This window comes from Bacillus sp. J41TS8, assembly GCF_018333035.1.
GTDB lineage: Bacteria > Bacillota > Bacilli > Bacillales > Bacillaceae > Bacillus > Bacillus paralicheniformis.
This window is the reverse complement of the sequence record NZ_BORF01000001.1, coordinates 1-461,373: the sequence shown is the minus strand read 5'-3', so window position 1 is coordinate 461,373 and position 461,373 is coordinate 1. Positions and strand designations below refer to the sequence as shown.

General features: G+C 44.1%; 487 protein-coding genes, 1 tRNA gene, 1 other RNA gene, 10 pseudogenes, 1 riboswitch and 5 other annotated features (1 of these 505 only partly in view). Of the genes and pseudogenes, 403 read left to right on the top strand and 96 right to left on the bottom strand.

Annotated elements, in window-relative coordinates; translation table 11 throughout:
* Positions 1-45 carry the end of a dephospho-CoA kinase gene (gene coaE, locus KI350_RS02480; protein WP_035338188.1) on the top strand. Its footprint begins 561 nt before the window's first position, so only the last 45 of its 606 coding nucleotides appear in the window; the start codon falls outside the window, past its left edge; its stop codon occupies positions 43-45.
* A gap of 25 nt (positions 46-70) precedes the next feature.
* Here coaE and KI350_RS02475 read toward each other — a convergent pair whose 3' ends face one another.
* The gene (locus KI350_RS02475; protein ID WP_236808684.1) at positions 71-1,291 is read right to left on the bottom strand and encodes a pectate lyase family protein; all 1,221 of its coding nucleotides are present in this window, start codon (positions 1,289-1,291) and stop codon (positions 71-73) included.
* Positions 1,292-1,808: 517 nt separating this feature from the next.
* Here KI350_RS02475 and KI350_RS02470 point away from each other — a divergent pair.
* The 9 genes from KI350_RS02470 to thrS all read left to right on the top strand — a co-directional run bounded on the left by KI350_RS02470 (position 1,809) and on the right by thrS (position 10,861).
* Positions 1,809-2,831: a glyceraldehyde-3-phosphate dehydrogenase gene (locus KI350_RS02470; protein ID WP_020452546.1), complete on the top strand. Its 1,023-nt coding sequence runs from the start codon at positions 1,809-1,811 to the stop codon at positions 2,829-2,831.
* 235 nt (positions 2,832-3,066) lie between these two features.
* On the top strand, positions 3,067-3,453 hold the full coding sequence (gene speD / locus KI350_RS02465) for an adenosylmethionine decarboxylase (protein ID WP_020452545.1): 387 nt from the start codon (positions 3,067-3,069) through the stop codon (positions 3,451-3,453).
* A gap of 185 nt (positions 3,454-3,638) precedes the next feature.
* On the top strand, positions 3,639-4,031 hold the full coding sequence (locus tag KI350_RS02460) for a hypothetical protein (protein WP_059231767.1): 393 nt from the start codon (positions 3,639-3,641) through the stop codon (positions 4,029-4,031).
* 16 nt (positions 4,032-4,047) lie between these two features.
* Complete coding sequence (gene nrdR / locus KI350_RS02455; protein ID WP_020452543.1) at positions 4,048-4,506, top strand: transcriptional regulator NrdR; 459 nt, start codon at positions 4,048-4,050, stop codon at positions 4,504-4,506.
* A gap of 116 nt (positions 4,507-4,622) precedes the next feature.
* Positions 4,623-6,047, top strand: a complete 1,425-nt coding sequence (gene dnaB, locus KI350_RS02450; RefSeq protein ID WP_023855478.1) for a replicative helicase loading/DNA remodeling protein DnaB — start codon at positions 4,623-4,625, stop codon at positions 6,045-6,047.
* Positions 6,048-6,062: 15 nt separating this feature from the next.
* Positions 6,063-6,995: a primosomal protein DnaI gene (gene dnaI / locus KI350_RS02445; protein WP_020452541.1), complete on the top strand. Its 933-nt coding sequence runs from the start codon at positions 6,063-6,065 to the stop codon at positions 6,993-6,995.
* A 38-nt stretch (positions 6,996-7,033) separates the two neighbouring features.
* Positions 7,034-7,666: a TVP38/TMEM64 family protein gene (locus KI350_RS02440; protein WP_020452540.1), complete on the top strand. Its 633-nt coding sequence runs from the start codon at positions 7,034-7,036 to the stop codon at positions 7,664-7,666.
* Positions 7,667-7,743: 77 nt separating this feature from the next.
* Positions 7,744-8,586: a putative sporulation protein YtxC gene (gene ytxC / locus KI350_RS02435; protein WP_020452539.1), complete on the top strand. Its 843-nt coding sequence runs from the start codon at positions 7,744-7,746 to the stop codon at positions 8,584-8,586.
* A gap of 343 nt (positions 8,587-8,929) precedes the next feature.
* Positions 8,930-10,861 carry a threonine--tRNA ligase gene (gene thrS / locus KI350_RS02430; protein ID WP_020452538.1) on the top strand — a complete coding sequence of 644 codons (1,932 nt, stop codon included), beginning with the start codon at positions 8,930-8,932 and terminating at the stop codon, positions 10,859-10,861.
* A 31-nt stretch (positions 10,862-10,892) separates the two neighbouring features.
* Here thrS and KI350_RS02425 read toward each other — a convergent pair whose 3' ends face one another.
* Positions 10,893-11,705, bottom strand: coding sequence for an HAD family hydrolase (locus KI350_RS02425; protein ID WP_020452537.1), 813 nt, complete (start codon positions 11,703-11,705; stop codon positions 10,893-10,895).
* A gap of 259 nt (positions 11,706-11,964) precedes the next feature.
* On the opposite strand from KI350_RS02425, the gene KI350_RS02420 reads away from it, so the two are divergent.
* The 3 genes from KI350_RS02420 to KI350_RS02410 all read left to right on the top strand — a co-directional run bounded on the left by KI350_RS02420 (position 11,965) and on the right by KI350_RS02410 (position 14,799).
* Positions 11,965-12,192, top strand: coding sequence for a DUF3923 family protein (locus KI350_RS02420; protein ID WP_020452536.1), 228 nt, complete (start codon positions 11,965-11,967; stop codon positions 12,190-12,192).
* A gap of 125 nt (positions 12,193-12,317) precedes the next feature.
* Positions 12,318-14,102, top strand: coding sequence for a sensor histidine kinase (locus tag KI350_RS02415; RefSeq protein ID WP_020452535.1), 1,785 nt, complete (start codon positions 12,318-12,320; stop codon positions 14,100-14,102).
* Positions 14,077-14,799 carry a LytR/AlgR family response regulator transcription factor gene (locus tag KI350_RS02410; RefSeq protein WP_020452534.1) on the top strand — a complete coding sequence of 241 codons (723 nt, stop codon included), beginning with the start codon at positions 14,077-14,079 and terminating at the stop codon, positions 14,797-14,799. Before KI350_RS02415 ends, KI350_RS02410 begins: the two co-directional genes overlap by 26 nt.
* Positions 14,800-14,849: 50 nt before the next feature.
* On the opposite strand, the gene KI350_RS02405 is transcribed toward KI350_RS02410, so the two are convergent.
* Complete coding sequence (locus KI350_RS02405; protein ID WP_020452533.1) at positions 14,850-16,400, bottom strand: alkaline phosphatase D family protein; 1,551 nt, start codon at positions 16,398-16,400, stop codon at positions 14,850-14,852.
* Between the two features lie 240 nt (positions 16,401-16,640).
* Between KI350_RS02405 and lrgA the strand changes: the two genes are divergently transcribed.
* The 6 genes from lrgA (at position 16,641) to KI350_RS02375 (ending at position 19,613) form a co-directional block, all read left to right on the top strand.
* The gene (lrgA, locus tag KI350_RS02400; RefSeq protein ID WP_020452532.1) at positions 16,641-17,054 is read left to right on the top strand and encodes an antiholin-like murein hydrolase modulator LrgA; all 414 of its coding nucleotides are present in this window, start codon (positions 16,641-16,643) and stop codon (positions 17,052-17,054) included.
* 23 nt (positions 17,055-17,077) lie between these two features.
* Entirely contained in the window at positions 17,078-17,761 is a 684-nt protein-coding gene (lrgB, locus tag KI350_RS02395; RefSeq protein WP_020452531.1) for an antiholin-like protein LrgB, read from the top strand.
* A 135-nt stretch (positions 17,762-17,896) separates the two neighbouring features.
* Positions 17,897-18,029, top strand: a sequence feature (ribosomal protein L20 leader region).
* A gap of 67 nt (positions 18,030-18,096) precedes the next feature.
* A complete protein-coding gene (gene infC / locus KI350_RS02390; RefSeq protein WP_116523372.1) occupies positions 18,097-18,615 on the top strand; it encodes a translation initiation factor IF-3 in 519 nt (172 codons plus the stop codon).
* Between the two features lie 17 nt (positions 18,616-18,632).
* Positions 18,633-18,833: a 50S ribosomal protein L35 gene (gene rpmI, locus KI350_RS02385; RefSeq protein ID WP_003184267.1), complete on the top strand. Its 201-nt coding sequence runs from the start codon at positions 18,633-18,635 to the stop codon at positions 18,831-18,833.
* A 32-nt stretch (positions 18,834-18,865) separates the two neighbouring features.
* Positions 18,866-19,225 (top strand): 50S ribosomal protein L20, encoded by a 360-nt coding sequence (gene rplT, locus KI350_RS02380; protein WP_003184266.1) that lies wholly within the window; start codon positions 18,866-18,868, stop codon positions 19,223-19,225.
* Positions 19,226-19,349: 124 nt separating this feature from the next.
* The gene (locus KI350_RS02375; protein WP_020452529.1) at positions 19,350-19,613 is read left to right on the top strand and encodes a DUF1294 domain-containing protein; all 264 of its coding nucleotides are present in this window, start codon (positions 19,350-19,352) and stop codon (positions 19,611-19,613) included.
* Positions 19,614-19,628: 15 nt separating this feature from the next.
* Here KI350_RS02375 and KI350_RS02370 read toward each other — a convergent pair whose 3' ends face one another.
* Positions 19,629-20,030, bottom strand: coding sequence for a hypothetical protein (locus tag KI350_RS02370; RefSeq protein WP_035338193.1), 402 nt, complete (start codon positions 20,028-20,030; stop codon positions 19,629-19,631).
* Between the two features lie 173 nt (positions 20,031-20,203).
* Here KI350_RS02370 and KI350_RS02365 point away from each other — a divergent pair, with 173 nt between their 5' ends.
* From KI350_RS02365 to KI350_RS02315, 11 genes and pseudogenes are all read left to right on the top strand, one after another.
* Positions 20,204-21,289 (top strand): M42 family metallopeptidase, encoded by a 1,086-nt coding sequence (locus KI350_RS02365; RefSeq protein ID WP_020452527.1) that lies wholly within the window; start codon positions 20,204-20,206, stop codon positions 21,287-21,289.
* 151 nt (positions 21,290-21,440) lie between these two features.
* On the top strand, positions 21,441-22,403 hold the full coding sequence (gene abnA, locus KI350_RS02360) for an arabinan endo-1,5-alpha-L-arabinosidase AbnA (RefSeq protein ID WP_035338196.1): 963 nt from the start codon (positions 21,441-21,443) through the stop codon (positions 22,401-22,403).
* Positions 22,404-22,662: 259 nt separating this feature from the next.
* Positions 22,663-24,144: pseudogene (gene araA, locus KI350_RS02355) on the top strand (L-arabinose isomerase).
* Positions 24,145-24,158: 14 nt separating this feature from the next.
* Complete coding sequence (gene araB / locus KI350_RS02350; protein WP_025805113.1) at positions 24,159-25,850, top strand: ribulokinase; 1,692 nt, start codon at positions 24,159-24,161, stop codon at positions 25,848-25,850.
* 15 nt (positions 25,851-25,865) lie between these two features.
* The gene (gene araD / locus KI350_RS02345; protein WP_011198185.1) at positions 25,866-26,552 is read left to right on the top strand and encodes an L-ribulose-5-phosphate 4-epimerase; all 687 of its coding nucleotides are present in this window, start codon (positions 25,866-25,868) and stop codon (positions 26,550-26,552) included.
* A gap of 16 nt (positions 26,553-26,568) precedes the next feature.
* On the top strand, positions 26,569-27,774 hold the full coding sequence (locus KI350_RS02340; RefSeq protein WP_011198184.1) for a sn-glycerol-1-phosphate dehydrogenase: 1,206 nt from the start codon (positions 26,569-26,571) through the stop codon (positions 27,772-27,774).
* Between the two features lie 23 nt (positions 27,775-27,797).
* A complete protein-coding gene (araN, locus tag KI350_RS02335; RefSeq protein WP_061576903.1) occupies positions 27,798-29,075 on the top strand; it encodes an arabinooligosaccharides ABC transporter substrate-binding protein AraN in 1,278 nt (425 codons plus the stop codon).
* Between the two features lie 30 nt (positions 29,076-29,105).
* Positions 29,106-30,050, top strand: coding sequence for an arabinooligosaccharides ABC transporter permease AraP (gene araP / locus KI350_RS02330; protein WP_011198183.1), 945 nt, complete (start codon positions 29,106-29,108; stop codon positions 30,048-30,050).
* The gene (locus KI350_RS02325) at positions 30,050-30,892 is read left to right on the top strand and encodes a carbohydrate ABC transporter permease (protein ID WP_009329343.1); all 843 of its coding nucleotides are present in this window, start codon (positions 30,050-30,052) and stop codon (positions 30,890-30,892) included. Before araP ends, KI350_RS02325 begins: the two co-directional genes overlap by 1 nt.
* Positions 30,893-30,927: 35 nt before the next feature.
* A complete protein-coding gene (arfA, locus tag KI350_RS02320) occupies positions 30,928-32,436 on the top strand; it encodes an arabinosylfuranosidase ArfA (protein ID WP_212930427.1) in 1,509 nt (502 codons plus the stop codon).
* Positions 32,437-32,527: 91 nt separating this feature from the next.
* Positions 32,528-32,806: a hypothetical protein gene (locus KI350_RS02315; protein ID WP_020452517.1), complete on the top strand. Its 279-nt coding sequence runs from the start codon at positions 32,528-32,530 to the stop codon at positions 32,804-32,806.
* Between the two features lie 126 nt (positions 32,807-32,932).
* Here the strand turns inward: KI350_RS02315 and KI350_RS02310 are convergent, their stop codons facing one another.
* The 3 genes from KI350_RS02310 to KI350_RS02300 are packed head-to-tail and all read right to left on the bottom strand — an operon-like array spanning position 32,933 to position 35,451.
* Complete coding sequence (locus tag KI350_RS02310) at positions 32,933-34,381, bottom strand: PH domain-containing protein (RefSeq protein ID WP_065643642.1); 1,449 nt, start codon at positions 34,379-34,381, stop codon at positions 32,933-32,935.
* Positions 34,368-34,847, bottom strand: a complete 480-nt coding sequence (locus KI350_RS02305) for a PH domain-containing protein (protein ID WP_212930426.1) — start codon at positions 34,845-34,847, stop codon at positions 34,368-34,370. Before KI350_RS02305 ends, KI350_RS02310 begins: the two co-directional genes overlap by 14 nt.
* 10 nt (positions 34,848-34,857) lie before the next feature.
* Entirely contained in the window at positions 34,858-35,451 is a 594-nt protein-coding gene (locus tag KI350_RS02300; protein ID WP_035338206.1) for a TetR/AcrR family transcriptional regulator, read from the bottom strand.
* A gap of 198 nt (positions 35,452-35,649) precedes the next feature.
* Between KI350_RS02300 and cstA the strand changes: the two genes are divergently transcribed.
* Positions 35,650-37,446 carry a carbon starvation protein CstA gene (gene cstA / locus KI350_RS02295; protein WP_065643644.1) on the top strand — a complete coding sequence of 599 codons (1,797 nt, stop codon included), beginning with the start codon at positions 35,650-35,652 and terminating at the stop codon, positions 37,444-37,446.
* A 31-nt stretch (positions 37,447-37,477) separates the two neighbouring features.
* Here cstA and sspI read toward each other — a convergent pair whose 3' ends face one another.
* Entirely contained in the window at positions 37,478-37,690 is a 213-nt protein-coding gene (gene sspI, locus KI350_RS02290; protein WP_023855460.1) for a small acid-soluble spore protein SspI, read from the bottom strand.
* 118 nt (positions 37,691-37,808) lie between these two features.
* On the opposite strand from sspI, the gene KI350_RS02285 reads away from it, so the two are divergent.
* From KI350_RS02285 to pheT, 3 genes are all read left to right on the top strand, one after another.
* Positions 37,809-38,555, top strand: coding sequence for a TrmH family RNA methyltransferase (locus KI350_RS02285; protein WP_065643645.1), 747 nt, complete (start codon positions 37,809-37,811; stop codon positions 38,553-38,555).
* A 362-nt stretch (positions 38,556-38,917) separates the two neighbouring features.
* Positions 38,918-39,952, top strand: coding sequence for a phenylalanine--tRNA ligase subunit alpha (pheS, locus tag KI350_RS02280; protein ID WP_003184229.1), 1,035 nt, complete (start codon positions 38,918-38,920; stop codon positions 39,950-39,952).
* 15 nt (positions 39,953-39,967) lie between these two features.
* Positions 39,968-42,382, top strand: a complete 2,415-nt coding sequence (pheT, locus tag KI350_RS02275) for a phenylalanine--tRNA ligase subunit beta (protein ID WP_065643646.1) — start codon at positions 39,968-39,970, stop codon at positions 42,380-42,382.
* A gap of 287 nt (positions 42,383-42,669) precedes the next feature.
* On the opposite strand, the gene KI350_RS02270 is transcribed toward pheT, so the two are convergent.
* Positions 42,670-43,470, bottom strand: a complete 801-nt coding sequence (locus KI350_RS02270; RefSeq protein ID WP_065643647.1) for a zinc-dependent metalloprotease — start codon at positions 43,468-43,470, stop codon at positions 42,670-42,672.
* Positions 43,471-43,969: 499 nt separating this feature from the next.
* Here KI350_RS02270 and KI350_RS02265 point away from each other — a divergent pair, with 499 nt between their 5' ends.
* Entirely contained in the window at positions 43,970-44,197 is a 228-nt protein-coding gene (locus KI350_RS02265) for a hypothetical protein (protein ID WP_065643648.1), read from the top strand.
* A 537-nt stretch (positions 44,198-44,734) separates the two neighbouring features.
* On the opposite strand, the gene rnhC is transcribed toward KI350_RS02265, so the two are convergent.
* Positions 44,735-45,676 (bottom strand): ribonuclease HIII, encoded by a 942-nt coding sequence (gene rnhC, locus KI350_RS02260; RefSeq protein ID WP_020452507.1) that lies wholly within the window; start codon positions 45,674-45,676, stop codon positions 44,735-44,737.
* 151 nt (positions 45,677-45,827) lie between these two features.
* Here rnhC and zapA point away from each other — a divergent pair, with 151 nt between their 5' ends.
* The 13 genes from zapA (at position 45,828) to KI350_RS02195 (ending at position 60,594) form a co-directional block, all read left to right on the top strand.
* Positions 45,828-46,085 carry a cell division protein ZapA gene (gene zapA / locus KI350_RS02255; protein WP_020452506.1) on the top strand — a complete coding sequence of 86 codons (258 nt, stop codon included), beginning with the start codon at positions 45,828-45,830 and terminating at the stop codon, positions 46,083-46,085.
* 8 nt (positions 46,086-46,093) lie between these two features.
* A complete protein-coding gene (locus KI350_RS02250) occupies positions 46,094-46,630 on the top strand; it encodes a CvpA family protein (protein WP_023855455.1) in 537 nt (178 codons plus the stop codon).
* 143 nt (positions 46,631-46,773) lie between these two features.
* Positions 46,774-48,489, top strand: coding sequence for a DNA polymerase/3'-5' exonuclease PolX (gene polX, locus KI350_RS02245; protein WP_020452504.1), 1,716 nt, complete (start codon positions 46,774-46,776; stop codon positions 48,487-48,489).
* Between the two features lie 16 nt (positions 48,490-48,505).
* Complete coding sequence (locus KI350_RS02240) at positions 48,506-50,863, top strand: endonuclease MutS2 (protein ID WP_023855454.1); 2,358 nt, start codon at positions 48,506-48,508, stop codon at positions 50,861-50,863.
* Between the two features lie 18 nt (positions 50,864-50,881).
* Positions 50,882-51,286, top strand: coding sequence for a DUF350 domain-containing protein (locus KI350_RS02235; RefSeq protein ID WP_003184198.1), 405 nt, complete (start codon positions 50,882-50,884; stop codon positions 51,284-51,286).
* A 207-nt stretch (positions 51,287-51,493) separates the two neighbouring features.
* A complete protein-coding gene (locus tag KI350_RS02230) occupies positions 51,494-53,173 on the top strand; it encodes a long-chain-fatty-acid--CoA ligase (protein WP_020452502.1) in 1,680 nt (559 codons plus the stop codon).
* Positions 53,174-53,314: 141 nt separating this feature from the next.
* The gene (locus KI350_RS02225; RefSeq protein ID WP_065643649.1) at positions 53,315-53,917 is read left to right on the top strand and encodes a fatty acid metabolism transcriptional regulator FadR; all 603 of its coding nucleotides are present in this window, start codon (positions 53,315-53,317) and stop codon (positions 53,915-53,917) included.
* A gap of 1 nt (position 53,918) precedes the next feature.
* The gene (locus KI350_RS02220) at positions 53,919-54,695 is read left to right on the top strand and encodes an enoyl-CoA hydratase (RefSeq protein ID WP_212930425.1); all 777 of its coding nucleotides are present in this window, start codon (positions 53,919-53,921) and stop codon (positions 54,693-54,695) included.
* 31 nt (positions 54,696-54,726) lie between these two features.
* Entirely contained in the window at positions 54,727-55,500 is a 774-nt protein-coding gene (locus KI350_RS02215; protein WP_020452499.1) for an electron transfer flavoprotein subunit beta/FixA family protein, read from the top strand.
* Between the two features lie 49 nt (positions 55,501-55,549).
* Entirely contained in the window at positions 55,550-56,527 is a 978-nt protein-coding gene (locus KI350_RS02210; protein WP_020452498.1) for an electron transfer flavoprotein subunit alpha/FixB family protein, read from the top strand.
* Between the two features lie 212 nt (positions 56,528-56,739).
* Positions 56,740-57,054, top strand: coding sequence for a thioredoxin (gene trxA, locus KI350_RS02205; protein ID WP_020452497.1), 315 nt, complete (start codon positions 56,740-56,742; stop codon positions 57,052-57,054).
* A 145-nt stretch (positions 57,055-57,199) separates the two neighbouring features.
* Positions 57,200-58,972, top strand: a complete 1,773-nt coding sequence (gene uvrC / locus KI350_RS02200; RefSeq protein ID WP_023855450.1) for an excinuclease ABC subunit UvrC — start codon at positions 57,200-57,202, stop codon at positions 58,970-58,972.
* Positions 58,973-59,036: 64 nt separating this feature from the next.
* A riboswitch (Lysine riboswitch) is annotated at positions 59,037-59,217 on the top strand.
* Positions 59,218-59,364: 147 nt separating this feature from the next.
* A complete protein-coding gene (locus tag KI350_RS02195; protein ID WP_043054600.1) occupies positions 59,365-60,594 on the top strand; it encodes an aspartate kinase in 1,230 nt (409 codons plus the stop codon).
* Between the two features lie 45 nt (positions 60,595-60,639).
* Here KI350_RS02195 and KI350_RS02190 read toward each other — a convergent pair whose 3' ends face one another.
* Positions 60,640-61,083 (bottom strand): YslB family protein, encoded by a 444-nt coding sequence (locus tag KI350_RS02190; protein ID WP_020452494.1) that lies wholly within the window; start codon positions 61,081-61,083, stop codon positions 60,640-60,642.
* A gap of 301 nt (positions 61,084-61,384) precedes the next feature.
* Between KI350_RS02190 and KI350_RS02185 the strand changes: the two genes are divergently transcribed.
* The 14 genes from KI350_RS02185 to KI350_RS02120 all read left to right on the top strand — a co-directional run bounded on the left by KI350_RS02185 (position 61,385) and on the right by KI350_RS02120 (position 72,224).
* Entirely contained in the window at positions 61,385-61,993 is a 609-nt protein-coding gene (locus KI350_RS02185) for a succinate dehydrogenase cytochrome b558 subunit (RefSeq protein ID WP_023855447.1), read from the top strand.
* Between the two features lie 33 nt (positions 61,994-62,026).
* Entirely contained in the window at positions 62,027-63,790 is a 1,764-nt protein-coding gene (gene sdhA, locus KI350_RS02180) for a succinate dehydrogenase flavoprotein subunit (RefSeq protein WP_020452492.1), read from the top strand.
* Positions 63,787-64,551: a succinate dehydrogenase iron-sulfur subunit gene (gene sdhB, locus KI350_RS02175; RefSeq protein ID WP_025811020.1), complete on the top strand. Its 765-nt coding sequence runs from the start codon at positions 63,787-63,789 to the stop codon at positions 64,549-64,551. Before sdhA ends, sdhB begins: the two co-directional genes overlap by 4 nt.
* Positions 64,552-64,614: 63 nt before the next feature.
* The gene (locus tag KI350_RS02170) at positions 64,615-65,085 is read left to right on the top strand and encodes an acyl-CoA thioesterase (RefSeq protein WP_039072903.1); all 471 of its coding nucleotides are present in this window, start codon (positions 64,615-64,617) and stop codon (positions 65,083-65,085) included.
* Between the two features lie 17 nt (positions 65,086-65,102).
* Entirely contained in the window at positions 65,103-65,801 is a 699-nt protein-coding gene (locus tag KI350_RS02165; protein WP_020452489.1) for an SDR family NAD(P)-dependent oxidoreductase, read from the top strand.
* Between the two features lie 175 nt (positions 65,802-65,976).
* The gene (gene gerE / locus KI350_RS02160) at positions 65,977-66,201 is read left to right on the top strand and encodes a spore germination transcription factor GerE (RefSeq protein WP_003184172.1); all 225 of its coding nucleotides are present in this window, start codon (positions 65,977-65,979) and stop codon (positions 66,199-66,201) included.
* Positions 66,202-66,362: 161 nt separating this feature from the next.
* On the top strand, positions 66,363-66,806 hold the full coding sequence (locus tag KI350_RS02155) for a MarR family winged helix-turn-helix transcriptional regulator (RefSeq protein ID WP_003184148.1): 444 nt from the start codon (positions 66,363-66,365) through the stop codon (positions 66,804-66,806).
* A 7-nt stretch (positions 66,807-66,813) separates the two neighbouring features.
* Entirely contained in the window at positions 66,814-67,632 is an 819-nt protein-coding gene (racE, locus tag KI350_RS02150) for a glutamate racemase (protein ID WP_020452488.1), read from the top strand.
* 152 nt (positions 67,633-67,784) lie between these two features.
* Positions 67,785-68,894 (top strand): GerMN domain-containing protein, encoded by a 1,110-nt coding sequence (locus KI350_RS02145; protein WP_039072902.1) that lies wholly within the window; start codon positions 67,785-67,787, stop codon positions 68,892-68,894.
* Between the two features lie 125 nt (positions 68,895-69,019).
* Complete coding sequence (gene rph / locus KI350_RS02140; protein WP_020452486.1) at positions 69,020-69,760, top strand: ribonuclease PH; 741 nt, start codon at positions 69,020-69,022, stop codon at positions 69,758-69,760.
* A gap of 22 nt (positions 69,761-69,782) precedes the next feature.
* Entirely contained in the window at positions 69,783-70,373 is a 591-nt protein-coding gene (locus KI350_RS02135) for an XTP/dITP diphosphatase (RefSeq protein ID WP_020452485.1), read from the top strand.
* A 16-nt stretch (positions 70,374-70,389) separates the two neighbouring features.
* Complete coding sequence (locus KI350_RS02130) at positions 70,390-70,911, top strand: YfcE family phosphodiesterase (protein ID WP_025811025.1); 522 nt, start codon at positions 70,390-70,392, stop codon at positions 70,909-70,911.
* 119 nt (positions 70,912-71,030) lie between these two features.
* Positions 71,031-71,104 (top strand) — tRNA-Arg (locus KI350_RS02125).
* 133 nt (positions 71,105-71,237) lie between these two features.
* Complete coding sequence (locus KI350_RS02120; RefSeq protein ID WP_065643650.1) at positions 71,238-72,224, top strand: tyrosine-type recombinase/integrase; 987 nt, start codon at positions 71,238-71,240, stop codon at positions 72,222-72,224.
* A 748-nt stretch (positions 72,225-72,972) separates the two neighbouring features.
* On the opposite strand, the gene KI350_RS02115 is transcribed toward KI350_RS02120, so the two are convergent.
* From KI350_RS02115 to KI350_RS02100, 3 genes are all read right to left on the bottom strand, one after another.
* Positions 72,973-73,335, bottom strand: coding sequence for a hypothetical protein (locus KI350_RS02115; protein ID WP_065643652.1), 363 nt, complete (start codon positions 73,333-73,335; stop codon positions 72,973-72,975).
* 11 nt (positions 73,336-73,346) lie between these two features.
* Positions 73,347-74,738 carry a ribonuclease YeeF family protein gene (locus tag KI350_RS22895; RefSeq protein WP_236808590.1) on the bottom strand — a complete coding sequence of 464 codons (1,392 nt, stop codon included), beginning with the start codon at positions 74,736-74,738 and terminating at the stop codon, positions 73,347-73,349.
* 310 nt (positions 74,739-75,048) lie between these two features.
* Positions 75,049-75,273: a helix-turn-helix transcriptional regulator gene (locus tag KI350_RS02100; RefSeq protein ID WP_021837416.1), complete on the bottom strand. Its 225-nt coding sequence runs from the start codon at positions 75,271-75,273 to the stop codon at positions 75,049-75,051.
* 146 nt (positions 75,274-75,419) lie between these two features.
* On the opposite strand from KI350_RS02100, the gene KI350_RS02095 reads away from it, so the two are divergent.
* The 14 genes from KI350_RS02095 to KI350_RS02030 all read left to right on the top strand — a co-directional run bounded on the left by KI350_RS02095 (position 75,420) and on the right by KI350_RS02030 (position 82,908).
* Positions 75,420-75,770: a hypothetical protein gene (locus tag KI350_RS02095; protein WP_065643653.1), complete on the top strand. Its 351-nt coding sequence runs from the start codon at positions 75,420-75,422 to the stop codon at positions 75,768-75,770.
* Positions 75,767-76,105, top strand: a complete 339-nt coding sequence (locus tag KI350_RS02090; protein ID WP_065643654.1) for a hypothetical protein — start codon at positions 75,767-75,769, stop codon at positions 76,103-76,105. The genes KI350_RS02095 and KI350_RS02090 overlap by 4 nt, the downstream gene beginning before the upstream one ends.
* Positions 76,102-76,299, top strand: coding sequence for a hypothetical protein (locus KI350_RS02085; protein WP_065643655.1), 198 nt, complete (start codon positions 76,102-76,104; stop codon positions 76,297-76,299). Before KI350_RS02090 ends, KI350_RS02085 begins: the two co-directional genes overlap by 4 nt.
* Positions 76,299-76,643, top strand: a complete 345-nt coding sequence (locus KI350_RS02080) for a hypothetical protein (RefSeq protein WP_236808588.1) — start codon at positions 76,299-76,301, stop codon at positions 76,641-76,643. The genes KI350_RS02085 and KI350_RS02080 overlap by 1 nt, the downstream gene beginning before the upstream one ends.
* The gene (locus KI350_RS02075; RefSeq protein ID WP_025808385.1) at positions 76,630-77,025 is read left to right on the top strand and encodes a hypothetical protein; all 396 of its coding nucleotides are present in this window, start codon (positions 76,630-76,632) and stop codon (positions 77,023-77,025) included. The genes KI350_RS02080 and KI350_RS02075 overlap by 14 nt, the downstream gene beginning before the upstream one ends.
* 452 nt (positions 77,026-77,477) lie before the next feature.
* Positions 77,478-77,996 carry a hypothetical protein gene (locus tag KI350_RS02070; RefSeq protein ID WP_065643657.1) on the top strand — a complete coding sequence of 173 codons (519 nt, stop codon included), beginning with the start codon at positions 77,478-77,480 and terminating at the stop codon, positions 77,994-77,996.
* A gap of 119 nt (positions 77,997-78,115) precedes the next feature.
* Positions 78,116-78,616 (top strand): hypothetical protein, encoded by a 501-nt coding sequence (locus KI350_RS02065; RefSeq protein WP_065643658.1) that lies wholly within the window; start codon positions 78,116-78,118, stop codon positions 78,614-78,616.
* Between the two features lie 242 nt (positions 78,617-78,858).
* Positions 78,859-79,671 carry a hypothetical protein gene (locus tag KI350_RS02060; RefSeq protein ID WP_065643659.1) on the top strand — a complete coding sequence of 271 codons (813 nt, stop codon included), beginning with the start codon at positions 78,859-78,861 and terminating at the stop codon, positions 79,669-79,671.
* Between the two features lie 65 nt (positions 79,672-79,736).
* Positions 79,737-79,967 (top strand): helix-turn-helix domain-containing protein, encoded by a 231-nt coding sequence (locus KI350_RS02055; protein ID WP_065643660.1) that lies wholly within the window; start codon positions 79,737-79,739, stop codon positions 79,965-79,967.
* A 688-nt stretch (positions 79,968-80,655) separates the two neighbouring features.
* Positions 80,656-81,042 carry a hypothetical protein gene (locus tag KI350_RS02050; protein ID WP_065643663.1) on the top strand — a complete coding sequence of 129 codons (387 nt, stop codon included), beginning with the start codon at positions 80,656-80,658 and terminating at the stop codon, positions 81,040-81,042.
* Positions 81,039-81,389 carry a hypothetical protein gene (locus tag KI350_RS02045; RefSeq protein WP_065643664.1) on the top strand — a complete coding sequence of 117 codons (351 nt, stop codon included), beginning with the start codon at positions 81,039-81,041 and terminating at the stop codon, positions 81,387-81,389. Before KI350_RS02050 ends, KI350_RS02045 begins: the two co-directional genes overlap by 4 nt.
* Positions 81,386-81,871: a hypothetical protein gene (locus KI350_RS02040; protein WP_065643665.1), complete on the top strand. Its 486-nt coding sequence runs from the start codon at positions 81,386-81,388 to the stop codon at positions 81,869-81,871. The genes KI350_RS02045 and KI350_RS02040 overlap by 4 nt, the downstream gene beginning before the upstream one ends.
* Positions 81,872-81,883: 12 nt before the next feature.
* A complete protein-coding gene (locus tag KI350_RS02035; protein ID WP_065643666.1) occupies positions 81,884-82,510 on the top strand; it encodes a hypothetical protein in 627 nt (208 codons plus the stop codon).
* Between the two features lie 59 nt (positions 82,511-82,569).
* Positions 82,570-82,908 (top strand): hypothetical protein, encoded by a 339-nt coding sequence (locus KI350_RS02030; RefSeq protein WP_065643667.1) that lies wholly within the window; start codon positions 82,570-82,572, stop codon positions 82,906-82,908.
* On the opposite strand, the gene KI350_RS02025 is transcribed toward KI350_RS02030, so the two are convergent.
* Positions 82,898-83,224: a hypothetical protein gene (locus KI350_RS02025; RefSeq protein WP_171866285.1), complete on the bottom strand. Its 327-nt coding sequence runs from the start codon at positions 83,222-83,224 to the stop codon at positions 82,898-82,900. The genes KI350_RS02030 and KI350_RS02025 overlap by 11 nt on opposite strands.
* Here KI350_RS02025 and KI350_RS02020 point away from each other — a divergent pair.
* From KI350_RS02020 to KI350_RS02010, 4 genes are all read left to right on the top strand, one after another.
* Positions 83,154-86,201, top strand: coding sequence for a phage tail tape measure protein (locus tag KI350_RS02020; RefSeq protein WP_306420061.1), 3,048 nt, complete (start codon positions 83,154-83,156; stop codon positions 86,199-86,201). The genes KI350_RS02025 and KI350_RS02020 overlap by 71 nt on opposite strands.
* The gene (locus KI350_RS23155; protein WP_271749810.1) at positions 86,201-86,326 is read left to right on the top strand and encodes a hypothetical protein; all 126 of its coding nucleotides are present in this window, start codon (positions 86,201-86,203) and stop codon (positions 86,324-86,326) included. Before KI350_RS02020 ends, KI350_RS23155 begins: the two co-directional genes overlap by 1 nt.
* A gap of 120 nt (positions 86,327-86,446) precedes the next feature.
* Positions 86,447-86,791, top strand: a complete 345-nt coding sequence (locus KI350_RS02015; protein WP_065643450.1) for a hypothetical protein — start codon at positions 86,447-86,449, stop codon at positions 86,789-86,791.
* A 601-nt stretch (positions 86,792-87,392) separates the two neighbouring features.
* Positions 87,393-87,884 (top strand): hypothetical protein, encoded by a 492-nt coding sequence (locus KI350_RS02010; RefSeq protein ID WP_031304790.1) that lies wholly within the window; start codon positions 87,393-87,395, stop codon positions 87,882-87,884.
* A 44-nt stretch (positions 87,885-87,928) separates the two neighbouring features.
* Here the strand turns inward: KI350_RS02010 and KI350_RS02005 are convergent, their stop codons facing one another.
* On the bottom strand, positions 87,929-88,183 hold the full coding sequence (locus tag KI350_RS02005; RefSeq protein WP_020452482.1) for a hypothetical protein: 255 nt from the start codon (positions 88,181-88,183) through the stop codon (positions 87,929-87,931).
* Between the two features lie 398 nt (positions 88,184-88,581).
* On the opposite strand from KI350_RS02005, the gene gdhA reads away from it, so the two are divergent.
* On the top strand, positions 88,582-89,964 hold the full coding sequence (gene gdhA, locus KI350_RS02000; RefSeq protein WP_039072900.1) for an NADP-specific glutamate dehydrogenase: 1,383 nt from the start codon (positions 88,582-88,584) through the stop codon (positions 89,962-89,964).
* A gap of 44 nt (positions 89,965-90,008) precedes the next feature.
* On the opposite strand, the gene KI350_RS01995 is transcribed toward gdhA, so the two are convergent.
* Positions 90,009-90,236 (bottom strand): hypothetical protein, encoded by a 228-nt coding sequence (locus tag KI350_RS01995; RefSeq protein ID WP_228119622.1) that lies wholly within the window; start codon positions 90,234-90,236, stop codon positions 90,009-90,011.
* A 455-nt stretch (positions 90,237-90,691) separates the two neighbouring features.
* Here KI350_RS01995 and ilvE point away from each other — a divergent pair, with 455 nt between their 5' ends.
* The 14 genes from ilvE to yihA all read left to right on the top strand — a co-directional run bounded on the left by ilvE (position 90,692) and on the right by yihA (position 109,203).
* Positions 90,692-91,606, top strand: coding sequence for a branched-chain-amino-acid transaminase (gene ilvE / locus KI350_RS01990; protein ID WP_023855438.1), 915 nt, complete (start codon positions 90,692-90,694; stop codon positions 91,604-91,606).
* Between the two features lie 4 nt (positions 91,607-91,610).
* Positions 91,611-91,872: a binding site (T-box leader), on the top strand.
* Between the two features lie 158 nt (positions 91,873-92,030).
* Positions 92,031-93,755, top strand: a complete 1,725-nt coding sequence (gene ilvB / locus KI350_RS01985; protein ID WP_059231555.1) for an acetolactate synthase large subunit — start codon at positions 92,031-92,033, stop codon at positions 93,753-93,755.
* On the top strand, positions 93,752-94,270 hold the full coding sequence (ilvN, locus tag KI350_RS01980; RefSeq protein ID WP_020452477.1) for an acetolactate synthase small subunit: 519 nt from the start codon (positions 93,752-93,754) through the stop codon (positions 94,268-94,270). Before ilvB ends, ilvN begins: the two co-directional genes overlap by 4 nt.
* A 23-nt stretch (positions 94,271-94,293) precedes the next feature.
* Positions 94,294-95,322, top strand: a complete 1,029-nt coding sequence (gene ilvC / locus KI350_RS01975; protein WP_020452476.1) for a ketol-acid reductoisomerase — start codon at positions 94,294-94,296, stop codon at positions 95,320-95,322.
* Positions 95,309-96,865, top strand: a complete 1,557-nt coding sequence (locus KI350_RS01970) for a 2-isopropylmalate synthase (protein WP_059231557.1) — start codon at positions 95,309-95,311, stop codon at positions 96,863-96,865. Before ilvC ends, KI350_RS01970 begins: the two co-directional genes overlap by 14 nt.
* 27 nt (positions 96,866-96,892) lie before the next feature.
* Positions 96,893-98,005: a 3-isopropylmalate dehydrogenase gene (gene leuB, locus KI350_RS01965; protein WP_023855435.1), complete on the top strand. Its 1,113-nt coding sequence runs from the start codon at positions 96,893-96,895 to the stop codon at positions 98,003-98,005.
* A 33-nt stretch (positions 98,006-98,038) separates the two neighbouring features.
* A complete protein-coding gene (gene leuC, locus KI350_RS01960; RefSeq protein ID WP_020452473.1) occupies positions 98,039-99,457 on the top strand; it encodes a 3-isopropylmalate dehydratase large subunit in 1,419 nt (472 codons plus the stop codon).
* Positions 99,458-99,469: 12 nt separating this feature from the next.
* A complete protein-coding gene (gene leuD, locus KI350_RS01955; RefSeq protein ID WP_020452472.1) occupies positions 99,470-100,069 on the top strand; it encodes a 3-isopropylmalate dehydratase small subunit in 600 nt (199 codons plus the stop codon).
* A 129-nt stretch (positions 100,070-100,198) separates the two neighbouring features.
* Entirely contained in the window at positions 100,199-101,206 is a 1,008-nt protein-coding gene (gene ddcA, locus KI350_RS01950) for a DNA damage checkpoint antagonist DdcA (RefSeq protein WP_023855434.1), read from the top strand.
* 226 nt (positions 101,207-101,432) lie between these two features.
* The gene (gene tig, locus KI350_RS01945; RefSeq protein ID WP_039072898.1) at positions 101,433-102,707 is read left to right on the top strand and encodes a trigger factor; all 1,275 of its coding nucleotides are present in this window, start codon (positions 101,433-101,435) and stop codon (positions 102,705-102,707) included.
* Between the two features lie 268 nt (positions 102,708-102,975).
* The gene (gene clpX, locus KI350_RS01940) at positions 102,976-104,241 is read left to right on the top strand and encodes an ATP-dependent protease ATP-binding subunit ClpX (RefSeq protein ID WP_003184083.1); all 1,266 of its coding nucleotides are present in this window, start codon (positions 102,976-102,978) and stop codon (positions 104,239-104,241) included.
* 181 nt (positions 104,242-104,422) lie between these two features.
* On the top strand, positions 104,423-106,078 hold the full coding sequence (gene lonB, locus KI350_RS01935) for an ATP-dependent protease LonB (protein ID WP_020452469.1): 1,656 nt from the start codon (positions 104,423-104,425) through the stop codon (positions 106,076-106,078).
* A gap of 216 nt (positions 106,079-106,294) precedes the next feature.
* Complete coding sequence (gene lon / locus KI350_RS01930) at positions 106,295-108,619, top strand: endopeptidase La (RefSeq protein ID WP_023855433.1); 2,325 nt, start codon at positions 106,295-106,297, stop codon at positions 108,617-108,619.
* Positions 108,616-109,203 carry a ribosome biogenesis GTP-binding protein YihA/YsxC gene (gene yihA, locus KI350_RS01925; RefSeq protein WP_023855432.1) on the top strand — a complete coding sequence of 196 codons (588 nt, stop codon included), beginning with the start codon at positions 108,616-108,618 and terminating at the stop codon, positions 109,201-109,203. Before lon ends, yihA begins: the two co-directional genes overlap by 4 nt.
* 48 nt (positions 109,204-109,251) lie before the next feature.
* Here yihA and KI350_RS01920 read toward each other — a convergent pair whose 3' ends face one another.
* Positions 109,252-109,737, bottom strand: coding sequence for a hypothetical protein (locus tag KI350_RS01920; protein ID WP_020452466.1), 486 nt, complete (start codon positions 109,735-109,737; stop codon positions 109,252-109,254).
* Positions 109,738-109,925: 188 nt separating this feature from the next.
* Here KI350_RS01920 and hemA point away from each other — a divergent pair, with 188 nt between their 5' ends.
* The 8 genes from hemA (at position 109,926) to ysxE (ending at position 118,975) form a co-directional block, all read left to right on the top strand.
* Positions 109,926-111,287: a glutamyl-tRNA reductase gene (gene hemA, locus KI350_RS01915; protein WP_059231559.1), complete on the top strand. Its 1,362-nt coding sequence runs from the start codon at positions 109,926-109,928 to the stop codon at positions 111,285-111,287.
* A gap of 5 nt (positions 111,288-111,292) precedes the next feature.
* Positions 111,293-112,123, top strand: coding sequence for a cytochrome c biogenesis protein (locus KI350_RS01910; RefSeq protein WP_020452464.1), 831 nt, complete (start codon positions 111,293-111,295; stop codon positions 112,121-112,123).
* Positions 112,124-112,162: 39 nt separating this feature from the next.
* Complete coding sequence (hemC, locus tag KI350_RS01905) at positions 112,163-113,104, top strand: hydroxymethylbilane synthase (RefSeq protein WP_020452463.1); 942 nt, start codon at positions 112,163-112,165, stop codon at positions 113,102-113,104.
* Positions 113,094-113,885 (top strand): uroporphyrinogen-III synthase, encoded by a 792-nt coding sequence (locus KI350_RS01900; protein WP_035338226.1) that lies wholly within the window; start codon positions 113,094-113,096, stop codon positions 113,883-113,885. The genes hemC and KI350_RS01900 overlap by 11 nt, the downstream gene beginning before the upstream one ends.
* Positions 113,886-113,888: 3 nt before the next feature.
* Positions 113,889-114,863, top strand: coding sequence for a porphobilinogen synthase (gene hemB / locus KI350_RS01895; protein ID WP_020452461.1), 975 nt, complete (start codon positions 113,889-113,891; stop codon positions 114,861-114,863).
* Between the two features lie 25 nt (positions 114,864-114,888).
* Positions 114,889-116,184, top strand: a complete 1,296-nt coding sequence (gene hemL / locus KI350_RS01890; protein ID WP_025811039.1) for a glutamate-1-semialdehyde 2,1-aminomutase — start codon at positions 114,889-114,891, stop codon at positions 116,182-116,184.
* A gap of 148 nt (positions 116,185-116,332) precedes the next feature.
* Positions 116,333-117,925, top strand: a complete 1,593-nt coding sequence (locus KI350_RS01885) for a LysM peptidoglycan-binding domain-containing protein (protein ID WP_026579131.1) — start codon at positions 116,333-116,335, stop codon at positions 117,923-117,925.
* Between the two features lie 27 nt (positions 117,926-117,952).
* A complete protein-coding gene (gene ysxE / locus KI350_RS01880) occupies positions 117,953-118,975 on the top strand; it encodes a spore coat protein YsxE (RefSeq protein WP_026579132.1) in 1,023 nt (340 codons plus the stop codon).
* An 18-nt stretch (positions 118,976-118,993) separates the two neighbouring features.
* Here ysxE and KI350_RS01875 read toward each other — a convergent pair whose 3' ends face one another.
* Positions 118,994-119,185: a hypothetical protein gene (locus KI350_RS01875; RefSeq protein WP_020452457.1), complete on the bottom strand. Its 192-nt coding sequence runs from the start codon at positions 119,183-119,185 to the stop codon at positions 118,994-118,996.
* Positions 119,186-119,351: 166 nt separating this feature from the next.
* Positions 119,352-119,584, top strand: a binding site (T-box leader).
* 60 nt (positions 119,585-119,644) lie between these two features.
* Here KI350_RS01875 and KI350_RS01870 point away from each other — a divergent pair.
* The 4 genes from KI350_RS01870 to KI350_RS01855 all read left to right on the top strand — a co-directional run bounded on the left by KI350_RS01870 (position 119,645) and on the right by KI350_RS01855 (position 125,809).
* Positions 119,645-122,287 (top strand): valine--tRNA ligase, encoded by a 2,643-nt coding sequence (locus KI350_RS01870; RefSeq protein ID WP_059231726.1) that lies wholly within the window; start codon positions 119,645-119,647, stop codon positions 122,285-122,287.
* An 81-nt stretch (positions 122,288-122,368) separates the two neighbouring features.
* Complete coding sequence (locus KI350_RS01865) at positions 122,369-123,667, top strand: bifunctional folylpolyglutamate synthase/dihydrofolate synthase (RefSeq protein WP_023855426.1); 1,299 nt, start codon at positions 122,369-122,371, stop codon at positions 123,665-123,667.
* 152 nt (positions 123,668-123,819) lie between these two features.
* Complete coding sequence (locus KI350_RS01860; protein WP_043054422.1) at positions 123,820-124,569, top strand: prepilin peptidase; 750 nt, start codon at positions 123,820-123,822, stop codon at positions 124,567-124,569.
* Positions 124,570-124,774: 205 nt separating this feature from the next.
* Positions 124,775-125,809, top strand: a complete 1,035-nt coding sequence (locus KI350_RS01855; protein ID WP_023855424.1) for an SPOR domain-containing protein — start codon at positions 124,775-124,777, stop codon at positions 125,807-125,809.
* A gap of 58 nt (positions 125,810-125,867) precedes the next feature.
* Here the strand turns inward: KI350_RS01855 and KI350_RS01850 are convergent, their stop codons facing one another.
* Entirely contained in the window at positions 125,868-126,047 is a 180-nt protein-coding gene (locus KI350_RS01850) for an IS3 family transposase (RefSeq protein ID WP_130627134.1), read from the bottom strand.
* A gap of 201 nt (positions 126,048-126,248) precedes the next feature.
* Between KI350_RS01850 and KI350_RS01845 the strand changes: the two genes are divergently transcribed.
* The 7 genes from KI350_RS01845 (at position 126,249) to minD (ending at position 131,645) form a co-directional block, all read left to right on the top strand.
* Positions 126,249-126,821 (top strand): Maf family protein, encoded by a 573-nt coding sequence (locus KI350_RS01845; RefSeq protein ID WP_020452452.1) that lies wholly within the window; start codon positions 126,249-126,251, stop codon positions 126,819-126,821.
* A gap of 54 nt (positions 126,822-126,875) precedes the next feature.
* The gene (radC, locus tag KI350_RS01840; RefSeq protein WP_020452451.1) at positions 126,876-127,550 is read left to right on the top strand and encodes a RadC family protein; all 675 of its coding nucleotides are present in this window, start codon (positions 126,876-126,878) and stop codon (positions 127,548-127,550) included.
* Positions 127,551-127,637: 87 nt separating this feature from the next.
* Positions 127,638-128,648, top strand: coding sequence for a rod shape-determining protein (locus tag KI350_RS01835; RefSeq protein WP_003184042.1), 1,011 nt, complete (start codon positions 127,638-127,640; stop codon positions 128,646-128,648).
* A 30-nt stretch (positions 128,649-128,678) separates the two neighbouring features.
* Positions 128,679-129,587 carry a rod shape-determining protein MreC gene (gene mreC, locus KI350_RS01830; protein ID WP_020452450.1) on the top strand — a complete coding sequence of 303 codons (909 nt, stop codon included), beginning with the start codon at positions 128,679-128,681 and terminating at the stop codon, positions 129,585-129,587.
* Positions 129,584-130,102 carry a rod shape-determining protein MreD gene (mreD, locus tag KI350_RS01825; RefSeq protein ID WP_020452449.1) on the top strand — a complete coding sequence of 173 codons (519 nt, stop codon included), beginning with the start codon at positions 129,584-129,586 and terminating at the stop codon, positions 130,100-130,102. The genes mreC and mreD overlap by 4 nt, the downstream gene beginning before the upstream one ends.
* A 53-nt stretch (positions 130,103-130,155) precedes the next feature.
* Complete coding sequence (minC, locus tag KI350_RS01820) at positions 130,156-130,836, top strand: septum site-determining protein MinC (protein WP_023855422.1); 681 nt, start codon at positions 130,156-130,158, stop codon at positions 130,834-130,836.
* 2 nt (positions 130,837-130,838) lie between these two features.
* Entirely contained in the window at positions 130,839-131,645 is an 807-nt protein-coding gene (minD, locus tag KI350_RS01815) for a septum site-determining protein MinD (RefSeq protein WP_020452447.1), read from the top strand.
* A 45-nt stretch (positions 131,646-131,690) separates the two neighbouring features.
* On the opposite strand, the gene KI350_RS01810 is transcribed toward minD, so the two are convergent.
* On the bottom strand, positions 131,691-132,014 hold the full coding sequence (locus tag KI350_RS01810) for an ArsR/SmtB family transcription factor (protein ID WP_023855421.1): 324 nt from the start codon (positions 132,012-132,014) through the stop codon (positions 131,691-131,693).
* Entirely contained in the window at positions 132,014-132,442 is a 429-nt protein-coding gene (locus tag KI350_RS01805; protein WP_059231341.1) for an SRPBCC family protein, read from the bottom strand. The genes KI350_RS01810 and KI350_RS01805 overlap by 1 nt, the downstream gene beginning before the upstream one ends.
* Positions 132,443-132,587: 145 nt before the next feature.
* Between KI350_RS01805 and KI350_RS01800 the strand changes: the two genes are divergently transcribed.
* The 9 genes from KI350_RS01800 to pheA all read left to right on the top strand — a co-directional run bounded on the left by KI350_RS01800 (position 132,588) and on the right by pheA (position 138,919).
* Positions 132,588-133,379, top strand: coding sequence for a peptidoglycan DD-metalloendopeptidase family protein (locus KI350_RS01800; protein WP_059231343.1), 792 nt, complete (start codon positions 132,588-132,590; stop codon positions 133,377-133,379).
* The gene (locus KI350_RS01795; RefSeq protein WP_020452443.1) at positions 133,372-134,238 is read left to right on the top strand and encodes a M50 family metallopeptidase; all 867 of its coding nucleotides are present in this window, start codon (positions 133,372-133,374) and stop codon (positions 134,236-134,238) included. The genes KI350_RS01800 and KI350_RS01795 overlap by 8 nt, the downstream gene beginning before the upstream one ends.
* A 73-nt stretch (positions 134,239-134,311) precedes the next feature.
* Positions 134,312-134,386 (top strand) — a sequence feature (ribosomal protein L21 leader region).
* A 12-nt stretch (positions 134,387-134,398) separates the two neighbouring features.
* Positions 134,399-134,707 carry a 50S ribosomal protein L21 gene (gene rplU / locus KI350_RS01790; protein ID WP_003184027.1) on the top strand — a complete coding sequence of 103 codons (309 nt, stop codon included), beginning with the start codon at positions 134,399-134,401 and terminating at the stop codon, positions 134,705-134,707.
* Positions 134,708-134,719: 12 nt separating this feature from the next.
* On the top strand, positions 134,720-135,061 hold the full coding sequence (locus KI350_RS01785) for a ribosomal-processing cysteine protease Prp (protein ID WP_020452442.1): 342 nt from the start codon (positions 134,720-134,722) through the stop codon (positions 135,059-135,061).
* A 12-nt stretch (positions 135,062-135,073) separates the two neighbouring features.
* Positions 135,074-135,355 carry a 50S ribosomal protein L27 gene (gene rpmA / locus KI350_RS01780; RefSeq protein WP_003184023.1) on the top strand — a complete coding sequence of 94 codons (282 nt, stop codon included), beginning with the start codon at positions 135,074-135,076 and terminating at the stop codon, positions 135,353-135,355.
* A 226-nt stretch (positions 135,356-135,581) separates the two neighbouring features.
* Positions 135,582-136,160 carry a sporulation initiation phosphotransferase B gene (locus KI350_RS01775; protein ID WP_020452441.1) on the top strand — a complete coding sequence of 193 codons (579 nt, stop codon included), beginning with the start codon at positions 135,582-135,584 and terminating at the stop codon, positions 136,158-136,160.
* Between the two features lie 32 nt (positions 136,161-136,192).
* A complete protein-coding gene (gene obgE, locus KI350_RS01770; protein WP_020452440.1) occupies positions 136,193-137,479 on the top strand; it encodes a GTPase ObgE in 1,287 nt (428 codons plus the stop codon).
* A 117-nt stretch (positions 137,480-137,596) separates the two neighbouring features.
* A complete protein-coding gene (locus KI350_RS01765) occupies positions 137,597-138,040 on the top strand; it encodes an ACT domain-containing protein (protein ID WP_023855415.1) in 444 nt (147 codons plus the stop codon).
* A gap of 27 nt (positions 138,041-138,067) precedes the next feature.
* Positions 138,068-138,919 (top strand): prephenate dehydratase, encoded by an 852-nt coding sequence (pheA, locus tag KI350_RS01760; protein WP_025811045.1) that lies wholly within the window; start codon positions 138,068-138,070, stop codon positions 138,917-138,919.
* A 41-nt stretch (positions 138,920-138,960) separates the two neighbouring features.
* Here pheA and KI350_RS01755 read toward each other — a convergent pair whose 3' ends face one another.
* Positions 138,961-139,503 (bottom strand): transcription repressor NadR, encoded by a 543-nt coding sequence (locus KI350_RS01755; protein WP_020452437.1) that lies wholly within the window; start codon positions 139,501-139,503, stop codon positions 138,961-138,963.
* On the bottom strand, positions 139,472-140,650 hold the full coding sequence (locus KI350_RS01750; protein WP_059231345.1) for an IscS subfamily cysteine desulfurase: 1,179 nt from the start codon (positions 140,648-140,650) through the stop codon (positions 139,472-139,474). The genes KI350_RS01755 and KI350_RS01750 overlap by 32 nt, the downstream gene beginning before the upstream one ends.
* 100 nt (positions 140,651-140,750) lie before the next feature.
* Here KI350_RS01750 and nadB point away from each other — a divergent pair, with 100 nt between their 5' ends.
* The 7 genes from nadB (at position 140,751) to KI350_RS01715 (ending at position 147,564) form a co-directional block, all read left to right on the top strand.
* Positions 140,751-142,325, top strand: a complete 1,575-nt coding sequence (gene nadB, locus KI350_RS01745) for an L-aspartate oxidase (protein WP_059231346.1) — start codon at positions 140,751-140,753, stop codon at positions 142,323-142,325.
* Positions 142,306-143,145: a carboxylating nicotinate-nucleotide diphosphorylase gene (nadC, locus tag KI350_RS01740; RefSeq protein ID WP_059231348.1), complete on the top strand. Its 840-nt coding sequence runs from the start codon at positions 142,306-142,308 to the stop codon at positions 143,143-143,145. The genes nadB and nadC overlap by 20 nt, the downstream gene beginning before the upstream one ends.
* Positions 143,146-143,166: 21 nt before the next feature.
* Positions 143,167-144,276: a quinolinate synthase NadA gene (gene nadA / locus KI350_RS01735; protein WP_059231350.1), complete on the top strand. Its 1,110-nt coding sequence runs from the start codon at positions 143,167-143,169 to the stop codon at positions 144,274-144,276.
* Between the two features lie 115 nt (positions 144,277-144,391).
* Positions 144,392-145,444 (top strand): SafA/ExsA family spore coat assembly protein, encoded by a 1,053-nt coding sequence (gene safA, locus KI350_RS01730; protein WP_026579141.1) that lies wholly within the window; start codon positions 144,392-144,394, stop codon positions 145,442-145,444.
* 172 nt (positions 145,445-145,616) lie between these two features.
* Positions 145,617-146,252, top strand: coding sequence for a YhcN/YlaJ family sporulation lipoprotein (locus tag KI350_RS01725; protein WP_023855407.1), 636 nt, complete (start codon positions 145,617-145,619; stop codon positions 146,250-146,252).
* Positions 146,253-146,376: 124 nt separating this feature from the next.
* Positions 146,377-147,099 (top strand): YebC/PmpR family DNA-binding transcriptional regulator, encoded by a 723-nt coding sequence (locus tag KI350_RS01720; RefSeq protein WP_023855406.1) that lies wholly within the window; start codon positions 146,377-146,379, stop codon positions 147,097-147,099.
* 138 nt (positions 147,100-147,237) lie between these two features.
* Positions 147,238-147,564, top strand: a complete 327-nt coding sequence (locus tag KI350_RS01715) for a hypothetical protein (RefSeq protein ID WP_023855405.1) — start codon at positions 147,238-147,240, stop codon at positions 147,562-147,564.
* 89 nt (positions 147,565-147,653) lie between these two features.
* On the opposite strand, the gene KI350_RS01710 is transcribed toward KI350_RS01715, so the two are convergent.
* Positions 147,654-147,833 carry a DUF8096 family protein gene (locus KI350_RS01710; RefSeq protein ID WP_003183993.1) on the bottom strand — a complete coding sequence of 60 codons (180 nt, stop codon included), beginning with the start codon at positions 147,831-147,833 and terminating at the stop codon, positions 147,654-147,656.
* Positions 147,834-148,227: 394 nt separating this feature from the next.
* Here KI350_RS01710 and KI350_RS01705 point away from each other — a divergent pair, with 394 nt between their 5' ends.
* The 3 genes from KI350_RS01705 (at position 148,228) to KI350_RS01695 (ending at position 149,750) form a co-directional block, all read left to right on the top strand.
* On the top strand, positions 148,228-148,938 hold the full coding sequence (locus tag KI350_RS01705; RefSeq protein WP_023855404.1) for a poly-gamma-glutamate hydrolase family protein: 711 nt from the start codon (positions 148,228-148,230) through the stop codon (positions 148,936-148,938).
* A gap of 59 nt (positions 148,939-148,997) precedes the next feature.
* Positions 148,998-149,462 carry a DinB family protein gene (locus tag KI350_RS01700; RefSeq protein WP_023855403.1) on the top strand — a complete coding sequence of 155 codons (465 nt, stop codon included), beginning with the start codon at positions 148,998-149,000 and terminating at the stop codon, positions 149,460-149,462.
* 108 nt (positions 149,463-149,570) lie between these two features.
* Positions 149,571-149,750 carry a small acid-soluble spore protein H gene (locus KI350_RS01695; protein WP_023855402.1) on the top strand — a complete coding sequence of 60 codons (180 nt, stop codon included), beginning with the start codon at positions 149,571-149,573 and terminating at the stop codon, positions 149,748-149,750.
* Between the two features lie 81 nt (positions 149,751-149,831).
* On the opposite strand, the gene KI350_RS23150 is transcribed toward KI350_RS01695, so the two are convergent.
* Both KI350_RS23150 and KI350_RS01690 read right to left on the bottom strand, forming a co-directional pair.
* Entirely contained in the window at positions 149,832-149,954 is a 123-nt protein-coding gene (locus KI350_RS23150; protein ID WP_023855401.1) for a hypothetical protein, read from the bottom strand.
* 70 nt (positions 149,955-150,024) lie between these two features.
* The gene (locus KI350_RS01690; RefSeq protein WP_020452425.1) at positions 150,025-150,672 is read right to left on the bottom strand and encodes a protein kinase family protein; all 648 of its coding nucleotides are present in this window, start codon (positions 150,670-150,672) and stop codon (positions 150,025-150,027) included.
* Positions 150,673-150,903: 231 nt separating this feature from the next.
* On the opposite strand from KI350_RS01690, the gene KI350_RS01685 reads away from it, so the two are divergent.
* From KI350_RS01685 to yajC, 7 genes are all read left to right on the top strand, one after another.
* Entirely contained in the window at positions 150,904-151,425 is a 522-nt protein-coding gene (locus KI350_RS01685) for an intercompartmental signaling factor BofC (RefSeq protein WP_212930423.1), read from the top strand.
* A 123-nt stretch (positions 151,426-151,548) separates the two neighbouring features.
* Positions 151,549-152,154, top strand: coding sequence for a Holliday junction branch migration protein RuvA (gene ruvA, locus KI350_RS01680; protein ID WP_023855399.1), 606 nt, complete (start codon positions 151,549-151,551; stop codon positions 152,152-152,154).
* A gap of 9 nt (positions 152,155-152,163) precedes the next feature.
* Positions 152,164-153,168: a Holliday junction branch migration DNA helicase RuvB gene (gene ruvB, locus KI350_RS01675; RefSeq protein ID WP_023855398.1), complete on the top strand. Its 1,005-nt coding sequence runs from the start codon at positions 152,164-152,166 to the stop codon at positions 153,166-153,168.
* Positions 153,161-153,361, top strand: coding sequence for a DUF2905 domain-containing protein (locus tag KI350_RS01670; RefSeq protein ID WP_003183984.1), 201 nt, complete (start codon positions 153,161-153,163; stop codon positions 153,359-153,361). The genes ruvB and KI350_RS01670 overlap by 8 nt, the downstream gene beginning before the upstream one ends.
* A 40-nt stretch (positions 153,362-153,401) precedes the next feature.
* Positions 153,402-154,430 carry a tRNA preQ1(34) S-adenosylmethionine ribosyltransferase-isomerase QueA gene (gene queA / locus KI350_RS01665; RefSeq protein WP_020452420.1) on the top strand — a complete coding sequence of 343 codons (1,029 nt, stop codon included), beginning with the start codon at positions 153,402-153,404 and terminating at the stop codon, positions 154,428-154,430.
* A 28-nt stretch (positions 154,431-154,458) separates the two neighbouring features.
* On the top strand, positions 154,459-155,604 hold the full coding sequence (tgt, locus tag KI350_RS01660) for a tRNA guanosine(34) transglycosylase Tgt (protein ID WP_020452419.1): 1,146 nt from the start codon (positions 154,459-154,461) through the stop codon (positions 155,602-155,604).
* Positions 155,605-155,650: 46 nt separating this feature from the next.
* Positions 155,651-155,914: a preprotein translocase subunit YajC gene (yajC, locus tag KI350_RS01655; protein ID WP_085959518.1), complete on the top strand. Its 264-nt coding sequence runs from the start codon at positions 155,651-155,653 to the stop codon at positions 155,912-155,914.
* Positions 155,915-156,089: 175 nt separating this feature from the next.
* Here the strand turns inward: yajC and KI350_RS01650 are convergent, their stop codons facing one another.
* Positions 156,090-156,473 (bottom strand): TIGR04086 family membrane protein, encoded by a 384-nt coding sequence (locus KI350_RS01650; protein ID WP_020452418.1) that lies wholly within the window; start codon positions 156,471-156,473, stop codon positions 156,090-156,092.
* A 155-nt stretch (positions 156,474-156,628) separates the two neighbouring features.
* Between KI350_RS01650 and KI350_RS01645 the strand changes: the two genes are divergently transcribed.
* Positions 156,629-157,279: a DUF421 domain-containing protein gene (locus tag KI350_RS01645; protein ID WP_020452417.1), complete on the top strand. Its 651-nt coding sequence runs from the start codon at positions 156,629-156,631 to the stop codon at positions 157,277-157,279.
* Between the two features lie 9 nt (positions 157,280-157,288).
* On the opposite strand, the gene spoVB is transcribed toward KI350_RS01645, so the two are convergent.
* Entirely contained in the window at positions 157,289-158,842 is a 1,554-nt protein-coding gene (gene spoVB / locus KI350_RS01640) for a stage V sporulation protein B (protein ID WP_026579144.1), read from the bottom strand.
* 117 nt (positions 158,843-158,959) lie between these two features.
* Between spoVB and KI350_RS01635 the strand changes: the two genes are divergently transcribed.
* The 7 genes from KI350_RS01635 (at position 158,960) to dtd (ending at position 167,742) form a co-directional block, all read left to right on the top strand.
* Positions 158,960-159,256, top strand: coding sequence for a post-transcriptional regulator (locus tag KI350_RS01635; protein WP_023855396.1), 297 nt, complete (start codon positions 158,960-158,962; stop codon positions 159,254-159,256).
* Between the two features lie 36 nt (positions 159,257-159,292).
* Positions 159,293-161,518, top strand: coding sequence for a protein translocase subunit SecDF (gene secDF, locus KI350_RS01630; RefSeq protein WP_026579145.1), 2,226 nt, complete (start codon positions 159,293-159,295; stop codon positions 161,516-161,518).
* 152 nt (positions 161,519-161,670) lie between these two features.
* Complete coding sequence (locus KI350_RS01625; RefSeq protein WP_023855393.1) at positions 161,671-161,964, top strand: LapA family protein; 294 nt, start codon at positions 161,671-161,673, stop codon at positions 161,962-161,964.
* A gap of 71 nt (positions 161,965-162,035) precedes the next feature.
* Positions 162,036-164,384, top strand: coding sequence for a single-stranded-DNA-specific exonuclease RecJ (gene recJ, locus KI350_RS01620; protein WP_025811058.1), 2,349 nt, complete (start codon positions 162,036-162,038; stop codon positions 164,382-164,384).
* A 17-nt stretch (positions 164,385-164,401) separates the two neighbouring features.
* Positions 164,402-164,914, top strand: a complete 513-nt coding sequence (locus tag KI350_RS01615; protein ID WP_023855391.1) for an adenine phosphoribosyltransferase — start codon at positions 164,402-164,404, stop codon at positions 164,912-164,914.
* Positions 164,915-165,083: 169 nt separating this feature from the next.
* Complete coding sequence (locus tag KI350_RS01610) at positions 165,084-167,285, top strand: RelA/SpoT family protein (RefSeq protein ID WP_023855390.1); 2,202 nt, start codon at positions 165,084-165,086, stop codon at positions 167,283-167,285.
* 13 nt (positions 167,286-167,298) lie between these two features.
* On the top strand, positions 167,299-167,742 hold the full coding sequence (dtd, locus tag KI350_RS01605) for a D-aminoacyl-tRNA deacylase (protein ID WP_212930422.1): 444 nt from the start codon (positions 167,299-167,301) through the stop codon (positions 167,740-167,742).
* Positions 167,743-167,769: 27 nt separating this feature from the next.
* On the opposite strand, the gene KI350_RS01600 is transcribed toward dtd, so the two are convergent.
* Entirely contained in the window at positions 167,770-169,341 is a 1,572-nt protein-coding gene (locus KI350_RS01600) for an N-acetylmuramoyl-L-alanine amidase family protein (RefSeq protein ID WP_023855389.1), read from the bottom strand.
* Positions 169,342-169,483: 142 nt separating this feature from the next.
* Here KI350_RS01600 and KI350_RS01595 point away from each other — a divergent pair, with 142 nt between their 5' ends.
* The 5 genes from KI350_RS01595 to KI350_RS01575 all read left to right on the top strand — a co-directional run bounded on the left by KI350_RS01595 (position 169,484) and on the right by KI350_RS01575 (position 174,273).
* On the top strand, positions 169,484-169,648 hold the full coding sequence (locus KI350_RS01595) for a YrzK family protein (RefSeq protein ID WP_023855388.1): 165 nt from the start codon (positions 169,484-169,486) through the stop codon (positions 169,646-169,648).
* A 54-nt stretch (positions 169,649-169,702) separates the two neighbouring features.
* Positions 169,703-169,942, top strand: a binding site (T-box leader).
* An 80-nt stretch (positions 169,943-170,022) separates the two neighbouring features.
* On the top strand, positions 170,023-171,297 hold the full coding sequence (hisS, locus tag KI350_RS01590; RefSeq protein ID WP_059231888.1) for a histidine--tRNA ligase: 1,275 nt from the start codon (positions 170,023-170,025) through the stop codon (positions 171,295-171,297).
* 14 nt (positions 171,298-171,311) lie between these two features.
* Positions 171,312-173,090, top strand: a complete 1,779-nt coding sequence (aspS, locus tag KI350_RS01585) for an aspartate--tRNA ligase (protein WP_059231887.1) — start codon at positions 171,312-171,314, stop codon at positions 173,088-173,090.
* 68 nt (positions 173,091-173,158) lie between these two features.
* Positions 173,159-173,355, top strand: a non-coding RNA gene (gene ssrS, locus KI350_RS01580) — 6S RNA.
* A 153-nt stretch (positions 173,356-173,508) separates the two neighbouring features.
* A complete protein-coding gene (locus tag KI350_RS01575; RefSeq protein ID WP_020452405.1) occupies positions 173,509-174,273 on the top strand; it encodes a tRNA threonylcarbamoyladenosine dehydratase in 765 nt (254 codons plus the stop codon).
* 145 nt (positions 174,274-174,418) lie between these two features.
* On the opposite strand, the gene KI350_RS01570 is transcribed toward KI350_RS01575, so the two are convergent.
* Positions 174,419-175,684, bottom strand: a complete 1,266-nt coding sequence (locus KI350_RS01570) for a replication-associated recombination protein A (RefSeq protein ID WP_020452404.1) — start codon at positions 175,682-175,684, stop codon at positions 174,419-174,421.
* A 505-nt stretch (positions 175,685-176,189) separates the two neighbouring features.
* On the opposite strand from KI350_RS01570, the gene cymR reads away from it, so the two are divergent.
* The 21 genes from cymR (at position 176,190) to KI350_RS01465 (ending at position 196,538) form a co-directional block, all read left to right on the top strand.
* Positions 176,190-176,606, top strand: a complete 417-nt coding sequence (gene cymR, locus KI350_RS01565) for a cysteine metabolism transcriptional regulator CymR (RefSeq protein WP_023855382.1) — start codon at positions 176,190-176,192, stop codon at positions 176,604-176,606.
* Between the two features lie 20 nt (positions 176,607-176,626).
* Entirely contained in the window at positions 176,627-177,766 is a 1,140-nt protein-coding gene (locus KI350_RS01560; protein WP_009327778.1) for a cysteine desulfurase family protein, read from the top strand.
* 105 nt (positions 177,767-177,871) lie between these two features.
* On the top strand, positions 177,872-178,990 hold the full coding sequence (gene mnmA / locus KI350_RS01555) for a tRNA 2-thiouridine(34) synthase MnmA (protein ID WP_003183938.1): 1,119 nt from the start codon (positions 177,872-177,874) through the stop codon (positions 178,988-178,990).
* A 93-nt stretch (positions 178,991-179,083) separates the two neighbouring features.
* Complete coding sequence (locus KI350_RS01550) at positions 179,084-179,734, top strand: tetratricopeptide repeat protein (RefSeq protein ID WP_003183935.1); 651 nt, start codon at positions 179,084-179,086, stop codon at positions 179,732-179,734.
* Positions 179,735-179,785: 51 nt separating this feature from the next.
* Positions 179,786-182,182: an SF1B family DNA helicase RecD2 gene (gene recD2, locus KI350_RS01545; RefSeq protein ID WP_212930432.1), complete on the top strand. Its 2,397-nt coding sequence runs from the start codon at positions 179,786-179,788 to the stop codon at positions 182,180-182,182.
* 88 nt (positions 182,183-182,270) lie between these two features.
* Complete coding sequence (locus tag KI350_RS01540; protein ID WP_003183930.1) at positions 182,271-182,735, top strand: PRC-barrel domain-containing protein; 465 nt, start codon at positions 182,271-182,273, stop codon at positions 182,733-182,735.
* 15 nt (positions 182,736-182,750) lie between these two features.
* The gene (locus KI350_RS01535; protein WP_003183928.1) at positions 182,751-182,942 is read left to right on the top strand and encodes a hypothetical protein; all 192 of its coding nucleotides are present in this window, start codon (positions 182,751-182,753) and stop codon (positions 182,940-182,942) included.
* Between the two features lie 15 nt (positions 182,943-182,957).
* Positions 182,958-183,089, top strand: coding sequence for a YrzQ family protein (locus KI350_RS01530; RefSeq protein WP_003183926.1), 132 nt, complete (start codon positions 182,958-182,960; stop codon positions 183,087-183,089).
* A gap of 90 nt (positions 183,090-183,179) precedes the next feature.
* On the top strand, positions 183,180-184,238 hold the full coding sequence (locus tag KI350_RS01525; RefSeq protein ID WP_003183924.1) for an AI-2E family transporter: 1,059 nt from the start codon (positions 183,180-183,182) through the stop codon (positions 184,236-184,238).
* A 350-nt stretch (positions 184,239-184,588) separates the two neighbouring features.
* Positions 184,589-187,225 (top strand): alanine--tRNA ligase, encoded by a 2,637-nt coding sequence (gene alaS / locus KI350_RS01520; protein WP_009327782.1) that lies wholly within the window; start codon positions 184,589-184,591, stop codon positions 187,223-187,225.
* 83 nt (positions 187,226-187,308) lie between these two features.
* Complete coding sequence (locus KI350_RS01515) at positions 187,309-187,575, top strand: IreB family regulatory phosphoprotein (protein WP_003183920.1); 267 nt, start codon at positions 187,309-187,311, stop codon at positions 187,573-187,575.
* Positions 187,576-187,581: 6 nt separating this feature from the next.
* Complete coding sequence (ruvX, locus tag KI350_RS01510) at positions 187,582-188,001, top strand: Holliday junction resolvase RuvX (protein ID WP_003183918.1); 420 nt, start codon at positions 187,582-187,584, stop codon at positions 187,999-188,001.
* 10 nt (positions 188,002-188,011) lie between these two features.
* Positions 188,012-188,296: a DUF1292 domain-containing protein gene (locus KI350_RS01505; RefSeq protein ID WP_003183915.1), complete on the top strand. Its 285-nt coding sequence runs from the start codon at positions 188,012-188,014 to the stop codon at positions 188,294-188,296.
* Positions 188,297-188,490: 194 nt separating this feature from the next.
* Positions 188,491-189,603, top strand: coding sequence for an endolytic transglycosylase MltG (gene mltG, locus KI350_RS01500; protein WP_044789856.1), 1,113 nt, complete (start codon positions 188,491-188,493; stop codon positions 189,601-189,603).
* Between the two features lie 147 nt (positions 189,604-189,750).
* Positions 189,751-190,413: an O-methyltransferase gene (locus KI350_RS01495; RefSeq protein ID WP_003183911.1), complete on the top strand. Its 663-nt coding sequence runs from the start codon at positions 189,751-189,753 to the stop codon at positions 190,411-190,413.
* Positions 190,410-191,339, top strand: a complete 930-nt coding sequence (locus tag KI350_RS01490) for a peptidase U32 family protein (protein WP_009327784.1) — start codon at positions 190,410-190,412, stop codon at positions 191,337-191,339. Before KI350_RS01495 ends, KI350_RS01490 begins: the two co-directional genes overlap by 4 nt.
* 14 nt (positions 191,340-191,353) lie before the next feature.
* Positions 191,354-192,622, top strand: a complete 1,269-nt coding sequence (locus KI350_RS01485; protein ID WP_003183907.1) for a peptidase U32 family protein — start codon at positions 191,354-191,356, stop codon at positions 192,620-192,622.
* 4 nt (positions 192,623-192,626) lie between these two features.
* On the top strand, positions 192,627-193,262 hold the full coding sequence (gene udk / locus KI350_RS01480) for a uridine kinase (protein WP_003183905.1): 636 nt from the start codon (positions 192,627-192,629) through the stop codon (positions 193,260-193,262).
* Positions 193,263-193,501: 239 nt separating this feature from the next.
* A complete protein-coding gene (greA, locus tag KI350_RS01475) occupies positions 193,502-193,978 on the top strand; it encodes a transcription elongation factor GreA (RefSeq protein WP_003183903.1) in 477 nt (158 codons plus the stop codon).
* 54 nt (positions 193,979-194,032) lie between these two features.
* Positions 194,033-195,787, top strand: coding sequence for a peptidoglycan D,D-transpeptidase FtsI family protein (locus KI350_RS01470; protein ID WP_009327788.1), 1,755 nt, complete (start codon positions 194,033-194,035; stop codon positions 195,785-195,787).
* 58 nt (positions 195,788-195,845) lie between these two features.
* Positions 195,846-196,538, top strand: a complete 693-nt coding sequence (locus KI350_RS01465) for a YrrS family protein (protein WP_035317407.1) — start codon at positions 195,846-195,848, stop codon at positions 196,536-196,538.
* A 38-nt stretch (positions 196,539-196,576) separates the two neighbouring features.
* Here the strand turns inward: KI350_RS01465 and KI350_RS01460 are convergent, their stop codons facing one another.
* Positions 196,577-196,780, bottom strand: a complete 204-nt coding sequence (locus tag KI350_RS01460; protein WP_009327794.1) for a YrzA family protein — start codon at positions 196,778-196,780, stop codon at positions 196,577-196,579.
* 189 nt (positions 196,781-196,969) lie between these two features.
* On the opposite strand from KI350_RS01460, the gene KI350_RS01455 reads away from it, so the two are divergent.
* The 7 genes from KI350_RS01455 to KI350_RS01425 all read left to right on the top strand — a co-directional run bounded on the left by KI350_RS01455 (position 196,970) and on the right by KI350_RS01425 (position 201,647).
* On the top strand, positions 196,970-197,611 hold the full coding sequence (locus KI350_RS01455) for a class I SAM-dependent DNA methyltransferase (RefSeq protein WP_003183896.1): 642 nt from the start codon (positions 196,970-196,972) through the stop codon (positions 197,609-197,611).
* Positions 197,612-197,632: 21 nt separating this feature from the next.
* A complete protein-coding gene (mtnN, locus tag KI350_RS01450) occupies positions 197,633-198,328 on the top strand; it encodes a 5'-methylthioadenosine/S-adenosylhomocysteine nucleosidase (protein ID WP_003183892.1) in 696 nt (231 codons plus the stop codon).
* Between the two features lie 51 nt (positions 198,329-198,379).
* Entirely contained in the window at positions 198,380-199,303 is a 924-nt protein-coding gene (locus tag KI350_RS01445; protein WP_003183889.1) for a PLP-dependent cysteine synthase family protein, read from the top strand.
* Between the two features lies 1 nt (position 199,304).
* A complete protein-coding gene (locus KI350_RS01440; protein ID WP_212930421.1) occupies positions 199,305-200,447 on the top strand; it encodes a bifunctional cystathionine gamma-lyase/homocysteine desulfhydrase in 1,143 nt (380 codons plus the stop codon).
* Positions 200,448-200,535: 88 nt separating this feature from the next.
* Positions 200,536-200,769: a YrhC family protein gene (locus KI350_RS01435; protein WP_011198155.1), complete on the top strand. Its 234-nt coding sequence runs from the start codon at positions 200,536-200,538 to the stop codon at positions 200,767-200,769.
* A 407-nt stretch (positions 200,770-201,176) separates the two neighbouring features.
* Positions 201,177-201,326: a YrzI family small protein gene (locus tag KI350_RS01430; protein ID WP_003183880.1), complete on the top strand. Its 150-nt coding sequence runs from the start codon at positions 201,177-201,179 to the stop codon at positions 201,324-201,326.
* A gap of 171 nt (positions 201,327-201,497) precedes the next feature.
* On the top strand, positions 201,498-201,647 hold the full coding sequence (locus tag KI350_RS01425) for a hypothetical protein (protein ID WP_228767653.1): 150 nt from the start codon (positions 201,498-201,500) through the stop codon (positions 201,645-201,647).
* 96 nt (positions 201,648-201,743) lie between these two features.
* Here KI350_RS01425 and KI350_RS01420 read toward each other — a convergent pair whose 3' ends face one another.
* Positions 201,744-201,905, bottom strand: coding sequence for a YjcZ family sporulation protein (locus tag KI350_RS01420; RefSeq protein ID WP_020452380.1), 162 nt, complete (start codon positions 201,903-201,905; stop codon positions 201,744-201,746).
* A gap of 276 nt (positions 201,906-202,181) precedes the next feature.
* On the opposite strand from KI350_RS01420, the gene KI350_RS01415 reads away from it, so the two are divergent.
* The 4 genes from KI350_RS01415 to KI350_RS01400 all read left to right on the top strand — a co-directional run bounded on the left by KI350_RS01415 (position 202,182) and on the right by KI350_RS01400 (position 210,200).
* Positions 202,182-202,787 (top strand): class I SAM-dependent methyltransferase, encoded by a 606-nt coding sequence (locus tag KI350_RS01415; RefSeq protein ID WP_016885525.1) that lies wholly within the window; start codon positions 202,182-202,184, stop codon positions 202,785-202,787.
* A gap of 171 nt (positions 202,788-202,958) precedes the next feature.
* Positions 202,959-206,102, top strand: a complete 3,144-nt coding sequence (locus KI350_RS01410) for a S8 family peptidase (RefSeq protein ID WP_016885524.1) — start codon at positions 202,959-202,961, stop codon at positions 206,100-206,102.
* Between the two features lie 263 nt (positions 206,103-206,365).
* Positions 206,366-206,941, top strand: coding sequence for a TetR/AcrR family transcriptional regulator (locus tag KI350_RS01405; RefSeq protein ID WP_003183871.1), 576 nt, complete (start codon positions 206,366-206,368; stop codon positions 206,939-206,941).
* Between the two features lie 34 nt (positions 206,942-206,975).
* Positions 206,976-210,200 (top strand): bifunctional cytochrome P450/NADPH--P450 reductase, encoded by a 3,225-nt coding sequence (locus KI350_RS01400; RefSeq protein WP_003183869.1) that lies wholly within the window; start codon positions 206,976-206,978, stop codon positions 210,198-210,200.
* Between the two features lie 24 nt (positions 210,201-210,224).
* Here the strand turns inward: KI350_RS01400 and KI350_RS01395 are convergent, their stop codons facing one another.
* Both KI350_RS01395 and KI350_RS01390 read right to left on the bottom strand, forming a co-directional pair.
* A complete protein-coding gene (locus tag KI350_RS01395) occupies positions 210,225-210,608 on the bottom strand; it encodes a YoqO family protein (RefSeq protein ID WP_003183867.1) in 384 nt (127 codons plus the stop codon).
* A 148-nt stretch (positions 210,609-210,756) separates the two neighbouring features.
* Positions 210,757-211,974 carry an MFS transporter gene (locus KI350_RS01390; RefSeq protein ID WP_003183865.1) on the bottom strand — a complete coding sequence of 406 codons (1,218 nt, stop codon included), beginning with the start codon at positions 211,972-211,974 and terminating at the stop codon, positions 210,757-210,759.
* 120 nt (positions 211,975-212,094) lie between these two features.
* Between KI350_RS01390 and KI350_RS01385 the strand changes: the two genes are divergently transcribed.
* Entirely contained in the window at positions 212,095-212,994 is a 900-nt protein-coding gene (locus KI350_RS01385; RefSeq protein WP_025808043.1) for a LysR family transcriptional regulator, read from the top strand.
* A 77-nt stretch (positions 212,995-213,071) separates the two neighbouring features.
* Entirely contained in the window at positions 213,072-214,028 is a 957-nt protein-coding gene (locus KI350_RS01380; RefSeq protein WP_003183861.1) for an ABC transporter substrate-binding protein, read from the top strand.
* 42 nt (positions 214,029-214,070) lie between these two features.
* Here the strand turns inward: KI350_RS01380 and KI350_RS01375 are convergent, their stop codons facing one another.
* Positions 214,071-215,015, bottom strand: a complete 945-nt coding sequence (locus KI350_RS01375; protein ID WP_003183859.1) for a cupin domain-containing protein — start codon at positions 215,013-215,015, stop codon at positions 214,071-214,073.
* Between the two features lie 107 nt (positions 215,016-215,122).
* Here KI350_RS01375 and KI350_RS01370 point away from each other — a divergent pair, with 107 nt between their 5' ends.
* Positions 215,123-215,950: a uroporphyrinogen-III synthase gene (locus KI350_RS01370; RefSeq protein WP_016885521.1), complete on the top strand. Its 828-nt coding sequence runs from the start codon at positions 215,123-215,125 to the stop codon at positions 215,948-215,950.
* Positions 215,951-216,260: 310 nt separating this feature from the next.
* On the opposite strand, the gene KI350_RS01365 is transcribed toward KI350_RS01370, so the two are convergent.
* Both KI350_RS01365 and KI350_RS01360 read right to left on the bottom strand, forming a co-directional pair.
* Complete coding sequence (locus tag KI350_RS01365; RefSeq protein WP_009327807.1) at positions 216,261-216,926, bottom strand: peptidase E; 666 nt, start codon at positions 216,924-216,926, stop codon at positions 216,261-216,263.
* A 19-nt stretch (positions 216,927-216,945) separates the two neighbouring features.
* A complete protein-coding gene (locus KI350_RS01360) occupies positions 216,946-217,323 on the bottom strand; it encodes a winged helix-turn-helix transcriptional regulator (protein ID WP_016885519.1) in 378 nt (125 codons plus the stop codon).
* A 156-nt stretch (positions 217,324-217,479) separates the two neighbouring features.
* Here KI350_RS01360 and KI350_RS01355 point away from each other — a divergent pair, with 156 nt between their 5' ends.
* Both KI350_RS01355 and KI350_RS01350 read left to right on the top strand, forming a co-directional pair.
* Entirely contained in the window at positions 217,480-218,715 is a 1,236-nt protein-coding gene (locus KI350_RS01355; protein ID WP_212930420.1) for an MFS transporter, read from the top strand.
* Between the two features lie 29 nt (positions 218,716-218,744).
* Positions 218,745-219,593 carry an aldo/keto reductase gene (locus KI350_RS01350; protein ID WP_003183850.1) on the top strand — a complete coding sequence of 283 codons (849 nt, stop codon included), beginning with the start codon at positions 218,745-218,747 and terminating at the stop codon, positions 219,591-219,593.
* Positions 219,594-219,626: 33 nt separating this feature from the next.
* Here KI350_RS01350 and KI350_RS01345 read toward each other — a convergent pair whose 3' ends face one another.
* Positions 219,627-220,154, bottom strand: coding sequence for a methylated-DNA--[protein]-cysteine S-methyltransferase (locus KI350_RS01345; RefSeq protein WP_069500642.1), 528 nt, complete (start codon positions 220,152-220,154; stop codon positions 219,627-219,629).
* A 4-nt stretch (positions 220,155-220,158) separates the two neighbouring features.
* Entirely contained in the window at positions 220,159-220,719 is a 561-nt protein-coding gene (locus tag KI350_RS01340) for a bifunctional transcriptional activator/DNA repair enzyme AdaA (RefSeq protein WP_016885516.1), read from the bottom strand.
* A gap of 214 nt (positions 220,720-220,933) precedes the next feature.
* Between KI350_RS01340 and catA the strand changes: the two genes are divergently transcribed.
* On the top strand, positions 220,934-221,584 hold the full coding sequence (gene catA, locus KI350_RS01335) for a type A chloramphenicol O-acetyltransferase (RefSeq protein WP_016885515.1): 651 nt from the start codon (positions 220,934-220,936) through the stop codon (positions 221,582-221,584).
* A 67-nt stretch (positions 221,585-221,651) separates the two neighbouring features.
* Here catA and KI350_RS01330 read toward each other — a convergent pair whose 3' ends face one another.
* Positions 221,652-221,912 (bottom strand): YrhK family protein, encoded by a 261-nt coding sequence (locus KI350_RS01330; protein WP_003183841.1) that lies wholly within the window; start codon positions 221,910-221,912, stop codon positions 221,652-221,654.
* Between the two features lie 120 nt (positions 221,913-222,032).
* Between KI350_RS01330 and KI350_RS01325 the strand changes: the two genes are divergently transcribed.
* The 7 genes from KI350_RS01325 (at position 222,033) to KI350_RS01295 (ending at position 230,644) form a co-directional block, all read left to right on the top strand.
* Positions 222,033-222,497 carry a hypothetical protein gene (locus KI350_RS01325; protein ID WP_003183839.1) on the top strand — a complete coding sequence of 155 codons (465 nt, stop codon included), beginning with the start codon at positions 222,033-222,035 and terminating at the stop codon, positions 222,495-222,497.
* Between the two features lie 397 nt (positions 222,498-222,894).
* Positions 222,895-225,681, top strand: coding sequence for a sigma-54-dependent transcriptional regulator (locus KI350_RS01320; protein ID WP_003183837.1), 2,787 nt, complete (start codon positions 222,895-222,897; stop codon positions 225,679-225,681).
* A gap of 201 nt (positions 225,682-225,882) precedes the next feature.
* On the top strand, positions 225,883-226,320 hold the full coding sequence (locus KI350_RS01315) for a mannose/fructose/sorbose PTS transporter subunit IIA (protein ID WP_003183836.1): 438 nt from the start codon (positions 225,883-225,885) through the stop codon (positions 226,318-226,320).
* Positions 226,320-226,811, top strand: a complete 492-nt coding sequence (locus KI350_RS01310; RefSeq protein ID WP_009327812.1) for a PTS sugar transporter subunit IIB — start codon at positions 226,320-226,322, stop codon at positions 226,809-226,811. The genes KI350_RS01315 and KI350_RS01310 overlap by 1 nt, the downstream gene beginning before the upstream one ends.
* Before the next feature lie 17 nt (positions 226,812-226,828).
* Complete coding sequence (locus KI350_RS01305) at positions 226,829-227,632, top strand: PTS mannose/fructose/sorbose transporter subunit IIC (protein WP_009327813.1); 804 nt, start codon at positions 226,829-226,831, stop codon at positions 227,630-227,632.
* Positions 227,633-227,653: 21 nt separating this feature from the next.
* Entirely contained in the window at positions 227,654-228,481 is an 828-nt protein-coding gene (locus tag KI350_RS01300; protein WP_003183830.1) for a PTS system mannose/fructose/sorbose family transporter subunit IID, read from the top strand.
* Between the two features lie 129 nt (positions 228,482-228,610).
* Positions 228,611-230,644, top strand: coding sequence for a glycoside hydrolase family 32 protein (locus KI350_RS01295; RefSeq protein ID WP_107661758.1), 2,034 nt, complete (start codon positions 228,611-228,613; stop codon positions 230,642-230,644).
* Positions 230,645-230,681: 37 nt separating this feature from the next.
* On the opposite strand, the gene KI350_RS01290 is transcribed toward KI350_RS01295, so the two are convergent.
* Complete coding sequence (locus KI350_RS01290; RefSeq protein ID WP_011198151.1) at positions 230,682-231,476, bottom strand: SDR family NAD(P)-dependent oxidoreductase; 795 nt, start codon at positions 231,474-231,476, stop codon at positions 230,682-230,684.
* 204 nt (positions 231,477-231,680) lie between these two features.
* On the bottom strand, positions 231,681-232,061 hold the full coding sequence (locus tag KI350_RS01285; protein WP_003183823.1) for a hypothetical protein: 381 nt from the start codon (positions 232,059-232,061) through the stop codon (positions 231,681-231,683).
* Between the two features lie 571 nt (positions 232,062-232,632).
* On the opposite strand from KI350_RS01285, the gene KI350_RS01280 reads away from it, so the two are divergent.
* The 6 genes from KI350_RS01280 to KI350_RS01255 all read left to right on the top strand — a co-directional run bounded on the left by KI350_RS01280 (position 232,633) and on the right by KI350_RS01255 (position 240,372).
* Positions 232,633-234,006, top strand: a complete 1,374-nt coding sequence (locus KI350_RS01280) for an MFS transporter (protein ID WP_043054411.1) — start codon at positions 232,633-232,635, stop codon at positions 234,004-234,006.
* A 52-nt stretch (positions 234,007-234,058) separates the two neighbouring features.
* Positions 234,059-235,660: a xylan 1,4-beta-xylosidase gene (gene xynB, locus KI350_RS01275; protein WP_020452348.1), complete on the top strand. Its 1,602-nt coding sequence runs from the start codon at positions 234,059-234,061 to the stop codon at positions 235,658-235,660.
* A gap of 391 nt (positions 235,661-236,051) precedes the next feature.
* Positions 236,052-236,939, top strand: a complete 888-nt coding sequence (locus tag KI350_RS01270) for a sulfite exporter TauE/SafE family protein (protein WP_020452347.1) — start codon at positions 236,052-236,054, stop codon at positions 236,937-236,939.
* A gap of 444 nt (positions 236,940-237,383) precedes the next feature.
* Positions 237,384-238,619 carry a cytochrome P450 family protein gene (locus KI350_RS01265; RefSeq protein ID WP_145685887.1) on the top strand — a complete coding sequence of 412 codons (1,236 nt, stop codon included), beginning with the start codon at positions 237,384-237,386 and terminating at the stop codon, positions 238,617-238,619.
* 391 nt (positions 238,620-239,010) lie between these two features.
* On the top strand, positions 239,011-239,838 hold the full coding sequence (locus KI350_RS01260) for an alpha/beta hydrolase (protein WP_095290913.1): 828 nt from the start codon (positions 239,011-239,013) through the stop codon (positions 239,836-239,838).
* A gap of 156 nt (positions 239,839-239,994) precedes the next feature.
* Positions 239,995-240,372, top strand: coding sequence for a hypothetical protein (locus KI350_RS01255; protein ID WP_025811084.1), 378 nt, complete (start codon positions 239,995-239,997; stop codon positions 240,370-240,372).
* A 301-nt stretch (positions 240,373-240,673) separates the two neighbouring features.
* Here the strand turns inward: KI350_RS01255 and KI350_RS01250 are convergent, their stop codons facing one another.
* Complete coding sequence (locus KI350_RS01250; RefSeq protein ID WP_025811085.1) at positions 240,674-241,123, bottom strand: AraC family transcriptional regulator; 450 nt, start codon at positions 241,121-241,123, stop codon at positions 240,674-240,676.
* 503 nt (positions 241,124-241,626) lie between these two features.
* Between KI350_RS01250 and KI350_RS01245 the strand changes: the two genes are divergently transcribed.
* Entirely contained in the window at positions 241,627-243,411 is a 1,785-nt protein-coding gene (locus KI350_RS01245) for an acid phosphatase (protein WP_059231432.1), read from the top strand.
* Positions 243,412-243,493: 82 nt separating this feature from the next.
* Here KI350_RS01245 and KI350_RS01240 read toward each other — a convergent pair whose 3' ends face one another.
* The 9 genes from KI350_RS01240 to nikA form a co-directional block, all read right to left on the bottom strand.
* Entirely contained in the window at positions 243,494-244,288 is a 795-nt protein-coding gene (locus KI350_RS01240) for an SDR family NAD(P)-dependent oxidoreductase (protein WP_059231394.1), read from the bottom strand.
* A gap of 17 nt (positions 244,289-244,305) precedes the next feature.
* Positions 244,306-245,208, bottom strand: a complete 903-nt coding sequence (locus KI350_RS01235) for an AraC family transcriptional regulator (protein ID WP_229029916.1) — start codon at positions 245,206-245,208, stop codon at positions 244,306-244,308.
* A 409-nt stretch (positions 245,209-245,617) separates the two neighbouring features.
* The gene (locus KI350_RS01230; RefSeq protein ID WP_145608344.1) at positions 245,618-246,973 is read right to left on the bottom strand and encodes an MATE family efflux transporter; all 1,356 of its coding nucleotides are present in this window, start codon (positions 246,971-246,973) and stop codon (positions 245,618-245,620) included.
* Between the two features lie 60 nt (positions 246,974-247,033).
* Positions 247,034-247,864 carry a MerR family transcriptional regulator gene (locus KI350_RS01225; RefSeq protein ID WP_206761307.1) on the bottom strand — a complete coding sequence of 277 codons (831 nt, stop codon included), beginning with the start codon at positions 247,862-247,864 and terminating at the stop codon, positions 247,034-247,036.
* Positions 247,865-248,118: 254 nt separating this feature from the next.
* Positions 248,119-248,937 carry a nickel import ATP-binding protein NikE gene (gene nikE, locus KI350_RS01220; RefSeq protein WP_020452339.1) on the bottom strand — a complete coding sequence of 273 codons (819 nt, stop codon included), beginning with the start codon at positions 248,935-248,937 and terminating at the stop codon, positions 248,119-248,121.
* Between the two features lie 41 nt (positions 248,938-248,978).
* Positions 248,979-249,797 (bottom strand): nickel import ATP-binding protein NikD, encoded by an 819-nt coding sequence (nikD, locus tag KI350_RS01215; protein WP_020452338.1) that lies wholly within the window; start codon positions 249,795-249,797, stop codon positions 248,979-248,981.
* Positions 249,798-249,815: 18 nt separating this feature from the next.
* On the bottom strand, positions 249,816-250,643 hold the full coding sequence (gene nikC / locus KI350_RS01210) for a nickel ABC transporter permease subunit NikC (RefSeq protein WP_023855330.1): 828 nt from the start codon (positions 250,641-250,643) through the stop codon (positions 249,816-249,818).
* Positions 250,640-251,584 (bottom strand): nickel ABC transporter permease subunit NikB, encoded by a 945-nt coding sequence (gene nikB / locus KI350_RS01205; RefSeq protein ID WP_025811088.1) that lies wholly within the window; start codon positions 251,582-251,584, stop codon positions 250,640-250,642. The genes nikC and nikB overlap by 4 nt, the downstream gene beginning before the upstream one ends.
* 9 nt (positions 251,585-251,593) lie before the next feature.
* Entirely contained in the window at positions 251,594-253,216 is a 1,623-nt protein-coding gene (nikA, locus tag KI350_RS01200; protein WP_020452335.1) for a nickel ABC transporter substrate-binding protein, read from the bottom strand.
* Positions 253,217-253,503: 287 nt separating this feature from the next.
* Between nikA and KI350_RS01195 the strand changes: the two genes are divergently transcribed.
* Entirely contained in the window at positions 253,504-254,553 is a 1,050-nt protein-coding gene (locus KI350_RS01195; protein ID WP_025811089.1) for an NAD(P)/FAD-dependent oxidoreductase, read from the top strand.
* Between the two features lie 72 nt (positions 254,554-254,625).
* Here the strand turns inward: KI350_RS01195 and desR are convergent, their stop codons facing one another.
* The 3 genes from desR to desA all read right to left on the bottom strand — a co-directional run bounded on the left by desR (position 254,626) and on the right by desA (position 257,537).
* Positions 254,626-255,225, bottom strand: a complete 600-nt coding sequence (desR, locus tag KI350_RS01190) for a two-component system response regulator DesR (RefSeq protein ID WP_020452333.1) — start codon at positions 255,223-255,225, stop codon at positions 254,626-254,628.
* 19 nt (positions 255,226-255,244) lie between these two features.
* A complete protein-coding gene (desK, locus tag KI350_RS01185) occupies positions 255,245-256,357 on the bottom strand; it encodes a two-component sensor histidine kinase DesK (RefSeq protein WP_020452332.1) in 1,113 nt (370 codons plus the stop codon).
* A gap of 121 nt (positions 256,358-256,478) precedes the next feature.
* Positions 256,479-257,537 carry a Delta(5) desaturase DesA gene (desA, locus tag KI350_RS01180; protein WP_020452331.1) on the bottom strand — a complete coding sequence of 353 codons (1,059 nt, stop codon included), beginning with the start codon at positions 257,535-257,537 and terminating at the stop codon, positions 256,479-256,481.
* A gap of 279 nt (positions 257,538-257,816) precedes the next feature.
* On the opposite strand from desA, the gene KI350_RS01175 reads away from it, so the two are divergent.
* The 4 genes from KI350_RS01175 to KI350_RS01160 all read left to right on the top strand — a co-directional run bounded on the left by KI350_RS01175 (position 257,817) and on the right by KI350_RS01160 (position 260,511).
* Entirely contained in the window at positions 257,817-258,164 is a 348-nt protein-coding gene (locus KI350_RS01175) for a winged helix-turn-helix transcriptional regulator (protein WP_003183789.1), read from the top strand.
* Positions 258,165-258,349: 185 nt separating this feature from the next.
* Complete coding sequence (gene hxlA / locus KI350_RS01170; protein WP_003183787.1) at positions 258,350-258,976, top strand: 3-hexulose-6-phosphate synthase; 627 nt, start codon at positions 258,350-258,352, stop codon at positions 258,974-258,976.
* A 2-nt stretch (positions 258,977-258,978) separates the two neighbouring features.
* Positions 258,979-259,536 carry a 6-phospho-3-hexuloisomerase gene (hxlB, locus tag KI350_RS01165; RefSeq protein WP_020452330.1) on the top strand — a complete coding sequence of 186 codons (558 nt, stop codon included), beginning with the start codon at positions 258,979-258,981 and terminating at the stop codon, positions 259,534-259,536.
* 585 nt (positions 259,537-260,121) lie between these two features.
* Positions 260,122-260,511, top strand: a complete 390-nt coding sequence (locus KI350_RS01160) for a tautomerase family protein (protein ID WP_003183782.1) — start codon at positions 260,122-260,124, stop codon at positions 260,509-260,511.
* An 85-nt stretch (positions 260,512-260,596) separates the two neighbouring features.
* Here the strand turns inward: KI350_RS01160 and KI350_RS01155 are convergent, their stop codons facing one another.
* Together KI350_RS01155 and KI350_RS23345 are read right to left on the bottom strand one after the other, a co-directional pair.
* Positions 260,597-261,460 carry a 23S rRNA (adenine(2058)-N(6))-methyltransferase Erm(D) gene (locus tag KI350_RS01155; protein ID WP_025811090.1) on the bottom strand — a complete coding sequence of 288 codons (864 nt, stop codon included), beginning with the start codon at positions 261,458-261,460 and terminating at the stop codon, positions 260,597-260,599.
* A 276-nt stretch (positions 261,461-261,736) separates the two neighbouring features.
* Positions 261,737-261,781, bottom strand: coding sequence for an erythromycin resistance leader peptide (locus KI350_RS23345; RefSeq protein WP_105980607.1), 45 nt, complete (start codon positions 261,779-261,781; stop codon positions 261,737-261,739).
* A 235-nt stretch (positions 261,782-262,016) separates the two neighbouring features.
* On the opposite strand from KI350_RS23345, the gene KI350_RS01145 reads away from it, so the two are divergent.
* From KI350_RS01145 to KI350_RS01135, 3 genes are all read left to right on the top strand, one after another.
* A complete protein-coding gene (locus KI350_RS01145) occupies positions 262,017-262,136 on the top strand; it encodes a hypothetical protein (RefSeq protein WP_315897772.1) in 120 nt (39 codons plus the stop codon).
* Positions 262,137-262,391: 255 nt separating this feature from the next.
* Entirely contained in the window at positions 262,392-263,099 is a 708-nt protein-coding gene (locus KI350_RS01140) for a DNA alkylation repair protein (protein WP_103749526.1), read from the top strand.
* A gap of 43 nt (positions 263,100-263,142) precedes the next feature.
* A complete protein-coding gene (locus tag KI350_RS01135; RefSeq protein ID WP_025811092.1) occupies positions 263,143-263,739 on the top strand; it encodes a class I SAM-dependent methyltransferase in 597 nt (198 codons plus the stop codon).
* Between the two features lie 68 nt (positions 263,740-263,807).
* Here the strand turns inward: KI350_RS01135 and KI350_RS22890 are convergent.
* A pseudogene (locus tag KI350_RS22890) lies at positions 263,808-264,003 on the bottom strand (hypothetical protein); the annotation flags it as partial.
* A gap of 470 nt (positions 264,004-264,473) precedes the next feature.
* On the opposite strand from KI350_RS22890, the gene KI350_RS01130 reads away from it, so the two are divergent.
* The 14 genes from KI350_RS01130 to KI350_RS01065 all read left to right on the top strand — a co-directional run bounded on the left by KI350_RS01130 (position 264,474) and on the right by KI350_RS01065 (position 275,361).
* The gene (locus KI350_RS01130) at positions 264,474-264,734 is read left to right on the top strand and encodes a metal-sensitive transcriptional regulator (protein ID WP_059231383.1); all 261 of its coding nucleotides are present in this window, start codon (positions 264,474-264,476) and stop codon (positions 264,732-264,734) included.
* 156 nt (positions 264,735-264,890) lie between these two features.
* Positions 264,891-265,373: a DsrE/DsrF/DrsH-like family protein gene (locus KI350_RS01125; protein WP_059231381.1), complete on the top strand. Its 483-nt coding sequence runs from the start codon at positions 264,891-264,893 to the stop codon at positions 265,371-265,373.
* Positions 265,374-265,420: 47 nt separating this feature from the next.
* On the top strand, positions 265,421-265,789 hold the full coding sequence (locus KI350_RS01120; RefSeq protein WP_059231379.1) for a rhodanese-like domain-containing protein: 369 nt from the start codon (positions 265,421-265,423) through the stop codon (positions 265,787-265,789).
* A gap of 58 nt (positions 265,790-265,847) precedes the next feature.
* A complete protein-coding gene (locus tag KI350_RS01115) occupies positions 265,848-266,405 on the top strand; it encodes a sulfurtransferase TusA family protein (RefSeq protein ID WP_059231377.1) in 558 nt (185 codons plus the stop codon).
* A 20-nt stretch (positions 266,406-266,425) separates the two neighbouring features.
* Positions 266,426-266,821 (top strand): DsrE/DsrF/DrsH-like family protein, encoded by a 396-nt coding sequence (locus tag KI350_RS01110; protein ID WP_059231375.1) that lies wholly within the window; start codon positions 266,426-266,428, stop codon positions 266,819-266,821.
* A 39-nt stretch (positions 266,822-266,860) separates the two neighbouring features.
* A complete protein-coding gene (locus KI350_RS01105) occupies positions 266,861-267,988 on the top strand; it encodes an MBL fold metallo-hydrolase (RefSeq protein WP_059231373.1) in 1,128 nt (375 codons plus the stop codon).
* Between the two features lie 33 nt (positions 267,989-268,021).
* A complete protein-coding gene (locus tag KI350_RS01100; RefSeq protein ID WP_059231371.1) occupies positions 268,022-268,249 on the top strand; it encodes a sulfurtransferase TusA family protein in 228 nt (75 codons plus the stop codon).
* A gap of 61 nt (positions 268,250-268,310) precedes the next feature.
* On the top strand, positions 268,311-269,087 hold the full coding sequence (locus KI350_RS01095) for a sulfite exporter TauE/SafE family protein (RefSeq protein ID WP_059231369.1): 777 nt from the start codon (positions 268,311-268,313) through the stop codon (positions 269,085-269,087).
* A gap of 360 nt (positions 269,088-269,447) precedes the next feature.
* Positions 269,448-269,783: a thioredoxin family protein gene (locus tag KI350_RS01090; protein ID WP_059231367.1), complete on the top strand. Its 336-nt coding sequence runs from the start codon at positions 269,448-269,450 to the stop codon at positions 269,781-269,783.
* An 18-nt stretch (positions 269,784-269,801) separates the two neighbouring features.
* Positions 269,802-270,893, top strand: coding sequence for a PAS domain-containing sensor histidine kinase (locus KI350_RS01085; RefSeq protein ID WP_059231365.1), 1,092 nt, complete (start codon positions 269,802-269,804; stop codon positions 270,891-270,893).
* The gene (locus KI350_RS01080; RefSeq protein ID WP_025811099.1) at positions 270,868-271,512 is read left to right on the top strand and encodes a response regulator; all 645 of its coding nucleotides are present in this window, start codon (positions 270,868-270,870) and stop codon (positions 271,510-271,512) included. Before KI350_RS01085 ends, KI350_RS01080 begins: the two co-directional genes overlap by 26 nt.
* Before the next feature lie 138 nt (positions 271,513-271,650).
* On the top strand, positions 271,651-272,850 hold the full coding sequence (locus KI350_RS01075; protein WP_059231363.1) for an NAD(P)/FAD-dependent oxidoreductase: 1,200 nt from the start codon (positions 271,651-271,653) through the stop codon (positions 272,848-272,850).
* A gap of 72 nt (positions 272,851-272,922) precedes the next feature.
* Entirely contained in the window at positions 272,923-274,353 is a 1,431-nt protein-coding gene (locus tag KI350_RS01070; protein ID WP_059231361.1) for an MBL fold metallo-hydrolase, read from the top strand.
* A 345-nt stretch (positions 274,354-274,698) separates the two neighbouring features.
* The gene (locus KI350_RS01065) at positions 274,699-275,361 is read left to right on the top strand and encodes a hypothetical protein (RefSeq protein ID WP_075213724.1); all 663 of its coding nucleotides are present in this window, start codon (positions 274,699-274,701) and stop codon (positions 275,359-275,361) included.
* A gap of 440 nt (positions 275,362-275,801) precedes the next feature.
* Here the strand turns inward: KI350_RS01065 and hmpA are convergent.
* Positions 275,802-277,020 (bottom strand): annotated as a pseudogene (gene hmpA / locus KI350_RS01060) (NO-inducible flavohemoprotein).
* Positions 277,021-277,329: 309 nt separating this feature from the next.
* Between hmpA and KI350_RS01055 the strand changes: the two are divergent.
* Genes KI350_RS01055 through narI form a run of 5 tightly spaced genes read left to right on the top strand, consistent with a single transcriptional unit; the run spans position 277,330 to position 285,359 of the window.
* A complete protein-coding gene (locus tag KI350_RS01055; RefSeq protein WP_059231221.1) occupies positions 277,330-278,826 on the top strand; it encodes a nitrate/nitrite transporter in 1,497 nt (498 codons plus the stop codon).
* A 52-nt stretch (positions 278,827-278,878) separates the two neighbouring features.
* Positions 278,879-282,562, top strand: coding sequence for a nitrate reductase subunit alpha (locus KI350_RS01050; protein ID WP_025811102.1), 3,684 nt, complete (start codon positions 278,879-278,881; stop codon positions 282,560-282,562).
* Complete coding sequence (narH, locus tag KI350_RS01045; RefSeq protein WP_020452307.1) at positions 282,552-284,102, top strand: nitrate reductase subunit beta; 1,551 nt, start codon at positions 282,552-282,554, stop codon at positions 284,100-284,102. Before KI350_RS01050 ends, narH begins: the two co-directional genes overlap by 11 nt.
* A complete protein-coding gene (narJ, locus tag KI350_RS01040) occupies positions 284,074-284,637 on the top strand; it encodes a nitrate reductase molybdenum cofactor assembly chaperone (protein WP_020452306.1) in 564 nt (187 codons plus the stop codon). Before narH ends, narJ begins: the two co-directional genes overlap by 29 nt.
* 20 nt (positions 284,638-284,657) lie before the next feature.
* Positions 284,658-285,359 carry a respiratory nitrate reductase subunit gamma gene (gene narI, locus KI350_RS01035; RefSeq protein ID WP_020452305.1) on the top strand — a complete coding sequence of 234 codons (702 nt, stop codon included), beginning with the start codon at positions 284,658-284,660 and terminating at the stop codon, positions 285,357-285,359.
* A gap of 85 nt (positions 285,360-285,444) precedes the next feature.
* On the opposite strand, the gene KI350_RS01030 is transcribed toward narI, so the two are convergent.
* The gene (locus KI350_RS01030; protein WP_229029915.1) at positions 285,445-285,786 is read right to left on the bottom strand and encodes a hemerythrin domain-containing protein; all 342 of its coding nucleotides are present in this window, start codon (positions 285,784-285,786) and stop codon (positions 285,445-285,447) included.
* Between the two features lie 333 nt (positions 285,787-286,119).
* On the opposite strand from KI350_RS01030, the gene KI350_RS01025 reads away from it, so the two are divergent.
* The 5 genes from KI350_RS01025 (at position 286,120) to KI350_RS01005 (ending at position 291,768) form a co-directional block, all read left to right on the top strand.
* Positions 286,120-287,262, top strand: coding sequence for a PTS sugar transporter subunit IIC (locus KI350_RS01025; RefSeq protein WP_106070674.1), 1,143 nt, complete (start codon positions 286,120-286,122; stop codon positions 287,260-287,262).
* 49 nt (positions 287,263-287,311) lie between these two features.
* Entirely contained in the window at positions 287,312-287,665 is a 354-nt protein-coding gene (locus tag KI350_RS01020) for a PTS lactose/cellobiose transporter subunit IIA (protein ID WP_020452293.1), read from the top strand.
* Positions 287,666-287,779: 114 nt separating this feature from the next.
* Positions 287,780-289,219, top strand: coding sequence for a glycoside hydrolase family 1 protein (locus KI350_RS01015; RefSeq protein WP_059231225.1), 1,440 nt, complete (start codon positions 287,780-287,782; stop codon positions 289,217-289,219).
* Positions 289,220-289,290: 71 nt separating this feature from the next.
* A complete protein-coding gene (locus KI350_RS01010) occupies positions 289,291-289,554 on the top strand; it encodes a phosphocarrier protein HPr (protein WP_059231227.1) in 264 nt (87 codons plus the stop codon).
* A gap of 312 nt (positions 289,555-289,866) precedes the next feature.
* Positions 289,867-291,768 (top strand): BglG family transcription antiterminator, encoded by a 1,902-nt coding sequence (locus tag KI350_RS01005; RefSeq protein WP_050820714.1) that lies wholly within the window; start codon positions 289,867-289,869, stop codon positions 291,766-291,768.
* A gap of 311 nt (positions 291,769-292,079) precedes the next feature.
* On the opposite strand, the pseudogene KI350_RS01000 reads toward KI350_RS01005, so the two are convergent.
* Both KI350_RS01000 and KI350_RS00995 read right to left on the bottom strand, forming a co-directional pair.
* A pseudogene (locus KI350_RS01000) lies at positions 292,080-292,441 on the bottom strand (sigma factor-like helix-turn-helix DNA-binding protein); the annotation flags it as partial.
* 34 nt (positions 292,442-292,475) lie between these two features.
* Complete coding sequence (locus KI350_RS00995; RefSeq protein WP_212930419.1) at positions 292,476-292,898, bottom strand: hypothetical protein; 423 nt, start codon at positions 292,896-292,898, stop codon at positions 292,476-292,478.
* A 123-nt stretch (positions 292,899-293,021) separates the two neighbouring features.
* Between KI350_RS00995 and KI350_RS00990 the strand changes: the two genes are divergently transcribed.
* On the top strand, positions 293,022-293,546 hold the full coding sequence (locus KI350_RS00990) for a GNAT family N-acetyltransferase (protein WP_059231230.1): 525 nt from the start codon (positions 293,022-293,024) through the stop codon (positions 293,544-293,546).
* A 179-nt stretch (positions 293,547-293,725) separates the two neighbouring features.
* Here KI350_RS00990 and KI350_RS00985 read toward each other — a convergent pair.
* Positions 293,726-294,034: pseudogene (locus KI350_RS00985) on the bottom strand (sigma factor-like helix-turn-helix DNA-binding protein); the annotation flags it as partial.
* 310 nt (positions 294,035-294,344) lie between these two features.
* On the opposite strand from KI350_RS00985, the gene KI350_RS00980 reads away from it, so the two are divergent.
* The 7 genes and pseudogenes from KI350_RS00980 to KI350_RS00950 all read left to right on the top strand — a co-directional run bounded on the left by KI350_RS00980 (position 294,345) and on the right by KI350_RS00950 (position 300,391).
* Positions 294,345-295,010, top strand: coding sequence for a helix-turn-helix transcriptional regulator (locus KI350_RS00980; protein WP_059231232.1), 666 nt, complete (start codon positions 294,345-294,347; stop codon positions 295,008-295,010).
* Positions 295,011-295,015: 5 nt separating this feature from the next.
* Complete coding sequence (locus KI350_RS00975; RefSeq protein WP_059231234.1) at positions 295,016-295,390, top strand: RidA family protein; 375 nt, start codon at positions 295,016-295,018, stop codon at positions 295,388-295,390.
* A gap of 78 nt (positions 295,391-295,468) precedes the next feature.
* Positions 295,469-296,572, top strand: a complete 1,104-nt coding sequence (gene thrC, locus KI350_RS00970; RefSeq protein WP_059231292.1) for a threonine synthase — start codon at positions 295,469-295,471, stop codon at positions 296,570-296,572.
* Positions 296,573-296,617: 45 nt separating this feature from the next.
* A pseudogene (locus KI350_RS00965) lies at positions 296,618-297,593 on the top strand (asparaginase).
* Positions 297,594-297,662: 69 nt separating this feature from the next.
* On the top strand, positions 297,663-298,004 hold the full coding sequence (locus KI350_RS00960) for a RidA family protein (RefSeq protein WP_223254775.1): 342 nt from the start codon (positions 297,663-297,665) through the stop codon (positions 298,002-298,004).
* Entirely contained in the window at positions 298,001-299,107 is a 1,107-nt protein-coding gene (locus KI350_RS00955; protein WP_059231238.1) for a D-TA family PLP-dependent enzyme, read from the top strand. The genes KI350_RS00960 and KI350_RS00955 overlap by 4 nt, the downstream gene beginning before the upstream one ends.
* Before the next feature lie 42 nt (positions 299,108-299,149).
* On the top strand, positions 299,150-300,391 hold the full coding sequence (locus KI350_RS00950) for an alanyl-tRNA editing protein (protein ID WP_059231240.1): 1,242 nt from the start codon (positions 299,150-299,152) through the stop codon (positions 300,389-300,391).
* Between the two features lie 80 nt (positions 300,392-300,471).
* Here KI350_RS00950 and KI350_RS00945 read toward each other — a convergent pair.
* Positions 300,472-300,777, bottom strand: a pseudogene (locus tag KI350_RS00945) (sigma-70 family RNA polymerase sigma factor); the annotation flags it as partial.
* A gap of 5 nt (positions 300,778-300,782) precedes the next feature.
* Positions 300,783-302,396 (bottom strand): recombinase family protein, encoded by a 1,614-nt coding sequence (locus KI350_RS00940; protein ID WP_085059463.1) that lies wholly within the window; start codon positions 302,394-302,396, stop codon positions 300,783-300,785.
* A 215-nt stretch (positions 302,397-302,611) separates the two neighbouring features.
* Between KI350_RS00940 and KI350_RS00935 the strand changes: the two genes are divergently transcribed.
* The 3 genes from KI350_RS00935 (at position 302,612) to KI350_RS00925 (ending at position 304,216) form a co-directional block, all read left to right on the top strand.
* A complete protein-coding gene (locus KI350_RS00935; RefSeq protein ID WP_050824034.1) occupies positions 302,612-302,848 on the top strand; it encodes a hypothetical protein in 237 nt (78 codons plus the stop codon).
* A gap of 82 nt (positions 302,849-302,930) precedes the next feature.
* Complete coding sequence (locus KI350_RS00930) at positions 302,931-304,049, top strand: AimR family lysis-lysogeny pheromone receptor (protein WP_212930418.1); 1,119 nt, start codon at positions 302,931-302,933, stop codon at positions 304,047-304,049.
* Complete coding sequence (locus KI350_RS00925) at positions 304,046-304,216, top strand: hypothetical protein (protein ID WP_158320242.1); 171 nt, start codon at positions 304,046-304,048, stop codon at positions 304,214-304,216. The genes KI350_RS00930 and KI350_RS00925 overlap by 4 nt, the downstream gene beginning before the upstream one ends.
* Positions 304,217-304,450: 234 nt before the next feature.
* On the opposite strand, the gene KI350_RS00920 is transcribed toward KI350_RS00925, so the two are convergent.
* The gene (locus KI350_RS00920; RefSeq protein ID WP_085059440.1) at positions 304,451-304,855 is read right to left on the bottom strand and encodes a helix-turn-helix domain-containing protein; all 405 of its coding nucleotides are present in this window, start codon (positions 304,853-304,855) and stop codon (positions 304,451-304,453) included.
* 182 nt (positions 304,856-305,037) lie between these two features.
* Here KI350_RS00920 and KI350_RS23340 point away from each other — a divergent pair, with 182 nt between their 5' ends.
* The 56 genes and pseudogenes from KI350_RS23340 to KI350_RS00645 all read left to right on the top strand — a co-directional run bounded on the left by KI350_RS23340 (position 305,038) and on the right by KI350_RS00645 (position 348,943).
* Complete coding sequence (locus tag KI350_RS23340) at positions 305,038-305,244, top strand: helix-turn-helix transcriptional regulator (RefSeq protein WP_003186613.1); 207 nt, start codon at positions 305,038-305,040, stop codon at positions 305,242-305,244.
* Between the two features lie 40 nt (positions 305,245-305,284).
* Positions 305,285-306,331, top strand: coding sequence for a hypothetical protein (locus KI350_RS00910; RefSeq protein WP_095346001.1), 1,047 nt, complete (start codon positions 305,285-305,287; stop codon positions 306,329-306,331).
* Between the two features lie 13 nt (positions 306,332-306,344).
* On the top strand, positions 306,345-306,494 hold the full coding sequence (locus KI350_RS00905) for a BH0509 family protein (protein ID WP_128993896.1): 150 nt from the start codon (positions 306,345-306,347) through the stop codon (positions 306,492-306,494).
* 309 nt (positions 306,495-306,803) lie between these two features.
* Positions 306,804-307,025 (top strand): hypothetical protein, encoded by a 222-nt coding sequence (locus KI350_RS00900; RefSeq protein WP_095345999.1) that lies wholly within the window; start codon positions 306,804-306,806, stop codon positions 307,023-307,025.
* On the top strand, positions 307,022-307,357 hold the full coding sequence (locus KI350_RS00895) for a hypothetical protein (RefSeq protein ID WP_176523205.1): 336 nt from the start codon (positions 307,022-307,024) through the stop codon (positions 307,355-307,357). Before KI350_RS00900 ends, KI350_RS00895 begins: the two co-directional genes overlap by 4 nt.
* Positions 307,348-307,605, top strand: a complete 258-nt coding sequence (locus KI350_RS00890) for a hypothetical protein (RefSeq protein ID WP_035334326.1) — start codon at positions 307,348-307,350, stop codon at positions 307,603-307,605. Before KI350_RS00895 ends, KI350_RS00890 begins: the two co-directional genes overlap by 10 nt.
* Positions 307,606-307,630: 25 nt before the next feature.
* Positions 307,631-307,804, top strand: coding sequence for a DNA strand exchange inhibitor protein (locus KI350_RS00885; protein WP_095345997.1), 174 nt, complete (start codon positions 307,631-307,633; stop codon positions 307,802-307,804).
* Positions 307,805-307,842: 38 nt separating this feature from the next.
* Complete coding sequence (locus tag KI350_RS00880; RefSeq protein WP_085059435.1) at positions 307,843-308,193, top strand: hypothetical protein; 351 nt, start codon at positions 307,843-307,845, stop codon at positions 308,191-308,193.
* A 35-nt stretch (positions 308,194-308,228) separates the two neighbouring features.
* Positions 308,229-309,595, top strand: a pseudogene (locus tag KI350_RS00875) (DNA cytosine methyltransferase).
* A 13-nt stretch (positions 309,596-309,608) separates the two neighbouring features.
* Entirely contained in the window at positions 309,609-309,731 is a 123-nt protein-coding gene (locus KI350_RS23145) for a hypothetical protein (RefSeq protein WP_255265629.1), read from the top strand.
* A gap of 73 nt (positions 309,732-309,804) precedes the next feature.
* Positions 309,805-310,008: a hypothetical protein gene (locus KI350_RS00870; protein ID WP_095345993.1), complete on the top strand. Its 204-nt coding sequence runs from the start codon at positions 309,805-309,807 to the stop codon at positions 310,006-310,008.
* 79 nt (positions 310,009-310,087) lie between these two features.
* A complete protein-coding gene (locus KI350_RS00865) occupies positions 310,088-310,378 on the top strand; it encodes a hypothetical protein (protein WP_095345992.1) in 291 nt (96 codons plus the stop codon).
* A gap of 26 nt (positions 310,379-310,404) precedes the next feature.
* Positions 310,405-310,722: a hypothetical protein gene (locus KI350_RS00860; RefSeq protein ID WP_126430454.1), complete on the top strand. Its 318-nt coding sequence runs from the start codon at positions 310,405-310,407 to the stop codon at positions 310,720-310,722.
* A gap of 173 nt (positions 310,723-310,895) precedes the next feature.
* The gene (locus KI350_RS00855; protein WP_003186624.1) at positions 310,896-311,351 is read left to right on the top strand and encodes an ArpU family phage packaging/lysis transcriptional regulator; all 456 of its coding nucleotides are present in this window, start codon (positions 310,896-310,898) and stop codon (positions 311,349-311,351) included.
* Positions 311,352-311,425: 74 nt separating this feature from the next.
* Positions 311,426-312,427: a hypothetical protein gene (locus KI350_RS00850; protein WP_095345990.1), complete on the top strand. Its 1,002-nt coding sequence runs from the start codon at positions 311,426-311,428 to the stop codon at positions 312,425-312,427.
* A 91-nt stretch (positions 312,428-312,518) separates the two neighbouring features.
* Complete coding sequence (locus tag KI350_RS00845) at positions 312,519-313,604, top strand: DUF262 domain-containing protein (protein WP_176523204.1); 1,086 nt, start codon at positions 312,519-312,521, stop codon at positions 313,602-313,604.
* A 1,082-nt stretch (positions 313,605-314,686) separates the two neighbouring features.
* Positions 314,687-314,857, top strand: a complete 171-nt coding sequence (locus KI350_RS00840) for a hypothetical protein (RefSeq protein WP_164971866.1) — start codon at positions 314,687-314,689, stop codon at positions 314,855-314,857.
* A gap of 29 nt (positions 314,858-314,886) precedes the next feature.
* Complete coding sequence (locus tag KI350_RS00835; RefSeq protein WP_176523203.1) at positions 314,887-315,057, top strand: hypothetical protein; 171 nt, start codon at positions 314,887-314,889, stop codon at positions 315,055-315,057.
* Positions 315,058-315,060: 3 nt separating this feature from the next.
* Positions 315,061-317,814, top strand: a complete 2,754-nt coding sequence (locus tag KI350_RS00830) for a hypothetical protein (protein ID WP_095345986.1) — start codon at positions 315,061-315,063, stop codon at positions 317,812-317,814.
* Positions 317,815-317,870: 56 nt separating this feature from the next.
* Complete coding sequence (locus KI350_RS00825; RefSeq protein ID WP_003186632.1) at positions 317,871-318,110, top strand: hypothetical protein; 240 nt, start codon at positions 317,871-317,873, stop codon at positions 318,108-318,110.
* Between the two features lie 21 nt (positions 318,111-318,131).
* Complete coding sequence (locus KI350_RS00820) at positions 318,132-318,365, top strand: pilin (protein ID WP_003186634.1); 234 nt, start codon at positions 318,132-318,134, stop codon at positions 318,363-318,365.
* A 103-nt stretch (positions 318,366-318,468) separates the two neighbouring features.
* Complete coding sequence (locus tag KI350_RS00815) at positions 318,469-318,657, top strand: hypothetical protein (protein WP_095345984.1); 189 nt, start codon at positions 318,469-318,471, stop codon at positions 318,655-318,657.
* Positions 318,658-318,729: 72 nt separating this feature from the next.
* Positions 318,730-319,278 (top strand): hypothetical protein, encoded by a 549-nt coding sequence (locus KI350_RS00810; RefSeq protein WP_098407844.1) that lies wholly within the window; start codon positions 318,730-318,732, stop codon positions 319,276-319,278.
* The gene (locus KI350_RS00805) at positions 319,275-320,240 is read left to right on the top strand and encodes a hypothetical protein (RefSeq protein WP_212930417.1); all 966 of its coding nucleotides are present in this window, start codon (positions 319,275-319,277) and stop codon (positions 320,238-320,240) included. Before KI350_RS00810 ends, KI350_RS00805 begins: the two co-directional genes overlap by 4 nt.
* A gap of 12 nt (positions 320,241-320,252) precedes the next feature.
* The gene (locus KI350_RS00800; protein WP_212930416.1) at positions 320,253-321,845 is read left to right on the top strand and encodes a toprim domain-containing protein; all 1,593 of its coding nucleotides are present in this window, start codon (positions 320,253-320,255) and stop codon (positions 321,843-321,845) included.
* Positions 321,846-321,861: 16 nt separating this feature from the next.
* Positions 321,862-322,275, top strand: coding sequence for a hypothetical protein (locus KI350_RS00795; RefSeq protein ID WP_212930415.1), 414 nt, complete (start codon positions 321,862-321,864; stop codon positions 322,273-322,275).
* 13 nt (positions 322,276-322,288) lie between these two features.
* The gene (locus KI350_RS00790; RefSeq protein ID WP_083460665.1) at positions 322,289-322,645 is read left to right on the top strand and encodes a hypothetical protein; all 357 of its coding nucleotides are present in this window, start codon (positions 322,289-322,291) and stop codon (positions 322,643-322,645) included.
* Positions 322,646-322,663: 18 nt separating this feature from the next.
* Positions 322,664-324,886 (top strand): VirD4-like conjugal transfer protein, CD1115 family, encoded by a 2,223-nt coding sequence (locus KI350_RS00785; protein WP_095345980.1) that lies wholly within the window; start codon positions 322,664-322,666, stop codon positions 324,884-324,886.
* A 52-nt stretch (positions 324,887-324,938) separates the two neighbouring features.
* On the top strand, positions 324,939-325,637 hold the full coding sequence (locus tag KI350_RS00780) for a flagellar assembly protein FlaJ (RefSeq protein WP_095235657.1): 699 nt from the start codon (positions 324,939-324,941) through the stop codon (positions 325,635-325,637).
* Between the two features lie 15 nt (positions 325,638-325,652).
* Positions 325,653-326,765, top strand: a complete 1,113-nt coding sequence (locus KI350_RS00775) for an ATPase, T2SS/T4P/T4SS family (protein WP_083460657.1) — start codon at positions 325,653-325,655, stop codon at positions 326,763-326,765.
* A gap of 114 nt (positions 326,766-326,879) precedes the next feature.
* The gene (locus KI350_RS00770) at positions 326,880-327,116 is read left to right on the top strand and encodes a hypothetical protein (RefSeq protein ID WP_095235658.1); all 237 of its coding nucleotides are present in this window, start codon (positions 326,880-326,882) and stop codon (positions 327,114-327,116) included.
* A gap of 116 nt (positions 327,117-327,232) precedes the next feature.
* Positions 327,233-327,982, top strand: a complete 750-nt coding sequence (locus tag KI350_RS00765) for a hypothetical protein (RefSeq protein WP_083460659.1) — start codon at positions 327,233-327,235, stop codon at positions 327,980-327,982.
* A 17-nt stretch (positions 327,983-327,999) separates the two neighbouring features.
* On the top strand, positions 328,000-330,261 hold the full coding sequence (locus KI350_RS00760; protein WP_212930414.1) for a pLS20_p028 family conjugation system transmembrane protein: 2,262 nt from the start codon (positions 328,000-328,002) through the stop codon (positions 330,259-330,261).
* A complete protein-coding gene (locus KI350_RS00755; protein WP_083460658.1) occupies positions 330,258-330,599 on the top strand; it encodes a DUF5592 family protein in 342 nt (113 codons plus the stop codon). The genes KI350_RS00760 and KI350_RS00755 overlap by 4 nt, the downstream gene beginning before the upstream one ends.
* A complete protein-coding gene (locus tag KI350_RS00750) occupies positions 330,592-331,287 on the top strand; it encodes a hypothetical protein (RefSeq protein WP_095235660.1) in 696 nt (231 codons plus the stop codon). Before KI350_RS00755 ends, KI350_RS00750 begins: the two co-directional genes overlap by 8 nt.
* A 12-nt stretch (positions 331,288-331,299) precedes the next feature.
* Entirely contained in the window at positions 331,300-333,279 is a 1,980-nt protein-coding gene (locus KI350_RS00745; RefSeq protein WP_054287382.1) for a VirB4 family type IV secretion system protein, read from the top strand.
* Positions 333,279-334,388, top strand: coding sequence for a lysozyme family protein (locus KI350_RS22885; protein WP_083460669.1), 1,110 nt, complete (start codon positions 333,279-333,281; stop codon positions 334,386-334,388). Before KI350_RS00745 ends, KI350_RS22885 begins: the two co-directional genes overlap by 1 nt.
* A 20-nt stretch (positions 334,389-334,408) precedes the next feature.
* On the top strand, positions 334,409-335,314 hold the full coding sequence (locus KI350_RS00735; RefSeq protein ID WP_095235661.1) for a hypothetical protein: 906 nt from the start codon (positions 334,409-334,411) through the stop codon (positions 335,312-335,314).
* Between the two features lie 288 nt (positions 335,315-335,602).
* Positions 335,603-335,866 carry a ribbon-helix-helix protein, CopG family gene (locus KI350_RS00730; protein WP_054287334.1) on the top strand — a complete coding sequence of 88 codons (264 nt, stop codon included), beginning with the start codon at positions 335,603-335,605 and terminating at the stop codon, positions 335,864-335,866.
* 48 nt (positions 335,867-335,914) lie between these two features.
* A complete protein-coding gene (locus tag KI350_RS00725) occupies positions 335,915-336,331 on the top strand; it encodes a hypothetical protein (protein ID WP_083460654.1) in 417 nt (138 codons plus the stop codon).
* 19 nt (positions 336,332-336,350) lie between these two features.
* Complete coding sequence (mobP2, locus tag KI350_RS00720; RefSeq protein ID WP_085059417.1) at positions 336,351-337,592, top strand: MobP2 family relaxase; 1,242 nt, start codon at positions 336,351-336,353, stop codon at positions 337,590-337,592.
* 22 nt (positions 337,593-337,614) lie between these two features.
* Positions 337,615-337,845 carry a hypothetical protein gene (locus KI350_RS00715; RefSeq protein WP_085059416.1) on the top strand — a complete coding sequence of 77 codons (231 nt, stop codon included), beginning with the start codon at positions 337,615-337,617 and terminating at the stop codon, positions 337,843-337,845.
* Positions 337,846-338,025: 180 nt separating this feature from the next.
* Positions 338,026-338,775 (top strand): hypothetical protein, encoded by a 750-nt coding sequence (locus KI350_RS00710; protein WP_186438878.1) that lies wholly within the window; start codon positions 338,026-338,028, stop codon positions 338,773-338,775.
* Between the two features lie 96 nt (positions 338,776-338,871).
* Complete coding sequence (locus KI350_RS00705) at positions 338,872-339,282, top strand: hypothetical protein (protein WP_095345970.1); 411 nt, start codon at positions 338,872-338,874, stop codon at positions 339,280-339,282.
* Between the two features lie 22 nt (positions 339,283-339,304).
* Positions 339,305-339,559, top strand: a complete 255-nt coding sequence (locus KI350_RS00700) for a hypothetical protein (protein WP_095345968.1) — start codon at positions 339,305-339,307, stop codon at positions 339,557-339,559.
* Positions 339,560-340,106: 547 nt separating this feature from the next.
* Positions 340,107-340,625, top strand: coding sequence for a hypothetical protein (locus KI350_RS00695; protein WP_095345964.1), 519 nt, complete (start codon positions 340,107-340,109; stop codon positions 340,623-340,625).
* Between the two features lie 69 nt (positions 340,626-340,694).
* Complete coding sequence (gene ssb / locus KI350_RS00690; RefSeq protein ID WP_095345962.1) at positions 340,695-341,171, top strand: single-stranded DNA-binding protein; 477 nt, start codon at positions 340,695-340,697, stop codon at positions 341,169-341,171.
* A gap of 171 nt (positions 341,172-341,342) precedes the next feature.
* A complete protein-coding gene (locus KI350_RS00685) occupies positions 341,343-343,670 on the top strand; it encodes a DNA topoisomerase (RefSeq protein WP_212930413.1) in 2,328 nt (775 codons plus the stop codon).
* A 161-nt stretch (positions 343,671-343,831) separates the two neighbouring features.
* Positions 343,832-344,089: a hypothetical protein gene (locus KI350_RS00680; protein WP_095345958.1), complete on the top strand. Its 258-nt coding sequence runs from the start codon at positions 343,832-343,834 to the stop codon at positions 344,087-344,089.
* A gap of 93 nt (positions 344,090-344,182) precedes the next feature.
* Complete coding sequence (locus KI350_RS00675; RefSeq protein WP_085059412.1) at positions 344,183-344,911, top strand: hypothetical protein; 729 nt, start codon at positions 344,183-344,185, stop codon at positions 344,909-344,911.
* Between the two features lie 27 nt (positions 344,912-344,938).
* Positions 344,939-345,256 (top strand): hypothetical protein, encoded by a 318-nt coding sequence (locus KI350_RS00670; RefSeq protein ID WP_095345956.1) that lies wholly within the window; start codon positions 344,939-344,941, stop codon positions 345,254-345,256.
* Between the two features lie 30 nt (positions 345,257-345,286).
* Positions 345,287-345,607, top strand: a complete 321-nt coding sequence (locus KI350_RS00665) for a hypothetical protein (protein ID WP_085059411.1) — start codon at positions 345,287-345,289, stop codon at positions 345,605-345,607.
* Entirely contained in the window at positions 345,604-346,419 is an 816-nt protein-coding gene (locus KI350_RS00660; protein WP_095235667.1) for a hypothetical protein, read from the top strand. Before KI350_RS00665 ends, KI350_RS00660 begins: the two co-directional genes overlap by 4 nt.
* A 90-nt stretch (positions 346,420-346,509) precedes the next feature.
* Positions 346,510-347,163: a restriction endonuclease gene (locus tag KI350_RS00655; RefSeq protein ID WP_095345954.1), complete on the top strand. Its 654-nt coding sequence runs from the start codon at positions 346,510-346,512 to the stop codon at positions 347,161-347,163.
* A 17-nt stretch (positions 347,164-347,180) separates the two neighbouring features.
* Positions 347,181-347,429 (top strand): hypothetical protein, encoded by a 249-nt coding sequence (locus KI350_RS00650; protein WP_035334387.1) that lies wholly within the window; start codon positions 347,181-347,183, stop codon positions 347,427-347,429.
* Positions 347,426-348,943 (top strand): LPD25 domain-containing protein, encoded by a 1,518-nt coding sequence (locus KI350_RS00645; protein ID WP_176523218.1) that lies wholly within the window; start codon positions 347,426-347,428, stop codon positions 348,941-348,943. Before KI350_RS00650 ends, KI350_RS00645 begins: the two co-directional genes overlap by 4 nt.
* A gap of 422 nt (positions 348,944-349,365) precedes the next feature.
* Here the strand turns inward: KI350_RS00645 and KI350_RS00640 are convergent, their stop codons facing one another.
* The 3 genes from KI350_RS00640 to KI350_RS00630 all read right to left on the bottom strand — a co-directional run bounded on the left by KI350_RS00640 (position 349,366) and on the right by KI350_RS00630 (position 350,545).
* Positions 349,366-349,884, bottom strand: a complete 519-nt coding sequence (locus tag KI350_RS00640) for a hypothetical protein (RefSeq protein WP_141533826.1) — start codon at positions 349,882-349,884, stop codon at positions 349,366-349,368.
* Between the two features lie 82 nt (positions 349,885-349,966).
* A complete protein-coding gene (locus tag KI350_RS00635; RefSeq protein ID WP_095345948.1) occupies positions 349,967-350,182 on the bottom strand; it encodes a hypothetical protein in 216 nt (71 codons plus the stop codon).
* A gap of 93 nt (positions 350,183-350,275) precedes the next feature.
* A complete protein-coding gene (locus tag KI350_RS00630; protein WP_098408457.1) occupies positions 350,276-350,545 on the bottom strand; it encodes a hypothetical protein in 270 nt (89 codons plus the stop codon).
* 563 nt (positions 350,546-351,108) lie between these two features.
* Here KI350_RS00630 and KI350_RS00625 point away from each other — a divergent pair.
* Entirely contained in the window at positions 351,109-351,378 is a 270-nt protein-coding gene (locus KI350_RS00625) for a hypothetical protein (protein ID WP_095345946.1), read from the top strand.
* 274 nt (positions 351,379-351,652) lie between these two features.
* Here the strand turns inward: KI350_RS00625 and KI350_RS00620 are convergent, their stop codons facing one another.
* From KI350_RS00620 to KI350_RS00600, 5 genes are all read right to left on the bottom strand, one after another.
* A complete protein-coding gene (locus KI350_RS00620; RefSeq protein WP_095345944.1) occupies positions 351,653-352,192 on the bottom strand; it encodes a hypothetical protein in 540 nt (179 codons plus the stop codon).
* A gap of 477 nt (positions 352,193-352,669) precedes the next feature.
* Complete coding sequence (locus KI350_RS00615; protein WP_145620548.1) at positions 352,670-352,930, bottom strand: hypothetical protein; 261 nt, start codon at positions 352,928-352,930, stop codon at positions 352,670-352,672.
* Positions 352,931-352,967: 37 nt separating this feature from the next.
* Entirely contained in the window at positions 352,968-353,309 is a 342-nt protein-coding gene (locus KI350_RS00610) for a hypothetical protein (protein ID WP_095345942.1), read from the bottom strand.
* Between the two features lie 25 nt (positions 353,310-353,334).
* Positions 353,335-353,535 (bottom strand): hypothetical protein, encoded by a 201-nt coding sequence (locus KI350_RS00605; protein ID WP_095345940.1) that lies wholly within the window; start codon positions 353,533-353,535, stop codon positions 353,335-353,337.
* Between the two features lie 18 nt (positions 353,536-353,553).
* Positions 353,554-353,850 carry a hypothetical protein gene (locus KI350_RS00600; protein ID WP_061577975.1) on the bottom strand — a complete coding sequence of 99 codons (297 nt, stop codon included), beginning with the start codon at positions 353,848-353,850 and terminating at the stop codon, positions 353,554-353,556.
* Positions 353,851-354,537: 687 nt separating this feature from the next.
* On the opposite strand from KI350_RS00600, the gene KI350_RS00595 reads away from it, so the two are divergent.
* From KI350_RS00595 to KI350_RS00585, 3 genes are all read left to right on the top strand, one after another.
* The gene (locus KI350_RS00595; RefSeq protein ID WP_085059403.1) at positions 354,538-355,167 is read left to right on the top strand and encodes a hypothetical protein; all 630 of its coding nucleotides are present in this window, start codon (positions 354,538-354,540) and stop codon (positions 355,165-355,167) included.
* A gap of 541 nt (positions 355,168-355,708) precedes the next feature.
* Positions 355,709-356,743, top strand: coding sequence for a ParM/StbA family protein (locus tag KI350_RS00590; protein WP_148957233.1), 1,035 nt, complete (start codon positions 355,709-355,711; stop codon positions 356,741-356,743).
* 19 nt (positions 356,744-356,762) lie between these two features.
* Positions 356,763-357,059: a hypothetical protein gene (locus tag KI350_RS00585; RefSeq protein ID WP_148957234.1), complete on the top strand. Its 297-nt coding sequence runs from the start codon at positions 356,763-356,765 to the stop codon at positions 357,057-357,059.
* A gap of 168 nt (positions 357,060-357,227) precedes the next feature.
* On the opposite strand, the gene KI350_RS00580 is transcribed toward KI350_RS00585, so the two are convergent.
* Entirely contained in the window at positions 357,228-360,194 is a 2,967-nt protein-coding gene (locus tag KI350_RS00580; protein ID WP_000684982.1) for a Tn3 family transposase, read from the bottom strand.
* A 147-nt stretch (positions 360,195-360,341) separates the two neighbouring features.
* Between KI350_RS00580 and KI350_RS00575 the strand changes: the two genes are divergently transcribed.
* Positions 360,342-360,917 carry a recombinase family protein gene (locus KI350_RS00575; protein WP_212930412.1) on the top strand — a complete coding sequence of 192 codons (576 nt, stop codon included), beginning with the start codon at positions 360,342-360,344 and terminating at the stop codon, positions 360,915-360,917.
* Between the two features lie 249 nt (positions 360,918-361,166).
* Here the strand turns inward: KI350_RS00575 and KI350_RS00570 are convergent, their stop codons facing one another.
* Entirely contained in the window at positions 361,167-361,619 is a 453-nt protein-coding gene (locus KI350_RS00570) for a hypothetical protein (protein ID WP_212930411.1), read from the bottom strand.
* A gap of 361 nt (positions 361,620-361,980) precedes the next feature.
* Here KI350_RS00570 and KI350_RS00565 point away from each other — a divergent pair, with 361 nt between their 5' ends.
* The 5 genes from KI350_RS00565 (at position 361,981) to KI350_RS00545 (ending at position 365,290) form a co-directional block, all read left to right on the top strand.
* Positions 361,981-362,283 carry an N-acetylmuramoyl-L-alanine amidase family protein gene (locus tag KI350_RS00565; protein WP_212930410.1) on the top strand — a complete coding sequence of 101 codons (303 nt, stop codon included), beginning with the start codon at positions 361,981-361,983 and terminating at the stop codon, positions 362,281-362,283.
* The gene (locus KI350_RS00560) at positions 362,216-363,250 is read left to right on the top strand and encodes a spore germination protein (RefSeq protein WP_231120556.1); all 1,035 of its coding nucleotides are present in this window, start codon (positions 362,216-362,218) and stop codon (positions 363,248-363,250) included. The genes KI350_RS00565 and KI350_RS00560 overlap by 68 nt, the downstream gene beginning before the upstream one ends.
* 14 nt (positions 363,251-363,264) lie before the next feature.
* Positions 363,265-363,717: a Ger(x)C family spore germination protein gene (locus KI350_RS00555; RefSeq protein WP_060965122.1), complete on the top strand. Its 453-nt coding sequence runs from the start codon at positions 363,265-363,267 to the stop codon at positions 363,715-363,717.
* Between the two features lie 407 nt (positions 363,718-364,124).
* Positions 364,125-364,331, top strand: a complete 207-nt coding sequence (locus KI350_RS00550; protein WP_042977813.1) for a YuzF family protein — start codon at positions 364,125-364,127, stop codon at positions 364,329-364,331.
* Positions 364,332-364,399: 68 nt separating this feature from the next.
* The gene (locus tag KI350_RS00545) at positions 364,400-365,290 is read left to right on the top strand and encodes a manganese catalase family protein (protein ID WP_041054396.1); all 891 of its coding nucleotides are present in this window, start codon (positions 364,400-364,402) and stop codon (positions 365,288-365,290) included.
* 187 nt (positions 365,291-365,477) lie between these two features.
* Here the strand turns inward: KI350_RS00545 and KI350_RS00540 are convergent, their stop codons facing one another.
* Positions 365,478-365,834, bottom strand: a complete 357-nt coding sequence (locus KI350_RS00540) for a molybdopterin-binding protein (RefSeq protein ID WP_080623991.1) — start codon at positions 365,832-365,834, stop codon at positions 365,478-365,480.
* A 137-nt stretch (positions 365,835-365,971) separates the two neighbouring features.
* Here KI350_RS00540 and KI350_RS00535 point away from each other — a divergent pair, with 137 nt between their 5' ends.
* The 11 genes and pseudogenes from KI350_RS00535 to KI350_RS00485 all read left to right on the top strand — a co-directional run bounded on the left by KI350_RS00535 (position 365,972) and on the right by KI350_RS00485 (position 373,484).
* A complete protein-coding gene (locus tag KI350_RS00535) occupies positions 365,972-366,178 on the top strand; it encodes a DUF1657 domain-containing protein (protein ID WP_013352384.1) in 207 nt (68 codons plus the stop codon).
* 77 nt (positions 366,179-366,255) lie between these two features.
* Positions 366,256-366,729: a YhcN/YlaJ family sporulation lipoprotein gene (locus KI350_RS00530; protein WP_009336487.1), complete on the top strand. Its 474-nt coding sequence runs from the start codon at positions 366,256-366,258 to the stop codon at positions 366,727-366,729.
* Between the two features lie 17 nt (positions 366,730-366,746).
* Positions 366,747-367,226, top strand: coding sequence for a stage V sporulation protein AC (spoVAC, locus tag KI350_RS00525; RefSeq protein ID WP_009336486.1), 480 nt, complete (start codon positions 366,747-366,749; stop codon positions 367,224-367,226).
* The gene (gene spoVAD / locus KI350_RS00520; protein ID WP_013352386.1) at positions 367,226-368,245 is read left to right on the top strand and encodes a stage V sporulation protein AD; all 1,020 of its coding nucleotides are present in this window, start codon (positions 367,226-367,228) and stop codon (positions 368,243-368,245) included. Before spoVAC ends, spoVAD begins: the two co-directional genes overlap by 1 nt.
* Positions 368,242-368,592, top strand: a complete 351-nt coding sequence (spoVAE, locus tag KI350_RS00515; RefSeq protein WP_041345364.1) for a stage V sporulation protein AE — start codon at positions 368,242-368,244, stop codon at positions 368,590-368,592. Before spoVAD ends, spoVAE begins: the two co-directional genes overlap by 4 nt.
* A gap of 11 nt (positions 368,593-368,603) precedes the next feature.
* Positions 368,604-368,810 carry a DUF1657 domain-containing protein gene (locus KI350_RS00510; RefSeq protein ID WP_009336483.1) on the top strand — a complete coding sequence of 69 codons (207 nt, stop codon included), beginning with the start codon at positions 368,604-368,606 and terminating at the stop codon, positions 368,808-368,810.
* A gap of 29 nt (positions 368,811-368,839) precedes the next feature.
* Positions 368,840-369,700: a DUF421 domain-containing protein gene (locus KI350_RS00505; protein ID WP_212930409.1), complete on the top strand. Its 861-nt coding sequence runs from the start codon at positions 368,840-368,842 to the stop codon at positions 369,698-369,700.
* Positions 369,701-369,815: 115 nt separating this feature from the next.
* Positions 369,816-370,323: pseudogene (locus tag KI350_RS00500) on the top strand (DUF421 domain-containing protein).
* A gap of 352 nt (positions 370,324-370,675) precedes the next feature.
* Positions 370,676-372,169: a phospholipase D-like domain-containing protein gene (locus KI350_RS00495; protein ID WP_212930408.1), complete on the top strand. Its 1,494-nt coding sequence runs from the start codon at positions 370,676-370,678 to the stop codon at positions 372,167-372,169.
* Positions 372,170-372,415: 246 nt separating this feature from the next.
* Positions 372,416-372,964 (top strand): DUF421 domain-containing protein, encoded by a 549-nt coding sequence (locus KI350_RS00490; protein ID WP_166666503.1) that lies wholly within the window; start codon positions 372,416-372,418, stop codon positions 372,962-372,964.
* A gap of 256 nt (positions 372,965-373,220) precedes the next feature.
* A complete protein-coding gene (locus KI350_RS00485) occupies positions 373,221-373,484 on the top strand; it encodes a histidine phosphatase family protein (protein ID WP_212930407.1) in 264 nt (87 codons plus the stop codon).
* Between the two features lie 284 nt (positions 373,485-373,768).
* On the opposite strand, the gene KI350_RS00480 is transcribed toward KI350_RS00485, so the two are convergent.
* Complete coding sequence (locus KI350_RS00480) at positions 373,769-374,545, bottom strand: adenylate/guanylate cyclase domain-containing protein (protein WP_212930406.1); 777 nt, start codon at positions 374,543-374,545, stop codon at positions 373,769-373,771.
* A gap of 22 nt (positions 374,546-374,567) precedes the next feature.
* Positions 374,568-376,064 (bottom strand): adenylate/guanylate cyclase domain-containing protein, encoded by a 1,497-nt coding sequence (locus KI350_RS00475; protein ID WP_212930405.1) that lies wholly within the window; start codon positions 376,062-376,064, stop codon positions 374,568-374,570.
* Between the two features lie 163 nt (positions 376,065-376,227).
* Here KI350_RS00475 and KI350_RS00470 point away from each other — a divergent pair, with 163 nt between their 5' ends.
* From KI350_RS00470 to KI350_RS00455, 4 genes are all read left to right on the top strand, one after another.
* Positions 376,228-376,812, top strand: coding sequence for a Pycsar system effector family protein (locus tag KI350_RS00470; protein ID WP_212930404.1), 585 nt, complete (start codon positions 376,228-376,230; stop codon positions 376,810-376,812).
* 341 nt (positions 376,813-377,153) lie between these two features.
* Positions 377,154-377,963 carry an ATP-dependent DNA ligase gene (locus tag KI350_RS00465; RefSeq protein ID WP_212930403.1) on the top strand — a complete coding sequence of 270 codons (810 nt, stop codon included), beginning with the start codon at positions 377,154-377,156 and terminating at the stop codon, positions 377,961-377,963.
* Positions 377,964-378,009: 46 nt separating this feature from the next.
* On the top strand, positions 378,010-378,183 hold the full coding sequence (locus KI350_RS00460) for a DUF8096 family protein (protein ID WP_003186672.1): 174 nt from the start codon (positions 378,010-378,012) through the stop codon (positions 378,181-378,183).
* A 135-nt stretch (positions 378,184-378,318) separates the two neighbouring features.
* Positions 378,319-379,629: a TcaA 3rd/4th domain-containing protein gene (locus KI350_RS00455; protein WP_212930402.1), complete on the top strand. Its 1,311-nt coding sequence runs from the start codon at positions 378,319-378,321 to the stop codon at positions 379,627-379,629.
* A 27-nt stretch (positions 379,630-379,656) separates the two neighbouring features.
* On the opposite strand, the gene sigK (KI350_RS00450) is transcribed toward KI350_RS00455, so the two are convergent.
* A complete protein-coding gene (gene sigK / locus KI350_RS00450; protein ID WP_212930401.1) occupies positions 379,657-380,400 on the bottom strand; it encodes an RNA polymerase sporulation sigma factor SigK in 744 nt (247 codons plus the stop codon).
* A gap of 249 nt (positions 380,401-380,649) precedes the next feature.
* Here sigK (KI350_RS00450) and KI350_RS00445 point away from each other — a divergent pair, with 249 nt between their 5' ends.
* Positions 380,650-381,396 carry a hypothetical protein gene (locus KI350_RS00445; RefSeq protein WP_212930400.1) on the top strand — a complete coding sequence of 249 codons (747 nt, stop codon included), beginning with the start codon at positions 380,650-380,652 and terminating at the stop codon, positions 381,394-381,396.
* A gap of 35 nt (positions 381,397-381,431) precedes the next feature.
* Here KI350_RS00445 and KI350_RS00440 read toward each other — a convergent pair whose 3' ends face one another.
* Entirely contained in the window at positions 381,432-381,716 is a 285-nt protein-coding gene (locus KI350_RS00440) for a hypothetical protein (RefSeq protein WP_003186678.1), read from the bottom strand.
* Positions 381,717-383,429, bottom strand: a complete 1,713-nt coding sequence (locus KI350_RS00435) for a ribonuclease YeeF family protein (RefSeq protein ID WP_098408232.1) — start codon at positions 383,427-383,429, stop codon at positions 381,717-381,719. It abuts the gene before it with no gap.
* Positions 383,430-383,681: 252 nt separating this feature from the next.
* Between KI350_RS00435 and KI350_RS00430 the strand changes: the two genes are divergently transcribed.
* Positions 383,682-384,803: a Rap family tetratricopeptide repeat protein gene (locus tag KI350_RS00430; protein WP_095345913.1), complete on the top strand. Its 1,122-nt coding sequence runs from the start codon at positions 383,682-383,684 to the stop codon at positions 384,801-384,803.
* 225 nt (positions 384,804-385,028) lie between these two features.
* On the opposite strand, the gene KI350_RS00425 is transcribed toward KI350_RS00430, so the two are convergent.
* Both KI350_RS00425 and sigK (KI350_RS00420) read right to left on the bottom strand, forming a co-directional pair.
* Positions 385,029-385,397 carry a YolD-like family protein gene (locus KI350_RS00425; RefSeq protein WP_095345911.1) on the bottom strand — a complete coding sequence of 123 codons (369 nt, stop codon included), beginning with the start codon at positions 385,395-385,397 and terminating at the stop codon, positions 385,029-385,031.
* 163 nt (positions 385,398-385,560) lie between these two features.
* A pseudogene (gene sigK, locus KI350_RS00420) lies at positions 385,561-385,992 on the bottom strand (RNA polymerase sporulation sigma factor SigK); the annotation flags it as partial.
* Between the two features lie 272 nt (positions 385,993-386,264).
* Between sigK (KI350_RS00420) and KI350_RS00415 the strand changes: the two are divergent.
* Positions 386,265-386,444, top strand: a complete 180-nt coding sequence (locus KI350_RS00415; protein ID WP_023855265.1) for a hypothetical protein — start codon at positions 386,265-386,267, stop codon at positions 386,442-386,444.
* A gap of 73 nt (positions 386,445-386,517) precedes the next feature.
* On the opposite strand, the gene KI350_RS00410 is transcribed toward KI350_RS00415, so the two are convergent.
* Both KI350_RS00410 and fdhF read right to left on the bottom strand, forming a co-directional pair.
* On the bottom strand, positions 386,518-386,997 hold the full coding sequence (locus KI350_RS00410) for a helical membrane plugin domain-containing protein (RefSeq protein ID WP_059231241.1): 480 nt from the start codon (positions 386,995-386,997) through the stop codon (positions 386,518-386,520).
* 21 nt (positions 386,998-387,018) lie between these two features.
* Positions 387,019-389,958 (bottom strand): formate dehydrogenase subunit alpha, encoded by a 2,940-nt coding sequence (gene fdhF, locus KI350_RS00405; protein WP_059231244.1) that lies wholly within the window; start codon positions 389,956-389,958, stop codon positions 387,019-387,021.
* Between the two features lie 305 nt (positions 389,959-390,263).
* Here fdhF and KI350_RS00400 point away from each other — a divergent pair, with 305 nt between their 5' ends.
* The 4 genes from KI350_RS00400 to KI350_RS00385 all read left to right on the top strand — a co-directional run bounded on the left by KI350_RS00400 (position 390,264) and on the right by KI350_RS00385 (position 392,537).
* Complete coding sequence (locus KI350_RS00400) at positions 390,264-390,635, top strand: Na-translocating system protein MpsC family protein (RefSeq protein ID WP_059231245.1); 372 nt, start codon at positions 390,264-390,266, stop codon at positions 390,633-390,635.
* 28 nt (positions 390,636-390,663) lie between these two features.
* Positions 390,664-391,428 carry a GNAT family N-acetyltransferase gene (locus KI350_RS00395; protein ID WP_059231248.1) on the top strand — a complete coding sequence of 255 codons (765 nt, stop codon included), beginning with the start codon at positions 390,664-390,666 and terminating at the stop codon, positions 391,426-391,428.
* A 144-nt stretch (positions 391,429-391,572) separates the two neighbouring features.
* Positions 391,573-392,304: an SGNH/GDSL hydrolase family protein gene (locus tag KI350_RS00390; RefSeq protein WP_059231250.1), complete on the top strand. Its 732-nt coding sequence runs from the start codon at positions 391,573-391,575 to the stop codon at positions 392,302-392,304.
* A gap of 77 nt (positions 392,305-392,381) precedes the next feature.
* The gene (locus KI350_RS00385; protein WP_023855260.1) at positions 392,382-392,537 is read left to right on the top strand and encodes a hypothetical protein; all 156 of its coding nucleotides are present in this window, start codon (positions 392,382-392,384) and stop codon (positions 392,535-392,537) included.
* 114 nt (positions 392,538-392,651) lie between these two features.
* On the opposite strand, the gene sda is transcribed toward KI350_RS00385, so the two are convergent.
* Entirely contained in the window at positions 392,652-392,792 is a 141-nt protein-coding gene (gene sda, locus KI350_RS00380) for a sporulation histidine kinase inhibitor Sda (protein WP_003183713.1), read from the bottom strand.
* A 368-nt stretch (positions 392,793-393,160) separates the two neighbouring features.
* Between sda and KI350_RS00375 the strand changes: the two genes are divergently transcribed.
* From KI350_RS00375 to KI350_RS00340, 8 genes are read left to right on the top strand one after another with little or no spacing between them, the layout of a single operon-like run.
* Positions 393,161-393,679 carry a YqeG family HAD IIIA-type phosphatase gene (locus tag KI350_RS00375; RefSeq protein WP_020452282.1) on the top strand — a complete coding sequence of 173 codons (519 nt, stop codon included), beginning with the start codon at positions 393,161-393,163 and terminating at the stop codon, positions 393,677-393,679.
* Positions 393,680-393,682: 3 nt separating this feature from the next.
* The gene (gene yqeH, locus KI350_RS00370; RefSeq protein ID WP_023855259.1) at positions 393,683-394,783 is read left to right on the top strand and encodes a ribosome biogenesis GTPase YqeH; all 1,101 of its coding nucleotides are present in this window, start codon (positions 393,683-393,685) and stop codon (positions 394,781-394,783) included.
* Positions 394,784-394,802: 19 nt separating this feature from the next.
* On the top strand, positions 394,803-395,639 hold the full coding sequence (aroE, locus tag KI350_RS00365) for a shikimate dehydrogenase (RefSeq protein ID WP_059231252.1): 837 nt from the start codon (positions 394,803-394,805) through the stop codon (positions 395,637-395,639).
* Positions 395,633-395,923 carry a ribosome assembly RNA-binding protein YhbY gene (yhbY, locus tag KI350_RS00360; RefSeq protein WP_003183704.1) on the top strand — a complete coding sequence of 97 codons (291 nt, stop codon included), beginning with the start codon at positions 395,633-395,635 and terminating at the stop codon, positions 395,921-395,923. The genes aroE and yhbY overlap by 7 nt, the downstream gene beginning before the upstream one ends.
* 18 nt (positions 395,924-395,941) lie before the next feature.
* Positions 395,942-396,511 carry a nicotinate-nucleotide adenylyltransferase gene (locus KI350_RS00355; protein WP_059231254.1) on the top strand — a complete coding sequence of 190 codons (570 nt, stop codon included), beginning with the start codon at positions 395,942-395,944 and terminating at the stop codon, positions 396,509-396,511.
* Complete coding sequence (gene yqeK / locus KI350_RS00350; RefSeq protein WP_059231257.1) at positions 396,501-397,064, top strand: bis(5'-nucleosyl)-tetraphosphatase (symmetrical) YqeK; 564 nt, start codon at positions 396,501-396,503, stop codon at positions 397,062-397,064. Before KI350_RS00355 ends, yqeK begins: the two co-directional genes overlap by 11 nt.
* A gap of 13 nt (positions 397,065-397,077) precedes the next feature.
* Positions 397,078-397,434, top strand: coding sequence for a ribosome silencing factor (gene rsfS / locus KI350_RS00345; protein WP_059231259.1), 357 nt, complete (start codon positions 397,078-397,080; stop codon positions 397,432-397,434).
* Positions 397,431-398,186: a class I SAM-dependent DNA methyltransferase gene (locus KI350_RS00340; protein ID WP_059231261.1), complete on the top strand. Its 756-nt coding sequence runs from the start codon at positions 397,431-397,433 to the stop codon at positions 398,184-398,186. The genes rsfS and KI350_RS00340 overlap by 4 nt, the downstream gene beginning before the upstream one ends.
* Positions 398,187-398,256: 70 nt before the next feature.
* On the opposite strand, the gene comER is transcribed toward KI350_RS00340, so the two are convergent.
* Positions 398,257-399,078: a late competence protein ComER gene (comER, locus tag KI350_RS00335; protein ID WP_059231262.1), complete on the bottom strand. Its 822-nt coding sequence runs from the start codon at positions 399,076-399,078 to the stop codon at positions 398,257-398,259.
* Positions 399,079-399,160: 82 nt separating this feature from the next.
* Here comER and KI350_RS00330 point away from each other — a divergent pair, with 82 nt between their 5' ends.
* The 3 genes from KI350_RS00330 to KI350_RS00320 all read left to right on the top strand — a co-directional run bounded on the left by KI350_RS00330 (position 399,161) and on the right by KI350_RS00320 (position 402,820).
* Positions 399,161-399,790: a helix-hairpin-helix domain-containing protein gene (locus KI350_RS00330; protein WP_059231264.1), complete on the top strand. Its 630-nt coding sequence runs from the start codon at positions 399,161-399,163 to the stop codon at positions 399,788-399,790.
* Between the two features lie 68 nt (positions 399,791-399,858).
* Positions 399,859-400,428, top strand: a complete 570-nt coding sequence (locus KI350_RS00325) for a ComE operon protein 2 (protein WP_020452273.1) — start codon at positions 399,859-399,861, stop codon at positions 400,426-400,428.
* Positions 400,429-400,432: 4 nt separating this feature from the next.
* Positions 400,433-402,820, top strand: a complete 2,388-nt coding sequence (locus tag KI350_RS00320) for a DNA internalization-related competence protein ComEC/Rec2 (RefSeq protein WP_059231267.1) — start codon at positions 400,433-400,435, stop codon at positions 402,818-402,820.
* A 24-nt stretch (positions 402,821-402,844) separates the two neighbouring features.
* Here the strand turns inward: KI350_RS00320 and KI350_RS00315 are convergent, their stop codons facing one another.
* Positions 402,845-402,976 (bottom strand): YqzM family protein, encoded by a 132-nt coding sequence (locus KI350_RS00315; RefSeq protein WP_003183686.1) that lies wholly within the window; start codon positions 402,974-402,976, stop codon positions 402,845-402,847.
* A gap of 229 nt (positions 402,977-403,205) precedes the next feature.
* Here KI350_RS00315 and holA point away from each other — a divergent pair, with 229 nt between their 5' ends.
* Together holA and KI350_RS00305 are read left to right on the top strand one after the other, a co-directional pair.
* A complete protein-coding gene (gene holA, locus KI350_RS00310; RefSeq protein WP_165395388.1) occupies positions 403,206-404,231 on the top strand; it encodes a DNA polymerase III subunit delta in 1,026 nt (341 codons plus the stop codon).
* Positions 404,232-404,664: 433 nt separating this feature from the next.
* Positions 404,665-404,958, top strand: coding sequence for an RNA polymerase alpha subunit C-terminal domain-containing protein (locus KI350_RS00305; protein ID WP_065644218.1), 294 nt, complete (start codon positions 404,665-404,667; stop codon positions 404,956-404,958).
* Positions 404,959-405,284: 326 nt separating this feature from the next.
* Here the strand turns inward: KI350_RS00305 and rpsT are convergent, their stop codons facing one another.
* Positions 405,285-405,551, bottom strand: a complete 267-nt coding sequence (rpsT, locus tag KI350_RS00300) for a 30S ribosomal protein S20 (RefSeq protein WP_003183682.1) — start codon at positions 405,549-405,551, stop codon at positions 405,285-405,287.
* Between the two features lie 204 nt (positions 405,552-405,755).
* Between rpsT and gpr the strand changes: the two genes are divergently transcribed.
* The 13 genes from gpr to deoC all read left to right on the top strand — a co-directional run bounded on the left by gpr (position 405,756) and on the right by deoC (position 420,518).
* Positions 405,756-406,862, top strand: coding sequence for a GPR endopeptidase (gene gpr / locus KI350_RS00295; RefSeq protein WP_059231271.1), 1,107 nt, complete (start codon positions 405,756-405,758; stop codon positions 406,860-406,862).
* Between the two features lie 118 nt (positions 406,863-406,980).
* Positions 406,981-408,186: a stage II sporulation protein P gene (gene spoIIP, locus KI350_RS00290; protein WP_059231273.1), complete on the top strand. Its 1,206-nt coding sequence runs from the start codon at positions 406,981-406,983 to the stop codon at positions 408,184-408,186.
* Between the two features lie 14 nt (positions 408,187-408,200).
* Positions 408,201-408,524: a YqxA family protein gene (locus KI350_RS00285; protein ID WP_059231275.1), complete on the top strand. Its 324-nt coding sequence runs from the start codon at positions 408,201-408,203 to the stop codon at positions 408,522-408,524.
* Positions 408,525-408,669: 145 nt separating this feature from the next.
* Positions 408,670-410,508 carry a translation elongation factor 4 gene (lepA, locus tag KI350_RS00280; RefSeq protein WP_059231276.1) on the top strand — a complete coding sequence of 613 codons (1,839 nt, stop codon included), beginning with the start codon at positions 408,670-408,672 and terminating at the stop codon, positions 410,506-410,508.
* A 59-nt stretch (positions 410,509-410,567) separates the two neighbouring features.
* Positions 410,568-411,707: a radical SAM family heme chaperone HemW gene (gene hemW / locus KI350_RS00275; RefSeq protein ID WP_065644205.1), complete on the top strand. Its 1,140-nt coding sequence runs from the start codon at positions 410,568-410,570 to the stop codon at positions 411,705-411,707.
* 80 nt (positions 411,708-411,787) lie between these two features.
* Entirely contained in the window at positions 411,788-412,819 is a 1,032-nt protein-coding gene (hrcA, locus tag KI350_RS00270; RefSeq protein WP_020452261.1) for a heat-inducible transcriptional repressor HrcA, read from the top strand.
* A gap of 79 nt (positions 412,820-412,898) precedes the next feature.
* Positions 412,899-413,483, top strand: a complete 585-nt coding sequence (gene grpE, locus KI350_RS00265) for a nucleotide exchange factor GrpE (RefSeq protein ID WP_065644204.1) — start codon at positions 412,899-412,901, stop codon at positions 413,481-413,483.
* Positions 413,484-413,506: 23 nt separating this feature from the next.
* Positions 413,507-415,339, top strand: coding sequence for a molecular chaperone DnaK (dnaK, locus tag KI350_RS00260; protein WP_065644203.1), 1,833 nt, complete (start codon positions 413,507-413,509; stop codon positions 415,337-415,339).
* A gap of 182 nt (positions 415,340-415,521) precedes the next feature.
* A complete protein-coding gene (gene dnaJ, locus KI350_RS00255) occupies positions 415,522-416,649 on the top strand; it encodes a molecular chaperone DnaJ (protein ID WP_065644202.1) in 1,128 nt (375 codons plus the stop codon).
* A gap of 23 nt (positions 416,650-416,672) precedes the next feature.
* Positions 416,673-417,608 (top strand): 50S ribosomal protein L11 methyltransferase, encoded by a 936-nt coding sequence (prmA, locus tag KI350_RS00250; protein ID WP_065644201.1) that lies wholly within the window; start codon positions 416,673-416,675, stop codon positions 417,606-417,608.
* A gap of 23 nt (positions 417,609-417,631) precedes the next feature.
* The gene (locus tag KI350_RS00245; RefSeq protein WP_065644200.1) at positions 417,632-418,399 is read left to right on the top strand and encodes a 16S rRNA (uracil(1498)-N(3))-methyltransferase; all 768 of its coding nucleotides are present in this window, start codon (positions 417,632-417,634) and stop codon (positions 418,397-418,399) included.
* A gap of 2 nt (positions 418,400-418,401) precedes the next feature.
* Positions 418,402-419,757, top strand: a complete 1,356-nt coding sequence (mtaB, locus tag KI350_RS00240; protein ID WP_020452255.1) for a tRNA (N(6)-L-threonylcarbamoyladenosine(37)-C(2))-methylthiotransferase MtaB — start codon at positions 418,402-418,404, stop codon at positions 419,755-419,757.
* A gap of 89 nt (positions 419,758-419,846) precedes the next feature.
* Complete coding sequence (deoC, locus tag KI350_RS00235) at positions 419,847-420,518, top strand: deoxyribose-phosphate aldolase (RefSeq protein WP_065644199.1); 672 nt, start codon at positions 419,847-419,849, stop codon at positions 420,516-420,518.
* An 18-nt stretch (positions 420,519-420,536) separates the two neighbouring features.
* Here deoC and KI350_RS00230 read toward each other — a convergent pair whose 3' ends face one another.
* Positions 420,537-421,472: a Na/Pi symporter gene (locus KI350_RS00230; protein ID WP_065644198.1), complete on the bottom strand. Its 936-nt coding sequence runs from the start codon at positions 421,470-421,472 to the stop codon at positions 420,537-420,539.
* 184 nt (positions 421,473-421,656) lie between these two features.
* On the opposite strand from KI350_RS00230, the gene rpsU reads away from it, so the two are divergent.
* From rpsU to KI350_RS00060, 34 genes are all read left to right on the top strand, one after another.
* On the top strand, positions 421,657-421,830 hold the full coding sequence (gene rpsU, locus KI350_RS00225) for a 30S ribosomal protein S21 (protein WP_003183654.1): 174 nt from the start codon (positions 421,657-421,659) through the stop codon (positions 421,828-421,830).
* Between the two features lie 14 nt (positions 421,831-421,844).
* On the top strand, positions 421,845-422,291 hold the full coding sequence (locus KI350_RS00220; RefSeq protein WP_065644197.1) for a GatB/YqeY domain-containing protein: 447 nt from the start codon (positions 421,845-421,847) through the stop codon (positions 422,289-422,291).
* 143 nt (positions 422,292-422,434) lie between these two features.
* Complete coding sequence (locus tag KI350_RS00215; RefSeq protein WP_065644196.1) at positions 422,435-423,754, top strand: NfeD family protein; 1,320 nt, start codon at positions 422,435-422,437, stop codon at positions 423,752-423,754.
* A 23-nt stretch (positions 423,755-423,777) separates the two neighbouring features.
* On the top strand, positions 423,778-424,770 hold the full coding sequence (gene floA / locus KI350_RS00210) for a flotillin-like protein FloA (RefSeq protein ID WP_020452249.1): 993 nt from the start codon (positions 423,778-423,780) through the stop codon (positions 424,768-424,770).
* A 29-nt stretch (positions 424,771-424,799) separates the two neighbouring features.
* The gene (locus KI350_RS00205; RefSeq protein WP_106070677.1) at positions 424,800-425,252 is read left to right on the top strand and encodes a hypothetical protein; all 453 of its coding nucleotides are present in this window, start codon (positions 424,800-424,802) and stop codon (positions 425,250-425,252) included.
* 55 nt (positions 425,253-425,307) lie between these two features.
* Positions 425,308-425,589 (top strand): sporulation protein YqfC, encoded by a 282-nt coding sequence (gene yqfC / locus KI350_RS00200; protein ID WP_020452247.1) that lies wholly within the window; start codon positions 425,308-425,310, stop codon positions 425,587-425,589.
* 17 nt (positions 425,590-425,606) lie between these two features.
* Positions 425,607-426,803 carry a sporulation protein YqfD gene (gene yqfD, locus KI350_RS00195; protein WP_065644194.1) on the top strand — a complete coding sequence of 399 codons (1,197 nt, stop codon included), beginning with the start codon at positions 425,607-425,609 and terminating at the stop codon, positions 426,801-426,803.
* On the top strand, positions 426,800-427,759 hold the full coding sequence (locus tag KI350_RS00190) for a PhoH family protein (protein WP_048350460.1): 960 nt from the start codon (positions 426,800-426,802) through the stop codon (positions 427,757-427,759). Before yqfD ends, KI350_RS00190 begins: the two co-directional genes overlap by 4 nt.
* 164 nt (positions 427,760-427,923) lie before the next feature.
* Positions 427,924-429,978 carry an HD family phosphohydrolase gene (locus KI350_RS00185; protein WP_223254788.1) on the top strand — a complete coding sequence of 685 codons (2,055 nt, stop codon included), beginning with the start codon at positions 427,924-427,926 and terminating at the stop codon, positions 429,976-429,978.
* Positions 429,975-430,451 (top strand): rRNA maturation RNase YbeY, encoded by a 477-nt coding sequence (gene ybeY / locus KI350_RS00180; RefSeq protein ID WP_065644192.1) that lies wholly within the window; start codon positions 429,975-429,977, stop codon positions 430,449-430,451. Before KI350_RS00185 ends, ybeY begins: the two co-directional genes overlap by 4 nt.
* Positions 430,429-430,809: a diacylglycerol kinase family protein gene (locus tag KI350_RS00175; protein ID WP_065644191.1), complete on the top strand. Its 381-nt coding sequence runs from the start codon at positions 430,429-430,431 to the stop codon at positions 430,807-430,809. The genes ybeY and KI350_RS00175 overlap by 23 nt, the downstream gene beginning before the upstream one ends.
* 132 nt (positions 430,810-430,941) lie before the next feature.
* The gene (locus KI350_RS00170; protein WP_065644190.1) at positions 430,942-431,352 is read left to right on the top strand and encodes a cytidine deaminase; all 411 of its coding nucleotides are present in this window, start codon (positions 430,942-430,944) and stop codon (positions 431,350-431,352) included.
* Positions 431,333-432,238 (top strand): GTPase Era, encoded by a 906-nt coding sequence (gene era / locus KI350_RS00165; protein WP_023855242.1) that lies wholly within the window; start codon positions 431,333-431,335, stop codon positions 432,236-432,238. Before KI350_RS00170 ends, era begins: the two co-directional genes overlap by 20 nt.
* Before the next feature lie 161 nt (positions 432,239-432,399).
* Complete coding sequence (locus tag KI350_RS00160) at positions 432,400-432,543, top strand: YqzL family protein (RefSeq protein WP_003183626.1); 144 nt, start codon at positions 432,400-432,402, stop codon at positions 432,541-432,543.
* 37 nt (positions 432,544-432,580) lie between these two features.
* Positions 432,581-433,351 (top strand): DNA repair protein RecO, encoded by a 771-nt coding sequence (recO, locus tag KI350_RS00155; RefSeq protein WP_065644189.1) that lies wholly within the window; start codon positions 432,581-432,583, stop codon positions 433,349-433,351.
* A 331-nt stretch (positions 433,352-433,682) separates the two neighbouring features.
* Entirely contained in the window at positions 433,683-434,570 is an 888-nt protein-coding gene (glyQ, locus tag KI350_RS00150; protein WP_065644188.1) for a glycine--tRNA ligase subunit alpha, read from the top strand.
* On the top strand, positions 434,563-436,602 hold the full coding sequence (gene glyS / locus KI350_RS00145; protein WP_065644187.1) for a glycine--tRNA ligase subunit beta: 2,040 nt from the start codon (positions 434,563-434,565) through the stop codon (positions 436,600-436,602). The genes glyQ and glyS overlap by 8 nt, the downstream gene beginning before the upstream one ends.
* A gap of 197 nt (positions 436,603-436,799) precedes the next feature.
* Entirely contained in the window at positions 436,800-437,438 is a 639-nt protein-coding gene (gene ccpN / locus KI350_RS00140) for a transcriptional regulator CcpN (protein WP_025804968.1), read from the top strand.
* 25 nt (positions 437,439-437,463) lie between these two features.
* The gene (locus tag KI350_RS00135; RefSeq protein ID WP_020452237.1) at positions 437,464-438,276 is read left to right on the top strand and encodes a pyruvate, water dikinase regulatory protein; all 813 of its coding nucleotides are present in this window, start codon (positions 437,464-437,466) and stop codon (positions 438,274-438,276) included.
* Between the two features lie 264 nt (positions 438,277-438,540).
* Positions 438,541-439,032: a YaiI/YqxD family protein gene (locus KI350_RS00130; protein WP_020452236.1), complete on the top strand. Its 492-nt coding sequence runs from the start codon at positions 438,541-438,543 to the stop codon at positions 439,030-439,032.
* A 32-nt stretch (positions 439,033-439,064) separates the two neighbouring features.
* Positions 439,065-440,888 carry a DNA primase gene (dnaG, locus tag KI350_RS00125; protein ID WP_145653585.1) on the top strand — a complete coding sequence of 608 codons (1,824 nt, stop codon included), beginning with the start codon at positions 439,065-439,067 and terminating at the stop codon, positions 440,886-440,888.
* 207 nt (positions 440,889-441,095) lie between these two features.
* Positions 441,096-442,217: an RNA polymerase sigma factor RpoD gene (gene rpoD, locus KI350_RS00120; RefSeq protein WP_020452234.1), complete on the top strand. Its 1,122-nt coding sequence runs from the start codon at positions 441,096-441,098 to the stop codon at positions 442,215-442,217.
* A gap of 354 nt (positions 442,218-442,571) precedes the next feature.
* Positions 442,572-442,931 (top strand): cytochrome c550, encoded by a 360-nt coding sequence (cccA, locus tag KI350_RS00115; protein WP_020452233.1) that lies wholly within the window; start codon positions 442,572-442,574, stop codon positions 442,929-442,931.
* Positions 442,932-443,289: 358 nt separating this feature from the next.
* On the top strand, positions 443,290-443,724 hold the full coding sequence (locus KI350_RS00110; RefSeq protein WP_020452232.1) for a YwqH-like family protein: 435 nt from the start codon (positions 443,290-443,292) through the stop codon (positions 443,722-443,724).
* A complete protein-coding gene (locus KI350_RS00105) occupies positions 443,724-443,987 on the top strand; it encodes a YwqI/YxiC family protein (RefSeq protein ID WP_025811144.1) in 264 nt (87 codons plus the stop codon). Before KI350_RS00110 ends, KI350_RS00105 begins: the two co-directional genes overlap by 1 nt.
* 25 nt (positions 443,988-444,012) lie before the next feature.
* On the top strand, positions 444,013-446,031 hold the full coding sequence (locus KI350_RS00100; protein WP_145653586.1) for a ribonuclease YeeF family protein: 2,019 nt from the start codon (positions 444,013-444,015) through the stop codon (positions 446,029-446,031).
* A 16-nt stretch (positions 446,032-446,047) separates the two neighbouring features.
* Positions 446,048-446,557 carry an Imm6 family immunity protein gene (locus tag KI350_RS00095; protein ID WP_075752280.1) on the top strand — a complete coding sequence of 170 codons (510 nt, stop codon included), beginning with the start codon at positions 446,048-446,050 and terminating at the stop codon, positions 446,555-446,557.
* 529 nt (positions 446,558-447,086) lie between these two features.
* Entirely contained in the window at positions 447,087-447,590 is a 504-nt protein-coding gene (locus KI350_RS00090) for an Imm6 family immunity protein (RefSeq protein ID WP_075752282.1), read from the top strand.
* Between the two features lie 244 nt (positions 447,591-447,834).
* Positions 447,835-448,350, top strand: coding sequence for an Imm6 family immunity protein (locus tag KI350_RS00085; RefSeq protein ID WP_236808577.1), 516 nt, complete (start codon positions 447,835-447,837; stop codon positions 448,348-448,350).
* Positions 448,351-448,499: 149 nt separating this feature from the next.
* Entirely contained in the window at positions 448,500-449,156 is a 657-nt protein-coding gene (locus KI350_RS00080; RefSeq protein WP_236808574.1) for a hypothetical protein, read from the top strand.
* A 122-nt stretch (positions 449,157-449,278) separates the two neighbouring features.
* Positions 449,279-449,503 carry a hypothetical protein gene (locus KI350_RS00075; RefSeq protein WP_020452227.1) on the top strand — a complete coding sequence of 75 codons (225 nt, stop codon included), beginning with the start codon at positions 449,279-449,281 and terminating at the stop codon, positions 449,501-449,503.
* A 192-nt stretch (positions 449,504-449,695) separates the two neighbouring features.
* The gene (locus KI350_RS00070; RefSeq protein WP_212930399.1) at positions 449,696-450,430 is read left to right on the top strand and encodes an endonuclease V; all 735 of its coding nucleotides are present in this window, start codon (positions 449,696-449,698) and stop codon (positions 450,428-450,430) included.
* A gap of 147 nt (positions 450,431-450,577) precedes the next feature.
* Positions 450,578-451,225: a tRNA (adenine(22)-N(1))-methyltransferase gene (locus KI350_RS00065; protein WP_026579288.1), complete on the top strand. Its 648-nt coding sequence runs from the start codon at positions 450,578-450,580 to the stop codon at positions 451,223-451,225.
* On the top strand, positions 451,222-452,343 hold the full coding sequence (locus tag KI350_RS00060; protein ID WP_020452224.1) for a Nif3-like dinuclear metal center hexameric protein: 1,122 nt from the start codon (positions 451,222-451,224) through the stop codon (positions 452,341-452,343). Before KI350_RS00065 ends, KI350_RS00060 begins: the two co-directional genes overlap by 4 nt.
* A gap of 26 nt (positions 452,344-452,369) precedes the next feature.
* Here KI350_RS00060 and KI350_RS00055 read toward each other — a convergent pair whose 3' ends face one another.
* Together KI350_RS00055 and vrrA are read right to left on the bottom strand one after the other, a co-directional pair.
* A complete protein-coding gene (locus KI350_RS00055) occupies positions 452,370-453,314 on the bottom strand; it encodes a 4-hydroxy-3-methylbut-2-enyl diphosphate reductase (protein WP_023855228.1) in 945 nt (314 codons plus the stop codon).
* 120 nt (positions 453,315-453,434) lie between these two features.
* The gene (gene vrrA / locus KI350_RS00050) at positions 453,435-454,085 is read right to left on the bottom strand and encodes a VrrA/YqfQ family protein (protein WP_023855227.1); all 651 of its coding nucleotides are present in this window, start codon (positions 454,083-454,085) and stop codon (positions 453,435-453,437) included.
* Between the two features lie 255 nt (positions 454,086-454,340).
* On the opposite strand from vrrA, the gene KI350_RS00045 reads away from it, so the two are divergent.
* On the top strand, positions 454,341-455,660 hold the full coding sequence (locus tag KI350_RS00045; RefSeq protein ID WP_149169679.1) for a DEAD/DEAH box helicase: 1,320 nt from the start codon (positions 454,341-454,343) through the stop codon (positions 455,658-455,660).
* A gap of 11 nt (positions 455,661-455,671) precedes the next feature.
* Entirely contained in the window at positions 455,672-456,565 is an 894-nt protein-coding gene (locus KI350_RS00040) for a deoxyribonuclease IV (RefSeq protein ID WP_020452220.1), read from the top strand.
* A 27-nt stretch (positions 456,566-456,592) separates the two neighbouring features.
* On the opposite strand, the gene KI350_RS00035 is transcribed toward KI350_RS00040, so the two are convergent.
* Positions 456,593-456,847: a DUF2624 domain-containing protein gene (locus KI350_RS00035; RefSeq protein WP_041817256.1), complete on the bottom strand. Its 255-nt coding sequence runs from the start codon at positions 456,845-456,847 to the stop codon at positions 456,593-456,595.
* A 129-nt stretch (positions 456,848-456,976) separates the two neighbouring features.
* Between KI350_RS00035 and KI350_RS00030 the strand changes: the two genes are divergently transcribed.
* From KI350_RS00030 to zur, 4 genes are all read left to right on the top strand, one after another.
* Positions 456,977-457,861, top strand: coding sequence for a YitT family protein (locus KI350_RS00030; protein ID WP_020452218.1), 885 nt, complete (start codon positions 456,977-456,979; stop codon positions 457,859-457,861).
* A 143-nt stretch (positions 457,862-458,004) separates the two neighbouring features.
* The gene (locus KI350_RS00025; protein WP_041817461.1) at positions 458,005-458,781 is read left to right on the top strand and encodes a metal ABC transporter ATP-binding protein; all 777 of its coding nucleotides are present in this window, start codon (positions 458,005-458,007) and stop codon (positions 458,779-458,781) included.
* On the top strand, positions 458,781-459,641 hold the full coding sequence (locus KI350_RS00020) for a metal ABC transporter permease (RefSeq protein ID WP_020452216.1): 861 nt from the start codon (positions 458,781-458,783) through the stop codon (positions 459,639-459,641). The genes KI350_RS00025 and KI350_RS00020 overlap by 1 nt, the downstream gene beginning before the upstream one ends.
* On the top strand, positions 459,619-460,050 hold the full coding sequence (gene zur / locus KI350_RS00015) for a zinc uptake transcriptional repressor Zur (protein ID WP_020452215.1): 432 nt from the start codon (positions 459,619-459,621) through the stop codon (positions 460,048-460,050). The genes KI350_RS00020 and zur overlap by 23 nt, the downstream gene beginning before the upstream one ends.
* Positions 460,051-460,119: 69 nt before the next feature.
* Here zur and KI350_RS00010 read toward each other — a convergent pair whose 3' ends face one another.
* The gene (locus KI350_RS00010; RefSeq protein ID WP_145651097.1) at positions 460,120-460,704 is read right to left on the bottom strand and encodes a 5' nucleotidase, NT5C type; all 585 of its coding nucleotides are present in this window, start codon (positions 460,702-460,704) and stop codon (positions 460,120-460,122) included.
* Between the two features lie 137 nt (positions 460,705-460,841).
* Here KI350_RS00010 and KI350_RS00005 point away from each other — a divergent pair, with 137 nt between their 5' ends.
* Positions 460,842-461,216: a hypothetical protein gene (locus KI350_RS00005; RefSeq protein WP_020452213.1), complete on the top strand. Its 375-nt coding sequence runs from the start codon at positions 460,842-460,844 to the stop codon at positions 461,214-461,216.
* Positions 461,217-461,373: the final 157 nt, after the last annotated feature.

Genomic DNA, 461,373 nt, shown 5'->3' with positions numbered 1-461,373 from the left:
CAGCTTCATCAGCTGCTTGATACATGGTCAAATATTGAAAAGTGAGCGCGAAATTGCGCTCACTTTTTTATTAGTCGTTGTTAAACTGGCTGTAATTCGCATAATACAGCGCGGTGCGTTGTGCACCTGCATACCGTTCGGCAAAAGCTTTGGCATTGCCTGCCTTCATCGTCCGATAGCTGTAGTTGGATGAAGGTTTCCAGCTTGTTTCAGGCGATTTCTGTCCTTTTATCGCCGGATATGATCCGACATCTTTAAATGAGCCGTCTCCGTAATCATCAAGTATGCCTTTCTCGCTGCCCGTACCGAAGTAATTGGCTTCAGAATAAATTTTGGCCAATGTCGTTATCGTGAAGCCTAGATGGTAATTGTTGATATAATTGTTTTTCACATGAAAATGGCCGTAACGCATCAACCCGGGCGCCCTGACATAGAGATTCTCAAAGCGGTTGTGGCTGATTGTCATCCGCGGATATCCATTATATATACTGTGGTATTGCTTGTCATCTTGAGGCCAGCCGAGAATCAAGCCGTACCTGTGGTCTGTGAATGTGCTGTGAGACAGTGTGACGTAATCGGCTTTAGCGCCGATGTATAAGAGCTTGTCGAGATCGTGACCGTTTGCTGAATAGCTGTGGCCCTGGAATGTGACATGGTCAATCCAGTAATTCCTCGAATCGGTAATGTAAACAGGGATGTCGTTGTTTTCATTTATGAATGCATCATGTGCAATGATCAGATTTTTGAAAATCACGTTGCCTGAGTCCGTTTTTGTTTTAAAGTAAATGTTGTTCAGCTTATGTTTTTCATACGAGCCGATGATTGTTTTATTGGCACCCACCGTCAATACCGTTTTGGCTTTAGCGCCGATATTGCTGGAGACGACAATGGTGCGGGGCGTTGAACCTCCAATATTGGCTTTCAGTTCGCCCAGATTGTTGACATAGACGACTTTTCCAAGCAGGCCGCCGGTTGTGCCTGTTTTCTGCTTGCCATTCGTTTCCTTTGCATAGCCCGCGAAACCTTCGAGACCGTCGCTTGGAAGCTTCCACTTTTGGACGGAGCCGCCTGTATATTTGGCAAGCTTCACTCCGTTGCCGTCCAGTGTCAGGGCAAGGCTGTTGTTTTGCGCACTGACGATTTTATACGTGATAAAGTCTCCGTTTCCGTCTTTGTCAGCCCCGATAATATTCCACAACTCTTCTTTTCGTGAATTGTCATAGTAGACTACAGCGGGATTATTGTTTGACAACGCGTAATGGGAAGGGATGATAATTTTGCCGTTATCCATATTTCTGATTTTGAACTGTTTGCCGTCAGACGTATCCAGCCTCCATCTTTCTGCTTTTTCCCCGCTCATCTGTTTTGCTGTTAGCGGTGCATTATCTTGATTCCCGGCGGGCGTGATGTTTATGCCTGATAAGCTTTCCAGCCTGATCATCTGTTTCGGATAATCTTCGTTCGCCGCGGAAGCGGCTGCTGTTCCTATAAAAAAATAAATGCCGGCCGCAGCCAAAAAAGAAATGATAAAATATATGTTTTTGGTCAGTTTCATGGTTGTCCTTTCTTGAAGACACTGCCTTCTGTCGTGTGGAAATTTGGCGCCGTTGGAAATTGTAGCACTAAAGATGTATTTGAAATATATGCTTTAATGCCGATTTTTTCTAGTTCTTTGTTCACTGTTTCACAAAAACCGCGTAAATTTGCTGTAAAAGATACAAATGGTATGGCTAATTAAAAATAATGTGTTATACTTATTTTGAATAAATCATGATGTGGAATGACATAAAATAAGGGGTGCATATTTGATGAAAGTGAAAGTTGCGATAAACGGATTCGGCCGGATCGGCAGAATGGTGTTTAGAAAAGCGATGCTTGATGAACAGATTGACATTGCAGTGATCAATGCGAGCTACCCTCCGGAAACGCTCGCTCATTTAATAAAGTATGACACAAATCACGGCCGATATGAGCTTGATGTAAACGCTGGAGACGATTGCCTGTTCGTTAACGGTAAAAAGGTCATGCTGACCAATCAGAGGGACCCTAAACTTCTTCCGTGGGCGCAATACGGGATCGACATCGTCGTAGAAGCGACGGGGAAATTTAACGCGAAGGAAAAAGCGGAAGCTCATATTGAAGCCGGCGCGAAAAAAGTTATTTTGACAGCGCCGGGGAAAAATGAAGACATCACAATCGTGATGGGCGTCAATGAACGCGAATTTGATGCGGAGCGTCATACGATTATTTCAAACGCTTCCTGTACGACGAATTGTCTCGCTCCTGTCGCAAAAGTGCTTGATGATGCATTTGGCATTGAAAACGGCCTGGTGACCACTGTTCACGCATTTACAAATGATCAAAAAAATATTGATAATCCGCACAAAGACTTGAGAAGGGCGCGCGCCTGCGGTTCTTCGATCATTCCGACAACGACAGGCGCCGCGAAAGCGCTGTCACTTGTCATGCCGCATTTAAAAGGAAGAATGCACGGCCTGGCCCTGCGCGTTCCCGTCTCAAATGTGTCACTCGTTGACCTTGTGGCTGATTTAAAAAGCGATGCGACGGCAGAAGATATTAATGAAGCGTTCCGAATGGCGGCGGCAGGCTCGATGTCCGGGATCCTCGATGTATGCGATGAACCGCTTGTCTCATCCGATTTTAATACGAATCCATACTCGGCGGTGATCGACAGCCTTTCAACAATGGTGCTTGAGAACAGAAAGGTGAAAGTGCTCGCATGGTATGACAACGAATGGGGATATTCGTGCAGGGTTGTCGATTTAATCAGATACGTGGCTTCAAGAATGAAACACCCTTCGGCTGTATAAAATAAGAGCATGGACGGATAAAAAATAAATACCCCTTAACCATCAAATGATAAAACCGCCTTGCAAAAAATATTCAAACAAAGTATACTATTTTTCGTGAACTTCTAGTTCGTGAGCGCTTCGGCATTACTTAAAGGGTTAGGACCTCTCCGGACTAACTTTCCCCCGTGGTAAATGACCGGTTCAGTTGCTTGGAAATTCACTTTTCTAATTCTTGTTAAGGGGGGTCCATGCTATGGAAACAATGGGGCGTCACGTTATCTCCGAACTGTGGGGATGCGATTTTGATAAGCTGAATGACATGGATTTTATTGAAAAAACGTTTGTAAATGCGGCACTGAAGTCAGGTGCTGAGGTACGTGAGGTAGCCTTTCATAAGTTTGCACCTCAAGGTGTAAGCGGGGTTGTGATCATTTCTGAATCTCACTTGACCATTCACAGTTTTCCTGAACACGGATATGCCAGCATTGATGTTTATACTTGCGGAGATTTAGATCCGAACGTAGCTGCCGATTATATCGCAGAAGAATTAAGAGCAGAAACAAGAGAGAACATTGAAATACCGAGAGGCATGGGACCTGTTCAGGTGAAACAGGCCAACGCCAAAGCACAGGCACTTTAATGCCGATAGAGGAGCTGGATGAAAAAGCGGACACCGCTTTTAAAATCCGCTCCTTTTTCTTTCCTCTCGCGACAATCCCCGAAACATATTCTCCCCGGCATTCTCTTGCCCTAATTTGTTTTCCCTTGGAAATCAACCATTTTTTTAATAAAATATAGAGAAGAAAGACAAAGGGGACAGGGGATATGAGTCTTTTTCAAAACATTCACCGGTTTTTTTCTACACACGCCGAAACGTCTGACCGCCATCCTTCGGACGAGCTGAAGAGCCGCTATTATAAAGCGGCGTCAAAAGAAGCGCTCAATGCTGTAAAGGAAGTGCTCGAAGGCCTTGACGGCTGTAAGGTGACATCGGTGTCGGAAGAAAGAGGAGAAATCAGCGCCGAGGTGAAAAAAACGAGAAAAGCTTTTGTGGTGGCGACAGTCGTGTCGATTCGCCCTTTTGATACAGCGGTGGATTTTAATGTGTCAACGGAAACGTTTTTGCCGACCGATTTTGGCTACAGCCGCGGGCTTGTCTCGACGCTATACAGCGAACTGGACGGAAAGCTGCAGAAATCTGTACATTCAAACAATTGAATAGGGAGCTGAAAAAATGAAATGTCCAGCATGTCAGCATAACGGGACGAGGGTTTTGGACTCCCGTCCCGTTGACGAAGGCAGATCGATTCGCAGAAGACGCGAATGCGAATCATGCAACTATCGATTTACTACATTTGAAAAAGTGGAAGAAATTCCGCTCATCGTCGTAAAAAAAGAAGGAATCCGGGAAGAATTCAGCCGCGAGAAGATGCTCCGCGGTTTGATCAAAGCGTGCGAAAAACGCCCTGTCGCCTTAAAGCAACTTGAGGATATTTGCTTTGAAATTGAAAAAGAGCTTAGAAATCAAGGCGTTGCTGAAGTGAAAAGCGATATGATCGGAGAAATGGTGATGGACCGGCTTGCGAAAATCGACGAAGTCGCATACGTCCGGTTTGCTTCAGTATACCGCCAATTTAAAGATATTAACGTATTTATCGACGAGCTGAAAGACTTAATAAAGAAAGAACGGTAAAGAGCTGTAAATTAATCCAGCTCTTTTCTCATGATAAAACCACGGTCGTGTGACATGAAGGCCTGAAAAAGGTGTAAAATGAGGACAAGAAACAAAGTGGAAGGTTGACAAAAGATATGAGTAATTATTGGAAAGACTTGCTTCCTGTCGATCCGTACGTTGTCAAAAGCTGCGGATTGCTTCAGGACTTGGACCGGCAAATTGTCACGCTATTGTATCAGCCTCTAATCGGCTCTTTTTCATTCAGCTTGTTTCTCACGCTGTGGGGGGAACTGGAGCAAAACAGAGTCTGGGGGAAAAGCTCGACTCACAGACAGCTGATGGCGGCGATGCAGACCAACCTGAAGACGATTCACTCAGAGAAGGAAAAGCTTGAGGGAATCGGACTGTTGAAAACTTATATGAAAGAAACGGAAGACGAGCGTTTGTTTATATATGAATTGATTCCGCCGCTCAGACCGGATGAGTTCTTTCAGGACGGCATGCTGAATGTCTTCTTGTACAACCGCGTCGGAAAAGCGAGGTTTCAGCAGCTGAAAGAATACTTTTCCCACCCGTCTGTTCCCGAAGAAGCACGGGATATCACCCGTTCTTTCAACGAAGTTTTTGCATCTGTCCAGCCGAGCGAATGGAAGATGTCTGACGATATGATCGAAGCGATGGAGCTTCGCGAAGATCGTGAATGGATGAAAGAAGGGAATGGCAAACCGGCGGCGGTCACAGACGACGCCTTTGACTTTCAACTGTTTCTCGCCGGTTTATCCGACACGCTTATTCCGAGAAAAGCGCTGTCAGACCAAGTGAAGGAAACGATTAAAAAGCTCGCCTTTCTCTACGGGATCGAACCGCTTCAGATGCAAAACGTCGTCATGTCAGCCGTTGATGAGCACGATACGATCACGACAGAAGCGCTCAGAAAAGCGGCGAGCGACTGGTATCAGATCGAGCGCAGCGGCCCGCTTCCGGAGCTCGTCGACAAAGTGCAGCCGATGAATCTCCGCGAACAGCCGAATCAACAGTCGTCAACGAACGCCAAGGAAGACAATTTGATCGCTTTGCTTGAGCAGGTATCGCCGAAAAAGCTGCTGCAGGATATCGGCGGCGGAGCGGAACCATCCAAAGCCGATCTGAAAATTATAGAAGAAATAATGCTTGACCAAAAATTAGAGCCCGGCGTCATCAATGTTCTGATTTATTATGTCATGCTGAAAACCGATATGAAGCTTTCGAAAAATTACACCCAAAAAATAGCTTCTCACTGGGCCAGAAAAAACGTTCGCACGGTTAGAGAGGCTATGAAGCTTGCGAAAGAAGAAAACCGCCAATATCTTGAATGGGCGGAAGGGAAGAAAAAGCCTTCCCGGAACAAGAAAGTCATCAGGGAAGAAAAGCTGCCTGACTGGCTTCGGGAAAGTGACGAAGCCGACAGTAAACCGCTCGAAACAGAGCCGGCCGGTTCCGTAACGAGAGAAGGCTTTGACCAACAGAAGCAGAAGCTGCTCGAAGAAATAAAAAAACTGAAAAACCATTCCGCTCTTTAATGTGAGGTGAAGATGATGGAGCCGATTAAACGCGCTTTGCAAGGCGTGACGACGAGACCCGATTTTCAAAAACGCCTTGAAGATATGAAAGAAAAAGTGCTCTCTGACAAGGATGTTCAGGAGTTTTTAAACAGCCGCCAGTCAGAAGTGGATCAAGGAATGATCGACAGGAGCCTAAACAAGCTTTATGAATTTACACAGCAAAGCAAAGCATGCCAAGACTGCCCGAGTCTGAAAGAGTGCAAAAACCTGATTCAAGGTTATCATCCAAAGCTTGTGATGAACGGAAAAACGATCGATGTTCAATATGACAGGTGTCCGGAAAAAAAGGCAGCGGACGAGAGGGAAAGACAGCGGTCGCTGATTAAAAGCATCTATATTCAACAGGATCTCTTGAATGCTACGTTTGCCGATATTGACGGAGATGATCCGAGCAGATTAAAGGTCCTTCAGCTTGTGACAGGCTTTTTGCATGACTATAACGAAACGGGAAAGGGAAAAGGCATCTACGTCTACGGGAAGTTCGGGGTCGGAAAAACCTTTATGCTGGCCGCCATCGCCAACGAGCTTGCGGCAAAGGACCATCCATCCATTCTCGTCTATGTCCCCGAATTTGTCAGGGAACTGAAAAATGCGATACACGATCAGTCGCTTGAAGAAAAGCTTGAGATGGTCAAGTCTACGCCGATTCTAATGCTCGATGATATCGGTGCGGAGTCCATGTCAAGCTGGGTGAGGGATGAGGTGCTTGGCGCCATCCTTCAGCACAGAATGTCTCATCAGCTGCCGACGTTTTTCTCTTCCAACTTTGACCCTGATGAACTGAAACACCATTTCACCTATTCGCAAAGGGGCGAAAAAGAAGAGGTGAAAGCGGCAAGGCTGATGGAGAGGGTGCTGTATTTAGCGACGCCTGTCCGGCTGGACGGGAAAAACCGGCGGCAGTAATTACATGATCCCGAGCTTCAATTACGGAGATGAAGAAGATGCAAAAAAGAACATTGGCCAAATGGACGGTTATCGCCGTAATCGCGGCGGCCGGACTATGGTTGAATGCGAAATATCTGAATCTGAGCCCCGCTCATATAAGAGAAGGCGTCTTATCCTTCGGGATTTTCGCCCCGCTCATCTATATCGGATTATTGATGATCCGGCCGTTTTTGCTGCTACCTGCTTCCGTTTTCGCCGTCAGCGGGGGCCTCGCATTCGGTCCGCTGTTTGGCTCTTTGTATTCTTTTATCGGTGCGGCGGGCGGTGCATTTTTGTCATTCGCTGTTGCATACAGGCTCGGCGGAAACCTTCAGCACATGCCGCTGAAGCTTGACAGCCTGCGGACGCTTTTGCGGAAAAACGGCTTTTTCTGCATTCTGCTCTTGAGGCTCGCGCCGATTCATTTTGACGCGGTTAGCTATGCGGCAGGCGTGTCAAAAGTGAAGCCCCTGTCGTTTGCCCTGGCGACGGCTACGGGCATCATTCCGGGCACCGTTATTTTAAATGTGCTCGGGTCAAGCCTCTTGACCGGCGACATCATAGCAATTGCAGCTGCAGCGGCAATTTACTTGATATTCATTACCGTGCCTCTTTTGTTCAGAAAAAAAGTGCAGGCGCTCCTCGATTAAGGGCTCATCCTTTTTTTACGTCTATTTTATTTGTCACCCCCATATACATGTATCAGATGTTGTTAGGGGGGACAAACATGCTTGAAATTACATTTGAAGATGATTATGATACAGCCGCGTTTTTGCATCTCCTTCGCAATGCGGATGCGAACCGGCATATCAAGATTCACGAAGCACCAGGGAAGATCGGAATTGAAAAGACCCATTCCTCTGTTAGTATTCAGGCCTATATTGAGCCGGTTCTGACGAGATTTTTTACAGAATGCAAAGAAGACGAATACATGCTTTCGGTTATTGAAGGCGATTATTACTTTTTGGACCGGGATGAACAGCAGCAGATTCTTCAACTGGCCCACAGCATTATGGAGGGCGAACTTGAAGGGCTTCCTCTCAACAAGGACGACACCCCTCGCGAACATTACATCATTCAGGAGCTCCAAACGATTTGTCTTGAGGAAAACGTCTTTTCCATTCGGTCTTTTATGACATTTCGCCTCGGGAGGTATTATGAACGCCTCAGGTCTTATGTGGAGGCGGCAATTGACGAGTATAAAATGGAACAGGAATATCAGACATTCATTCAATCGCTGAGAGACTACGTCATGTCGAAAGAGCCGATGCTTGACCATGTCCGCATTGTGCACGACGGTTATTTTGTATTGTGGGAATTAAAGTATATTTCTGAACGGGAACAAAAAAAATACATAGACAGGCGGTTCGTAAGAGAACACCCGATGTATATTGATTCCCATCTCCTGGCTCCGCTCGTATCGATTGCGCCGGAAAAAATAGACCTCTATACAGAAGACCGGGAACACGCCATGGTTCAGACCATTCAAAATATTTTTCAGGAGCGCGTACGGATTCTTTCGCTTGACGCCTTTCATCCGCGAGAAAACATTTTGGAAGAGCATTCTTGATTTTGTGTGAAAAACGATTTATAATACGATGTAAACTTAAAGATATTATGTATCGATAAGGACATGAAAAGATGAACACCGGTTTGACAGAGAGGGAGACCACGGCTGAAAGTCTCTTAAGCCAAGGAGCATTTTTTTACCGCCTTTGAACATCAGTTGTGAACGGCAATGTGTCTAGTAATGACTGACGGGACTTCCCGTTACAGAACCGAAAGCCGAGAGCGCGACGGGTTTTTTGCGTTTTCGGGAAAAAGGGTGGAACCACGAATTCCGTTTATTAATCCTCGTCCCTTTCATAGGGGGACGGGGATTTTTTATTTTGTAAAAAAAAGGAGTGACTAGGATGTCAGATATGGTAAAAATCAAATTTCCTGACGGAGCGGTTAAGGAGTTTGCAAAAACGACGACAACAGAAGATATCGCGGCATCAATCAGTCCCGGCTTAAAGAAAAAATCAATAGCGGGGAAATTAAACGGCAAAGAAATCGATCTGCGCGCACCGATCCTTGAGGACGGCGCCATCGAAATCATTACAGAAGGCAGCGAAGAAGCGCTTGAAATCATGCGCCACAGTACTGCACACTTAATGGCCCAGGCGATCAAGCGCCTGTATAAAAACGTGAAGCTTGGCGTGGGTCCGGTCATTGAAAACGGCTTCTACTACGATGTGGATATGGAAGAAGCGCTGACTCCGGAAGACCTTCCGAAGATTGAGAAGGAAATGAAAAAAATCGTTGGCGAAAATCTGCCGATCGTAAGAAAAGAAGTCAGCCGTGAGGAAGCCAGAGCCCGGTTTGCCGAAATCGGCGATGATTTGAAATTGGAACTGCTTGATGCGATTCCGGAAGGTGAAACGGTATCGATCTATGAACAAGGCGAATTCTTCGATTTGTGCCGCGGTGTTCACGTTCCTTCGACAGGAAAAATCAAGGAGTTCAAACTGCTGAGCCTTGCGGGAGCATACTGGCGCGGAGACAGCAACAACAAGATGCTCCAGCGCATTTATGGTACGGCTTTCTTCAAAAAAGCGGAGCTTGATGAGCATCTTCGCCTCCTTGAGGAAGCAAAAGAACGCGACCACAGAAAGCTCGGAAAAGAACTGAAGCTGTTTGCGATTTCGCAAAAGGTAGGGCAAGGGCTGCCGCTTTGGCTGCCAAAGGGTGCAACCATCAGACGCGTCATCGAGCGCTATATCGTTGACAAAGAGCTTGCGCTCGGCTATGAGCACGTGTATACACCTGTCCTTGGCAGCAAAGAACTTTACGAAACGTCAGGGCATTGGGATCATTATCAAGACACAATGTTCCCTCCGATTGAAATGGACAATGAAACATTGACGCTTCGACCGATGAACTGTCCGCATCATATGATGATTTATAAAAACGACATTCACAGCTACCGTGAACTGCCGATCCGGATCGCGGAGCTCGGAACGATGCACCGCTACGAAATGTCAGGCGCTCTCTCAGGTCTGCAGCGTGTTCGCGGGATGACTTTGAATGACGCGCACATTTTCGTCCGTCCCGATCAAATTAAGGAAGAGTTCATCCGCACTGTCCGCCTGATTCAGGAAGTGTATGAAGACTTCGGCCTTGAGCAGTACTCATTCCGCTTGTCTTACCGCGACCCTGAAGATACAGAGAAATATTACGATGACGATGAAATGTGGAACAGAGCGCAATCGATGCTGAAGGAAGCGATGGACGAGATCGGACACGATTATTACGAAGCCGAAGGGGAAGCGGCGTTCTACGGACCGAAGCTTGACGTTCAGGTCAAAACAGCAATCGGAAAAGAGGAAACACTGTCAACTGTACAGCTGGACTTCCTTCTTCCTGAAAAATTTGATCTGACATATGTCGGAGAAGACGGAAAACCTCATCGTCCGGTCGTCATTCACAGAGGTGTCGTTTCCACAATGGAACGGTTTGTCGCTTTCTTAATTGAGGAGCATAAAGGCGCATTGCCGACATGGCTTGCCCCTGTTCAGTTCCAGGTCATCCCTGTATCGCCGTCCGTGCATCTTGACTACGCCAAAAAAGTTCAAGAGCGCCTGCAGCGTGAAGGACTTCGCGTTGAAGTCGATATCCGTGACGAGAAAATCGGCTATAAAATCCGTGAAGCACAGATGCAAAAAATCCCGTACATGCTTGTCGTCGGCGACCAGGAAGTTGAAAACGAAGCCGTCAACGTCCGCAAATACGGAGAGCAAAAATCAGAAACAGTTGCCTTTGCAGACTTCATTAAAAAAGCCGTTGCAGAAGCAAAGAAATAAACGAGAAAAAAGCATGATCCCCGCTCGGGAGTCATGCTTTTTTGCTTAGTTTGTCGGCTGTTTTTCCGCGGAGGATATCGAACAGTTCGCTCAAATGGCTGATTTCGTGATCGGGTGTAAGGTCAGTTTCATTCTTTTTGCCTTTGCGGTTGACCCAGACGGTTTGAATGCCCGCTCTGGAAGCCCCGAGAATGTCGGTGTTCAAGTTGTCTCCGACCATCACGGCGTCATCCTTTGTCATGCCGAGGAGGCTGAGGCAGTGTTCAAATATGCTTGGATCAGGCTTTCCTTTTCCGAATTCACCGGAAATGACGATTTCATTAAAATAAGGAGCAAGTTCCGGTACGCCTGCCAACTTTTCTTTCTGCAGGCTCGGATCGCCGTTTGTCAGCAAAAGAAGCTCTACTTTTCCTTTCAGTTCATCTAAAACGGCAAATGTTTCTTCATACACGAAAGGGCTCTTTCGGCGCACTGCGGCGAAATATTCGCCGAGTTCTTCCCCGAAGGCGGGATCGTCGATGCCAAACGCCTTCAATCCGTTTGTCCATGCGTTTTTTCTGTATTCAGGAACAATTTTGTTCAGTTTTTGAAAGCCTTCGCTGATCGGCTCGCTGAAGTTTGACCACAGGCCTTCAAATGGGTTGATGCCGATCATGACGGTGTATGGATATGTTTCATAAGACGTGTAAAGCTTTCGCGCTGCTTCGCGGACCGCTGCTTCAAATTCTTCCGCATGGATTCCGTATTTTTCTTCAGCTTTAAGACACGTTTTGGAAAATGCTGTGCTGACGCTTTTTTCATCCCAGAGCAATGTATCGTCTAAATCAAAAAATACGGCTTTCATGATCTTCTCCTCTGCCATTAATTTATAGAATTCTCTTATTTATTTTACAATAGATTAAATGGATGTGAAAGAAATGAATTTAAGAATGTGATGTAATGCAGTGTCAAAGTGTGAAAGCTTCTCGAATATGATAGAATGAAACGGGTTTCTATTGTTTGGAAATGCAGGGGATTTTTAAGATGCATCTTATGTTCGTGATAACGGGCTCACATGCGGACAGAAGAAGCAGATACAGTGTAGAAATGGAAGGAATGGTTTTGTGAAAAAACGATGGATATTTTGGTGGATTTGCAACATATTTTGGATGGCCGTTTTTGTAATGGGGACGGCTCTCGTGTGGCTGAGAGATGTTGATGGCGCCGGTGTTACTCAAACGCCTGAGCTTAAATTAATAGCGTTTATCGTTTTATTGATTGCATTTATATTTCCATTCATTATTCAAGTTGTGTGGCTGATTGTTAATTTGAAAACGGGTAGCAGCAAATAAGGTAAAGGCAGCAATTGTTTGCTGCCTTTTTTATTTTTAAAGCATGCCGCGTCAAAGTGTGAATAAAAAGAGGTATGATAGAATAAGAGCAAATTCCGATACAGAAAGAAAGCAAGGGGAAGTACATGATTCAACTCATGATCATGATGCTGGAGAGAGTGGGGATCATCGTTATCCTGGGCTTTATGTTGGCCCATATGAAGGTGTTCCGTCAGCACCTCCAGCATCCGGAAGGGTATAAGGGAAAAGGGGTTCTCATCTTCATTTTTTCCCTGTTCAGCATCATCAGCAACTATACAGGCATTGAAATCCGGGAACATAAGATTTTGAACAATGATTGGATTTTTGCGATCGATCCGTCAAGCTCGATTGCCAATACGAGAATTCTCGGTGTCGAAATCGGCGGTCTGATCGGAGGGCCGTTTGTCGGAGCGGGTGTCGGGCTATTGTCAGGCATTCACCGTTTTTCACTGGGAGGGACGACAGCTTTGAGCTGTGCGGTTTCTTCACTGTTGGCTGGCGTCATCGCCGGTTATATCGGCAGCTTTTTCAGGAAACGGCATCAGATGGTGACACCAAGGGTAGCCGCTCTGGCGGGTATTTGTATGGAGGGTCTGCAGATGCTGATGATTCTCGTACTTGCAAAACCGCAGGCTGAGGCTATCGCGCTCGTTCAGATGATCGGCATTCCGATGATGATTGTCAACGGGACGGGCAGCTTTATTTTTCTATCGATCATTCAGTCTATTATCCGCAAAGAGGAACAGGCGCGGGCCGTTCAGACCCATAAGGTGTTTTCGATAGCGGATCAGACGCTTCCTTTTTTCCGCCGGGGACTGAATGAGGATTCCTGCAAAAGCGCCGCTCTCATTATTCACCGGATGACGGGGACGGATGCCGTATCGATTACGGACAGAGAGAACATTCTCGCTCATGTCGGAGATGGAGCAGATCATCATATTCCTTCGAAAAATCTGATCACCGGTTTATCGAAAAAAGTCATTCAAACCGGAAAGGTCATGAAAGTGAAGTCGCGCGATGAAATCGAGTGTGCGCACCGTTCCTGTCCGCTGCAGGCGGCGATCGTACTGCCGCTCTTCTCCAACCGCGAAACAATCGGCACGCTGAAGCTGTACTTTAAGCATCCATCCGGTCTTAACCGTGTGACGGAAGAGCTCGCCGAAGGGCTTGCCATGCTTTTTTCCACTCAGCTAGAACTCGGTGAGGCTGAGCTGCAAAGCAAGCTTTTGAAAGATGCCGAAATCAAGGCGCTTCAAGCGCAGGTCAATCCGCACTTTTTATTTAATGCCATCCATACGATTTCTGCTCTGTGCAGGACAGATCCCGAAAAAACGCGGAAACTCCTCCTGCAGTTGAGCGTTTATTTTCGTTCCAATCTGCAGGGAGCCAGGCAGCTGATGATTCCGCTCTCAAAAGAGCTGAACCACCTGGAAGCCTATTTATCATTGGAGCAGGCCCGGTTCCCTGGCAAGTATCATATTGATTTTCATATCGAGGACGGTCTTGAAAGCATGGAAATTCCTCCATTTATATTGCAGCTGCTTGTTGAAAACGCGCTTCGCCATGCATTCCCGAGAAAACAAAAGGTATGCACGGTAAAAGTATGCGCTGTGAGAGAGCAGGACGGCGTTTTGATGAAGGTGTCAGACAACGGCAGGGGAATTGATCCCGAGCTGCTTGGACAGCTGGGACAGGCGCCCGCACCTTCAAAAGAAGGGAACGGGACGGCGCTTTACAATGTGAATCAGCGGCTTACCGGTTTGTTCGGGCACCAGGCTGCCCTCGAGCTTGCCAGCGAACCTGATAGAGGAACAGAGATATCCTTTAAGATTCCTTTTCAAACCGAAAGAGAGGGGAACAGAGATGCTCAAGGTATTAATCGTGGATGATGAAATGTTTGCGCGAGACGAGCTTAGATATTTATTAGAGCAGACCGAAGAAGTGGTTGCGGTCGATGAAGCTGAACATATCGAAGAAGCGTTTGACAAAATGGCGGATCACAAACCCGATATTCTTTTCTTGGACATCGATTTGTCTGGGGAGAACGGTTTTGACATTGCGAAGCGGCTGAAAAAAATGTCGGCGCCTCCGGCTGTCGTTTTTGCGACCGCTTATGATGAATATGCGCTGAAAGCATTTGAAGTGGATGCGGTCGATTATTTGACAAAGCCGTTTGATGAGGAGCGAATCAGACAGACGATTCAAAAATATAAAAGGATGCGTCCCGGCCATCAGGAGGGGCAGCAGCTTGCGGGCCGTCACAGGCTGGCTCTCAGCATTGACGAAGCGATCGTCATTCTCGATCCGGACGAAATCGTATACGCCGGGTTAGAAGACGGACACGTCACAGTGAAAACCTTTGATCAGGCATACACGGTTCACGATACATTAGTCGTTCTCGAACAAAAGCTTTCACAGACGGCGTTGATCAGGGTGCATAGAAGCTTTCTCGCAAATATGGATCATATTAAAGAAGTCAAACCCTGGTTCAATTCGACATACAACCTCCTGATGAAAGACGGCTCCACGATTCCTGTCAGCCGTACATACGCGAAAGAGCTGAAAAAACGGCTGCATATGGTGTAAAAAATGATCAGCGGCGGTGAAAGACTGAATTCGTCATTCACCGCCGTTTTTTAGCGCTGAAGCCCGGGCCGTCCCGCTTCTATGGAGAATGTGGCATAAGTTGAGACTGGGGCGCCGGGCCGTGTGATATAAGGAAGAACCTGAAAGTCGGCTTCAAGCTGCCGGGGCGTCAAGCGGCAGCGAACATAACCGCGCTGCGCATTGTACAGTTTGACATGCGGGTTTCCGAGCCAGATCGGCGCCAATGAATCGGTCTCGCTGCCGTCAGCGTCTGAAGATATCGAAGTTGTGATCAGCTCGGTTCCGATTGTCGCTGAACCCGCATCGTCGAAGTTCTCCTTTAAGTCGGCAGCGGCATGTCTGTGAATATCTCCTGTCAGCACAACGGGGTTTTGGATGCCGTATGCCTTGTATGCGGAAAAAAGCCTGTCGCGGCAAGCGGGAAAACCGTCCCACTGGTCTGTGCTGTACTCAACTCCGGGGCCTGTATCGCGGTCGATTTGAGCCAGGACGACTTGCTGGACTAAAAAGTTCCACACCGTGTCAGACCGGCTCAAGCCGTTAAAAAGCCAGCGCTCCTGGTCAAATCCGAGTATGGAGCGTGACGGCTCAAGCCGTTCGGCCTCATTTGCCGGAAAATTATTGCGGTACTGCCGGGTGTCCAGAACATTGAATTCAGCCAGGTTTCCATAGCGGAACCGCCTGTACATCAGCATGTCAGGCCCATTTGGAATCGATGTGCTGCGGATCGGGATATTTTCGTAGAAAGCTTGGTACGCCGCTGCGCGCTGCCGGAGAAAATCGTCCGGAGATGTGTTGTATTGGGAATGGATGCCGGCATAATTGTTTTCGACCTCATGGTCATCCATCGTCACAACCCAGGGAGCCAGCGCATGAATGGCCTGGAGGTCCGGGTCTGTCTTAAAAAGAGAATATCTGAGTCTGTATTGGCTGAGCGTGACGGTTTTTGCGTTATGGGCAGCAGATAAAGTCACATCGCGGAAAAGATTTTTAGCATTAATGGCATATTCGTAAATATAGTCTCCGAGGAAAAAAACAACGTCCGGATGGTCTTCGGCCATATGCCGGTAAGCTGTAAAATATCCGTGGTACCAAGCTTGGCACGAGGCGAGAGCGAACGACATTCCCTTGATGTCGGCGTGCGGGGAAGGCGCTGTTTTTGTACGGCCTGTCCGGCTGATTTCCCGTCCCGCTTTAAACCGGTACCAATAATAGCTTCCCGGCTTTAAGCCGTTCACTTCAACATGAACGGAGTGGGCGAGCTCAGCGAGCGCTGAGACGGTCCCGCGCTTCACCACTTTGCGGAAATGTTCATCTTCGGCTACTTCCCACTGAACAGGGACGGCTCTGCTGGGCATTCCCCCTAAACCGTCTTCGGCAAGCGGATCGGGGGCAAGCCTCGTCCAAATGACAACCCCGTCGGGATGCGGGTCACCTGAAGCCACTCCAAGCTTGAATGGATAATCTGCAAATCGGGGCGCGCCGGCGGCGATCGAAGCGTCTTCAGGCATCAGGCCGCGTCTTGCTAAAGATGCGAATTCGCCAGCCGGAACAAAGCGCCCTCCTCTTGAATGGTTCATGAGTCAGAGCCTCCTCATCAATCGTTTTCTCATTAACCACTATACGATCTGTTTTGCTCCATTAGCACATTCTGGAATTTAAATAATTGTGAAGAATGTGCAAAGCCGGAAGAATAATTTGCATTTCAGCGTCCCGTTTCTGCAATTGAAGGGCGGTATCCGGCAAGTTATTTTGAAAACGCTTTTTTGGCCGGGGCCTTTTTATATAATGAACCCAACACAGCCAAAGAGGTGAACGAAATGAAGGGGAAAAAAGAATATGGCTTTTTAACTCAGGCATTTATTTTTGCTGTTATGATGTTTGTTTCAAACGGAATCGCCGCGATTCTGCCCATCCCGATTCCTCCGTCTGTCATCGGCTTGGTGATGTTGTTTGCATTGCTGTGTGCGAACGTACTGAAGCTGGAACAAGTCGAATCGCTTGGCACGGCGCTCACTTCGCTGATCGGTTTTTTATTCGTTCCGTCGGGTATATCAGTGATGAACTCGCTCGGTGTCATGGAGAAATACGGGCTGCCGATCGTCCTCGTGATTTTCCTGGCCACCGTCATTCTGCTTGCAGCGACAGGCTTGTTTTCACAGTTCATCCTGTCTGCAAGCAAAAAGGACCGTCAGGACAACCGGGGTGAACCTGCCAAAAAAACAGCTTCTTGAATCAATAGGAGGTTATTAACGCTATGACACCTTATTTCGGTATCGTCGTTTCACTGGCCGCATTTGGCATCGGCACTTTTTTATTTAAAAAATCAAATGGTTTTTTCTTGTTCACGCCTCTGTTTGTCGCGATGATTCTTGGGATCGTATTTTTAAAAATCGGCGGTTTTTCATATGAGGACTACAAGAGCGGCGGAGACATCATTAAGTTCTTTTTGGAGCCCGCCACGATTGCGTTCGCCATTCCTTTATACAAACAGGTGGAAAGCTTGAAAAAATATTGGCTGCAAATCCTTGGCGCCATTATTGCGGGCTCTGTCTGCTCGGTTGCTGTCGTCTATCTAATCGCAAACGCGCTCCATCTTGACGGAGCCGTCATGAAAAGCATGCTGCCTCAGGCCGCCACGACCGCGATTGCGCTTCCTTTATCAAAAGGGATCGGCGGCATTCAAGATATCACGGCCTTCGCCGTCATCTTTAACGCAGTGATCGTCTATGCGCTCGGCGCGCTTTTTTTGAAGATCTTTAAAGTGCAGCATCCGATCGCCAAAGGGTTGGCGCTCGGAACATCAGGACATGCCCTCGGCGTCGCCGTCGGAATTGAAATGGGGGAAGTCGAAGCGGCAATGGCGAGTATTGCAGTTGTCGTCGTCGGCGTCGTGACCGTGTTTGTCGTTCCGTTATGTGTCCAAATGATCGGCGGATAGAGCCGGTGAAAGAAAAATAAAAAAATAGCATTGCTATTTCAAATGTGTCCTGATATAATAGCAAATGTTGTGATAAATTTTATATCTTGACTTGCAGGATTTGTTTATGTAAGATGGATAATGAATTGAATATATATCAACAAGCAGAAGCACCCGCTTCTCACCTGATTGACACATTCTTGTAGTTGGCAGGTTAAACGTACATTTCTTATTTTTCTATGCAATGTTCGCAGTGTGGGTGTTTCGATGCCCGCACTTTTTGTTTGCCTGTGGAATGCAAAGAAACGGTCAAAATGAGTTGTGAAATCAATTCAAAGATTCTATGGAGGTGGCTCATTATTAGCAAAGATCAATTGGTTAATGAGGGTATCCGTGCGCGTGAAGTTCGTTTGATCGGACAAAATGGCGATCAGCTTGGGATCAAATCCCGCCAGGAAGCACTGGAAATTGCGGGTCGCGCAAATCTTGACCTTGTGTTGGTTGCAGCGAATGCAAAACCGCCTGTATGCCGGATCATGGACTACGGAAAGTACAGATTCGAGCAGCAGAAGAAGGAAAAGGAAGCACGCAAAAATCAAAAAATCATTAACTTAAAAGAAGTTCGGCTGAGCCCTGGTATTGAAGAACATGATTTCAATACAAAGCTTCGCAACGCCATCAAGTTCCTGGAAAAAGGGGACAAAGTGAAAGCGTCCATCCGCTTTAAAGGCCGTGCGATCACGCACAAAGAAATCGGACAGCGCGTGCTGGACCGTTTCTCAGAAGCCTGCGCGGAAGTGGCGACTGTTGAAACGAAGCCGAAAATGGACGGCCGCAGCATGTTCTTGGTGCTCGCGCCTAAAACTGAAAAGTAATTAAGGAGGAAACATCCATGCCAAAAATGAAAACTCACCGCGGATCTGCGAAACGTTTTAAAAAGACAGGTTCCGGGAAACTGAAACGTTCTCATGCATATACAAGTCACTTGTTCGCAAATAAATCTCAAAAACAAAAGCGCAAGCTTCGCAAAAGCGCAGTCGTAAGCGCCGGCGATTTCAAACGCATCAAGCAGCAGCTTGCCAACATTAAGTAATTCGGAAAAGGTATAATTAGGAGGGAAATCTAATGCCAAGAGTAAAAGGCGGAACTGTTACACGCAAACGTCGTAAAAAGGTTCTCAAATTAGCAAAAGGTTATTTTGGTTCAAAACATACATTATATAAAGTAGCTAACCAGCAGGTTATGAAATCAGGAAACTACGCTTTCCGTGACCGTCGTCAGAAAAAACGCGATTTCCGCAAACTGTGGATCACTCGTATCAATGCTGCAGCACGCATGAACGGTCTTTCTTACAGCCGTTTGATGCACGGTCTTAAGCTTTCCGGTATCGAAGTAAACCGCAAAATGCTTGCTGACCTTGCTGTAAATGATTTGAACGCATTCAATCAGCTTGCAGACGCTGCTAAAGCGCAATTGAATAAATAATTGAAAAAGGCCGGAACCCGGCCTTTTTCTTTTGTTGTTAGAAGCTACTCGCGCGGGATGTGAAACGGTTCGTGAGACCGGCCGCCGCAAGCCCCCAACCGCGAAACAAGGAGAAATGAACAATATGACTCTCATATGGATTTACGCGATCCTCATAAACGGATACGGCTTTTTCTTAATGAAAGCAGACAAGCAAAAAGCGGTCACTGGGAAATGGAGGGTATCTGAGCGCCGCATCTGGCTCGTTGCGGCCGCTTTCGGATCCGCAGGCGTCTGGTTCGGGATGATGCGGTTCAGACATAAGACAAAACACCTTTCCTTCAGGCTTGGCATTCCTTTTTTGCTGGCCGTGCAAGCCGTTTTGACCTATTTTTATATGATGAATTAAAAAAGCAGATGAGGCTTATTGCTCTTCTGCTTTTTTGTTTCTCCACTTTTGAATGTTCGAATCCCAGTCGATTTTGCAATCGGGATAGTGGGCTTTAATGTTTTCTTCCAATTCTGTGAAGTCTTCTTCCGTGAAAGAGCTGAGCTTTTCTTCAGGCGCTTCCGTCCATACAAAAATCGTATGGATGAACAGCGGATGGTCTTTTGAAGGAATGTGTTTTTCTCCTTCGAAAAGCACGCCTTTAAATGTCAACTTGAGATTTTTGCGTGCATTTTTCTGTTCGTCCAAAAAATAAAAGTGTTTTTTGGCCTGTGCTGATTTCAGCCTTCTGTCCGGACTCCCCAAAAATTGAACGGCCCTGTACACGACGTAAACCAAAAGCGCCAGCAAAGCCAGTCTCAATATGATGACAATCATGTTAAAACAGAACCTCCCTTGAACGTAATTTTGAGTATATCCCAATATATACGAACCAGTTCCCGCAAGGTTTCATTTTTTAACCAAAAAAGCTGTACAGAATATTGGTCGTATTGAAAAGGGATGTTTCTGTATAATAGTAAATGAGGGTTAATTAAGGAGGCTGTATAGAGATGGCAAAGCTTGATGAAACATTGACGATGCTAAAGGAATTAACAGATGCAAAAGGAATTCCTGCAAATGAAAAAGAGCCCAGACAAGTCATGAAATCGTACATAGAACCGTTTGCCGACGAGGTTACGACAGACAGACTGGGAAGCTTAATCGCTAAAAAGACCGGACAGGCTGACGGACCGAAGATTATGATTGCCGGCCATCTTGATGAGGTCGGTTTTATGGTTACGCGGATCGATGACAGGGGTTATCTCCGCTTTCAGACGGTTGGAGGCTGGTGGAGCCAGGTCATGCTGGCGCAGCGTGTGACGGTCGTGACGAAGAAAGGCGACATCACCGGTATCATCGGTTCAAAACCTCCTCATGTCCTGTCTCAGGAGGCAAGAAAAAAATCGGTGGATATTAAAGATATGTTTATCGATATCGGAGCGTCGAACAGAGAGGAAGCGATGGAGTGGGGCGTTCTTCCGGGAGACCAGGTCGTTCCTTACTTTGAATTTACGGTGATGAATAATGAAAAAATGCTGCTTGCCAAAGCATGGGACAACCGTATCGGCTGCGCGATCGCGATCGATGTGCTGAAAAACCTGAAAGGAGCGGATCACCCGAATGTCGTCTACGGCGTCGGAACCGTACAGGAAGAAGTCGGACTGAGAGGCGCGAAAACCGCCGCGCATACGATCAAGCCTGATATTGCTTTCGGTGTTGACGTGGGAATCGCGGGTGATACACCGGGTATTACGGAAAAAGAGTCGACAAGCAAAATGGGAAAAGGCCCGCAGATCATCCTTTATGACGCTTCAATGGTGTCTCATAAAGGGCTTCGCGACTTTGTCACGAATGTAGCAGATGAAGCCGGCATTCCGTATCAATTTGACGCCCTCTCAGGCGGAGGAACAGATTCGGGCTCGATCCACCTTACCGCGAACGGAGTGCCTGCTCTGTCGATCACGATCGCGACAAGGTATATCCATACGCACGCGGCCATGCTTCACCGGGATGACTATGAACATGCGGTAAAATTAATTACCGAAGTGATTAAACGATTGGATAAAGAGACGGTTCAAAATATTACGTTTGACTGATGAAAGATGGGGCTGACAGGCTTATTTTATAAGCTGTCAGCTTTTTTTGTAATGTCAAAGACAGCGTTTACATATATAAACATTGTTCGAAAAATTGACAAAGAAAGGGAGGCATTGTTTTTTCATTTACAAGAACAGGAGTGTGAACTGAATGAAAAAAGTGTTGCGGAGAATGTCTTTGACAGGATTGATGTTCGGACTGCTGCTGGCTTTTTTGATGCCTGAATCAGGCAAGGCTGCGTTTTGGGACACAAAGGGGGACAATTTCATCCATGACCCTTCCATCATTAAAGAGGGAAATACGTGGTATACATTTGGAACCGGGCTCGGTACAGGGCTGCGTGTCATTAAGTCAACCGACGGCAGAAACTGGAGTGCTGCCCCGAGTATTTTTCCAGCTCCATTGTCCTGGTGGAAGATGTACGTACCAAATCATGAACCGCATCAGTGGGCGCCGGATATCAGCTACTATAACGGCCGGTATTGGCTGTATTACTCTGTATCGTCTTTCGGTTCAAACACATCAGCGATAGGACTCGCATCGACAGACCGGATTTCATCCGGCAAATGGCGGGATGACGGGCTGGTCATCAGATCGACATCCGGTGATCAGTTTAATGCCATTGACCCTGATCTGGTTATTGACAAAGACGGGAATCCATGGCTCTCATTCGGTTCCTTTTGGACCGGCATCAAGCTGACAAGGCTTGATAAAAACACGATGAAGCCGACGGGAAGTCTGTATTCGATCGCCTCAAGGCCGAATAACGGCGGAGCGGTTGAAGCGCCGAACATTACCTACAAAGACGGCTACTATTACTTATTTGTCTCGTTTGACAGCTGCTGTAAAGGGGTGAACAGCACATATAAAATAGCGTACGGCCGTTCAACGAGCATTACGGGACCCTATTATGATAAAAGCGGCAAAAATATGATGAACGGCGGAGGGACGATCCTGGATTCCGGCAATGACCGCTGGAAAGGGCCGGGACATCAGGATGTTCTGAACAACTCGATCCTTGTCAGACACGCTTATGACGCGTTGGACAATGGTGTATCGAAGCTGCTCATCAACGACTTGTACTGGGATTCCCAAGGGTGGCCGACTTATTAACAGATGACGGGCGATTTTTCCGCCCGTTTTTTTGTTCTGAAATCTGTCAAAAAAAATAAAAAACACACTGGAAATTAAATTGACAGTTTTTTTCAAAATGATATAATGAAGTTGTTCGTACAAATATGTTTTTGAGTTTAGTTGTACGTACATATAGTCGCGATAAGTTTGAGAATAAGGTATATCCATATTTTTTTGTAAGCGTTTTAATAGTTTGCTAATCTTTACACAGAAACCTTAAAGAAGAGGAGGAAGCTATTTGATTCAAAAAAAGACGCATGTATTTTGGTTTGTGACAGGCAGCCAGCATTTATATGGAGAAAAGGCCGTACAAGAGGTGGAAGAGCATTCCAAAATAATCTGCAACGGATTAAATGACGGACATTTAAGGTTTCAAGTCAAGTACAAAGCGGTGGCCACTTCGCTGGACGGCGTCAGAAAACTGTTTGAAGAGGCGAACCGGGACGAAGAGTGCGCAGGCATCATCACCTGGATGCATACGTTTTCACCGGCCAAAATGTGGATTCCCGGCCTTTCCGAGCTGAATAAGCCGCTGCTCCATTTTCATACCCAGTTTAACCGGGACATTCCGTGGGATAAAATCGACATGGATTTCATGAATATTAATCAGTCTGCCCACGGCGACCGCGAATACGGTTTTATCGGAGCGAGATTGGGCATTCCTCGAAAAGTAATCGCCGGATATTGGGAAGACAGAGAAGTAAAGCGCTCGATCGACAAATGGATGAGCGCAGCGGTCGCATATATTGAAAGCCGCCATATCAAAGTCGCCTGATTTGGGGACAACATGCGGAATGTGGCGGTAACAGAAGGAGATAAGATTGAAGCGCAGATTCAGCTTGGCTGGTCTGTCGACGGATATGGAATCGGCGATCTCGTCACGGAGATCAATGCTGTATCAGAACAGAGTCTAAGCGAGCTCATCTCCGAATATGAGGAGCTTTATGAGTGGCCGGAAGGCGAAGCGGCAAGGGAATCCGTCAAGGAGCAGGCGCGGATTGAGCTTGGATTAAAGCGCTTTCTTTCGAGCGGAGGCTATACGGCCTTTACGACAACCTTTGAAGACCTCCACGGCATGAAGCAGCTTCCGGGTTTGGCTGTTCAGCGGCTGATGGCTGAAGGCTATGGCTTCGGAGGAGAAGGAGATTGGAAAACGGCTGCGCTTGTCAGGATGATGAAAATGATGGCCGGCGGAAAAGAAACGTCATTTATGGAGGATTACACGTACCATTTTGAACCGGGCAATGAAATGATCCTCGGCTCCCACATGCTTGAAGTGTGCCCTTCGATTGCCGAACACAAACCGAGAATTGAAGTCCATCCGCTGTCAATGGGTGCAAAGGATGATCCGGCGCGGCTCGTGTTTGACGGAATTGCAGGTCCTGCGGTCAATGTCTCCCTTATTGATTTGGGCGGACGTTTCAGGCTTGTCATCAATAAAGTGGAAGCTGTGAAGGTTCCGCATGATATTCCGAATCTTCCGGTGGCGCGCGTACTTTGGAAGCCTCAGCCGTCTTTGAGAACATCGGCTGAAGCGTGGATTTTGGCTGGCGGTGCTCACCATACATGCCTTTCGTACCAGCTGACAGCCGAGCAGATGCTCGATTGGGCCGAAATGTCGGGCATTGAAGCGGTGTTGATCAATCGTGATACAACGATTTTAAATCTTCGCAATGAACTCAAATGGAGTGAAGCTGCATATCGGCTTCGCAAGTTTTAAGGGGGTGAGGACTTATCCCTTACACAATCGGAGTTGACTTTGGAACATTGTCAGGGCGTGCAGTTCTCGTCGATGTCCGGACAGGTGAGGAAATCGCGACAGCTGTCAAAGAGTACACGCACGGGGTGATAGACCGGGAGCTTCCGGTCTCAAAGCGAAAGCTTCCGAGAGACTGGGCGCTCCAGCATCCGGCCGATTACATTGAAGTGCTGGAGGAAACGATTCCGAGCCTTTTGAAACAGTCAAAAGCGGATCCGAAAGAAATCATCGGAATCGGAATCGATTTCACGGCTTGCACGATTTTGCCCGTTGACGAGAACGGGACTCCTCTTTGTATGAGGGAAGAGTATGCGTCGGAACCGCACAGCTATGTGAAGCTTTGGAAGCACCATGCTGCACAGGAGCAGGCGAATCGCTTAAATCAAATCGCGGAAGAAAGAAATGAACCTTTTCTTCAAACATACGGCGGGAAAATTTCTTCCGAGTGGCTCGTTCCAAAAGTGATGCAAATCGCGGAAGAAGCGCCTGACATTTATGATGCCGCAGCCGAGATCATGGAAGCGGCCGACTGGATCGTCTATATGCTGTGCGGAACCAGAAAGCGCAACAATTGCACAGCGGGTTATAAAGCGATTTGGAACAATAAGAGCGGCTATCCTTCCGACGATTTCTTCGCAAGCCTGCATCCGAAGCTGAAAAATATCGTTCGGGAAAAACTAACGGAGGATATTTATTCTGTAGGCGAAAAAGCGGGCGGACTGACTGAAGAAATGGCCGGGAAGACAGGGCTTCTGGCAGGTACGGCGGTCGCTGTCGCAAATGTTGATGCTCATGTGTCGGTTCCGGCGGTCGGCATCACAGAGCCGGGCAAGATGCTGATGATCATGGGAACGTCTACCTGTCATATGCTGCTCGGCGAGGATGTCAGGATGGTGCCGGGAATGTGCGGCGTCGTTGAAGACGGGATTCTGCCGGGCTATGTCGGCTATGAAGCGGGCCAATCGTGCGTTGGCGACCATTTTCATTGGCTGATTCAACACTTTGTTCCAGAAGCGTATTTGAAAGAAGCTGAAGCCGAAGGGATTTCCATTTACGAACTGCTGTCTCAAAAGGCCGGCAGTCTCCAAATCGGTGAAAGCGGTTTGCTTGCATTGGATTGGTGGAACGGAAACCGTTCAACACTCGTTGATGCCGATCTGACGGGAATGCTGCTCGGTATGACCCTTGCCACTAAGCCTGAAGAGATATACCGTGCATTGGTTGAAGCGACTGCCTACGGGACGAGGATCATTATTGAAACGTTCAGACAAAGCGGCGTGCCGATCGAGGAGCTGTATGCCGCAGGAGGAATCGCCGAAAAAAATCCGTTTATCATGCAGGTTTACGCGGATGTCACCAACATGGAAATCAAAATTTCTGGATCTCCGCAGGCGCCGGCTTTAGGTTCAGCGATATTCGGAGCGCTCGCGGCCGGAAGCATGAACGGCGGTTACGACCATATCGAAGAAGCAGTCGCACATATGGGCAAGATCAAGGATAAAACGTACAAACCAATTCCTGAAAACGTTTCCTTATACGATCAGCTTTATGCGGAATATAAGGAGCTTTACACGTACTTCGGAAAGCAAAACAATGTGATGAAACGCCTTAAAAAATTGAAAAACATCCAGTCCCTTAGTTCTGACACCGGTAAAGCGATGGCTTAGAGGGAGGAGAAAACTGTGCTGGAATCTTTGAAAGAACAAGTATTAAAAGCGAATTTGCAGCTTGAAGAATACCGGCTTGTCACCTTTACATGGGGAAATGTCAGCGGTATTGACCGGGAGAATAAGCTGGTCGTCATCAAGCCGAGCGGTGTCAAATACAGCGATTTGAAAGCCGAAGATTTAGTGGTTCTGAATATGGACGGCGAGATTGTGGAAGGGGATCTGAAGCCATCTTCCGATACGCCGACACACCTCTATCTTTACCGGCAGTTTCAATCGATCGGCGGGATCGTCCATACGCATTCCCCGTGGGCGACAAGCTGGGCTCAGTCAGGGAAGGACATTCCGTCGCTCGGAACGACTCATGCCGACTACTACCACGGCGACATTCCGTGTACACGGGAAATGGATCCCGATGAAATCAGGAGTCAATACGAGCTGAATACAGGAAAAGTGATTGTAGAGACGTTCCGGCATCTTGACCCCCTGGCGGTGCCCGCCGTTCTCGTGAACAATCACGGGCCGTTTTGCTGGGGAAAAGACGCCTTAACTGCCGTACACAATGCCGTCGTCCTGGAAGAAGTCGCCAAGATGGCGTACCGCTCCCTGATGCTGAATCCGTCTCTTAAGCGGATTAAGAGCGCTTTGCAGGATAAGCATTATTTTCGAAAGCACGGGGCAGACGCCTATTACGGCCAATAGAGGAGGGAAGCTGCCAATGAATGACTTGATCTCTTATGTGAAAAAAACTTTGGGCGCATGCGAATGCGGAACCGTCCACCACCCGCTTACAGTCGAAAAAATCGCGATCGGCGACAATGCTGTTGAGCAAGAGCTGCCCGCTTTCGTGAAATCGGCTTCCTATAAAAAAGCCGCTGTCATTTATGATGAAACGACCGGACGGTTAGCCGGCAAGCGGATTGCCTCTCTTCTTGAGGAAACGGCTGAAACGGTTCCGGTGCTGCTGGAAGCTAATGAAGCGGGCGATGTGACGGCGGATGAGCAAACATTGGTGAGTGCATTGATCGGTGTACCGATTGATGCGGATGTACTAATTGCGGCCGGAGCGGGCACGATTCACGACATCGTCAGGTTTTGCGCCTATCAGCGCGGCATTCCGTTTATTTCAGTTCCTACGGCTCCGTCGGTTGACGGTTTTACTTCAGCCGGCGCACCGCTGATTTTAAAAGGAAAGAAACAGACGGTTCAAACGACAGCGCCGATCGCGCTTTTTGCCGATTTGGAGCTCTTGTGTCAAGCGCCGCAGAACATGGTAGCCGCAGGTTTTGGCGATATGCTCGGCAAGGTGACGTCGCTTGCGGATTGGGAGATTTCCCGCTTGCTTGCCGGCGAGCCGTATTGTCCGGCCGCCAGCCGGCTCACGAGGGAAGCGCTTGATCAATGTCTTGACCGAAAAGATGACATCGCCGCCAAGATGCGGGATGGGATTGAGAAATTGATGGAATCGCTGATCCTTTCTGGCCTAGTCATGCTGGTTCTCGACCATTCAAGGCCGGCTTCCGGCGGCGAGCACCATCTTTCCCACTACCTTGAAATGAAAGCGCTGGAGAACAATAAGCGGCAAGTGCTCCACGGTGCTAAAGTCGGCTGCAGCGCGATTATGCTGACTGACATTTACCGATCTCTTATCGGTGCAAGCCTGGGTGATCAACACGCTGAGCAAGCGATTCGCTCCGTTTATGAAAAGCTCCCTGACGGTAAGAAAATGGCAGAGTGGATGAGGCGTATCGGCGGGCCTGTATCATTCAAAGAACTCGATGTTGAAGAAGAGCTGGTGAGAGAAGCGCTCGCATACGCCCATCAGCTCAGAGACCGGTATACGGGACTGAAAATCATCAATCAATACGGCCTTTTGCCGGGGCTTTTAGGCAAAGGACCAGGCGTGAAAGGGGTTAAAATGTGAAAAGGTTCCTTTCATCTATCTTTATGGTCACGGTCGCTGTATGTTTGCTTTTATCGGGGTGCAAGGCGAGTCCTGCCTCCGATCAAGCGGACGGCACCGAACTGACATTTTGGACATTCAACGGCCTTCATGAACAGTTTTATGCTGAGATGGTGAAAGAATGGAACAAAAAGTATCCCGAGCGAAAAATCAAATTAAATACAGTGGTGTATCCGTATGGACAGATGCATGACAATTTATCTATCTCGCTTTTAGCCGGGAAAGGGGTTCCAGATATTGCCGATGTTGAGCTGGGGCGCTATTCGAACTTTTTGAAGGGCTCTGACATTCCTCTTACCGATTTAACGCCGCTTGTGGAGGACGAACGCGACAAGTTTGTTGAAGCGAGGCTGACGCTCTACAGCAAGAACGGCAAGCTTTACGGACTTGACACACATGTCGGAACTACCGTGATGTATTACAACATGGAAATGATGAATAAAGCAGGCGTTGATCCGGACGACATCAAAACATGGGAAGATTACAGGGAAGCGGGCAAAAAGGTCGTCAAAGCTCTCGGAAAGCCGATGACGACGATTGAAACGACCGACCCGAATTCATTTCTGCCGCTGGTTTCCCAGCAGGGATCCGGTTACTTTGATGAGCAGGGGCGGTTGACATTAAACAATGAGACAAACGTGAAAACGCTCGAATTTTTAAAGACTTTAATTGAGAAAGACAAAATTGCCGTCACAACGCCCGGAGGCAATCATCACAGTGAAGAGTATTACGGATTTATGAACCAAGGCGGCGCGGCGTCTGTCTTAATGCCGATCTGGTATATGGGCCGTTTTTTGGATTATATGCCTGACTTGAAAGGGAAAATCGCGATCAGACCGCTGCCGGCATGGGAAGAAGGGGGAGACCGCTCAGCGGGAATGGGCGGAACGGCCACCGTGATTCCAAAACAGGCGAAACAGGTCGATCTGGCCAAGGATTTCTTGAAATTTGCCAAAGCGTCAAAAGAAGGCAACATCAAGCTGTGGACCGTGCTCGGGTTCGATCCGCTCAGATGGGATGTGTGGGACTCGGACGAATTGAAAAAACCAAATCAATATACAGAATACTTTCAAAACGGACAACACATCTTTTCCGTGCTTCTTGACATAAAGGATGAGATCAATCCGCTTTACCTTACTGAGGATTATGCGAAGACTTCCGATCTCGTCAACAGAAACATACTGTACGAAGCGCTCAAAACGAAGAGCAAAACACCGAAAGAAGCATTGGACAAAGCAGCAGCTGAAGTGAAAGGGCAATAGTCTTTCATTACTGTAAAGCGAGGCGATAACTTGAAGACTGTTAAAACAGATACAGTGCATTCGTTTCCGCCGGTGAGCAGAAAAAGAAAGATCAGACGTTTATTATATTCAGCAAAAGCCGCACCCTACATTTTTACAGCACCTTTTGTACTCTCCTTTTGCATATTTTTTCTTTATCCGCTTATCAGCGTCGTCATCATGAGTTTTCAAAGCATTCTCCCCGGGGAAGTCCGCTTCATCGGGACGGAGAACTATAAAGCATTAAACAATCCTACATTTTATACCGCACTATTCAACACCGTAAAATACACCTTTTGGACATTGCTGATTTTAATACCTGTTCCTCTTATTCTGGCAGTCTTTTTAGATTCTAAACTCGTAAAGTTTAAAAACGTGTTCAAATCGGCTTTATTCATCCCGGCTCTGACTTCAACCATTGTGGCGGGGATTATTTTCAGGCTGATTTTTGGAGAAATGGATACATCCCTGGCGAATTCGATATTGGCTAAGCTCGGAGGTTCGCCGTACAACTGGCTGAACAATGAACATACCGGCATGTTTTTAATGGTGATGCTCGCATCTTGGAGATGGATGGGGATCAATGTCCTGTACTTTTTGGCGGGCTTGCAGAACGTTCCGAAAGAATTGTATGAAGCTGCCGAAATCGACGGGGCAGGCACGTTCAAGAAGTTTTACCATATTACGCTTCCGTTTTTAAAGCCCGTCAGCGTCTACGTGCTGACGATCAGCATCATCGGCGGCTTCCGGATGTTTGAAGAAAGCTACGTGCTGTGGCAGAACAACTCTCCGGGCAACATCGGCCTGACGATGGTCGGATACATTTATCAGCAGGGGCTTGCCTACAACAACATGGGCTACGGATCGGCGCTCGGCATCGTGCTCTTGATCATCATTTTCATCTGCAGCCTCATTTCATTAAAGCTGTCTGGATCTTTTAAAAAGGAGGGCTATTAATGCGTCCTGCCGGAGGCCTCAACATTGCGAAAGTAGCTCTGTTTCTGCTGTTTGCGATATTAAGCTTTTTGTTTGTGTTTCCGCTCTTCTGCCTTGTACTCGGCTCGCTCAAGCCATCTTCGGAATTGCTGCGCTTCGGCCTGAATTTAAAGCTGAGCCCTGAAATCCTGAGCCTTGACAATTACACTTACTTGTTTAACGGAGGCAGCATTTATTTTCAATGGTTTTCGAACAGCTTGATTCTCGTGGTGATATCCACCGTGCTGACGCTCTTGTTTTCTTCAATGGTCGGATACGGGCTTGCCGTCTACGACTTTAAAGGAAAAAATCTCTTGTTCGTAGCCGTGCTCCTGATCATGATGGTGCCGATCGAAATTCTCATGCTGCCTTTATTTAAAATGACGGTTTCTCTTCATATTGTCGACACATACGCCGGTGTGATCCTGCCGTTTATCGTCTCGCCTGTAGCCGTGTTTTTCTTCAGACAGTATGCGCTCGGCCTGCCGAGAGATTTGCTTGATTCCGCGAGAATGGACGGCTGCACAGAGTTCGGCATTTACTTCAGGATCATGGCGCCCTTGATGAAGCCGGCATTTGGAGCGATGATCATTCTTCAATCCTTAAACAGCTGGAACAACTTCTTATGGCCGCTGATCGTTTTGCGATCGAAAGAAATGTTTACGCTCCCAATCGGACTGTCCGCTTTGCTCAGTCCGTACGGGAACAATTATGACATGTTGATTTCGGGTTCTGTGCTGGCGATTCTGCCCGTGATTCTCATCTTCCTGTTCTTCCAGAAGTACTTTATATCAGGTTTGACGGCGGGCGGAATCAAAGGCTGATCCACTATATATCATCTTGAAAGGAATGATTTAACATGACTGTACACAAAGCGAAGATGACGATTGACAAGGAATATAAGGTGGCAGAGATTGATAAGCGAATTTACGGCTCCTTTATCGAGCATCTCGGCAGAGCCGTTTATGAAGGCATTTATGAGCCTGATCATCCTGAAGCTGACGAATCAGGCTTTCGGAAAGATGTCATTAAACTAGTCAGAGAACTAAAGGTGCCGTTTATCAGGTATCCCGGCGGAAACTTTGTATCTGGATATAACTGGGAGGATGGAGTCGGACCTGTCGAACAGCGGCCGACAAGACTTGATTTGGCGTGGGCGACAACCGAGCCGAACTTAATCGGTACGAACGAATTTATGGATTGGGCAAAGCTTGTCGGGGCAGAGGTGAATATGGCCGTCAACCTCGGAACGAGAGGAATTGATGCCGCACGCAACCTAGTAGAATATTGCAACCATCCGTCAGGATCGTACTACAGCGACTTGAGAAAATCCCACGGATATAAGGAACCGCATAAAATTAAAACATGGTGCCTCGGCAATGAAATGGACGGTCCATGGCAAATCGGCCATAAAACAGCGGCCGAATACGGAAGACTTGCTGCTGAAGCCGCGAAGGTGATGAAATGGACGGACCCGTCGATCGAGCTTGTCGCCTGCGGAAGTTCGGGAAGCGGAATGCCGACATTCATCGACTGGGAAACGACCGTGCTTGACCATACGTACGAACACGTCGAGTACATCTCGCTTCACTCGTATTACGGCAACCGCGACAATGATCTTCCAAACTATTTGGCGAGATCGCTAGACATGGATCACTTTATCAAAACGGTCATCTCAGTCTGCGACTATATGAAAGCGAAAAAGAAAAGCAAGAAAACGATTCACCTTTCATATGATGAGTGGAATGTCTGGTATCACTCGAATGAAAAAGACAAAGAAGCTGAACGCTGGGCGAAAGCGCCGCACCTTCTTGAAGACATCTACAACTTTGAGGATGCGCTTCTCGTCGGCTGTATGCTGATTACGATGCTCAAGCATGCCGACCGCGTGAAAATCGCCTGTCTGGCTCAGCTTGTCAATGTCATCGCGCCGATTATGACAGACAAAGGGGGAGAAGCATGGCGTCAGACCATTTTCTATCCGTTTATGCACGCTTCCGTCTACGGCAGAGGAACGGTACTGCAGACGGCGGTATCGTCTCCAAAGTATGATGCGAAAGACTTTACGGATGTGCCGTACTTGGAGTCCGTGTCTGTTTTCAATGAAGAAGCCGAGGAATTAACCGTTTTTGCCGTCAACCGCGCAACAGACGCCGGCCTTGAAATGGAAGCCGATATGAGAAGCTTTGAAGGGTACAGTGTCTCTGAGCACATCGTTCTGGAACACGAAGATCATAAAGCGACGAATGAAAAAGACCGCAACAACGTCGTTCCGCACAGCGGCGGAGACGCCAAAGTATGTGACGGCAGGCTGACGGCTCACCTTCCGAAGCTTTCCTGGAATGTGATCAGAATGAAAAAAAGATGATCTAAAAAATCCGGCCGCTGTGCCGGTTTTTTTAGGTGTGAAAAGGTGTGCGCATTTATGTCGGAGAATACTATAAAACAGGAGGGGGGATATGATGAAGTCGTTTTTTTCGGCTGCATATTGCTTTTTGATGTACGCATTTATAGCATACCTTTGGCTTCTGTTTATCACGGCGGTCCTTGATCGGACCCGGTTTCTCAATCACTCATTTTTAGAGGCGGGCGTCATCTTGATCGGCACCATATTGTTTTTTTCGCTGTCTCACCATCTCTCAGCTTCACTTGTCAAAACAAACATCAATCGAATCGGAGGGATCGCCGCTTTCTGTCTAGTCATGGCCGTTCATTTTTTTATCGTTCCGTTATGCTGACAGAAAAAAGGCGGATATCCGATGATACCCGCCAATTACGCCTTAAAAAAGGCAGCAGATGAAGCATGTGTCTATTTTATTCTTATTATTCCTATTAGTCAACTGGGTTTTGGGTGGTTTTGAAAATTATTCCTTTGTTTTAAGGGCATGTTGATAAAGATCTGCTGCACTCTCTATTGGAATGTGGCTGATCGAAAACTTCATATTTTCTTTTCCTGAGGCAACGGCCAACTTAATTGACGCTAAGTTTTTTCTCTCTTGCATAAATGTTTGGCTCAATGATGCCCATTGAATGCGTCCGCGTTTCATAATTGCCGTTTTCCGGGATAAAATTCCGTATTGCAAAGTTAAAAACCGGCTGCTTTGATTCCAGCCAATCATCCGATACCCTATCCACCCCAGGCTGAATAATCCGAGCGGCAGAACTGCAGCCAGATTGTGATAGTCGGAAGGTACAAACAGCCATATCGGTATGGCAAAAAGACAGCCGGCTATAAATGGCATAACCATATAGTGAATTTTCGCTTCCTTTGTGAGCGTGTGCAGATGGCCTCCTTTGCGGTAACCGGTAAACGGTTCAAGCATGGATTCGGCCTTTTCTTTTTTAACAAAAGGAAGTAGGGTGACGGTTTTACTGCTTTGCTCATTTGAACGATTGCGAATCAAAACAGCTTTGATTTCTGCATACCCCAAGAATCGGTGAATCGGACGCTCAATGATGAGAATGGCCTGTATCTGGTCTTGTCCGATCGTTCGTTTTTTCTTTTCAAACAGGCCCTGCTCAATCTCAATTTCTCCTTTGCTATTTTTCCTTAATGTGAATTGAAAATCACTTGCAAATGTGAGTAATAGCGAAAGCGCGAATGATAGAATAGCCATCAAGACCACCGTGATCATGATCCAGTTGGGGCCGAACCAGCCAGATAAGGAGGTGAACAAAGTGTCCCTGTCTCCTTCTTTCGATATATCGATATATTTTAGCAATCCCAGTAATAACAGCGTAAACACAATCCCGACTTTAGGCGATAGCAGGCTGTGTAAAATGAGGTTACTTTTAGATAATTGAAACATTGAGTCTTCAGCATGTTCGCTCGGCCTGTCTTTTGCTTCTGTTTTTAAAGCCGTCCGAATGCGCTGTTCTTCTTCTTTTGAAATGCAGCTGAGTGTGATGCCGGATTCTTCTCCTCCGGCAAGTTCAATTGTCAAAGTCCGGGTGGAAAATAAATGATCATATACACGAATCGCAGAATCAATTGATTGTATACGATCCGGCTGCACCCATCTTTTCTTGACGACAAGCAAACCGGATTCAACATATATCGCTTTCTCATGTATTTGGTAGGTAAATGACCGCCATTTTAATACACCAATCACGAAAAACGACATGATAAGGCATGAGCCTAAAGTGATATTGATGAGGAAAGCGGGAATGTCACCGCCCAGTTTATGAATACATAATACGAGCAGTGGAAATGACCAAATAAAGGAAAATGATTCTTTGATCGCTGTAGCGATAAAGTAAAGGACGGAAACCGGATGGAGACGATGTTTGATCAATGTGTCAGACTTGTTCATCGCATAACCTCGCATAGGCTTCAATTTCTTTGCGGATCGAATCGGCTGTTCCTTCGGCCAATCCCAGAATGTCGTGGCTGCCGGCTGCCGTTGATAAAGTCACTGTATATAAATTGTACTTTTTTAAAATAGGACCTTGTTTTGCTTCGACATGCTGGACTTTCCCCATAGGAATTAATACTTTTCGTCTGAAAATGATCCCTTTATGGATTTGAATACTTACTTCACTTAGGCGGTATCGCCACAAGTGACATTTCCACTTCGGCAAAAGATAAAGTTCAAACGGTACCGAGGCAATAGCTAAACATAATGTGACAGCCAATATCCATTTTGGCCAGCCGAATGTGATAGTAAAGTATAGCAATGCCAGAATCATGGCTGCATACACACATAAAGTGATCACACCTTCAAGCTTCCGTACGGCAACAATTTTCCCGTCCAATTTTTTAAATTCACCAGTGTTCACGATAGCCCCCCTATTTAGTTATTTTTCTTGTTGCATAATCGAACGTATCGACAATTTCTGATATCATGTCTTCCTTATCTGATATATCTTGATTTGCGATTTTGGTCCCAAGAGAATCGATGACGCTTCGGACGGTTCTGGCCATAATGTGCGGGGAAAACTGCCTGAAACTCCCTTCTGTTTCCTGTCCCCACTTAAAAATTTCAACTAATGGCTCATATATTGATTCATCTTCATTCTGGTAAAACAGCTCGCCGGTTTCTGTTCGTAGGTTGGATACCACCTCAATGATTGCGGTCACGTAAGCTCGGTGTTCATACATGAATCTGAGATTTGATTCAATGTATGCGCGCAGTGTCGCCGGCGCACTGTCTGAACCATCCATGAATTTTTCCATATAAGGTGCTGCAAGTCCGTAGCAATACTCAACAACAGCCTTCATAAGCTGCATTTTATTTCGAAAATGATACGTAACGACTCCTTTGCTGATTCCCCCCTTTTTTGCGATATTGCCGATCGAGGCATTCGCATAGCCTTCTTCCACAAGCACTTGAATAGCGTCTTCAATAATTTGCAGTCGTCTTTTTTGTGATTTCGTATTCATGGCTCAATTTTAGTACGATCGTGCTAAAGTGTCAATAAGAATATGAAATCAAACTGAGAGGTCCGGGTGCTCGTCTATAACAAAAGGAAGCTGTCATAAAAAGCGAAGATGGAGGCCGTGTCTTTTTTCGAAAAAAGATGATTGCGCTTACAAAAAATATGAGATATGTTAAAAAAGAAACAAAGGGGGGGGAATTGGATGAATGCAATAACAATTGTGATCGCTTCCATCTGTATTTTGGCGATCGCCTATCGTTTGTACGGAACATTTATGATGGTGAAAGTGTTGAAGGTTGATGATGACAAGCCGACTCCTGCCCATCTCCAGAACGACGGCAAAGATTATGTGCCGACGAACAAATGGGTGTCTTTCGGCCACCACTTTGCGGCCATCGCAGCCGCGGGGCCGCTTGTCGGGCCGATCTTGGCGGCGCAGTTCGGCTACTTGCCGGGACTGTTGTGGCTCTTGATCGGAGCGGTGATCGGGGGAGCCGTGCATGATATTGTCGTTTTATTTGCGTCCATGCGGAGGAAGGGAAAGTCGCTTTCAGAAGTGGCGAAAGAAGAGCTCGGGCCTGTTGCGGGATTTTGCACGGGGCTTGCGATGCTGTTTATTATTACGATCACGATGGCGGGGCTGTCGATGGTTGTGCTTCATGCGCTTGAACGCAATCCGTGGGGGACGTTCGCCGTTGCGATTACAATTCCGATCGCGATGGGGGTCGGTTTATTTTATAAAAAGACAGGCAACTTAAAATTAGCGTCAACCGGCGGATTTATTTTACTGATGGCCGGTGTCTTCATCGGACCGTCCATCGCGGAAACGCCGCTTGGAGACGCCTTGACGCTTGATACGAAAACGCTTGCTGTCGCACTTCCTGTCTATGCTTTTTTTGCAGCTGCGCTCCCTGTATGGCTGCTGCTTGCGCCGCGCGATTATTTGAGCAGCTTCATGAAGATCGGGGTGTTTATCGCTTTGATTGCCGGGGTGTTCGTCGTCAATCCGGCGATTCCGTTTCCGGCGTTTACCGAGTTTACGGGCGGAGGGGGACCTGTATCGCCTGGTCCGGTTTGGCCGTTTATTTCAATTACGATCGCCTGCGGTGCGATTTCCGGCTTCCATGCGTTTGTCGGTTCAGGCACGACGCCGAAAATGCTTGATAAGTGGAGCGATATGAAATTCGTCGGCTTTGGGGCGATGCTCGTTGAGTGTCTTGTCGGCATCATGGCGCTGATCGCGGCAACGGCATTGCAGCCGGGCGATTATTTTGCCATCAACAGTTCGCCTGAAGTCTTTCGGACGCTTGGCATGAATGTCGTCCACCTGCCTGAACTCAGCCGCGAAATCGGTCTCGATCTTGAAGGAAGAACAGGCGGAGCTGTTACCCTTGCCGTCGGCATGGCTTATATTTTTACGGATATTCCGTTTTTCAGCCATTTGGCCTCTTACTTTTTTCAATTTGTCATCATGTTTGAAGCCGTCTTTATTTTAACGGCGATTGATGCCGGTACAAGGGTGGCGCGTTATTTGATTCAAGACTTTTTCGGAGAAGTGTACAAACCGCTGAAAAAAACGGACTGGCTTCCGGGTTCGGTCGCAGCGAGCGCCGTTGCCTGTTTCATGTGGGGGTATTTGCTGTATTCAGGCGACATCAGCTCGATTTGGGCGCTGTTTGGCGTATCCAACCAGCTGATGGCATCCGTCGGTTTAATTATCGGCGCGACGGTCATTTTAAAAATAGCGGACAAACGGCGTTATATGCTGACATGTCTCATTCCGCTCGCTTATTTGTACGTAACGGTCAACTATGCGGGATACTGGATGATCAAAAACGTTTATTTTAATGCGGAAGCTGCCGGTTTCAGCGTTTTAAACGGCATTTTATCAATTATTATGCTGCTGCTGGGGCTGGTGATCATGGCGGCTGCCATTAAAAAGTGGACGGAGATTTGGCGCGATCCGGCATTGCGGATGGAGCCTTCTATTCCAGGATGAAAATAAACCGGGGCCGTTTCAGGCCGCCGGTTTATTTCGTTTTTAATCCTTGTTCCAATGTCTCAAGCATTTCAGTTTTATCCGATTCAGTTGCGTGCTGCCAGATGACCTCGAACAACACACCTAATCCCGGAAGCATTTTTTCTTCACCGCTTTGGATCGCATCGACGATCGTGTGCTCAAGCTCTTCTTGCGAGTTTCCTGATACATTGGCAATAACGGCATGGCGCAAATTCAAATCCATCTTTTTTCACTCCATTTCATCAAATCTGATTTTCTATATTCTGCCTCGCTTTCGGGTTTATTATGTATCATTGATGAGATATAATGTGACTATTGCGAGACAAAGGAGTCAAAACGATTTGAAACGAATTGAATCAGCCAAAAATCAAAAAGTGAAGGATTGGAAAAAACTTCATACGAAAAAAGAGCGGACAAAAACCAATACTTTCTTAATAGAAGGCGAGCATCTCGTTGAGGAAGCGCTGAAGACACCGGGTGTTGTGAAAGAAATCATGGTCCGAGACGAAGCGGATTTCCCGGCCGCGCTTGATGAGTCTGTTGCCCGCTATATTTTGAGCGACGATGCTTTCTCGGCGATTGCCGAAACAGAGACACCCCAGGCTGTCGCCGCTGTATGCCGAATGCCTGAAAGCGGACCTTTTCAATACGAAAAGCTGCTGCTTGCGGATGCTGTGCAAGATCCGGGCAATTTAGGGACGATCATCCGGACGGCAGACGCGGCGGGGATCGATGCCGTTGTGATCGGACAAGGCACTGTCGACCCCTACAATGCCAAAACGCTCAGATCGGCTCAAGGTTCGCATTTTCACATTCCGATTTTAAAACGCGAGCTTTCGGAGCTGATTGAAGAGCTAAAGGGAAAAAGCGTCCCGGTATACGGCACAGCGCTGCAGGATGCCGTGCCATTTAGAGAAGCGGAGCCGTCGCAGTCATTTGCGCTATTGATCGGAAACGAAGGATCGGGGGTCGATCCGGATCTCCTCGCACAGACCGACCAAAATCTGTACGTTCCGATCTACGGAAAAGCGGAGTCGCTGAATGTGGCGGCCGCAGCCGCGGTCCTTCTTTATCATCTCCACGGATAACCGGTTGCACAGGATCATGTAATTCACTATAATGAATGTAATATGTTTAAAAACAGTGATAGAGGCTCCGTTTTTTCACATGTCGCCATTTAGGGAGAAAATGCCTTAGACTGCAAGCATTTTTATGGCAGGCCGGAAAAACGCTTCACCTCTTGAGTTGTCACCGGGACCGCGTCTCTCGAGGGATGTGTAAAGGTGAACCGGATTCATTCCGTTATGCCAATGAAGTAAGCAGCAAAGCTTTTTTGCTTTGTTTTAAAAAAGGGTGGTACCACGGCCACGATTCGTCCCTTTCATTATGAAAGGGGCTTTTTTTATTGCCTAAAATAACAGGTTGCTACATAAAAGGAGGAGTTTTTAAGATGCAGGAAGAGCTGAAACGGCTTGAGAAAGAAGCGGTTGAAAAAGTGGAAGCCGCTGGTTCATTAAAAGAAGTCAACGATGTCCGCGTTGCGTACCTGGGAAAAAAGGGACCGATCACGGAAGTGCTTCGGGGAATGGGAAAGCTGTCCGCTGAAGAAAGGCCGAAAATGGGCGCCTTGGCGAACGAAGTAAGAGAAAAAATCGCCGCGGCGATTGCCGAAAAAAATGCCCGCCTAGAGGAAGAAGAGGTGAAAAGGAAGCTGAAAGAACAGACGATTGACGTGACGCTTCCGGGAAGCCCTGTAAAAACAGGAGCGAGGCATCCGCTGACGATCGTTATTGAAGAAATCGAAGACTTGTTTATCAGCATGGGATATTCGGTGGAAGAGGGTCCTGAAGTAGAAACCGACTACTATAACTTCGAAGCGCTCAACCTTCCGAAAGAGCATCCGGCCCGCGATATGCAAGACAGCTTTTATATTACGGAAGATACGCTGATGAGAACGCAGACGTCTCCCGTCCAGACGCGCACGATGGAAAAGCATAAAGGCAAAGGCCCTGTCAAAATCATCTGCCCCGGCAAAGTATACCGCCGCGACAACGATGATGCGACACACTCCCATCAGTTTATGCAGATTGAAGGTCTCTGCGTTGACCGCGATATCAGCATGAGCGACTTAAAAGGAACGCTTGAAACGGTCGCGAAAAAGATGTTCGGCGAAGAGCGCGAAATCAGACTGCGTCCAAGCTTCTTCCCGTTTACAGAGCCGTCTGTCGAAGTCGATGTTTCCTGCTTTAAATGCGGAGGCAAAGGCTGCTCCGTTTGTAAACAAACGGGCTGGATCGAAATTCTCGGCGCTGGAATGGTGCATCCGAACGTGCTCGAAATGGCCGGATTCGATTCCAAACAATATCAGGGATTTGCATTTGGAATGGGTGTTGAACGGATCGCGATGCTGAAATACGGCATTGACGACATTCGTCATTTCTATACGAACGATGTCAGATTTTTATCTCAATTTAAACAGGCTTAAAGAGGAGGACGCGTGATGTTTGTTTCATATAAATGGCTGCAGGAATACGTGGATTTAGATGGGATGACTCCCGAGATTCTCGCTGAAAAGATTACGAGAAGCGGAATTGAAGTGGAAGGCATCGAATATAAGGGAGAAGGAATGAAAGGCGTTGTCATCGGACATGTGCTGGAGCGCGAACAGCATCCGAACGCCGACAAGTTGAATAAATGCCTCGTCGATATCGGCGAAGAAGAGCCTGTCCAGATCATCTGCGGGGCTCCGAACGTGGACAGAGGGCAAAAAGTAGCCGTCGCCACGGTTGGTGCGGTATTGCCCGGCAATTTTAAAATCAAAAAAGCGAAGCTTCGCGGGGAAGTGTCTAACGGCATGATCTGCTCTTTGCAGGAGCTTGGCATTCAAGGCAAGCTTGTGCCGAAAGAATATGCGGAAGGCATCTTCGTCTTCCCGGGCGATGCAGAAACCGGTGCGGACGCCCTTCAAAGCCTGGCGCTCGACGATGCGGTTCTTGAACTGGGACTGACGCCAAACCGCGCCGACGCCATGAACATGCTCGGCGTTGCCTATGAAGTGGCTGCGATTCTCGGCCGCGAAGTCAAGCTTCCTGAGACGGCTTATCAGGCAGGCGCCGAAAAAGCGGCGGACTATATTTCCGTCAAAATTGAAGATACAGAAGCCAATCCTTTGTACGCGGCAAAAATCATTAAAAACGTCAAAATCGGCCCGTCGCCGCTTTGGATGCAGACGAAGCTGATCAATGCCGGCATCAGACCGCACAACAATGTCGTCGATATTACGAACTTTGTTCTGCTCGAATACGGTCAGCCGCTGCACGCGTTTGACTATGACCGTTTCGGCTCAAAAGAGGTCGTCATCCGCAAAGCGTACGAAAATGAAACGATAACGACGCTTGACGAACAAGAAAGAACATTGACGCTTGAGCATCTTGTCATCACAAACGGTTCTCTTCCGCAGGCAGTCGCAGGCGTAATGGGCGGAGCGGACTCCGAAGTCTGTGAAGATACGGCGACAGTGCTGCTTGAGGCCGCGTATTTTAACGGCCAGACCGTTCGCAAAGCATCAAAGGATCTCGGTCTTCGCAGCGAATCAAGTGTCCGCTTTGAAAAAGGCATCGATCCTGCACGGGTGCGCCTCGCTGCAGAACGCGCGGCAGATTTGATCAGCCGGTATGCCGGAGGAACCGTCTTGGAAGGTACGGTCGAAGAAAACCATCTTGACATCAAAGAGAATGTCATCCGCCTTTCCGTTGATAAAGTGACGAAGGTTCTCGGCATGTCCATCAGCAAAGAAGAAATGGTCAACATTTTTGAAAGGCTCGGCTTTGCCGTTGAAGACGCTGAACGTGAACTGGTCGTGACGGTTCCATCAAGAAGAGGCGATATTGCGATTGAAGAAGATTTGATCGAAGAGGTCGCAAGACTGTACGGATATGACAACATTCCGTCGACACTGCCGGAAGTAACAGGCTTTGCGGGCGGACTGACGCCTTATCAGGACAAGCGCAGAAAAGTAAGACGCTTCCTGGAAGGAGCAGGGCTTTCCCAGGCGATCACATACTCATTAACAAACGATAAAAAAGCAACGGCTTACGCATTGGAAAAATCGTTTAAAACAATCCTTTCGCTGCCGATGAGTGAGGAAAGAAGCGTGCTGAGGCACAGTCTGCTTCCTAATCTGCTTGATTCGGTCGCATACAACCTGGCCCGGCAGTCTGATTCTGCGGCATTTTATGAGGTCGGTTCAGTTTTCTTAAAAGCCGAAGAACATACGAAACCGGTCGAAAAAGAACACGTCGCCGGAGCCGTGACAGGCCTGTGGCACAAAAACCTCTGGCAGGGCGAGAAAAAGCCGGTTGATTTCTTCGTCGTCAAAGGCATCGTCGAAGGTCTGTTGGAAAAGCTCGGTATCACCAAAGGCATCGAATTCGCTCAATCTGAAAGAAAAGAGCTTCATCCTGGGCGGACGGCCAATATTTTGCATAACGGCTCATTAGTCGGCTTCATCGGCCAGCTGCATCCGTCAGTTGAAAAAGAGCTGGATCTGGGCGACACGTATGTGTTTGAACTGGACCTGCACGAGCTCCTTCGATTGGATGTACCGGAGATCACGTATACACCAATTCCGAAGTATCCTTCTGTTACCCGAGATATCGCGCTTGTTGTAAACAAAGAAACAGCGGCCGGTCAGCTTGAGGACGTCATCAAAACAGCAGGCGGCAAATGGCTGAAAGAAGTCCAAGTCTTTGACGTCTACGAAGGCGAGCACATGGAAGAAGGCAAGAAATCTGTCGCCTTCAGCCTGCAATATTTGAATCCTGAACAAACATTGACTGAAGAAGAAGTGACAAAAGTCCACGACCAAGTGCTGAAAGCACTGGAGGATGCGTATCAGGCTGTATTGAGAGGATAACCGGTTCCCAGCCCAATTGAGGCTGCCCGGCTGCAGTACAAAAAAAGCGTCTCCGCTTTATGCGGAGACGCTTCAGCGTGTCGACAAACCCTCGCATTCGTTGTCAGGTCTGCGCGTCGGTGCTCACGAATTCCAACATTCGCTCCGCTCCGATGCTCGGCCTTCCTAGACTGCAAAGGTTTTCAATCACGCTGAAAAGATGACAAAACCCCAAAACAAAAAGCCGTTTTGGGATTTTGTCAACAATCTGAGGCGTCTCCGCTTTATGCGGAGACGCCTTTTTATAATTATTGATACCAAATTTTATTTTTCTCGATCAGGCTGTTGTGTTCCGCATCCCAGACATCGACGGTGTATGCGTAATCGTAGTTCATAATGCAACGGATGCCGCTTCCTTGCGGATCATGCTCCACCCCGAAATTATGGGAAAATTCGTGTCTTTGTGCTTTTGCCGTATTTTCCGTTCCCAGGTCGAACGTGACGCTGAAAGCAGGACCGTCCGGTTTAACAGGGTATTGAAAAGCAATGCCGCCCGCTTCAAAATTGTCGTTGGCTGTAAAGCCGGCTACGAATTTATAAGGCCGTCCTTCGAATTTGTCCGCCAGGTTGTCAAGAATGTCAGAGGCATTGCTTCCGGAAGAACTCCATGGGGCAACAGCTTCCACGACAAAATCAATATCGTGGTCGCGGTTAAACATTTCGTCCGCCTCTTCAACGATGTTGACGATTCTCGTTTTCCAGTCTTTGTGTTTCTGCCGGTACTGCTTATCAGCCACCGCGAGGACACTTATCTTTTGCTTGCCCGTGCTTGCCTGAGTCGAAAATTTACCGTTGTTTACATTCTTTTTAAATGTGATCGTACTCGTTTCATTTCCTTTCTCATCCAGCACTTTTGTTTTCGTTGTTTTTTCAATGTGAACTTTGCCTGTTAAATCTTTATAACCTTCCTTAGGTTTAGGCAATGCTTCCTTATGAATCCCTTTTGCTTCATGAGTATGCTCATGACCACCCGTTTCCGCGACTCCGTCCGCCCCGGGTATTAAACTTGCAGAAAGCAATAAAGTAAAGAATAAAGACCGTTTTTTCATTTGAAAAATTTCCTCCTTAGTTTTTAACAGACTAAAGATTCGTCTAGTTAACTAGAAATCCCTTCTTTCTATCCAAAAAGAGGAAAATATACATAGGTTCTTATGACAAACCTTTCAATGTAACTACAAAGTTCGTTAAAATCAGACAAGAAATCTGCCATTTGACAGTGATTTTTAAACAGAACTATAGGCCTTTTGTTTGCTAATATTCTGATAAATCGTAATATTCTCTAGCGAAAATGATCGAAATTCAGCAAAGATTGCTGAGCTTTGAATTGCCTGCGGGAATAGAAGTAAGAGAAAGGCACTGCTTGGCTGTTTCGCATAAATAGACAAGCCGTCCGCCTCTATAACCTTATTTTGTACCTAATTTCTTCTCTCAATAAATGTTAACCAAGTCACATTCCTCTGGCCCGCTGGAAAAAACTATTTCATATTTCTTTTTTTTAGTATAAAATCATTAATAGTTCAAAATAACCATTCAGAAAGGATTGGTACTATGACAAAAAACCCAAGCAACAGTACTCAAACATTTATCATTTTAGGCTGGATATGTACCGGTATATCACTACTGCTTTTTCCAATTTTATTTGGTGCAGGAGGAGTTGTTTTTGGATATCTAGTAAGAAGTAATGGGAAAGTCCAACACGGGACAATCATGATGATCGCAGCTATCGCTTGTGGTTTATTTGGTGTTGTATTAGGAATGGCTTCTGCCGGATATTAAATTCATTCCAATCGATAATGAGAATCCGAGGCAGAACAGTATACATAAAAAAGCAGGCCGACGGGTCTGCTTTTTACTTGATTATAATGCCGGGATGCCAATAGGCCATAATCTCAGCACGCAATGTTTGCAGCCTCTTCATCTTCCTCCCTAATCTTGTCGGGCTCATAGGCCCTTTCCCGTAGGATAAGCGCATCCATATATATGTGGAAGATTTCCGTGATTCTAATATAACTAAGAACATATCATGATTAAGAAAAGCCTCATCTCATTATATTAATCAGGAGATAAAATGAATGATGGTAAGAGCATGAAGTTCATTACGTCCTGTCAAGACAATACACGATTCCGTTTCAAATATTTACTGTGAATGGATCGAAGAAAGAATTCGTAAGTTTCATTGCGAAGAGCCGGGATGAATGCGGGATATAGCCACAAGCGGAAATACTCCTTGGAACTCCGTGAATTGGTCTCTCGAGCTTCCTGCTAAAACAGCTGGGAACCCTGATAGTCAGGAGTTCCCGCTTTTTGGTGTATTCAGTTTTTCGACGCCAGGCGCACCGCTTTCTGTGTGTTCGCAAAATGGCGTTTCGTGAAATGACCGAGCGCTGCTTCGCCGTGTTTCTTGATCAGCTTTGCCGCCGCTTCATCGACGAGCGGACCCGCTCCTTTCGGGAGCGTCATCCCGGCTTCTTTCGAAAGCTTATCCATCTCCATTAAAAATGAATAGCGTGCGATGATCGAAGCCGCTGCAACTGAAAGATGGATGCCTTCCGCTTTTGTGCTGAAATATGTACGTTCTTTGATGGCGTTTTTGCCGGCCAGGTGTTTAAAATAGACGGCAGGTTCTGCGAACTGGTCAATTAAAATCGCTTCAGGCCGGGTTCCGTCCAATTTTTTGAGAAGGTTGCCGATCGCCTGGTTGTGGAGAAGGGCCTTCATTTTTCCCTGGCTCATCCCTTTTTCCTGCATTTCATTATACTTTTCATTTCTCAAGACGAGCAGGCTGTAAGGAACTGTCTTGATTAAGTCGCGCGCGATCTGAACGATTTGCGGATCTTTTAAGTTTTTTGAATCTTTAACACCGAGTTCCTTTAACAGCGGCAGCTTTACCTTGTCAGCGTATACGCACGCGACGGTGATCGGACCGAAATAATCGCCTGTCCCGACTTCATCGGAGCCGATCACAGACATGGAACCGATGCCTTCAGGCGGCTGATAGACGGACGGGATGCTTTTTTTGGATGCGGGCTTTTTGGCAGCCGGTGTTTCAGCATCCGCCGTCCAGCGCTCCGCTTCCTTTTCCGCGTTTTTTCCTTGGAACAGCACCTTCCCCGACCGGTATGCTGTAATGGTGCAGCCCTGTGGTTTGGCCTGGAAAACCGCGCCCTGTACGGAAAGGGAAGTCATGTGAGGCCCGTAGTGGCTTTGCATCCGTTCAATAACAGACGGGGGAACTTTTAAAACAGAATGTGACACGTTCTAATCTCCTTTATTAGCTGCTTAAACAGGCTAAATCATTGTTTTTATAAGTGTATCATAACAGCGGAGGGCTCGTCTTTCCATTCAATCTCTAAACATGTTATGATATAGACTAGGATTCTCGCATAATTGGAATGGAGGAGAAACGTTGTCTGATGGTCAAAAAACGAAAACAACAGTTGACATCTACGGTCAGCAATTCACAATTATCGGCGATGAGAGCAAGAGCCATATGAGGCACGTTGCCTCGATTGTGGATGATAAAATGAGAGAAATCAACGAAAAAAATCCGTATCTTGATATAAATAAACTGGCCGTTTTGACGGCTGTAAATGTGGTTCACGATTATTTGAAGCTGAAGGAAGAGCTTGAGAGATTAAAAGGACAAATTAAAGAAAAGGATTGAACATCACGATGCTAGATATCATCATTATCATTTTGCTTTTGTCCGGTTTGTTTATTGGACTCAAAAGAGGGTTTATCCGCCAGTTTATCCGTTTGGTTACGTTTATCGCAGCGATCGCTGTGGCCGCAACCTATTACGGCGACCTTGCACCTAAGCTCGGCTGGATTCCGTCTCCCGACTTTACGGGCGGCCAGTCTGCGCTGGCGTTTGTAAACGGAAGCCTTGAAGGCGCTTATTACAATATGATTGCGTTTTTGATTCTCTTTTTCCTGACGATTATCCTTTTGAGAATTGCCGCATCGTTTCTGGATGCCGTTGCAAGCATACCGGTTCTCAAACAGATCAACCAAGTACTTGGAGCCGTGCTCGGTTTTGCGGAAATCTATCTGTTCGTGTTTGTCGTTCTGTTCATCGGAACGCTTCTGCCGATCGATGTTCTGCAAAACATGATGGCCGGTTCGGTGATGGCTGACTTGATCATTCATAAAACACCGTTTTTATCAAACATGTTAAACAATCTGCTGCATCAGTACGGATCTTTGTAAAAACTTCTCTGTTTGTAGGGAAGTTTTTTTTCGGGGCTCTTGAGAACCCCGAAAACTGTCGAATAGGCCTGTTTGTTGTAGGATCAGCCAAAAATTTGTATGATTGAAGCAGGATGAACGAGGGGAAACAAGAGGTGAACAGCATGCATAAAAAAGATATCATCAAATTGCTTGAAACGATTGCGATATATATGGAACTAAAAGGGGATAACCCATTTAAGATCTCCGCTTTCAGAAAGGCTGCGGCAGCTCTTGAACAAGACGACCGGAGCCTCTCGGAAATCGATGATATGATGTCCCTGTCCGGGATCGGCAAAGGCACGTATGCCGTCATCAAGGAATATATGGACACGGGAGCGTCCGGTACGCTGGAACGATTAAAGGAAGAGGTTCCGGAAGGACTTGTCCCGCTTTTGAAGCTGCCGGGCCTCGGCGGCAAAAAAATCGCCAAGCTGTATCAGGAGCTCGGTGTCTGTGATGCGGCGTCTTTAAAAGAGGCATGCGAACAGCAAAAGGTTCAGGGGCTTGCCGGATTCGGCAAAAAAACGGAAGAAAAAATCCTGCAGGCTTTAGGTGAAGCGGGGAAACGCCCTGAACGGTACCCGATCGCGGTCGCTTTGGCTGTCGCTGACATCATCGAAGAACAACTTGAAGGGCTCCAGGGCCTCATCAAGTTTTCGCGGGCTGGAAGCCTGCGCCGTGCCAAAGAAACGGTGAAAGACCTCGATTACATTATGGCTGTCACTGATCCGGAACTGGTCCGGGAAGGACTCTTAAAGCTTTCGAACATCAAGGAGGTCATTGCCGCAGGAGATACGAAAGTGTCTCTCACATTTGCGTTTGAATACGAAATCAGTGCGGATTTCCGGCTGGTGACGGAGGAACAGTTCCCAACGACGCTCCATCATTTTACCGGATCAAAAGACCACAATATCAAAATGCGCCAGCTTGCCAAAGAAAAAGGCGAAAGAATCAGTGAATACGGCGTCGAAACCGTTGAAACTGGAGAAATTAAAACCTTCTCAAGCGAACAAGAGTTTTTCGCCCATTTCGGGCTTCCGTTTATTCCGCCCGAACTGCGGGAGACAGGAAGAGAAGTTGAGGACTACCGCGATGACATCGGACTCGTTTCCGCCGAGGATATTCAAGGAGACCTTCATATGCACTCGGCTTGGAGCGACGGTGCTTTTTCGATCAGGGAAATGGCGGAAGCCTGCATGGCAAAAGGGTACCGCTATATGGCGATCACAGACCATTCCCAGTATTTAAAAGTGGCAGGCGGTTTGACGCCTGAGCGCCTGCGCATGCAGGCGAAGGAAATTGATGAACTGAATAAGGAATTGACCGATTTTCATATTTTTAAAGGCGTGGAAATGGACATCCTGCCTGACGGAACGCTAGATTATGACGATGAGCTGCTGGCGGAAATGGACCTTGTCATTGCTTCGATCCATTCAAGCTTTTCACAGCCGCAGCATGTCATCATGAAGCGGCTTGAAACCGCACTGATGAATCAGCACGTTGACATTATCGCTCATCCGACCGGCCGTCTGATCGGAAGAAGGGCGGGTTATGAAGTCGATATTGACCAGCTGATCGAGCTTGCGAAGAAAACGAATACCGCCTTGGAACTGAACGCAAATCCAGCGCGGCTCGATCTCAGGATGGAACACTTGATGAAAGCGAATGCTGCCGGAGTGACACTCGTTATTAATACGGATGCCCACAACACAGCGATGCTTGACGATATGAAAACGGGCGTTACGGCAGCGAGAAAAGGATGGACGCCAAAGGCCAATGTATTAAATACCCGCTCCTTTGAAGAAGTCCAGGCATTTTTGTCGCGCCATCGATCTTAAGGAGGTTTAATGGACGTTGCAGCAAAAAGCGCTATCAGCACTTGAATTTCATAAAGTAAAAGAACAGCTCACAGAGCATGCGGCATCTTCTTTAGGGAAGGAAATGCTTTTGGAACTCAAACCTTCCCGTTCGCTCGAAGAAGTCAAAAAGCTGCAGGAAGAAGTCGATGAAGCAGGAACCGTCCTGCGTTTAAAAGGAAACGCCCCTTTCGGAGGCCTTACCGACATTAGAAAAGCGTTAAGAAGGGCGGAAATCGGCAGCATTTTAAGCCCGGCGGAATTGACCGAAATATCGGGTCTGCTATACGCAGCAAAACAGATGAAGCATTTTCTCGAAGGCCTGTTCGAAGACGGGGTTGAGATTCCTTGTCTTCACCAATATGCAGAAAAGCTCATTCCGCTTTCCGAATTGGAAAGAGACATCAATTCGTGCATCGATGATCATGGAGAAGTGCTAGACCATGCATCTGAGACGTTAAGGGGAATCAGGACGCAACTGCGGACGCTTGAATCAAGAATCAGGGACCGGCTGGAATCAATGTTGCGTTCTTCATCTGCGCAAAAAATGCTGTCGGATACGATCATCACAATTCGCAACGACCGCTTCGTTATCCCTGTCAAACAGGAGTACAGATCAAGCTACGGAGGAATCGTGCACGATCAGTCGTCTTCCGGCGCGACATTGTTTATCGAGCCTCAGGCGATTGTCGATATGAACAATGCGCTTCGCCAGGCGAAAGTAAACGAAAAACAGGAGATTGAACGGATTTTGCGCGTCCTGACAGAAAAGACGGCAGAGCACACAAATGAACTCTTTCACGATGTCAAAGTGCTTCAGACGCTGGACTTTATTTTTGCAAAAGCAAAATACGCCAAAGCGACAAAAGCGGTTAAACCGGCTGTCAATGCTGACGGCTATGTCCGCCTGATTCAAGCCCGCCACCCGCTTTTGCCCCTGGATGAAGTCGTTCCGAATGATATTGAGCTCGGCGGAGAGTATACGACAATTGTCATCACGGGCCCGAACACGGGCGGTAAAACGGTGACGCTTAAAACGCTCGGGCTTTTGACCATTATGGCGCAGTCGGGATTGCACGTACCAGCGGAAGAAGGATCAGAAACCGCCATATTTGATCAAGTATTTGCCGATATCGGCGATGAACAGTCAATCGAACAAAGCTTAAGTACGTTCTCGTCACATATGGTCAACATCGTCGATATTTTGAAAGACATGACGGAAAACAGCCTTGTGCTTTTTGACGAGCTCGGCGCCGGGACAGACCCGCAGGAAGGCGCGGCCCTTGCGATCAGCATCCTTGATGAGGTGTGCCAGACTGGCGCGCGCGTCATTGCCACGACTCATTACCCTGAGCTGAAGGCATACGGCTACAATCGCGAAAATGTCATTAATGCAAGCGTCGAATTTGATATCGATACACTGTCGCCGACCTACAAGCTGTTAATCGGAGTGCCCGGCCGAAGCAATGCGTTCGAAATTTCGAAGCGACTCGGGCTGCCTGATTACCTGATCGGCCGCGCAAAAGCGGAGATGACGGCCGAGCATAATGAAGTTGATACGATGATCGCATCGCTGGAAGACAGCAAAAAGCGCGCCGAGGCGGAGCTGAACGAGACAGAAGCCATCCGCGCCGAGGCTGAAGCCCTTCACCGCGACCTCCAGCAGCAGATCAGCGAATGGCAGGAGAAAAAAGAAAGGCTCTATGAAGAAGCGGAGCAAAAAGCGGCTGAAAAAGTCAAAGAAGCGATGAAAGAAGCAGACGAGATCATCCAGTCGCTCCGCATGATCAAGGAAGACCATAAAGCATTTAAAGACCATGAGCTGATCGAGGCGAAAAAACGCCTTGAAGAAGCGGTGCCTTCGTTTGAAAAAGCGAAAAAGCCGGCTCAGAAAAAAACGGACAAGCGCGAATTAAAACCGGGCGATGAAGTCAAGGTTTTAACCTTTGGTCAAAAAGGGACGCTGCTCGAAAAAACGGGTGCGGCCGAATGGAATGTTCAAATCGGCATTCTGAAAATGAAGGTTAAGGAAAAGGATCTGGAATTCCTGAAATCGGCACCTGAACCCGAAAAACAAAAAACGATCGCCGCCGTCAAAGGAAAAGATTATCACGTCTCGCTCGAACTCGACCTTAGAGGGGAGCGGTATGAAAATGCGCTTCACCGGGTTGAAAAATACTTGGATGATGCGGTGCTTGCGGGCTATCCAAGAGTCTCGATCATCCACGGAAAAGGAACCGGCGCCCTCCGAAAAGGCGTTCAGGACCTCTTGAAATCCCACCGCAATGTGAAAAACTCCCGGTTCGGCGAAGCGGGAGAGGGAGGATCAGGCGTCACCATTGTCGAATTAAAATAAAAAAGGGAGTCTAGAAGGATGAAAGAGTTTTGGGAGAACAACCTTGTGGAAATTGCCGCGTACTACAGCGTTTCCGTTTTGTGTCTTGTGATATTTTTATCTGTGTTTGAACTCGTCACCACCTATAAAAATTGGGAGGAGATTCAAAAAGGAAACATGGCGGTCGCGATGGCAACAGGCGGAAAAATTTTAGGCATCGCCAACGTGCTGCAAAAATCGATCAGCCAGCATAATTCCCTGCTGCAAATGATGGGGTGGGGGCTGTTCGGTTTTATCCTGCTTTTGATCGGCTACTTCATTTTTGAATTTCTGACGCCGCGCTTTAAAATTGACAAGGAGATTGAAAACGACAACCGCGCAGTCGGCTTCATTTCATTCGTCATTTCAGTCGGCCTGTCATTTGTCGTGGCTTCGGGTATCTAAAGGGGATCAACATGGAGAAATTAGCGAAAGTCCTGTTTTTCACAGCTGGGGTATTTGTGGTTATCGGCCTGATTTATATGATCTTTTATGCTTGAAAAAGGTGTCCTTTAAAAGGGCGCCTTTTTAAAAAGAAAAAATATCATTACTTTCTGAATATTGTTTTGATATACTGAAATCAAGAATATATTGTTTAAAAGGGGGGAGCTTATGCCGACTGAAAAACCGTGGCTGCGTCATTATCCCGAACAAATTCCTCACGAGCTGCAATTTGAAGATCAAACACTCCATTCCATCCTGCAACAATCCGCCCAACAGTTTTCTGAAAAAACAGCGATTCATTTTCTCGGAAAAAAATGTTCGTACCGGCAAGTTTATGAGGACGCTTTAAAAATGGCAGATTACCTGCTGTCACTCGGCATTCAAAAAGGAGACAGAGTCTCGATCATGCTGCCGAACTGCCCGCAGGCGGTTATCGCGTATTACGGCGTTCTTTTCTCCGGCGGCATCGTCGTCCAGACAAATCCGCTGTATACGGAAAGGGAGCTTGAACATCTGCTTCATGACAGCGGGGCAACCATCATCATTACGCTTGACATGCTGTACCCGGCAGCATATAAAATGAAAGCGCTGTCAAATATCCGGCACATCATTGCGACAAGCATAAAAGATTACCTGCCTTTCCCTAAAAATCTGCTGTACCCAATCGTGCAAAAAAAAGAGAATCAAATGTCGGTTGAGATCAATGAAAATGAGACGACACACCTCTTCCGAACCATCATGAAACGCCCCGTTCCAAGCGGTCCGCCGGGGATTGAAATCGATCCGGCCCACGACATTGCCGTCCTGCAGTATACCGGAGGCACGACAGGCACGCCAAAAGGCGTCATGCTCAGCCACCGCAACATACTAGCCAATATGGAGATGTGCGATGCCTGGTTTTATCAATTGAATAAAGGGGAGGAGAAGGTGCTGGGGATCGTCCCGTTTTTTCACGTCTACGGAATGACGGCCGTCTTGAATTTCACGATCAGGCAGGGATATGAAATGATTCTGCTGCCGAGATTTGACGCGCGCGCAGCGCTGAAAACGATCGATAAAGAAAAGCCGACGATATTTCCGGGGGCACCGACGATATATATCGCCCTGTTGAACCATCCTGATCTTCACCAATTTGATCTGTCGTCAATTAAGAGCTGTTTGAGCGGATCTGCAGCGCTTCCTGTTGAAGTCAAACAGCAGTTTGAAAAGGTAACGGGCGGAAGGCTTGTCGAAGGTTACGGAATGTCTGAAACCTCGCCCGTCACTCACGCCAATTTTATTTGGGATTTGAATAAAGCGGGCAGTATCGGCTGTCCTTGGCCTGGTACAGACGCGGCTATCTATTCGGAAGAAACCGGCGGTTTTCTCGGACCTTATGAGCATGGAGAAATCGCCGTCAAAGGACCGCAGGTGATGAAGGGCTACTGGAACAATGATGAAGAAACCGCTCAAAGTCTAAGGGACGGCTGGTTTTTTACAGGAGACATCGGCTACATGGATAAAGACGGCTTCTTTTATATTGTCGACCGCAAAAAAGACGTGATCATTGCCGGGGGATACAACATTTACCCGCGTGAAATCGAAGAGGTGCTCTATGAGCACGAAGCCGTTCAGGAGGCGGTTGTTGCCGGCATCCCTGATGAATACAGAGGAGAAACGGTTAAGGCTTTTATAGTGCTGAAAGATCATGTTACAATAACAGAGAAGGAATTGGACGAATATGCCAGATCGCGTCTGGCTCCTTATAAAGTGCCGAAAGTATACGAGTTCAGGGACGAACTGCCGAAAACGGCAGTCGGGAAGATTTTAAGAAGAGCGCTCGTTCAAGAAGAAAAAACCGGCGTCTGAAAAAGCGAAGTCTGCCGTCGATTTTGACGGCATGCTTTTGTGGTGCGATTTGAGTTTAGCTTCTTGACAAAGCGTCCATTTTTATTTACGATAAACTCATGAATGAGTATTCATTCATTAATTTGAAAGGAACGAAGCCAATTGAAACAAAAGAGACCAAAGTATATGCAGATTATCGACGCAGCTGTCATTGTGATTGCAGAAAACGGATACCATCAGGCGCAGGTTTCGAAAATCGCCAAGCAGGCCGGAGTGGCGGACGGCACCATTTATCTTTATTTTAAAAACAAAGAAGATATTCTCATCTCGCTATTCAAAGAGAAAATGGGACAGTTTATCGAGCAGATGAACGAAGAAATGGCAGCGACTAATTCGGCGACAGAAAAGCTCTCGCTGTTCATCAAAAAGCACTTTGAACTGCTCAGCAGCGATCGCCACCTCGCGATTGTCACCCAGCTTGAGCTGAGGCAGTCGAATCTTGAGCTGAGGCTGAAAATCAATGAGATTCTCAAAGGGTACTTGACGATCCTGGAAGACATCATCACCGAAGGAAAAGAAGCGGGAGAATTTAAGAACACGCTTGATGTCCGCCTGGCGAAGCAGATGATTTTCGGTACGGTGGATGAGACGGTTACAACCTGGGTGATGAATGATCAAAAATACGATCTGCCAAAGCTGGCAGACAGCATTCATGAATTGCTGATCCATGGGTTCGGCAGCCAAAAGACGAAGGAGGAGAAATAAAATGGCAGCATTAACATACGCCGTAGACGACTATATCGCAACCATTACGATTCAGCACCCGCCGGCAAATGCGCTATCGACGCAAGTGCTTGAAGACCTTTCCGCATGTCTTGAGGAGCTTTCAGAACGTCAGGATGTCAGAAGCGTCGTGATTCACGGGGAAGGAAGATTTTTCTCGGCAGGCGCTGACATTAAAGAGTTTACATCATTGATGGACGGGTCTGATTATGCAAATTTGGCTGATAAAGGCCAGCAGATTTTCGAAAAAGTAGAATCTTTTCCAAAGCCCGTGATCGCCGCGATTCACGGAGCTGCTCTTGGAGGAGGTCTGGAGCTTGCGATGGCATGCCACATCCGGATTGCCGAGGAGAGCGCTAAGCTCAGCCTTCCCGAACTGAATCTCGGAATCATTCCCGGCTTTGCGGGAACGCAGCGCCTTCCGAAGTATGTGGGCACCGCCAAAGCGCTTGAAATGATCGGGACATCAGAGCCGATATCCGGCAAGGAAGCTTTTGAATACGGCCTTGTCACGATTTTGGCGGCGAATGAAGAAGAAGTGCTGCAAAAGGCACAAGAGCTCGCGCGAAAATTCGCTGAAAAAAGTCCGCAGACGATGGCTTATGTCATTGAACTCCTGAATTCGAGCAAAGTGTATTCGTATGAAGGCGGCCTCAAGCTGGAAGGAAAATACTTCGGCGAAGTGTTCCAATCGGAGGATGCGAAGGAAGGGATTCAGGCATTTCTTGAAAAGCGGAAGCCGCATTTTAAAGGGAAATAACAAACGTGAAAACAAAGGGGATGAATAGAACATGAACATTTATGTCTTAATGAAGCGCACGTTTGATACAGAGGAGAAAATTCAGATTGAACAAGGGGAAATCAGCACGGATGGAGCGGAATTCATCATTAACCCGTACGATGAGTACGCCATTGAAGAAGCGCTTCAGCTGAAGGAGAAGCACGGCGGTGAGATTACGGTTGTCACAGTCGGCGAGGAAGAAGCTGAAAAAGAACTCAGGACGGCTCTGGCGATGGGGTGCGACAAAGCCGTTTTGATCAACATTGAAGACGATCTGGAAGAAGCGGACCAATATACGGCGTCAGCCATCCTATACAACTATTTGAAAGACCGCGAGTATGACATGATACTCGGCGGGAATGTGGCGATCGACGGGGGATCGGGACAGGTGGCGCCTCGTTTGGCCGAGCTGCTCGGCATCCCTTGTATCACGACGATTACAAAGCTGACGGTAAACGGCGGAGATGTTGAAGCGGAACGCGACGCCGAGGGTGACCTTGAAGTGATCCAAACGTCGCTTCCAATCGTAGCGACTGCACAGCAGGGGTTGAACGAACCGCGTTATCCGTCACTTCCGGGAATCATGAAGGCGAAGAAAAAGCCTCTTGAGGAGCTTGAACTTGATGATCTGGACATCGACGAGGAAGACGTGGCCGCCAAAACAAAAACGATCGAACGGTTCCTGCCTCCGAAAAAAGAAGCCGGGAAAATCCTTGAAGGGGAGCCGGAACAGCAGGCGGCAGACCTTGTATCACTGCTGAGAAGCGAAGCAAAGGTCGTTTGAAGCCGAAGGGAGCAAAAACACGGTCATTAAAATACAGGGGGAAATGGACATGAGCAAAAAAGTTATCGTATTGGGAGAGTTCAGGGACGGTTCGTTGAGAAATGTGACATTCGAAGCGATAGCCGCAGGAAAAACGGTTGCCGAAGGGGGAGAGGTGATCGGTGTTCTCTTCGGTGAAAGCGTTTCAAGCAATGCGGCACAACTGATCCATTACGGCGCTGACAGAGTGCTTACAGCCGAAAACCCGCTCTTGAAAAACTATACGTCTGACGGCTATGTTCAAGCCTTTATGCCGATCATTGAGCGCGAAAGTCCGGACGTGATCATTTTCGGCCATACGTCAATGGGCAAAGACTTGTCGCCGAAGCTTGCAGCCCGTATGGGAACAGGGCTGATATCAGATGCCGTCAACGTCGAAGTAGCCGGCGGCAACATCGTGTTTACAAGACCGATCTACTCAGGCAAAGCGTTTGAGCGGATCATTTCCGAAGATGAAACGATTTTTGCAACGATCAGACCGAATAATATTGCCCCGCTCGACAAAGATGAGACGCGAACGGGAGCGGTCGAAAGCATCGAAGCGGATATTCGGGACATCAGAACGGTTATCAAGGACATTGTCAAAAAAACGTCCGAAGGCGTCGATTTGTCTGAAGCGAAAATCATCGTAGCCGGCGGCCGCGGCGTCAAAAGCGAGGAAGGCTTTAAACCGCTGCAGGAGCTTGCCGACGTACTGGGCGGCGCGGTCGGCGCTTCAAGGGGAGCCTGTGACGCAGACTACTGCGACTATTCGCTTCAAATCGGCCAGACCGGCAAAGTCGTAACTCCAGACTTATATATCGCCTGCGGCATTTCAGGAGCGATTCAGCACCTCGCAGGGATGTCAAACAGCAAAATCATCGTTGCCATCAACAAAGATCCGGAAGCCGACATCTTTAAAATTGCCGACTACGGGATCGTCGGCGACTTATTTGAAATCGTTCCGCTGCTCACGGAAGAATTTAAAAAGCTGAGCGTCAGTACTTGATCAAAAGCCGGCCTGAAATGGCCGGCTTTTTACATAGGCACATTTCCGCCTTTTGCAAAATAACATGGAATAAGGACATTTTTAGAAAGGCTAAAATCCCGATGTGTAAAACTGCGCAGATAGGGAAATGTATAATCAAGCATTATGTTAGCGTGAACCAAAGGGAGATGCTATACTAAAAAGCATAATTTCACAATTGGAGGAATGAAAGAATGGCTATCGTAAAAGCAACTGATCAAACATTCTCATCTGAAACAAGTGAAGGCGTAGTTCTTGCCGACTTCTGGGCTCCTTGGTGCGGACCTTGCAAAATGATCGCGCCGGTACTTGAAGAGCTTGATCAAGAAATGGGAGACAAACTGAAAATCGTAAAAATCGATGTTGACGAAAACCAAGAAACTGCCGGCAAATACGGCGTGATGAGCATCCCGACTCTCCTCATACTAAAAGACGGCGAAGTGGTTGAAACATCTGTCGGCTTTAAACCGAAAGAAGCCCTTGAAGAACTGGTCAACAAACATTTGTAAAATAGAAACCTGTGAAAAAGGCGATTCCAAAGGGATCGCTTTTTTCTTACAACGCCCCGTCTTCCTTCTCCAATTGTAGCGAACGTACGGTCGGTCATGGTAAACTGAAATGAAGAAAAAACGCCGAAACAAGGAAGGATTTTTGATGAACAAAAAAATCAAAGAAAAGCTGGCCCTTCTCCCGGATCAGCCTGGCTGCTACTTGATGAAAGACAGGCAGGATACCGTCATCTACGTCGGGAAAGCGAAAATCTTAAAAAACAGGGTCCGCTCCTATTTCAGCGGGTCCCATGATGCCAAAACACAGCGTCTTGTCAGTGAAATTGAAGATTTTGAATACATTGTCACCTCCTCGAACATCGAAGCGCTCATTCTTGAAATGAATTTAATCAAAAAGTACGACCCGAAATATAACGTGATGCTGAAAGATGATAAAAGCTACCCGTTTATTAAAATCACGAACGAGCGGCATCCGAAGCTGATTGTCACGAGGAAGGTCAAAAAAGACAAAGGCCGCTATTTCGGGCCGTATCCCAATGTCCAGGCTGCGAGGGAAACAAAAAAGCTGCTGGACCGCCTCTATCCGCTCAGAAAGTGCGCCAAACTGCCGGACCGCGTCTGTTTGTACTATCATCTCGGACAATGTCTGGCGCCATGCGTATATGATGTGTCTGAGGAGACAAACCGACAGCTCACAGAAGAAATCACCCGCTTTTTAAAGGGCGGATACAATGAAGTCAAGAAAGAACTTGAAGCAAAAATGCTCGAAGCCTCGGAAAACCTGCAGTTCGAACGGGCGAAAGAATTCCGCGATCAAATGGCCCATATCGAGTCAACGATGGAAAAACAGAAAATGATGCTGAATGACATGGTTGACCGCGATGTATTTGCCTATTCGTATGACAAGGGCTGGATGTGCGTCCAGGTCTTCTTTATCAGGCAGGGCAAATTGATTGAAAGAGATGTCAGCATGTTTCCTTTATACAGGGAAGCAGACGAGGAGTTTTTGACGTTCATCGGGCAATTTTACTCAAAAAACAACCATTTTCTCCCAAGGGAAATTTTGGTTCCGGACAGCGTCGATAAGGACATGATTGAGGAGCTTTTGGACGTGAACGTGCGCCAGCCGAAAAGGGGAGCGAAGAAAGACCTGCTGCTCCTTGCCCATAAAAATGCAAAGCTCGCTTTGAAAGAGAAGTTTTCGCTCATTGAACGGGACGAAGAGCGGACGATCGGCGCGATTGAAAAGCTCGGCAAAGCACTGGGCATCTACACGCCGTACCGAATTGAAGCGTTTGATAATTCAAATATTCAAGGAACGGACCCCGTTTCGGCGATGGTCGTCTTTCTCGACGGAAAACCGCATAAAAAAGAGTACCGCAAATATAAGATTAAGACGGTTGAAGGCCCTGACGACTACGGGTCAATGCGCGAAGTCATCAGAAGAAGATATACAAGGGTGCTGAAAGAGAATCTGCCGCTGCCTGATTTAGTATTGATCGACGGCGGAAAAGGCCAGGTGTCTGCCGCCCTTGACGTTTTGGAAAATGAATTGGGGCTCGATGTCCCTGTTGCCGGTCTGGTGAAAGATGATAAACACAGAACTTCCAACCTTTTGATCGGCGACCCCCTTGAGATCGTCCAGCTTGAGCGGAACAGCCAGGAATTTTACCTGCTTCAGCGCATTCAGGATGAAGTTCACAGGTTTGCGATCAGCTTCCACAGGCAGCTCAGAGGAAAAAGCGCATTTCAATCGGTGCTCGACGGCATACCGGGCGTCGGCGAACAGCGGAAAAAACTGCTGTTAAAACATTTCGGTTCCGTTAAGAAAATGAAGGAAGCGAGCGCCGAAGATATCCGCAAGCTCGGCATCCCCCTGAAGACGGCGCAGCTGATTGAAGAGGCTTTGAAAAAATAATGTTGAACTTTTAAAAAGAATCTGATAGAATTTGTACTAATTTCATAATAAGATCGTGTGATATGGTGAAGATAGAGGTGCGAACTTCAAGAGTAGGCTTGATGAGGAAGATGGATTCCGATGAAAAAAGCTGAAAGGGGAGCGTCGCCGAAGCGGGGAAAAAATCCATTCGTTTTTCCTGCTGGCTTTACATTGAATAAATGTAAGGCTGTCAAGAAATCATTTCTTGGAGGGCTATCTCGTTGTTAAAATCATCGGCATTTTTGTTGGTTAAAGCAATGAGGGAATTTCTCTCATTGCTTTTTTTGTACGAAAAAACGTACAGCCCGCCGGTCAAGTTTTCCTCTTCATACATAAACAAGCACGAACGAAAACAAAAAGGGTGGTATTTGATGGGTCTCATCGTCCAAAAATTTGGCGGAACTTCAGTAGGATCAGTGGAAAAAATATTGAATGTCGCAAACCGCGTCATCGAAGAAAAACAGCGCGGTCATGATGTTGTCGTCGTCGTTTCAGCGATGGGCAAATCGACGGATTCCCTTGTCGCGCTTGCTAAGGAAATTACCGAACAGCCGGGCAGCAGGGAAATGGATATGCTGCTGACAACAGGAGAACAGGTAACAATTTCGCTGTTGACAATGGCTTTGCAGAACAAGGGGTATGATGCGGTTTCCTATACAGGCTGGCAGGCCGGCATCGAAACCGAAAATATTCACGGCAACGCAAGAATTACGAACATTGATACAGGCAAGCTGAAAGAGCGTCTGAATGAAGGGAAAATCGCCGTTGTCGCCGGATTCCAGGGGACGACAGCGGAAGGTGAAATCACAACGCTCGGCAGAGGCGGATCAGATACGACAGCCGTTGCCCTCGCAGCTGCCCTGAAAGCCGATAAATGCGACATTTACACCGATGTACCGGGGGTTTTCACAACCGATCCCCGCTATGTGAAAACAGCGCGGAAGCTGGCCGGAATCTCCTACGATGAAATGCTTGAGCTTGCCAATCTTGGAGCAGGCGTCCTGCATCCGAGAGCTGTTGAATTTGCGAAAAACTATCAGGTGCCTTTGGAAGTCCGTTCAAGCACCGAAAAAGAAGCCGGCACATTAATCGAGGAGGAATCATCAATGGAACAGAATTTAATCGTAAGAGGCATTGCATTTGAAGATCAGATCACACGCGTGACCGTATGCGGCCTGGCGAGCGGCTTGACGACGCTGTCAACGATTTTTACAACGCTCGCTAAACAGAACATCAACGTTGACATCATCATTCAATCAGTGACAAGCACAAGCCAAACGTCGATTTCTTTCTCCGTGAAAACGGAAGACTTAAAACGGACGGTCGAAGTTCTCGAAGAATACAAAGACGCGCTCGACTATGAACAGATTGAAACGGAAAACAGGCTGGCCAAAGTCTCGATCGTCGGTTCAGGCATGATCTCCAACCCGGGAGTAGCAGCAGAAATGTTCGCTGTGCTGGCGGAAAAAAACATCCAGGTCAAAATGGTCAGCACATCCGAAATCAAAGTTTCGACTGTCGTCAACGAAGGCGATATGGTGAAAGCCGTTGAAGCGCTGCATGATGCTTTTGAACTGTCAAAGCAGACAGCAGTCATTTAAAAAGAAAAAGGCGGGACTTTTGCAGTCTCCGCCTTTTTTGCATGGTTATGCCGGGTCTTTCAAATCCCATTTTACAGTTAAAACAACTTTTCCGGCTCTTTTTTTCACTTGTTCATACGATTCGGCAATTTGTTCGTTCATCAGCTGGATTTGCTCGGCGATAAATCCGGCTTCTAGCTGAAAGCAGGGTTCCTTTTGATATTTGAGGCGGTTTGAGACCAGCGGGCCTTCGAGCTCAAACTCAAGCTCCTGTTTTTTTGAATGGGCGATCGTAAGCGTTCCCCAGCCTGCATCCAGAAAGAAAGCGGGAAGATCCTCCCTGGATTCAAGCGGGAACTTGCGGGCGAGCTTTTTTCCCGCCCAGTACATCATATCTGCGTAGTCTTGTCCCAGCATATCGGGAAGCAGCACTTCCCTGATCAACTCATAGCCATATGCGGAGACTTCCAGCTCTTTTAATTGCGCTAAGTTTGCTTCATATTTGTTCATATCCAATGTCTCCCCTCTTTTCTCCGTTTATTATAGCTTAAATGGGGTGAAAGATTACAGCGGGGACATGCAATTAGGAAGAAAAAAATCTGATATATTTATATTTTGATAAAATAAAATTTTCTAAAATATGATTAAATTTTAGAAAATTTCAATTTATGTACGCGTTTTCTTGACGCCTATTTCTCATAGGAGTAAAATGAAATTGTCATAAAAACTTAACAAAGTGCGATATTTGAAACAGGACGGGGGATAGGAGACCTTTCATTTTTACTGCACTTTTCAACTAGGGGGTAAAGCAATGGCCGGGAACAGAGAGTTTGTTTATCGAAGACTGCATTCTTTACTTGGCGTCATACCGGTAGGCATATTTTTAATCCAGCATTTGGTTGTCAACCATTTTGCGGCAAGCGGAGAGGAGGCGTTTAATAACGCCGCTCACTTTATGGAAAACCTGCCGTTCAGGTACGTCTTGGAAATCTTCGTGATTTTCCTTCCGCTGATTTATCATGCTGTTTATGGAGTATACATAGCTTTTACAGCGAAAAACAATGCGAACAGATTCGGCTTTTTTAGAAACTGGATGTTCGTTCTGCAGCGGATTACAGGAATCGTTACCTTGATTTTTGTCAGCTGGCACGTGTGGCAAACACGGATTGCCGCCCAAATGGGGGCAGAAGTAAACTTTGACATGATGGCTGATATTTTGAGCTCCCCGATCATGCTCGGCTTTTACATTGTAGGTGTCCTCTCAACAATCTTCCACTTTTCAAACGGTTTATGGTCGTTTGCTGTCACTTGGGGAATCACCGTTTCTCCTCGCTCACAGCGAATCGCCACGTTTGTGACAATGGGAGTCTTTGTTGTGTTGTCCTATGTAGGGCTGAGAGCGATTTTGGCATTTGTGTAAAAGAACTAGATTACTAGAGGGAGTGGGGCAGGCATGAGCAATTCAAGCATCATCGTTGTCGGCGGAGGACTTGCGGGTCTGATGGCGACCATTAAAGCTGCGGAAGCAGGAACAAATGTAAAACTATTTTCGATCGTTCCCGTTAAGCGCTCACATTCCGTATGTGCGCAGGGCGGAATCAACGGAGCGGTCAATACAAAAGGTGAAGGCGACTCCCCTTGGGAGCATTTTGACGATACCGTTTACGGAGGCGACTTTCTGGCCAACCAGCCGCCGGTCAAAGCGATGTGTGATGCGGCGCCGTCGATTATTCATTTGCTTGACCGCATGGGCGTCATGTTTAACAGAACACCTGAAGGGCTGCTTGACTTCCGGCGCTTCGGGGGAACTCAGCATCACAGAACGGCATATGCGGGGGCGACGACCGGACAGCAGCTCTTGTACGCGCTGGATGAGCAGGTTCGCCGCTTTGAAGTAGAAGGGCTTGTTTCGAAATATGAAGGCTGGGAGTTTCTCGGAGCCGTTCTTGATGATGACAATGCGTGCCGGGGCATCGTCGCCCAAAATCTGACGACGATGGAAATCGAGTCGTTCCGTTCAGACGCAGTCATCATGGCGACCGGGGGACCGGGCATCATCTTTGGAAAATCGACGAACTCGATGATCAATACCGGATCAGCCGCTTCGATCGTTTACCAGCAGGGCGCTTACTATGCGAACGGAGAATTCATCCAGATCCACCCGACCGCCATTCCGGGAGACGACAAGCTCCGTCTGATGAGCGAATCGGCGCGCGGTGAAGGCGGACGAGTCTGGACGTATAAAGACGGCAAGCCTTGGTATTTCCTCGAAGAGAAATATCCGGCATACGGAAACCTTGTGCCGCGGGATATTGCGACGCGTGAAATATTTGATGTATGCGTCAGACAAAAGCTCGGCATCAACGGCGAAAACATGGTATATCTCGATCTTTCCCACAAAGATCCGAAGGAATTGGACATCAAGTTGGGCGGAATCATTGAAATCTATGAAAAATTCATGGGTGACGATCCGCGCAAGCTGCCGATGAAGATTTTCCCTGCAGTCCACTACTCAATGGGCGGACTCTGGGTCGACTACAATCAGATGACCAACATTCCAGGACTGTTTGCCGCAGGGGAATGCGATTATTCAATGCACGGCGGAAACCGCCTGGGCGCGAACTCGCTCTTGTCAGCCATTTACGGCGGCATGGTGGCAGGTCCGAAAGCCGTTGAATATATTCAAGGTCTTGAAACATCCGCAGAAGATCTGTCTTCTTCCGTTTTCGACAGCTGCGTCAAAAAGGAAGAAGAAAAGTGGGCTGACATTATGAAAATGGACGGCAATGAAAATGCATATGTCCTTCATAAAGAGCTCGGCGAATGGATGACAGATAACGTGACGGTTGTGCGCCACAATGACAAGCTGCTGAAAACGGATGAAAAAATCCAAGAGCTTGCCGAGCGCTACCAAAACATCAATATCAACGATACGGCAAAATGGAGCAACCAGGGCGCCGTATTCACACGCCAGCTGCACAACATGCTGCAATTGGCACGGGTGATCACGCTCGGTGCATACAACCGGAATGAGAGCCGCGGCGCCCATTATAAACCGGATTTCCCTGAACGTAATGACGAGGAATGGCTGAAAACAACAATGGCGAAACATGCAGGCGATTTTGAAGCCCCGAAATTCCATTATGAGGATGTCGATGTTTCATTAATCGCACCGCGTAAACGGGATTACTCGAAGAAAAAGGTGGCGAAATCATGAGTGAAAATAAGACAATCAAGTTTATCATCACTCGTCAGGATACATCGGATTCTAGTCCTTACCAGGAAGAGTTTGAAATTCCATACCGTCCGAATATGAACGTCATTTCCGCTTTGATGGAAATCAGAAGGAACCCGGTAAATACGAAAGGGGAAAAAACGTCGCCGATTGCTTGGGATATGAACTGTCTCGAGGAAGTGTGCGGCGCTTGCTCGATGGTGATCAACGGCAAGCCGAGACAGTCCTGTACAGCCCTGATCGACCAGCTTGAGCAGCCGATCCGCCTTGAACCGATGAAAACATTCCCGGTTGTCCGCGACCTTCAAGTGGACCGGAGCCGCATGTTTGATTCATTGAAGAAAGTCAAAGCATGGGTACCGATCGACGGCACATATGACCTCGGACCGGGACCGAGAATGCCGGAAAGAAGACGCCAGTGGGCGTATGAGCTGTCAAAATGCATGACTTGCGGCGTATGTCTTGAAGCTTGTCCAAACGTGAACGATAAAACAAACTTTATGGGACCTGCACCGCTCTCGCAAGTCCGCTTATTCAACACCCATCCGACAGGCGCGATGAACAAATCGGAACGGCTTGAAGCGATTATGGGGGACGGCGGACTGGCCGAATGCGGAAATTCGCAAAACTGCGTGCAGTCATGTCCGAAAGGCATCCCGCTCACAACCTCAATCGCTGCATTAAACAGGGATACGACCGTTCAGGCGTTTAAAAACTTCTTCGGAAGCGACAACACGGAATAACACGAAAAAACGCACCTCTTCAAGCCGAAGAGGTGTTTTTATGACCAAAGGGGATGAAAAACAATGAAGCTGCCGGGATATATTGAAGAACCGTTTGACACATGGTGTCAGTCATTTTCTTTTTTTGATGAAGTATCCGTCCGTTTTTCAGAAACGGACATGTTCGGTCATATGAACAATGTCACACCGTTTGTCTATTTCGAGGAATCGAGGATTTCCTATTTCAAGCACCTGGGCGTCATGGACCGCCTTTCAGACGGGAAGAGCGCGGCCATTCCCGTCGTGGCGAGCCAGCAATGCGATTATTTTCAGCAGGTCATGCTTCATGAACATTTGAAAATCGGCGTCAAAACAGCATCTGTCGGCAACGCTTCCCTCACCCTCCACTATGCGGCGAAAAATGGGGAAGGCGGCCTTTGCTTTACAGGGGTGGCGGTTATGGTGCAAATTGCGAAAGATACGGGTAAACCGGTGAAATGGACAGATGAACAAAAAGCAAAACTGCTTGGCAATCACTCATTTCCTGAGAAATAATTGACAGGGAGAGGAAAATGAAAAAAGCGATGATCATCGGCGCGAGTTCCGGAATTGGCAAGGCGCTTGCCAAGCAGCTGTCAGCCGCAGGAGTTGAGGTCGGTCTTGCTGCAAGAAGGTATGAACTGCTAGCCGAATTGCGCGACGACCTCCCTGGACCTTCATACATTAAAAAGATCGATACAGCCGACAGCGAACGCTCGCCTATACTGTTGAAAGAACTGCTTGATGAGATGAATTGGGCAGATGCAGTCTTCATCTGTTCAGGTGTTGGATATTTGGAAAGCGAAATGGATTGGAGCAAAGAAAAGGAAACGATCGATGTCAATATGACAGGATTTGTGTCCTGCTCGAACGTGTTGATGGAGCATTTTATCAAAAATGGGAAAGGGCATTTAGTCGGCATTTCATCCATTGCCGCGCTGAGAGGAAACGGAGGGGCCGTCACCTACGCCGCTTCAAAAGCATTCGTTTCTAATTACTTAAAAGGGCTCCGTCAAAAAGTGAAAAAACTTGGCTATGATGGAATCGTGGTCACCGAAATTCAGCCGGGCTTTGTGGACACGGCTCTTGCAAAAGGTGATCACCTGTTTTGGACGGCTTCGCCCGAAAAAGCGGCTGCACAAATCATCAGTGCTGTGCAGAAAAAGAAAACGCACGCATATATTACGAAAAGATGGCGGCTGATCGCCTGGATTTTAAAATGTCTTCCTTAGAAGTTCAGCCCTGAAACGATGCCTGTGTCATGATCTGAAAAATAGGTGTTTGAGGGAACCCTTTTCTCCGTCAGAAACGTCACCGACCTTGCGTATGTTTCATATGATATCACGACTATATCGAAACCCATTCGTTTCAGATCAGCTCTCACCTTAGCAAGGAGGGTTACAATACTTGAAGGAGAAAGAGTTTCAATCAAAGCCGCTGCTAACAAAAAGAGAAAGAGAAGTGTTCGAATTGCTCGTTCAAGACAAGACAACAAAGGAAATCGCAAGCGAGCTCTTTATAAGTGAAAAGACTGTACGTAATCACATTTCCAATGCGATGCAAAAATTGGGAGTGAAAGGCCGTTCGCAAGCTGTTGTTGAACTTCTTCGAATGGGTGAGCTAGAGCTCTAAATTGAGCCGGTGTTCCTTCTTGTAACAAGAAGGGAACCGGTTATTTGTTTTGAGGTGCAATTTGTATATTCATGTTGAAGTCTTGCAATTTGTGTAGAAAAGAAGGAAAATAGACTCAAGTGTTTTGAAAACAAAACAACGAGTCGAGCGAGGTAGAGAAAATGAATTCGAATGCTTCTTTGAATCACATAGCGGATATTGAAAAATCACTCCGCCATATTGCGGGCATCATCAAACAAAAAGGAAGAGAAATTCTCACCCAATATACGATTACCCCTCCCCAGTTTGTCGGTCTTCAATGGCTGTATGAATACGGGGATATGACGATCGGCGAGTTATCACAAAAGATGTACCTGGCGTGCAGCACCACGACGGATTTAATTGACCGAATGGAGAAAAACAACCTCGTTGAACGGGTGAAAGATCCGTCCGACAGGCGCGTAGTCCGCATTCATCTTCTCTCGGAAGGAGAGCGGATCATCCAGGAGGTCATTCAAAAAAGGCAGGACTATTTGGAAGACATGTTAGAGGCGTTTTCCGAGGAAGAAACAGCCGCATTTGAAAAATTATTAATTAAACTTCAGCAGGAAATGAACAGAAAATGAGGCGATTTTGTTGGATCAACCGATAGGAGTCATCGATTCGGGAGTCGGCGGTTTAACCGTTGCAAAAGAAATCATGAGGCAGCTGCCGAAAGAAAAAATTATATATCTTGGAGATACGAAAAGGTGTCCGTACGGACCCCGGGACAGAAAAGAAGTCCTGTCATATACATGGGAAATGACAAATTATTTGTTATCCCGCCACCATATTAAAATGCTCGTGATCGCCTGCAATACAGCGACGGCCATCGCACTTGAAGAAATCAGCAGAGAAGTAGCGATCCCGGTCATCGGCGTTGTGCAGCCCGGAGCCAGAACCGCGATTAAAGTGACGGAGAACCAGCGGATCGGCGTGATCGGAACAGAAAACACGATCAAAAGCGGCGCATATGAAGAAGCGCTTCTTTCGCTGAACGGAGATTTAACGGTAGAAAATCTGGCTTGCCCGATGTTTGTCCCGTTTGTGGAAAGCGGTAAATTTTTGGATGAGACGGCTGATGAAATCGTCAGGTCGTCACTGCACCCGCTCAGGGATTCATCAATCGATACACTGATTCTCGGATGCACGCATTATCCGATTTTAAAAGAGCCGATTCAGCGCTATATGGGAGAGCGCGTCAACATCATTTCCTCCGGAGATGAAACGGCCAGGGAAGTCAGCACGATCTTGTCATACAACGGTTTATTAAGCAAAACGGGTGAACCGCCGGAACACTTGTTTTTAACAACCGGGGAGCGCGCCCGCTTCACAAAAATTGCAAATGATTGGTTTGGATACGAAGTGAAAAATGTGGAAAGCATTTCTCTTCAGGAAACCGCTATAAAATAAAGCTGCCGCACAAGCAAACGGCAGCTTTTTTCATGAGCCTTTTCTTTAAAAGAAAAGGTTTTTTGTATTCAGAGGGATTTTTTTAAAAAGCGGTCTAATTCAAAAACGGGCTCGTATACATAATAGTACAAACTGCCTTAGGAGGGAAAAGTATGCTGAAAAAAGGAATGAAAGGAATCGCGGTTTCGGTTACGGCCTCCGCGCTGCTTCTTTCCGGGTGCGGAATATTTCAGTCAGATCAAGCCTCAGAGGAGATAGATCCGCCGCAGGACATCACATATGTAAAAGAGGAGAAGGAGCAAGACAAAACAGACAAAACCAAAGATAAAACAGAAGACAAAGGCAGCAAAACGACAAGCGACGATAAAGCGGCTCAAACGAGCGATACGGTCATGAGAGAGCTTTATCTCATTGATAAGAACGGCTATGTGACAGCGCAGACGCTGCCGCTGCCAAAGCAGGAAGGTACGGCTAAACAAGCGCTTGAATACCTCGTTGAAGGCGGCCCTGTTTCAAATATCATGCCAAACGGATTCAGAGCTGTGCTGCCGGCGGATACAGCGGTCAATGTTGATATTAAAGAAGACGGAACAGCGATCGCTGACTTTTCAAATGAATTTAAAAACTATAAAGCAGAAGACGAGCAAAAAATCGTACAGGCGATTACATGGACGTTAACACAGTTTAACTCGATTGATAAAGTGAAGATCCGTATGAACGGCCATGATTTGAAAGAAATGCCTGTTAACGGCACGCCGATTTCAGAAGATCTCAGCCGCGAGGACGGCATCAACCTCGATACGGCGGGTGTGACCGATATAACAGCGACACAGCCGGTCACCGTCTATTATTTGGCTGAATCGGACAAAGGCACATACTATGTTCCTGTAACGAAACGGACGTCTGCAAAAGAAAAAGACCAGGTGACGGCGGCGATTAAAGAGCTGACGGAAGGACCGGGCAATAAAAGCGGCCTGCTTTCCGATTTCCAGGGCGATGTCAAGCTTGAAAACGAGCCGAAGATTGAAGACGGCCATGTGACTCTCGATTTTAACGAAGCGATCTACGGGAGTGCCGACGGCGAGAAGAAAGTGATATCGGATGAAGTGTTAAATAGTATTGTGCTGACATTAACCGAACTGCCTGATGTGAAAAGTGTGTCGGTTACTGTGAACGGAAAATCCGAGCTCGTCAATGAAAAAGGAGAAAAGCTTTCCAAGCCGGTTTCAAGACCGAGCAAGGTGAACACAGGTAGTTTTTAAGCAGAGATTTTTGATATACTATAAAAAAAGAGGTAAGCGATTAAAGCTGCCTCTTTCTTTATTCAGCTTTTTGGAAGAGCAGAATGATTGTGAAAGGTTTATGTACATACAATCGGAGGTAAAAAATGAGATACGATGGAAGAGAAAACAATGAACTGCGCCCTGTCACAATGGACCTCGACTTCATTACGCATCCCGAGGGATCGGTCCTGATCACAGTCGGCGGGACAAAGGTGATATGCAACGCGTCTGTGGAAGACCGCGTACCGCCTTTTTTGAGAGGAGAAGGGAAGGGCTGGATCACCGCGGAATACAGCATGCTGCCGCGGGCCACGAACCAAAGGACGATCAGGGAATCGTCAAAAGGGAAAATCTCCGGGCGGACGATGGAAATTCAACGGCTGATCGGACGAGCTTTGCGGGCGGTCGTTGATTTGGAAAAGCTCGGTGAGCGGACGATCTGGATCGACTGCGACGTCATTCAGGCTGACGGAGGCACAAGAACCGCGTCGATCACCGGAGCATTTACAGCCATGGCGCTTGCCGTCGGAAGACTTGTCGAAAAAGGCACGCTGAAGGCGATGCCGATCACTGACTTTTTGGCTGCCACTTCAGTGGGAATCGATAAGGAAAAAGGATTAATCCTTGATTTGAACTACCAGGAAGATTCTGCGGCAGAGGTGGATATGAACGTCGTCATGACAGGCGAAGGCCGCTTTGTCGAACTTCAGGGAACAGGAGAGGAAGCGACATTCTCAAGAAGTGAATTGGACGGGCTTTTAGAACTGGCTGAAAAAGGGATCGCCGAACTCATCGAAAAGCAGAAAGAAGTGCTCGGCGACGTTGCATCAGCCATTCAACAATAACATGAGAAAGGCTTGATACACGATGAAAGAAGTCATCATTGCCACGAAAAACGAAGGAAAAGTCAGGGAATTCAAAGCGATGCTCGAACCAAGAGGCTACGATGTCAAATCTCTACTGGACATCGGCTATACGCCCGAAATCGAAGAAACCGGGCAGACGTTTGAAGAAAACGCGGTGATTAAAGCGGAAACGATTTCGAAAGAAACCGGCAAAATCGTAATTGCCGATGACTCAGGCCTGTCTGTCGACTACCTCGGCGGCAGTCCCGGCGTATACTCGGCCCGCTATGCAGGAGAAGAGAAAAACGATCTCGCCAACCTGAAAAAGCTATTGAAAGAGCTTGAAGGGGTGGAAAAAGAAGACCGCTCCGCGAGGTTCAGATGCGCGCTCGCATTATGCATTCCAGGACAGGAAACGAAAACGGTCGAAGGTTCTGTGGAAGGATACATTACCGAAGAACCGCGCGGCACAAACGGCTTCGGCTACGACCCGGTTTTTCTCGTCAAAGACAAAGATCAAACGATGGCCGAGCTCTCAAGCGGCGAAAAGAACAAAATCAGCCACAGAGCGGAAGCACTGAAAAAACTGTCCGCTCTATTGGACCAAGCGTAAAGGAGGAGGGCCGATCATGAAGGTTCTGATTGTCAGTGACAGCCACGGCCTTGAAGACGAACTGGAAATGATCGCTGAGCGGCACGGGAAGGAAACCGATCTCATGATCCATTGCGGGGATTCCGAATTGGATCCTTCCCATCCCGCGCTTTCCTCTTACTTAACGGTAAAAGGAAACTGCGATTTTTACGGGGAGTTTAAAGACGAAGTTGTCGTTCCCGTCGGATCAAAAAAGCTTTTTTTCACACACGGGCATTTATACGGCATTAAACAGTCGCTTTTAAATGTATACTACCGCGCTGAAGAACTCGGCGCCGATATCATCTGTTTCGGCCATTCCCACATCGCGGGAAGCGAACTGATGGACGGAAAACTGCTGATCAACCCCGGCAGCATCCGCCTTCCGCGGGTGCGGAAAGAAAAAACTTATGCTATACTGAACATTGACAAAGACAATGCAACGGTCCGCTTTTACGACTTGGACGGCCGGGAAGTCGAAAGCCTGACGAACCATGTCCAACTGCCAGCACATTCATGAGGAAGAATTTTTTTCTTCCTCGTGAAGAAAAAAATTCTAAAAAGTTGTTGACTTTATGTCCCGATCCGCATATAATAAATCTTGTCGCTGATAGTTAAAGCGAAACAAAACAACATCATGTCCCAGTAGCTCAGCAGGATAGAGCAACGGCCTTCTAAGCCGTCGGTCGGGAGTTCGAATCTCTCCTGGGACGTCACGTAATGGGGCGATAAAGCCCGTCATCATACGCTTTCTACTCGTTAAATGTAACGGTCAATGTATCGGTCAATTTAAAAACCGACGCAATTTTGAACCGTTCAATTAAACGAAGTAGGAGGCGTTTTTTGTTGACGAAAAAGAAACCGATTTTCACAATCGACGAAGATTTTTCCGATTTGACTGCGGCGCAGAAGCCTTTGGTAATTACGCCGAAAAAGCGAGTGGGGGATCGAATTACCATCGAGAAGGCTCTCGTAACTGTTACGCGACAAATGACCATCAGCAAGAATCGGCCGCGTACAATTAGCGATTACATTCATCATGTGACGCATTTTAGGGAGTCGGAAAGCCTAACGTATATAGACGAGATAAGTACGGATGATCTGTATAATTGGCTCGAAAAAATGGACGTTAGTAAGCAAACGCAGCTAACACGGTTGAAATGTTTAAAAGCGTTTCTTTCCAGATGTTTTGACAACGGGTGGATTGATACGAAGTTCTGGAAGACGGTAAATGTTAAGGTCGATAAGTACGTAAAGGAAGGCGCCACAGAGCGGGAACTTTCGATTCTTATGTCCGTGTTGGACCTGAGTAACTTCGTTCATCTTAGAGATGCAACCGCCGCGCAGCTCATGTTTAAAACGGGAATCAGGATAAACACACTTGCCAATCTGGAGGAAACGCATATAGATTTCGAATCAGATACTCTTAATTTGAGTGGCGACATCATAAAAAACAGGCAGCCGATCATTCTTCCGTTTGATGAAATGCTGCATCGAATGTTGTCCGTTCTCATCAAATACAGTCGTGCGATAAAACGAGAATATGGACAGAAAAATGATTTTGTATTTATAACAAGAAACGGAAAAAAGGTATCTGCAACACAATCCAACAACAATATACAAAAGCGATTAAACAAGTATGCGAAGGAATATGGGTTAAAAAATATCAGTCCGCATGCTCTTCGAAGAGGATTTGCGAAATCACTCTTAGATAAAGGTGCAAGAATTACGGACATCTCCTTAGCGCTCGGGCATAGTAACCTCGCAGTGACATCCCAGTACCTTCACATAGATAAAAATGAAGTAGCGGATAATCTACGTAAGTTTTTATAGAAATGAACCTCGTCTTTTTAGGCGAGGGTATTTTTTTACTAAAAACATTTTCACTACTTTCTAAACCATAACTTCGTTTGACCGCTTTGTAACATCGAAGGGGCTGCGGACAGTATTATAGAAGAAAAACGGAATAATTACGATTTTTGCGTTTCGAAATGTTACGCGTATAAAATTCGACAGCCTCGCGCTTCATGACAGGAGGTCCTCCAAAACCTCGACCCTTACCCTTAATGCTTAACTGAGTTAACAATATGCAAAACTTTGTTGCAATAAAGCGATTGTGAAACGTCATAAACCCGCGCCGATACTACGGTGTATAAAAACGTGTATAACGGAGAATAACAATCGATTCACAAACGCTGTTATATCAACGTTTATACAATCGTTTAACTTCCGATAGGAGAAATTATGTAAACTAAAAATGAATACGAAATACATCGATATGCATAAACAATGGCGTCACCGACCGGAAAAACGGAAGGGGGCGGGGGAGGTCCGAGCGGAAAAAGCCGTGCCGGACGCCAGCAGTTTTCTCGCAAAATTTTAAATCCGGAGGGTGATGACGGTTTAGGACGTCAAAATCAACGTTTGAATATGAATATAGCGACCCCTTCGATTCTGCATTTGAAAAGCCCGTTCTATCAGCGTTTTTGGGCATTTAAATCGTCATGGAGAACGGTTGTGGTTCTGTTTTCGCCGCATTAAAAAAAAGACGCCGGTTAGGCATCTTAATAATAGAGTTCACTTAAATTATGTCTAATCTTTTAGATATAAAGGATACAAAATCGCCATTTTCTATATCTCCCGGCCAATCAGTATCTAATTCTATCAAAAATTGCCCCACTTTCACTGTTTCGAGTTGTCTGTCTACTAATTGTCCAGTGAATCTATATTCAAAATGTCCATCTAACTTCTCGATCATATAGACTTTTTTATCCGCCTTAACAAGTTCGGTAACTTCAAAGCAGTTAATCGGCTCTTCTAAATTGCTATCTACCTTATAATTTAATGGGTGGGCGAAACAAATTATTTCAGACTCACCATCAGTTACTACTACTTCCGCCTCTAAAGCTTCTTTCGATAGCCAATCAATTTTTTTAATTTTCATTGCTTTCACCCTTACTTTTTCTTTGTTTTGAGACCTAAACTAGGCGCTTTTTTTGCTAGTTCTTTAACAGTTTTGACATGAAATGTAGTAATATGTCCTGTATTTCTATTAAGTCCCACAAAGCCGTACTTTGCGCTCCCTTTTCCGCCAATTAGTTTTACATAGCCATTTAACTCAGGAACATATTTCCCGTTTTTAATAACGTAGTTAGCATCTTCGAGATAATTTTTTAAGTTATATTGTTTTTTACCCATAGCATCCTTGACTTCTTGGGCGTGTTTTTCGAAGTGCCGTATATCTTCGTCACCCTTAAATTTAATTAGCTTAGAATTTTTAGTACCTTGCTCGACTTTTGAAACTGCTTCATCTGTTTTCGTAGCTTTCTCAACTTTCGAAGCTTCGCCGACTTTCAAAGGATTCTCTGTTAAAGCCTTCCTGATTTCACTGGCTCTTCCGAATTTACCTATTCTACCTGAACCCCAAGGCATTTCAAATTTTTTAACTTGAACATCTTGTTTTTTTATTTGATATTCTTTTGGTATAAGTTTTTTTAATTCGTCCGGGTTGTTTATTGATATTTTGCTTATTCCGTACTTTTCTATTAATTTCTTTAATCGGTTAGGTGTAGCGAGTGTATCGACATCGGTTTCTTTCAGATTCCCTAATTTCTTTAGCATCTTTTTCATCGGTGATGGTTGAGCTTCATTGAAATTATTCTCCAGCTTTCTGTTCATCACCTGGTTGTTTGGGAACATTAATTCTTCGTCAGATTTCAAAATCGCGCCTTTTTGATAGCCAGTGATTTCAATTTTCGGCCCGGTATACATCTTTTCGAGCCGCGCGATGTATTTTTGCATCGTCTCAAGATCGTTTTCAGCCGTTTTGAGGGCGTTGGTTTGCTCGCGGTCAAACGCATGCAGTTTTTCAAGTGTCGTGCTGATTTCCTTTAATGCTTTCTGATGCTGTTCATGAAAACCGCTGTCATTCAAATCCGGTAAATCAACGATATGGCTGACTTTTGCGATCGTGGCGTTGGTCTTAGAAACTAAATGTTTTGTTGTGCGATCAGCAGCATTTAAGCCATTCTCTAGTTCGTGTTCAAGAAAGGACTGTGAAATAAATCCGTTATGGTTTGGTTCCAGGGAATTCAGCGCGCTTTTCATTTTCTTCAGCGTGGAACTGTATTCCTCTATGAAAGTATCATAAAACTGAAGAAAAGGGGAGTGACATTCCTCGTAAAAGGCACGGATCGCGTCGCCGCCTTTTCCCTTTAAAGCATCATCAAGTGATGTGATCCCCTCAACGGCTTTTTTGACTTTGGCGAGTTCGTCTGATTGATGTTTTAATTGTTCGAGCGTTTGATCAATTGCATTGTGTAACGCCTGAACATCCAGAGTTTTCATAACATTCTCCTCATACTACTAAAGTGACATATCAGTAAAGAGTTTACCACTTTATTGAAAAGAATTGGCGGATAAATCCTGAACATCCATGAAAATGAATCTAAAAGAATAGGCCTAAAAATCTAAATATAGACCTATTAAAATTAAGAGGAGCTTCAATTTTTACTTTCACTATTTATTTCGTTGCTTATTCGGAAGTGCAATCAATGCGTTCAAATTGGACGGCCTCTTCGATCTGGCAATTCAAGTATTCGCATATTTGCGCGTTCACCTTTAAGGGAACAAACTCTCCGACAGCCCCTCTCCACTTTTATTTTCCTTCATCTATTTCCTCAACATAAAATAAGTCCTCTATAGGCACGTTTAATCCTCTACTAATAATAAATAATGTTGTGATGTCATATCTGGTATTTGTTTTAAATCTGCTTATCGTGGCCTCTGTAGTACCCACCAACTCAGCCAATTCCTTTTGACTTTGAATTCCTTTTTCTTTCATAACCTCATTTAACCTAGATCGAACTATTAGCTTTTTCAATTATTAACACACCCTTTAGACAAGTCTAATTAATTTCATCTTACACATTTGTAATTTTTTTCGCAATATGTATTGACTTGCGAATTACACAAGTGTAATATTATCATCAAGATATTACAGATTACGTATATGTAAGGAGTGTTTATATGAAAGCTTTAAAAGATCAAATTATCAAAAACCTTCATTGGGAAGTCCTAACCGTGGATTTCGTCCTGTACGATCCGAAAACGGGGGCCGTCGATTATCGAGAGCCTACCGAAGTGTTGCATCTAGGATCCGATATCGCGCTCGAAGTGAACGAAGCGTATCTCACGCTTTATAGGATGCGTGGCAAAGAGGGCGAATGGGAAATCGGTGAAAAGTGCAAAGTCCTGTACGATCTGCCGCTCGAATTTCCTGTCGGATTTAATTTCGGCCTAACAACCGAAGAGATCGCGAAAATGTCTGTACTCGATTTCATGCTATTTTTGGCGCAAAAAAAGGAGGAGACGCTATGAGCGAATTAACATGGATTGACGCAGGGGAGCAACCGAAGAAAATGGCCGTAGATTTCGTTTTTATTTATTCGGATACTGGCGAAGAAAGCCGCGAACAGGTTGAGGTCTTAAACGTAGGTCGCGACTATGTACTTTATATAGACGAGGAGTGGCTTAATCTTTATCGACTATATCACGGTCCTCACGGTTTAGAAATCGGTCAGCGTGCGGAATTGATTTACGATTTGCCGTACGTCTCTGACTCGGAGATGGATCTCGAAACTATTGCGAATATGAACACGATCGAGCTGTTGGCTCATCTTGGCGGACAACTAAAGGAGGTAGTTGGAGAATGAACGTTTACTATAGAAAAACAATTGTAGGTTGGTGGAACATCTATCCCGCAGGCTCAGATGAATTTATAAATTTAAACCCGGAGGAATTCGCTGCACTCTTGCCGCAAGTGTCCCGGAGAGCATTCGCAGGCTGTGCCGAAATCGGCGTCACAGCAGCGCGAGAACTATTCGGTGACGAGGTTCGGTCGGCGTGATGGATATATTTCAACCGCAAGCAGTAAAGCTGCATTATCACGGGGAAACGTTCGATACAAAACAGGAAATACACGAAATCTCTGACGCCTGGTTAATTGCGGCCGATGTTATTGGAATGTATTCGGATGACGGACTGGTGTTTTACGATACTGACCGATTAGAAAAAAGGAGCGATGGATTCCATCTTTATGAAAACAACCATCCTCGGTTTTTTATGGTAGACACTTCAAAGGTCGACGCAGACCTCCGCAAAATCGATGTTTCTGAACTTGCAGGCATGTCATTTACGGATTTCGTTCGAATTGGATTTAAATTAGGGAGGTCTTCATATGAGTCGTATTGAACACTTGTTCCGAAAAGAAGAGGATAACCGGTCTTTGGCCGAGATTCATTTCGAGCGTCTAACCGCAGTCGCCGCCGACATAGAGCGCGATTTTGATAGATTGCGAGGGGCACAGTCGGAAATTGATCGAGAACTGTCCGACAAGTACCACGAGATCGAAAAGGGTAACTTCGATGTGGTTCGCGGTTATTATCTGGCAAAGGGGCTTCAGAACATACTACAGCGTCGCAGAACGATAAAGGGCGAGCTTTGCCGGCTTAATTCACTTAAAGATTCGCTAGAGCTTGATCGAGTAGGTGAGCGATTACAGGCGAAAATAAAACAAGACGAACGGTTGCGGGAACAACTCAATTCGTCTTTAAGATTATCGGATATTATTTGAACAATTGACGGGCTGACAGGTCCGTCTTTTTTATTATAACTAATAGAACGTAGGTTCGTAAACATTTTTTGTTCAAAAACGTTGCCACTCCGAAAATCGATTCGCAGTTACTATCGAGAGCATTTTTTCTTCAATAGGGTGTCTAGCTCCGGAAGTTACCTCGCAGTTATTCTTGAGAGCAACTTTTGAATCGAGATGCTGTCCGATCCGGAAAGTTTATACGCAACTAATAATGAACGCAGAAAAACGTGTGCCAATCCGAAAGTGACTTCGCAGTTATTTATGACAGCGAAATTATAAAAACGGTGTCCATTTCGGAAAGTTGATGCGCAGTTATAAGTGAAGGCGGAAAAATTTTCAAATTTATTGTGCGGTTTTGAAAAGTCGCGGGTATTATTTCGTGAAGACAAAACGGCTGCACTTAACAAAATCAAAAATAGGGGGAGTTTATTATGAGGAAATATACTGAATTAGATTACAGCCTTATAGAAGATGAGAGAAAGGAAGTTCTTCGAAGCTTCTTCGAGTCTATCTATAACCTGTATATAAAAGCTGAATCAAATGGAGCGGTTATTCGGAAAGAAATTAAACTAATTGAAGAAGTTGTTCTCCCCAGCATCGGAATCTCAAATGAAGACTTTAGGGTTGCTTTGACCGAATATGTAGCAGGTTTCCAAACGGTAGATGAGATCGTAAATACTGCGAGTGATCTATGTGATTGGAATAAATCCATTGATTTCGATAAATTTTTGACATCTGTACTCGATTCCCTTAAAACAATGGTCATTAAAGGTGAAGGAAATCACATGAATTTATTGTTTGATGTGCATGGAATTGAATCTCTAGCGTTCCATGTTATCAGAGTTAGCGAGGATGTACACGATCTTTTAGACGGACAAATCATTGAATATTATGAAAGAGAATGCTCGCTAGGTGATCTAATGATGGACATCAAAAAGAGCCTCCGATAAATAATTGGATGGAGGAACGTGCGCTATTTGGGAGTTGAAGAGATTCGGTGAAAATATGATGGTCAACTTTAACTTTTCAGGGTTGGCCGTCTTCTTCTGCCGAAAAAGGAGTGAAAACGTTGAACAAAAGTGCAGAGTCAAAGGAAAGACTTCTTCCGAATGACAAAAATGAGTTACTATCGCAAAAAAATTATGAAATGTACAACCTAGATCTTTTGCGTAAAGTTTTTCCTAGAATCATAGCTGAACATGATTCGGTTTTCAAACGAACGCAACGAAAACCTCAAATTCGAGACATCATTGCTCTTTATTTTTACTTACTTTCCTATGTGGACGGCAATCATACCTGGGAAAATGGAGAAAAAAGTGCACGTTTTGGTGCGAGTTTTCCGGCCCGGCAAAAGATAGCGTCTGACCTAGGGATCGCTGAAAGCCGGATAAAGAAACTGGTGGATATTCTATTAGCGAATGGACTGCTTCTCGACGTAAGAGACGTATGGATTGGGACAAATCGATATAAGTGGTATTTCGTTTCTTTCTGCCCGCGGATCAGCGATGACGGTTATATTGTCTCCGAGGAAGGAGAGGAAATAGTCCCCGAGCCGTCCGTTTATGAATGATACATGCATTAGATGCCTGTTTGGATACAGCCATTAGAGGTACGTTTGCAAAGGGTCATTAGATATCCGAGTAAACATACCAAGGGAAACATACCAACGTTAAACATACCAACAAATAATAGCGCTCATATACATTCGCGCGGATATTTTTAATAAAAAATATATCGCGAGTAAATGAGCATCCGCAAGCGTGAGCGTAAGCGAACGATTGCAATGTTTTAAATAAGGAAGGAGGAAACAAGGTGAAAGAAGTTAATCCAAAGAAAGAGCTTGAACAAAAAATAAATAGATGGAAAATCGAAGTCAACTCCGAATTTATGGATGCCGCACGCCTGAATCGCGAGGTGGATGAAGCGCTTTTGGCATACGTCCAGGCTTCCGGAAAAAGTCCGTTGCAATCGGCGCCGAAGTTAATGAAACTTATTACCGATCTGTTCGTCAAAGTCCACGAAAATATCGAGCGGCTTCAAATAAAAGAACGGACCCGGGAAGAGTGGGAGCAGGAAGAGCGAAAGTATATGCCGCCCATGCCCTCAGAGGTTCCGGAAGGCTATCGAGTGTGTGCTTGCTGGAATTGTAACAATGTTTTTCGGCGCCTTGGAAAAAAGAAATATTGCAGCGACGCTTGTGGACAGGAACAAAGAGACGCGGATAAACGGTTGAAAAGGACCTGCACATACTTGGCTCCCAAGCGCGACGGATATCTCCCTAACCGCGAAGAAAATGCCGGTCAAAAGGACAAAGTCCGCCTTGTTTTCACCGATCAAATAGAATTATACGGGAAGCGAGAGTCAGACGGAAACCGTCCATATTCTCCCCGCAGAGATACAAAAGCCAAGCAGTCGGGTGATATAAAATTTGGTCAGGTTGAGAGCGACGGGGAAGAGAAGTCAGAGTATGAAAAATTCATAGACGGTGAGAGCCCAGGTATCTTTTCAGTGAATATTGCATCGGGCCTTAAAATTTATCATTCAAACGGGAAAAAACACGAATATAGTGAGAGGGGTACGGGCGCGTTGTATCTCTTTCAATCTTGCATTAGTCATTCTGGCTAATGCTTTTTTTATGTCTTTTTTTTCGGCACTTAGTAAAGAAAAGTTAACAAAGGGGGACCGAAAGCATGGAATTGACCGGTGATCAGGTTTTAAAAATTCGCCGAATTTATAGGCTATCACAAAAGGATGTAGCAGATTTGACAGGTGTTTCTGGGGCTTTTATTTGCATGATTGAAAACGGAAAGCGAAAAATCACTCCAAAAGTCTCCAGGAGATTAATTGACAAATTGAGCCTTAATCCGGCAAAAGTGATTAGTCTGCTTGAATTCTACGCGCAAACGGAGGTTGTGAAATGAATCAGCGAAAGATTAACTCGACACGAAGCAAACTCGGCCGTCTAGCCCGAAATAATTGCGCCAACTATAAAAGTGGCGGCGCCTGCGACCTTCAGCGTTGCGGTTTGTGTACCGTTGAAATCAAAACGGATTCAATACAGGGGAATATCTGTCCGTACTTTATGCGAAACGTTCTGCCCGCAGAGCCGGCTTTAATGCGGGAGTATCTCGAATACTTACCGGCCGATCATCCGTTACGGAACAAGTCGAACTGGGCGGGAAATTGCAAACGTTGCGGCCAGCGGTTCGAACGCAGAAGTAACCGGCAACAATACTGCGCTGGATGTGCGGTTGAAAATGAAAAGGAAAATAGCCGGCGAAGGAATCGTGATTATCGTGATAGACAGAGAAAAAGAATGACGATTTAGACGTCCGTAAACGTTGATATGACAGGCTTTATAAATGCAAAAAACGGCACTCAGCTATATTACTATTAGAATTCGATTTTTGTATCGGAAGGGGAGTTAGTTTTGTATGACGTTCTGATATACGTTAAGCCTACCGAAGTTCTTACGGTAGACGCCGAAACCGGGGAGATCCTGCGTCGATCGTCCGGCCGCATCCGTGATCTAAACGTCTCGCGGGCGGTGCTAGAATGTCGGGCTTACGAAGAAGAAGCGAAAATCGTTTATGAAAAGGAGGAACCGGCATGTTCTGCGTCTTAAAAATGTTCGATCATTACGGTGACTACGGTACCGCAGAAACGACATATATTCGCGAGTCAAAAGGCGACGGCTTCACGGACCTGTTCCCCAGTGGTGTTACTTTTATCGAACTGAACCTAGAAAAAGGCACATATAAGGTGAAGGATCGTGACGGCTGTTTGATCGTGTTTTCTACCGTAAGCCGGGGTGACGAGTTGACCGACCTTGAATTTCGCCGGGAGTTGTTCAATTCGGCGACAGATTCGGCCTATCATTACGGGGCAAAGGACGCGTTTGTAATAGAGGGTCTGGTAAAAACGCCGGTTGACGAGTATGAGGCCGAACTATTGAAAGAAGAAAGAACGATCAGAAATGAGGGGGATTTCGAATGAGTGGATGGAAAGAAGAGAGGGCAGAGCTGGAAAGGCAGCTAATTAATGCGAAACAAACGGTGATCAAATACGAAGGGACGCTAAAACCTTCTCGTACAGTTAGCGAATCCGAGTACCGGGAAGCCAAGAGAGCAGTCACGGACCTAGCTTCACAGATTTCAAACGGCGACTATGAGGCCGGTCGACCTTCAGATCCATACGAAGGAATGTCCGCGCAGGAACTCCGGAGTCTGTATGAGGAAAAGAAAGCGAACTACAGGGGATACGCCGGATCAGGCCGTGAGGCGGCGGAATTGATGCGTATCGATACACGTATCCAGGCGTTAGAAAGTAGGGAAGCCGAATGAACTACACGCTTTATTTAACACAGGTCAGCGACGGCCGTGAGACGGTCTTTTCCTATACGCTTCACAACTTCGAAGGCCAGAAGGCTGCCGGCACATTTGTCGTCTTAGGGAAACGACGTAACGACATGTCTTACTGTGGGCATATCGCGCTCCAAAGGGCACTGAGATCGGTGGCTAAGATCGAGGGTGTAATATCGCTAAAGGTAATCGTCGACCATCCTTTGTTACAACCGGTCGTCTTTGAAACAATGGGGATCGATGAGCCGTTGCACCTGGTATTATGTCAGACGACAAACAGGATGCTGAAACGGTTCGCATCTCACGAGCTGGCCTCTGCGGATTTCAGCGGTGATGACGCGACATGGCAGGAAGTATCAACATTGGACAATGCGTTAGATTCACTCGAACAAAATAAGACGGTCAAAGGGAAATGGCAGATAGTTCGCGATCTCTTTTTTAATTCTCAAAAAATCATTCGATAAGGAGACGGTTAGATGAAATTTTCTAAGCAGCTACAGGAAAAAATAACGGAATTGAAGGAGCTAGAAGAAAAGGCGACAAGCAGCTCGGAGAAAATTCGCGGGCATAATGCAAAAGTGGCGGATGAATTGACGGAAGCTGAGGCCGACCTAAAGGCAGCTATTGCGGAACTGGCGGACAATCCTTCTGATGCGAACAGGACGAAAGAAAGAGAAGCACGTCGGAGGGTTGTCGAGTTACAGCTAGAGTTAAACGGGGCTAAAGAGCGCGAGAACGTCGTTTTCGGCTTGAATAGTGGTAAAACAAGCAGTCTTAAACTTGAAATCCTAGAGTTGGCCCGAGATGAAATTCGGGCAAACAGTGCCGCTAATGAGGAAAAGGTGCTGAAACGTATTGCAAAGGCGAAGCAAGAATATCTTGAGGCGGCCAAGTCGTACTATGACCTTTTAATTACCGACGGTCAGAATAAATACTTTGAGCTTGTACAAGAGATAGACGTACCCGACCACATTGCGCAGCAAAATGAACCGGGCCTATCAGTCCATCATCCAATTTATACTTATCGCGATAATGGTTCAAATAAATACGGAATTTTTCGGGATGAAGTAAAGCGGGCATGGGAACACGGGAGAATCGAATAAGGCAAAAGGCACCTCTGGTTGAGGCGCCTTTTTTATTTATAGAAAAGGGGATCGGAAAAATGAACAGTCTGCACGAAGCAAACTCGATAATGACGAAAGCAAACGAAAAATTCGAAAAAGAAATTAACCCAAAAATTGAAAAGATGAGTTATGGGCCAGCGTTTTTAAGAGAAGTGAAACGCGCTAGGAATCTAGCAAATCGTAACGCGCGCAAGCTAAAACGTATGGTATTTTCTGGAATCGATCAGGAGCATGTCGATCTGTATATCGAGTATCTTGAAACGCTGGGCAAAGGATTCGACCACCTGTGCCGCAGAGAAACCTCTGAGGCTAAGCGCTTAGAGGCAAAAGTCGTTCGCCTCTTCAGTGAAATAGCCAGAAAGGAGGTTAACGAGTGAGCGATCGCAATATACGATTTACTATTACGGCGGTTGACCGGTTTTCGTCTACGATGTCGCGGCTCGGGACTTCGATGGCGTCGATCCGTGCATCTACTTCGCTTATGTCTAACGCGATGACGACGTCCTCGACGAGAATGTCTTCGTCAATGACCGGAGTTGCGGGGGCGGCAGCAGTCGCTTCGGAAGGACTGACGAGAACAAGTCGGTCGGCACAGACGGCCAGCCGTTCCGGACAGTCGATTATGGACTCGATGAACAAAGCGAGTGGGGCGTTAAAAGCGACTGGTACAGCAGCTTCAGTTTTTGGCGGCATAATGACACTTGGGATAGGATCAGTCGTCAAGACAACCGCGGACTTCGAATCGGCAATGAGCCGGGTTGGGGCGTTAAGTGGCGCGACTGGAAAGCAACTCGAATCGATGACGAAGACAGCGGAGCATCTCGGAGCGACTACCGCATTTACAGCGACTCAGGCTGCCGAAGGTATGCAGTTTCTCGCTATGGCCGGCTACAAGACGAACGATATTATCGCAGCCATGCCGGGAGTACTGGCGACCGCGGCGGCGGGTCAGTTAGATCTCGCCACCACTGCGGACATTACATCAAATATCTTGACTGGATTCGGGTTAAAGGCGAAAGAGACGGCTAGAGTTGCGGATGTATTGGCGAAAACATTTACGAGTTCGAATACCTCGATGGAAATGATCGGTTACACTATGAAATACGTTGCTCCAATCGCGAGTGCAGCAGGGCAGTCTTTAGAATCCGTTGCAGCAGCGGCAGGGATACTTGGTGATGCCGGTATCCAAGGTACGCAAGCTGGGACGTCTTTGAGACGGATGTTGACACGTCTAGCAGCTCCTCCGAAAGCTGCTCGAGAAGAACTGCACGATCTAGGCATTACGATAGAAGATGCGAAAGGCAACATGAAGCCATTGGCACAAATTATCGGAGAATTGACGGAAGCGACGAAGGATATGAGCGAGGCCGATCGTCTCGCAGCTGTTTCAAGGATTTCCGGAGTCGAAGCATCCTCGGCTATGTTGGCGCTGATGAAGGCCGGACAAGGGGAAATCGAAAAATTTACGAAAGAACTCGAAAATAGCGGCGGGACTGCGGAGGAAATCGCAAAGGAGCAATTAGATAACCTTAAAGGGCAACTAATTATTTTGAAATCAGCTCTTCAAGGAGCATCTCTCGCAATTGGTAATGAGTTACTACCTGCGCTGAAGGTAATAGCATCAGGGCTTCAGTTCTTAGTCGATGAGTTCAATAAGCTGCCTAAGCCAGCAAAAACCGTAATAGCAGTTCTTAGTGCGTTATTAGCGGTTGTAGCAACGTTAATAGGTCCGTTTCTATTTTTCGTCGGTATGATTCCGGGGATTATTGAAGGTTTCGCATTGATGAAACTGTTTGCGCTAAAGTTAGCCCCTGCGCTTTTACCGATAGCTGGGGTAACGGCCGCAGTAATAGCCGGACTGACTGCGCTAGGAGCTGCGATTTATTTAACGTACAAACACTTCGATACTATTAAAAAGAAAGCGTCGGAATTCGCTACCATAGCCGGCCAGAAGGTTACTCCGGTCCTTAAAACGATATCTTCACTATTTAAAGGCATAGCGGAAACATTGACCGGGGACTTCACGCAAGGATCAATCGCACTTCACAATTTGCTGCCGCAATCGGTCGCGAATGTAATCGTAAAGGGACTCGCGTCAATACGCAGCGGCTTTGAGGACGTAAAGAAGGCGATCACAGGTGCTTTTAACGGAGACTTTTCGGGACTGGCGCAATTCATCCCGAATATTATCGGAATATTGGTCGGGGGCATACCCGGTCTGATCGTTGCGGGTTCGAAATTCTTACCGGCAATTGCGCAAGGCATAGAGCAGAACATGCCGACGATCCTCGAAAAAGCAACCGAGATTGTCAATTCGTTAGTTAACGGAGTCACGACAAATCTGCCTCGTATTTTACAGGCTGGACTTGAGATGATAACCGGATTACTTGAGGGATTTACGCAAGCATTACCGAATATTGTTGAGAAAGTGACCCAGGTCGTTGATACGATTATTCAGACTCTAACAACAATGATCCCAGCGATCCTCGCGGCCGGAGTACTGATCATTACGTCTTTGATTGAAGGAATAGTAAGCGCCTTACCAACAATCATCGAAACAGCTACGACAGTTTTGTCAACATTGATCAATACTGTTGTCACATTGTTACCTACGATTATCGAGGCCGGGATCCAGATTTTAACTTCCTTGATAAGCGGGCTGATCCAAGCGCTCCCGATGTTGGTGGAGGCAACAATTCAATTAATCACCATGCTAATCCAAACCATAATACAAAATCTACCAACAATTATCGAAGCGGGAATTAAAATCCTGACTAGTTTGATTGACGGGATTATAAGCATTCTTCCGCAACTCATAGAAATGGCTATTTATCTGATCGTCGCAGTTGCTACCGCATTGATAGAGAATCTACCGAAAATTATTGATGCAGGGATAAAACTTTTACTAGCCTTAATTGACGGCATTATCAAGATGTTGCCTACCCTCATTGAGGCAGCTCTAAAATTAATCGTTGCTCTTGCAGGGGCTCTGATTCAAAATTTGCCAAGGATTATCGAGGCAGGGGTAAGGATCCTCTTGGCTTTAATTGATGGCATAATTCAAATCTTACCTCAACTGTTACAGATGGGTCTTGAACTCGTCGTAAAGCTTGGTCAGACCATTTTGGATAATAAAGAGGAGCTATTCAAGGCGGGGGCCGACTTGATCCGGGGGCTTTGGGACGGAATAAATTCCATGAAAGATTGGATCGGCCAAAAAGTTGGTGGATTCGTAGACAGCCTTACGGGCAACTTTAAGTCGCTACTCGGAATCCACTCGCCGTCACGTGTATTCCGCGATGAAATCGGTAAATTCCTGCCGATGGGTCTTGCGGTCGGTATCGAACGAAATATCGGCGCAGTAAGAGCGGCAGCCGACGAAATGGCAAACGCAGCTATGGTCGATATGAGTGGGTATTCGTACAGCCCTGACGTTGCTATCGCACATTCAACGCCTAGCGGATTGCGTAGCACGCTATCGTCAGCAGTAAGCGGCACGATCGACGTTAATTCACGTGACGATATGATTGCCGCGGCCATTAATCGCTTAGAACAGTCGCTTGATGGCATGACAATCGAAATGTCCGGCGAGCGTGTTGGTCAGCTAGTACGTCCGCACGTGAACGAAGGCAACGCCGTTGACGCACTAGTAAGGAGGTATTTCGATTAATGGACGTAGAAATCACGAAATTAAACGGCACCGTTTACGATTTAGAAAAGCTCAGGATTACAACGCGTGAATTTAATCCGTCATCTCCTTCGCCTCGCAATGAAACCGAGCAAGTTGAGAGATAACGGTACTTTTAGCGGGCGCCTGCGTATAAATTCGTAGGTGTTCGTATACATAAAACCGGATTGCGGAAAGGGTTTCCGGCAGAGTATAATTTTACTATATCATGAGTGGAGGTTAGGTGGATGGATTTTGTTCGAGTTGAGGTTTTGAGAAGGCGAATGACAGTCGGCCGACTAGTCCCTCGTATTTTTTCGGCAATCAGTGGCATAATACTTTTATTAATCAGCGCGATTCTTATGATTACTATAATCGGTATTTTACCAGGACTTGGTCTCGGAAGCTTTTCTTTATTTTTAATTGTAGCTGCGTTTTCGGGAGGCGAAAGATTTAAATGCCCTCGTTGCGGGTTCGAAAAGAACATTGCCTTGTACGGTAAGCATAATGCCACATGCAGCAAATGTAAGCAAAATATCGCAATAGACTGGATTAGAAGCGAAAAAACTGAAAAGCAGAAAGACGCAATCTAACTGCCGTACGCCCTGTCCTTCGTCGGATGTGGCGTTTTTATTTTATGCAAAGTTACATTTTAATATAGAAGAAATAATTAACTTGAATAGTCGAAAAGTGTACGTTAAAATAAAAACGGTCAAATGATCGGTGAATGACCGACTCAATGTCCGTTTCAATTAACGGAGTAGAAGCGAATTATATTTACGTAAAATTAATCGATAGATTAACGTCGGTCGGGAGTTCGAATCTCTCCTGGGACGTCTCTGGAAAAAGCCTCAAACTTCTTGGTATACAAGGGTTTGAGGCTTTTTTATTTGATGGGAACTTCTGCTCTATTTTTGGTTTGAAAATATGTTTTGGGAGCGGATTTAAAACTCCATTATTTATTGGATATCCTATTAAAATATACACTCCATTTTTTTATTTATAACAACTTCTGAGGTACCTAATCCTCTTTCTATACTTCTTCCAAGAACATCTCCATTTGTATCTTGAGGTGAGAGTAGTTCTCTGAATGGCCTTTTTCTTCAAATAACAACACCCTAAAAATTCCCTTTCATCATTTCGAACAAAATGAAAAAGATAAAGGGTGTGATCAATTTTAAGGAGGATGTTGTCATGACAAAACAACAGCAAAACCAGCAGCAAAAACAAAAGCAACAAAAACAAAAGCATGAGCAGCTGCTCGGAGTGAACATCACGGATACCGAACTTGCTCAGGAATTCGGAAATATCCAGCAGCAGCTTGCCCAGCTGGAGCAAACTGTTAATCAAATGGGGTCACAGCAGCAGGGCCAAAGCGGCCAGCAGAGCTCTCAATTGAGCCAGGGAATCAATCAGCTGAAGCAGCAAATTCAGCAATTCAGCTCCCAATCTCAGCAGCAAATGCAGCAGACGGATCAGCAAATTCAGCAAAGCATTCAGCAGGCTGTTCAGCAGCTGAATCAGGCTCTTCAAGGAATCCAGACAAACCAGGCCATGAACCAAATGAGCCAGGCACTTCAGCAGGCGCAGCAATCATTTAACCAGCAAGGACAGCAAGGTCAACAGGGTCAGCAAAACCAACAAAACCAGCAGCACAATCAAAATTTCCAGCAGCCCCTCCAATAAAAAAGCTTAAAAGAGCCGTTTAGCACGGCTCTTTTTTATATCGGTCATTCCTCGTTTTGATCCTTTTCGTCATGGGTTGGATGCGCCCCGGGGTACTGTCGCGGCATTCCTTGGTGGAGGTTTCGGAATTCATATGTGAAATTGCTGTAGTACTGCTGACCTTCCTTCCATGGCGTGTTTTTGTTTTCAACAGGCTTGTCTTTGCCCTGGGCAGCTCCATACGCTCCTTCAGGAAATTCTTCTGCCGTTAAAAAGTTTCTTTGTGTTTCAACGTTTGACAGTTCTTTTTTGTCGTCCATCAGATCACCCCTGTTTTAGTTTTATTGTTGCCATGAAAAAGAAGAGCTATGTGTTTTCGTTTTGTGCAGTAGGATTCATTTTAAGAACGGGAGAAGATGCTCATTTTCTGCCGAGAGTACAACGGGCAAATGCGCCGATCGCAACGAAAAGCACAGAAAAAACCTTTCGGATGTTATGGTATTTTATGGTTTATTGGTTCTTTTCTCCTCAGCATTTAAGAATGGTTCTTCTATCTTAATACCCGTCTATTCTCGCTTTTTGTTATACATCTCAATTCAGCAATGGTTTAATCTGTTTTTCAGATTGATGTAAATGGGGCATTGGTTGTAAAATTTACCATGTGGAAAATCTTACAACGTTCGTTCTGCTTTTATTTTAGAAAGGGAGCTGAAGAAAGATGCATACGCTAGAAAAAATGGAGCAAACAAATTTTCAGACGGCGAGAGATTATGTGACAAAAGCATACGAGACAGTGCGGCAGCGAAATCTTCACGAAAGCGAATTTCTTCAAGCTGTAAAAGAAATTTTCGATTCCCTCGTCCCTGTATTGGCAAGACATCCAAAGTATATCGAACACCGCATTCTTGAAAGGATTGCAGAGCCTGAACGGATGATCACCTTCAGGGTGCCGTGGGTCGATGATGAAGGCAATATCCAGGTTAACAGGGGGTACCGGGTTCAATTTAGCAGCGCAATTGGTCCGTATAAAGGCGGCATCCGTTTTCATCCTTCTGTAAATGCGAGCATTATTAAATTTTTAGGCTTCGAACAAATTTTTAAAAATTCTTTGACCGGCCAACCGATCGGCGGCGGAAAAGGCGGGGCTGATTTTGATCCGAAGGGCAAGTCTGACAGGGAGATCATGAGTTTTACGCAAAGCTTCATGAATGAACTGTACAGACATATTGGACCGGACACAGATATCCCTGCCGGTGATATTGGTGTCGGAGCTAGGGAAGTCGGGTTTATGTTCGGACAGTATAAAAAAATTCGGGGCCGCTATGATGCAGGTGTGTTAACAGGCAAAGGCCTTGAATACGGGGGCAGTTTGACGAGGAAAGAAGCGACAGGGTACGGTCTGGTTTATTTCGTAGAAGAAATGCTGAAGGATCAGGGGCTGCGTTTTGAAAACAGCACCGTTGTCGTCTCCGGTTCAGGCAATGTGGCGCTGTATGCGATGGAAAAAGCCGCTCAATTCGGCGCAAAAGTAGTGGCCTGCAGTGATTCTGATGGCTATGTCTATGATGAAAAAGGCATCAGCCTTGAGACGGTGAAGCGGCTTAAAGAAAGCGGGAACGGAAGGATTCGCGAGTATGTCAGCGAGCATCCGGAAGCACACTATTTCGAAGGATGCTCCGGCATTTGGTCTATTCCGTGCGATATCGCGCTTCCGTGCGCGACTCAGAACGAAATTGACGAAGAAGCGGCCGGAGTGCTCATTTCAAATGGGGTCAAAGCCGTCGGAGAAGGGGCGAATATGCCGTCTGAAGAGGGCGCCGTCAAACGCTTTTTGGATGCGGGGGTTCTTTTCGGGCCGGCTAAGGCTGCAAATGCCGGCGGTGTGGCCGTTTCAGCGCTCGAAATGGCGCAGAACAGCGCACGGCTCCACTGGACGGCGGAAGAAACGGATGAGAAGCTTAGAACGATCATGACCGATATTTACAAGAGAAGCGTTGAAGCGGCTTCAGAATACGGACGTCCCGGCAATCTGCTTGACGGCTGCAATATAGCCGGATTTATTAAAGTGGCGGATGCGATGATCGCTCAGGGAGTCGTTTAACCGTAAAAAGAGAGAGCAAAATGCTCTCTCTTTTTTGTGCTTTGTTAATCTTCTCTGAATCCACCGGTAAAGCCGTGCACAGCGGGAACGGAAATTCCCGGATAGCTGATGCCGAATCCGAGAGTCGGAGTTGTGAACACTCCGCCGTACGGATAATAGGTATAGGGCCCGTGTGCTGAAGGATTATAGACATAAGTAGTCGGATAACCGAAGTATCCCGGGTATTGGCGCACGCGGGGATCAGAGTATGGAGGAAAGGTGCGGTACATCATATTCACCCGTTTCTATTTGGATTAACAGCAGTTTATGTAAAAAATCGTAAAATGGAGTCTGTACACAAATGTGGTAAAAAATCTAACCTTCCGGGATGAAATTTTAAAAAGTTGTCAGTCATAAAATCTAACAAAACTGTATAAAACACCAGTTTTTTTATGTAATCTTTATAGATTGCATAAAAAATTTCAAATTGTTTTTCAATTTTGCATTTCCTTTTATATCAATCATGTAAGCGTATACAAGTAGATTGATTAATCGAAATTGTCTAATAATTTTAAAAAATACGGTTGACACTGCATGTAAAGGGGCGTAATATGAGTTCAAACAAAAGAACAAATCACTTGAAAACTTTTCATCTTTCCCGGGAATGACAGCGGGAAAACGGGTTCCCGCATCATCGATTTTTAACCGTTTAAAGCGTTCATTTACAACAGAAAGGTGTGCTAGAGGGATGGGGGACCAGAAAGACCAGTGGATCTTCCTAAACGACAAACTCGTTAAAAAAGAAGACGCTAAAATATCAGTCTATGATCACGGATTTTTATACGGGGACGGCGTGTTTGAAGGGATCAGGGTATACGACGGCAACATCTTCAGAATGAAAGAGCACATGGACCGCCTCTACGATTCTGCGAGATCGATCATGCTGGAGATTCCATATCAGCAGGAAGAACTGACACAGCACGTTCTCAAAACAGTCGAAAAAAACGGGCTTAAAGACGCTTACATCCGCTTGGTCGTTTCAAGAGGAGCAGGTGACCTCGGACTCGATCCAAACAATTGTTCACACCCGAGTGTCATTATAATTGTCGAACCATTGGCAATATTCCCGAAACACTTATATGAAACGGGAATTGACATCGTTACGGTTCCAACAAGAAGAAACAGACCTGATGTGCTGAGCCCTAAAGTGAAATCGCTGAACTATTTAAACAATATTCTTGTCCGGATCGAGGCGCACATGGCGGGCGTGACAGAAGCGCTCATGCTCAATGATCAAGGCTATGTCGCCGAAGGTTCTGCGGATAACGTATTTATTTATAAAAGCGGAAAGCTTTTGACGCCTCCGGGCTATATCGGAGCGCTTGAAGGAATCACCCGGAATGCCATCATCGAAATAGCGCAGGAGCTCGGCTATGAAGTGAAGGAAGAGCCGTTTACCCGCCATGACGTATACACAGCCGACGAAGTGTTTTTAACCGGAACGGCTGCAGAAGTCATCGCGGTCGTTAAAGTTGACGGCCGCAAGATCGGGGACGGCAAACCGGGAGTCCACACAAACCGGATGCTTGAAAAGTTCCGCGAGCGCGTCGTCCGTGAAGGGATAAAAGTCAGCCTCGAAGATCAAAGCTTAAGTGTCAGTTGAATAAAGACAAACGTTGAAGAGGATAAGTAACAGCGGAAACGCCGCCTGCAGAGAGCCGGGATTGCTGGAAACCGGTGACGGCCTCCGCTTGTGAACTCCCCTCTGAGTGTCAGCCTGAACGACTTCCAAGTTTAGTAAGGCTGGCCGGGTGAACGTCACGAAGGTTTACTCGTTATTAAACCGGATAAGCGATTATCCATAAGGCGGCTTTCGAAAGCCGCGAACAAGGGTGGTACCGCGGAAAGAAAAGCCTTTTCGCCCCTTTGGCCTGCAAGGTGTGCAGCGTCAACAGTGGGCGGGAAGGCTTTTTTTAGCTGCAAAAGCAGATTGGAAACATGCTTTGCGGCATATATACATGAATTATTTTTTTAAAAAACCACGAGAATGAACAGTGATGATGATCACTTGATAAGGAGGAAGAAAAATGGGGACGAATGTACAGTTGGATGCTGAAAATGCCCAATGTACACAAACAATGGCAGGGGCGTCAATGCTGATTGAGGCTTTAAAAAAGGAAAATGTCGAAGTGATCTACGGGTATCCCGGCGGTGCGGTCCTGTCGATTTATGACAAACTCTACGGATCGGGGATGTTTCATGTACTGACGCGCCATGAACAAGGCGCTATCCACGCAGCTGAAGGATATGCGAGGATTTCGGGGAAACCGGGTGTCGTCATCGCCACATCCGGTCCGGGAGCGACCAACCTTGTAACGGGTCTGGCCGACGCGATGATCGATTCATTGCCTCTCGTCGTATTCACCGGTCAGGTTGCGACCTCGGTTATCGGATCTGACGCATTTCAAGAAGCTGATGTCATCGGAATTACGATGCCGATTACAAAGCACAGCTACCAGGTTCGCCATGCAGAAGATCTGCCGAGAATTATTAAAGAAGCATTTCATATCGCAACAACAGGAAGACCGGGCCCCGTTTTAATCGATATTCCTAAAGACATCGCCGTTGTAGAAGGAGAATTCCGCTACGACCATGAGATTCACCTTCCTGGCTATCAGCCGACGAAGGAACCGAATTATCTGCAGATCAGAAAGCTTGTGGAAGCGGTCAGTGCAGCGAAAAAGCCGGTAATTTTAGCGGGCGCGGGCGTCTTGCACGGGAAAGCGTCAGAAGAATTAAAAAATTATGTCGAACAGCAGCAAATTCCGGTGGCGCATACGCTGTTAGGCTTGGGAGGATTTCCAGCCGACCATCCGCTTTTCCTCGGGATGGCCGGAATGCACGGAACGTATGCGGCCAACATGGCTCTGTATGAAAGCGATCTGTTAATCAGCATCGGTGCGAGATTCGATGATCGGGTCACAGGAAACTTGAAGCATTTTGCAAAATATGCGAAAGTCGCTCACATTGACATCGATCCGGCTGAAATCGGCAAAATCGTTCATACGCACATTCCGGTTGTCGGCGACAGCAAGCTTGTACTGACAGAGCTGATCAAGCAAAACGGCAAACCGAGCGCTTCCGATGAATGGAAAAAGCAGCTTGCTGACTGGAAAAACGAATATCCGCTCTGGTATGAAGAGAATGAAGCAGAGGGATTCAAACCGCAGAAGCTGATCGAATATATCCACCGCTATACAAAAGGCGAAGCTATTTTAACGACGGACGTCGGACAGCATCAAATGTGGGCCGCGCAATTTTATCAGTTCCAAAAAGCCGACAGGTGGGTCACTTCCGGCGGGCTCGGCACGATGGGCTTCGGGTTTCCGGCGGCAATCGGGGCACAGCTTGCGGATAAGGATGCGACGGTTGTATCGATACTCGGCGACGGAGGATTCCAGATGACACTGCAGGAGCTGTCCGTCATTCGCGATCTGAACCTTCCGATCAAAGTCGTGGTCTTAAACAACCGCTGCCTCGGAATGGTCCGGCAATGGCAGGAGATCTTTTACGATGAGCGCTATTCACACTCCAAGTTCGCATCACAGCCTGATTTTATCAAGCTGTCTGAAGCATACGGCATCAAAGGTGTCCGAATCACATCTGAAAAAGAAGCGGAAGAAAAGCTGGAAGCGGCGCTAACGTCGAATGAACCGGTGGTCATCGATGTTCAGGTTGCACAAGCTGAAAAAGTATTTCCAATGGTTGCGCCTGGAAAAGGGCTGCACGAAATGGTGGGGGTGAAACCTTGAAAAGAATCATCACGCTGACGGTTTTGAATCAAAGCGGCGTCTTAAACAGAATTACAGGGTTGTTTACAAAACGGCATTACAACATTGAAAGCATTACCGTCGGCCACACCGAAACAGCGGGGATTTCCAGGATCACGTTTGTCGTGCATGTGGCAGATGAAAAAGAAACGGAACAGCTGACAAAACAATTAAACAAACAGATTGATGTACTGAAAGTCACGGATATTACAAATCAATCGATCGTCCAAAGAGAGCTGGCATTAATCAGGGTGGTTTCCCCTCCGTCGAGCAGGGCGGAAATAAACGGCGTCATTGAACCGTTTCGGGCGACTGTCGTCGATGTCGCAAAAGACAGCGTCGTGATTCAAGTGACGGGGGAATCAAGCAAGATCGAAGCCCTGATCGAACTGTTGAAACCATACGGGATTAAAGAGGTTGCCAGAACAGGCACCACGGCCTTTGCGAGGGGAACCCAGCAAAAGCCGTCCTCTATTAAAACAATATCTATTGTATAAAACATAAAAAGGGAGAGATTGAAATGGTAAAAGTATATTATAACGGTGATATCAAAGAAAACGTATTGGCAGGCAAAAAAGTAGCGGTAATCGGATACGGCTCTCAAGGCCATGCGCACGCACTGAACCTGAAAGAAAGCGGAGTGGACGTCATTGTCGGCGTCAGAAAAGGGAAATCCTTTGCAAAAGCAGAGGAAGACGGCCATCAAGTTTTCACGGTAAGAGAAGCGGCAGAACAGGCCGACATCGTTATGGTGCTTCTTCCGGATGAACAGCAGCAAAAAGTGTATGAAGCGGAAATTAAAGACGGACTTCAAGCGGGCAATTCACTCGTATTCGCCCACGGATTCAACGTTCATTTCCATCAGATCGTGCCTCCGGCAGATGTTGACGTATTCCTTGTCGCTCCTAAAGGACCGGGACATCTTGTCAGAAGAACGTTTGAACAAGGTGCAGGGGTTCCGGCGCTGTTTGCGATCTATCAGGATGTCACAGGGGAAGCGAAAGACAAAGCCCTTGCTTATGCTAAAGCGATCGGCGGAGCAAGAGCCGGTGTTCTTGAAACAACATTTAAAGAAGAAACTGAAACCGATCTTTTCGGTGAACAGGCGGTGCTGTGCGGAGGATTGACTTCCCTTGTCAAAGCAGGATTCGAAACGCTGACAGAAGCGGGCTATCAGCCTGAACTCGCATACTTCGAGTGTCTGCACGAGCTGAAGCTCATCGTCGACTTGATGTATGAAGAAGGTTTGGCAGGCATGAGATATTCGATTTCAGACACAGCGCAGTGGGGAGATTTCGTATCAGGCCCGCGCGTCGTCGATGAGAAGGTAAAAGCATCAATGAAAGAAGTATTGAAAGACATCCAAAACGGTACATTCGCGAAAGAATGGATCGTCGAAAACCAAGTCAACCGTCCGCGTTTCAACGCCATCAATACAAGCGAAAACGAACACGAAATCGAAGTGGTCGGCAGAAAGCTTCGCGAAATGATGCCGTTTGTCAAGCAGGGCAAGAAGAAGGAAGCGGTGGTAGCCGGTGCGAAAAATTAACTTTTTTGATACGACACTCCGTGACGGTGAGCAGTCGCCGGGCGTTAATTTAAACACGCAGGAGAAGCTGGCGATCGCCCAGCAGCTTGAAAAACTCGGGGTCAACATTATGGAAGCGGGTTTCCCCGCTTCATCCCCCGGGGATTTCAACGCAGTAAAAGAAATCGCAAGGACGATTAAAAACTGTTCGGTAACGGGGCTTGCCCGCTCTGTCAAAGGAGATATCGATTCGGCGTGGGAAGCGCTCAAAGACGGGGCTGAACCAAGGCTTCACATTTTTATCGCCACTTCTGACATCCATTTAAAATATAAGCTGAAAAAAACGCGCGAACAGGTTCTGGAACAGGCGGTCGCAATGGTGAAATACGCCAAAGAACGCTTCCCGATCGTCCAGTGGTCTGCCGAAGATGCGTGCCGGACCGACCTTCCGTTTTTAGCCGAGATCGTCAGCGAAGTGATCGCCGCGGGAGCGGACGTCGTCAATCTTCCGGATACGGTCGGTTATTTAGCGCCCGCCGAATACGGAAATATCTTCCGCTATATTAAAGAAAATGCCCGCAATGCTGACAAAGTCACGCTTTCAGCCCATTGCCACGATGATTTAGGCATGGCTGTCGCCAACTCTTTGGCTGCGATTGAAAACGGAGCGGATCAAGTCGAATCGGTCATCAACGGCATAGGCGAAAGAGCGGGGAACGCCTCTCTTGAAGAAATCGCCGTCGCCCTCTATCTCCGAAAAGATTTCTACCAGGCGGAATCAACGATTCAGCTGAATGAGATTAAGCGGACAAGTGATTTAGTGAGCAAACTGACCGGCATGGCCGTGCCGCGGAACAAAGCGGTCGTCGGCGATAATGCCTTTGCCCACGAATCAGGCATTCACCAGGACGGCTTCTTAAAAGAAAAAACAACATATGAAATTATTTCTCCGGAGCTTGTCGGCGTAAAAACGGATGCGCTTGTCCTCGGAAAGCATTCAGGGCGCCACGCATTTAAAGATAAGCTGCAAAACCTCGGATTCCAGTTTGGAGAAGAAGAAATCAATAAATTTTTTAACATCTTTAAAGAACTTACCGACAAGAAAAAGGAATTTACGGATGAAGATCTCATCTCGCTGATTCTCGAGGAGAAAACGGCAGACCGCAAAATCGGCTATGAATTTATTTCACTGCAGGTTCATTACGGCACCTCGCAGGTTCCGACAGCAACGGTTTCCCTTAAAGATCAGGAAACGGATCAGATCATCCAGGAAGCGGCGACCGGAGCGGGAAGTGTTGAAGCGGTGTACAACACGCTGAAGCGCTGTATGGATAAAGAAGTCCAGCTCCTTGATTACCGGATTCAATCCAATCGCAAGGGACAGGATGCATTCGCGCAAGTATACGTCAGGGTGATGATCGACGGAAAAGAATCCGGAGGACGCGGAGTCGCCCAGGATGTTCTCGAAGCATCTGCCAAAGCTTACTTGAACGCAGTGAACCGCTATCTCGTATTGAAGACGAATACGGAAGGATTGTCAAAACAGGCGGCTGTAGGATCATAACAGTAATAAGGAAGGAGTTTGTTGAATTTGAAAAAACGAATCGCACTTTTGCCCGGTGACGGAATTGGTCCCGAAGTATTGGACGCGGCTGTTGATGTGCTGAAAAGCGTTGCTGAACATTATCAGCATGAATTCGAATTTGAATACGGCCTGATCGGCGGAGCGGCAATTGATGAGGCGGGAGCGCCGCTTCCCGAGGAAACTGTCGCCGCTTGCAAAGCTGCGGACGCCATTTTGCTCGGAGCAGTAGGCGGGCCGAAATGGGATCAAAATCCTTCTGAGCTGAGGCCTGAAAAAGGGCTGCTCGCCATCCGCAAGCAGCTCGATCTTTTTGCCAATCTGCGGCCTGTTAAAGTATTTGAAAGCCTTGCGGGGGCTTCTCCGTTAAAAGCTGAATATATCGAAGGTGTTGACTTTGTCATCGTTCGCGAGCTGACGGGCGGCCTGTATTTCGGAAAGCCTAGCGAGCAGTACGTCAATCAGAACGGCGAGGAAGAAGCCGTTGACACGCTGTTTTATAAAAAGTCGGAAATGGAAAGGGTCATCAGGGAGGCCTTCCAAATGGCGCAGAGACGAAAAGGCAAAGTGACCTCTGTTGATAAAGCGAACGTCCTTGAGTCAAGCAAACTATGGCGCAAGACGGCGGAAGAAGTAGCGAAAGAGTTTCCTGACGTCAAGCTTGAGCACATGCTCGTCGACAATGCAGCGATGCAGCTCATTTATGCGCCTGGACAGTTTGACATTATCGTGACTGAAAACATGTTCGGCGATATTTTAAGCGATGAAGCATCGATGCTGACCGGGTCGCTCGGCATGCTGCCGTCGGCAAGCTTATCAAGCTCCGGACTTCATCTATATGAACCTGTCCACGGCTCGGCCCCTGATATCGCGGGACAGAACATTGCCAATCCGCTTGCGGCGATCTTGTCCGCGGCTATGATGCTCAGGACGTCATTCGGTCTTGAAGCTGAAGCGAAAGCTGTTGAACACGCAGTTGATCAAGTTCTCCGGGCAGGTAAGCGGACGAAGGACCTGGCAAAAGGATCGGAACATTCCACGACTCAATCGATTACAGGGGAAGTAAAAGCTGCGCTGGCAGACGACAATGCCATTTCAAACATCATGACCGCTTACGTTTAAGGAAAATGGATATTGGTAGAGGGAGGAAGAAAGATGATGCCTCGAACGATCATCGAAAAAATTTGGGATCAACACGTGATTAAAAAAGGTGAAGGGAAGCCTGACCTTCTCTATATCGATCTGCATCTGATACACGAGGTAACGTCACCCCAGGCCTTTGAAGGCCTAAGGCAAAAGAATAGAAAAGTCAGACGGCCTCAAAATACGTTTGCCACAATGGACCACAACATTCCGACTGTCAATCGGTTTGAGATTAAAGATGATGTCGCCAAACGGCAGGTCAGTGCGCTCGAACGGAATTGCGAAGAATTCGGCATCCGCCTCGCAGACTTGTCAAGCGTCGACCAGGGGATCGTCCATGTCATCGGACCTGAACTGGGGCTGACGCTGCCGGGCAAAACGATCGTTTGCGGAGACAGTCATACATCTACACACGGAGCGTTTGGTGCGCTCGCTTTCGGAATCGGAACGAGCGAGGTGGAGCACGTCTTGTCAACGCAGACGCTTTGGCAGCAAAAACCGAAGACGCTGGAAATCCGCGTTGACGGCAAACTGCAAAAAGGAGTGACGGCTAAAGACGTCATTCTGGCGGTCATCGGAAAATACGGGGTTAAATTCGGTGCGGGTTATGTCATTGAATATACCGGCGAAGTATTCCGAAACATGTCGATGGACGAACGAATGACGGTGTGCAACATGTCAATCGAAGCTGGGGCAAGAGCAGGATTGATTGCACCGGATGAAACAACATTTGAATATGTCAAAACGAAAAAATATGCGCCAAAAGGCGAAGAGTTTGAGAAAGCTGTAGAAGAGTGGAAGAATCTGAGAACCGATCCGGGGGCGGTCTACGACCGGACGATCGTGATGGACGGAAGCGCGATTTCACCGATGGTGACGTGGGGCATCAACCCTGGCATGGTGCTGCCGGTTGATGAAGCGATTCCGGGCCCTGAGGCCTTCTCTCAGGAAGACGATAAAAAAGAAGCGCAGCGCGCATATGAATATATGGGTCTTGAACCATATAAAAAAATCGAGGACATTACAATCGAGCACGTCTTTATCGGTTCATGCACCAACTCGCGCATGACAGATCTTCGCCAGGCTGCTGAAATGATAAAAGGCCAAAAAGTCGCCGACGGCGTCAGAGCGATCGTCGTTCCCGGCTCGCAAAGCGTCAAAATTCAAGCTGAAAATGAAGGGCTTCACCAGATTTTCATCGAAGCGGGTTTTGAATGGAGAGAATCGGGATGCAGCATGTGTTTGAGCATGAACAACGATGTTGTCCCTGAAGGAGAGCGCTGTGCTTCCACTTCCAACCGCAATTTTGAAGGCAGACAGGGCAAAGGGGCCAGGACGCATCTCGTCAGCCCGGCGATGGCCGCGATGGCCGCGATTCACGGACGCTTTGTCGATGTCAGAAAATATTACCAAGAGACAACAGCTGTATAGAGGAGTGACAAGATGGAGCCATTAAAGACCCATACCGGAATAGCAGCGGTGCTAAACAGAATCAACGTAGACACGGACCAGATCATTCCGAAGCAATTTTTAAAGAGGATTGAAAGAACGGGATACGGCCGCTTTGCTTTCTTTGACTGGAGGTATTTGGATAACGGCGATCCAAACCCTGATTTTGAGCTGAACCGGCCGGAATACAAAGGCGCTTCGATTTTAATCGCCGGCGAAAACTTCGGCTGCGGCTCTTCAAGGGAACACGCCCCATGGGCGCTAGACGACTACGGATTTAAAATCATTATCGCGCCGTCTTTTGCCGATATCTTTCACCAAAACTGTTTCAAAAACGGCATGCTGCCGATCCGCCTTCCTTATGAGACGTGGAAAGAGCTTGCTGAACAGTATGAACATCAGTCTTTGCCGATGACTGTCGATCTTGAAAAACAGACGATAACAGACCACGCCGGGCAGCAGATTGCCTTTGAGGTCGATCCGCATTGGAAAGAGATGCTGCTGAACGGTTACGATGAAATTTCTTTAACATTGCTCCTTGAAGAAGAAATCGAACAATTTGAGAAACAGAGAAGTTCTTGGTTGCAAGCATAAAAAAGCTGTCCGATGTAGATCGGAGGCTTTTTTTGCTGAAGGCAGCATACTGCCGCCGGTTCTTTCTTGTGTTTAGCGGGCCGGGTTGTTACACTTGTTAAAAAATAAGTGCCTGAAAGGAACTTAGAAATGAAGCATGACAAGAAAAACTCGAAGATCATCCCGTTCCCGAACGTTAAGGAGCGTTTAGTGCACAAAGGGATGGCCGCGCTTAAAGAAAAGAATTATCATGAAGCGCTCAGGCTGTTTTCTGAAGCGAAGCGCTATGATGACGAGGAATCGGATATTTATCTGGGAATGGCCATCTGCCTGCTGGAAATCGGCGAGCTTGAAGAAGCGAAAGGCATCTGTGAAAAAATGCTGAAAGAAGGCCACGGCCATTATTTTACCGTTTTACAAGTCTATATGACGATTTTAATCCAGCTCAGACAATACGAAAAAGTAAAAGAAACGATTGAAGCTGTACTCGAAGAAAATAAGCTGCCTCCTGAAAGCGCGGAACAGTTTTATAAACTGCTTGATTTCAGCCGCAAGATGACGGAAGACCCCGGACCTGAGGATATCACCGAAGACCTTCCCGAGACGGAGGAGGTTGATCAGGAAAGGCTTTTGAATGACACGGAAGAGCAGGTTAAACTTCTTCACGGACTGAAGGACCGCAATCTGACAAGCTATATCGGCTTGTTGAAAACAATTTTGCAAAATCCGAGCGCGCATCCTGTCGTAAAAACGATGATTCTCCAGCTTTTGGCCGAGTCAGACCATGAAAAGCCGACACTTGTCGCAAAATTTGGCGATTCGATGACAATTAATCCGACAGAGACAGTCAAGCCGGATGATATGCCGATATTAAAGCATGTTCTGAGCGTGCTGGATGACACGCTGGGGAATGAAAATCCCACGCTGTACCAAGCGGTCGAAGAGCTGTGGAGAAGGCATATTTACGTCCTCTATCCGTTTCAGCCGAAATACTCAAACCGCGAGCTCTGGGCTGCTGCGCTGCATAAAGTCGGATACGAAATGCACGGGATCGACATCGATAAAGAGGAGCTTCATATTCTCTATGAATTCAATGACAGACAGCTTGACGAGGCCTGCGCGCTCATCAAAGACATAGAAGAAATTTCTTATTTGTAAATGTTGAAAGCAGCGGGCATTGTGTTATAATATAGTGGTTGCATTTGTGAAAAACGGAAGTTGATCCGTTTGCCGCTTAAAGTTCATTATTTATCTTTGTATACATAATGATGGCTGTCAGAAACACATGAGCTGCACACAGTCGGCAGCTTGCGATGGACGTAGCCGTTTGTTTGTTTTAAAATGGAAAACCGACACAACCTGAATAGATTTTGGAGGGAAACACATGTCAGTAAAATGGGAAAAGCAAGAAGGAAACGAAGGCGTTTTAACGGTTGAGGTAGATGCCGATACCTTTAATAAAGCCCTTGATGATGCATTTAAAAAAGTCGTAAAGCAAGTATCCATTCCTGGATTCCGCAAAGGGAAAGTACCGCGCGGTTTGTTTGAACAGCGTTTTGGTGTTGAGGCGCTTTATCAGGATGCGCTGGACATCCTGCTTCCTGTCGAGTATCCGAAAGCGGTAGAGGAAGCGGGCATTGAGCCTGTTGATCGCCCGGAAATCGATGTGGAAAAAATCGAAAAAGGCGAAAACCTGATCTTCACTGCGAAGGTAACGGTTAAGCCTGAAGTGAAACTTGGCGAATACAAAGGCCTTGGCATTGAAAAAGACGATACTGCCGTAACGGATGAAGACGTTCAAAATGAACTGAAGTCTCTTCAAGAGCGCCAGGCTGAACTCGTTGTAAAAGAAGACGGCAAAGTGGAAGAAGGGGACACTGTTGTTCTTGACTTCGAAGGATTCGTAGACGGCGAAGCGTTCGAAGGCGGAAAAGCGGAAAACTATTCCCTTGAAGTCGGTTCAGGCTCTTTCATTCCAGGTTTTGAAGATCAGCTTGTCGGACTTGAAGCCGGTGCTGAAAAAGACGTAGAAGTAACATTCCCTGAGGAATACCATGCGGAAGAGCTTGCGGGCAAACCTGCCATATTCAAAGTGAAAATCCACGAAATCAAAGCGAAGGAGCTTCCTGAGCTTAATGACGAGTTTGCGAAAGATGTCGATGAGGAAGTTGAAACGCTTGCCGAGCTGACTGAAAAAACGAAAAAACGTCTCGAGGAAGCAAAAGAAAACGAAGCGGACGCTAAACTTCGCGAAGAGCTTGTCGTAAAAGCAGCTGAAAACGCTGAAGCTGACATTCCTCAAGCGATGATCGACACAGAGCTTGACCGCATGATGAAAGAATTCGAACAGCGTCTGCAAATGCAAGGCATGAACCTTGAGCTTTACTTCCAATTCTCAGGACAGGATGAAAACGCGCTGAAAGAGCAAATGAAAGAGGATGCTGAAAAACGCGTGAAATCCAACCTGACACTGGAAGCGATCGCCAAAGCTGAAAACCTTCAAGTCACTGACGAAGAAGTCGAAGAAGAGCTTTCTAAAATGGCTGAAGCGTACAACATGCCTGTTGAAAACATCAAACAAGCAATCGGTTCTACAGAAGGAATGAAAGAGGACTTAAAAGTTCGCAAAGCAATTGATTTTCTTGTAGAAAACCGTTAATATGTTTCATAATCATACTTTATATAAAACAGGGCGCGAATGTTTCGTGCCTTGTTTTATACAATTTTGACTTATCATCTTTTCTTTGGGAAAGGATAGATAATGTCGTTTTGATCAACATACATATTGAATATGCCGAACGGCAAACACAACGTTATCGCCTTTTTGGAAAGTGTGGTAAAATGCAATACATAATGGAACGAATGTTTTCAAGCGATGTTTCTTTTAACGAAGAAACAGGAATGACAAGGATATAAGGGGTGAAAGAATGTTTAAATTCAACGAGGAAAAAGGACAATTAAAATGCTCGTTTTGCGGAAAAACACAAGATCAGGTACGCAAGCTTGTCGCCGGACCAGGCGTATATATATGTGACGAGTGCATCGAACTTTGCACTGAAATTGTAGAAGAGGAACTCGGCTCTGAAGAAGAAGTGGAGTTCAAAGATGTCCCAAAACCAAAGGAAATCCGCGAGATTCTTGATGAATACGTCATCGGCCAGGACCAGGCAAAAAAATCCCTTGCCGTGGCCGTCTACAATCATTACAAGCGGATCAATTCGAACAGCAAAGTCGATGATGTCGAGCTGTCAAAAAGTAATATTTCCATGATCGGACCGACTGGAAGCGGAAAAACGCTTCTTGCTCAAACACTAGCCCGCATCCTGAATGTGCCGTTTGCCATTGCAGATGCCACTTCGCTTACTGAAGCAGGCTATGTCGGTGAAGATGTGGAGAACATTTTGCTTAAGCTGATTCAGGCTGCTGACTACGATGTTGAAAAAGCGGAAAAAGGCATTATCTACATCGATGAAATCGATAAAGTAGCCAGAAAGTCCGAGAACCCTTCAATTACACGCGATGTATCAGGTGAAGGCGTTCAGCAGGCTCTGCTTAAAATTCTTGAAGGTACGGTTGCAAGCGTTCCTCCACAAGGCGGAAGAAAGCATCCTCATCAAGAGTTCATCCAGATTGACACAACGAACATCCTGTTCATTTGCGGCGGAGCTTTTGATGGAATCGAGCAAATCATCAAGCGCCGTCTCGGTCAAAAGGTCATTGGCTTCGGCTCTGACAACAAGCATGAAGATCTTGAAAAAGAAGCGCTTCTTTCCAAAGTGCTTCCGGAAGACTTGCTTCGCTTCGGTCTGATCCCTGAATTCATCGGCCGTCTCCCGATCATCGCAAGCCTTGAACCACTCGATGAAAAAGCGCTGGTTGAAATTTTAACAAAACCGAAAAACGCACTTGTTAAACAATATAGAAAAATGCTTGAGCTGGATGATGTGGAGCTTGTATTTGAAGACGAAGCGCTCACAGAAATCGCTAAAAAAGCAATTGAACGTAAAACAGGAGCACGCGGACTTCGTTCCATTATCGAAGGAATCATGCTCGACGTGATGTTCGATCTGCCGTCACGCGAGGATATTGAAAAATGCGTGATTACAGGCAAAACCGTCACTGACGGCGAACCGCCGCGTCTCATTATGAAAGACGGCACGGTCGTCAATAAAGACAAAAAAACTTCAGCATAATGCAGAGAACCTCCTAGCCAAAGGAGGTTCTTTTTTTGCATTTGGAAACCGTCGCCATACAGAAAAAAGTGACGATTCGAAAAGCAAAATTATCCCTTTCTGTACGTTTATTCCCTCCGTGATCAGGAAATACTATCTGACATACTTAAAGATACGAAACCATTTCAGGAGGGACCATCAGTTGAGCTGGACGAGCATTGCACTTTTTGTACAACTATTTTTCGGGATCATCATCGGATTATATTTTTGGAATCTGCTCAAGAATCAAAGAACCCAAAAGGTTACGATAGACAGAGAGTCCAAAAAAGAGATGGAACAGCTCCGGAAAATGAGATCAATCCATTTATCAGAACCGTTATCAGAAAAGGTAAGGCCGACAGCTTTTAAAGACATCGTCGGCCAAGAGGACGGCATTAAAGCGCTGAAAGCCGCCCTTTGCGGACCAAATCCGCAGCATGTCATTATTTACGGCCCTCCAGGTGTGGGGAAAACCGCAGCTGCAAGGCTTGTCCTCGAAGAAGCGAAAAAGAACAAGCGCTCACCGTTCCAGGAACATTCCGTCTTTGTCGAGCTTGACGCGACAACGGCCCGCTTCGACGAGCGGGGAATCGCCGACCCGTTGATCGGATCGGTCCACGATCCGATTTATCAGGGTGCCGGAGCGATGGGGCAGGCCGGAATTCCTCAGCCAAAGCAGGGAGCCGTTACGCATGCGCACGGCGGGGTATTATTCATCGACGAAATCGGAGAGCTTCATCCGATTCAAATGAATAAAATGCTGAAGGTGCTTGAAGATCGGAAAGTGTTTTTGGAAAGCGCCTATTACAGTGAAGAAAACACGCAAATCCCTAAACACATCCACGACATTTTTCAAAACGGGCTGCCGGCGGATTTCAGACTGATCGGCGCGACGACGAGGATGCCTGACGAAATCCCGCCAGCGATTCGGTCGAGATGTCTGGAAGTGTTCTTCCGCGACCTTGAAAAGCAAGAATTAAAAACGGTCGCCAAAAAAGCGGCTGATAAGATTGAGAAGAAAGTCGCAGAGGAAGGACTTGACCTGTTGACGCGGTATGCGAGAAACGGCCGCGAAGTCGTCAATATGATGCAAATCGCCGCCGGAATGGCTTTGACTGAAGAGCGTGACGAGGTGACGGTTGAAGATATCGAATGGGTGATCCATTCGAGCCAGCTGACACCGAAATACGAACAAAAAATCGCCTCCAAACCGCAGGTCGGCATCGTCAACGGACTTGCCGTCCACGGCCCTAACAGCGGTTCGCTGCTCGAAATTGAAGTCACAGTCAACAAGGCTGCTGATAAGGGATCGATTAATATCACAGGCATCGCAGAAGAAGAGAATATCGGCAACCAGTCAAAATCGATCCGACGGAAAAGCATGGCGAAAGGGTCGGTCGAAAATGTCATGACTGTATTGCGGACAATGGGAGTAAAAGCTTCGGATTATGATATTCACGTGAATTTCCCCGGCGGTATCCCGGTTGACGGACCATCTGCAGGAATTGCCATGGCGGCGGGCATTTTCTCCGCCATTCATAAGGTTCCGATAGACCATACTGTCGCCATGACGGGGGAAATCAGCCTGAACGGCCGGGTAAAGCCGATCGGCGGCGTGATTCCGAAAATCAAAGCGGCCAAGCATGCGGGGGCAAAAACTGTTATTATTCCGCACGAAAATGTCCAGTCGATTTTAAAGCGGATAGAAGGCGTACATATCATTCCCGTCAAAACCTTGCAGGAAGTGCTGGACCTTGCATTGGTCAACCCTCCTTCAGAAATGCCTGACGGCGCTCAGATGAAAAGAGAATCCGTATAAATCCCCATCATTTCAGATGGGGATTTTTTTCGGGCCGGTTTTCTCCGACAGGCGCCGGCATGTTTTCTTAGCGGAGGACATCTTTTCCTTTTTCAGAACTGAAAGAAAGGGTATACTACAGGAGACCCTTTTTATTTCGCCGGGCTTACAATTGTACAGGGATAAAAAAAGTATATTATAATGGTTCATACTAAAGTTACGGAGGTGTCAGTCAAAATGGCAGATGAAACGAAACGAAACATCCCGCTCCTCCCTTTAAGAGGTTTACTCGTCTATCCGACGATGGTTTTGCACCTTGACGTCGGGCGTGAAAAGTCGGTTCAGGCGCTTGAACAGGCGATGATGAATGACCATATGATTTTTTTGGCAACACAAAAGGACATATCCATAGACGAACCGGATGAAGACGAGATTTTTACATTCGGAACCTATACAAAAATCAAGCAGATGCTCAAGCTGCCGAACGGAACGATCCGCGTTTTGGTGGAGGGGCTGCAGCGCGCCCGCATTCTTGAGTACCATGATTTAGATGAATATACGTCTGTAAAAATCGAACGAATCGATGAAGAGACTGAAAAAGATGTTGAAGATGAAGCACTTATGCGCACATTGCTTGACCACTTCGATCAATACATAAAGATTTCGAAAAAAATATCGGCTGAAACATTTGCCGCTGTGACAGATATTGAAGAGCCGGGAAGAATGGCCGATATCGTCGCCTCCCACCTGCCGCTTAAGTTGAAAGACAAGCAGGAAGTGCTGGAAACGATCGATGTCAAAGCCAGATTAAACAAAGTGATCGACCTGATTCACAACGAAAAAGAAGTCCTTGAGATTGAAAAGAAGATCGGGCAGCGCGTCAAGCGTTCAATGGAAAGAACGCAAAAGGAGTATTACCTGCGCGAGCAGATGAAAGCCATCCAAAAAGAGCTTGGCGATAAAGAAGGAAAAACGGGCGAGGTCCAAAAGCTGACTGAGAAAATCGAACAGGCCGGCATGCCTGACAATGTGAAAGAAACCGCGTTTAAAGAGCTAAACCGGTACGAAAAAATTCCGTCAAGCTCAGCTGAAAGTTCTGTCATCCGCAATTATATTGAATGGCTTATTTCCCTCCCATGGAATGATGCAACAGAAGACAGGCTTGATTTAAATCTCGCCAGTCAAATTCTTGATGAAGAACATCACGGACTTGAAAAAGTGAAGGAACGGGTTCTCGAATATTTGGCAGTCCAAAAGCTGACCCGCTCGTTAAAAGGACCGATCTTATGCTTGGCCGGACCTCCGGGTGTCGGAAAAACCTCGCTGGCCAAATCGATCGCCAAATCGCTCGGACGCAAATTTGTCCGCATTTCCCTTGGCGGCGTGAGGGATGAATCCGAAATCCGTGGCCACCGCCGCACATATGTAGGCGCCATGCCGGGCCGCATTATTCAGGGGATGAAAAAAGCAGGCAAGAACAATCCCGTGTTCCTTTTGGACGAGATTGATAAAATGGCTTCGGATTTCAGGGGAGATCCTGCTTCAGCGATGCTGGAAGTGCTCGATCCTGAACAAAACCATACGTTCAGCGACCATTATATTGAAGAGACGTTTGATTTATCAAAGGTTTTGTTTATTGCGACCGCGAACAACCTGGCCACAATCCCGGGTCCGCTCAGAGACCGTATGGAGATCATCACGATCGCGGGCTATACGGAAGTGGAAAAGGTCGAAATCGTCAAAGACCATCTGCTTCCAAAACAGCTGAAAGAACACGGTCTGAAAAAATCCAATCTGCAAATACGGGAGCAGGCTGTCCTTGATGTTATTCGCTATTATACGAGGGAAGCCGGCGTCAGAAGTCTTGAACGCCAAATCGCAGCGATATGCAGAAAAGCGGCGAAGCTGATCGTATCAGGGGAAAGAAAAAGAATTACGGTCACGGACAAAAACCTTGAAGACTATTTAGGAAAAAGAATGTTCAGGTACGGACAGGCTGAGCTCGACGATCAGATCGGCGTTGTCACAGGTCTCGCTTACACGACGGTCGGCGGAGATACGCTGTCCATCGAAGTGTCTCTTTCCCCCGGGAAAGGCAAGCTCATTTTAACCGGAAAGCTCGGCGATGTCATGAGAGAGTCGGCACAAGCCGCATTCAGCTATGTCCGTTCAAAAGCGGAAGAGTTAAACATCAGCCCTGATTTTCATGAAAAACACGATATTCACATTCACGTGCCGGAAGGGGCCGTTCCGAAGGACGGGCCATCCGCGGGGATCACAATGGCGACAGCTCTTGTTTCGGCGCTGACGGGCCGACCTGTTTCACGAAATGTCGGCATGACCGGCGAAATCACGTTAAGAGGCCGCGTCCTTCCGATCGGCGGCTTGAAGGAAAAGGCGCTCGGCGCACACCGTGCCGGCTTAAAGACTGTCATTATGCCGAAAGATAATGAAAAAGACATTGAGGACATTCCAAACAGCGTGCGGGAAGGCTTAACCTTCATTCCTGTCGCTCACCTGGACGAAGTTCTAAAGCATGCGCTAGTAGGAGAAGAGAAATGAAAGTAACGAAATCAGAGATTGTCATCAGTGCGGTGAAACCCGAGCAGTACCCTGAAGGGGGGCTGCCGGAAATCGCCCTTGCCGGGAGATCTAATGTCGGAAAATCGTCATTTATCAATACAATGATCAACCGTAAAAACTTAGCGAGGACATCATCAAAGCCGGGCAAAACACAGACATTAAACTTTTATATCATTAACGATGTCCTTCACTTTGTCGATGTGCCCGGTTACGGATTTGCGAAAGTCTCCAAAACGGAGCGCGAGGCTTGGGGCCGTATGATAGAGACGTATTTGACATCCCGCGAAGAACTGAAAGCGGTCGTCCAAATCGTCGACCTCAGGCATGCTCCTTCACAGGATGATGTCATCATGTACGACTTTTTAAAGCATTATGAAATTCCTGTGATCGTGATTGCGACAAAAGCGGATAAAATCCCTAAAGGTAAATGGGAAAAGCATGCCAAAGTCGTCAAAGAGACGCTCAATATAGAAAAAGAAGACAAACTCATCTTGTTTTCCTCCGAGACGAAAAAGGGTAAACAAGAAGCGTGGTCGGCGATCGAGCAAATGATCGCGAGATAAAAGAAAAAGCACTTGCGGGATTGATGCAAGTGCTTTTTCTTGAATAAACTATTTTCTTTTTAAGAATAATAAAAGCAGACTAACCGCGATAAAAGCGGCCGGCCAATAAGCTTCTACATATGCCGTCTCGATATTCGCCGTCTTCAGCCAGGCGGCAATCTGCCGGAAAAAATAAAGATAGAGGGCGACTGCGATCATCAGCAGACTCTCATATTGATATTCTTTCGTCTTAAACGATTTGACAAGAAGCGCCGCACCGAGGATCAGCACGATGACCGCAAAATCATCCGCGCGGCTGAAATAGTCCTCTTTAAATGTGAAATAAACGCCGATCGCTGTCATGAAGAGCCCTGCAAAGGAATGGGCGGAATCGGCTTCCTTCTGCCCCTGATAAAAAAGAGCCAGCCCGATGAGCCCTGCAAGTACAGACCATTCTTCCTGTCCGTCAAACAGGCTGATCCGGCCCGACCGCAGAAAGGCGTAGACAGCCACGGCTATCAACAGCAATGGAAGCAAAACAGATTTCTTTTTCAAAGTATCACCTTCTTGATGTAGTGAAAGAAATAGAAACACATTTTCTACTATATCACATCAATTTTTTAAAATCTGTTCACATTTTGGGAAGAGAAAATAGTGAATATATGTTATAATCGTTTTGAATAATAAATTCTATATTATAATCATTCTAATTTAGATAGATGCTGGGGGTGCAAGCAAGAGTTATGCATATACTTGTCGTGGGATTGGATTACAAATCAGCCCCTGTTGATATACGTGAAAAGTTAACCTTTCAGCCGGATGAGCTGGGGCAGGCGATGTCGCAATTGAAAGAAGAAAAAAGCATACTTGAGAATATCATCGTGTCGACATGCAACCGGACAGAGCTGTATGCAGTCGTTGATCAGCTGCACACCGGACGTTATTATATGAAAATGTTTTTGGCGAACTGGTTCGGACTAAGCAAAGAGGACATTTCGCCTTACTTGAAGTTTTATGAAAACGACGGAGCCGTTGAACATTTGTTCCGCGTATCGTGCGGATTGGATTCGATGGTTATTGGAGAAACGCAGATTTTAGGCCAAGTGCGTACAAGTTTCAAGCTGGCTCAGGAAGAGAAGACAATTGGTACCGTTTTCAACTATTTGTTTAAGCAGGCTGTCACCGTCGCGAAGCGCTGCCATGCCGAAACGGACATTGCTTCAAATGCTGTATCCGTCAGCTATGCAGCCGTCGAGCTTGCCAGGAAAATCTTCGGCGACCTTTCCGATAAACACGTGCTGATTCTCGGCGCGGGCAAAATGGGAGAGCTTGCGGTTCAAAACCTGCACGGCCACGGAATCGGACAGGTTACCGTGATCAACAGAACATTTTCAAAAGCGAAGGAGCTTGCCGGCCGTTTTTCAGGCGCGGCGAAAAGCTTAAATGAGCTGCAATGCGCTTTAATGGAAGCCGACATTCTCATCAGTTCAACGGGCGCAAGCGGCTATGTCGTCACAAAAGAGATGATCGAACATGTCAATAAGCTTCGCAAAGGATGTCCGCTTTTTATGGTGGATATTGCCGTGCCGCGGGATCTTGACCCGACTCTCAGCGATGTGGAAGGCGTCTTTCTGTACGATATTGACGATCTTGAAGGGATCGTGGAAGAAAATCTGAAGGAGCGTCAGGCCGTTGCTGAAGAAGTGGAGCTGATTATTGAAGCTGAGATCGTCGCTTTTAAACAATGGCTGAATACGCTCGGCGTCGTGCCGGTCATCTCTGCTCTCAGGGAAAAAGCTTTGACAATCCAGGCGGAAACGATGCAGAGCATCGAACGGAAGCTCCCTCACTTGAGCACAAGAGAGAAAAAACTTTTAAACAAGCATACGAAAAGCATTATCAACCAGCTCTTGCGCGACCCGATTTTAAAAGTGAAGGAGTTTGCGTCAGAAGCTGATGCCGAAGAAAAGCTTGCGCTGTTTACGCAGATTTTTGATATTGAAGAAGCGGCTTTTCCTGACGGAGAGAATCAAGACGAACGCCAGCCGGTTCATGCGTTTAAGCGGCAAAACCAGCAGGGTTTGACTTCTATCGCGAGCGAGTGACAGACATGACAGACACATTGTTAGCAAGGCTTAACGAAGTTACAATCGTGTTGTACGCGCTCACCGTCCTCTTTTATTTTATAGACTTTTTACAGCACAACCGGAAGGCGGGAAAAGCGGCCTTCTGGTTGCTTTCTATTGTCTGGATTCTGCAGACGGTATACCTTTTTTATTTCATGCAGTACACAGATCAGTTTCCTGTTTTGAATAATGCGCAGGGGCTTTATTTTTACGCGTGGGTGCTTGTCACGCTGTCTCTCGTTTTGACGAAGCTTTTGAAAGTGGAATTTCTCGTTTTTTTCACCAATCTCATCGGCTTTTCAATGGCGGCGATCCACACGTTTACACCGACGGCCCAGCAGTCGGCGGAGCTTTCGGGAAGGCTCGTGTCCGAGCTCTTGATCATCCACATTACAATGGCGATTCTTTCGTATGGAGCGTTTTCATTGTCGTTTGTCTTTTCCGTGCTGTATCTTTTTCAGTACCGTTTATTGAAAAAGAAAAAGTGGGGGAAATGGCTCTTACGAATCGAAGATTTGCCAAAACTTGATCATATGGCTTATGTCCTTAATCTCATCGGCGTTCCCATGCTTTTGCTGAGTCTGATTCTGGGGATTATCTGGTCGTATGTATCGCTTGAAACCCTGTACTGGGCGGATCCGAAAGTGCTCGGATCGATCGTGCTGCTTTTTTTATACGGATACTATTTATTTATCAGGATTGTCAAAGAGCTGCAGGGAAGGATCGCGGCCATGTGGAATACCGCGTCTTTTCTTGTTCTTTTAATCAATTTCTTTTTGCTCGGCAGCTTTTCGCAATTTCATTGGTTTAGTTAGTTAAAACGGTTGCCCGTGACGGATTGGGAGGAAGAAAACATGAGAAACATCATTGTAGGCTCAAGAAGAAGCAAATTGGCGATGACCCAGACAAAATGGGTGATCAAAAAGCTGGAGGAATTAAATCCGGATTTCACGTTTGAAATAAAGGAAATCGTTACAAAAGGCGACCGGATCTTGGATGTTACCCTGTCAAAGGTCGGCGGGAAAGGCCTGTTCGTCAAAGAAATCGAACAGGCGATGCTTTCCGGGGAAATTGATATGGCCGTTCACAGCATGAAGGACATGCCGTCGGCGCTTCCCGAAGGGCTGGTGGTCGGCTGCATTCCAAAACGGGAAGATGCCAGGGACGTTCTCATTTCAAAAAGCCGTCAAAAGCTGGCCGACCTGAAACAAGGTGCGGTTATCGGCACGAGCAGCCTCAGAAGAAGCGCGCAGCTTTTGCAAATGCGCCCCGACCTTGAGATCAAGTGGATCAGGGGAAATATCGATACAAGGCTGAAAAAACTTGAAACTGAAGATTACGACGCGATTATTTTAGCAGCGGCAGGCCTGTCAAGAATGGGCTGGAAGGACGATGTCGTCACCGAATTTCTTGATCCAGAGAGCTGCCTTCCCGCCGTTGGGCAAGGCGCGTTGGCGATCGAGTGCAGAGGCTCGGATGAGGAGCTGCTGTCCCTCTTTTCGCGCCTGAACGACCGCTACACACAGCTGACCGTCACGGCCGAGCGCGCTTTTCTTCATGCGATGGAAGGCGGCTGCCAAGTGCCAATCGCCGGATTTGCGACGATGGACGAAGACGGCGTCATCGAACTGACCGGTCTTGTGGCATCGCCTGACGGAAAAACCGCATACAGAGAAACAGTAAAAGGAAAAGATCCGGAGGCTGTCGGCAGAGAATGCGCGGCGGTCATGTCGGAAAAAGGAGCAAAGGCACTGATTGACCGTGTGAAACAGGAGCTGGAAGACAATGAAGCATGATCTTCCTTTACAGGGAAAGAAAGTGCTCGTCACCCGCAATAAAGCCCAAGCCCAATCCTTCAGGGAAAAGGTGGAGGCTTTGGGCGGAGAAGCTGTTTTAACGTCATTGATTTCGTTTCGGCCCGCCCTCCCGCGAGAACAGGCCCAGCGCTTTCGAGCAGATCTTGAAAGCGCGGACTGGCTTGTTTTTACAAGCGTGAACGGGGCAAAATTCTTTTTTTCTTATTTGAAGAACGCCGGGTTCAGCGTTCCTTTCGCATCAAAGGCCAAGGTTGCCGCTGTCGGTGAAAAAACGGCCAGGTATTTGCGCGACAGGGGTCTTTCTGTCGATCTGATGCCTGAGTTATACGTGGCTGAACATTTGGCGGAGGCACTGAAGCGAAATGTCGGCCGTCATGATAAAGTGGCCGTTTTAAAAGGGAATTTATCCCGGGACGTCATCAAGAAAACCCTCACTCCGCTCGGAATTCAAGTTTCGGAATGGATTTTGTATGAAACCGTTCGTGATGAAAAGGGAATTCTGGAGCTTAAGGAAGCAGCAAAACACGCGTCTTTTGATTTTGTGACATTTACCAGCTCCTCGACGGTACATACATTCATGTCCATTTTGAAAGAGGAGAGCAGAACGTGGGCCGAAAAGAACGGTACGGCTTTTATTACGATCGGGCCTATGACAAAGAAGGCGCTGTCGGACTACGGAATTCCTTCATATATGCCGGACGTCTATACAATCGACGGAATGCTGCGTGAAATATGCCGCATTTCAAGAAAGGGAGAATGACAAATGGAAGCATCATTTCAAAGACACCGCCGCCTGCGGACGACAGCAGGTATGCGAAAATTGGTAAGAGAAACCGAGTTAAGAGCATCTGACTTTATTTATCCGATATTTGTAACCGAGGAAGAGAACGTTAAAAGCGAAGTTCCGTCCATGCCGGGCGTATACCAGCTGTCTTTGGACCGGCTGAAAGAGGAAATGGAGGAAGTCGCAGGCCTCGGCATTCAATCTGTGATCGTCTTCGGCGTGCCTGAACACAAAGATGATGTGGGAAGCGGAGCCTATCACAACCACGGCATCGTTCAAAAAGCGATTGCACAAATTAAACAAGACTTTCCTGAGCTTGTCGTTATCGCAGATACATGCCTATGCGAGTACACGGACCACGGTCACTGCGGCCTTGTGGAAAACGGTGAAATACTAAATGACGAATCGCTCGTTCTTTTGGCAAAAACCGCTGTCAGCCAAGCCCGTGCAGGCGCTGACATTATTGCGCCTTCAAACATGATGGACGGTTTCGTTGCCGCCATCAGGGATGCGCTTGATCAGGAAGGATTTACAAATGTGCCGATCATGTCGTACGCTGTAAAATATGCGAGCGCGTTTTACGGCCCGTTCCGCGATGCCGCGGGAAGCAGTCCGCAGTTCGGCGACCGCAAGACGTACCAAATGGATTATGCCAACCGCAGGGAGGCTCTCCGGGAGGCAAAATCCGATGTGGAAGAAGGCGCCGATTTCCTGATCGTCAAGCCGACGCTTTCATATCTTGATATCGTCAGAGAAGTGAAAAACGAATTTAACCTGCCTGTTGTCGGATACAATGTAAGCGGGGAGTATGCGATGGTCAAAGCCGCGGCCCAAAACGGCTGGATTGAAGAAAAAGCTCTTGTTCTCGAAATGCTGACAAGCATGAAGCGGGCGGGCGCTGATTTGATCATTACGTACTTTGCAAAAGATGCGGCAAAATGGATTTCGGAATAAGAATTTGAACTGGGGGTTTTAGAGGATGCGGAGCTATGAGAAGTCTAAAGCGGCATTCGAAGAGGCGCAACGAGTCATGCCTGGCGGGGTGAACAGCCCGGTCAGAGCCTTTAAATCAGTGAACATGGACCCGATTTTTATGGAGCGGGGAAAAGGATCAAAAATCTATGATATTGACGGAAACGAATACATCGATTATGTCTTGTCATGGGGACCGCTTATTTTAGGACACAGCAATGAAAAAGTGGTGAAAGAAATTCAAAAGACGGCAGAACACGGGACAAGCTTCGGTGCACCGACAGAACTGGAAACCGAGCTTGCCGAGCTTGTTATCGACCGCGTTCCTTCCATAGAAATCGTTCGGATGGTGAGCTCCGGTACGGAGGCGACGATGAGCGCCTTGCGGCTGGCGCGCGGTTACACAGGCCGTAACAAAATCGTGAAATTTGAAGGCTGCTACCATGGACACGGTGATTCCCTGCTGATTAAAGCGGGCTCTGGAGTAGCAACGCTCGGCCTCCCTGACAGCCCCGGAGTTCCGGAAAGCATTGCAAAAAACACGATTACCGTTCCTTACAATGATCTGGAAAGCATGAAGCTTGTCTTTCAGGAATTCGGAGAGGACATTGCCGGCGTTATCGTTGAACCTGTCGCGGGCAATATGGGTGTCGTACCTCCGGTTAAAGGGTTCCTCGAAGGGCTTCGCGAGCTGACTGAGACGCATGGCGCTCTGCTGATTTTTGATGAAGTAATGACAGGCTTCAGGGTGGGCTACAACTGTGCGCAAGGCTATTTCGGAGTGACGCCTGATTTGACTTGCCTCGGAAAAGTGATCGGCGGCGGTCTTCCTGTCGGCGCTTATGGAGGAAAGGCGGAAATCATGGAGAAAATTGCGCCGAGCGGTCCGATCTATCAGGCCGGCACGCTGTCCGGCAACCCGCTTGCCATGACAGCCGGACTCGAAACATTGAAACAGCTGACTCCTGAATCCTACCAGGAATTCTCCCGCAAAGCAGACCGTTTGGAAAAAGGAATTTCTGAAGCTGCCGAGAAAAATGGCATTCCGTGTACATTTAATCGAGCGGGGTCTATGATCGGCTTTTTCTTCACAAATGAACCGGTCATCAATTATGATACAGCGAAACAGTCTGATCTCGGACTGTTTGCCGAATATTATAAAGGGATGGCCGATGAAGGCGTGTTTCTCCCGCCTTCACAGTTTGAAGGGCTGTTCTTGTCAACCGCTCATACGGATGACGACATTGAGCATACGATTCAAGCTGCTGAACGCGTATTCGAAAGAATCAGCCGCTCCAGATAAAGAAAAGGGCTGCCGGACATTGCCGGCGGCTCTTTTTTGCATGGTGCCGGTAACGGCTTATGATTTTTCTGTTCATATTCTGCCAGCTTTTCTCATACATCTTTACTGACATCTAATTTTAAAAATTAGGTGAAGGGAGGATATCAGTTTGCCGCAAAACAATCGTTTGCAATTTTCTGTAGAAGAGTCAATCTGTTTTCAAAAAGGACAGGAAGTATCCGAATTATTATCGATTTCATTGGATCCTGACATTACCGTTCAGGAAGTAAATGATTATGTATCCATACGAGGGTCATTAGAGCTGACAGGCGAATACAACATAGATCAAACCCGGGAATATGCAGAGCTGCCTGCGACAAGCCGATTTGTGGAAGATGTAAAGCTGAAAGGGGACGGCAGCGCAGAGCTGACGCATTGTTTCCCAGTGGATATCACCATCCCGAAAGACAAGGTCAATCATTTAAACGACGTATTTGTTTTTATTGATGCTTTCGATTATCAGCTGACAGATGCGAGGATGTTGACGATTCAAGCTGATTTGGCGATTGAAGGCCTCTTGAATGTAAGCGGTGAAGCCGGAGAAGAAGAACCGCGTACTATGCCTGCGGCAGTCCAGCCGGAAGAGGAGCTTGAGCCTGCCTTCAGATCACCTTCAGACGACGAAGAACAGGGTAAAGAGGAAGAATTTTTGATTCAGCTTGACAGATCTTATGAAGAGCAGGACGAAGAACAGCCGTATGAAGAAGCAGAAGAAACTGATACCGATGCGGAAGCGGTTCCGATTTACCAGTCGTTTCTCGGAGACGATACAGAGGAAACAAAGCCGTTTTTTACAGCGTCTTTGTCTGCGGCAGAGCGGACGAAGCGCGAAATGGAAAATCCAAAAGACGCCGCTCTTGAACATCCGGAAGAAGAATATGAGCTAAATAGGGAGAAAGTAGAAGCAAAGCCGGAGGAATATGAGCTGAAAAGGGAGAAAGTAGAAGCAAAACCGGAAGAATATGAGCTGAAAAGGGAGAAAGTAGAAGCAAAACCGGAAGAATATGAGCTGAAAAGGGAGAAAGTAGAAGCAAAACCGGAAGAATATGATCTGAAAAGGGAGAAAGTAGAAGCAAAACCGGAAGAATATGAGCTGAAAGAGGAGAAAGAAGCAAAGCCGGAAGAATATGAGCAAAAAAGGGAGAAAGCGGAAGAGAAGCCGGAAGAATACGAGTTAAAAAGGGAAGAAGCGGAAGAAGAGCCGGAGCCGCTCCAAAGGGCTTATCAACCTCATGATGAACCGAAAGAAACCCCGTTCTACGGTGTTCCGCCTCTTTTGGAGGAAGACCAGAATGACAGGGAGCCTGAGACGTTTGAAGTTGAAGTGACACAGGAAGCAGAAGCGATTGATGAAGAAGAGGAAGCCGGGCATACCATTGAAATCCCGGAATATTCGTTTCATGAGCAGACGGAGCCTGAAGAAGAAAGAGATGAGATGCCGGCAGCAGACGACCAGGAAGTGTCAGCGAAGGAGAATGACAATGCTCTCTATTTGACAAAGCTGTTTACAAAACAGGGAGAGGAGGAGTTTACTCGAATGAGGATGTGCATCGTTCAGCAAAACGATACCATTGATCTTTTGTGCGAGCGCTATGATATTAATGTCCAGCAGCTCATCCGGATGAATTCCCTTTCCCTTGACGAGGAATTAAAAGAGGGACAGATCCTTTATATACCGGATTATCAAAACAGCCATGCCTAATGCATTGATAAAAATGTGGTGAAGCCGATGGAAGGCATCCAGTCTGTTTTAAATGAGTACGGTCTTACGCCTGAATATATGGAATCGGTCAGTCCAAAGGTATGGAAAGTGTATACGGATCACGGTGTATTCGCCCTGAAAAAATTGGCGGCTTCAAGAAACGCCAGCTTCACAGAACAGATGATCATGCTGGAGGAAAAAGGCTACAGGCAGTTTGTCCCCGTCTATCGAAACCGCACGGGCGAATTTTTAACGCAAGACGGAGAAGATGTCTGTTATCTCATGCCTTGGCTTACCCTTGAAAGAGAGGAAGAGCTTGACCAAAAACACGAATATATGTTTAAAGAAATCGCTCTTCTTCACCAGCGAACGGAAAAAGAGCTCGGTGTGAGGCGGGAAGAAATACTCGGGCACTATGAACGGACAAAACGGAAATGGGAACAGCAAAAACAGAAATATGAAGAATTCATCTCAAGAGCGGAAAACGAATGGTATATGTCCCCGTTCCAGCTTCAGGCAGCCATGTATTTCAAAGAGACGATATCAGCTGCAGACTTTGCGCTTGCCCGCCTTGAAGAGTGGTATGAGACCATGAAAGACAAAGAGTCTTCGAGAATGGTTTTAAACCACGGGCAGCTGTCCGTCCGGCATTTTCTCTATAACGATACCGGAACGGGTTACTTTACGAACTTTGAGAAAGCGGGACACGGGCCCCCAGCGAACGATCTCATCGTATTTTTTACAAGAATGTTTAAGACGAATCCCGTGATGTGCACGGAATGTGTAAACTGGTTTTATACGTATCACAATGTCTATCCTTTGCGGGAGGAAGAAATCAGCTTATTCCTCAGCTATATGGCTTACCCCGGGCCTGTATACGGTGTGCTGAACCGCTACGACCTTGAGAAGGGGCCCGGAGAAAAAGAAGCCTGTACAACGCTTTTGAAGGCGTACTGGCAAATGAAAAACGCCGAACCGCTTGTGATGAGCATTCACGAGACGGAAGAAAACAGAAAACTGCAGGAAGAAACAGAGTCCCCATCATCATGATGCGGACTTTTTTCGTGCTTATATCCAGTCAAGGTGAAAGGCGCACGCAAGGAATATGAGAATGCCCAAAAGGAGGACATCAAATGTGGTCGGAAAGATGATCGTGCGTATGCCCTGGAAGATCGTGATCGGGAGGACGACTTGAACAGCAACAAGCCTGACTTGCTTCAGCCACGGCTGGAATGAATGTGTGTTGAATTTTTTTCGCATCTTATGCCTCCTCTCTTATCGTTACAGCATCATATGAGGAAAAGGAGCTTGTGTGCATGGCCCAGTATCGTATAAAACAAGAGAAAAACGGAAAAGATGATTGACGAAAATGAAAAAGATTTAGTAATATAAGAAAAAGAAAAAGTACGTGCTGAAAAGTCAATGATCACCCGCTTTGAATGGGAAGAGTACAAAAACAGACGCTTGCAGAGAGGGAAGCCGGTTCGCTGAAAGGCTCCCAGTCAGTCTTTTTTGGAAGGTCGCCCAGGAGCGCAATTTCTCGAACAAAAAGTAGAGAAATTCGGGAAAGTCCCGTTATCCCATTTAAGTGCGTGAATGCGTTTTTTTCGCATTCATGAAAAAAGGTGGTACCGCGAGAGAGTTCTCTTCGTCCTTTTAACAGGATCGAGAGGGCTCTTTTTTATTGTTCAGCCGTTTAATACTGTTGGAGGTTTGAAAATGGATAATCAAGAACTGACGATGCCGACAAAATACGATCCGTCTGCAGTTGAAAAAAACAGATACGACTATTGGGTGAACGGCAAATTTTTTGAAGCGAAAAACGACCCTGAAAAAGAACCGTACACCGTTGTCATTCCCCCGCCGAATGTGACGGGTAAGCTGCACTTGGGGCATGCTTGGGATTCCACCTTGCAGGATATCGTGACAAGAATGAAACGGATGCAGGGCTATGACGTGCTCTGGCTGCCGGGTATGGATCACGCCGGTATTGCAACTCAGGCAAAAGTAGAAGCGAAGCTTCGCGAAGAAGGAAAAACGCGCTATGATCTCGGCCGCGAAAAATTCCTTGAAGAAACATGGAAATGGAAAGAGGAATATGCCGATTTTATTCGCAGCCAATGGGCGAAAATCGGCCTTGGCCTTGACTATTCAAGGGAGCGTTTCACCCTTGATGAAGGGCTTTCTAAAGCGGTTCGCGAAGTATTTGTGAAGCTATATGAAAAAGGGCTGATTTACCGCGGAGAATATATCATTAACTGGGACCCGGCCACTAAAACGGCTCTGTCTGACATCGAAGTCATCTATAAAGACGTACAAGGCGCGTTCTATCATATGCGCTACCCGCTGAAAGACGGTTCAGGCTCGATTGAAATTGCGACAACCCGTCCGGAAACGATGCTCGGCGATACAGCGGTTGCGGTACATCCGGAAGACGAGCGGTACAAACATCTAATCGGAAAAACGGTTATTCTGCCGATCACAGGAAGAGAAATTCCGATTGTCGGAGACGACTACGTCGATATGGAATTCGGCTCAGGTGCCGTCAAAATTACACCTGCCCATGATCCGAACGACTTTGAAATCGGAAACCGCCACAACCTTGAACGCATTCTCGTTATGAATGAAGACGGCACAATGAATGACAAGGCGCTTCAATATAAAGGCATGGACCGTTTTGAATGCCGCAAGCAGATCGTGAAAGATCTACAGGAAGAGGGCGTGCTGTTCAAGATTGAGGAACATACGCATTCGGTCGGCCACAGCGAACGCAGCGGAGCAGTCGTTGAGCCGTATTTGTCAACGCAGTGGTTCGTGCAAATGCAGCCGCTTGCCGATGCCGCCATCGAATTGCAAAAAAGCGAAGGAAAAGTCAACTTCGTCCCTGACCGTTTTGAAAAAACATATCTGCACTGGATGGAAAATATCCGCGACTGGTGCATTTCCCGCCAGCTTTGGTGGGGCCACCGTATTCCTGCGTGGTACCATAAAGAAACGAGGGAAATCTATGTGGGCGCTGAAGCTCCTGAAGATGCCGAAAACTGGGAGCAGGACAAAGACGTTCTTGACACATGGTTCAGTTCCGCTCTTTGGCCGTTTTCAACGATGGGCTGGCCGGATATCGATGAGGAAGATTTCAAGCGTTACTATCCGACGAACGTACTTGTCACAGGATACGATATCATTTTCTTCTGGGTATCCAGAATGATCTTCCAAGGTATCGAATTTACCGGAGAACGTCCGTTTAAAGATGTTTTGATCCACGGGCTTATCCGCGATGACCAGGGCCGCAAAATGAGCAAATCGCTCGGAAACGGCGTCGATCCGATGGATGTGATCGATAAGTACGGAGCGGATTCGCTGCGCTACTTCCTTGCGACGGGAAGCTCTCCAGGGCAGGATTTACGCTTCAGCTTTGAAAAAGTGGAGTCAACATGGAATTTTGCGAACAAGATTTGGAACGCATCAAGGTTCGCCCTGATGAACATGGACGGCATGACATACGAAGAGCTTGATCTGTCAGGAGAAAAATCAGTTGCCGATAAGTGGATTTTAACAAGGTTGAACGAAACGATTGAAACTGTGACACAGCTGGCTGACAAGTACGAATTCGGCGAGGTTGGCCGCCATCTCTACAATTTTATCTGGGATGATTTCTGCGACTGGTACATCGAAATGGCTAAACTTCCGCTTTACGGTGAAGATGAAGCGGCGAAAAAGACGACCCGCTCTATTTTAGCGTATGTGCTGGATCAAACGATGCGCCTGTTGCATCCGTTTATGCCTTTCCTGACGGAGGAGATCTGGCAGCATCTTCCTCACGAAGGGGAATCCATTACAGTCGCCAAGTGGCCTGAAGCTGTTAAAGAATATACGGACACCGAAGCAGCGGCGGATATGAAGCTTCTCGTTGAAGTCATCCGCGCTGTACGGAACATCCGCAGCGAAGTCAACACGCCGCTCAGCAAGCAGATTGAGCTTTATATTAAAACAAGCACGCCGGAAATCGCCGAACGACTTGAAGAAAACCGTTCGTACGTGGAACGCTTTACGAATCCGAGCCTTCTTCAAATCGGAACGGATATTCAGGCGGTCGATAAAGCGATGACCGCTGTCGTATCCGGCGCCGAGCTGATTTTGCCGCTCGAAGGTCTGATTAACATTGAGGAAGAAATCAGCCGCCTGCAAAAAGAACTCGATAAGCTGACGAAGGAAGTTGAACGGGTTCAAAAGAAATTAAGCAACGAAGGATTTATGAAAAAGGCGCCTGCACATGTCATTGAAGAAGAGCGGGCGAAAGAAGCCGATTATACGGCAAAACGTGAAGCTGTAGAAAAAAGGATTGCCGAATTGAAAAATTAATCAACGAAAAAAGGAGGTGTTTTCCAGGTCTTTCTAAAGATGCTGGAAAACACCTTCATCAATTGAAGGGAAGGAATTCGCTTGTTCAAAACGTTTGATGAAGCACTCAGCTGGATTAACGGAAGGCTTAAATTCGGCGTGAAGCCGGGTTTGGAACGAATGGAATGGCTGCTGAGAAAGCTCGGGCACCCCGAGAAAAAGCTTAATGCGATTCATGTCGCCGGAACAAACGGAAAAGGTTCAACGATCGCTTTTCTCCGTACGGTATTAAATGAAGCCGGTTATACAGCAGGCACCTTCACATCACCGTATATCATTACCTTTAACGAACGGATCAGCGTTGACGGCGCACCGATCTCGGACGACGAATGGACGGCGCTCTTTAATGAGGTCGGGCCTCTCGTCCTTGAGCTTGAAAAAACCGAATTCGGAGCAGCCACCGAATTTGAAATTATTACGGCATGCGCATTTTTATATTTTGCTAAATACCGGCGCACCGATTTTGTTATTTTTGAAACGGGATTAGGCGGCCGTTTGGATTCGACAAACGTCGTGAAGCCGATGTTAACGGTCATCACTTCGATCGGCCATGACCATATGGCAATATTAGGCGGCACGCTGAAAGAGATTGCCGCAGAAAAGGCGGGAATCATCAAACACGGCGTTCCTGTTATCACAGCCGTTCATCAGCGTGAAGCAGCTGAAGTGATAAAGCGAAAGGCGATGGAGACAGAATCTGCTTTTATATCCCTTCATGAGGATTGCGAGCTGTCCGGAGAGCGTTCACTGCCCGATGGAGAGCAGTTTTCACTGAAAACACCGTTACATCGTTATGAAAGAATTGAAACAAGCCTGATCGGCACCCATCAGCGGCAAAACGCGTCTTTGGCCATACTTGCGGCCGAATGGCTGACAGCCGAAAAGCATGCGGCCATCAGCGAAGAAGAGCTGAAACGCGGCATTCATAAGGCGGGATGGCCCGGCCGGTTTGAGAAGGTATTGAACAGGCCTCTCGTTTATATCGACGGCGCTCATAACAAAGAAGGGGTAGAGCGGCTGGCCGAGACGATCACGTCCCACTTCGACGGGCGGAATATTCACGTATGCTTCAGTGCTCTCAAAGATAAGCCGTACAGAGACATGATCCGCAAAATCGAGTCGTTTGCGTCATCGATTCACTTCACATCTTTTGATTTTCCGAGAGCGGAATCCGCTCAAAAGCTGTTTGAGCAAAGTACCGCTGTTCATAAAACATGTGATGAAGACATCGGCTCTGTTTTCCGCTATATCGAAGAACAAGCTGAAGATGAAAAAGCGGTGGTCATTGTTACCGGGTCGCTTTACTTTATTTCCGCTGTCAGGGCAGTTTTAACTGAATAAAAAACATAAAAATGCGCTTTTGGCCATCGGCTGACTGCGCATTTTTATGTTTTATGAAAAGCGGAGGCGCTTCATATTTGCTAAAATAACAGCCTCAGGAAGCCGTTTTTTCCCATGAAGCGGTTAAATTTGATTGTGCGAGGCTGATAGTGATGTTCATCTTTTACCTTTTTACGGCGGGGTTAGTGCTCGGTTCCTTTTTTAGTTCAGCCGGGCGCCGCATCCCTGAAAAGATATCATTGATTGCTCCGCGTTCCCTCTGCCGGGCTTGCAAAAGAAAGCTGGGCCTCGCGGAGCTGATACCTGTTTTGTCCTATTTGATGCAGCGGGGGAGGTGCAAGGGGTGTCAAACCCCGATATCGATCGTGTATCCGGCAGTTGAGCTCTCCGCCGCCATCCTGTTTGCGTTTGCCGGTATGCAGGTTGGGCATCAGGGGGAGCTGGTGATTGTGCTTGCTCTTATTTCCCTGCTTTTGATCGTCTTTGTATCTGATGTGATACATATGGTCATTCCGGATGCTGTGCTTTGTTTTTTCCTGATTGTCTTTGCTGTCGGACGGTTTCTTGTTCCCCTCGAGCCGTGGCATTCCGGTTTAAGCGGTGCGTTTGCCGGCGGCATGCTTCCGCTCTTGACGCTGCTTTTGACGAAAGGAGGGATCGGCTGGGGGGACGTAAAGCTGTTTGCGGTGCTCGGCATGGCGCTCGGCAGCCGCCTCCTCATTCTCGCTTTTTTCCTTTCGGCAGCCGCAGGAACGGTGCTTGGTCTGATTGCATTGCTGGCAGGAAAGCTAAAGAAAAATGAACCTATGCCGTTTGCTCCCGCGATTCTGATCGGGACGCTGATAAGCTGTTTCTATGGCAATCCAATGATCGAGTGGTACCTTCAAATGGCACGGTGGTAAAAAATTTGACGAAACCTTTTTGGGCAAGACGACAAAAGTCTTGTTCTTTTTTTTTGAGGCTGTGTTAAAGTGTGGACAATAAGAGGGACAGCCTTTGGGAGAACTCCTCCTTCCTTCTGGCTTCCCTCTGCCGATCGTATAGAGAGCGGCCAATCTGCCGCCTAATCTCAATATAAAACAATAAACGGAAAGCGAGGGAAGCCACATGAAAAAACGGAAAAGCAAGAAAAACTCAGCTAAAAAAGCGCCCCAGGAAGACCCGCTTAAAGTGATGATCAATGGCAGAGAAGAGACCATCTACGGAAATGAAAAAGAGTTTTCCAACAGAAATGAAGAAAAGAAGTTCACCTTTTCAAACTGGGAAGAAAAGAGAAAGGCGGAACGGGAAATATCGGCTTCAAAAGAGGACGGCGCACCTGAAACAGATGAATTTACATGGACGCCTCCAGACGAAGAAGAAACCGTGTACAAAGACGATCCCAAAGTGGTGGCGCCTTATCAAAAGAAAAACGAGGCTAAAAACAACCGAAAAGCGAAAATGTCCCTTACGTTTCCTTTGAAGCGCTTTGCTGCAACCATTATCTTTGCTGTGTTGCTCGGCACGGGACTCGGGCTGTTCGCGCTGAATCTCGCAACCCATAAAGAAGGAGTGCCGGCATCCGGCAGCTTGGGTGCGGATGCGGAAAACGGACAGGCGGTAAAAGCCGGTGACTCAGGTGCCGAAGAGAAAAAGAGCGGACAAAAAAATAGCGGACAAGCGGGAGAATCTTTTCACAGCTTTGCCGTTCAGGCCGGCAAGTTTTCATCTAAAGAAGGAGCGGAGACGCTGGCCTCTCAAATCGCAGACAAGGGGTATGCCGCCGTTTCGATTGCCAAAGACGACGGATTTTATGTGATCGCCGGAATAACAGGGGAAAAACAGATGACATCTGAAATTGGCAAAATATTAATCGAAAACGATTTTGAAGCGTGGGGCGGAAAAGAGCTTCCGGTTGCACTCGAGCCCGGTTTGCTAGAGCCTTTTAAAGAAGCGGCCGAGCTGTCGGCAAAAGCGATTCTCGGCGCGGAGGTTACATCTCAAAACATAGCTGATGTCAAAGCTGAACTTGACGGCGCCAAATCAAAAGGAGAATCTGAAGAGGTAAAGAAGAGCATACTGGAAGCCGTCAACCTGCTTGAGAAACCGACCGCAGCCAACGGCTGGAAAAGCCAGCAGCTATTGCTGAGCCAAATAAAATAAAAAAACGGCAGAGTGAACGGCCCCCTGTCAAGTAGACAGGGGAAATAACGAAAACACACTAGACGGCTTTAGCCCTGTATTCCGCCGGGCTGAGGCCGTTTAGTTTTTCTTGCAGACGATCGTGATTTAAAACGTGAACACCATACTTGCCCGCAATCTCTTTCACCGAAGCACTTCCCTGATCACATTCTGACAGAATGTTCAGTTTTTCTTCTATCGTGTACCATTTCCCAGCCATAAAAAACTTCCCCAAAGTAAACAGATTTTTTTTCATCTGTCTACTTTTAGGGGAGCATATCAGATGCGCTGGTTTTTTTATTTTCACGATTTTTGTCATTAAAAAGTTACTTTTCTGAAATTGTGGCGGCGGCGTTCTTTTGGTAGGATAAAACAGGTATCTTTTTTTCCTATGCAAAAACCTTTGAAAGGATGTCTTCTTATGACCCGACAGCTCATATTGGCTTCACAATCACCCCGCAGAAAGGAACTCCTCGATCTCCTGCAGATTCCGTACAGCATCGTTACGAGCAACGCGGAAGAAAAATTAATTCGAAACTTTTCACCAGCAGAAAACGTCAAATGGTTGGCGGAACAAAAAGTGCGTGCAGTAGCCGAACAATATCCTGATGCCGTCGTGCTTGGCGCCGACACCATTGTTCTTTATGACGGGGCTTATTTGGGCAAGCCCAAAGATGCCGAAGATGCAAAAAGGATGCTGAGCATGCTTTCGGGACAGACCCATTCAGTGCTTACCGGCGTCTGCATTAAGGACGGCGAGAGATGCGAAACATTTTTTGAAGAAACCGAAGTCTTTTTTTGGCCTCTTGAAGAAAAGGAAATCAGCGCTTACATCGCTACAGGAGAGCCGTTTGATAAAGCCGGTTCATACGGAATACAAGGAAAAGGCGCGCTTTTTGTCAAACAGATAAAGGGAGACTATTATACAGTTGTGGGTCTTCCGATTTCCAAAACGATGAGAATGCTGAAAACGTTCGATCTTCACTCCTTTTGATAAACCGAACGAGAAGGGAATCAAAAGGGAGGGTTTATCATAAGCGATCTGCCGTTGAAATTAAAGGATTTTCCTGATGAAGAAAGGCCGCGGGAGCGCCTTCTCAACACAGGCGCCGAAAGTTTGTCAAACCATGAACTGCTCGCGATACTGCTCAGAACCGGGACGAAAAAAGAATCGGTTCTTCAGCTTTCAAGCCGGCTGCTTCAAACGTTTGACGGCCTCCGTTTGTTAAAAGAAGCATCCGCTGAGGAGCTTTCAAGCATTTCCGGGATCGGCCGCGCCAAAGCCGTGCAGATTTTGGCGGCGCTCGAACTTGGCCGGCGCATTCACAGCCTTGCCTGCAAAGACCGTTATGTGATCCGTTTTCCCGAAGATGCGGCCAATTTTTTAATGGGGGATATGCGCTTTCTGTCTCAGGAGCACTTCGTATGCCTGTATCTGAACACGAAAAACCAGGTGATCCACAAGCGAACAATTTTTATAGGAAGCTTGAACTCTTCAATCGTCCATCCGAGGGAAGTGTTTAAGGAAGCTTTAAAGCGCTCCGCAGCCTCATTCATCTGCGTCCACAATCATCCGTCCGGAGATCCGGCTCCAAGCCGCGAAGACATAGAAGTTACACAGCGCCTTCACGAGTCCGGACAGCTGCTTGGAATCGAATTGCTCGATCATATCATCATCGGTGATCAAAAATTTGTGAGCTTAAAAGAAAAAGGATATTTGTAACACTTTTTTTTTCATTAAATTAAGCTATAATAGAATTTATGGGTTTTTGCTTAGGAATATTGTTTTAAGAAAGGAAGATACATACAAATGTTTGGAATTGGTGCGAGAGACCTTGGAATAGATTTAGGAACGGCGAATACGCTTGTTTTTGTGAAAGGTAAAGGAATTGTCGTCAGGGAGCCTTCCGTCGTTGCGCTGCAAACAGATACAAAGCAGATCGTTGCAGTCGGAAACGATGCGAAAAACATGATCGGACGTACGCCCGGCAATGTCGTCGCCCTCCGCCCGATGAAAGATGGCGTAATCGCTGATTATGAAACAACAGCGACAATGATGAAACATTATATTAGCAAAGCTGTTAAAAACAAAGGCTTATTTGCGAGAAAGCCTTATGTCATGGTTTGTGTCCCGTCGGGAATTACGGCGGTTGAGCAGCGTGCGGTAATCGACGCTACGCGCCAGGCCGGGGCGAGAGATGCATATCCGATTGAAGAACCGTTTGCAGCGGCGATTGGAGCCAATCTTCCTGTTTGGGAACCGACTGGAAGCATGGTGGTCGACATCGGCGGCGGAACGACCGAAGTCGCGATTATTTCCCTCGGCGGCATCGTCACATCCCAGTCTATTCGCGTTGCCGGTGATGAAATGGATGAAGCAATCATTACTTATATTAGAAAAACATATAACTTGATGATCGGTGACCGTACTGCGGAAGCGATCAAACTTGAAATCGGTTCTGCCGAAGCTTCTGAAAACGGAGAAAGCATGGAAATCCGCGGCCGCGATCTTTTAACAGGTCTGCCGAAAACGATTGAAATCACCGAAAAAGAAATTACAGCGGCGCTTCGCGACACTGTGACTGCAATTGTCGATGCCGTGAAAAATACGCTTGAAAAAACTCCGCCTGAACTCGCGGCTGATATTATGGACCGCGGAATCGTCCTGACAGGAGGCGGTGCGCTGCTGCGTCACTTGGACAAAGTCATCAGCGAAGAAACGAAAATGCCGGTTTTAATTGCGGAAGACCCTCTTGACTGTGTAGCGATCGGAACAGGTAAAGCTCTCGAGCAAATTCATCTATTTAAAGGCAAAAATTAAGGACACAGGGAATAGAAGAGGTGTATAATCATGCCGCAGTTTTTTACGAATAAACGGTTGATGCTTTTACTCCTTTGTATCATCATTTTAGTGGCAATGATTGGATTTTCGTTAAAGAATGACCGGAATGCAACTTGGCCCGAAAAATTTATTGGCGATACAACTGGTGTATTCCAGACGATTTTTCATACGCCCGCTCAATTTTTTGCGGGCTTCTTTGAAAATATCGAAGACTTAAAAAATACGTACAGCGAAAATGAGCGCCTGCGGAAAAAGCTCGACGGCCAGACGCAATACGAGGCAAAGCTGCAAGAGCTTGAAAATGAAAATAAGTCTTTAAGAAAAGAGCTCGGCCATTTGAAATCAATTAAAGACTACACGCCGATTCTGGCGACTGTAATCGCCAGAAATCCCGATAAGTATGAGTGGTGGAACCTGATCACGATTAACAAAGGTTCTAAGCACGGCGTCGAAAAGGATATGGCGGTCACAGATGAAAACGGCAACTTGATCGGGAAAATCAAAAGCACTAAAGTGAACAATTTCACTTCCACCGTCCAGCTTTTAAGCGCAACAGACAGAAACAACAGAATTTCTACGGTTATCGCTGCAAATAAAGGCAAGAAAACGGTCAACGGAATCATCAACGGCTACGACTCTGAGAAAAAGGCGCTGTCAATGGAAATCATTGAGCCTGATGAAGACAGGGAAGTGAAAAAAGGAGACCTCGTCGAAACTTCCGGTGCGGGCGGCGTTTTTCCGAAAGGCCTGACAATCGGAAAAGTGACAGAGGTTGAACCCGATTCCTACGGCTTGACAAAAATCGCTTATGTAGAGCCGGCGGCCGATATGTATAACCTTGATAACGTGATCGTCGTCGACAGAACGCTTGATACGGTGGATGTCAACAAGATGGACGATGAGGAGGAAGGTTCGTGAAACGCTTCCTTCTTCCCGTCGTGATGATGTTTGTTTTAGTATCTGACAGCGTCTACGCGGATTTTGTCAACCTGCCTTTTGTGACGGAAGAACAGCAGCTCATCCCGCGTTTTCTGCTGCTTGTCTTAGTTTTTATGACGGCTTATGTCAATCAGCCTTTTGCCATTACATATGGATTTATTTTCGGACTGTTATATGATATTAATTACACCGACCTTTTAGGTGTATATATGTTCGGTTTTGCCGGTATTTGCTATTTATCGTCAAAAGCATTCAAAGTATTGCAGACAAACGCGCTGGTCGTCATTTTTATTTCGCTGCTCGCCGTCTGTGTTCTTGAATTTTACCAATATGGCGTGCAGATGCTGATACGTCCGGAAATCATGCCGTTCCATCAATTTGTGCTCGGCAGGCTCCTGCCTACGCTTGGGCTGAACGCCGTTGGCGGCCTTTTGCTCATTTACCCGTTCAAATGGTTTTTTACCAGTCTTAAGAAAGAGCTGAGGAATGAGTAAAAGAGGATTTTATGAGCCGATGTCGAAAAGAGTATGATGTTGAGGTGAACACCGTGAAGACCCAAAAGCAGCAATACGTAACAATTAAAGGAACGAAAAATGGATTGACGCTTCATCTTGATGACACATGCTCTTTTGAAGAATTATTGTACGGTCTTCAGGATATGCTGTCACTCGAACATTATATGGATGGAAAAGGCCAGAAAATCAGTGTGCTCGTTAAGCTCGGCCACCGTTATGTGACCGAGGAGCAAGAACAGATCTTGACCGATGTGATCACTGAGAAACAAAATCTGTTCATCCACTCCATTGAAAGTGAAGTCATGACCAAAGATGAAGCAAACCGTTTAAAAGCGGAAAGCGAAATTATTTCTGTCGCTAAAATTGTCCGTTCAGGGCAAGTCCTCGAAACGGAGGGTGATTTGCTTCTGATTGGGGATGTGAATCCGGGAGGAATGGTGAAGGCCGGAGGGAATATTTTCATCCTCGGCTCATTAAGAGGGATTGCCCACGCCGGTTTTAATGGAAATAAACGAGCTGTTATTGCGGCTTCGGATATGAGACCGACTCAATTGCGTATCAATCATGTGCTCAATCGCTCCCCAGACCACATCCAAGAAGGGAACGACATGGAATGTGCTTATTTAGATGAAAATGAGAATATGGTCATTGACCGCCTTCAGCAATTAGCTCATTTAAGACCTAGTTTAACAAGGCTTGAGGGAGGAATGTAAAATTGGGTGAAGCTATCGTAATAACCTCGGGGAAAGGCGGAGTAGGCAAAACGACGACATCCGCAAATCTTGGCACCGCCTTGGCCATTTTGGGAAAACGGGTATGTCTCGTTGACACGGATATCGGCCTGCGCAATCTTGATGTCGTCATGGGCCTTGAAAATAGAATCATATATGATTTGGTAGATGTCGTTGAGGAGCGATGCAAAATCCATCAGGCGCTTGTGAAAGATAAACGCTTCGATGATTTGCTTTATTTGCTCCCGGCCGCCCAGACAAGCGATAAGTCGGCTGTTCTTCCCGAGCAGATGGTCAAGCTTGTCCAGCAGCTCAAACAAGACTTCGACTACATTGTCATCGACTGCCCTGCAGGGATTGAGCAAGGTTATAAAAATGCGGTCTCGGGCGCTGACAAAGCGATTGTCGTGACGACACCGGAAATCTCCGCTGTTCGTGACGCCGACCGGATCATCGGCCTGCTTGAAAAAGAAGAAAATATTGAGCCGCCGAGACTTGTCGTCAACCGGATCCGCAACCACTTAATGAAAAACGGCGATACGCTGGATGTTGATGAAGTCATTCAGCACTTGTCGATCGAACTGATCGGTATTGTTGCGGATGATGACGAAGTGATTAAAGCTTCCAATAACGGGGAGCCTGTCGTCATGGATCCGAACAATAAAGCTTCAATCGCATACCGGAACATCGCCCGCCGCGTGCTGGGCGAATCTGTGCCTTTACAGTCGTTTGAAGAAGAAAATAAAGGCGTTTTCGCAAAGATTAAATCATTTTTCGGCGTACGCGCTTAACTTGCAAAAAAGCAATCTCCAAAACGAGATTGCTTTTTTGCAGTTTCATTGATCGTTTTCGACTTTGTGCTTTAACAAGGAAAGCTTATTGTCCCAATACATGTCGAAGTAGGCGAGCCACTGCTGCAGCTCCGCGAGAGGTTCGGGATGAAGCCTGTACAGTTTTTCTCTGCCCGCTTTTCTTCCGCTGACAAGTCCGGCTTCTGACAAAATTCTCAAATGCTTTGAAACAGCCGTTCGGCTCATCGGGAAATGAGTGCTGATATCTGTTACAGGCAATTCCCTGCCGGCGAGGAGCTTCAGCATCTTTCGCCGTGAGGGATCGGAAACGGCTTGGAACACATCATGTTTTACGGCCGATGATGTCACTAGCCTTCAACTGCCTGACGCAGCTTTTGATTGACGATCGCTTCCCAGCCGCCATTCATCCGATTGCGGACATCCGCTTGTTTTTCTCCCGCTTTTGCAACCGTTTCTTCCGGCGCGCCCCATCCTGAATGAATCAGGGTAAATTCGGTTTTTTCTGCAGACAGCTCTTTCAATTCAAATGTGACGATCCATCCCGACGTATCCCAGCTGAAAGCGAGTCGATGCGGCGCTTCAAGCTCGATCACTCTGCAAGGGGAGGGGCCGAACGGAGACTGCAAGGTGAATTCACAGCCGATCTCCGGACGGAAATCATTTGGCATAAACCAGGCGGCGATGCCTTCACTGGTGGCGACGGCCTCCCACACTTTTTCTATCGATGCGTGAAAAACAGCCTGTTTATGTATATCAGGCACTTGTTGATTGCTCATAATAGACCTCCTAGAAAAAAGTAAAACCAAAAGGTTTCCTATCTATTATATGAAACCTTTTGGTTTTATGTCAATATACCGTCATAAACGCCTGGGACAAGACATATCATTGAACAAACGAACCTGAATGTAAAGGATGAGGGTTATGAGTCATAGAGCAGATGAGATTCGAAAAAGAATGGCCAGGAAAAGAAAGCGGAAGGCGCCGGATAAACAGCCCTTTTCGTCAGGCGGCAAAAAGCTGCCGGTCAAGCCGCCTGCATGGACAGCCTTTTCGGAAGATGAAAAGGCCGGAGACTTCCCTCCGCCTGAGGGAAGCTCCCTGCTGATAAATGGGAAGCACCCTCTTGTCAAAGCGGATGCGCTCATCATGAAATGTCTTCTGTCGGCATGTCTTGTCCTTGTGTCCGCTATTGCCTACAAAGGCCAGTTTGAACCCGCAAACCAAATCAAACCGGTCATCAGCCAGGTGTTTACTGAAGAGTTCCAATTTGCGGCTCTCCAGAATTGGTATGAATCCAAGTTTGGCGATCCCCTCGCATTCTTTCAACCGAAAGGTGACAAACCATCCGGTCAGGTCGAGGTGAATCAAGATCTCGCTGTTCCTGCCATGGGAAAGGTTCAGGAGAAATTCTCAGGCCAGGGCATTAAGGTAGAAACAGAAGACGAAGCGATCCGCAGCATGAAGGAAGGCTATGTCATTGAAGTGGACAAAAATCCGGAAACGGGCCTGACGGTGGTTTTGCAGCATGCGGACAACAGCTATACCTACTACGGCCAGCTGAAAAAAGCGGATGTCGCTTTATACGATTTTATAGATAAAGGAACGAAGCTCGGAACGATTAAGCAGGATAAAAATCAAAAAGGCGTCTATTACTTTGCGATCAAACAAGGAGAGGAATTTGTTGATCCGATACAGGTGATCACATTTGAATAAATGGACGGAGCTCTTCACCAAGCTTCACATTCACCCGCTGCTGTGGCTTGTCATGGCGATCGGTATCATGACAGGACATATTAAAGCGCTGTTTTGTTTAATGATCGTTATTTTGATCCACGAGCTTGGCCACGCTGCTGCTGCCGTTTATTTTTCATGGAGAATTAAAGGCATTTTCCTGCTGCCTTTTGGGGGAACGCTTGAAGTCGATGAACATGGCAACAGACCGTTAAAGGAAGAGCTGGCCGTCATCGCCGCGGGGCCTGTTCAGCATATCTGGCTTCAATTTGCTGCATGGCTTTTGGCGGTCAATTCGCTCGTCAGCCCTCATATATTTGAAACGTTTACCTTTTACAATCTGACCATCCTCTTGATTAATCTGTTTCCGGTTTGGCCGCTTGACGGCGGGAAGCTGCTGTTTTTGCTGTTTTCAAAACACCTTCCGTATCAGAAAGCACAGCGGGTGATGCTGGCTGTGTCGTGCTTTTGCTGTACTGTTTTAATCGCGGCAATTCTGTTGGTTTCCCCGTCACAGCTGAGCGCTTGGGTGCTCCTCGTATTTTTGGCTGCATCTCTTTACCAGGAATATCGCAATCGCCATTACGTCCATATCCGTTTTTTGCTTGAGCGCTATTACGGAAAGGAGAGGGAAGTGCGACGCCTCGCCCCGATCACGGTGTGCGCTGAACAGCAGATTTATGAGGTCATGCTCCTGTTTAAACGAGGCTGCAAACACCCGATCATTATTGAGAAGGACGGACAAAAACTGAGCCAGCTTGATGAAAACGAAGTTCTCCACGCTTATTTTACAGACAAGCGCACGACTTCCTCAATGGAAGATCTGCTTTTGGTTTATTGACCGTCCATCCTTCTAAAAGACATTGACACTCGGGCTCTTTTCTGGTATATTTTTTAATGTTATGGATGTAGCACCCGTGCTACAACCGCTCAGCACAGGTGTTAAGTGCTTTCTTAGCCCCCTGTGATTGGCGAGTCTTAGTTTATTAGGAGGTGCAGAGATGTACGCAATTATTCAAACAGGCGGGAAACAAATCAAAGTTGAAGAAGGCCAAACTGTATACGTCGAAAAGCTTGCTGCTGAAGCCGGCGAAACAGTTACTTTTGACAACGTATTGTTTGTCGGCGGTGAAAATGTTAAAGTTGGCAGCCCTACGGTTGAAGGCGCTACGGTAACAGGCAAAGTTGAAAAACAAGGCCGTGCGAAAAAAATTACCGTATTCAAGTACAAGCCGAAGAAAAACCAACATAAAAAACAAGGTCATCGTCAACCTTACACTAAAGTTGTAATCGAAAAAATCAACGCTTAAGGCGTGTATGATATGATTCATGCAAAGGTTACCAGAGCCCGATCGAACAAAGACATCTTAGGCTTTGAAATGTCGGGACATGCGAATTTTGCTGAACATGGTCAGGATCTCGTTTGTGCAGGGGCATCGGCGGTCGCCTTTGGAGCTGTCAATGCAGTCATGAAGCTGACGGGCATTGAGCCGGTCATTGACCTCGGGGAAGACGGCGGATTTTTATCTTTCGGATTCCCGGACGGTACGGATCGGGAGGCTTTTGAAAAGGCGCAGCTCCTTCTCGAAGGCATGATCGTCTCCCTTGAAACGATCGAACGAGACTACAAAGGTTACTTAAAAGTAACGACGAACAAAATATAGGAGGTGAGCTACATGCTAAGATTAGATCTTCAGTTTTTTGCATCTAAAAAAGGAGTAGGTTCAACGAAGAACGGACGTGACTCTGAGGCGAAGCGCCTAGGTGCTAAACGTGCAGACGGTCAATTCGTATCTGGCGGTTCCATCCTTTATCGTCAGCGCGGAACAAAAATCTATCCAGGTGAAAACGTTGGGCGCGGCGGAGATGACACTCTATATGCAAAAGTCGACGGAACTGTTAAATTCGAACGTTTCGGCCGTAACCGCAAAAAAGTGAGCGTATATCCTGTAGCCTAACCTTTAAACGAAACTCCGGTCGTTCTGACCGGAGTTTTTTACATACAGCACCGTGACTTGCTGAAAAACACCTTCCCGCCCCCTGGACAAGGCCGGGTTTCCGCTCTGATTCTGCTTCTTTAAAGTATATAAACGTGTTTCATTTATACTGCCTTCTCTGTTATAATTCAAAGTACAAACTGAATCAGACTCCTAAAATAGAGAACAAACGATTGGGAGTGCAAAAATGGAAGAAACTTCGAAAAAACAAGAAAAGACGATGGACGATAAGGCTTTGACCCATGAGCTTATTCATCTGCTCAGCCATTCAAGGCACGACTGGATGAATAAACTGCAATTGATTAAAGGAAACTTAACATTAAAAAAGTATGACCGCGTATTTGAAATTATTGATGAAGTGGTCATCGAAGCTCAGCATGAATCAAAGCTTTCAAACCTTAAAATCCCGCGTGCGGCGTATGAGCTGCTTACATTTAACTGGATGGCCCATTCGCTGACGCTTGAATATGAGGTGATCGGTCAGGTCAGAGATTTGTCAGCTTATGAAGAGAAGCTCGTCGTTTTCGTCAGAAAGCTGTTTGGGACTTTTGAGGATGCCGTTTTGAAAGGCGGCGACAATCATCTGACGATCACGCTGCAGACGGACGGTCCGGACGACCGGCTCGTCATCTTTCTGGATTTCCACGGCGTATTCACAAAGCTGACCGGTATCAAAGACTTTCATCATTCACTGGCTGATTTTTATGAAATCAAGCGGCTTGATGTAACAGACCGTGAGTGCATCGCTGAAATTCATATCAAGTAAAGCGGTTTTTTAGGAATAGAACGGAGGACATTATGTTTGTTGATCAGGTAAAAATATACGTAAAAGGCGGAGACGGAGGCAACGGAATGGTTGCTTTCCGCCGCGAAAAATATGTGCCAAAAGGAGGTCCTGCCGGAGGTGACGGCGGAAAAGGCGGAGACGTCGTTTTCAAAGTTGACGAAGGCCTCAGCACGCTGATGGATTTTAGATATCAAAGACATTTTAAGGCGACGCGCGGAGAACACGGCATGTCTAAAAACCAGCACGGCCGAAATGCAGAAGACATGGTTGTAAAAGTCCCGCCCGGCACGGTTGTCATTGACGATGATACAAAGCAGGTCATCGCTGATCTAACGGAGCACGGACAGGAAGCCGTCATCGCAAAAGGAGGACGCGGCGGACGAGGCAATACCCGTTTCGCGACGCCTGCCAACCCGGCGCCGCAGCTTTCTGAAAACGGCGAACCCGGCAAGGAGCGCTATATCGTTCTCGAGCTGAAAGTTTTGGCCGATGTCGGTCTTGTCGGTTTCCCAAGCGTTGGAAAATCAACACTCCTGTCTGTCGTGTCTTCGGCCAAGCCGAAAATTGCCGATTACCATTTTACAACGCTGAATCCGAATCTCGGAATGGTCGAAACGGAAGACGGACGCAGCTTTGTAATGGCGGATCTTCCGGGACTGATTGAGGGGGCGCACGAAGGGGTTGGCCTCGGACACCAATTCCTCAGACATATCGAAAGAACGCGCGTCATCGTGCACGTGATCGACATGTCGGGTCTTGAAGGGCGCGACCCGTATGAAGATTATGTGACCATCAATAAAGAGCTTGAACAGTATAATCTGAGGCTGACAGAACGTCCTCAAATTATTGTCGCCAATAAAATGGATATGCCGGATGCGGAAGAAAATCTGAAGGCATTCAAAGAAAAGCTTACAGATGATTATCCTGTTTTTCCAATCAGCGCGTTGACCAGACAAGGATTGAGGGATCTGCTGTTTGAGATTGCCGACCGTTTGGAAACGACGCCGGAATTCCCGCTCTACGACGAAGAAGACATGACTGAAAACAGAGTCATGTATAAGCTTGAGGATGAGGAAGCGCCGTTTGAGATCAGCCGTGATCCTGATGGCACCTTTGTGCTCAGCGGAGCCAAGCTTGAACGCTTATTTAAAATGACGGATTTTTCAAGAGACGAGTCTGTTAAGCGTTTCGCCAGACAGCTTCGCGGAATGGGCGTTGATGACGCGCTTCGGGCCCGCGGTGCAAAAGACGGAGATACGATCCGTCTTCTCGAATTTGAATTTGAATTTATCGACTGATCATACCGGAGAGTTTGCCAGGCAAGCTCTCCGACTTTTAGCTGAAAGGAACGCCTTTCCTTTCGCTTGCTGGATCAATGTAAAGGAATCAGGGTTTTTAAAAGGAGAGAAAAGTCTGTGAAAGAGGAGACCTTTTATCTTGTCAGGGAAGACGTGCTGCCGGAGGCAATGCGGAAAACACTTGAGGTCAAAAAGCTGATTGAGCGGAAAAAAGCGGAATCTGTAGCTGAAGCCGTCCAAAAGGTAGATTTGAGCCGAAGCGCTTTTTACAAGTACAGAGATGCGGTTTTTCCTTTTTATACGATGGTCAAGGAACAGATTATCACGCTTTTTTTTCATTTGGAGGACCGCTCGGGAACGCTGTCCCATCTGCTCCAAGTGGTGGCTGAATCGGGCTGCAACGTGCTGTCGATCCACCAGACCATCCCTCTTCAAGGAAGAGCGAATGTCACGCTGTCCGTCAGTACGAGAGGAATGGATGGAAATATCGATTTGCTGATGAACAAATTAAGAAAGCTGGAATTCGTAGAAAAGGTCGAAATACTAGGTTCGGGCGCTTAAAGGGAGAGAATGTCATATATCATGAGTATGAGAGTAGGTTATTTAGGTCCAGAAGCAACATTTACGCACCTTGCCGTCTGCTCCTGCTTTTCAGATGCAGACCAGCAAGCATTTAACACAATACCCGCCTGTATGGATGCGGCGATGAACGGCGAGATTGATCTGGCTGTCGTCCCGCTTGAAAATGCAATTGAAGGATCGGTGAATCTGACAATAGACTACTTAATCCACGAACAGCCCCTTTATATTGTCGGAGAAATCACCGCTCCCATCCGTCAGCATTTACTTGTGCATCCTGCAAGAAAAGAGGCTTGGGAAGACATTCAGAAAGTTTATTCCCATTCCCATGCGATCGCACAATGTCATAAATTTTTGCACAGCCGGTTCCGCTCCATTCCGTTTGAATATGCGACATCCACCGGTGCAGCTGCAAAATACGTGAGTGAACATCCGGACGAGAACATCGGCGTGATTGCCAATGAAATGGCAGCCGCTACGTATGGATTAGACATCGTCAAAAGAGATGTGCATGACTATGAATACAATCACACGAGATTTGTGATGCTTCATCCGGATCACGAGGCATCTCCGCCGGTCAATCCGCACTTGACGGGAAGGCCGAAAACGACTTTGCTGGTAACTCTTCCTTCGGACAGATCAGGGGCTCTCCACCAGGTGCTGTCGGCTTTCGCCTGGAGAAATTTGAATCTTTCTAAAATTGAATCGCGGCCGACAAAAACCGGTCTCGGCAATTATTTTTTCATTATTGATATTGAAATGGCACTGGACGATGTGCTGATTCCAGGTGCGATAGCTGAGCTTGAAGCTTTGGGCTGTAAGGTGAAAATGCTCGGAGCCTACAATGCGTATACATTATAAAGAAAGGTCCTTTGCATTGATGACGGCAAAGGACCTTTTCTTTATTCGGGAATGAGGATGCCCGCTTTTTGCAGGGCGTCGCAAGCTTGTTCGATCTTCTCTTCGTCATCTGCCTCCAATGTGTGCAGATGGGTGCCGTTTGTCAGTTGAGACAGATAAGCGGCGTTTGTCGAAGAGATTTTTTTGACGAAGTCCGAGACTTCTTTTCTTGTGCTGACTCTGATCGAAGCTGTTAAGTCGCCGTAGACAGGATGTTCAATCGTTACATCTTTCACCGTTACGCCAAAGTCGACGATCAGATTCAGCTCTTCTTCCGTTTTTTCCGGCTCATGGTCGCAAGCGATGAGCCGCTGAACCGGCTGTTTTTTGCCGAGAACTGACTGCAAATACACGTATCCTTGGCTTGTTGCGATGATCGGTTCGTTTTTTGCTTTTAATAAAGAAATGTCCTGTACGATGACCTGCCGTGAAACAGATGCTCTTTTCGCCAGTTCGCTTCCTGTCAGCGGAGCCTCAGACTCCTTCAGCCAGGCCAGAAGCTGCTGGCGCCGCTCAGCGCCCGTAAGTTTTAATCCGTCTGTCAATCCGATGGTCTCCTTTCTCATGCATCATATCTTCAAAAACGTCCAACAGCTTATCAACATGTTCGCTTGTCGTATCGCATCCGAACGAAATTCGGACGAATTGAAGCGCGAGCTCCCTTGGGACTAAAAGGGCTTTCATCGTATTCGACGGCTCATGATAGCCGGCTGAACACGCGCTTCCGGTAGAAATGCAAATTCCTCTCCGATTACATTCCAGCATAGTATATTGTCCTTCAAAGGAATGAAAAAAACAACCTATAATATGCGGCAGAACATGCGAATTTGCCGAATCGGGCACAGCGAGGGAGACGGGAAGCTTCCGGGCTTTTGCCTTTTCCAGAAAACGGGCGCGCAGCTCCTGATGTTTAAGATGCGCGGCATCCATACGCTTTATTGTCAACTCGGCAGCGGTAATGAAAGCGCCGATTCCAGGGACATTGACGGTGCCGCTCTTCAATCCGTTTTCATGTAAAGTGCCCGGGTAGACGGGTTTCCAGTTCACACCAGGCTGAATATAGACCGCTCCAACTCCTTTTGGTCCGTATACTTTATGGCTTGAAAAAGATAAGGCATCAGCGCCGAGCTCATCAATGCCGACCGGAATCTTGGCAAAGGTCTGTACGCAGTCGCTGTGCAGGAGCACGTCCCGCTTATGCAAGTAAGCCGAAAGCTTTGCCAGGGGCTGGATGACGCCTGTTTCTGAGTTGGCATGCTGAATTGAGACAAGACCTGTATCAGGACGGAGGTGCCGTTCCAGTATCTCTGTTGTGATGATGCCTGAAGCATTCGGTTTCATCAAGTCGACTTCAAAGCCCAGTATCTCAAGATGCCGCTTCAAAATGTGGATCGACTGATGTTCCATTTCTGTCATTAAAAAGTGCTGCTTTCCGGCGGGGAGTCCATTTAAGATGGAGTGAATCGCCAAAAAATTGGCTTCGGTGCCGCCGCTCGTAAAATAAACGCCTTCTTCTTCCCCGGATAAAAGTTCCGCCATCTTTTGGCGGCAGTAGCGCAGAATACTTTCGGCTTTCCCTCCCGCATCGTGCAGACTGCTCGAATTTCCGTACACGTCTGTGCTCAGTTTTTGAAACGCGTCCAAGGCTTCTTTTGCCGCCGGTGTCGTTGCTGCATAATCAAGATAAATCACGGCTCTTGTCTCCCATTCTTTATAAAAAATACTTGAGTTTATTTTATCGATATGTAAATATAGGTGTCAAGACACATGTAAATTTACAGGAGGGGTCGACATGTCTCATCAGACGATAATTGTTGTCGGAGCAGGTGCCGCTGCGCTGTCTTTTGCTGCATCCATTCCGCCGTCTTACGAAGTGATTGTGATGACAAAAGCATCTGTAAAAGACAGCAATTCAACCCTCGCTCAGGGAGGAATTGCCTCGGCTGTATTGCCTCGCGATTCCTGGTCAGCTCATGCGGACGACACATTATATGCCGGATGCGGCCACAATCAAATCGAAGCCGTTAAAGATGCCATTAAAGACGGCCAGCGCCTTGTTGATGAGCTGATTCTTCAGCATTTCCCTTTTGATACTGACGAATCCGGAAAGCTCAGCCTCGGCAAAGAAGGCGCACATTCGATGAACAGAATTTTGCATGCCGGGGGAGACGCTACGGGGCAGGCGCTGATCCGGCACTTAATCGGAAGGCTTGGTCCTCACGTCATACTGAAAGAATACGAAACAGCGGCGGATTTATGGATGGAAGACGGACGCTGTGCGGGCGTCTGGACGAAAGACCGCAAGGGAAAGACTTTTCTCAGGAAAGCCGATTTTGTTGTGCTGGCGGCAGGAGGCTGCGGAAATCTATTTAAAATCAACACGAATAACCGTTCTGTGACAAGCGATGCGATTTCTTTGGCATATCGGGCAGGAGCCGAGCTCGCAGATTTGGAATTCGTTCAATTTCATCCTACATTGCTCGTCAAAGACGGGCGCGCACACGGGCTTGTTTCAGAAGCTGTGCGTGGAGAAGGAGCTGTCTTGGTTGATGAAAACGGCCAGCGGGTGATGGAAGGGATTCACCACATGCAGGATTTAGCGCCGCGGGACATCGTATCTCGTGCGATTCACGAAAAGCTTGCCTGCGGAAGCAGCGTATTTTTGGATATTACCCGCATATCAGACTTTAAAAGCCGCTTCCCTACGATTTCCTCTCTTTGCGAAAAAGCCGGAATTTCCATTGAAGAAGGCCGGCTTCCGGTTTCACCGGGCATGCATTTTTTAATGGGGGGAGTTTCTGTGAACAGATGGGGGGAAACGGCGGTTCCACACCTTTATGTGATTGGGGAAGCTGCATGCACCGGCTTTCACGGTGCCAACCGTCTGGCAAGCAATTCTCTCTTGGAATGCATCGTCTTCGGAAGGAGAGCGGCGGAACGGATACAAGCTTATCAAAAACCTGAGCCTGTCAGAGGACAATCTCCTCAGCCTGAGGATGTGACATATTCTGTTCCCCTGACAGATGTGAAGGATATTCAAAAACGCATGACGGATCATGTGGCGATCGTGCGAACGGAGGATGAATTGACGAAGGCGAAAGAATGGCTTGAGCGAGTGCCTTTTCAAATCATGAATGTGAAAGAAATCACAAAAGAACAGCTTGAATTAGCTCATTTATGGCAGACCGCCAAGCAGATGACGGCCTCGGCATTGCTTCGTACAGAAAGCAGAGGCGGCCATTATCGTTCGGATCGCCCGGCGCCTGATGATAAAAACTGGCATGGCAAGCAAATCGTTCACACAAAAGGCGGGATCAAGATAAGACAAAACGAAGGGATTGTGAAATATGCAGCGGCTCATACTTAGGAACATGCTTAAAGAATTTTTCAAGGAAGATATCGGCTGGGGGGATTTCACTTCTGAAGCCGTTTTCGATGCCAATCTTCAATGCGAAGCGGTCATCACAGCGAAGGATGACGGATTGTTTGCAGGAGAATTAGTGATTTTCGAAGGCTTTCGGCTGCTCGATGAAACGATTGCCGTGCAAATGCTGAAAACAGATGGCGAAGCGGTCCATAAAGGAGAAACGATCGCGCGGCTCAAAGGCCGTGCAGCTTCTCTCATGACCGGCGAACGGGTCGTGCTGAATCTCATTCAAAGAATGTCGGGGATCGCCACTTTAACAAAGCAGTCCGTTATCAGGCTGAATGATCCGGATATCGCGATTTGCGATACGAGAAAGACGACGCCGGGCCTGCGCATTCTTGAAAAATACGCGGTCAAAACCGGCGGGGGCTGCAATCACCGCTTTGGTTTGGACGGCGGCATCATGATTAAAGACAACCACATTGCCGCCTGCGGCTCGATTTCAAAAGCGGTTGAAAAAGCACGGGCAGCGTGCGGCCATATGGTCAAAATCGAGGTGGAGATCGAGTCTGAACAAGAGCTTCAAGAAGCGATTGAGGCTGAAGCCGATATCATTATGTTTGACAATTGTCCTCCTGACAAGGTGAAAGCATTTGCGGAAATGACACCCGCAGGCATTATGACGGAAGCTTCAGGCGGAATTTCATTTGAAAATCTCCCCGCATACAGGGGAACAGGGGTGCACTGTATTTCATTGGGCTACTTGACCCATTCGGCGAAAAGCCTTGATATCAGCATGAATGTCGATCTGAAAAAATAAGCGGGATTGGAGAGGTGACAGATGTCTATTTTAAACTTGATTCATGACAGGAACGCCGGCATGATGCCGGAGCTGTATAAAGAATTGACCGAAGAAGAAATGGCCGGAAGGATTTTGAATATCAAAAAGAAATTCGGAGAAAGGCTGTTTATCCCGGGGCATCACTACCAAAAAGACGAAGTGATCCAATTTGCGGACGCGACGGGAGATTCGCTTCAGCTGGCGCAAGTCGCCCAAAAAAATAAAAAAGCGGAATATATCGTGTTCTGTGGCGTACATTTTATGGCAGAAACAGCCGATATGCTTACTTCCGACGAACAGATTGTCGTTTTGCCGGACATGCGCGCAGGCTGTTCGATGGCCGATATGGCCAACATGCAGCAGACGAATCGCGCCTGGGAAGAGCTTGCAGTGCTGTTTGGCAATACCATCATTCCCCTCACATATGTCAATTCGACAGCGGAAATCAAAGCTTTTGTAGGAAGAAACGGGGGAGCGTCCGTGACATCCTCAAATGCGGCCCGCATGTTGACATGGGCGCTATCGCAAAAGGAGAGAATTTTATTTCTTCCGGATCAGCACTTGGGACGAAACACGGCATATGACCTCGGCATTCCCCTCAGCAGAATGGCGGTGTGGGATCCCATCGCAGAAAAACTTGAGTATAACGGCGATTATGAAGACATAAAAATCATTTTGTGGAAGGGGCATTGCTCTGTTCACGAAAAATTTACCGCGGCGAATATCAAAAGTGTTAAAGAACGGGATTCGGACATTAATGTTATCGTTCATCCGGAATGCACCCATGAAGTCGTCGCACTCAGCGATTTCAGCGGGTCTACAAAAAAAATCATCGATACGATTAATGAAGCAAAACCGGGGAGCAAATGGGCGATTGGAACAGAGATGAACCTTGTTTCGCGCATCATTCAAGAACATCCTGATAAACAAATCGAATCCCTTAATCCAGATATGTGCCCTTGTTTGACAATGAACAGAATCGACATGCCGCATTTGCTGTGGTCGCTGGAGCAGATTGACAAAGGTGAACTGACAGGCGTGATCAAAGTTGATCAAGATATCGCAAAAGATGCCATTCTTGCGCTGAATCGGATGTTAACGATCCGTTAAATGTTTGGAGAACAAGTTTTTATCATAACCCCTCCGCTATGCGCATAAATTTGTGGAGAAGCATATTTGTTATTCTCATCTGTTCGTTCACGTTTTTGCATAGGAGGGGAAAACGTTGAAAATTCATATTGTCCAAAAGGGCGATTCTCTGGAAAAAATCGCGGAAAGATATGAAGTGGACTTTGAAGAACTGAAAAAGCTGAATTCGCAGCTGAGCAATCCAGATTTGATCATGCCGGGCATGAAAATCAAAGTACCGTCAGGGGGAGTGCCGGTCAAAAAAGAAGAACAGCTCAATATGAGAAAAGAGTTACCGAAAAAACAGCAGGAACATCCATTTGCAAAAGAAAAGCCGAAAAGCAAGCTTGATGTTGAAGATATAAAACCGAAAGAAAAGCCTTCGGTTCCTTATGTTCCGCCTGTCCCGAACATCGGGCAGTCAAGTTTGCCTGAAGGCGACATTTCAAATTTGTATCAAAGCGTCAATCAGCTTCATCAGCCGTACGCACCTCCAAAACCTTATGAACATCAAGAGAAAGGCCCTAACATGTATAATCCATGGACAAATGAGGAGGAGAATCATATGGAAAATGTCAATTATCCGAATGTTCCGCAGCCGCCGAATGTCGGTGCAGCAGGTGATGAAAATAAGCAGTTTCACGGCATGCCAAATGTAGCTGCTGCCGGATATCATCACCATCACCATCCGCATCCTTATCCGTTCTATCCTGGAGGCTGCTGGATTCCTGTTTCACCGGTGCTGCCTGGATCGGGCTTATGCCACCCTTGGTATCCATATCCTGCTCAAATGCCTTACATGCCTCAGCCTAGCTATGTATCTCCTGCTGAATATGACGGTGATGACAACATGGGGCATGACAATGCCGGTCATCACGGATATCATCATCAGCCGATGACTGCTCCGGCATATGCGCCTTATCAGCCGTTTCCGGGATATGCATCGCCAAACGTCGGACACGATCCCAATATGGCACACGGCAAAGAAGATGACTGCGGGTGCGGGCCAGGCCAATTCCCGGGAGGTTTTCCGGGTGCAGCGCCATATGGACAGATGCCGCAAATGGGAGCTCCGTACGGTATGGGCGGATACGGACAGCAGCCCGCAGGCGGACAGATGTTTAACAGACCGGAAGATGAAGAAGACTGATTCGGAATGGGACGATGATCTATCGTTCCTTTTTTATTGTGGACCGCTATAAACACTTTCATGCTTTTTCACTGGACTGTCTATAACTGTCAAGGGTAACTCTTCACATCTCGCACATCCTAAAAAAGAGCGCAATGCTCAAATTCAGCGGTTTTCACGGGGGGTATTACCATTGGACAGCAAGCTGAAAGTGTTTTCGGGTATTTTGCTTTTGACAGCTGGTCTATCTGCCTGCGGAACGAACGACGCTATAGATAATGGAAACAATACGCGTCCGATCGGATATTATTCAAATGATGCAGATCGTAATAACGGTCTTGATAATGACGGTCCTGTTACAGAAATGCTTGAAAACATGAACGGGAGAAACGGTGCAACGAACGTGAACAATCGAGCGGGCAACGGCAATCCCGTTCCAACAGGCGATGGAACTTTCAGCCGGGGAGACATGAATTATCACAATCATTTGGTGAACACGGCGGACACGGGCTATAACAGACCGGAAAACCGTAAAATCTCTAGGAATATCACTGGACGCGTCAACAAGTTGAATTATGTTGACGAGAGTCAGGCCGTCGTAACGAATGAAACGGTCATCATCGCGGTACGGTCAGATAAACAGCTGACAAATAATGAGAGAACTCAAATTAGAAAAGCAGCCAAAACGTTTGCTGGAGACCGGACCGTTCAAGTTGTCGAGGACGACGGCGCATTTACAAGGCTGCGCGAAATGAACGACGACCCTCAGAACATTAGGGATCGCGGAGACACGACGAATAACAATTTGAACCGCTTGCGCAACCAATAAGCAGGGAATTGCCGGGGATTCCCCGGCAATTTTTTTGTAAGCGTTCGGCCGATTTCTTTACAAAAACGGGGAAAACCGTATAAAGTGTACATAGAGACGAGAATTTTTTTGGAGGTAGAAAGATATGGCTGGCCATTCTAAATGGAAAAATATTCAGAGAAGAAAAAATGCCCAAGATGCTAAACGCGGCAAAATTTTCATGAAGCTTGCCAAAGAAATATATGTAGCCGCAAAAGAAGGGGGACCCGATCCCGAATCTAACGCAAGTCTGCGTCTCGTCATCGATAAAGCCAAAAATGCAAACATGCCAAACGACAACATCGACCGCGCCATCAAAAAAGCTTCCGGCAGCCAGGATGGAAAAAGCTACGAGGAAATTACGTATGAGGGCTACGGCCCAAGCGGTGTGGCTGTCATGGTCAAATGTTTGACAGATAATAAAAACCGGACGGCGACAAACGTCAGAACCGCTTTCAGCAAAAACGGCGGCAGCTTGGGGGAAACAGGATGTGTTTCTTATATGTTCGACCGGAAAGGATATATTGCAATCGAGCGTGAAGATCTTGAGATAGATGAAGAGGAGTTTATGCTTGAGGTCATTGATGCCGGTGCCGAGGAGCTCGAAACGAGCGAAGAGCTGTTCGAGATTTATACAGAGCCCGAACAGTTTGAAGAAGTAAAGAAAAACTTGGAGGAGCGCGGCTACGAAACGGCGACAGCCGAAATGACAATGGTTCCGCAAACCTATGCAGAGGTCGATGAAACACTTCAGGAAAAAGTCGAAAAACTCATTGACGCACTTGAAGATGATGACGATGTGCAGGAAGTGTATACGAACGTTCATTAAAGGACGCCGCACCAGGTTCGCGGCGTCTTTTTATGCATTCAACCATTTAGCAGCCCTATCAAGCTGCTGCGGAATCAAGATTTGATTTTTCATCATATATTGTGAAGGAATCTGTCATCATGAGAGGAGGTTCTATAAATGGCTGAACAGCGCGAAAATGAGAAGCCTTTCACGGCTATAGACGCGGGTGCGCAAGATCAGGAAACCGCTCAAGTCATCGAAAAAATCAACAGCTTTATCACGGGATTTGGTCAATCCATCAATGAGCTGGTTCAGAAAAACAGCGGCATCGATCTGAGAGAGGCCGACCTCACAAAAAGTGAAAATGCAGAGATGAATCAAGCGGTCCAAAATATCATCAGCGAATACATTCAAAATATCAACAGCCTGAATGCTGATCTTAGCGGAAAGATCGGTGAATCGATCAACGGCATCGTCACAAACAAAGATCAAAAAGATGTTTAAGCATTTGACAGCATGACGTGTATTGCCGGCAAAGCTCCATTCAGCCTTGTCGGCAAGTTTTTTTATACATATGAGAATGTACTGTAACGCTAAATGCTTTTTTTCATGCCGCAGCGCCGGCATTCACGCAAAAACTGCCCGTTTTTTACAGAGCTTTTAAAAAGGGTGTAATCGCAATTGTCGCACCGTCCGTGGCGGACATCCGGATATTGATTGTAATCATAAACTTTTGTCAGGTCGTAGCCTTTTGTTTCATATTCTGTTTCCATGTTTTATCACCTGCATTTTTATTGTCGGTAATAGGATAACAGAACGGGGATGAAAAGAAAATATAACATCAGCACCCCGCAGATGTTACTTTTATCAAACCGTATACCCCGTTTCTGATAGAATGCCTTATTCTCAAGCGGGATAGGCTGTAGGGAAAGTCGTGCAACAAGAGACGCCTATTCTTATGAGATTTTTTTCTTAAAATTTATCGATCTTTTAAACTAATGAAAAAGCATCATTTTATTTAAATTTTTATTTTTTATCAAACTTATTCATAATTGAACGCGTCATGTCTAAAGCGTAAAATAACTGTGTCACAAAAAAGCCAAATATACAATGAGGCTTGGAGGACATGCTTAGAAATCGAAAGGTAGTGTAAAAGGGGAATAATCAATGAAGAAAAAAGTACTCATCTACTTGGTGATCGCAGCAGTGATGATAAATGGCGCATACAGGTGGTTCGAAAAAACAACCCGGGAGAACTTTCAGATCCAGGCCGGGGACAGATACATGAATTTCAAGGAATTGCAGGAACACGAAAAAAGCGGTTATGACATTGAGTACCACGAAAAAGCGGGAAGCGACTGTTTAATTTTTTCGCCTCATGGAGGAAGAATAGAAGGCGGAGTAAGCGAGCTTGTCAGAGCTTTCAAAGATGATTATTCAACTTATTTATTCGAAGGAAAAAAGGATGAGAACAACTCGGATCTTCATATTACAAGCACAAACTTTGACGAGCCTCTGGCATTGCAGAAAATAAAGGAACACCGCTATACCATCGCATTCCACGGCTATTCCGGCGACCGCCCGCACACGCTTGTGGGAGGAACGGACAGAAAGCTGGCAAAAGCCATCGTCAAATCTCTGAAAAAGTCTGACTTTTCCGCAGAATTGGTCAAAGTGGACGGGAAATTTGCCGGAACTGCCGAGGAAAACATCAATAATGAAAGCCAGTCAGGAATGAGCGTGCAGCTTGAAATCAGCACGGCTCAAAGGAAAGAGTTTTTCGAAGACTTTTCCTATAAAGAGAGGGAGGAAACAAAAACGAGAACATTCCGCAAATATGTCAAGGCGGTCCGAAGGGTGCTGCAGGACAGATGCTGAAAATGGAAACTCGTGTTATTCTGTGTATGAACTGCTAAAACACGAAGGAGGAATAAAAAATGGAACGAAAAGACCGCATCGTTCAGGAATTTATGTCCCACCGCCTGGTGACAGAAGAACTGATTCAAAAGATTGATGAAAAACATCTCGATTACAAACCGACTGAAACGTCGATGTCAGCGAAGGAACTTGTCACGCATATGCTGCAATCTTTCTATGCCTTTGCTTCGGCGGCAAAAGAAGGAAACGGAGAGTCTTTTAAAAAGAAGCCGGAAGAAACAGGGTCAAGCCTGAGCGAGCTCGCCAAAACGTATACAGAAAAAACAAAAAAGCTGCTTGAATCTTTTACGGATGAAGAATTGGATCGTGAGGTCGATTTGACCGGCGTCTTCGGACGGAAAGTAGCCGGCGAACAGCTGCTGCAGCTAGCGATCGGACACGAAATTCATCACAAAGGCAATCTGTTTGTTTATGTGCGTGAAATGGGACACACGGATCTGCCTTTGTACGTAAAGATTCATTGATTACGGGAGCCTGAAGATCACCCCTCCTTGAAAGAAAACCCGCTCAAAAGGAATACGAAAGCAGCCGGGTGTACACATTATGAGTAAAAGCAAAAGGAGGGTGTCAGCATGAATACGCATCGTGCCCAGGAAATCGTCGAATCACCCGACATGGTTGATGTTACTTATAACGGCAGACCGATTTATATTCAGCATGTCAACGAACAAAATGAAACCGCAAGAATTTTTCCGCTCGGCCAGCCGGAGAACGAGCAGGAAGTACCGCTCGCAAATTTGAAAGAGCATTAAAAAGCAACCCCTTCAAATGAAGGGGTTTTGTATTTGTCTTATCACTCGGCCATCAAAAAAAACACCAGAAAGCCCGAGTGTTTAATTTATGATTTTTGCAAGTCCTCTTACTGCCAGCCTCAGCACATAAAACAACGGCTCAAGCAAATCAACGAGATAAAGATAATCCCATTTATCATCATTTCGTTTCTTCTTTTTCTTCAACAGCTGTTTCTCCCTTCATGACTTTAATGGGGTTATTTCATATACGGACGCGCCTTCTTTAAGTTTCAAATTACGGGTGAAATTTGTTTTTTCTGGCGGCCCATTGTTTCTGAAGCCAGTTTTTTTTATAAAGATAAGCGATCAATTCCATCCACAGCTTAGGAAGCCTTTGCGGGAAACGGCTTTTTTTATAAATGGTTTGATAGGCTGTTTTTAAGTCATCCCACTGTCTGCATTCTTTCGTCTGCAAAAACCTGGCCACATCGATGACTTTGATTGTCCCAGCCGGCGTCAGTATCAGGTTTCTGAGGTGGATATCGGATGGATTCAACCCTTTCCGCTTCGCATCGTTCAATGCGCGGTCGACCTCGCAGATCATGTCGTCATCGATCGGAATGCCTTTGTTTAAACACTCATAAAAAGTGTATCCTTTAATATACTCCATTAAAATATATGATGGCCCTGTTTCATATATATCAGGATAATAATTCGAATCAGAAAGCTTTTTGTAAATCTCCGCTTCCCTTGCGGCAATGTTCTTAAATTCGGGAAAAAAGACTTTAAGAGCCATTTCCCTGCCCTCTTCAGTCAGCTTAAAAACGTATGCGCTCCTGCCTTTCCCGATCAACTCTAAGTCATCGGGTTTTTGGATAAGTTTATTGAACTTTTTTTTCGTATTATACTTTACGGCCTCTGCATAGGTTTGCGCCTTTTTCACGCCGAACTCACCTTCTTTTTAAGGGCTGGTCAAACGAAAAACTCTCTATAATGTTGTTTATACATGAGAACGAGGGGTTTTGCACCTTAAATGCTTTTGAGTTCTTCATATTGGTTTAAAAATGTAACATTCGTAAACCGGTTGTCATCTAATTGCTTTTTTAGATTAATTTTTAAAAGCGTTGGTCAAACTATGGATATGATCGTTAAGGCAAAAAAGAAGGTGATATTGATGAACAGCCAAAGCAAGTTCAAAATCGGTTTATTGCTTATTGGAAGTCTGCTGGCCGCGCTCAGCTTTCACCTGGAGGCCCTGGCCGAAAAGCCGGCTAAAGTTCAAATCCAGCTTGAAAAGGTTTATCTGGACGGGGACGTTGGAATCGAAAATAAAGTAGAGGCCGCTCGAACACTGGAAGACTTTAAAGCTGCTTATAAAGGGTGGCAGCTCATCGATCAGAAAAAGGGGTTTATTCTGTTTCGCAAACAGGTGGACGATATTTCTCCCCTCAGCAAAACAAACGGTTATATCGGAGTGACGGAAGACGGCGTGATTTCGACTTTTCACGGCCGCCCGGGCATATTATCAGAGCCGATTCATTCGTTTTTTCAGATTGATATAAAGCGCCTGGAAAGCCGGATGGCGGATGATTTGCGCAAAGGGATCCCATACCGCACGAAAAAGGAATTTGAACATGTCATTGAAGCCGTAAAATCATCCGGAAGCCAACATCATGTAAAAGATATGAAGACATGACGCTGTTATGTCTTTTTTCAGCTGCAGACAGAAGCCATTTTTAGCGAACATATGTTAACTTTTTGATTCTAGCTTTGCCTGTTTTGTGTTACAATGAAGAGCAGTCAAAGAGGTGAATGAACGTTGATCGAATTCGTAAAAGGGACGATTGATTATGTATCGCCCCAATATATTGTCATTGAAAACGGCGGGATCGGCTATCAGATCTTTACGCCAAATCCGTTTATTTATAAGAAAAACAGCAACGAAACAATCTATACATACCATTATGTAAGAGAAGATACGAATGCGCTGTACGGCTTTTCGACAAGGGAAGAAAAAATGCTGTTTACGAAAATGCTGAATGTTACGGGAATCGGCCCGAAAGGAGCGCTTGCGATCCTCGCTTCCGGCGATCCGGGAGCGGTGATTGAAGCGATCGAGAATGAGGATGAAGCGTTTCTCGTCAAGTTCCCCGGCGTAGGCAAAAAAACGGCAAGGCAGATCATTCTTGATCTGAAAGGGAAGCTCGCGGACGCCGTTCCTGAAATCGCGGCCGATCTGTTTAACCATGAAGAGCGGGAGCAAATTCATGAAGCGGAAACGGCTCTTGAGGAGGCGCTTGAAGCATTAAGAGCGCTCGGCTATTCCGACCGGGAAATTAAAAAAGTCCAGCCTCATTTGAAAAAGGAAGAGGCGCTTTCGACGGATCAATACGTTAAAAAAGCATTGCAAAAATTGTTAAAGTAAGGTGATATCATGGATGAGCGGCTTGTATCAAGTGAACTAGACAACCATGAATCAGCGATCGAGCAAAGTCTGCGTCCGCAAAGACTGGCTCAGTATATCGGCCAGGAAAAAGTGAAAGACAACCTCAAGGTATTCATTGAAGCTGCGAAAATGCGGGAAGAAACGCTTGACCATGTCTTGTTGTACGGGCCGCCGGGATTGGGAAAAACGACGCTCGCTGCGATCATCGCCAACGAAATGGGAGTCAATCTCAGAACGACGTCAGGTCCGGCGATCGAGCGCCCCGGCGATTTGGCGGCGATATTAACGGCTCTGGAGCCAGGTGACGTTTTATTTATTGACGAGATCCACCGTCTGCACCGTTCGATCGAAGAGGTGCTGTATCCTGCGATGGAAGATTTCTGCCTTGATATCGTGATCGGCAAAGGGCCGTCGGCGCGTTCTGTGAGGCTCGATCTTCCTCCTTTTACCCTTGTCGGCGCGACCACAAGGGTCGGGCTTTTAACCGCGCCTCTCAGGGACAGGTTCGGCGTTCTGTCAAGGCTTGAGTATTACACGCGTGACGAGCTTTCAGACATCGTGATCAGAACGGCGGAGCTGTTTGAGGTTGACATCGATTCGCTCTCGGCTCTCGAAATCGCGAGACGGTCAAGAGGGACGCCGCGGATTGCCAACAGGCTTTTGAGGAGGGTCAGAGATTTTGCCCAGGTGCTTGGAAACAGCTCCATCACGGAGGAAGTGGCGGTGGATGCGCTGGAACGCCTCCAGGTTGATAAACTCGGGCTTGATCATATCGACCGCAAGCTTTTAATGGGCATGATCGAAAAATTTGGCGGCGGTCCAGTCGGCATCGATACGATTTCGGCTACCATCGGTGAGGAGTCTCACACGATCGAGGATGTGTATGAGCCGTATCTTCTTCAAATCGGTTTTATTCAAAGAACGCCGCGGGGGCGCATCGTAACCCCTGATGTATACAGCCACTTTAAAATGGAGGTTCCGAACCGTGACTGAATTTCCAAAGATTTTAATGGTGCTGGGCGCCGTCATTTTTGGCATCGGTTTATTCATGCAAGTCATCGGCAGGCTCCCCGGCGATATTTTTGTAAAAAAGGGAAACGTGACATTTTTCTTTCCGGTTGTTACATGCATTGTCATCAGCATCATTCTGTCCGTGGTGTTTTCGTTTTTCGGACGAATGAAATGACGCGACATTCAAGTCTATAGATAGAGTAAGGTGAAAAAAGATGAAAGTAGAATTATTCGATTTTGACTTGCCTGAACGCCTTATCGCACAGGTTCCTTTAAAAGAGCGGGATGCGTCCAGGCTGATGGTGCTGGATAAAAAAACAGGAGAAATCACTCACAGCACGTTTAAGCACGTGATTGATTTTCTGAACGCGGGCGATTGCATCGTGTTGAATGATACGAGGGTGCTACCGGCCCGCTTGTACGGAGTCAAGGAAGAGACGGGCGCAAAGGTTGAAGTTCTTCTGTTAAAACAGGAGGAAGGGGACGTATGGGAAACGCTTGTCAAGCCCGCAAAGCGGGTCAAGCGCGGAACCGTTCTTTCGTTTGGAGACGGCCGTCTAACGGCGGTCTGCACAGAAGAGCTCGAGCACGGCGGAAGAAAAATTGAATTCCGCTATGAAGGAATTTTTTACGAGGTGCTCGAATCGCTCGGCGAAATGCCTCTGCCTCCTTATATTAAAGAACAGCTCGATGACAGAGAGCGCTATCAGACGGTTTACTCAAAGAAACAAGGATCGGCGGCTGCGCCGACGGCCGGGCTGCATTTTACGGAAGAGATTCTGGATGCGCTCAGGAAAAAAGGCGTGCATATTGCGTTTATTACCCTTCACGTCGGGCTCGGGACATTCCGGCCTGTCAGTGCGGAAAATGTAGAGGAACACGATATGCATGCCGAGTTTTATGAAATGTCGGAAGAAACGGCAGCATTGTTAAACCGCGTCAGACAGGAAGGCGGAAAAATCATTTCCGTCGGCACGACATCGACGAGGACGCTTGAGACCATCGCTTCCGAACATGACGGCCGCTTCCGGGAAGCGAGAGGCTGGACATCGATTTTTATTTATCCAGGCTACACATTCCGGGCGATTGACGGGATGATTACCAATTTTCATCTTCCGAAATCGTCCCTCATTATGCTTGTCAGCGCGCTCGCAGGCAGAGAGCATGTGCTTTCTGCCTACCGCACCGCAGTGGAACACGAATACCGCTTCTTCAGCTTCGGAGATGCCATGTTGATCAAATAAAATTCAAAAAGATTGGAGGGCTCATAATTTGTCGCAGCAACCGATACGCTATGAGTTCATAAAAGCATGTAAACAAACAGGAGCAAGACTGGGGAGAGTGCACACCCCGCACGGCTCATTTGAAACGCCGGTGTTTATGCCCGTAGGAACGCTCGCCACCGTTAAAACGATGGCGCCGGAAGAGCTGAAAGAAATGGGTGCAGGCATTATTTTAAGCAATACGTACCACCTTTGGCTGAGACCGGGCCATGACATCGTCAAAGAGGCGGGGGGCCTTCATCAGTTTATGAATTGGGACCGCGCCATTTTGACGGATTCAGGCGGCTTTCAGGTGTTTTCCCTGAGCGAGTTCCGCAAAATCGAAGAGGAAGGCGTTCATTTCCGCAATCATTTAAACGGAGACAAGCTGTTTTTATCTCCTGAAAAAGCGATGGACATCCAAAACGCCCTCGGATCAGATATTATGATGGCGTTTGACGAATGCCCGCCGTACCCGGCAGAGTACGATTATATGAAGAGGTCTGTTGAACGGACGAGCCGCTGGGCGGAAAGGTGCCTGAAAGCTCACAAACGCCCTGACGAGCAAGGGCTTTTCGGAATCGTTCAAGGCGGAGAGTACGAAAACTTGAGAAAACAAAGTGCGAAAGACTTGATTTCACTGGATTTTCCGGGATATGCTATAGGTGGACTATCCGTCGGAGAGCCGAAAGACGTGATGAACCGTGTGCTGGAGTTTACAACTCCGCTGCTTCCTGCGGATAAACCGCGCTATTTAATGGGGGTCGGCTCACCGGACTCTCTGATTGACGGAGCCATCCGCGGAGTGGATATGTTCGATTGCGTGCTGCCGACAAGGATAGCGAGAAACGGTACGCTCATGACGAGCGAAGGGCGTCTCGTCGTGAAAAATGCCAAATATGAAAGAGATTTCAGACCGATCGACGAGCAGTGCGACTGCTATACGTGCCGCAATTACTCGCGCGCTTATATCAGACATTTAATCCGCTGTAACGAAACGTTTGGAATTCGTTTAACTTCTTATCATAATCTTTATTTTCTGTTAAAATTAATGGGGCAAGTCAGAGATGCCATTCGTGAAGATCGTTTAGGTGATTTCCGGGAAGAGTTTTTTGAGCGCTACGGTTTTAATAAACCAAATGCTAAAAGTTTCTGACACATAAACGAAGAAAGCGATAAAGCCATTTGAAAGGGGTGAAAAAATAATGGAGATGCTTGGAACATTACTTCCGATTATTTTAATGTTTGCGGTTCTTTATTTCCTTTTGATCCGTCCGCAGCAAAAGCAGCAGAAGGCTGTCCGCCAGATGCAGGAGGAGCTGAAAAAAGGAGATAAGGTCGTAACGATCGGCGGCCTGCACGGCATCGTTGATTCAATTGACGAAAGCAAGGTTGTCATCAAAACAGGCGACAATACCCGTCTGACATTCGACCGCCGCGCGATCAGAGAGGCGTCAGCAGAATAGCCGAAAGGCTGATACATAAGCATCGGAAATCAGACTGTCGTAGGACGTGAAAACGGCGCTAGCGCCGTTCCTTATGTCTTGATGAAGCCGCAGTTGTTCCTGATGTGACATGGCATAAAAGAAGCCTGATGGGCATGAGAAAAGGGAGCGGTCATCCGCTCCCTTTTTGCTGTCTTTATGCACGGCTCCCCTGCAGATTGACCCCGAAAATCCCGCCCAGCATGCTGACTCCCAAAAAACCGGAATGATAGAGCAGCTGCTTCAAATTGAAGGCTTCGCCAAAGCCGAGATATTGAAACAAAAGCACCGTAAGAGAGAAGCAAAGCGCTGTCAATCCTCCGCTCAGCCACCCTTTTTCCTTCGATTTGCCTCCCGCAATAAAACCGCCGATGAACAAGGTAATAAAAGAAATGGCGGTAATAAACCAGCTGAATGAACTTTCGGTTAATGATGTGAAGGTGAGGAGCAGCGAAATGACCAGGCTTCCCGCAAACATCAAAGCGAAAATAACCGCCAAGCTGTATAAAATCCCTTTGCCGACTTGTTTTGGTTCGTTCATCACGATCCTCCTTTCAATATAGACGGGCTCGTCTTTTTAAATGTATTCTGCACGTTTGGCAAATAGACTAGCTCCCCCGACCTTTTATACATAAAAGCCTCAATTTTACAAAGGCTATGTTTATGATCATGATAGGCGGAAGGAGGCGGGCGGTAATGGATGAAATTTTAGCTCTTACGTTTCGGACGGTCGTTTTGTATTTCATCATCTTTATTTTGTTTCGCTTGATGGGAAAGAGGGAAATAGGCGAGCTGAGCATATTGGATCTTGTCGTTTTTATTATGATGGCCGAAATCGCGGTTTTGGCCATTGAAAATCTCGATGACCACCTTCTCCATACGATCATTCCAATTCTCGTTTTGACGCTGATCCAGGTTATATTTGCATATCTGTCATTGAAAAATCAAAAAATCCGCCGGCTTCTCGATGGAAAACCAACGATTATCATAGACCGCGGAAAAATTGATGAACACGCCATGAGGACACAGCGCTATAATTACGATGATTTGATGACACAGCTGAGAGATAAGAATGTGGAACGAATCGGGGATGTTTCATATGCGATTTTGGAGCCGACCGGGAAGCTTTCAGTGTTTACAAAAGACGGGCCAAACAAAATGATCGAACTGCCGTTGATTGTTGACGGAATGGTTCAAAAAGAACAATTAGAAAAGATCGGGAAAGACCGGGAGTGGCTTGAGCAAAAGCTTGAAAAAAGAGGACACCGCGATCTTTCCAAAATTTCTTATTGCACATATAATAAAGGTTCTTTTTTTATTGACATAAAGGATGAATTTAAACCTTAAAGCGAGAGCTTACGAAATCCAGCGGCCGAACAGCGGAAACCGCTGGATTTCTTCTTTTTTGACCAGCTTGAAGGCGACCAGAAGGAAGACGTAAAGAAAGCTTGTAACCGCGACACACAAAAGCAGGCGCATCGGCTCGGACTGGTCTAAAAAAAGGTGTTCTTTCATCAGAAGGCTTCCCCACCCTGATATCAAAATGACGCCGAAGGATACGATATATTCTTTCAGGTTAATGCTGATGGGAAGTACTTTGCTGACGGTTGCGGCGTGCAGCAGGGTGACGAGGATGATCCCCGTCAAAATCGCCAGCGCAGCCCCCATAATGCCAAGTGAAGGCCGTGAAGCGAGAACAAAAATGAGACCTGTTTTCACAACGGCGCCGACCAGGCTGTTCATCATTGCCGCGCCGGCCAGGTTTAAAGCCTGCAGGACGGCCTGCAGCGGACCTTGGAAATAGTAAAATAAAAAGAATGGAGCCATGATTTTCACATAAATCGCAGCATTTGACGACCCGTACATCACGCTGACCAGCTCATCCGCGTACGAAAACAAAATGACCGCCGATATTCCGCCGCTTAAAAGGCAAAGCCTCATCGCCTGCTCAAGCCTGTATTCCACGACTTGCATTTTTTTCTGTTCGATTCCTTCGCTGATGGCTGGAACGAGCGCCGTAGACAGAGAATATGTGATAAAGCTCGGGAGGGTGAGAAGCGTCAGGGCAAAGCCGGTCAACTCTCCGTACTGGCTCGTTGCGGCGGAAGCGGCGACCCCTGCTATTGCAAGGCTTTGCGCTACGACAATCGGTTCAAAAAACCATGACAGGTTGCCGATAAAACGGCTGCCCGTTGTTGGGAGCGAGACGCTCATCAGCTCGAAAAACGTGGTTCGTCCAGATTTCAGGGATTGGAAAAAACGTTTTCTGATGCGGATTTTCTTTTTGTATTTAAAGGCGACGAACAAATAAAGGAGTGAAGCCAACTCGCCAAACACGGATGACAGCATCGCGCCCGCAGCCGCATATTCGATGCCGAGCGGAAGGAATGCCGTCGTGCATACGGCGACAAGCGATATCCGGACAATTTGTTCGAGAACCTGGGACACGGCAAGCGGCCTCATATTTTGCTTTCCTTGAAAATAGCCCCTCAGCACGCTGGAAACAGCAATGATCGGAACGACCGGTGTAACCGCCAAAAGCGGATAAAGCGTTCTTTTGTCTGTGAGCAGCGTGTCGGCCATCAGCGGGGCGTAGATGAGAAACACCGGAGTAATGACGGCGCTGAGCGTCCCGGTAATTGCAAGAGACATCACTAAAATCTGCTTTGTCTTTCTGTGGTCTCCGCGCGCTTCCGCTTCAGCAACCAACTTGCTGATGGCGACAGGTAGGCCGAACTGGGTGAGGGTGACCGCCAGAAAAAAAGTCGGAGCCGCCATCATATAAAGCCCGACACCTTCACCTCCGATGAACCTTGCGATGACAATCCGGTTGATAAAGCCGAGCATTCTCGTAATCAAACCTGCCGCTATTAAAATGAGCGTTCCTTTTAAAAACGTCTGCTTCGTCATTTCTAGAGTCCCCTGCCTTCTCAAACAACCTTTAATCATATACAATAAGATATGCGCATACATCGTCCAAGCATGACAAGTCTCTCTGAAAAAATGTGAAAGGAGCGTGGCTTTGGCATGGGCAAACATCCGGCTGATCTGTACAAGGATCATTTAAAACCCTTTCTTCACAGCAAGACGGAAGAGTTCAGGATACTCGGTTATGACGATATTGAAATAGAGGAATTGTGGTCATACTTATTGAATAAGAAATGGAAGAAAAAGAAGGATGTTCAAATTCATCAGCTCGCCGGTGATATTTTATCTGTGAAAATTGGCGAATTTATGAACTATGCAACCGTAGAATCGTTTAAAACGTCTAATTTACTCGACAGCAAAGAAGGGCAGAATATGCTCGATGAGCTGCTGAGGTAGCCGTAGATTTTGGTTGATTTAAGGAGGAAATACATAATGAAAAAAGGACGCTTGATTGCGTTTTTCCTTACCGTTCTCTTGATCGGTACGGGACTGGGAATGTTCACGAAGCCGGCTGCAGACAGCATCAGCCTCGGCCTTGACCTTCAGGGCGGTTTTGAGGTTCTGTATGAAGTCCAGCCTGCCAAACAGGGCGACAAAATTGACAGGGACGCCCTCATCAGTACGGTTGAAGCACTGAACCGCCGGGCGAATGTGTTGGGCGTCAGCGAACCGAACATTCAAATCGAAGGAAACAACCGGATCAGGGTTCAGCTTGCCGGCGTCGACAACCAGAACAGGGCGCGGGAAATCTTATCCACACAGGCTCAGCTTACGTTCAGGGATACGAATGACAAAGAGCTTTTGAACGGTTCAGATCTTGTCGAAAACGGTGCTAAACAGTCGTTCAAGCAGGACACAAATGAGCCGATCGTGACGATCAAGCTGAAGGATGCCGATAAATTCGGCGAAGTGACAAAGAAAGTGCTCGATATGAAGCCGAACAACCAGCTCGTCATCTGGCTTGATTACAAAAAAGGCGACTCCTTTAAAAAAGAATCGCAAAAAGCGGATCATAAATACATCTCCGCTCCGAATGTCAGCCAGGTGCTGAACACGTCAGACGTAATGATTGAAGGAAACTTTACGATTCAGGAAGCAAAAGATATGGCGAGCATTTTAAATGCGGGCGCTCTTCCTGTCAAACTCGTTGAAAAGTATTCGACATCCGTCGGCGCGCAGTTTGGGGAGCAGGCTTTGAATGATACCGTGTTTGCGGGAATCGTCGGTATTGCTATTATTTTCTTATTTATGCTTCTTTATTATCGCTTGCCTGGTTTTGTCGCGGTCATTACGCTTTCTGTCTATATCTACATTACACTGCAGATCTTTGACTGGATGAATGCGGTTCTGACCCTTCCGGGGATCGCGGCTCTTATTTTGGGTGTCGGGATGGCGGTTGACGCCAACATCATTACGTACGAACGCATAAAAGAAGAGCTGAAGCTCGGCAAATCGGTACGCTCAGCTTTTAAAGCAGGAAACAGAAGATCATTTGCAACGATCTTTGATGCCAATATTACGACGATGCTTGCCGGAATCGTGCTTTTCATATTTGGTACGAGCTCTGTCAAAGGCTTCGCGACCATGCTGATCCTATCCATTTTGACAAGCTTTATTACAGCTGTCTTCCTGTCGCGCTTCCTGCTCGGCCTGCTGGTCGAAAGCCGCTGGCTTGACCGGAAAAAAGGCTGGTTTGGAGTGCGCAAAAAAGACATCCTGGACATCAGCAAGACAGACGAAAATACTGAGCCTCCGACTCCGTTTACCAAATGGGATTTCGTCGGTAAGCGTAAATGGTTCTTCGTATTTTCCGGAATTATTTTGGCTGCGGGAATTGTCATTCTGCTTGTTTTCAGGCTGAACCTTGGCATCGATTTCTCCAGCGGATCAAGGATCGAAGTGCAAAGCGACCACAAGCTGACGAGCGAAGAGCTGAAAAAAGACTTTGAAGAGGTCGGGTTGACAGCCGATTCAATCGTTCTTTCGGGTGATGATCAAAAACACGGCGTCGCCAGATTTGTCGGCGTTCCGGATCAGAAAAAAATTGCCGAAGTGAAGGATTATTTTAAAGATAAATACGGCTCGGAGCCGAACGTCAGCACAGTATCACCGACCGTCGGAAAAGAGCTGGCGAGAAACGCCCTCTATGCGGTGGCCGTCGCGGCTCTCGGGATCATCCTGTATGTTTCGATCCGCTTTGAATATAAGATGGCAATTGCGGCGATCGCTTCGTTGCTGTACGATGCATTCTTCATCATCGCGGTCTTCAGCATTACAAGGCTCGAGGTGGATATTACGTTTATCGCAGCCGTGCTGACGATTATCGGTTATTCGATCAACGATACGATCGTAACGTTTGACAGAATCAGGGAACAGGTGAAAAAGCGCAAGCCGAAGAGCTTCAGCGATTTATCGCATATTGTGAATCTGAGCTTGCAGCAAACGTTCACTCGTTCGATTAATACGGTGCTGACCGTCGTCATTGTGGTCATTGCGCTCCTCATTTTTGGCGCAGCATCGATTACGAACTTCTCTGTCGCGCTGTTAATCGGGCTGTTGAGTGGAGTGTATTCATCGCTCTACATCGCAGCTCAAGTATGGCTTGTCTGGAAAGGGCGCGACCTGAAAAAGCCGAAGCGCAAGCCTGCAGGAGAATAAATCGAGGACTGCCCGTACTGCCGGGCGGTCCTTTTTTGGTTTGAAGAGAAAAAAGTTGTTTTGGCGGCTTTCTATCGATCTTCTTTTTGTTTAAAATGGGAGCAGAGCGGGAAAATAACGCTAGAAAACGACGCGAATGGAGAGAGTATCTCATGAACAAACAATGGACGTTAATCTCTGCACTTATTTTTACATTAATTGTTGCTGTTTTCGCGGTCATTAATGTTGAACCGGTGAAGGTTGATTTTCTTTTTGGAACGGCAGAATGGCCTTTGATCCTGGTCATTTTGGTATCGGTATTGATGGGGGCGCTCATTATCGGCTCGGCCGGCGCTTTCCAGATCATGCGGCTGAAAAAAGAGCTGAAGGCGCTCAAGAGAGAAGAACGGGTAAAGTATCCTGAACTTGAAGCCGAATCGGCGGCCCCTGAAAATCAGAAAGACTAGAAAGATTGCACGAAATAAATTGAATCCCCTCATGCTGCTCTAGTATAATAGTGTGGTTGAGGGGTGAATTTATGTTAGCGTCAAAAATGCGTTGGGACGTGCAAACGCCCGACAAAGAAAAGGTGGAGCAGCTCGCCGGAAGATTAGGCATTACTCCCCTTGCCGCCTCATTGCTTGTCATGAGAGGTTACGATACAGCCGACAAAGCATCTTCATTTTTAAATGGCAAGGATGCAGTTTTTCACGATCCTTATCTGCTGAAAGATATGGAAAAAGCTGTACAGCGAATCAAACAGGCAATTTCAGATCAAGAAAAGATTATGATTTACGGCGATTATGATGCGGACGGTGTGACAAGCACGACTGTCCTTTTGCAAATGTTGAAAAAATGTTCAGCACAAGCCGATTTTTATATACCTGACCGCTTTAAAGAAGGGTACGGCCCGAACGAAGCGGCCTTTCGCGGGATCAAAGAATCAGGCTATTCATTGATCATCACAGTTGACACAGGCATTGCCGCCGTTCATGAAGCTGAAGTCGCTAAAGAGCTTGGCGTCGATTTGATCATTACGGATCACCATGAGCCGGGACCCGTTTTGCCGGATGCCTATGCGATCATTCATCCGAAGCAGCCGGGCTGCGGCTATCCATTTAAAGAGCTTGCCGGCGTCGGTGTCGCATTTAAGCTAGCCCACGCTTTGAACGGAGAGCTCCCGGAAGATTTGCTCGACCTTTGTGCGATCGGCACGATTGCCGACCTTGTGCCGCTTCATGATGAAAACAGGCAGATTGCCAAGCGCGGCATGGAACAGTTCAGGAGAACGAAGCGCCCCGGATTAAAGGCGCTGACCAAAATTGCCGGAGCGGAGATACATAGTGCGGATGAAGAGACCATCGGTTTTCAAATTGCGCCCCGCTTAAACGCGGTCGGCAGAATTGAACAGGCTGACCCGGCCGTTTACCTCCTGAACACAAAAGACGAAACAGAAGCGGAAGAGCTGGCCGAAGATATCAACGCCTTGAACAAGGAGCGCCAAAAAATCGTCAATCAGATGACAGAGGAAGCCGTTCAGATGATCGAGGAGGAAGGCCTTGATCAGCCGGTGATCGTCGCGGCGCGGCCGGGCTGGAATCCCGGCGTCGTCGGAATCGTGGCTTCAAAGCTTGTCGAGCGGTATTACAGGCCCGCCATCGTTCTCGGTATCGATGAAGAAAAAGGCATTGCCAAAGGATCTGCGCGCAGCATCAAAGGATTTGATTTATTTCAAAATCTCTCGGAGTGCCGGGATATTCTCCCGCACTTCGGCGGGCACCCGATGGCAGCCGGAATGACGCTCAACCTGGAAGATGTTTCGGCACTAAGGGAGAGAATCAACCGTCAGGCTGAAGCGGTTCTGACCGAGGAAGATTTTATTCCCGTCCAAGACGTCGATTTGTGCTGCCGGCTCGAAGATATCACGGTTGACAGCATTGCCGAAATGAACATGCTGGCGCCGTTCGGCACGGGAAATCCGAAGCCCTTCGTCCTTGTCAGCGACGTTAAAATTGATGATTCCAGGAAAATCGGCGCCAACAAGAATCACTTGAAGCTTGTGCTGGCAGACGGCGAGAACAAGCTTGATTGCATCGGATTTTATAAAGGCGCCATCGAAGACGGGATCGTTCCTGGAGCAAAGATCTCGATTGTCGGGGAACTGTCGATTAACGAGTGGAATAACAGAAAAAAACCGCAGCTGATGATCAAAGATGCAGCCGTCAATGAATGGCAGCTGTTTGATCTGCGGGGAAAACGGTCATGGGAAGAAAAAATATTGCAGCTGGATCCTGCGAAACGGGCGTGCATCTGCTTCCGTGAGGAAACCAAAGCGAAGCTTGCGGGGACAGGCCTTGAAGAAGAGCTGACCGTCATCAGCGGTCCTGAAGATGCAGAGCGTCTCGTCCTTGAGAGCCGCTATGCGGTATTTATAGATATTCCGCCGTCGCTCGACATCTTTGACCAAGTGATAAAAGGCAAAAAACTGGAGCGCATTTATCTGATTTTTTATCAATCAGACGAACATTTTTTCTCAACATTTCCAACTAGGGAATATTTTAAATGGTACTATGCTTTCCTCCTGAAAAGAGGTTCTTTTGACTTGCCGAAATACGGCGGGGAGCTTGCCAGACATAAAGGCTGGACAAAAGACACAATTGATTTTATGACAAAGGTGTTTTTTGAGCTCGGTTTTGTTACAATAGAGAATGGTGTTTTATCTGTTGTTTATCATGCCGAAAAGCGCGATCTGACAGATTCTGAAACCTACCGGGAAAAACAGCGCCTGATTGAATTGGAGCAAAAGCTCATTTATTCTTCGGCGGATGAGCTTAAACAGTGGCTGGATAAGCGGATGGCGGAAAACGCCGTCGCTTATAAAGTATGAGGAGGACATGAAGACAGATGGATTTGAAGAAGTATGTGACAATTGTGCCGGACTACCCGAAGGAAGGCGTACAATTTAAAGATATTACAACATTGATGGACAAAGGCGACGTCTATCGCTACGCGACAGATCAAATTGTAACGTATGCGAAAGAAAAAGAGATCGATCTTGTCGTGGGACCTGAAGCGAGAGGATTTATCATCGGCTGCCCTGTCGCATATTCGCTCGGGGTAGGATTTGCGCCTGTCCGCAAAGAAGGCAAACTGCCGCGTGAAGTCATCAAAGTCGACTACGGATTGGAATATGGAAAAGATGTCCTGACCATCCATAAAGATGCCATTAAACCGGGGCAGCGCGTCTTGATCACTGACGACCTGCTTGCAACCGGCGGAACGATCGAAGCAACGATCAAGCTGGTTGAAGAGCTTGGCGGCGTCGTAGCCGGAATCGCTTTCCTGATCGAACTGACATATCTTGAAGGAAGAAATAAACTGGACGGATATGATATTTTAACCTTGATGCAATACTAAACAAATTTTATACTATAAAAAGCACTCATAAAAAGCGGGTGCTTTTTTTCCTATTCATATAGTATTCCGGGGCCGGCAAAAGTCCTTTTGAATTTCTTCTCTTTACATCTGTGACATTTTTCTTGATAATAATTACAATACAGTTTTCAATTATAAAAAAGGTGATTCCATGGCGAACGAACAAGTATTAACCGCTGAGCAAGTCATTGAGAAGGCGAAAAGTTACCTTTCCGATGAACATGTTGCTTTTATAAAAAAGGCTTATCAGTACGCGGAAGACGCACATCGCGAACAATACCGCAAATCGGGCGAGCCTTATATTATCCATCCGATCCAGGTCGCGGGTATCCTCGTCGATTTGGAAATGGACCCCGCCACAATAGCGGGAGGATTTCTCCATGATGTGGTGGAAGATACGAGCGTAACGCTTGAAGATTTAAAGGAAGCATTCAACGAAGAAGTTGCGATGCTTGTCGACGGCGTCACGAAGCTTGGGAAAATTAAATATAAATCACAGGAAGAACAGCAGGCAGAAAATCATCGGAAAATGTTTGTGGCTATGGCTCAGGACATCCGCGTCATTTTGATCAAGCTGGCGGACCGTCTTCACAACATGAGAACCTTGAAGCACCTGCCGCAGGAAAAGCAGCGCAGAATTTCAAATGAGACGCTTGAAATATTTGCTCCGCTGGCTCATCGCCTTGGGATTTCAAAAATAAAGTGGGAGCTTGAGGATACCGCTTTACGCTATTTAAATCCACAGCAATATTACCGGATCGTCAATTTGATGAAGAAAAAGCGGGCCGAAAGGGAATTGTACGTCGAAGAGGTCGTAAACGAAGTGAAAAGCCGCGTCGAAGAGGTCAATATTAAAGCGGACTTTTCCGGCCGGCCGAAGCATATTTACAGCATCTACAGAAAGATGGCGATGCAAAACAAGCAATTCAATGAAATTTACGACTTGCTCGCAGTCCGGATCCTCGTCAACAGCATCAAGGACTGCTACGCGGTTCTAGGCATCATTCATACATGCTGGAAGCCGATGCCGGGCAGATTTAAAGACTATATCGCAATGCCGAAGCCGAACATGTACCAGTCCCTCCACACCACCGTCATCGGGCCGAAGGGGGATCCGCTGGAAGTCCAGATCAGGACGTTTGAAATGCACGAAATTGCGGAATACGGAATCGCGGCCCACTGGGCTTACAAAGAAGGCAAAAATGTCAATGAAGATTCAAGCTTTGATAAAAAGCTTTCCTGGTTCCGCGAAATTTTGGAATTTCAAAATGAGTCGAGCGATGCCGAAGAATTTATGGAATCTCTAAAAATCGATTTGTTTTCCGACATGGTGTTCGTTTTTACGCCGAAAGGGGACGTCATTGAATTGCCGTCAGGCTCTGTGCCGATCGACTTTTCGTACCGGATCCATTCAGAAATAGGCAATAAAACGATCGGGGCGAAAGTAAACGGAAAAATGGTCACGCTTGATTACAAGCTGCGCACAGGGGATATCGTAGAAATTCTGACATCCAAGCATTCGTACGGTCCGAGCCAGGACTGGATCAACCTTGCGCAGACATCTCAGGCTAAGCATAAAATCCGCCAGTTCTTTAAAAAGCAGCGCAGAGAGGAAAATGTCGAAAAAGGCAGAGAACTGGTTGAAAAAGAAATTAAAAACCTGGACTTTGAAGTGAAGGACGTCTTAACAGTCGAGAATCTGCAGAAAGTCGCCGACAAGTTCAATTTTGCCAATGAAGAAGACATGTATGCCGCAGTCGGCTATAACGGCATTACAGCTGCTCAAGTTGCAAACCGTCTGACGGAAAAAGAACGGAAAATCAGAGATCAGGAAGAACAGGTGAAAAGCGTTCAAGATGTAACACCTGAACCGAAACCTTACCAAGGGAAAAAACGCGAAGCGGGTGTTCGCGTCAAAGGCGTTGACAACCTTCTGATCAGACTGTCAAAATGCTGCAACCCCGTTCCGGGAGATCCGATCGTCGGATTCATTACAAAAGGCCGTGGTGTATCCGTCCATCGCGAGGACTGCCCGAATGTTTTAACAAATGAAGCGCTCGACCGGCTGATTCAAGTAGAATGGGAGCATGAGCCGCAGACGCAGCGGAGAAAAGAATATAACGTCGAAATCGAAATTCTCGGCTATGACCGCCGCGGCCTTCTTAATGAAGTTCTTCAGGCCGTTAATGAGACAAAAACAAATATTTCATCTGTGTCAGGTAAATCGGACCGCAATAAAGTGGCGACGATCCATATGGCCATCTTCATTCAAAATATTAATCATTTGCATAAAGTGGTTGAACGGATCAAACAGATCAAAGATATCTACTCCGTGCGCAGGGTGATGAATTAGGAGGAAAAGCGTCATGAGATTAGTTGTTCAGCGCGTCACAGATGCAAGCGTTTCGGTAGGAGGCGAGACTGTCGGTCAAATCGGCCTCGGCTTGATGGTGCTTGTCGGCGTGACGCATGAGGATACGAGCGAAGATGCCGCATATTTGGCGGAAAAGCTAGTCAATCTGCGGATTTTTGAAGATGAAGGCGAAAAGATGAACCTGTCGCTTTTAGATGTCGGAGGCTCCGTTTTATCGGTTTCTCAGTTTACCTTGTACGGCGACACGAAAAAAGGAAGACGGCCGAATTTTACAAAAGCGGCAAAGCCCGATCAGGCGCTTCAATTATACGAGGAGTGGAACAGCATGCTTAGCGCAAAAGGCGTTGCTGTCGAAACGGGAAGATTTGGCGAAATGATGGATGTCAAGCTGACAAATTCGGGTCCCGTCACCTTTATTATGGATTCGAAAGCATAAAAAAGCTCCCATTTGGGAGCTTTTTTATTAGTTAAAATAGTTTTCTAAGCCGCTTCTAATGCCGTCTGTCACTCTTTCTCTATAAGCGTTCGTGCTGACAACCGCTTCTTCTTGAGGATGGCTCAAGTAGCCGAGTTCAAACAATGCGGCGGCCTGTTTATTTTCTCTTAATACGAAGTAGTCCCCGAATAATACGCCGCGGCTTGGCAGAGGCGAGTGCTTTTCGATCTCGGACTGCACGTCTGCTGCGAGCTTCCGGTCTTTTGACGGGCTGTAGTAATAGGCGGTATTTCCCCTTACGGACGCGTTTGGAAAACTATCATAATGAATGCTGATAAAAGCGTCGGCGTTTCGATAATGAGAGGTCGCGACCCGCGACTGAAGGCTGACGAAAGAATCGTCATTCCGCGTCATATAGACGTTGACGCCATCGGCTCTCAGTTTTGCGGCAAGAAGCGTTGCTGTTTTGATGGTCAGCCGTTTTTCGAGCGTCCCCCGCGTTCCGATTGTCCCGCTGTCATGTCCTCCGTGTCCGGCATCGATGACAACCGTTTTATTTTTGATTGTGCCGCTCGCGCTTGACCGCTTTGCCAAAGGCGGTGCTGCGCTTTTCGAATCTCCGGCTGAGCCAGACTGGTCAGCGGTCTGAACGACCCAGTTTGCCACATAGGCGGAATCGCCGTTTGACAGTTTGATTTCATACCAGTCGCCTTTTGCAGAGACGATCGGGTAAGACTCGCCTTTCCCTGCGCGCTTGACGATCGCTGAGGATGTCGAAGGCCCGCTTCTAACATTTGTGCCTTCATACACGATGGTGGCCTGCTGTTTTGACCCGGAGCCGCTGCTTGTTTCCGAAGTTCCGCTTTTCTGTTTGGGTCCTTCGAGAATATAGTGGCTTGCGACCCAGCCCTTTTGACCATTAAATTCGATTTCATACCAGCCGTGCTGTTCGTTTAAAATCGTCACACTTGCATTCCGTTGAAGCGACGCAATAATCCGTCCTTGATGGGAAGCTGTGCTTCTGACATTTAAGGTGGATACGCCGACCGTTCCTGATTTTGTTGATGAAGCGCGTGATGAAGACGATTGAGACTGTTTTGCTCCTGAACCTTGATTGACATAGTCTGAATGGACCCAGCCAGTGATGTTCTGATAGGAAATCTTCACCCAGTTTCCGTCGGTCTTTAGCAGGTCAGCCTGTTCTCCTTCAGGGAATACGCCTTGGACTTCATATGAAGTGCCGGGGCCTTTTCTGATTCTCAGGTTTGCTTCGGAAGATGTGACTTTTCCCTCAGCTGAATCAGAGCCGTTGGAGACTTGGCTTTTTTTCTTGATCAGCCAGGATACAACCCATCCTTTTTGTCCGCCGTTCAGCTGGATCTGGACCCAATCCCCGCGCTCTTCAAGAATCGGATAGCTTTCATTCCGGCTGACGACGCTGACGATTTCATGGCTCAGTCCGGGTCCGCTCCTGACATTGATTTCATCGGTGGCAATCACGGCTTCCCCGATGGCTGCAGAAGCTGTGTTTGACGATGTATAAAAGGCTGCTTGTGCTGCCAGCATCATCGATAGGATCAATACTGTTCTTTTTTTCATATTGTTACCCATCTCCTCCTTTCGGTAAAAAACTTGGAACACTACTTCTTCTTCTATATCGTATATTCCTTGCCGTTTTTTTAATAAAATGAAAATGATTTGTTTATACTATAGAAAAAAGATATCAAAAGGATGTTGTTGTGTGAGGTATAATCAAAGAATGGGCAGAGCGATCCATGAGCAAGATGCAAATCTGCATCTAAAGGATCATGCGGATCCGGAGCAAGCCGGCTTTATGGAAGAAACGGCGACTGAGCTGGGGCTCGCGTCCAAAGAATCAATTCAGAATAAAAAGAACCGCAAATAGGGTTGACATGCACACTTAACACTCGTATTATAATATAAATTAGTGTACATATGAGTTGAACTGAAGATGGAGAATAGTAGGCAAGAGTACGTGAAAAGAGAGGAACCGCCCTGGGCTGAAAGCGGTCTGCACGGTATCTTGACCGAATGAACACTCCGAAGGTTTCCCGCTGAAAGCCCGGCAGAACTTGCGAGCAATTAGGCGGCGGACGTGAACCTGCGTTAAAGGCATGAGCGGGAACGGGTTGATCGTTCCAACTAGGGTGGCACCACGGGTATAACTCTCGTCCCTACTATTGGTTTTATAGTAGGTTCGGGGGTTTTTTTATTTCCATAAATGAAAAAAAGCATTTAAGTCATGAGGAGGATTTAAAAATGGGATTTAATATTCCAAGGGGAACACAAGATATTCTCCCAGGAGAATCGGAACGCTGGCAATACGTCGAAAAGATTGCGAGAGAAACGTGTCATGCGTATCAATATAAAGAAATCCGGACACCTATTTTTGAACATACAGAACTATTTTCCCGCGGGGTGGGAGAATCGACCGATATCGTACAAAAGGAAATGTACACATTCGCTGACAAAAAAGGAAGAAGCCTGACGCTTCGTCCTGAAGGCACTGCATCTGCAGTACGCTCTTTTGTGGAAAACAAACTTTTTGCTAATCCGGTTCAGCCGACGAAACTTTACTACATCGGACCGATGTTCCGCTATGAAAGGCCGCAGACAGGCCGCTACCGCCAATTTTATCAATTCGGCATCGAAGCGATCGGTTCGAACGATCCGGCGATTGACGCGGAAGTCATTGCCTTGGCGATGAGCGTATACCGGAAAGCGGGTCTCAGCAATCTGAAGCTGGTCATTAACAGCCTCGGCGACAAAGAGAGCCGAACCGCTCACAGAGAAGCGCTGATCCGCCACTTTGAGCCGAGGATCGACGAGTTTTGTTCAGACTGTCAAAAACGGCTCCGACAAAATCCGCTGCGGATTCTGGACTGTAAAAAAGACAGGGATCATGAACTGCTGAAAACCGCTCCTTCTATTCTTGACTACTTAAATGAAGAATCCAAAGCCTATTTTGCGAAAGTGCAGCAATATCTGACCGACATCGGCATTGCGTTTGAGGTCGATCCGAACCTGGTGAGAGGTCTTGACTATTACAATCACACAGCTTTTGAAATCATGAGCAATGCCGAAGGTTTCGGAGCGATTACAACGCTTGCAGGCGGTGGGCGCTATGACGGCCTTACTGAGGAGTTCGGCGGACCGAAAGCGCCGGGCATCGGCTTTGCGATGAGCATCGAACGCCTTCTCGCCGCACTGGACGCCGAAAATGTAAATGTCGGAACGGATGAAGGCATTGACTGCTATATCGTGACACTTGGCGACAAAGCCAAAGACTATTCCGTATCCCTCCTCTATAAACTGAGAGAAGCAGGGCTTTCCGCCGAAATCGACTATGAACAGAAAAAAATGAAAGGTCAGTTTAAATCGGCCGACCGTCTCAATGCGAAATATATCGCTGTTTTGGGCGAGGATGAACTGAACCAAAATCAAATAAATGTCAAAGATGCGAAAACAGGAGATCAACAGGCCGTCGGCCTTGATGAATTCATCCGTTTTTTGAAAACAAACACTGAAAGTTAAAGGAGAGGACCGCTTTGTTTGGACGAACATATTATTGTGGCGAAATAACGGAGAAGGCGATCGGAGAATCCGTCGTTTTAAAAGGATGGGTTCAAAAAAGACGCGATCTCGGAGGCTTGATTTTTATTGATTTGAGAGACCGTACCGGCATTGTGCAGGTGGTGTTTAACCCCGACGTTTCCAAAGCCGCCCTTGAAACAGCTGAAAGCATCCGCAGCGAATATGTGCTTGACATTACAGGCAAAGTCGTTGCCCGCGAAGAAGCAACAGTTAATCCGAATTTAAAAACCGGAAGAATTGAAATTCAGGCGGAATCGGTCGAGGTGCTGAGTGCGGCCAAAACGCCTCCTTTTGCGATCAGCGACCAGGCTGCAGAAGTATCTGAAGACATCAGATTGAAGCACCGCTATCTCGACTTGCGCCGTCCGGAGATGTTCAACACCTTAAAAATGCGGCATAATGTTACAAAAGCAGTCCGCAGCTTCCTTGACGACAACGGCTTTATCGATATTGAAACACCAGTGTTGACAAAAAAAACGCCTGAAGGAGCGCGTGACTATCTCGTGCCGAGCCGCGTCCATGAAGGCGAATTTTACGCGCTGCCGCAGTCTCCGCAGCTTTTTAAGCAGCTGTTGATGGTATCCGGATTTGACCGCTATTATCAAATCGCCCGCTGTTTCAGGGACGAAGATTTGCGCGCCGACCGCCAGCCGGAATTTACGCAGATCGATATCGAAATGTCATTTATGAGCCAGGAAGACATCATGAAGCTCGCTGAAGAAATGATGGCGAAAGTCATGCTCGAAACGCACGGTGTGGACATTTCCCTGCCGCTGCCGAGAATGTCTTATCAGGATGCGATGAACCTTTACGGATCCGACAAACCGGATACCCGCTTTGACATGCTGTTGACCGATGTATCAGAAAGCGTAAAGGATTCCGATTTTAAAGTGTTTGCGTCAGCTGTGGCAAACGGAGGCGCGGTTAAAGCGATAAATGTTAAAGGCGCCGCATCTAAATATTCGCGGAAAGACATTGACGCACTCGGCGAATTCGCAGCAAACTACGGGGCGAAAGGGCTGGCATGGCTGAAAGCCGAAGCGGACGGACTGAAAGGTCCGATTGCGAAGTTCTTCCAGGACGAAAAACAGCAGGCGCTCATTGAAGCGCTTGACGCCAAGGAAGGGGATCTCATCCTCTTTGTCGCAGACCGGCTGGAAGTCGCCAATGACGCGCTCGGCGCGCTGCGCTTAAAGCTCGGAAAAGAATTGAATCTGATCGATGAAAGCTTGTTCAACTTTTTATGGGTCATTGATTGGCCGCTTCTTGAGTATGATTCAGAAGAAGGACGTTTCTATGCGGCGCACCACCCGTTCACGATGCCTGTCCGGGAAGACCTTGATCTGGTCGACACGAATCCGGAAGACATGAAAGCGCAAGCCTATGACCTTGTCTTAAACGGCTATGAGCTGGGCGGCGGATCGATCCGTATTTTTGAAAAAGATGTTCAGGAGAAAATGTTTGCGCTTCTGGGCTTATCTGAGGAAGAGTCGAAAGAACAGTTCGGCTTCCTGCTTGAAGCATTTGAATACGGGGCTCCCCCGCACGGCGGAATCGCGCTCGGCCTTGACCGGCTTGTGATGCTGCTCAGCGGCCGCACCAACCTGAGAGATACGATCGCATTCCCGAAAACGGCAAGCGCAAGCTGTCTGTTGATGGAAGCACCTAGTGAAGTGGACAGCGCCCAGCTCGATGAGCTGCACCTGTCAATCAACCGCAAAGTTCGACAGTAAATTGTAAAATATACGGCTGTACATCCCATTGAAAATCAAAGGGACGTATGATATCATTTTTAACAAATAAAGTCCTGATGTGTTTGTTGTACACCTAGTTTTGACCGAACATTTTTTTACTTGGGAGTTCGACGTTTCCAAATGGAGCAAATGCCTCTTATCACTCGTGTGCTCAGGAGGACTTGCAAAGTTTGGAACAGAACACCCACCTGCCGAGAGCGGGATCAAAACGAAGGAATACGACAACGGCACAATCGGGACTTTTTTGTGCTTGAAAAGGCCTTTTTCGGCCATACATAGGATAATCTATGAGGCGAAGCGAAAAAATATGACGGGAAAATGAAATAGACCGCTTGTTTAATCACCCGATTATGATAAGATACTATCGGTAACTGTTAATAAAGATGGAGTGAGATTCTTGTTACATCAGTTTTCGCGCAATGAATTAGCGATTGGAAAAGAAGGTTTAAATATTTTAAAAAACAGCACGGTCGCCGTTTTGGGCGTCGGCGGGGTCGGCTCTTTCGCCGCGGAAGCGCTCGCCCGTTCAGGTGTCGGCAGAATCGTGATGGTCGATAAAGACGATGTTGACATCACGAATGTCAACCGTCAGCTGCCCGCTTTGCTGTCAACGGTCGGTCAGCCGAAAGTTGACTTAATGAAAGCGAGAATCGCCGATATTAACCCTGAGTGCGATGTCATCGCTTTAAAAATGTTCTATACCGAAGAGACGTATGAACAGTTTTTTGCTTATGAACCGGATTATGTGATCGACGCGTCAGACACGATTCATTATAAAATTCACTTAATGAAAGAGTGCCTGAAGCGGGACATCAACATCATTTCAAGCATGGGAGCGGCCAATAAAACAGATCCGACAAGGTTCCAAGTGGCCGATATTTCGAAAACTCACACCGATCCGATTGCAAAAGTCATCAGGACGAGGCTGCGCAAGGAAGGCATTACGAAAGGCGTTAAAGTCGTCTTTTCTGACGAAAGCCCGATCGTGATCCGCGAAGACGTACGCCAAGTCGTCGGAAATGACGAGGCGAAAATCCGCAAAGCGCAGATGCCGCCGTCTTCAAACGCTTTTGTTCCGTCAGTCGCAGGCTTGATCATGGGCGGCCATGTGATCATGGAGCTTTTGAAAGATATTCCGATCAAAAGGGTGAAAGATAAGTAATACAAAAACGACGGCAACGGTGCTGTCGTTTAAGATTGTTGGCAAAATCCCAAAACTAAAAGCCGTTTTGGGATTTTGTCATTCTTTAAAGCTTATCCTAAGGAAAAACAGCCTGTCCCCATTTGAAAAGGGAACAGGCTGTTTGTTATTTTTGTTTCATCAGCTTGTCATATACTTGTTTCAGCGCGAGCTCAAATTTTCCTGTCTGCTTCGGCTGATAGTAAACTTTGTTTTTCAGCGGATCAGGCAAGTACTGCTGTTTGACCCAGCCGTTCTCGTAATTGTGCGGATATTTGTATTCGACGCCTCTGCCAAGCTCTGCGGCTCCTTTATAATGGGCGTCTTTTAAATGGTTCGGCACATCGCCGATCTTTCCGGAGCGGACGTCTGCCAGCGCTTCGTCAACCGCAAGGATCGCCGAGTTCGATTTAGGGGACAGGCAAAGCTCGATCACGGCGTTGGCGAGCGGAATCCTTGCCTCCGGAAATCCGATTCGTTCCGCCGTTTGAATGGCTTGAAGCGTTCTTCCTCCAGCCTGCGGACTCGCCAGGCCGATATCTTCATAGGCGATAACAAGCAGCCTCCGTGCAAGGCTTTCCAAATCCCCCGCTTCAATGAGCCTTGCCAGGTAATGAAGTGCAGCATTGACATCAGAGCCTCTGATCGATTTTTGAAAAGCGGAAATGACATCATAATGCGCGTCTCCATCTTTGTCGTGGACAAAGCTTTTTTTCTGCAGGCATTCTTCTGCGATTTCCAATGTAATGCGGATGGTTCCTTCGCTGTTTTCCTTTGTGGACAATACGGCAAGCTCGAGCGCATTCAAAGCCGAGCGGACATCGCCGCCGCAGCTGCGGGCCAAATGGTCAAGCGCTTCATCATCGAGGACAACATCATACGAACCAAGGCCTCTGTGTTCATCCTCAAGCGCCCGTTTAATGGCCGCTTTGATTTGTTCAGAGTCTAATGGTTGCAGCTCGAAAATCTGCGTTCTGCTTCTGATCGCCGGATTGATCGCATGGTACGGGTTGGCTGTCGTCGCCCCGATCATGATAATCATACCGTTTTCCAAATACGGAAGGAGAAAGTCCTGCTTGCCTTTGTCAAGCCGGTGCACCTCATCAAGAATTAAGATGACCTGCCCCGACATTTTGGCTTCGGCGGCAACAGCTTCCATGTCCTTTTTATTATTGATGACAGCGTTCAGCTTTCGGAAAGCGATGCTTGTGCTGCCGGCAATCGCCGTGGCGATCGACGTTTTGCCGATGCCCGGGGGGCCGTACAGAATCATCGATGAGAGGTGTTTGGCCTCCACCATCCGATGAATGATCTTTCCTTCCCCGACCAGATGATCCTGGCCGAGAACCTCTTCGATTTTTGTAGGGCGCATTCGAAATGCGAGTGGTTTCATGATTGATCTCTCCCGAATGTATTCTTTTTATAGAGTAACGGAAAAAAGACGATTAGAAAAGAAATGAATATGGCAAGCTGAATATAGGGCCGAAAATGAAAGTTTATATAAAGTGTGCTATAATAACCTGTAATCTATCAGAAGGGCAAGGCCGGAACCTTGCCTTAACCGAGTTTTTAATATATAACAGATGCTTGAAACCGACAGCCGGCTTGCACCGGTGTTTCATCTTGGAGATCGGCTTATGCCTTGATAGGAAGTGCCGGACGCCTCCTGCGTCCGAACGGGACTCGGCTGCGCGCTTTTTCCTCCTTCGAGGAACGCCGAGTGCTTCGTCTTGGTGAGAAAGGAGACTCGGCTAAAGGCTTTCGCGTCCTGCGAGGAACGCCGAGTAGCTTTGTCCTGGTGAGAAAGGAGACTCGGCTAAGAGCTTTCGCGTCCTGCGAAAAACGCCGAGTACCTTCGTCCTGAAGGCATGATTTATTATAGGTTAGAGGTGTTTATTTTGAAAATATCAACTAAAGGCAGATACGGGCTGACGATTATGATTGAGCTTGCTAAAAAGCATGGGGAAGGCCCGACTTCTTTGAAAAGTATTGCTCAGACAAACGATTTATCGGAACATTATTTGGAACAGCTTGTTTCACCTTTGCGGAACGCAGGGCTTGTGAAAAGCATCCGCGGCGCGTACGGCGGCTATATTCTGGGTGACGAGCCTGAGGCGATTACGGCGGGCGATATCATTCGCGTTCTGGAAGGACCGATCAGCCCGGTGGAAGTGCTTGAAAATGAGGAGCCTGCAAAGCGCGAGCTGTGGATCAAGATTCGCGACGCTGTCAAGGAAGTGCTGGACTCCACGACGCTTGAAGACTTGGCCAGCTATACAGAGGGCGAGCAGGAAGCGTATATGTTTTACATTTAAGATCGAGGTGTAATGGTAGGATGGAACGGATTTACTTAGACCATGCAGCGACTTCTCCGACTGACCCCCGGGTAGTGGAAAAAATGCTGCCTTACTTAACGGAAAACTTCGGAAACCCTTCAAGCATTCATTCCTTTGGAAGGGAGAGCCGGAAATGGCTTGACAGCACGAGGGAGCTGATCGCTCAGGAAATCGGAGCGCATCCCAATGAAATCGTTTTTACGAGCGGGGGAACCGAAGCCGACAATATGGCGATTCTCGGAAGCGCGCTGGCGAGAGAGAAGCAGGGCCGCCACATCATCACGACAAAGATCGAGCACCATGCCGTTCTGCATACGTGCAACAGGCTTGAAGAAATGGGATTTGACGTCACATATCTAGACGTCGACGAAAGCGGAAGAATCTCCGCCGAGCAGGTGAAAGACGCACTGCGAGACGATACCATCCTGGTGACGGTTATGTATGGGAACAATGAAGTGGGAACGATTCAGCCGATAGATGAGATCGGCGATCTGCTAAAGGACCATCCCGCGCTGTTTCATACAGATGCGGTTCAAGCCTTCGGTTTTTTGCCGATTGATGTGCAAAAAAGCCGTATCGATATGATGTCTGTCTCCGGACATAAACTTAACGGGCCGAAGGGAACAGGCTTTTTATACGTCAACGAAAACGTGAAGCTCAGCCAGCTTCTTTTCGGAGGAGAGCAGGAACGCAAACGCCGGGCGGGAACGGAAAATGTCCCGGGAATCGCGGGGCTCGGTGAAGCTGTTTTGCTCTCGGGTCGGGAAAGAGAAGAAAAATCGGATCTTTACCGCCGGTTTAAAGACATCATCACCCGTACGCTGGAAGCAGAAGGCGTCTCATTCGATGTGAACGGCAGCAGGCGGCACAGTCTGCCGCATATTTTGAATCTGTATTTCCCGGGAGTATCTGTTGAATCGCTGCTCGTCAATCTCGATATGGCGGGAATCGCAGTATCGAGCGGATCGGCGTGCACGGCCGGGTCTGTGCTTCCGTCTCATGTTCTCTCCGCCATGTTTGGCGAAGAAGACGATCGGCTCACGTCATCCGTCCGGATCAGCTTCGGCTTTGGCAATACAGAGGAACAGGTTGAGCGCGCCGCGAAAGAACTTGCTAAAGTTGTTAAGCGTCTGTCATAAATTTCGGGAAGCCATGCTCCGAGCTAAAGATTCGCATCCTGCCCGAAAATGATGATATGATCTGAAAGGACAAGTTTTTGAATTGATTTATTGGAGTTGATGAAAATGGCGAAGCGGCCTGAAGATACACGGGTGGTCGTCGGAATGTCCGGAGGCGTTGATTCCTCTGTGGCGGCTTTGCTTTTGAAAGAGCAGGGCTATGATGTCATCGGAATTTTTATGAAAAACTGGGATGACACAGATGAGAACGGTTTTTGCACAGCGACGGAAGATTACGAAGATGTCATAAAGGTATGTAATCAAATCGGCATACCGTATTATGCGGTGAATTTTGAAAAGCAGTATTGGGAAAAGGTTTTTCAATATTTCCTTGATGAATATAAAGCGGGCAGAACGCCGAATCCAGATGTCATGTGCAATAAAGAAATTAAATTCAAAGCCTTTTTGGAGCATGCTTTGTCGCTTGGAGCCGATTATTTGGCCACCGGCCACTATGCGCGGGTCGACCGTACGGACGGGCGTGTTAAAATGCTCAGAGGGCTTGATGAAAATAAAGATCAAACCTATTTTCTAAACCAGCTGACAGAAGAGCAACTGAGCAAAGTGCTGTTTCCGATCGGGCAGCTTCAAAAAAGCCGCGTCAGGGAAATTGCAAAAGAAGCGGGGCTTGCGACAGCTGCCAAAAAAGACAGCACAGGCATCTGCTTTATCGGGGAACGGAATTTCAAAACGTTTCTCAGCCAGTACCTTCCAGCACAGCCGGGAGATATGCGGACGATGGAAGGCGAATTTAAAGGCCGCCACGACGGTTTAATGTACTATACGATTGGACAAAGGCACGGCCTCGGCATCGGCGGAAGCGGAGAGCCGTGGTTCGTCGTCGGAAAAGACCTTGAAAAAAACATCTTGTATGTAGATCAAGGTTTCGACAATCCGCTGCTTTTCTCCGATAAGATTACGGCGACAAACGTAAGCTTTGTGCATAAGGGCGTCTTCGGCGGCGAAGAGGAGCTCGCCTGCACGGCCAAATTCCGCTACCGCCAAGCCGATCATGAAGTCACTGTCAGAATGACCGGGACGGATGAAGCGGAGGTCGTCTTTAAAGAGCCGGTCCGCGCCGTGACGCCGGGACAAGCGGTTGTCTTTTACAAAGGCGAAGAATGCCTCGGCGGCGGAACGATTGATGATGTGTTTAAAGACGGACAACAACTTTGGTATGTATAAAACCGGGGCTCTGGATACACCCCGGAGCTTCTCGAACGGCTGCCGGCAATGTCGGCGGCCTTTTTAAAATAGTTCGTGAAAGGGAGAGGGCTTTTGGATTACAATCAAATTGGAATAGATGCAATGCAAAAAGGCGACTTTGAAAAAGCCGCTGAAGCCTTTACAAAGGCAATTGATGAAAACAGCGGAGATCCGGTGCCTTATATCAACTTTGCCAACCTGCTTTCTGCAGTCGGCGAATTGGACAGGGCGCTTAAGTTTTACGACAGGGCGGCTGCTTTGGATGAGAAAGCAGGAGCGGCTTATTATGGAGCAGGGAATGTCTATGTCATGAAAGAGCGGTATCAAGAAGCGAAGGACATGTTCGAAAAAGCGCATCGGACGGGCATGGAAAACAGCGACTTATATTATATGCTCGGAACCACGCTCGTGAAGCTTGAGCAGCCGAAGCTCGCAATGCCGTATTTGCAAAGAGCCGCCGAGCTGAACGATGCGGATGTCGAAGCCCGTTTTCATTACGCGATGTGCCTTGCCAATGAAGGGATGCTGGACGAAGCGATCACGGAATTTTCAAATGTAACGGAGCGCGACCCGTCCCATGCCGATGCATTTTATAATTTAGGCGTTGCCTATGCGTTTAAGGAAGATCGGAAAACAGCGCTCGACATGCTGAACAAGGCGCTGGACATTCAGCCGGATCATATGCTCAGCATTCGCGCCAAGCAGCTTTTAGAAGAAGCTTGATTGATCAAGGGCCGTCATGACGGATTTTGAATGGAGAGGGGGAGAACAGTGATGCAGCGCCATAACCCGGACCAAATTGAAATGGAAGAAGCTTCATTTGTAAAAGGAATGGTTGCGGCTGTCATTTATCATAATGAAACAAACCTGTATACCGTATTAAAGGTAAAAGTGGAAGAAACATCGGAGTCTTTTGAAGACAAAACCGTTTCTGTCACGGGTTACTTTCCTTTGATCCATGAAGACGATATCTACACTTTTTACGGAAAAACCGCCTCCCATCCGAAATTTGGCCTGCAATTTCAAGCGGATCATTTTAAAAAAGAAGTGCCGACAACGAAAGAAGGCGTGATCCAATACTTGGCCAGCGATTTATTTGAAGGAATCGGCAAGAAAACGGCCGAGGAAATTGTCAATAAGCTGGGGGAAGGGGCAATCAACAAAATTTTAAGCGACGGCGCCGTCCTGTATGATGTCCCGAAGCTCTCCAAAAAAAAGGCGGATAAGCTTGCCGCTGCCCTTCAGCAGCATCAGGGGCTCGAGCAGATTATGATCTCCTTGAGCGAATTCGGCTTCGGCCCCCAGCTGTCCATGAAAATTTATCAGGCGTACGAAGCGGAAACGCTCGATAAAATCCGCGAAAATCCGTACCAGCTTGTCAAAGATGTTGAAGGAATCGGCTTTATCAAAGCAGACGAACTGGGCGGCAGAATGGGGATCTCAGGCAAACATGAAGAGCGGATCAAAGCGGCGATTTTATACACGGTTGAAGCGACATGCCTTCAAGAAGGGCATACGTACATAGAAACGAGACAGCTCATCATCGAGACGCAAAAGCTGTTAAACCAGTCAGCAGGCGATGAAAAAGTAACCGAGATGGATGTGGCGGACGCGATCATTTCCTTAGGGGAGCAAAAAGAGCTGTTCATTGAAGATGAAAGGTGTTATTATCCGTCCCTTTACTACGCTGAACAAAGCTTTGCCAAAAGGGTGCAGAAAATCGCCGGACAGACCGAATACGATGACCAGTTTCCCGAATCGGAATTCCTGCTCGCTTTAGGGGAGCTTGAAGAACGGATGAAAGTGCAGTACGCGCCAAGCCAAAAAGAAGCCATACAAAAAGCGCTGATGTCGCCGATGCTGCTTTTGACGGGCGGACCGGGAACCGGGAAAACGACCGTCATCAGGGGAATCGTCGAGTTGTACAGCGAGCTGCACGGCTTAAGCTTAAATCCGGCTGATTACAAAAAAGATGAAACGTTTCCGTTTGTGCTGGCAGCACCGACCGGCCGGGCCGCTAAGCGGATGAGCGAGTCGACCGGTCTGCCGGCCGTTACGATTCACAGGCTTCTCGGCTGGAACGGAGCCGAAGGATTTACGCACGATGAAGACAATCCGATTGAAGGACGGCTGCTCATTATTGATGAAACGAGCATGCTTGATATATGGCTTGCCAACCAATTATTCAAGGCGATCCCCGATCGGATACAGGTGATCATGGTCGGAGATGAAGACCAGCTTCCGTCCGTCGGTCCCGGACAGGTGCTAAGGGATCTGTTGGCATCGAATGTGATTCCTTCTGTCAGATTAACCGACATTTACAGACAGGCTGAAGGCTCTTCAATCGTTGAACTGGCGCACGAAATGAAACAGGGAAAGCTTCCGGAAAACTTGGCCGCCCCGACAAAAGACCGTTCTTTTATTCGCTGCCGCCAGCAGCAGATCAAAGAAGTCGTCGAAAAAGTCGTCAAAAACGCGCTGCAAAAAGGATATTCGGCCAGGGATATTCAGGTTTTGGCTCCGATGTACAGAGGAGCGGCCGGCATCAATGAGTTGAACGCCCTTTTGCAGGGCATACTGAATCCGCCGAAGCCGAAAGGCAGGGAAATGAAGTACGGAGATGTCGTGTACCGTACCGGAGATAAAGTGCTCCAGCTCGTCAACCAGCCGGAGCATAACGTGTTTAACGGTGACATGGGCGAGATCGTCTCGATTTTTTATGCGAAAGAAAATACGGAAAAAGAAGATATGGCCGTTGTCTCTTTCGACGGGAATGAAATCACGTTTGCAAAAAAAGATTTCAACCAGTTTACGCACGCCTATTGCTGTTCGATCCACAAATCGCAAGGCAGCGAATTTCCGATCGTCATCCTTCCGGTCGTCAAAAGCTATTACCGGATGCTGAGAAGGAACTTGCTTTACACGGCTATTACAAGAAGCAAAAAATTCCTGATTCTGTGCGGCGAAGAGGAAGCCCTTGAATGGGGCGTGAAAAATAAGGAATCATCAGAAAGGCAGACATCGCTTAAAAGACGGCTTCAGCAGGCGGCACATGAAGAGGATGAAGAGCTCATGGCGCTTCAAAAAGAGCTGCCATTCAGCGTCTATGACGCCAATATCGGGATGGAAGGCATTACACCTTTTGATTTTATGGAAAAGGAAGCAGAATAAGTGTTTTTCATGGAATCCATTTCATCGTATGAGTCGCGGCGCAACAGCAGATCATAAGAGTGTTCGTAAAAAGGTGGTTGATCACACTTTGAGAACATGCAATGAGCTGGAAGGACTCAATGTTTACGACAGACAGTCTTCTCTCCCGCTTGGGGTGGTAACGGATATCTGTTTTTCTCACGAAGGGACATGTCTCGGATTGATTATGGAAGAGAAGCGGCGCTTTTACAATCCCCGTTCGCTTCTTCCGCTTCCCGCGGTCACCGAAATCGGACGTGACGGCGTATACGTTGATTTCACCGAGTTCAAGCCGATGCAAGTTCCGAAGCAGAGTCTTTCTTATGACCAGATGAAGCAAAAAATGGTCAAAAACGGAGCAGGAGATACGCTGGGCATGCTGGAAGATGTATACTTTTCTTCCGACACGGGCATAATCGTAGCATATGAACTATCAGACGGTTTTTTTGCCGATTTGTCAGGCGACAAAAAGCAGATTCACTCATCTGGGGAACCGCTTGAAGTAGGCAGAAGCACAATCGTCTTGAACGAATAAGAGGTGTGTGTTCAAATGCTCGTTTGCCCGAATTGCAAAAGCAAAAACATTGGCAAAATCGGTGTAAATCAATATTACTGCTGGGGATGCTTTATTGAGCTGACCCTATCAAAAGGAAAAATTTCGACCCATCAAGTCGAAGAGGACGGAACATTGAGCAGCCTGGACGATCTGTTTACAGATGACGAACGAACGATCAACCTTTGAATGGAGGTTAGAAAGTTGAATCGTACAATGACTTCTCTCATTTCTTTAGGAGCCGGGGCTTTAATGTACTACATGGCGTCTCAGAACGATATGATGAACAAGCGAAACATGAGAAAGCTGAGAAGACGCGTCATGAAAATGTTTTAAGCAGAAAGGGATACCCTTAAAAGGGGTGTCCCTTTTTTTCTTAGGGAATAATTACAAGCAGAAATCAAAAGCTAACAAGGGGTGAAAAACATGCTGAAAAAACCGCTGCAGCTTTTAATGTGGGTCTCGATCTTTATGCTTTTGCTATTAACCGTCTATATCTTTTTGCAGCTGAGAATGATTTGGGAGCCTGTCTGCGTGCTGCTCAAGTCGATTCTGATCCCGCTGGCGATCGCGGTTTTTATCACCTATCTGCTTTTGCCTGTCGTGGAAAAGATACACCGGGCAGGCGTGCCGAGAACATTGAGTATTTTGCTGATTTATTTTCTGTTTTTTGCAGGTCTCGGCTACGCTTTTTACAAAGGGGTGCCGATCCTCATTAAACAGCTGACAGAGCTTTCAGAGGGAATTCCGGTTCTTGCCGCATCATACGAAAACATGCTGGATCAGCTGCATCATCATACAGACGGCTGGCCTGACGGCATGCACGACAGAGTCGACAGGTTCGTCAATCAGACGGAAGAATTCGTTGCAAGCTGGGTAGAACGGACGATACGAAGCATCCGATTCGTTTTTGATTATATGCTCTTGGCGGCGATCATTCCGTTTTTAGTATTCTACATGGTGAAAGATATTGATACGATGAAAAAGGCGGTATGGTATTTGACGCCTTCTTCATGGAGAGCAAGAGGCAGCGAATTCATCCGGGATGTCGATGATTCTCTCGGGGACTACATCAGAGGCCAGCTTTTTGTCTGCCTTGTCATCGGCTTGGGAGCGAGCCTGTCATTTTGGTTTTTTGACCTGCCCTATCCGCTGATCCTCGGCCTTGTCATCGGCGCGACAAATGTCATTCCGTATTTCGGCCCTGTCATCGGCGCGATTCCGGCTGTCATGGTAGCAGCCGCTTTATCGACGAGGCTCGTTTTCGTGGTGATCATTACGATTTTGATTCTTCAGTTTATTGAAGGCAATATCCTCGGGCCCCTTGTCGTCGGCAAAAGCCTGCATATGCATCCGGTTGTCATTATGCTTGGATTGCTGGCGGGCGGGGAGCTTGCCGGCATCATCGGCATGATTCTGGCTGTGCCTGTCATGGCTGTTATCAAAGTGATGCTCGTCCATTTTTTAGCGGCAAGAAAAGCGTAAGCGGCAGAAGTTTGACATAACGGCTTCCGTTGTCTATAATTTCGAAATAGACATACATACGTATCTCGATTGACGGATCCGAGTATACTGAAGCCCTGTTTTATAGAGAGAAGCTCCATAGCGGTGAAAGAGCTTTAACAGAAGATCAGTAGAAGCTAATCCTGAGTGCAGGCGAAAACCTGCCGTCTTCATCCGGCGTTATTCGGATATCAAGGTGATGGGCGTTTCGTTTTGTTACGCACATAATCAGGGTGGTACCGCGAGAGGAGCTCTCGTCCCTGTGTAAACGTTGTTTGCATGGGGCGGGGGCTTTTTAATTTGCATGTGCATCATTAAAGGAGGAAAAAATAATGAAGACATTAACATCCGCACAAGTGCGCCAAATGTTTTTAGACTTTTTTAAAGAAAAAGGGCATGCCGTTGAACCGAGCGCCTCTCTTATTCCGCATGAAGATCCCTCCCTGCTTTGGATCAACAGCGGAGTCGCGACGCTGAAAAAATATTTTGACGGACGGGTTGTGCCGGAGAATCCGCGCATCTGCAACGCTCAAAAATCAATCAGGACGAACGATATTGAGAATGTCGGGAAAACAGCCCGCCACCATACGTTCTTTGAGATGCTCGGCAACTTTTCGATCGGCGATTATTTCAAAGAAGAAGCGATCGAGTGGGCATGGGAATTTTTAACCGATCAAAAATGGATCGGCTTCGATCCCGAACGCCTGTCAGTCACGGTGCATCCGGAAGATGACGAAGCGTATGAATTATGGTCAAAAAAAATCGGCATACCTGAGGAACGGATCATCAGACTGGAAGGAAACTTCTGGGATATCGGCGAAGGCCCGAGCGGACCAAATACCGAAATCTTCTATGACCGCGGTGAAGATTATGGAAATGATCCGTCTGATCCGGAGCTTTACCCGGGCGGGGAGAACGAGCGTTACCTAGAAGTATGGAACCTTGTGTTCTCCGAGTTCAACCACAATCCTGACGGAACATACACACCGCTTCCGAAGAAAAACATTGATACCGGGATGGGTCTTGAACGGATGGTATCTGTTATTCAAGACGCCAAGACGAACTATGATACGGATTTGTTTATGCCGATCATCAAGGCGACAGAAGCCATTTCAGGAGAAAAGTACGGCACATCTGCTGAAAAAGATACGGCGTTTAAGGTTGTGGCCGATCATATCCGGACGGCTGCGTTTGCGGTCGGCGACGGAGCGCTTCCGTCAAACGAGGGGCGCGGCTATGTCATCAGAAGGCTGCTTCGCCGCGCTGTCCGCTATGCGAAGTCCATCAATATCAACCGTCCGTTTATGTATGAGCTCGTACCGGTAGTTGCCGACATCATGGCCGCTTTCTACGGCGAAGTCAAAGAAAAAGCGGACTTTATCGCGAAAGTCATCAAAACAGAGGAAGAACGCTTCCATGAAACATTGCACGAAGGCTTGGCGATTCTCTCAGAAGTTATTCAAAAGGAAAAAGCAAAAGGAAACCGCATCATTTCCGGGGAAGATGTCTTTAAACTGTATGATACGTATGGATTCCCTGTTGAACTGACCGAAGAATACGCCGAAGATGAAGGCATGGAAGTCGATCATGAAGGATTTGAGCGCGAGATGGACAAGCAGCGCGAACGGGCCCGGCAGGCGCGCCAGGACGTCGGCAGCATGCAGGTTCAAGGCGGCGCTCTCCGCGATATCATGACAGAAAGCGAGTTCATCGGCTATTCCGATATCAAAACGGAAACGAAAATCGCCGAGCTTCTTCAAGACGGAGAACTTGTCGATCTCGTTCAGGAAGGCCAAAAGGTTCAGTTCATTCTGGAAAAAACGCCGTTCTATGCTGAAAGCGGCGGACAAATCGGTGATAAAGGCTGGGTTAAAAGCGGTGATGCGGCTATTCGCGTCACAGACGTTAAAAAAGCGCCAAACGGCCAGCACCTGCATGAAGGGATCGTGGAAAGCGGCGCAATTAAAAAAGGCATGAGCGTGACCGCAGAAGTCACGGAGCGGCTCAGAAAAGACATCGTCAAAAACCATACCGCGACACACCTGCTTCACCAGGCGCTGAAAGATGTGCTCGGTACGCATGTCAACCAGGCCGGCTCGCTAGTCACTGACAGCCGTCTGCGCTTTGACTTCTCTCACTTTGGACAGGTGACAAAGGAAGAACTCGAACAAATCGAAACAAAAGTGAACGAGAAAATTTGGGCATCGATTCCGGTTCAAATCGACTTAAAACCGATTGCTGAAGCGAAAGCGATGGGAGCCATGGCACTGTTCGGCGAAAAATACGGGGACATCGTCCGCGTTGTTCAAGTCGGCGACTACAGCATCGAGCTGTGCGGAGGCTGCCATGTGAGAAATACGGCTGAAATCGGCCTCTTTAAGATCGTATCCGAATCAGGAATCGGGGCTGGCACCCGCAGGATCGAAGCTGTAACAGGGCAGGGCGCTTACGAAGAGATGAACGCCAAACTGGAGCTTCTCGAACAGGCGGCAGAAGTCCTGAAAACCAACGTGAAGGAAGTGCCGAAACGGATCGAAGCGCTCCAGTCTGATCTGAAAGATGCTCAGAGAGAAAACGAATCTTTATTGGCGAAACTGGGCAATAAAGAAGCCGGAGAGATTTTGGAAAAAGTAAAAGAAATTGACGGAATCAAACTGCTCGCAGAAAAAGTGAATGCCAAAGATATGAATCACCTGCGCACAATGGTTGACGATCTGAAGGCGAAACTGGGCTCAGCCGTTATTGTTCTCGGGGCGGTTCAAAACGAAAAAGTGAATATTTCCGCCGGAGTTACAAAAGATTTAATAGAGCGGGGTTTCCACGCAGGCAAGCTTGTCAAGCAAGTCGCAGAAGCATGCGGAGGCGGCGGAGGCGGCCGTCCTGACATGGCGCAGGCGGGAGGAAAACAGCCTGAGCGGCTGGCAGAAGCATTAGCATCTGCGGAAGAATGGGTAAAATCCGTTTTATAAATAGCCATTGTGGTGTAGAATGGTGATTAGAAGGTAATCAGGCTGAAACTTTGCCTGCGAATTTGGGAAAGAGGTGCAAAACGGTGAGCTCATTTGATAAGACGATGAAATTCAACTTTTCCGACGATTCGATGGAAACCAATGTAAATGAAGTGCTGATAACCGTCCATGACGCGCTTCAGGAAAAAGGCTACAACCCGATCAACCAAATTGTCGGATATCTGCTGTCAGGAGATCCCGCTTACATTCCAAGGCATCGAGATGCACGCAACCTGATTCGGAAAATAGAAAGAGACGAGATAATCGAAGAATTGGTTAAATCGTACTTAGAACAGCATAAAGAGGCGTAAACAAGCATGCGAATATTAGGTCTGGATTTAGGTTCGAAAACGCTCGGCGTAGCGCTGAGCGATGAAATGGGCTGGACGGCTCAAGGGATAGAAACGATTAAAATCGACGAGGCGGGCGGTGACTACGGCTTGAACCGCCTTGCCGAATTGACGAAAGACTATGTAATAGACAAGATTGTACTCGGTTTTCCCAAAAACATGAACGGAACCGTCGGCCCGAGGGGGGAAGCGAGCCAGAAGTTCGCGGAAGTGCTTGAAGAAACGTTTCAAGTTCCCGTCGTGCTTTGGGACGAGCGCCTCTCGACAATGGCGGCCGAAAGAATGCTGATTTCAGCAGATGTAAGCAGGCAAAAGAGAAAAAAAGTAATTGATAAAATGGCGGCCGTGATGATCCTTCAAGGATATCTCGACAGCCTAAACTCATGAGGTGATTACGATGGAACACGGAGAAAAAAACATTACAATTGTAGACGATAAAGGGAATGAACAGCTGTGTGAAGTGCTCTTTACATTTGACAGCGATCAGTTTAACAAGTCATACGTGCTTTATTATCCGATTGAAGCACAGGACGATGAAGAGATCGAGATCCATGCTTCAAGCTTCGTACCGAATGAAGCAGGAGAAGACGGCGAACTGATGCCGATTGAAACAGAAGAAGAGTGGGATATGATTGAGGAGACGCTGAACACGTTTTTAGCGGATGAAGACGAAGAAGAATAAAGAAGCGGCTAGACTGCTTGACAAAATCCTAAAACGATTGAAGTTTTAGGATTTTGTCATTCTTTAAAGCGTGATCTGCAATTTTTCTCACCCGGCTGCCGACAGGCGGCTTTTTTTATTAAAACATTTTGTAATAAATTGCCGAATGATAACGAATCATGTAGTATATACCATGGGAGGAGAGGAGGACACCAATGTTTGAAGATCAGACAAAGAAACCGTTTATAAAAAGACTCCTTAAACATAAAATAAAGTTTTGGCTGACTGTGGTTGCGGTTCTGCTGATTTTAACCGCAGGCGCTGTTTCGCTCTACGTTAAATCGGCGCTCGAACCGGTCGATAAAAATAATGCAAAAACGGTCAATGTCTATATTCCGGAAGGATCGACCGTTACGTCCATCGCCGCCAAACTAAAAAAAGAGGACCTAATTAAAAACGAAAAAGTATTTATCGCTTATGTGAAATTTAAAAATGCCTCCGGCTTTCAAGCGGGGAACTTTCAGCTCAGCCAGTCGATGGATGCGGCAGGCATGATTAATAAGCTGACAACCGCTTCACATGTGCCGGCATTTAAAATTACCGTTCCTGAAGGAAGGCAGCTCCAGGAAATCGCAGACATCATCGCCGGACAAACGAACTACTCGGCAAAGGACATTATGAAAAAGCTGGATGACAGGGAATTCATCAGCCGATTAAAACAGAAGTATCCGAAACTGATCACAGACGACGTGTTGAACAAGAACATCAAGCATCCGCTCGAAGGATACCTGCATCCTGCGACATATCTATTTTACGACCCTGAGACGAAGCTTGATGCCATTATCGAAGCGATGATCAAACAAACAGATCAGCTGGCTGAAAAGTATGAAAAGCAGATGAAAGACAAAAAGATGTCCGTCCACAAAGCCTTGACGATGGCTTCGTTAATTGAAGAAGAAGCTACCGAAAAAGCGGACCGGCACAAAATCTCAAGCGTTTTCTACAACCGCATCAGCAAAAATATGCCATTGCAAACGGATCCGACCGTCTTATATGCACTGGGAGAACATAAAAACCGCGTCATGTACAAAGACCTTGAAGTCGATTCCCCATATAATACGTACAAACATACCGGTCTTCCGCCCGGGCCGATTGCAAACGCTGGAGAGACTTCCTGGGAGGCGGCATTAAATCCGGAGCAAACAGACTATGTTTATTTTCTTGCAAAGAAAAACGGGGAAGTCGTCTTTACAAAAACGCTTGAAGAACACAATAAAGCAAAAGCCAAATATATTACGAACACGCAGGACGAGGAAAAAGGAGAGTAAAAAATACTCTCCTTTTATTCGCAAATACAAAGGTTTTATGATAAAATATATCGGGTTGTTTATTGGAGAAAAGACAGTCAACTGCTTTAGGAGAGTGCTGAACACCTGACCTAAGGCTCTTTTTTATGAAAGGGAGGCCATCTGCCCGTGAAGATTGGACACGAAGAATTGACCGGCTATCTTGAAAAGCTGCTAAAGCCGCGGCCGGCTGAAATTATGAAACTGGAGGCCTATGCCGAAGAGCATGGCGTGCCCATTATGGAACCGACAGGAATCGAAGTGCTCCTGCAGCTTCTTTCATTCAAAAATCCGAAAAAAATTCTTGAAATCGGTACCGCCATCGGCTATTCGGCGATTCGGATGGCGCTTGCCCTTCCCGAAGCCGAGATTTTTACAATCGAGCGCGATGAGGACAGGTATCGGGAAGCGCTGAAAAACATCCGGTCATTCCAGCTTGAAAACAGAATTCACGTGTTCTTCGGCGATGCGCTCAGCGAGTCTGACCCCGTTCAATCGATGGCTCCCTATGATGCGCTGTTTATCGATGCCGCAAAAGGCCAGTATCAGAAGTTTTTCAGTATATATGAAAAAATGCTTGCCGATGACGGCATCATTTTTACGGACAATGTCCTTTTCAAAGGCCTTGTCGCATCAGAATACAATCAGATCGAAAGCAAGCGCATCAAAAAGCTTGTATCGAAAATAGATCATTACAATCATTGGCTGATGGAGCATCCTGACTACCACACGGCGATCCTGCCTGTGGGCGACGGATTGGCCGTCAGTCAAAAAAGAGGTGAACGGATATGAAAAAGCCTGAACTGCTTGTCACGCCGACTTCTGTTTCGGATATTAAGCCTTTGGCAGAGGCGGGCGCCGATGCGTTTATCATCGGTGAACAAAGGTACGGTCTGCGTTTAGCCGGGGAGTTTTCCAGAGAAGAAGTAAAAGAAGCCATCATTCAGGCTCATGAAAAAGGCGCAAAAGTATATGTTGCTGTGAACGCGATTTTTCACAATGACCGGGTTCCGGAACTGAATGACTACCTTTCATTCTTGGACGAGGCAGGCGCGGATGCGGTTGTCTTCGGCGATCCCGCCGTACTGATGGCTGCACGGGAATCAGCGCCGAACATGAAGCTTCACTGGAATACGGAAACGACCGCAACCAATCATTATTCCTGCAACTATTGGGGGCGCAAGGGCGCGAAGCGCGCGGTGCTTGCAAGAGAGCTCAACATGGACAGTATCGTTGAGATTAAAGAGAAAGCAGAAGTCGAGATTGAAATTCAGGTTCACGGCATGACATGCATGTTCCAGTCAAAGCGCTCCCTGATCGGCAACTATTTTGAATACCAGGGAAAAGTCATGGATATCGAAGGCAAGAAAAAAGAAAAAGGCATGTATCTCCATGATAAAGAACGCGGAAATAAATATCCGATTTTCGAAGACGAAAACGGCACGCACATCATGAGTCCGAATGACGTCTGCATCATTGATGAGCTTGAAGATTTAATCGATGCCGGCATCGATTCATTTAAAATCGACGGAATTTTAAAATCGGTCGAATACATGACTGAAGTAACGGCCATGTACCGCGAAGCCATCGACCTTTGCATCGCAGACAGGGAAGCATATGAAGACAAGAAAGAACAATGGATCGAGCGGATCGAACAGCTGCAGCCTGCAAACCGCAGCATTGATACCGGATTCTTTTTCAAAGAAACAGTATACTAAAAGGAGGGATAGCCATGTCTGCAGTAAAAGATAAAATTTCCAAAATCGTTAATGGAAAACGCGTCATTACGAAAAAGCCAGAACTTCTTGCTCCGGCGGGGAATTTGGAAAAACTGAAAATCGCTGTCCACTATGGAGCAGACGCTGTATTTATCGGCGGACGTGAATATGGACTCCGCTCAAACGCAGATAACTTTTCAATTGAAGAAATGGCTGAAGGTGTCGAATTCGCGAAAAAATACGGCGCAAGAATTTATGTCACGACAAACATTTTTGCGCATGAAGAAAATATCGACGGACTGGAAGACTATTTGCGCGATCTCGAGGGAGCAGGCGTGTCAGGCATTATCGTCGCTGATCCCCTGATCATTGAAACGTGCCGCAGGGTTGCGCCGAAGCTGGAAGTGCATTTGAGCACACAGCAGTCCCTTTCAAACTGGAAAGCCGTTCAGTTCTGGAAGGAAGAAGGCCTTGAGCGGGTTGTGCTCGCACGTGAAACGAGCGCACTTGAAATCAGGGAAATGAAAGAAAAAGTGGATATTGAAATCGAAACGTTTATTCACGGTGCGATGTGTATCGCTTATTCCGGCCGCTGCGTGCTCAGCAACCATATGACGGCAAGGGACTCCAACCGCGGAGGCTGCTGCCAGTCATGCCGCTGGGACTATGATTTGTATCAGACGGACGGGACGAATGCACTGCCGCTATATGAAGAAGGCGATGCTCCATTTGCGATGAGCCCGAAAGATCTGAAGCTGGTCGAATCGATACCGCAAATGATTGAAATGGGCATCGACAGCCTGAAAATCGAAGGCCGGATGAAATCGATCCACTACATTGCGACAGTCGTCAGTGTGTACAGAAAAGTGATCGATGCTTATTGCGCTGATCCTGAAAACTTCGTCATCAAAGAAGAATGGCTGAAAGAACTGGACAAATGCGCCAATAGAGACACGGCGCCTGCTTTCTTTGAAGGAACGCCAGGATATGAAGAGCAGATGTTCGGCGTCCACGGCAAAAAGACAACATACGACTTTGTCGGACTTGTCCTTGACTATGATGAAGAGACAAAAATGGTCACGCTCCAGCAGCGGAACTTCTTTAAATCCGGAGATGAAGTCGAATTTTTCGGTCCGGAAATCGAAAATTTCACATGCAAAATTGACACGATTTGGGACGAAAAAGGCAATGTGCTTGACGCAGCCCGCCATCCCCTGCAGATCGTCAAATTTAGAGTGGACAACAAGATTTATCCTAGCAACATGATGAGAAAGGGGCAGTAATGGCATGGGGAAAAAACCGGTAGTTATCGGCATAGCGGGAGGCTCCGGATCAGGAAAAACGAGCGTCACCAGATCCATTTATGAACAGTTTAAAGGTCATTCGATCTTAATGCTCGAACAGGATTTATATTATAAAGATCAGAGCCATCTGCCGTTTGAAGAGCGGCTGAATACGAACTACGACCATCCGCTTGCATTTGACAATGACTATTTGATCGAGCATTTAAACGAATTGCTCGCGTACAGGCCGATCAAAAAGCCGATTTACGATTACAAGCTGCATACGCGTTCAGAGGAAGTCGTGCACGTCGATCCGAAAGATGTTATTATTTTGGAAGGAATCCTTGTTCTCGAGGATGAAAGGCTCCGCGACTTAATGGACATCAAGCTGTATGTCGATACGGACGCCGACCTGCGGATCATCAGAAGGATGCTCAGAGACATAAAAGAAAGAGGACGTTCGATCGATTCTGTCATCGAGCAGTACATCTCAGTCGTCAGACCGATGCATAACCAGTTTGTCGAACCGACGAAACGCTATGCCGATATCATTATTCCGGAGGGCGGCCAAAACCGCGTCGCCATCGACCTGATGGTAACAAAAATACAAACTATTCTTGAACAAAACGCGATTTTATAATAACATAGCATAGACAAACACAACTCTGACCATATTATGTATAGAAATTGAAGGGTTCTCATCCTGAGCCCTTCTTTAACTGTATAAGCACCATTTACCGGAGCCTTCCATCCGGTTTATATGATACTTTACAAATATGGGAGAGAAGAAGGGGACAAGGGTTGTCCTCATTCTTGTATATTCAAGTCTATACTCTCACATACAAGTGATGAGGAACCAACTAGAAGGAGTGAAGGAACATGGCACAAGAGAAAGTATTTCCTATGACAGAAACGGGAAAGAAAAAACTGGAAGAAGAACTTGAGTATTTGAAAACGGTTAAACGTAAAGAAGTTGTTGAACGTATTAAAGTGGCAAGAAGCTTCGGAGACCTTTCCGAAAACTCCGAATACGATTCAGCAAAAGAAGAACAAGCTTTTGTAGAAGGGCGCATCACAACCCTTGACAATATGATCCGCAACGCAAAGATCATCGAAGATGACGGTGCAAACTCAGACATCGTCAGCCTTGGAAAAACCGTTACATTTACGGAGCTTCCTGACGGTGAAGAAGAATCTTATACGATTGTGGGCAGCGCGGAAGCCGATCCGTTTGAAGGAAAAATCTCGAACGATTCCCCAATCGCGAAAAGCCTTCTCGGCAAGCAGGTTGGAGACGAAGTAACCGTTCAAACACCTGGCGGCGAAATGCTTGTAAAAATTGTGAAAATTTCATAAAATTTGTTTAGCAAACGATGACCTCGTCCACAATGTGGATGAGGTGTTTTTATAATGAAATGGCAAAAGCGTATGAAGTGGGTATCGATTATCATTTCGGCTGCCCTGTTATTTCTGCTGATCAGGCTGGCTGAAATTCAACTGTTTTTTACCGAGTCCTTTTCTAAACGGAATGTGAACTTAATCCAGGAAAGCGTCAAACAGCGCACGGAGGAAGTTCGGATTTCAGACGGGAGAGGATCTTTTTTAGATCGGAACGGCGAACATTTGTCCGTCAGCCAAAAACCGGCCATCGTCTTGTTCCCTTTTTTAAAAAATCAGCCGTGGCCGGCCAAAGAAGCAGCCGAAATTTTAAACATGACAGAAGATGAGCTTGGAAGCAAGCTGGACCATGCAAAAAAACCCGTGATTCTCACAAAACATGACGGAGCGTCCGTTTCAAAGACGGCTCTCGAAAAAATCAATAAACTGAAATATCCGGGCGTTTACGGCGTATACATAGAAGAAACAGAAAAGAACAGGCTGGCTTCGCATACGCTCGGTATGACCAATCAAGACCCGGACCTCCTCAGACGCAAATATCCCGATAAAGAGGGCCTCTCCATCAGCACGAAAATCGGCACCTTCGGCATGGAGCGGACGTTTGATGAATTCCTGCTGCCTGAACAAGACACAAAACTGTTGTATCATGTGGACGGATTGGGAAACCCTTTGTTCGGCATGGACGTCAAATATACAGCAGACGCAAATCCGTTTTACCCGCTGCAAGTCAAAACAACGCTCGATAAAAAGGTTCAGCAGGCAATGGAAGATGTACTTGATGACCATCAGCTCGATAAAGGCGGGGCGGTCCTGCTTGACATCGAGACGAACGGCGTGGTGGCGATTGCGAGCAAGCCCGACTTAAACATGGCTGCGCAAAAAACAAGGCAGAACTATATGCTGACTCCGGTATATCCCGGCTCGGTTTTTAAAACCGTGATTGCCGCTGCAGCGATTGAAAACGGCTTGGATCATCCGTCTAAAACCTTTAACTGCAATTTGAACCTGTACGGTGAGGCCGGAGAGGACAAAGGAAAGCTCAGCCTGGAAGACAGTTTTGCGGAAAGCTGCAACTACACGTTTACAAACCTTGCCGGACAGCTCGTAGAAAAAAACAGCTCCGTGATCGAAGATACTGCTGCAAAGCTTGGGCTGACCGGACGGGTCGGCTGGGAAGGAAAGCTGTATCATGAAGATGAGTTCAGACAGTTTTATCATGAAACTGCAGGATCAATCTGGGGGGATGAAAAGGACAAAAAAGTTAAAAAAGCTGTAGCCCAGACCGCTATCGGCCAAAAGAATGTGAAGCTGACTCCGTTGGAAATCGTCAACATGATGGCGACCATCGCAAGAGGCGGAGAGAAAAAACAAGTCAAGATCGCAGACCAGATCGAATATAAAAACGGCACATTGATGACGGCTTTTAAAGATCACGAGCTCCCAGGAGAGAAAATCGACCAGTATACAGCGCAAAAGCTGCAAAAACTGCTCAGAAAAGTTGTCACATCTGAAAAGGGGACGGGCCGGCGCTTCAGCGATCTTCCGTACGATGTAGCGGGAAAATCGGGCACAGCGCAGACAGGCAGGACGACAGATGACAAAAAAACGCTCTATCATAAATGGTTTGCCGGTTATTTTCCGGCGGACAAGCCGAAATATGCGCTCGTCGTCGTCCATATGGATACGCCGGATAGCAAGGCTGCGACAAATGCCGTATTTTATGATATTGTTAAAAAAGTATATGAAATTGAAAAGAATCAGACATAGAAGAATGCCTCAGGTGATGATAAAATAGGAAGCGAGGCAAGAGGGAAAAAGGAGTGCAATGAACTTGAGCGAAACAAGGGAATCTCGTTTTGAAAATCGTGATAAGCGCAGGAAAGCGAATCTTGTGCTTAACATTTTAATAGGCATCGTATTGGTATTAATCGTTGTCGTTGCCAGCAGTCTGATGATGAACAGTCCGAAGGAGCAGGCGCAGCAAGATGTCTCGAAAAACGATTCTGAACAGACGACAGAAGCGCCTGCTTCCGACAATAAGAAACAAACATCTGATGAAGATGTAAAAGATGAGGACAAAGGAAAAAGCGATTCTGCCGATAAAGAAGACAGCGATTCCGACTCAGACAAGGATAAAGAATCTGCTTCAGACGAGGACAAGTCAACATCAGATGATCCGTTTGAAGGAGCCGAAGTGACAGAAGGCGGTTCAAGCGCCAATGTTGAAAAAACGATCATCAATCCTGACTGGGAGCCTGTCGGCACACAACAGAGCGGACAGCATACCGCAACATATGATTCCTCTTCACAAGACTGGAAGGAAATGCTTGAAGCCATTTCATATGCGACAGGGGTTTCTAAGAATAACATGACGGTGATCTGGCTCGGAAACAACGGCAGCCCGCAAGATGCGAAAGGAACCATTCGGGCGAAGGACACTGGCGTCAAATACCAGGTAGCCATTACTTGGGTTGACGGAAAAGGCTGGAAGCCGACAAAAGTTGAACAATTGAAATAAAGAAAAAAGCGGCCGGTTGCTAAAACCGGGCGCTTTTTTTATGATTCGGCTTTAAAATGAACGACTGCGCTGTAGTGGATCCGTCCGTCAATAACCGCCGTATGGTGGGAAACCGAATGGACCCTCAGCAAAATCGCCTGGTTGTTTTCAATCTGCTGACTGATCTTTTTTTCAAGCTCCTCTAAGCTCAGTGCCTCAAAAAACTCAATTTTATCTTTGATCAGATCGAGGCCGAAGTTCATAAACCAATCCTCCATTCGTTTCAAGTCATTTTTTATTAAAGCAGAGAAGCGGCCGGGTGACAAGGGAAATATAACCAAGCCTTTTTTGTACCCAAAACGAATGACTTGTGGTAGGATAAGAACTAATCAATCGAATAAATCATACTATACTTATAGGAATTGTAAAAATAGATGGAGAGTGACGACAAAATGGGAAGAGAGTTCATTCCTTTATTTGAGAACTGGGCAAATTCTTATGATGATACAGTAGTTGGCCGCGATCTTCAATACAAAGAAGTGTTTCGCGACTACGACGGCATTTTGGATGATGTCGTCAGCCGCTCGGGGCATAAAGTTCTTGAATTCGGCGTCGGCACAGGCAATCTGACTGCAAAATTGCTGGCGGCCGGAAAGGCAGTCACCGGTGTAGAGCCTTCAAAAGCGATGAGGGAAATTGCCGAGGCAAAGCTGCCGGAGAATGCAGTGATCGTTGACGGAGACTTTCTTGACTTTCCGGACCCTCCGTTTTCTCCCGACACGATTGTCAGTTCTTATGCGTTTCACCATCTGACAAACGAAGAGAAGCGGGAAGCTGTGAAGCGATATGGAAAAATGCTCGGGAAGCATGGTAAAATAGTGTTTGCTGATACCGTCTTCAAGGATCGGGAAGCCTTCTCTGCCGCTGTTAAAAAAGCGAAGGAAAACGGGTTTCTGCAATTGGCGGAAGACCTTGAAACGGAACATTATCCGACGATTTCGGAGATGGAAACGATCTTTACCTCAGAACATTTCAGTATCGCCTTTCAAAAGCATAATGATTTTGTCTGGGTAATGGAAGCGGCAAAATTGTAATTTGAAGGGAAGTTTTAAGATATGAAAATCGCAGTTATCGGAGCAATGGAAGAAGAAGTCACGATTTTGCGAAGCAAACTCGAACAGACGAACCGGGAAGTCATCGCAAACTGTGAATTTACCAGCGGGTTTTATGAAGGAAAAGAGGTCGTGCTTTTAAAGTCCGGCATCGGCAAAGTCAATGCAGCCATGAGCACGACGATTCTGCTTGACCGCTTTAAACCGGACGTTGTCATCAACACCGGATCAGCCGGCGGCTTTCATCATTCGCTTAATGTCGGAGACATCGTCATCTCGACCGAAGTCCGCCATCACGATGTCGATGTCACGGCATTTGATTATGAATATGGACAGGTTCCGAATCTGCCGGCTGCATACAAAGCCGACAGTGCATTGATCCAAGCGGCGGAAGACGAAGCGTCTGAACTGGGGCACATTCAGGTTGTCAAAGGAACGATAGCAACAGGCGATTCCTTTATGAGCGATCCTGACCGCGTCGCATTCATCCGCGGCAAGTTTGAAGACCTTTACGCGGTTGAAATGGAAGCTGCGGCTGTCGCGCAGGTTTCTTATCAATTTAATACGCCGTTTGTTGTCATCAGGGCGCTCTCAGACATCGCCGGAAAAGAATCTGAAATTTCATTTGACCAATTTTTGGAACAGGCTGCCAAGCATTCGACAGATCTTGTGCTTCGCATGATTAAAAGAATCAATTAAAACAGGGGGAGGCTCCCCCTCTGTTTTGCACCTCTTGAAGGAGGAAGGAACATGAATGTGATCAAGGATATCACCGAATTGATCGGCAAAACGCCGCTTCTGCAGATTTTGGATTTTCGAATCCCTAAAGGCGTTAACATATATGCAAAACTTGAAATGATGAATCCGGGAGGCAGCATTAAAGACCGGCTCGGAGAAGTGCTGATTGCTGAAGCGATCGGTTCGGGAAAGCTGAAACCCGGTGGAACGGTCATTGAGGCAACAGCAGGCAATACGGGAATCGGTCTGGCTCTCGCCGCCAGAAAGCACGGCATTCGACCCGTTTTTTGCGTACCCGAGCATTTCAGCATGGAAAAACAGTCGATTATGAAAGCGCTCGGCGCTCGGATAGTTCATACCCCCAGAAGTGCCGGGATGAAGGGTGCGATTGAAAAAGCACTTGAACTTGAGAAGGAGATTCCCGATTCTTATTGCGTTTTGCAGTTTAAAAACCCAGTAAATCCATTGGCTTACTATAAAACGATTGCCCCGGAAATATGGAATGATCTTGGCGGCCGGATTGACGTCTTCGTCGCCGGAGCGGGGTCAGGCGGCACATTTGCGGGAACCGCCAAGTTTCTGAAAGAAAAAAATCCGTCCATTAAAACGGTTATTGTTGAACCGGAAGGCTCGATTTTAAACGGAGGGGAACCGCATGGGCATAAGACCGAAGGAATCGGAATGGAATTCATCCCGGAATACATGGAGGAAAGCTATTTCGATGAGATTTACACAGTGCTTGACGAAGATGCGTTTCGACTCGTAAAAGAAGCCGCGGAAAAGGAAGGGCTTCTGATTGGAAGCTCATCAGGCGCCGCGTTGTTTGCCGCATTGAAAGAAGCCGAAAAAGCGAAAGCCGGCACAAACATTGTGACGATTTTTCCCGACAGCAGCGACCGCTATTTAAGCAAAAAAATTTACGAAGGAGGAATATGATATGAAGCCAAAAACGAAAATGATTCACGGCGGAATTACAGGAGACGAAAAAACAGGAGCGGTATCGGTTCCTATCTATCAGGTCAGCACGTACAAACAGCCTCGCGCCGGCCAGCATACAGGATACGAATATTCCCGGACGGGAAATCCGACGAGAACGGCGCTCGAATCCTTGATCGCGGATGTTGAAGGCGGTGCAGCAGGCTATGCGTTCGGCTCTGGGATGGCGGCGATCACAGCCGTCATGATGCTTTTTAAAAGCGGCGATCACATCGTATTGACAGATGATGTATACGGCGGCACCTACCGCGTGATGACAAAGGTATTGAATCGCATCGGCATTGAAGCGACCTTCAGTGATACGAGCAGCATCGAAGACATCGAAAAAGCGATCAAGCCGAATACAAAAGCGATTTATGTTGAGACGCCGACAAATCCTTTATTGAAAATCACTGACATCAAGAAAGCTGCTGAAACAGCGAAAAAGCACGACTTATTGCTGATTGTCGACAACACCTTCTACACGCCGTACTTTCAAAATCCAATCTCGTTGGGAGCCGATATCGTCCTCCACAGCGCGACGAAGTACTTGGGCGGACACAGCGATGTCGTCGGCGGACTTGTCGTAGCAGCCTCGAAGGAACTCGCAGAAGAGATCCATTTCATTCAAAACTCTACAGGCGGGATTCTCGGGCCTCAGGATTCCTGGCTCTTAATGAGGGGGATGAAAACCCTTGGCTTGAGAATGGAAGCCCATGAGCAAAATGCCCGCAAAATCGCGGCGTTTTTAGACGATCATCCCGCCGTCAAAAAGGTTTTTTACCCAGGGCTGCCGTCCCATCCGGGACATGAGCTTGCCAAGCGGCAAAGTACGGGCTTCGGAGGCATGATCTCGTTTGATATCGGAAAAGAAGAGAACGTGGACCTTGTCCTTGGCCGTTTGAAATGGTTTACGATCGCCGAAAGCCTTGGTGCGGTTGAAAGTCTGATATCGGTGCCGGCGCGAATGACTCATGCTTCGATCCCGCCTGAACGCAGGCTGGAGCTTGGCATCACAGACGGATTAATCCGTATTTCCGCCGGGGTTGAGGATATTGACGATCTGTTGGAAGACTTGCAGCAAGCGCTGGCCCCTCTTTCTTAAAATGGCTGAATTTACATGTCTGGTCATCTGTCAATCTATGTTATTCTCAAATCATATCCATTATGAAACAAAAGCAGGTGATCATGACATGCAGAAGAAAAAAGTCAAATCGCTGATGGAAGACTATAAGCAGTTTGCTTTTACGCTTCTCAGCGTAAGCGCATTTTTATATATCGGATCTGTCATTCCGGGACAAGGTTTGGAAACAGGCCAAAAGATGACAATGATGCTCGCGACGTGCGGCTTTTTAGGAGGAGCTTTCTATTGTGTGAAGCGCTCGCTCAAATATAAAAGACAATTAGACGAAATGGAAGAATCATAAGCAGAGAGACTCCTGAAGGGGTTCTCTGCTTTTTTTTGCTCGATCAATCCGTCCATTTTTAAAAAAAACGGTTTACAAACAGGAATTTGATGGATATACTTACAAAGTAAACAAAAAGCAAAGGAGGTTGATGAACATGAAACCAGCACTGACTACATACATTAGACTTTGTGAATGCCAATACCATGATTCATCAAACCTGTGGGAGAGATTGTGCACTTCCTTAACCGATGCTTTTACAGCACAGCCGATACGTTAGGAAGTTAGGCATAATAATACGCTGCTCCTCCCGCAAGATAAAGACTCGATTCGTTTTTATCTGGCGGTTTTTGTTTGCGCCCGCAGGTTTGTCAGATGATCTGCGGGCTGTTTTTGTTTTTTAGCGAACTTGAAAGGGGGTGAGCGATGTGACCATTAATCTATTCTTCTTAACACTAACCATTGAGAGACGATTTAAAAGTCCGGAAGAGTACGAGCGAGAATACGAAATTGAACAAATGTACAATGAAATGAAAGATCTGCAGCTAAAATATCTTTACCTGAACAGCCAGCGCTAACTTAAAGCGCGAAAAAAAATAAAGGAGGAGATCATGATGATTTATAGAAGGGAACTGTTGGCACATTACACTCGGGAGAAGGACCAGGTTTAGCCGGGGCAAAACGAGTTCCGCATCTCCGCTTTTCTGCATAATATGAAGCAAGCAATTCAAGGAATGCAGGTGAAAAGCATGCAGAAAAACGGCAGAATGCCTTTTATCGGCCACGGGTATACATCGATGCCCCATTCTTTCAAGCACGGATACGGTAATCCGTACCGGCGCCAAAGAATGGAGATGGCGCGCCACTTCGGGTATTGGCCGCATTATTGGTATTATTGAGAAAGAGCAGAAAACGGTTTGTTTTCTGCTCTTTTTCATTTGAACAAACTAAATGGCAAAATGAAAGGGGAGCTTTAAAGCCCCCCTCCTGTTCATTTAGCAGACGTAACAAGCGCCGATGATAATTAAAAGAATGAATAGAACCACAACAAGCGCGAATCCGCCTCCATAGCCGTATCCGCCGCCGTATCCGCCGCCGTATCCGCCAGGGTAGCCACCCCAGCCGCCGCAGCATCCGCCGCCGTAACCAAAGCCCATAAATAGCACCACCTTTTAGTGAAAATTCCATATATACTATGCATGGGATTAAGTTGTGGAAAGGGCGGATAGACCAATTCATTAAAAAAACAGTTTTCTTAAAGCGAAACTTTTCAAAGCTGAAGCCGTCTAGTTATGGAATGTAACAAAACAATGCAGTTATTTTTGCAAATGCTTTTAATATTCGGTTCATTGGCCGATATGAGTGGAGAAAGGCCCGTTTGTACGATTTGCAGCAAAAATCGGGCTAATTAGAATTAAAGCAGGTGTTTTAACGTGTTTGAACAATGGCTTGGAAAACAATTGCGGAGCCCGAGAGGCATTTTGTCGAAATGGGTCGCGTCATATATGGAAAACGGGAATCATGATATAAACGAATGGACCATCAACTTGATGGATATCTGTCCGCATGAGCGCATCCTTGAAATCGGAACGGGAAGCGGAGCGGCACTTTATCGGATTGCGGAGATGCTTGAGGGCGGCAAGGCCTGCGGCATAGACGCATCAAAAAGCATGGTCAAGCAGGGAATGCGGCGAATCCGTCATGTGAAAGAAGAAGGAAAAGCCGAATTAAAGCTTGGCCATGCCGAACAAATTCCTTATCCGGATCGTTCTTTTCATAAAGTATTTTCAGTCCACACCATTTATTTTTGGACGGATTTCAAACAGGCATTAAAAGAAATTTACCGTGTTTTACAGGTTGACGGCACGCTGTTTCTCGCTGTGCATCTGGAAGGGCAAATGAAAAAATCGAAAAAAACAAAAGGCTTTTCCTTATACTCAGAAGAGCAAATCAAGCAACTGCTTGAGGAAAGCCATTTCAGAGACATCACGGTATATATGAACAAAAATTACTGCTGCATTTCTGCGGTAAAATCATGAACTTTGTATGATCATCCCTTTCAATACGGAAGGGATTTTTTATGTTTGATAGAGTTGAAACTGGATCTTAAATATCATATTTTTGATTTTTAAAGAAAAGTATTCCATTAACATAGCAAACATGGTTTAATATCAAAGTGAACGTTTTTACTATATTTTCCGGAGGTATTTATGAACAAAAGGATCGTGAAAAGTTCAATTGTTTTCTTTCTCCTTGCCGCATTAATTTTTGGCCAGCTGCCTTTACCGAAGACAATGGCAGCCGAAGACAGCGTTCCGAATAACGAAACCACATTGACCAGCGCGTCCCCTGTTGAAGCTTCGTTTCAAAGCGATGACGAGGTGCATTGGTATAAAGTCAATCCTTCAAATCAGGAAATCGCAAACTATACGCACTTCCGCGTCAAATTGAAATCAGATGCAGAGCTGAACATTTCCGTCTACTCCAGCCTGGAAAATGCAACTGGTCATCAAACGTTTGACCGATACAACGGCTACTCCTATGAAAATAATCCTGCTTTAATCGATTTTCCGATTGCCTGGAAAGGTCCTTACTACATAAAAGTAGAAAATCACCATGATGAGGAAAACGAAACCACTTCAATTACAGATATTTCTTACACCATCAGCTATGAAGGCGTCACCCTGCCTCCGTCAATCCAAGAGGCAGAAGAAGAGTGTCCGGCAGAATTAAGCGTTTCCGAAAGGGAAACAGGCAAGGGCATATTAAAACAGTTAAGAACGATCAGGGATGAAGTTCTTTCAAAAACTGAAAAAGGAAAAGAGCTGTCTTCCCTTTACTATAAAGCAGCTCCATTCATCAGCGCAAAAATGCTCTTTAACAAATCGATGAGAGACAGTGTCTACAAAGACCTGGTGCAGCTGAAGCCGCTGTTTGCAGATGTCGCTAAAAACGGACAAGTGAGCGCATACTCGATTACGAATGATGATCAAAAAGCGATCAGTCGCCTGTACGAAACAGCTCGCGCGTCCGTTCCCGAGCCGTTGAAAAAACAGCTGGATCAAGTCGCGAAAGACATCGGCATCGAACAATTAACAGGCAGCAAAGTATCGGCTGTGCTTGAAAAAGCGGGGATGGCGACAGCTTCATCAAGCGCGCCCGAAAACCGTTACATCGTAAAATTGAAAGAAGGCAAAAAACCGGGATCTTTCAAATCTAAAGCCCAATCATCCGGCGTCCAGGCATTAGAGCCCCTCGGTAAAAGCAAAACGGCATTTAAAGATGTGTACGTTGTGGAAATGAAGGAAAGCCGTTCTTCCGGATTCAAAGCGGCGGCAAAGCAATATCAGGCGGCAGCCGCCAAGATCGCCAAGATGCCTGAAGTGGAATTCGTCGAACAGGTTCAGCAATATGAAGCACTGTCAAGAGACACCCAATATCCATATCAATGGTCGCTCAAAAATAACGGCAAAAACCGTGCTGCGAATGCTGACATACAATTTGAACAGCTTCAGAAGCTGATGAAAGGCAAAAAGCTGAAAGATACAGTAATCGCCGTCGTTGACACAGGCGTTGATCATACCCTTGCGGATTTAAGCGGCAGCGTCAAAAAAGACGAAGGCTATAACTATGTCGGCCGCACGGCGGATGCGATGGATGACAATGGCCACGGCACACACGTGTCAGGCATCATTGCAGCCGCGCAAGACAACCATTTTTCGATGGCGGGAATCAATGCTTATGCCAAAATTCTGCCTGTCAAAGTGCTGGATTCTTCAGGCAGTGGAGATACGGAACAGATTGCAAACGGCATCATCTATGCCGCCGACCACGGTGCAAAAGTCATCAATTTAAGTCTTGGCGGGCCATACAGCCGGGTGATGGAATATGCGCTTAAATATGCGGCTTCCAAAAATGTGACGATCGTTGCCGCCACCGGCAATGACGGAGTATCGGAGATTTCCTACCCTGCATCTTCGAAATATACGCTTTCAGTCGGGGCGACCAATAATCTCGATCTTGTCTCGGACTACTCCAATTATGGAAAAGGTCTCGATATGGTGGCGCCGGGAACCGATATTCCAAGCCTCGTTCCGGACGGGAATGTCACTTATATGAGCGGAACATCGATGGCGGCGCCGCACGTGGCAGCTGCAGCAGGACTTCTTTTGTCACAGAATCCGTCCTTGAAACCAAAGCAAATCGCAAGCCTATTGACCGAGACGACAGCAGATGTGGCATTTGAAGAGCAGGATAATCCCAACCCGGATTATGACCTGGATATAGAACCGGCTGCACAAATTCCCGGATATGACTTCGTCTCCGGGTGGGGAAGGCTGAATGTTTTTCATGCAGCCAGCGTTTTTGAGCTGAACATGAAGGTTCATCCCGTTTTAAACCGCCATACGGCAGTGACAGGCACAGCCAAAAGCGGTGTGACGGTCACAATCTTGCGAGGGAAGCAAGTATTGGGGACGGGCACGGCCGGAAAATCAGGCGCGTTTTCAGTGAAAATTCCGGCCCAGAAGGCGGGGCAAGTTCTTCATGTCGCGGCATCGGGCCATCAGGCGGAAACCTCGCTCAGAACCGTCGTGGAAAAAGCGCCGAAAAACCCGTCCGTCAAACGCATCACGAACAAAGATACTGCCGTAACGGGTAGAACGGCAGCCGGCTACACGATCAAAGTGAAAAACGCGTCCAAAAAAGTGATCGCGCAAGGCAAAGCGGATGCATCCGGAGCGTTTAAAGTGAAAATCAACAAGCAAAAAGAATATGCCGTTTTGTATGTCTCCGCATCTGCTGATGACCACAGAGAAAGCGGCGATGTCAAAATGACGGTGGCTGACGTCATCCCGCCAGGCGCCCCGAAAGTTTATCAGGTTTCCGATAAAAGTACGGTGATTCAGGGAAAAACAGAAGCAAACGCGCAAGTCAGCGCAAAAGCTAAAGGAAAGACGATCGCTTCCGGCAAAGCGAACGGAAAAGGTGAATACAAGCTGAAAATCAGCAGGCAAAAAGCCGGAACCGTCATCAGCGTAACAGCAAAGGATAAAGCCGCAAATGTCAGCAAAGCGACAGATGTCACTGTGCTTGACAAAACCCCGCCGTCTGCGCCGAAGGTGAATCCGGTGACAAACAAGAGCACGGCCGTTAAGGGGAAAGCAGAAGCGAACGCCGCCATCATCGTCAAATCAGGAAAGAAAACGATCGGAACCGGCAAGGCCGATAAAAAAGGCGCGTTTTTTGTCAAAATAAAAAAACAAAAGGCAAACACCGTTTTAGCGGTCACTGCAAAAGATAAAGCCGGCAATACGAGCAAAGTGAGCAAAATAAAAGTCAAAAAGGCAAAATAATCCGATGGCGGAGGAACTGATGACATATCAGTTCCTCTTTTTTTCATCAAAATTAATATATTAGAATATTATTAAATCTGCACTGTCTATTTTCAATTTGTGATTTTCAGCTCATATCGCCAATTGGTCCTATTATCCCTTTTTTCATTTTTCCTTAAAAATTTTTATATTAAAAAAGGAATCTTCGGGTGTTCTGTCAAAAAGTGAATGTATTGGAAACAGCGGAATGAACGTTCATTCCGCTGACTTGGAGGGCAAAATCAATGGAATCGGAAAGCAAATATCAGAAGATTATCGAGGCTTCGCTCGTCCTTTTCGCGGACAGAGGCTTTGACGCCGCAACCATTCCGATGATCGCCGATAAGGCAAACGTCGGTGCAGGCACCATCTACCGCTACTTTGACAGCAAGGAAGCACTTGTAAACGTCTTGTTCCAAGACAGTGTGAAGAGATTTAAAGAAAAGATAGAGGAGGGCTATCCTGAAGATTCAGCAGGCATAAAAAAACAATTTCAGCACATTTTCCGCTGCCTTTTCGAGTTTTCTCAGGAAAATATCCATGCGCTGTATTTTTTGGAAATTGACAAGACCTCTCATTACTTGACTGAGAAAAGCCGCGAGGTCTTGAACGAACTGCTGGATTTCATCTATTTATTTTTTGAAAAAGGGAAAGCGGCCGGCATGATTCGCCCTTTGCCTTCCCACATTTTGTCGGCTGTTGTATTCGGAGCGTTCGTTCATATTCAGAAGTTGGTAAGAGCAGGGGAATTCGAGGACCCTACCGAACTGATGGAGGAGATTGAAGAATGTTCCTGGGATGCTGTTAAACATCATGGATGAAAAGCTTTTTTCCAAAACAGAAAGGATGATTTTCATGAACAAGTTAGATGGAATTCCAATCCCTAAAACTTACGGGCCGCTCGGCAACCTGCCTTTGCTTGACAAAAACAGGGTCTCCCAGTCACTTTGGAAAATCGCGGATGAGATGGGGCCTATCTTTCAATTTAAGTTTGCGGATGCGATTGGGGTTTTTGTGTCCAGCCATGAACTGGTTAAAGAAGTCTCTGAAGAATCCCGTTTTGACAAAAACATGGGGAAGGGGCTATTGAAAGTTCGCGAGTTCAGCGGAGACGGGCTCTTTACAAGCTGGACGGAAGAACCCAATTGGCGGAAAGCCCACAACATCCTTCTGCCGAGCTTCAGCCAGAAAGCGATGAAGGGATACCATCCCATGATGCAGGATATCGCCGTCCAGCTCATTCAAAAGTGGTCCCGTCTCAATCAGGATGAAAGCATTGATGTGCCGGACGATATGACGCGGCTGACGCTGGACACGATCGGCTTATGCGGGTTTAACTACCGCTTTAACAGCTTCTACCGTGAAGGGCAGCATCCGTTTATTGAGAGCATGGTCCGGGGTTTGAGCGAAGCGATGAGACAGACGAAGCGCTTCCCGCTGCAGGATAAGCTGATGATTCAAACGAAGCGCCGGTTTAACAGCGATGTCGAGTCGATGTTTTCTCTTGTTGACCGGATCATCGCTGACCGGAAGCAGGCCGAGAGTGAAAGCGGAAATGACCTCTTGTCGCTTATGCTTCATGCGAAAGACCCTGAGACCGGCGAAAAACTGGATGATGAGAATATCCGCTATCAAATTATTACATTTTTGATTGCCGGACACGAGACGACGAGCGGTTTATTATCGTTTGCAATCTATCTGCTCCTGAAGCATCCGGATAAGCTTAAGAAAGCGTATGAAGAAGCAGACCGCGTGCTGACCGATCCCGTCCCATCCTACAAACAGGTTCAGCAGCTGAAATACATCCGAATGATTTTGAATGAATCGATAAGGCTTTGGCCGACGGCACCGGCTTTCTCTCTTTATGCAAAAGAAGAAACGGTTATCGGGGGAAAATATTTGATTCCAAAAGGACAGAGCGTTACAGTGCTCATCCCAAAACTGCACAGGGATCAAAGCGTCTGGGGAGAAGATGCCGAGGCATTCCGGCCTGAACGGTTCGAGCAGATGGACAGCATTCCGGCGCACGCATACAAACCGTTTGGCAACGGCCAAAGGGCATGCATCGGCATGCAGTTCGCCCTTCATGAAGCGACGCTTGTGCTCGGCATGATTCTTCAGTACTTTGATCTTGAAGATCATGCAAACTACCAATTGAAGATCAAAGAATCGCTGACATTAAAACCGGATGGTTTCACAATCCGGGTGAGGCCGAGGAAAAAAGAAGCAATGACGGCGATGCCGGGCGCTCAGCCTGAAGAGAACGGACGGCAGGAAGAACGGCCTTCCGCACCGGCGGCGGAAAATACGCACGGAACCCCTCTTCTTGTGCTCTACGGTTCAAATCTCGGCACAGCCGAAGAGATTGCGAAGGAGCTTGCTGAAGAAGCGCGTGAGCAAGGGTTTCACAGCCGGACGGCGGAGCTTGATCAATACGCAGGCGCCATCCCGGCAGAAGGGGCTGTTATCATTGTGACGGCTTCCTATAACGGAAACCCGCCCGATTGCGCAAAGGAATTTGTCAATTGGCTTGAGCATGATCAGACAGACGATTTGCGTGGTGTCAAATATGCGGTATTCGGCTGCGGTAACCGCAGCTGGGCCAGCACCTACCAGCGGATTCCGCGCCTGATTGACAGCGTATTGGAAAAAAAAGGCGCCCAAAGGCTGCACAAGCTTGGAGAAGGGGATGCAGGCGATGATTTTGAAGGACAGTTTGAGTCATGGAAATATGATCTGTGGCCGCTTTTAAGAACCGAATTTTCATTGGCCGAACCCGAGCCGAATCAAACAGAAACAGACAGGCAAGCCTTATCTGTCGAGTTCGTAAACGCACCTGCGGCTTCGCCGCTGGCTAAAGCTTATCAGGTGTTCACAGCGAAGATATCGGCAAACCGAGAATTGCAGTGTGAAAAGAGCGGGAGAAGCACAAGGCATATTGAAATATCGCTTCCTGAAGGCGCCGCATATCAGGAGGGAGACCATCTCGGTGTGCTACCGCAAAACAGCGAAGTGCTGATTGGCCGCGTTTTTCAGCGGTTTGGGCTGAACGGAAATGAACAAATTCTGATTAGCGGCCGGAATCAAGCATCACATTTGCCTTTGGAGAGGCCCGTTCATGTCAAAGACCTTTTTCAACATTGCGTCGAGCTCCAGGAACCGGCCACAAGGGCCCAGATACGCGAGCTGGCGGCTCATACTGTTTGTCCGCCTCATCAGCGCGAGCTTGAAGACCTGCTGAAAGATGACGTCTATAAGGATCAAGTGTTGAATAAGCGGCTGACAATGCTTGACCTGCTTGAGCAATACCCGGCCTGTGAACTGCCGTTCGCCCGTTTTCTGGCGCTTCTTCCTCCGCTAAAACCGAGGTACTATTCGATTTCCAGTTCGCCGCAGCTTAACCCGCGGCAAACAAGCATCACCGTCTCTGTCGTAAGCGGCCCGGCGTTGAGCGGCCGCGGGCATTATAAGGGAGTTGCATCGAACTATCTCGCCGGCCTTGAGCCGGGAGACGCGATTTCGTGTTTCATCAGAGAGCCTCAGTCAGGCTTCCGGCTTCCCGAAGATCCTGAAACACCGGTGATCATGGTCGGGCCGGGCACCGGAATCGCCCCTTACCGCGGATTTCTTCAGGCGCGCCGCATCCAGCGCGATGCCGGTGTGAAGCTCGGTGAAGCGCATTTGTACTTCGGCTGCCGCCGTCCGAACGAAGATTTTCTGTATCGAGACGAGTTGGAGCAAGCGGAAAAGGACGGAATCGTCCATCTGCATACAGCGTTTTCCCGGCTTGAGGGCCGGCCGAAAACATATGTGCAAGATTTGCTCAGAGAGGATGCAGCCTTGCTGATTCACTTGTTGAACGAAGGCGGCCGCCTGTATGTGTGCGGAGACGGAAGCCGCATGGCTCCAGCTGTTGAACAAGCTTTGTGCGAGGCGTATCGAATAGTACAGGGTGCGAGTCGGGAAGAGTCGCAAAGCTGGCTGTCCGCACTTTTAGAAGAAGGGCGCTATGCAAAGGATGTATGGGACGGCGGCGTTTCCCAACATAATGTGAAGGCGGACTGCATTGCAAGAACGTAAACAAAAAGAGGCATTCTGAATTGATCAGGATGCCTCTTTTTTAGAGTTTGTTATTTTTTCATTGATATAGATGAAAAGGTTTGATCCCAAGAACAAAACGAGCAAAATATACACCCATTTTGCCGGCGTTTCCCAACCCTCGAAAAAAGGCAGAGAAGCAATGAATGTTTGTCCTTTCATGATGACAAACACCAATAACGCCACAAAGATGATGAGAGTGATTCCCTGTAAGATGAGCGTTTTTGCACTTCGTTTTTTCAAGTCGTCCCATACGTACACCAGCACGAATACGAGGGAGGCCGTTGAGATGATATCATTCGCTGTGCCGTTTATCTTGAGCCCAAACCTGAGAAAAAGATTTAAACATACAGATGCCAAAAATCCATAAAATCCGATTGTTTTAAGCAAGGTGATTCCCCCCCTCAAACCATTATAGAGGGAGATAAAGGAAAAGCCAACATGACAGGCTGTGTTCAATCATTCTAAAAACGGCTGATCTTCAGGAGGAATCGCCATGCTGGCTTTGATTTAAATATCGGCATGCGGTGAAGAAAGTTTAGCTTTTATTTCGGACCTGTGAATTGTCTTGCCGTTTGTTTCTTTTGGCTTCGGCAAAGAAAATGACCGGATAAGCGATCAAAAGCAGCCCGATAATGAATGAGATGATTCCCGGCCATTTAAAATGGGTCCAGAAGAAGCCTCCGAAAGACCCCGCTAAGCTTGAGCCGAGATAATAGCTCAGCAAATAAAGGGAGGAAGCTTGAACGCGCTGTTCGCCGGCCGTCTGCCCGACCCAGGAGCTTGCGATCGAATGCGACCCGAAAAATCCAAATGTAAAAACAGCGATTCCGGCAATTTTAAGAGGAAGCTGAGGCAGAAGCGTAAGCAATGCGCCTCCTGCGATAATGGCAATCCCGATTTTCAGCATCAACGGGCTGCCAAAACGATCGGCTTTCTTCCCCATATAGACAGAACTGAGCGTCCCCGCCAAATAAACGATAAAGATGAACCCGATGACAGTTTGAGAGAGTCTGTACGGAGGTCCCATCAACTGAAACCCGATATAATTGAACAGCGTAACAAAGCTTCCCATTAATAGAAATCCAAGTGAAATGATTGACAGCAGCCGTTTGTTCATCAAGACGGCGCCGTAGGCCAAGCTCGCTTTTTTCACACTTGTTTTTCGCTTAGCGGAGTGCTGCGGCCGGGGCAGCAAAATCCAAAACAAATAGCTTAATAGTACTGATAATGCCCCGATGATTCCTAGCGCCGCGCGCCAGCTGAACAAGTCTGTCAAAAGGCCGGTCAAAAGCCTTCCGCTCATTCCTCCGAGGCTTGTGCCGCTAATGTATAGCCCCATCATTTTGCCGAGCCCTCGCGGATCAAATTCCTCTCCGACATAAGCCATGGCGATCGCGGGCACGCCTGCAAGGAAAAAGCCAAGCAGCCCTCTCATCGCCAAGAGCGCCGCGAAGTTCGGACTAAAGGCGGTCAAGAGGCCGAGCACTGATGTCGCAAACAGGGATATTGCCATAATCGTTTTCCGGCCGAACCCGTCAGATAAAGCTGCTGCCGTGAGCAATGCAAAAGCCAATATGCCTGTTGAAATGGATAAAGTTAAGCTTGCAGCTGCCGCCGATATGCCGAATTCCTCCGCAAACAGAGGCATGAGCGGCTGTGTGGTGTAAAGTGTGGCAAATGTCACAAAACCGCTGATGAATAAGGCGATGCTCGCTTTGTGATAATCCTTCGAATGCGGCTGTATGTAGGTCATGGCAGCTCCTCTTTTCTAGAATGACAATCTATGTTTCATGGTACGCTTTCATTTGTGATGTGTCTAATTTATAATAACTATCATCATCATGCGTTTTATTTATGAAGGAGCGGATGAGGATTGGAACTCTATCAAATTGACCATTTTATTGCCGTGAGCAGGCATAAACACTTTACAAAAGCAGCCCTGGAACAACGGATTTCCCAGCCGGCTTTGAGCAGGTCGATCAAAAAGCTTGAAGAAGAATTGGGCGTCCCGCTGTTTATTCGAAAAACAAAATCGATCCGCCTGACAAAGTACGGCGAGCAGTTCCTCATCAAAGCGAAGCAGGCCCGCCTTGCCCTTGACGAAGGCGTTCAGCAAATCAGGGAAAGCGTCAATCCGAATGCCGGGGAAATCTCGGTATCATTTTTGCATACGCTTGGTTCGCGGCTCATGCCGCAGCTGATTGCCGAATTTAAAAAGAAATACCCGAATGTTGCTTTCCGTCTGTATCAGGCCGCAAATGAACATCTTCAGCACATGGTGGAGACGGGCGAAGCTGATATCTGCCTCAGCTCTCCGCCGCTTCCAAACGAGCATCTTGAATGGACGGTGTTGGATACTGAGCAGCTTTATCTGGTGCTTCCAGCCGACCACCCGCTTGCAGATCGGAAAGAAGTCGCGATCCGGTCGATTGCACACGAAGACTTTGTCTGTTTTAAGCCGGGCTATGGTCTTCGATATGTGTTTGATCAAATGTGCCGGGGACTGTCCATCAGCCCGAAGCTTGCTTTTGAAGGGGAAGAAGTGTCGACGATTTTGGGACTAGTATCAGCAGGGCTCGGTGTAGCAATCCTGCCGAAAACGGCGGAGCACGTCCATTCTCCAGTGGCATTTTGCCGAGTGTCAGACTACCGTTCTGAGAGGACGATCGGTCTCGCCGTCCTGAAAGACCATTATTTGTCGCCGGCGGCACGCAACTTTAAAGAATTTGTCATTGAATACTATCGCCGGAACGAACGGTCTGATCAGCCGTAACTCAAATAAGGACTTCTCAAGATGACAAATATCCTGTATATTGATAATGATAATTATTATCAATTGGAGGATTAAATATGACGAAAAAGCAATATTCTTATATATTCACCCTTTTACTCGCTTTCGCTGTATTTCTTTCAGGCTGTCAAAGCGGCCAGAAACAGGCTGCATCAGAGAAAAATGAAGAGAAAACAAGAGTGGTGAAAACCATCAACGGAAATGTCACTGTACCGGCTAATCCGAAGCGCGTCGTGACGATTGGCTATGCGGGAACCATGCTTGCATTCGGGATCAAGCCGCTTGGAGAAACGGGAAAGTACCTTGGAAGTCCTTATATTAAAGATCAAGTTTCAGGAATAAAGGATATCGGGGGAAAAGACGGTTTTTCAGTATCTGTGGAAAAAGTTCTTGAGCTTAAACCCGATTTAATCGTATCGATGACGAACGATTCAAAAGAATATGAAAAGCTGTCAAAAATCGCTCCCACTGTCGTCTATCCGTTCGGCACATTTAAAGATGCACGCGATGAAATGAAAACGTTTGGCAAGCTGCTCGGCAAGGAAAAGGAAGCTCGGGAGTGGACAAAAACGTTTAATCAAAAAATGAAAGCCGCCCGCGCGAAAATTAAAGATGCATCTGTAAAAGGTGAAACGTTCTCTTTAATCGGCGCATATGCAAAATCTTTATATGTCTACGGGGCATACGGGTATCGGGGCGGAGAAGCGATCTATACGCAGCTGGGACTGACGCCGCCTGAATCTGTTAAAAAGGATGCAATTGATACAGCTGACGGATATAAAGCCATATCTTTCGAGGTCCTGCCGAAATATGCCGGAGACTACATATTTGTCGACGAATCATACAACGGAAAGCTTGATCAGGACAATCCGGTTTGGGCATCGCTTGACGCGGTGAAAAAAGGCAAGGTCTTTTTCCTCGATCCGGACAGATTTTGGCCGTATGATCCAAACGCTGTTCAGGCACAGGCCGAAGAAATCGCCGACATGATTTCCAAGAAAGCGAAAAATAAATAGAAAAGCGGGGAGCCGAAAAGAATGATCCGGCTTCCCGCTTTTTCATTTTTCATAATGCTGAAATTGAATATCCAGTGTCCGGAGGTACGTTTGCAGGCCCGCATCTTGGATGGGGATGATATAGGCGGCTTCATCTGACTCATTATGGTGGGAATGCCATAATCCCGGCGGTGTAATGAAGGCTTTTCCGGTTACCCAGTCAATTCGTTTCGGATCAATGATTTCCTTTGTGGCCGGATCGATTTTGCTTCCGACTAATGTATACGTGCCGGGTGCGGCATAGGCGACAAAATCGAGAGCCACCGACTTGTGGCTGTGAGGAGCTTGATTGGAGCCGGGAGGCACGATGCCGAACATTGCCCACAATACATGGGTGATCGTCAGCGTTTGATCGAATATTTCATTGTTCAAGAGAACGGAAATGCGGTTGCGATAACGGGCGTCAGGAGCGGCGGCCGCTTCAGCCAATTTTGCTTTTGACTGTTCAGCGGTGTAGAGAGTTGGTTGAAAGCGGGATTCCGACGGCTTTACGCCCAAATAATTCAGGAGAGGTGAATCGGTGATGTAATAAATGGCTGCATCTTCTGCTGCGGTATGCCGGCTGCCTGAACCGGCAGGCAAAGTCAAAAAATCGCCTTTCTGCCAGTGAATCGTATCTTCGCCCGTTTCGGTTTTCCCTGCGCCGCTGACAATGTAATATAGTTCGCTTGTCGCACGGGGGGCAGTGTGTATCGTGTCGCCTGAACGAATCTTGATGAAGTGGGCGAGAAGGGAAGGGCTTGAAGCGGGATAATCCGTCTTCAGTTCTTCGGAAATGTCCAGCGGGATGATCCGCGTTTCACCTGTCTCATACAATTCAGGCCCGAACTCTTTCACAGGAACCGGGCTGATTATTCCGCTTCCAATCGGGTCAGAGGCAGTGGTATACTCGAAAAAACGGGCATGTTTCGTCAAATGCTCGGCTCGGGTTTCAAATTGAGAATGCATTGAAAAAACCTCCTGTTATTTTTAGATAATTCAATCATATCTCATTTGGAAGATGCTAGTAAACAGTTGCATTGACAAAAAACAGATTACGGAAAAGAGGGATTGCATTGGGAAAAGGATTGAACGGCAGAAGAATTGCCATCGGAGCATCGCGAAAAACGGATGAAATGAGCACGCTGATCAAAAAGCAAGGCGGGGTTCCCCTCATTCGCTCCCTTCAGGGTACCGTGTTTTTGGCCGAAAAAGAAGTAGGCCCTGATTTGCGTGCCTTCGTTGAAACGGGAGCCGACTGGGTGATTTTCACGACCGGAATCGGGACGGAAACGCTTGTCAGCCTAGCTGAGAAACTTGGGATCGGAGAGCGCTATTTACAAGCGATCCGCAGGGCGAAAGCGGCATCGAGAGGCTACAAAACAATCGCCGCTTTAAAAAAGCTCGGCATTACGCCCGTTGCGGCGGATGAAGACGGCACGACCAAGGGACTGATCGACTCGCTCCAATCCCACGATTTTTCCGGCAAACGGGTGATGGTTCAGCTCCACGGCGAAAACGCTCCGTCACTGCTTCAGTTTTTGGAAGAGAAAGGTGCAGACGCTGTTCCGCTTCTGCCGTATCGGCATGTTGCTCCAGACCGGGAAACCGTCGCTTTATTATGCAGCGAGATCATCAACCGTGAAGTGGATGCGGTTTGCTTTACAACGGCTGTCCAAGTCCGCTCGCTTTTTCATTTCGCGAAAGAAAACGGCTATGCGGAGAAAATTGTTCAATCTTTTCAAGACAGCGTGTTGGCGGCCGCTGTCGGAAAAGTGACGGCAGAAGCTTTAAGAGAAGAAGGAGTCGAACGCCTTCTCGCTCCGGATCTCGAACGGATGGGAGCGATGATTGTGGAGCTGGCGCGGTTTTATGAAACGGAAGAGGGGATAAGAACACAGTAAGTGCGAAAGAAATCAGCAGATTGGGGTGTGGGAGTCTCCTTGGGGGCGTTGTGATGTTTTTTAAAGATGCAGACCCAAAAGGAAAAAAGCCGAAGATGCAGCTTGCCGTGCGGCTTTTATTTTCTGGGCCGTGATACTTTTTGGAAATAGTACTTTTGAATATTTTGATCATGAGCCGTTGATTGCGAATTTTTCTTTTTTGCTAGGCTTAGGCTTAGCCGTGTTTTTTCTGACGGAACGCCTGGTCAAACGGCTTGCATCCGCAAAAACAAGAAAAACGCTTCGCTGATGAGCCGAAGCGTTTTTTGCTTTATAAAACAAATTGATCTGAGACGAATACTGCGCCGTCTTCTTTAAACATACGGGCGGGCTTTGTTCCGATGACCCGGATGTCTGAAGTGCTTGCTGCGATTCCTGTTTCCTCTGGCAAGGCGATGACGGGAGTGCCAAAAGCATTCCTAAACCTTTTAATCAGCGGATCATGTTCAGCCTTGTAGTGGCACCAAACCGAATAGTCTCCGAGGAGCTTTAAGCCGTTAAAATCCCGCAATCCGCAAGCGTTGCGATCCATATAAGAGCAAGTCATAATGTTCTTTCCGAGAATGACGGCGCCGGCGCTTCCGCCGTAAATGGCGCCGCCGCTTTCGGCATAGCGCTTTAAAACCGCGGTAAAATGCGATTCGATGAATTGTTTTAGCAGACGAAACGTGTTTCCTCCGCCGATATATACGGCAGAAAACACGTCTAAATCGTGTACGGTTTTACCTTTGACATCCGTCCACATGACAATGTTTTTGATGCCGAGCGGGTGAAAGAGCCGGCTGATCCAGTCGAAGCCGTCATCATACCTGTCGGCGTCCATGGCAATCGGAATATACAATAATGGCTTATGAGGACAGATGCTCCGGGCAAAATGCCGATCCAGCTGTTCGGTTTGGTGTGCATCTCCGCCTCCGGAAAGAAACCATTTTCCCATCCTGACCTCCACTTATTTATCATGTTTCCTTTAATTGTTCATTCAGCACGCTGTCCTCCAAAACAGCAAATTTGTCTCCATACACTTTTGTAATGTGTTTTTCGCCCCAGGAGCACAGCGAATCCAAAATGTCTTTAAGCGTCCATCCGTATTCGCTGAGTTCGTATTCGACCTTCGGCGGCACCTGCTGGTACACGATCCGGTTGATGACGCCGTCCTCCTCCAGTTCGCGCAGCTGCTGGGTCAGCATTTTCTGCGTAATGTTCGGCATCAGCCGCTTGAGCTCGCTCGTGCGTTTTTTGCCGTGCGTCAAGTGACACAAAATCACGCATTTCCATTTCCCGCCGATCACTTCAAGTGTAGCTTCGACAGATATATTATACTTTTTCGGCTTCATGTTCTCCTCCAATCCATAGGTACCGAAAAGTACCTATCTCACTTTTTGGTTCCTATCACACTTAAAAGTGCGTACTTTTTTTTGCAGATGATATGTACCATAATATCATTAGCCGGCAGCCATTTGCTATACCTTAAAAAAGAAAGGAGAAAAAGAATGACCTCTGTTCATGATAAAAAACGCAGTATATTAGCGCTTTTAGCCTTGGCGGCCAGCGCATTTGCCATCGGCACGACCGAATTCATCAGCGTGGGGCTTCTGCCTTTAATTGCTGAAGACATGAATATTTCGGTGACGACGGCAGGACTGACCGTATCATTATACGCACTGGGCGTAACAGTCGGCGCACCTGTTCTGACGTCTGTCACATCCAGTATGCCGAGAAAAGCGCTGCTGCTGGTGATTATGCTCATTTTTATGATCGGCAACGGGCTTGCGGCATGTGCCGGAAGCATCGGTGTTTTATTAACCGCCCGCGTGATTTCGGCGTTTTCTCATGGCGTATTTATGTCAATCGGTTCAACGATTGCGGCAAGCCTAGTCCCGGCGGATAAAAGAGCCGGAGCGATATCGATCATGTTTACCGGGCTGACGATTGCAATGATTACCGGAGTTCCCATCGGCACGTTCCTCGGTCAGCAGTTCGGCTGGCGGATTGCTTTTGCGGCGATCGTCGCTGTCGGCGCACTGGCGTTTATCGCCAACAGCTTACTTGTTCCGGGCGATTTGCCGAAAGGCGTCCGAACGTCTTTCAAGAGCCAGTTGAAGCTTGTGACCAATGGGCGGCTGCTGCTTTTATTCATCATTACGGCGCTTGGTTATGGAGGGACATTTGTTGTCTTTACGTATTTATCCCCGCTGCTTCAGCATGTGACGGGCTTTAAACAGGAAGCTGTTGCCGTCATTTTGCTTGCTTACGGCATTGCCGTCGCGCTCGGAAATATTATCGGAGGTAAAGCGGCCAACAAAAAACCGCTTACTGCATTATTCTATATGTTCATCGCCCAGGCGGCTGTGCTTCTCATCTTAACGGCGGCTGTTCCTTATCAGGCAGCGGGCTTTATCGTCATCATGCTGATGGGATTTTTAGCCTTCATGAATGTCCCCGGGCTCCAGTCCTATGTGGTGATTCTGGCTGAACGGTTTGTTCCAGGGGCGGTTGATGTCGCATCAGCTGTCAATATTGCGGCGTTCAACGCCGGTATAGCGATCGGTTCTTATACAGGAGGCGCCATCACACAATCGATCGGATTGATTCACACTCCATGGGTGGGAGCTTTGATGGTGCTCGGCGCCGTCGTGCTGACAGGCTGGAGCAGGGCGCTGGAACGAAATGATCAAAAACAAAATGATCAAAAACAAAATCAAGCTTTAAAGGAAAACTGCGCATGACGCATACAAAATATAAGGAGGCCAATTAAATGATGACAGCAAAAAATTTGCAAGATCGAATCAAATTGAATAACGGGACAGCTATGCCCTGGTTTGGACTTGGCGTATTTAAAGTAGAAGAAGGGCCCGAACTGGTACAAGCCGTAAAAACGGCGATTAAACACGGCTACCGCAGTATTGATACCGCAGCCATCTACGGTAATGAAGAGGGGGTTGGGCAAGGAATCCGCGAGGGGTTGAAAGAAGCCGGCATTTCAAGAGAAGACCTGTTTGTTACATCAAAGGTCTGGAATGACGATTTAGGCTATGACGAAACGATTGCAGCCTATGAGGCGAGTCTCGAAAAGCTCGGACTTGACTACCTTGATTTATACCTGATCCACTGGCCTGTTGAAGGACGCTACAAAGCGGCGTGGAAAGCGCTTGAAACACTTTATGAACAAGGACGCGTAAAAGCAATCGGAGTGAGCAATTTTCAGATTCACCATCTGGAAGACTTGCTGAAAGATGCCGCCGTCAAACCGGCGATCAACCAGGTTGAGTATCATCCGCGGCTGACGCAGAAAGAGCTGCAAGCGTTTTGCCGTGCGCACGGCATCCAGCTGCAAGCATGGTCGCCGCTGATGCAAGGCCAATTGCTCAGCCATCCACTGCTGAAAGATATCGCGGACAAGTACGGCAAGACACCGGCCCAAGTCATTTTGCGCTGGGATTTGCAAAACGGGGTCGTTACGATTCCGAAGTCGACTAAAGCGGAGCGGATTGCCCAAAACGCGGACATATTTGATTTTGAACTGACCACCGAGGAAATGAAGCAAATTGACGCGCTGAATGAAAACACCCGTGTCGGCCCTGATCCCGATAACTTTGACTTTTAACAAAACGGCCCCGTTCGACATTCGAACGGGGCTTTAATTGAATTGTGCGGTTACACCGCCGGACTCCATCATCATCAGTTCTTTTTTCATATCCAATCCGCCCCGGTATCCCGTGAGCTGCCCGCTTTTACCGATAACCCGATGGCAAGGCACCACCATTAACAGCGGATTTGCGCCGATCGCCGCGCCTACTGCCCGCACAGCGGCCTGCTTTTCAATATGCTCGGCGATATCGAAATAGGAGCAAGTGCTGCCGTAAGGGATTTCGGAGAGCGCCTTCCACACTGCCAGCTGAAAAGGCGTGCCGGCAAGGTCGACAGGAAAGCTGAAATGAGTCCGCTTGCCGTTCAAATACGCCTGCAGCTGCTCGGCGTATTCTGCCAATCCTTTGTCATCCCGAATGAAAACTGGCTGTGTAAATCTTTTTTCAGCCCAAGCGGCCAAATCCTCGAAGCCTTGATTCCATCCCCCTGTAAAACAGAGCCCGCGGGCAGTCGCCCCAATGTGAATCTGCCAACCTCGGCAAATAAGCGTACGCCAGTATACGATTTGATCGTCCATATGTTTACCTCCGTTTCATTTGCCGGTACGACGTCGGCGATTGCCCAGTCTTCTTTTTAAACAAAGAGGCAAAATATTCCGCATTCGCAATGCCTACCATTGAAGCGATTTCTGCGATCGATCGTTCTGAATGAGCAAGCAAATCGACCGCTTTCTCAATCCTTTTCTGCAGGATGTATTCTGCCGGCGAGACGCCTTTGATTCGTTTAAATGTCCGCTGCAGGTGAAAAGGGCTGATATGGCACCTGTCAGCCAAAGCTTGCAGAGACAGCGTATCGCGATAAGATTTCTCGATGATTTGCACTACCCGCTGTGCCAGCTCTTCATCCGGCAGCAGCGCCCCGGCGGGATTGCAGCGTTTGCAGGGGCGGAACCCTTCTGATAAAGCATCTTTTGCATTGAAAAAAATCTGCACATTGTCGATTTGCGGAACTCTCGATTTGCAGGATGGGCGGCAAAATATGCCGGTCGTTTTGACCGCGTAATAAAAAACTCCGTCATAGGCGGAATCGTTTTCCGTAATTGCCCGCCACATTTCAGGCGTCAATCGTGATTTGCTGTTCATATCTTCACCCCGATATATGTCAGTATAACCTAAATGACAGCCGGGGGTGAGAGACGGAGAACGGCACAGCAAGAATACAAAGAAGGAGGGATCGGTTGCTTCGGCCTCCGAAACGCGCTACAATTCATTTACAATACAGGATGAGGTGAGAATATTGCCGAAATCAGTGAAGCAGTCCTCCTAAAATAAAAATCTATATTTTAGGAGGTAAAACATGAATTTTCAAACAATCGAGCTTGACACTTGGTATAGAAAATCCTATTTTGACCATTACATGAAGGATGCGAAATGTTCTTTCAGCATCACGGCAAACGTCAATGTGACAAATTTGCTCGCCTTGCTCAAGAAAAAGAAGATCAAGCTGTACCCGGCTTTTATTTATATCGTATCAAGGGTCATTCATTCGCGCCCTGAGTTTAGAACAACTTTTGATGACAAAGGACGGCTGGGTTATTGGGAACAAATGCATCCGTGCTATGCGATTTTTCATCAGGACGACCAAACGTTTTCCGCCCTCTGGACGGAATACTCAGACGATTTTTCGCAGTTTTATCATCAATATCTTCTGGACGCTGAGCGCTTTGGAGACAAAAGGGGCCTTTGGGCTAAGCCGGACATCCCGCCCAATACGTTCTCAGTTTCATCTATTCCATGGGTGAGCTTTACAAACTTCAATTTAAACCTTGATAACAGCGAACACTTGCTGCCGATTATCACAAACGGGAAATACTTTTCAGAAGGCCGGGAAACATTTTTGCCCGTTTCCCTGCAAGTACACCATGCCGTGTGTGACGGCTATCATGCCGGCGCCTTCATGAACGAGTTGGCACGGCTTGCCGCCGATTGTAAGGAGTGGCTTGTGTGACAGAGGAAAGGCCGATATAATTCGGCCTTTTTTATATGCGCTGCTTAGCGGTCTTACTGTGGTGTGTTTACTCCCGGCATTTGGAACGCCGGCTCTCAACAAACTTTCTGTAGTGAAAATCATGAACCAAACGGATCGTCGGCCTGATTAACAGCTGAAAGCTGCCGATCACAAACATCCATAGTCCCGCCGGCTTCAGTTCCTCGGAGAAAAAGCAGAAGCTCCCGACAAGGAATAAAAGGCCGATGAGAAAATCGTTTAATGTATGTAGAACTTTGTATCTTTTTTTGAAAAAGAGTTCATATCGATTGTTATTGTTTTGCGGCATTGCTTGATCACTCCAATCCTTTTATTTACCCTGCCGGAAGCCGGAGTGAAACGCCGGTATACATAGGATTTATGAATTAGGAAAACATATGGGGAAATAAACCATCCAGGAGTGAAAAATATGCGGTTATTCATATGTGCATCGTGCCTGTTCGGCTTGATTGTTCCGTCATTTGAAACGAAAGCGCTGACGTTTGAAGAATTGCCGGTTAAACAAGCTTCAAAACAATGGGAAGTTCAAATCGGTAAAGCCGAAGCCGGAAACGGAATGGCGAAACCGGAAAAAGGAGCGTTTCATACTTATGCTGTCGAAATCAAAAACATTGGACACGATGTGGCTTCGGCGGAAATTTTTGTCTATCGGAACGAGCCTAATTCTTCAACGAAATTTTCGCTTTGGAACATTCCTCACGAAAATCCGGTTTCTTTAGCCAAAAGCTTAAATCACGGAAGCTCTGTCAAGCACCGCAATCTGCTTATGGCAGAGAATGCGACCGAATTGGAAGTGGACATGATTTGGACGGAAAAAGGAAGCGAAGGCAGACTTTTAAAGGAAACGTTCATTTTCAAGGGAGATGAATCATGAAGAAAAAATGGCCGTTCATCGTCAACGGTCTTTTTTTAATGACTTAGGCAGCCGATCGTTCGGCCATACGATATCGAAGCGACCTCGAACCAGCAGAGCTCGTCACAAAACATTTGCATTTAAAGAAAAATACAGGATGTTTTCACCAATATTTTTCTCAATGATGATACACTATTGACAAGCTGCTACTTTGGGAGGGTGTTTCCATAGATGCCGATGAAGCAAAAACACCAAATGTGTCATGAGAGCTCTCTCTAATCGATATAAAAGTAGGGTGAACCGGGGTTGTCAATCTGTAAAAGATCTTTTTTTATCCCGTGATACGCTTTTGGAATTCTGAATCTTCAAGAAAGTCCCCAGCCTTTTGCTGATCAATCGAGAACAAAGGATGATACATATGAAAAGAATAGATAAAATCTACCATCAGCTGCTGGATAATTTTCGCGAAAAGAATATCAATCAGCTTTTAAAGATACAAGGGAATTCGGCTAAAGAAATCGCCGGGCAGCTGCAAATGGAGCGTTCCAATGTCAGCTTTGAATTAAACAATCTCGTTCGGGCCAAAAAGGTGATCAAGATTAAAACGTTCCCCGTCCGCTACATCCCGGTGGAAATTGTTGAAAACGTCTTGAACATCAAATGGAATTCAGAGTTGATGGAGGTTGAAGAACTGAGGCGGCTGGCTGACGGCCAAAAAAAGCCGGCGCGCAATATATCCGCCGATCCCCTCGAGCTCATGATCGGGGCTAAAGGGAGCTTGAAAAAGGCAATTTCTCAGGCGAAAGCGGCAGTCTTTTATCCTCCGCACGGCTTGCATATGCTGCTGCTCGGGCCGACGGGTTCGGGGAAATCGCTGTTTGCGAATCGGATCTACCAGTTCGCCGTTTATTCTGACATATTGAAGCCCGATTCCCCGTTCATCACATTCAACTGTGCAGATTACTATAACAACCCTCAATTATTGCTCTCTCAATTGTTCGGACATAAAAAAGGGTCTTTTACAGGTGCGGGTGAAGACAAAGCAGGATTAGTCGAGCAGGCGGACGGGGGCATTCTGTTTATGGATGAAATCCATCGCCTCCCGCCGGAGGGGCAGGAAATGCTGTTTTATTTCATAGACAGCGGCACATACAACAGGCTTGGTGAAACAGAGCATAAACGAACGGCAAAAGTCCTGTTTATCTGTGCGACAACAGAAAATCCGAGCTCTGCATTGCTGAAGACATTTTTGCGGAGAATTCCGATGACCGTACATATCCCTTCGCTCAATGAACGGTCCCTTGGAGAAAGAGTGGAGCTGACAACGTTTTTATTGGGGAAAGAAGCAGAGCGGATCAAAAAAAACTTAAATGTGCACATCGATGTCTATAATGCACTGATTCATTCTGCAAAATTCGGAAATGTCGGGCAGCTGAAATCAAATGTACAGCTGGTCTGTGCGCACGGGTTTTTAAATAACCTTGACAAAGACGAGGTTGTTGAACTGACCGTCCGGGATCTTCCGGACGAGATCAAAGAGGACTGGATGTCCAGCAGCAAAAATATTGAACGGAGCAAAATGATTTCTGAATATGTCAACATTACAACGATCATCTCTCCGATTGTGGAAGATGAAGCAACGAAAATCGATGACTCCTTTAACTTGTATCATGTCATAGAAGAAAAAGCGAAAATCCTCAATAAAGAAGGCTTAACAAAAAAGCAAATCAATCAATATATATTAACGGATATTCATTTGCACGTCAGAAGCTTTTTTAATCAGAAAATGCTTCAAAACCACAGTTTACTCAAATTCGTTGAAGACGACGTGATTCAGATGACGAAAGAATTAAAGGGAGTCGCCGAACATGAGCTTGACTGCAAGTTCGACCGTAAATTCATCTATTTCCTGAGCATGCACATCGCCGCATTTTTAAAGCGCGGAAAGCAGATTGATGTCTTAAATTCGCAGGAAACAGATGAAATCAGGGAAACCCATGTGAAAGAATACGAGGTCGCACTCATTTTCAAAGATAAAATTCAAGCATATTTCAAAGTAACCGTTCCGGAAATCGAAGTCATCTACTTGACGATGCTCATTCAGTCGATTAAATCATGGAAAGAAAACAAAAGGACGGGCATTGTCGTGGCCGCCCATGGAAACAGCACGGCAAGCTCTATGGTTGAAGTAGCCACTGAACTGCTGGGAAGCACCCCGATCGCTGCGGTTGATATGCCTTTGACCGTTTCACCCTCGGAAATCGTCAGCTGCCTAGCGGAGAAAGTGAAGCAGGTTGATGAAGGAGAAGGCGTTTTAATGCTTGTCGACATGGGATCGCTTGCGATGCTGGAAAGCAGGCTTGAACAACAAACGGGCGTTAAAATAAAAACGATCAGCAATGTTACGACATCTATGGTGCTCGATGCCGTCCGCAAGGTGAATTATTTGAATTTGAATTTGCACGCCATCTACGATTCGGTTACAAAGGATTTCATCGATTTATGGGCCGATAAACCGCGGGTCTCAGGCAAAAAGAAGGCGATCGTCTCCATTTGCACAACAGGCGGCGGAACGGCGAAGAAGCTCGAAGAGATTTTAACATCAATCGTGAGCAGGACATCTGATGAACAAATCAGCATTTTGACGGTGCCATCGATCAAATTAGCAAGCCGCATCAAAGAAATTGAAAAAGCGTATGAGATTCTTGCCACGGTTGGCACGAAGAACCCTAAAATCGATGCTCCGCACGTCCCTTTAGAAGTATTGATTGAAGGCGAAGGGGAAAAAGTGATTCAGCAGGTGATTGCAACCGGCGATATCCCGATGAGCGGCGGATTATCCGGTGAAAATGTGGTTGTAAAGGAGCTTTGCGAAGACAGCCTGAAGAAGTATCTTGTCTTTTTGAATCCCTATCATGTGATAGACATGCTGTTGGAGTGGCTTCAGACGGTTCAAGACGAACTGCGTATGACATTCAGCAACGCTGTGCTGATCAAAGTCATCATGCATACCGCTTTTGCTTTTGAAAGGGTGATCAAACAGAACCCGATCGCTTTTCCGGAGGAGGAAGAGATGAATGATCAGCTTGAAAACGTTCTTCACATCACAGAGAAAACATTAAAGCCTTACGAAGAAAAGCTTGGTCTTGCGATCAGCGAAGATGAAAAAATGTTTATCGCGTCCATCTTTGCTGAAGAGTTATAGCTGTTTCCCATCGGCAATTTTTTCATGTAAACCTGTATTAAGTGGACCCCCATTTTAATACAGGTTTATTTTTATGCTTAAACGTGTTTCAAATATGAAAATAATTCGTCTTGAAATACAATGAAAACGCTTAATACAGTTTTGTTGGCACGATACTTGCATTATAAATAAGCGAACGAAAAAAGAAAGGAGCAAATGTACATGATTACAGTCATTATCAGCGGCCACGGAAACTTTCCCATAGCATTAAAAGAATCTTCAGGGATGATATTCGGAGAAGAGGAGAGCCTGATCGCGGTGCCGTTTCTGAAAGGGGAAGGCATTCAGACACTGCAAGAAAAATATCATCAGACGCTGAAGGATGTTCCGGAGGAACACGAGGTGCTTTTTTTAGTGGATATTTTCGGCGGGACGCCATATAACGCAGCGACCCCTTACATCGCGAAAGAGCGGAGATTCGATATGGCAGCCGGAGTGAACCTGCCGATTTTGTTAGAGGCATTGAGCTTGAGGGAGCATATGCCGCTCAAACAACTGCTGAACCAGTTGAAAAAGATGAGCCGGGAATGCTTCCAAATATGCAGCGAGCAATTGGAAAAATTCAGTCAGTCCAATCAGGGAAGAGAGGATGAATTGTAATGAAAATCGTTTTGGCAAGAATTGATGACCGCTTTATTCACGGCCAAGTATTAACAAGATGGATCAAAATCCACGCTGCTGATCGCATTATCGTTGTCTCCAATGAGGTGGCACAGGACGAAATGAGAAAAACGCTGATCCTTTCTGTTGCACCTTCAAATGTAAAAGCCAGCGCCGTTTCGATTTCCAAAATGGCCAAAGCGTTCCACAGTCCGCGGTACGAAGATACGACGGCAATGCTGTTATTCGAAAATCCGGGCGACATTGTTTCCTTAATCGAAGCAGGCGTTCCGATCGAAATAGTCAATGTCGGCGGGATGCGTTTCGAGAATAACCGCAGGCAAATCACGAAATCGGTAAGCGTTACTGAAAAGGACATCAAATCGTTCGAACAATTGCATGAATTGGGCGTGAAGCTGGAACTGAGGCAGCTGCCGTCAGATTCGAGCGAAGACTTTATGCAGATGTTAAGAAACGCAACAAAATCCTAGAAGGAGGTTCTAAAGGCATGTCAACGATTCAAATCATTTTGCTGCTTGTCATCGCTGCTATAACAGGTATCGGTAGTGTATTGGACGAAGGGCAGACACATCGCCCGCTGATTGCCTGCACTTTGGTCGGCCTTGTCCTCGGGGATCTGAAAACAGGCATCATTCTCGGCGGAACGCTGGAGCTGATGGCGCTTGGCTGGATGAATGTCGGTCTTGCAATGGCCCCCGATACGGCCATCGCTTCCGTGATTTCGACTATCTTAGTGATTACCGCCGATCAGGGAATCGGCGAAGGAATCGCCGTCGCGGTGGCTTTGGCAGCTGCGGGTCAGGCGCTGACGATTTTCGTCCGGACGATCACCGTATTTTTAATTCACCGCGCCGACAAATACGCAAAGGATGGCAATTTTAAAGGAATTGAAATTATGCATATAACTGCCATGGCGTTTCAGGCGCTGCGCGTTATGATTCCGACATTGATCGTGGCTCTGATCAGTGTCAGCGCTGTTCAGGCGTTTTTGGGAAATATTCCGGAAGTCATCACAAAAGGCTTGCAAATAGGCGGAGGCATTATCGTTGTTGTCGGGTATGCGATGGTCATCAACATGATGAACATTCCGTATTTGAAGCCGTTTTTCTATATCGGTTTTTTGCTGGCCGCGTTCACCGATTTCAATTTAGTCGGCTTCGGCGCCCTCGGGCTCTGTCTGGCATTTTTATATCAGCAAGTGATGCAAAAAAATCATGCTCAAGGGGCGGTTGCTGCCGCCAGTGACGGCAGCATGGCCGCTTATGATGATGACGATGATCTGGATGCTTAAAAATTAAAGGAGGGACGAATAATGGGCACAGAAAAAAGATTAACGAAGAGAGAGATTTTCAGTATGTTTATCCGCTCAAACTTTTTGCTCGGATCTTTTAACTTTGAGCGTGTACAGGCGCTCGGCTACTGCTACGTCATGATTCCGGCGATCAAAAAACTGTACGGTCCGGGAGCAAAACGGAGCGAAGCGCTCCAGCGCCATTTGGAATGGTTTAATACACATCCGTGGCTGACCGCGCCGATATTTGGCGTAACCGCTGCGATGGAAGAAGAAATGGCCAACAATAAAAAGATTGATGCCAAAGCAATTAATGGAATGAAAATCGGCTTAATGGGCCCGTTGGCAGGCGTGGGCGACCCGATTTTCTGGGGGACGTTGCGCCCGGTTTTGGCGGCCTTGGGAGCGTCGCTTGCTTTAAGCGGAAACATCGCCGGCCCGCTTTTGTTTTTCTTTTTAATCAACGCCGTCAGATTAAGCACTAAATACTACGGATTAAAGTACGGCTATGTGAAAGGCATGGAAATATTGCAGGACTTGGTGGGGAACCGCATTCAAAAACTGACGGAAGGCGCTTCAATACTCGGGCTGTTTGTGATGGGAGCTCTCGTTTCCAAGTGGACCACAATCAATATCCCGATCGTCGTGTCGAGAATTAAGGATGATGCAGGCAAAGTCGATGTACAGACCGTGCAAAACATTTTAGACAGCATCATGCCGGGGGTACTGCCTCTAGGATTGACATTGCTCGCTGCCTGGATGCTTCGCAAAGGGGTGAATCCTCTTCTCATGATTTTCGGTATTTTTATCATCGGGATTGTCGGCTATTGGGCTGGCTTTTTGGCATAAAATGATTTAGTTGTTCTTTTCTTAGCTTTTGGAGAGGCAGGTCCATTCGGCCGCAAAAAGGGGGAGGCTGTTTGGACTTCCTGCCTTAACCGTCACTAAAAACCGTGTGAAGAAGAGGGGAGAAAAGGGATGAAAAAGAGAATGATTCAGATGGGGATCATAGGGGCTATGATGTTCCCGGAAGCCTTTTCCGCAGCTGCTGCCGACCCGGACTACTATAACGAGGATCATCGGCCCAAGTATCATTTCACGCCGGAAGCAAACTGGATGAATGACCCGAACGGGATGGTGTATTACGCGGGGGAATATCATCTGTTTTATCAATATCATCCATATGGCTTGCGCTGGGGGCCAATGCATTGGGGGCACGCGGTAAGCAAAGATTTAGTCAAGTGGGAGCATTTGCCGGTCGCACTGTATCCGGATGAAAAAGGAACGATTTTTTCGGGCAGCGCTGTCGTCGATCGGCATAATACTACAGGGTTTCAAACAGGGACGGAGAAGCCGCTCGTTGCCATTTATACGCAGGACCGGAGCGGGGAACAAGTGCAAAGCATCGCCTACAGCAATGACAAAGGCAGGACATGGACGAAGTACTCAGGCAACCCTGTCATTCCAAATCCGGGAAAAAGAGATTTCCGCGATCCGAAAGTCATTTGGCATGAACAGACAAAAAAGTGGGTGATGTTGCTTGCGGGGGGCGATCGAATTCTGATCTATACATCGCCTGACTTGAAGCGGTGGACATATGCGAGCGAATTCGGCGAAGGAGAGGGCAGCCATGGAGGCGTGTGGGAATGTCCGGATCTGTTTGAGCTTCCTGTAGAGGGCAGGCCGAATGAAACGAAATGGGTGATGCAAGTCAGTGTTGGAGACGGTGCTGTCTCAGGAGGATCAGGCATGCAATATTTCGTCGGCAGTTTTGACGGAACAACCTTTAAAAATGAAAACCCGCCGAATCGCGTACTATGGACAGATTACGGCAAAGACTTCTACGCAGCTGTCAGCTGGTCTGATATCCCGAAGTCAGACGGACGAAGGCTTTGGTTAGGGTGGATGAGCAATTGGCAATACGCAAACGATGTTCCCACTTCCCCGTGGAGAAGCGCAATGTCGATCCCGAGAGAAGTAAAATTGAAAGCGTTTTCCGAAGGACTTAGAATGATTCAGGCTCCGGTAGCGGAGCTGCAGTCGATACGGGGAGCATCGCAAACGTGGAAAAACAAGATCATTTCGCCTCGAAACGGAAATTTGCTGAAAGGGCTGTCAGGCGATGCTTATGAAATCAATGCGGAATTTCAAGTAAATACCGGAGCTGCGGCCGAATTCGGCTTTAAAGTCCGAACAGGGGAAAACGAGTATACGAAAATCGGCTACAGCAAAAACAGCGCTTCACTGTTCGTCGACCGGAGCCAATCCGGAAACGTCTCCTTTAATCCGAACTTTAACACTGGAAAGCATGCGGCCCCGCTGGAACCGGTCGCTGGGAAGGTGAAGATGCGCATTTATGTCGACCGCTCTTCAGTCGAAGTATTCGGCAACGACGGGAGGCAGGTGATCACCGACATTATTTTGCCGGACCAATCCAGCAAAGGGCTAGAAGTATACGCATCAAACGGGTTTGTCAAGCTGAATTCCATGACGGTTCATCCTCTGAAAAAAGTATGGGGAGCGTCGCCCTTTCAATCAAATTTGACCGGCTGGACGACCGTAAACGGTGTATGGGCCGATACGATTGATGGAAAACAAGGGCGCTCTGAAGGAGATTCGTTCATTTTATCTTCAGCAAAAGCAACAGATTTCACATATGAAGCAGATGTCGCGATAAAGGATGGAAATGGAAGAGGGGCAGGGGCTCTCGTGTTTCGGGCCGATCAGGATGTTAAAAACGGATACCTTGCCAATGTGGATGCCAAGCATGACGTGGTGAAGTTTTTCAAATTTGAAGACGGCTCGGCCTCTGTTATTGCCGAACACCGCACACCGATAGAAACCGGCCGGAAATATCACCTGAAAACGGTGGCCCGCGGTGCAAACTTTTATATTTACCTTGATGATCAATTGGTGATAAGCGCCCGGGATTCAACGTTTGCCGATGGAGCCTTCGGTTTGAATGCATGGGATGCGACCGCAGTCTTCCAACATGTTTATGCCAAACGATGATCATGTGGCTGGAATGCCGGGCATTCCAGCCTTTCCTTTAAAAGACGCTGCGGACCAATCCGCCGTCCGCACGCAAGGCTGCACCATTGATCGGCGAAGAAAGCGGACTGCTTAAAAATGTGACAAAGTGCGCGATTTCTTCCGGCCGAATCAGCCTTTGTATGATAGAGGTCGGCCGGTTTTCTTTCATAAACCGCTTTTCCGCTTCTTCGACTGTCAGGTTTTCATCCGGATAGAGGGTCTTCAGCATCGTTTCAACGCCTTCGGTTAAGGTTGAGCCCGGCATGACCGTATTGACGGTCACATTTGTACCTGCCGCTAGCTCTGCCAGGCTCCGGGAAATCGAAAGCTGCATCGTTTTTGTTGCGCTGTAATGAGCCATTTCCTGTGACGGCATAACCGCGGCTTCGCTCGCAATAAAAATGACCCGGCCTTCTTTTTTCTCGATCATGCTTTGCAAATACCTCCGCGAGAGCCTTACCCCGCTCATAATATTCACTTCGAAAAAGCGGAACCAATCCTCATCCGGTATCTCGAAATATTCCGCCGGTTCAAAGATCCCTAAATTATTGACCAGAATATCAACATCCGGGAATGCTGCTAATAGGCTTTGACACCCTTTTTCAGTGCCAAGGTCATAAGGGGCCGCTTGAAGAACAGCCTCGGGAAATTGGCCTTTCAATTCGTCTATTGTTTGGTTGACCTTTTCTTGCCGGCGTCCGTTAATGATGACAGACGCACCTTCTTTCGCAAGTGAAGCGGCAATCGCTTTGCCGATTCCGGACGTCGATCCGGTCACCAACGCTCTTTTTCCCCGTAAATCCAAGTTCATCATTGATCCCTCCGTTTTCTTTTCATTATAAACAGAACAATGTCAAACAAAACATCAATTATGATTATGGAACAGAAGACACCAAAACGGAAGTACGCACTTTTAAGTCATATAGGCACTTTTTTGTGCCTATAGGTATAAGGAGGGAACTTGATCAAAAAAACCCGCCGGCTGTAAACGGCGGGCTTGCTGTTTATGGGAAATTCAATCATAACAAGTAACGGTGATATATGTATCATTCCCTTTAAACAGGACGAGTTCTGCTTGTTTATTCGCACCATCTGTAAAACTGCTGACATCGATCGCCGGACTGTTGCTTTTCGGTCCGACGTAGAAATTTTTTCTTGCGATTTCAGGCGTGCTTCCCGCCCCGTCAACTTCATACAGCGTAAATGTAAAGCCGTAAAAGCTGTTGTTGTGAAAATAAAATTTCCCTCCGCTTGATTTGATGATCGGAGTTTGCGACGTCATGCCGTATGTGCCGATATTATCCCATACACCGGCACCTGCTGCAGTCGCCGAAGAAAAAGGCAAAAGCAAACACGCCAAAGTGAGCAGTAAGGCACCGATTTTGCTGAATTTCATGATTGGTCCTCCTTTTTAGTCACTACACTGGGGATTGTATCATTCATCACAGATGAAAGAATGAGGCATTGTTCCCTGAAAAATTGGGTTTATCTTTTTCATATGATGCACTTTTTGCGAACGGCATCCATAAATTGTGCTTTTATTAAGAAAAAAGGCCGATCATGGTGCTGCGGCGCTGTAACAAATGAAGCTGATATCCCATGAAGGCCTCCGCGGTTTTTCGAGTTTTTTTCTTTTGAAATTGAAATAGACACTGCTAATGATTGACAACATTTTCAAACTGACTTAAACTTAGTTTGATGATTAAACTAAGTGTGTGCATAAGGAGTGGATGAAAGAGGGAGATCATTTTATGTTCTGATCAAAGCAACCTTCGAAATCTGATTCTTGCGAAAATTGAAAAATGGAGGTGATAAGATGACATAAACCTACAATCTAGTATTCGTGGTTGACGAGTGAAGCATCTGTCTCACTTCGGCTGAAAGGCCGCTTGCCAGGTTCAATGTATGCGCTTTCATAAAAACTTATCATAAAGCCGTTTTGAAAGGCTGTGGAGGAGGTAAGAATCATGACGGGTGGACATGTAAACCAAGTTAGTATGTATGAGAAATCCGGTTATGCTTCTGGAGATTTAGCATGTAATTTAATTTACACCACGGTTTCTACATATCTGTTATTTTTCTATACGGATGTTTATGGTTTATCAGCCGCTGCCGCTGGAACAATGTTTCTGATTGTTCGAATCATTGATGCGCTTGCCGATCCTTTTATCGGAACATTAGTAGACCGAACAAACAGCAGATTCGGGAGGTTTAGGCCGTATCTGCTGTTCGGCGCGTTTCCGCTTGCTGTACTTGCCATCCTCTGTTTTACAACTCCAGATTTTTCAGATACCGGAAAATTAATCTACGCTTATATCACGTATGTCGGGTTATCACTCACATATACAGCGATAAATGTTCCATACGGCGCATTAACCTCCGCGATGACGAGAGATAATCAAGAGGTCGTCAGCATTACTTCGGTTCGGATGGTCTTTGCCAATCTTGGCGGACTCATCGTATCTTTTTTTGTTCCTTTACTTTCTACTTATTTAGGTGATACGACAGGAAACACGGCTCTTGGCTGGCAGCTGACGATGAGCATGCTGGGGATAATTGGCGCCTGTCTATTAATCTTTTGTTTTAAAAGTACAAAAGAACGGGTCACTCTGCCAATGTCCGAAGAAAAAATTAAATTTTCCGATCTATTCGAGCAATTCCGGGTGAATCGTCCGTTAGTCGTTTTAAGCATTTTCTTTATCATTATTTTTGGCGTCAACTCGATAAGCAATTCCGTCGGCATCTACTACATGACGTACAATGTAGGCAGAGCCGATCTTGTGAAATGGTACGGCTTGCTTGGAAGCCTTCCTGCATTGGCCATCCTGCCGTTTATACCCCGAATCAATAAGTGGCTGGGAAAGAGAAAGCTATTAAATGCCGCTTTATTATTAAATATCATTGGACTTTTAGCCATTCTCATTGTTCCGCCAAGCAATGTGTTTCTGGTGCTCTTCTTTCGGGTCATTGCCGCAGTTGGAAGCGTGACGGCCGGGGGATATATGTGGGCGCTTATCCCTGAAACAATCGAATATGGCGAATATAAGACAGGGAAACGTTTGAGTGGATTGATTTATGCGATTATCGGCTTCTTTTTCAAGTTTGGCATGGCACTCGGCGGAATCGTTCCAGGACTCATATTGGAGAAGTTCGGCTATGCCGCAGGCCAGGTCCAAACACCTGAAGCGTTGACAGGGATATTATTAACGACAACTGTAGTTCCGGTTATTTTCCTTATATTGGCTATGATCGACATTAATTTTTACAATTTAAGCGATGAAAAATATGCAAAAGTCGTACGTGAATTAGAGAATAGAGATAAAGTGACTTGGACTCTATGAAGAATTTCAGTAGAAATATACATTTTAAAGACAACCGTGAGGAGGAATGAAGATGAAAATTATCAATCCGGTGCTTAAAGGTTTCAACCCGGATCCATCCATATGTAGAGTAGGGGAAGATTATTATATCGCAGTATCCACCTTCGAATGGTTTCCAGGAGTGCAAATCCATCATTCAAAAGATTTGGTGAATTGGCGTTTAATTGCACATCCGTTGCAGAGGGTTTCACAATTGGATATGAAAGGGAATCCCGACTCAGGCGGTGTATGGGCGCCTTGTCTAAGTTACAGTGAAGGAAAGTTTTGGCTTATATATACAGATGTAAAAGTTGTGGATGGAGCCTGGAAAGACTGTCATAACTATTTAGTTACTTGCGAAACCGTCGATGGAGATTGGGGGGAGCCGATTCAACTAAATAGTTCCGGCTTCGATGCTTCATTGTTCCATGATGTCGACGGAAGAAAATATTTGTTAAATATGCTGTGGGATCACCGGATCGGCCGCCATTCATTCGGAGGCATTGTGATGCAGGAATTTTCCGTGCGCGAAAAAAGGCTTATCCATCAACCGAAAATCATTTTTGAAGGCACAGATATTAAACTGACTGAAGCGCCGCACCTTTATCATATCGGGGATTATTACTATTTGTTGACAGCGGAAGGCGGGACCCGTTACGAGCATGCCGCCACAATTGCCCGTTCAAAACATATCGAAGGACCATATGAGATTCACCCCGACAATCCAATTTTAACGTCTTGGCACGAACCTCGGAATCCGTTGCAGAAATGCGGACATGCATCAATTGTGGAAACGCATACAGGCGAGTGGTATTTAGCTCACTTAACCGGGCGTCCTATTCATCCTGCTGATGACTCGGTTATTCACCAAAGAGGATATTGTCCTTTGGGAAGAGAAACCGCGATTCAAAAATTAGAGTGGAAAGACGGCTGGCCTTATGTGGCAGGCGGAAAAGAGGGGAGGGTGGAGGTGGAAGCGCCCCGCATATCTGAAACCAAGTTTCCATCGACATATCAGGAAGTCGATCAATTTGCTGATCGGACATTAAATATGAACTTTCAGACATTGCGGATTCCCTTTACGAAAGAATTAGGATCATTGACTGAAAGGCCGAATCATTTACGTTTATATGGACGTGAATCACTAACCTCTACATTTACCCAGGCGTTTGTAGCCAGGCGTTGGCAAAGCCTCCGTTTTACAGCGGAGACTGCTGTTGATTTCAACCCGGAGACCTTTCAGCAAGCCGCGGGACTCGTGAATTACTACAACACCGAAAACTGGACGGCTCTTCAAGTGACTTATGATGAAGACCTTGGGCGCATTTTGGATGTAACGATATGCGATAATTTTACATTCTCACAGCCGATAAAAGACAAAATTGTCATCCCGCGGGACATACAATATGTTTATTTAAGAGTAAATGTCGAATGGGAAACATATTATTACTCCTATTCTTTTAATAAAAAAGACTGGTATAAAATTGAGATCCCGTTGGAATCTAAAAAACTGTCAGATGATTATGTGCGCGGAGGAGGATTCTTCACCGGAGCTTTTGTGGGAATGCAATGCCAAGATACAAGCGGAGCACATCAACATGCCGATTTTGATTACTTTATGTACAAAGAGCTATGAGTCAACAAAATACCGCTCCCGACAATCGGGAGCGGTTCAAATTTGTTTTCTTCCCTTCCCATTTTAATGCCTCTTTCCTTCCTCGGTTAATTTAAAAGTTGTCATCCTCGCTCGCTTTGGGGTAAGTGAAACGCAAAAGGAGCAGATGCATTATGAACCTTTCAAATTAAACTTCATTACTAAACAATGATTACAGAAGGTGTTCATTAATGAACATCCATAAGACAAAAGACCGGGGGATAGGCGCTCATTTTGCATGCATATGCTCTTTTTTGCTGGTGTCGATGAAAAATACAAAAAATTTATATTTTTCAAATTCCCACTTTACAGGTAGGTATAGTATAGATTATATTTAACAATAAAAATAAACCAATTGAAGTGGGAGGCCAACATGAAAAAGCTGATTGTGTTTGTCTTGATAGGATTATTTGCGCAGCTGATAGATGGCGCCTTAGGGATGGCGTACGGGGTGACATCGTCGTCATTGCTGCTTGCCTTCGGCATCGCACCGGCGGTTGCGTCAGCATCCGTTCACCTGGCGGAAGTCGTCACAACCGCGGCATCCGGTGTGTCGCATATAAAGTTTGGAAACGTTGATAAACAAACGGTCAAACGACTCGTCATCCCGGGATCACTCGGGGCATTTCTCGGCGCTTCCTTTTTAAGCAACATTCCGGGCGAGCTTGCGAAACCTTATATTTCAATATTTCTGCTTGTCCTCGGCGTGTATGTGCTCACTCGATTTCTATTCATGTTTAAAATAGGAGAGCAAAAAAGCGGTATCAGCCTTTCGAGAAAAAAAGCCGTTCCCCTGGGATTAATCGCGGGTTTTGCTGATGCAACCGGAGGGGGAGGCTGGGGGCCGATTGCCACTCCAGTTTTGTTATCCAAAAAAGGCGTCAGTGCGAGAAAAGTAGTGGGTACTGTTGACACAAGCGAGTTTGCTATTGCCGTTTCGGCAACGTTAGGATTTTTCATTTCTCTCGGCTGGGAAGAAGTCAATTGGCTGTGGGTTGGTGCATTGATGATTGGCGGAATTATTGCGGCTCCGATTGCCGCCTGGCTGGTGCAGAAGGTGCATGCCCGATTAATGGGCGTTCTGGTCGGCGGACTGATCATTCTCGTCAACACAAGAACGCTTGTCCATTCGTGGATCAATCAAACAGCATTATATCCGGCTATTTATATTGGAATCATCGCAGTTTGGATATCAGCTATTGTATATATTGTTGTAAAAATAAGAACAAGTGATCAAACTGCTCAAGCATTAAATCAATAATCTTGCGACGGCTTCAGATATCATGAGCGTTTTAAAAAAGATGCGGAAGTCGATAAGCAAGAGAAGGGAAGAACTTCAGGCCGTCAACAAACGAATACATTCCGATCGGACAACCGAAGGGCTCCTGTTAGACTGCCGTTCCTTGAAAAGGAACTGTAAACTAAGAGGACTTTTTATTTTTAAATTTACTTATAGCGAGATCGGCATAGCGCCGGTCTCAACTTGTTTTCATGCCTCTTTTTGCATTCCCCGTCTCATTTCTAAACAATGAATGCGGAAGGTGTTTATTAATGAACATCTCCAGCTTGATTGCCGATTGAATGCGGGTTTTCCTGGAATTATAATATTTGTGAATGAGTGGATGTGAATAGCCTAACGCACTATCGCGGTTTATCATTCCGGTGCAGGCTGTTATTTACAAAAATAGAGATGGAGGTAGGATGTATGTCTTCAAAACAAGAGGAGAGCTTCGCCATATTAACTGAGAGAGAATTGTCTTCTGCGGCATTTAAAGATGAAGCGTACGAATTTTACAAGCGATTACGCGCTTCCCGTCCTGTCTATCCCGTATCGATGGGAGATCTGGGTGAGGGCTGGCTCATTACGAGGTACGATGACGCGGTCCGTATATTAAAGGATGCAAGAATGAAGAAAAACTACGAAAATGTGTTTACAGAAGAAGAATTAGAAAACTTCTCCGCTCTGGGAAATGAAGAACCTTTATCAAAGCATATGCTCAACTTAGATCCTCCCGACCACGGCCGTTTGCGGTCCCTTGTTCAGAAAGCATTTACTCCCCGGATGATATTGCAGCTCGAAGGAAGAATCCAACAAATCGCTGATTCCTTATTGGATGAAGTAGAACCGAACCATTCTATGAATCTTGTAGACGACTACGCTTTTCCCCTGCCGATTATCGTGATCAGTGAGATGCTTGGTATTCCAGTTGAAGATCGGCAAAAATTCAGGGTTTGGTCCCAGGCGATTATTGATTTTTCCGACACTCCTGAAAGCCTGGAGGAATACAAGCATAAAATAGGCGAATTCGCTGAATACCTGGAATATTTGGTCCGCAAAAAAAGGGAGGAGCCGGCTGAGGATTTAGTCAGTGCATTAATTCAGGCAGAAAGCGAAGGAACGACATTAAGCATAGAAGAGCTGTATTCGACAATTATGCTCCTTATCGTTGCAGGACATGAGACAACGGTAAACTTAATAACCAATATGACCTTTGCCTTGCTGAACCACCCTGATCAGCTGGAAAAGCTTCGTCAAAATCCTGATTTAATCGACTCAGCCATTGAAGAGGCGCTCAGATTTTACAGTCCAGTGGAATTAACCACCCTGCGCTGGGCGGCCGAACCATTTACATTGCACGGGCAGGAGATTAAGCGAAAAGATGTGATCATCGTTTCATTAGCGTCAGCCAACCGCGATGACACGGTTTTCCCGAATGCCGACCGCTTTGATATTGAAAGAAAGGATAACCGCCACCTTGCCTTTGGCCATGGCAGCCATTTTTGCCTCGGCGCACCGCTTGCCCGGCTGGAAGCCAAAATCGCAATTCAAACATTGCTGCGCGGCTTTGAACATATAGAGATCAAAGGTGAAAGGGAGCAGATCAAATGGAAAGGCAATTTTCTGATGAGAGCTTTAGAAGAACTGCCACTATGTTTTTAAATGGTTGGATTTACAGTCAGCCGTGATATGTTTGCTGTCATTTCGGCTCGAAGAAAAAGCAGACGACCATCTATCACAGGACTCATAAAAATCGTACTCCCCGATATGACGGGGAGTACTTTTCTTGCCGGCTTAATTGTCTAATACTTTTTCAGGCCGCTTTTGCGAATGCAGCCTCTCATATTTTCCTCGCAGGTTTACAGCCCTCGACAGTAAAAACCTTTAATTCTCTCATTGATTTTAAAATTTGTAAGTTTCTTGTTTCTGTTTATAATTAGAAACATATGCTAATGTTCCGCCGCCTTAAAACTGATTAACAGATGAGCATTCCCGGAATGTTCCGTGAGACGTTTTAAAATATACTGGCTAAAGAAGAAAGGTGTTTTTAAACTTGAGAGGATTCATCAAATGGACAGGGGTGGCGATTCTGTGTATTGGCTTGATCGCCTGTACTTCCAACAAGAATGCTGAAAATGTTCATTACGCAAAAGACGACAGACAAACATTGGATATTTATACACCGCAAACAAACGAGGATGAAAAACATCCTGTTCTCATCTATCTTCACGGTGGAGGATGGACAAGCGGCGACAAAAGCAGGGCTGCTTCGAAGCCGGCATTGTTCACGGAAAACGGCTATGTTTTCGTATCTGTCAACTATCGGCTTCATCCCGATGTTCAGTATGAAGAGATGGCTGATGATGCGGCTAAGGCCGTTAAATGGGTGATGGATCATGCTGATGAATATCAAATCGATCCGTCAAAAATCAATGTTATGGGACATTCGGCAGGAGGGCACTTGGCCGCCTTAATTGCCGCAAATCCGGCATATTTAAATCGTGTCGGCCTCACGCCGGCCTCGCTCAATTCGATTGTGGTTTTAGATGGACCCTTGGATATGAAACGATTCATCGAAGCGATCCCGTCTTATAAAAAAGTGTTCGGCACAGACGAAAAGGTGTGGACAGAAGCATCGCCGCTTTCCTACATCAACAACTCAAAATTGCCGCCTGCCTATCTTGTGACCCGCTGGGAAGACCCCGCCGTCTACAAATTCGCGGAAACCGTAAACAAAGCGAAAGCAACGGATTTTGTGTATCGGGTCAACAGCTTATCTCACAGTGATTTAAATAAGATGTTCGGCTCACCGGATGCGCCGGCAGAAGCACAGAATCTGACAAAAGCGGTTATGGCGTTTTTAGAGAAGGAAAATAAATAAGTGTAAATGGATTTCGGTCAAGTTCATAAGCGCTTTAAAGATTAGGAGAGAGGGGCTGGATTTTAAGATCTGTCCTCTCTATTGAATTTTCTTTTTTCTTCACAATGTTTTCCGCCTTTAATTTTGATATTTACTTTTAGAGGGAGAGATAGAAAAATGAGCACGCGGAAAATTGGTGCAATTATAATTGGTATTGCTACTCTCATCGCAATAGCTTACACAACTTACAAAATGATGTCAGGAAAAGATGTGGGTTTCAATGAAATTATAACGATATCGATATTTTTCATGATGTTTTTTTCTGTAATGGCTAGGGAGGATAAGAAGGAAGAAGATCAAAGTGATGAACTTGATCAAAAAGTTCTCGAGAAAAGCTCGAAAATCAGTTATTTTATTCTGTTATTTGCGATATTGTTAGCTGTGTTTGCTGATCAATTAGTGAACGGAACCATTAATATATTTTTGTTAGCTGTGTTAAGCTTGGGAATGGTTATATTTCCTGTCGTTGAATATCTGGTTGCGAAGAAGCGTTAATTTATGAAACCAAAAAGAGCTGTCAATACAGCTCTTTTTCATATAACGAAGTTCTTGATATGTACTTTAGTGAAAACCTTCCGTTTCTTTAGCCCGCTTTCCCGAAGTCTACCGTGTCCCGCTATGTCGTCAGTATGTCTACCGTCACTAACTGAATTCAGAAAAATGTTTGACAAACAAGAAGGTAAAATTTATTATATCATTACCTCGACTGCTTCAACTGCAGTTAGATCTGAAATACATAGTAGGTCTGTCATGTTGTTCATCCTTTAAACAGAAGGTAGGAAATGTCCCTGCTTCGTTACTGTATAGGAACTAATATTTCACACAAATGATTATCAATCATTTGTGAGGTATATCTTTCTATAATTGGTTGTTCTCTTATTGATAGATTATTTCTTTCTATCTCAGAAAAAATATTGCCCCAAAATTCACTGACTGCCTCTTTTGTATGGTCAAGCAAGAAAACAGCGTATTTCCCACCAGAAAATTCACCAACATGAGCTGGTTTTTCCACATTAAAATCTTTATTTATAACAACGCAAACATCATAACGACATTCCTCTTTAGGAGTAATCTCTGGGTTATCTTGTGGTATGCCTAAAATTGTAGAATTATCAAATACACCATTCGATTTTGCCCACTTTTTAAAATTCTCCATTAATTCTTTGTTTTGCTTTTCACCATACTCCCCAACATTTCGGAAATAAGCAATCCTTGATTCAGGTAATTCTTCAATAGTTATTTTCATATTTAATCCTCCTTTCTTAGATAAGGTAATTCGATTTAAAATGTTTTTCAAGTTATTTTTTAAAAGATTCTGATTATAATAGGGTTTAATTAATCCATTATTACACTATATAATCCGATTTATGATGTGATTTTTATCAAGCAATTAAAATATGAATTCCACGATATATTCCGAAGACCCCTTATTTTTATTGTCTCTCATTTACCTATTAGGCCGGTATCTTTCTCACTTTAAACACTCCCGCTTCCAAGCATGACACATAACTCACCAAGATCCTTTGCGGCCTGCGGGATGCGCTTTTTTTCTTTGAATCCAAAAAAGCTCTGACAGTGCCTTCAATCCGATGTTTGCGTATACACGATCTTTCAACTGTTTAGAGAGAACGTTGAAAAATATAAACAAAACATTAATAAAATCAAGCCATTTGATTTAACAAATTTACGATACGATCATATAGAACTTGATGGTTGGGAGATTAAGAGTAAGGGGGATATGATGTGAGAATGAAACGATTAAGGATGAGGAAGCATTTACTGATAGCTGTCTGTTCTTTGGCACTTCTTCTAAGTTCTCTGGTTGTAGGCGATGCGAGCGCGGCAACTAAACCAACAACTGCAGCTTCGCCGCAGTCTTCCGGATTTTTCGTAGATCATTACAAAAATAATATCTCTGCTAATATGACGGTGGAATCCAATCCAGTCATCGGGGTGCTTTCCGAATTTAATAAACTTTGGATCCCCGGAAAGACGTGGAATACCGGTACTAAACTGAACAGAAGAGTGTTGGATGCCAACATCCAAAAAGTCGTGGATATTACTGAACACCGCACGATGTTTGAGGAAAATGCTGCATATTTTGATGATCGGAGGGGCCAGAGCTACAGTGTTATTGACGGCCTCGGGAAGCTTGCTGACGTCTATCGAATGAACGCGGGAGCGACGACAACGATCATCAGCATCCCGGCAGATGCCTCGATAAAAAAATATCATGATGAAGGAACCAATTCAGGCAGCACCAGTTCGGAACTTGGACATGTCGTGAGCTTGGTCAATACTTTACGCGGCAACTATTCTTCATCGAATCCGGCTAAAGGCTATTTCAATTATCCCCGTCCGTTTCGCTGGAAAGACAATTCGATCATTGTTCCAACGCTTATTCCCGTCATCAATCCTGATCCGAACAAAGACGGAGGTTTTCCAAGCGGACATACGAACGCCGCATATCTCAGCGCTTTTGCCATGGCCTATGCGATACCAGAGCGTTATCAGGAGCTGCTGACTCGCGCTTCTGAACTCGGTCATAACCGGATTGTTGCCGGTATGCATTCCCCGCTGGACGTCATGGGGGGAAGGGTCATGGCAACAGCGTTGTCAGCTGCGATTCTGTCTGATCCCGACAATGAAAGATTGAAGAAAGCCGCTTATGATGAAGCTCATCGTAAACTATTAACGCAAACCGGGACAGGCGAAGACAGATACAGCGATTATGAAACGAATAAAAAACAATATACGGAACGATTGACATATGGATTTCGTCAAATGAAGACAACCGCTAAACCAATGGCAGTTCCAAAGGGAGCCGAAGTCCTGCTGGAAACGCGTTTTCCTTACCTTGACAAAAAGCAGCGCCGTTTGATTTTAGCAACTACCGGTCTTCCGGCCGGCTATCCTGTTCTTGATGATGCGGAAGGATGGGGAAGGCTTAATCTCTTTTCCGCCGCAGATGGGTATGGTGCTTTTACCAAAGATGTTACCGTGAAGATGGATGCTGCCAAAGGCGGCTTCCAAGCAACGGATCGCTGGCGCAACGACATCTCCGGCGCTGGAAAGCTGACCAAAAAGGGGACAGGCACTTTGAAGCTGGAAGGGAAAAATACATATTCCGGCGGTACACGGATTGATCAAGGGACGCTTGAGGGCGGTTCGGAGACAGCTTTCGGGAGAGGTGATGTTTCACTGGGAAGGGGCACCCTTAGGGAAGATGTGCCGGGAAAACTGATGATCGGGGGAGACTACAAACAATCTGCTGAAGGAATACTTGAACTTCATCTCAGCGGAAAAAAAGATCAGTTGAAAATTAAAGGAAAAGCAAGATTAAAGGGGACATTACGTCTCAATTTTATAGACAATTACATTCCGGCTGATGGATCGGCGGTCATAACCTTCCGCAAGCGTCATGGCTCATTTTCTTCCGTCGAAACCAGAGGATTGCCAAGCAAATATAAAGTGAAGATCATCTATAAGTCCAACAGTATTCAGTTGAAAGTTGATCAAAAGGGGAGAAGCTGATCTTCATCAAAAGCTGCAAGCTGACGCTTACTGTCGCCAGCTTGTTTTTCGTTTTGACGAAGTCTATTTTGAACAGGAGATCTTAAAAAATAGTCGGCACCATTCCTCCGTCCATACGGATCGGAGACCCTTTAAATGCGGATGCATAAGGACTGCATACAAATGCCGCCAGTCTGCCGATTTCAATAGGTTTGATAAATCGCTGTATTTCGGATTGAGGCAGGTTTGTGGTCATAAATTTCTTCTCTTTTTCTGAAAAAGTCATTCCTTCATCAGGGTACATTCCCTCAATGATTTGCTTCACATTCTCAGAGAGCGTCGGCCCCGGCATGATCGTATTAACTGTCACTTCTGTTCCGATTGTTAATTTTGATAAGCTTTTTGCCAATGATAATAGCATTGATTTTGTCATACAATACTGAGGCATCTGTCCTGAAGGCATCATCGCTTCTTCACTTGCAATAAAGATGATGCGGCCAAAATCACTTTTCAGCATTTTAGGCAAATAAAATTTAGTTAAACCGTTTGCAGCCAGAACGTTGGTGCGGAAGTATTTTTCCCATATTTCATCGTCAACGTCCTCATATTCCATGATTTCATAAATGCCCATATTGTTTATTAAAATATCGATTTGAGGGTATTTTTTAAATAAAGCTTCCCTTTGCCTAATATCCACGATGTCAGCCGCGGCGTTTTGGGGAGAGGTGGCAGGAAAAGCTGATTTTATTTCATTGACTGTTCGTTCTGCCTCTTCCTCATTTCGTCCGTTAATGAGGACATGAACACCTTCTTTGGCAAGTTCAATAGCGATGGCTTTTCCTATCCCTTTCGTCGATCCTGTAACTAAAGCTGTTTTGTTCTTTAATCCCATATCCATCAAACATTTCTCCTATTCTAGTTAAGTCCATTCAGCCGGGTTTGCTTACGCCAATTAGAAGGTGTCTCGCCTTCCCAGAGGCGGAAGGCCCGGTAGAACGAGTTCTGATCTTCATATCCGATCAGAAAGGCCACTTCTTTAATATCGAGCGAAGGGTCTGCCAAGTATTCCCGCGCCTGCTCATGTCTGACTTGGATCAACAGCTGTTTGAAGCTAGTGCCTTCATCAGTAAGCCGGCGCTGCAAGGTGCGGCCGCTCATTCCCAATTCGCCCGCGACAGTCTGAATGTCTGGGTGCCCTCCTGTGAGCGTGCGTTTCATGATCCACTTGACCACTTCAGTGATTGAAAGGCTATTTTGCTGATCATTCAACGATTGATCCAGCACGGGAGTCAGAATCTCCAGCAACTCTGCATTATACGAGACAAAGGGGCGGTCCAGATCTCCTCGATGCAGCGTCAGCCGATTCCGATCTGCACCGCTCCGGATACGGCAGCCGAAGTATGCTTCAAGCGCCTGCATGTCGCCCATTGGGTGTGCAAACTCGACCGACTTCGCTGTCAACGGCTGACCTGTACCCCGGCGCCCGAGTTCCAGAAGAAATGCCAGTGTAATGCCAATCAAGAGCGGCGGACCGGGTTGCTTATCATCCAACCATTCCAGTTCGATTGTGCAGTGCTCACTTTCCTCGGTGATACGCAAGCTTTCGGGAGGGCACAATTGTTTATAGCGGGCCATTCGCTTTAGCGCGTCGCGGTAGTCACGAGCATGGTAAGCCGCTAATACGGCTGGAGGGTAATGTGCCGGCTCAAAGCCGGTCGCAAGCTTGATGATTCCTTTGGAAACATCATCAACGAGATCGGAATACGCCTGCCAGATCGCGAGGTATTGGGCGGCGGTGACAACTGGTTCAGTCATCATGGTGAGCGGCAGCTGGGCTTTTCGGAGCACGTCAGAGGCGTTAATTCCTAAGTGACGCAATCCCGCCCAAAACCTGCCGGGAATTTAATTCGATTATGAGACATCATACGTATGAGCACTCCTTTAACTTTCTGCACCTTCGCTCACTTGGTCGTCATTCCATCCTGCCTTATTGGCGGGACAGTTATAACTTTACCTATCCATTGTCGGACTGTAACTAGCAAAGGACGACATTTAACTTGCCGATTACGCCGAACGTGTCAGCGTACGAAGACTGTGACAGGCAGGCGCCTGTATTCTATCATTACCTTCAAATAGGAGGGACAAGTATTATTGTTTGAATCTTCAATTGATGAATGCAGTCCTTAGATATAGGAAACAAGCCGGGAGGAAACTCCCGGCTGTAAAATCATCCCTTGCCAAACACGGGATTTCCTGTTTTCATCACATGTTTTCTCGTCATGAAAAAGAGGAGGGCGGCGACAAAAAACTCGGAAAGCGGCAAGGATAGCCAAACTCCCGTGACGCCAATAAACTTAGGCAAAATCCAAAGCAGGATGAGAAGGGACACGAAGCTTCGCAATATGATGATCAAAGCCGATGAGCCGGCCCGGCCAATGGATTGAAAGTAACTCATATAGACAAAGTTATAGCCAAGGAAGATATACCCGATAAAAAATAGGCGGATTCCATCGATGGCCAGCTCCTGGATTTCGGTTGATTCTATTCCGAATAAACCTACAAGGAACGGTGCAGCCACCCAACCGATAACGAGCAAAAGAATTCCCAGGATAACAGCGGTCTTCTCCCCAATCTTCATGCTGCTTTTGATTCGTTCGCTTTCTTCAGCACCATGATAATAGCTGATCATTGGCTGAAGCGCCATTTCAATGCCGAAGAAGGACAGGAACATAAACCCGTGAAGGTAGTTGATGACCGAGAAGGCAGCGACCCCTCCCGTGCCTGCCAATTCGGACATCGCCAGGTTATACCCTGTTACAAATATGAGGAGCCCGGCCTCCGCCAGAAAACTTGGAAACCCGATGGCAAAGATATGCAGAAGGGATTTCCGGGACCACTGAAACGCCAGCTTTCTCAGTTGCGCTTGACGGTTAAAGAAGTGCAGGGATAATACAAGCAGTCCGGCGAATCCGCCAAGCACCGTTGAAATCGCAGCACCTGTTACCCCCATGTTCAAAATCATGATTGTATAAAAATTCAGAATGATATTCACAATCGATGTTGTTGCAAGAGCTATCATCGAAAGCTTTGGACTGCCGTCATTCCTTACAAAAATACTTAAGACCTGTTCTAATGCGATGACCCAGCCGAATAAAAACATGATGTTTAAGTACTCTATGACGTAAGAAGAGGTGTCGGAGTTAGCGCCAAGCCATAGGGAAATGGCTTGAATATTGAAAAGCCAGAACACCCCTAAAAGCGCACTGATGATTAGTGTAGAGAAGAGAGCCAGAGAAAAAACGCTGCTTGCCTTTTGAGGACGATTCTCCCCGATGCTGATAGAGTACTTCGTTGCTCCGCCTATCCCAACCCACAGAGAGATGGCCATAATCAAAGAAATGACCGGATAGGAAAGGTTCACTCCAGCCAGTGCTGCGGTTCCAATCCCATTTCCAACGAATAGGCCATCAATTAAAATATTCGCTGACATCAAGAGTAATCCAAGCGTTGCAGGGATGAAATATTTAAAAAACACTTGATTAACTGGTAATTTCATTAGCTGCTGATGTGTTTCTGTCATCATGTATTCCTCCTATAATGAGCTACAGGAGTATTCTAAACCTTCAAGTTACTTGAAGGTCAATCAAAACTTTGTCACCGGAATTTGGATTAAAGTGACAAAATGATCGGACTCCTTGATGACAGCCTCATCAAGAACGGAAATCTCAACGGGGATTCCTTCAAGTTTATATCCTTTCTCTTTCAGCTGACGTAAAACAAGCTGATAACTTTTTCTCATGTCCTCGTAGGGGCCAATATGAGGATAGCTTGCATACAAACCTTCGTTTAAATATTCATTGCTGTTTTCGCCGTGCAGCAATTCAAATAAGCCGATGTATTTTACAGGTCCTTCTTGCTTCAAGCTTTCCATATCCACGATCGTTCCGATGTCTCCGGTGAAGAAGCCGTTATTCTCGATCGACTGGCTCGAAAGCGTTTCTCTATCCTTTAAATAGATGTCGTCGCCTTCCTCTATCAGATCGACAGGTTTGTCAAAATACAGATAGGAAACAGGCCGTTTTGGGAAATACTGAAATGTTAAAGCAGGATGACCGGCAAGTTTTATTCCTTCTTCGATTGTGGAAATTTTGTTTTCGATCCTCGCCGCACTGCGTTGGAGCCGGCAAATTTCCATCCTCACTTCCTCAAGCTTCTTCTTCAAAATATCCATCGTCGTTTCCGGAGTCCTTTTATCTAACTGATGCTGAATGTCTTTTAACGAAAATCCATTTTTCCTTAAAAAAATAATGGTATCCAGAACCTGAAATTGTTCAACACCATAATATCGATAGGATGTTTCAGGGTCAGTATACTTTGGCTTGAACAGTCCGATTTCATCATAGTAACGCAGAGTCGATGCGGGCAGCTTGAAAAGCCGTGCTACTTCTCCCACGCGGAATCGATTATTCACCATTTTTCACCTCATTTGTTGGTATGTGAACTTTTTTTAGGGTTATCGGATGTATATCTTAAGCCTACTATTGACATTAGGTGAAAATGCATGCCTGGTCAACAAGGAACCGCAGCCTCTAAAAGGGGCATTACGCCAAATGATAGATTTTCAAAAATAAATGAGGGCTTCATGATTGGAAGCCCTCATTTATTTTTCACAAACGTGAATTAAAGAAGCTCATTTCAGAGAAAAGGTTTGAATTGGTCCCGGCAAGTTTATTGCTGAAGCGCTCTTGTTCCGATCGAACGAAATCGCGGATGCTCTGCCAGTATGGAACGCTTCATTTCTTTTACAACCGGGTGATCTGACTTTAAAAACCGATCTTTCTCGTAAAGCCCGGTCAATTGGCCGTGATCTAAAATACCTAGTGTATCACTTAATTGATAGGCGGCTTTTAAATCATGCGTTATAAAGAAATACGACATTCCAAAATCGTTTTTGAGCTCTTTTAATAAATCCAATATAAGCGTTTGGGTTACCATGTCCAGGCTGCTGACAGACTCGTCCAATACGATCAGCTTCGGCTTGAGCGAGACTGCTCTTGCAATATTAATTCGCTGCAATTGGCCGCCGCTGAATTGATGCGGATATTTTGTTAAATCCTCTTCAGTTAAGCCTACTCTTTCCAACAGCTCGATAATGGTCCGTTTTTGCTCGGCGATTGTGAGCCTTTCATAGTTTTCCAGCGGTTCTGCTATGATTTGTTCCGCCGTCATTCGCGGGTTGACGGAAGAATATGAGTCTTGAAAAACAGCTTGAAGGTCGCGGCGGATTTTCCGCCGGATGGATTGCTCGGCTTTATATAGATCATGACCTTGAAAAAAGATTTGGCCTGATTGCGGCCGTTCCAAACCGAGCATCACTTTTCCCAATGTGCTTTTCCCGGCTCCGCTTGGTCCAATCATGCCCAGACATGCGCCTTCTTCAATTGAAAAGCTGACATTGGAAAGGACTTGTTTCGATGGAGCTTTCCATTTGAACAATTTGCGCGCCGTATAATGATGAGTGACGTCTTTCACTTGTAATAAACTCACTTGTTCACCCCATATCAAATGCAGGTCTTCTTCATACTGACTCAAGTGGCAAGTTGATCCATTGGCAAAGTCAACCGTGCACTTAACAGCTTCTTTGTATAGTCATGTTTTGGTTCATCAAACAGCTGAAACACATCTCCATTTTCTACAATTCTCCCATTCTGCATCACAGCGACTTCATCGGCCATTTCAGCAATGACGCCCAGATCATGAGATATAAGCAAAATCGCCGTGCCGAATTCAGATCGCAAGCCGTCTAAATATTTCAGCACCGTCTTCTGATTAAACACGTCGAGCGCAGTTGTGGGTTCATCCGCAATAAGAACGGCCGGCTCCAGGCATGCTGCAATTGCAATCATGACCCGTTGAAGCATTCCGCCGCTTAATTGAAAAGGGTAAGAATGCAAAAGTTTAGCGGGGTGGGGGAGGTTTACATGATGCAGTGCTTCGGTCGCGAGCTCTTTCGCCTGTTTTTTGCTAAAAGATGTATGAGAGCGAATCGATTCGATCATTTGCTGGCCGATCGTAAAAACGGGTGTAAAAGCGTTCATCGGATTCTGCATAATATAGGCTATATCTTTGCCGCGGATTTTACGCATGTCCTGTTCTGCTAATCCGTTCAATTCCCGGCCCCGCAATGCAATACTTCCTTCCACCTTGGTTGTTTTTGGATCAAGCGTCTGAAGAATAGACATGCTCGTTACCGTTTTTCCGCAACCGCTCTCACCAATTAAACCAAGAACCTGTCCGCGCTTCAGTTCAAAATTAATCCCTTGAACGATAGTTGAATTTCCTTTTTGATTGTGAACCTGCACATGCAAATCTCTGACTTGAAGTACTGTTGATTGTTCTGTTCCCAACTTCCTCATTCCTTTTTATCATCGACGTTTGACGCCGTATTGATCTGATAAGGCTTCGCCCAATAAATTGAACGTCACAACGACAACCATGATCATCAGCCCTGGATAAATCATTAACTCGGGGTTCGTCCGAATATACGATTTACCTTCATGAATCATCGCTCCCCATTCAGCTGCCGGGGGCTGGACGCCTAATCCGAGAAAAGACATGGCGGAGATATCCATAATGGCCCAGCCCATTTCCAACGTGCCGATGACGACGAGGGGAGGGAGGACATTAGGGATAATATGCTGTTTAATAATTTTCCATTGGGAAGATCCATTGATTTTTGCCGCCGCAATAAAATTCTCCTCTTTCAGACTAAGCACCATTCCTCTAAAAATTCTTGCATAATAGACCCATTGCACAAGCATGAGGGCCACAATGACTTGAGGAAGTCCAGGACCGAATATGCCCACGAGGCCAAGAACTAAAATTAAGTTCGGAAAGGCCATCACACCATCGCAGCATCTCATTAACAGCTGATCAATCCAGCCGCCTTTATACCCTGAGATCGTCCCGATTATGAGGCCGATAACGAGTGAGGAAATGAAAATGAGCATCGCGAATCCAAGAGAAATCCGGGCGCCGTACAAAAGGCGGGATAAGTTGCATCTTCCCAGATGATCAGTTCCTAAAGGAAACGTCCAGGACGGAGGCTGCAGCTTATAGACCAAATGGACATCAGCAGGGTGATGCGGCGCAATCCAAGGGGCGAATACAGCGATGATAAAAAGGACGGTTAATATGATGGTGCAGATTGCGATCACTTTTGGGCCTTTGAAAATCTTGCGTATACTTATCATCGATGCTGTCCTTCTTTCCTTGAAATGCGCGGGTCAATATACATTTGAATGAGGTCAACAATTAAGTTGCTCAATATAAAAAAGGCGGCGGCTAAGAACACATAGCATTGAATGACAGGGATGTCCCGATTGAAAATGGCCTCAATAAAATAACGGCCAAAGCCCGGCCAAGAAAAAACGACTTCAACAATAATTGTGCCGGTGAGCAGCTTGCCAAGGTTCATTCCCAGCCCCGTAATCATCGGAGAAATGGCCATTCGCAATACATGTTTGGCCATAATGTTCATCCTCGTCATTCCTCTTATGCGAGCAAATTGCACATAGGGTTCTTGCAGGTTTTCGATGACACTTGCACGGAGCAGCCTTGTATACATCGCGATTAAAGGAAGCGCCAAAGTCATCGACGGCAGTACAAGATGCTGCCATGTCCCGATTCCCTCTACCGGCAAAAGGTCTAACTGAACAGAAAAGAAAAAACCCAGCATATACCCTAACCAAAAAGTCGGGATGGATGCTCCGAAAAAGGAAATGAAGCGGCTGATATGATCAACTGCACCGTTTCTTTTAATTCCCGCTAAGAAGCCTAGCGGCACACTGACAAGCACCGCAATCATTAAACTCCCAAGCGCGAGCTCGATCGTCGCCGGCATTCGGTGTGCAACTTCATCCCAAACCGGCTGATTCGAAACATAAGATATGCCAAAATCAAGTTGGCATATCTTCAATACAGAGTTTACATATTGAATAAAGAATGGCTGATCCAAGCCAAACTCATGTCTTTTTTGCGCTAAAATTTCATCGGTTGGCTGGATATGTGCTGCGGCTAAGTATGCTTCAGCTGGGTCAACCGGTGAGAGATGAATCATTCCAGTTGTGAGAAGTGCAGCTAAAAGAAACACTGGAATAATAGACATGATTCGTTTCAATATATAGTTGCCCATAAAAGCCTCCTAGTGTTGCTGCTTGATGCGAATCCCTGTAAATGGATGTTCGTCACGATTGGCAGGGAACGTAAAGTTGCTGATATTCTTTTGATATATCGCCGTCTTTTTAATATAAGAAACAGGAACGATGGCTCCCTGGTCTTGAAGGGATTTTAAAATAGATGAGTAAAGCTCCTGCCGCTCTTTTTCATCAGTCGTTTGAGGTACCTTTGCCATCTGCTTGATCAGCTCGTCCTTGTTTGGATAGGCTGAAATCGCTTCATTAAATCCGAATCCTTTGGAGGAGACAATGTTTAAAAATGTGTGCGGGTCATAAGGCGCACCATAGTTGCTAAAGAAGTTCATATCAAACTCATTCGCTTTAAACCGTTTGACTTGGGTTGCCAATTCTACACCTTCAAGATTCAGCTTTACCCCGATCGCCGCCCATTCTGCCTGCAGCGTTTCGGCCATTGTTTTTTGAATGGATTCCGCTGAATCATACATTAAACTAAATTCAAGAGGCTTTCCGTCTTTCTCGCGCACCGTCTTGCCATTCGGAAGCTTCCAGCCTGCCGCATCTAATAGCGCTTTTGCTTTCTCTGGATCATAGTTGATTTGCTTTACATCAATATCAGACGTGTATGGGAAGTCTGTCGGCAAAATATGATCTGCTTTTTCTTCTAACCCGGAGGTGATGCCTTTTACCAAGGCTTCTTTGTCAAAACCATAGTGGAGGGCTTGACGCACGCGCTCATCAGAGAGCTGTTCTTTTTTCGTATTCATGACAAGCTGTCTCGTCGCCACCGGTTCAGAAAGGCTTGTTTCATATTGGCCTGTCGCTTGCAGCTGCTTGAATGCATCCAAACTGATAACGCCTTCGCCGTAAATGAGGTCAAGCTCGCCTTTTTCAAATGCAAGCACCCTTGTTTCGGCGTCCGGGATGACTTTCACCTTGATTTTCTCGACTTTTGGCTTTTCACCCCAATAATGTTCATTGCGTTTAAAAACCGCATATTCATCAGCTTTATGCTCTTCCAATACCCACGGGCCCGTACCTACCGGTTTTGCGACACCCTTTGATGTATCGCCGTCCTTAGGGAAGCCGGCTTCTCCCAAAAACCGGACCGGCCGTACTACGGCTAGTTCCTGAATGGTCGGGTAATATGGTTCAGTTAATGTCAATTTAAATGTATGATCATCGATCACTTCTGTTTGGGCTATTTTTGAAAGAAACCCTAACCAGCTGTGTAATTCAGTATGTTTTAAAATGGAATCAAAATTCTTCTTCACAATTTTTGCATTAAACGTTGTCCCATCTGAAAATTTTACATTCTTACGTAAATGAAACGTATATACTTTACCGTCATTTGATATATCCCAAGATTCGGCTAAATGCGGTTTAAGCTTTCCTCCCGCTTCATAGGTAACCAAAGGTTCATATACCATCGACTGGGCAAATAATTGGGAAGGATTATACACATGCGGATTCATCTCGCCAATATCTCTAGGCCAAGCCATTGTGACCATGTTTTCATGCGTTTTCTCTGTTGAATTTCCTGAGGTTGTACATCCGGCCAATAAAATAGAAAAGGCGAGCATTAATACAAAAGTAATTTTAATTTTCGAACTAATCCTTCCGCTTATCATGCTTTGTTTCCTCCTAAATGAAGTTGATAATCATTTTCATTCTATGCAGGAAGCATACCCTTGTCAATGTAAGATATAGGAACTGCTTACATGCTGCGGAATGGGGAAGCGGCGGCATCCCGTGAAGAACGAGCGCAAAGAGGGGGAGGCGAAAATGAAGTGGCGAAGAATGAACTTTTTATTAAAATGGATTGTAAAAACGAAGCAATCAAAGTACACTTAATGATAATGATAATCATTTACGATTGAGGGTGTAAACTCATGACATATACCGGGAGTGAAGAGCGATGAGCAGAAATGAAGTGTTTGATGTGACCGTGATCGGCGGAGGTCCGGCCGGTTTATATTCCGCCTTTTACAGCGGACTGCGGGGAATGAAAACGAAGATTATCGAATATCAGCCGATGCTGGGCGGAAAGGTTCACGTATATCCTGAAAAAATGATCTGGGATGTCGGGGGGCTAACGCCGATTTCCGGAGCCAGGCTGATAGAACAGATCGTGCAGCAGGGGCTAACATTTCATCCTGAAGTGCTGCTGAATGAGAAAGTTGAATCGATTGCCCGCAATGAAGAAGGGTTGTTTGAGTTACATACGGCTGCCTCAGGGGTGCATCTGTCCAAGACGGTCATCGTTGCCGTGGGCGGCGGCATCCTCAATCCGCAAAAGCTTCAGATTGAAGGAGCAGAGCGCTTTGAAGTGTCCAATCTGAATTATACGGTCAAATCGCTGCACCATTTTAAAGATAAAACGGTCATAGTATCAGGCGGCGGCAATTCGGCTGTCGATTGGGCCAACGAGCTCGAACCTGTAGCGAAAAAGGTCTACCTCGCTTACCGCAAAGATGCGCTCAGCGGGCATGAGGCCCAGGTGGATCAGCTGCTGAACAGCTCGGTGAGCTGCTTCTTCCATACACAGATTACCAAGCTGATCGCTTCGGAAGATCATGAGGTGATCGAACGGGTCGAGCTCACGAACGCTCAAACCGGTGAGGTGATGGAGCTGCCTGTCGACGAAGTGGTTATCAACCACGGCTATGAACGCGACACCTCACTGCTGGAGAACAGCCGACTTCATATTACCAGGGTTGATGACTATTATATTAAAGGTACCGCCAACTGCCAGTCTTCCGTGCCCGGACTGTATGCGGCAGGGGATATTGTGCATTATGAAGGCAAGCTGCACTTGATCGCCGGAGCGTTTCAGGATGCGGCAAACGCGGTCAACAGCGCCAAGCGCTTTATCGATCCCGAAGCACACAAGAGTGCGATGGTGTCGTCACATAATGAGGTTTTCAAAGAGCGCAACCGCGAGCTTGTGAAGAAGATGTTCGTGTAGAAAAGGAACGTTTCCGCCGTGGGAGCGGCTGATTCGTCGAGGGGATCTTGGAGATATGCCAAGATTCTCTTTTTATTTAAACCAGCCTTTTTCCTTTGAACGGGTAATGGCTTCGATCCGATTTTTGACCTCAAGCTTTTCAAGAATCATTGAGATATAATTTCGCACGGTTCCGCTTTTGATGCTGAGTTCTTGGGCGATTTCTTTTGTGTTTTTTCCGTCAGCCACAAGTTCGAGCACTTCTTTTTCTCTATCTGTGAGGGGATTGGCCTCACTGTACATGTCTTCCATCAATTCAGGCGCATAGATCCGCTTTCCTTTCATGACGCTGCGGATGGCGCTCACAAGCTCTTCGCTTGGGCTGTCCTTTAACAAATAGCCTTTAACACCTGCTTTAATGGCCCGCTGAAAGTAACCGGGGCGGGCAAAAGTGGTTAAGATAATAATGTTGCAGCCTGTATCCTTTAGTTCCTCAGCAGCTTCAAGTCCCGTTTTTCCCGGCATTTCAATGTCCATAATGCATACATCAGGCCGATGTTTTTTTGTGAAATCAACGGCATCCTGTCCGGTTGTGCCTTTGCCGACGACTTCCATATCATCTTCTAAATTCAGTAGTGATCCTAAAGCGCCCAAGAGCATCTGTTGATCTTCCGCAATAAATATACTAATCATGCAAGCCATCCTTTTTTGTTTATTTTGAGTTATTAGGAATTGACATGGTAAGCTTGGTGCCGTTTTTTGTATCAATGTGAAGGCTTCCGTTTGCAAATTCAAGCCGTTCTCTCATGCCAAGCAAGCCGTGTCCTTTTGAAAAGTACTTCTCTTCACCTTGAAACGTTCCATCGTCAGTCACTGTAATGACAACTTCCTTCCAGAGCTGCTGGATGTCAATGCGGCAGGTTTTAGCCTGACTGTGTTTGACGACATTAGTGACAGCTTCCTTTAAGCACATACTCAATATGTTTTCATTAAGCAATGAGATATTTTCCGGCAATTTTTCTTCTTCATAGATGAACGCAATGTCGGCTGCTTCAAGAATTTGTTTGATGTTGATCATTTCATCCTTGAGCCGAATGCCTTTCATGGAGGATACAATTTTTCTTACTTCATTTAAAGAAGTTCTCGCAGTTTGCTGAACGCTTTTCAGTTCACGCGCGGCTTGATCGGGATCTTTGTAAATTAATTTTCTCGCCAAGTCGCTTTTTAAACCGATCAGAGACAGCTTTTGCCCAAGTGTATCGTGAAGGTCGCGGGCAATCCGCTGCCGCTCTTCTAATTTTACCAAATTGGCAATCCGTTCATTAGCATACTCGAGTTTTTCTTCGAGGCGTTCGCGCTCCTTGCGGCTTCTAATACTGAACGGCAATAAAATCGCGCTGATGAGAGTGATGACCACAAAAGGAATTTGTGTCAGAAAAAATTCTTTTTTTAACACGAGACTGAAGTTGGCAGCGACGGCTGCGCTTATTAAATGAACATAATATAAAATGTGAAAAGGGGCTCGTTTTTTTATGTTCCCTATAAAATACGCGATAAAAAAAGCAAAATAAATATAGCTGAACAGCATAATCGAGGCGGTTGAAATGCCGATTAATATAAACGCCCACAAATAAATGTCCCAGCCTTTTGAAACAAAAGCAAATCTGTATACCGCAAAAAATAAAAGTGTCAAAATGATGCCGACGACGATGACAAGGGTAGATGATGATTGCATGATAAAGTAGAAGGGCAGGATGAAAAATATCGTCCATATATACGGTGAGATCCCGTTAAGTTTTTGAAATGCAAAGTGCTTTTTGAACATGATATAACCTCGTTTTCAGCTTTTCATCTTTAGAGTAACTTTACCATTGCCTGAGCCGGATTGCATCATCCGACAATAAATAAGGAAGCCTTCTTGTTGATATAAGAAGACCTCCTCATCGTCAGGCGTTCTTTCGCAGCTTCTGTTTTTCCGTTGAATCCTGCGGAAGATGGGAAGATGTTTGTTTCATGTCCCGAAAGGTTACAAACTGCTTTTTTTCTTCATCCCAAAGCCGGAACGCGAGTGATTGCAGGCTTGTTTTTAAAGTGATGGTCGGGACGTTTTTTAGTGGTTCGTGCTGCTCATGTGCGATTTCAAGTTTATAGTTAGGCACCTTTGGGCTCAGATGGTGAACGTGGTGGTACCCGATATTGCCTGTAAGCCATTGAAGCAGTTTCGGTAGTTTATAAAATGAACTTCCTTCCACAGCCGCCTGAACGTAGCTCCAGTTTTCATCCGCTTCAAAATAAGAATCTTCAAATGTATGCTGAACATAAAACAGCCAAACGCCGATCGAACCTGAGATCAGAAAGATCGGACCCTGTACGAGCAAGAACGATTGCCAGCCAAAGATCAGGCAGCAAACAGCAGCCAATGCCGCGATTGCAAGGTTGGTAAGGTATGTGTTCACACGTTCCTTCCGTCTTGCACCTTTTTTGTTAAAGCGGTTTGTGATCAGAAAGACATAAATTGGTCCGAGAATAAACATGATAAACGGATTTCTGTAAAGTCTGTATGCGATTTTTGTGCGTAGAGGTGCGGCTTTATATTCGTTTACCGTCAGCAGCCAGATATCGCCTGTTCCGCGTTTATCTAGGTTGCTGCTTGTCGCATGATGAATCGAATGGCTGTGCTGCCATTGAAGATAAGGAAATAAAGTCAGAACGCCTGTCAAAAAGCCGAGAATGTGGTTAAGGCGTTTTTGTTTGAAAAAGGAAAGATGGCAGCAGTCGTGAAAAATAATGAAAATTCTCGTCAAAAACCCTGCGGCAATCACCGTTATTCCTAATGTAAGGAGGTAGGAGACATCGAGGCTGAGGTAGGCAAGAAACCACAGTCCGAAGAAAGGAATAAACGTATTGAAGAGCTGAATGAGACTGTTTTTGGTATCAGGCTGGGCAAATGCAGCAACCTGTTTTGTTAACTGTTTTTGTTTGTGTGTGGTGGTTTGTTCAGTCATAGTAAAGTTATCCTCTCATAAATGGGTCTTAAGTTAAGTTTACGGTACAGAGAGATGTCTTTGTAGTAGCACACATCATGCTTCAAACATGACACTTGTCATGTTTCCTTCACCCGAATGGATAAGAAGATTGACAATGACATGATGGGCAAATCCGCATGATGATATGGTGAATAATGGAATCTGGAAAAACGCGATGATTGATTAGTTAAACAAAGTTCTTTTACAATGATGTGATAGATGTTCATTGTTTAGTCATTTCATAAGGGGAGAATTCATATGTCACGAATGGAAAATAAAACATTTAATTGTGAGAAGGAGCTGACGCTCAACATTATCGGCGGTAAGTGGAAAATGCTGATTTTGTGGTTTTTAGGAAAAGAAGGTACGAAAAGGTTCGGAGAATTAAAAGCTTTGATGCCCGGCATTACGCAAAGAATGCTGGTGAATCAGCTGCGTGAATTAGAAGAGGATCATATTGTACATAGGGAAGTATATCCGGTTGTTCCCCCAAAAGTTGAATATTCCCTAACGAAACAAGGAGAAAGTTTAATGCCTATATTAGAGGCGATGTATGAATGGGGTAAAAATTATATAGAAACGAACTTTTCAAAAGATGATGAATAGAATGGTTGACTTTAAGATACTGTTTTGGAGACAGTATCTTTTTCTGTACCATATGAGGAAAAGTATAGTATGTAAAAAAAAAGTGCGTACTATTAATGGAATTTTCCCCTTGTTATACTCTTGATGTAACAAAATATGAAAAGAATAATCCGCGGAATTCTTAATTCAAACAGGAGTGATTGTAAGTGGAATTACAGTTAGCATTAGATTTAGTCAATATACCGGAAGCCATCGAAGTAGTAAAAGAAGTAGAAGAATACATTGATATTGTAGAAATCGGTACGCCGGTTGTGATAAATGAAGGACTCCGTGCAGTGAAAGAGATGAAAGCCGCTTTCCCGAATTTGAAAGTGCTGGCAGACCTTAAGATTATGGATGCGGCGGGGTATGAAGTGATGAAAGCATCAGAAGCAGGAGCCGACATCATCACCATTTTAGGGGCTGCTGAAGACATGTCTATTAAAGGCGCTGTAGAAGAGGCGAAAGCGCAAGGGAACAAAATCCTGGTGGATATGATTGGGATTAAAGACATCAAATCGCGTGCTAAGGAATTGGATGAGCTTGGTGTCGATTATATTTGTGTCCATACCGGTTATGACCTTCAAGCCATTGGCCAAAATTCATTTGAAGACTTAATGACGATTAAAAATGTTGTGAAAAACGCTAAAACGGCTATTGCAGGCGGAATTAAATTAGACACACTGCCCGAAGTCGTTAAATTAAAACCTGATTTGGTTATTGTCGGGGGCGGTATTGCAAATCAAGACGATAAAGCTGCGGCAGCCGCAAAAATGAAGCAGATGATCCAATAAACATGAAGACTTATGATTATGTAAAAGCGATCATCGCAGAGCTTGATCATGCAACGTCTCAAAATCAAGCGGAAGGTATAGAAGACTTAATATCCACTATCATGTCTTCTGAAAAAGTGTTTGTTTCCGGTGCAGGCCGCTCCGGTTTAATGGGGAAATCATTTGCTATGCGATTAATGCACATGGGGATCAATGCGTTTGTAACAGGGGAAACCGTAACACCGGTATTTACCGAAAAAGACTTGCTTATCGTGGGCACGGGATCAGGGAAAACAGAAAGTTTGCTTCATATGGCGGAAAAGGCAAAAGATATCGGAGGCACTGTAGCGACAGTTACGATCTCTCCAGATTCGCCGATAGCTGAAATATCTGACCTGATACTGCAGCTGCCCGGCTCCCCAAAAGATCAAACGACAGGCAATAAACAGACGATACAACCGATGGGCTCGCTTTTTGAACAGACTCTTTTATTGTATTATGACGCTATCATATTGCGAATCATGGAAATGAAAGGGCTGAATACTCATAACATGTATGGAAATCATGCCAACCTTGAATAATAGAAAATCGCCATCCGTAATCTTGGATGGTGATTTTTTTGTATACAAATCTGTTTTTAATATATCATTTACATCTATATTATATTTTTAAAATGTGGATAACGTAAACTGGAGCAGGGACTAAATGGATATATGAAGAAAGGAGCTTATTATGCTTACAAGTTTTAGCTTGGTTGGGTTTATCCCTTTATTTGTTTTTATTATTTTCATCATATTCGAGTTGAGAAAGCTTGTCCCTTTTTTTTAGAAATAAGTAGAGTGTTGATAAAGAAGGAGGCGGTCTTCGTAATTTCCGCCTTAACCGCATTCGATTTCATTTGACTGGAAGACAAAAAAAGCGTTTTCTGATCATGTTATTGTCATGTTTTGATGAACTATTATGTACATACTCATCTCCTAAAGAACGGGTGTCAACTAATTTTTAATAATACAGACCTTATATCTTCGATACTGATAAAGCAGATGAAAAGATTATCAATTGTTGAATATATTTTGGTTATGTGTTATGTTTTTATCAAGTTAACAGACATCATTTCTTGTTATTTTGCTAACGAAATTTAAAATGATCAAAAAGGGGATAAACAAATGCCATTATTACGTTTCGATCTAATAGAAGGCCGTGATGAACAAGCATTAAAAAAATTATTAGATACCGCACACGATGCGATGGTAGAAGCGTTTAACGTTCCGGAGAAAGACCGCTATCAAATTGTCCATCAGCATCCGGCGAATGAGCTTATTATCCAAGATACAGGCTTGGGATTGAATAGATCAAAGGATCTGGTTGTGATTAGCATCACCAGTAAAACAAGAACGGAAAGCCAAAAAGAGAAATTGTACGCTTTACTTGCTGAAAAGCTTGAAGCGGAATGCGGCATTTCACCTGAAGATGTCATGGTGTCCATCACAGAAAATGGAGATGCCGATTGGAGTTTCGGCCTCGGCGAGGCGCAGTTTTTAACTGGAAAGCTGTAAGCGGACAAAAGGAATGTTGACAGGGACATCTGAATCCCTCCAGAAATAGCTAAAGCTGCTGACGGGAAGTCAGCAGCTTTTTTCTTTATATTTCTCCGGGTTTTCGCTTATTTGCTCTTGGCCATTTGTGATGCATTACATACTGAGTCATCGTGTTAAAAATAACCGCCCATTGGTTTTCGGTGAGCGTTCCAACGGTTTTTTCATTGTTGATTTTTAGACTTTTTCTTAAGTGTTTCATTTGACGCGGGGTAAAAATTCCGCGTAAAGCAACACAGAGAGGGATATTCGGCTCCTTTAGCGCGTATTCGGCAAGTCCCCGAAACGCAATATAATGTTTATGTGATAGAGGCGCGTCTTTTTTTCGTGTTATTCTGACCATTGCCGAGTCCACTTTTGGAGGGGGAGAAAAATGCTCTTTCGATATTTCTCTGACAATGCCAATATCAAACCACATTCTCCAAGCTAAAACATAGGAATTTTTAATGAATTTTGATGTGAAACGTTTAGCAGCCCCTTTTTCCATTACGATGATCCCTTTTTGAAATCCGCTTGCAGGATTGTTCAAAAGCATTTTCATGATGGGGGTTGTGATGGCATAGGGAATATTAGAGACCACCACAAACTTTTCTTTTGGTAAATGAATCTTCATGATATCTTGATGAATAATTTTCGTATTTGAATGCTGTGCCGTTTTACGTGTGAGTATATCAACGAATTTAGAATCGTTTTCCACTGCCAATACCTTACCGGCTTTTTGACTTAGCACAGTTGTCAAAGCCCCTTTTCCCGCTCCTAACTCTAAAACCGTATCGTCTATGCTAATATTTGCCCGATCCACAATTTCTTCAATTAATTTTTTATTATGCATCAAATGCTGTCCGGAAAAATTCGGAGATTCCCCGCGGTTTAACTTTTTTCCTCTGTACTTATGATTTTTTTTCTTCATGTTTCCTCTTCCTCTCATCATAAAAAATCACAGGCGGTCTGCCTGTGATTCAGAGTAAAGGGAAGAGCCATCCTTTAAGGATGAAGCCGCGGTATTTCCATAACCAAATAAGCCTTTCTCAGCCGTTAGAAAAAAAGGATTAAACAAAAAAGAAAGGCAGAACGATCCGCCTTTCTACAAATTACAAATTTTATATGCAAATTGAAGATTATTAAAAAAGGACAGACTGATCCCGTTTACTCTGCATACACAAACAGAGCCTTTGAACGTATTTAATTACTGGTTCAAAGTTGGGAAACGAAGTCTCATTGAGTGTGTCATTTTTTAATAATCCTCCTGAAAAGTTAAAGTTACGATCTCATTGTAGGGCATTCTTTGGAAAACGTCAACGGCTGGAATTTTCTTCTCCTTACGAATATCGCAGGGGTTAACCAGGCAGTGTTAAGAATAGGAGTCTGCTAACATTGAAATTATAGATGTGATTGTCTATAATTCAAAATACAAATCGTAATATTTATGATTTGTAAATAACTCATAGAAAAGTGGTGCAATAACATTGAATCAGTCATTCGCATTCTCACGGCATCGCAGACTGCGCTCAACACCGGGTATCCGGGATTTGGTAAGAGAAAATCGGCTTTCCGCTGACGATTTCATATATTCTCTGTTTGTCTAAGAGGAAAGGCGGTCAAAAACAACCCCTTTCTGCTTGTTAAAATGTTTCACATAATAAATATAAATGATATGCAGAGGAAATTTAGTTTTTATCAGACTTAGAAACAAAACAGCCGCTAAAAAAGATGAGGATTATGATGTACCGTTTATGGAGAGCAAAAAACAAATAAAGTTGATTTGTATTGATTAGATGAAGCGAAAGAGCATGATAATGGAATCAAAGAAATGAATTTAATTTACAGAGGGAAGTGAAAGCATGGATTTTGAAACGGTTATGAAGGAACTTGAAGCGCTGGGTACGGAAAATATGAAAAAAAGATACATAACGAATGGTGCACACGAACCGCTTTTTGGTGTGGCTACAGGCAAAATGAAGCCGCTTGCAAAGAAAATCAAGAAAAATCAACCTTTGGCGCAGCAGCTTTACGCTACCGGGAACTACGATGCCATGTATTTTGCCGGCATTATTGCTGACCCAATCACAATGACTGAAGCGGATTTTGAGCGCTGGATCGATGAGGCGTATTTCTATATGCTATCTGATTATGTTGTTGCAGTAACTTTGGCAGAAACCGATTTTGCGCAGGCTGTTGCTGATAAATGGATCTCAAGCGGTGAAGAGCTTAAAATGTCGGCAGGCTGGAGCTGTTACTGCTGGCTTTTAGGTAATCGACCGGACGATGAATTTAATGTGACCAAAATTGCCGGTATGCTTGATCAGGTGGAACAGGCGATTCACGATTCTCCGGATCGAACAAAATCGGCTATGAATAACTTTATCTACACAGCCGCGATTTCATATTTGCCGCTTCATGAAAAGGCGGTTGAAACCGCAAAAGCAGTAGGCCCGGTCGAACTCAGGCGAGGCAAGAAAAAAAGCAGTATCCTGAATGCTTCCAAAAATATTCAAATGGATATTGATAGAGGCCGTCTTGGTTTCAAACGGAAATATGTAAGGTGTTAGCATAGTTTTAGTAAACCATCTAAAAATAAATAGGAAGTGGAATATGGAAAATAACGTTTTTGAACAGATGGCAAAACGATATGATACAGAAGAAAGAATTGAATTAGCAAAAGTGATCGTGAATGAAGTAAGACAGGAATTGAGAAATAGTCAATCAAAATCTTTAATCGACTATGGGAGCGGTACGGGTCTCATTAGTTTAGAATTATCAGATTTAGTACATTCTATTTTGTTGGTCGATTCATCAAAACAAATGCTGGAGGTGGCTAATGCTAAAATTTCTCGCAAAGGAATTGCCAATGCAAAAGTGCTTTATTCAGATTTTACCGAAGAAACTCCTGAACTGAAGGCAGACATCGTTTTAATGTCACTCGTCCTTCTTCATATTCCGGAAACGGATAAAATTTTACAAGAATTGTTCGGTGTTTTAAATAATGGCGGAAAGCTCATGATTATTGATTTTGACCAAAACGATAAAATTCAACATCCGAAAGTTCACAGCGGTTTTTCGCACGAAGAATTGAAAAAAAGATTATCCGATGTTGGATTTAAATCAACTGAAATGAAGACATTCTATCACGGCCATCGTATTTTTATGAATCAAGATGCTTCAATGTTTATATCCAGCAGCATAAAGTGATTTCTTGTTTTTTGAAATGAAATAAAGGAAGCCGGAAAAACGATCCGGCTTCTCATGCGGCACATCTTCTTCTTCAGCTTCACCTTCTCCGCCCGGTAAAATTCATGAAACATCCTCATCGATCCCGTTTTCCGGGTTCGGACACATGGCTCCATTGCATGTCGAGATCTTTTGCGATTTCCTTTCTGTGTTCTCTTTTTTCAAATCAAGACCGAAGCGTGTGGTGATGGATTCTTTTTGTCGGCCGTCCGAGACGTCAATGTGCACAAAGTTGATAAATCAGCTTGTTTCTTATTTTGAGGAGATAAGAAGTTAACTTTTGTGCTTGACAATATACCCTATGGGGTATAATATTACTTCGTAAGCGATAAAGAAAGTTCATAAGGTGGTGTCAATAAAATTAATGATTTAGCTATATCATTTCTGCTTATCATCATTCGAACGTTATGATCCTATAACCGGATGAAAAAAATCCGCAGATATGGCAATCATAGATATGCGCGATTAAACGATGTACCCGATCTATCAGAAGATTTTATTTTAAACATTCTCATACGCGTATCTAAAACGTTTTTTTCTAGAGATTCCGCGTGATAAGATACACATAATAGCTCGTTACAGGGTAGAATTTAATTTAGGCGTTCGTTGTCTAAAGCGCAAAGGTATTCTTGTGAACAGTTATGAATTGGCAAACTTGCAAAGCGGAAATTAATAAAAGAAAGGATTTTAGCGATATGGAGTATGATCAAAAGATTAAAAATCGTTTGCGCCGGATAGAAGGACAGATTAAAGGTGTATTGACGATGATGGAGCAAGGAAAAGACTGTAGAGAAGTCGTCACTCAATTGGCAGCATCTCGTAATGCAATGGATAGAGCATTAGGTGTTATTGTGAGTACAAACCTTGAACATTGTGTTCGTGAAAGCTTGGAACAGGGAGAAGACACATCCAGCTTAGTAAAAGAAGCGGTCGACTTATTGGTAAAGAGCCGATAAAAAATTCATCAACCTATAATTTAAGGTTGACGAATTTTTATATGTTTTATAATATACCCCTACCGGTATTTAACGAGTTGGCTAATAGCAGATCTTCAGAAAAAATTTTAAACTTCCATATACCCCTATAGGTATATGGAGGCTAGGAGGTTAAACATGACAGAACAAACAAAACGTACAACAATTGTTTTATTTAGCGGAGATTATGATAAAGCAATGGCGGCCTATATTATTGCAAATGGTGCTGCTGCCTACGATCATGAAGTGACGATTTTTCATACTTTTTGGGGATTAAACGCTTTGCGTAAAGAAGAACTTGTTCCAGTGAAAAAAGGGTTTCTTGAAAAAATGTTTGGAAAAATGATGCCTCGCGGTGCTGATAAGATGGGTTTATCTAAAATGAATTTTGCGGGTGTGGGTCCTAAAATGATTAAAAATGTTATGAAAAAGCATAACGCGCTGACATTGCCACAGTTAATCGAGATGGCTCAAGACCAGGATGTGAAGCTTGTAGCTTGTACGATGACAATGGATCTTCTTGGTTTGCAGGAAAAAGAACTATTAGATGATATCGACTATGCCGGAGTAGCAGCTTATTTAGCAGATGCTGAAGAAGGTAATGTCAACTTATTTATCTAATTTTAACCATTTCAAATTGAATAAATGAAGGGAGGTTATATAACAATATGGTTAGCGGCGTAATAATCAATACATTACTCATTTTATGTTTACTTTGGATCTTATTTCGACGTTTTTTACCATTGCAAGGTGTTAAACAAATAACAATTGCTGATTTAAAGTCAGAGCTGAAAAATAAAGACAAACAGTTTATCGATGTACGAACTCCTTATGAGTTCCGGACAAGGCATATTAAAGGGTTCAAAAATATTCCCTTGTCTGACTTGCCTCATCAAACTAATCAGCTTTCGAAAGATAAAGCCGTATTTGTGATCTGTCAAAGTGGAATGAGAAGTTTAAAGGCAAGTAAAGTATTGAAAAAACAAGGATTTAAACGTATCACAAATATAAAAGGCGGCATGAATGCGTGGCATTAACACCGATTTTTTATCTGATGGTATACCCCCACCCCTATAAGAGAGAAGGAGGAAAAAAATGATGAAAGCAAATATTGTACTAGACGCTAAAGGCTTGGCTTGCCCAATGCCAATCGTAAAAACGAAGAAGAAAATGAAAGAATTAAAAGCTGGTGAAGTATTGGAAATTCAAGCGACAGACAAGGGCTCTACGGCAGATCTGGAAGCATGGGCAAAAAGTACAGGTCATGAATATCTAGGTACTGAAACAGAGGGAGAAGTCCTTCGTCATTTTCTTCGAAAAGGAGGAGAGCATTCATCAGAAAATGCATCTTCAATTCCTGAGATTTCATTAGAAGCTTTCAAACAGAAAGTGGATAGTGACGAGTCTCTTAACATTTTAGATGTACGGGAGATAGAGGAGTATGAAGAAGCTCATATCCCCGGAGTTGTGCATATCCCTCTTGGTGAAGTGGAAAAGCGCTCTAACGAATTAAACAAAAATGATGAAATTTATATTATCTGCCATTCGGGAAGAAGAAGTGAAATGGCAGCCCACACCATGAAAAAACAAGGTTTTAAAAAGGTTATTAATGTTGTCTCAGGTATGCGTGATTGGACAGGTAAAACAGAATAAATAAAAAGGGTGATGAACATATGAGTACAAGAGTAGCGATTATTGCGGCAAATGGTGGTCTATTTGATGCTTATAAAGTATTTAATATTGCAACTGCGGCAGCAGCAAGTGATCAAGAAGTATCTATCTTCTTTACATTCGAGGGATTAAATCTGATTCATAAGCAAGCACATCAAGAATTAGAAATGCCGCAAGGAAAAGAACACTTTGCGGAAGGATTTAAGAAAGCAAACGTGCCGTCTATTCCTGAACTGATTGAAATGGCACAAGAGATGGGTGTTAGATTTATTGGTTGTCAAATGACGATGGACGTTATGGGTTTAACAAAAGAAGATTTTATAGAAGGAATTGAAGTAGGCGGGGCTGTTACCTTCTTAGATTTTGCAAAAGACGCAGATGTATCTTTAACATTTTAGTCCTGATTAATAAGATTTTGATATGGGAGGAAATTAAACATGGCCGTACAAGCACTTACCGCAAATGAAGTGACACAAAAAATCTTTAACAAGGTACCTTTGTTTATTCTGGATGTACGTAATGAACATGATTTTAGCGATTGGAAGATTGAAGGGCATGATGTTGACCATTTAAATGTACCGTATTTTGATCTTTTAGATGGCGTAGAAGATATCTTAGAGAACATTCCATCCGATAAAGAAGTGCTAGTCGTATGCGCAAAAGAAGGTTCATCCGTCATGGTATCTGAAATGCTTTCTGAAGCAGGTCTTTCTGTATCCTATCTTAAGGGGGGGATGAAAGCATGGAGTGAGCATGTAGAGCCGGTAAAAGTCGGGGATTTACAAGACGGCGGTGAAGTGTATCAGTTTGTTCGCATCGGGAAAGGCTGCTTGTCATACATGGTCATTTCCAATGGTGAAGCAGCGATTATCGATGCGACACGCATGGCGGATGTCTTTATAGATTTTGCTGAGGGAAAAGGCGCAATGATTACTCACGTATTTGATACACATCTTCACGCAGACCATATTTCAGGCGGCAGAATCATTGCTGAAAAAACAAAAGCAACCTATTGGCTGCCGCCGAAAGATGCTGAAGAAGTGGTCTTCGATTATCAACCATTGGAAGAAGGAAATGATATCATCATCGGAAATACAAAGATTAAAATTCAACCGATTTATTCTCCTGGGCACACCATTGGCTCCACTTCTTTCATTGTCGATGATCAGTATCTTCTTTCAGGAGATATCTTGTTTATCGATTCCATTGGCAGACCGGATTTAGCAGGTATGGCAGAAGATTGGGTAGGAGATTTAAGAAAAACGCTTTATAGCCGCTACAAAGCGTTATCGAAGGATTTAATCGTATTACCGGCACACTTTATGATCATTGATGAGCTAAATGAGGATGGAAGTGTTGGTCAAAAACTAAGTACATTATTTACCGAGAACCATGGTTTGAACATTGCGGATGAAACAGAATTCAGACACCTGGTGACAGATCATTTACCTCCGCAACCTCATGCATATCAAGAAATTCGTGAAACAAACATGGGGAAAATCAACCCTGATGAAGAAAAACAGCGTGAGATGGAGATTGGGCCAAACCGATGTGCAATTCGGTAACACAAGTTTCTATTAAAAAGAGGAGAGATGAATATGAAATCAGATAAAGTATTAGACGCAAAAGGACTGGCATGCCCAATGCCAATCGTCAGAACAAAGAAAGCGATGAATGAACTGGAATCAGGTCAAATATTAGAAGTTCATGTAACAGATAAGGGAGCTAAAAATGATCTAGCTGCTTGGTCTAAATCTGGCGGACATGACCTTTTAGAGAAAACTGAAGAGGGCGATGTACTGAAATTCTGGATTAAAAAAGGCTAATGGATGTAAAAGGGTATCGAATCAAAAGATACCCTTTTCCTTTGAAAAGGAGGAAACCAAAATGGATATTGCCTTTATGATCACGATTTTCATGATAGGGTTTATTGGCGCTTTTATTTCCGGAATGATTGGTATTGGCGGATCTGTTATTAATTATCCTATGTTGTTGTACATTCCTTCTCTAGCGGGAGTGATGTCATTAACAGCCCATGAAGTTTCAGGGATAGGAGCGATTCAAGTGTTCTTTGCAACATTTGGCGGTGTTTGGGCTTATCGTAAGAGTGGTTTTTTAAATAAACCATTAATCACTTACATGGGAAGCAGTATCCTGATTGGGAGTGTATTGGGGAGTTACTTTTCTCATCGTTTATCTGAACAAGGAATGAATTTCATATACGGAATTTTGGCTATTATAGCTGTTATATTAATGTTTACACCTAAAAAAGGACAAGAACGTAGGGAAGGCGAAGAAGTCACATTTCATAAATGGTTAGCTTCGTCCTTAGCCTTTATCATTGGCGGCGTATCAGGTGTTTTAGGAGCTGGCGGCGCTTTTATCTTAGTTCCTATTATGTTATCGATTTTAAATATTCCTGTAAGAATCACCGTTGCTTCATCTCTTGCGATTACATTTATTTCCTCCATCGGCGCAGCAGTTGGAAAAGTAATGACCGGACAGGTGCTTTTTGGGCCGGCTCTGGTTCTTATGGTCGCTAGTTTAATTGCATCTCCTCTTGGCGTAAAAGTTGGACAAAAGGTAAATACACAATTCCTGCAATGGGTTTTAGCTCTATTAATAGCAGCGGCAGCCATTAAAATCTGGTTAGGATACCTTTGAAAATGAAAGACCCAACAGGTTCAATAGTCGATTGCTTTCATGTTAGGAAACTCGATCGCATTCAATCATCGTTTCAAGCGCTGGATGACATTCTTTTTAATAATGGCGATTTGGACAGGTTTAAATAGTTGTGAAAAAAACTTATTGGTTTAATGGGTATTATGGGAGTTAAACAATTATGAGTCAATAAGATGAGCACTTCCCTTCTCTGGCGGGTAAAACTCTTGATCGGTGCCCGTTTCTCACAAGGATTCTGATATTCGTTATTATGATGACAACAGTGAAAGTTTAGGTTGATATTTTAAATTAATAGTTAAGATAAACAGATCAGAGAAAATTTCATTTTAAAGGAGGAATTGGATGAAAGAGATGACAGAGCTGACTTCAATGGTGGCAATTGAGAAGTTTATAACCGGTCATAAATTAAGTTTTATATATATATCAAGGCCTCAATGTACAGTATGTCACGCTGTTCTGCCGCAGCTTAGAGTACTGTTGACTCGCTTTCCAAAGATTAAATTAGGGCAAATCAACGCTGATAGAGTGGAGGAGGTTGCCGGCAGGTTTTCAGTTTTCACAGTTCCTGTGCTTCTTTTGTTTATTGAGGGAACCGAATGTCTAAGAGAAGCGCGTTTTGTTCATTTTGAGCAGCTTGAACAGAAGCTAAAAAGAATCTATCAGTTGTACGAGGAATAGATAGCTGAGGGAGGGGCCATGATGTGTCAAAAACCGACTTTTTTTGAACGGTATAAAGAAGAAGGAAAGTCAATGGAAAGCGGCTATTTAAGGCAGATCTTCGACCATTTGCAGGATGGAATCATCATGATGGATCAGGAACGCCGAATTCTGGTGATGAACCCGTCCGCAGAGAATATGACGGGATGGAAATTAGGGGACAAGGTTCCGTATTGTTCCTACTGCCAAACGAGAAAATTGGAAGCGGGAGAAGCGCGTTGTTATTTGCTGGCCAAGCGTGAAGTTCCTTATTTTCTCTCCTCGATGCCCACCTATGAAGGGCGATTCGTCGACATGGAGATGAGTACAGCTGTCATTTCTGAAAACGGCGATCAAATGGAAGTGCTTTTGGTTCTGAAAGATTTAACGATAAAGAAAAAGGAAGAGGGAGCGCGGATCTCCAAGCTTGTTCTGCAAAAAACGCTAGAAACTCAGGAAAATGAACACAAGCGGCTTGCCAAGGAACTGCACGATGGCGTGGGGCAATCGCTTTATTCGGTTTCAGTAGGTATTCAGGCGATTCAGTCGCGCATGGAGCAGGAAGAAACATTTAAAGAGTACATGCAGGACATCATCGATGAATTGGAAAAGGCGATCCAAGACGTCAAGCTCTACGCTCTCCAGCTGCGGCCGCACAGTCTCGATCAGCTGGGGCTGATTCCTGCTGTCGAGCACCTTGTGTCCAGCTTAAACAAGACTCATCAGGATGTTTCTATTACGTTTGCCTCAAGCAATGTCAGCAATCGCTTGCTGCCGATTTTTGAAATCAATTTGTACCGAATTATTCAGGAGGCGCTGCATAATGCCCTGAAATATTCGCAGGCGACACTTATTGAAGTCATACTGCACAAAGAAGACGGCGAGCTCGTTTTGATCATTCAGGACAATGGCATCGGTTTTGAACACGGGCTGACAGAGGAAGGCTTGGGATTTAAACATATGGAAGAAAGAGTCGATCAGATGGAAGGAAGCCTTCGAATTCACTCCGCACTTCAGAAAGGAACGACAATTAAAGTAAAAGTACAGGACAAGGAGGGGAGGGGGAGTGATCAAGGTATTGCTGGTCGATGACCACATGATGATCCGCAAGGGCATTCGTGTGCTTTTGGAAGGTTTTTCTGAAATCGAAATTGCGGGAGAAAGCAACAATGGCAACGAAGCCGTTTTTAAGGCCGGACAGCTGAAACCGGATGTCGTGCTGATGGATTTGTCGATGCCAAACGGGTTGGACGGATTCACAGCGAGCACTGCGATCCGAAAGATGAACCCTTCTGTTAAAATCGTGATTTTGACAATGCATGATGAAGAAATTTTTATCCAAAAAGCGATAGAGGCGGGGGCCCATGGATACGTCTTGAAAAACAGTCATTATCAGTTGCTTTATCAGGCGATTGTCGAAGTGTACAGGGGAAATCTCTATTACAAGACATCTGTATCGCAAGACATCATTGATCAATGGCTGAGTTCAGCGTCCCAAAAGCCGCCTTCTGTTTTAACTGTTCGCGAAAAGGAGATTCTCAGATTCATTGTGCTGGGTTATGCCAATAAGGAGATTGCCGATAAACTCTCAATCAGCGTCAAAACCGTCGAAAATCATAAAACAAATATGATGCAGAAATTAAAACTGGACTCGAAACACGAATTAATCCAATATGCGATCAAAAACAAATATCTCGATCTGACGTTCTAGTCAGCTTGGGAAGACGGGGCTCACATAAAAGTAGGGGAGTTCCCCTATACAAAAAAAGGAAGATGGATGGTAACTTAAAAAACGAGAGACACATCTTTAAGAAAAACAGCAACTTTTTAAAACAAAAGGTGGTTGACCATGGCAAGACAGGCTCGTTATTCCATTGTCATTGTTGGAGGTGGGACTGCTGGCATCTCTGTCGCCGCCCGTCTCGTTCGGGCTTCTAAAACACTCAAAGGACAAATTGCCATCATTGACCCGCAAACAAAGCACTATTACCAGCCTTTGTGGACATTAGTTGGAGGCGGCGCAGCGAAGAAGGAAGAGTCTGAGCGCGATTTAGCTTCCCTGATTCCTGGCGGGGTCGACTTGATCGGCGATGCTGTAACTGAGTTTCGCCCGAATCAGAACACACTTCTTACAAAACAAGGAACGATCGTTTCCTACGATTATCTCGTGGCGGCAGCCGGTTTGCAAATCGATTGGGACGGGGTCAAAGGTTTGAAAGATGCGGTTGGAAAAAACGGGGTTTGCAGCAACTATTCATATCATACGGTAGACAGCACTTGGGAAAACATCCGCAATTTTAAAGGCGGAACCGCCATTTTCACTCATCCTGATTCTCCCGTGAAGTGCGGGGGAGCTCCACAGAAAATTATGTACTTAGCAGATGACTATTTTCGCAAGTCAAATGTTCGCCATCAGTCGGACATTATTTTTGCATCGGCGAAATCGATCATTTTTGATGTCCCCAAATATGCAAATGCGCTCGAAAAAGTCGTCAGGCGCAAGGATATCCACACGATGTACAAGAGAAATCTAATCGAAATTCAGCCTGATTCAAAAGAAGCCTTGTTCGAAAACTTGGAGACGGGAGAGCAGGAAGTATTAGCATATGATCTTCTTCATGTGACGCCGCCGATGAAAGCACCTCTCTTCATCAAAGAAAGCGCATTGGCGGATGCCGGCGGCTGGGTCAATGTTGATCCGTACACGCTGCAGCACAAAAAGTTTGCCAATGTTTTCGGAATTGGTGACTGTGCCAACCTGCCGACGTCCAAAACGGGAGCTGCAGTTCGTAAACAGGCTCCGGTTGTGGTGCGAAATCTGATGTCCTTGATCAAAGGATCTTCATTAGAAGCAAAGTACGATGGATATACCTCGTGCCCCTTGGTTACAGGATACAACAAACTCGTGCTGGCTGAGTTTGACTATCACAAGGTGCCGCAAGAAACGTTTCCATTTGATCAGTCCAAGGAACGATTCAGCATGTACCTGTTAAAAAGAAGATTGCTTCCCATCATGTATTGGAATGGCATGTTAAAAGGACTGATGTAAGAGGCAAGACAAAGCATGATGCGAACTCAAAAGGACATATTCCGTTAAATGTTTCAAGAGGAGGAATACAACATGTTATTGCGCTATTTTTACGATGAAAAGCTGGCCCATGCATCCTATCTGGTTGGCTGCCAAAAAACAGGAGAGGCAATTGTCATTGATCCCGGCCGCAATCTAAAACCATATTTACAAGCAGCCGAAGATGAAGGGCTAAACATCACAGCGGCCGCAGAAACCCATATTCACGCCGACTTTGTTTCCGGCGCTCGCGAACTCGGCGCTACACATCAAGCGAAGCTGTATCTTTCCGATGAAGGGGACGCAGATTGGAAATACCAATATGTCGATGAGTTGAAACATCAACTTGTGAAAGACGGCGATCGCTTTTCCATCGGAAACCTGATGTTTGAGGTTATGCATACTCCCGGCCATACCCCGGAAAGCATTTCCTTTCTGTTGACGGACGGCGGAGGAAATGCGGATCGTCCAATCGGCATCTTTACAGGAGATTTCGTCTTTGTGGGCGACATTGGCAGACCCGATTTGCTCGAAAAAGCGGCGGGGATCAAAGGAACGTCACAATCGGGGGCAAGAGAGATGTTCAAGTCCCTTGGAAAGTTTAAACAACTCCCGGATTACTTGCAGGTTTGGCCGGCTCATGGCGCAGGCAGCGCTTGCGGCAAGGCATTGGGAGCCATTCCAACTACGACTGTCGGTTACGAAAAGATGTTTAACTGGGCAATGGCATACACCGATGAAGAAACATTCGTTAAAGCCTTGCTTGACGGGCAACCAGAACCGCCAAAGTATTTCGCTGTGATGAAACGAGTAAATAAAGAAGGCCCTCCATTGCTTAAAGATCTTTCTGCTGTTCCAGAGATTACGTCGATTGAACAAGTGAAAGATTTGCAGGGAAAAGAGCAAATTGTGGATACCCGCACTTCCCGAGAATTTGCTGAAGGGCATATCAAAGGCACAATCAACATTCCATTCAACAAGGCGTTTACGAACTGGGCAGGCTGGCTCATCGACTACACTCGTCCTGTGTACTTCATAACGAATCCGGCCGAAGTGAACGAACTCCTGGAAGCGCTGCGCTCTGTGGGCATTGACAATGCGGCAGGGTTTATGGATCGGGACAAAATCCTGGCAAGCGGTGCTTTTTCACTTGAATCGTACGCGGAGATCACACCATCTGAGATCGCAAAATTAGTGGATGACGGATTCGTGCACGTGCTTGATGTTCGCAATTTGACTGAATGGCAGGAAGGTCATATTCCGAATGCGCAGCACATCATGTTGGGAACGCTCCCAGAACGGCTCGATGAAATTAGAAGAGACTGTCCGATTCTTGTGCAATGCCATTCCGGAGCCCGATCTGCCATCGGGGCCAGCATCCTGCAAGCTAACGGCGGTTTCAAACAAGTATTGAGTTTGAGCGGCGGCATTGTCCAATGGCAGAAAGACGGTCTTGCCATTACAATCCCTTGCAGCGGATTGTAATGAAAGAAAATGTCTGCTCAAGCGCATGGAATAAAGAGTCAAGAGGCCGATATTGTCTTACTCCCGGCCTCTGACTGATATTATTTCCGCTTTTCCTTCTCCGTCTGATCACACTTCTGAAACATCTTTCGCAGCGCCCGCTTTTTCGCGTTTTCTCTTCCTTCGAATCAAGGCCGAAACGGCCGACGATGACTTTTTTCCGTCCAAGATGTCGATACATTCCCGTGGCATACAAAAAGCGATTTATTGACTTTAGGAAATCGATATTGACAAAAGTATTGTGTAAAATAACCCCTTTTTATAATATGCAAAGTAATTATTTGGATATTCAAGGGGGAGAGAAGTGTGAAAAAGAAAATGTATTTTTTAATAGTACTGCTTTTTGCAGGTGGTTCTTTTGTGACTCCATATGACTTTGTCTCGGCTGAAGGGTTTGTAGAACATAAAACTGCCATTGACGATCTATATTACTCAGGGAAAAAGACAAGGGAAATTGTAAAAGATGGGCAGATGCATTTTACGCTGGAAACAACATACCATGAAAATGGAATCGTTGAAGCCATCGTTACGGAAAATAAACATACGACTCATATTCAATATAACCCTGCAACGGGCATGACCTTATTAAACGGTGTAACATTAGAAACAAAGAAAGAATTTGAAATGGGTTTGTCAGCGTACAAAGAAGTATACATGGGGACTGTAACAAATAATGTTCCGGCAGGCACTTTGGTTGGAGCGGCAATTTCTTTGACAAGTATATGGACCAGGGTTCCTGCGAGCAGAGTAAAACAAACAGTTTTAACCCTAACTTCATTGGCTGTAGGAGAGACACTTGATAAATTAATAAAGGTGAAAATCAAGCAATACAGAACTTCGAAGCCTGTCAAAGATGGAAACATGTGTTACAAACAATATAAATATAAGCATAAGTCCACATGGTATTATAAGAAAAAACAAAGCAAACAACAAAGCTCAAGCTGGTTTTTACAAAGTAAGCCCTGTTAAGGAGCGGGAAAATGAGTAAATGTCCAGTATGCAGGAAACCGTTTACTTTTAGAGAAAATTCTAAACTGATTAGAACAAAGAGGCCAACTTGTCCCAGATGTAAAAGTCCGCTAAAGGAAACAACAGCTTCAAAATTCCTTTTTAGTTTGATTTTTATTTTGCCAATCCTTTATTTTATGTCTTTTTGGAGCGGATGGGATTCACTATTAAAGTGGCTTTCTCTTTTTATTTGGATTGTGTTTTGTTTATTTATTTTGCAACCTGTACTTTATCGTTATGATAAGACAAAAGCTTAAGTCATTAAGCTAAAGGGCTGAATTGAAGAAGTATTCAGTCCTTTAGCATGTCAGGGGAACCTAAGAATGTGCAAAAAATCTTAAGGGTATTCTTTTTTCATGGGAGGCCTTTTATAGTTTACAACGTCCTAAATTCTCTCCTTTTTATTCTTCCTCTAAAATCGCGACAGGGTTAAACACTTCATAATGAATGTTGTTTTTTGATACGTTCCATTTTTTGAGGGCAGCGTTAATGGCTTTCATAAAGGGAAGAGGGCCGCAAAAATAAAAATCGGCATCCTTTCCCGGCAGGATGGACTGAAGCCACTCCAGGTCAACATAACCTTCCTTATCAAAGTTTAGTAGAGAACGGTCCATGGAGGCAGGTGCTTCGTAGCACACAAATGACCGGATATTCTCATGCTTTTCAGCTAATTTTTCAACATGTTCTTTAAAAGCGTGAAACTCACTGTTTTTTGCTGAATGAATAAATGTTACATGTCTGTTGGGATGTTGTTCAGCCACCGTATTTAACATGCTTAATAATGGTGTGATGCCGACGCCTCCGCTGATCAAAACAAGCGGCAAATCTTTGCTGCTAATGACGAAATCGCCCGCCGGAGCGGAAAATTTGAGAATATCGCCTGTTTGCACTTGCTGATGCAAGTACGTTGAGACGATGCCAGCCGGTGCGCCTCCGCGTCCTTCCTCACGTTTGACGGAGATTCTGTAATAATCTTTGCCGGGAGCGTCGGAAAGGCTGTAATGGCGGATGTGGGTATACGTTTCACCTGGAATCTCTGCTTGTAAAGTTAAATATTGGCCGGCTTTATAAGAAGCGATTGGTTTACCATCCTCCGGCTTTAAATAAAATGATGTAATCAGCCTGCTTTCCTCCACTTTTTGATCAACGCGAAAATCACGATAGCCACTCCAGCCGCCAGGCAGATGTTCAGTTTCTTCATAAAGCTTTTGTTCTATATCGATAAAAGCTTTTGCGATTTCATCGTAAGCTTTTTTCCAGGCTCCAAGCACTTCTTCTGTTGCCGCATCGCCCAGCACATCTTTCACAGCATTGAGCAGAGTTGCACCCACAATTGGATATTGTTCAGGTTTTATGCCGATTGCTCGGTGCTTTTCAGTAATTCTTTTGATAACGGGATCTATCGCTTCTAAATGATCGATATTTTCGCCAGCGGCATACACAGAATACGCCAAAGCCTCTTGTTGAATACCGCTTTTGATTTGTTTGATTAAACAAATTGTGTAACTCAGGCACTTTTGAAAATAATAATTCATAAAAACGTTTGCCGATTTCATGGCTATGCTCCTTTAAGACTGGGGCAGTTGACTTCACAATTTTGATTGTTTTCTCATCAAGCACTATATTCCCTCCTTTTTATTTAGTTTGATTTCTTAAATACGAAATATACAAAACAAGCAAAATAAACATGTGATATCCAGTCATAGGATGTTGCAGGTTCTTTTGTCAACTTCATTCTTTTCTTAAGTGAAGGACATCTTTTTCAACAATACTGCTCTCGAATTATCAATTTCTTTCACAGAAACTGTGTTCCGGGAGGCTATTTAAGAATCCTAAAACACCAAAAAACGGATTCATTGAGGAATGCATAAATAGTACCTGTTTGGGAATTATGGAAATAACGTGAAATTATAAGAAAGGTCATCTGAAATGAAGCAAACAAACATACAGCTGCCTCTTCAAACATTCAGCTTGATTGTGGGGTTTATGGTATGGGTCATTATTTCATCATTAATGACATATATCAAACAGGATATCGCACTTTCATCAGTGCAATTATCATGGGTGACAGCAATTCCGGTAATATTGGGATCTGTTCTTCGGGTTCCGATAGGCTATTGGACGAATCGGTTTGGCGCGAGGCGGGTTTTTCTTGTAAGCCTCTTATTTTTAATCCTGCCGGTCTATTATTTAAGCCTCGCTGATTCTTTTAACGACTTATTAATAGCCGGTCTTTTTTTAGGTATTGGCGGAGCAATATTCTCTGTCGGAGTTACTTCTTTGACAAAGTACTATTCAAAAGATCGGCATGGATTTGTCAATGGGATATACGGAGTCGGAAACATCGGAACAGCGTTTACTTCATTTGGTGCGCCGATCCTTGCAAACCAATTGGGATGGGAAGTTACTGTCAGGCTTTTTCTCATTCCGCTGATCATATTGGCTGCTCTCAATTTCTTATTGGGCGATAAACATGAGCCAAAAGTTAAAACAGCTTTAAAGGAGCAAATCCTCAATGTTTATCGGGATGAAAAACTATGGTTTCTCAGCCTTTTTTACTTTATAACATTTGGCTCATTTGTTGCATTTACCGTATATCTTCCCAATTTTTTAGTTTCTCAATTTAATCTTAGCGAAGTTGATGCAGGATTGCGTACCGCAGGATTTATCACGATTTGTACGTTGTTTCGCCCGCTTGGAGGATGGCTGGGGGATAAATTCAATCCATTTAAGGTTCTTATCATCGTATTTTCAGGATTGACGATTTCTGGTGTGCTACTCTCTTTTTCTCCAACGATGACATTATATACCGTTGGAGTTTTAACAGTGGCGGTTTGTTCGGGAATCGGAAATGGAACCACGTTTAAACTAGTGCCACTCTATTTTTCAAAACAAGGCGGCATTGTGAATGGAATTGTTTCCGCCATGGGAGGACTTGGGGGATTTTTTCCGCCTCTCATTTTAACCGCAGTCAATCAGATGACAGGGAATTATGCCATTGGTTTCATGGCGTTATCAGAGTTTGCCTTGGCAAGCTTAATTATAGTTGTTTGGATGTTTTATTCTGACAAGCTTAGGCTTGCGGACAACATTGTTGAAAGTACTGGACAGGGTGTAATGGTCACCAACACTAAAGGCGTTATTCAAAAAGTAAATCCCGCATTTAGTGCTGTAACCGGATATCAAAAAGAAGAAGCTGTCGGCCAAACCCCGCGGCTTTTAAGGTCTGGAAGACATGATCGAGATTTTTATGAAGAGATGTGGAAGAAACTCAAGGAAAACGGGTATTGGCAGGGCGAGATTTGGAATAAGCGTAAAAATGGAGAAGAATATCTCGAATGGTTGACAATCAGTGCCGTTAAAAATGATGCCGGCGAAGTCATGTATTTTGTAGCAATCTTTAGTGATATTTCTCAAAAAACATAAAAGAAGTCGTTTTGTAATGGACTTCATAAAACGATCGAAAGGGAGTGTTGTCATGAAGAAGAAAATTTCCCCATTGCTCAAAAAGATGACTTTTTTTGGACGCACCGCTGATTTAAACAATCATAGTACGTTATCCAGTGCAGACCGCGAGTCTGAAAAATACTATCGCAGAAGGTGGCAGCATGACAAGGTGGTTCGCACCACTCATGGCGTGAATTGCACCGGTTCCTGCAGCTGGAAAGTTCATGTGAAAGACGGAATCATCACGTGGGAAACACAACAAACAGACTATCCGACTACCGGTCCGAACATGCCTGAATATGAGCCGAGAGGATGCCCGCGCGGTGCGAGTTTCTCATGGTATACATACAGCCCGATACGAGTTCGTTTTCCATATGTGAGAAGCGCTTTGTTAAAAGTGTGGAAAGAAGCCATGCAAAAAACGAACGATCCGGTCGAGGCATGGGAAGTGATTTCTGAGAATCCCGGCATGCAAAAAGCTTATAAACAAGCGCGCGGTAAAGGCGGATTCGTCCGGGCAAACTGGGATGAAGTAAATATGATGATTGCCGCTCAATTAATTTTTACGATCAAAAAATACGGCCCCGACCGCATTGTAGGTTTTTCGCCGATCCCGGCAATGTCCATGGTCAGTTATGCGGGCGGGGCGAGGTTTTTGAATTTAATCGGCGCGCCGCTGCTCAGCTTTTACGACTGGTATGCCGATCTCCCGCCTGCATCGCCGCAAGTTTGGGGCGAACAGACGGATGTTCCTGAAAGCTCTGATTGGTATAACTCCAGCTACTTATTGGTATGGGGTTCTAATTTGCCGCAAACGAGAACGCCTGATGCCCATTTCTATGTTGAAGCAAGGTATAACGGCACTAAAGTAGTTTCTATTAGCCCGGATTATGCTGAGTTTGTTAAATTTGCCGATCATTGGTTAAACGTTAGTCCAGGTATGGATTCAGCGTTGGCGATGGCGATGACCCATGTTATTCTCAAAGAATTTTATGTCGATCAAAAAACGCCCTATTTCGAAGATTACGTCAAGAAATATACTGATTTGCCTTTTCTTATTACATTAAAAAAGCATGGCAATCACTATAAAACAGACCGGTTTTTGCGTGCAAGCGACCTGGGGATGAATGTAAACAAGGCTGAATGGAAAACGATTGTATTTGATAAAAACTCCAATCAATGTGCTGCACCTAATGGAACCGTCGGCCATCGCTGGTCGGAAGGAGGGGAGTGGAATTTACACCTGAAAGATACTGAAAATCAGCTCGGAGATCTTGAGCCTGCACTCTCCTTGTTAGGGATAGAAGACAAAACTGTATTGCTGCAGTTTCCTTACTTTGGTCAAGAACAAAAGCAAATTATCGCAAGAGGAGTGCCAGTCAAGGAAATTCAACAAAACGGAGAGTCTGTTTACGTCACAACCGTTTTCGACCTCATGCTCGCGCAAACTGGCGTAAATCGCGGATTACCCGGTGATTATCCAAAAGACTATGACGATCCAAAGCCATACACACCGGCATGGCAAGAACAAATAACCGGTATTGACCGCAAACTAGCCGCTCAAATTGCAAGAGAATTCGCCCAAAATGCGGTTGATAGCAAGGGACGGTCGATGATTATCATGGGATCAGGCATTAACCATTGGTATCATTCTGATACCATTTACAGGGCGATTCTCAATCTAGTTTTGTTAACAGGCTCCCAGGGAGTAAACGGAGGAGGATGGGCGCATTACGTCGGTCAGGAAAAAGTACGCCCCCTTGAAGGATGGCAAACTGTGGCGATGGCACGTGACTGGGGAGGTCCGCCGCGTTTACAAAATGGAACATCTTTCTTTTATTTCGTGACAGAGCAATGGCGTTATGAGGATCAAAAATCCTCAGATTTAATTTCACCGTTAGTCGAGAAGCCCAGATATCATCATCTGGGAGATTATAATGTACTCGCTGCACGATTAGGGTGGCTGCCTTCCTATCCGCAATTTAATAAAAACTCGATTACGTTGTACGAAGAGGCAAAGGCAGCTAATAATGATGAAGCTGTGAAGTATGTCGTTGATCAAATGAAAAATGGTCAAATGAAATTCGCAATTGAAGAGCCGGGCAATCCTGTTAATTTTCCGAAAACGTTATTTGTATGGAGGGCGAATTTAATTGGAAGTTCTGCAAAGGGGCATGAATATTTTCTGAAGCACCTGCTCGGTACACATTCAAGCATTTTAGGCGAACAAGATCAATCCCTGCATACAGAAGAGGTAGATTCAGCATCTGTTGCACAAGAAGGAAAACTTGATTTGCTTATCAATATGGATTTTCGAATGTCAGGTACGGGGTTGTATTCGGATATTGTCTTGCCGGCTGCAACCTGGTATGAAAAGTATGATATCAGCTCTACCGATATGCACCCTTTTATTCATCCTTTCAATCCAGCGATTACACCGCCGTGGGAGAGCCGATCTGATTGGGATACTTTTAAAAAGCTGGCGAAAACATTTCAATCTTTAGCCGAGAAATATCTGCCGGAGACGGTAAAGGACATTGTCGCTACACCGCTCCTCCATGATACTTCAGACGAGACATCGCAGGCGTTAGGATTAATCCCCGACTGGAAAAATAATGGGGTTGAACCGGTTCCTGGAGAGAATTTCCCGCGTATTCACGTCGTCGAAAGGGAGTATACCAAAGTATACGATAAATTCATTGCGCTCGGGCCGAATATACGGGAAAAAATCGGCGCCAAGGGACTAAGCTGGGATGCTAAAGAGGAATATGACGAATTGAAAGATATTTTAGGCACAGCTAAAACGACAAAAGAATATAAAGATTGCCCCGATATCTCTGCAGATCGAAACGCTGCTGAAGCTATCCTGACATTATCCAGCACGACGAACGGTTCGCTCGCAATGAAAGCATGGGATACTTTAGAAAAGAAAACCGGGCAAAAATTAAAAGACCTAGCCATAGAACGGGCTGAAGAGCACATTTCATTTGACGAGATTACAGCCCAGCCAAGAAAGGTTTTATCATCTCCGGTCTATAGCGGGACAGAGACAGGCAATCGCCGTTACTCGCCTTTTACAACCAATATAGAACGGCTGATTCCATTCCGAACCTTGACCGGCAGGCAGCATTTCTTCTTAGACCATGAAATCATGCGTGAATTTGGGGAGGATCTGCCGACCTTTAAAGCGCCTTTAAGAAAAGCTGCTTTCTATAATAAAGATGGACGTCCGGCATCAACAACCAAAGAAATAAAACTGCGCTATTTAACACCGCATTTTAAGTGGTCTTACCACAGCACATACTACGATACATTGCCGATGCTTACGCTGTTCCGGGGCGGACCGCATGTATGGATGAATAATAAAGATGCCGAGACTGTTGGTATCCGTGATAATGACTGGCTTGAAATGTACAATCGCAACGGGATTGTCGTCGCAAGGGCCGTCGTCAGCCATCGGTTACCGAGAGGCGTGGCGTTTATGTATCATGTGCAGGACAGAACAATTAATGTTCCCGGTTCAAAAATAACAAAAGAACGTGGGGGAACTTTTAACAGTCCCACTAGGATTCATGTTAAGCCGACACAAATGATAGGGGGATACGCTCAACTAAGCTACGGATTTAATTATTATGGGCCGACCGGAAACCAGAGGGATGAACAAGTCGTTATTCGTAAATTAGAGCGAAACGAGGTGGATTGGCTTGAAGATTAAAGCGCAATTTGGAATGGTGATGAACCTCGATAAATGTATCGGCTGCCACACATGCAGTGTGACATGCAATAATACATGGACGAATCGTAGCGGCGCCGAATATATGTGGTGGAACAATGTTGAAACAAAACCGGGCGTCGGTTACCCGAGGGAATGGGAAAACCAAGAAACCCACCGCGGAGGCTGGGAGTTGAAGAACGGAAAGATTGAATTGAAAGCCGGCGGCCGTGCCAAAAAGCTGCTGAATATCTTTTACAACCCCGATTTGACCCGAATCGATGATTATTATGAGCCATGGACCTATGATTACGAAAATTTAATCAAAAGTCCTCAGAAAAAGCATCAGCCAGTTGCAAGGCCTATCTCTCAGCTTACCGGTGAATACATCGATTTGAAGTGGGGGCCGAACTGGGAAGACGATCTTGCGGGTGTTTATGATACAGGCAAAAAGGATCCGAACATGCACAATGTTGATGAACAGGTGATTCAAGAATATGAACAAGCTTTTATGATGTATTTGCCAAGAATTTGTGAACACTGTATCAATCCGTCATGCCTTTCTTCCTGTCCGTCCGGGGCCATTTACAAACGTGATGAAGACGGCATCGTTCTTGTTGATGAGGATGCATGCCGCAGCTGGCGTTTTTGCATGTCGGGCTGTCCGTATAAAAAAGTTTATTTTAACTGGAAGACGAATAAAGCCGAAAAGTGTACGTTTTGTTTTCCGCGTATTGAAAACGGCCAGCCAACAGTTTGTTCTGAGACTTGCGTCGGCCGCCTGCGTTACATCGGCATCGTCTTATATGACGCGGACAAGATAGAAGAAGCGGCATCTGCTGCCGACCCAAAGGATTTATATGAGTCCCACTTAAACCTATTTTTGGACCCAAATGATCCGGAAATCGTCAAACAAGCAAAGAAGGACGGAATTCCGGAGGATTGGATTGAGGCGGCTCAAGCATCACCTGTATATAAGCTTGCTGTGGAACATAAGGTGGCGCTGCCTTTGCACCCGGAATACAGAACTTTGCCAATGGTGTGGTACATTCCGCCTTTAAGTCCGATTACCAATACGTTCGGCGGTCAAATTGATATGTTGGATCCCGGAATTATTTTTCCGACGATCAAGCAGTTCAGAATCCCCATCCAATACCTTGCGAATTTAATGTCAGCGGGGGATACAAAAGTTATTGAACGCGTATTAAAGAAAATGGTTGCCATGAGGAGTTATATGAGAAGTGTTAACTTGAAGCAATCGTTTGATCAAGCCATCCTTGAAGACGCCGGGTTAACTGAAGAAACCGCTGTCGAATTGTATGAATTATCCGCGATAGCGAAATACAATGATCGTTATGTCATTCCAAAATCTCACAGGGAAGAGGCAGGCAATATGTATTCAGGACAAGGTTCAGCGGGGTACGAGTTTATGGAGGGCTGCTCAGGTTGCAGTTTAGGCACTGAAAAATACGAAGATTTATACGCCTTCAGTGAAGAATATTGGAGTGATCTAAATGGGAACACAATGGATGGAAGAAGATAGATTAGTGTTTAAGCTTTGTTCATTATTCTTGAGATATCCGGATAAAGAATGGACAGAATCGGAAGAAGCAAGTCAAATTGTTGATGAAATAAATGATAAAGGAATGAAGTACTGCCTTCGGCGGTTTCTGACCTATGTAAATGAAACCTCCTTTAAAGAGATGTGCGAGAATTATGTGCGGTGGTTTGATTTTAGCGAACCTAAAACGCTTTATTTAACCCATGGAAGATTTGGAGAGAATAGAGAGCGCGGCCTAGCTTTTGTAAAATTAAAAATGGAGTTTGCAAAAGCCGGGTTTTATATTAAAAATGATGAATTGCCCGACTATTTACCGCTTATATTAGAATTTGCCTCAATTGCGGAAAAAGACTTTGTTCAAAAGGTGTTTTTAATCCACAAAAAAGCAATTGACCTATTGCTGACAGAGCTTGAAAAAGAGGATAATCCGTATGGCTTTTTATTAAAAGCTTGTTTAGCAGCCATTGCAACACATTTGCCACCTAGTGAAAAAGACGCGGATCACCATGCGGGATGACTCAAATTGGAGGGATTGTTATGACAGAACTAGATTATTTCTTATGGGTGATCATTCCCTATTTATCGTTAACCATTTTTGTTGTCGGACATGTTCATCGCTATAATACAGATCAATTCGGTTGGTCGGCACAATCAAGTGAATTTATCCAAAAAGATCAATTATTGAAGTGGGGGAGTACGCTGTTTCACTATGGTGTCATTTTTGTTTTCTTCGGACATGTGGCAGGAGTGCTGATTCCTAAAGCGTTTTATGATGCAGTCGGAATAACTGAACATATGTATCATTTTGGCGCTGTATGGTTCGGGGGAGCCGCCGGGGTGATGATGGTTGTCGGAGGAGCCTTATTGACAGTACGTCGGCTTAGAAGTAAAAGGGTAAGGAGAAACAGCTCAAAGAAAGACCTTTATGTATTGCTTTTAATCGGAGTAGTGACCGTTGTTGGTTTTACAAATACAGTCGCTTATACAGCGACAGGAGGAGAGTTTGATTATCGGGCAACAATAGGTCCGTGGTTCAGGGGAATTTTAAGCTTTCAGCCTTCTCCGTATTTAGTGATGAACGCACCGCTCGGGTTTCAACTTCATATTTTGGCGGCATTTGTTTTATTTGCCGTATGGCCTTACACGAGACTGGTCCATGTGTGGAGTCTGCCTTTAGAATACTTATCTAGAAAGTATATTGTATTCAGAAAAATGAATCCGAAAAAAGCGCTTAAATAGAAAAATGAACCTGCCCAAACACAAAAAGCCACTTCAGTACTCAAGAGTGGCTCATTTCATGATCATTGAATAAAAAGCGCGTTTTTTAATGACCGTCCAGCAAATAGCTTTCCTCATCGCGATTATGTATTTGAACCAGAACATATATCGCTTTAAAACGGTCGATTACATCATCGTTTACCCCTTGTTTATCCAGTTCTTCTTTTATATCGCTTACCAGTATCCTAAGTAAATCATGATCACGCTTAAGCATGCTTAGTGTATGAGAGATATCCGGGTTTTCTTCAAGCTTTCTTTTGTATAAACCCTCTTCTTCTGAATCCGCATGTGCAATTGTACGGGTTTCCCAATGTTCGAGAAGAGCCCTTGCTGCAATCATAGCATGCTTTTTATGTTTTTCGCCATAAACCTGTTCTAATACCTCCATCAAATCCCTTCCTTCTGTTACTGCTCCATCGTGGATGGATCTATGAGAACCTAATTTATTCAAAGATGGACCTGACAATTAAAGTAACCCTCCTTTTTACCCGAAATACGCTAAGGATGTTCATATCCATTATGAACAAATATTATAATTTTCAAACAAGTTCTGCATAGTGATTTATCCATAGAATCGCTGTTTTTAGGAGCTGTCGGCGCTGTTAACGATCGCGTTTCAAGCGCTGGGTAATCTCCTTATGTATCACTAATATCCATTCTGTCGCCAGCCAGAGCTTTTTCTTACGGAGGATCGCTGTTATTCACTTATCAGGATTCTGTTATGACCATTCTGCCGCTCATCCTGGTAGGTTCGTTAATTACGATCGTCAGTTTATTGAATAATGTTGTTTCGTGGTTTCCTGATGTTTCACTTATTAATACTTTTACATTCGGGCTTCTCGGCATATTCGTTGCCTTTTTAATCCCATATTTCATTATGGAAAAAAAGAAACAGGATAATAAAAAATTAGTAGCAGGCGCAACGGGTCTGTCGCTCTACCTATTTTTGCTGTCACCCGTTATTTTAGAGGATGGAAAAATTCAATTTGTCCTTGATCGATTCGGGGCAACCGGTATGTTTCTCTCCCTGATTGTCGGTTTGTTTGTTGGATTTGTCCTCTTTTTATTCTCGAAATTTTCGTTTTTTTCAGAGGATTCTTCGTTACCGGACTTTATCGCTGTTTGGTTTGACACGCTTATACCGATTACGCTGATTATGCTGTCTGGATGGCTGATTGGCGTTCAAGCAAATATTGATTTCTTTGAAGTCATCCTGGCTATTTTTAAACCATTATCAAATATTGTGCAAACCTACCCTGGTTTTGTTTTATCTATTTTCATTCCAGCATTTTTGTATACATTCGGTATCAGTGGCTGGGCAATGATACCAGTCGTTTATCCAGTTTATTTATCAGCTCTGGCAGAAAATGAGCAAGTTGCAGCAGCAGGAGGAGACCCATCCAATATAGGCGTTGTGGAAACTCTCTATGCATTTACAGATATGGGCGGTATCGGAACGACTTTGCCTCTCGTGATTATGATGTTCTTTTTAGCAAAGTCGATGCGCTTGAAGGCGATTGGACGAGCAACAGTTGTCCCATCCATCTTTAATATCAATGAACCTTTAATGTTCGGGGCTCCGGTTGTCTTTAATCCATTTTTTATGATTCCGATGTGGATTGTATCTATCGTGATTCCAAGTATTACCTACTGGGCTCTTTATTTAGGTTGGGTAAGCATCCCTTCGAAGACATTTTTGCTTTGGTATGTCCCGATGCCCATTTCATCATATTTGGCTACTCAAGATTGGAGAGCTATTATTTTAGCCATTATATTATTCGCTGTTGCGTTTATTATCTTCTTCCCATTTTTCAAAGCATACGATATTCAAGAAAAGAAGAAAGAATCTGAACTAAGCGAATGAGAAGAGTGATTCATTATAGTTTATAAAAAACATTGAAGGAGATTGTATCATGGTTGATAGAGAAAAAGAACAAGAAGCACTGAATTTAGTTTCAATGCAAATGATTTTACATGCAGGTGATGCCCGCAATGATGTCATGGAAGCATTAAAATGTTGTGAAGAAGAAAACTATGACCGCGCTGAAGAACTATTAGAAAAAGCCAATAAAGATATCGTTGCATCTCATAAACTGCAAACTGAAACAGTACAAAAAGAGGCACGGGGAGAGGAGCCTATTTTCTCATTGCTGTTTGCTCATGCCCAAGATACGTTAATGACAGTAAAGAGCGAGTATGAAATTGCTAAGCGGTTAGTTCGCGTTTTTAGAAGACTTGATGAAAAAATTGATGGAATGCAGGCATAACCTTGATTCGTATGAAGTCACTTTTCCAAATAAAGCAGTGTGGCTGCGGTTATGCACAAGTTATTAAATACTATGTAATAGGCATTCATAAAGCCGATTAAGGAGGCAATTAAATTGAGAAAAAATCCAAATACATTCCCTGAAAACTTTTTATGGGGGGGCGCCATTGCGGCAAACCAAGCAGAAGGCGCCTATCTGGAAGGCGGAAAAGGACTCTGTGTAGCAGATATCAATAAGTTTAATGATAGCGTGGATATTAAGAAAAAAGGCAATTTTGAACTGACAACTGAAGACATTCAGTTTGCAATAAAAGATAAAGAAGGATATTATCCAAAACGAACCGCGATTGATTTCTATCACCGTTATAAAGAGGACTTAAAAATGCTGGCAGAAACCGGGATGACTTCGTTCCGTACATCGATCAACTGGGCCCGAATATTTCCGAAGGGAGATGAATCAGAGCCGAATGAAGAAGGATTAAAATTCTATGATGAGCTAATTGATGAGATCATTAAAAATGGAATGGAACCGCTCATTACGGTTTCCCATTATGAAATGCCGTTACATTTAGCAACTGAATACAATGGCTGGTATAACCGGAAAACGATTGACTTCTTTGTCCGTTATTGTGAAGTATTATTTAAACGTTATAAAGACAAAGTGAAATATTGGATTCTCGTCAATCAAATTAATTTAATTACGTTTGAGTCATTCAATCACCTCGGTATCCCGGCAGATCGCGTGGAAAACTTACTGGAAGCCAAATATCAGGGTGCACACAATGAGCTTGTTGCTTGTGCGAGAGCAACAAAGATAGCTAAAGAAATTAATCCAGAGATGCAAATCGGAATAATGCTCTTCGATGCAATTTCTCATCCTGCAACATGTAAGCCGGAAGATGTACTGGCAACGGTAAAACGCAACCAAATGGAATACTATTTCTCTGATATTCTCATGCGTGGCAAGTATCCAAATTACGCTTTCCGCTTCTTTGAAGAAAATAATCTTCATATTCAATTCGGAGAAAATGATGAGGAAGATTTCAAAAATACAGCAGATTTCTTTAGCTTCTCTTATTACTACACTCGAATTTCTGATGCAGAAAGCGTAAAGCAGGCTAACTCTGCAAAAATAAATCCGGAGCTTGAAGCGAGCGATTGGGGCTGGTCCATCGATCCAATCGGTTTAAGAACCGCTTTAAATCTGTATTATGATCGTTACCAAAAACCGATCATGATTACTGAAAACGGCATCGGTGCTTATGATAACGTTGATGAAAACGGCGAAATTCATGACCCGTACCGCATCGATTTCCTTAAACGCCACATTGAACAAATTAAAGAAGCAATTAAGGATGGTGTGGAAGTAATCGGCTACTATCCTTGGGGGCCAATTGATATTGTCAGTTGTTCATCATCCGAAATGTCCAAGCGCTATGGATTCATCTACGTTGATAAAGATGATTACGGCAATGGAACGCTTGAACGAAAGAAAAAAGACAGCTTCTATTGGTATCAAAAGGTCGTTGCAACAAATGGAGAGGATTTAGGATAACAGATGACATGTTGCAGATAGGATCTAGAATGGCTCGATGAAAGGTTAGTTAAAAATAGAGGAGTTATGATATGATAAATCAAACATTTACAATCATTGATCAGGTTGGAATTCATGCACGGCCTGCAACAACTTTAGTCCAGACTGCAAGCAAATTTAACGCTGATATTTATTTGGAATACAACGGAAAAACCGTCAATCTAAAATCGATAATGGGAGTTATGTCCCTGGGCATTCCAAAAGATGCTGTTATTAAAATAACTGCTCAAGGTGCTGACGAAGAAGATGCAATTGCCACTTTAGAACAAGTAATGACACAAGAAGGTTTAGCCTGAAAAAAATAAAATATCAGTCAGTTCGGTGATTTTTCTGCAATGTATTGGCTATAAGGAAAGCAGAGCTGCCATACACGAATAGTGGCAGAAAAGGTGGAGGAGAATCCTCTACCGTCTTTTTTATATGTGCTTATGCCGCTTCTAAGCGGAGGGAGCGTTGAAGGAAAGTTGACGATCCTGCACATAATGGAAAGAAAGACAGGACAACTGATGAAACTGTCACCTGAATGACTGCTGTTGGATAAAACGATAATCCATCTCGATAACGTTTTTCTATAATATTATCAGAATTTTTAAACAAGGAGCCCGATGATGAGAAATGATCGTAGAGAGGCTTTTATTCAATACTTGGCAACTAAAAATGATTGGTGTACTGCCGCAAGTTTGGCAAGTTATTTTAAAGTGTCCACAAGAACCATTAGAAAATATGTCAATGAAATGAACCGGGATCAAATGGTTATTACGTCTTCTGCGCAAGGGTATCAGCTAATAAGCAGAGATAAAGTGAAAACGGACAATCATTACACTTCTCCAATAGACCGTATAAAAGTGATCTTGAAAGAATTAATTCTTCACACAGAAGGGCTAAATATATTTGATTTAGGTGATAAGCTTTTTTTAAGTGTGTCATCAATCGAAAATGATATGGTTCAGGCTAATAAAATGATTAAGCCGTACAGCTTAAAAATCCGTCATAAGAAAGACACGGTTATTTTATTAGGTGAAGAGACGGATAAGCGGCGATTAATGAGCTTTATTATTTCACAAGAAACTTCCGAAGAATTTTTAAGTTTAAAGGCTGTTCAAGATTCTTTTCCGAATTACGATGTTTTTTCACTAAAAAATGAAATCGCTTCCATTCTTGAGAGATTTAATTTGTATGTAAACGATTATATTATGAATAATCTTCTTCTCCACCTTGTGATTACATTGGATCGAATCAAAAATAACAACTCGGTCATTCAGTCATCTGACCTTAATAAATTAAAAAGTAATTTTGAAACCAAAGCAGCTAATAAAATTGCGGATTTATTGGAAGTGAAATATGGTATTGCCTTTAATGAATCGGAGCGATACAATTTTATATTGCTTTTATCAAGTAAAACGACATTGCTTAATTATCAGTCATTAACATCCAGCTCCTTAAATCGCTACGTCGCTGAACATTACGTAAACCTGTCAAAGAAACTGTTAGAGAAAGTACACGAATGCTACTTTATTGAAATTGTTGATGATGAGTTTTTTGTCAAGTTCACGCTCCATATACGCAATCTGCTTTTCCGGGCAAAGCATGGGCAAATGGTTAAGAATCCTTTAACCTATAAATTAAAGGATTCATACCCTCTAATTTATGAACTGGCTGTCTTTATCTCGAATCAAATTCAGTTGATGGAAAACATTCATATTAATGAAGATGAGATTTCTTATATTGCTTTTCATATTGGCTCTTATTTTGAACGAAGAAAAAATTTGGAAAAGAAAATTTTATGTGTGGTGATTTGTCCAAACTATTATGATATGCGACTGCAACTCATTCAAAAGCTCGAAAAGAAATTTCACAATTCTTTAGAGATTATAAAAGTTTTATCTGACTCAAGTGAGATTGTTTTACTTGAGGAAATAGATTTAATCATAAGCACATTACCACTAAAGGATGAACAAACCCCATCTGTATTCGTTCATCCTTACCTGACAGAAGAGGACTATGAATACATCCAAATTCAATTAAACAAATTAAATAAACAAAAAAAGAATCGCAAAGTTAAACAATATCTTGATTTATATTTTGATGAAGATTTGTTTATGAAAAATGTTTATCTCGACAGCAATGAATCTTATATTGAATTCATGTCAAAACTTCTGTATGAAAAAGGCTATGTCTCTATAGATTATGGAAAGTCTGTGCTTGAGAGAGAGCGCATGTCCTCAACTGCTTTTAATAACAATGTAGCTGTCCCTCATTCCATGCATATGGATGCTGCAAAAACAGGTATTTGTATCATCATCTTGGATCGCCCTGTAAATTGGGGGAAAGAGAAAGTTCAAATCATTGTTATGATTTCAATTAATAAACAGCAGCGTGAATTATTCAGCCCTTTCTTCGAAGGGGTGATTAACATTTTATCGGAATGGAGAAATGTTCATGATCTAATAAAAGCCAAAGACTATAATGATTTTATGGATAAGATGATGAGACTTTTAAATGAAAAATAATGCAGCAGAAGCATATGGACGAGCTAGTGATAACCCGCCAAGAATAAATTGGATATATAACCATTTCGTGTTATGCGATTCACTTATAATAATAGAACTTCATTCTGAATAAAAAATCCCAAATTCTCACTAAAGCCACTGAGAAATTGGGATTTTCTTTTTCGAACATTCCTTACAGTTCAAATCCATAGTTAATGAGACTGAGTTAATAAAAAGTCGAAGAGTTCCACCTTCTGTTTGTGAGATAATCAAGTCCAATTTAGGAATAAAAATCGATTCAGCGGTGGCATATGCAGAAAACACCAATATATTTATAGTCTAAATAGTTCCTGTTTGATGACAAAATAAAAAGATGCAAACTGAAGGGAATGAATGATCGTCCGCTTCTCCTTCTCCGCTCGATAAAACTCATGAAACATCTTCATCAGCGCCCGTTTTTCAATCCGGGATACATAGCTCCGCGAAACCCCGAGCTCCTTCGCGATTTCGCGTTGCGTTTTTTCTTTCTTCAAATCAAGACCGAAGCGGCCGACGATGACTTCTTTTTCTCTGCCGTCCAGGATGTCGATGTATTTTTTGACTTTTTCAAGCTCTGTGCCTGAGCTGGATGGTGTCGATGACGTCTTCGTTTTCGGATCCTGAGGACATCGATGAGGCTGATTTCATTGCCATCCATAGGTTACCTGTTTGGAATTCAGGTGAAAAGTTCAGATAAAAAGAGTTTTACAATAGCTTGTTACATACCAAAACCGATTTATTGACTTTAGGGAATTTATATTGACAAAACTATTGCGTGAATAACTCCTTTTTATAAAATAAGAGGTAATGATTTGGATATTCAAGGGGGGGGAGTAGCACTTTTTTACAGGTGCTTGTTTTATGACTCCGTCAACAGGCATGACCTTATTAAACGGTGTAATATTAGAATCAAAGAAAGAATTTGAATGAGGCTTGTCAGCATACAAAGAAGTATACAAGGGAACTGTAACAAATAACGTTCCGGCAGGCACTTTGGTTGGAGCGGCAATTTCTTTGACAAGCATATGGACCAGGGTTCCTGCGAGCAGAGTAAAACAAACAGTTTTGACTCTAACTTCATTAGCTGTAGGGTAAGGCGAGGCCTTCTTCAAAACAATACCCCTAGACCTTCGAAGTAATCCAATAAAAGATATATTCAGATTTTAACCATTTAAGAGAAGCCGCCGATATTTGCGATATCCTCTTTAAGAAAAATCTTAATTATAGGAGGAAAAATGTTTTTAATAAGAAAAGCCAAAGTGTCAGACGCTAATTCAATTGCCAAAGTTCATGTGGAAAGTTGGAAAACCACATATCAAGGAGTATTGCCTGATGACACGTTATCTAAGCTCTCTGTCGAAAATCAGGCAGAGCTTTGGAGAACCTCATTAAGTGATCCTCAAAATCAAGATATTGTCTATGTTGCAGAAGAAACCGACGGTAAAATTATAGGCTTTGCTTCCGGAGGTCCAAACCGCGATCATCTTAGCAAATATAAGGGTGAAGTTTCCGCGATTTATCTGTTGTTACAGTATCAGAAAAAAGGAATCGGCTCTCGACTAATGAAGGCGATTGTAGAGGAGCTTGTAAAGAAAAATATAAAATCATTAATGGTATGGGTTTTAGCCGGTAATCCATCGATAAATTTTTATGAAAAATTAGGTGGAAGGCAGAGCACAACAAAACAAATACAATTCGGTGAAGATTATTTCAAAGCCATTGCTATCGGCTGGACGGATATAAATAGTTTTTTGTTATAAAATGATCTCCGCGTTATTATATGCTCCCTAAAGTAGACAGATGAAATAAAAAAATCTGTTTGGTTGCTTTGGGGAGTGGGATGCTCGTTACCAGGCCAATGATCGCACCCGTTATCCAGCCAAATTAGCTCGCATAAAAAAGGCTGGGTTTTATATCATCCCAAGTCTCTTCATTGATCTCATTTCCCCTTCGCCTTCTTCCGCTTCCCCTTCTCCGCCCGATAAAACTCATGAAACATCTTCATCAGCGCGCGCTTCTCAATCCGCAACACATAGCTCTGCGAAATCCCGAGCTCCTTCGCGATTTCACGCTGCGTCTTTTCTTTCTTCAAATCAAGGCCGAAGCGGCCGACGATGACTTCTTTTTCTCTGCCGTCCAGGATATCGATGTATTTTTTCACTTTTTCAAGCTCTGTGCCTGAGCTGGATGTGTCGATGACGTCTTCGTTTCCGATTCTGAGGACATCGATGAGGCTGATTTCAATGCCACTCACTGGTTATCTGTTTTTTTACTAGATTGAGGGACTGAACTAAAAAGATACCGCACTATATTGTCTAGGAGCACCCATGACATCATCAGTGGCATGTGCAGAAAATACCCCTAGCATTCAGTGGTTTATTTATAGTGTAAATAGTTCCTGACAAAATAAAAAGATGAAAACTGAAGGGAATGAATGATCAAACCCAAATATAAAAAAATATATTTTTGTTTCATTTTCATATAAAAAATTATATAATAAATTCAAGAATGAAATCACTTGAGATAAATGCAAGTAATTGAAAGTTAGGTGTTTAGGTTTGACTGAAGCAAAGCAGATTTTAAAAAGTTACATCCCATTTGCAAAAACGATAGGGGAAATGTTTGGGCCGAATTGTGAGGTTGTCATTCACGATTTGACAACACCGCAGTCTTCCGTGATTTTTGCAATAAACAATCATGTGACAGGAAGAGAGATCGGTCAGTCCTTTGACCATTTGGTGAAAAAGGTTCTATTATCCGATGAATTTAAAGAGGATTACTTAGCGGGCTATGAAATTGAAACAGATGATCAGAGATCAATAAAATCATCTACTACCCTGATAAGGGGAAGCCAACAACAGGTGATTGGCGCTTTTTGTATCAACTATGACATGAATGTCATGATTCAAATGAAAGAAATGTTAGATGCATTTATGCCTGGCATTGAAAAGAAAAGTCAAATACAAGCTCCGAATACAGCGGAACAGGGAGCTTCCATTCAGAATGTAGAAGAGATCACAAATCAGTTAATTGAACAAATCGTGGCGAACCATAAACATTCTCTGATGAAACGCCGTGAAAAAATCGAGCTGATCAGATTTATGGATGAAAAGGGAATATTCCTCATGAAAGGTGCCGTAGATAAAGTAGCAGAACAATTAGGCATTTCAAAGGTAACAGTCTATAGCTACTTAGATGAAGTGAAAAAAAGACAATCGGAGTGAGCAGAGTGGAGAGTATTTTTGAGGCAGGGAATTTAAAATCGAACGGTCATTACGCATTAGCTGTGATTCATCAAAACACGGTCTATGTATCAGGGCAATTTGCCATTGATCCAATTACGCAGAAAAAGAAATTTGGCACAATTGAAGAAGAGACTTTACAGGCATTATCCAATATAGAATATATTTTAGAAGAAGCCGGCAGTGGTAAAGGCCGAATTTTAAAGTTGACCCTATATCTTCACGATATCAATTTATTAGACCGTGTTGACAATGTCTGTCAGGGTTTCTTTGACGATAATTGTCCAGCATGTTCAATTGTCCCGACGAACGAGCTGCATTACGGTTTTCAGATTGAGATTGAGGCAATAGCCGCTATGTAATATATTTTTTGTCTATGTTATATAAAAAAATATATAAAATATAAAAAAGTATATAATCAGAGGGAGGATCTAAACGTGATGGAGCAGTATCAATGTCATGCTTGCGGTACGAAATACAATGTGTCTGAACAAGTATGGAAATGTCAGTGTGGCGGAGTGTTAGACCTTATAAAAGAAAAAGTAGAAAGGTCCAATTCAAAAGTAATCAAAGACATTCCTTCTATGTGGAGATATATTGATGCTATGCCATTTGATCGTGAGTCGGTTATATGGAGAGGCATTACCATGGGGGAGGGATACACACCTTTAATCGTGTTAGACAGCGAAGAGCCAAATACTTTTGTGAAAGTGGATTACATGATGCCGACTTTGTCTTTTAAAGATCGAGGTGCGGCTGTATTAATTGCCAAGGCAAAGGAGCTGGGAGTGAAGCATGTAATAGCCGACAGCAGCGGAAATGCAGGAACTTCGATTGCAGCTTACGCGAAGCGGGCTGACATTGCATGTGACATCTTTCTTGGAAAAGGGACATCACCTAAAAAAATCGCACAGGTGAAAGCCCATGGGGCCAAAGTTCGCGAAATCGAAGGCACAAGAGAAGATGTAGCTGAAGCAGCACAAAATGCTGTGAATGAAGAGAAAAAATTCTATGCCAGTCATGTGTATAATCCATTTTTCTATGAAGGAACAAAAACATATGCCTATGAAATTTGGGAACAAATGAACGGAGCGCCTGATACGCTTATCATTCCAGTTGGAAATGGCACGTTATTGCTCGGGGCCTACTATGGATTTAAAGAATTATTGGAGAAAAAATGTATAGAAAAAATGCCAAAGCTCGTTGCAATACAGGCAGAGAATTGTGCGCCGTTGGCAGAGGCATTTATCAGTAATCAACAAGAAGCTAAACCCGTCGAAAACAGCGGGACACTTGCAGAAGGCATTGCGATTGCCAAACCGGCAAGGTCTGTTCAAATATTAGAAGCCATCCGTGTCACGAACGGCAACATGATAACAGTGAATGAGGGAGAGATTTTAAAAGCTCGTACAGCATTAGCAAGTAAAGGTTTTTATGTAGAGCCTACAACAGCTGCTAACTATGCAGGTTATTTAAAATACAATCGTGCTTTTAATGAAAAAATCGTGATTCCATTATGCGGTGCTGGGATTAAATCTAATTAATATCTAAACGGAAATCTTATTATGAGAAAAGGGGAGTAGTACAGTATGGAAAACAAGAAAATCATTTTCTGAGTACTGGAGGGACAATTGCAAGTAAGCCTAATCCTGAAACAGGTCTATTAGAAGCTGGTGTTATGACAGGTGAAGAACTTTCTGAAATGTGTCAGCTGCCTTCTCATATAGATATTGAAATCAAGTCAGTATTTCAAATGTCAAGCAGTCATATGACATTTCATCACCTTAATATTCTAAAAGAAAATATAGAGAGTTCCTTCAGGAGTGAGGATGTTGCTGGAATTGTGATATCGCATGGGACAGATACCCTTGAAGAGACTTCATATTTCCTTGATCTGGTTATTTCTGACGAAAGGCCGGTCGTGTTAACGGGGTCACAAAGAGGACCGACACTTGAAGGTACAGATGCATTTGTGAACTTAAGGCAAGCTTTCTTATTAGCGGCACATCCTGATGCGCGAGGCTTTTAGGGGTAACAGTGTTGTTTAATGAGCGTATATTTGCGGCTCGTTATGTGAAAAAGCAGCATGCGTCAAATGTTGATGGGTTTTTCTCACCGGGATTCGGTTATTTGGGAACGGCCGATCAAGATGAGATCGCAATTCATCAAAGATTAATCAAGCGTGAGACGTATCAGCTGATTCAACCATTGCCAAATGTAGAACTTATTAAGTGTTCACTTGGATCTGACGGAAAGTTTATAGATTATGCAGTTAAGTGCGGAAGTGCAGGAATCATTATTGAGTCGCCGGGAAGAGGCCATACGGCTCCAGCAATATTTGAAAGTGCAAAGAAAGCCGTAGAGAAAGGGATTACTGTCGTTCTGACAACAAGTGCTGACGAAGGTGAAGTCAAGGGAGTTTATGGATTCAAAGGAAGTGCTTCAGCATATGCAGATGCCGGAATCATACTAGGCGGCAGCTATGACAGTAAGAAAGCAAGGGTCAAACTGGCTGTTTTGCTGGCTGCTGGACAGAAGATTGATGAGGCTGGCTTTAAATATTAGGAATAATAGGGGGAGATTATATTGAAGCCTGTACACACTAAGTATTCAACACGGGATGGGGGCCATTACGTGCCAGCCATGGAACACAATGGTGTTCTCTATATTTCAGGGCAGTTGTCGATGAATCCTGAAACGGGGAAAATTCCAGCTGGGGGCATAAAAGAAGAAGCAAAACAGGCATTGGCAAATATGGAGCTTGTCCTCAAGGAACGGGGATTAGCCAAGGAAGATGTGATATTATGCAGACTTTATACCCCAGATGTAAAGTATTGGCCGGATATCAATGAGGTTTATGCTCATTTCTTCGGCAATCATAAACCGGCAAGAGTAGTTGTTCCATCAAATCATTTATATGCCGGATGTCTGGTGGAAGTTGAAGCCATTGCAGCGATAAAGGAGGAGGCACAATGAATGATTTACAATTAGATACACCAGCTCTTTTAATCGATAAAGACGTGATGTTAAGCAATATGAAGGATATGCAAAATTACGCTAATGAACAGAAAGTAGATTTACGACCTCATACAAAAACACATAAAATGCCTACATTAGCTAAACGACAAGAAGAAATGGGAGCTACAGGAATCGCTGTAGCGAAAGTAGGAGAAGCTGAAGTGATGGCGAGAAATGGTTTAAAAGATATCTTTATCGCAAATGAAATTGTTGGGAAATCAAAGATTGAACGTATTAGAAAACTATCTGAAACGATTGATATCTCTTTTGGAATCGATAGTGCGTATCAAGTACGTGAAATTGAAGAAGTATTTGAAGGAGCCACAAGGAAAGCCCAAGTGTTAGTGGAAATTGAAGTAGGAGAACAACGCTCCGGGATTATTGAAGAAGATGATTTTCGTACTTTATTAAAATTAATCAAATCGTGTAAAAATGTCGAGTTTAAAGGAATCTTCTCACATGACGGACATTCTTATAAAGCGAAAAGTGTAGCACATTGTAAAGAGCTCTATAAAGAAAGTGTAGAACGAACATTACATTTTGCCCGAATTGCGGAAGAAATGGATCTAAAGCCGAAAGTGGTTAGTATTGGCTCTACTCCTCCCTTCATGTTTAAGTTTGATATTCCAGAGGGAGTTACAGAAATTAGACCTGGCACTTACATTTTTATGGATGCCTCACAAGCAAATGTAATTGGTACGTATGATCGCTGTGCAGCTTCTATACTCACAACCGTGATTAGTAAACCAACAAAAGAACGAGTCATTACAGATGTAGGGGCCAAGGGAATTACTGCCCAAACACGAAGTGAAGGGCTTACTGCAACCAAAGGGCTTGGCCGTATCAAAGAATACGAGGACGTTTATATTCATGGCGTATTCGACGAACATGCTATTATTTACAATGAAGACTTTAGCAATCAAGTGAATATAGGAGATAAGGTTCAAATTATTCCTAATCATATTTGTCCGGTTGTTAATTTACATGAAAAAGCCTATCTAGTCTCTAATGGAGAGGTTGTAGAGGAATTAGACATTGAAGCTAGAGGAAGGCTTCAATAATTAAAGAGCCAAAAGCCTAATTAAAAAATAAGGGGAGATGACATGAGCCTGAATCATCACAAACTATTTTACAAAGATCCCTATCTTAAAACGTTTGAAACGAAAATCTTGAAACAACAACAGGACAAAAAAGGTGATTTTTACATTACCCTAGAGGAAACAGCCTTTTATCCAACAGGCGGGGGCCAGCCCCATGATACAGGAACATTGAACGGAGTCAAAGTTTTAAACGTTGAAGAGGTCGATGGAGAAATTCGTCATTATGTAGAAAGGGCTTTACCGCATTTAGATGATCAGGTTGTTGGGGTTATTGATTGGGAACGGCGTTTTGATCACATGCAACAGCACACCGGTCAGCATATCTTGTCGGCGGCATTTGCACAGTTGTACGATATTCATACAGTTGGATTCCATCTTGGAAATGACACCGTTACCATTGACCTTGACATATCAGAATTAACAGAGGAAATGGCAGGCAAAGCAGAGAAGCTTGCAAACGACATAATAATGGAAAACAGAGCCATCGTCACAAAGTGGGTGGAATATGATGACTTAGTAAATTATCCAATTCGAAAACTTCCATCTGTAAAAGAAAATATTCGTCTTGTCATTATTGATGAATTTGATTACAACGGATGCGGCGGAACACATCCTAGTGCTACAGGGGAAGTCGGAGCAATTAAAGTATTGAATTGGGAAAGACAGAGAAAAAAAATTCGTTTGTCTTTTGTATGCGGTAATCGGGTCATAACCCAATTCGATCAAAAACAAAAGGTAATCGTTGAATTGACTGGATTACTTAATCGTCCTGAAGGGGAATTAAGTGTATCTGTTAAACAGTTACTTGAAAACGCAAAGAAGCTAGACAAAGCGCTCCAAGAATCTAATGAAAAAATACTTCAATATGAAGCCAATGAATTATTAGCCAAAAGCACCATTCAAAATGATACTGTAATGATGATTGAAACATTTTCGGATCGATCGATTCAAGAACTTCAAAAGCTAGCAAAAATGATCGCTGATCGAGAAAAACGGGCCCTTATTTTTTTCTTATCAGAGAACGATCATCGCTTCCAATTGGTTTGCGGGCGAGGAGAAGCAAATAAAATGGATATGAGAACCCTCATGCAAGAAAGCCTTTCCCTCATTGATGGAAAAGGTGGAGGTAATAAAATGTTCGCTCAAGGTGGAGGGACTGCTTCATTAACAAAAGAGGCATTTATGAAAAATGTTATGAACATGATAGCAACACAAATAAAATCAGAATTCAACAGACCTCTGTAACTGGATAACAAGCTCTCACTTTTATTGAGGGCATAGAGGAAAGAAATAGAAGCCGGATTATTAGACCGGCTTCTGCGGCATTACTTCCCCTTCGCCTTCTTCCGCTTCTCCTTCTCCGCCCTGTAAAACTCATGAAACATCTTCATCAGCGCCCGCTTTTCAATCCGCGACACATAACTTCGCGAGATCCCAAGCTCTTTCGCGATTTCGCGCTGCGTTTTCTCTTTCTTCAAATCAAGGCCGAAGCGGCCGACGATGACTTCTTTTTCTCTGCCGTCAAGGATATCGATGTATTTTTTCACTTTTTCAAGCTCCATATTGAGCTGGATGGTGTCGATGACGTCTTCATTTTCCGATTTGAGGACATCGATGAGGCTGATTTCATTGACTCCTAGACTTTATCCGTTTTTGTTTCGTTAAAGTGATAAAGGATTGGCTGGTTTTGTTCAGGAAGCTTTGGGTAAATCACAAGTTCGAATTCATCCCTCATTTGGTGCTTCTCTTTGTTATAAACTGCTTTGTGTAATATGGATTTTAACATTGCGTTCTTTTTCTTTGGGTCATCAGTTTTGAAGTATAGATCCAAAATGTTTTCATAATGCGGAAGGATATCTTTTATATTCTGTTTTTTCTGTTGCTGAGTTGTTTTAAGTTCTTGCTCGATCTTTTTAATGTTTGTCTTCAGTTCATCGAGCGTTGTCGTAATCACCTGTGACCTCTCTAGAAATATCTCTTCACTGTAAATACCTCTTTCTAATAACTCAAACAACTTTATTTTTTGCTTTTCTGTTTGTTTTAACTCATTTTTTAATGAAGCAAGTGCTGCTTTTTTAATTTCTACTTCCTGCTTTTCGTTTTCTTCATTTGCTTGATTTTCAAAAAGATCCCATTGGGCCTTGTAGTCTGCCAACCAATCTTGTAATCCCTGTAATAATCTTTGTTCGATTAATTCAAAATTTGAAGCCTTATTCTGACACCTTGGGGCATTGTAGCACTTAAGATGTGGTTTTTGTTTAGTGTATGGTCTATAGATCATAGAGGCACCACATTTATTGCATCTGATTAATCCTGCTAAAGGATTTGTAATACCACTTATAAGATGATATGGAACGTGGTACTTTGTTTTTAAAATTTCTTGTGCTTTATTGAATGTTTCGAGACTTATCAGCGCTTCGTGTTTTCCTTCAACATCAATCCATTCTTCTTTGGGTCTTGTTCTTGCTTCTTTCTTACCTGGCCCCGTCCTTTTTATATCTTTCTTTTTCCATTGTATACGGCCAGCGTATATTGCATTTTTAATTATGGCTAACACTGAGGAACTGTGCCATGGTCTTCCTCTTTTTGTTTTAACACCCATTTCATTTAATTTATTTGCAATTGCTGAACTTCCTAACCTTTTTTCTGGGATGGGGTCTGTATACCAACTATAAATCAATTTGACTATTTTCGACTCCTCAGGAACAGGAGCAAGAGTTCTAGTTTTATATGACTTTACAATTTCATAGCCATAAGGGGGATGTGTGCCTAAATAATTTCCTTCTTTAACACTGTCAATTCTGCCTCGCTGTAATCTTCTTGTTGTTTTTTTTAATTCTCTGCGGGACATGAATGTTTCGAATTCTGTATGTTCTTCATCTATTTCATTATTTAAATCGTAAATTTTTAGCGGTGTTATTATTTTTGTATCTGACTCTTTGAAAGTTTCGAGAATCAACCCTTGCTCTTGCATGTTGCCGCGTCCCAGGCGCTCAATATCGATGACTAAGACGCTGTCATATTTCTTTTCTTCGACTTCCTTCAACAGCTGCATCATCTCAGGACGATTAAATAATTTATCACCTGAAACAATTTCCTTGCGGATTTTTACAATATTTAAATTATTATTTTTCGCATATTCCAAAAGGTGTTTTTTATGTTTTTCAAGAGTTTCACCTTCTCCTTTTGCTTCAGCTTCCATGTCTGCCCTTGATTTTCTTAAATAAATTGCTGTTCTGTTAAACCTCATTCTGTTCAATGGTGCCACCTCTTATTCCGTTATCTGCTAATAGAATTATAGCAAAAACTTGACTTATATTCATAAAAATCCAATATAGGGATTGTCAACATTGACTATAAGTGCTATATTAGAGTCAGAAAAAGCGTCATATATGTCAATTTGAAATATAATCATATTTTTTTGGTTTTGTGCGTCATATATGTCATGTCGAGGGGAGGATAAATGTGAGTGTTGTCCCACTTCAGGATGAGCATATGTATCACTTAAGAGGTGATACAGCAATGACTGAACAAAAGAAAACTCATCCACAATACGCCAAGGAACTTAAGTATGGAAATACAGTTGTTCGTATTGCTAAACCTGATCCTGTTGACGAAAATCAAAAACAAAAAATTTTAATGGATTATCACCAGGCCGGCTGGGCAATACTTGGGGAACTGTTAACCAAAAATGACAAATAGCAGAAAATTTTTAATTGATCGTCAATTATCGACACATTTTTTGTATTGTTTGTGTTAAATTTGATCGAAAAATGGTGATGGAATGGTGAGTGAAAAAAACATAAGAAAACACCTCAAACAAGTCATGGAAAGTAAAAATTTAACCCAAAAGCAAGTCTCAACAAACATTAACATAAGCGAGGCTCATTTAAGTAAATTCATGAGTGGAAAAGAAATAGTTTTATCAATGGTTTTGGATTTAGTATTATTTCTTGACCCGGAAAACGAAGTTGAATTGATGACGAATTATCTCATGGAAATAAAAAGAAAGAAAAATAAAAGAATCGCGTTGGAATATGCTCATACAAGACAGATTCAGAGATTATCTGAATACCTAATTCAACAAGGTTTAAATGACTCAAATAACGAAGTCCGCGAGTGGAGTCAGATATACCAATGGCAACTCCAAGCAAAGCGAACAGACTATAATGAGCGAGAGTTTCTTAATGAGCTAAAAAATTTCAAGGCACATAGCCTTGAAATGGAAGCGTTATTGATGATACTTGAAATGTACGGCTTCTTTTACAATCAAAAATATGAAATTTCATATCACTATGTCGAGGAAATTAAACTTAAACTGGATGCTGTTACAGATCCATTTATCAAAAAAGCATTTTCAGTTCGTTTAGACGAAGCTCTCGCTCACATTGCTTTAAAGTATAATGATGATGAGATAGAAGCCAGAACAGCTGCATCCAGAATTCTTGATGCCAAGTTAGGACCAACATTTGATTCTACAGCATTTTTTATTCTAGGTCTTTCTTATATGACAGAATCTTATGAAGACTCTTATCATTTTTTTAAGAAATGCCTATTAATAAATAAGGAAATCGGTCGATATAATGTAGTGGAGGATCTTAAAGAACAGATTTCAATTCTGCAACTATATTGGGGCCAGCCGGTTGAATTCTCCCAAAATATCTTTATCAAACAACTGATGCATGGAGAAAGCAGCACAGTGGACTACTCCTCTGATAAACAAAAACAGGCATTTTTACTTTTATTTGAGGGGATTAGGGAAGCCGATTGTGATAAGTTATTGCTATCAATGCATTTGTTTGTAAATAATAAAGATCGTTTCAGGGCAAGGTTACCCAAAATTCAATTACTTAAAATAGACTCCTTTAAAAATTCAAATTTAAAGGAGGTGATTATGTTATGAAAAAGCTTGCAGCAACAGTAATATTGGTAGCTGTTTTACTTATTGGAGCTGCTGTGTTTATCCCTGTTTTTTCACCAGCAAGTTCTACAAAACTTGCTGATCCACCAATTGGATTAAAAACTATTGAAGAGAATGTTTTGAGCCAGCAGTCAAAACACTTTTCATAAAAAAAGACGTTACCTTATGGTGGCGTCTTTCGTACTTCTAGTAACTATTTCTTATTTTTAAAAACAAAAAAATAAGAAATATCTTGATATAGGTTTATGAATTTCCGGTTTCAAATTACAATAAGAACAAATGTTCTATAATAAGGAGAGAGAGAAAATGAAAATCAACTATGAAGAATTTCTAAAAATTTTATTGAAAAAAATAAGAGAAGAGAAGAAGCTAACTAAAATTTCTTAGTTAGATCTTCCTTCGTTTTTTGAATTCCTGTATACTTCCAACACATTTAACATTACGCGAAGTTCATCGTCAGTAACTTCTTTGTCTTGGTATTTAATGAATTCGAATTTCTCTTTAATCTTATCTAATGACAAGTCAGGTTCAAATAGTAATTCTTTTTGAGCGTCAGAAAATTCATTTAACTCATCATCCTCAATAAAAAAATATGAAATGTGAACATTTAAGATATCGGCTATACGTTCTAATAACTTAAGTGAAACAGGTTGCCCTTTTTCGACCTTAGATAAGTAACTGTCCGATACACCAAGTTTTTCTGCAAGCTTTCTTTGTGAATAGTCCCGTTTATCTCTAATTTTTCTGAGCTTTCGGCCCACAAGCTTTGCGACTGCATTGTTTTTCAATATTACACCTTCTTTGCCATATACTAAGTGTTATGCTTTAGCATGTCATTTGATATTATACCATGACAACTTGACATATAGTTTAAAAATTCGATCTTGCACCTTGTAAAAGCTTTTTAAAGGTGCTATACTCTTTTTGGGTGCGTCATATATGTCAAGTTTATAAAGTATAGGCGGTGTTTATGTTGAAAGATAACTTTAATGGCGAGGAACTAAGAAGGAAGAGGAAGAAAAGAAAGCTAACTCAAAAAGAGCTAGGAAAGCTGGTTGATGTATCGGATTCCTATATTAGCAAGATCGAACTGGGTAACTCAGTTCCGAGTTTGAGATTGTTAAATAAAATTTCGGTTGTCCTAGGTTCTTCAATAAAAGATTTTTTTTGCTCTTAGTGCGTCATATATGTCAAGTTGAAATGAGGGATGTATGTATATGAATCAAGATTTTAGGAATGTGAGGAAGCAGGCATTTACAATGCTTTCTAATGCTGCTGTAAATGATCCGGAGCTGAGTCTGGAGGCTAAAGGGCTGTTATTGATCTTTTTAAGCAATGCACCCAATTGGAAAATCATAATGCCTGAAATTATAAGCAGAAGCAAAAACGGAAGGGATGCTCATTACAAAGTTATAAACGAGTTAATCAAGGCAGGATATTTTAACAGGCTGACCATACGAGAGCACGGGAAAGTTGGGAAGATCAAAAAGACTCAATACATTTTTAGTGACAACAAAAAGGATGTTATTGAAGAAACCGCATTGATCAATAAGGAGCTTGAGGAAATATATCAACGCTACCAAAACTCAAAGAAAAAGAAACCGAAGAAGAAGGAAAAAACACCATATTCTGAAAACCAGGAAGTGGATAAAACAAAGCAAACAGAAGGCGCTCTTTCAATTCCTGAAAATCAGGATATGGAACTTTTTCCTGGAAACCAGGATACGGATTCAATTCCTGATAATCCGGATTCGGAGAACACGGAGCTTGAAAATAAGAGTGAAACCCTAGAGCCACAAGAGTTTGGAGATTCTTCTAATAATACTAATAATAATAGATACATAAAAGAAACATTATTAGAAACCTCCCCTGAACATATTGATCCTAAACTTGAAGGTTTAATGAAAAAAAGTTTAGAGTCCGTCTTACCAAATCAGATATATAACACCTTGAATGTTTTTTGCCCTACATTCAACGAAATGTATGAAATGTATGGAATCCTCTTGCGAGCAAAAAGCACAGTATCAAAAAAATACAATATCAACATCATGCTCGAAGATTTTGAAGAAGAGATACATTCATCACTTTTGGCAGCCATCAGAAAAATAAAGACAGATAAAAGCATAAAAACTAAAGAAAACTACATTTACATCAGTCTTTACAACAAGTGTGAGGAGATTGCAAGATCGCTAAAACCATCTAAAAACCAAAAACATCAACTGGACGATAACGTAGTCCCTTTTTACAACTGGTTAGAGAACTAGGAAGGTGAGATTTATGACGGTTGAAGAGCGTAATGAAAAAATCGAATGGATACACCTTATAGAGAATTATGGAAAAGAAAGTCTGAAAGGGAAAAGTGACGAGGAAATTGAGAAACTCTATAGGCTTGCCGTTTTAAAACAAACCGACGCTATGTATGTATAAAAAATATCAGTTGTTTAGAAGGAGGATGTATTCAAAATGAAGAGTGATAGGAACGAATCGATTATTAAGAAGATCCGAGGTCTTTTGGCTATTGCGAATTAAGCATCGGCCTGAGCTGGGAAAGGAAAGATAATATGGCATATAGAGTCTTTGATGATCGTACAGATGAAACAATTTTTGAAGCGTTTGAGAGTGAAGATTGTGTATGGTTCATTGAATGTAACTATGATGAGAATGATGACGATTATGAATATATTTACATCGAGAAAATAAAGTAGCGGCCGAGGCCAGGGAGGGGAATGAGAAAAAATGAAACGAGTGAAATTAAGTCAGAAACAATTACAACTATGCGACTTACTGGATGAATTATCGGAGCAGGTAAACGTCGTTATTCATGAAGCTGTGCTAGGAAGGACATCGAATCGGCTATCTCTAATAGAGAACGGTGCAAAGGAAGCAGAAAGGCTTTCTAAAGAAATTCAAAAACATGTAAATTCAATGAGACGGAAAAAACGGGAGGCGGCGGAGTGAACGAACAAATTTTTATAGACTATTCGCGAAGTATTACCAAGGAAGAAGAAAAACAAATTGATCAAGAGATCGACGAGTATTTAAAGCAGAGAAAAAAGCGCGTCCAAAGGCAACGGCGGGAACTGATCGAAAAAGCGCGGTCTTCCCATGTGCCCGAACACGATCTTGACTTTGAAAATATGACGAATAAGCAGGTCCAGAATCATATAAAATTCATCGAAAAAACGTTCGAAATGGCTTTCAGCAAGAATGAAAATAAGTTGTTTGAAGAATGTCAGCGGCATATATCAAGAAGTTCAGGAGATGACGGGGGAAATGAAGGATGGAATTAGGCGCGGATTTAACGGGTTATCAAATAGGTAAATTACAACACGCTTTCGGACTTGATTATTCAAAAAAGCCTTATCGAAATTATTTTTATTGCAGTGAAAGCAATAACGAATGGGACGACATGTGCCGGAAGGGATATGCAATAAAAAAAGTGAACAGCGATTATGAAATTGTTTATTCCGGCACTTTAAAAGGTCTAAGAACAGTTTTTAGAAAAAACATCACAAGAAAATATTTTGAGTCAATTTAGGCTGAAGCTGGGGAGGGTTGGTTAGGTGAGTGGTGTTAGCACCAAATTTTCATACAAACAACTACACACATTAAAACATGCTTTATTAAAGCATATGCAACGTGAGGGCATAGCAGATAACGACATTAAAAGTGAACAGGCTTTGCTATTAAAAATCAATTATCAAATTGAAAAAATGAAAGAACGTTACAATATTTAGTTTACCGAAACTGAGATCGGTGCCGGGAAGGAGAAAAAATGGGGATTAATCATGCTAAACAAAATAAAAAGAAGTTGAAAAATTTAAAAGAGAATCTTTCTATAGGCTTTATTTCCGGAGTCCCTATAATTCTTTTTTTCTGCTTTTTAGTTTTTGCCTTTCATTTTTTATCAATTGCTGTTGCAGAAATGAAAGATGAACGAGTGAAAGCAGAGTCAATGAGATATAACGTGGTTTCAAAAGAATTAAATGTTTCCCGAAAGCATTTGTTAGTAGAAAAACGCGCATTTTCTGATTTGTATGAAGTCAACGCTAATGGTGATCGCTACTTAGTTGAATTTAATGATGATTGCACAAAATTAAAACGAATAGTCAAAGATAGTAAGTAAGCCTATAGGTAGAGAAAAAAGAGGTGATGTGACAGGTGAAACAGCTCAATTTGTTTAGAGAAATCATAGTAGATAACTTCGCGGGCGGAGGCGGGGCAAGTACCGGAATAGAAATGGCGACTGGCCTTTCAGTAGATATAGCAATTAATCATGACCCTGCTGCTATTGCAATGCACAAAGTAAACCATCCCGATACTGAGCACTATTGCGAGTCAGTTTGGGAGGTAGATCCACAGGAAGCAACCAAAGGCCGACCTGTCGCTTTATGTTGGTTTAGTCCTGACTGCAAGCACTTTTCAAAAGCCAAAGGTGGAAAACCCGTGGAAAAGAAGATCCGGGGTCTTGCCTGGGTTGCGGTTCGATGGGCGGCAACGGTACGCCCGAGAGTAATCATTTTGGAAAACGTCGAAGAGTTTCAGACTTGGGGGCCATTGACGAAAGACGGGCTACCTGACCCGAGGAAAAAAGGCAGCACATTTCGGTCTTTTGTCAGGGCATTACAACGACAAGGATATAAAGTGGAATGGAAAGAGTTAAGGGCGTGTGATTATGGCGCACCGACAATTCGGAAACGCCTGTTCTTAATTGCACGCCGGGATGGTCGCCCGATCGTTTGGCCAAAACCAACACACGGAGATCCAAAAAGCGCGACAGTCAAAAAAGGCATGCTTAAACCATGGCGAACGGCTGCTGAGATCATGGACTGGTCAATCGAAACACCATCTATTTTTAACAGAAAAAAGCCTTTATCAGAAAATACGTTACGGCGAATCGCCCGCGGCATCCAGAGGTTTGTTATAGAGAGTAAAAAGCCTTTCGTGGTAGGAAATCACGGTAGATCACTTATTCAAATGGGTTACGGTGATCCGGAAGGCCGGCGGGTGCTGGATTTAAAAAAGCCTCTTGGAACTATCACGGCGGGCGGAAATAAATTCGCTATGGCCACAAGCCACTTGATCAAACTTCGCGGCACTTGTAAGGACGGTCAGCCAGTTACAAATCCTATGCCAACGGTTACAGCGGGCGGGCTACATGTGGGAGAAGTTAGGGCCTTTCTAACCAAATATTACGGTTCGGATATCGGGCAGTCTTTGGACAATCCCCTTCATACAGTCACAACAAAGGATCGTTTTGGATTGGTCACAATAAAGGTGAAAACTATCAAATCGCGGACATAGGCATGCGGATGCTTCAGCCGCATGAATTATTTGCGGCCCAAGGATTCCCGAGTGATTACGTGATTGATAGAGACATAAACGGGGTGAGGTACTCAAAAGCGAAACAGGTCGAGCGGTGCGGAAATGCTGTTCCCCCGCCGTTTGCGGAGCATCTTGTCAGAGCAAATCTTCCTGATCTTTGTATAAGTGCACATATGACCAAATATACAAAAGAGGCTAACTAAGGAGGAGCTTGGTTTGTGGATTAATCAAGAGCTTATTGTGAAGGCTATTTTAATTATTATGGCGGCAGGTATCTTGTTTGGTTTGATTGCATTTATTAGGATTGCTGCTTATTTGTTTGGGGCTTTTTGTAAATAAACGTATGGCTTAGTTAGATCAACTGAGCTATGTGTATCAAATTATGAGAAAAGCAAACTAAGGAGGAATGAAGATGGGGCCAGAAGAGAAGAAAGAGATTTTGCAAATGAGCTTATTTATTGCAGTAATAGTTGGAACGGTTATAGGGGTTCTTTATTATTTTGCTGCTGATATAAAATATTTTTTTGAACGAAATGTGTTAGCTGCTGCAATTTGTTTGGGAGTAATATACTTTGTAAGTATTTTCGTTTTGTGTCTTTCGATTTTCAAAAGGTAGTTTCGGTAAGGTAGCTGGAGAGTTTAGATAGGCTGTTAAATCGAATGCTGTATGAAACATAAAGGAGAGGATGATCTGAATGGAAATGAAACTAAGTGAGTCAATTAAATATTTTGAAATCGATGAACCATATTATGCGTTGATTGCAGCAGATGATGAAAATAAGGCGGTTGAAGTGTATGTCGAAGGGGTTGCTGATGATGATGGAACTTTGAAGGACAGCATAAAAGAAGTTGGACGCATGTATGCTCTAGCACTATTCTGTCAGAATGTTGGACGTAACAATCCGGAAATCACTGTAGAAAAAGCTATTAGTGATTTCGAAGATAGAAAAAACGACACTTTGATCATAGATGGAAGTTTGCTATGAAAATAAAACGAAAGGAGTTTAATAACATGAGTTATCCTCTGGTCCAAGATATTAATCAAGTGTTATATGGGAATGAGATGTCACCTGAGTTATCGATCTTGTCGGCTGTTCTTACGGACTTCGTAAATACTCGAAGTGTTGATGATGCTTTAAGCCGATTTCAATTAATGTTTTTAATAGCCGCACTATTGAACTGGAAAGAAGATGATTTATATGACCTGGTTGGCTATGCTAATGCATTTATCTTCAACAGAGAGACAGGTATTTCAACATCTGATTTTGTAGCTGCAATTAGAAAGTCTCAAGAGAAATCAACAAAAGTAACCCTGCATCGAGTAAATTGATACTCCTTCATAAATAAAAGGAACAAAAAGGGGCCATGTAGCAGCACAAAAATCTGTTTAATAAAATATTATTAATATATGTTGATTATTTTAGTGTGAGGTCTTATAATATGAATATGTTAATAATATATTAATAAATAGGAGGAAAAAGATTGAACGGGGAGATGATCTGATTGCTTCTGAAAGAACCAACTAAGAAACAAGAAGATAAAATTATAAAATCGGTGCTGAGAGAGTTCAAAAAGTATCATAGATGTTTATTGGTATTAGAAGAGAATCAACTCCCAAAAATAACAGCATCCTATACTTTTAATGAATCGAGTACAGTGAACAACCAATTTCACTCTTCAACAGAAAGTACGGCGATCGCTAACATAGAGGCTCAGGAATTCATTACCTCTCTCTTGAAGAGAATTGATCGTTTGAAGCCTAGGTATAGGAAAATCATTTATGAATACTACATCAAAACCGATGAACCGAATGTGATTGAAATCAGTAATATGCTGCATGTTACAGAATCCCACTTTCACAGGCTGAAAAGAAATGCGTTGATTACGTTAGGATATGCGCTGGGTTATGCAACTGAAGAGATAGACAGCGATTCTAATAGTGGGAATGAAGCACTTTAGAAAATGTCATCTTAGACGATAAAAATAAGGGTTCCTTTTTGTTCCTAAATTATTACATTAAAGGAGAGTACATTATGAAAAAACTAATCGCTTTAATTGTGTTCTTTGGAATTTCACTTTCTTCTTTCTTTGGTGGGCAAGTTACATATGCATGGTATTCTCCGGATGCTCCCGGAAAAGACTCTATCACAATTACAACAGACAACACTTTTGATAATCGAGCAAGACCAAACGGTGATTTGCGAAATGAGGTTACCGGCTATTATGCCCATGGTGAATTTTATGTTGACGGTTCTTATTTAGGTCCTGTGACAAACGGCCAAAAGGTTAAAATGTTTTCAACCAACGGAACATATATTTTAACTGTACATACTGTAGTCAAATCAAAAGAACAGCCAAAACCAGAACCGAAGCCAGAACCAAAACCACAGCAGCCAAAGAAAGACAATAACTCGAAGTCATCATCAAAACAACAGGATTCAACATCTAGTAGGCCGTCAAAACATAAATCAAATTCAAATAAAAAAGAAACACCTCGCTCGCAATCTAAACCAAAATCTTATACACCAAAAAAAGAAAAGATATCTAAGCCAAAAGAAGTCCAAACCAAAAAAGAAAGTAAAGGATCTTCTACCGAAAGCAGCACAAACAAAAGCAAAGAGATTCCAAAGGGAGAAGTTGTAACAGTAGAAAAAGACGGTGTGAAAATCCCAATGAAAAACCCTGAAGATCATGTCAATGTCAATCCTCGTGAGGCAAAAGAAGAATCTAAAAATGATAAGAGCGATAGCGAGAAAAAAGATGATAAGAAGAATGAGAATAAGGACAACAAAGAGGACAAAAAACAGGATAGTGAAAAGGCTCAAGATCAAAATAGTCAAAATAACAACACAAGCCCGTCCAACTCATCAAAATCGAAGGATGAAGGGCAAGGAAGCTTTTCGCCAATCGTTATCACTGGTGTTGCATTAGGAGCAGGTGCCGCGACTGTTGCCGGAGCTGCGGCTATTTCCCCAAGCTTCAGACGAACTTTACAATCTCTGTTCAGAAAGGTGACGGGAATTTTTAAAAAGTAAAAGATAGATTGATTTTTACTCACGCCCACTAATCAGATTATTGATTAGTGGGTGTTATGAAAAAATTAATCTTAAAGGAGCTATGTTTATTATGGAGACTTCAACAATTAGCTGGTCAGTAGGTCAATTTAAAGCTTTATACGACAATGAAAAGATTAATCTTGACTATCCTATCCAGCGTCCTCCAGGTCAATGGAAACAGAAAGAGGGAGAAGGATTTATTAATTCTTTAGCGGATGATTATCCTGTGCCAGCTCTTTATTCAACATTTCATGATGCAAACAAAAAATCTGATGGTAGCTTTTTTAAAAAAGATAAAAGTAACGTGAAAATTTATGACATTATTGATGGACTGCAAAGGTTGACGACCATATTTTCTTATCTTGACAATAAATGGGCTACTTCTGATGAGATGGATAAAGAAGATGCGTGGGTTTACATAAATGATGAAGAGTACAATATCGAAGGGAAATTCTTTAAAGATCAGCATCCCGCGGTCCAAGACAAAATCAAAAGCAGAATGCTTACGTTATATAAAGTGGAAGGTACTGAACGAGAAATTTTGAGACTATTCTATAAGTTGAATAGTGGTAAGGGCTTAACCAACCAACAAAAGTCAAAAGCAAAAATGGGAGTGAAATGGGCGAATATTTTTGCTGATTTGAGAAATCATCCTACCATGAATAATGTTTTTCACTTTTCTGATACACAATTAAAAAACTCAGATAACGAGACAGCTTTGCTACAATCCATGATGCTGCTTGATAACAATTATGAATTCAGAGATTTTTCTGCAAAGGAAATCGGCATATATTCCTTCACTTTTAATCAAGATGTTGAAAATAAAGAAAATCTTATCAAAAACTTAAAATCCACTTTGGACTTTATTAACTCTACCGAGATAAAAAAAGCAAAGAACATTTTAAATAAAACACATTTTCCAATTGTTATGATGACTGCACAATTGTTCATAAAAGAAGGTATAGACAGCACGATCTTCGCGGCATGGCTTGAAGATTTCAGCAAGTCATTAAAAGGTAAAGGTGAGATTCCTACAGGATACAAAGAGTATATGAAAGGCGGATCAACCAAAAGATCAAATGTGCTGGGGAAAATTGAAGAAATGGAAAGACATTGTAAAGAGTTTCTTTTGAAAAAGAGTATTGAAATATTGTAAGGGGAGAAGTAATGTCCCCTTCTTTTAAATTTGGAGAGAAGGGGATTAATAAGGAGGTATACATTTGAAAGATTTTATTAATATTTTTTATGACCCGTATATTGTTTTTCTCACTGTTAGTTTAATCTTTTACTTTGTGGCGAGGCATTACATAAAAAATGGCTGAAACCATACAAACATTCGCGAAAGTATTGAAACGCATATGAATATAGGGTTTGAAAATTCCGAGTTTTCTGGACGCCATAATTAATTGAATAAGATAGGTGAGTAATAGTGATAAGTTTTCTTTTTGTCCTGTTGATCTATATTGTTCCACTTCTAATAATCGCCTATTTTGGGTTTGGCCGATCTTGGAAGAAGACATATGCCGTAGTGATAGGATTTTTAAAAGTAATTTTTATTTATTCCTTTATTGTAGCCTTTTTCGTTTTTCTGTTTTCACTCGCAGTGAAAGGCGTATAACGTCATATGAGAGAGAAGGGATTTAAAAAAGCTCAATCAAATGGACTATCTGGATAAGGAGAAAAAAAGCGAGGGCAGCTATCTTTAAGGAAAGGAGATATATCCAATGACCATCAAGTGGTTACGTTCATATGTAAAAGGAATTATTTTATTGATTGTCTGTATCTATATTGTTTTCTGTGAATATTTCGTCTTGAAAGCATTAACCCCAGGAGGATTAAAGGAAATTCATGATCTGATTTGGATCTTCTAAGGGACTGTATATGATAAGAAAAAGTTAAGAAGTGACAAACAGAAAAAAAGCGGAGGCAGCTAACTTTAATTTGATTTTTGGAAATGCAAGTATCATGCAATTTTGATGTTATTTTTTTGCGAGGATGATGATAGGGAAGTACGTTTTTAAGGTGTTAAGATGATATTGTGGAAATAATGAGTTAGCTTGCATAGTAAGGTTAAGCCCCAAAAGCGATAAAGTATACGACTTGCTTCTGCTGCGTGTAGAGGCGGTATAAAAAACTTAAAATATTAGGGCAATCCTTCACTGTTTAAAACGATTTCCACATAAAAGAACTGGCCTATGGTCAGTTCTTTTATTTTTCAATGAAAGGAGGTGCAGAGTTTTGTCAGAATACAAAGCAGCAATCACACTAGGGATAATTGCGCTTTTTTTGTTTAGTCTAGGTATCGGGTTTGCGACTGGATGGATTCAACCGTTGTTTACACAGATCGGTAAAGGTATGAGCGATATGGTATCGGGTATTTTTAGCGGGATCTCTTCTGCGGGAAAATAAAGCATATTAATTAATGGAGGAATGAAAAAGTGTCAGAATACAAAGCAGCAATCACGTTAGGGATAATTGCACTTTTCTTGTTTAGTCTAGGTATTGGGTTTGCGACTGGATGGATTCAACCGTTGTTTACACAGATCGGTAAAGGTATGAGCGATATGGTATCGGGTATTTTTAGCGGAATCTCTTCCGTAGGGAAATAACCGATGAAATTGCTTGAAATAAAGGATGTGAAGATACTGACAATGAAACCGATGAAGATGCTTCTTCTTGCTTTCTTGAGTTGCCTCCTTTATTTTGTTCTAAATCCTTCGGTAGCTCAAGGAAAAGGATATTCCCCGCATCTTACTGGAAAGGTTTCAACCGGATCACAAGGAAGTAGGGAGGCTGGGTGGACCAGCGGAAATAAGATCGTTTATGACGTATATAGTGGTGTCGATGGGAAGGCAAAATGGAAAATCGAAAATCGGGATTATGGGAAAGGAAAGCAACCATATTTAGAATTTGCCGGCTGGAGTGCATTGGTTGGGTATCATCATCATGACGCTAATAATCAAGCAACGTATATCCAACTGGTAAACGAGAAAAACGGTAAAACTTATACGTATTTGGCTGAACAAAACAGCTTAGATGCTTCAAAGGACTTGGAATATAACAGGAAATCTGCAACTGGCCCTATTTTCAATCCGTGCAGCAATTCAACTTACAACAAATCAAATGAAGTTTGTAATATGTACTACAAAAATGTTGGTTTTGTTGCTCATATTCCTTTAAATGAACTTTTTCATGAAAACACAACAAATGATACTTATGTATTGAAGATTATCAAAAAAGTCGAGAACAATGTGAAATGGGATTATTTGAAAGTGCCTTTTGACTTTGAAGGATTAAACTTTGGTTTAGGGAAAATTTCATTAAGCAGCGGTTTGAACTCCGGTAAGCTCATTATGATGAATGATGGAGTAGCACGGCGTAATTATGCAAGAGAAACGGGTTACTCAGGAGGAAAGTATTTCGAAAAAGGTAGGAGTTACCAACGAAAAACACAAAACGAGAAAAATACTGTGGTTTGGTACGGGGTTAAGAGTCCGCATGATGGCGGGCAAACAAAATGGGCATCAAGTGCATACTGGAAGTTCGGCGGGGAAAATGCTGAATTGTCATATCAAATCAATCAAAAAAAGTGTCCTGATGGATCTACAGTAAATGTTAATCAAACATGCAGTATAAATGTCACCATTAAACATGTTGACGCAAATACTAATGACGTTTTGCGGACAGATAATGAAAAGCTGAAAGTAGGATCATCTTATTCTTATTCTGCTGAAGGAAAAGGCACATTTAAGGACCAAAACAAAAATCCATATGTTGCGTCTCCCTTAAATCAAAAGTTCGAAGGGAGAGCACCGGAAAAGAACCTTTCTTTTGTTTTCAAATATAAAGCTTCTTTGCCTGACCCGAGTGTAATTAAAGAGCTTGAAGGGTCCACACCTGGTATGGCAAAGGGCTATTTTTTATGGGAACTAAGGAGAGTTGATCCTGATCAACCAAGTAAGGTATATACTGAAAATCAATTTGAAATAGTCGGCAAACATTATGCAGTACGAAATATTAACAACGAAGTAATGTCGACGGGTGTTTTTAATGAAAAGAGCGATAAGCCAATGGCTCTGCTTTTAGACTCAGAAAGCGTTAAGGGAAAAAATGTGCATTTTAATTACTCATATGAGTACACCAATCATTATAAACTTAATTATTCCTGCTCTGATCAACAGGGGAGCGACTGCTTTGAATGGACATATAAAGACACGACGCCTGTTTGGGAAAATTCATATAAGAAAATCTTTAATGCAAAGCAGGTTTTTGGGGATAAAATGAGTCTTTTGGTTAATCCGAGTTACGGTAAAACATTCGAAGTTTCAGGCGCCAAGCAGCTTGAAAAGATCTCTGGAAATGAGGATCTGATTGTTGGTAAGAAAAAGGAAATTAATATGGATAAAACGAAAAATGAGCTGACTTTCGATAAAACATATTATGAAAAATTCCAGCAATCCAGAGCTTCTGAGTCCGATGATTACACTTCATTAAAGACTCAATCATGGATTAATATTTCGCCTGGAACAATCGAATATAGCGTAGAGCTGCCTTCCGATTCACACAAGAAGTCTTCATTTAATTTCAATCGGGGGAATGGTTCGAACGGCTATTACTATGCCGTTGATGTTGATAAAAGCCTACAATCAATTTACCGCAACGAAACACCTTATGCGTATTCGAATTATGCTTTTCCCCTTCAGTGGGAAAAGCTAACGGATCAAGGATTACACGGTAATGAAAGAGTGTATGATCTTACCTTTGCAACTGACTACTTTTTTGTTGGGAAGTATACCGGAATCGTTCAGGCTATTCCATACACTCAATATTTGCAGCAATCCCAAATGAAAGGCACATCAATTCCTTCAAGTAGTCAATTTAATAAAAAATTACTTTCAGAAGCAAATCAATATTATCAAAAACAAGCTGGAGAGCCATTCGGTGACAGCTTTTTAAAAACCAACGCTAAAGAAAGTGATGGTTTATATGGATCAAGAAAAGCGTTGCAGCGTTACTATATACCGATTGAATCTGATTCACCTTTGAAACCCAAAAAGACCTATGAAAACATGATTTTGCTGCAAAAGATGGGTTTAAATGATGTGACTCTTTTGTTTGGACAAAGGTTTGAATACGATCGTTATCTTATGGGAAGCGTTGTGGACGATGCATATGTTATTGAACAGCGTGATTCAACAATTCCAATTGAAAAATACCCTCACAGCGTGACAATTACTGCCGATGATCAGAAGAAACTTAATCAAGTCACAAGAGGGAGATCGACAGATTTGCTTTTTGGAATCCGGGAAACGGATCATGCGAGTATATTTGAAAAACTTCAAAAGATTATCAAATTCGGTAAATAAGAACCTATTCCAATGAGAATAGGTTCTTTTTTAGATGCTTAAAGGGGGTGAGGAAAGTGGATATTCAAAATAGAGGCCAACAAGAACCTCAAACAGTATCAAAGCCAAAAAAGAAAACCAAAAAAAGTTCTCGGCCTGCAAACTTTAAAGAGTTTGAAAATGGAGCAAAATCCATTTTAAAAGCCCGCGGTATTGATTACTATGATTGGTTGCATGAACAGCATACTAATCTAGTTAATTCTGTTGTTTTAAACAATATAGATTCAATCGGGCAACTGGTTGATGAGCAGAAATGATTAAAAGGAGTGAATAAGTGAATGAATAATGTCATCACAACAATAAAGAACGTTACAACGACAATTAAACCTGTTGCACCTGTCGTAGCTGGTTTGATCTTGGTCATCATTGGCATAATGTACATGTGTTTTAAAGATGAGCAAAAAAAATCCTCATGTACAAGTTGGATGCTTAATGTTTTAATCGGTTTTGCAATCGTATATTTAGCGATTTCCATCGTGAACTGGTTCTCGGGTCAGGTTGTTGGATATTAGAAAGGAGGCTTGAAAAGGCCTCCTTTTATTTATAGTCGGATAACTTTTAATGATAATACAAGCTCCTTTATAAAAAAATGCTATTTAATTTGGAGGAATTACTTTGAAAAAGAATTTTGTTGCAAGGACAACACATAGTAAAGCAGCAGCGTTGGCAAAGATTGAACAAATTATTAATTCTGGGCAGCTGCTTGAGGTAAAGTCAGAAAAACAAGAGCCCTCTTTAAAAAACTTATACAACAAAGATGGTGATATTTGTTATGAGATCGAGGGATATGCCCCCCCGGATTAATCTTTAATTCCCCTTTTATGAAAAGTAAAAGTGTACATGATCGTTATTGAAAAAGTGCTGGAGGTGGAGATTTTGAAAAGTGGTTTAATCATCAACTTTTATGGACATGATGCATTGGATGTTGGATTAATCGAAATCAATCGAATTAAACAGAATGGAGAATTACAGACTTTTGAGTTTCACCTATGTAAAACAAAAGATTTTCATGAATTTAAAAAAAATATAAAGGAAAAACGAAGGACCTTTTTGATTGGAGAAGAAAATGGCGTACGCTCCTTTGAATTATTGGTAGATGAAAATGGGTATGGAACATTTCGATATCCAGAATGGGGCGACAGAACAAAGGAATTTGAGGATTATGTGTTGAGTGTGAAAAATAAAGTTAAATTCCCCTCGTTAGAAAGAAATGATCTTAAAAATGCAGTCAATCATTATGTGAACAATGAATTGAAAAATTTGCCGGAAAATTTTGCTGATGACGAATCATTACATTCATTAAAAGAAATTTATGTTCGTGAATTCCAAAGTGAACAAAACCTTAAAAAGGGTGAATATTGTTATTTGGCCTTTAGAGATTGGCTTTTAGAAAACACTTCAATGGAGGATGTGGATAGAGCATGAGAGAGCTGGTCATAAAATTTTCTACTGAAGGAGAACGTTTTCGAGAAATAGATGAATCAAAAAGTTATTTTTTTTCTGAAGCCGAAAAAGCAATTAATTTACTGGAGAAACGCTTGAAAAATGAAGGAAGAGAAGCAGAAAAAAGGTTTGGGTTTTATATGGATGGTGAGTATTTACTCGATTCAATTATTGCAATTAATAAAAACAAAAAGGCGGATCAGATTGAAGAGCATATTGTAAAAGCATTTACTTCAACGGATCAATGGACAAAAGAAGTGGCAGAGGAACAGGTCAGAAAGCTGAAAAATTATGTTCAAAATGAACGAGAAGCTTTTCTTAATGAGGAATTTAGAGCTTTTGCTTACTTAATCCGTGACGTATTTGAAAAGAAGGTAGACTTTTTATTTTCATTAAAACAAACACAGGCTCTTTTTCAGGAAGTGTACGCCAAAATAGCCAACGGCTTCTTTTCTCAGTTAGAAGACATTGTTTTTTCTATCTTAGATTCATACGAGTGTGTTGTGGATTTCAATGATCTCTTAAAAGGAACCTATGAAGAAACGCAACTTAATAAAGAAAAATGGTTTAGTAATGAACACCATTTTTCTCAATTTGTTCGTTTTGTATCGGCTAACTATTTTTCAATTAGCCGTGCAAGACTAGATGTGTTGATGTCCAATAATCAACTTTATCAGTCTTTTCAGGATTATTTATTCGAAGTGAAGGCGGAAAATGATTTCTTTAAATCTTGGAACACAAATCTTAATTTGAAAAAAGAATTCGAAAGGAAATGGATCGAATTACAGTTTGAAGGGCTAACAATTAATGAAGAATTTGTGGAAACCGGAATTATTGAAAGTATCCTGGTAGGCTTCTTTCGTGAAGAATTAAAAAAAGGTGATCTTACCGAAGAAGAAAGACGATTCTGCGAAGGGGCAGCTCGAATAGAGAAGCGCTTTTAGGTGGTGAAAAAAATGCTTACCTTAAAATATGCAAACGTTGAAGAAGCATTGGATATGGTTAACGCTCAAGATCGAGGGCGTTATTTTTTATGCACCTGTCCTGAATGCAATAAAAGAGAAGCTTTCATATATAAAAATAATCCAAATTTTTTGCAATGCAATCGCGAAAATAATTGTGGTGTGTCTGTTGTCTTCGAATACGAGGAAAATAAAAAGGTTAAAGAATGGAGAAGTAAATACGAATCTGAAGATGGCACATTAACCCCGGAACAAAAAAAAGAACTTGTTTATATAAGTCGTCTATTTAAGCATATTCAATATAATACTGAAAATGAAACACTTGATAACTACCGAGGGTTAAGCCGGAAAACAACTGAGCCATTTGTTCTCGATTTAAAGTCCGAAAAAATAGTAAAGAATATGTTTCAAAGTGCCCCTAATCTGTTTTATTCCAAAAAATTGTATCAAGAAAAAAATGAGAAAGTCAATTATGCTGAAATGCCAGAAATGATAAAAAGGAATATTGTTTTTCCGATCTACGGCGATGATGGGTTGGTAGACAGAGTGATTATGCGATCGACCATTGACCCTCACATATCTAAAAAAGAGGTTCAGTTGCAAGTTAACCCTAATCCAAAGGCTAAAGATTTTTTTAAAGATATACCTCAGGGATCTAAGTATGTTGTCATCACTGAAGCTATAATTGATGGCATGTCTTTTAGGGAAATTGATCCGGAGATTGGCCTATATTCCATGACAGGTGCTAGGAAGTGGAGGCGAGTGATTGAAGATATAAAAGCTCACAAGAATGAGCTGAAAGATAAAATTTTTATTATTTCAACAGACAAAGATAAAGCCGGAGAGGAATCCAGAAAAAATATTGCTGCTGCATTAGAAGAAGAAAAGCTTACTTATATACATTTCACTCCGGATATTGAAGATGTGAAAGATGCAAATGAGTATTTATTGAGAGATCGCAATGAGTTTATAAAAGCCTATCAAAAAGCGAAACATGGGATGTTGAATGATAAGGAGTTTGATTTGAAAAATCAAAATAGTGATTTCGTAATTAATCGTTTATATCGCGATCAAAAAAACGATATTGTTTCACTAAGTATAACTTATGAGGGATTAAACATTCGAGGATTGTCTGTTGATATGAATGAGCAGAAAATTAACTATCCTAATGAAAGCCTTTCTGAAGAGAGGGCTCTTTTTTTTGGTGAAAAAACAGAGAGTATCTTAAAGTCCATTTCTTCCAAGGCACCTTTTAATAAGGACTTTACAGATATTCGTTTAAAAGAAAATGATAATTCCATACAAAAGCCGATTAACATATTGAAATATCATAGGGAAGGGAAATTCACAAAAAGAATTGATTTTCAAATTGATGATTTAGTCATTAAAAATGTGGAAGTTGATTCACTTCCGAATGATAAAGATCCTCTTATTTTTTATCCAAGGGAAACCGAAACTAAAAACAAAGTTATTGCAGCCACCAAAGAATTCAACAACCACCTTTTAGGAAGCATTAGAGATTATGAAAAATCTTTAATCAAGCCAAAAGAGAGGAATTGCAGTATTGGAAGAAATATAGAACGGTAACAAAGGAGGGAATGCATTGATAAATTATGTTAAGTGGATTTTTGGTGGTATTCTAGTTGGCTGCATTATATTTACTGCTGCTTATTATGGAATTAATCAAAATGGAAACACAAGAACGATTCGTGAAGTAGAGACATTACTATCAACGTCTGTAATTGGAGAATTAAGAGAAAGCCAGCAAATAGAACTTGATCCGAAAGAAGTCATTTCAAATGTTGTTTTAAAAGTCATTAAAGTTCAAAAGAATCACGGGAGAAATATCCGGATTCAATATGTCTTTTTAGATAAAAAAGGTGTCCCGACTGAGGAGAGTAAACATATAGACAGTGTTCAATTTAAGGTTGAATTACTAAACGGAAAAAATGAAATTGAATCACAAGCTGAGCAAAGACTGTCGCTGAATAGTATCGAAGATTTAGACCGAACGTGAGGGGAGTGATGAAATGTCTGAATTTAAAGGATTTCTTTTCTCTATGCTGCTGTTTGTTGCATTCTTTCTCCCGTTTTTGCTGTCTATGGGAATCCAATCTATACAACAAAATGCTTTCCTGAAAGTAACGACTGAAGTGCAGCAGATGGTTGAATATGAGGGAGGGATAACAGACCGAATCAAGAATGTCGCGGATAATTTGAATAAAAAAGGATTTACATTATCATTTTATGATGAAAAAGGAAATAAGGTTTCTGGAAAACAACCCGTTGGAAGGACAGTTGAAATCCGCTATAAATACAAATATAACGGTGTTTATGGGGAGCAAATTTTTGATACATCAAATTATGTAACGATATTAAAGCGATAAAGAAAGGAGCTCATATTTTTGGATGCCGAACAAAACAAAATTTTAACTAAGTTAGCAAAAACACATGTTTTATTAGCAATTAGTTTTGGGGTCCTTTTTATTTCGTTTTTTATAAGCAACTTTGTACTAGCATTTCTACAAGAAGTATTAAAGGCCGTAAGACAATTTGCTAATGGAAATATGGAACCATCATTCGATTTATCATGGGGAAATTTCTTTCATTTTCAAGCAGCACTATACCCTTTTTATATAGGTTTTTATTGTATTGTTGTTTATGGATTAATTAGATTTTGGATTAACATTAAAGTGAATTTTTCTGAATTGAATCGTGGTCAACTTGGAACGAGTGAATTTGAGGATGAGAAGAATTTAAGGAAACAATATAAAGTTATTCCAGGTAGCAAAAAAGATTACAAAGGCGGCAGTGGGGTTATTGTTTCTGCAATACAAGGAAAAAACGGTAAATACGAACTTCTTTTGGACACTGGACCTGTTCACACAATGGTTTTAGGTATTTCTCGATCAGGTAAAGGGGAAAGGTACGTTTTTCCGATGTTGGATGTTATCACAAGGGCAGAAGAAAAGGACAGTATGATTGTTAATGATCCAAAAGGTGAGTTGGCGGCGGCGAGCTATGCAACCTTGAAAAAAAGAGGATATGAGATTTACATCTTTAATTTAATGCAGCAAAAAAAATCAATGGGGTTTAACCCATTGCAATTAGTGATAGACGCTTATAAAAAAGGTGACACTTCCTTGGCTCAACAATACGCCAATAGTGTCGCCTTTTCTTTATACCATGACCCTAATGCAAAAGACCCATTTTGGAATAACTCAGCTAAGTCACTTGTAACTGCGATCATCTTAGCCATAACTGCTGATTCAATTAAGCTTGGAAAAGAAGAAAGAATCAACATGTATTCAGTTGCAAATTTTCTTTCCACAAAAGGCAGCGACAACAACGAAGAAACCGGAGAAAATGCTTTAGATTTATTTTTTAGACAAAGAGATCCAAACGATCCTGCTCGTATGATGTATGCAACAAGTAATTTCGCAGCTGGAAACACGCGTGCAAGTATTTTCTCGACGGCAATGGATAAACTTCAGATTTTCACTTTAACTCCAAATGCCAAGCTAACGTCATATAACTCACTTGATTTGACCGATATTGGTTTTGGAGATAAGCCGGTAGCTGTCTTTATGGTGACACCTGACTATGATAAATCCAATCATGTCTTGGCTTCTATTTTTGTAAGTCAAGCTTATCGTGTAAATGCTGAAAAGGCCACAATGAACAAAAGTGGAAAAATGAAGCGTAAGTGTTGGGTGCTCCTTGATGAGTTTGGTAATATGCCGGCTATTGAAGGAATGGCAGGAATGATAACAGTAGGGGCAGGTAAAGGTTTTAGATTTAACTTAATTGTTCAGGCATACTCTCAAGTAAATACGCTTTATGGTGATGAAGCTGATACGATTATCGGAAACTGTTCCAATCAAATTTATATCTTGACGATGGATAAATCAACAGCAGAACATTATTCTGCCTTAATTGGGACTAAAACAATTGAGGATGTATCAAGAAGTGGAAAGTTATATTCAATGGACAAAAGCTCCAGTGAAAGTGTGCGAGAGCGCGCGTTATTAATGCCTGATGAATTAATGAAGTTGAAAGAAGGAGAAAGTATAGTCGTCAGGGCCAATAAACGTCAGGACAATAAATTTAATAAAATTGTACCCAAACCTATTTTTAACAGAGGCAAGACAGCAGCTAAAGCCAGGTATGAATATTTGAGTGATGATTTTGATAACAGCAAATCGGTTTTGAACTTACCTATTGTTTCAGATCATCAAAATATTGATCTATCTGAGATCGTATTTACTGCCGACCAAGATTGTTATAAGAAACTTATTGATTTAGTTGGTAAACAGACAGTTATTGAATTTAAACAAATTATTCGCAAAAACCTTGGCATTGTTCAAGATAATAATGTGGAAAGGTGTTTACAAATCGTTGATAGTCACTTTGAAGAATTCACAGCTCAACAGTTCTTCTCTTTTATTGTTTTTGAAGCACCACTTTCGGCCAAACATGTGAATTTAATGATCGATGAACTAACAGGTACGCTCCCTGTATCAGACTTGGAAAAGTGGAGACATTACGCTAAAAGAAAAGAACAAATCGAAGAAGACGAAAGTGATCGTTGGGCCGCAATAGCAAGTGGTGAAGAAGAGCTATATTAAATGCTCTTTAAGTTAGGTACCTTAGGTTGAACTTTGAAAGGGGGATTTTAGATTGATCATTGAGATATTAAAAGAGAAGCACCTGAATCTATATCTAAATTATTTCGGGAAAACAAGAAAAAGTTATGAGATTAATAAATGGCTCATTACTTTTCTTGTTTTCTTTATTTATAGCATGATTGTCATTTTCCTAAAGCAATTCTTGATCTTTTTGGCTTTGCCTGTGGTTCTATTAGCCGCGAATAAGTTTGCTTATATAAACCTGGTTGCTCGGAAGAAGAAAGACGATTTATTAAAGACCTATTTATTCCCTGAGTTTTTAAGATGTTTTATCTGTTTGTTGGGGGTGTCAGGGAATGTTTATTCAACACTAAAGGCAACTGTTCCGTATGTTAAGGAACCACTTAAAGCTGAATTACAAAAGCTGATTACCAATATTGAAAGGGATAATGACAGACGTCATTATATTGAATTTGCAAATTCGATCGGGAATAGTGAAGCAAGTATGGTTATGAGCATGATTCACGAATTCAGTGAATTCGGTATACAAAAAGATGCGCTTCAGCAATTAGAACAATTTATAGAAAGATTGCAAGAAAACAAAACAAACGAACTAATTGAAAGAAAGGTGCGGGAAATGGATAAATACTCTGTTCCTCCGGTTGTCCTTTCAGTTTTATTTGTACTCTCTTTTGCTGTAGCTCTTTTTGTTTACTATATGTCTCAAATACAGGGTTCATTAAATTTTTAAAAGGAGTGAAAATAATTGGAAGATAAAAAGTCTCAAAAACAAGCTCAGATTGAACGGATTATAAACGAAAGTTTTCTTAAACCATTCTTAGACGATGAGGGAATTACGGACATTTCCTGGGATGGAACTGAACTAAGGTTAAAGCATAATCAAAGGGGATCTTTCCCAGCAAATAGGCAGCCGGATGCGTCAGAAGCAAGGGCATTAATAAGAAAAATTGCTGATATCCAAGAAAAACAGTTTAATGATAGTGAAGCAATTTTAGATACTGAAATAGGTATGTTTCGGGTAAATGCTGTTCATGAGGTTGTGTCTGATGAATTTGGAATGACATTTTCTTTAAGAGTTAGCCGCCCAAAACTGGCTATTTCGAGTTTAGAAGAGCTTACAGATGAAAATGTTGCGGTGTTGTTAAAACTTATAATGCGATCCAGAAGCAATCTGATCATATCGGGCGCAACCGGTTCTGGAAAAACAGAACTGCAAAAATTGTTGGTGGGGCACATACCCGATGATGATAATATCTGTTGGATTGAAGATACAAGAGATAGCCATATTAAAGCACTTTATCCACACAAGCATATTAAAAGCTGGCGTACATTAACTGATGAATCAAGAGATAAAAAGGTCACTTTTAGTGATTTAATTGCAACTGGTTTGAGAAACGATCCTGATTGGCTTATCATTAGCGAAACTAGGGGAGATGGAGCCGGCGATATTTTAGACGCAGCTAAAACAAATCATTCTATTGTTACAACTCTTCACTCGAAAGGAGCTGCTGCGATTCCTTCTCGTTTTATTCCATTAGTAAGGCAATCACCACCTTATGCATATACTAATGATGTTCTAATTGGGAAGCAACTTGTAGACATAATAAGGTTTGGTATTCATATGGAGCTTCAAAATGAAGATGGTCACATGATTAGGTTTCCCAAAGAGTTAGTAGAATTTACTGGATTTGATGAGAGCGGTACGCAATATTCATATCTATATAGACAATACACAGTGTTTGATGAAGCGAGTAAGGAGTATGTAAAAAAAACAGAATATAATTCACTGTCTGAACAGAGTAAAAGGCATCTGGCAGAATATGAATTACTTCACTTGCTTCCAGATGTTTTTTATTAAAAATGCAACTATTATGCGATTTTCAGGAAAGAATTTTGAGATTATCCTGATAGGGATTTATAAAAAAACGGTGTTAATATGATAGTATCAAGTAAATAAGGAGTGACTTCCGTTTTGGTTAGAATGATATCAATTAAAAAGGTTGCTAGTTTTTTTAGAAATCAAGATAATTCAGGGATAGTTTTTCTTTTTTATACATTGTTCGGACTTTTCATAGCGCCATTGGCAAATCAAAAGGGTTCTGTTTTGTGGTGGTGTGGTGTTGTGTTAGTGATAATGGCAATGATCCCTTTGTTTTTAAGGTGTCTTTTTCCTGAAAATCAACAGATGGAGGAGGAGAAAGCACTTTAGATAATAGAGAACAAATTTATAAAGGGTTAGGAAATAAGCAGGGGTATATCATCCTCTGCTTTTTTGATTTTCATCTTTCTATGCTTATGGAAATCTTGATTGGAGGAAGAGAACAAGTGAATAAAAAGACATCAGTTTGGAAGGAAGCTAAGTTGTTATTTAGTGGTTGGGGTATTACATCACTCATCTCTCTGTTGATGTTAATTAATGTGTGCTATTTATATATTGTTACTCAGAATACCGTACTGAGCTGCACCCTTGGAATAATAGGATCGGTAGTGCTGTTCTTTGTGCTATTCGTAGAAACAAAAAAGTTAAGGCAGAACCAAAAGCGTCTAAATGAGTTGCTGAAATATGCAACCAATTTGACGTTTTTTTTACAGTCCGGAAAAAATATTCTTTATAGCCTTGAGGAGACGAAACAATCAGTTGATCCGATTATCCATGCCGATATTCAAAAAACGATCGACATTCTGAAGGATGAAGCAAGGTTAGATACTACGCATTTTGAAAAGTATAATTTTCCTGCCTTAAATCAATTTCACCAAATCTTAAATATAAAGTACGAAAAAGGCGGAAATGCAAGAGACATGTTTAAAACAGTGGTTAAAAGTATGAACTTTGAAATTTCCAAGAGAGATGACTTGTATAGGAAAAAGAAAAATAGTGCTATCCAAGTTTATATGCTGCTTGGTTTGGTTATCTCAATGCCTTTGATTCTTTTTGTAACAACTCGAAACCTGTATGAACAATTTTTATCAATGCAATTCGGCTCATTAATTATTCTCAGTGTTTTTTACATTGTTGTATTAATCAACATAAAACAAATGCAAAAAACATTGAATGATGTGTCCGTACGGCTGTAGGAAAGGGGGAATGATGGTTGTCTGCACAAGACATTCTTGAAAAGTTTGGTGATATGCTTCATGTCACTAATGTAATATCATCAATTTTTAGGCAAGTAGGCGAATGGTTATTAAATGGTTTGCTATTTGTGAATTCTATAGTAGAAAAAGTAACGATGTCGATCTTAACAAGTACAGATTTTTTTCAATATGGACCATTAAAAGATCTTCGTAATGAAATGGCCCCATTAATATGGAGCTTAATGGGTCTCACGGTCATTCTAATCGGTTTTCAATTAATGTTCAACAAAATTGAAAAACGCCATAATGTTGTTCTCAATGGTTTAATAGCTGTTTTATTTATTGTTGGTGGTCCAACAATGATGGATCTCCTCAATAAAATAAGTACAAATGCAATAAATGATTTAGACCATGCAGGAGCAGAAACAGCTGGACAAAAGATTGTGAAAAATAACTTGGCTGATGTGAACTATTATGTAAGACAAGGATTTGAAGTAAAAAAACTGCCTGATGAACAAAGATATAACAACATTTCTGCTGATAACATAAAATATATACATTTTACAGAAGTGGTTAACCTTGACGGGGTAAAAGGTGAAGCGAAAGAAGCTTTAAATAATCAATTAGTTGTAAACGATGACAACAAAATAGAAATGAAAAAGTTAGATGATGGTTGGTTTGGAGTAGGTAAGCAAGAGTATTATCGTTGGGATCTAAATTGGGCCGTTGTTTTAGTTTCTTTACTGGTAACTGTTGTCGCGCTAATCGTTACAATAGTAAAAGTCGGAAGGATCATTTTTGACCTAGGATTTCACGGTATATTTGGGACACTCATTGCTGCAACAGATATAAGTGGAGGACAAAGACTCAAAAAAGTTATCAATGAGATTTTTTCAAGCTATGCTGTACTTTTTATTATGTGCCTACTGTTAAAAATCTATACGCTCTATACGGGATGGGTAGGTGCAAAAGACTTCGGATGGGCCGGCTGGGGTTCGATGTTAGCTTTATTGGCGGGATCATGGGCCCTTATTGATTCTCCTAATCTGGTAGAAAGAGTTTTGGGCATTGATGCTGGTTTAGGCAGTGGATGGAAAACCCTTGTTTCCGCGGCAGCTGTAACAAAAATGGCCGGAAGTTTTGGTAAAGGCGCAGTTGGGGCAGCTGGTTATGTGAAAGATAAAGTTGCTCAAGGAGTCGGTGCAGCTCAGGGTATGAAAGATGCTGTTAGAGAAAATGTCCCATCATTGAATAAGGCAGCTAGTGACAGTAAAAACGAAAATGGCGCTTTAAATGATGATGGAAATAAAGGCGGGCAAAATGGAATTGGTGATTCCAAAGAAAACAGCAATTTGAGAAATAAACAAAAAGTACCTTCGATTCCGGGAACAAACGGGAAAAGTCAAAAGAGGTCAGCACAGAAAGGAAACAGATCCTCTTTGGTATCAAAAAAAGCTTCAGGTGTATACTCGACAGATGGACAGGGGGCATCACCAAATATTCCTATACCACTTAATGCAGGTGCTGTTTCAGATAATGTTCCTACAGGACAGGAAGCACAGTCTGAGAAGAAATTGCATGGAACATCAGGACATAATCCTATAGGTGAACAATCCACCCAACAACCAGTTGAGGGAGCTGGGACTAACGGTTTTGATACAAATCAAAATTCGACGATACCTGAACCAACGGAGGGCATTCCAAACACAGATAACATACCCGGCTTAACACCTGAAAGAAATGAACAAATCCCTTCTATGTATGGTGCCCCTGGTACTGTTTTGAAACCAGGGAATATTACACCAACTCATAACTATACACCTATTGGACAGTCGCGGTGGATGCAAAACATGAAAAATGCTCACGCAATGGGTTATAACAGTGCATACAACGCCACCAATGCAGTATTTAAAAAATTCAGATCCATTAATCCGGTTGGAAAAGCGAATAGAAATAGCGGTGCCATTTCATCAGGAGGATTTTCATCTTCTTCAGTAGGACATAGAGGCTCGACCAATTCGATGACTTCTGCTCCTAATTCGTATAGTGTTACACCTACACCCGCAGTAAAAAATAATCAATCTAGATCATCTCCTTCTGCGGCGGCTAAAGGTAGTAATGGAGTTGAGAGGACTACACCTTCCAGTAGTCCGGTAGGACAACAAACTTTTAAGTCGAGTGAAGGTTCAGTTAATCCAGTTGCTTCCTCGTTGAGTGGTGTGGAAAAAAGAGAGGAGCATGGAAATAGTAGCAACAAACTGAGAGGGGAAAATGAATGAAATATGATATACCAAAAGAGGTCAGGTCTCCAGTCAAAATATTGTTTTCTTTATATGCCAAAGACCTTTTGATTGTTGGAGTAGGAACGCTTGTTTTATTAAACATAACCAGTGAATTTGTCCATTCCTGGTTCACGATTCCCTATTATATAGTAGGTTTCGGATTTTTGATTTTTTTGGTTTGTAATTCAGCTCATAATCCAGGCAAGAAGAATTATCATACGCTTCTTTTTCTTATAAAAAGTAATAAAACTGTTTATCATCCTATAGATCGGCACAAAGTCGAAAATGAAATTAAATACAGCGATAATGAAGTCGAGGTGAGAAAGAATGCATGAGGGAAAACAGCCTAATTCAAGCGCCGATCAAATTAAAACCATTGTCAATCCCAATATTTCGTCTGAGAATAGGGTTGGAAAATCAAAACTTTTTAGAGGCTCAGTTTTTGAGAAATTAAAAAAACACAGAAAAAGATCTCGTTCGGATGAAAGCAAAAAAACTAATAAAAAAAGGAAACAAAAAAAGGTTTACAGTCGTGTCCCTCAAATCATCAATTTATTAAGAATTGAAGATGATCATATCGTTACAAAAAATGGAGTGATGGATATTCTGCAAATTAGCAGTAATGACATTGATTCTTTGAACGAACAAGATCTCATGTTTATGGTGTATCAAAATGTTCGTTTTTTGCGAAGTTATTCACCTGACATTAAGGAAATCTCACTTAACTTTCCTGCAAATACATCTGTGCAGCAGGAATATTGGCAAAAAAAACGGGAAAAAATTAAAAATCCTTCATTATTAAAATTCATAGACAGAAAACTTTTTGAATTAAAGTTTTTAGAGGAAGAACGCACAAATCGTGAGTTCTTCCTTTTTATTTACGCTGATGATCAAGAATCACTAAGTGAACGGAGAAGGGTGGTTATTAATCAATTTAGAAGCTCTTTTCCGCTCATTAAATTATCAAATGAAAAGAAGAGATCGGTGTTGTTTATGCTCAATAATCCAAATTCAAAATTATAGGAGTTGGTAAGGATGGAATTGAGATCAGGAAAATTGTTTTCATACTTAACAAAGAAGAGAACCGCTGAACAGGAAGAACAAAAGCAGAAGAAAAAGAAATACGATCCAGAGTTTTTGGCTGCGATACAGCCACAGGGTGGTATTTCGTTTCAAGATAAGTTTGTCAAAAAAGGAGACGGATACGAAACGTGTATTCAGGTTTATGACTATCCGGCAAGAGTAAATGATAAATGGTTAAAGAAAATATTCACCATGAGAAATGTTGTTTCGGTTGTTGACATATCAACAATGAAAAGAGATGAAACTGTCGCAGCAATAAATAAGTCGCTTTTGGAACAACGGATGCGAATGGGAAGTGAAAAACACGCTGCGGCCAAAATGGATGCGGAGCAAACTCATACTGATTTACAAAGATTATATCAGCAAATATCGACGATGGGTGAGGTTATCAAATTAGTTCATCTTCGTTTTTATGTTCATGCGAAAACAGCAATGGAATTAGAAAAAGCGGTTGCCGACATTTTAACAGAATTAGATGCACAGAGTTTTAAAGGAACGGTCTTTTTAAATGAACAAGAGTATGAATGGAGATCCAAGTTCAGCTCTTACCAAGAGCAAGCCGAATATATCAATAAACGTGAAGGAAAAGGGATGCCGGCGTTAACATTAGCGGCTGGCCTTCCTTTCCATTATTCGGAGCTTAACGACCCGCGGGGATCATACCTAGGAACCACGTTTACTGGCGGCAATGTTATCTTTGATTTATTTCACAAAGATAAAAAAAGGAGATTCTATAATGCAGTTTTTATTGGACAAATGGGTTCAGGTAAAAGTACGGGTTTGAAAAAGTTATTGCTGGATAATGCACTTCGGCAGAATTTTATTAGAGGTTTTGATGTCACTGGCGAATTTGAAACCTTGGTAAAAGCTCTTAATGGGAAAATGATTGCTTTGGATGGAAGTGATGGATATATAAATCCTTTACAAATTATTAAATCTGCAATGGACGGAAAGGAAAAAAGATCGTTCGCGGAATTAGAAAAACACTCATTTCTACAGCACCTTTCAAAAGTAGCAATATTTTATCGTTTTTTATCCCCTCAGTCTTCAGATTCAGATATACAAGAATTTAAGAAGATACTGAGGGAGTTCTATGAGTCACTTGGTTTCTTAGAAAAAATACAAACTACCGGTGTAACAACTCTATCAAGCCATGAATATCCAATATTCTCAGACTTGCTTGATTACATTAAAAACGTTCTTTACTCGGATGTTGCCAATAGAATAATTAGAACTGAATTGTCACCAACAAGAGCTGAAAGGCTTGAAAAAATTGAACTTGTTATTGATGGTATTGTTGAAAGCTTTGGTCATATTTTTAACGGACATACAACCATAGATGATGTAACAAATGAGCAAATTGTGTTTTTCTCGGTTAAATCTCTCCGCAGCTTAGAGAAAGAGGTTTTTAACGCTCAAATGTTCAATACTCTCAATTTAATTTGGGATAACTTGATTCAAATTGGCGAACCTCAAAGAAAAGCAATATATCAAGATGGCTTTGATTTTGATGCTGTAAAGCGCTTGCTTGTGATTATTGATGAGGCGCACCTTATTATTAATCCAGAAAATATGTTAGCTGTTAACTTTTTAACTGAGTTTGCACGTGAAGCACGCAAATATTTTGGCGGTTTAATTTTTGCGTCACAATCTATTAGAGACTTTGTTCCGGAGTCTTCAAGTAATGAAGTTGCGAGCAAAATTAAAGTCTTGTTTGAACTCACGCAATATAAATTTATTATGCAGCAAGATTCCAACTCTTTGGACACACTGAGAGAAATATTTCAGGGGCAACTGAGCGAGAGCGAATTAACGACCATACCTTTGTTGTCGCAAGGGGAATGTGTTCTAGCAATAAATGGACTGAAAAATTTAACTTTACAAGTGGAGGCGTCTGACGAAGAAATCACCTTATTTGAAGGTGGTTTGTAATGAAAGAAATTCTAAAAGGGGTTATTGCTCGAATCCTTACTAAAAAAATATTGTTTACTGTAGGGATTCCTGCTGCCATTATTATTTTTTTTCTGCTTGTAATCGGTGGAGCAGTCCTCACCATTTTTTCTGACAACCCTTCGTCAAGTGGTACAGGAGATGGAATTGGAACATGCGGACAGTTAATAAATGTACCCGAAAAAGTTCAAAAGTATCGAGGGATTGTTGAAAAAGAATTAGAAAAGCAAGGCTTCACTAAAGATTATACGAACTGCATGATAGCGCAAATAATGCAGGAATCCGGCGGGAATCCGCCTGATGTTTTTCAAGCCAGTGAATCAAAGTATGGGAAAATCGGTATGATTGATTCGGTAGAAGAAAGTGTTGAACAAGGTGTTAAGCGGTGGGTGGAAATTAAGAAGCAAATTGAAAGTAAAGGTTTTCCGTTCAGTATAGATTTGCTTTTACAAACATACAACTTCGGCAGCAATTATTTAAATTGGTTGGATAAAACCAATCAATTATACTCTCTTGATACTGCCTTTGAATATTCAGCCATGTTTTATGAAAAATTGAAGAGCCAAGGTATATACAAGTGTCACTTTCCCGAGCAAAAGAATAAGGCGTGTTACGGTGATTTCATGTATGTTCCTCATATTAAACGTTATATTTCCGATGTCACAGTTGACCCATCAATGAAAGGTGATTTTCAATTTCCTTTTGTGGGTATCAACTTCGTTGTAACAAGTGAATATGGTTCGAGGTGGGGAACCCTACATGCCGGAATAGACTTAGTTGCTTATGATGGTGCTCCTGTTTCTTCTATTGGAGATGGGATAGTAATTGATTCTAGGTTCTCTAATTCATACGGAAACGTTATAACGATACAACATCCAAACGGAGTTTTTAGCCGGTATGCACATTTAAGTAAACGAACAGTTTCAACAGGCGAAAAAGTTAAAAAGGGACAAACTATTGGGGCACAAGGGAATACAGGTGCTTCACAGGGCAGTCATTTACACTTTGAAACAAGAAGGGGAAATGATTATAAAAAAGGCACATCTTTTAATCCGCGTGATTTGCTGCCGTTTCCGCCTGGACAATCTTAAATCAAAAGGAGGGAAAATTTTTGTCATTTAAAATAACCAAAGGTAAAGAGAATAAGTTGTATTACGCGTCGCTCATTACTGTTCTAGCTTTATTAACCCTGTTCTTATCATCAAAGAGTTTTATGTTTGATGATGAGCCAATTTTGCAAACAGAGTATGATCAACCTATTCCCGGTCTTGACCATGTGCATTTAATTTTAAAGAAATGGGAGTACAACCCTGCAAAAAAAATAATGCAAGTACAATTAAAAACGGAAGAGATTGGAGGAGAGGTGTTTGAGCCGAAACTAAAATTTAAAGCTAAAGAAAAAGGAGAGGTTGATTTTTTAAAAGTTGATGTGGTTTTTCATCAGGATGAAAACTATGTTGTTCAGATTAAAGGAGTACCTGCGGATTATAGGGAGGTTGGATTAATTGTAAGCGAGGAAGCTGAGTCCTCTCCTTTAGAAACAGAATCTTTAGGTGCTAAAATGGGCGGCGAATTAAGTGTCGGCAAACAAGAACAGAAAGATGAAGAGAAAAAAGTTGTCTTGAGGGGAGATTATCGAAAGATAAAAGAAAATAAAAATTTGAAAAAGAAAAATCAAATAGAATATGTTGAAGACAGCATAAAAGAAGAGCTTCAATTAAAACATACTGAAATCGAAAATCTAGAAAAAAGCATTCCTATCCAGGATGGCATTATTGATCAACTGAATGATGAAATTTCAAAAATAAAAGCCAATAAAAAATATCAGACGGAAACCGAAAAGGCAGAAAGCGACACTGAAATTCAGAAAAGAAAAATTTCAATTGAAGAAGTGAAAAGACAAAAAGGAGAGATGGAAACAAAACTGAAAGAAGCAAAGGAAAAAGAGAAAATTCTAAAAAAGAAATTAGAAGAACAGCAAAGAGAGTTTAATAAGGAATTTAACAATGAGAAATAAATTTTCAGATAATTTTTGCGGATTTAACATTAAATTATCTAAAAAATTTTTGGTTGATTTTCAATCCTAAACAGCGTGAAAAAGTTCTATTGAAATTCTATTAGAAACCTCAGTAACTGCGGTTAAGTTCTATTGAAAATCTAATAATTTGTATTGAATAACTATTAGAAAATTCGCTTTTTTGATATCGCGTTTTTACTAGGCTCTGCCTAGTCTATCACCTCTGGTGATAGCAAAAAACCCTTATGCTCTTGCATTACTATTTTCTCATGTGAGAGGAGTTGCTATATGGATGTATTAATCCGAGATGTTGATCCTTCGGTCGTGAAAAAAATTGATGAGTTAGTGAAAAAATCAGGTTTGAAATCGCGGCAAGAGTTCCTAAAAGTTTATCTAACGAACCTGTCTGTCGTGGATGAAATGAATAACTTGCAGCGTCAATTTGAACAACTTCAGAAACAAACTTTATCAGTTTTGAACCAAAATACAAACGTGATGAACCGGATGATTAAAATTATTGAAGAAATCATTGACGAGGATGACGGAGTGTAACAAAGTAACATTTAACAAACATATTCAAAAGAGAGGTGCGGTTTTGATTTGGCAAAAAACAATAAAGTAAAAAGCTATTATTTAGATGAAGAATCAATTAACTATATTTCGGAATTTGACAAACAAAACGGCATTGGGGGCACAAGTCGAGCGTTAAGAAAAATAATTAATGATCATAAAAAGTATAGTAGCGATTTTTTTGAAAACCTTAAGCAAGCAATGAAAGAAGTTGTATCTGAAGATCTCAGTCGGATAAGAGCCGGTACAAACCTCGCTGATAAAAATTCTAGAATGCTCTTAGAATTTATGAATCATTTGTTTGTCGTGAATCAATATAAAGAGTTGGTCACGACTGAAAAATATAAATCGAAAGGAATTACTGAAGCAGAACTTGTTGTTAAAAATCAAATCGCAAACGCTCGAATGAAAAAGCTAGATAGGGAGAATAGAGAAAAAAATGAGTGACATACAGTAGAGGTGATTTATGAGTTCACCAGGTGTTGTGATAAAATCACAATTTGTTCTTTCGAATAATGAATTCAAAGCGACACATCAAAAAAGTTTTGAAGAATATATAAAGTACATTGAAAGAAAAGAGGCCACTGATAAACAAAAAAATGACATAGAAAATTTGTCTACCTTTTCTTCGTATCAAGATTATATGGGTAACGAAATTAAAACATCTTCACTCTTTACAAAAGATGAAGATGTTTTGTCGTATGAAGGGAAGAAGAATCTGAAAAAGCTGTTCTCCTTAGCACAAAAAAATGGATCGGTCATGTGGCAGGATGTCATTAGTTTTAATAATGACTGGCTTGAAAAACACGGTGTCTATGATTCGGAAACCAATACTCTTGATGAAAAGAAAATAAAAGATGTAACGAGGCAGTCTTTAGAGGTGATGACGGAAAAGGAAGGATTAAAAAATACAGGGGTATGGTCAGCTGCCATCCATTATAATACTGACAACATTCACATTCATGTTGCGATGGTCGAACCATATCCTAGTCCTTCCCGAGTGATTAAACAAGGTCCGAATAAAGGTCAGCTGCGCGGGAAAAGAAAGCAAAAGTCAATTGACGCAATGAAATCCAAAGTCGTCAACAGTATTATGGATAGAAGCAATGAATACAAAAAAATTAATGACTTAATTCGCAACAGTATTGTAAGCGAAAAAAAGAATGTCCCTTTAGCAGAATTTAAAAAAACAAAAAAGTTATTCAAAGAGATCATGAATCAGCTGCCAGATGATAAAAGGCAGTGGCAATACAATTATAACAGTGTTGCTCATTTAAGACCCAAAATTGATCAGCTTAGTTCAATGTTCATTGAAAAATTTCATAAAGATGATTTCATGAAGTTGCAGCGTCAATTAGAAAACGAAACTGAGTTAATGAGAGAAGCATATGGCGAGGGAGAAGAAGAAAAAAGTCGATATGAACATTTTGCGGAAAATAAAATAAAGGACTTGTATACACGGCTGGGTAATGCTGTTCTTAAAGAAATGAAGGAGGTTGCTAAACAACGGGAGCTTCAAAACAGAATACGGAAGCGAAAAAGAATTCGTTCGCCAGCATTCCAAAGGTTAAAAAAGGGTGTACGACGCCGGACTTCATTTTCAAAAAGTTTAAATGAAATAAATCGGAACATGAATTTTGAATATGAAAGCTGGAAAAACCAACGCCACTTCGAAAGACTTCAGGAAGAGTTGGAATACGAAAAATAACATAAATGGAGTGTTTTTTATTATGGAAAATCAAAAAATGAAATCTCTTGATATTGTAGCAGAGGAACTTAGTAAAGCACTTGGTGACGAACCATTGAAACCTGGGGAAGAAACGTTCGTTGTTTTAAATGATGCTGTTATTCATGCTGTAAATGAAGATGGAGAGCTTAAGTTTTATGTCTCGTTAGGGGTTCCGTTAGTTTTAGACATGTCAACAGGGCTAAGTGCTGAAGACTTGAATCAATTAAATTAAATGCAAGTTTGATGCGAGAATCTTGCAGCTTTCTTGATAGGATAGGCGAGAAAAACAGAGGTAATATAGTAGTATCAAACAAATTTGAATTTCATTTTAAGAAGAGAAGCGAATTGCTTCTTTTTTTGTTTTAAATGAGATTTTATTGTTTGCAGCTTAACCATTTAAGGAGGAAAAAGAATGAAAAAAGAAAAAAATGAAATGCAACAAGAAGGGTTGAGTGAACTTCAAGTTCTAAAATCAGCTGCCGGCTTTTATGTGGGAACTGAGTTGACTGAAGATGGAGTAACAATGCCTTATTCTAGAGAAAGTTCTTATTTTAGAAGTGAAAATGCTGCGAAAGAGGAATTGAAGAAACGAACAGCTAAAGATCCAGCTGTAGAGAGTTCATTAGAGAATAAATCCAACTCTACTACAAAGGAGCGGCAAATAACTAATCAACCATTTTTCGAGAGTGAATTAGAAAATGAGCAACTAACGGATGAACAATACAAGTCTCTTTTAAAAGAGGATATGCTTTCGAAGTTAATGACCGAAAGCAAGAGAGAAACAAAAGACGATTTGCAGGATGAATTGAAATATAAAGAACAGTTCAGGCAGCAAGTTCTTGAACAATTAAATACCGAGCCTTCAAAAACTACAGAATCAGAAGAAGACAGAGAAAAAAGACGAATTGCAATGAAGAGATTTGAGGAAAAACACTCTTTTGATCATGTGTACAAATTGAAAAAAGAAGTTTTGAATGAATTGAAAGATCTTGACTTGCCGGATAGAGCTAGAGAAAAGTTGCTACAAATTGAAAAAGCGCTTGAAGCAGAAAAAGAAAAGCATGATTTGATGCAAGCGAAAGAAGGCGGGCCTAAGACGCGTATGGAAAAAAGAAATCAGAAGAAGAATAAAAAATTCAGAAGTAATGATTTTGAAAGATAAAACCGGGAGAGAAGGGATCGTTTATGATCCCTTCTTTTTTTTAAAGATGCTGCTGCGGCATCGGATAATTGACTGAGTGAAGGAGAGGAAAATCAAATGGAAGAGCCGTTTAAACATGAAGATTTTAAAAGAGAGTACAAGAAATATATAAGGCAGCTCGTGAACGCAGATTTGGCAGCGTCCGGAAAAGCGGAGGTCCGGTTAAAAGAAGAAGATCAAAAAATCGATTTAAACATTATTGAAGATTTTGATAAGTGGAATGATCATGCGCTGAGAATGTACTCAAGGAAAGAGGCACTGGTAGAGGAATACGCTTCTCAAAGAAAAGATTTAAAGGTTGATTCAAAAATGGCTGAACAATCATTTAACCGGTTGCTTGGTACATTGATTAATTTAGAGCGAAATCATTCAGATCGTTTCGTGGATAAAGAATTGTCTGCTATGCATTTAATGAATGAAAATCAAAAACTAGCATCTAAACAAATGTTTTTAGAAGCGGACCGATGAGATTCAGGGAGGGGCAAGTCAAGTGAACCAAAATGTCAATCGTAGTCCATATGACAAGGTATATGATTTCTTGCTAAATGAAGGTCCAATTATTGTACAAGAAAAATTCACCAATTCGCTATATCATCCAAGTGAACAATTCCAAACATCATTATATGAAGTCTCGGATGAAAAAGAAAAAGTTACACTTGCCAAGGTTACTGTGCCCAATTCACAGATAATAATGATTTCGAAAAAGCTGTCCGCCTTGCGAAATGAAATGGCCTGTACAATTTAGCAAAAAAGTATACAAGGTTAATGAGGGGTTTTCTTTTTTTAAATAATTATTTAAGCAATCATTTAAGAGATATGTTGACTTGGAGAGAAGCTCAAAAACTTTTGTAAAGTTTAGATATAATTGATAAACCAGAATTATTAAAAAGAGAAAAACTGTTAAGTCCAAAATATAGATATAGCACCTCTTTGCAGGAGTTTATTAGGGTTTACCAGAAAGATCGAGAGCATTTCTGTAAAGCTCACTCGCTCACCACTTTTTTTCGTAGAGTAGGTCACAAGGTTTTAAAAGTAGCAAGTTTAGTTGTATACACGTATGTGCTGATTGCAGTATTAGTCCTTTTTAGCAGAAACAATATTCCTTTACCATTTGATATGGACAAAGCTTTAAAGGATATGAGTGCTATTCAAATCATTGAGTTTTGGCAGAGGTCAATAATGTTGGGTATCACAATATTTGTTCCTTTTAAGTTCTTTAGGTGGATGTAGCGAGAAAAACAATAAATGAATTGGGCATATATCTAAATAACAAGAAAAGGTGGTTTGAATATATGATTAAACATAAGGCATTCATTGGTGGTAGGGGAGTAGGCAAAACTTTTGAAATGAAAAGGCTTCTTCACTCAGAAAAGGATGATTTTAAGGTTGTTATTGATCGATACAATGAGTATCGAGAAGACATACAACTGTTGAGTGAAAATGGTTATTTAATTGCAGAGGAAAGCTGTATGAAGCCTTCAAACAACCCTTTTTCTGTTCAACTACAAGAAGCTTTAGAAACAACATTAGAAAGAAACAAAGTGTTGCATATTGTTACTAATGAATTAAGAAATGGTTTTGATTCCGAGGCTATTAAAGCATTCTTTGAAAAGATAGAGAAAGAAATTCGTAATCCAGATTTGAGAGTTAGAATTTATATTGACTCACACACTTCTATAATTAATAATTTGACACCGGGGATTTATACGATAGGAGCGGGATACGATTGTGTTGTTTATGCAGCTTTTCGGAACAAGGATCACATCGAAAATAAAATCCTAGCCAACTTTGCTTCGAAGTCGTTTATATGAACGGTGGCAAGAGTTTCTAAATTAGAATCCAAGAATTAAGGTCAAATAAAACAGAAGGAGAAAGTGTTCGTGATTAATCGGGTTGTATTGACAGGAAGATTAGCAAAAGATCCTATTTTACGCTATACACCAAACGGAAAAGCTGTGGCAGTCTTTACACTTGCAGTAAATCGAACATTTACTAACCAACAAGGCAATCGAGAAGCCGATTTTATCAATTGTGTGGCTTGGAGAAATCAAGCGGAAAACGTCGCAAACTTTCTTAAAAAGGGAAGCCTTGCTGGTGTAGATGGACGTTTGCAAACGAGGAGCTATGATAATCAAGAGGGTCAACGTGTCTTTGTAACGGAAGTACAAGCTGAAAGGGTTCAGTTCCTTGAGCCAAAAGGCAATGGTGCTGGATCTGGCGGTGGACAAAATGTTCCGGATTCACTCGGCAGCGAGCAGAGTGATTTTAATTTAAGAAGCAGCTTTAATGACAGTGACGATCCATTTGCAAATAACGGAAAATCAATTGATATCTCGGATGATGATTTGCCATTTTAAAGGTGAATTTATAGGCTGGACCAAAACAATAACAAGAGGGATAAGATATTATGAAAAACAATATGGATACCTTTGATAACAGTAATAATCGATCTGCTCAAACTACAGCCTACTTCACACATGAATTAGCATCTAACCTTGTTAAATGAAATCCAGAAAGGAGAAAAAACAATGAAAGAACTATTCGTATGTGAAAAACCTACTCAAGCCGAAGACTATGCTGCGGCATTAAGTGGGAACTTTCAAAAGAAAAATGGTTATTTGTTAGGTGAAGATGGAAAAGTGTTCACTTACGCTTTTGGTCATCTTGTTAAAGTAAAGGGGCCGGAGCAATTAAACTGGAAAGCAGAAGTAGAGACCTTACCGTACTTTGAAAAAAATATGGCACTTTCTATTATTGAGGATAAGAAAAAGCAATTTAACGTTATTGTTGGATTGATGAAAAAAGCCGAAATCATAGTCATTTCAACTGATGCCGGTCGTGAGGGTGAGCATATTTTTCGGAAAATTTATAAACTGAGTGGTGTGAAAAAACCACTTAAAAGGTTGTGGGTCCAAGATAATACGGTAAGTGGTATTAAAAAAGCGTATTCTCGCATGAAAGACGGAAGTGAATATGAAGGTTTGGCTACAGCTGGTCAGCTTCGTGAAGAAGCTGACTTTTTAGTTGGTGTCAACTCTACAATCCTTGCTACACGTTTATCTTCAAGTCGAACACCTATTTCGCTCGGACGTGTTCAAACACCGACTTTAAGCATGATCGTAAAAAGAGACTACACAATTGAAAACTTTAAAAAGGTTGAGCATTATACTATATCGGCTCCTATAAAGAAGCAGGACTTAGGTGAATTTGAATTAGTGCTTGAAAAGGATCAACAACTTACAAAAGACGATGCTGAGAGTATTTTGGCCGCCCTGGGGAACCGAAAAGGTTTATCATTTGACGAAAAAGTTGAAAAAGAAAAACCGAAGCAGTTGTTTGATTTAACATCTTTACAAATTGAAATGAACAAAAAAGTTGGATGGTCAGCAAAAAAAACGTTGGATATCCTTCAAGGGCTTTATGAAAAGCACAAGGTGGTCACTTATCCGAGAACGTCTTCAAGGTTTGTAGCGAGTACAGAAGAATTTCCAGCGCTATTAGAACACCACAAAGATCATCCTTTAATTGCTCATATTGTTGAAAATGGATATGAGATTGAGAAATCCTTTGTTAATCCAGGAAAAGTCACTGATCATGAGGCGATTATCATTACGAAACAGAAGCCTAAAAGCCTTGGTAGAGAGGAAGAGTTGCTTTATGATGTGATTCTCAAACGATTTGCGGCAGCATTTTATCCGCCAGCAGTTTATCAAAAAACAAGCGCTGAGTTTTCAGATGGTGAGCATGTTTTTAAAGCAAATGAAAAAGCCCTTATTGAAAAAGGATGGAGGTCAATTTATGATGATGCAATTCAGCAGCCGGTATTAAAAAACATAAAAATGGACGACATTGATAACTATGGACTAAAAAGAAAAGAAACTAAGTCGCCGCAAAGGTACAATGAGGCAGCGCTTTTAATAGATATGGAGAACGCGCATAAGTTCATTGAAGAAGCTGAGGATAAAAAAATCATAAAAAAATCAGGTATTGGGACACCTGCCACCCGAGCTGACATAATCGAGGTGCTTTGTAAACGGAATTTTGTTGAAAGGCAAATAGTAAAAAATAAAGAAGTGCTGATATCAACACCATTGGGAAGAAGCGTTATTAATATGATGCCTGAAGACTTTCTTCTTTACAGTCCGAAAATGACAGCTGTTTTTGAAAGTATGCTTGCTGATGTTGAAGAAAGTAATCTGACTCCAGATGAATTTTATAAGGAACTTGAGGATCTTGTTTACGGAATAGCGAAAGAAATAAGTGAGAATATCAAATCCTTAGAAGCAGAAACAGCAAGAGAAATCATAGCAAGCTGCCCCAACTGCGGCCGCGATATGTATGAGACAGAAAAAGGATATTCATGCAGCGGGTATAAAGAGGGCTGTAAAACAACATTGTGGAAGAATAGTCTTGAAAGGTTTGGTAAAAAGACAATTGGAAAGGCTGAAGCCAAAAAACTTCTTGCCGGGGAAAGTGTCAAAGTAAAATTGAAAAGTAAAGAAAAAGGTACTTCCTATGAGAAAAGGGTTATTTTCAATAAAGAAAAAAGCTGGCTGGAGTTTTCAAAAGAAGAATCGAATGAAAAAGAAGCCATAGCAAGCTGCCCGAACTGTGGCAGGGATATGTATGAAAACCAAAAAGGATATTCATGTAGCGGATATAAAGAAGGCTGTAAAACAACATTGTGGAAAAACAATCTTGAAAAGTGTGGTAAAAAGACAATCGGCAAGGCTGAAGCTAAAAAGCTACTTGCAGGGAAACGTGTCAGAATGAAATTGAAAAGTAAAACCGGTAACGCTTACGATAAAGAAGTTGTTTTCAATAAAGAAAAAAACATGGTTGTGTTTGCGGAGTGAAATTAGGGAGCGGTTGTATTAGCCATCGAATGCGAATCAAAGGAGCAGAATAATAATGATTTATAAAATCGACCATTATTATAGTACGGATCATGACAAATACTCTATTTTTATAGATTGTGAGATCAAGCTTAACTGATAAATACAGAAAATATTTGCATTTGCTGCAACTAGAAGAAAAGGACTGGGATTACCTTATTGGGAATAATTGGTTGACCGATCGTGTAAAACGTGATCAAATAAACGATGAAACAATTGAAGTTAACCCATACACCGGTCATTTAACGATTATTCATGTTGATTGGTTTTCGGCAAGAGAAATTTGCTGCGGTAAAGTAGCTGAGAAATATTCATATATACCTGATACTCCTGATTTCAAAAAAGAAATAAGGAACATTGCCGATTTTTACAACTACTAAGGTATCTGTCAAATTTAACAGCTGGGGCTGGCTCTTTTGGGGGCCAGCTTCTCTATTCTTTTATATTCAAAACAAAAAATGGAGTGTGTTTCGATGAACATTGCAGAGTTAGAAAGAAGACTTGGTTTGATTAAAACAGATGATCCTTTTGAGGCGTCTGCGAATAATTTGATTATTAGTATAGGCAGTTATTGTTCTGAAAAAAATATAGCTTTAAAACACGATAATGGGCAGTTAAAAACGGATCGAATAAAAGAACTAATTAAAAAATCGCCAGATATTTTTGATGAGTTAGAAGAATCCAGTGAAACAAAACGATATTTTAAACACCATTTTGGATCAGTCGTTAAAAATGTCCCTTTATCCGAAAGTATAAAGATGACAGCATTAGTCACGCTTGACAAATTGAATCATTATGAAAATTTTGTTGAGGAGTATAGAAAGTATGTAAAAAAACAAGTGAACCATACGTTGGGTCTTTACGGTAAATCCAACCCCCGGATTTCTCATAAACCAACAGACAAAATTGACCTAGATGCCATCATACAATTTGATCAACAAAATACTGGACAAACCAGTTTAGAAGCTCGACAAGTTGCCGTTATGCGTGAATTTTTGGATGCTAGAGATAGATTGAAGTTACTTAAAGATCCAGATGTACATAAAGCTTTTACTAATGTTTATCAATATGTACATCCAAAGAAAAATAGCCTAGATCAGTTCTTAGAAAATGATTATTTAAGAATAGGGTCTTATAATGTCGAATCTTATACCACAAAACAATCAAAGAATCTACAGAAAAATTATGATCTTGAAAGATAACAAAAGGCAATCCATTGGAGGTGCGGAATGAAGAAGGATTTGCTATTAAGCAACATTGAAAATAATCTGAATAAAATGAACAATGAACAACTGAAGGAACTTGGATATAATCTTTTGCACACTGGTCTCATATCTATAAGAGCTATTATAGCTGAAAACTTTAAAAAGAGAGAACTGATCAAAGTGAACCAAGTGTGTAATATTATTTCTGATTCCGTTCATAATTTACCGTATCCCTTATTTGTAGATTATAATAGGGATGTAATGTTATCGGAACTAAGTGAATGTATTAGAGATATAAAACACCTTGAAAAGGAATCAAAAGGATTTTTTTTCGCACATTAATTTATCCGCTATTAGAAAGGGGAATGTATTATGATCAAAACCAGAAATGATTTTCCAACTGAGAGCCAATACATTGAATATACCAGGACTTATGATTTTTTAAATCAATATTGCATTAAGGATAAATCACCAAAAGAAATCATAGCAGATATGGCTTTGTATAAAGATTGGCTTCCATATGTAGAAAAGGCATTACCCATCCTGCTCGAAAGGAAAAAGACCACAGGTTATGACCTCCGTAAAAAGGTTGATGATCTCTTAGCTCGGGAAGATGAATTTGACTTTACAGAAGAGGATATCAAAGCAGCCGAAAAAGAATTTGCAAGGAAGCGGCTGGGGGATGAAATATGATTGAATACAGACAACAATATAAATCCGGCGATCTTATTATGTCTTATAGCTTTCCTTTTGAAGAAAGAGATGGAGCCAAACCGCGGCCGGCGATTGTTTTAGGTGATTATGGCAGGAGTGTCTCAGTTATTCCCGTTATGGGGATCTACACCCACAAGAACAAGACGGAAAAGGAGGTGTATCGTTTATCACCTGATGAGGTGAGAGTGCCTAGGGGTATTCCTTTTATTAATGGAAAAACATTAAGTGGCGTAATCAAAACTGATAGGATTGAGCAGCTATCAAAAGAAGAAGTATCTGGCGCTCTTGCGGAATTTCCTTTAAGAACAAAAATCGAAATACTGACAACCTATGAAGACGTTAAAGAGCATGGTAAGCTCCTTAACCCCCAATATGATTTTGTAATGAAAAAATTCAAGGAGAATGTGATTGCCGAAAAACTTAATTTTTTAACAAACAAAAAAGGAAATCATTTTGAATATTTACGGGATGAAAAAATGAGAATTGATCGGTTGCAGCGTATCGATAAGTTTGGAACCTTGGATATATATTCAGTTGAATTAACTGATGATGACAGAACATTTACTTATAATATTGCAACAAACAAGAAAGGAAAAAAGCTGCTGCATGATTGGGGAAAATCCAAAACGGCATTAGAATGGTTAAAAGAAGACGCGAAATATCATGCTTTAATGAAGAATATCGACCAAGAAATGCGGCTAGATCCAACTCCTCATCCTGACAAATATCAGAAATATCATGTGTTTAGAAGGAAAGAGTTTCAACAATTAAAAGGGGGTCTGGAAAGATAAGGCTTCTGAAAATCTTATTAAATATTTGAAGCGGAATACTAAAGTCAATAGTGTTCTTTTTTTATGCCTTTTTTGAAAGGGGGTGAAACCGTGGTAATCGTTGGTGACTTAACATTAGAAAAATTGTTGATTGTCGTTGTCTTAATGTCGATTATTCTTGGGGGGCCAAGGTTATATAGGCACCTTCAAAAACGCAAACGAGCGAAATTACTCTCAATGAGTGGTATTCGAGATATTGATAAAATGGATGGCAGACAATTTGAATTTTTTCTGGAAGTATTGTTCAACAAGCTTGGATACCGTGCGGAGGTAACACCAGGAAGCAGAGATTATGGAGCTGACATTATTTTGAAGGGGAAGAATAAAATTGTTGTCCAAGCTAAGAGGTATGGGGCCGGTAACAAAGTTGGCTTAAAGGCCGTAATGGAGGCTCATTTTTCAAAGTCATATTATAATGCCCAGGATGCCTGGGTTATCACCAATAGCAGATTCACTTCAAGTGCAATAGAAGGGGCTAAAAAAACAGGTGTTAAATTAATGGACAGAACAACACTTCAAGAGTTTATATTGAAAATCAACCCTGAAAGAAAGCCTGCTGATATTCGGAAAGAAGTAGGGCCGGCATCAAGAAAATGTCCTAAATGTGGAAAAGATTTATCTATTCGTCAGTCAAAGGACGGTCAGCAATTTTTTGGCTGTTCATCTTTTCCTCAATGTAAACATACAGAAAATATCGCAAATTAAATATAGGGGGAACTGCAATGAAAAGATTGTGCTTTTTAGAAGGCATTGATAAAGATGAACTGATTTTCAGTATGAAAGGCAAAAATATTCGTATTCCAATAAAAGACCAATCAATAGTAGAGGGGCTTGTTCGACAGCTGGAAGCTGGTGAAACGCTTTTATTAGAAGTGGATCTTGATAAAAAAGAGCTATCAAATGTAAGTGAACTGAAAGAGCTGCACGATCCTACACTTATTGAAGCAGATGATCTGGGGGAATGGGAATGAAAATAAAATTTAAAACAGCAGAAGAGAAAAAAGCTGAGGTTACAAGATTAACTGAAAATATGGATAAGGCTATTGACGATTATTTCTACTCCCCTGAAGACCTAAAGGAGTATTTGAGATTCATGAGTCAATTCCGCAATTATTCATTAAGAAATACTGCCCTGATTCAAAACCAATTTCCAGGTGCCACGGCGGTCGGCTCATTTAAATTTTGGAAAGAAAAAGGGTACTCAGTCAACAAAGGCGAAAAGGGAATAAAAATCATTGTTCCTCACAAGGTAAGCGGCCGTTTCCAAACACCTGACGGGGAGTGGAAATTGCTTAAAGAAGCAACTGAAAAAGAAAAGGAGATGATAAAAAATAAAGAGTTGAAAAGTTACTCCGATTTTATCAAGTTTGGAGTTGGCCATGTGTTTGATATAAGTCAAACTAACGCTCCTGTAAAAGACATTCCAAAGATTTTCCCTAATAAAAAGCTAGAAGGAAAAGTGGAGAATTTTGAAGAGTTTCAGAGAGGGTTAGAAAAAATCGCTGATAATATCGGTGTAGAAATAATCCCGAATGACCGAGAACTAGGAGCGGCCAAAGGGGTCTTTTATCCTTTTGAAAATGCTATTGAATTAAATAAGAGGAATTCTCAATTCGAAAACGTAACCACCTTACTTCACGAACTTGCACACGCGAAGCTTCATACGAAGGACAAAACCTTTGAAACAACAGATCCGGAAAAAGAGTTTCAAGCAGAAATGGTATCATATGCCGTCTCTGCTTATTTTGGTTTTGGGAAAGAAAAAGAAGAAGAAAGTCTGCGGTATCTTTCTAATTGGACCAAAGGAAAATCATTGGCTGATAAAGAAAGGCTGCTTGAAGAGGTCAGAAGTACAAGTGTTGAATTTATTGAAACGATTGAAAATGAATGGGATAAAGAAAGAATAAAGACAGCAGAAATAGTGTATCTTGTTGATCATGGCAAAGGGTCAATACAAAAGGTGACATTAAACGATTTGAAAGAAGGTATGCATGAGACGGATGAACAGTTTATACAACGATTTAATCAAGAGAGAGAATCCAAGTTCTTTATTTTAAAAGAGGATGAAGTGACAGAACCGATGGTATTGATAAACTGGTCTGAACACCCAGACTTAAAAAGCCAGCAGCTTATCAAATTTAATGAAGCTGATCGACTATTTGGTCGTTTAAACAAGGAAGCTTTATCTGATTTAGGTTATTATAAAACAAGATATCACATCATTTTCAAAGACGATTTTTCATCATACACAAAGAATCCCAAAGAAAATCACTCGTCGTCGGAAAAAGAAAAAATGTGCATTGTTACTCCCGATCGTCATGATATTGGCGACGGGCTTTTTAATGGGATTTGGGATCAACTTGAAAATGACCCTGCAAGAAAGCTATTCCCTTATCTTACACCTAGCCAAAAAGAAATGTTTCGAAATTATATGGCTCGGGATAATGTCAAAGAAAAGGAAGCTTGTATAGCAATTGATCGCTAACATACAAAAACCAGGGCTGCAATAGCCCTGGTTATCTAAAGAAAACATATGTGAAGAATTCAAACAATCCATTTACATACGAAACAATCTCACCCGTTAGAAGCGCGTATACACCGATAAAAAAGAAGATCGGAAAAACAACATATAAGAAAAACTTCCAAGCGAAGTAGATTAGCAATAAAAATAAAACAACTGTCAGGATAACCATCAGCAATGACTTGATTGCGCCCGGATGGGTAAAAAAGAAGGATATCATTAGAATTGGAATGCTTACCTTAATGATAGTCCAAATTGGAACCCGATTCAAAAAAGGTATTGTCCTTGAATTCATTCGATTTTCCATGATTATCACTCCTTTCATACCTGTTAAGATTATCCTTTGTTTGTAAGTAATTGTATCAGTTTTCCGAAAAGATGTCACCTCATGTATTTATGTTTTGTTCCTTGTATCGACTAAAATCAATCATTTTTTCGTAATTTTTTGTTTTATTTTTAACGTTTTTAAGGTATTTATCAAAAAAATTCTTATCTAACCTTGGTGGTATGTATCCTAACCTTGTTTTAAGAATGTTTTCAATGACATACATTTTTTTAGTGACGAATGTGTATTCTTTATTGAGTGCATCATAATTTTCTTCAAAATAAGCACTCCTTGTGTTTTGGTTTTTCTTCTTTAGTTTGCGAATCTCATCTGTTGTGTCGCTTCGTACCGTTCTTGCCTCCTTCAATAAGAATAGAAGATCGACTGTCGGAAATAACATCAATTCAGGTGTAGTTTTTTCCAAATCTTTTTTTGATGCGCTTTCTCTGTAAATCACACTAATTCTCACACTATCCTCTTTAACAAGATCTGAAGGAATGTGCATAGAACAAAATTCGCAATGGTATCTTGAGTGGTCAATGTTTTCAACTCTGCTGCCGCAGTATGGACATGTTTTCATTCAGAATTACTCCCGTCTGTAATTTTTGTTCCTTCACTATTATTATTTCTTGATTTATCTTGTTTGTAAATGGCTAAGCATTTTAAGGGAGGTCAGAAGGATCTATCATCAACTTTTGTTGAGTGAGTACCCAATCTTCGATTTTATAGACCACCTCGTCAAAATCATTAGGAAATGGGTAATCATCACAAAGATTACGGGCTGTTTTCTCGTCAACTTGATGCCATAATCTTGAGATATCGCGCGCGGAATTTTTAAACTGATTTAATGCTTTTAATAATTTTTCATTGTTTGACATTGCTTAAACTCCTTTTCTATTGACTGTCTTTCAGGCGGGGAGACCAATCCCCACCGACAGTCTTTATGGCTGTGTTATTGATTGCTACCGTTTTTAAAATTGATCTTCTAATTCTTCTAAAAAATACTCCTCGAATTCATCACTGTTTTTAATGAATTCGCTTAGATTTTCCATGACATACAAAGTCTCCGATACGTCTGAGTCAAGCGGGTTATCTTCTGCTAATACTTTATATATATCCGTCAACTCCTCTGTGATTTCTAGACCTTCATTACGTGCTACATAATAAAGAGCTTTAAAAATAGTATCAGCTTGGAATGCAGTTATAGGCATTGTTTCTTTAGTTCTTTTTGTTTCTCTCATGTTTTTTCTCTCCTTTTGCATTTTGCCTTCCGAAGGGAGTTAGTTCCCCGAAGGGGGATTATTTTTCCCTTTTGGCATGGAGAACGGACAACTGCGGTTAGCCGAATGACAAGAGTGACGACCGGAGGAAGGAATCGCCTCCGCGACAGCTGCGGCTCGGCCGGCCAATGGCCGGTAGCGAAACGGTTACTTCGGGGATTTTAAGCAAAGGCTTGACTGCTTAAAATCCCCGAAGTTTTACCGTCACGACTAGAGCCGTTGCTGCTCTTGTTGTTTGGCTCGCCGACTTGGCCAGAAGTGCGGTAAAGAGCCTGAAAGGCGCAAACTTTGCCGCGCTTGTGGCTTAGTCGGCTCCGCACGTTGTACGATCGGAAGGCAAAAGGGAAAAGTAAAAAGGATACGCTTCAGCGTATCCTTGCCATTTGCGGAAATGTGACCGTTAGGGAACTTTACTGCGTGTTTTAATGTTTTTCTGTCATCGTTCACTCGTGAAGAAATGGACAGGAACATAGCAGCTGTTGTTTCCGGGATTGCCAGGGGCAGGCCCGGGAGCTTACAGATGCATGTTATCGGGCATTTTAGAGGGAAGCGAGATGCCGCAGAGAGTTGGCCGGCTTGCCGGCTTACGGCTGCGAGCAGACCCGGAGGGGGAACCAAAATATAAGGCCCCGCATCAAGAGATTGAAAATTTAATCGCCTTCAAAAAAGAGGGACAAACTATCGAAATAACAAAAGAAACACTGAATTTGTTAATCAACTCAAATGCCGCAACGGCAGCCACATTGATTGGGATATTTTCATTAATCCTAACGGCAATAAAAAAGACCAGCTGAAAACGCTGGTCAAAAAAAACAGCCGGCAATGCTAAGGGTTAATAAGGATCTGCAGCCGGCACACTATAGGATATGACCACTCAATTATAACAGAAGATGTAGGTTTGTAAGGATTTGCGGCAACAAATCCTTACAAACAAGGTTTTAAACGGTTGCCTCAGCAACCGTAAGAAGCAGGCTCGATGCCTGCGCCTTTCAATCAAAGGAAAACTTCAGTTTTCCTTCCAGGCGTAAGGCCGTAAAAAAAGAGAAGGGAACCCCCTTCTCTTTCATGTTAAATGTCTTCTAAAGACACATCACCATCCACTTTTATGTTAAGCCATTCAAATAAGAATGTAGCTTTTTTCTCTAAAAGTTCATCTGTGTCAGTTCCGTCATAATAAATCCATGTCGCATATTCAAAGGCTGTTTGTTCGAGATAAGCTTTACATATTCTATTGTTTAGATTCAGATGATCAATCAATCTTTTGCTATCATCCCAAGTATAATCCTCTAAAAATGCTCTGACTGAACAGTTTAATTCCTGGGTACAATAATTGTTCAACTGTTTGTAGGTAAGAACATACGGAATGTCTCCATGCTCAATAATGACAAAGGCTTCTTCATCGTAAACAAATTCTTTTTCATACATATCGACTAAAGTATCAAGAATTTCCCACCCATTTTTGACCGACTGTTCATGTAAAGTAGTTGCTCCTAATTTTTTTAGTTTAGAGAAATTCGTATCTGTTAAAGGGATTCCTTTGTTTTCGAAAACACCGAAAATGTCGTCTTTGTACCAGTTCACTGTTAAAAAAAGTTGATCATGTTTCATTTGTTGATTCCTCCTGTTTTTTCATTTAAGTGAAGAGGAAAAGAGTTATTCACTTTTCCCCCTGTCCACCTGTAACGACAGCGAGTGAGGAACGGAGAGCAAGGGAACAAGCTGAAAAAGTTTTTTGTTTTGATGGTGTCGTTGGGATGGGAGGACCGAAGGGACGTACCAGGTCATACGATACCCAAAACCCGTTTGACTTGAGATGCGAGGACAAAGGACGCAGCAGGGCAAAGGAAAACGAGTAAAAAAACTTTTTCGCGCCTTGCTAGAAGTGACGAGGGAGCTACAGTGAAGGTGGACAGGGGCCGGGAAACCACTTCATTCCAAGGTTTTAAAACGGTTGCTTCAGCAACCGTAAGAAGCAGGCTCGATGCCTGCGCTTTTCAATCAAAGGAAAACTTCAGTTTTCCTTCCAGGCGCAGTTGGCTAAAATAAAAAAGCTGGTCCCACTAGGGACCGGCTTTTTATGTGAATTCAGTTTTCTTTATTCTCGAAGTCGGAAGTTAGTACACCTCTGAAGAAGAAACTAACTACACCTACTATAAAGGTTCCTATTGACCCCAAAAATATTAATGCGGGTTTCAGAAACTTAGATATATTTTGAGATTCTTCGTAAGAAACTAATTTAAAATCAGAAGCCCATTTGAAAAACGGGTCTGCGATAAAAAGTCCCAAAACTATAAATGTTACAGAAATAGAAAGAAGATTTAATAAAAATTTTTTATTTTCTTTCATCGTCTTCACTCCATCCATATTTTCATTTTGAATGTATTTAGTCTATTTGTAAATGGTCAAGCATCTTTTTAGCTTGCTTTGCAAGACTTGAATCGTTGTTCATGCAATATTGAAGAGTAGATATCACATAACGGGAAAGTCCCTCGGAATCGAGAGCGTGCTTATGCTGTAAAGCAAAGCGCCCACTATATTCAGATCCATCTTTCCAGACAATGTGAAAGTCAACTTTATTATAACCCCCGTTCTTTGGAGATGTAAGCGCCCATTCCGAGATAGTCGCTTCAGCTTGCTTCCATGTATTGTGTGATTTTTTGATACATTCTTGTGAAGGTCCTTCAAGCCTTTCAAGAGTAATCCTTTCAACGTCGATTTTAGCCATATTTATATCTCCTCATTTCCAAATATTATTGCTTCAATAACTTTTGTTGAGTAGATACCCAATCTTCGATTTTGTAGACCACTTCGTCAAAATCATTGGGGAACGGATATTCATCACAAAGATTGCTGTCTGTTTTATCGTCGGTTTGATGCCATAATTCTGAGATCTCGCGCGCAGAATTTTTGAACTGAATTAATGCGTTTAATATTTTTTCGTTGTTTGTCATTGCTTTAACTCCTTTTTATTACTTGCAGTTTTCGTCAATAACCATGACGTGCCATGAATTTTCATCATCTGAGATATTGCAATAATAAGGTCCGTTCTTATCTTCTAAAACCTCAAAGTCAAGATTATTTTTTGACGTATACTTTTCCTTCAGATATTTTTCTTTAATTGTGATAGCTTCGTTATTGGCTTCCTTCAGATCCTTAAATACTCCCTCAACGCCTGCTGCACATTTTTGCCCTTTATCGAATGAATAAAAAACTTGAATGATGTACATTTCATTAGATTTTCTTCTTATTCTTCTTGGTTTTTTCATATTCTTTGGCTCCTTTTCAATTTTGCCTTCCGGAGGAAGTTAGTTCCCCGAAGGGGGATTATTTTTCCCTTTTGGCATGGAGAACGGACAACTGCGGTTAGCCGAATGACAAGAGTGACGACCGGAGGGAGGAATCGCTTCAGCGACAGCTGCGGCTCGGCCGGCCAATGGCCGGTAGCGAAACGGTTACTTCGGGGATTTTAAGCAAAGGCTTGACTGCTTAAAATCCCCGAAGTTTTACCGTCACGACTAGAGCCGTTGCTGCTCTTGTTGTTTGGCTCGCCGACTTGGCCAGAAGTGCGGTAAAGAGCCTGAAAGGCGCAAACTTTGCCGCGCTTGTGGCTTAGTCGGCTCCGCACGTTGTACGATCGGAAGGCAAAAGGGAAAAGTAAAAAAGGATACGCTTCAGCGTATCCTTACCGATGATCTGTTTTTGAGGTTTTAAACGGTTGCCTCAGCAACCGTAAGAAGCAGGCTCGATGCCTGCGTTCAATCAAAGGAAAACTTGAGTTTTCCTTCCAGGCGCTGCCAGATAGGTAAATGACAATAAAACAAATGATTCAATTCCAAAACTTGAATGGTAGTTAAGAACTAATTATGGGATTATATGTTTATTGATATTGGATAATATGTTATAGTTGCAGTGAAAAGGCTTGGAAAATATTAAAAAACAAAGGGGGTAATGATATGAAAAAATATTTTCCATTCTTTATAGCCTTTCTACTAGCTTTTGCGACCATCACACCGTCCTTCGCATCAGCTAAGGAAGAAGGGGAAATTGATGCACCAGCAGGAAGTTTAGAGAGTGAACTTCTTTCACCAGACAGTGATTTTGTTAAATTCTTAGAAGGCATTGAGCAGTTGCCAGCTAGTGTCGAAAAACAAGGTCCCGAAAAAGTGGCTAGTTGGTTAACAGAAAAAACAGGGGTAGAAGTCACTACAAACGGTGAAAATTTAGTTGTTCCGTCTTTATCTGATGTAGATGTAAAAGCATCTAAAACACCTGCTGACAGTTCTGCAATTCAACCTGCTGGAGCGTGGGAATGCATAACTGCTATTGGTCTAATGATTGGGACTGTCGGCTTTCCAGTCACTAAAATTGTCAAATTGAAGAAAGCTATCGACTTACTCGGCGGTGTAAAGAAAACCGTTGACAGAATTTACTCTAAGTACAAAAGCTTGAAAAAACAAAGATGGAGAACAATAGACGCTTGGAAAGAAGCTGTAAAAAAAACATCTAATAACCTTCCAAAGGATGTAGGAAATGCTTTCCTTGATTTCTTCAACATATCCAACGTAATAAACCAATGCGTATAGAGAATAGGTGATAACCATTAAATCATTAACATTACCATTTAAGTTAGCACTGTTGCTTTTGCTCCTTTTCCAAGTCTATTCAATTTGGACAAATTGGAACACTGACTTTAGGACAAGCATTATCTCAATCATCATTCTTGTAGGTTGTATTATCCTGTTAGCTCTGGGCAGCATCTTTAAAAAGAAATAACCCTTATTGGAATCCACTTAACGGTGGGTTCCTTTTTATTTCTCTACATACGGAGGAAAACTTCAGTTTTCCTCTGATTAAAATTCAAAGAATGCAACTTTTGTGCAATTAACTTGCAGCTATCAGGATAGGCGGAGTGAAAAAAATTGAGATAACATAAAGATAGCAAGATCGAAATAAGAGGGATAAACTTGTTCTGCGTTGGATTCACATATTATTAATATATGATTAAATAAATATGAGAAATTTAAAATCAACATATGTTAATAATATATGTTGATTTTTTATAATGGTAATTATATAATATTAATATATGATACAAATATTAATAAAAAGTTAGGGGAGATTTAGATGTCAGCATTGACTATTTTTTCATTAGACTTGGGAAACAAAAGAACAAAAATGTATACAGAAAAAGGTGTTAGGGATTATCCTTCTCAATTTGCGTTGAAAAAAGATGCTGGGCAAGAGACTCGTTTCAAAAAAAAGATGGACCTTAATTTTTTCTCAATTAATGAAGAAGAATACGTTTGGGGCAATGACTTGTATGAAGAAATTGATCCTCAAGATTTAATTGATACCATGAGATTTGGTAGCTCGCGGTATAGCAGCAGTCAATATAAAAATCTGATTAAGATGTCCTTGGCTGAAATGGCTAGCGATTATGACACTGAGGAAATATTAGCCGTTGAACTTGTAATTGCTTTGCCAACGGAAGACTTAACAGACGAAAACAAAAGCAAACTTGAAAAATTCCTGAAAGATGCTCATTCAATCAAAAGAAACGGCAAATCCCATGTGATAAAAGTTGATAAAGTACATATTGAATCTCAAACAACAGGAACTTTTTATAATCATTTATTAGGCAGGGATGGTTTGGTCGATAACAAAGAACTTTATGACAAAACAGTTTCGATAGTTGATGCTGGAGGAGGTACGCTGATTATTGAAACCTTAAAACGGTTATCTTTTATACCGGAGTTATCAAGTCAGTTTGAGACTGGTGCGTACAAGCTATTCAATGAAATCAAATTTGCGGCCAAACAAAAAGGATGCCGTATAAGTGTATATGAAATAGAGAATATTTTAAGGGAAGGAAAAACAGTTTTTAGTGAAAACAATCGGTCGGATGAAGATCAAGTTTTTGATTTAAGTAAAATTATTGAGAAGGTAAAAAATCAATACACAGAAGTCGTATTAAACAATTTGAATAAAACTTTAAAAGGTACGAATCGTATTGATCAAATAATTGTCACGGGTGGAACTAGCCAATTAATTAACAAAGAGGTCTTCAAAGAGGAGTATCCTTATGTTATCTTTGAAAAGGAACCATCAACTGCAAACGCGGTAGGGAATTATAAATATATCCTAGCTGTTAGAGAGTAAAAGGAAGGTTGATAATACCGTGGCTAAAAAAGACGAAGATAAACTTGTAAGATATATGGTGACTTTTAATAAACACGATCCTTTTGATGCTGATGTAATCAAGTTTTTGGAGAGCATCAACAACCGATCAAACTTTATGCGAAATCTCCTTTTGCATTATGTGTGGGCTACAAAAAATGGCGGTCATGCTGGATCAATATATGAGGAAGGAACCCCGAACTTTGAAGGACCTAAAAAAACATATGAAGATACAGATGAATCCCAGCAGCCAAAAGAAAAACGGATGACTCTAAAGGAGCTAAAGGAAAGAAAATAAAGCAACTCCCTAAAAAGGAGTTGTTTTTTATTGGTGGAATAACATTTGTTTTGCATCATCATATTTTATTAATATTTGTTTAATTGTCCTTGCTGGGGTACAGTCAGGAAAATGCGGATTTACAACGCTAAGCCCATTTCCCCGACTATTCCCCCAGTTTTAACAACGTTAAGAAAGTTTCAAGGGTCTTAAAGAATCTAACGAGACCATTTTCTCCGAATTAAAATGGTATTCTCCAAGTAAATTAATATGTTCCCAACCTAGAGGTGACATATGGTGCAATAATTCTTCATTAAAACTACCTGACCGTTTTTGATATTCAACTGCCTTTGTTAGATGTAAAGTATTCCAGATACTGATGGCATTGATAATGATGTTTAAGGCACTGGCTCTTTGCAATTGATGCTGTATGGTTCGTTCCCTAAGCTCTCCTTGTTTTCCGAAGAAAATAGCTCTTGCCAGTCCATTCATGGCTTCTCCTTTATTCAATCCTTTTTGTATTTTTCTTCTTAATGATTCATCCGAAATATAATTCAAAATAAAGATCGTTTTTTCTATTCGGCCCATCTCACGTAAGGCTGTAGCCAAGCTGTTTTGTCTTGAATAAGAACCTAATTTCCCCATAATAAGGGATGCTGAAACTGTTCCTTCCCTTATAGAATGAGCTAATCGCAAAACATCCTCATAATTCTCTTTAATGACCTTTGTATTTATTTGTCCACGTAAAATGACTTCTAATTTTGGATACTCACTTGCCTTATCTATTGTAAATAATTTCGAGTCTGATAAATCTCGTATTCTTGGGGCAAATTTAAATCCTAATAAATGGGTCAGTCCGAATATTTGGTCTGTGTAACCAGCCGTGTCTGTATAATGCTCTACTATATTTAGATCCGTCTCATGGTGTAACAAACCATCCAAAACATGAATCGCATCCCTTGAATTAGTATGAATAATCTTTGTGTAATAAGAAGAAAATTGATCACTTGTAAAACGATAGATGGTGGCTCCTTTTCCAGTTCCATAATGTGGGTTTGCATCTGCATGTAGCGATGAAACGCCTATCTGCATTCTCATACCATCGGACGAGGATGTTGTACCGTCTCCCCAATAGGAGGACAATTGCAATTTGTGATGAAAATTTACTAATACGGCTTGGGCTTTATTCATTGCATCTTCATACATGCGCCATTGTGATACATTGGCCAATTGCTTATATGTAAGTCCGGGTGTTGCTTCAGCCATTTTGCTTAAACCAATATTCATTCCCATTCCTAAAAGAGCAGCCATAATAATAATTGTTTCTTCTTTATCCGGTTTTCGATTATTGGAAGCATGAATAAATTGCTCATGAAATCCTGTTATATAAGCAATATCCATCAGTAAATCGGTTAATTTTATTCTTGGTAGCATCTGATACAGGCTTGCACTAAATTTTTTTGCTTCTTCTGGAACATCTTTTTCTAAGCGTTCAATTGACAGCTTTCCTTTTTCAAGAGAAACCCCGTCTAACTTGTTGGAATTGGTAGCTAACCACTTTAACCTTTTGTTAAGGCTGCTGGTTCTCTCCGTCATATAATCCTCGAATGATAAACTAACTGATAATCTTGTATTCTCCTTCGTTTGATTCCATGTATCTTCTGAAAACAAATATTCTTCAAAGTCTCTATATTGTCTGCTGCCAACAATGGAAACATCTCCTGCCCTAACATGCTCCCGAAGTTCTGTTAAAACAGCCATTTCATAGTAATGACGATTGATTGTTGTACCATCATCCTCGTATAAATGCTTTTTCCAACGTTTTGAAATAAAATCCACAGGTGAGTTATCAGGCACTTTTCGCTTTCCGGATTCGTTCATTCCACGGATAATCTCAACAGCTTGTAAAAGTGGCTCATTTGCTTTTGTAGAATGAAATTCCAATACCCTTAATAGCGTTGGCGTATATTTTCTAAGTGAATAAAATCGTTTTTGCAGTAAGTCTAAATAATCATAGTCGTCAGGGCGTGCAAGCTCCTGAGCTTCTTCGACCGAAGAGACAAAAGAATTCCATTCGATAACGGATTCTAAAACCTCAAAAACGTCTAATTTTTCCTTTTTTGCTTTGATTAAAGCTTGTCCGATGTTCGTAAAGTGTATAACTTTCTCATTCAGCTTTTTACCGTTTTGTTTCTGAATTTCCTCTTGAGCCTTACGGCCTTTTGATAACAGACTAAGTATTTGTCTATCATGAATTTCAAAAGCTTTATCCGTTAACTCTTGAGTAAGATGTAATAAATAGACGGTTAATATCGAATATCGCTTATTTTCTTGAAAGTCACGGAATGCATATGGCTCATATCTTGAGCCTAAGCGAGATAGTTGAAACAGGCGATTGCGATGCAAATGACTAATTTGTACCGTTTCTAATTCCATTCCTCGTATGTATTCGAGTCGTTCTATTACTTTTAGAAATGTTTCGGGTGAAGGATGACCCGGCGGTTCCTTTAACCAACCCAATATCGTTTTATTGGATTCGGATGGATGCTGCGAAGTAATGATCTCTTCAAGCTTTCCTTTTTGTTCATTTGTAAGAGATTGACTAACAGTATTAAACAGTTTCTTTTCAGCCATTGCCCTTGCCTCCCACACCATTCTTTCAAGTGTAGTAATAGCAGGCAGTATGATTTTGTTTTTTCTTAGAAAATCTATACATTCATGTAGTAGATGTATGGCATCGCCATTTTCAAAAGCTAATTGATGAAGATGCTTAAATGCTATTCGATATTCTCTTAGAGTAAAAGTTACAAAGTCGTATTCACTTCGAAGTTCTTTCAAATGATCCCAAAGTGTATTTTCTCTTTGAGGATAAAGACTAATCGAAGATGGAGTGGCACCGATTTGTTTCGATATATAATGTATGACTGATTCCGGGATGCTTTTGATATGAGTGTATGGCCAACCGGGATACCGAAGAACAGCTAATTGAACAGCAAACCCTAAACGGTTTTCTTCTCTCCTTCGCTTATTAACTATTTCTAAATCCCGTTTGGAAAAAGTGAAGTAGGTCCCCAATATCCATTCATCTTCAGGGATTTGCATAAAATCCTGCCTCTGTTCCAGTGTAAGCAATTCTCTACCTCTCGCAATTTTCATTCAGTATCATCCCATTTCCATAATTATTCAGTTAATTAGTTCAATTATATATCAATAGAGTGTACTCTATTGATACAAGTATAGTAGACTGATAAAATCATAGTTAAGAGTGTCTCATAAGACTTGTCTCAAAAACGAGGTGAAATTTTGCAGAAAATCGGTTATGTACGCGTCAGTTCGACTTGCCAAAATCCTTCAAGGCAATTTCGGCAATTGAACGAAATTGGAATGGATATTATTTATGAAGAAAAAATTTCAGGAGCCACAAAAGATCGTGAACAACTTCAAAAAATGTTAGAGGATTTACAGGAAGGTGACATTATTTATGTTACAGATTTAACTCGGATCACTCGAAGTACGCAAGATTTATTTGAATTGATTGATTTAATACGAAATAAAAAGGCAAGCTTAAAATCACTTAAGGATACATGGCTAGATTTATCAGAAGATAATCCATATAGCCAATTCTTAATTACGGTAATGGCTGGTGTTAACCAATTAGAGCGAGACCTTATTCGTATGCGTCAGCGTGAAGGAATTGAGCTCGCAAAGAAAGAAGGGAAGTTTAAAGGACGGTTAAAGAAATATCATAAAAATCACGCAGGAATGAATTATGCAGTAAAGCTATATAAAGAAGGAAATATGACTGTAAATCAAATTTGTGAAATTACAAATGTATCTAGAGCTTCTTTATATAGAAAGCTATCGGAAGGAAAAAAATAAGCATTCATTACTTATATTAAAAATTTCCGGGGATTGTGAAACAACGTACCTAACCAAGCAGGCTATTTCTATAAGGAAGTATCAATATTTGTTTATCTAACTAGGCACGATCATCAAAGGGTTCCGAGTACATTTTAACGGAGATATACGCTAAACTCAGATTTAAAGCAAGGCTGTATTTTTCGAGAACACTTTTAAAAAACAACCTTAGTCACAAAGGAAGGTTGTTTTTATAAAGTCATGGTCTAATTAAAACAATTGCTGTCCCAAGAGCATACTTGAGACTGAAAAGGCACCAGCAGGTGGTAAAACATTAGTATATATGGGAGGTCCCAAACGGGTTGTAAAGGTTGTAGCAATCCAATTTCCGTATTCACCAGCCAGCAAAGAGGGAGGTTTCATTATAAACCGTCCACTTAAAATGAAATGCCGAATGCTTATAGCGGTCTCATCAATTATTGTCAAGTTGCCAAAAAAGGAGGCATATGGTGAATCGAAACTTATTTGTTTAGCGCTTTCGTCCCAATACCCATTAATCGGAATAGGTATACCACGAAAATTAACTGTACCTACTACTTTGTTGTCTACAATGGAATCAATGGTAAGTATACCTCTAATAATGGATCTCCCCGCAATAGAAGCATCAATCCCCCATACGGATGGAAATGGGATACTAACTTTGGCTGTATTTGGAATTTTCAAAATTAACCTCTCCTTGATTATTTTATGTATGGATTGAGTTGTATTTAATCATAATCCTGTAGTAATGATACAGTATATGCACAGAGAATCACTTAGGTGTTTTGTTAAGAAAGAAGCATCAATAATCAATCAGCCTACTGTCTAGATGAACAAGAGTTTGCCTGACCCACGAAAAATATGGAACATTAATTGCTGCTCATACATATGGTCTCGCATTTGGAAAATTTCTTAGCTTTAAAATAAATCATCTGATTCAATGAAATGTAATGCCTATCATCACCTATTTTTATATGTATCTCAGACGAATTCCTATACCTCCGTTACTCTTTGATCATATTTTATTTGTACGAGGTGGTGTAAAATGTTTAAATTATATTTAGATCCTGGTCACGGGATAATGGACCCAGGAGCTATTGGCAATGGGATGCAGGAAAAAGAAATTACCTTAAATATTTCCCATAGCATCCGAAATCTCTTGGAAAACCATTATGAAGGCCTGCAAATTAAAATGAGTAGAACAGCAGATATTACGCGCAGCTTGAAAGAACGTACAGATGATGCGAATGCTTTCGGTACGGGGGCCAAAGGATGGATTTGTGGAAGAAGTGGGAGTCAATGTGGCGTTAATTCGGAAACGAATCAAATCAACCAGCATGGTTTATGAAACGAAAAAAGTAGGCGTTCGCACGAAAACAACCGTTGCAATTCTTTACATGCGTGACATTGTTGATCCTAAGATTGTTCAAGATGTAAAGAATAAATTAGATGATCTTCACATTGACGGAGCGTTTAGCGCCACTCAGCTAGAAGAATTAATGGAACCGACAAAAGCATTGTTTCCTTTGATGGGGTATACAGGCAGAGCAGACTTTACCGTGAACTGTATGCTCAATGGGCGTGTAGCGTTGATTGTGGATGGTACACCGGCTGCGTTGATTGCGCCTGCCAATTTATTTTTGCTTGTGAAAGCACCCGAAGATATCCACTTTACTGCTTTGGCAGCTACATTTGGTCAAACGCTTCGTTTACTTGGCTTGTCCGTATCGCTACTGCTTCCTGCATTTTTTGTTGCCATTCTTTCCTATCATCAAGATCAGCTGCCCTATTATCTACTTGCCACTTTGGGGATTAACCGGTTGGGAATCCCTTTTGATGTGGCAGTTGAAATGTTTATTGCACTTCTCTTCTTAGAAATCCTGCGGGAAGCTGGTATCCGATTGCCTTCTGCGGTCGGCTCCACGGTAACGGTTGTAGGAGGACTTATCCTGGGGGATGCGGCCATTCGTGCTGGATTCTTATCCCCAGGTATCGTTGTCATCGGAGCAATTACACAAATCTTTGGTTCAACTTTATCGAGCCTATCATTGGCTGGAACGATTAGTACCTTACGCTTTTTTCTTTTCATTCTGTCTGCCACGCTTGGCATTTATGGCTTCTTTCTTGGATTATTTATTGTGCTCAGCCATTTAGCCTCATTGCGTTCATGCGGCTTGCCTTACTTGGCCCCAATATCACCTCCATTTAAAGACTTGGCCAACGCTTTGTTTCGATTACCTTGGCCATGGCGAAACACTCGACCGGACATGTTGAAGACACGAGATTCTACAAGGCAAGGGGACAGGCATAAATGAGGAGATATAAAAGTATGGTTGCACTTTTCCTTCTTCTCACCCTTACCGGTTGCTGGAGCAGATATGAAGTGCAAAACATGAACTATGCTACGGCTGTTGGAATAGACTATGTCGATGGCCAATACACCATGTATTTGCAATTGCTTGATTTCTCGACAGTGGCCAAGCTGGAGGGACAGCAAAAAGCGGAGCAGCCCCCGGTTTGGGTGGGCAAAGGCGAAGGTTCCTCGTTTACGGAGGCGGCAAATGATTTGTACAGTACATCACAACAACGCTTAAACTTGGGACAAATCTCTGCCATTTTGTTCAGCGAGAGATTGATGAAGGAAAACAAAGTCGGAGAAGTGCTGGAATTGATCAACCGTTATCGTGAAATAAGGTACTTGGCCTGGCTGTTTAGCACAAGAGAGCCTCCTGAAGAAATCTTGCTGGCAACCCCATTTTTTAGATTTTCGCCAAATGCATAAAAATAGTTGTTTACTTTTATGCGTTCAAACAGTTGATTTATCAACCTTATGGTAAAAGTAAACGACTTTATTGTAATAAAACAAACCGATTAGTAAACAACTTTATTGGTAAGGAAAGAACTTTATTGTCACTCAACAGTTTCGTCATGTTAAATTTTGCCTAGCGTATGTTTTGCGCTTTTTGTTGGTAGGACCCCGTGTTTAAAAGTTAAACAAGGATTAAGATTGAGACGCCCTGACACTATTTCATAGGTGTTTTTATTTTGGATTCAGAATCTGGGTTTATTTTTCTAATGAAAGAATGGATGTCTGAATAAATCCGAAAACCAACATTCCAATTGGACAAATGCACATTTTTACTTCCTTGCATATACTGCTATGGGCTTCATGAAAGGAGTGTGTTGAAAATGAGTGAAAAATGGAAACTTAGTGATCCGTATGTTTATCAAGCTTTAATGGGACTTCACAATCAATCCCTTGCTGTTCAAACGACCCACGGCTCTGTACGAGGTGTATTACGAGAGGTCATGCCTGATCATATCGTCATCATGATGGGCGGGACACCATTCTATGTACGTACAGCACAAATAATTTGGTTTCATCCGACGATGTGAGAATAAGCCAAGCTCCATCCAACATATGATGAAAATGATTATTGTTTACGGATGGAGGTGTAAAGCTTATGATGAAACGCGTGAATAAAATTGCCATTGAGTTACCATATCCAGAACATGGCGATATGAATGCTGCTGCAGCTGTACAAGAATTAATGGGTGGAAAATTCGGTGAGATGTCCACCTTAAACAATTACATGTTTCAATCCTTTAATTTCCGCGGTAAAAAAAAGCTAAAGCCCTTTTATGATTTAATTGCAAGTATTACAGCGGAGGAATTTGGCCATGTTGAATTAGTAGCGAATGCAATTAATCTGCTCTCGATTGGCAATACCATTCCTGGCAATCCTGATACCGCCCCACTGCAAAATGGAAAGGATGCCCGTTATTCTACACATTTTACAACCACTGCTCAAACAGCTTTTCCAGGTGACGGGATGGGAAGACCGTGGAATGGGTCGTATGTAAATAACAGTGGAACGCTCGTTGAAGATCTACTCGCCAATTATTTATTGGAAATCGGTGCTAGAAACCACAAAATGCGTGTGTATGAAATGACGACCCATCCGACTGCCTTAGAGATGACCGGATACTTGCTTGTCAGAGGTGGGACTCATATTATTGCCTATGCAAAAGCACTAGAAGTAGCTACAGGTGTGGATGTGGGTAAAATGCTTCCAGTTCCAAGTTTGGATAATAATAAGTTTGATTATGCCAAAAAGTTTATGGATCAAGGATTGTACAATGTGTTGTATACATGGGGAGAAGCGGATTATCGTGATATCAACCAAATTTGGAAAGGTGCAAACCCAGAAACAGGTGAAAGGCTGCATGTAATTGACGGAATGCCTGAAGGTGCGCCTGTACCCGATTTTCCAGAACTTCCAGAGCAATTCGCTCCAGGGATTGATTTGGATGATTACTATCGTATTTTAAAACGTTTAAAAAGCAATATGTAAACTTTAATAAAGAGCCACTGTAATTAATCATAATTACAATGGCTTGTTTTTCTTTCTGCCTTAAATAAAGGTAAGTTAATCAAGGGTGCATGCTGTACACCTTAAGACAGTCGCATTATCCGATATTTAGGTCTGGACTAGGTATTCTATACAACATTCTCTTCTTTATTTAGCTTTCTATTCAATCTTAAATTTCATCAATTGCATTATAACCGTAACCTTTTCTATTCCAGAAAGGTAGGGTTGGTTGAGTTCTATCATAAGAATCAGTAGCTTTTGTCATAATCTTATATTCACCTTTGTCCAGTACAGTCCACTCATAAGACCAAGATTGCCACCCATAACCAGCATTTTTAGCTGACTCTAACATTGCATTTAGCCAAGTAATCCCACCGTCGATACTTATCTCCAACTTTGTAATAAAGCCTTTACCTGCCCAAGGAATCCCTTTAATCAAATGCTTACCATTATTTAAAGTCTCCTTTAATGAAAAGTTATAAGAGCTATTGCTGTCAACGAGAAATAGAAGAAATGATGGGGATATGGAAAAGGGGTTATTATCGAAAAAATGGAGCTATACGTCAAAAATAATTTAGATTTAAATTTCCCAAAAATCATTGAATAAAAAATTCTCCATAAAGCAAAATAAAAGAGTAAAAAAAATTCAAGGAGGAAATTATCATGACAGTAATAAATGACGTTAAAACAGCTCTAGCAGGATTGAAAAGTGCTCAAGCAAGTTTTGAAACATTTGCTCTTAGTACAGATAATCAACAAGCTAAGCAACTTTACCAAGATGCAGCTAAGCAAACCCAATCCGTTGTAGACAGCATTGAACCACGTGTTCAACAAATCGAACAAGAAGAACCTCAATACAAACAACAGTAATTAGTAAGGCGAAAAAAGGTTGGCCTCTTAACCAACCTTTTTTCAGCAAATGATGGAAAAACATGGAGGTGATTTTTTTGAAAGATAAAATAACCACATTGAAAAACCTACTTTTTATTATAATGGTCATTGGTTTCGCATCAGGATGTAATGGTAATCAAAATGAATTTATTCAAGGTAATAGTACTTTTGGTATTTCACAAGTACATACAAGTAAGCCAATTGATCAATCCGTTGCCAATCATGCGAAAGAAAAGATAATTGCCAAGGAAGATATTACAGACGTAAAAGCTGTGAATACTGATAAAGAGCTTATGGCAGCGATTAAAGTTGAGAATTTTGATCGATTTCGATTAAAGAGTATCGAGAAGTCAGTAAAATCCGACTTAGAAAAAAAATATCCCGACTATAAAGTTTTTGTTTCGACTGATAAAAAAATATTCTGGGAACTTGAAAAGGTCGAGCAAAGACTGAAAAAAAACGATATGAATAAGAAGAACTTAAAAAATGATTTGAACAAACTGAAAAGTCTTATGAAGGAACAAACCTAAAGAGGAAGGATCGAGTTATGTCTAACAATCAAAAGAAACAACTTACTCCTGTGCAACAGGAATATCAAAAATTGCAAAAACAACGAGAGATCAAAAGACCGGTTGTTAAAAATTGTATTAAGGCCTTTTTAACCGGTGGACTTATTTGTTTGATTGGTCAGCTTATTTCAGACTTTTACATTTATTATTTCGATTTTACTGAGCAAACGGCCGGAAATCCGACGGTGGGTACGTTAATTTTTATTACAATGCTTCTTACTGGTTTTGGCGTATATGATCGAATGGCCCAATTTGGTGGGGCTGGAACAGCTGTACCTGTAACAGGTTTTGGCAATGCGGTTATATCGCCTGCCATTGAGCATCGAACCGAAGGATTTGTACTGGGCGTAGGTGGCAACATGTTTAAATTAGCGGGGGCGGTTATTTTATTTGGTGTTTTTTCTGCTTTTGTCATTGCCTTAATTAAAACCACTTTAATCCAGTGGGGTGGTTTATAATGCTAGCAGGTCATCGTACATGGATCTTCGAACAAAAGCCTGTCATTATCTCCACTGGAACCGTTGGTGGACCATTTGAAGCCAATGGTGCTATCCCAGATGATTTCGATACTCTTCATGCTGATCTATGGCTTGGGCAGGATTCCTATGAGAAAGCACATAAAATCCTTTTTGAAGAGGCTTGCCAAAAAGCCATGGAAAAAGGGGGCATACAAAAGGATCAAGTTCAATTTATCCTAGCTGGGGACTTAATCAATCAAATCACCCCAACAAGTTTCGCTAGCAGAACGATTGGAGCGCCTTATTTTGGCTTATTCGGTGCTTGCTCTACCTCGATGGAAGGACTGGCTCTAGGTGCTTATATTGTAAATACAAAAGGAGCGAAATATTTGTTAACAGGAGCTTCCAGTCATGATACAGCTGTTGAAAAACAATTTCGGTATCCAACTGAGTATGGTGGACAAAAGCCACCTACGGCACAATGGACGGTTACTGGTGCAGGTGCAGCCCTATTAAGTGATTCTGGGGAAGGACCTCATGTCACATCTGCCACAATTGGTCGTGTAATCGATATGGGATTGACAGATCCATTTAACATGGGAGGAGCTATGGCGCCAGCTGCGGTTGATACCATTGAAGCCCATTTAAAGGAACGAAATGTTGAGCCATCTTATTACGATTTAATTGTAACCGGTGACCTTGGCCAAATCGGACAGGAAGTGTCCATGGATCTATTTAAAAAGCATGGAACTCCTATTAGTGAAGAACAATACCAAGATTGTGGCCTTATGATTTATCGGGAAGGACAACCCGTTCTTGCAGGGGCAAGCGGTGCAGGCTGTTCAGCAACGGTAGTTTATGGGCATTTATTAAACCGCATGAAAAATGGTGAATTTAAACGCATGTTAGTTGTGGCTACAGGTGCTTTGCTTTCACCGTTGTCCTTTCAGCAAAATGAAACAATTCCTTGTATCGCCCATGCAGTGTCAATTGAATACGGAGGTGAACAATTAACATGATCTATTTTTGGGCTTTTGTCGTAGGCGGTTTAATTTGTATCATTGGGCAAATTATGTTTGATGTATTTAAATTGACACCAGGTCATACCTTAAGTGCTCTTGTAGTGATTGGGGCGCTTTTAGATGGATTTGGACTATACGAGCCTTTGATTGATTTTGCTGGGGCCGGGGCTACCGTTCCGATTACAAATTTTGGTAATTCGCTTGTTCATGGTGCGATGCAGGAAGCAGAAAAACATGGGTTAGTTGGTGTACTGACAGGAATGTTTGAAGTAACTAGTTCTGGTATTACAGCTTCCATTGTTTTCGGCATGATAGGAGCTTTAATTTTTAAGCCAAAAGGATAAGGAGAATTAGGATGACAGTAGGATCAGATGTTAAACAGTGTTTTGCCAGTCTAAAAGGGGTAGAAGCAAGTCTCTCAAGTTTAGCATTACGGACTCTTGATGATGAATCGAAGCGAACTTTGCATGAGGCTATGATGGTAGTACACGAAGTAACAAAAGATTTAAAAAAAAGAGTAGGAGAACTAGAAGGAGAGGAACTTCAGTACAAAGGTTTCTAGAAAAACTATATTTACAGGAGGTGTAAGCAGTGCCTGAATGGTTAGAGGTGGTAATACGGTCATTATTATTTGTCGTTGTCCTGTTTTTAATCACAAAATGGTTAGGGAAAAAGCAACTTTCTGAACTTTCTTTTTTTGAATATGTTGTAGGTATTACAATTGGAAGTATTGGCGCAGAAGTTGTCACAGGACTTGAACGGAACATGTTTAACGGGATAATCGGAATCGTGGTCTTCGCGGCAATACCCTTTTTAGCAGGTTTGCTTTCCTTAAAAAGCAAAGGCTTTCGCAATTTTATAGAAGGAAAAGCAACTGTATTTATCAAAGATGGGAAGATTATGGAAGATAATTTAAAAAAGGAAAGATATACGACAGATGAGTTACTGGAATTGCTTCGAAAGAAAGATGTCTTTAAGGTAGCTGATGTGGAATTTGCGGTATTAGAGCCAACCGGGGATCTAAGCGTTATGCTCAAGAAAGAAAACCAACCTTTGACACCGAAAGATGTAAACTTGACTGTTGCTTCCGTTAAGGAACCTCAGACCGTCATTATGGATGGAGAAATATTAGATGAGCCTCTGTCTACAATTGGTAGAAGTCGGGGTTGGTTAAAAACCGAACTAGAAAAACAAGGGGTGACGATTGAGAATGTTTTTATTGGGCAGGTAGATTCTTACGGACAATTAACAATTGACCTTTTTGATGATAAACTCCAAGTCCCGTCCCCTCAAGAAAAGCCTTTAATACTTTCTACCATGAAAAAGTGTCAAGCTGACTTGGAATCGTTTGCTCTTGGAACGGAATCAAAAGAGGCCAAACAAATGTATAGGTTAAACAGTGAAAAATTACAAGAAGCCATTGATAAAGTGACCCCTATTTTAAAAGGATAAGGATTTAGCTTAGATTCATACATGACGAAAAAAAGATACCATTTTTAATTGAAATAAGTTTAAAAACCTTAGTCCAATTTCGGACTAAGGTGAATTTTTTTACGAGGTGTTAGAAGTGTCTATTTTTTTAGTTAAAGTTATTTTTATCTATATTGTGTTTATTGTAGCAGTAAATATTTTAGGGAAATCAGCTCTAGCCCAACTTACCCCTCATGATTTTGGAGCGATTCTTTTTTTATCTTAATCGAAAGTTAAAGGAAAGTAGATATCCTTTACCTGAGCTGTTGTCTAATTTAAGAACAACAGGATATCCGGATATTCACGATAATGAATATGCGATTTTGGAAGCAACAGGTGAAATTAGCATTTTTCCAAGAAAAGAATTAGTTCCTATTACTCCAAAAGATTTACATATGAAAGTGGAATACCGCGGATTACCCATAGCCGTTGTCATTGAAGGGAAAGTGCAAAAGCGTAAATTAAAATTTATCAACAAAAATGAAAAGTGGTTAAAGGAAGAACTAAAGGCAAAGGGATATCTTCAAATCAAAGATTTTTTTTATGCTGCTGTTAGAGATACCGATCATTCATTAACCATTAACAAAAAAGATGTTAACGACTAATTTTAAGACGATTTCCTCCCAATATAAATTAATGTTTTCTCTTATTTACTCCTTATTGCATTTACCACTTTCATTTTCAAAATTTATAAAAAATTATACCTATATTTAGGAATTTACCAGATGGTAATTTTCAAAATCACTAAGTCTCTAGTTAGGACAGTGCCCAGATCATTACGCCTTTCTTGATGTCAGAACTTTCCCAACCTTAATTCTCTTTTTTTCGTTCTTAATATCTTATACAAGTTCTTATAAAGGTAGTCCATAATATATAACAGACAATCCCTTCATATTCCATACGTATACTGGTTACATAGTTTGTACATGTTAAGAGTAACAGAAGGAGGGATTCCAGTTGGAGTGGATTTTTTATCTATACCTGTTAAATACGTTCTTTATCTTATTCATAGCAATTTGGGAAGTTCGTCGGCCTGCCAAGGCTTTGAATTGGATAATAATCGTCCTTTTTTTACCTGTCATTGGTTTCTGGCTATATCTTAGCATATCAAACCCTAAGTTTATTCATCGAAAAAGATTGACCTGTTCTAAAAATGAATCTAACAAATTACCTGAGACATTCGGTGCTTCAGCATCGGTAATTGCCAATGCTTTACGGCATTTCACTGTGAATGGGCTTCGAATGGGCCAAGTCCAAGTGTTTAACAATGGGATAGCAAAATATGATCAACTCCTTGTATCCCTGCAAAAAGCCCAAGAAACCATTGATCTGGAATATTTCATCTATCGGAACGACCAAATTGGTAATCGAATCACAGAACTGCTAATCGAAAAAGCATTAAATGGAGTGCAGGTTCGTTTTATGAGAGATAGCTTGGGGAGTTATAAATTCCCGCGTGAAAAAATCCGGCAGATGGTTGAAGCAGGGATAGAATGCAGGACAATATTTCCTCTGCGATTTCCCTGGATTTTGTCCAATTGGAATTATCGGGATCATTGTAAGATTGTGACGATTGACAGAAAGGAATCCTTTACTGGCGGTATGAACGTTGGGTATGAATATACAGGATTAAAGCCAGACGTAGGATTTTGGAGGGACACTCATTTGCAAATTATAGGGGAAGCAACAGGCGACTTGCAGACTGTTTTTGATGTTCATTGGGAAATCGCTGTGCCGGAAAGGATAAAATCAAAAACAAATTTGAAAACAAAATCAGAGGTAACGAAAATCAATTCAATCGGCAGAGCAGATCATTCCAAATGGTCAGCCGAATTGGGATCAGAGTTGAGCACCCTTGATGATAAAGAAATGGACATATCCGGAAAAACTAGGACATTGCATAAAGCGTATATCCATACGTTGGAAGGAAACCCTGGAATTCCTACCCCAGTCATTCGGCAAGCTTACTTTATATGTATAACACAGGCGACCAAGACTATTGATTTAACAACACTCTATTTTGTACCAGAAACGGATATTATCATGGCATTAAAGACAGCAGTAACTCGTGGTGTCCGTGTAAGATTGCTGGTTCCTCGCCACAATAATCAAAAAATCGTGGGTCTTGCAAGCCGTACTTATTACGGAGAACTTATAGAAGCTGGAGTTCAAATCTACCAGTACGACAAAGGAATGATACATGCGAAGGTGTTGACCATCGATGAGGAGATTGCTGCCGTAGGCTCAGCAAACTATGATATGAGAAGTTTTCGCCTGAATTATGAGGTGTGTCAAGTCGTGTACAGTGCTGATGTGGCAAGGGAACTCACAGAGCAGTTCGAGAGGGATCTTACTGATTCTGTACCATTAAGAATTGAAGACTTGGTGCAACGATCCCTGACCGAGCGCATTGTTGAACAGGGTGCTCGCGTGCTTTCTCCATTATTATAAGTTGAAAAAACCGGTATTATTTATCTTTCGATTTTAATTAGCTTACATGTTGTAATATAAATATTTTAAAACATGAGGATTTTTGAAATCGAGTGAAATATAAAATGGAGGAATAAATTTTGGGTGAAGTTTTTTTGGGTTTACTGACAATCAAAGTCATAGTAGGTTTTGCAACTTTATTTTTTATCATTATCATAACAGGCAGAACATCCATCTATCAGTTAAACCCCGTTTCACTTAGTTTTTGTGTTAGTACTTGGAGATTTTTTAGGAAATAACATTTATGAAGATAAGGTAGGGATTTTTCATTTTTTATATGCCATCGGATTGTGGACGTTTCTTATGTTGGGAATAGAGTTTATGACTCTAAAAAATAAATCGACACGTTCTCTCTTATTAGGCAATCCTAACATCATCATTCGAGATGGTGTTATGGACAGAAAGTTACTTACAAAGAACAAATTGGATGTAAATCAAGTATTGAGTATACTCCGTCAAAATAATGTCTTTTCAGTTCGCGAAGTCAAATACGGTATATTGGAAGCTAATGGGCAAATAAGTTTATTATTAAAATCCAAGTATCAAAAACCAGATCTCAATCTTCCAGAAAGTCCAGTAGACCTCCCAACATCGTTAATTATAGATGGGGAAATTTTATGGGATAATTTACATGAACTCGGATTTGATCAACAGTGGTTAGATAACCAATTAACTACCAATGGATATGATAATGTAAAGCGTATACTTTACGCAGATTGGCGAGAGAGTGAAGGCATACATGTAAGTCCTAAATAAAATTTGTTAGGATAAGAGCACATCAATTTTCTTGGTGAATATAAACTTTAGTCTTCAACAATCAGGCGCTTTAATGAAGTAACTAAAGCCTAATTTTTCACTTATAACACCGAGAAATTAGACTTTTTATATTTTGGTTTCCTTAACGTTGTAAATCCGCATTTTCCTGACGCTACCCCTTGCTTTGCTTATTTTCATCATATATTAAACATATTTGATAAATGTTTGTTTCGATGATCGTTTTTTAGAATTATGAATGGAATGTATAATAACAAGTCCATTGAAAAGAGCCAAGGAGACGGCAGAGGTTATAAATAAAGATTTAGATATTCCACTTATTAAGATGGATGAATTTGTAGAAAGATTTTTTTGTGATGCCGAAGGAATGACGGTAGAAAAAAGACTCAAGGCATTTCCAACTAGAAAATATCCTAATCAAGAAGACAGAGATGCCTTAAATAAACGAATAATGATTGGAATTGAAAAAATAAACCAAGAATATCGAGGAAAGAAAATTTAACTTATTGCACATGGGGCTGTAATAAATTCAATCTTAGTCATTGGCATGTTGGAAAGAAACTTTTTCCTGTAACGGAGAGGATTCGAGAAGACATTGAACGTAGAAAACTCGTTTATGAGTTCAAAAATTTGAAATTTGAGAACCTGGAGATTGAACACCTTCGAGCACTTGCATCGGTTCTTATGCGGAAGATTTTCAAAAAGCGGAGAAAGAGTAAAGTTTAGACCATGAGACATATGCCTTGTGGTTTTTTCATATAAAAAAGCCCACATCAGTGAGCCTTCTCATTTATTCTCTTCTGCCCAGTTGTTAATGTATACTCTATGAAAATTCCCCACATAAACACTTCCAAACGTATTATGATTCTTTTCCGTTAAGAAATCCTGGTACGTTAACTTTTTCTCCTCATTTGCAATATACTTGCCTGCATTTTCATAAACTTCTTTTGTAACGCAAATTGCGTGCGATGTAAATTCTTTATAAGCTAGTCCACACATTTTTGATGCTTTGTTTACAACGTCTCCCATGTATACCAAATCCTTAATCCCACTTCCGCTAAATCCCGCTTTAATGACAAGAGCCCTTCCATAGGCAACTCCAATGCCTGCTTTCAACTCAACAAAGTCTTTCCATTTCTTCTTGTATTTCACGTTTAGGACATTCATCATTGCATTGGCCATAGATGAAGCTTGAAGAGCTTCGATAACCGGCGATTCAGCACCTTCTATATCCCCAGCAAACATAGCTGACACACAGTCTCCAACAATGTTAATCTCCTTACACGTTTTAAAGCTGTTAACGATGGCGACCATTTCACTGATATATGCTCTATAGAGACGTGCTAAAGATTTGGACAATTTTCCTAGTGTTTTGATTAGGTCTGTTGAACCTCTCAAGTCGATAAAAATCGCCGCACAATTCACGTATTTTCCGTTGTTAAAGGTTAAGTCATCAATATCAGGGATATCATCTGACTCTTCATACGATGTACTGTCAATCAAGATAGAGTCAATTCTTTTTAAACTGTTTTCAAAATTGAAACTTTTATGGCTTGACCTCAATTAATGATCCCTCTCTCTCGTACTATTCAATAAACAGACTTCTGCGATTTACGATTTCGTTTTCTATTCCCAATTGTTTGAGAACATTCCTGAGCCGAAGAACGTCCTTAACGGATGGATTGTGGTGCTGAATGTGATAAATAACGGCTTGCAAGTACTCTTGCTCTCGACCTACTTTTTTAATAACCGGAACTGAGTTGGACTCTAAAGGAATGTAAGCGGTTGGCAAATCTTCTGTTAATTGTCCAACCAGAATCCGAAACGCTAATTCCGATTCACCTTTGCCATGTAAATACATTACGATTTGAAATACAAACAATTCATAATGGACAGTCCCGGCTTTCTTTCCAATTGCCGCCCCTAAATCTTGAACTTGCTTCAATTCAATTAAAAAGTCCTCTAGCTTCATATGGTTTGTTCTTTCTCTTAGTGCGGTCACTTTAACAGTATAGTCGAGTTCTTTTTCCCTGTAAGCAAGGATTCTCTCAATATCCTGTTCTTTCTTCTTCAATTCTTCTTCTTTCTTCTTCACAGCTTGTTCTTGGCGCTGCAGTTCCTGGAGTTTCCTCTCCGCTTGGGACTCTTTTGCAGCGACGGCTACTTCACGTAGAACAACTTGTTCAAAATTACTCAACAGTCCACCAACTTTGGATTCTACACCTTGAACAATGTCCGTGACGATACGTCCAATATCATTACCTTCTGATTCTATGATGCCTTTGTGAGAAGACGTTGCTCGTTTCTCATCTGATTCTTCCCCATCAGATGGTTCCTCTACTAGCTCCGGTAGGTAAAACTCACGAACCCCATACCCTTCAAACAAGGTATCGCCTTTAAATCGAAAGGTCTTTGTCCAAATTTCAGAGCCGTCACTATTTTTCTTGTATTCTGAAGGGAGTTTCTCATAAAAACGCTTTGTCACAAAAATTTCAGATGCTTCTGCGAGGTCGGTATGTTTGCTTGCCACGTTTGCCGCCTTTCCTGCCCACACCAAATCCCTGGAGTCATCTCCTTGATGTTTAATCCCAATGGGTGTGACCAGGATTCTTCCCGTATCAATTCCCACACCACAAGCAATTTCTTTTTGGTTGACGTTTTTTCGGCAGAGCGGGTTAAAAATATATTCAACGACACTTGTAATGGCACGTGCGGCATCCATAGCTTTTTGGATAGAGCTTTCTTCTGCATCATCAACGAATACACCCATCACTCTGTCGCCAGCAATTTGTCTAACTCTCCCACCGCTTTCATACACACACATCGACATCGCTCTTGCAAAAGCACGATAGATTTTTGCCATACTTTTGGCTTGAGACTTATCCGATAACTTTGTGGAGCTCCTGATATCAACAAAAAGAATTGTGCAGTTGGTTACTATCAACCCTTTGTTTTTATCCGGCAAGTCATCAACTGACGGAACATTGTCTCCCTCGAAATCATCTACTTCCATTTCTGTGGTAAAGATGGTTTCAATTTTTTCTTCTATTTTCTTCAATCCTTCTTCTGTTACCTTTGGCAATTGCGTGCTCTCCTTCCTCATTGCAACATTCACAATTTTCATTATACTATTTGTGTGGTCGCCTGGTCGAAAGTTTGATACGATTTACATAAGAATTTGTTCTTGCAAAAGAATTATGAAATGGCTATAAAAAGAATTATTCGATGTGTAAAGGAGAGCGAGTATGTCAGAAGAAAACAAGTTGAGTGAAATAAAAGAGGAAGCGGTTCAAACATTAGAAAGAATAAATTTTTGGATTTCAAACTGCGACACCAAAATATCCTTCTCGTTAGCGTTTGCAGGTATCCTTCTCGGAGGATTTTTTTCGAGCGGTATTATTACCGGTTCATTAAACAAGCTAATGAAAGGGCTCAAGGAGATTGACAAGGATACGCCTTATTTGAAGATTCAATATTTGGAGATAACAACCATTGTTCTAGTGGTGTTCATTATTTTAATGACTGTTAGCCTAACCTACCTTTTTAGAGGGAAGAAAGGTTCCATTGACACAGGCGTTTTCAATGAGGCGGATTTATCGAAGGATTCTATTCTCTTCTTTGGCACCATTCAGAACAAATCTTTTATCGCATTTAAAAACAGTGTGATTGGGATAAAAAAAGACGACCTGGTGAATGATTACCTATCTCAAGTCTACATCAATTCGAAAATATGCAACAGGAAATTCACACTCTACAATAAAGGAGTAAACTGGCTAATCGCATCAACGATTGTATTTATCATTCTAAATGGAATGTTTCTATTCTTATAAAAAAAGACTCAAGAGAATCTCTTGGGTCTTTTGATTAGGCTGTTTCCTTATATATAGAGGTATGGTGAGGGTAAGTCTACATTTATTTCACTAACGTGTGCACTTCATACAGAGACAATCCTAAAAAACAGGATTGAAATCACTGTTAAAGACATCCGCAATCACCACAGGAAGTCCTAAAACAGAAAATTGATAGACCACTTCTTTTTCATACCCTTATAAATGAGTTGTTCTACGATATAATTAAATAGAACAAAAAATTACCAATACCGAATCACTTTGTCTCAGCAGGCCCTTGCTATACTATTATATTAATTATACTGAAGCGAGGTGATTCTTTTTTGTTTATTTCGCCCATGCTGCTTGAGTCCGCAAAGGAGCCGTTCAACTCTAAGGACTATATCACAGAAACCAAATTCGACGGCATCCGTTTGATCGCGTCTAGGAATAACGGTTTAATCCGCCTCTACACACGCCACAACAACGAAGTCACCACTAAATTTCCGGAACTATTGACAATCAACATACCAGATGGCACCGTACTAGATGGCGAGCTTATTGTACCTGGATCGACAGGCGCCGGCGATTTCGAGGCCGTCATGGAACGGTTTAAGTCGCGAAAAAGTACTCATCCGATAGTATTTTGCGTGTTTGATGTCTTGCGGATAGACGGCGTGACCGTTACGTCCAGGCCACTACATGAACGAAAAGAACTGCTATCCGATCTAAAGATCGATCACCCCAACATTAAAGTAGTCGAAGGAGTTCAAGGCCATGCTACGGATTATTTCGAATTAGTCCGCGAAAATAAAATAGAGGGCATCGTTATGAAGCGAGCTGATTCATCTTATACAGAAAATAAACGGTCAAATCGCTGGCTGAAGGTTGTTAACTACGAATATACAGATGTTTTCATAACCGGGCTGCGTAAAGAGGATAACGCGCTTCTCCTTTCATATCTTGACGGCCAATATGCCGGCATTATGGAATTTATGCCTTATGATGCGCGGCGGAGGCTTCATTCGGAGAGAGTGAACATTGAGGAGACGGAGAAATACGTCTATATTGAACCGATTGGTTGCCGTGTGAAGCATCGATTCAAAACAAAAAACGGTTTGCTGCGGATTCCTTCATTTCACGGATGGTGTTGATTCATCAACACCAATATCGTATTCTTATAGCGGAGGTTATGAACGAATGGAATACGAAACTAAGGGATACGACACGTCAATTGTATATGATTATAAAGAATATCCGGATGTGCATCATGGTCGTTGCGACAATTGTGACTACACACTTTTTAAGAGTTCAGTAAAAGATGGAGTGTTCCTACGTGAATGTCGAAGGTGTGGAATGAAAAAGAGCATATAGGATGTTCTATAGCCCAGCTAAAAAAGCTGGGCTTTTGTGTTTATAGAAATAAAGGATTTTTTGGAGGAAAAAAGGGTAAATTACTTTTTTTTGATGATAGAATAGTGTGTAATAACTTAAATAAGGAGGATTTTTATGAAAAAGAAATTTTTATTTATTGGAGTGCCAATTGTGGCAATCCTTGCAATCATTTTATTTATTTCAGGCAGATCCCCTGAACCTTCAGATCTTGCAAAAGAATTTGAAGAAAAAATTAAACAAGAAGATGCTAAGGGATTATTGAAACTTGTTAAAGTTGACAATGGAACGAAGTGGGGAGAAAAGGAAGCCGAAAGTATAATCAAGTATTTAAAAGATGATGAGTCTGATTATAAAGATCAAATCATGCTATTGAATGCACAGGCCAGTTACTATGAGTCAGATGGAAAAGCCAATAATTTAATTTCGCAGCAATATCCTGGGGAAAGTATATCTAATATTGGTCCTTTTTATATCACAAAGGAGAAAGGGATTTTTGGGGGCGAAAAATACGTTTTAAAGGCCCGTGGTTATAAATTAGAAGTACATGCAGCTAAAGGAGCTAATGTTACTTTTAACGGTGAAACAATTGATATGCAAGGTAAGGATTCTAAGGAGCTAGGTGTTTTTGGACCAGGGGTATATACCATTAAAGGCAGCAAAAAATATGATTATACAACGGTTGATGATAAAACGGAAGTGACGCTATTTGATCCTGAAAAATTTGAGGAAACCGCCAGCCTTAATTTTAGCGGTGATACGGTTTCTGTGAGCTCTGACATTCCGAATACAAAGGTACTTGTTAATGGGAAAGAATCAGGAGAGTCTATTTCCGAAAATACTGTGTTTGGCCCCGTAAAAGACGGTATCAAACTTCAAGGAGTAGCTGAATTTCCATGGGGGGAAGGAAAAAGCGAGGCAGTCACAGTTCAATCAGAAACTACGGAAGAGTATAACCTTACACCTAATCCAATTGTCAATGATGATATGAGAGAAAAATTAAAGCTGCTGATCAATGATTTTGCTAAGGATAGAAATGAAGCCAAAGTGAAAAAAGATGCAAATAAGCTCAAAAATGTTTCAGACAGTTTGAAGAAAAGCTACATAGATGTAATTAAGAATTATGACAAAGAAAATTACTATGAAGGTAAAGCTTTGGGTACTCGTATTGACTTTTCTAAGGTGACTTACGAAAACGGCAGCGGGGGAAAACAGTTGATCCATGTTCCTGTGGAATTTCATTTGAAATCGAGAGAGGTTTATGAATTTATGGATTCAGAGCTTGAAGAAAATTTCGATGAAGAGATTGTAACATTACAATACGATGAAGAGAAAAAAAGCTGGATTATCGAAGGTGAAAAAGATGACTATGAGTCATCAAATAATGATTATATGGCAAGCAAAGATGTAGCCAAAACAACTTTTTAAGATGATAAGCCCTTCATTATTGAAGGGCTAAATTTTTTTCTGCTTGTTTTTTTGTTTTTCTTTCTTAACCCTTTCCTTTTCTTCTCGATAAAACTCATGGAACATCTTCATTAAAGCGCGTTTTTCAATCCTAGAAACATAACTGCGTGAGATCCCCAGTTCCTTTGCAATTTCTTTTTGTGTTTTTTCTTTTTTTAAATTAAGTCCAAACCTTCCGAATATAACTTGTTTTTCACGCTCATCTAAAATATTGATGTGTCTTTTTATTTTGTCTAATTCCAGATTTAACTGGATTGTGTCGATAACATCCTCATTTTCAGATTTCAGCACATTAATCAGTGATATTTCATTTCCTTCTTGATCTTGGCCGATGGGTTCGTGTAATGAAACATCCTTTTGAGTTTTCTTCCGAGTTCTCAAATGCATCAGGATTTCATTTTCTACACATCGAGCTGCATAGGTGGCAAGCTTAGTTCCTTTATCAGGGGAATAGCTTTCAATCGCTTTTATTAATCCAATGGTTCCAATGGAAATCAAATCCTCCTGATCTTCTTTTGTATTCTCGAATTTTTTAACAATGTGGGCTACTAATCGAAGGTTGTGCTCAATCAACATATTCCTTGCGTTTTCATCCCCTTGAGCCATCAATTCTAAGTATTTTTTTTCGTCGCTCTTTGACAGCGGTTGCGGAAATGCATTGTTTTTGACATATGATACTAAAAAAACAAGCTCCTTGAGGATAAAACTCAGTGCACCAAAAACAGCAGACATTTTAGCACCCCCAAAAATTTAGACAGACGCGTACATCAATGTATGCCAGAGAAAAACAGTCCGTGTCTGTCCTCAAGGAAATTTTCTAGGTGAATATTAAAGTCTTTTTTATTAAGTTCACAACTATAATATTTTTCTTTTTTATTAATCAAATGATATTATAAAGGTAAACTTGCTTGGGAAACTTTGCTGCACCTATTGAAGCAACAAGTTTTTAAAAATTAAAAAAGATAGTAGTGGGGGATATTAATGACACATTTTGGGGACGATTCTTTTAAAGAAAAAGTTGAAGAGAAAAAAAAATGGCATGAAGAGGAGGTATTGAATACCCAAGCATATAAGCAAGCATCCAAATATATGAAGGATTTAATAGACGATATTAGAAAGGGATTATTTTTAGTTTCATTAGTTTCATCTAGAGACTACGAAACTTTTAAAGATTCTGCTTTAATATTTGGAACTAGTGATTTAATTGGGTCAGTTACAGCTATTGATATAGTCACTAGTGAAATTGTGCTTAATGCTGTTAAAAGAGAATTAAGATATATGTTAGAGGCAACTATAAAATATGCAGCTGTAGATCAATTATGTAAAGGGAAAACTCTTGAAGAAAAGTTGGATTACTTCTATCAAGAAATACCTCGTTCTTCTATTGCTCCCATTGATGAACTTAATGGTTTAACTGAAAGTATGGTTAAAGATACGAAAGAACTTTATTCGAAATTATCTCAGTTTACACATCCATCTAAAATACAAATTACCGAATATCAAATCCAATTTAAAAAAGGAACTTTGGGATATCAAACACATAAAGAAATAGATTCCTTTAATCGTTTACTATTTAGAACTTGTGATATATTGCTGTATATAATATTAAGAAATATTGGCTATTATGAACGTAAAGACTTTTTTGACTGTATCGAAGGTGTTAAAAATTGGAGGTATTTTAAGGGGAAGTACGTTAAAACTTTATTACCTAAAAAGTTTGGAACTTAATAAAGCGACCCTTGTAAAATGGGCCGCATAATAGTTTATCTCCATCTCCAATTGATTGCTCCATCTTCATAAACGGCGGGGACGATAATTCCTTTTTTCACCCCGTCCTTATCTGTTATAAACCAGTTTTCCTCGTTTAGCCAGTCTTCGTCATAATGATCTTCTTGGAAGTCATGATCTTCATCAACCAAAGCTTTAAAAAACTCCCGGAATATTTCGAGGTTATCATTCGGAAAGATTTCACCATACAGCCACATTCCATCTACCACATAATTATCCTTAATTTCACCGAGGTTTACGTCCTTATAATATAAATTCATCTACTTCGACTCCTTTCCAGGTACTTTAATAAATCTGCTAGGGATTTCCCCTCTAACCAAATATTCATTGTCTCTCTTTGTCCATTTTAAGGCCATGTTTTTCCAGTGATTTGAGTGCTTATCATTTTTGATTAATCGTTCGATTTGTCTTGGGGAGAGAATTGCGACATCTTTTAATTCCCCGGATCTGATTGCTTTACGCAAAGCAGGAAAGTCAAGTTCAATCGTATTATCTCCATAGCTTTTCACTACGTTTTTATTAATAGTAAAGCTAGTATATGGACTATTAGATTTGGCGGCACTTCGGAAACCCCCTAAAATGTGCTCTGTTACAGTTACCTGCCGTCCTTTATACATCCCTGTTTTGTTGACTGGTACGAGGTTACCTGTCTCGGGATCGATATACGATTTTCCTATTCCTTTTGGTGATTTAGGTGAATGGAGACTATTGTCTCCTCTGTAGAGATTAGATGGTTTTTTCGTGTTGGAATTTAAATTCAGAACTTTCCCAGCTTTACTCATACCAATAGGTGTTATCAATGCTAATGCATGATGTAGACTCTCTTGGCGTTGCTCATCTGAAATCTCATTTCCAAACATATCTCGGCCTATGATAAACTCACTAAATCCATTAGCTGTGGCCAACCCGTAAAGGCCTTTTTCGGCATTTTTTAGTCCTTGAAATGTTTGGGTTGTTTTATACGTATCAAGTGCTTTATCTGCGGCATAGATCGCCTTCCTAGTTGAATAAACGGCTTTTCCGCCCTTTGCGAGTTTACCGGCCCAGCCGACAATCGGAATATAGCCGGCTGCTGCCATCGCTCCGGCGGCGACACGCTGGCCGTCTGTCAGCTTTTCTCCTGTGACCGGGTCAACCCCTTCAGCAGCTCTTTTATAATCATAATACCCGCTGATTTCTCCTAAAAATGTTCCACCGGCATCAAGCGCTTTTAAATACCAAGGCTTGTTTGCTTCTTCTTCTTGTTTTTCCCGCAGCCGTCGCGCTTCCGTTTGTTCGTTTTTGAAGTCGATGTAGTTAGTGGCTTGTTTTTCAACTTCCATCGTATTCTTGTAGATTTCACTGGAATGAAACGACTTCAAACTAAAATGCATCGGGGCCACGCTCTTTCCATTGCTTGTGGCCTCCATAAGACCGGAATACTTGGCGAGCACTGCGTTGTCAAGAGCTTCTAAATTTGAGTATTCAGTCTTTAACGATTCATCAAGCTTGTTGACGGCATCGATCGTGTTCTGGCGGGTTTCTTGAGCCTTACCCATTTTATCAATATAGTCATCTAGCGTCCAATTGTCCAAGTCCACAATATCGCTTACGCTGGCGATGATCTTATCCATTTCCAGCTTAAGCCCTGAGACGATTTCCGTTGCTTTCAAATCCGCATTTTTCAGCTCATGATCCAGAAAAGAGACTTCCACATATGAATTGGACAGCTTTTGATTTTTAATATCGCCGGAAATCCCTTTAAAAAAAGCAATCTGTGCATCGACAAGCTTGAGCCAGCTATCAACGACCTCTGCCTGTCCTCTAAAGAAGTCTTTAATGTTGTCCGCGCCTTTCCCTTGAAAATCATCACCTAAATCAGCGACGCCCAGAAACGCTTTTTTCAGTGTTTGCAATTGCTCTTCAAAGGCTTCATATTCTTTTTGGCGTTTGTTCGCTGTTTCAATTAAAGAACTCGCTTCAAAGACTTTCATACGTCAAACCCTTTCAAAAGACTTATTCTAAAATGAGTTTACCACTTTATAGAAAAGAATTGGTGAATAAATCCTGCTTAACTATGAAAATGAATCATAATGATTAGGTCAAAAAACCCGAAAGATAGTGTCGTTAGATTGTTGTTGTCAAGAATTGATGTTTTCTGTAAAATGATTACCATGAAGAAAAAGGAAATCCATTCGATTGATTTTTCTGAAAAATTACAATCTTGAGAGAAAGGAAGAGGATATGTGAACGTCATACCTTATGATTTGGTTGCGACAAAAATGAATTTTTGGTACACCGCCTTAAAAAACAATTGGCCTGGTCAGGCAGAAGATACTAGAAAAGAAGTTGAAAAAGAAATAGCTCAAATGGAAGAGAACCAAGACGTGCTTGTCTATTATAACTTATTGAAGTTTCGGCATAATCTTCAGTTTGATTATATGTACTCTGATCCAGGTGGGAATTTAGATGCACGCTTTGATGAATTTAAGAAAATTAGGGATCAGAATAATCTAGAAGGAATGTTGGAGTATTATTATCAATTCTTTGCAGGGATGTACCATTTCAGACAAAAGGAATTGATACTAGCACTGAATTTTTATAGAAATGCTGAGAAACAACTTGATTCTTTTGAGTGCGACGAATTGGAGAAAGCCGAATTTTATTTCAAAGCATCAGAAGTGTATTATCATATGAAACAAACGTTTTTTTCGATGAATTATGCCACCCGTGCATATAATATATACAAAAAATATGAAACATACGGAGAGCGTAGAGTCCAATGTCAGTTCATTTTAACGGGGAATCTAATTGACAAAATGTATCCAGAAAAAGCATTAATCAATTTACATAAAGCGCTCGAGGAATCAAATGATCTCGGTGCTGATCATTTAATTGGCTCATCGCATTTGAATCTTGGAATATGTTATAATCAGCTTGAAGAACTTGAAAAGTCATCCAATCATCTCAAAAAAGCCCTGGAAGTGTATAAAGAGGGAAATCACAGCTTTATACCGAAAACTTTGTTTAACCTTGCCCATGTTAAAGCAAAGCAGGCTGAATGGAGAGCAGCCGATGACCTTTATTTTGAGGGGAAAGAATTGGCTGAAAAAAATCGCAACACATACGATCTTGCGAAACTTGAAATGCTAAAGGGGCTTTATTTGATTCATGATGTAGACTTAATTAGGGAGTCCTTTAAGTTCTTCAAAGACAATGGTCTGTATGCTGATATGGAAGACTATGGTGTCATCGCTGCAGAAGTTTTAGAGGGTAAAGAAAAAGTTCGCGATGCCTGTGAGTTCTACCGAATTGCATACGACGGAAGAAGACAAATTCAAAGGAGTGGGATTGTAGATGAAATCTAAGTTATTGATTTGTGCCGTTCTTTTATTAAGTGCAGTTGGCGCGATTGGTTCCTCATACGTCCAAGCTGATTATCCTTCTTATAAAGTTTCGGAAAGGTTAGCATCCTAATAACAACTAAACATTAACTAACTATTGAAGGACTAATTAATTTGATATACATTCAGTGCATGTTTCATCACATCAATTGTAACAGAAGAAAAGCCCTTCACATTTTTCAGAAGGGCTTATTTCATTTCCACGCCGACCACATCCTCAAATTTAATGAGGCTGGTGTCTCCTTTTGAATCCACGACATGGAACAGCTCGCGCAGCTGGTTTATGTAATGGATATGGCCCTCGATTTGAACGATCTCCCCGGTTTCGGGTCCGTTAAGCATTGGCAGCGGCTTAAATACAGAAAACTGAACTGGATTATTAAGCTCCATTGCTTCACTTATGACCATTTGCATATCTTCGATCTGAGACATGTCAAGAACCGGCCTTTTTACTTTGTCCTGGCTGCTTTCTAATTCGCGGAGCAGGCCGACATGCTCCGGTAGCATCATAGCTGTCCATTTAATTGTTCCGCGATCTTTTAAGTTTTCGTCCTTCATGATGATCACCTTCCTCCAGCCTATTATAAGGAACGTATGTTCGATTTTCAAGGAGTAAAATATGTAAAATGAAAAGGACCTCGCTGGTCCTTTTTTGGAGAGCTAAAAAAACTAACTTGAAAACCATTTATAATCAAGGAGTTTGACACGGATAAAGTCTAGTGGTCATTTCGTTGCCTTCTTTGTCCTGGCCGATCGGGTCATGGAGGGAGACGTCTTTTTTCGTTTTTTTCAATGCCCGCAAATGCATGAGGATCTCGTTTTCTATACACCGCGCCGCATAAGTGGCGAGCTTCGTTCCTTTTCCGGCTGAATAGCTTTCGATCGCTTTGATCAGCCCGATCGTTCCGATGGAAATCAGGTCTTCTGCATCTTCGCCTGTGTTTTCAAATTTTTTGACGATGTGGGCGACCAGCCGGAGGTTATGCTCGATCAGCATGTTTCTCGCGTGTTCATCCCCCTGGGCCATCAGCTCCAAGTACTTTTTTTCGTCACTGCTTGACAGCGGCTGTGGAAAGGCATTGTTTTTCACATATGATACTAAAAAAACGAGTTCCTTGATGACATAACCGAGCGCTGCAAAAACACCTGTCATTATCGGCACCTCCACATAATGTATGTAGGCAGAAGCCTATATGTAAATGTATGTGGGAGGGGGGATGTCTGTGTCTGTACCTGGCAAAATTGCCGGACTGCCAAATATTCCGGCGTTCTGTTCGGCATGCAGCCGCTTGTTTTTGCAACCGCTTCCAATTTTTAGCCGTTTACAAAAGTTAACAATAGCGGGATAATGAAGGCAAGGAGGTGAGGGTGCCGGACGGTTCACCATAGGGTAAACGCTATCAATCAGTTAGTCCGGTGCGGCAGATGAAAAACAAACGTCTGTTCATACTTTCGTTGATTGTGCTGAGCGTGGTCATGATCGGGGTTCAGGAAACCTTCCCAAATCTGCTGACGACAGGGTTAATGACTGTCGTTATTGCGGTGGCAGTTTTTAATATTTTAAAAGAATCGCTGAATAAAAAAGATGAAACACACAGCAAATGAGGCGACAGAAAGGTTTGCTTTTATCGCCAATAGGAAAAACCGGCTCAAAGTGGTGAGCCGGTTTTCTTATTTGTTAGTCTTTCAATGCTTTTCCCATGCCTTTTAAAAATTGCAGGCCGAAGCCGACGGCCCGGTTGATGTCCGGGTCGTTCATGGCTTTCAGCAGATCGAGGACCCCGGTTTTTTTATCGCTTTTTAAAAAGTCCTCTCCTTGTTTTGTGCCGGCGACGATGCTTTCTACCAGTTTCCCCATGATTTCCGGTTCGGCTTTGGAGAGCGCGCCGCCTGCCGCAATGGCTGTATTCATCAGGTTTTTGGCCGGCTCTTTAGACAGCTGGCCGAGGATGATTTTGGCGATATCTTCCTTCGCGCCGATCATGCTGTCTGCGGCATCAAGGACCCCGAGGCCGTTCAGTTCGCCGAGAAGCTTCATCGTTTTTGAAACGGCGGCTTCCTGTTCAGCCAAAAGGGCTTTGAGTTCTTCTAATTTTTCAAGCTGTATTTGCTCCTCAGATTTGTCTTCTTTGCGGATGGCGGTGATGGGAGCTGCCATGTGTGATGACCTCCTTTTGATTTAGTCTGTTAAATGAACGTACCCCGGACGCTTCCATTTCCGCTCGACTTCAGCTCCGTTTTGCGGATGGCGTTTCTTATTGCGCGGATTTGTTTTCGGCAGCGGCGGTTCTGCGCATCCGCCGAGCACTTCCATACGCACCTTTGTCTGCTTGTAAGCCGGTGTATTGGTACGCGCATCTACTGCGGGACCTGTCAAGAAATTGATCGCCGATTCTTTATCTGTCGAGTTCATCGGCAAATACAATTCGTTCGCTCTAACCCGGTCTGTCACAAGCGCGGTTAATTTTACGGCGCCAAACGGCGAGATCAGTCTGACCTGCGATCCGTCGCAGATGCCCCTGTCTTTGGCGAGCTCAGGCGAGACTTCAACAAAGACGTCCGGCACTTTCGCCTGGATGCCTGCCGATTTGTTCGTCATATTTCCTTCGTGAAAATGCTCCAGCATTCGGCCGTTGTTAATGTGAAGGTCGTACTCTTCAGGAAATTCGGCAGGCTCTGTCCAGTCTGCGAGGGCAAAGCGCGCTTTCCGATCAGGGAAGTTAAAGCCGTCTTCATATAAAAGAGGCGTGCTTTCTCCGGTCAGGCTGCCCCACAGGAAGCTGTTCCATCCTTCAATTGCGTCATAATCCGCCTTTGCGAACAGCGGTGACAGGCTTGCCATTTCTGAAAAAATGTCTCCCGGGTGGCTGTAATGCCAGTCAGCTCCAAGCCGGTTTGCGATCTCTTGAATGATGACCCAGTCCGGCTTTGCGTCTCCGAGCGGCGAAAGGGCCTGATACAATCGCTGGACGCGTCTTTCCGTGTTTGTGAAAGTTCCATCTTTTTCAAGTGAAGCTGTCGCAGGCAGAACAACGTCGGCATATTGGGCTGTTTTCGAAAGGAACATATCCTGAACCACAAGGAAATCAAGGCTTGATAAAATGTCATGGACCCGGTTTGCGTTTGAATCGACTAAAGCCATATCTTCTCCGACGATATACATGGCTTTCATTTTGCCTTCTTCAACGGCGTGAAGCATTTCGATGTTGTCAAGCCCAGGTTTATTGTCGATTGTTGTGCCGTAAGCTTGTTCGAACTTTTTCCGCGCTTTGTCATCTGTAATGTGCTGATATCCCGGAAGCCAGCCGGGAAGCGTCCCCATATCGCAGGCGCCCTGGACATTGTTGTGGCCGCGGAGCGGGTACGCCCCAGCGCCCGGGCGGCGGTAATTGCCGGTAGCTAAAAGCAGGTTTGAAATTGCGGCGGACGTGTCGGAACCGCCTGTGTTTTGGGTGACGCCCATCCCCCAGAGGACGCACGTGCCGTCGGCGTCGCGGACCATCTCAGCGATTTGGATCAGCGTCTGTTGATTAATGCCTGTGATTTTTTCTGCATATTCAAGGGTGTATGTCTCAAGCGATTGCTTATATTCTTCAAAGAAATTGACGTTTTCATTGATAAACGCCTGATCGTGCCAGCCTTGGTCGATCATATACTTCGTCACGGCCATCAGCCATACTTGATCAGTTCCTTGCCGCGGTCTGATAAACAGATCCGAGCGTTCGGCCATTTCGTTTTTGCGAAGGTCGGCGACGATCAGTTTTTGTCCGTGAAGCTTATGGGCGCGCTTCACACGGGTTGCCAGTACCGGGTGGCCTTCGGCCGGGTTGGCGCCGACGATGATGACGAGGCCTGCTTTCGCGATGTCTTGAATGGTGCCGGCATCGCCGCCCATGCCGACTGTGCGGAACAATCCGTCCGTTGCCGGAGACTGGCAGTACCGCGAACAGTTGTCGACATTGTTAGTGCCAAATACTTGCCGCGCCAGCTTTTGCATCAAGTAGTTTTCTTCATTCGTGATTTTTGAAGACGAAATAAACCCGACGGCGTCTTTTCCGCTCTGCTCCCGAATTGAGCCTAATCTGCGGGCGACATAGTCAAGCGCTTCTTCCCAAGTTGACTCGACAAATTCATCATTTTTGCGGATCAGTGGTTTGGTTAAACGCTCTTCCGCATTTACGAAATCCCATCCGAATTTCCCTTTCACACACGTCGAAATGGCGTTGACGGGAGCTTCTGACACAGGCTGAATTTTTAAGATGTCACGGCCTTTTGTCCATACTTCATATGAACAGCCGACACCGCAAAATGTACAGACGGTCTTTGTCTTTTTAATCTGCTGTGAACGCATCGCCGCCTCGACTTCTGAAACGGCAAAGATGCTGCTGTATCCCGGCTCTACATCTTTGACAAGATCGATCATCGGCTCCATGACATCCGGTTTGATGCCTGTCATGAACCCGGCTTTTCCAAGCATCGATTTTTCCATTAGCGCATTGCACGGACAAACCGTGACACACTGCCCGCAGCTGACGCATGATGACTCATTGATTGAAACGCCTTCATCCCAGATCACCCGCGGCCGTTCACGCTCCCAGTCAATCGAGAGCGTCTCATTGACCTGCAGGTTTTGGCACACTTCAACACATTGTCCGCATGCGATGCACTGATTCGGATCATAGCGGTAAAAGGGATGCGACATATCGACTGCACAAGACGGGTCTTCTTTTGGCGTGTAAGGGTATTTCTGCTCTTCGATTCCCATCATTTCTGCCGTATTATGTAGCGTACAGTTGCCGTTGTTGTTGTCGCATACCGTACAATAAAGCAAATGGTTTTCGAGCAGGCGGTCCATTGCTTCTTTTTGTGCTGCTTTAACCCGTTCTCCAGACAGGCTGACCGTCATTCCGTCTTCTGCCCGCAGGGAGCATGCCCGCTTTAATTTTCCGTCTGCTTCCACAATACAGGTATCACACGTTTGAATAGGATCCGTCTCCGGAACATGGCATATTTGCGGGTGTTCAAACCCGTTTTTGTTCAATATGTCTAAAACGGTTGCCCCGGCCGCTGCTTTAATTTCTTTGCCGTCTATCCGGACACTGATTGGCTTTCCGTCCATCTTTATTCCCCTCCATCATCTTTTCAAAATCAAAAAAGCCATGTACATATATACCGAATCCCGGTGCGGGAAGCGGTATAAACATACATGGCGGAATAGTTTACTAGCAAAGCTTACTAACAGACCAATCCTATATTGTCAGAATTCGATAGATTCATAACACGACGGTATTACAAATCCATCAGCCCGGCTTTTATTATAAAGTGATATTGATTATAATTCAATAGAATAGGAAAATTTTAACCAAGTGAAATGTCTAGGGGACATCGAGACAGATGGAAGGTTAAACGGAAGGGGTATGTATGATGTCTAAAAAAATCCACGAATTCAACGATATGATCCGCAAGCTTCGAAAAGAGCTGTTTGGCAAGGGGCCTGAACGGATTCACACGGTCTTTGTCGACAATATGGCAGTTTCGACGCTTTACGGCAATTTGACGGCGAGCGAGCAATTTATCGCAAGCACGTCGGAGGGAAGAGAAATGGTCCATGCCGCAAGGACGACCCTGATTCAGAAACACTACTCCAATCACGTGCCGGAGGGAATGGAGCAGCTCATCGGAGCGAAGCTCGAGCACCTTTTTACAGACATCAAAATTCAGGAGGATATTGCGGTGTCTGTTTTTATCTTTGACCGCGATATTGAATACGGCACCGAATCAGCCAGCGGGGCTTGACGATCGGTCTCAAGTTCGAGGAGGAGTCATGTTGATTGAACTGAAATCGACTGAAAAACGAAAAGCAAAGGTTTTGTTAACAGAAGAAAGTCCGACATTCGCGCATGCGATAGCCGAAGGACTTATCGAAGGAAACGTTTATATCGATGATTTCCTCACACCGGCCACTGTTCTTTTTCGAACAGCTGCCGGGATTTATTATGTCGCTGGAGATATCCCCGACAGCGGAAGGAGCGAATGGCTTCATTATCTGAATGAACAGAGGAACGGAGCGCGCTTTACCGTGTTTTCGGCTTCTGAAGAGTGGGACGCCTTTTTAATCGGGGGGCTTGGTGATCCTCTGCAGCAAATGGAGCGCGTGTCATTTTTTCTTGGAAAAGAGGAATGTGTTCGCAGCGCCGCATTTGCCGGTGTTGAAAGATTTTCTGAAGATGACCTTCAAAAAAGCGCGAATTTCACGGAAAAATACGCGATTGAGTATTGGGGAGGGCCAGACCGTTTTATGAAGAACGGTTTCGGATTTAAAGTGTCGCATGAAGGTGTGATCGCCAGTGAATGTGTCACCATTTTTTGTTCGGAACGCTTTGCTGAAGTTGATATCGCAACACACCCGGATTACAGGGGACATGGGTTTGCAGTCCGCTGCGCCGGCGCCTTTATCGCGTATGCAATAGAGAACCGCTTGAAACCGCGCTGGGATTGCGACCGGCAAAACATTGCATCGATTCGCCTCGCTGAAAAATTAGGCTTTCGACCTGTCAAAACATATTCATTGTTTGTCGGAAAACCGTGAACCAATACGAATGTTTTTAAACAGGGGGGACAGGTTAAAGGCATAGTAAGGACTAAACGCTTGCAGGATGGCAGAGATTTCTCCCATTGAAAGTGCAGCTTCTCTCCTATATGATCGTAGTATTGGCTTTTGGAGGTGGAACGAATGAAAAAAAGCTTGGTGATGGTCCTCGTCTTTCTGCTTCTGCTTGCAGGATGCGGAGAGGACGATCCCAGAAAAGTCGTAGCATTTGGAGACAGCAATACACGCGGCTCAAATTGGCAATTTCGCGATTATCCAAAAGCGGAAAAATGGGTCAATTTACTTCAGACTTCCCTTCAAGGGCAGTACAAAATAAATAATGCGGGAATAGGCGGAGAAACAACGGAAGACGCCAGGCTTCGGTTCAGGAAGGATGTGCTGGATGACGAGCCGGCATATCTTTTTATCATGTTCGGAACAAATGATGCAGCAATTCTTGCGAAAGGACTGCCGCGCGTATCCAAAAAAAGGTTTAAAGAAAACCTCTATTATTTTGTTAAAGAAAGCCGCCTCCGCGGGATAGAGCCGATACTAATGACGTGCCTGCCGATCGTCGAAGGAAGCGGGGACAACATCTTTTATTATGCAAGATACCGGGCTGCTTCGTTTGAAAAATACGGAGGGGCGCGTAAATGGCACGATTCCTATAATGACGTCACAAGGGAAACGGCGCGTGAGCTTGATGTGCCGCTAATCGACAACTGGAAAAACATCGTGAAAAAAGCAGGCGGAGCTACAGATGAGAAGCTGATCCATTCGGGGTTTATCGACCCATCGGGAAATCACTTAACCCCAAAAGGCGCGCGAATTGTTTTTGAAGGAATTAATGAAAGTAAAGTCATAAAAACTTCTTGATTTAAGTAAAAGGCCTAGCCATTTCTCCTTTTTCTTCATAGGCTGTTACTATAACAGTCTAAAGGAGGAATGATGCGATGGGATATCCTTTTCCCGCTGGTCCGTGTTCGTACCCGGCTTATCCCGGATATGCAGGCGCCGCATACGGATATGCGTTCGTTGTCGTCCTTTTAGTCGTCCTGCTCGTCATCGGCGGGTTCTACTGGCTTAGTCCTCACGGATTCTTCAAATAGCACCTCTTTTAGAGAGGTGTTTTTTCATGAAAAACAGTAGTAAGCGTATTATTCAAGTGATATAATATCAACCTAAGTGAAAAAAAGCGGCAAGAGCGCCCGGGAGTGCTTGAGCTATGAAGAGACGGAAAGCAGATGACCGAGCGACCTTCTTTTGATTTCGGTTTCAATCAGCTCGATGAATTCGCGGTTTAAATTCATCTCATTTGCTTTAATGTATGATTCTATTAAAAGTTCATCAGACAGCTTTTTCATACTCGGTACCCATTTAATGGGAAAGACACCTCCTCATAAAAATTGGAATAACCTGTTTGGAATAAGCATAAAATGTTAAGTTATATGATCTTTGTTTGAAGTACCTATAATCTATCATGAATATTGGGCAAGAACAATCGTTCTGTTATCCACACCAAAAAGTGGATAACTTGTGGGTATCATGTTTATAATTTAATAAAAGGTCGATGAAATATGAGTGGATACTGTGTGTAATTTTATCCACACCTGTTGAAGAATCCTATTATATGTCGAAAACTTTTCGGACAGCCGATTTTTTAAGACACTTTTAGATTTGATTCGACACATTGAAAAAAGAAGCAGTAATTGAAAGGAAAGGGTGCGGCTTTGTGTTAAAAAAGTTCTTTTTGCCGGATGAATTTGTAAAAAATATTTTTCATATTACCCCTGAAAAACTAAAAGAGCGCAATGTAAAAGGGATTATTACGGATTTGGACAACACGCTTGTAGAATGGGACAGGCCTAGTGCGACACCGCGTCTCATCGAGTGGTTTGAAGAGATGAAAGAGCACGGCATTAAAGTGACAATTGTCTCAAATAATAATGAAAAACGCGTCAAAATATTTTCTGAACCGCTTAATATTCCGTTTATTTACAAAGCGAAAAAGCCGATGGGCAGAGCTTTCAGAAAAGCCGTCAAAAATATGGGTCTTAAAAAAGAAGACGTCGTTGTCATAGGAGATCAGCTCATGACAGATGTGCTGGGAGGGAACCGCAATGGGTTTCATACCATTCTTGTCGTGCCTGTGGCTGCTTCCGACGGCTTTTTTACGCGTTTCAACCGCCAGGTGGAACGCAGAATTCTCAGCGCTTTAAAACGGAAAGGCCATATTCAGTGGGAGGATTAAAGAATGGAAAAGGTAGTTTGTATCGGATGCGGAGTCGCCATTCAAACCGAAGATAAAAATAAACTGGGCTACGCGCCTGAAGCATCGCTGTTAAAAGACAATGTCATCTGCCAGCGCTGCTTCAGATTGAAAAATTATAACGAAATTCAGGATGTTTCACTGACGGACGATGACTTTTTGAAAATCCTTCACGGCATCGGGGAAACGGATTCGCTCATCGTGAAAATCGTTGATATCTTTGATTTCAACGGAAGCTGGATCAACGGACTAAACCGCTTTGTCGGAGGCAATCCGATCTTATTAATAGGAAACAAAGCAGATATTCTCCCTAAATCAGTCAAGCGCGAGCGCCTTGTAAACTGGATGAAGCGCGAAGCGAAAGAGCTCGGCTTAAGGCCTGTTGATGTGCTGCTCGTCAGCGCCGGGCGCGGGCAGGGGATGAAAGATGCGATCGATGCGATCGAGCATTACAGACAAGGCAAAGACGTATATGTCGTCGGATGTACGAACGTAGGGAAATCAACGTTTATCAACCGGATTATTAAAGAGGTTTCCGGAGAGGGCGACATTATCACGACATCCCAATATCCGGGGACGACGCTTGACGCGATTGAAATTCCTCTGGATGACGGATCAGCGATGTATGATACGCCGGGAATCATCAACCATCATCAAATGGCGCACTATGTCGCGAAACGCGATCTGAAAATATTAACGCCGAAGAAGGAGCTGAAGCCCCGCACCTTTCAGCTGAACGAAGAACAGACGCTGTTCTTCGGCGGATTGTCGCGGTTTGATTATGCAAGCGGAGGCAGATCTTCGTTTGTATGCTATATGCCGAATGAACTCAACATCCACAGAACAAAGCTTGAAAACGCGGATCAGCTGTATGAAAAGCACGCTGGGGAAATGCTTGCTCCCCCTGCAAAAGAAGATCTTGACTCGTTTCCGGAGCTTGTTAAACATACGTTTACGATTAAAGAGCCGAAAACGGACGTTGTGTTCTCGGGCCTCGGCTGGGTAACCGTCCAAGAGGCGAACCAAAAAATTGTCGCCCACGCGCCTAAAGGCGTTCACGTGTTTTTGCGCAGATCTCTAATATAAGTGCTAAGGGGAGAGAGTTATGAAACCGATATACGGACTGATTGGCAATCCGGTGGCTCATTCCATGTCTCCGGACATCCATAATGCGGCTTTGGAAGATCTTTCTTTAGAAGGGCATTATCACGCTTTTCGCGTGGAAAACGAAGATCTTGAAGATGCTGTGAAAGGTATGCGGGCTCTTGGCATTCAAGGGTTTAATGTGACCGTCCCCCATAAAGTATCGATCATGAAGCATCTCGACCGTATTGATGAAAGCGCCGAAGCTCTCGGGGCGGTCAACACTGTCAGAAGAGAAAAAGAAGGGCTGGTCGGATATAATACAGATGGAGCAGGATTTCTTAAATCGCTGAAGCCATCCCTTGATCGTCCCCTTTCTGAGCTTTCGATACTGTTGATCGGAGCCGGCGGTGCGGCGAGGGCGATATTTACCACTCTGGCAGCTGAGATGCCGAAGCAGCTGGACGTGGCGAATCGTACGCCTGAAAAGGCACTAGCGTTCACTCGGCGTTTTGAAGGAGAGGCACGTGCTTTGTCGTTGCAGGAAGCGGAAGCAAACTTGTCAGCATATGATATCGTGATTCAAACGACGTCGGTCGGGATGCACCCGAACATCGAAGCTGCCCCGCTTTCATTGGCGAATGCGAAAGAAACGTGCCTTGTATGCGATATTATCTACAATCCGCTGAAAACGGCCCTGCTGCAGGAGGCTGAAGCAAAAGGCTTGAAAACATTGGACGGAGTCGGCATGTTCATCGGCCAGGCGGCCCTTGCTTTTGAGCTGTGGACCGGACATGAGCCGAATATGGAAAAAATGAAATCAATTGTGTTACAGCAACTAGGAGGAAAATCATGCTAACAGGAAAACAAAAACGCTATTTGCGCCGGGAAGCGCATCATCTGTCACCGATTTTTCAAGTCGGTAAAGGCGGAGTCAACGAAAACATGGTCAAACAAATCAGTGAAGCGCTTGAAGCCAGGGAATTGATCAAGGTGAGCGTGCTGCAAAACTGCGAGCAGCCTAAAGAGGAAGTAGCCGAAGCGCTGGCGGGCGGAGCACGCGCCGAACTGGTGCAGACGATCGGAAACATTATCGTGCTGTATAAGGAGTCGAAAGAAAATAAAAAAATTGAGCTTCCTTAACGCTTAAAGGTGGTAATCATGAGGAAAATCGGGATTTTTGGAGGGACATTTGATCCTCCGCACAACGGGCATTTATTAATGGCAAATGAAGTCCTGTATCAACTGGATCTTGATGAAATTTGGTTCATGCCCAACCAAATTCCGCCGCATAAACAAAAAAACTCGTTTTCGCTAAGTATGCACAGGGCGGAAATGCTGAAGCTCGCCATATCGGGGAAAGAGCAATTTAAATTGGAGACGATCGAACTCGAAAGGGAAGGCCCTTCTTATACATTTGATACCGTTCGCCTGCTGAAAGACCGATATCCAAACGATAAGTTTTACTTTATTATCGGCGCGGATATGGTGGAATACCTGCCGAAATGGTCAAACATTGACAAGCTTGTCAACATGATTCAATTTGTCGGAGTGAAGCGGCCCGGCTTTCAAATTGAGACGCCGTATCCGCTCGTTTTTGTCGATGTGCCTATTTTTGAAGTGTCATCATCTTTACTTAGGGACCGCATTAAAAATCAGCAGCCGACAGATTATTTAATCCCTGACGAAGTGAAGGTCTATGTGAAGGAGAATCATCTATATGAAACGTGAGGAAGCCTTAGCCTGCGTGCAAGAACAGCTGACAGAACAACGCTACATCCATACGGTCGGCGTAATGGAGACGGCTGTAAAACTTGCCGAACGGTTTGGCGCAGATGTGAAAAAAGCCGAAATCGCCGCGATATTTCATGACTATGCCAAATTTCGCCCGAAAGAGGAAATGAAACAAATCATCCTCAACGGGGGCGGGCCGCTTGAAGTGCTCGATTTTCATCATGAACTTTGGCATGCGCCGGCAGGAGCAGCGCTTGTCAAAACAGAGGTTGGAATTACGGATGAAGACATCCTGTCAGCCATTCGATTTCATACGTCCGGAAGGCCGAATATGACTCTTCTTGAGAAAGTGATTTATGTAGCGGATTATATCGAGCCGGGCCGCCGTTTTCCAGGGGTTGAAGAGGTTCGGACTCTCGCTGAAGAAGATTTGGATTTGGCCCTTATCCAGGCATTGAAAAATACGATTACCTTTTTAATTTCAAAAAATCAGGCCGTTTATCCGGAAACGGTCGCCACATATAATGCTTTAGTAAACGATAGACATTAGGAGGAATTACTGAATGGATCAAGCTTCAATTTTAAAAATTGCCGCAGAGGCCTGCGATGATAAACGGGCGGAAGAAATTATCGCCTTGAATATGCAGGGGATTTCCCTCGTGGCTGATTATTTTCTGATTTGCCACGGGAATTCTGACAAACAGGTTCAGGCCATTGCCCGGGAAATTAAGGATCAAGCTGAAGAAAATGGAATCGATGTGAAGAAAATGGAGGGCTTTGACGAAGCCAGATGGGTTTTAATCGATTTGGGCGATGTCGTTGTCCACGTTTTCCACAAAGAGGAACGAGGCTATTACAACCTTGAAAAGCTGTGGGGAGACGCGCCGACTGAAGACCTTTCGTTCGGAGTTAATGAATGATCTATAAAGGATTTTCCGGTATTTATGACAAGCTGATGTCTCACGCCCCTTACGATGAGTGGGTCAGCTGGATTGAAAAAAAGATCGGTGTGCAGCAAAAAGAACGTATACGGATACTTGATCTAGCGTGCGGAACGGGTGAAATATCGGTCCGTTTGGCTGAAAAAGGCTACGATGTCACAGGAATCGATATCAGCGAAGATATGCTCGCGCAGGCTCAGTACAAAGCAGCCGTCCGGCAGCTCGATATTCAGTTCTTCCAGCAGGATATGCGCGAGCTTGCCGGGCACGGGCAAGAGTTTGACGCGGTTGTGATCTGCTGTGACTCGCTGAATTATCTAAAGGGCGAAAAAGACGTTTTCAATACTTTTAAAAACGTTTTTTCTCTATTAAAAGAAGGCGGCCTTCTTCTGTTTGATGTTCATTCCATTTACAAAATGGATGTCATTTTTCCGGGAAGTACGTATGCTGATCAGGATGAAGAAGTGAGCGTCATTTGGCAAAGCTATGCGGGGGATGAGCCTCATTCAGCTGTTCACGATTTGACCTTCTTCGTAGAAAGCGGAGGCGTATACGAAAGGTTTGATGAATCGCATGAACAGCGGACTTTCCAGACGGAAAAGTATATCAGCTTATTGCGGCAAGCCGGATTTGAGGTGCAGTGCGTGACTGCCGATTTTTCAAAATTGGAGCCTGGCGCAGAGTCGGAACGTCATTTTTATACAGCGAAAAAAACAAAAACCATCGTTTAATCGTAACGATGGTTTTTCATAATGCATTTTTCCTTTGTTGAAAATTTCAGCGAATTCGTGAAACAATGAATCAAACGGAAAATTGCTTCTTGACTAGAGCGATATCTTCTTCATACTTCAAATGGGTGTTTCGGAACATCTGGCGGAACATATCCTGAACACCGCTTTCCAGCGCCTTAATTCCCTCACCGGTTACACCGCCTTTAACGCACACCTTTTCCTGCAGGGCGGGCAATGTGTAATGCCCTGTTTCGAGCAGCCTTCCCAAACCTACCAGCATTTCTGTCGTCATTAAAATCGCGTCTTCTTTTGATACGGAGGTTTCTTCGACAGCGGCCTGAATAAACTCCTGAACCAAATAACTGATAAAGGCGGGGCCGCAGCTGATAATGTCTGAGGCGACCCTCGTAATCCCGCTTTCGATTTCAAGAGGGATTGAGATATTGCTCACTAAAGCCGTCAATTTTTCTTTTGCCTCAGCTGTGCAGCTTTCTCCGTAAGTCAATAATGACACACCAGACAACGCTCTGTTCGTAATACTCGGGATCACTCTTGCCGCCTGGCAGGAGACGATGGCTTCCAGCTGTTCGACCTGCACCGGACTCGTAATGGTGACCACAATCTGATCGCGGGTGAAGACGGGTGAGAGCCGCTTTAGCAAAGGATAAATATCCAGCGGCTTTACACAGATAAACACGGCATCACTTTCCGTGATCACTTCTTCCGGCCGTTCTGCAACCTGAATGTCTGGGAATCGTTTTTTTATGTTTAACGCTTTGTCGATCGTTCGGTTAGTAATTGTTAAAGATGAGGGAATGACCGCTCTGGATTCAATCAACGCCTCAATTAAAATGGTCCCCATATTTCCTGTCCCGATAAAGCCGATATTCAATCGTTCTCCCCTCCTTTGAACCTGTATCTTTTAAACGATATGAAGGATTCAGTCAAAATATGTATGAAAGCAGGTGAGCAGTTTGACAGATTGGCTAAAACAATATAAATGGCATGCGGCGGGAGGTGTGGCACTCGTCTTGATCATCAGCGCTGCCTTCATGCTGTTAAGCGGAAAGCGTGAAACTTCATCCGGCTTCTCCATTCCTGAAGAGGCTTCTGCACAGACTTTTGACAAGAAAGAGGAGGTGAAGCGGGAAAAAAACGCGGGGGATGAGGCGGTTATCATCGATTTGAAAGGCGCTGTGAAAAATCCGGGCGTCTATCAAATGAAGGAGGGAGACAGGGTGCACGATGCATTAAAAAAAGCAGGCGGCACCGAGAAAAAAGCGGACCAAAAGCAGATTAATCTGGCAGCCGTTTTGCGGGACGGTATGGTTCTTTACATTCCATTTGAAGGGGAAGAGGCCGCTGGCTCTCTTTCGGAAGCGGACTCAAGAGCAGACGGCAGCTCAAGTGATATCGTCAATATCAATACGGCTTCCTCTGCGGAGCTTCAGACGATTCCCGGGATCGGTCCTTCAAAAGCGGAAGCGGTAGTCGAATACCGCGAGGAGAACGGAATGTTTCAGACGATTGAAGACATAACAAACGTTTCGGGAATTGGAGAAAAGTCTTTTGAAAGAATAAAATCTTCCATCACGGTAAAGTAAATTGACGTTTGCGGATAAACATATGTAAACTTAGGGAAGTCGACATCGTATTTTTGGAGGGAAAACAAGTGGAACGGATTTCTTGGGATCAATATTTTATGGCGCAAAGCCATTTGCTGGCGCTTCGCAGCACGTGTACAAGGCTTGCTGTAGGGGCGACGATTGTCAGGGATAAACGGATTATCGCAGGAGGCTACAACGGATCGATCGCCGGAGGTGTTCACTGTGCGGATGAAGGCTGCTATATGGTGGACGGGCATTGCATCAGAACGATTCACGCCGAGATGAACGCGATTCTTCAGTGTGCAAAATTCGGCGTTCCGACCGAAGGCGCTGAAATATATGTCACGCATTTTCCGTGCATTCAATGCTGTAAATCGATCATTCAGGCAGGTATTAAAACGATATACTATGCGAAGGATTACAAAAACCATCCTTACGCGGTTGAACTTTTCGATCAGGCTTCTGTTAAAGTGGAGCAGGTAGAGCTCGATGAGATGATTATCGACTTAAAAAACCAGGAAAAGTTATCGTTTGTGGCCGATCTGATCAAACAGCTGGCTGATAAAGGCCTTGAGGAAGAGGAAATCAGGAAAATACACGCAGAGGCTAACAAACTGTTTACAAGCTACGTGTAATCCAATGGACAGACATCGCATCTTCCCGTGCGGAGCGATTTCAGCGGCAGCCGGAATCGCCTCCGCTCACTCTTCTCTTTATCTCTTCCTCGCCGTCGGTTTTTTTCTGTTCTTTATCCTCTGTTTCTTCAAGAAACAAATACTCCTTTTCATCATATGTGCAGCGATTTGTATTTTATATTTCACCTCTTTTTACATGATTGACCATTTCAATACAACGATTTATCATGAAGGCAAATTTCACACGTTTGCTTCTGTTCGGGATATCCCCATAATAGACGGAGACTGGCTTTCATTCACAGCCGAAACAGATAAGGGGGAAGCTTTGAAAGCGGGCTATACGATCCGGTCTCCGCAAGAAAAACGGGCGCTCTCCGCTCTTCAGCCGGGAAGCATCTGTATCATGCAAGGTGAATTAAGAGCGCCGAAAAAAGAGACGGTTCCTGGAACTTTTGATCAAAAAGAATCCTTGTATCAAAAAGGGATTCACTGGATATTTGCGGTTCAGTCCATTGAAAACTGCAAGCCGGGCGGCGGTCTTATGCCATTTCTATTGAACATCCGAAAAGCGGGCCTTGATTTTACAGAAGAAAATATGGCTAATCCGGCTGCCGGTATTGTAAGAGCGCTTACTTTCGGGGACCGGTTTCTCATTGAACAAGATGTGCTGGACGGCTATCAGCGTCTTGGGATCATTCACCTTTTAGCGATTTCCGGGCTTCATGTCGGTCTGTTGTCGGCCGCTCTGTTCCACGTATTTATTCGCTTCGGTTTGACGAGAGAATGCGCCAAATGGCTGCTCGTTTTCGGGCTGCCCGTTGCTGCAGTTTTGACCGGAGGCGCCCCTTCGGTAGTGAGGGCGGTTCTCATGTCTGAAATCTATCTGCTGGCGTCACTGTCTAATAAGAACTTCAAAAGCGCCGATGTGATCAGCATCGCCTGCCTCGGACTGCTGTTGTATCATCCTTATCTGCTGTTTCAAGCCGGATTTCAGCTTTCTTTTGCCATATCCTTCGTTTTCATTCTTTCAAAAGAAATATTGATCAAGCCGAAAAGCCGAATCTCTCAGCTGCTATTGGGGTCATTTTTGGCTCAGCTCGCTTCCCTTCCGATTCTGCTTATTCATTTTCAAGAGTTTTCATTTCTCAGCACAGTGATGAATCTGCTTTTCATACCTCTCTATATTTTTATCATCATGCCGCTGTCTTTCGGAAGTCTGTTGGCTTTCATATGTTTTCGTCCCCTGGGGGAGGCGGCAGCCTGTGTGCTGGACCGTCTGCTTGTGTGGAGTCATCAGGCTGTTAAAGCGGTGTCTGCCGCAGATGTTTTCGTTTTTTCTGCGGTTAAACCGCCGGATATTTTGTTGTTTTTCTACTTCGCAGCTATTTTTCTGTTTTTGCTGTTTCTTGAAAAAGAGATGTCGTTTCGTGCGGTTATGATTTCGTCCGGCTTCCTTGCCGCTGTGTTTGCGATTCACTTATGTCTTCCTCAGTTTGCAGGAGAAGGAGAGGTCACGATGCTTGATATCGGCCAAGGTGACAGCATGTATGTCAGCGCTCCCGGTCAGAATGGCACCGTCTTCATTGATACGGGAGGAACCGTATCCTTTCGGAAAGAGCAGTGGAGAAAGCGGAAAAAGGATTTTTCCCTGGGAGAGAGCGTATTAATGCCATTTCTGGCATCCAAAGGAGTCAAGAAACTCGATGCTTTAATTTTGACTCATGCTGATCAGGATCATATTGGTGAAGCTCAAGTGCTGATCCAAAAACATAAAGTCAAGCAATTGATCGTGCCGAAAGGCTTCGCAGCGGAACCGTCTGATGAAAAGCTGCTTCGCCTTGCCTTGAAAGAAGGCGTCAAGGTGCATGTAGCTAAAAGAGGTGACATCCTTCATATTGGCAATCTTGAATTTTATGTTCTTTCACCGAAAGAGGCGGACAAAAACAGTAAAAATAACGGTTCCCTCGTATTGTGGATGAAAGCGGGCGAATTTTCATGGCTGTTAACGGGCGATTTGGAGAAAGAAGGTGAAAATGAGATGATGAAAGTGTATCCGAATCTTAAAGCGGATATTCTGAAAGTCGGTCACCATGGAAGCAAAGGTTCTACGGGGGAAGATCTGATTAAGCAAATTGAGCCGAAAGCAGCCATCATTTCGGCGGGAGAGCACAACCGCTACGGCCATCCCCACGGGGAAGTGCTGGATATCTTAAACCGCCACCATGTGAAGGTGTTCAGAACGGATCAGCACGGTTCGATTCAGTACCTATTTCGAGATGGGAACGGAACGTTTTTGCTTCATCCCCCATATGATAAAGTACATTCCCCGCAAGAAAAAAAGACTGCTGAAAAACAGCAGTCGTCAAAAAGCCGCTTGCCTGACGGAGAGTAAAGCGGTGTCCATGACTTGGCTTGATTAAGCGGCCAGATGTATAACAGTAGCGATAATAAACATTGTAGCGAAAAAGCCAAAAGACACGATGAAACCGACACCTGAATCTACAAGATCGTTACGTTTGCTTTGCACGTCTTTTTCAAATTCATTCACAATTTACCCCTCCTATTGATATCCAGTATAATTCAATTCTTTGCAAAAATCTAGGAGCTTCATGCAACCGTTTTCTAAAATTTATGAACATCGTCTTCTATAAACTGACCCGGGGGTTTATGGAAGGCGTTTATTATAAATGAGAGAGCGGGTGACTCCGCTTCTCTCTTTACTAATTGCAAAACACGCTTTAGGATAGAAAGGAAGGATGAAAGAGGGGAAAGTGCAGATGACGGTATTTGATATTTGGAAAAGCTTAAAAAAAGGCGATATTCATCCTGTTTATTGTTTATACGGGAAAGAGACGTATCTTCTCCAGGAGACGGTTCAAAGGATCAGACAAGCCGTTGTTGATGAAGAGACGAAGGATTTCAACCTTTCCGTATTTGATTTGGAAGAAGAGGCATTAGACCTTGCTGTTGAAGATGCTGAAACTTTTCCGTTTATGGGGGAGAAGCGTCTTGTAGTTGCGAAAAACCCGTCTTTTTTAACAGCTGAAAAAAAGAAAGATAAAACGGAGCATAACCTCGGGAGCCTGGAGGAATATATTGCGCAGCCGGCGCCTTATTCCGTTTTTGTGCTGCTCGCTCCTTATGAAAAGCTTGATGAGAGGAAAAAGCTGACCAAGCTCTTGAAAAAACACGCCCAAATGGTTGAAGCAAAAGAACTGAACGGCCGGGAAACGGCTGATTTTATCGCAGGGCTTGCAAAATCAGAGGGGAAGCTCATAGAACGAGAAGCGGCGGAAGAGCTTGTCATCCTGTGTAATGCCAGCCTGTCGGCCATTGCCCAAGAGGTGAAAAAGCTTAGTACATATATTGGTGATCGGGATTCGATCGCGCTTGAAGACGTCAAAAAGCTCGTTGCCAGAGGTCTCGAGCAAAACATTTTTGAATTGATCAACAAGGTTGTGAACCGGAAGCGTACAGAAGCGCTGCAGATTTTCTATGATCTGTTAAAGCAAAATGAAGAACCGATCAAAATGATGGCGCTGATCGCAAACCAGTTCAGGCTTTTGATGCAGACCAAATACTTTTCGCAGCAGGGGTACGGGCAAAAGCAAATCGCCACAAACCTCAAAGTTCACCCGTTCAGGGTGAAGCTCGCGATCGACCAGGCGAGGTTGTTTTCTGAAGAAGAGCTGAAAAGCATCATCGAGCATCTCGCCGTTATGGATTATGAAATGAAAACAGGCAAAAAGGACAAGCAGCTTTTGCTTGAGCTGTTTTTACTCAAGCTTTTGCAGTCCGATTGAAAAAAGGGCTCTCTAACTATGAGAGCCGTCAGGCTGTCGAGAAAATCCCGACAGCCTTTTCACTTGTTCTTTTTTTTCGCTGCTCTTTTGTCGGCCGCCGTTTTCTTGCTTCCGGCTCTTGTTCATGCGCTTTGTGAGACACTCTGGCATTTTCATTTCTTTAGAAACTTGCCGTAGACGCTGCTCAGTTTACCTTCAAAATCGGCAAACTTCGCCTTTATGCGCTAGAACATATTTTGCATACCGCTTCGCTTCGCTTCGGCTTTGAGGATCTTATCAATAGGATTGTGGGATGCAAAAGCCGGAAGAAACGTGCCGTGGCATCGAATGCTTTATTCAGCAAAGGGGCAGGAAAGATAAAACCGAAAACATTGAAAGTCTGCAAGCTGTAAAAAGGTTGAAAATAATATTTGAGAAAGGGAGGAATGAAAAAATGACAACGTTAAAAAAGAATTTAAGGACTTGCAGCAAGGGACACGAGTATTATAAAAGCAGTGATTGTCCAGTTTGCCCGATTTGTGAGCAACAACGCAAACCTGACAACGGATTTCTTTCATTGCTCTCTGCACCAGCCAGACGAGCTTTGGAACACAATGGAATCACTTCTTTGCAGCATCTAGCAAAATACAGCGAAAAAGAGATTTTGAAATTTCACGGTATGGGACCGGCATCTTTGCCTAAATTACGGGTTGCTTTGAAGGAAAAAGGGTTATCTTTTAAAAGTTAAACTCCATGAATGATGATACTTGTACAGTCGAGAATTTAATTGATTTCATCAAATAAGCAAGGGAACTTCCTTTTTTGGAAGTTCCCTCATTTTGTATAAAAATCAATAATCATATGTTTGAATGAAAACAGTTGTCCGAAGTCAGCCTCATTTAAAACAAAAAATAGCTCCGTGCGAGTGGAACATGGCTGACAGGCTGGCATGGAAGCTCCTCTCTGTCGGCACACACCTGAATCGCGCTGTTTTTGCGGTCTGACGGCTTCTCATCTAAGAGAGCTGTTTTTTATGATGGCAAGCAAAAAAGCTTGGCATAGCCAAGCTTTCTATTATGCAGAAAGTCCGTTCACTTTTTTCGCTAGGTTTGATTTGTAACGAGCTGCGGTGTTTTTGTGGACAAGACCTTTTTTAGCTGCTTTATCGATTTTCTTTGCTGCTGCAGATAGAGCTGCTTTCGCTTTGTCTGCTTCGTTGTTGCTTACGAAAGTTTCAACTTGTTTCATAGCAGTGCGCATTGCAGATTTGATTGTTGCGTTGTGCGCGCGGCGCTCGTTGTTTGTTTTTGTGCGTTTGATCGCTGATTTAATGTTTGGCAATGTGTTTCACCTCCTAAGACATAACCTCTGTTCCTTTTCTATAGGTTAGATCTCAACAATAGAACAAATTGTATTCTATCAAACACACCCTTAGATTGCAATATAAATGTAAAGTATTTTTATTTGAAAGCTCCGTTTCGCGGGAATGTTTGCAGACCTTGCGGGCACACTAATACCAGTTATGTTTTTGGAGGGAATGCAAATATGGAGAAAAAGAAGCTCGATTTAAGTCAATATGCAGTCCGGACAGATTTAGCCGTGGAAGCGAGGGATCTGGCAGAGGAAAAGGAAGCTTCTCCAAAGAAAGAGCTGAAAGGGTTTACAGTCAAAGAATACGAAAAAGACGGGATCAAAATTCAGACGATGGACATTGATGAAGAAGGAGCGAAGCTGTCGGGGAAAAAAGCCGGCCGCTATTTAACCTTTGAAACACAAGGGATCAGACAGCAGGATTCCGTATTGCAGGAAAAAGTCGTCGATGTCTTCGCAAAGGAATTTTCCGCGTTTCTCGATTATTTGGGCATTCCGCGGGATGCCAGCTGCTTAATCGTCGGGCTTGGCAACTGGAATGTCACGCCCGACTCGCTCGGCCCCCTCGTGACGGAGAACCTTCTCGTGACGAGGCACCTGTTTCAGCTGCAGCCCGAAAATGTAGAGGAAGGCTACCGTCCGGTGAGTGCGCTTTCTCCGGGAGTCATGGGCTTAACCGGAATTGAAACGAGCGACATTATCCAAGGGGTGATCGATCGCTCAAAGCCCGATTTTGTCATTGCCATCGATGCGCTGGCATCAAGAGGGATCGAGCGTGTGAATTCTACCATTCAAATTTCAGACAGCGGGATACACCCCGGGTCTGGCGTGGGGAATAAAAGAAAAGAGTTAAGCAAGGATACGCTCGGCATCCCGGTCATCGCCATCGGTGTTCCAACGGTGGTCGATGCCGTCACGATCACGAGCGATACGATTGATTACATGCTGAAGCATTTTGGAAGAGAGATGAGAGATGACAGTCCGTCCAGGTCGCTCGTTCCCGCGGGGATGAGCTTTGGGAAAAGAAAGGTCCTCACCGAAGAAGACCTTCCCGATGAAGAGCACCGCAAATCGTTTCTCGGTATAGTCGGCGGCCTCGCAGAGGATGAAAAAAGGCAGCTGATCCATGAAGTCCTCGCTCCGCTTGGCCATAACTTAATGGTGACTCCTAAAGAGGTCGATACATTTATTGATGATATGGCAAATGTGATTGCAAACGGTCTGAACACAGCGCTCCATGAAAATGTATCGCAAGACAATAAAGGAATGTATAACCACTAAGATCAAGGCGGCTGACCAGGCCGCTTTTTTTCATGACATTTAGCATTGCCGGAACTTGTTCTACTTCCTCTATCTTGTACATAGTCTATTTACTAGACAAGCTCTGGAGGGATTTGCAATGAGAAAAAGAGGCAGGAATCGGCAGTTTGTGCTGGCTGTAAATGGAAGAAGCGCGGTGAAGACAGTATTCTTACTTATCGTCAGCCTGCTGCTCGTTTTTATTTTATCAGGCGTGCTGACTTCGCTGCGTCCTGAGTTAAGGCCGTCTTCTTCGTTGTACCGGGTGACTGATGAACTGGGGGGCGAGACCTTTGGGCTCATTTTGGGAATGGAAAACCACTACTTTGCATCAGAATTGCCGGAGCCGAATAAGCGCTTTGAGCTTTCCCCCCTCGTTCTGAAGCTGGCGACCAGCATTAATTTGAAAGATCCGCGAAGTTTTCTCGGACGGGAGCTTCCGGGCTTCTCTCATTTTGATTCGGAAATACTCATTGCCGGGCAAGGGACGGATTATACGAATATGCCGTCAGAATCTCCGCCGCCGACTGAGGTCTTAAAAGAGGAGAGAGAAGCGAATCTTGCAGAGCTTGAAGGGAAACAGAAAAAGAAAACAGGGGAGGAAAAACCTCCTGAACAATCGACGGGTGACCGAAAAGTCGTATTTATCTACAATACGCACAATACGGAATCGTATCTCCCCTTTTTAAAAGGTGAGACGGAACCTAATCGGGCGATTCATTCGAAAGCAAATGTTACGCTTGTCAGCGATATGCTCGGTAAAGCTCTGGATTCTCAAGGCGTAGGCGCGAAGGTGGATAAGACGGATATCCAGGGGAACCTGAAGAAAAAAGGCTGGGATTATGCGCGATCATATGACGAATCGAGACCAGTCGTCAAAGACGCGATAGCCACAAATAAAGACTTGCAATATTTTATAGACATTCACAGGGATGCAACACGTAAAAAAGCGACTACAACAACGATAAACGGAAAAAGCTATGCGAGGCTCGCATTTGTCATCGGTAAGAAGAGTCCTAATTTTGAATCGAATTTTAAATTGGCAAAAGAGCTGCATGAACGGCTGGAAAAAAAATATCCCGGTTTGAGCCGCGGTGTTATATCTAAGGGAGCTGCCGGGGATAATGGCATATATAATCAGGATTTAAACGAAAGATCCGTCTTAATCGAATTTGGCGGCGTAGATAATAACCGCGAAGAGCTGGAGCGGGCTGCAGAAGCGATGGCGGATGTATTCAGCGAGATGTACTGGAATGCTGAAAAAGTTGATGCAGACACCGGTGAAGACGATAAGAAAAAACAATAGGACAGGTGATGGAAGTGGCTTCTTTTATGGGAAAATGCATATTGGCTTGCGCTGTCATGTTTTTCGGCGTCCTTCTCGGCATGCAGCAGGCGAACAACGGAATGATTGAAATGAAAGGGTATCAGGACCCTGATTTAAAAGCGGCGCTCAGCATATCTGAAGGGGATGCGAAAGAGGCGTCAGTCCTCGGCCATCAAATCGATTTGGAGGAAAAACAAAAAGAGCTGGAACATCTGGAAGCTTTCAACCTCTTTTCCTCGGCAGGCCGCGCCCTGGCCGATTCGGTCACAAACACAGCCCGTTCATTGTATGACTGGATAAAGGAAAAAACGGAATAAGTAAAAGAAAAAACGAGCCGGATGGAGGACTCGTTTTTTCTTTTTCGGGTTTAGAAAGCATATGTGACTTAGGATTGAATCTTCACAACCCTATTGATATAATCTAAGCTAGCGCATATTGCGTTTCATAGTAGGAGTGATTAGTGTGACAGATAAAGAAAAACGATTACAAAGGCAGTCGAGAATCCGAAATTTCTCTATTATCGCCCATATCGACCACGGCAAGTCAACGCTTGCGGATCGAATCCTGGAAAAAACGGCGGCAATCACTCAAAGGGAAATGAAAGAACAGCTCCTCGACTCGATGGATTTGGAACGTGAAAGAGGAATCACCATTAAACTGAACTCCGTACAGCTGAAATATCAGGCAAAGGACGGAGAGGAATATATTTTTCATCTGATCGATACCCCGGGACACGTCGATTTTACGTATGAGGTTTCGAGAAGCCTTGCCGCATGCGAAGGCGCGATTCTCGTCGTCGACGCCGCACAGGGAATCGAGGCGCAAACGCTGGCAAACGTTTACCTTGCGCTTGACAACGACCTTGAAATTCTGCCGGTCATTAATAAAATCGACCTTCCGAGCGCAGAACCCGAACGCGTCCGCCAGGAAGTCGAGGATGTCATCGGTCTTGACGCTTCAGACGCCGTCCTTGCTTCAGCCAAAGCAGGCATCGGAATTGAAGAAATATTGGAGCAGATCGTTGAAAAGGTTCCCGCACCAAGCGGAGATCCGGAAGCGCCGCTTCAGGCTCTGATCTTTGACTCTCTGTATGATGCATACCGCGGGGTCGTCGCCTATATCAGAGTCGTCCAAGGTACCGTAAAAGCCGGTCAAAAAATTAAGATGATGGCGACGGGAAAAGAATTTGAAGTCACTGAAGTCGGCGTTTTCACACCGAAGGCTGTTCCGGTTGACGAACTGACTGTCGGCGACGTCGGATTCCTGACGGCCGCAATCAAAAACGTCGGAGACACCCGTGTAGGGGATACGATTACAAGTGCGGAAAACCCAGCGCCCGAAGCCCTGCCAGGCTACAGAAAGCTGAATCCGATGGTCTATTGCGGTCTGTATCCGATTGATACAGCGAAATACAACGACTTGCGGGAAGCGCTTGAAAAACTTGAGCTGAACGATTCAGCCCTGCAGTATGAGGCGGAAACGTCCCAGGCTCTCGGATTCGGCTTCCGCTGCGGTTTCCTGGGGATGCTCCACATGGAAATCATTCAGGAGCGGATTGAACGCGAATTCAACATCGATTTGATTACGACGGCTCCGAGCGTTATCTATGACGTGTACATGACAGACGGAGAAAAAATCGTCGTCGATAACCCGTCAAATATGCCTGATCCGCAGAAGATCGACCGGGTCGAAGAACCGTTCGTCAAAGCGACAATGATGGTGCCGAACGACTTTGTCGGCGCGGTCATGGAACTGTGCCAGGGCAAGCGCGGCCAGTTTATCGATATGCAGTATCTTGATGCGAACCGCGTCAGCATTGTCTACGAAATTCCGCTTGCGGAAATCGTCTACGAGTTTTTCGATCAGCTTAAATCAAATACGAAAGGCTATGCGTCATTTGATTACGAACTGATCGGATATAAACCGTCCAAGCTCGTGAAAATGGATATTATGCTGAACGGCGAAAAAATCGATGCCCTTTCCTTTATCGTTCACCGCGATTATGCGTATGAACGGGGTAAGGTTATCGTCGAAAAGCTGAAGGAACTCATTCCGCGCCAGCAGTTTGAAGTACCTGTCCAGGCAGCCATCGGCACAAAAATTGTCGCCCGTTCAACCATCAAAGCCATGCGCAAAAACGTTTTGGCGAAGTGCTACGGCGGGGATATTTCCAGAAAACGCAAACTGCTCGAAAAGCAAAAGGAAGGAAAGCGAAGAATGAAACAGGTCGGCTCTGTCGAAGTTCCGCAGGAAGCCTTTATGGCAGTCCTGAAAATGGACGACAGCGGTCCGAAATCATAATCATGAGCCGCCGCAGCGTAACACACTGCGGCTTCTTCCTGTAAAAGAAGGTGAAAATAATGAAAGCAGCATATATCCATATTCCGTTTTGCGAGCACATTTGCCATTATTGCGACTTCAACAAGTTTTTTATTCAATCTCAGCCCGTTGATGAATATTTGCGCTCTTTAGAGAAGGAAATGGCCAATTCAATGGAAGCGGCCGGACATCCTGAGCTGAAAACGATCTTTATCGGGGGAGGAACGCCGACATCGCTGTCGGCAGCGCAGCTTGAACGGCTTCTTGATTCCATTCATCGCGTTTTGAAACCGTCCGAAAGCCTTGCCGAATTTGCAGTGGAAGCCAATCCCGACGATTTATCGGCTGAAAAGCTGGATGTTTTAAAGGCCGCCGGTGTAGACAGGCTGAGCTTTGGCGTACAGACGTTTGAAGACGAGCTGCTAAAAAAAATCGGCAGGGTCCACGAGCAAAAAGACGTACTCGTTTCCTTTGAAAGAGCGCGAAAGGCGGGATTTGATAATATCAGCCTTGATCTGATGTTCGGCCTGCCAGGACAAACCATCGGCCACTTCGCCTCATCGCTCGATACGGCGCTTGCCCTCGGGGCTGAACATTATTCGGTCTATTCGCTGATCGTCGAACCGAAAACCGTTTTTTATAACTTGATGAAAAAAGGCCGGCTTCATCTGCCGCCGCAGGATCAGGAAGCTGAAATGTACGAACTCGTGATGCGGAAGATGGAAGAAGCGGGCATCGGCCAATACGAAATCAGCAACTACGCCAAAAAAGGATATGAGAGCAAACATAACCTCACATATTGGAACAATGAGGAGTATTTCGGTTTGGGCGCGGGCGCGCACGGCTATATCAATGGTGAAAGAACGGTAAATGCCGGCCCTGTCAAACATTATATCGACCTGATTGAGCAGTCAGGCTTTCCTTATAAAGAAAAACACAGGGTTACAAAAAATGAACAGATTGAAGAAGAAATGTTTCTCGGTCTTCGAAAAACCGCGGGAGTAGACAAAGAACGCTTTTTCGAAAAATACGGAAGAACTGTCGACGATCTCTTCCCGAAAGTGCTCCGTTCGCTGGAAGAAACAGGGCTGATTGTGAACACGAGCAAAAATGTATTTTTATCACATAATGGAAAACTATTGGGGAATGAAGTGTTTCAGGCATTCCTGGGTGAGTTATAATTGACATTTTGATTTCGGTTTGGTAATTTTGATATACAATTAGCACTCAGTTGTGTCGAGTGCTAACAGGGGTGATATGGATGTTAACAAATCGTCAGCTGTTAATCTTGCAGGTTATCGTCAACGATTTCATTCGTTCAGCTCAGCCGGTAGGGTCAAGAACGCTTTCCAAAAAGGAAGATATCACATTCAGCTCAGCAACGATCAGAAACGAAATGGCTGACTTGGAAGAGCTCGGTTTTATCGAAAAAACCCACTCATCTTCAGGCCGGATTCCTTCTGAAAAAGGCTATCGCTATTATGTCGATCATCTGCTTTCACCCGGAAAGCTGTCAAAAACGGACTTGAACATTATTCATTCGGTTTTCAAAGAAAAAATCTTTGAACTCGAAAAAGCGGTGCAGAAGTCGGCTCAAGTGCTGTCTGATCTGACAAATTATACATCGATTGTCCTCGGTCCGAGACTGAGCGAGAACCATCTTAAACAGATCCAGATTGTGCCGATTCAGCCCAAGAAGGCCGTTGCCATTCTAGTAACGAATACCGGCCATGTCGAGAATAAAACGATCAATTTTCCGGCGGAGGTCAATCTTTCCGATCTCGAAAAGCTGGTGAATATATTAAATGAACGCCTTAGAGGCGTGCCGATCTCAGAGCTGAAAGACAGGATTTTCAAAGAGGTCGTCATCTTCTTAAAGTCGCATATCCAAAATTACGATACAATTTTACACGGGCTCGGCGCAACGCTGGATTCATCTGTTCAAACCGACCGGCTGTTTTTCGGCGGCAAGATTAATATGCTGAATCAGCCCGAATTTCACGATATTGACAGAGTGAAATCGCTATTGTCGCTCATTGAGAAAGAACAGGAGCTTCTCCGGCTCTTTCAGTCGACTGAGTCCGGAATTACCATTAAAATCGGCAAGGAAAACGACTATGAAGAAATGGAAAACTGCAGCCTGATTACCGCGACATACACGGTCGGCTCAAAACAGATCGGCTCCATCGCGGTCATCGGGCCGACGCGCATGGACTACTCCCGCGTCGTCGGTTTGCTTCAGCACGTATCATCTGACTTGTCAAAAGCGCTGACAAGTTTGTATGATGGGTAAGGCAGTACCTAAAACAGAGACAGAAGGGAGAAATCCCTTCTTTATCATGAAACTCATCCTTTAAGGGAGGTGAACACAGATGGCAGAAGAAAAACAAACCGAAGAGCTAAACGAACAAGAGGAACTGAACGAGACAGAAGCGGAGACAGCGGAAGCCGAACAAACGGCTGCTGAAGCTGATGCCCCGGTAGAAGACACTCAAACAGAAATGCTTGAAAAACAACTAAAAGAACTTCAAGAACGTCTTGAAGAAAAAGAAAATAAACTTTTACGTGTTCAGGCGGACTTTGAAAACTACAAAAGACGCGCACGCCTTGATCTTGAGGCTGCTGAAAAGTACCGTTCCCAGCGCATCATCAGCGAATTGCTGCCGGCGCTTGACAACTTTGAACGCGCACTTCAAATCGATCCTGACAACGAGCAGACGAAAAGCCTTCTTCAAGGGATGGAAATGGTGCACCGTCAAATTTTGGATGCTCTTAAAAATGAAGGAGTTGAACAGATTCCATCAGTCGGAGAGCAATTTGACCCGAACATGCACCAGGCTGTTATGCAGGTCGAGGATGAAGCGTACGAATCAAACGCAGTCGTTGAGGAACTGCAAAAAGGCTATAAACTTAAGGACCGGGTGATCCGTCCTTCTATGGTAAAAGTCAATCAATAACTACATAGCAGGAGGTAAAAATTATGAGCAAAGTAATCGGAATCGACTTGGGAACAACGAACTCATGCGTTGCAGTGCTTGAAGGCGGAGAGCCGAAAGTCATCCCAAATCCAGAAGGAGCCCGCACGACTCCTTCGGTTGTTGCATTTAAAAACGGAGAGCGCCAGGTGGGTGAAGTGGCGAAACGCCAGTCCATCACGAATCCGAACACGATCATGTCGGTCAAGCGCCACATGGGCACGGACTATACAGTTGAAATCGAAGGCAAAAAGTACACGCCGCAAGAAGTGTCTGCCATCATCCTTCAGCATTTGAAATCATATGCTGAAAGCTATTTAGGCGAAACTGTATCTAAAGCCGTAATCACAGTTCCTGCATACTTCAACGATGCAGAACGTCAAGCGACAAAAGATGCCGGTAAAATCGCCGGACTTGAAGTTGAGCGGATCATCAACGAGCCGACTGCAGCTGCGCTTGCATACGGTCTGGATAAGACGGAAGAAGATCAGACGATCCTCGTCTACGACCTTGGCGGCGGTACATTCGACGTTTCCATCCTTGAATTGGGAGACGGCGTATTCGAAGTTCGTTCCACAGCGGGTGACAACCGCCTTGGAGGAGACGACTTTGACCAAGTGATCATCGATCATCTCGTCTTAGAATTCAAAAAAGAAAACGGCATTGATCTTTCTAAAGACAAAATGGCGCTTCAGCGCTTAAAAGATGCGGCTGAGAAAGCGAAAAAAGACCTTTCCGGCGTATCTTCTACGCAAATTTCCCTGCCGTTTATCACAGCGGGTGACGCAGGTCCGCTGCACCTTGAATTGACACTGACCCGTGCGAAGTTTGATGAGCTGTCTTCACACTTGGTAGAGCGCACAATGGGCCCTGTCCGTCAGGCTCTTCAAGATGCGGGACTTTCTGCAAGCGAAATCGACAAAGTGATCCTTGTCGGCGGATCAACACGTATCCCTGCCGTTCAGGAAGCGATCAAAAAAGAAACTGGAAAAGAAGCGCATAAAGGCGTCAACCCTGACGAAGTCGTAGCCCTTGGTGCAGCCATTCAAGGCGGCGTCATCACAGGCGATGTCAAAGATGTTGTCCTTCTGGACGTAACTCCGCTGTCACTTGGTATCGAAACAATGGGCGGCGTGTTCACGAAGCTGATTGAGCGCAACACGACAATTCCGACAAGCAAGTCCCAAGTGTTCTCAACAGCGGCTGACAACCAAACAGCGGTTGACATCCACGTGCTCCAAGGTGAGCGCCCGATGGCTGCCGACAACAAAACGCTCGGACGCTTCCAGCTTACAGATATTCCGCCGGCTCCTCGCGGCGTACCGCAAATCGAAGTGTCATTTGACATCGATAAGAACGGTATCGTCAACGTCAGCGCGAAAGATCTGGGCACCGGCAAAGAGCAAAACATCACGATCAAATCTTCTTCAGGCCTTTCTGACGATGAGATCGAGCGCATGGTGAAAGAAGCTGAAGAAAACGCCGAAGCGGATGAAAAGAAAAAAGAAGAAATCGAGCTTCGCAACGAAGCGGATCAGCTTGTCTTCACAACTGAAAAAACGCTGAAAGATCTTGAAGGCAAAGCCGATGAAGCGCAAGTGAAAAAAGCGAATGAAGCAAAAGACGCGCTAAAAGCTGCGATCGAGAAAAATGACCTTGATGAAATCAAGGCGAAAAAAGATGAGCTGCAAGCGATCGTCCAAGAGCTTTCAATGAAGCTTTACGAAGAAGCTGCAAAACAGGCTCAGCAAGACGGCGGCGCTGACGCTAAAAAAGCCGACGACAATGTCGTGGACGCTGAGTATGAAGAAGTAAACGACGATAAAGATCAAAAATAATTGAAATAAAATGTGCTGTGCTTACCCCGGTTTGCACAGCACATGACCTTACAGGCGATGAAAGTCAAAGTCAGGATCTCTTGACTTTGACTTTTTTCTTCCTAAAGGACAAAAGGAATTGAAAAAACATAATTTGAAATGATACAATCTAATTTATGTGAGAAAATCGGGAGTGTGAAGAGATGAGTAAGCGTGATTACTATGAGGTGCTTGGGGTAGGTAAGAGCGCTTCTAAAGATGAGATTAAAAAAGCTTACCGCAAGCTTTCTAAAAAATATCACCCGGACATCAACAAAGAAGCCGGAGCGGATGAAAAATTCAAAGAAGTCAAAGAAGCCTATGAAACACTTTCTGATGACCAAAAACGGGCCCATTACGACCAGTTTGGCCACACCGATCCAAATCAGGGATTCGGCGGCGGAGGTTTCGGTGGCGGCGACTTCGGCGGCTTTGGGTTTGACGATATTTTCTCAAGCATTTTCGGAGGCGGCGCAAGGCGGAGAGATCCGAATGCCCCGAGGCAGGGCGCCGATCTGCAGTATACGATGACATTGTCATTTGAAGAAGCGGCCTTCGGAAAAGAGACGACGATCGAAATTCCGCGTGAAGAAACATGTGAAACATGCAGCGGCTCAGGCGCGAAACCGGGAACAAAGCCGGAAACATGTTCACACTGCGGCGGCTCAGGCCAGCTGAACATGGAGCAGTCGACTCCGTTCGGAAAAGTCGTCAACAGAAGAGTATGTCATTACTGTAATGGAACGGGTAAGCAAATTAAACACAAATGTTCAACTTGCGGCGGTTCAGGAAAAGTGAAAAAACGCAAGAAAATCAATGTCACCATCCCGGCGGGTGTGGATGACGGCCAGCAGCTTCGAGTATCCGGACAGGGTGAACCGGGGATCAACGGCGGTCCGTCAGGTGACTTATTCGTCGTTTTCCGCGTCCAAGAACACGAATTTTTCGAGCGCGATGGAGACGATATTTACTGCGAAATGCCGCTGACATTTGCACAGGCTGCGCTCGGGGACGAAATCGAAGTGCCTACTCTTCACGGAAAAGTAAAATTAAAAGTGCCGGCGGGCACGCAGACAGGCACCAAGTTCCGCTTAAAAGGAAAAGGCGTTGCCAACGTACGCGGGTACGGTCAAGGCGATCAGCACATCGTCGTCCGCGTCGTGACACCGACGAATTTAACAGAAAACCAGAAAAATATTCTCCGCGAATTTGCAGAAGTGAGCGGAAATATGCCGGATGAACAGGAAATGAGTTTTTTCGATAAAGTAAAGCGCGCCTTTAAAGGCGATTAATGATTGGATGAGGAGTTGGTAGTATGAAATGGTCCGAAATCTGCATTCACACGACACATGAAGCGGTTGAGCCCATCTCGAATATTTTGCATGAAGCTGGTGCGAGTGGAGTCGTAATTGAAGATCCGCTTGATTTAATTAAAGAGCGTGAGAATGTATACGGAGAAATCTACCAGCTCGACCCCAATGATTACCCTGATGAAGGAGTCATTATTAAAGCGTATCTCCCGATCAACAGTTTTTTGGGAGAGACCGTAGAAGGAATCAAGGAAACCATCAATAATCTGCTGCTGTATGATATTGACCTCGGACGCAACAAAATCACCATCAGCGAGGTTAACGAAGAAGAATGGGCGACAGCATGGAAAAAATATTATCATCCCGTAAAAATTTCCGAGAAGTTTACGATTGTTCCGACATGGGAAGAGTACACACCGGTTCATACGGATGAGCTCATCATCGAGATGGACCCGGGAATGGCCTTCGGAACAGGCACACACCCGACAACCGTACTTTGCATACAGGCGCTTGAAAGATATGTGAAAGAAGGGGATTCGGTCGTGGATGTCGGAACGGGAACAGGCATTTTGAGCATTGCATCAGCCATGCTTCGCGCCAAACAGGTTGAAGGATATGATCTCGATCCTGTAGCCGTGGAAAGCGCCCGCTTGAACTCCAAGCTCAATAAAGTCAGCGATCATATCGAGATCAAGCAAAATAATCTGCTCGACGGCGTCGAAGGAGAAAAAGACGTCATCGTCGCCAATATCCTGGCCGAGGTCATCTTGCGCTTTACGGATCAGGCATACGATCTGTTGAAAGACGGCGGCTATTTCATTACGTCGGGAATCATCCAGCAGAAAAAACAGGAAGTCAAAGATGCACTGGTGAAAGAAGGCTTTACGATCGTCGAGGTTCTTTCAATGGAGGACTGGGTCAGCATCATCGCTAAAAAATAATCGTTAGTAGGTGTGACAAGCGTATGCAACGATATTTTATCGAACAATCAAAACAAGAGGTCACAGCCGCACCCGCGTTCTCGATCAAAGGCGAAGACGTTCATCACATTGCGACCGTGATGAGGATGTCTCCCGGAGACGAGGTCATTTGCTGTGCAAAAGACGGCCATGAAGCGAAATGCCGGATCGAGTCCGTCACAAAAGACGAGGTTTTATTGAGCGTAAACGAATGGACGGGGCAAACACGCGAACTGCCCGTCCAGATCCATATTGCCAACGGCCTTCCTAAAGGAGATAAGCTGGAATGGATCATTCAAAAAGGGACAGAGCTCGGTGCAAGCTCGTTTATTCCTTTTCAGGCATCACGCTCCGTTGTTAAACTTGATGAAAAAAAGGCAAAGAAAAAGCGGGAAAGGTGGGCGAAAATCGCCAAAGAAGCCGCAGAACAGTCCCACAGAAACGCGATTCCCGATGTAGCGCCGGTTCACACGTTTCAACGTTTGCTTGAGAGCCTTGAGGACTTCGATAAATGTGTCGTTGCATACGAAGAGTCATCAAAGCAAGGCGAGACGAGCCGGTTTCAATCCGTGCTCAAAAGCCTGTCGGAAGGATCATCCGTACTCATGGTGTTCGGTCCTGAAGGCGGGTTTTCAGAAGATGAAATTGAAGCGCTTAAAGAAAAAGGAGCCCTCGCCTGCGGGCTCGGTCCGCGGATTTTAAGGGCGGAAACAGCTCCGCTGTACGCGTTGGCGGCAGTTTCTTATCATACAGAGTTATTAAGAGGTGAATAACAATGGCAACCGTTGCATTTCATACACTTGGCTGCAAGGTCAACCATTATGAAACAGAAGCAATCTGGCAGCTTTTCAAAGAAGCCGGCTACGAAAGAAAAGAATTTGAAAGTTCGGCGGACGTATACGTCATTAATACATGCACCGTCACAAATACAGGTGATAAAAAAAGCCGCCAGGTGATCAGACGGGCGATCCGCCAAAATCCTGACGCCGTCATTTGCGTGACAGGGTGCTACGCCCAGACTTCCCCGGCGGAAATCATGGCGATCCCGGGCGTTGATATCGTCGTCGGTACGCAGGACCGCGAAAAAATGCTCGGCTATATTAAGCAGTACCAGGAAGAAAGACAGCCGATTAACGGCGTCAGCAATATTATGAAAGCAAGAGTGTTTGAGGAGCTTGATGTTCCTGCATTTACCGACAGAACGCGTGCTTCTTTGAAAATTCAAGAAGGCTGCAACAATTTCTGCACATTCTGCATCATTCCGTGGGCGCGCGGCCTGCTTCGTTCCCGCGACCCTGAGGAAGTCATCCGCCAGGCGCAGCAGCTCGTTGATGCCGGCTATAAAGAAATCGTTTTGACCGGTATTCATACTGGCGGTTATGGAGAAGATATGAAAGACTACAACTTTGCGCAGCTGTTGAAAGAACTGGACAGCCGTGTGAAAGGTCTGAAACGAATCCGTATCTCTTCAATCGAAGCGAGCCAAATTACAGACGAAGTGATCGAAGTGCTTGACCGCTCAGACAAGATCGTCAGACACCTTCACATTCCGCTTCAATCCGGCTCAAACAGCGTTTTAAAACGGATGAGAAGAAAGTATACGATGGAGTTTTTCGCCGACAGGCTGACGAAACTCAAAAAAGCTCTTCCGGGGCTCGCAGTCACTTCTGATGTGATCGTCGGCTTCCCGGGGGAAACGGAAGAAGAATTCATGGAGACGTACAACTTTATTAAAGAACACAAGTTTTCCGAGCTCCACGTCTTCCCGTACAGCAAACGGACCGGAACTCCAGCAGCACGCATGGACGGCCAGGTTGACGAGAACGTGAAAAACGAAAGAGTTCACAAACTGATCGCTCTTTCAGATCAGCTTGCGAAAGAATACGCATCAGATTATGAAGGCGATGTTCTGGAAATCATTCCGGAAGAGCCGTTCACGGAAACGGGCGAAGACAATCTGCTTGTCGGCTACACGGACAACTACATGAAGGTCGTTTTCGAAGGTTCCGAAGACCTGATCGGCCAGCTTGTTAAAGTGAAGATCTTAAAAGCCGGCTATCCGTACAATAAAGGCCAGTTCGTCCGCGTCGCCGAAGACGACGTCCATGAAAACATCCGCTTATCGTCATAAATGATCAATTTAGCCGGTTCACGAAAAAGGTGTTCCGGCTTTTTTTGCGAATATCATAAAAGACAACCACTTGAAAAGGAGTCGGGACAATGACAAAACAAATTGCGCGAATGATCGATCACACGCTATTGAAGCCTGATGCTGTCACATCCGAAATCGAAGCGCTTTGCAAAGAAGCACGTGTATACGATTTTGCTTCCGTTTGCGTCAACCCTTGCTGGGTAAAGCTGTGCGCCGAGCTTCTTAAAGATTCAGAAGTGAAAGTGTGCACGGTTATCGGCTTTCCTTTAGGTGCAGCGTCTCCGGAAACAAAAGCCTTTGAAACCAGGCAGGCGATTGCAGACGGGGCCGGTGAAGTTGATATGGTGATCAACATCGGTGCATTAAAAGACCGCGATACCGGAACCGTGGAGCATGACATCAGAGCGGTGACAGACGCGGCCGTTGGCAAAGCTCTCGTAAAAGTCATCATAGAGACGTCACTGTTGACGGATGAAGAAAAAAGGCTCGCTTGTGAACTGGCCGTAAAAGCCGGCGCCGATTTTGTCAAAACATCGACCGGTTTTTCCGGCGGCGGCGCGACAGTTCAGGATATAAAACTGATGCGGGAAGCTGTCGGACCTGATATCGGCGTTAAAGCATCAGGGGGCGTCCGCGATAAGGAAAGCGCCCTTGCCATGGTTGAAGCCGGAGCGACGAGAATCGGAGCAAGCGCGGGCGTGTCGATTGTCAAAGGCTTAACAGCGGATGAAGACTACTAATCAAACAAAACCAGGCGTTTACCGGGCCTGGTTTTTGTTTGGGATGAGAAACATGATCAGCGAATGAAACAGATTTGAGAGCGGCAGAAACAATAGGGACGTGACGACGTTGAAGAGCAGGCTGAAATGGGCAATCTGTTGAGCGGGACTTGCCGACAGTCCGGAAATAAAGCCTGTTATTGATGAGAGCAGGGGGTATACAGCTGCTACACCGATGACATTAAACAGCACATGGGCATAAGCCGTTTGCCTGGCTGCAGCTCCGCCTTTGAAGGACGCCATCACGGCTGTGATACATGTCCCGATATTGGAGCCGAGAACAACGCTCATCGCTTCGGTCAAACCGACGACACCTTGATCCATAAAGCTCATCAGGATGCCGACACACGCCGAACTGGAATGAATCATCGCGGTCAAAACCGTGCCGATGATCAAGGCGTAAAGCGGTGAATCTTCGGCAAGCTGCACAATATAAGCGCCCGAGTCTAGCTGTGACAACGGCACGGCAAGCCGGCTGAAGCCGCTGATACAGAAAAAAATAACACCCAAGCCGATCATGCTTACGCCCACTTGCCGAAAAGGGGATTTTCCGGCAATGAAAAGAACCGCACCTGCGGCAAAAAGGGCAAAAATCAAAAATTCCAGCTTCACCGCCAAAAATTCCGTTGTGAAGGTGGACCCGATGTTTGTTCCCAAAATGAGCGGAATCGAACGTTTAAATGAAAGGGCGCCTACCGAGACAAAGCCAATGACGATCACCATAAATGCCGAGCTGCTTTGCAAAACCCCCGTAAATACAATGCTGACCAAAAAGGCTTTCACCGGATGATCCGTGAAAAACAGCAGCCGCTTTTCGATTTTTTCAAATGTCAGTGAAATCAAGCCTTTTCTCAGCATGCTCATGCCTTTGAGAAAAAGAACGATCAATAATATGAATAAGATCAGGATTATCATCAGTTTTTCGAACAGCCTCCTTTATAAATATATACAGACAAGCTGCCGAAATCATGACTGAACAATAAAACGTTCTCCTTGGTTGACCTTACCGGAGGCTTATATTATAATGTCAAAGTACATGTTTATATGTATGTCTTTTTTTAAAGCAGTCGATTGGTGTATTCGGAGGGAGGGAAAGAGAATGTCAAAAACGGTCGTTAGAAAAAACGAATCGCTTGAAGATGCTCTTCGTCGCTTCAAACGCAGTGTATCAAAGACAGGTACTTTGCAGGAAGCAAGAAAGCGTGAATTTTATGAAAAACCTAGCGTAAGACGCAAGAAAAAGTCTGAAGCTGCAAGAAAGCGCAAATACTAAAAGAGGGTGGATTTATGAGTCTTCTTGAGCGGCTGAATCAAGATATGAAGCTCTATATGAAAAACCGTGAGAAAGACAAACTGACTGTCATTCGCATGGTCAAAGCTTCGCTTCAAAACGAAGCAATCAAGCTTAAGAAAGACAGGCTGACCGATGATGAAGAACTGACTGTTCTTTCTCGTGAATTAAAACAGCGTAAAGACTCCCTCCATGAATTTTCAAACGCTAATCGTTCAGATTTAGTAGATAAAGTTCAAAAAGAGTTAGACATTCTGGAAGCTTATATGCCTGAACAGCTGACGGAAGAAGAGCTGCTCGGCATCGTCGACGAGACGATCGCCGAAGTCGGCGCCTCTTCAAAAGCGGATATGGGCAAAGTGATGAGCGCTATCATGCCGAAAGTCAAAGGCAAGGCGGACGGCGGTCTCGTCAATAAGCTTGTCAGCAAACAACTGTCTTAAGAAAAAGACGCCTTTAAGCAATTAAAGGCGTCTTTTTTTGTGCGTGTTCATACAATAGAAAAGTAGTAGAAAGATGAAACCTTTGCTACATTTATAACGTATGTAATGTTAATGATAATAGGGGAAGGAGGCCTCAGACATCATTGCTGCTGAAAAAATTTAGAATTTTTGTTGCTCTGGCCAGCGGTTTTGTTTTATTCTTATTACTAGGCGTTCATTTGACCGTGAAAGCGGATGGAGATACAGTGTATGTCATTCCGATCGAAGAAACGGTTGAAAAAGGGCTTTCAAAATTTCTTGAGCGCTCTTTTCAAGAAGCGGAAGATATGAATGCCAAACATATCATACTCGATATCAATACCCCCGGCGGAGCGGTCGACGCAGTCCTTGATATGGCTGATACGATACATAACTCCGACATTCCGGTGACCGCTTATGTGAATAGAAGGGCTCTGTCCGCAGGCGCTTACCTCGCCTTGAATGCAGACGATATTTATATGGCGCCCGGCGGGAAAATGGGAGCCGCCGCGATCATTGACACGCAGGGAAATGCCGCTGATAAAAAGTCGGAATCTCTGTGGCTCGCTGAAATGGAAGACGCAGCCAAAAAAAACGGACGTGATCCGAAATACGCTCTCGCGATGGCCGATGCGGACGTCGATGCTAAAGAAGTTGGGGCGCCGAAGGGCGAGCTGCTCACGTTAAGCCCTGACAAAGCGCTGGAAGTCGGCTATTCCGAAGGCACAGTTTCGAGCCTTGATGATCTTTTGAAAAAGCTGAACTTGAAGGATGCCAAAATCGAGCGTGCCGAGGTGAGCTTCGCCGAAAAGGTGGCCCGGTTCATCACGCATCCGGTCGTGATTCCGATTCTCCTTTCAATCGGAAGTCTCGGATTGATTGTGGAGCTTTATTCGCCTGGTTTTGGAATCCCCGGCTTTATGGGACTCTCCGCGCTGCTGCTCTTTTTCTACGGTCATCTCGTCGCCGGGCTTGCCGGGATGGAAACGATCCTTCTGTTTGCAGCAGGCATTATTTTAATCATTTTAGAGATTTTTCTGCCGGGCGGAATAGCAGGGATTGCCGGCCTGATCGCGATCGTTGCGAGCCTCTTTTTAGCATCGGGAAGCTTTAAGGTCATGGCCGTCTCGATTTTGATTGCAACTGCTGTTTCTATAGCGGCATCCATTCTATTGACAAGGGTGTTGGGGAAGCGTATGAAATTTTTTAAAAAATTGATCTTAACCGACTCGACAAGCACGGAAAGCGGATATGTGTCAAATGAAAGCCGGCGCGATTTAATTGGTAAAACCGGCGTCACGTTTACACCGCTCAGACCGTCCGGAACGGTCATCATCGGCGATGAACGGCTTGATGTCGTATCTGAAGGCTCGTTCACCGCGAAGGACAAGAAAGTGAAAGTGGTTAAAGTGGAAGGCTCACGCATTGTTGTGAGAGAATTATAAATTACATTATTAGGAGGAATATTATGGATCCGTCAACACTGTTTCTTTTGCTTATTATAGCAGCCGGAATCATCTTACTAGCTGTCTTCTTTACATTCGTCCCGGTCATGCTGTGGATCTCGGCTTTGGCCGCTGGTGTTAAAATCAGCATTTTCACACTGATCGGAATGAGGCTCCGCCGCGTCATTCCAAACCGCGTGGTGAACCCGCTGATCAAAGCGCATAAAGCGGGACTTGATGTTACGATCAATCAGCTTGAAAGCCACTATCTTGCAGGGGGTAATGTTGACCGGGTTGTCAACGCGCTTATCGCTGCCCAACGTGCAAACATTGAACTCACATTCGCCAGATGTGCGGCCATCGATTTAGCGGGCCGTGACGTGCTTGAAGCCGTTCAAATGAGCGTTAATCCGAAAGTCATCGAAACGCCGTTTATTGCCGGTGTAGCAATGGACGGTATCGAGGTGAAAGCAAAAGCGAGAATCACGGTTCGCGCAAACATCGACCGCCTTGTCGGGGGAGCGGGAGAAGAAACAATCATTGCCCGTGTCGGCGAAGGGATCGTTTCGACAATCGGTTCCTCCGATAATCATAAAAAAGTGCTTGAAAACCCGGATATGATTTCACAAACCGTCTTGAGCAAAGGATTGGATTCAGGCACAGCGTTTGAAATTCTATCGATCGATATCGCTGACGTTGACATCGGCAAAAACATCGGAGCGATTCTGCAGACCGACCAAGCTGAAGCCGATAAAAACATCGCCCAGGCGAAAGCGGAAGAACGCCGCGCCATGGCGGTTGCGCAAGAACAGGAAATGCGCGCCCGCGTCGAAGAAATGCGCGCTAAAGTCGTCGAGGCAGAAGCCGAAGTGCCGCTTGCGATGTCTGAAGCTCTCCGCAGCGGAAAGATCGGAGTCATGGACTACCTCAATATGAAAAACATCGACGCCGACACAGACATGCGTGATTCTTTCGGAAAGATGACGAAAGACCAAAATGAAGAGGATCATAAATAAACAAGCCCCTGTAAAAAGGAGGGAGCTCATTGCTTGATATCCTGTTCGACAATCCGATTATCATGGCGGCCATCATCGCAGCCATCTCCTTCATATTCAACAAGCTCGGAAAAAATGATGAAAATGAAGAAACCAAGCGTAAACCGGCGCCTGAACGGCCGAAAACGCAGACGACGCCGAAGCAGACGGCACAGCGCCGGCCGGCAGAAAACAAAAAACAACGGCCTGCAGCAGCTGCGGCTGCTGCAAAAAGCGAAGATATGGCCGCAGAGCTCCGCAGAATCCAAGCGGATGCCGAGCGGTCCATGCCGGCCGTTGAACGGGCCATTAAAAAGCAGAGCAGCCGGGTGATCAACCGGAAACAAGAGCTGCTCGATTTGAATAAAAACACGATTGTCCAAGGCGTTGTACTCAGCGAAGTATTCGGCCCTCCGCGGTCGAGAAAGCCGCATTACACAATGAGGCGCCGCCCTAAAATTTAAGTATTAGAACCCCCATATCACTCATACATATGAGATGAAAGGGGGTTCTTTTTTTATGGCGCAAAGAAAAAACCGCATCAAAGCGTGGCTGACAAGAACATTGGAAATTCCCCCTGATGTCATGATGGATCTTCCGAGAATCACGATGATAGGAAGACTTCACATATATATTGAAAACCACAGAGGGCTTTTGCTTTTCAGCGATACCGAAGTAAGGCTGATGCTCAAACAGGGGCAGTGCATCATTCAAGGCAAAAACTTTGTCATCAAAACGATTTTGCCTGAGGAAATTCTGCTTGAAGGCACGATTGAGCTCGTACGCTATATCGATTCATAAGTCGGGGGGAAAGAATCGTGAAGAATAAATGGCTTTCTTTTTTTTCAGGAAAGATCCAGCTTGAGATAACAGGAAAGGGGATCGAACGATTATTAAATGAATGCACCAGGCGCAGCATCCCGATGTTTAACGTAAAGAAAAAGAAAGACGCTGTCTTTCTTTATATTCCGCTTTCTGATGTACATGCCTTCCGGAGGGTCATCAGGGATTTTGACTGCAAGTGCCGCTTCGTCAGACGAAAAGGTTTTCCTTTCCTCGTGCAGAAGTCTAAACGGAATAGCGGCTTCACTTTTGGAATTGCTGGTTTTTTTATCATCATGTTTTTATTGTCCAACATGCTTTGGAAAATTGACATAACAGGAGCCAATCCGGAGACAGAACATCAAATCAGACAGCACTTGAATGAAATCGGCGTCAAAAAAGGCCGCCTTCAGTTTACAATGCTGACCCCGGAAAAAATTCAGCAGGCGCTTACAAAGCGCGTCGAAAACATCACCTGGGTGGGCATTGAATTAAACGGCACGGCCCTTCACATGAAAGTGGTTGAAAAAAATGAACCTGACAAAGAAAAATATATTGGTCCGAGGCACATCGTCGCCAAAAAAGGGGCGACCATCTCGAAAATGTTCGTGGAAAAAGGCGAGCCGCTCGTCACCGTGAACCAGCACGTTGAAAAAGGGCAAATGCTTGTTTCCGGACTGATCGGGAGCGAAGAGGAAAAGCAAAAAGTCGGAGCCAAAGGGAAAATCTACGGTGAAACCTGGTACAAGTCAAAAGTAACGGTTCCGCTTGAGACATCATTTGACGTTTTTACGGGTAAAGTAAGGACAAGTCACAAGCTATCCTTCGGTTCTTTTTCCGTGCTTGTCTGGGGCTTTTCTTTTAAAAAAGAAGAGTTCTCGCGCCCAAAGACAGAAACCGAAAAACACTCGCTGCATTTTATGAATTTTACGCTTCCTGTCGCGTATGAAAAGGAACATACGAGGGAGAGCGAACAAATCAAAAGGGTGTACTCGAAAAAAGAAGCGGTCCTTGAAGGGATCGAAATGGGAAAAAGAGACATCAGGAAAAAAATCGGCAGCGACGGGAACATTATCAGTGAAAAAGTTTTGCACGAAACGAGTGAGAATGGTAAAGTTAAATTGATCATCCTTTACCAGGTTATTGAAGACATTGTTCAAACAACACCAATTGTTCAGGAGACTAAAGAATGACAGAACACTTACTTGCGATTCATCAGCAACTGGAAAGTCCGAACGAGGCTCAAGCGCTGTTTGGGAACCAGGATTCCCATTTGAAGTTAATGGAGGAAGAGCTGAACATTTCGATTGTCACGCGCGGTGAAACCGTCTATGTGACCGGAGACGAAGAAACGTTTGAAATCGTGGACAGCCTGCTTGCATCCCTCTTGAATCTCATCCGCAAAGGAATCGAGATATCAGAACGCGATGTCTTGTATGCGGTCAAGATGGCGAAAAAGCAGAAGCTTGAGTTTTTTGAAAGCATGTATGAAGAGGAAATTACGAAAAACGCCAAAGGAAAACCGATCAGAGTCAAAACCATCGGTCAAAGAGAATATATCGCCGCCATGAAGAGGCACGACTTAATCTTCGGCATCGGCCCTGCAGGAACGGGGAAAACCTATTTGGCTGTCGTAAAGGCCGTCCATGAACTGAAAAACGGACGCATCAAAAAAATCATTTTGACAAGACCAGCTGTTGAAGCAGGGGAAAGCCTCGGGTTTTTGCCTGGGGATTTAAAGGAGAAAGTCGACCCTTATTTAAGGCCGCTGTATGACGCGCTCCATGATGTGCTCGGAACGGACCATACGGCACGGCTGCTTGAAAGAGGAACGATTGAAATCGCGCCGCTTGCTTACATGAGGGGGCGGACGCTCGACGACGCATTTGTGATTTTGGATGAAGCGCAGAATACGACACCGGCACAAATGAAAATGTTTTTGACGAGATTGGGTTTTGGTTCTAAAATGGTCATTACAGGCGATATTACGCAAATCGATTTGCCGAAGGGCGTCACATCGGGGCTTGCCGTTGCAAAAAAGATGCTCCTTGATATCGAAGGCATTTCAATTGTTGAACTGGATCAGACGGACGTGGTCAGACACCCGCTTGTCGCCCGTATTATTGAAGCATACGAAAAGTCAAAATAATTCCGAATGGCCCGATCGCCCGTTATCGGGTCATTTTTTAGTTTCCCGCGGGAAAAGAGGTGCTTTTGTTGAAAAAGAAAAAAAGAGACGGAAAGTTTCGGCCCATCCGCTTGGAAAACGGCCGCTTCCTTCCGGTCATTCTTTATGCGGCTTTATCCGCGCTGATGTTCATCCTGCTGTTTTTCCATGTGAGGCCCGAGTCCCTCGACCTCGATTTATTTTCGATCAGCGAGAATACGATCTATGCGCCGGCGACAGTCGAAGATCAAAAGGCCACGGCTAATAAAAAGCAGGAAGCGAGAGAGGAAGTTCCCGACCAGTACACTTTGAAAAAAGAGTACTCTGACAACAGGGTCGACCTTGTCTCATCAATATTCGACATCATTAAAGAAGTGAAAAAAGAAAGCGCAGAACAAGAGAAAAAAGACAAGCAGGCCCCGTCTGAAAAAGACCAAATCAAATCTGTCGAAGAAAAGCTGACTTCAGATGTGACGGACTCGCTGTCGCAGGATTCAGTCAAACACCTGCTGAAGGCCAGCGATGGAGAGCTTTCGATGACACAGGATTCGGTCATCACCGCCGTCAATGATGTGATGAGCAAAGAAATCCGCGCCGGAAAGCTTGATGAAGCGAAAGAGCATGTAACGAAAGAGCTGAAGGGTAATTCGATACCTTCAAAATTAAAAAACGCCGCTGATGAAATCGGACGCTTTGCAATCATTCCCAACTATGTATACGATCCCGACAAGACGGAGCAGAAGCGTCAGGAAGCGGCTGACAGCGTGCAGCAGGTGCAGATCAAGCAGGGGCAGATACTTGTTGAGGAAAATCAGCTGATCGACAGGGAAGTCTATCGAAAGCTTGAACTGACAGGACTCTTAAGCGGAGCCAACATCTTCAAGCCTGTCGGCGGACTGCTGCTTTTAATCGCGCTTTTCATCTCAGCTTTGGTTTACTATTTCGAAAAGCAGTACAGCAGCCGGATTCCGAAAAATAAGTCGCTCATGCTGTTTTCATTGATTACAGCGATCGTTTTAATCGTCATGGAAGTGATCAGCCTGTTTCAGCAGCTTGAAATCGGCCATATCGGCTATCTCGTGCCGATTGCGATGGGCGTGATGCTCATTAAACTGCTGATCAATGAAAGGTTGGCGATCCTGTCGAGCATGATCCTTTCCATTTGCGGAAGTATGATGTTTAACCAAGGCGTGACAGGCACGTTTAATTATGGAATCGGAACGTATTTCTTGATCAGCTCGATGGCGGGTATACTGTTTTTAGGGAAGCATAATGCGAGGGCGAAAATCCTCCAGGCCGGCTTGTTTGTCTCCCTGATCAACATCGTCGTCCTGTTTACCTTGCAGCTCATTCAAAACACGGCGCAAACTGGGCTTGAGATGGGTACATACCTTGTCATGGGAGCGGTGTCCGGCATCGGATCGTCAGTTCTTGTGCTCGGGCTCATGCCGTTTTTTGAAAGCGGCTTTGGGATTCTGTCCACGATGAAGCTTCTCGAGCTTTCAAACCCGAATCATCCGCTGCTCCGCAAAATTCTGACGGAAACACCCGGCACATACCATCACAGCGTTATGGTTGCGAACTTATCGGAGGCGGCATGCGAAGCTGTCGGAGCAAACGGGCTTTTGGCAAGAGTCGGAGCCTATTACCATGATATCGGCAAGACAAAGCGGCCCCAATATTTTATAGAAAACCAAATGAATATTGATAATCCGCATGACAAGCTTTCTCCGCAGCTGAGCAAAAACATTATCATTGCCCATGCGACAGACGGCGCCGATATGCTGAGGGATCATAAAATGCCGAAGGAGCTTGTCGACATCGCCGAACAGCATCACGGCACATCGCTGCTCAAGTTTTTTTACTATAAGGCGAAAGAAAAAGGCGATCAGACGACTGAAGAAGAGTTCCGCTATCCCGGTCCGAAGCCCCAGACAAAAGAGGCGGCGATCATCTCGGTGGCCGACAGCGTCGAAGCAGCCGTCCGCTCAATGCATAACCCGAATCCCGAAAGGATTGAAAAGCTGGTGCGCGGGATCATATCAGATAAGCTGCAGGACGGGCAGTTTGACGAATGTGATTTAACTTTAAAAGAGCTCAATATTATCGCGAAGACGCTCTGCGAAACGCTGAAAGGCATTTTTCACTCCCGGATCGAATATCCGGAAGCTAATCCTAAACAGAAGGTGAAACACACATGAGTTTAATTCTAGATATTACAGACGAGACCGGACGGGTCCCTGAAGACCAGCTTGCTGAAATTGAGAAGATTCTTCAATTCGCAGCGGCAGAGGAAGGCGTCGCAGACGGCGCCGAAGTTTCGGTTACGATCGTCAACAATGAAGAGATACAAGAAATCAACAAAGAGTACAGAGGCAAAGATTATCCGACTGACGTCATTTCATTTGCCCTTGAAGAAGACGGCGAAGGAGAGATTGAAATTATCGGCGCTGACATGCCGCCCGTTCTCGGAGATATCATCATCAGCGCTGATAAAGCACGGGAACAGGCCGAAGAATACGGGCATTCACTGATGAGAGAGCTGGGTTTTCTGACGGTTCACGGCTTTTTGCACCTCCTCGGCTATGACCATATGACAGAGGAAGAGGAAAAAGAGATGTTCACTAAGCAAAAGGAAATTTTGAATCGATATGGGCTCTCAAGATCCTCATAAACAAAACGAATGGCGCCGTCTGAAATGGAGTTTTTCAAACGCCTTTACAGGAATAGTCAAGACGTTCATGTCGGAGCGCAATTTTAGAATTCATTCTGGAGCCGCCATCCTCGTGATCGCCTGCGGCTTTTTCTTCAGGCTGACTCTGATCGAATGGTCCATCATCTTGATCCTGATCGGCGGAATGCTCGCCTTGGAGCTGATGAATACGGCTGTGGAGCATACGATCGACCTTATCACAAAAGAGAACCACCCGCTTGCAAAGGCGGCAAAGGACGCGGCGGCCGGGGCGGTTTGCGTGTTTGCAGCCGTTTCGTGTATGATTGGGTTACTCATCTTTTTGTCAAAATTGTTTTGATGCCGTGCCTTTCATTGTGCGCAATTCTTACAAAAATTTTACATTTGTGATTTGGGCGTGAAAAAGAAGCCATTTTTATGTAAAATAAAAGTGTTAGCGGTACCATAACCGCTATAGGAAGGAATACACACATTGACTAAACAAGAATTGATTGCAGAAGCTTTAAAAGCAAGGGAATTTGCATATGTTCCGTATTCGAAATTCAAAGTCGGCGCTGCCCTTTTGACTGAGGACGGCAAGGTGTACAAAGGCTGCAACATTGAAAATGCTGCATACAGCCTGTGCAACTGCGCCGAGCGGACAGCGTTGTTCAAGGCTTACTCGGAAGGGGAAAAATCGTTTAAGATGCTTGCCGTCGCTGCGGATACGCCGGGTCCGGTGTCGCCGTGCGGAGCGTGCAGACAGGTGATTTCCGAACTTTGTTCAGCAAACATGCCTGTCATCTTAACCAATCTGAATGGCCAAGTCAAAGAAATGACGGTTCAAGAATTACTGCCAGGAGCATTTTCATCGGAGGACTTACATGACACAGGAAAGCTTTAAATCAGGATTTGTCTCCATTATCGGACGACCAAACGTAGGAAAATCTACATTTTTGAATCGCGTGATCGGCCAAAAAATCGCCATCATGAGCGACAAACCGCAAACAACAAGAAACAAAGTGCAAGGTGTGCTGACAACCGATACATCCCAGACGATTTTTATCGATACGCCGGGCATTCATAAACCGAAGCATAAATTGGGCGATTTTATGATGAAGGTGGCGCAGAACACTTTAAAGGAAGTCGACTTGATCTTGTTTATGATCAATGCGGAGGAAGGCTACGGAAAAGGCGACGAATTTATCATCGAGCGCTTAAAAGGAGTCAAGACGCCGGTATTTTTGATCGTCAACAAAATCGACCGGATTCATCCGGATGAGCTTCTTGTGCTAATCGATGAGTACAGAACCAGGTATCCGTTTCAGGAAATCGTTCCGATCTCCGCCCTTGAGGGAAATAATATCGATACGCTTTTAAAGCAAATTGAGGATTATTTGCCGGAAGGTCCGCAGTTTTACCCGAGTGACCAGGTGACCGATCATCCGGAGCGATTTATCATTTCTGAGCTGATTCGGGAAAAAGTGCTGCATCTGACAAGGGAAGAGATCCCTCACAGCATTGCGGTCTCGATCGAGTCCATTCAAGAACGGGAAAACGGTTCTGTGTATGTGAGCGCGACCATCGTCGTCGAACGCGACTCACAAAAAGGGATCGTCATCGGAAAAAGAGGCAGTCTGCTTAAAGAAATCGGCAAGCGGGCAAGAACTGATATCGAGGCGCTGCTCGGATCATCGGTGTTTTTAGAGCTGTGGGTTAAAGTGCAGAAAGACTGGCGCAACAAGATGTCTCAGCTTCGTGATTTTGGATTTAGAGAAGACGAGTATTAACGGACAGAGCTTGACCGCGGTTTAGTCGTGACAAAATCTCTCGAAATCAAAGATATATTAGAAAAAATTGTTTAACATGAAATGGAGGATACAAGGTCAAGATAATCTTAAGAATTTGGATGTTTAAAAAGCTAGTTATAAACAGAAAGGTGGGGCTTTTTATGTTGAATTTTACTTGGAATGTATTTTCACAAACAGGAAGCGTTGACACGTACCTCCTTTTTAAAGAATTGGAAAAGGAGAACCTGGAAAGACCCGAAGTACTTGAAGAAGAGCTAGCGCAAATTGACTTTCCAATTTTGTGATCATGCTTGACCCCTCCAATTTTTGGATGGTGCACATATGCTGACGAAATGTGAAGGTATCGTCCTTCGTACAAACGACTATGGTGAAACAAATAAAATCATTACGCTGTTGACGAGAGAACACGGGAAAATCGGTGTGCTGGCAAGGGGCGCCAAAAAGCCGAACAGCCGCTTGTCAGCGATTTCTCAGCCGTTCCTTTATGCTTCTTTTTTATTCCGCAAATCATCCGGTCTCGGCACATTGGAGCAGGGCGAGATGATCGAAAGCATGAGGCATATACGCGAGGATCTGTTTTTAACAGCATATGCGGCCTACATCGCTGAATTAATCGACAAGGGAACGGAGGAAAAGAAACCGAATCCGTTTTTATTTGAGCTGCTTCTTCAGTCGATGAGGAGGCTCGATGACGGTACAGATCCCGACATTATCGCCAACCTTATCGAAGTTAAAATGCTCAGCGTGATGGGGCTGTATCCGGAGCTGGATGAATGTGTGCACTGCAAAAGCAAAGACGGCACATTTCATTTTTCGATTTGCGACAACGGCTTTATCTGCCACCGCTGTTTTGCGAAAGATCCATACAGGATACCGCTGTCTCCCGCATCCGCCAGGCTGTTGAGGCTGTTTTTTTATTTTGACCTGTCAAGGCTCGGAAATGTCTCGGTCAAACAGGAGACGAAGGATGAGCTGAAAAGGGTCATTCAGACGTACTATGACGAGTACTCAGGGATCTACCTGAAATCGCGGCGCTTCATGGAACAAATGGACAATATGAAAAAGATGCTGGGCGATGAAAACAAAAGTTGACAACCTCTTCATCTTTTTATAAGATCATGTCATGAAGATTGGATTCAATAATGACGTTGCGTTGACGGAAAGAAGTAATTGCGCACGGCCTCATTGAAGCGACTCCGGGGCGGTGAAAGCCGGGGATGAGAGCGTAATGAAAGGCATTCCCTGAGCAACTTTTAAAAAAGAGGCTGAGACATTTCCTCTCAGCAATTAGGGTGGAACCGCGGGAGAACTCTCGTCCCTATGTTTGTGGGCAAACAAGCATAGGGACGGGAGTTTTTTTCTGCCCAAGCCAGCCCTATGCCAAAAATTAAACTTGAAAACACGTTTTGTGGAGGTGCTTCATTTGAATATTCAAGAAATGATTCTGACCCTGCAAAAGCACTGGTCCAATGAAGGATGCGTACTTTTGCAGTCGTATGATGTAGAGAAGGGTGCAGGAACGATGAGTCCATATACATTTTTGCGGAGCCTCGGTCCTGAACCTTGGAAAGTCGCTTATGTGGAGCCGTCAAGACGCCCTGCGGACGGAAGATACGGGGACAATCCGAACAGGCTTTATCAGCACCATCAATTCCAGGTGATCATTAAGCCGTCTCCCGACAATATTCAAGAGCTTTATTTAGATTCATTAAAAGCCCTTGGAATTGACCCTCTGGAGCATGATATCCGTTTTGTCGAGGATAACTGGGAAAATCCGTCGCTCGGCTGCGCCGGGCTTGGCTGGGAAGTGTGGCTTGACGGCATGGAAATCACCCAGTTCACCTATTTCCAGCAGGTCGGCGGGCTTGAGTGCAAACCGGTTTCTGTTGAAATCACATACGGGATTGAACGCCTTGCTTCTTATATTCAAGACAAAGAAAACGTCTTTGACCTCGAATGGACGAACGGCTATACGATAGAAGACTTGTTCAAGATGGCTGAATACGAGCATTCCGTCTATACGTTCGAGACATCTGACGTCGACATGCTGTTCGAATTGTTTGCCACGTACGAAAAAGAAGCAAACCGCCAGATGGATCAGGGACTTGTCCATCCTGCTTATGATTATGTTCTGAAATGCTCGCATACGTTCAACTTGCTTGACGCAAAAGGAGCGATTTCCGTGACGGAGCGCACAGGATATATTGGTAGGGTGAGAAACCTGGCCAGAAAAGTGGCGAAAACGTATTATGATGAACGCGAAAAGTTGGGTTTCCCAATGCTGAAGGAGGAAGAGGCTTCACATGAGTAATCAAGATTTGCTTTTAGAAATCGGATTAGAAGAAATGCCGGCGCGCTTCATGCATGACAGCATGACTCAGCTTGGTGAAAAGCTGGAAAGCTGGCTCAAGGAAAAAAATATTGCCTTCGGCTCCGTCAAGCTTTATAACTCCCCTAGAAGACTGGCCGTTCTTGTCGAGAACGTGGCGGAGAAGCAGGACGATGTGACAGAAGAAGCGAAAGGACCGGCAAAGAAAATCGCCCTTGACGAAAACGGCGAATGGACAAAGGCGGCCATCGGCTTTTCACGGGGGCAAGGAGCAAGTCCGGAAGATTTGTATTTTAAAGACATCAAAGGAACGGAATATGTTTTTGTGCAAAAATTCCAAAAAGGTCAGGATACGTTTTCATTACTTCCTGAGCTCGGCGACTTGGTGACAAGCCTCCACTTTCCGAAAAACATGCGCTGGGGCAGCGAAGATTTGAAATATATCAGGCCGATTAAATGGATCGTCGCGCTGTTTGGCAGTGAAGTCGTTCCGTTTTCAGTCGCTCATGTCGAAACCGGCCGCACAACACAGGGTCACCGCTTCCTCGGAAAAGCAGCCGACTTGAGCGCACCTTCTGAATACGAAGCGGCACTGGAAAGCCAGTTTGTGATTGCCGATCCGGACAAACGGAAGCAGCTGATCGTGAAGCAGCTTGACGAACTGGCGGCTGAAAAGTCCTGGGACATTCCGAGAGACGAGGATCTGCTTGATGAGGTTACCCATCTGGTTGAATATCCAACGGTTCTGTTCGGTTCGTACGAAGAGGAATTTCTCGCAATTCCTGAAGAGGTGCTCGTGACAACGATGAAAGAGCATCAGCGTTATTTCCCTGTCAAAGATAAAAACGGCGATTTGCTCCCTTACTTTGTGACCGTCCGCAACGGAGACAGCCGCGCCCTTGAAAACGTGGCGAGAGGGAACGAAAAAGTGCTGAGAGCAAGGCTTTCAGACGCAGCCTTCTTCTATAAAGAAGATCAAAAATTAAACATTGACGAGAATGTGAAAAAACTCGAAAAGATCGTTTTCCACGAAGAACTGGGATCGCTTGGAGACAAAGTGAGACGCACTGAGGCGGTTGCTGAACGGATCGCTGAAATCATCGGTGCGGATCAAGAGACGGTGCAGCTGATCAAGCGCGCTTCGCACATTTCAAAATTCGACCTTGTGACACACATGGTTTACGAATTTCCTGAGCTGCAGGGCATCATGGGTGAAAAATATGCGCGGATGCTCGGTGAGAAAGAAGAAGTGGCGCTCGCTGTCAATGAGCACTATATGCCGAGACAAGCCGGAGGGGAAACGCCTTCATCAATCGTCGGCGCCGTCGTCGCATTAGCGGATAAACTCGATACGGTCGCTTCATTCTTTAAAATCGGCGTTATTCCGACAGGATCTCAGGACCCGTATGGACTGAGAAGGCAGGCGAGCGGCATCGTCCAAATCCTGCTTGACCGGAACTGGGGCATTTCATTCAAAGAACTGGCTGCGTTTGCCGGACAGGAAGCAAACAGCGAACTGCTCGAATTCTTTAAACAGCGCCTCAAATACGTATTAACAGCGGAAAACATCCGCTACGATGTCGTGGATGCCGTGCTCGAAAGCTCGAACCTTGAGCCGTATTCGGCTGTCAAAAAAGCCGCTGTCCTTGAATCGGCTGCAGCAAAACCGGAATTTAAAGAAACGGCTGAAGCGCTGGCAAGGGTTATTTCGATCAGCAAAAAGAGCGAAACGAACGCCATTGACGTGTCACTGTTTGAAAACCCTCAAGAAGAGGAGCTTTTCAAAGCTTATGAGGCGTGCAGACAGCAATTAGAGACCCTTTACGAAGCCAAAGATTATGAGGGCGCCTTCAGTGAGCTGTCCAAGCTGAAAGAGCCGATCGAAGCTTATTTTAATCACACGATGGTCCATGCCGAAGATGAAAGATTAAAAGCGAACCGCCTGGCGCAAATGGCAAGCCTGGCGGAGCTGATCCGATCTTTTGCAAACATCAATGCCATCATTGTAAAATAAACACCGCAGAAGACGGTTGCTGACAAGCTGGCAATCGTCTTTTTGCTCAAATCGGTTTTTCACATCCTTGTCAAATTGTGCCTGTCTTTTTCATAGAATTCAATTGTAATTGCTGTTATTTTAGTCTTCATATGCGTTATAATATGTTATCGACTTTTATACATAACGAACGAATTGTGAGCTTCGGCTTAAAGGTGGTGAGTACGATCGAACTAAATAAACGTCAGGAGCATATTTTGCAGATTGTTAAAGAGAACGGACCGATTACCGGAGAACATATCGCGGAAAAGCTGAATCTGACAAGGGCTACGCTTCGTCCGGACTTGGCGATTTTGACGATGTCAGGATTTTTGGAAGCAAGGCCGCGGGTCGGTTATTTCTACACGGGAAAGACGGGCACGCAGCTCTTGGCTGATAAGCTGAAAAAGCTGCAGGTGAAAGACTTCCAGTCCATTCCGGTGGTCATTCATGAAAATGTCTCCGTTTATGATGCGATTTGCACGATGTTTTTAGAGGACGTAGGAACGCTTTTTGTCGTTGATGATAATGCCATCTTAGTCGGTGTACTTTCACGAAAAGACTTGCTCAGAGCCAGCATCGGCAAACAGGAGCTCCCTTCAATACCCGTCCATATCATTATGACGAGAATGCCGAACATTACGCTTTGCAGGCGCGACGATTTCATTTTGGACATTGCCAAGATGCTTATCGAAAAACAAATTGACGCACTGCCTGTTGTAAAAGATACAGAAAAAGGCTATGAAGTTGTGGGAAGAATTACGAAAACGAACATGACAAAAATTTTAGTCGGCTTATCTGAAAATGAAATCATGTAGAGTGAACTTCAAATGGAGGGATATCATGAGTAATCGGACGATTTATGTTGTATCAGACTCTGTCGGCGAGACCGCTGAGCTCGTAGTCAAGGCGGCTATCAGCCAGTTTAACGGTTCATCCGAGCAGACAAACATCAGGCGGATTCCTTATGTTGAAGACCGCGGAACAATAAAAGAAGTGATCTCGCTGGCAGAAGCGGACGGCGGCATCATCTGTTTTACGCTTGTTGTCCCGGAGATTCGTGATTTTTTAATCGCCGAAGCGGAAAAGGCGAATGTCGTGTATTACGATATCATCGGCCCGCTGATTGAGAAAATGGAGACGGCCTACGGCTTCAGCGCGAAATATGAGCCGGGCAGAGTCCGGCAGCTGGACGAAGATTATTTTAAGAAGGTAGAGGCCATCGAATTTGCCGTAAAATATGACGATGGCAGAGACCCAAGGGGCATCTTAAAAGCGGATATCGTGCTGATCGGCGTGTCGAGAACGTCCAAAACTCCGTTATCCCAATACTTGGCGCACAAACGGTTAAAAGTGGCAAACGTTCCGATCGTTCCCGAGGTGGATCCTCCTGAAGAGCTCTTTACCGTTGATCCGGCTAAATGCATCGGGTTAAAAATCAGCCCGGATAAGCTGAACCATATTCGCAAGGAGCGCCTGAAATCGCTCGGCCTCAACGACAAAGCGATTTACGCTAATATCAACCGCATCAAAGAAGAGCTGGAGTTCTTTGAAAAGATCGTCGGCCGCATCGGCTGCAATGTCGTAGACGTATCAAATAAAGCGGTAGAGGAAACGGCCAACATTATTCACAACATGATGACAAAAAGGGTCTAAGAATAAAACTCAGGACACCCCATCCTGGGTTTTTGCTTTGATGGTTTTGGGAAAAGTGAAAATGATAGCATCTTTAACCCATTTGTATTATAATAAAAAATTGTGATAAAATAATTAACTTTTAGGTTTAAGCTTAGTACAGAACGAATAAACTATTATGGGTATCGTGTCAAGAATTTCCCCAAAAAAACTTTCGACAAATTCTTATAGATCGATTATTTTTGAAACCTGTGTGATTTTGCCTGTATTTATAGCAGGAGATTGATGGAGGGATGGAGAATTAGTCTTCTTGAAAAAGAAAGGACGATTTTTGTCGATGCAGACGCATGCCCGGTAAAAGATGAAGTGCTTAAAACAGCGGCGGATTTCGACGTAAAGGTGGTATTCGTGGCTTCATTCGAGCATTTTCAAGTCACAAGGAAAGAAGAAGAGAATTGGACATATGTCGATCCGCACAAAGAAGCAGCCGATCTGTACATTGCCAACCATGTTCGACCAGGTGATGTCGTCGTGACACAAGATATCGGGCTGGCATCGCTTTTGCTTGGCAAAAAGGTCTATGTGATGACGGAGAGAGGCTTTCTTTTCGAAGAGGACACCATCGATCATGCTCTTTTCCGCCGTCACGTCGCACAAAAATTGAGAAGAAGCGGACGTTACACGAAAGGCCCGAAAAAACTGGTCAAGGAAGACCGAGAGCGATTTGTCAAAGAGCTGCAAAAAATCTTGTCGAAAATTGAAGGATTTACGTACTAAGCAGCGAATTATGTACGACGGAGTGTTGGAACATGGGCAATCGTATACCAGACGAAATTGTAGAACAGGTACAAAAATCAGCTGATATCGTAGAAGTTATCGGAGAGTACGTCCAGTTGAGAAAACAGGGGCGTAATTATTTTGGGCTTTGTCCTTTTCATGGTGAGAATACGCCATCTTTTTCCGTTTCCGGAGAAAAACAGATTTTTCATTGTTTTGGCTGCGGAGCGGGAGGGAATGTTTTTTCATTTTTAAGACAAATGGAAGGTTATTCATTTACGGAGGCCGTCTCTCACCTGGCGGACAAATATCAAATAGATCTGCCGGAGCAGGTTGCAGCTGTATCAGCATACAGCACAGGCAGTTCGGATGAACAGAAAATGGCGGAAGCTCATGATCTGTTAAAGAAATTTTATCATCATTTGCTGGTCAATACAAAGGAAGGCCAGGAAGCGCTCGATTATTTGCTCGGAAGAGGCTTTGAGATGGAGCAGATCGAGCAGTTTGAAATCGGATGCTCCCTTGATTCATGGGATTTCATCACAAAGTTTTTGGAACGGAGAGGTTTTGATCTTGCGCTGATGGAAAGAGCTGGACTCATCATCAGACGCGAGAACGGTGACGGCTATTTTGACCGTTTCAGAAACAGGATTATGTTTCCGATTCATGATCATCACGGCGCAACGGTCGCTTTTTCCGGACGGACGTTCACCGGGGAGCAGCCAAAATACATGAACAGCCCGGAAACGCCGCTTTTTCGAAAAAGCAAGCTTCTCTATCATTTCCATCAGGCCCGCCTTCACATTCGAAAAGAAGAGAGGGCCGTCCTTTTTGAAGGATTTGCCGACGTCATTTCAGCCGTCAGTTCCGGTGTGAAAGAATCGATCGCCACGATGGGCACATCGCTGACAGAAGAACATGCGAAAATCATCAGGCGAAATGTCGGAGAGGTCATACTGTGCTATGACTCGGATCATGCCGGTTATGAAGCCACGCTGAAAGCGGCGGAGATTCTTCAGAAAAAAGGCTGCGACGTCAAGGTGGCCATGATACCTGACGGGCTGGATCCCGATGACTACATCAAAAAATTCGGCAGCGAGAAATTTAAGAATGATGTAATAGGGGCCAGCGTTACGATGATGACGTTTAAAATGAACTATTTCCGCAAGGGCAGAAACCTGTCTGATGAAGGAGACCGTTTAGCCTATATCAACGATGTACTGAAGGAAGTCAGCCTTCTCAGCGGGCCTTTGGAACAGGAAATATACATCAAACAGCTGGCAAATGAATTTTCAATCTCATTTGAATCCTTGAAGGATCAGCTTTCCGTATTTGAAAAGCAGGCTGTAAGCCGCAGCAGGGAAAGCAGCCGTCAGGACTCAAAAGAGCGGCAGGCGGCCGTTTCGCGCGCGCCGCGGAGAAAGACGGGTCTTCGGCCGGCTCATGAGAATGCGGAGCGGATGCTCCTGGCTCACATGATTCATGACCGGGATGTCATTCGAAAGGTTTTAGACCGGGTGGGCTTTGAATTCAACCTTGATCAGCACCGCGCGATTGCCGCTTATTTGTACGCCATGTATGAAGAAGGAGCGGACATTTCCATCCAGGAGCTCTTTAAAAGAGTTGAGGATCAGGAACTCGGTCAGCTTCTGACAGATATCTTAATGCTTCAGGTGAACGAAGAATTAAGTGAAGCGGAATTATCTGATTATGTAAAAAAAGTGTTGAATTATCGAAATTGGTCAATGATAAAAGAAAAAGAAGCTGCAAGGGCGGAAGCCGAGAGGCAAAAAGACTTCATCAAAGCGGCAACTTTGGCGCAGGAAATTGTTAAGCTGAACCGTTCGCTTAAATAAACCGTTATATATAATAGGAAAAGCTTTTGGCAATGAATCCTAACGGAGGAGCAAAAGCTGCTTGTCCTAATCATATATTGTCAATTTATGATTTGCTTTCCCGTGAAGCCCTAGATAAGAGAGAAGGCTTTACTCCGTGAAATAGGAACAAAAAAAGCGGGATGCTTTTAGAATTCGTCTGTAAGTTTTGGAAGGAGGGATCCATGAATGGCTGATAAACAAGCACACGAGACCGAAACTGAATTCACATTTGAACAGGTGAGGGATCAATTAACAGAAGCCGGGAAAAAGCGCGGAGTGCTCACATATGAAGAAATTGCAGAGCGCATGTCCAGCTTCGAGATCGAATCAGACCAAATGGATGAGTATTATGAATTTTTAGGAGAACAAGGCGTTGAATTAATTAGCGAGAACGAAGAAAATGAGGATCCTAATATTCAACAGCTGGCCAAGGCCGAAGAAGAATTTGACCTTAACGATTTAAGCGTGCCTCCGGGCGTTAAGATAAACGACCCTGTCCGCATGTATCTGAAAGAAATCGGACGGGTAAACCTTTTGTCTGCAAAAGAAGAAATCGAATACGCGAAAAAAATTGAAGAAGGCGACGAAGAGTCGAAGCGCCGTCTCGCTGAAGCCAACTTGAGACTTGTCGTCAGCATCGCAAAACGGTATGTCGGCCGCGGAATGCTTTTCCTTGACCTTATTCAGGAAGGAAACATGGGCCTGATGAAGGCGGTAGAAAAGTTTGACTACCGCAAAGGATACAAATTCAGCACATACGCGACATGGTGGATCAGACAGGCGATTACAAGAGCGATTGCCGACCAGGCGAGAACGATCAGGATTCCTGTTCATATGGTTGAAACCATCAACAAGCTGATTCGTGTTCAAAGGCAGCTCCTTCAGGATCTCGGCCGCGAACCAACGCCTGAAGAGATTGCGGAAGATATGGATCTGACGCCTGAAAAAGTCCGCGAAATCCTAAAGATCGCCCAGGAACCGGTTTCACTCGAGACTCCGATCGGTGAAGAGGACGATTCACATCTGGGAGACTTCATTGAGGATCAGGAAGCGACTTCTCCGTCAGATCATGCAGCATATGAATTGCTGAAAGAACAGCTTGAAGATGTACTGGATACATTGACAGACCGTGAAGAAAATGTGCTCCGCCTTCGCTTCGGCCTTGATGATGGTCGTACAAGAACATTAGAAGAAGTTGGTAAGGTATTTGGGGTAACAAGAGAACGAATTCGTCAAATAGAAGCTAAAGCACTTCGTAAATTAAGACATCCAAGCAGAAGCAAACGCTTGAAAGATTTTCTCGAATAAACTTGAACGGGTCAGGAGATCCGTTCTTTTTTCACGACATAATGAAAGCGCTATTATTGGTAACCCGATTATATTTTACTTAATTTCTTTCGAATTTGCAAATATCCAAAAGTGCATTTTGAGTCATTATAACCTTGAGATCGAAGGAAAAGCCCTTTATAATTGTTGTTGTAACCGTATTCAAAAACTGGTCTTTAAATGGAAAATGAACAATCGCTTCATCATCCGTTATTTTGTCTAAAATGTGAACTTCATCAGCTTTTGTTTCATAATTGGTTTACTTTTTGTAAAATTAAAGTAGAATTAGAATTGTTTACATAAGGGGCAGGGGTAAATTAAAAAGGGGGATGTAAAATGAACCGCAATCCATTGATACCATTTTTGTTAATCGCCATTATGGGCATAGGACTTGTTTTTATCTTATCCATAAAAGGCCTTTATGACGAAAAAGAAATTGCAGGTGAAGGGAATAAAACAGCTCAAGAAGACAAAGCGGATGCCTCGCCTGAAGAAATTTACAAAGCGAACTGTGTAACTTGCCACGGCGAGAATTATGAAGGTGTATCAGGTCCTAAACTGAAGGGCGTCGGGGACCGGATGGATACAGGTGCGATTAAAGAAAAGATTGAAAAAGGCGGTAACGGAATGCCGGGCGGACTGGTTCCGGCGGAAAAGCTTGATGATATGGCAAAATGGGTGTCAGAGATTAAATAGCTTTTCCAGATTGGCTAAATCACCAAAAGGATTCGTAATGAAAGCTTAGACAAGAGCTTTTGTGCGAATCCTTTTTTGTTTTCATTAAACGGGGGTTTTTGCTTAGCGGTGAGTCATGTTGAAGGGTGATTTGGACTATTTAGATTTTCGATCCCGGCCTTTAAGAGGATGATGCGTTTGCCGGAAATAGGCCTTTGTTACTTTTTTTGGGGCGCACTCCACCTTTGTGGGGGAAAAAATAAGCATTCCACCCTATTTAAGTAAGATTGCATCTATTTTACTATTATATAAATGGAGAAAATGCAGCGGATGCACTGGTGCCATCCGTCTATTTGAGTATTTCCCTGAGGTGAATCATATGAGTCATGAGAGCACATTGAATCATATCCACAGCACGATTAACCAAAAGCTGGCTGATGTAGAAAGCCGGATTGAACGTGTCAAAACAGCAAAAAAGGAGATTGAGAAAGAACACGAAACCGGGATTGTCGAGATCAGACAGATCTTGCACCCTCATCTGAACAGCCACTGGACGGGGGACTTCGCCAATGATTTTGATGACGAACGGGATGAAGCTCATACATCAATGTACAACATCGTGAACGGAAAGTACGAAGGCTATATTTCACAGCTGGAGAGAAAAATTTTCGCGCTGGAAATTGAAAAACACAGCCTTGAATTGGCGGGAGCGGCAGCTAAAGAGGCGGATCATTTGCTTTCTCTCGGAGAAAAAGCGGTTGATCAGTTGAGCGATAAACTCCGCTCAATCAAAAACAGTTGGAGCTGGTTTTAATGACGACAATCAAGCTGAAACATGAAGCGGTCATCAAAAAGCTGGAGGCCGTAAGAGAGGCGCTCGATGCCCTGGACCTGCCAAATCCTCCGAAAGCGGCGGGGAAAAATAAATTGACATATGTGACAAAGTGCCACGAACGCGAGCAGAACATTCATCAGATGGTGGCCGATTACAAAAAAGCCGTACACAAAAACATAAAGGATACGAAGGAAAATGTCGATTTGCTGAAAGAGCAGGACAAAGCAATCGCCAGAAAATAGCCCTTAGGTTAGAGAGGACAATTCAATGAAAGTATTTGAAGCGCATTCTTTAATTGAAGCAGCGAATAACCGCAAGAAACAATACGAAACCTTTGAGGATCAACTGCAGACGCTCAAAAAAGCGTTTCTTGGGGTCGCTGATTTAGGTGAAGATTTTCAGGGGAAAGGTGCCGACAACATTAAAGACTTCTACAAAGGACAGGCAGAGATCGTAGACAGCTGGTTAAAGCTTGTTGAAGCGCAGATTGCTTTTTTTAAAGGCGTATCAGGTGATATAAAGGACAAAAAGCTGTCCGATTCTTATGTGGAAATCTCTTTTTTGGATCATGAACTGAAAAACGCGGATTTGAAAGCGACGGAAATCGTCTCGGGGCTCAAGTTGGAAATGGATAAAATCATCGCAAGTATCAGCGATATCGTTGACTTGGACAATTGGACGCTCGACGATTATATTGATAAAATGTCTAAAGCGCAAACAACCCGGCAAAACACCATCGACGCCGTTAATCAGCTGGATGAATCGCTCAAGACCGAATACACAAACTTACAAGCGCTCGACAGCGCAGTGCTCGGCAAATATTCCGGGCTGATGGAAGCTACAAGCCACGGAAAAACCGCCTCGCCGATGTATTTTAGCTTGAAATCATTCCACTCAAGCGAGATCTATAAAAATACGATAGAAGTCGAAAATCAAGCCGCCAATTATATTCAATTCAAAAATGAACAGGCAGAAGCGCGCAGGCTTCAGGAAAAACAAGAAGAAGAAGCGAACAAGCCTTGGTATTTAAAAGCGCTTGACGCAGCCGGAACATTTGTCGGAGAAGTCAGCGGGTATTATGATTATAAGAGAGCCGCTGAAGGCGTCGATCCGGTCACAGGAGAAAAGCTGACAGACGGCCAGCGTGTCGCCGCCGGAGCAATGGCGGCAGCAGGATTTATTCCGATCGTAGGGTGGGCAGGCCGAGCCTTCAAAGGCGGCAAAGCCATTTATAAAACAGGAAAAGGACTCATCGCCGCTGAACACGCGCTTGACGCTTACAAAGCCTCAAAAACGTTGAACGTCTTGAAAATGACGGAAATGGGCGCCTACGGCCTTGTCGCTTCAAATGGGTTCTCAGAAGCCGTCACGGGCAAGGACATGTTTGGAAACAAAGTTTCTGAAGAGAGGCGGAAACAAGGCCTGATCGAAGCAGCCTTGAGTCTCGTCGGTGCAGGTGCTGTCGCAAAAACGGCAAACCACGGCGCTCAAACATTGGCCAAAACGGCTGGCAAAAACATTCCGCTCGCGAAATCGCCAAAAGTGGCGCTGGTACAAAAAGGAAACAACATCCTTGAAAAGGTGAAATCCTTCCAAGTTCCAACAAACGTCCGCGTCTACGTCGAACAGCCGGCCTCCGCAACAGGCCACCGCATCGGCACCCCAATTGTCCGCGTGAATGTGGAAAAAACGCCGGTGAAAGAGCTTGGGATTGTGAAGATGGTGAGTGGTGGGGGGACTGGTAAAGGTAAGATCCAACTGGGTAAAAAAGATTTGGATGTTTTACGGAAAAAATGGAATGTTCCAGAGACTAATACAATTGCAGTTGGTAAAACCGATGTAAAAGGACTTGAAAAAATGACTTTTGAAGGTGGATCTCCAGAAGTAAGAAAAGAAGCTGGACTGCCTTCATTGGATACAATCTTACCAAATAGAGAGATTAGGGCCCCATACGATCATATGAAAAATCCTAAATTAGCACAGTTTACAAGGCATGCTGAAGAAGGAGTTTTAAACGAGTTTGATTCTGCTGTAAAGAAGGCAGGCATCGAACCGACGGAAGTAACAGGTACATTAAGAGTTCACCAGTCTAATCCAAGAGGCGTATGCAATAAGTGTAGTAAAGGATTACTTAAACCTTATCCTATTGAGAAGAGTGGTATATTTTATCAAGCAAGTAAGAAATATCCTAATCTAACAATAGAAGTAACATCAGAGATTGATGATAGTGTTAAAACTAATGGACTGTTATCTTTCGTTTTAAAAGATGGAAAGATTATCGGATAATTTTAAGGAGGAAATCATGGATAATATATTTTTGGATAATTTACAAGATGAAGTTAAAGTAGGCTTTGTTTTAACAGTTGCCGAAAGAGTATTTTCTGTAATCAGCAAAGACGATGAAAGGTATGCTGAAGGAAGAGAAGCATTGGACAAATGTTGGTTATGGGTTGAATCTTATGCCGTTACTGGTGATGACTTATACGAGCTTATTGATAACGCAGACTTTACAGGAATTTCAGAATTTGCTGAGGAAGAAGAAGACTTGAATATTGCTAGGTTGTGGTCACTATTGGTTGATGCTGTCGCTTATACTTCTTGGGAAGCTTATAAAAAAGAAAAAGTGAAATATTTACCACAAGCTTTAGAAGGTATAAATAAAGATAGCATTACCATCTTTTTAAACAGTGCAGTGGAAACTGGTTTTATCACATCGAAAGAGGTTGAAAGGATAAGAAAGGGCATTGAGGATTATCAGAGTACAAACGAGGAGATCCCCACAAAAAGAGAAGTGTTTATAAAGTTATTTTAATTAGGAAAGAATCAATCGTAAGTTTAATATATGTTTATTAACCGTTCCTAAAGTTAAGAATAAAGCACTTGATTGCCAAGCAAAGGCGATAAGTGCTTTTTCCAGTTTTAGGATATAAAATGAAAGTGGTGCACTTGAAGTTAGAAAAGAAGCCGGGCTTCCCGATTTAGACTCAGTAATGCCAGATAGACCTATAAAATCTCCAGGAAAAATCGCAAGTGCAACAAGACATGCTGAAGAAGGCGTGTTAAATGACTTTATAAGGAAAGTAGAAGCTTAGGAAAAAATCCTGCTGAAATAACAGGAACATTAAAAATTCACCAATCTAATCCTAAAGGGGTTTGTCCAACCTGTATTCAAGGACTAAATAATCCGAATGTATCAGCTGGAGTATTTAAGAAATTTAGCGAGATGTTTCCTAATTTAACGATAAAAGTAACTTCTGAGACTATTCAAGGAATCAAGCCAAACGGAAGATTGAATTTAGTTATTAAAAATGGTGAATATATTTAATTGAGGAGTGTAGTAGATGTTTCAAGAGTGGGAAGAATTGAATGATCATTTAAAATCTGCATATTATTTAGGACTTTGTGAAGCAATAGTTCCTGCATTAAAACAATCAAATAATTTCAATTATATAAAAGAAGCATTAGATGCCTGCTGGAAGTGGCTTGAACACAAGAATATAGAAGCAGACGATCTTTATGCTTACCTGGAAAATTTAGATGATACAGGGATTTTAACTTTAATGCAGCTTGAATCAAATGAAGATGATCTAGATGCTTGGATATGTATTGCTGATGCAACATCTTATACAATTTACAAAGCATATAAATATCAGAAAGATGAGCATTTACCTGAAACCATCGAATCTATTGATTCGTACGAGTTATTTGAGGAATTTCATAGTCACTATAATTTATTATCTAAAAATCCAGGTCAAAAAGAAAAAGCTTTTTTGAAGTTTTTGAAAAAAGAGGGGTCAGAAAAAGTTTCCAAGGAGAGCGTTCAAGATTTTTTACTTAATAGTTAGAATAGAAATAAGAAAGCTGGAATATCCAAGCTACGGATTGGACACTCGACGATGATATTAATAAAATGTCAAATCGCAAAAAACGGCAAAACACCATCATGAATACGCGCTTGACGCCTACAAAGCCTCAAACACGTTGAACGTCTTTGTAACATCGGAAGGAAATTGATGAAAGCATTAAAGTAACCGGTGACTTAATCTAAAGATTAAAAATGGAAAGGATATTGATTAGTTGGAGGTTAAAATGATGACTGATACAAACTTCGATCGTTTCACAGAAGACAGTAAAGTAATATTTTTTCTTGGACTTTCAGAAAAAGTTTCGTCGGTATTTTCCCGAAAGGAAGACCAGATGTTTGCCCGGGAAGCTCTAGAAAAATGTTGGGAGTGGATAAAAGATAAAAATAATATAGGGGATATTCTTTATGATTTATTGGATAGTGAGGGAAATGGCATAACTATAATTCAAGAGATGTCAGATAATGAAATAGATGTCGCAGCTTGGAACTGTATGATTGATGCAGTTGCATACACTAGTCGAAAAGCATTTGAACGAGAAGGTGTTAAATATTATCCAGAACCAATTGCTTTAGTGGATGACACATTAGTGGACCATTTTATTGACTGTTTTGACAAATGTATAGAGGGTTCAGATAATTATATTCAGAGAATAAATTCTTTGCTGGACGATTACAGGAATGCGGATATTGCGAGTGATTTGAGGAAAAAAATATTAAAGGAATTACAAATACAAAATTAACTACAGCTCTCCTATTTTATGAACCTTTGTGAATTAGAACTTATCAAATTAGAAAAGGATGTTTAAAGTTTAGAGTTACAGGAAATCCCTGAGCAGAAATACAAGATATAGCAGAAAACAAATCAACAGTTCATAATAGAAAATCAGGAGTGAACGCTTTGTCTAATTCCATAAAATCATTAGAACCTATAAATATACCGTGCGGCTGGTTCGTTAAATATAATGATTTAACCGACACACATGAAAAAGTTGAACCAAATACCATATTATTAGAATTAGAAAAACAAAGATATCATGCTGCGGTCAAAATCATGAAAGGCCGGGATGATTATCTTATTCATATGTGTGATAATTATGGAGAAACGATTGACACAATCCATGTTGAAGATCGCCGGCAGTTAGTGAAGGAATTGGAACGGATCATTTGGAAAATTGAAGCGGCGGCATTTGGAGGAAACATTTTCATTTTTGAAGGACCTCCTGACTATTTGCGTCTGAGAATTCCTCAAGGGTGGACCGTCTCTTATAATAAACTTGATATCGATCCAGATCAGTTAGAGGAAGACAGTGATGACTGGTTTAACTTTACGTCATCATTATTGCAGTTGGAGCATAAAGAAAGCCGCTTGATTTTAGATGTCGGATGGTACATAGATATTGATCCTTCAGGCACCTTTTATATGCTGTTAATAAAAAATCTAGACTGGGAAAACCCGTTAGAAGACATGGAAACGAGAAGGCCGGAAAAATTAGTGGCCCATATAGAAGCCACTCTTCAAAAAGCAGTCGAACATAAATATAAATAGCCGGCCGATGATATGTTGGATTAAGCCACCTCATTATTAATTGATTTTGATAAGCGAAAGTTGTATTCCATGTACCCAGAGCCGGCATCTTATGAAGAATATAAAAGATAGGAGAGTGTCTTATGAATAGTAATGATACGGTAACCATGTTAAATGAGGAATTTGTGAATGATCAGACAGGTGAAAAGGTTGAAGGCATTACGATTATCATAGATGGACAATTTAAACAAGTTTTAGATATCATTAAAGCCAAAAGCGACAGTTATGAGAATTACACTGAAATCATACGGGACGCTGTTTTTGAGGGTGTAAACAGTATGACGATGAAGCTGAGAAATAAAGAATAATAATGAATGATTAGAAAATACTTCGATTTACAAAAAGACAAACAGAGCTCCCAATTTTTTGCTTGTTGAGGGGTTCTTTTTATATATGCTGATCGTTCTATAAGACATCTCGCTGTCCCGGCTTATCCCGGTATGAATCAATAACTTTGAATGAACTTAAAAAATGGGATGATAGAAAGTTGGTTTTTAAAGATGAACATCAACAACATACACGATTTTAATTTAAACCAAGAAAATGACTTCTTAACGATACAAACAAAACTAAAAAAACATATCAATCTAGTAAACTCCATCAGTAAAGACGCTCTGCAAACCTGTGCGGGGGTTGATTTAGCTTATTGGGAGGAAGATGGTGAAGCGTTTGGTGTCTGCAGTATCATCGTGCTGGATTTTCATACGAAGCGTGTCATTGAAAAAGTACATAGTGCAGGGAAAATCGCTGTGCCTTATATCGCGGGGTTTCTTGCTTTTAGGGAGCTGCCGCTTATTATTAAGGCGGCTAAGAAGCTGACGATTGAACCGGATGTTTTTTTATTTGACGGGAATGGCTATCTCCATTTTAACCATATGGGGATTGCGACACATGCGGCGTTTTTTCTCGAAAAGCCAACGATCGGCATTGCGAAAACTTACTTGAAAATAAAACAAACTGATTTTGTGATGCCTGATAATAAATTCGGCGCTTATACCGATATTGTAATTGATGGCGAAGTCTACGGACGTGCGGTGCGGACAAGGCAAGATGTCAAACCGATATTTCTATCATGCGGACATTTGCTTGATTTAGACAGCAGTTATGACATCGCGATGAGCTTGGTCAATCGAGAAAGCAGGCTGCCGATTCCGGTTCGGCTCGCGGATCTTGAGACTCATGCTTTACGTGCGTACTACAGAGAAAAATCAAAAATTGATCGAGTAGAATGTTGATTTGCTGTTCCAGCTTGGAAACTAAAGCGATTTTTTATATGATAGTAAAGGAAAAATGAATCTAGAAAAGTTGTGATAATTGTGAATGAATTGAAGTTATCGAAAAGGCTGCAGACTGTGGCGGAATACATAACAAAAGGGGCGGTTGTGGCTGATATCGGGTCTGATCATGCGTATTTGCCTTGCTATTGTGTGCTGAATCGCCTGGCAAGCGCTGCGATTGCCGGAGAAATCACAGATGGTCCTTTTCTTTCTGCGAAGCAGCAGGTTGAGAAATTGCAGTTAAGTCCGCTCATTTCCGTGAGGAAAGGAGACGGGCTTGAAGTGATTGAAAAGGGCGAAGCTGATGTGATCACGATTGCCGGAATGGGAGGCTCGCTCATTGCTCACATTCTAAAAGCGGGCAAGGATAAGCTCTCAGGTAAGGAACGTTTGGTTTTACAGCCGAATATCCACGCTCACCATATTAGAGAATGGCTCTATCAGGAAGGCTATGCACTGATCAATGAAGAAATCCTTGAGGAAGACGGCAAGTACTATGAGGTTCTCGTCGCGGAAGCGGGCGATCGGGATGCGGCTTACGATGGGATTTCCTTTGCGGCAGGCATGCTTGTCGGCCCATTTTTGGCCAAACAAAAAAATGCTGTTTTTATCAAAAAATGGTCGCAAGAACTGAAACATACGGAAAACATCTATCAACAAATTGAAGCGGCTCTTCCGAGTGCAGAAAATCAACAAAAATTGCTTGAACTGTCAAAACGGATAGAGGTCTTAAAGGAGGTACTTAGAAGATGACAAAAACGATAAACGGGCATGAAATCATCCAATTGTTTGAACAATTTTCACCAAAGTCATACGCCGTTGAAGGCGATAAAATCGGCCTGCAAATCGGCACGCTGAACAAAACGGTGTCCAATGTCATGGTCACGCTAGATGTTCTCGAAGAAACGGTTGATGAAGCGATTGCAAAGAACGTTGACTTAATCATTGCGCACCATCCGCCTGTTTTCAGGCCGCTGAAACATGTCATCACAGACCAGCCCGGCGGAAGGCTGATCGAAAAGTGCATCAAGCATGATATCGCCGTTTATGCGGCTCATACAAATCTCGATGTTGCTGACGGCGGTGTCAACGACATGCTTGCGGAAGCGCTGGAATTAAAGAACACAAAAGTGCTCGTTCCAACCTACGAAGAGCCACTGAAAAAACTCGCCGTCTATGTCCCGAAAGATTATGAAGAACAGGTGCGCGCAGCGCTTGGAGACGCCGGAGCCGGTCATATCGGCGCCTACAGCCACTGTGCGTTTTCTTCAGAAGGAGTCGGCAGCTTCAAGCCGCTGTCTGAAGCCGATCCTTTTATTGGCAAGCGGGGCGAGCTTGAACGGGTCGAAGAGGTAAGAATCGAGACCGTTTATCCGTCAGGTATTGAAAAATCCGTGATCAAAGCGATGAATGAGGCTCATCCGTATGAAGAAGTGGCCTTTGATATTTATCCCGTCGAGCAGAGTCCGCTTCGAAAAGGGCTGGGTCGTATCGGTGAATTGAATGAAGAGATGACACTCGAAGCATTTGCCCGTTATGTGAAAGAAAAGCTGGAGGCAAACGGAGCGCGGATGGTGGGCAAGTCTGATGCGAAAGTGAAGAAGGTCGCTGTATTAGGCGGCGACGGCAATAAATACATCCATCATGCAAAACGTATGGGCGCCGATGTATATGTAACAGGAGATCTTTATTTCCATACAGCGCACGATGCCATGATGATCGGGCTGAATGTGGTCGACCCTGGACATTATGCCGAACAAATCATGAAAAACGGAGTTGCGAAAAAGCTGACGGCGATGTGCCGAAAGAAAAAATACAATGTCGCCGTCTTTCCATCAGATACAAATACGAACCCGTTTACATTTTTATAAAAACAAAACCTGAAGCGATGGATGCTTCAGGTTTTTGCTTTTACTTTAGGCAAGATTTTTTGAAGAGGTACTTCGTGACTGATCTTCCATGTGGAAGGATCTTCACGATCGAATTGTTCTAAAAAGCGGATGACTTCTTTTGTAATCGGAGTCGGGGTCGATGCGCCGGCCGTTACAGCGACGGTTTCCACGCCGTCGAGCCATTCCAGCTTTAATTCGCTTAAATCGCCGATCCGGTATGCTTTCGTGCCTGCGATTTCCTCGGAGACCTGGGCGAGGCGATTCGAGTTATTGCTTTTCGGATCGCCGACAACGATTGTCAAGTCGGCTTTTTTCGCCTGTTCGGACACCGCTTCCTGACGCACCTGGGTGGCCAGACAAATCTCCTGGTGGAATTCAACATCCGGATATTTTTCTTTTACTTTTTCCATAATATCATGGACATCCCATTGGGACATCGTCGTTTGGTTCGTGACAATCAGTTTCTCCGCTTCAATGTCCAGCCTTTCCACGTCTTCTTCGGTTTCGACAAGATGAACGATATCCGGGGCGACACCGACCGCTCCTTCAGGCTCCGGGTGTCCTTTTTTTCCAATGTAGATGACGTGATAGCCTTCCGCTTTCATTTTTCGGATTAAATCGTGTGTTTTTGTCACATCAGGGCAGGTGGCGTCAATCGCGACAAGACCTTTATCCTCAGCTATTTTACGGACTTCGGGCGAAACGCCGTGAGCGGTGAAGATCACCGTTCCTTTGTCGACCTGATTCAAAATCTCAAGCCGGTTCGGACCGTCAAGCGTATAAATGCCCTCTTTTTCAAATGCGTCGGTGACATGTTTATTGTGAACGATCATTCCTAAAATATATATAGGTCTCGGCAGACTTTTATCGAGAGCCGCGTTTTTTGCGATGACCATGGCGTCGACGACACCGTAGCAATAGCCGCGCGGCGATATTTTAATTACGTTCATTCTTAGTCCTCCTATAAAGAAGTAAGAGCCGGGCATGATAAAAAGCCGTAAAAAACGGCTTATTTTTGCAGTCTCTATAGACCTCATTATATCTGATCCCGCAGGAGATATCAAAGAATGTTATACATACAGTTTAGGTTTTGATCCTCCGGTTTTTCTTTTTGCAGACGGAGGGGCTGAACGGCTCCGTTTTTTTCTGATTTCTTCGGCTTTGGATTTTTCGGGTGTTTTGGAAGACACTTTTATTTCTTCTTTCTTTTCGCCGCTCGTTTCGGTCTTGTTGTCCGGTTCGCCTTTTTGTTGTTCGCTGTCCTCCACTTCAGTATCATCGGAATTCAGCTGTCTGAACATTTTCACCATGCCGGGGAGATTGCGGACGAGAGGTCCGTATTGCTGAATCATCGGCGTTACTTGCTGGGCTACACCGAGCGCTTTTTGAACATTGCCGAGCATGTTTGAAATGGTAGCCGGATTGGCAAGACCCTGAATGCCTCCAAGGCCGCTTCCGGTTCCGCCGAGGCCTGCTCCTGTTCCCCCGGACGCGGCAGATCCAGGAAGGATTTTCGAGAGCAAACCCTGAATCCCGCCGGCTCCTCGCGCCCCTGCTTGCTCCTGGGCGGCGCCCATCGGCTGAAACATTTGCTGCAGGCCGCGCTGCTGCGCTTGAGGGGGCTGCATTCTCATCCCCGGATGTCTCGGCATCAAGGCTCTGCCGGGCCTTTGCGGCATCTGCGGTCCTGGCTGATTTCTCATCGGCTGTTGCTGAAACATACTTGTACCTCCTTTCAAAATCCTTCTCTTGATAGGGTATGCACCAACGGTGGCAAAGTGCCTTTGCCGCCGGCCCGAATAGGGCGGGGGTGATGGTTTTTTTCCGCAGGATCAGTTATAATTTAATGATGGACATGATATCAGCCTTTTTTTAAGCAGTGCGGCATAAAAAAGGATACATAAGCGCACAATTCAGCCATATAGGATAAAGCTTGGAGCGCCGGAATAAAGGCTTTCCAAGAAGGAGTTGGGAAAATGAAACAAACGAAATTTGAAATGTACGATTTAAAGCCGTTTATTATAGAGGCTGTTCACGACTTGGGATTTTATGAGCCGACTGATATTCAGAAGCGGTTAATTCCTGCGGCGCTGAAAGGGGAGAGCGCGATCGGACAGTCGCAGACAGGTACGGGAAAAACGCATGCCTATCTGCTCCCGCTCTTAAGCAGGATCGATTTTGAAAAAGAGTTCGTTCAAGTCGTGATTACGGCTCCGACAAGGGAGCTCGCCAACCAGATTCATCAGGAAGTCCTGAAAATCACCAAGTTTTTAGGGCCTGATGAAGCGGTTCGTTCGAAATGTTTCATCGGCGGTACCGATAAACAAAAATCGATTGACAAATTAAGAACACAGCCCCATCTGGTGGTTGGTACGCCGGGGCGGATTGCAGATCTGATCAGGGAGCAGGCGCTCGATGTTCATAAAGCCGGTTCGCTCGTTATCGACGAGGCGGACTTAATGCTTGATATGGGATTTTTGGAAGATGTCGATTTTATCGGGTCGCATATGCCTGAAGGCTTGCAGATGCTCGTATTTTCCGCAACGATTCCAGAAAAATTAAAGCCTTTCCTGAAAAAGTATATGGCCAATCCGAGGTATGCGCATGTTGAGCCGAAGCACATCACGGCCGAAAAAATCGAACACGTGCTGATACCTTCCAGACACAGGGATAAAAATGAGCTGCTGCTCGAGGTTATGACCCATTTAAATCCGTATTTGGCGATTGTTTTTGCCAATACAAAAACAACGGCTGACGAAATCGCCGCATACCTGACGGACAAAGGGATGAAAGTCGGACTTCTTCACGGAGGGCTTACGCCGCGGGAACGAAAAAAAGTGATGAAGCAAATCGGCGATCTGGAATTCACCTATATCATAGCCACTGATTTGGCTGCAAGGGGAATCGATATTAAAGGCATCAGCCATGTCATTAACTATGAACTGCCAGACGATCTTGATTTTTACGTTCACCGCGTCGGCCGTACAGCGCGCGCCGGAACATCCGGAACAGCGATGACGTTTTATGATACATCTGACGAAGATGCACTTGTGAAGCTTGAACAGATGGGAATCGTGTTTGAAAACATGAGGATTGAAAAAGGCGAGTGGAAAAAGATCGATGACCGCAAGCGCCGGCAGAACCGAAAAAGAACGCCTGATGAAACGGATGAGGCCGCCAAGCGGCTTGTGAAAAAACCGAGAAAAGTCAAGCCAGGATATAAGAAGAAAATGCAGACGGAAATCAATAAAATAAAAAGACAGCAAAAAAGAAAGCAATTTAGAAAAGGAAAGTAGGGGAAACAGTTTTGTTGAAAATCGGTTCACACGTCTCAATGAGCGGAAAACATATGCTGCTTGCGGCCAGTCAGGAGGCAAGCTCCTACGGCGCCAATACATTTATGATCTATACGGGAGCGCCGCAAAACACGCGCAGGAAAAAAATCGAGGATTTAAATATTGAAGCAGGAAGAGCCCATATGGAGGAGAACGGCATCTCTGATATCGTCGTTCATGCCCCGTATATTATCAATATCGGCAATACAACAAATCCGGCCACATTTGAGCTCGGTGTCGAGTTCCTGCGTTCTGAAATTGAAAGGACGTCGGCGATCGGCGCCAGACAAATCGTTCTTCACCCGGGAGCTCATGTAGGTGCAGGCGCAGAAGCGGGCATTCAAAAAATCATCGAAGGATTGAACGAGGTCATCGACCCGAATCAGAATGTGCAGATCGCTTTGGAAACGATGGCCGGCAAAGGTTCAGAATGCGGACGGACGTTTGAGGAGTTGGCACAGATCATCGACGGCGTTACACACAATGAACATTTATCCGTCTGCTTCGATACATGCCATACCCATGACGCGGGTTACGATGTCGTATCCGACTTTGACGGTGTCTTAAACGAATTCGATAAGATCGTCGGAATCGACCGTTTAAAAGTGCTTCATATTAATGACAGCAAGAATGTCAGAGGCGCGAGAAAGGACCGGCACGAAAACATCGGATTCGGAGAAATCGGTTTTGATGCGCTTCAATACATCGTTCACCACGATCAGCTGAAAGATATTCCGAAAATCCTTGAAACGCCTTATGTAGGAGAAGATAAAAAGAACAAAAAGCCGCCGTATCGGTTTGAAATTGAAATGCTTAAAAATAAACAGTTTGATGAAGGGCTGCTGGAAAAAATCAAGCAGCAATAAAAAAGGGGGGCGTATCAGCTCCCCTTTTTATGATACGTATTGAGAAAACAGCTGGTTCAAAAGCTGCACCGCTTCTTTTGAAGTGACCGCTTCCACCTGCTTGAGCAGTTTATTGCGTTCTTCCTCATTAAAAATATTGATGTTTTTTCCTTTCACAAGCTGTTCTACTTCAAGCGCCTGTTTTCTTGTTACATGAATTCCGTATTGTTTAGCGTACTTCAGCACCTCGTCAGCCGTGACCTGATTTAAACGCTGCAGCACGATTTTTTGAAATAAAATCACGTCCATTCCTCCCCTCTGAACTAATGTATGGCGTAAAATTAAAAATGTGTCATTTTTTTATTTCAGTCTGTTAAATGATATGATGATGATATGGGACGGTTTGGCCAGTTTGGGAAAAGGAGAGACAGAATGGCAAATACCATAAAACAGCATAAAAAAGAATCAGCGGTCAAAATGGCGTTTCGGATCGTCATGATTCTCGTCGGGGCTGCCTGCGCAGCCGCCAGCATCGAATTATTTTTAGTGCCGAACAACATCATTGACGGGGGCATTATCGGCATTTCACTAATATTGGACTACATTTTTAAAGATACTCCGTATATCAACTTCGCACTGCTCGTCGTCGTTCTTAACATTCCGTTTATGTTTTCAGGCTACAAGCACATCGGAAAAACGTTCTTAATTTCAACCCTGATCGGAATCATCAGCTTGTCAATTATTGAAACCTTGTTGCATCATGTAGAAGGGGTTACGACTCAGCCCGTCCTGGCAGCCGTATTCGGCGGTCTTCTGCTCGGATTCGGCGTAGGGCTTGTTATTCGTAACGGCGGTTCTATGGATGGAACTGAGATACTCGGCATTTTGCTTACGAAAAAGCTGCCGTTTTCAGTCGGCGAATTTGTCATGTTCGTCAATGTCTTTATTTTTGCGTGGGCAAGCTTTGTATTCGGCCTTGAGCAGGCTATGTTTTCGGTTATGACGTACTATATTGCGATGAAGACGATCGACGCCGTTATTCAAGGGCTTGATGAGACGAAAGCGGTCATCATCGTTTCAGATCAATACGAGGAGATTTCCGATGCGCTGCTGCATCGCCTCGGCCGGGGAACGACCAAGCTCAAAGGGAAAGGCGGCTATTCCGATGAGGACACAGAAGTGATTTATGCCGTTGTGACCAGGCTTGAAGTGACGAAGCTGAAATCGATTGTTTTCGATATTGATCACAATGCTTTTATAACGATTATGGACACGCACGAAACGCGTGGAGGAAAGTTCAAAAACGCCATCCATTAGGCTTTCATTTACTTTTTTTTAGTTTATATGTATAATTTAAAGATGAACTGGTCAATCGTGAAAATGGCTTGCTGCTTTTCGGCTGCCATTTTCTTTTTGTGCGATAAATCGTAATGATTCTGGAGAATTTGAAGGTGAACGTATTGAAACAACCTATTATTGAAATGAAGCATGTATCATATTCCTATGATCATCGAAATGTGATAGAAGATATAAATTTGAAAATTGAAGAAGGGACTTTTCTCGGCCTGGTCGGTCCAAACGGATCGGGAAAGACGACATTGCTGAAATGCATTCTCGGGCTGATTAAGCCGCAGACAGGCGAACTTAAATTGTTCGGCGTCCCTTTCAGAAAATTTAAGGACTGGAGCAAAATCGGCTTCGTATCCCAAAAAGCAAACAGCTTTAACACCGGTTTTCCCGCTTCCGTATATGAAGTGGTGGCAAGCGGTTTAACAGCGAAGCTCGGCTTATTCAGGCGCATGTCCAAAGCCGATAAGCAAAAGGTGGATGAAGCGATCGAAGCCGTCGGCATCACGTCCCTGAAAGACAGGAACATCGGCGAGCTTTCGGGGGGACAGCAGCAAAGAACTTTCATTGCGAGAGCGCTTGTGAGCGAACCGAAGCTGCTCATTCTTGACGAGCCGACGGTCGGAGTCGATCAAAAAACAGTTGAAGGGTTTTACAAGCTGCTGGAGAAGTTGAATCGTGAAAAAGGCATTACGCTCATTCTTGTCACCCATGATGTCGGCACGGTTTCCGATAAAGTCACACACGTTGCCTGCATGAATAAACATCTTCATTTTCACGGCAATACAGAAGAGTTTGAGTCCATGACAGATCAAGACTTGTCTCAATTTTACGGGCATGATGTTCAAGCCATCAGCCACAATCACCATCATCATGGAGGACACGAATAATGCTGACACCTTTTTTTCATTATGAGTTTTTGCAAAACGCTTTTATTTCAGGAATATTAATCGGCCTCATTGCGCCCTTGCTCGGTGTATTCATCGTTGTCAGGCGCCTGTCGCTGATCGCAGATGCGCTCAGCCACGTCTCTTTAGCCGGCATAGCGGCGAGCCTGTATGCAGGCAAACAGTTTGAAGTGCTCGCCGGGGTCAGCCCGATCTATTTCGGAATGGCATTTTCCGTTGCCGGATCTTTGATCATCGAGAGGCTGAGAACGGTTTATAAACATTATCAGGAGCTGGCGATCCCGATTATCATGTCGGGGGGAATCGGGATTTCCGTTATTTTTATTTCGCTTGCGGACGGATTTAATACGGATCTGTTCAGCTATCTATTCGGCAGCGTCAGCGCTGTTTCGCGCGAAGACATGCTGGTGATCGTCGGAATTTCCGCAGCCGTTTTGATCGTGGTGTTTTCCCTTTTTAAAGAGCTGTTTCTTCTGTCATTTGATGAAGAGCATGCAAAAGCTTCGGGGATTTCCGCAAAGTGGATTCATTTTATATTTATTTTGATCGTTGCGCTTGTGATCGCCGCCTCTATGAGAATCGTCGGTACGCTTCTCGTTTCAGCGCTGATGACGCTCCCTGTCGCTGCAAGCATGCGCATTGCCAAGGGGTTTAAGCAGGCGATCTTCTTATCGATCCTATTCGGTGAACTTTCCGTCATCGTCGGCCTGGTGCTTGCCTATCATCTCGATCTAGCGCCGGGGGGAACGATCGTGATGCTGTCGATCTTTATCCTGATACTGTGCATCAGTTATAATAAAATCAAAAGGAGGATTCGCCGTGAACGTACAGGAAGCGCTTGATTTACTGAAGGAAAAAGGATATAAATATACAAGCAAACGGGAGGATATGCTTCAGCTGTTTAGTGATTCTGATAAATATTTAACGGCGAAAAATGTCCTTTCCGCTTTAAACGATGATTATCCGGGGTTAAGCTTTGATACGATCTACAGGAATTTGTCGCTGTTTGAAGAACTCGGCATTTTGGAAACGACTGAGCTTTCCGGTGAAAAGCTGTTCCGTTTTAAATGTTCTTCTGCTCATCACCACCATCATTTTATTTGCATGGTGTGCGGCAAAACGAAGGAAATCGAGCTATGTCCGATGGAAAAGCTGACAGACGATCTTGACGGCTACCAGATCAGCGGCCATAAGTTTGAAATTTACGGAACGTGCCCGCGATGCGAAGAAAAAAGCACGGAAGCGCAGTAAAGAAAAGCGGCATATGGCGTTTAAAGCCATATGCCTTTTTAACGCAAAAAGCATGTAAGAGACTTTATCTTACATGCTTTTTGCGCCTTTAATCGTTTTCTCGTTCTTTTTCAGCCATTCGGCGGCTTCAAGCCAGCTGTCGACTCTGACGATGTTTGAATCGGTCGGAAGCTGATTGTACGGCGTATTAAACAACAGAACCGGAATGCCTGCTTCTTTTGCAATCATGGTTGCATTCCCGTGGTGGTCCTCAAAGAAAACATCGATTTCATGCCTGAAGACGGCTTCCAGTTTATCGTGTCCGCCGACAAGTTCTATATGGTCATAATGAATGTCGCGTTTCTCGAACCAGTCAAAGGTGACATCCTCCAGATGGTGTCTTCTTGCTGTAATGTATATCAGTTTATGCTGCTTTTTCAGCTCATCCAGCGTCTGTTTGGCATATTGAGCCAGCAACGCTTCCTGATAGATGCGGGGCTCGTTTTCGTTCATCCATTTCCAAAAATCTTCTTGGGATATATTCAGCAGCTTTGTTAAGTCATATTCCTTAATATCTTCCAATGTAATGGAGAGGCTGAACGACTCGTTCAAATAGGGAACAAAAGTATCCTGGGCAGTGATCGTTCCATCAATATCGATTCCTAAATGTAACATGTCCACACTCCTTATCATCCATTCCTCCAGTGTATCATAATCTTTTAACATTTACAGTAAAGTTTAGCAAACATGAATCGGGCTAAAATGCTTAAACTATAAATGCTCCTTTATGGATTAAAGAGGGGGGATATCGAATGGAAAAAGATCAAAATGTTCGCGATCGTGACCGAGCCGGTTATGATGCTGACCTAGTCGATGCGACTTTAGATAATGATGAATTTTTAGAAGAAACAGCAGCAGAAGTTGCCCCGACTTATCGTACAGATAACGGGAACAACGGAGAAGCGCGTAACGATGCCGCCGATGCTGCCGGCGGACGTGTAACCGGATATATCGCGCTTGCGCTTTCGATTATTTCCTTGTTTATGCTTCCAGTGCTGTTAGGAATTGCAGGGATCATTGTCGGTTATATAGCCAGAAGACAAGGAGCAGCTGGCTTAGGAGCATGGGCAATGGGTATCGGTGCAGTTTCCTTGGTGCTTGGCATATTCATCACCCCGTTTTTCTAACGGAAAAAGCTTGACGGATATCCGTCAAGCTTTCAGACTGTTGACAAAATAGGTCGGATTTTTATAATCCGACCTATTTTTGTCCAATTTATTCTGTTTTTTCGATGAGAATGCTGGCGAATTGGACTTTTCCAAGTCCAATTCGCCAGCTTTTTGA

Coding starts and splice junctions, on each gene's coding strand:
- KI350_RS02475 (WP_236808684.1), bottom strand. CDS start 1,291: ATGGATAACGGCAAAATTATCATCCCTTCCCATTACGCGTTGTCAAAC.
- KI350_RS02470 (WP_020452546.1), top strand. CDS start 1,809: ATGAAAGTGAAAGTTGCGATAAACGGATTCGGCCGGATCGGCAGAATG.
- speD (WP_020452545.1), top strand. CDS start 3,067: ATGGAAACAATGGGGCGTCACGTTATCTCCGAACTGTGGGGATGCGAT.
- KI350_RS02460 (WP_059231767.1), top strand. CDS start 3,639: ATGAGTCTTTTTCAAAACATTCACCGGTTTTTTTCTACACACGCCGAA.
- nrdR (WP_020452543.1), top strand. CDS start 4,048: ATGAAATGTCCAGCATGTCAGCATAACGGGACGAGGGTTTTGGACTCC.
- dnaB (WP_023855478.1), top strand. CDS start 4,623: ATGAGTAATTATTGGAAAGACTTGCTTCCTGTCGATCCGTACGTTGTC.
- dnaI (WP_020452541.1), top strand. CDS start 6,063: ATGGAGCCGATTAAACGCGCTTTGCAAGGCGTGACGACGAGACCCGAT.
- KI350_RS02440 (WP_020452540.1), top strand. CDS start 7,034: ATGCAAAAAAGAACATTGGCCAAATGGACGGTTATCGCCGTAATCGCG.
- ytxC (WP_020452539.1), top strand. CDS start 7,744: ATGCTTGAAATTACATTTGAAGATGATTATGATACAGCCGCGTTTTTG.
- thrS (WP_020452538.1), top strand. CDS start 8,930: ATGTCAGATATGGTAAAAATCAAATTTCCTGACGGAGCGGTTAAGGAG.
- KI350_RS02425 (WP_020452537.1), bottom strand. CDS start 11,705: ATGAAAGCCGTATTTTTTGATTTAGACGATACATTGCTCTGGGATGAA.
- KI350_RS02415 (WP_020452535.1), top strand. CDS start 12,318: ATGATTCAACTCATGATCATGATGCTGGAGAGAGTGGGGATCATCGTT.
- KI350_RS02410 (WP_020452534.1), top strand. CDS start 14,077: ATGCTCAAGGTATTAATCGTGGATGATGAAATGTTTGCGCGAGACGAG.
- KI350_RS02405 (WP_020452533.1), bottom strand. CDS start 16,400: ATGAACCATTCAAGAGGAGGGCGCTTTGTTCCGGCTGGCGAATTCGCA.
- lrgA (WP_020452532.1), top strand. CDS start 16,641: ATGAAGGGGAAAAAAGAATATGGCTTTTTAACTCAGGCATTTATTTTT.
- lrgB (WP_020452531.1), top strand. CDS start 17,078: ATGACACCTTATTTCGGTATCGTCGTTTCACTGGCCGCATTTGGCATC.
- rpmI (WP_003184267.1), top strand. CDS start 18,633: ATGCCAAAAATGAAAACTCACCGCGGATCTGCGAAACGTTTTAAAAAG.
- rplT (WP_003184266.1), top strand. CDS start 18,866: ATGCCAAGAGTAAAAGGCGGAACTGTTACACGCAAACGTCGTAAAAAG.
- KI350_RS02375 (WP_020452529.1), top strand. CDS start 19,350: ATGACTCTCATATGGATTTACGCGATCCTCATAAACGGATACGGCTTT.
- KI350_RS02370 (WP_035338193.1), bottom strand. CDS start 20,030: ATGATTGTCATCATATTGAGACTGGCTTTGCTGGCGCTTTTGGTTTAC.
- KI350_RS02365 (WP_020452527.1), top strand. CDS start 20,204: ATGGCAAAGCTTGATGAAACATTGACGATGCTAAAGGAATTAACAGAT.
- abnA (WP_035338196.1), top strand. CDS start 21,441: ATGAAAAAAGTGTTGCGGAGAATGTCTTTGACAGGATTGATGTTCGGA.
- KI350_RS02340 (WP_011198184.1), top strand. CDS start 26,569: ATGAATGACTTGATCTCTTATGTGAAAAAAACTTTGGGCGCATGCGAA.
- araN (WP_061576903.1), top strand. CDS start 27,798: ATGGTCACGGTCGCTGTATGTTTGCTTTTATCGGGGTGCAAGGCGAGT.
- KI350_RS02325 (WP_009329343.1), top strand. CDS start 30,050: ATGCGTCCTGCCGGAGGCCTCAACATTGCGAAAGTAGCTCTGTTTCTG.
- arfA (WP_212930427.1), top strand. CDS start 30,928: ATGACTGTACACAAAGCGAAGATGACGATTGACAAGGAATATAAGGTG.
- KI350_RS02315 (WP_020452517.1), top strand. CDS start 32,528: ATGATGAAGTCGTTTTTTTCGGCTGCATATTGCTTTTTGATGTACGCA.
- KI350_RS02310 (WP_065643642.1), bottom strand. CDS start 34,381: ATGAACAAGTCTGACACATTGATCAAACATCGTCTCCATCCGGTTTCC.
- KI350_RS02300 (WP_035338206.1), bottom strand. CDS start 35,451: ATGAATACGAAATCACAAAAAAGACGACTGCAAATTATTGAAGACGCT.
- cstA (WP_065643644.1), top strand. CDS start 35,650: ATGAATGCAATAACAATTGTGATCGCTTCCATCTGTATTTTGGCGATC.
- sspI (WP_023855460.1), bottom strand. CDS start 37,690: ATGGATTTGAATTTGCGCCATGCCGTTATTGCCAATGTATCAGGAAAC.
- pheS (WP_003184229.1), top strand. CDS start 38,918: ATGCAGGAAGAGCTGAAACGGCTTGAGAAAGAAGCGGTTGAAAAAGTG.
- pheT (WP_065643646.1), top strand. CDS start 39,968: ATGTTTGTTTCATATAAATGGCTGCAGGAATACGTGGATTTAGATGGG.
- KI350_RS02270 (WP_065643647.1), bottom strand. CDS start 43,470: ATGAAAAAACGGTCTTTATTCTTTACTTTATTGCTTTCTGCAAGTTTA.
- KI350_RS02265 (WP_065643648.1), top strand. CDS start 43,970: ATGACAAAAAACCCAAGCAACAGTACTCAAACATTTATCATTTTAGGC.
- KI350_RS02250 (WP_023855455.1), top strand. CDS start 46,094: ATGCTAGATATCATCATTATCATTTTGCTTTTGTCCGGTTTGTTTATT.
- polX (WP_020452504.1), top strand. CDS start 46,774: ATGCATAAAAAAGATATCATCAAATTGCTTGAAACGATTGCGATATAT.
- KI350_RS02235 (WP_003184198.1), top strand. CDS start 50,882: ATGAAAGAGTTTTGGGAGAACAACCTTGTGGAAATTGCCGCGTACTAC.
- KI350_RS02230 (WP_020452502.1), top strand. CDS start 51,494: ATGCCGACTGAAAAACCGTGGCTGCGTCATTATCCCGAACAAATTCCT.
- KI350_RS02220 (WP_212930425.1), top strand. CDS start 53,919: ATGGCAGCATTAACATACGCCGTAGACGACTATATCGCAACCATTACG.
- KI350_RS02215 (WP_020452499.1), top strand. CDS start 54,727: ATGAACATTTATGTCTTAATGAAGCGCACGTTTGATACAGAGGAGAAA.
- KI350_RS02210 (WP_020452498.1), top strand. CDS start 55,550: ATGAGCAAAAAAGTTATCGTATTGGGAGAGTTCAGGGACGGTTCGTTG.
- trxA (WP_020452497.1), top strand. CDS start 56,740: ATGGCTATCGTAAAAGCAACTGATCAAACATTCTCATCTGAAACAAGT.
- uvrC (WP_023855450.1), top strand. CDS start 57,200: ATGAACAAAAAAATCAAAGAAAAGCTGGCCCTTCTCCCGGATCAGCCT.
- KI350_RS02195 (WP_043054600.1), top strand. CDS start 59,365: ATGGGTCTCATCGTCCAAAAATTTGGCGGAACTTCAGTAGGATCAGTG.
- KI350_RS02190 (WP_020452494.1), bottom strand. CDS start 61,083: ATGAACAAATATGAAGCAAACTTAGCGCAATTAAAAGAGCTGGAAGTC.
- KI350_RS02185 (WP_023855447.1), top strand. CDS start 61,385: ATGGCCGGGAACAGAGAGTTTGTTTATCGAAGACTGCATTCTTTACTT.
- sdhA (WP_020452492.1), top strand. CDS start 62,027: ATGAGCAATTCAAGCATCATCGTTGTCGGCGGAGGACTTGCGGGTCTG.
- sdhB (WP_025811020.1), top strand. CDS start 63,787: ATGAGTGAAAATAAGACAATCAAGTTTATCATCACTCGTCAGGATACA.
- KI350_RS02170 (WP_039072903.1), top strand. CDS start 64,615: ATGAAGCTGCCGGGATATATTGAAGAACCGTTTGACACATGGTGTCAG.
- KI350_RS02165 (WP_020452489.1), top strand. CDS start 65,103: ATGAAAAAAGCGATGATCATCGGCGCGAGTTCCGGAATTGGCAAGGCG.
- KI350_RS02155 (WP_003184148.1), top strand. CDS start 66,363: ATGAATTCGAATGCTTCTTTGAATCACATAGCGGATATTGAAAAATCA.
- KI350_RS02145 (WP_039072902.1), top strand. CDS start 67,785: ATGCTGAAAAAAGGAATGAAAGGAATCGCGGTTTCGGTTACGGCCTCC.
- rph (WP_020452486.1), top strand. CDS start 69,020: ATGAGATACGATGGAAGAGAAAACAATGAACTGCGCCCTGTCACAATG.
- KI350_RS02135 (WP_020452485.1), top strand. CDS start 69,783: ATGAAAGAAGTCATCATTGCCACGAAAAACGAAGGAAAAGTCAGGGAA.
- KI350_RS02130 (WP_025811025.1), top strand. CDS start 70,390: ATGAAGGTTCTGATTGTCAGTGACAGCCACGGCCTTGAAGACGAACTG.
- KI350_RS02115 (WP_065643652.1), bottom strand. CDS start 73,335: ATGAAAATTAAAAAAATTGATTGGCTATCGAAAGAAGCTTTAGAGGCG.
- KI350_RS22895 (WP_236808590.1), bottom strand. CDS start 74,738: ATGAAAACTCTGGATGTTCAGGCGTTACACAATGCAATTGATCAAACG.
- KI350_RS02095 (WP_065643653.1), top strand. CDS start 75,420: ATGAAAGCTTTAAAAGATCAAATTATCAAAAACCTTCATTGGGAAGTC.
- KI350_RS02090 (WP_065643654.1), top strand. CDS start 75,767: ATGAGCGAATTAACATGGATTGACGCAGGGGAGCAACCGAAGAAAATG.
- KI350_RS02085 (WP_065643655.1), top strand. CDS start 76,102: ATGAACGTTTACTATAGAAAAACAATTGTAGGTTGGTGGAACATCTAT.
- KI350_RS02080 (WP_236808588.1), top strand. CDS start 76,299: ATGGATATATTTCAACCGCAAGCAGTAAAGCTGCATTATCACGGGGAA.
- KI350_RS02075 (WP_025808385.1), top strand. CDS start 76,630: ATGAGTCGTATTGAACACTTGTTCCGAAAAGAAGAGGATAACCGGTCT.
- KI350_RS02070 (WP_065643657.1), top strand. CDS start 77,478: ATGAGGAAATATACTGAATTAGATTACAGCCTTATAGAAGATGAGAGA.
- KI350_RS02055 (WP_065643660.1), top strand. CDS start 79,737: ATGGAATTGACCGGTGATCAGGTTTTAAAAATTCGCCGAATTTATAGG.
- KI350_RS02050 (WP_065643663.1), top strand. CDS start 80,656: ATGTTCTGCGTCTTAAAAATGTTCGATCATTACGGTGACTACGGTACC.
- KI350_RS02045 (WP_065643664.1), top strand. CDS start 81,039: ATGAGTGGATGGAAAGAAGAGAGGGCAGAGCTGGAAAGGCAGCTAATT.
- KI350_RS02040 (WP_065643665.1), top strand. CDS start 81,386: ATGAACTACACGCTTTATTTAACACAGGTCAGCGACGGCCGTGAGACG.
- KI350_RS02035 (WP_065643666.1), top strand. CDS start 81,884: ATGAAATTTTCTAAGCAGCTACAGGAAAAAATAACGGAATTGAAGGAG.
- KI350_RS02030 (WP_065643667.1), top strand. CDS start 82,570: ATGAACAGTCTGCACGAAGCAAACTCGATAATGACGAAAGCAAACGAA.
- KI350_RS02020 (WP_306420061.1), top strand. CDS start 83,154: ATGGACTCGATGAACAAAGCGAGTGGGGCGTTAAAAGCGACTGGTACA.
- KI350_RS02025 (WP_171866285.1), bottom strand. CDS start 83,224: ATGCCGCCAAAAACTGAAGCTGCTGTACCAGTCGCTTTTAACGCCCCA.
- KI350_RS23155 (WP_271749810.1), top strand. CDS start 86,201: ATGGACGTAGAAATCACGAAATTAAACGGCACCGTTTACGATTTAGAA.
- KI350_RS02015 (WP_065643450.1), top strand. CDS start 86,447: ATGGATTTTGTTCGAGTTGAGGTTTTGAGAAGGCGAATGACAGTCGGC.
- KI350_RS02010 (WP_031304790.1), top strand. CDS start 87,393: ATGACAAAACAACAGCAAAACCAGCAGCAAAAACAAAAGCAACAAAAA.
- KI350_RS02005 (WP_020452482.1), bottom strand. CDS start 88,183: ATGGACGACAAAAAAGAACTGTCAAACGTTGAAACACAAAGAAACTTT.
- gdhA (WP_039072900.1), top strand. CDS start 88,582: ATGCATACGCTAGAAAAAATGGAGCAAACAAATTTTCAGACGGCGAGA.
- KI350_RS01995 (WP_228119622.1), bottom strand. CDS start 90,236: ATGATGTACCGCACCTTTCCTCCATACTCTGATCCCCGCGTGCGCCAA.
- ilvE (WP_023855438.1), top strand. CDS start 90,692: ATGGGGGACCAGAAAGACCAGTGGATCTTCCTAAACGACAAACTCGTT.
- ilvB (WP_059231555.1), top strand. CDS start 92,031: ATGGGGACGAATGTACAGTTGGATGCTGAAAATGCCCAATGTACACAA.
- ilvC (WP_020452476.1), top strand. CDS start 94,294: ATGGTAAAAGTATATTATAACGGTGATATCAAAGAAAACGTATTGGCA.
- leuC (WP_020452473.1), top strand. CDS start 98,039: ATGATGCCTCGAACGATCATCGAAAAAATTTGGGATCAACACGTGATT.
- leuD (WP_020452472.1), top strand. CDS start 99,470: ATGGAGCCATTAAAGACCCATACCGGAATAGCAGCGGTGCTAAACAGA.
- ddcA (WP_023855434.1), top strand. CDS start 100,199: ATGAAGCATGACAAGAAAAACTCGAAGATCATCCCGTTCCCGAACGTT.
- tig (WP_039072898.1), top strand. CDS start 101,433: ATGTCAGTAAAATGGGAAAAGCAAGAAGGAAACGAAGGCGTTTTAACG.
- clpX (WP_003184083.1), top strand. CDS start 102,976: ATGTTTAAATTCAACGAGGAAAAAGGACAATTAAAATGCTCGTTTTGC.
- lon (WP_023855433.1), top strand. CDS start 106,295: ATGGCAGATGAAACGAAACGAAACATCCCGCTCCTCCCTTTAAGAGGT.
- yihA (WP_023855432.1), top strand. CDS start 108,616: ATGAAAGTAACGAAATCAGAGATTGTCATCAGTGCGGTGAAACCCGAG.
- hemA (WP_059231559.1), top strand. CDS start 109,926: ATGCATATACTTGTCGTGGGATTGGATTACAAATCAGCCCCTGTTGAT.
- KI350_RS01910 (WP_020452464.1), top strand. CDS start 111,293: ATGACAGACACATTGTTAGCAAGGCTTAACGAAGTTACAATCGTGTTG.
- hemC (WP_020452463.1), top strand. CDS start 112,163: ATGAGAAACATCATTGTAGGCTCAAGAAGAAGCAAATTGGCGATGACC.
- KI350_RS01900 (WP_035338226.1), top strand. CDS start 113,094: ATGAAGCATGATCTTCCTTTACAGGGAAAGAAAGTGCTCGTCACCCGC.
- hemB (WP_020452461.1), top strand. CDS start 113,889: ATGGAAGCATCATTTCAAAGACACCGCCGCCTGCGGACGACAGCAGGT.
- hemL (WP_025811039.1), top strand. CDS start 114,889: ATGCGGAGCTATGAGAAGTCTAAAGCGGCATTCGAAGAGGCGCAACGA.
- ysxE (WP_026579132.1), top strand. CDS start 117,953: ATGGAAGGCATCCAGTCTGTTTTAAATGAGTACGGTCTTACGCCTGAA.
- KI350_RS01875 (WP_020452457.1), bottom strand. CDS start 119,185: ATGCGAAAAAAATTCAACACACATTCATTCCAGCCGTGGCTGAAGCAA.
- KI350_RS01870 (WP_059231726.1), top strand. CDS start 119,645: ATGGATAATCAAGAACTGACGATGCCGACAAAATACGATCCGTCTGCA.
- KI350_RS01860 (WP_043054422.1), top strand. CDS start 123,820: ATGTTCATCTTTTACCTTTTTACGGCGGGGTTAGTGCTCGGTTCCTTT.
- KI350_RS01855 (WP_023855424.1), top strand. CDS start 124,775: ATGAAAAAACGGAAAAGCAAGAAAAACTCAGCTAAAAAAGCGCCCCAG.
- KI350_RS01850 (WP_130627134.1), bottom strand. CDS start 126,047: ATGGCTGGGAAATGGTACACGATAGAAGAAAAACTGAACATTCTGTCA.
- KI350_RS01845 (WP_020452452.1), top strand. CDS start 126,249: ATGACCCGACAGCTCATATTGGCTTCACAATCACCCCGCAGAAAGGAA.
- KI350_RS01835 (WP_003184042.1), top strand. CDS start 127,638: ATGTTTGGAATTGGTGCGAGAGACCTTGGAATAGATTTAGGAACGGCG.
- mreC (WP_020452450.1), top strand. CDS start 128,679: ATGCCGCAGTTTTTTACGAATAAACGGTTGATGCTTTTACTCCTTTGT.
- KI350_RS01805 (WP_059231341.1), bottom strand. CDS start 132,442: ATGAGCAATCAACAAGTGCCTGATATACATAAACAGGCTGTTTTTCAC.
- KI350_RS01800 (WP_059231343.1), top strand. CDS start 132,588: ATGAGTCATAGAGCAGATGAGATTCGAAAAAGAATGGCCAGGAAAAGA.
- rplU (WP_003184027.1), top strand. CDS start 134,399: ATGTACGCAATTATTCAAACAGGCGGGAAACAAATCAAAGTTGAAGAA.
- KI350_RS01785 (WP_020452442.1), top strand. CDS start 134,720: ATGATTCATGCAAAGGTTACCAGAGCCCGATCGAACAAAGACATCTTA.
- rpmA (WP_003184023.1), top strand. CDS start 135,074: ATGCTAAGATTAGATCTTCAGTTTTTTGCATCTAAAAAAGGAGTAGGT.
- KI350_RS01775 (WP_020452441.1), top strand. CDS start 135,582: ATGGAAGAAACTTCGAAAAAACAAGAAAAGACGATGGACGATAAGGCT.
- obgE (WP_020452440.1), top strand. CDS start 136,193: ATGTTTGTTGATCAGGTAAAAATATACGTAAAAGGCGGAGACGGAGGC.
- pheA (WP_025811045.1), top strand. CDS start 138,068: ATGAGAGTAGGTTATTTAGGTCCAGAAGCAACATTTACGCACCTTGCC.
- nadB (WP_059231346.1), top strand. CDS start 140,751: ATGTCTCATCAGACGATAATTGTTGTCGGAGCAGGTGCCGCTGCGCTG.
- nadC (WP_059231348.1), top strand. CDS start 142,306: ATGCAGCGGCTCATACTTAGGAACATGCTTAAAGAATTTTTCAAGGAA.
- nadA (WP_059231350.1), top strand. CDS start 143,167: ATGTCTATTTTAAACTTGATTCATGACAGGAACGCCGGCATGATGCCG.
- KI350_RS01720 (WP_023855406.1), top strand. CDS start 146,377: ATGGCTGGCCATTCTAAATGGAAAAATATTCAGAGAAGAAAAAATGCC.
- KI350_RS01715 (WP_023855405.1), top strand. CDS start 147,238: ATGGCTGAACAGCGCGAAAATGAGAAGCCTTTCACGGCTATAGACGCG.
- KI350_RS01710 (WP_003183993.1), bottom strand. CDS start 147,833: ATGGAAACAGAATATGAAACAAAAGGCTACGACCTGACAAAAGTTTAT.
- KI350_RS01705 (WP_023855404.1), top strand. CDS start 148,228: ATGAAGAAAAAAGTACTCATCTACTTGGTGATCGCAGCAGTGATGATA.
- KI350_RS01700 (WP_023855403.1), top strand. CDS start 148,998: ATGGAACGAAAAGACCGCATCGTTCAGGAATTTATGTCCCACCGCCTG.
- KI350_RS01695 (WP_023855402.1), top strand. CDS start 149,571: ATGAATACGCATCGTGCCCAGGAAATCGTCGAATCACCCGACATGGTT.
- KI350_RS01685 (WP_212930423.1), top strand. CDS start 150,904: ATGAACAGCCAAAGCAAGTTCAAAATCGGTTTATTGCTTATTGGAAGT.
- ruvB (WP_023855398.1), top strand. CDS start 152,164: ATGGATGAGCGGCTTGTATCAAGTGAACTAGACAACCATGAATCAGCG.
- queA (WP_020452420.1), top strand. CDS start 153,402: ATGAAAGTAGAATTATTCGATTTTGACTTGCCTGAACGCCTTATCGCA.
- KI350_RS01650 (WP_020452418.1), bottom strand. CDS start 156,473: ATGAACGAACCAAAACAAGTCGGCAAAGGGATTTTATACAGCTTGGCG.
- KI350_RS01645 (WP_020452417.1), top strand. CDS start 156,629: ATGGATGAAATTTTAGCTCTTACGTTTCGGACGGTCGTTTTGTATTTC.
- spoVB (WP_026579144.1), bottom strand. CDS start 158,842: ATGACGAAGCAGACGTTTTTAAAAGGAACGCTCATTTTAATAGCGGCA.
- KI350_RS01635 (WP_023855396.1), top strand. CDS start 158,960: ATGGGCAAACATCCGGCTGATCTGTACAAGGATCATTTAAAACCCTTT.
- secDF (WP_026579145.1), top strand. CDS start 159,293: ATGAAAAAAGGACGCTTGATTGCGTTTTTCCTTACCGTTCTCTTGATC.
- KI350_RS01625 (WP_023855393.1), top strand. CDS start 161,671: ATGAACAAACAATGGACGTTAATCTCTGCACTTATTTTTACATTAATT.
- recJ (WP_025811058.1), top strand. CDS start 162,036: ATGTTAGCGTCAAAAATGCGTTGGGACGTGCAAACGCCCGACAAAGAA.
- KI350_RS01615 (WP_023855391.1), top strand. CDS start 164,402: ATGGATTTGAAGAAGTATGTGACAATTGTGCCGGACTACCCGAAGGAA.
- KI350_RS01610 (WP_023855390.1), top strand. CDS start 165,084: ATGGCGAACGAACAAGTATTAACCGCTGAGCAAGTCATTGAGAAGGCG.
- dtd (WP_212930422.1), top strand. CDS start 167,299: ATGAGATTAGTTGTTCAGCGCGTCACAGATGCAAGCGTTTCGGTAGGA.
- KI350_RS01600 (WP_023855389.1), bottom strand. CDS start 169,341: ATGAAAAAAAGAACAGTATTGATCCTATCGATGATGCTGGCAGCACAA.
- hisS (WP_059231888.1), top strand. CDS start 170,023: ATGGGATTTAATATTCCAAGGGGAACACAAGATATTCTCCCAGGAGAA.
- KI350_RS01570 (WP_020452404.1), bottom strand. CDS start 175,684: ATGAAACCACTCGCATTTCGAATGCGCCCTACAAAAATCGAAGAGGTT.
- KI350_RS01560 (WP_009327778.1), top strand. CDS start 176,627: ATGGAACGGATTTACTTAGACCATGCAGCGACTTCTCCGACTGACCCC.
- mnmA (WP_003183938.1), top strand. CDS start 177,872: ATGGCGAAGCGGCCTGAAGATACACGGGTGGTCGTCGGAATGTCCGGA.
- recD2 (WP_212930432.1), top strand. CDS start 179,786: ATGCAGCGCCATAACCCGGACCAAATTGAAATGGAAGAAGCTTCATTT.
- KI350_RS01535 (WP_003183928.1), top strand. CDS start 182,751: ATGCTCGTTTGCCCGAATTGCAAAAGCAAAAACATTGGCAAAATCGGT.
- KI350_RS01525 (WP_003183924.1), top strand. CDS start 183,180: ATGCTGAAAAAACCGCTGCAGCTTTTAATGTGGGTCTCGATCTTTATG.
- alaS (WP_009327782.1), top strand. CDS start 184,589: ATGAAGACATTAACATCCGCACAAGTGCGCCAAATGTTTTTAGACTTT.
- ruvX (WP_003183918.1), top strand. CDS start 187,582: ATGCGAATATTAGGTCTGGATTTAGGTTCGAAAACGCTCGGCGTAGCG.
- KI350_RS01505 (WP_003183915.1), top strand. CDS start 188,012: ATGGAACACGGAGAAAAAAACATTACAATTGTAGACGATAAAGGGAAT.
- mltG (WP_044789856.1), top strand. CDS start 188,491: ATGTTTGAAGATCAGACAAAGAAACCGTTTATAAAAAGACTCCTTAAA.
- KI350_RS01490 (WP_009327784.1), top strand. CDS start 190,410: ATGAAAAAGCCTGAACTGCTTGTCACGCCGACTTCTGTTTCGGATATT.
- KI350_RS01485 (WP_003183907.1), top strand. CDS start 191,354: ATGTCTGCAGTAAAAGATAAAATTTCCAAAATCGTTAATGGAAAACGC.
- udk (WP_003183905.1), top strand. CDS start 192,627: ATGGGGAAAAAACCGGTAGTTATCGGCATAGCGGGAGGCTCCGGATCA.
- greA (WP_003183903.1), top strand. CDS start 193,502: ATGGCACAAGAGAAAGTATTTCCTATGACAGAAACGGGAAAGAAAAAA.
- KI350_RS01470 (WP_009327788.1), top strand. CDS start 194,033: ATGAAATGGCAAAAGCGTATGAAGTGGGTATCGATTATCATTTCGGCT.
- KI350_RS01465 (WP_035317407.1), top strand. CDS start 195,846: ATGAACTTGAGCGAAACAAGGGAATCTCGTTTTGAAAATCGTGATAAG.
- KI350_RS01460 (WP_009327794.1), bottom strand. CDS start 196,780: ATGAACTTCGGCCTCGATCTGATCAAAGATAAAATTGAGTTTTTTGAG.
- KI350_RS01455 (WP_003183896.1), top strand. CDS start 196,970: ATGGGAAGAGAGTTCATTCCTTTATTTGAGAACTGGGCAAATTCTTAT.
- mtnN (WP_003183892.1), top strand. CDS start 197,633: ATGAAAATCGCAGTTATCGGAGCAATGGAAGAAGAAGTCACGATTTTG.
- KI350_RS01445 (WP_003183889.1), top strand. CDS start 198,380: ATGAATGTGATCAAGGATATCACCGAATTGATCGGCAAAACGCCGCTT.
- KI350_RS01440 (WP_212930421.1), top strand. CDS start 199,305: ATGAAGCCAAAAACGAAAATGATTCACGGCGGAATTACAGGAGACGAA.
- KI350_RS01435 (WP_011198155.1), top strand. CDS start 200,536: ATGCAGAAGAAAAAAGTCAAATCGCTGATGGAAGACTATAAGCAGTTT.
- KI350_RS01425 (WP_228767653.1), top strand. CDS start 201,498: ATGCAGAAAAACGGCAGAATGCCTTTTATCGGCCACGGGTATACATCG.
- KI350_RS01420 (WP_020452380.1), bottom strand. CDS start 201,905: ATGGGCTTTGGTTACGGCGGCGGATGCTGCGGCGGCTGGGGTGGCTAC.
- KI350_RS01410 (WP_016885524.1), top strand. CDS start 202,959: ATGAACAAAAGGATCGTGAAAAGTTCAATTGTTTTCTTTCTCCTTGCC.
- KI350_RS01405 (WP_003183871.1), top strand. CDS start 206,366: ATGGAATCGGAAAGCAAATATCAGAAGATTATCGAGGCTTCGCTCGTC.
- KI350_RS01400 (WP_003183869.1), top strand. CDS start 206,976: ATGAACAAGTTAGATGGAATTCCAATCCCTAAAACTTACGGGCCGCTC.
- KI350_RS01390 (WP_003183865.1), bottom strand. CDS start 211,974: ATGACCTACATACAGCCGCATTCGAAGGATTATCACAAAGCGAGCATC.
- KI350_RS01380 (WP_003183861.1), top strand. CDS start 213,072: ATGACGAAAAAGCAATATTCTTATATATTCACCCTTTTACTCGCTTTC.
- KI350_RS01375 (WP_003183859.1), bottom strand. CDS start 215,015: ATGCATTCTCAATTTGAAACCCGAGCCGAGCATTTGACGAAACATGCC.
- KI350_RS01365 (WP_009327807.1), bottom strand. CDS start 216,926: ATGGGAAAATGGTTTCTTTCCGGAGGCGGAGATGCACACCAAACCGAA.
- KI350_RS01360 (WP_016885519.1), bottom strand. CDS start 217,323: ATGAAGCCGAAAAAGTATAATATATCTGTCGAAGCTACACTTGAAGTG.
- KI350_RS01355 (WP_212930420.1), top strand. CDS start 217,480: ATGACCTCTGTTCATGATAAAAAACGCAGTATATTAGCGCTTTTAGCC.
- KI350_RS01350 (WP_003183850.1), top strand. CDS start 218,745: ATGATGACAGCAAAAAATTTGCAAGATCGAATCAAATTGAATAACGGG.
- KI350_RS01345 (WP_069500642.1), bottom strand. CDS start 220,154: ATGGACGATCAAATCGTATACTGGCGTACGCTTATTTGCCGAGGTTGG.
- KI350_RS01340 (WP_016885516.1), bottom strand. CDS start 220,719: ATGAACAGCAAATCACGATTGACGCCTGAAATGTGGCGGGCAATTACG.
- catA (WP_016885515.1), top strand. CDS start 220,934: ATGAATTTTCAAACAATCGAGCTTGACACTTGGTATAGAAAATCCTAT.
- KI350_RS01330 (WP_003183841.1), bottom strand. CDS start 221,912: ATGCCGCAAAACAATAACAATCGATATGAACTCTTTTTCAAAAAAAGA.
- KI350_RS01325 (WP_003183839.1), top strand. CDS start 222,033: ATGCGGTTATTCATATGTGCATCGTGCCTGTTCGGCTTGATTGTTCCG.
- KI350_RS01320 (WP_003183837.1), top strand. CDS start 222,895: ATGAAAAGAATAGATAAAATCTACCATCAGCTGCTGGATAATTTTCGC.
- KI350_RS01315 (WP_003183836.1), top strand. CDS start 225,883: ATGATTACAGTCATTATCAGCGGCCACGGAAACTTTCCCATAGCATTA.
- KI350_RS01310 (WP_009327812.1), top strand. CDS start 226,320: ATGAAAATCGTTTTGGCAAGAATTGATGACCGCTTTATTCACGGCCAA.
- KI350_RS01305 (WP_009327813.1), top strand. CDS start 226,829: ATGTCAACGATTCAAATCATTTTGCTGCTTGTCATCGCTGCTATAACA.
- KI350_RS01300 (WP_003183830.1), top strand. CDS start 227,654: ATGGGCACAGAAAAAAGATTAACGAAGAGAGAGATTTTCAGTATGTTT.
- KI350_RS01295 (WP_107661758.1), top strand. CDS start 228,611: ATGAAAAAGAGAATGATTCAGATGGGGATCATAGGGGCTATGATGTTC.
- KI350_RS01290 (WP_011198151.1), bottom strand. CDS start 231,476: ATGAACTTGGATTTACGGGGAAAAAGAGCGTTGGTGACCGGATCGACG.
- KI350_RS01285 (WP_003183823.1), bottom strand. CDS start 232,061: ATGAAATTCAGCAAAATCGGTGCCTTACTGCTCACTTTGGCGTGTTTG.
- KI350_RS01280 (WP_043054411.1), top strand. CDS start 232,633: ATGACGGGTGGACATGTAAACCAAGTTAGTATGTATGAGAAATCCGGT.
- xynB (WP_020452348.1), top strand. CDS start 234,059: ATGAAAATTATCAATCCGGTGCTTAAAGGTTTCAACCCGGATCCATCC.
- KI350_RS01270 (WP_020452347.1), top strand. CDS start 236,052: ATGAAAAAGCTGATTGTGTTTGTCTTGATAGGATTATTTGCGCAGCTG.
- KI350_RS01265 (WP_145685887.1), top strand. CDS start 237,384: ATGTCTTCAAAACAAGAGGAGAGCTTCGCCATATTAACTGAGAGAGAA.
- KI350_RS01255 (WP_025811084.1), top strand. CDS start 239,995: ATGAGCACGCGGAAAATTGGTGCAATTATAATTGGTATTGCTACTCTC.
- KI350_RS01250 (WP_025811085.1), bottom strand. CDS start 241,123: ATGAAAATAACTATTGAAGAATTACCTGAATCAAGGATTGCTTATTTC.
- KI350_RS01245 (WP_059231432.1), top strand. CDS start 241,627: ATGAAACGATTAAGGATGAGGAAGCATTTACTGATAGCTGTCTGTTCT.
- KI350_RS01240 (WP_059231394.1), bottom strand. CDS start 244,288: ATGGATATGGGATTAAAGAACAAAACAGCTTTAGTTACAGGATCGACG.
- KI350_RS01235 (WP_229029916.1), bottom strand. CDS start 245,208: ATGATGACTGAACCAGTTGTCACCGCCGCCCAATACCTCGCGATCTGG.
- KI350_RS01230 (WP_145608344.1), bottom strand. CDS start 246,973: ATGATGACAGAAACACATCAGCAGCTAATGAAATTACCAGTTAATCAA.
- KI350_RS01225 (WP_206761307.1), bottom strand. CDS start 247,864: ATGGTGAATAATCGATTCCGCGTGGGAGAAGTAGCACGGCTTTTCAAG.
- nikC (WP_023855330.1), bottom strand. CDS start 250,643: ATGATAAGTATACGCAAGATTTTCAAAGGCCCAAAAGTGATCGCAATC.
- nikB (WP_025811088.1), bottom strand. CDS start 251,584: ATGGGCAACTATATATTGAAACGAATCATGTCTATTATTCCAGTGTTT.
- nikA (WP_020452335.1), bottom strand. CDS start 253,216: ATGATAAGCGGAAGGATTAGTTCGAAAATTAAAATTACTTTTGTATTA.
- KI350_RS01195 (WP_025811089.1), top strand. CDS start 253,504: ATGAGCAGAAATGAAGTGTTTGATGTGACCGTGATCGGCGGAGGTCCG.
- desR (WP_020452333.1), bottom strand. CDS start 255,225: ATGATTAGTATATTTATTGCGGAAGATCAACAGATGCTCTTGGGCGCT.
- desK (WP_020452332.1), bottom strand. CDS start 256,357: ATGTTCAAAAAGCACTTTGCATTTCAAAAACTTAACGGGATCTCACCG.
- desA (WP_020452331.1), bottom strand. CDS start 257,537: ATGACTGAACAAACCACCACACACAAACAAAAACAGTTAACAAAACAG.
- KI350_RS01175 (WP_003183789.1), top strand. CDS start 257,817: ATGTCACGAATGGAAAATAAAACATTTAATTGTGAGAAGGAGCTGACG.
- hxlB (WP_020452330.1), top strand. CDS start 258,979: ATGAAGACTTATGATTATGTAAAAGCGATCATCGCAGAGCTTGATCAT.
- KI350_RS01160 (WP_003183782.1), top strand. CDS start 260,122: ATGCCATTATTACGTTTCGATCTAATAGAAGGCCGTGATGAACAAGCA.
- KI350_RS01155 (WP_025811090.1), bottom strand. CDS start 261,460: ATGAAGAAAAAAAATCATAAGTACAGAGGAAAAAAGTTAAACCGCGGG.
- KI350_RS01140 (WP_103749526.1), top strand. CDS start 262,392: ATGGATTTTGAAACGGTTATGAAGGAACTTGAAGCGCTGGGTACGGAA.
- KI350_RS01135 (WP_025811092.1), top strand. CDS start 263,143: ATGGAAAATAACGTTTTTGAACAGATGGCAAAACGATATGATACAGAA.
- KI350_RS01130 (WP_059231383.1), top strand. CDS start 264,474: ATGGAGTATGATCAAAAGATTAAAAATCGTTTGCGCCGGATAGAAGGA.
- KI350_RS01125 (WP_059231381.1), top strand. CDS start 264,891: ATGACAGAACAAACAAAACGTACAACAATTGTTTTATTTAGCGGAGAT.
- KI350_RS01120 (WP_059231379.1), top strand. CDS start 265,421: ATGGTTAGCGGCGTAATAATCAATACATTACTCATTTTATGTTTACTT.
- KI350_RS01115 (WP_059231377.1), top strand. CDS start 265,848: ATGATGAAAGCAAATATTGTACTAGACGCTAAAGGCTTGGCTTGCCCA.
- KI350_RS01110 (WP_059231375.1), top strand. CDS start 266,426: ATGAGTACAAGAGTAGCGATTATTGCGGCAAATGGTGGTCTATTTGAT.
- KI350_RS01105 (WP_059231373.1), top strand. CDS start 266,861: ATGGCCGTACAAGCACTTACCGCAAATGAAGTGACACAAAAAATCTTT.
- KI350_RS01100 (WP_059231371.1), top strand. CDS start 268,022: ATGAAATCAGATAAAGTATTAGACGCAAAAGGACTGGCATGCCCAATG.
- KI350_RS01095 (WP_059231369.1), top strand. CDS start 268,311: ATGGATATTGCCTTTATGATCACGATTTTCATGATAGGGTTTATTGGC.
- KI350_RS01090 (WP_059231367.1), top strand. CDS start 269,448: ATGAAAGAGATGACAGAGCTGACTTCAATGGTGGCAATTGAGAAGTTT.
- KI350_RS01085 (WP_059231365.1), top strand. CDS start 269,802: ATGATGTGTCAAAAACCGACTTTTTTTGAACGGTATAAAGAAGAAGGA.
- KI350_RS01075 (WP_059231363.1), top strand. CDS start 271,651: ATGGCAAGACAGGCTCGTTATTCCATTGTCATTGTTGGAGGTGGGACT.
- KI350_RS01070 (WP_059231361.1), top strand. CDS start 272,923: ATGTTATTGCGCTATTTTTACGATGAAAAGCTGGCCCATGCATCCTAT.
- KI350_RS01055 (WP_059231221.1), top strand. CDS start 277,330: ATGAAGCAAACAAACATACAGCTGCCTCTTCAAACATTCAGCTTGATT.
- KI350_RS01050 (WP_025811102.1), top strand. CDS start 278,879: ATGAAGAAGAAAATTTCCCCATTGCTCAAAAAGATGACTTTTTTTGGA.
- narJ (WP_020452306.1), top strand. CDS start 284,074: ATGGGAACACAATGGATGGAAGAAGATAGATTAGTGTTTAAGCTTTGT.
- narI (WP_020452305.1), top strand. CDS start 284,658: ATGACAGAACTAGATTATTTCTTATGGGTGATCATTCCCTATTTATCG.
- KI350_RS01030 (WP_229029915.1), bottom strand. CDS start 285,786: ATGGAGGTATTAGAACAGGTTTATGGCGAAAAACATAAAAAGCATGCT.
- KI350_RS01025 (WP_106070674.1), top strand. CDS start 286,120: ATGACCATTCTGCCGCTCATCCTGGTAGGTTCGTTAATTACGATCGTC.
- KI350_RS01020 (WP_020452293.1), top strand. CDS start 287,312: ATGGTTGATAGAGAAAAAGAACAAGAAGCACTGAATTTAGTTTCAATG.
- KI350_RS01010 (WP_059231227.1), top strand. CDS start 289,291: ATGATAAATCAAACATTTACAATCATTGATCAGGTTGGAATTCATGCA.
- KI350_RS01005 (WP_050820714.1), top strand. CDS start 289,867: ATGAGAAATGATCGTAGAGAGGCTTTTATTCAATACTTGGCAACTAAA.
- KI350_RS00990 (WP_059231230.1), top strand. CDS start 293,022: ATGTTTTTAATAAGAAAAGCCAAAGTGTCAGACGCTAATTCAATTGCC.
- thrC (WP_059231292.1), top strand. CDS start 295,469: ATGGAGCAGTATCAATGTCATGCTTGCGGTACGAAATACAATGTGTCT.
- KI350_RS00955 (WP_059231238.1), top strand. CDS start 298,001: ATGAATGATTTACAATTAGATACACCAGCTCTTTTAATCGATAAAGAC.
- KI350_RS00950 (WP_059231240.1), top strand. CDS start 299,150: ATGAGCCTGAATCATCACAAACTATTTTACAAAGATCCCTATCTTAAA.
- KI350_RS00940 (WP_085059463.1), bottom strand. CDS start 302,396: ATGAGGTTTAACAGAACAGCAATTTATTTAAGAAAATCAAGGGCAGAC.
- KI350_RS00930 (WP_212930418.1), top strand. CDS start 302,931: ATGGTGAGTGAAAAAAACATAAGAAAACACCTCAAACAAGTCATGGAA.
- KI350_RS00925 (WP_158320242.1), top strand. CDS start 304,046: ATGAAAAAGCTTGCAGCAACAGTAATATTGGTAGCTGTTTTACTTATT.
- KI350_RS23340 (WP_003186613.1), top strand. CDS start 305,038: ATGTTGAAAGATAACTTTAATGGCGAGGAACTAAGAAGGAAGAGGAAG.
- KI350_RS00910 (WP_095346001.1), top strand. CDS start 305,285: ATGAATCAAGATTTTAGGAATGTGAGGAAGCAGGCATTTACAATGCTT.
- KI350_RS00905 (WP_128993896.1), top strand. CDS start 306,345: ATGACGGTTGAAGAGCGTAATGAAAAAATCGAATGGATACACCTTATA.
- KI350_RS00900 (WP_095345999.1), top strand. CDS start 306,804: ATGAAACGAGTGAAATTAAGTCAGAAACAATTACAACTATGCGACTTA.
- KI350_RS00890 (WP_035334326.1), top strand. CDS start 307,348: ATGGAATTAGGCGCGGATTTAACGGGTTATCAAATAGGTAAATTACAA.
- KI350_RS00880 (WP_085059435.1), top strand. CDS start 307,843: ATGGGGATTAATCATGCTAAACAAAATAAAAAGAAGTTGAAAAATTTA.
- KI350_RS00870 (WP_095345993.1), top strand. CDS start 309,805: ATGGGGCCAGAAGAGAAGAAAGAGATTTTGCAAATGAGCTTATTTATT.
- KI350_RS00865 (WP_095345992.1), top strand. CDS start 310,088: ATGGAAATGAAACTAAGTGAGTCAATTAAATATTTTGAAATCGATGAA.
- KI350_RS00860 (WP_126430454.1), top strand. CDS start 310,405: ATGAGTTATCCTCTGGTCCAAGATATTAATCAAGTGTTATATGGGAAT.
- KI350_RS00850 (WP_095345990.1), top strand. CDS start 311,426: ATGAAAAAACTAATCGCTTTAATTGTGTTCTTTGGAATTTCACTTTCT.
- KI350_RS00845 (WP_176523204.1), top strand. CDS start 312,519: ATGGAGACTTCAACAATTAGCTGGTCAGTAGGTCAATTTAAAGCTTTA.
- KI350_RS00830 (WP_095345986.1), top strand. CDS start 315,061: ATGAAATTGCTTGAAATAAAGGATGTGAAGATACTGACAATGAAACCG.
- KI350_RS00820 (WP_003186634.1), top strand. CDS start 318,132: ATGAATAATGTCATCACAACAATAAAGAACGTTACAACGACAATTAAA.
- KI350_RS00805 (WP_212930417.1), top strand. CDS start 319,275: ATGAGAGAGCTGGTCATAAAATTTTCTACTGAAGGAGAACGTTTTCGA.
- KI350_RS00800 (WP_212930416.1), top strand. CDS start 320,253: ATGCTTACCTTAAAATATGCAAACGTTGAAGAAGCATTGGATATGGTT.
- KI350_RS00790 (WP_083460665.1), top strand. CDS start 322,289: ATGTCTGAATTTAAAGGATTTCTTTTCTCTATGCTGCTGTTTGTTGCA.
- KI350_RS00755 (WP_083460658.1), top strand. CDS start 330,258: ATGAAATATGATATACCAAAAGAGGTCAGGTCTCCAGTCAAAATATTG.
- KI350_RS00750 (WP_095235660.1), top strand. CDS start 330,592: ATGCATGAGGGAAAACAGCCTAATTCAAGCGCCGATCAAATTAAAACC.
- KI350_RS00745 (WP_054287382.1), top strand. CDS start 331,300: ATGGAATTGAGATCAGGAAAATTGTTTTCATACTTAACAAAGAAGAGA.
- KI350_RS22885 (WP_083460669.1), top strand. CDS start 333,279: ATGAAAGAAATTCTAAAAGGGGTTATTGCTCGAATCCTTACTAAAAAA.
- KI350_RS00730 (WP_054287334.1), top strand. CDS start 335,603: ATGGATGTATTAATCCGAGATGTTGATCCTTCGGTCGTGAAAAAAATT.
- mobP2 (WP_085059417.1), top strand. CDS start 336,351: ATGAGTTCACCAGGTGTTGTGATAAAATCACAATTTGTTCTTTCGAAT.
- KI350_RS00715 (WP_085059416.1), top strand. CDS start 337,615: ATGGAAAATCAAAAAATGAAATCTCTTGATATTGTAGCAGAGGAACTT.
- KI350_RS00710 (WP_186438878.1), top strand. CDS start 338,026: ATGAAAAAAGAAAAAAATGAAATGCAACAAGAAGGGTTGAGTGAACTT.
- KI350_RS00705 (WP_095345970.1), top strand. CDS start 338,872: ATGGAAGAGCCGTTTAAACATGAAGATTTTAAAAGAGAGTACAAGAAA.
- KI350_RS00695 (WP_095345964.1), top strand. CDS start 340,107: ATGATTAAACATAAGGCATTCATTGGTGGTAGGGGAGTAGGCAAAACT.
- KI350_RS00685 (WP_212930413.1), top strand. CDS start 341,343: ATGAAAGAACTATTCGTATGTGAAAAACCTACTCAAGCCGAAGACTAT.
- KI350_RS00675 (WP_085059412.1), top strand. CDS start 344,183: ATGAACATTGCAGAGTTAGAAAGAAGACTTGGTTTGATTAAAACAGAT.
- KI350_RS00670 (WP_095345956.1), top strand. CDS start 344,939: ATGAAGAAGGATTTGCTATTAAGCAACATTGAAAATAATCTGAATAAA.
- KI350_RS00665 (WP_085059411.1), top strand. CDS start 345,287: ATGATCAAAACCAGAAATGATTTTCCAACTGAGAGCCAATACATTGAA.
- KI350_RS00660 (WP_095235667.1), top strand. CDS start 345,604: ATGATTGAATACAGACAACAATATAAATCCGGCGATCTTATTATGTCT.
- KI350_RS00650 (WP_035334387.1), top strand. CDS start 347,181: ATGAAAAGATTGTGCTTTTTAGAAGGCATTGATAAAGATGAACTGATT.
- KI350_RS00645 (WP_176523218.1), top strand. CDS start 347,426: ATGAAAATAAAATTTAAAACAGCAGAAGAGAAAAAAGCTGAGGTTACA.
- KI350_RS00640 (WP_141533826.1), bottom strand. CDS start 349,884: ATGAAAACATGTCCATACTGCGGCAGCAGAGTTGAAAACATTGACCAC.
- KI350_RS00635 (WP_095345948.1), bottom strand. CDS start 350,182: ATGTCAAACAATGAAAAATTATTAAAAGCATTAAATCAGTTTAAAAAT.
- KI350_RS00630 (WP_098408457.1), bottom strand. CDS start 350,545: ATGAGAGAAACAAAAAGAACTAAAGAAACAATGCCTATAACTGCATTC.
- KI350_RS00625 (WP_095345946.1), top strand. CDS start 351,109: ATGTTATCGGGCATTTTAGAGGGAAGCGAGATGCCGCAGAGAGTTGGC.
- KI350_RS00620 (WP_095345944.1), bottom strand. CDS start 352,192: ATGAAACATGATCAACTTTTTTTAACAGTGAACTGGTACAAAGACGAC.
- KI350_RS00615 (WP_145620548.1), bottom strand. CDS start 352,930: ATGAAAGAAAATAAAAAATTTTTATTAAATCTTCTTTCTATTTCTGTA.
- KI350_RS00610 (WP_095345942.1), bottom strand. CDS start 353,309: ATGGCTAAAATCGACGTTGAAAGGATTACTCTTGAAAGGCTTGAAGGA.
- KI350_RS00605 (WP_095345940.1), bottom strand. CDS start 353,535: ATGACAAACAACGAAAAAATATTAAACGCATTAATTCAGTTCAAAAAT.
- KI350_RS00600 (WP_061577975.1), bottom strand. CDS start 353,850: ATGAAAAAACCAAGAAGAATAAGAAGAAAATCTAATGAAATGTACATC.
- KI350_RS00595 (WP_085059403.1), top strand. CDS start 354,538: ATGAAAAAATATTTTCCATTCTTTATAGCCTTTCTACTAGCTTTTGCG.
- KI350_RS00590 (WP_148957233.1), top strand. CDS start 355,709: ATGTCAGCATTGACTATTTTTTCATTAGACTTGGGAAACAAAAGAACA.
- KI350_RS00580 (WP_000684982.1), bottom strand. CDS start 360,194: ATGAAAATTGCGAGAGGTAGAGAATTGCTTACACTGGAACAGAGGCAG.
- KI350_RS00565 (WP_212930410.1), top strand. CDS start 361,981: ATGTTTAAATTATATTTAGATCCTGGTCACGGGATAATGGACCCAGGA.
- KI350_RS00555 (WP_060965122.1), top strand. CDS start 363,265: ATGGTTGCACTTTTCCTTCTTCTCACCCTTACCGGTTGCTGGAGCAGA.
- KI350_RS00550 (WP_042977813.1), top strand. CDS start 364,125: ATGAGTGAAAAATGGAAACTTAGTGATCCGTATGTTTATCAAGCTTTA.
- KI350_RS00545 (WP_041054396.1), top strand. CDS start 364,400: ATGATGAAACGCGTGAATAAAATTGCCATTGAGTTACCATATCCAGAA.
- KI350_RS00535 (WP_013352384.1), top strand. CDS start 365,972: ATGACAGTAATAAATGACGTTAAAACAGCTCTAGCAGGATTGAAAAGT.
- spoVAC (WP_009336486.1), top strand. CDS start 366,747: ATGTCTAACAATCAAAAGAAACAACTTACTCCTGTGCAACAGGAATAT.
- spoVAD (WP_013352386.1), top strand. CDS start 367,226: ATGCTAGCAGGTCATCGTACATGGATCTTCGAACAAAAGCCTGTCATT.
- spoVAE (WP_041345364.1), top strand. CDS start 368,242: ATGATCTATTTTTGGGCTTTTGTCGTAGGCGGTTTAATTTGTATCATT.
- KI350_RS00510 (WP_009336483.1), top strand. CDS start 368,604: ATGACAGTAGGATCAGATGTTAAACAGTGTTTTGCCAGTCTAAAAGGG.
- KI350_RS00485 (WP_212930407.1), top strand. CDS start 373,221: ATGGAATGTATAATAACAAGTCCATTGAAAAGAGCCAAGGAGACGGCA.
- KI350_RS00470 (WP_212930404.1), top strand. CDS start 376,228: ATGTCAGAAGAAAACAAGTTGAGTGAAATAAAAGAGGAAGCGGTTCAA.
- KI350_RS00460 (WP_003186672.1), top strand. CDS start 378,010: ATGGAATACGAAACTAAGGGATACGACACGTCAATTGTATATGATTAT.
- KI350_RS00455 (WP_212930402.1), top strand. CDS start 378,319: ATGAAAAAGAAATTTTTATTTATTGGAGTGCCAATTGTGGCAATCCTT.
- sigK (WP_212930401.1), bottom strand. CDS start 380,400: ATGTCTGCTGTTTTTGGTGCACTGAGTTTTATCCTCAAGGAGCTTGTT.
- KI350_RS00445 (WP_212930400.1), top strand. CDS start 380,650: ATGACACATTTTGGGGACGATTCTTTTAAAGAAAAAGTTGAAGAGAAA.
- KI350_RS00440 (WP_003186678.1), bottom strand. CDS start 381,716: ATGAATTTATATTATAAGGACGTAAACCTCGGTGAAATTAAGGATAAT.
- KI350_RS00435 (WP_098408232.1), bottom strand. CDS start 383,429: ATGAAAGTCTTTGAAGCGAGTTCTTTAATTGAAACAGCGAACAAACGC.
- KI350_RS00425 (WP_095345911.1), bottom strand. CDS start 385,397: ATGAAGGACGAAAACTTAAAAGATCGCGGAACAATTAAATGGACAGCT.
- KI350_RS00415 (WP_023855265.1), top strand. CDS start 386,265: ATGAAAAACAAACGTCTGTTCATACTTTCGTTGATTGTGCTGAGCGTG.
- KI350_RS00410 (WP_059231241.1), bottom strand. CDS start 386,997: ATGGCAGCTCCCATCACCGCCATCCGCAAAGAAGACAAATCTGAGGAG.
- fdhF (WP_059231244.1), bottom strand. CDS start 389,958: ATGGACGGAAAGCCAATCAGTGTCCGGATAGACGGCAAAGAAATTAAA.
- KI350_RS00400 (WP_059231245.1), top strand. CDS start 390,264: ATGTCTAAAAAAATCCACGAATTCAACGATATGATCCGCAAGCTTCGA.
- KI350_RS00395 (WP_059231248.1), top strand. CDS start 390,664: ATGTTGATTGAACTGAAATCGACTGAAAAACGAAAAGCAAAGGTTTTG.
- KI350_RS00390 (WP_059231250.1), top strand. CDS start 391,573: ATGAAAAAAAGCTTGGTGATGGTCCTCGTCTTTCTGCTTCTGCTTGCA.
- KI350_RS00385 (WP_023855260.1), top strand. CDS start 392,382: ATGGGATATCCTTTTCCCGCTGGTCCGTGTTCGTACCCGGCTTATCCC.
- sda (WP_003183713.1), bottom strand. CDS start 392,792: ATGAAAAAGCTGTCTGATGAACTTTTAATAGAATCATACATTAAAGCA.
- yqeH (WP_023855259.1), top strand. CDS start 393,683: ATGGAAAAGGTAGTTTGTATCGGATGCGGAGTCGCCATTCAAACCGAA.
- aroE (WP_059231252.1), top strand. CDS start 394,803: ATGAAACCGATATACGGACTGATTGGCAATCCGGTGGCTCATTCCATG.
- yhbY (WP_003183704.1), top strand. CDS start 395,633: ATGCTAACAGGAAAACAAAAACGCTATTTGCGCCGGGAAGCGCATCAT.
- KI350_RS00355 (WP_059231254.1), top strand. CDS start 395,942: ATGAGGAAAATCGGGATTTTTGGAGGGACATTTGATCCTCCGCACAAC.
- yqeK (WP_059231257.1), top strand. CDS start 396,501: ATGAAACGTGAGGAAGCCTTAGCCTGCGTGCAAGAACAGCTGACAGAA.
- rsfS (WP_059231259.1), top strand. CDS start 397,078: ATGGATCAAGCTTCAATTTTAAAAATTGCCGCAGAGGCCTGCGATGAT.
- KI350_RS00340 (WP_059231261.1), top strand. CDS start 397,431: ATGATCTATAAAGGATTTTCCGGTATTTATGACAAGCTGATGTCTCAC.
- KI350_RS00320 (WP_059231267.1), top strand. CDS start 400,433: ATGGACAGACATCGCATCTTCCCGTGCGGAGCGATTTCAGCGGCAGCC.
- holA (WP_165395388.1), top strand. CDS start 403,206: ATGACGGTATTTGATATTTGGAAAAGCTTAAAAAAAGGCGATATTCAT.
- KI350_RS00305 (WP_065644218.1), top strand. CDS start 404,665: ATGACAACGTTAAAAAAGAATTTAAGGACTTGCAGCAAGGGACACGAG.
- gpr (WP_059231271.1), top strand. CDS start 405,756: ATGGAGAAAAAGAAGCTCGATTTAAGTCAATATGCAGTCCGGACAGAT.
- spoIIP (WP_059231273.1), top strand. CDS start 406,981: ATGAGAAAAAGAGGCAGGAATCGGCAGTTTGTGCTGGCTGTAAATGGA.
- hemW (WP_065644205.1), top strand. CDS start 410,568: ATGAAAGCAGCATATATCCATATTCCGTTTTGCGAGCACATTTGCCAT.
- hrcA (WP_020452261.1), top strand. CDS start 411,788: ATGTTAACAAATCGTCAGCTGTTAATCTTGCAGGTTATCGTCAACGAT.
- grpE (WP_065644204.1), top strand. CDS start 412,899: ATGGCAGAAGAAAAACAAACCGAAGAGCTAAACGAACAAGAGGAACTG.
- dnaK (WP_065644203.1), top strand. CDS start 413,507: ATGAGCAAAGTAATCGGAATCGACTTGGGAACAACGAACTCATGCGTT.
- dnaJ (WP_065644202.1), top strand. CDS start 415,522: ATGAGTAAGCGTGATTACTATGAGGTGCTTGGGGTAGGTAAGAGCGCT.
- prmA (WP_065644201.1), top strand. CDS start 416,673: ATGAAATGGTCCGAAATCTGCATTCACACGACACATGAAGCGGTTGAG.
- KI350_RS00245 (WP_065644200.1), top strand. CDS start 417,632: ATGCAACGATATTTTATCGAACAATCAAAACAAGAGGTCACAGCCGCA.
- mtaB (WP_020452255.1), top strand. CDS start 418,402: ATGGCAACCGTTGCATTTCATACACTTGGCTGCAAGGTCAACCATTAT.
- deoC (WP_065644199.1), top strand. CDS start 419,847: ATGACAAAACAAATTGCGCGAATGATCGATCACACGCTATTGAAGCCT.
- KI350_RS00230 (WP_065644198.1), bottom strand. CDS start 421,472: ATGATAATCCTGATCTTATTCATATTATTGATCGTTCTTTTTCTCAAA.
- rpsU (WP_003183654.1), top strand. CDS start 421,657: ATGTCAAAAACGGTCGTTAGAAAAAACGAATCGCTTGAAGATGCTCTT.
- KI350_RS00220 (WP_065644197.1), top strand. CDS start 421,845: ATGAGTCTTCTTGAGCGGCTGAATCAAGATATGAAGCTCTATATGAAA.
- floA (WP_020452249.1), top strand. CDS start 423,778: ATGGATCCGTCAACACTGTTTCTTTTGCTTATTATAGCAGCCGGAATC.
- yqfC (WP_020452247.1), top strand. CDS start 425,308: ATGGCGCAAAGAAAAAACCGCATCAAAGCGTGGCTGACAAGAACATTG.
- KI350_RS00190 (WP_048350460.1), top strand. CDS start 426,800: ATGACAGAACACTTACTTGCGATTCATCAGCAACTGGAAAGTCCGAAC.
- KI350_RS00185 (WP_223254788.1), top strand. CDS start 427,924: ATGTTCATCCTGCTGTTTTTCCATGTGAGGCCCGAGTCCCTCGACCTC.
- ybeY (WP_065644192.1), top strand. CDS start 429,975: ATGAGTTTAATTCTAGATATTACAGACGAGACCGGACGGGTCCCTGAA.
- KI350_RS00175 (WP_065644191.1), top strand. CDS start 430,429: ATGGGCTCTCAAGATCCTCATAAACAAAACGAATGGCGCCGTCTGAAA.
- era (WP_023855242.1), top strand. CDS start 431,333: ATGACACAGGAAAGCTTTAAATCAGGATTTGTCTCCATTATCGGACGA.
- KI350_RS00160 (WP_003183626.1), top strand. CDS start 432,400: ATGTTGAATTTTACTTGGAATGTATTTTCACAAACAGGAAGCGTTGAC.
- recO (WP_065644189.1), top strand. CDS start 432,581: ATGCTGACGAAATGTGAAGGTATCGTCCTTCGTACAAACGACTATGGT.
- glyS (WP_065644187.1), top strand. CDS start 434,563: ATGAGTAATCAAGATTTGCTTTTAGAAATCGGATTAGAAGAAATGCCG.
- KI350_RS00135 (WP_020452237.1), top strand. CDS start 437,464: ATGAGTAATCGGACGATTTATGTTGTATCAGACTCTGTCGGCGAGACC.
- KI350_RS00130 (WP_020452236.1), top strand. CDS start 438,541: ATGGAGGGATGGAGAATTAGTCTTCTTGAAAAAGAAAGGACGATTTTT.
- dnaG (WP_145653585.1), top strand. CDS start 439,065: ATGGGCAATCGTATACCAGACGAAATTGTAGAACAGGTACAAAAATCA.
- rpoD (WP_020452234.1), top strand. CDS start 441,096: ATGGCTGATAAACAAGCACACGAGACCGAAACTGAATTCACATTTGAA.
- cccA (WP_020452233.1), top strand. CDS start 442,572: ATGAACCGCAATCCATTGATACCATTTTTGTTAATCGCCATTATGGGC.
- KI350_RS00110 (WP_020452232.1), top strand. CDS start 443,290: ATGAGTCATGAGAGCACATTGAATCATATCCACAGCACGATTAACCAA.
- KI350_RS00105 (WP_025811144.1), top strand. CDS start 443,724: ATGACGACAATCAAGCTGAAACATGAAGCGGTCATCAAAAAGCTGGAG.
- KI350_RS00100 (WP_145653586.1), top strand. CDS start 444,013: ATGAAAGTATTTGAAGCGCATTCTTTAATTGAAGCAGCGAATAACCGC.
- KI350_RS00095 (WP_075752280.1), top strand. CDS start 446,048: ATGGATAATATATTTTTGGATAATTTACAAGATGAAGTTAAAGTAGGC.
- KI350_RS00090 (WP_075752282.1), top strand. CDS start 447,087: ATGTTTCAAGAGTGGGAAGAATTGAATGATCATTTAAAATCTGCATAT.
- KI350_RS00085 (WP_236808577.1), top strand. CDS start 447,835: ATGATGACTGATACAAACTTCGATCGTTTCACAGAAGACAGTAAAGTA.
- KI350_RS00075 (WP_020452227.1), top strand. CDS start 449,279: ATGAATAGTAATGATACGGTAACCATGTTAAATGAGGAATTTGTGAAT.
- KI350_RS00070 (WP_212930399.1), top strand. CDS start 449,696: ATGAACATCAACAACATACACGATTTTAATTTAAACCAAGAAAATGAC.
- KI350_RS00060 (WP_020452224.1), top strand. CDS start 451,222: ATGACAAAAACGATAAACGGGCATGAAATCATCCAATTGTTTGAACAA.
- KI350_RS00055 (WP_023855228.1), bottom strand. CDS start 453,314: ATGAACGTAATTAAAATATCGCCGCGCGGCTATTGCTACGGTGTCGTC.
- vrrA (WP_023855227.1), bottom strand. CDS start 454,085: ATGTTTCAGCAACAGCCGATGAGAAATCAGCCAGGACCGCAGATGCCG.
- KI350_RS00045 (WP_149169679.1), top strand. CDS start 454,341: ATGAAACAAACGAAATTTGAAATGTACGATTTAAAGCCGTTTATTATA.
- KI350_RS00030 (WP_020452218.1), top strand. CDS start 456,977: ATGGCAAATACCATAAAACAGCATAAAAAAGAATCAGCGGTCAAAATG.
- KI350_RS00020 (WP_020452216.1), top strand. CDS start 458,781: ATGCTGACACCTTTTTTTCATTATGAGTTTTTGCAAAACGCTTTTATT.
- KI350_RS00010 (WP_145651097.1), bottom strand. CDS start 460,704: ATGTTACATTTAGGAATCGATATTGATGGAACGATCACTGCCCAGGAT.
- KI350_RS00005 (WP_020452213.1), top strand. CDS start 460,842: ATGGAAAAAGATCAAAATGTTCGCGATCGTGACCGAGCCGGTTATGAT.